General features: G+C 56.2%; 313 protein-coding genes, 3 tRNA genes, 1 other RNA gene, 4 pseudogenes and 1 riboswitch (2 of these 322 cut by a window edge). Of the genes and pseudogenes, 142 read left to right on the top strand and 179 right to left on the bottom strand.

The features are described 5' to 3' along the window. From AC5S26_RS19585 to AC5S26_RS19565, 5 genes are all read right to left on the bottom strand, one after another. A protein-coding gene (locus AC5S26_RS19585; RefSeq protein WP_494186609.1) for an NHL domain-containing protein crosses the window boundary here: on the bottom strand, positions 1-1,727 show its 5' portion. It extends 187 nt beyond the left edge of the window; 1,727 of the gene's 1,914 nt are visible here — the first part of the coding sequence; it begins with the start codon at positions 1,725-1,727; its stop codon lies off the left edge, out of view. Between the two features lie 94 nt (positions 1,728-1,821). Continuing rightward, positions 1,822-2,331 (bottom strand): GNAT family N-acetyltransferase, encoded by a 510-nt coding sequence (locus tag AC5S26_RS19580; RefSeq protein ID WP_494186608.1) that lies wholly within the window; start codon positions 2,329-2,331, stop codon positions 1,822-1,824. A gap of 68 nt (positions 2,332-2,399) precedes the next feature. Further along, the gene (locus AC5S26_RS19575) at positions 2,400-2,969 is read right to left on the bottom strand and encodes a phage tail protein (RefSeq protein ID WP_494186607.1); all 570 of its coding nucleotides are present in this window, start codon (positions 2,967-2,969) and stop codon (positions 2,400-2,402) included. 124 nt (positions 2,970-3,093) lie between these two features. Beyond that, positions 3,094-4,989: a DNRLRE domain-containing protein gene (locus AC5S26_RS19570; protein WP_494186606.1), complete on the bottom strand. Its 1,896-nt coding sequence runs from the start codon at positions 4,987-4,989 to the stop codon at positions 3,094-3,096. 1,015 nt (positions 4,990-6,004) lie between these two features. Beyond that, entirely contained in the window at positions 6,005-7,639 is a 1,635-nt protein-coding gene (locus AC5S26_RS19565; RefSeq protein ID WP_494186605.1) for a glycosyltransferase family 4 protein, read from the bottom strand. A 117-nt stretch (positions 7,640-7,756) separates the two neighbouring features. On the opposite strand from AC5S26_RS19565, the gene AC5S26_RS19560 reads away from it, so the two are divergent. From AC5S26_RS19560 to AC5S26_RS19480, 17 genes are all read left to right on the top strand, one after another. Continuing rightward, positions 7,757-8,590: a sulfotransferase gene (locus tag AC5S26_RS19560; RefSeq protein ID WP_494186604.1), complete on the top strand. Its 834-nt coding sequence runs from the start codon at positions 7,757-7,759 to the stop codon at positions 8,588-8,590. Then, positions 8,587-9,393 (top strand): thioesterase II family protein, encoded by an 807-nt coding sequence (locus tag AC5S26_RS19555; RefSeq protein WP_494186603.1) that lies wholly within the window; start codon positions 8,587-8,589, stop codon positions 9,391-9,393. The genes AC5S26_RS19560 and AC5S26_RS19555 overlap by 4 nt, the downstream gene beginning before the upstream one ends. A gap of 252 nt (positions 9,394-9,645) precedes the next feature. Beyond that, positions 9,646-9,939, top strand: coding sequence for a DUF6072 family protein (locus AC5S26_RS19550; protein WP_494186602.1), 294 nt, complete (start codon positions 9,646-9,648; stop codon positions 9,937-9,939). 89 nt (positions 9,940-10,028) lie between these two features. Continuing rightward, the gene (locus AC5S26_RS19545; protein WP_494186601.1) at positions 10,029-10,487 is read left to right on the top strand and encodes a DUF6072 family protein; all 459 of its coding nucleotides are present in this window, start codon (positions 10,029-10,031) and stop codon (positions 10,485-10,487) included. A gap of 40 nt (positions 10,488-10,527) precedes the next feature. Next, positions 10,528-10,737 (top strand): hypothetical protein, encoded by a 210-nt coding sequence (locus AC5S26_RS19540; RefSeq protein ID WP_494186600.1) that lies wholly within the window; start codon positions 10,528-10,530, stop codon positions 10,735-10,737. Next, positions 10,734-12,791 (top strand): ABC transporter ATP-binding protein, encoded by a 2,058-nt coding sequence (locus AC5S26_RS19535; RefSeq protein WP_494186599.1) that lies wholly within the window; start codon positions 10,734-10,736, stop codon positions 12,789-12,791. Before AC5S26_RS19540 ends, AC5S26_RS19535 begins: the two co-directional genes overlap by 4 nt. Positions 12,792-12,878: 87 nt before the next feature. Continuing rightward, a complete protein-coding gene (gene sbnA / locus AC5S26_RS19530) occupies positions 12,879-14,972 on the top strand; it encodes a 2,3-diaminopropionate biosynthesis protein SbnA (RefSeq protein ID WP_494186598.1) in 2,094 nt (697 codons plus the stop codon). After that, positions 14,969-18,967 carry a hybrid fatty acyl-AMP ligase/type I polyketide synthase gene (locus tag AC5S26_RS19525; protein ID WP_494186597.1) on the top strand — a complete coding sequence of 1,333 codons (3,999 nt, stop codon included), beginning with the start codon at positions 14,969-14,971 and terminating at the stop codon, positions 18,965-18,967. The genes sbnA and AC5S26_RS19525 overlap by 4 nt, the downstream gene beginning before the upstream one ends. Positions 18,968-18,969: 2 nt before the next feature. After that, entirely contained in the window at positions 18,970-22,200 is a 3,231-nt protein-coding gene (locus AC5S26_RS19520) for a type I polyketide synthase (protein WP_494186596.1), read from the top strand. Next, positions 22,197-26,159, top strand: a complete 3,963-nt coding sequence (locus AC5S26_RS19515) for a type I polyketide synthase (protein WP_494186595.1) — start codon at positions 22,197-22,199, stop codon at positions 26,157-26,159. Before AC5S26_RS19520 ends, AC5S26_RS19515 begins: the two co-directional genes overlap by 4 nt. A gap of 304 nt (positions 26,160-26,463) precedes the next feature. Next, on the top strand, positions 26,464-35,574 hold the full coding sequence (locus AC5S26_RS19510) for a type I polyketide synthase (RefSeq protein ID WP_494186594.1): 9,111 nt from the start codon (positions 26,464-26,466) through the stop codon (positions 35,572-35,574). Positions 35,575-35,576: 2 nt separating this feature from the next. Beyond that, positions 35,577-37,190, top strand: coding sequence for an MBL fold metallo-hydrolase (locus tag AC5S26_RS19505; RefSeq protein WP_494186593.1), 1,614 nt, complete (start codon positions 35,577-35,579; stop codon positions 37,188-37,190). Next, the gene (locus AC5S26_RS19500; RefSeq protein ID WP_494186592.1) at positions 37,174-41,040 is read left to right on the top strand and encodes an amino acid adenylation domain-containing protein; all 3,867 of its coding nucleotides are present in this window, start codon (positions 37,174-37,176) and stop codon (positions 41,038-41,040) included. Before AC5S26_RS19505 ends, AC5S26_RS19500 begins: the two co-directional genes overlap by 17 nt. After that, positions 41,037-50,012 carry an amino acid adenylation domain-containing protein gene (locus tag AC5S26_RS19495; protein WP_494186591.1) on the top strand — a complete coding sequence of 2,992 codons (8,976 nt, stop codon included), beginning with the start codon at positions 41,037-41,039 and terminating at the stop codon, positions 50,010-50,012. Before AC5S26_RS19500 ends, AC5S26_RS19495 begins: the two co-directional genes overlap by 4 nt. Positions 50,013-50,014: 2 nt before the next feature. Continuing rightward, on the top strand, positions 50,015-51,634 hold the full coding sequence (locus AC5S26_RS19490; protein ID WP_494186590.1) for an MBL fold metallo-hydrolase: 1,620 nt from the start codon (positions 50,015-50,017) through the stop codon (positions 51,632-51,634). Continuing rightward, a complete protein-coding gene (locus AC5S26_RS19485; protein WP_494186589.1) occupies positions 51,613-60,891 on the top strand; it encodes a non-ribosomal peptide synthetase in 9,279 nt (3,092 codons plus the stop codon). Before AC5S26_RS19490 ends, AC5S26_RS19485 begins: the two co-directional genes overlap by 22 nt. Beyond that, the gene (locus AC5S26_RS19480) at positions 60,875-61,525 is read left to right on the top strand and encodes a glycosyltransferase family 25 protein (protein ID WP_494186588.1); all 651 of its coding nucleotides are present in this window, start codon (positions 60,875-60,877) and stop codon (positions 61,523-61,525) included. The genes AC5S26_RS19485 and AC5S26_RS19480 overlap by 17 nt, the downstream gene beginning before the upstream one ends. 60 nt (positions 61,526-61,585) lie before the next feature. Here AC5S26_RS19480 and AC5S26_RS19475 read toward each other — a convergent pair whose 3' ends face one another. Then, complete coding sequence (locus AC5S26_RS19475) at positions 61,586-63,433, bottom strand: cholesterol oxidase substrate-binding domain-containing protein (protein WP_494186587.1); 1,848 nt, start codon at positions 63,431-63,433, stop codon at positions 61,586-61,588. Positions 63,434-63,663: 230 nt separating this feature from the next. Between AC5S26_RS19475 and AC5S26_RS19470 the strand changes: the two genes are divergently transcribed. Together AC5S26_RS19470 and cysC are read left to right on the top strand one after the other, a co-directional pair. Beyond that, positions 63,664-64,371, top strand: coding sequence for a 4'-phosphopantetheinyl transferase family protein (locus AC5S26_RS19470; protein WP_494186586.1), 708 nt, complete (start codon positions 63,664-63,666; stop codon positions 64,369-64,371). A gap of 165 nt (positions 64,372-64,536) precedes the next feature. Then, positions 64,537-65,439: an adenylyl-sulfate kinase gene (gene cysC / locus AC5S26_RS19465; RefSeq protein ID WP_494186585.1), complete on the top strand. Its 903-nt coding sequence runs from the start codon at positions 64,537-64,539 to the stop codon at positions 65,437-65,439. 156 nt (positions 65,440-65,595) lie between these two features. Here the strand turns inward: cysC and AC5S26_RS19460 are convergent, their stop codons facing one another. After that, positions 65,596-67,143 carry a Gfo/Idh/MocA family protein gene (locus AC5S26_RS19460; protein WP_494186584.1) on the bottom strand — a complete coding sequence of 516 codons (1,548 nt, stop codon included), beginning with the start codon at positions 67,141-67,143 and terminating at the stop codon, positions 65,596-65,598. 304 nt (positions 67,144-67,447) lie between these two features. Here AC5S26_RS19460 and AC5S26_RS19455 point away from each other — a divergent pair, with 304 nt between their 5' ends. Both AC5S26_RS19455 and AC5S26_RS19450 read left to right on the top strand, forming a co-directional pair. Beyond that, complete coding sequence (locus AC5S26_RS19455; protein ID WP_494186583.1) at positions 67,448-67,906, top strand: hypothetical protein; 459 nt, start codon at positions 67,448-67,450, stop codon at positions 67,904-67,906. A 308-nt stretch (positions 67,907-68,214) separates the two neighbouring features. Further along, positions 68,215-69,015, top strand: coding sequence for a class I SAM-dependent methyltransferase (locus AC5S26_RS19450; protein WP_494186582.1), 801 nt, complete (start codon positions 68,215-68,217; stop codon positions 69,013-69,015). A 76-nt stretch (positions 69,016-69,091) separates the two neighbouring features. On the opposite strand, the gene AC5S26_RS19445 is transcribed toward AC5S26_RS19450, so the two are convergent. From AC5S26_RS19445 to AC5S26_RS19395, 11 genes are all read right to left on the bottom strand, one after another. Then, positions 69,092-71,548, bottom strand: coding sequence for a TonB-dependent receptor (locus AC5S26_RS19445; RefSeq protein ID WP_494186581.1), 2,457 nt, complete (start codon positions 71,546-71,548; stop codon positions 69,092-69,094). 36 nt (positions 71,549-71,584) lie between these two features. After that, positions 71,585-71,787, bottom strand: a riboswitch (cobalamin riboswitch). A 92-nt stretch (positions 71,788-71,879) separates the two neighbouring features. Continuing rightward, entirely contained in the window at positions 71,880-72,782 is a 903-nt protein-coding gene (locus AC5S26_RS19440) for a uracil-DNA glycosylase (protein WP_494186580.1), read from the bottom strand. A 36-nt stretch (positions 72,783-72,818) separates the two neighbouring features. Then, positions 72,819-73,025: a DNA-directed RNA polymerase subunit omega gene (gene rpoZ, locus AC5S26_RS19435; RefSeq protein ID WP_494186579.1), complete on the bottom strand. Its 207-nt coding sequence runs from the start codon at positions 73,023-73,025 to the stop codon at positions 72,819-72,821. A gap of 78 nt (positions 73,026-73,103) precedes the next feature. Beyond that, the gene (gmk, locus tag AC5S26_RS19430; RefSeq protein ID WP_494186578.1) at positions 73,104-73,760 is read right to left on the bottom strand and encodes a guanylate kinase; all 657 of its coding nucleotides are present in this window, start codon (positions 73,758-73,760) and stop codon (positions 73,104-73,106) included. Between the two features lie 51 nt (positions 73,761-73,811). Continuing rightward, positions 73,812-74,717: a YicC/YloC family endoribonuclease gene (locus AC5S26_RS19425; RefSeq protein WP_494186577.1), complete on the bottom strand. Its 906-nt coding sequence runs from the start codon at positions 74,715-74,717 to the stop codon at positions 73,812-73,814. Then, entirely contained in the window at positions 74,714-76,591 is a 1,878-nt protein-coding gene (locus AC5S26_RS19420) for an ABC transporter ATP-binding protein (RefSeq protein WP_494186576.1), read from the bottom strand. The genes AC5S26_RS19425 and AC5S26_RS19420 overlap by 4 nt, the downstream gene beginning before the upstream one ends. Positions 76,592-76,668: 77 nt before the next feature. Continuing rightward, positions 76,669-77,574, bottom strand: a complete 906-nt coding sequence (gene rapZ, locus AC5S26_RS19415) for an RNase adapter RapZ (protein WP_494186575.1) — start codon at positions 77,572-77,574, stop codon at positions 76,669-76,671. Positions 77,575-77,629: 55 nt separating this feature from the next. Beyond that, complete coding sequence (gene hpf, locus AC5S26_RS19410; RefSeq protein ID WP_494186574.1) at positions 77,630-78,271, bottom strand: ribosome hibernation-promoting factor, HPF/YfiA family; 642 nt, start codon at positions 78,269-78,271, stop codon at positions 77,630-77,632. Positions 78,272-78,303: 32 nt separating this feature from the next. Further along, positions 78,304-79,995, bottom strand: a complete 1,692-nt coding sequence (rpoN, locus tag AC5S26_RS19405) for an RNA polymerase factor sigma-54 (protein WP_494186573.1) — start codon at positions 79,993-79,995, stop codon at positions 78,304-78,306. A gap of 211 nt (positions 79,996-80,206) precedes the next feature. After that, positions 80,207-80,935 (bottom strand): LPS export ABC transporter ATP-binding protein, encoded by a 729-nt coding sequence (gene lptB / locus AC5S26_RS19400; protein ID WP_494186572.1) that lies wholly within the window; start codon positions 80,933-80,935, stop codon positions 80,207-80,209. Next, a complete protein-coding gene (locus AC5S26_RS19395; protein ID WP_494186571.1) occupies positions 80,932-83,451 on the bottom strand; it encodes an LptA/OstA family protein in 2,520 nt (839 codons plus the stop codon). The genes lptB and AC5S26_RS19395 overlap by 4 nt, the downstream gene beginning before the upstream one ends. 85 nt (positions 83,452-83,536) lie before the next feature. Here AC5S26_RS19395 and AC5S26_RS19390 point away from each other — a divergent pair, with 85 nt between their 5' ends. Continuing rightward, a complete protein-coding gene (locus AC5S26_RS19390; RefSeq protein ID WP_494186570.1) occupies positions 83,537-84,190 on the top strand; it encodes a hypothetical protein in 654 nt (217 codons plus the stop codon). 85 nt (positions 84,191-84,275) lie between these two features. On the opposite strand, the gene glyS is transcribed toward AC5S26_RS19390, so the two are convergent. Together glyS and AC5S26_RS19380 are read right to left on the bottom strand one after the other, a co-directional pair. Then, positions 84,276-86,411 (bottom strand): glycine--tRNA ligase subunit beta, encoded by a 2,136-nt coding sequence (gene glyS, locus AC5S26_RS19385; protein WP_494186569.1) that lies wholly within the window; start codon positions 86,409-86,411, stop codon positions 84,276-84,278. A gap of 14 nt (positions 86,412-86,425) precedes the next feature. Then, entirely contained in the window at positions 86,426-87,391 is a 966-nt protein-coding gene (locus AC5S26_RS19380) for a glycine--tRNA ligase subunit alpha (RefSeq protein ID WP_494186568.1), read from the bottom strand. Positions 87,392-88,476: 1,085 nt separating this feature from the next. Between AC5S26_RS19380 and AC5S26_RS19375 the strand changes: the two genes are divergently transcribed. The 3 genes from AC5S26_RS19375 (at position 88,477) to ssrA (ending at position 89,860) form a co-directional block, all read left to right on the top strand. Further along, positions 88,477-88,914, top strand: a complete 438-nt coding sequence (locus AC5S26_RS19375) for a CYCXC family (seleno)protein (RefSeq protein WP_494186567.1) — start codon at positions 88,477-88,479, stop codon at positions 88,912-88,914. Positions 88,915-88,968: 54 nt separating this feature from the next. Further along, positions 88,969-89,388 carry an EamA family transporter gene (locus AC5S26_RS19370; RefSeq protein WP_494186566.1) on the top strand — a complete coding sequence of 140 codons (420 nt, stop codon included), beginning with the start codon at positions 88,969-88,971 and terminating at the stop codon, positions 89,386-89,388. Positions 89,389-89,506: 118 nt separating this feature from the next. After that, positions 89,507-89,860, top strand: a transfer-messenger RNA (tmRNA) gene (ssrA, locus tag AC5S26_RS19365). Between the two features lie 460 nt (positions 89,861-90,320). Here the strand turns inward: ssrA and AC5S26_RS19360 are convergent. Further along, the gene (locus AC5S26_RS19360) at positions 90,321-90,512 is read right to left on the bottom strand and encodes a hypothetical protein (protein WP_494186565.1); all 192 of its coding nucleotides are present in this window, start codon (positions 90,510-90,512) and stop codon (positions 90,321-90,323) included. A gap of 265 nt (positions 90,513-90,777) precedes the next feature. On the opposite strand from AC5S26_RS19360, the gene AC5S26_RS19355 reads away from it, so the two are divergent. From AC5S26_RS19355 to AC5S26_RS19310, 10 genes are all read left to right on the top strand, one after another. Continuing rightward, entirely contained in the window at positions 90,778-91,350 is a 573-nt protein-coding gene (locus tag AC5S26_RS19355) for a carboxymuconolactone decarboxylase family protein (RefSeq protein ID WP_494186564.1), read from the top strand. A gap of 12 nt (positions 91,351-91,362) precedes the next feature. Continuing rightward, the gene (locus AC5S26_RS19350) at positions 91,363-91,905 is read left to right on the top strand and encodes a carboxymuconolactone decarboxylase family protein (RefSeq protein WP_494186563.1); all 543 of its coding nucleotides are present in this window, start codon (positions 91,363-91,365) and stop codon (positions 91,903-91,905) included. A 386-nt stretch (positions 91,906-92,291) separates the two neighbouring features. Next, complete coding sequence (locus AC5S26_RS19345) at positions 92,292-95,603, top strand: TonB-dependent receptor (RefSeq protein ID WP_494186562.1); 3,312 nt, start codon at positions 92,292-92,294, stop codon at positions 95,601-95,603. Positions 95,604-95,848: 245 nt separating this feature from the next. Continuing rightward, positions 95,849-96,385 carry a carboxymuconolactone decarboxylase family protein gene (locus tag AC5S26_RS19340; RefSeq protein WP_494186561.1) on the top strand — a complete coding sequence of 179 codons (537 nt, stop codon included), beginning with the start codon at positions 95,849-95,851 and terminating at the stop codon, positions 96,383-96,385. Positions 96,386-96,393: 8 nt separating this feature from the next. Beyond that, entirely contained in the window at positions 96,394-97,392 is a 999-nt protein-coding gene (locus AC5S26_RS19335) for a 4Fe-4S dicluster domain-containing protein (protein WP_494186560.1), read from the top strand. Next, the gene (locus tag AC5S26_RS19330; protein ID WP_494186559.1) at positions 97,389-98,660 is read left to right on the top strand and encodes an MFS transporter; all 1,272 of its coding nucleotides are present in this window, start codon (positions 97,389-97,391) and stop codon (positions 98,658-98,660) included. Before AC5S26_RS19335 ends, AC5S26_RS19330 begins: the two co-directional genes overlap by 4 nt. 786 nt (positions 98,661-99,446) lie before the next feature. Beyond that, positions 99,447-103,001 (top strand): hypothetical protein, encoded by a 3,555-nt coding sequence (locus tag AC5S26_RS19325; RefSeq protein WP_494186558.1) that lies wholly within the window; start codon positions 99,447-99,449, stop codon positions 102,999-103,001. 16 nt (positions 103,002-103,017) lie between these two features. Beyond that, positions 103,018-103,992 (top strand): hypothetical protein, encoded by a 975-nt coding sequence (locus tag AC5S26_RS19320; RefSeq protein ID WP_494186557.1) that lies wholly within the window; start codon positions 103,018-103,020, stop codon positions 103,990-103,992. Positions 103,993-104,002: 10 nt separating this feature from the next. Continuing rightward, positions 104,003-105,328, top strand: a complete 1,326-nt coding sequence (locus tag AC5S26_RS19315) for an IPT/TIG domain-containing protein (RefSeq protein ID WP_494186556.1) — start codon at positions 104,003-104,005, stop codon at positions 105,326-105,328. Positions 105,329-105,675: 347 nt separating this feature from the next. Further along, on the top strand, positions 105,676-108,573 hold the full coding sequence (locus tag AC5S26_RS19310; RefSeq protein WP_494186555.1) for a glycoside hydrolase family 38 N-terminal domain-containing protein: 2,898 nt from the start codon (positions 105,676-105,678) through the stop codon (positions 108,571-108,573). A gap of 68 nt (positions 108,574-108,641) precedes the next feature. On the opposite strand, the gene AC5S26_RS19305 is transcribed toward AC5S26_RS19310, so the two are convergent. The 3 genes from AC5S26_RS19305 to AC5S26_RS19295 all read right to left on the bottom strand — a co-directional run bounded on the left by AC5S26_RS19305 (position 108,642) and on the right by AC5S26_RS19295 (position 116,187). Further along, positions 108,642-109,943: a M23 family metallopeptidase gene (locus tag AC5S26_RS19305; RefSeq protein WP_494186554.1), complete on the bottom strand. Its 1,302-nt coding sequence runs from the start codon at positions 109,941-109,943 to the stop codon at positions 108,642-108,644. Positions 109,944-110,440: 497 nt separating this feature from the next. After that, on the bottom strand, positions 110,441-113,995 hold the full coding sequence (locus AC5S26_RS19300) for an outer membrane beta-barrel protein (protein ID WP_494186553.1): 3,555 nt from the start codon (positions 113,993-113,995) through the stop codon (positions 110,441-110,443). 218 nt (positions 113,996-114,213) lie between these two features. Next, positions 114,214-116,187: an ulvan lysase-like protein gene (locus AC5S26_RS19295; protein WP_494186552.1), complete on the bottom strand. Its 1,974-nt coding sequence runs from the start codon at positions 116,185-116,187 to the stop codon at positions 114,214-114,216. A 374-nt stretch (positions 116,188-116,561) separates the two neighbouring features. Between AC5S26_RS19295 and AC5S26_RS19290 the strand changes: the two genes are divergently transcribed. Further along, a complete protein-coding gene (locus tag AC5S26_RS19290) occupies positions 116,562-117,761 on the top strand; it encodes an MFS transporter (protein WP_494186551.1) in 1,200 nt (399 codons plus the stop codon). Positions 117,762-117,768: 7 nt separating this feature from the next. Here AC5S26_RS19290 and AC5S26_RS19285 read toward each other — a convergent pair whose 3' ends face one another. Further along, positions 117,769-118,533 carry a GntR family transcriptional regulator gene (locus AC5S26_RS19285; protein ID WP_494186550.1) on the bottom strand — a complete coding sequence of 255 codons (765 nt, stop codon included), beginning with the start codon at positions 118,531-118,533 and terminating at the stop codon, positions 117,769-117,771. A gap of 222 nt (positions 118,534-118,755) precedes the next feature. Here AC5S26_RS19285 and AC5S26_RS19280 point away from each other — a divergent pair, with 222 nt between their 5' ends. Both AC5S26_RS19280 and AC5S26_RS19275 read left to right on the top strand, forming a co-directional pair. Further along, entirely contained in the window at positions 118,756-119,652 is an 897-nt protein-coding gene (locus AC5S26_RS19280; protein ID WP_494186549.1) for a dihydrodipicolinate synthase family protein, read from the top strand. 1,091 nt (positions 119,653-120,743) lie between these two features. Then, complete coding sequence (locus AC5S26_RS19275) at positions 120,744-121,391, top strand: site-specific integrase (protein WP_494186548.1); 648 nt, start codon at positions 120,744-120,746, stop codon at positions 121,389-121,391. 293 nt (positions 121,392-121,684) lie between these two features. Here the strand turns inward: AC5S26_RS19275 and AC5S26_RS19270 are convergent, their stop codons facing one another. The 3 genes from AC5S26_RS19270 to AC5S26_RS19260 form a co-directional block, all read right to left on the bottom strand. After that, on the bottom strand, positions 121,685-121,903 hold the full coding sequence (locus AC5S26_RS19270; RefSeq protein WP_494186547.1) for a hypothetical protein: 219 nt from the start codon (positions 121,901-121,903) through the stop codon (positions 121,685-121,687). 536 nt (positions 121,904-122,439) lie between these two features. After that, complete coding sequence (locus tag AC5S26_RS19265; RefSeq protein ID WP_494186546.1) at positions 122,440-123,864, bottom strand: APC family permease; 1,425 nt, start codon at positions 123,862-123,864, stop codon at positions 122,440-122,442. Beyond that, on the bottom strand, positions 123,861-125,483 hold the full coding sequence (locus AC5S26_RS19260) for a phytoene desaturase family protein (RefSeq protein WP_494186545.1): 1,623 nt from the start codon (positions 125,481-125,483) through the stop codon (positions 123,861-123,863). Before AC5S26_RS19260 ends, AC5S26_RS19265 begins: the two co-directional genes overlap by 4 nt. A 776-nt stretch (positions 125,484-126,259) precedes the next feature. On the opposite strand from AC5S26_RS19260, the gene AC5S26_RS19255 reads away from it, so the two are divergent. Further along, on the top strand, positions 126,260-129,592 hold the full coding sequence (locus AC5S26_RS19255) for a TonB-dependent receptor (RefSeq protein WP_494186544.1): 3,333 nt from the start codon (positions 126,260-126,262) through the stop codon (positions 129,590-129,592). 409 nt (positions 129,593-130,001) lie between these two features. On the opposite strand, the gene AC5S26_RS19250 is transcribed toward AC5S26_RS19255, so the two are convergent. From AC5S26_RS19250 to AC5S26_RS19235, 4 genes are read right to left on the bottom strand one after another with little or no spacing between them, the layout of a single operon-like run. Continuing rightward, positions 130,002-132,344: a xanthine dehydrogenase family protein molybdopterin-binding subunit gene (locus tag AC5S26_RS19250; protein WP_494186543.1), complete on the bottom strand. Its 2,343-nt coding sequence runs from the start codon at positions 132,342-132,344 to the stop codon at positions 130,002-130,004. Positions 132,345-132,356: 12 nt separating this feature from the next. Continuing rightward, on the bottom strand, positions 132,357-132,875 hold the full coding sequence (locus AC5S26_RS19245; RefSeq protein ID WP_494186542.1) for a (2Fe-2S)-binding protein: 519 nt from the start codon (positions 132,873-132,875) through the stop codon (positions 132,357-132,359). Beyond that, entirely contained in the window at positions 132,860-133,582 is a 723-nt protein-coding gene (locus AC5S26_RS19240) for a hypothetical protein (protein WP_494186541.1), read from the bottom strand. The genes AC5S26_RS19245 and AC5S26_RS19240 overlap by 16 nt, the downstream gene beginning before the upstream one ends. Next, positions 133,579-133,887, bottom strand: coding sequence for a PadR family transcriptional regulator (locus tag AC5S26_RS19235; RefSeq protein ID WP_494186540.1), 309 nt, complete (start codon positions 133,885-133,887; stop codon positions 133,579-133,581). Before AC5S26_RS19235 ends, AC5S26_RS19240 begins: the two co-directional genes overlap by 4 nt. A gap of 553 nt (positions 133,888-134,440) precedes the next feature. Between AC5S26_RS19235 and AC5S26_RS19230 the strand changes: the two genes are divergently transcribed. The 7 genes from AC5S26_RS19230 to AC5S26_RS19200 all read left to right on the top strand — a co-directional run bounded on the left by AC5S26_RS19230 (position 134,441) and on the right by AC5S26_RS19200 (position 140,662). Continuing rightward, entirely contained in the window at positions 134,441-134,761 is a 321-nt protein-coding gene (locus tag AC5S26_RS19230) for an SAM-dependent methyltransferase (protein ID WP_494186539.1), read from the top strand. Beyond that, entirely contained in the window at positions 134,692-135,036 is a 345-nt protein-coding gene (locus AC5S26_RS19225) for a hypothetical protein (protein ID WP_494186538.1), read from the top strand. The genes AC5S26_RS19230 and AC5S26_RS19225 overlap by 70 nt, the downstream gene beginning before the upstream one ends. Positions 135,037-135,112: 76 nt before the next feature. Continuing rightward, positions 135,113-136,522, top strand: a complete 1,410-nt coding sequence (locus AC5S26_RS19220) for an amidohydrolase/deacetylase family metallohydrolase (protein ID WP_494186537.1) — start codon at positions 135,113-135,115, stop codon at positions 136,520-136,522. 135 nt (positions 136,523-136,657) lie between these two features. Continuing rightward, a complete protein-coding gene (locus tag AC5S26_RS19215) occupies positions 136,658-137,089 on the top strand; it encodes a DUF3299 domain-containing protein (RefSeq protein ID WP_494186536.1) in 432 nt (143 codons plus the stop codon). Positions 137,090-137,095: 6 nt separating this feature from the next. Next, positions 137,096-137,824 carry an ATP-binding cassette domain-containing protein gene (locus AC5S26_RS19210; RefSeq protein ID WP_494186535.1) on the top strand — a complete coding sequence of 243 codons (729 nt, stop codon included), beginning with the start codon at positions 137,096-137,098 and terminating at the stop codon, positions 137,822-137,824. Continuing rightward, positions 137,821-139,074: an ABC transporter permease gene (locus AC5S26_RS19205; protein WP_494186534.1), complete on the top strand. Its 1,254-nt coding sequence runs from the start codon at positions 137,821-137,823 to the stop codon at positions 139,072-139,074. The genes AC5S26_RS19210 and AC5S26_RS19205 overlap by 4 nt, the downstream gene beginning before the upstream one ends. Positions 139,075-140,011: 937 nt before the next feature. Beyond that, complete coding sequence (locus tag AC5S26_RS19200) at positions 140,012-140,662, top strand: cation efflux transmembrane domain-containing protein (protein ID WP_494186533.1); 651 nt, start codon at positions 140,012-140,014, stop codon at positions 140,660-140,662. A 180-nt stretch (positions 140,663-140,842) separates the two neighbouring features. On the opposite strand, the gene AC5S26_RS19195 is transcribed toward AC5S26_RS19200, so the two are convergent. The 4 genes from AC5S26_RS19195 to AC5S26_RS19180 form a co-directional block, all read right to left on the bottom strand. Further along, positions 140,843-141,229, bottom strand: a complete 387-nt coding sequence (locus tag AC5S26_RS19195; RefSeq protein ID WP_494186532.1) for a Fur family transcriptional regulator — start codon at positions 141,227-141,229, stop codon at positions 140,843-140,845. A gap of 81 nt (positions 141,230-141,310) precedes the next feature. Further along, positions 141,311-142,354, bottom strand: coding sequence for a WD40 repeat domain-containing protein (locus AC5S26_RS19190; RefSeq protein ID WP_494186531.1), 1,044 nt, complete (start codon positions 142,352-142,354; stop codon positions 141,311-141,313). After that, on the bottom strand, positions 142,342-143,700 hold the full coding sequence (locus AC5S26_RS19185) for a CobW family GTP-binding protein (protein WP_494186530.1): 1,359 nt from the start codon (positions 143,698-143,700) through the stop codon (positions 142,342-142,344). The genes AC5S26_RS19190 and AC5S26_RS19185 overlap by 13 nt, the downstream gene beginning before the upstream one ends. A gap of 18 nt (positions 143,701-143,718) precedes the next feature. Then, positions 143,719-144,033 carry a hypothetical protein gene (locus AC5S26_RS19180; RefSeq protein WP_494186529.1) on the bottom strand — a complete coding sequence of 105 codons (315 nt, stop codon included), beginning with the start codon at positions 144,031-144,033 and terminating at the stop codon, positions 143,719-143,721. 66 nt (positions 144,034-144,099) lie between these two features. Between AC5S26_RS19180 and AC5S26_RS19175 the strand changes: the two genes are divergently transcribed. Then, complete coding sequence (locus AC5S26_RS19175; RefSeq protein ID WP_494186528.1) at positions 144,100-144,501, top strand: hypothetical protein; 402 nt, start codon at positions 144,100-144,102, stop codon at positions 144,499-144,501. Next, the gene (locus AC5S26_RS19170; protein WP_494186527.1) at positions 144,498-145,214 is read left to right on the top strand and encodes a HoxN/HupN/NixA family nickel/cobalt transporter; all 717 of its coding nucleotides are present in this window, start codon (positions 144,498-144,500) and stop codon (positions 145,212-145,214) included. The genes AC5S26_RS19175 and AC5S26_RS19170 overlap by 4 nt, the downstream gene beginning before the upstream one ends. A gap of 412 nt (positions 145,215-145,626) precedes the next feature. Here the strand turns inward: AC5S26_RS19170 and AC5S26_RS19165 are convergent, their stop codons facing one another. From AC5S26_RS19165 to AC5S26_RS19145, 5 genes are all read right to left on the bottom strand, one after another. Then, a complete protein-coding gene (locus tag AC5S26_RS19165; protein ID WP_494186526.1) occupies positions 145,627-146,256 on the bottom strand; it encodes a DUF2306 domain-containing protein in 630 nt (209 codons plus the stop codon). A 161-nt stretch (positions 146,257-146,417) separates the two neighbouring features. Further along, positions 146,418-147,239, bottom strand: coding sequence for a M61 metallopeptidase family protein (locus tag AC5S26_RS19160; RefSeq protein ID WP_494186668.1), 822 nt, complete (start codon positions 147,237-147,239; stop codon positions 146,418-146,420). Continuing rightward, positions 147,181-148,329 carry a M61 family metallopeptidase gene (locus tag AC5S26_RS19155; RefSeq protein ID WP_494186525.1) on the bottom strand — a complete coding sequence of 383 codons (1,149 nt, stop codon included), beginning with the start codon at positions 148,327-148,329 and terminating at the stop codon, positions 147,181-147,183. The genes AC5S26_RS19160 and AC5S26_RS19155 overlap by 59 nt, the downstream gene beginning before the upstream one ends. Positions 148,330-148,591: 262 nt before the next feature. Next, positions 148,592-149,545: an alpha/beta fold hydrolase gene (locus AC5S26_RS19150; protein WP_494186524.1), complete on the bottom strand. Its 954-nt coding sequence runs from the start codon at positions 149,543-149,545 to the stop codon at positions 148,592-148,594. A gap of 154 nt (positions 149,546-149,699) precedes the next feature. Beyond that, a complete protein-coding gene (locus AC5S26_RS19145) occupies positions 149,700-150,245 on the bottom strand; it encodes a carboxymuconolactone decarboxylase family protein (protein WP_494186523.1) in 546 nt (181 codons plus the stop codon). Between the two features lie 93 nt (positions 150,246-150,338). On the opposite strand from AC5S26_RS19145, the gene AC5S26_RS19140 reads away from it, so the two are divergent. Both AC5S26_RS19140 and AC5S26_RS19135 read left to right on the top strand, forming a co-directional pair. Beyond that, positions 150,339-151,400 (top strand): eCIS core domain-containing protein, encoded by a 1,062-nt coding sequence (locus AC5S26_RS19140; RefSeq protein WP_494186522.1) that lies wholly within the window; start codon positions 150,339-150,341, stop codon positions 151,398-151,400. 127 nt (positions 151,401-151,527) lie between these two features. Further along, the gene (locus tag AC5S26_RS19135) at positions 151,528-151,746 is read left to right on the top strand and encodes a tyrosine-type recombinase/integrase (RefSeq protein ID WP_494186521.1); all 219 of its coding nucleotides are present in this window, start codon (positions 151,528-151,530) and stop codon (positions 151,744-151,746) included. 925 nt (positions 151,747-152,671) lie between these two features. Here AC5S26_RS19135 and AC5S26_RS19130 read toward each other — a convergent pair. After that, positions 152,672-152,748 (bottom strand) — tRNA-Arg (locus AC5S26_RS19130). Positions 152,749-152,812: 64 nt separating this feature from the next. Here AC5S26_RS19130 and ispG point away from each other — a divergent pair. Beyond that, positions 152,813-154,045 (top strand): flavodoxin-dependent (E)-4-hydroxy-3-methylbut-2-enyl-diphosphate synthase, encoded by a 1,233-nt coding sequence (ispG, locus tag AC5S26_RS19125; protein ID WP_494186520.1) that lies wholly within the window; start codon positions 152,813-152,815, stop codon positions 154,043-154,045. Between the two features lie 31 nt (positions 154,046-154,076). Here the strand turns inward: ispG and AC5S26_RS19120 are convergent, their stop codons facing one another. After that, positions 154,077-155,261, bottom strand: a complete 1,185-nt coding sequence (locus AC5S26_RS19120) for a glycosyltransferase (protein WP_494186519.1) — start codon at positions 155,259-155,261, stop codon at positions 154,077-154,079. A gap of 68 nt (positions 155,262-155,329) precedes the next feature. Continuing rightward, a complete protein-coding gene (locus AC5S26_RS19115; protein ID WP_494186518.1) occupies positions 155,330-156,583 on the bottom strand; it encodes a spinster family MFS transporter in 1,254 nt (417 codons plus the stop codon). A 513-nt stretch (positions 156,584-157,096) separates the two neighbouring features. On the opposite strand from AC5S26_RS19115, the gene AC5S26_RS19110 reads away from it, so the two are divergent. Beyond that, complete coding sequence (locus AC5S26_RS19110) at positions 157,097-157,951, top strand: c-type cytochrome (protein WP_494186517.1); 855 nt, start codon at positions 157,097-157,099, stop codon at positions 157,949-157,951. Next, positions 157,948-159,606, top strand: coding sequence for an acido-empty-quinoprotein group A (locus AC5S26_RS19105; protein WP_494186516.1), 1,659 nt, complete (start codon positions 157,948-157,950; stop codon positions 159,604-159,606). Before AC5S26_RS19110 ends, AC5S26_RS19105 begins: the two co-directional genes overlap by 4 nt. A gap of 114 nt (positions 159,607-159,720) precedes the next feature. On the opposite strand, the gene AC5S26_RS19100 is transcribed toward AC5S26_RS19105, so the two are convergent. Together AC5S26_RS19100 and AC5S26_RS19095 are read right to left on the bottom strand one after the other, a co-directional pair. Next, a complete protein-coding gene (locus AC5S26_RS19100) occupies positions 159,721-159,939 on the bottom strand; it encodes a hypothetical protein (RefSeq protein ID WP_494186515.1) in 219 nt (72 codons plus the stop codon). Between the two features lie 23 nt (positions 159,940-159,962). Next, entirely contained in the window at positions 159,963-160,721 is a 759-nt protein-coding gene (locus AC5S26_RS19095; protein WP_494186514.1) for an EAL and HDOD domain-containing protein, read from the bottom strand. Positions 160,722-161,094: 373 nt separating this feature from the next. Here AC5S26_RS19095 and AC5S26_RS19090 point away from each other — a divergent pair, with 373 nt between their 5' ends. Further along, positions 161,095-163,038 (top strand): TPR end-of-group domain-containing protein, encoded by a 1,944-nt coding sequence (locus AC5S26_RS19090; protein WP_494186513.1) that lies wholly within the window; start codon positions 161,095-161,097, stop codon positions 163,036-163,038. 120 nt (positions 163,039-163,158) lie between these two features. Here the strand turns inward: AC5S26_RS19090 and AC5S26_RS19085 are convergent, their stop codons facing one another. From AC5S26_RS19085 to AC5S26_RS19040, 10 genes are all read right to left on the bottom strand, one after another. After that, entirely contained in the window at positions 163,159-164,007 is an 849-nt protein-coding gene (locus AC5S26_RS19085) for an MIP/aquaporin family protein (protein WP_494186512.1), read from the bottom strand. 87 nt (positions 164,008-164,094) lie between these two features. Then, on the bottom strand, positions 164,095-165,495 hold the full coding sequence (locus AC5S26_RS19080) for a dihydrolipoyl dehydrogenase family protein (protein WP_494186511.1): 1,401 nt from the start codon (positions 165,493-165,495) through the stop codon (positions 164,095-164,097). Positions 165,496-165,630: 135 nt separating this feature from the next. After that, positions 165,631-166,212, bottom strand: a complete 582-nt coding sequence (locus AC5S26_RS19075) for a DUF417 family protein (protein WP_494186510.1) — start codon at positions 166,210-166,212, stop codon at positions 165,631-165,633. A 291-nt stretch (positions 166,213-166,503) separates the two neighbouring features. Beyond that, positions 166,504-167,136 carry a sigma-70 family RNA polymerase sigma factor gene (locus tag AC5S26_RS19070; protein WP_494186509.1) on the bottom strand — a complete coding sequence of 211 codons (633 nt, stop codon included), beginning with the start codon at positions 167,134-167,136 and terminating at the stop codon, positions 166,504-166,506. After that, positions 167,133-167,822 (bottom strand): TMEM175 family protein, encoded by a 690-nt coding sequence (locus AC5S26_RS19065; protein ID WP_494186508.1) that lies wholly within the window; start codon positions 167,820-167,822, stop codon positions 167,133-167,135. Before AC5S26_RS19065 ends, AC5S26_RS19070 begins: the two co-directional genes overlap by 4 nt. Before the next feature lie 57 nt (positions 167,823-167,879). Beyond that, positions 167,880-168,653, bottom strand: a complete 774-nt coding sequence (locus tag AC5S26_RS19060) for an SDR family oxidoreductase (protein ID WP_494186507.1) — start codon at positions 168,651-168,653, stop codon at positions 167,880-167,882. Positions 168,654-168,674: 21 nt separating this feature from the next. Beyond that, positions 168,675-169,376, bottom strand: a complete 702-nt coding sequence (locus AC5S26_RS19055; RefSeq protein ID WP_494186506.1) for an alpha/beta fold hydrolase — start codon at positions 169,374-169,376, stop codon at positions 168,675-168,677. Between the two features lie 7 nt (positions 169,377-169,383). Then, complete coding sequence (locus tag AC5S26_RS19050; RefSeq protein ID WP_494186505.1) at positions 169,384-170,331, bottom strand: alpha/beta fold hydrolase; 948 nt, start codon at positions 170,329-170,331, stop codon at positions 169,384-169,386. Positions 170,332-170,712: 381 nt separating this feature from the next. Beyond that, positions 170,713-171,975 (bottom strand): ergothioneine biosynthesis protein EgtB, encoded by a 1,263-nt coding sequence (gene egtB, locus AC5S26_RS19045; RefSeq protein ID WP_494186504.1) that lies wholly within the window; start codon positions 171,973-171,975, stop codon positions 170,713-170,715. 255 nt (positions 171,976-172,230) lie between these two features. Next, complete coding sequence (locus AC5S26_RS19040; protein ID WP_494186503.1) at positions 172,231-174,357, bottom strand: sigma-54-dependent Fis family transcriptional regulator; 2,127 nt, start codon at positions 174,355-174,357, stop codon at positions 172,231-172,233. Between the two features lie 298 nt (positions 174,358-174,655). Here AC5S26_RS19040 and AC5S26_RS19035 point away from each other — a divergent pair, with 298 nt between their 5' ends. After that, positions 174,656-175,243, top strand: coding sequence for a CGNR zinc finger domain-containing protein (locus tag AC5S26_RS19035; protein WP_494186502.1), 588 nt, complete (start codon positions 174,656-174,658; stop codon positions 175,241-175,243). A 170-nt stretch (positions 175,244-175,413) separates the two neighbouring features. Here AC5S26_RS19035 and trpC read toward each other — a convergent pair whose 3' ends face one another. The 3 genes from trpC to AC5S26_RS19020 all read right to left on the bottom strand — a co-directional run bounded on the left by trpC (position 175,414) and on the right by AC5S26_RS19020 (position 178,488). Further along, the gene (gene trpC / locus AC5S26_RS19030; protein WP_494186501.1) at positions 175,414-176,307 is read right to left on the bottom strand and encodes an indole-3-glycerol phosphate synthase TrpC; all 894 of its coding nucleotides are present in this window, start codon (positions 176,305-176,307) and stop codon (positions 175,414-175,416) included. Positions 176,308-176,630: 323 nt separating this feature from the next. Further along, positions 176,631-177,275 (bottom strand): HD domain-containing protein, encoded by a 645-nt coding sequence (locus AC5S26_RS19025; protein ID WP_494186500.1) that lies wholly within the window; start codon positions 177,273-177,275, stop codon positions 176,631-176,633. A 316-nt stretch (positions 177,276-177,591) separates the two neighbouring features. Next, entirely contained in the window at positions 177,592-178,488 is an 897-nt protein-coding gene (locus AC5S26_RS19020) for a TIM barrel protein (protein WP_494186499.1), read from the bottom strand. A 126-nt stretch (positions 178,489-178,614) separates the two neighbouring features. On the opposite strand from AC5S26_RS19020, the gene AC5S26_RS19015 reads away from it, so the two are divergent. Together AC5S26_RS19015 and AC5S26_RS19010 are read left to right on the top strand one after the other, a co-directional pair. After that, the gene (locus tag AC5S26_RS19015) at positions 178,615-179,400 is read left to right on the top strand and encodes a c-type cytochrome (protein ID WP_494186498.1); all 786 of its coding nucleotides are present in this window, start codon (positions 178,615-178,617) and stop codon (positions 179,398-179,400) included. Beyond that, positions 179,397-180,977 carry an acido-empty-quinoprotein group A gene (locus tag AC5S26_RS19010; protein WP_494186497.1) on the top strand — a complete coding sequence of 527 codons (1,581 nt, stop codon included), beginning with the start codon at positions 179,397-179,399 and terminating at the stop codon, positions 180,975-180,977. The genes AC5S26_RS19015 and AC5S26_RS19010 overlap by 4 nt, the downstream gene beginning before the upstream one ends. A gap of 370 nt (positions 180,978-181,347) precedes the next feature. Here AC5S26_RS19010 and AC5S26_RS19005 read toward each other — a convergent pair whose 3' ends face one another. From AC5S26_RS19005 to AC5S26_RS18985, 5 genes are all read right to left on the bottom strand, one after another. After that, entirely contained in the window at positions 181,348-182,403 is a 1,056-nt protein-coding gene (locus AC5S26_RS19005) for a c-type cytochrome (RefSeq protein ID WP_494186496.1), read from the bottom strand. A gap of 81 nt (positions 182,404-182,484) precedes the next feature. Beyond that, positions 182,485-182,838, bottom strand: coding sequence for a c-type cytochrome (locus AC5S26_RS19000; protein WP_494186495.1), 354 nt, complete (start codon positions 182,836-182,838; stop codon positions 182,485-182,487). Between the two features lie 189 nt (positions 182,839-183,027). Continuing rightward, entirely contained in the window at positions 183,028-185,388 is a 2,361-nt protein-coding gene (locus AC5S26_RS18995) for a GH92 family glycosyl hydrolase (RefSeq protein ID WP_494186494.1), read from the bottom strand. 42 nt (positions 185,389-185,430) lie between these two features. After that, positions 185,431-186,576 (bottom strand): Gfo/Idh/MocA family protein, encoded by a 1,146-nt coding sequence (locus AC5S26_RS18990; protein ID WP_494186493.1) that lies wholly within the window; start codon positions 186,574-186,576, stop codon positions 185,431-185,433. Positions 186,577-186,608: 32 nt separating this feature from the next. Then, positions 186,609-187,568 (bottom strand): sugar phosphate isomerase/epimerase family protein, encoded by a 960-nt coding sequence (locus tag AC5S26_RS18985; RefSeq protein ID WP_494186492.1) that lies wholly within the window; start codon positions 187,566-187,568, stop codon positions 186,609-186,611. A 393-nt stretch (positions 187,569-187,961) separates the two neighbouring features. On the opposite strand from AC5S26_RS18985, the gene AC5S26_RS18980 reads away from it, so the two are divergent. Continuing rightward, the gene (locus tag AC5S26_RS18980) at positions 187,962-188,927 is read left to right on the top strand and encodes a ThuA domain-containing protein (RefSeq protein WP_494186491.1); all 966 of its coding nucleotides are present in this window, start codon (positions 187,962-187,964) and stop codon (positions 188,925-188,927) included. Positions 188,928-189,451: 524 nt separating this feature from the next. Here AC5S26_RS18980 and AC5S26_RS18975 read toward each other — a convergent pair. Together AC5S26_RS18975 and AC5S26_RS18970 are read right to left on the bottom strand one after the other, a co-directional pair. Next, a complete protein-coding gene (locus AC5S26_RS18975) occupies positions 189,452-191,002 on the bottom strand; it encodes an acido-empty-quinoprotein group A (RefSeq protein WP_494186490.1) in 1,551 nt (516 codons plus the stop codon). A 27-nt stretch (positions 191,003-191,029) separates the two neighbouring features. After that, positions 191,030-191,821 carry a c-type cytochrome gene (locus AC5S26_RS18970; protein ID WP_494186489.1) on the bottom strand — a complete coding sequence of 264 codons (792 nt, stop codon included), beginning with the start codon at positions 191,819-191,821 and terminating at the stop codon, positions 191,030-191,032. Between the two features lie 748 nt (positions 191,822-192,569). Between AC5S26_RS18970 and AC5S26_RS18965 the strand changes: the two genes are divergently transcribed. The 4 genes from AC5S26_RS18965 (at position 192,570) to AC5S26_RS18950 (ending at position 197,610) form a co-directional block, all read left to right on the top strand. After that, entirely contained in the window at positions 192,570-192,962 is a 393-nt protein-coding gene (locus tag AC5S26_RS18965; RefSeq protein ID WP_494186488.1) for a BlaI/MecI/CopY family transcriptional regulator, read from the top strand. Positions 192,963-192,965: 3 nt separating this feature from the next. Beyond that, positions 192,966-194,258: a M56 family metallopeptidase gene (locus AC5S26_RS18960; protein WP_494186487.1), complete on the top strand. Its 1,293-nt coding sequence runs from the start codon at positions 192,966-192,968 to the stop codon at positions 194,256-194,258. 30 nt (positions 194,259-194,288) lie between these two features. Further along, positions 194,289-195,818, top strand: coding sequence for a Do family serine endopeptidase (locus AC5S26_RS18955; protein ID WP_494186486.1), 1,530 nt, complete (start codon positions 194,289-194,291; stop codon positions 195,816-195,818). Between the two features lie 241 nt (positions 195,819-196,059). Next, complete coding sequence (locus AC5S26_RS18950; RefSeq protein ID WP_494186485.1) at positions 196,060-197,610, top strand: hypothetical protein; 1,551 nt, start codon at positions 196,060-196,062, stop codon at positions 197,608-197,610. Positions 197,611-197,622: 12 nt separating this feature from the next. Here AC5S26_RS18950 and AC5S26_RS18945 read toward each other — a convergent pair whose 3' ends face one another. The 13 genes and pseudogenes from AC5S26_RS18945 to AC5S26_RS18885 all read right to left on the bottom strand — a co-directional run bounded on the left by AC5S26_RS18945 (position 197,623) and on the right by AC5S26_RS18885 (position 216,032). Then, positions 197,623-199,062 (bottom strand): efflux transporter outer membrane subunit, encoded by a 1,440-nt coding sequence (locus tag AC5S26_RS18945; protein ID WP_494186484.1) that lies wholly within the window; start codon positions 199,060-199,062, stop codon positions 197,623-197,625. Next, positions 199,059-200,354: an efflux RND transporter periplasmic adaptor subunit gene (locus AC5S26_RS18940; protein ID WP_494186483.1), complete on the bottom strand. Its 1,296-nt coding sequence runs from the start codon at positions 200,352-200,354 to the stop codon at positions 199,059-199,061. Before AC5S26_RS18940 ends, AC5S26_RS18945 begins: the two co-directional genes overlap by 4 nt. Before the next feature lie 61 nt (positions 200,355-200,415). After that, on the bottom strand, positions 200,416-203,607 hold the full coding sequence (locus AC5S26_RS18935) for an efflux RND transporter permease subunit (RefSeq protein ID WP_494186482.1): 3,192 nt from the start codon (positions 203,605-203,607) through the stop codon (positions 200,416-200,418). Positions 203,608-203,806: 199 nt separating this feature from the next. Next, entirely contained in the window at positions 203,807-204,454 is a 648-nt protein-coding gene (locus AC5S26_RS18930; protein WP_494186481.1) for a TetR/AcrR family transcriptional regulator, read from the bottom strand. A 225-nt stretch (positions 204,455-204,679) separates the two neighbouring features. Next, entirely contained in the window at positions 204,680-205,837 is a 1,158-nt protein-coding gene (locus tag AC5S26_RS18925; RefSeq protein ID WP_494186480.1) for an iron-containing alcohol dehydrogenase, read from the bottom strand. Then, the gene (locus AC5S26_RS18920; RefSeq protein WP_494186479.1) at positions 205,837-206,655 is read right to left on the bottom strand and encodes an HpcH/HpaI aldolase family protein; all 819 of its coding nucleotides are present in this window, start codon (positions 206,653-206,655) and stop codon (positions 205,837-205,839) included. The genes AC5S26_RS18925 and AC5S26_RS18920 overlap by 1 nt, the downstream gene beginning before the upstream one ends. 35 nt (positions 206,656-206,690) lie before the next feature. Beyond that, positions 206,691-208,238, bottom strand: a complete 1,548-nt coding sequence (locus AC5S26_RS18915) for a sodium:solute symporter family protein (RefSeq protein WP_494186478.1) — start codon at positions 208,236-208,238, stop codon at positions 206,691-206,693. A 9-nt stretch (positions 208,239-208,247) separates the two neighbouring features. Next, complete coding sequence (pdxA, locus tag AC5S26_RS18910; protein WP_494186477.1) at positions 208,248-209,228, bottom strand: 4-hydroxythreonine-4-phosphate dehydrogenase PdxA; 981 nt, start codon at positions 209,226-209,228, stop codon at positions 208,248-208,250. Beyond that, positions 209,225-210,373, bottom strand: coding sequence for a four-carbon acid sugar kinase family protein (locus AC5S26_RS18905; protein ID WP_494186476.1), 1,149 nt, complete (start codon positions 210,371-210,373; stop codon positions 209,225-209,227). Before AC5S26_RS18905 ends, pdxA begins: the two co-directional genes overlap by 4 nt. Before the next feature lie 347 nt (positions 210,374-210,720). Next, positions 210,721-211,410, bottom strand: coding sequence for an SGNH/GDSL hydrolase family protein (locus AC5S26_RS18900; protein WP_494186475.1), 690 nt, complete (start codon positions 211,408-211,410; stop codon positions 210,721-210,723). A 45-nt stretch (positions 211,411-211,455) separates the two neighbouring features. Continuing rightward, a pseudogene (locus tag AC5S26_RS18895) lies at positions 211,456-214,305 on the bottom strand (outer membrane beta-barrel protein). Positions 214,306-214,508: 203 nt separating this feature from the next. Continuing rightward, on the bottom strand, positions 214,509-214,718 hold the full coding sequence (locus tag AC5S26_RS18890) for a carboxypeptidase-like regulatory domain-containing protein (RefSeq protein WP_494186474.1): 210 nt from the start codon (positions 214,716-214,718) through the stop codon (positions 214,509-214,511). A 246-nt stretch (positions 214,719-214,964) separates the two neighbouring features. Beyond that, on the bottom strand, positions 214,965-216,032 hold the full coding sequence (locus tag AC5S26_RS18885) for a LacI family DNA-binding transcriptional regulator (RefSeq protein WP_494186473.1): 1,068 nt from the start codon (positions 216,030-216,032) through the stop codon (positions 214,965-214,967). Between the two features lie 298 nt (positions 216,033-216,330). Here AC5S26_RS18885 and AC5S26_RS18880 point away from each other — a divergent pair, with 298 nt between their 5' ends. The 5 genes and pseudogenes from AC5S26_RS18880 to AC5S26_RS18860 all read left to right on the top strand — a co-directional run bounded on the left by AC5S26_RS18880 (position 216,331) and on the right by AC5S26_RS18860 (position 222,799). Further along, positions 216,331-216,684 carry an outer membrane beta-barrel protein gene (locus AC5S26_RS18880; RefSeq protein WP_494186667.1) on the top strand — a complete coding sequence of 118 codons (354 nt, stop codon included), beginning with the start codon at positions 216,331-216,333 and terminating at the stop codon, positions 216,682-216,684. Between the two features lie 165 nt (positions 216,685-216,849). After that, a complete protein-coding gene (locus AC5S26_RS18875) occupies positions 216,850-217,299 on the top strand; it encodes a hypothetical protein (protein WP_494186472.1) in 450 nt (149 codons plus the stop codon). Positions 217,300-217,404: 105 nt separating this feature from the next. Beyond that, a complete protein-coding gene (gene murA / locus AC5S26_RS18870) occupies positions 217,405-218,688 on the top strand; it encodes a UDP-N-acetylglucosamine 1-carboxyvinyltransferase (RefSeq protein ID WP_494186471.1) in 1,284 nt (427 codons plus the stop codon). A 235-nt stretch (positions 218,689-218,923) separates the two neighbouring features. Then, positions 218,924-220,261, top strand: a pseudogene (locus tag AC5S26_RS18865) (alpha-L-fucosidase). Positions 220,262-220,555: 294 nt separating this feature from the next. Next, positions 220,556-222,799, top strand: a complete 2,244-nt coding sequence (locus AC5S26_RS18860) for a right-handed parallel beta-helix repeat-containing protein (protein ID WP_494186470.1) — start codon at positions 220,556-220,558, stop codon at positions 222,797-222,799. Between the two features lie 344 nt (positions 222,800-223,143). Here AC5S26_RS18860 and AC5S26_RS18855 read toward each other — a convergent pair whose 3' ends face one another. Both AC5S26_RS18855 and AC5S26_RS18850 read right to left on the bottom strand, forming a co-directional pair. Then, positions 223,144-224,898, bottom strand: a complete 1,755-nt coding sequence (locus AC5S26_RS18855; protein WP_494186469.1) for a PP2C family protein-serine/threonine phosphatase — start codon at positions 224,896-224,898, stop codon at positions 223,144-223,146. Positions 224,899-225,227: 329 nt separating this feature from the next. Further along, on the bottom strand, positions 225,228-225,824 hold the full coding sequence (locus tag AC5S26_RS18850; RefSeq protein WP_494186468.1) for an RNA polymerase sigma factor: 597 nt from the start codon (positions 225,822-225,824) through the stop codon (positions 225,228-225,230). Between the two features lie 634 nt (positions 225,825-226,458). Here AC5S26_RS18850 and AC5S26_RS18845 point away from each other — a divergent pair. Beyond that, positions 226,459-226,752: pseudogene (locus AC5S26_RS18845) on the top strand (winged helix-turn-helix domain-containing protein); the annotation flags it as partial. 294 nt (positions 226,753-227,046) lie between these two features. Further along, positions 227,047-228,459: a tetratricopeptide repeat protein gene (locus AC5S26_RS18840; RefSeq protein ID WP_494186666.1), complete on the top strand. Its 1,413-nt coding sequence runs from the start codon at positions 227,047-227,049 to the stop codon at positions 228,457-228,459. A gap of 26 nt (positions 228,460-228,485) precedes the next feature. Here the strand turns inward: AC5S26_RS18840 and AC5S26_RS18835 are convergent, their stop codons facing one another. Further along, the gene (locus AC5S26_RS18835) at positions 228,486-229,538 is read right to left on the bottom strand and encodes a phytoene/squalene synthase family protein (RefSeq protein WP_494186467.1); all 1,053 of its coding nucleotides are present in this window, start codon (positions 229,536-229,538) and stop codon (positions 228,486-228,488) included. A gap of 506 nt (positions 229,539-230,044) precedes the next feature. Between AC5S26_RS18835 and AC5S26_RS18830 the strand changes: the two genes are divergently transcribed. Both AC5S26_RS18830 and AC5S26_RS18825 read left to right on the top strand, forming a co-directional pair. Continuing rightward, positions 230,045-230,929, top strand: a complete 885-nt coding sequence (locus tag AC5S26_RS18830; RefSeq protein WP_494186466.1) for a haloalkane dehalogenase — start codon at positions 230,045-230,047, stop codon at positions 230,927-230,929. A 54-nt stretch (positions 230,930-230,983) separates the two neighbouring features. After that, entirely contained in the window at positions 230,984-231,103 is a 120-nt protein-coding gene (locus tag AC5S26_RS18825) for a hypothetical protein (RefSeq protein WP_494186465.1), read from the top strand. 124 nt (positions 231,104-231,227) lie between these two features. On the opposite strand, the gene AC5S26_RS18820 is transcribed toward AC5S26_RS18825, so the two are convergent. Together AC5S26_RS18820 and AC5S26_RS18815 are read right to left on the bottom strand one after the other, a co-directional pair. Beyond that, complete coding sequence (locus tag AC5S26_RS18820) at positions 231,228-232,532, bottom strand: SGNH/GDSL hydrolase family protein (RefSeq protein ID WP_494186464.1); 1,305 nt, start codon at positions 232,530-232,532, stop codon at positions 231,228-231,230. Between the two features lie 82 nt (positions 232,533-232,614). Continuing rightward, the gene (locus AC5S26_RS18815; protein ID WP_494186463.1) at positions 232,615-233,418 is read right to left on the bottom strand and encodes a hypothetical protein; all 804 of its coding nucleotides are present in this window, start codon (positions 233,416-233,418) and stop codon (positions 232,615-232,617) included. Positions 233,419-233,558: 140 nt separating this feature from the next. Between AC5S26_RS18815 and AC5S26_RS18810 the strand changes: the two genes are divergently transcribed. Both AC5S26_RS18810 and AC5S26_RS18805 read left to right on the top strand, forming a co-directional pair. After that, positions 233,559-234,128 carry a sigma-70 family RNA polymerase sigma factor gene (locus AC5S26_RS18810; RefSeq protein ID WP_494186462.1) on the top strand — a complete coding sequence of 190 codons (570 nt, stop codon included), beginning with the start codon at positions 233,559-233,561 and terminating at the stop codon, positions 234,126-234,128. Between the two features lie 178 nt (positions 234,129-234,306). Beyond that, entirely contained in the window at positions 234,307-237,240 is a 2,934-nt protein-coding gene (locus AC5S26_RS18805) for a bifunctional serine/threonine-protein kinase/formylglycine-generating enzyme family protein (RefSeq protein ID WP_494186461.1), read from the top strand. 29 nt (positions 237,241-237,269) lie between these two features. Here AC5S26_RS18805 and AC5S26_RS18800 read toward each other — a convergent pair whose 3' ends face one another. Next, a complete protein-coding gene (locus AC5S26_RS18800; RefSeq protein WP_494186460.1) occupies positions 237,270-237,767 on the bottom strand; it encodes a GNAT family N-acetyltransferase in 498 nt (165 codons plus the stop codon). A 116-nt stretch (positions 237,768-237,883) separates the two neighbouring features. Between AC5S26_RS18800 and AC5S26_RS18795 the strand changes: the two genes are divergently transcribed. From AC5S26_RS18795 to AC5S26_RS18785, 3 genes are all read left to right on the top strand, one after another. Further along, positions 237,884-238,957: a LacI family DNA-binding transcriptional regulator gene (locus AC5S26_RS18795; RefSeq protein ID WP_494186459.1), complete on the top strand. Its 1,074-nt coding sequence runs from the start codon at positions 237,884-237,886 to the stop codon at positions 238,955-238,957. Between the two features lie 52 nt (positions 238,958-239,009). Further along, the gene (locus tag AC5S26_RS18790; RefSeq protein ID WP_494186458.1) at positions 239,010-240,203 is read left to right on the top strand and encodes an MFS transporter; all 1,194 of its coding nucleotides are present in this window, start codon (positions 239,010-239,012) and stop codon (positions 240,201-240,203) included. A gap of 442 nt (positions 240,204-240,645) precedes the next feature. Beyond that, a complete protein-coding gene (locus AC5S26_RS18785) occupies positions 240,646-241,758 on the top strand; it encodes a WD40/YVTN/BNR-like repeat-containing protein (protein ID WP_494186457.1) in 1,113 nt (370 codons plus the stop codon). Between the two features lie 31 nt (positions 241,759-241,789). On the opposite strand, the gene fmt is transcribed toward AC5S26_RS18785, so the two are convergent. From fmt to AC5S26_RS18755, 6 genes are all read right to left on the bottom strand, one after another. After that, positions 241,790-242,725 (bottom strand): methionyl-tRNA formyltransferase, encoded by a 936-nt coding sequence (gene fmt / locus AC5S26_RS18780; RefSeq protein WP_494186456.1) that lies wholly within the window; start codon positions 242,723-242,725, stop codon positions 241,790-241,792. A gap of 95 nt (positions 242,726-242,820) precedes the next feature. Beyond that, positions 242,821-243,237: a hypothetical protein gene (locus tag AC5S26_RS18775; RefSeq protein WP_494186455.1), complete on the bottom strand. Its 417-nt coding sequence runs from the start codon at positions 243,235-243,237 to the stop codon at positions 242,821-242,823. 117 nt (positions 243,238-243,354) lie between these two features. Beyond that, positions 243,355-243,879, bottom strand: coding sequence for a peptide deformylase (gene def, locus AC5S26_RS18770; RefSeq protein ID WP_494186454.1), 525 nt, complete (start codon positions 243,877-243,879; stop codon positions 243,355-243,357). A 1-nt stretch (position 243,880) separates the two neighbouring features. Further along, a complete protein-coding gene (gene aroC / locus AC5S26_RS18765; protein WP_494186453.1) occupies positions 243,881-245,056 on the bottom strand; it encodes a chorismate synthase in 1,176 nt (391 codons plus the stop codon). Positions 245,057-245,699: 643 nt separating this feature from the next. Next, positions 245,700-246,383 carry a class I SAM-dependent methyltransferase gene (locus AC5S26_RS18760; RefSeq protein WP_494186452.1) on the bottom strand — a complete coding sequence of 228 codons (684 nt, stop codon included), beginning with the start codon at positions 246,381-246,383 and terminating at the stop codon, positions 245,700-245,702. A gap of 121 nt (positions 246,384-246,504) precedes the next feature. Further along, on the bottom strand, positions 246,505-247,560 hold the full coding sequence (locus AC5S26_RS18755) for an NAD(P)-dependent alcohol dehydrogenase (protein WP_494186451.1): 1,056 nt from the start codon (positions 247,558-247,560) through the stop codon (positions 246,505-246,507). A gap of 360 nt (positions 247,561-247,920) precedes the next feature. Here AC5S26_RS18755 and AC5S26_RS18750 point away from each other — a divergent pair, with 360 nt between their 5' ends. From AC5S26_RS18750 to AC5S26_RS18730, 5 genes and pseudogenes are all read left to right on the top strand, one after another. After that, positions 247,921-250,110, top strand: a complete 2,190-nt coding sequence (locus tag AC5S26_RS18750) for a VWA domain-containing protein (protein ID WP_494186450.1) — start codon at positions 247,921-247,923, stop codon at positions 250,108-250,110. 107 nt (positions 250,111-250,217) lie between these two features. Continuing rightward, the gene (locus tag AC5S26_RS18745) at positions 250,218-251,801 is read left to right on the top strand and encodes a VWA domain-containing protein (RefSeq protein WP_494186449.1); all 1,584 of its coding nucleotides are present in this window, start codon (positions 250,218-250,220) and stop codon (positions 251,799-251,801) included. A gap of 229 nt (positions 251,802-252,030) precedes the next feature. Beyond that, on the top strand, positions 252,031-252,768 hold the full coding sequence (locus tag AC5S26_RS18740) for a prolipoprotein diacylglyceryl transferase (RefSeq protein WP_494186448.1): 738 nt from the start codon (positions 252,031-252,033) through the stop codon (positions 252,766-252,768). A 428-nt stretch (positions 252,769-253,196) separates the two neighbouring features. Further along, positions 253,197-253,364: pseudogene (locus AC5S26_RS18735) on the top strand (hypothetical protein); the annotation flags it as partial. Between the two features lie 83 nt (positions 253,365-253,447). Beyond that, a complete protein-coding gene (locus tag AC5S26_RS18730) occupies positions 253,448-254,731 on the top strand; it encodes a radical SAM protein (RefSeq protein ID WP_494186447.1) in 1,284 nt (427 codons plus the stop codon). A gap of 131 nt (positions 254,732-254,862) precedes the next feature. On the opposite strand, the gene AC5S26_RS18725 is transcribed toward AC5S26_RS18730, so the two are convergent. Together AC5S26_RS18725 and AC5S26_RS18720 are read right to left on the bottom strand one after the other, a co-directional pair. Further along, positions 254,863-255,957, bottom strand: a complete 1,095-nt coding sequence (locus AC5S26_RS18725; RefSeq protein ID WP_494186446.1) for a 3'-5' exoribonuclease YhaM family protein — start codon at positions 255,955-255,957, stop codon at positions 254,863-254,865. An 87-nt stretch (positions 255,958-256,044) separates the two neighbouring features. Beyond that, complete coding sequence (locus tag AC5S26_RS18720; RefSeq protein ID WP_494186445.1) at positions 256,045-258,066, bottom strand: peptidylprolyl isomerase; 2,022 nt, start codon at positions 258,064-258,066, stop codon at positions 256,045-256,047. A gap of 275 nt (positions 258,067-258,341) precedes the next feature. On the opposite strand from AC5S26_RS18720, the gene AC5S26_RS18715 reads away from it, so the two are divergent. Both AC5S26_RS18715 and AC5S26_RS18710 read left to right on the top strand, forming a co-directional pair. After that, positions 258,342-259,961, top strand: coding sequence for a S41 family peptidase (locus AC5S26_RS18715; protein ID WP_494186444.1), 1,620 nt, complete (start codon positions 258,342-258,344; stop codon positions 259,959-259,961). Positions 259,962-260,060: 99 nt separating this feature from the next. Further along, the gene (locus AC5S26_RS18710; protein WP_494186443.1) at positions 260,061-260,855 is read left to right on the top strand and encodes a YbaY family lipoprotein; all 795 of its coding nucleotides are present in this window, start codon (positions 260,061-260,063) and stop codon (positions 260,853-260,855) included. Between the two features lie 74 nt (positions 260,856-260,929). Here AC5S26_RS18710 and AC5S26_RS18705 read toward each other — a convergent pair. Continuing rightward, positions 260,930-261,004, bottom strand: a tRNA-Gly gene (locus AC5S26_RS18705). A 188-nt stretch (positions 261,005-261,192) separates the two neighbouring features. On the opposite strand from AC5S26_RS18705, the gene AC5S26_RS18700 reads away from it, so the two are divergent. Both AC5S26_RS18700 and treS read left to right on the top strand, forming a co-directional pair. Further along, on the top strand, positions 261,193-263,250 hold the full coding sequence (locus AC5S26_RS18700; RefSeq protein ID WP_494186442.1) for an alpha-1,4-glucan--maltose-1-phosphate maltosyltransferase: 2,058 nt from the start codon (positions 261,193-261,195) through the stop codon (positions 263,248-263,250). Next, the gene (treS, locus tag AC5S26_RS18695) at positions 263,247-266,450 is read left to right on the top strand and encodes a maltose alpha-D-glucosyltransferase (RefSeq protein WP_494186441.1); all 3,204 of its coding nucleotides are present in this window, start codon (positions 263,247-263,249) and stop codon (positions 266,448-266,450) included. The genes AC5S26_RS18700 and treS overlap by 4 nt, the downstream gene beginning before the upstream one ends. A gap of 74 nt (positions 266,451-266,524) precedes the next feature. Here the strand turns inward: treS and AC5S26_RS18690 are convergent, their stop codons facing one another. From AC5S26_RS18690 to AC5S26_RS18680, 3 genes are read right to left on the bottom strand one after another with little or no spacing between them, the layout of a single operon-like run. Beyond that, on the bottom strand, positions 266,525-266,929 hold the full coding sequence (locus AC5S26_RS18690; RefSeq protein ID WP_494186440.1) for a VOC family protein: 405 nt from the start codon (positions 266,927-266,929) through the stop codon (positions 266,525-266,527). 42 nt (positions 266,930-266,971) lie between these two features. Beyond that, complete coding sequence (locus AC5S26_RS18685; protein ID WP_494186439.1) at positions 266,972-267,706, bottom strand: copper homeostasis protein CutC; 735 nt, start codon at positions 267,704-267,706, stop codon at positions 266,972-266,974. Next, complete coding sequence (locus tag AC5S26_RS18680; protein ID WP_494186438.1) at positions 267,703-270,024, bottom strand: GH92 family glycosyl hydrolase; 2,322 nt, start codon at positions 270,022-270,024, stop codon at positions 267,703-267,705. The genes AC5S26_RS18685 and AC5S26_RS18680 overlap by 4 nt, the downstream gene beginning before the upstream one ends. Positions 270,025-270,166: 142 nt before the next feature. Between AC5S26_RS18680 and AC5S26_RS18675 the strand changes: the two genes are divergently transcribed. After that, positions 270,167-271,651: a glycoside hydrolase family 125 protein gene (locus AC5S26_RS18675; protein WP_494186437.1), complete on the top strand. Its 1,485-nt coding sequence runs from the start codon at positions 270,167-270,169 to the stop codon at positions 271,649-271,651. A gap of 1 nt (position 271,652) precedes the next feature. On the opposite strand, the gene AC5S26_RS18670 is transcribed toward AC5S26_RS18675, so the two are convergent. Next, on the bottom strand, positions 271,653-272,564 hold the full coding sequence (locus tag AC5S26_RS18670; protein WP_494186436.1) for an N-acetylglucosamine kinase: 912 nt from the start codon (positions 272,562-272,564) through the stop codon (positions 271,653-271,655). Positions 272,565-272,782: 218 nt separating this feature from the next. Between AC5S26_RS18670 and AC5S26_RS18665 the strand changes: the two genes are divergently transcribed. Together AC5S26_RS18665 and garD are read left to right on the top strand one after the other, a co-directional pair. Then, the gene (locus tag AC5S26_RS18665) at positions 272,783-273,673 is read left to right on the top strand and encodes an amidohydrolase family protein (protein WP_494186435.1); all 891 of its coding nucleotides are present in this window, start codon (positions 272,783-272,785) and stop codon (positions 273,671-273,673) included. A 21-nt stretch (positions 273,674-273,694) separates the two neighbouring features. Then, complete coding sequence (garD, locus tag AC5S26_RS18660; protein WP_494186434.1) at positions 273,695-275,242, top strand: galactarate dehydratase; 1,548 nt, start codon at positions 273,695-273,697, stop codon at positions 275,240-275,242. A gap of 6 nt (positions 275,243-275,248) precedes the next feature. Here the strand turns inward: garD and AC5S26_RS18655 are convergent, their stop codons facing one another. The 4 genes from AC5S26_RS18655 to AC5S26_RS18640 form a co-directional block, all read right to left on the bottom strand. Further along, positions 275,249-276,547 (bottom strand): enolase C-terminal domain-like protein, encoded by a 1,299-nt coding sequence (locus AC5S26_RS18655; RefSeq protein ID WP_494186433.1) that lies wholly within the window; start codon positions 276,545-276,547, stop codon positions 275,249-275,251. A gap of 38 nt (positions 276,548-276,585) precedes the next feature. Next, positions 276,586-277,950 (bottom strand): MFS transporter, encoded by a 1,365-nt coding sequence (locus AC5S26_RS18650; protein WP_494186432.1) that lies wholly within the window; start codon positions 277,948-277,950, stop codon positions 276,586-276,588. Further along, positions 277,950-278,864 (bottom strand): 5-dehydro-4-deoxyglucarate dehydratase, encoded by a 915-nt coding sequence (kdgD, locus tag AC5S26_RS18645; RefSeq protein ID WP_494186431.1) that lies wholly within the window; start codon positions 278,862-278,864, stop codon positions 277,950-277,952. The genes AC5S26_RS18650 and kdgD overlap by 1 nt, the downstream gene beginning before the upstream one ends. An 83-nt stretch (positions 278,865-278,947) precedes the next feature. After that, a complete protein-coding gene (locus tag AC5S26_RS18640; protein WP_494186430.1) occupies positions 278,948-279,901 on the bottom strand; it encodes a 2-keto-3-deoxygluconate permease in 954 nt (317 codons plus the stop codon). A gap of 280 nt (positions 279,902-280,181) precedes the next feature. On the opposite strand from AC5S26_RS18640, the gene AC5S26_RS18635 reads away from it, so the two are divergent. Continuing rightward, complete coding sequence (locus AC5S26_RS18635; RefSeq protein ID WP_494186429.1) at positions 280,182-281,423, top strand: NAD(P)/FAD-dependent oxidoreductase; 1,242 nt, start codon at positions 280,182-280,184, stop codon at positions 281,421-281,423. Positions 281,424-281,695: 272 nt separating this feature from the next. On the opposite strand, the gene AC5S26_RS18630 is transcribed toward AC5S26_RS18635, so the two are convergent. The 9 genes from AC5S26_RS18630 to AC5S26_RS18590 all read right to left on the bottom strand — a co-directional run bounded on the left by AC5S26_RS18630 (position 281,696) and on the right by AC5S26_RS18590 (position 292,116). Beyond that, entirely contained in the window at positions 281,696-282,685 is a 990-nt protein-coding gene (locus AC5S26_RS18630) for a glycosyltransferase family 2 protein (protein WP_494186428.1), read from the bottom strand. Between the two features lie 27 nt (positions 282,686-282,712). Next, the gene (locus AC5S26_RS18625; protein WP_494186427.1) at positions 282,713-283,429 is read right to left on the bottom strand and encodes a nucleotidyltransferase family protein; all 717 of its coding nucleotides are present in this window, start codon (positions 283,427-283,429) and stop codon (positions 282,713-282,715) included. Between the two features lie 3 nt (positions 283,430-283,432). After that, positions 283,433-284,389, bottom strand: a complete 957-nt coding sequence (locus tag AC5S26_RS18620; protein ID WP_494186426.1) for a polysaccharide biosynthesis protein — start codon at positions 284,387-284,389, stop codon at positions 283,433-283,435. 618 nt (positions 284,390-285,007) lie between these two features. Then, positions 285,008-285,083, bottom strand: a tRNA-Ala gene (locus tag AC5S26_RS18615). 98 nt (positions 285,084-285,181) lie between these two features. Further along, positions 285,182-285,439 carry a hypothetical protein gene (locus AC5S26_RS18610; protein ID WP_494186425.1) on the bottom strand — a complete coding sequence of 86 codons (258 nt, stop codon included), beginning with the start codon at positions 285,437-285,439 and terminating at the stop codon, positions 285,182-285,184. Then, complete coding sequence (gene fbp / locus AC5S26_RS18605; protein ID WP_494186424.1) at positions 285,436-286,446, bottom strand: class 1 fructose-bisphosphatase; 1,011 nt, start codon at positions 286,444-286,446, stop codon at positions 285,436-285,438. Before fbp ends, AC5S26_RS18610 begins: the two co-directional genes overlap by 4 nt. A gap of 124 nt (positions 286,447-286,570) precedes the next feature. Next, complete coding sequence (locus AC5S26_RS18600) at positions 286,571-288,637, bottom strand: M13 family metallopeptidase (protein WP_494186423.1); 2,067 nt, start codon at positions 288,635-288,637, stop codon at positions 286,571-286,573. Positions 288,638-288,834: 197 nt separating this feature from the next. Further along, a complete protein-coding gene (locus AC5S26_RS18595) occupies positions 288,835-290,142 on the bottom strand; it encodes a M24 family metallopeptidase (RefSeq protein ID WP_494186422.1) in 1,308 nt (435 codons plus the stop codon). 96 nt (positions 290,143-290,238) lie between these two features. Further along, positions 290,239-292,116, bottom strand: a complete 1,878-nt coding sequence (locus AC5S26_RS18590; RefSeq protein WP_494186421.1) for a M14 family metallopeptidase — start codon at positions 292,114-292,116, stop codon at positions 290,239-290,241. Positions 292,117-292,321: 205 nt separating this feature from the next. On the opposite strand from AC5S26_RS18590, the gene AC5S26_RS18585 reads away from it, so the two are divergent. Then, on the top strand, positions 292,322-293,122 hold the full coding sequence (locus tag AC5S26_RS18585; RefSeq protein WP_494186420.1) for a GNAT family N-acetyltransferase: 801 nt from the start codon (positions 292,322-292,324) through the stop codon (positions 293,120-293,122). A 105-nt stretch (positions 293,123-293,227) separates the two neighbouring features. Next, positions 293,228-293,896, top strand: a complete 669-nt coding sequence (locus AC5S26_RS18580) for an O-methyltransferase (protein ID WP_494186419.1) — start codon at positions 293,228-293,230, stop codon at positions 293,894-293,896. 184 nt (positions 293,897-294,080) lie between these two features. Here AC5S26_RS18580 and ispF read toward each other — a convergent pair whose 3' ends face one another. Continuing rightward, complete coding sequence (gene ispF / locus AC5S26_RS18575; protein WP_494186418.1) at positions 294,081-294,698, bottom strand: 2-C-methyl-D-erythritol 2,4-cyclodiphosphate synthase; 618 nt, start codon at positions 294,696-294,698, stop codon at positions 294,081-294,083. Continuing rightward, positions 294,695-295,411 carry a 2-C-methyl-D-erythritol 4-phosphate cytidylyltransferase gene (ispD, locus tag AC5S26_RS18570; protein WP_494186417.1) on the bottom strand — a complete coding sequence of 239 codons (717 nt, stop codon included), beginning with the start codon at positions 295,409-295,411 and terminating at the stop codon, positions 294,695-294,697. Before ispD ends, ispF begins: the two co-directional genes overlap by 4 nt. An 80-nt stretch (positions 295,412-295,491) precedes the next feature. Between ispD and AC5S26_RS18565 the strand changes: the two genes are divergently transcribed. Next, positions 295,492-297,273, top strand: coding sequence for a MutS-related protein (locus AC5S26_RS18565; RefSeq protein WP_494186416.1), 1,782 nt, complete (start codon positions 295,492-295,494; stop codon positions 297,271-297,273). Positions 297,274-297,294: 21 nt separating this feature from the next. On the opposite strand, the gene AC5S26_RS18560 is transcribed toward AC5S26_RS18565, so the two are convergent. After that, the gene (locus tag AC5S26_RS18560) at positions 297,295-297,768 is read right to left on the bottom strand and encodes a GNAT family N-acetyltransferase (protein WP_494186415.1); all 474 of its coding nucleotides are present in this window, start codon (positions 297,766-297,768) and stop codon (positions 297,295-297,297) included. 59 nt (positions 297,769-297,827) lie between these two features. Here AC5S26_RS18560 and tilS point away from each other — a divergent pair, with 59 nt between their 5' ends. From tilS to holA, 5 genes are all read left to right on the top strand, one after another. Beyond that, positions 297,828-298,937 (top strand): tRNA lysidine(34) synthetase TilS, encoded by a 1,110-nt coding sequence (tilS, locus tag AC5S26_RS18555; RefSeq protein ID WP_494186414.1) that lies wholly within the window; start codon positions 297,828-297,830, stop codon positions 298,935-298,937. A 516-nt stretch (positions 298,938-299,453) separates the two neighbouring features. Further along, entirely contained in the window at positions 299,454-301,373 is a 1,920-nt protein-coding gene (ftsH, locus tag AC5S26_RS18550) for an ATP-dependent zinc metalloprotease FtsH (protein ID WP_494186413.1), read from the top strand. A 191-nt stretch (positions 301,374-301,564) separates the two neighbouring features. Beyond that, positions 301,565-301,903 carry a DUF4260 domain-containing protein gene (locus AC5S26_RS18545; protein ID WP_494186665.1) on the top strand — a complete coding sequence of 113 codons (339 nt, stop codon included), beginning with the start codon at positions 301,565-301,567 and terminating at the stop codon, positions 301,901-301,903. Further along, positions 301,900-302,418 (top strand): LPS assembly lipoprotein LptE, encoded by a 519-nt coding sequence (gene lptE / locus AC5S26_RS18540; RefSeq protein ID WP_494186412.1) that lies wholly within the window; start codon positions 301,900-301,902, stop codon positions 302,416-302,418. Before AC5S26_RS18545 ends, lptE begins: the two co-directional genes overlap by 4 nt. Next, the gene (gene holA, locus AC5S26_RS18535) at positions 302,418-303,698 is read left to right on the top strand and encodes a DNA polymerase III subunit delta (RefSeq protein WP_494186411.1); all 1,281 of its coding nucleotides are present in this window, start codon (positions 302,418-302,420) and stop codon (positions 303,696-303,698) included. Before lptE ends, holA begins: the two co-directional genes overlap by 1 nt. 72 nt (positions 303,699-303,770) lie before the next feature. Here the strand turns inward: holA and AC5S26_RS18530 are convergent, their stop codons facing one another. From AC5S26_RS18530 to AC5S26_RS18515, 4 genes are all read right to left on the bottom strand, one after another. Beyond that, positions 303,771-304,901, bottom strand: coding sequence for an NAD(P)H-dependent flavin oxidoreductase (locus tag AC5S26_RS18530; protein ID WP_494186410.1), 1,131 nt, complete (start codon positions 304,899-304,901; stop codon positions 303,771-303,773). Then, positions 304,888-305,385, bottom strand: coding sequence for a RidA family protein (locus AC5S26_RS18525; RefSeq protein ID WP_494186409.1), 498 nt, complete (start codon positions 305,383-305,385; stop codon positions 304,888-304,890). Before AC5S26_RS18525 ends, AC5S26_RS18530 begins: the two co-directional genes overlap by 14 nt. Continuing rightward, the gene (locus tag AC5S26_RS18520) at positions 305,379-306,101 is read right to left on the bottom strand and encodes an SDR family NAD(P)-dependent oxidoreductase (RefSeq protein ID WP_494186408.1); all 723 of its coding nucleotides are present in this window, start codon (positions 306,099-306,101) and stop codon (positions 305,379-305,381) included. Before AC5S26_RS18520 ends, AC5S26_RS18525 begins: the two co-directional genes overlap by 7 nt. Positions 306,102-306,288: 187 nt before the next feature. After that, a complete protein-coding gene (locus tag AC5S26_RS18515) occupies positions 306,289-307,158 on the bottom strand; it encodes a LysR family transcriptional regulator (RefSeq protein WP_494186407.1) in 870 nt (289 codons plus the stop codon). Between the two features lie 131 nt (positions 307,159-307,289). Between AC5S26_RS18515 and AC5S26_RS18510 the strand changes: the two genes are divergently transcribed. From AC5S26_RS18510 to AC5S26_RS18490, 5 genes are all read left to right on the top strand, one after another. Continuing rightward, positions 307,290-308,366, top strand: a complete 1,077-nt coding sequence (locus tag AC5S26_RS18510) for a sialidase family protein (RefSeq protein WP_494186406.1) — start codon at positions 307,290-307,292, stop codon at positions 308,364-308,366. A gap of 242 nt (positions 308,367-308,608) precedes the next feature. Continuing rightward, the gene (locus AC5S26_RS18505) at positions 308,609-310,744 is read left to right on the top strand and encodes a phosphocholine-specific phospholipase C (protein WP_494186405.1); all 2,136 of its coding nucleotides are present in this window, start codon (positions 308,609-308,611) and stop codon (positions 310,742-310,744) included. 239 nt (positions 310,745-310,983) lie between these two features. After that, positions 310,984-311,871, top strand: a complete 888-nt coding sequence (locus AC5S26_RS18500) for a helix-turn-helix domain-containing protein (RefSeq protein ID WP_494186404.1) — start codon at positions 310,984-310,986, stop codon at positions 311,869-311,871. 249 nt (positions 311,872-312,120) lie between these two features. Beyond that, positions 312,121-313,089 (top strand): alpha/beta fold hydrolase, encoded by a 969-nt coding sequence (locus AC5S26_RS18495; RefSeq protein WP_494186403.1) that lies wholly within the window; start codon positions 312,121-312,123, stop codon positions 313,087-313,089. 355 nt (positions 313,090-313,444) lie between these two features. After that, positions 313,445-314,491 carry an AI-2E family transporter gene (locus AC5S26_RS18490; protein WP_494186402.1) on the top strand — a complete coding sequence of 349 codons (1,047 nt, stop codon included), beginning with the start codon at positions 313,445-313,447 and terminating at the stop codon, positions 314,489-314,491. A 6-nt stretch (positions 314,492-314,497) separates the two neighbouring features. Here AC5S26_RS18490 and AC5S26_RS18485 read toward each other — a convergent pair whose 3' ends face one another. Continuing rightward, positions 314,498-316,024: a rhamnogalacturonan acetylesterase gene (locus tag AC5S26_RS18485; RefSeq protein WP_494186401.1), complete on the bottom strand. Its 1,527-nt coding sequence runs from the start codon at positions 316,022-316,024 to the stop codon at positions 314,498-314,500. 170 nt (positions 316,025-316,194) lie between these two features. On the opposite strand from AC5S26_RS18485, the gene AC5S26_RS18480 reads away from it, so the two are divergent. From AC5S26_RS18480 to AC5S26_RS18450, 7 genes are all read left to right on the top strand, one after another. After that, positions 316,195-318,045: a phosphoenolpyruvate carboxykinase (GTP) gene (locus AC5S26_RS18480; RefSeq protein WP_494186400.1), complete on the top strand. Its 1,851-nt coding sequence runs from the start codon at positions 316,195-316,197 to the stop codon at positions 318,043-318,045. Positions 318,046-318,703: 658 nt separating this feature from the next. After that, on the top strand, positions 318,704-319,795 hold the full coding sequence (locus AC5S26_RS18475; RefSeq protein ID WP_494186399.1) for a YeiH family protein: 1,092 nt from the start codon (positions 318,704-318,706) through the stop codon (positions 319,793-319,795). Positions 319,796-319,933: 138 nt separating this feature from the next. Further along, on the top strand, positions 319,934-323,194 hold the full coding sequence (locus AC5S26_RS18470) for a TonB-dependent receptor (protein WP_494186398.1): 3,261 nt from the start codon (positions 319,934-319,936) through the stop codon (positions 323,192-323,194). Between the two features lie 125 nt (positions 323,195-323,319). Next, positions 323,320-325,026 carry an MFS transporter gene (locus AC5S26_RS18465; protein WP_494186397.1) on the top strand — a complete coding sequence of 569 codons (1,707 nt, stop codon included), beginning with the start codon at positions 323,320-323,322 and terminating at the stop codon, positions 325,024-325,026. 5 nt (positions 325,027-325,031) lie between these two features. Further along, positions 325,032-325,958 carry a hypothetical protein gene (locus AC5S26_RS18460; protein WP_494186396.1) on the top strand — a complete coding sequence of 309 codons (927 nt, stop codon included), beginning with the start codon at positions 325,032-325,034 and terminating at the stop codon, positions 325,956-325,958. A 115-nt stretch (positions 325,959-326,073) separates the two neighbouring features. Continuing rightward, positions 326,074-327,585, top strand: coding sequence for a UxaA family hydrolase (locus AC5S26_RS18455; RefSeq protein ID WP_494186395.1), 1,512 nt, complete (start codon positions 326,074-326,076; stop codon positions 327,583-327,585). Positions 327,586-327,710: 125 nt separating this feature from the next. Then, complete coding sequence (locus tag AC5S26_RS18450; RefSeq protein WP_494186394.1) at positions 327,711-330,203, top strand: 2-oxoglutarate dehydrogenase E1 component; 2,493 nt, start codon at positions 327,711-327,713, stop codon at positions 330,201-330,203. Between the two features lie 374 nt (positions 330,204-330,577). Here AC5S26_RS18450 and AC5S26_RS18445 read toward each other — a convergent pair whose 3' ends face one another. From AC5S26_RS18445 to AC5S26_RS18435, 3 genes are all read right to left on the bottom strand, one after another. Beyond that, positions 330,578-330,778 carry a cold-shock protein gene (locus tag AC5S26_RS18445; protein ID WP_026386889.1) on the bottom strand — a complete coding sequence of 67 codons (201 nt, stop codon included), beginning with the start codon at positions 330,776-330,778 and terminating at the stop codon, positions 330,578-330,580. Positions 330,779-331,119: 341 nt separating this feature from the next. Continuing rightward, the gene (cmk, locus tag AC5S26_RS18440) at positions 331,120-331,905 is read right to left on the bottom strand and encodes a (d)CMP kinase (protein ID WP_494186393.1); all 786 of its coding nucleotides are present in this window, start codon (positions 331,903-331,905) and stop codon (positions 331,120-331,122) included. Between the two features lie 65 nt (positions 331,906-331,970). Beyond that, the gene (locus tag AC5S26_RS18435) at positions 331,971-334,202 is read right to left on the bottom strand and encodes a hypothetical protein (protein ID WP_494186392.1); all 2,232 of its coding nucleotides are present in this window, start codon (positions 334,200-334,202) and stop codon (positions 331,971-331,973) included. Positions 334,203-334,617: 415 nt separating this feature from the next. Here AC5S26_RS18435 and AC5S26_RS18430 point away from each other — a divergent pair, with 415 nt between their 5' ends. Next, positions 334,618-335,409 (top strand): hypothetical protein, encoded by a 792-nt coding sequence (locus AC5S26_RS18430; RefSeq protein WP_494186391.1) that lies wholly within the window; start codon positions 334,618-334,620, stop codon positions 335,407-335,409. A gap of 72 nt (positions 335,410-335,481) precedes the next feature. Here the strand turns inward: AC5S26_RS18430 and mutL are convergent, their stop codons facing one another. Further along, complete coding sequence (gene mutL / locus AC5S26_RS18425) at positions 335,482-337,431, bottom strand: DNA mismatch repair endonuclease MutL (protein WP_494186390.1); 1,950 nt, start codon at positions 337,429-337,431, stop codon at positions 335,482-335,484. A 198-nt stretch (positions 337,432-337,629) separates the two neighbouring features. Here mutL and AC5S26_RS18420 point away from each other — a divergent pair, with 198 nt between their 5' ends. Beyond that, complete coding sequence (locus AC5S26_RS18420) at positions 337,630-338,241, top strand: methyltransferase family protein (RefSeq protein WP_494186389.1); 612 nt, start codon at positions 337,630-337,632, stop codon at positions 338,239-338,241. Positions 338,242-338,352: 111 nt separating this feature from the next. Here the strand turns inward: AC5S26_RS18420 and AC5S26_RS18415 are convergent, their stop codons facing one another. After that, positions 338,353-338,886 (bottom strand): PEP-CTERM sorting domain-containing protein, encoded by a 534-nt coding sequence (locus AC5S26_RS18415; protein ID WP_494186388.1) that lies wholly within the window; start codon positions 338,884-338,886, stop codon positions 338,353-338,355. A 317-nt stretch (positions 338,887-339,203) separates the two neighbouring features. On the opposite strand from AC5S26_RS18415, the gene AC5S26_RS18410 reads away from it, so the two are divergent. Both AC5S26_RS18410 and AC5S26_RS18405 read left to right on the top strand, forming a co-directional pair. Next, positions 339,204-340,556, top strand: a complete 1,353-nt coding sequence (locus tag AC5S26_RS18410) for a Gfo/Idh/MocA family protein (protein ID WP_494186387.1) — start codon at positions 339,204-339,206, stop codon at positions 340,554-340,556. After that, positions 340,549-341,589 carry a DUF6807 domain-containing protein gene (locus tag AC5S26_RS18405; RefSeq protein ID WP_494186386.1) on the top strand — a complete coding sequence of 347 codons (1,041 nt, stop codon included), beginning with the start codon at positions 340,549-340,551 and terminating at the stop codon, positions 341,587-341,589. Before AC5S26_RS18410 ends, AC5S26_RS18405 begins: the two co-directional genes overlap by 8 nt. A gap of 71 nt (positions 341,590-341,660) precedes the next feature. Here the strand turns inward: AC5S26_RS18405 and AC5S26_RS18400 are convergent, their stop codons facing one another. The 5 genes from AC5S26_RS18400 to AC5S26_RS18380 all read right to left on the bottom strand — a co-directional run bounded on the left by AC5S26_RS18400 (position 341,661) and on the right by AC5S26_RS18380 (position 347,270). Then, a complete protein-coding gene (locus AC5S26_RS18400) occupies positions 341,661-342,860 on the bottom strand; it encodes a pyridoxal phosphate-dependent aminotransferase (protein WP_494186385.1) in 1,200 nt (399 codons plus the stop codon). Between the two features lie 191 nt (positions 342,861-343,051). Beyond that, positions 343,052-344,620, bottom strand: a complete 1,569-nt coding sequence (gene pyk, locus AC5S26_RS18395; protein ID WP_494186384.1) for a pyruvate kinase — start codon at positions 344,618-344,620, stop codon at positions 343,052-343,054. 112 nt (positions 344,621-344,732) lie between these two features. Then, positions 344,733-345,593, bottom strand: a complete 861-nt coding sequence (locus tag AC5S26_RS18390) for a YihY/virulence factor BrkB family protein (RefSeq protein ID WP_494186383.1) — start codon at positions 345,591-345,593, stop codon at positions 344,733-344,735. A 44-nt stretch (positions 345,594-345,637) separates the two neighbouring features. Further along, entirely contained in the window at positions 345,638-346,123 is a 486-nt protein-coding gene (locus AC5S26_RS18385) for a thioredoxin family protein (protein WP_494186382.1), read from the bottom strand. Between the two features lie 127 nt (positions 346,124-346,250). Next, a complete protein-coding gene (locus AC5S26_RS18380) occupies positions 346,251-347,270 on the bottom strand; it encodes a VWA domain-containing protein (protein WP_494186381.1) in 1,020 nt (339 codons plus the stop codon). A gap of 520 nt (positions 347,271-347,790) precedes the next feature. On the opposite strand from AC5S26_RS18380, the gene AC5S26_RS18375 reads away from it, so the two are divergent. Beyond that, positions 347,791-350,088 carry a sensor domain-containing protein gene (locus AC5S26_RS18375; protein ID WP_494186380.1) on the top strand — a complete coding sequence of 766 codons (2,298 nt, stop codon included), beginning with the start codon at positions 347,791-347,793 and terminating at the stop codon, positions 350,086-350,088. 60 nt (positions 350,089-350,148) lie between these two features. Here the strand turns inward: AC5S26_RS18375 and AC5S26_RS18370 are convergent, their stop codons facing one another. Then, positions 350,149-350,406, bottom strand: coding sequence for a GlsB/YeaQ/YmgE family stress response membrane protein (locus tag AC5S26_RS18370; RefSeq protein WP_494186379.1), 258 nt, complete (start codon positions 350,404-350,406; stop codon positions 350,149-350,151). 90 nt (positions 350,407-350,496) lie between these two features. Then, entirely contained in the window at positions 350,497-350,721 is a 225-nt protein-coding gene (locus AC5S26_RS18365) for a hypothetical protein (protein ID WP_494186669.1), read from the bottom strand. Here AC5S26_RS18365 and AC5S26_RS18360 point away from each other — a divergent pair. After that, the gene (locus AC5S26_RS18360; protein WP_494186378.1) at positions 350,614-350,991 is read left to right on the top strand and encodes a VOC family protein; all 378 of its coding nucleotides are present in this window, start codon (positions 350,614-350,616) and stop codon (positions 350,989-350,991) included. The genes AC5S26_RS18365 and AC5S26_RS18360 overlap by 108 nt on opposite strands. After that, positions 350,876-351,139: a VOC family protein gene (locus tag AC5S26_RS18355; protein WP_494186377.1), complete on the top strand. Its 264-nt coding sequence runs from the start codon at positions 350,876-350,878 to the stop codon at positions 351,137-351,139. The genes AC5S26_RS18360 and AC5S26_RS18355 overlap by 116 nt, the downstream gene beginning before the upstream one ends. On the opposite strand, the gene AC5S26_RS18350 is transcribed toward AC5S26_RS18355, so the two are convergent. Together AC5S26_RS18350 and AC5S26_RS18345 are read right to left on the bottom strand one after the other, a co-directional pair. Next, on the bottom strand, positions 351,117-352,379 hold the full coding sequence (locus tag AC5S26_RS18350; RefSeq protein WP_494186376.1) for a sensor histidine kinase: 1,263 nt from the start codon (positions 352,377-352,379) through the stop codon (positions 351,117-351,119). The genes AC5S26_RS18355 and AC5S26_RS18350 overlap by 23 nt on opposite strands. A 369-nt stretch (positions 352,380-352,748) precedes the next feature. Further along, positions 352,749-353,483 carry an ROK family protein gene (locus tag AC5S26_RS18345; RefSeq protein ID WP_494186375.1) on the bottom strand — a complete coding sequence of 245 codons (735 nt, stop codon included), beginning with the start codon at positions 353,481-353,483 and terminating at the stop codon, positions 352,749-352,751. A gap of 518 nt (positions 353,484-354,001) precedes the next feature. Here AC5S26_RS18345 and AC5S26_RS18340 point away from each other — a divergent pair. Next, on the top strand, positions 354,002-354,451 hold the full coding sequence (locus AC5S26_RS18340; protein ID WP_494186374.1) for a TonB family protein: 450 nt from the start codon (positions 354,002-354,004) through the stop codon (positions 354,449-354,451). Between the two features lie 98 nt (positions 354,452-354,549). Here the strand turns inward: AC5S26_RS18340 and thpR are convergent, their stop codons facing one another. The 9 genes from thpR to rplA form a co-directional block, all read right to left on the bottom strand. After that, a complete protein-coding gene (gene thpR, locus AC5S26_RS18335) occupies positions 354,550-355,080 on the bottom strand; it encodes an RNA 2',3'-cyclic phosphodiesterase (protein WP_494186373.1) in 531 nt (176 codons plus the stop codon). Between the two features lie 294 nt (positions 355,081-355,374). Further along, on the bottom strand, positions 355,375-356,043 hold the full coding sequence (locus AC5S26_RS18330; RefSeq protein ID WP_494186372.1) for a LolA family protein: 669 nt from the start codon (positions 356,041-356,043) through the stop codon (positions 355,375-355,377). 110 nt (positions 356,044-356,153) lie between these two features. Then, on the bottom strand, positions 356,154-358,154 hold the full coding sequence (locus tag AC5S26_RS18325) for a CocE/NonD family hydrolase (protein ID WP_494186371.1): 2,001 nt from the start codon (positions 358,152-358,154) through the stop codon (positions 356,154-356,156). Positions 358,155-358,281: 127 nt separating this feature from the next. After that, positions 358,282-358,668, bottom strand: a complete 387-nt coding sequence (locus AC5S26_RS18320; RefSeq protein WP_494186370.1) for a hypothetical protein — start codon at positions 358,666-358,668, stop codon at positions 358,282-358,284. A gap of 153 nt (positions 358,669-358,821) precedes the next feature. Then, the gene (gene rpoC / locus AC5S26_RS18315; RefSeq protein ID WP_494186369.1) at positions 358,822-363,012 is read right to left on the bottom strand and encodes a DNA-directed RNA polymerase subunit beta'; all 4,191 of its coding nucleotides are present in this window, start codon (positions 363,010-363,012) and stop codon (positions 358,822-358,824) included. Positions 363,013-363,210: 198 nt separating this feature from the next. After that, the gene (gene rpoB / locus AC5S26_RS18310) at positions 363,211-367,683 is read right to left on the bottom strand and encodes a DNA-directed RNA polymerase subunit beta (protein ID WP_494186368.1); all 4,473 of its coding nucleotides are present in this window, start codon (positions 367,681-367,683) and stop codon (positions 363,211-363,213) included. Between the two features lie 662 nt (positions 367,684-368,345). Beyond that, entirely contained in the window at positions 368,346-368,723 is a 378-nt protein-coding gene (gene rplL, locus AC5S26_RS18305) for a 50S ribosomal protein L7/L12 (protein WP_026386906.1), read from the bottom strand. Between the two features lie 137 nt (positions 368,724-368,860). Further along, the gene (gene rplJ, locus AC5S26_RS18300) at positions 368,861-369,559 is read right to left on the bottom strand and encodes a 50S ribosomal protein L10 (protein ID WP_494186367.1); all 699 of its coding nucleotides are present in this window, start codon (positions 369,557-369,559) and stop codon (positions 368,861-368,863) included. A gap of 92 nt (positions 369,560-369,651) precedes the next feature. Beyond that, a complete protein-coding gene (rplA, locus tag AC5S26_RS18295) occupies positions 369,652-370,362 on the bottom strand; it encodes a 50S ribosomal protein L1 (RefSeq protein WP_494186366.1) in 711 nt (236 codons plus the stop codon). A gap of 279 nt (positions 370,363-370,641) precedes the next feature. Between rplA and AC5S26_RS18290 the strand changes: the two genes are divergently transcribed. After that, on the top strand, positions 370,642-371,817 hold the full coding sequence (locus AC5S26_RS18290; protein WP_494186365.1) for an SPL family radical SAM protein: 1,176 nt from the start codon (positions 370,642-370,644) through the stop codon (positions 371,815-371,817). 9 nt (positions 371,818-371,826) lie between these two features. Here AC5S26_RS18290 and AC5S26_RS18285 read toward each other — a convergent pair whose 3' ends face one another. The 5 genes from AC5S26_RS18285 to ftsZ form a co-directional block, all read right to left on the bottom strand. Beyond that, the gene (locus AC5S26_RS18285; RefSeq protein ID WP_494186364.1) at positions 371,827-372,162 is read right to left on the bottom strand and encodes a hypothetical protein; all 336 of its coding nucleotides are present in this window, start codon (positions 372,160-372,162) and stop codon (positions 371,827-371,829) included. 31 nt (positions 372,163-372,193) lie between these two features. Then, complete coding sequence (gene tsaE, locus AC5S26_RS18280) at positions 372,194-372,643, bottom strand: tRNA (adenosine(37)-N6)-threonylcarbamoyltransferase complex ATPase subunit type 1 TsaE (protein ID WP_494186363.1); 450 nt, start codon at positions 372,641-372,643, stop codon at positions 372,194-372,196. Positions 372,644-372,692: 49 nt separating this feature from the next. Next, the gene (locus AC5S26_RS18275; RefSeq protein ID WP_494186362.1) at positions 372,693-374,300 is read right to left on the bottom strand and encodes an NAD(P)H-hydrate dehydratase; all 1,608 of its coding nucleotides are present in this window, start codon (positions 374,298-374,300) and stop codon (positions 372,693-372,695) included. A gap of 130 nt (positions 374,301-374,430) precedes the next feature. After that, entirely contained in the window at positions 374,431-375,669 is a 1,239-nt protein-coding gene (locus AC5S26_RS18270) for a penicillin-binding transpeptidase domain-containing protein (protein WP_494186361.1), read from the bottom strand. A 149-nt stretch (positions 375,670-375,818) separates the two neighbouring features. Next, entirely contained in the window at positions 375,819-377,300 is a 1,482-nt protein-coding gene (gene ftsZ, locus AC5S26_RS18265; RefSeq protein WP_494186360.1) for a cell division protein FtsZ, read from the bottom strand. Between the two features lie 437 nt (positions 377,301-377,737). Between ftsZ and AC5S26_RS18260 the strand changes: the two genes are divergently transcribed. Continuing rightward, positions 377,738-378,235, top strand: a complete 498-nt coding sequence (locus AC5S26_RS18260; RefSeq protein WP_494186359.1) for a methylated-DNA--[protein]-cysteine S-methyltransferase — start codon at positions 377,738-377,740, stop codon at positions 378,233-378,235. A gap of 34 nt (positions 378,236-378,269) precedes the next feature. Here the strand turns inward: AC5S26_RS18260 and AC5S26_RS18255 are convergent, their stop codons facing one another. Beyond that, complete coding sequence (locus AC5S26_RS18255; RefSeq protein WP_494186358.1) at positions 378,270-379,967, bottom strand: alpha-L-fucosidase; 1,698 nt, start codon at positions 379,965-379,967, stop codon at positions 378,270-378,272. A gap of 391 nt (positions 379,968-380,358) precedes the next feature. On the opposite strand from AC5S26_RS18255, the gene AC5S26_RS18250 reads away from it, so the two are divergent. Next, positions 380,359-381,219, top strand: a complete 861-nt coding sequence (locus AC5S26_RS18250; protein ID WP_494186357.1) for a helix-turn-helix domain-containing protein — start codon at positions 380,359-380,361, stop codon at positions 381,217-381,219. 70 nt (positions 381,220-381,289) lie between these two features. On the opposite strand, the gene AC5S26_RS18245 is transcribed toward AC5S26_RS18250, so the two are convergent. The 10 genes from AC5S26_RS18245 to AC5S26_RS18200 form a co-directional block, all read right to left on the bottom strand. Further along, positions 381,290-383,431 carry a 3-keto-alpha-glucoside-1,2-lyase-like domain-containing protein gene (locus AC5S26_RS18245; protein ID WP_494186664.1) on the bottom strand — a complete coding sequence of 714 codons (2,142 nt, stop codon included), beginning with the start codon at positions 383,429-383,431 and terminating at the stop codon, positions 381,290-381,292. Further along, the gene (locus AC5S26_RS18240) at positions 383,412-386,033 is read right to left on the bottom strand and encodes an ATP-dependent Clp protease ATP-binding subunit (RefSeq protein ID WP_494186356.1); all 2,622 of its coding nucleotides are present in this window, start codon (positions 386,031-386,033) and stop codon (positions 383,412-383,414) included. The genes AC5S26_RS18245 and AC5S26_RS18240 overlap by 20 nt, the downstream gene beginning before the upstream one ends. A 23-nt stretch (positions 386,034-386,056) precedes the next feature. Beyond that, positions 386,057-387,808, bottom strand: a complete 1,752-nt coding sequence (locus AC5S26_RS18235) for a hypothetical protein (protein ID WP_494186355.1) — start codon at positions 387,806-387,808, stop codon at positions 386,057-386,059. Further along, complete coding sequence (locus tag AC5S26_RS18230; RefSeq protein ID WP_494186354.1) at positions 387,805-388,731, bottom strand: PASTA domain-containing protein; 927 nt, start codon at positions 388,729-388,731, stop codon at positions 387,805-387,807. Before AC5S26_RS18230 ends, AC5S26_RS18235 begins: the two co-directional genes overlap by 4 nt. Then, complete coding sequence (locus AC5S26_RS18225) at positions 388,722-390,431, bottom strand: hypothetical protein (RefSeq protein ID WP_494186353.1); 1,710 nt, start codon at positions 390,429-390,431, stop codon at positions 388,722-388,724. Before AC5S26_RS18225 ends, AC5S26_RS18230 begins: the two co-directional genes overlap by 10 nt. 542 nt (positions 390,432-390,973) lie before the next feature. Then, positions 390,974-391,531 (bottom strand): hypothetical protein, encoded by a 558-nt coding sequence (locus tag AC5S26_RS18220; protein ID WP_494186352.1) that lies wholly within the window; start codon positions 391,529-391,531, stop codon positions 390,974-390,976. 39 nt (positions 391,532-391,570) lie between these two features. Next, positions 391,571-392,914 (bottom strand): hypothetical protein, encoded by a 1,344-nt coding sequence (locus AC5S26_RS18215; protein ID WP_494186351.1) that lies wholly within the window; start codon positions 392,912-392,914, stop codon positions 391,571-391,573. Then, positions 392,914-393,414, bottom strand: coding sequence for a type VI secretion system contractile sheath small subunit (locus AC5S26_RS18210; RefSeq protein WP_494186350.1), 501 nt, complete (start codon positions 393,412-393,414; stop codon positions 392,914-392,916). The genes AC5S26_RS18215 and AC5S26_RS18210 overlap by 1 nt, the downstream gene beginning before the upstream one ends. A gap of 17 nt (positions 393,415-393,431) precedes the next feature. Beyond that, a complete protein-coding gene (locus AC5S26_RS18205; RefSeq protein ID WP_494186349.1) occupies positions 393,432-394,886 on the bottom strand; it encodes a vWA domain-containing protein in 1,455 nt (484 codons plus the stop codon). Further along, the gene (locus tag AC5S26_RS18200; protein WP_494186348.1) at positions 394,883-395,836 is read right to left on the bottom strand and encodes an FHA domain-containing protein; all 954 of its coding nucleotides are present in this window, start codon (positions 395,834-395,836) and stop codon (positions 394,883-394,885) included. Before AC5S26_RS18200 ends, AC5S26_RS18205 begins: the two co-directional genes overlap by 4 nt. A gap of 270 nt (positions 395,837-396,106) precedes the next feature. Here AC5S26_RS18200 and AC5S26_RS18195 point away from each other — a divergent pair, with 270 nt between their 5' ends. Then, the gene (locus tag AC5S26_RS18195; RefSeq protein WP_494186347.1) at positions 396,107-397,000 is read left to right on the top strand and encodes a ThiF family adenylyltransferase; all 894 of its coding nucleotides are present in this window, start codon (positions 396,107-396,109) and stop codon (positions 396,998-397,000) included. A gap of 20 nt (positions 397,001-397,020) precedes the next feature. Here AC5S26_RS18195 and AC5S26_RS18190 read toward each other — a convergent pair whose 3' ends face one another. Further along, on the bottom strand, positions 397,021-397,164 hold the full coding sequence (locus AC5S26_RS18190) for a hypothetical protein (protein ID WP_494186346.1): 144 nt from the start codon (positions 397,162-397,164) through the stop codon (positions 397,021-397,023). A gap of 601 nt (positions 397,165-397,765) precedes the next feature. On the opposite strand from AC5S26_RS18190, the gene AC5S26_RS18185 reads away from it, so the two are divergent. The 3 genes from AC5S26_RS18185 to AC5S26_RS18175 are packed head-to-tail and all read left to right on the top strand — an operon-like array spanning position 397,766 to position 399,326. After that, positions 397,766-398,026: a hypothetical protein gene (locus AC5S26_RS18185; protein WP_494186345.1), complete on the top strand. Its 261-nt coding sequence runs from the start codon at positions 397,766-397,768 to the stop codon at positions 398,024-398,026. Positions 398,027-398,035: 9 nt separating this feature from the next. Beyond that, positions 398,036-398,608 (top strand): hypothetical protein, encoded by a 573-nt coding sequence (locus AC5S26_RS18180; protein WP_494186344.1) that lies wholly within the window; start codon positions 398,036-398,038, stop codon positions 398,606-398,608. Next, a complete protein-coding gene (locus tag AC5S26_RS18175) occupies positions 398,586-399,326 on the top strand; it encodes a metallophosphoesterase family protein (protein ID WP_494186343.1) in 741 nt (246 codons plus the stop codon). Before AC5S26_RS18180 ends, AC5S26_RS18175 begins: the two co-directional genes overlap by 23 nt. Positions 399,327-399,349: 23 nt before the next feature. Here AC5S26_RS18175 and AC5S26_RS18170 read toward each other — a convergent pair whose 3' ends face one another. The 8 genes from AC5S26_RS18170 to AC5S26_RS18135 form a co-directional block, all read right to left on the bottom strand. Further along, positions 399,350-399,859, bottom strand: coding sequence for a hypothetical protein (locus tag AC5S26_RS18170; protein ID WP_494186342.1), 510 nt, complete (start codon positions 399,857-399,859; stop codon positions 399,350-399,352). Then, entirely contained in the window at positions 399,852-400,643 is a 792-nt protein-coding gene (locus AC5S26_RS18165; RefSeq protein ID WP_494186341.1) for a hypothetical protein, read from the bottom strand. The genes AC5S26_RS18170 and AC5S26_RS18165 overlap by 8 nt, the downstream gene beginning before the upstream one ends. A gap of 5 nt (positions 400,644-400,648) precedes the next feature. Next, positions 400,649-401,527, bottom strand: a complete 879-nt coding sequence (locus tag AC5S26_RS18160) for a hypothetical protein (protein ID WP_494186340.1) — start codon at positions 401,525-401,527, stop codon at positions 400,649-400,651. Positions 401,528-401,655: 128 nt separating this feature from the next. Further along, on the bottom strand, positions 401,656-402,846 hold the full coding sequence (locus tag AC5S26_RS18155; protein ID WP_494186339.1) for a hypothetical protein: 1,191 nt from the start codon (positions 402,844-402,846) through the stop codon (positions 401,656-401,658). A 12-nt stretch (positions 402,847-402,858) separates the two neighbouring features. Beyond that, positions 402,859-404,454, bottom strand: a complete 1,596-nt coding sequence (locus AC5S26_RS18150) for a phage baseplate assembly protein V (protein WP_494186338.1) — start codon at positions 404,452-404,454, stop codon at positions 402,859-402,861. A gap of 24 nt (positions 404,455-404,478) precedes the next feature. Next, positions 404,479-409,269: a protein kinase domain-containing protein gene (locus tag AC5S26_RS18145; RefSeq protein ID WP_494186337.1), complete on the bottom strand. Its 4,791-nt coding sequence runs from the start codon at positions 409,267-409,269 to the stop codon at positions 404,479-404,481. A gap of 569 nt (positions 409,270-409,838) precedes the next feature. After that, positions 409,839-412,382: a glucosidase family protein gene (locus AC5S26_RS18140; RefSeq protein ID WP_494186336.1), complete on the bottom strand. Its 2,544-nt coding sequence runs from the start codon at positions 412,380-412,382 to the stop codon at positions 409,839-409,841. 71 nt (positions 412,383-412,453) lie between these two features. Next, entirely contained in the window at positions 412,454-416,110 is a 3,657-nt protein-coding gene (locus AC5S26_RS18135; protein ID WP_494186335.1) for a carboxypeptidase-like regulatory domain-containing protein, read from the bottom strand. Positions 416,111-416,399: 289 nt separating this feature from the next. Between AC5S26_RS18135 and AC5S26_RS18130 the strand changes: the two genes are divergently transcribed. Then, positions 416,400-417,233, top strand: a complete 834-nt coding sequence (locus AC5S26_RS18130) for a DeoR/GlpR family DNA-binding transcription regulator (protein ID WP_494186334.1) — start codon at positions 416,400-416,402, stop codon at positions 417,231-417,233. A gap of 25 nt (positions 417,234-417,258) precedes the next feature. Here the strand turns inward: AC5S26_RS18130 and AC5S26_RS18125 are convergent, their stop codons facing one another. Genes AC5S26_RS18125 through AC5S26_RS18115 form a run of 3 tightly spaced genes read right to left on the bottom strand, consistent with a single transcriptional unit; the run spans position 417,259 to position 420,396 of the window. Beyond that, positions 417,259-418,044 carry an SDR family NAD(P)-dependent oxidoreductase gene (locus AC5S26_RS18125; RefSeq protein ID WP_494186333.1) on the bottom strand — a complete coding sequence of 262 codons (786 nt, stop codon included), beginning with the start codon at positions 418,042-418,044 and terminating at the stop codon, positions 417,259-417,261. 43 nt (positions 418,045-418,087) lie between these two features. Beyond that, positions 418,088-419,062, bottom strand: coding sequence for a phosphotriesterase family protein (locus AC5S26_RS18120; protein ID WP_494186332.1), 975 nt, complete (start codon positions 419,060-419,062; stop codon positions 418,088-418,090). Beyond that, complete coding sequence (locus AC5S26_RS18115) at positions 419,059-420,396, bottom strand: FAD-dependent oxidoreductase (RefSeq protein ID WP_494186331.1); 1,338 nt, start codon at positions 420,394-420,396, stop codon at positions 419,059-419,061. Before AC5S26_RS18115 ends, AC5S26_RS18120 begins: the two co-directional genes overlap by 4 nt. Positions 420,397-420,539: 143 nt before the next feature. Between AC5S26_RS18115 and AC5S26_RS18110 the strand changes: the two genes are divergently transcribed. Beyond that, a complete protein-coding gene (locus AC5S26_RS18110) occupies positions 420,540-421,310 on the top strand; it encodes a sugar isomerase domain-containing protein (protein ID WP_494186330.1) in 771 nt (256 codons plus the stop codon). 162 nt (positions 421,311-421,472) lie between these two features. Continuing rightward, complete coding sequence (locus AC5S26_RS18105; protein WP_494186329.1) at positions 421,473-422,432, top strand: ROK family protein; 960 nt, start codon at positions 421,473-421,475, stop codon at positions 422,430-422,432. Between the two features lie 34 nt (positions 422,433-422,466). On the opposite strand, the gene AC5S26_RS18100 is transcribed toward AC5S26_RS18105, so the two are convergent. From AC5S26_RS18100 to AC5S26_RS18075, 6 genes are all read right to left on the bottom strand, one after another. Beyond that, a complete protein-coding gene (locus AC5S26_RS18100) occupies positions 422,467-423,795 on the bottom strand; it encodes a sugar porter family MFS transporter (protein WP_494186328.1) in 1,329 nt (442 codons plus the stop codon). After that, complete coding sequence (locus tag AC5S26_RS18095; RefSeq protein WP_494186327.1) at positions 423,792-425,066, bottom strand: fucose isomerase; 1,275 nt, start codon at positions 425,064-425,066, stop codon at positions 423,792-423,794. Before AC5S26_RS18095 ends, AC5S26_RS18100 begins: the two co-directional genes overlap by 4 nt. A 749-nt stretch (positions 425,067-425,815) precedes the next feature. Then, positions 425,816-426,631, bottom strand: coding sequence for a TylF/MycF/NovP-related O-methyltransferase (locus AC5S26_RS18090; RefSeq protein ID WP_494186326.1), 816 nt, complete (start codon positions 426,629-426,631; stop codon positions 425,816-425,818). 227 nt (positions 426,632-426,858) lie between these two features. Then, positions 426,859-428,019 (bottom strand): tetratricopeptide repeat protein, encoded by a 1,161-nt coding sequence (locus tag AC5S26_RS18085; protein ID WP_494186325.1) that lies wholly within the window; start codon positions 428,017-428,019, stop codon positions 426,859-426,861. 213 nt (positions 428,020-428,232) lie between these two features. Beyond that, on the bottom strand, positions 428,233-431,790 hold the full coding sequence (locus AC5S26_RS18080) for a carboxypeptidase-like regulatory domain-containing protein (protein WP_494186324.1): 3,558 nt from the start codon (positions 431,788-431,790) through the stop codon (positions 428,233-428,235). A gap of 441 nt (positions 431,791-432,231) precedes the next feature. Beyond that, the gene (locus AC5S26_RS18075) at positions 432,232-433,965 is read right to left on the bottom strand and encodes a CRTAC1 family protein (protein WP_494186663.1); all 1,734 of its coding nucleotides are present in this window, start codon (positions 433,963-433,965) and stop codon (positions 432,232-432,234) included. Positions 433,966-434,148: 183 nt separating this feature from the next. On the opposite strand from AC5S26_RS18075, the gene AC5S26_RS18070 reads away from it, so the two are divergent. The 7 genes from AC5S26_RS18070 (at position 434,149) to AC5S26_RS18040 (ending at position 441,012) form a co-directional block, all read left to right on the top strand. Next, positions 434,149-435,198 (top strand): sigma 54-interacting transcriptional regulator, encoded by a 1,050-nt coding sequence (locus AC5S26_RS18070; RefSeq protein ID WP_494186323.1) that lies wholly within the window; start codon positions 434,149-434,151, stop codon positions 435,196-435,198. A 215-nt stretch (positions 435,199-435,413) separates the two neighbouring features. After that, the gene (locus tag AC5S26_RS18065; RefSeq protein ID WP_494186322.1) at positions 435,414-436,454 is read left to right on the top strand and encodes a Gfo/Idh/MocA family protein; all 1,041 of its coding nucleotides are present in this window, start codon (positions 435,414-435,416) and stop codon (positions 436,452-436,454) included. Next, the gene (locus AC5S26_RS18060; RefSeq protein WP_494186321.1) at positions 436,454-437,014 is read left to right on the top strand and encodes an acyltransferase; all 561 of its coding nucleotides are present in this window, start codon (positions 436,454-436,456) and stop codon (positions 437,012-437,014) included. The genes AC5S26_RS18065 and AC5S26_RS18060 overlap by 1 nt, the downstream gene beginning before the upstream one ends. Next, complete coding sequence (locus AC5S26_RS18055; RefSeq protein WP_494186320.1) at positions 437,011-438,117, top strand: DegT/DnrJ/EryC1/StrS family aminotransferase; 1,107 nt, start codon at positions 437,011-437,013, stop codon at positions 438,115-438,117. Before AC5S26_RS18060 ends, AC5S26_RS18055 begins: the two co-directional genes overlap by 4 nt. Continuing rightward, positions 438,107-438,796: an acyltransferase gene (locus tag AC5S26_RS18050; RefSeq protein WP_494186319.1), complete on the top strand. Its 690-nt coding sequence runs from the start codon at positions 438,107-438,109 to the stop codon at positions 438,794-438,796. Before AC5S26_RS18055 ends, AC5S26_RS18050 begins: the two co-directional genes overlap by 11 nt. Before the next feature lie 69 nt (positions 438,797-438,865). Next, complete coding sequence (locus AC5S26_RS18045) at positions 438,866-439,855, top strand: NAD-dependent epimerase/dehydratase family protein (RefSeq protein WP_494186318.1); 990 nt, start codon at positions 438,866-438,868, stop codon at positions 439,853-439,855. A 26-nt stretch (positions 439,856-439,881) separates the two neighbouring features. After that, a complete protein-coding gene (locus AC5S26_RS18040; protein WP_494186662.1) occupies positions 439,882-441,012 on the top strand; it encodes a DegT/DnrJ/EryC1/StrS family aminotransferase in 1,131 nt (376 codons plus the stop codon). A gap of 62 nt (positions 441,013-441,074) precedes the next feature. Here the strand turns inward: AC5S26_RS18040 and lhgO are convergent, their stop codons facing one another. Then, complete coding sequence (gene lhgO, locus AC5S26_RS18035; protein WP_494186317.1) at positions 441,075-442,301, bottom strand: L-2-hydroxyglutarate oxidase; 1,227 nt, start codon at positions 442,299-442,301, stop codon at positions 441,075-441,077. Between the two features lie 676 nt (positions 442,302-442,977). On the opposite strand from lhgO, the gene AC5S26_RS18030 reads away from it, so the two are divergent. Continuing rightward, a complete protein-coding gene (locus tag AC5S26_RS18030) occupies positions 442,978-444,393 on the top strand; it encodes a sigma-54 dependent transcriptional regulator (protein WP_494186316.1) in 1,416 nt (471 codons plus the stop codon). An 87-nt stretch (positions 444,394-444,480) separates the two neighbouring features. Here AC5S26_RS18030 and AC5S26_RS18025 read toward each other — a convergent pair whose 3' ends face one another. Both AC5S26_RS18025 and AC5S26_RS18020 read right to left on the bottom strand, forming a co-directional pair. Continuing rightward, entirely contained in the window at positions 444,481-445,632 is a 1,152-nt protein-coding gene (locus AC5S26_RS18025) for a multicopper oxidase domain-containing protein (protein WP_494186315.1), read from the bottom strand. Positions 445,633-445,856: 224 nt separating this feature from the next. Next, positions 445,857-452,537, bottom strand: coding sequence for a DUF4082 domain-containing protein (locus AC5S26_RS18020; RefSeq protein ID WP_494186314.1), 6,681 nt, complete (start codon positions 452,535-452,537; stop codon positions 445,857-445,859). Between the two features lie 1,088 nt (positions 452,538-453,625). Between AC5S26_RS18020 and AC5S26_RS18015 the strand changes: the two genes are divergently transcribed. The 7 genes from AC5S26_RS18015 to AC5S26_RS17985 all read left to right on the top strand — a co-directional run. Beyond that, positions 453,626-454,813: a glycosyltransferase family 4 protein gene (locus AC5S26_RS18015; protein WP_494186313.1), complete on the top strand. Its 1,188-nt coding sequence runs from the start codon at positions 453,626-453,628 to the stop codon at positions 454,811-454,813. A 22-nt stretch (positions 454,814-454,835) separates the two neighbouring features. Then, positions 454,836-455,699 (top strand): glycosyltransferase family 2 protein, encoded by an 864-nt coding sequence (locus tag AC5S26_RS18010; RefSeq protein ID WP_494186312.1) that lies wholly within the window; start codon positions 454,836-454,838, stop codon positions 455,697-455,699. 60 nt (positions 455,700-455,759) lie between these two features. Then, the gene (locus AC5S26_RS18005) at positions 455,760-456,800 is read left to right on the top strand and encodes a GNAT family N-acetyltransferase (protein ID WP_494186311.1); all 1,041 of its coding nucleotides are present in this window, start codon (positions 455,760-455,762) and stop codon (positions 456,798-456,800) included. 21 nt (positions 456,801-456,821) lie between these two features. Next, positions 456,822-458,153: a hypothetical protein gene (locus AC5S26_RS18000; RefSeq protein ID WP_494186310.1), complete on the top strand. Its 1,332-nt coding sequence runs from the start codon at positions 456,822-456,824 to the stop codon at positions 458,151-458,153. A gap of 199 nt (positions 458,154-458,352) precedes the next feature. Next, the gene (locus AC5S26_RS17995) at positions 458,353-459,831 is read left to right on the top strand and encodes a hypothetical protein (RefSeq protein ID WP_494186309.1); all 1,479 of its coding nucleotides are present in this window, start codon (positions 458,353-458,355) and stop codon (positions 459,829-459,831) included. 206 nt (positions 459,832-460,037) lie between these two features. Beyond that, on the top strand, positions 460,038-461,144 hold the full coding sequence (locus AC5S26_RS17990; RefSeq protein ID WP_494186308.1) for a glycosyltransferase family 2 protein: 1,107 nt from the start codon (positions 460,038-460,040) through the stop codon (positions 461,142-461,144). Further along, positions 461,093-461,373: the start of a rhamnosyltransferase WsaF family glycosyltransferase gene (locus tag AC5S26_RS17985; RefSeq protein WP_494186307.1), read on the top strand. 1,021 nt of this gene lie beyond the right edge of the window; the window shows 281 of its 1,302 coding nt (coding positions 1-281); its start codon is at positions 461,093-461,095; the stop codon falls past the right edge of the window. Before AC5S26_RS17990 ends, AC5S26_RS17985 begins: the two co-directional genes overlap by 52 nt.

Below are 461,373 nucleotides of genomic sequence, written 5' to 3'. Positions count from 1 at the left end.
GCAATCGCCGACATCTTCTTCCGCGTACGTCGACTGAAGAAGACGGGCAGCGATAACAAGCTAAGAGCGAAAGGCATCGATGGAGGTTTTGTCGACCTGCCGAGTGACGCAGCCTGCTTCGGTGTCTGAACCGTCAGGGCAGATGAGACAGCTCCGGAAGTGCCTGCAGCAATCGACGATGGAGCGAAGCTTGCCGTAGCCCCACTGGGCAGGCCAGCAACTGTCAGAGTAACTCCGCTGCCGAACGTTCCGGATTGTGGAGTCAAGGTGAGCTGATAGCTTGCCGTTGCGCCTGGCACGACAATTTGGGTCGCTGTTGCTGCAGCGATCGAGAAATTGTTTGGTATCTGCGGTGCAGTTGCCACAACGACAAAGACGCCGCTCGTAATAGCAGGGTTGAGTGCATCGCCAGGATAGGTCGCTGCGAAGCGATGCGTTCCGGCTGCAATCCCAGCGAGGCTAATGGTCGCAACATTATTTTGCAGAGAAGCAGTTCCGAGGGTGCTGGCACCGGTGGTTACATCCAGAAAGGTGACAGAGCCTGTCGCTTTTGAAGCTCCATTTATGAGGGTGGCCGTTAAGTTGCCGTTCCCGATGACGATCGGGGATGTACCGGAGAGAACGAGAGCCGCTGTTCCAGAATTTCCAAGACCGGCTACGGTGTTGATGTTGGCGTTCAAAATCGCGCGGACACGCTGGTTGTTGGTGTCGGCTATCGCGGCTGTTCCAGAGATGATCGCAACCGCGTGTGGCGTATCAAACATTCCCATATTTGCAGGTCCGGTATCGCCCGAGAATCCCTGCGTTCCGTTGCCCGCTGCAGTTGAGATTGTGCCGGCGCCATTGATATTGCGGATTCGATGATTGTCGCTGTCGGCAACGTAGATACTTCCGTCTGCCGCTGCAGCGACTCCGCGGGGCGTCGCCAAACCTGCTGAAGTCGCCGCTCCACCGTCGCCAGCAAAGCTCTTCGTGCCGTTTCCCGCGACTGTAGAGATAAGCCCGGAGCTCAATGTTACTTTGCGTACACGCTGATTGAGGGTGTCTCCAATGTATAGATTCCCCGCTGCATCAACAGCGATGCCGCTTGGCGAATCGAGCCCTGTTTGAGTAGCCGCGACGCCATCGTTCAAATAGAGCTGTTCTCCATCGCCTGCGACGGTGGTAATCGTAGTGCCGGAGATCTTGCGAATGCGGTGATTGTTTGTGTCTGCGATGTAGAGATTGCCTGCGGCATCTACAGCAAGCGCCGTTGGCAGATTCAATAAAGCGGAGGCAGCCGCACCTCCATCACCTGAGAACCCGGCTGCTCCCGTGCCGGCAATCGTAGTGATTGTCCCGGAGGTGACTTTGCGAATGCGGTTGTTGTGGGTATCGGCTATATAAATATTCCCTGCCGCGTCGACTGCAACACCAGCCGGTGAGTCGAGCACCGCACTCTTCGCCGAGCCGTTATCGCCGGAGTATCCCTGCTCTCCTGTGCCTGCAACCGTGCTGAGAATGCCAACCGGGCTTACCTGAAGGATGAGATTGTCGTCAGTATCTGCGATATAGAGATTGCCTGCTGCATCGAAGGCCACACCCGCCGGCCGCATTAGAACGGTTCCCGTCGCCTCTACGAGAGTAGCTCCATCCGCCCGAGGCTGTAAGCGCGCCAGTGTGCTTTTTTGCGCGGCCGTTTGCGCAAAGGCTGCTGCGCAAAACATAAGCAGCGCCATGTAAGACATCGAACGCCTCATCCTAAGCCAGAGCAACTTCTGCGATCTGGGAATTCCTATTTTTGCCATACCAGCTTTCACTTCCCCAATGTCATTACGAAGTTCATAGAGCGCTCCACTCCATCTGCGCATACAGCAAATCCTGACTCACCATCGTGAAGCCCAAGCGGTCATAGAGGCGCCTGGCGGGGTTGGTGTGCAGAACCTGCAACCTGAACTTCAGCCCCTCTTGAGCGCACTGACGCTGCACTCCCTGAAGAACCAGCCGACCAAGTCCCTGGTTCTGATAAGCCGGGAGGACAGCCAGATCGATCCCTAAAATTGCGTCTTCCTGGCGAATCACTAAGTGCCGGCCGACCCGTCTCTCAACCTCTCCTTCTTCGTTTAGGCAGAGGATCAGATCTTCGGCATCGGGATACTGGGCGGCGTAGGTCAGCTTGCGTCCGCGAAATTGCATCTGCAGCAGTTGCTCGCGCGCGGCCATACTCATATTCCAGTTTGTCGTCGCGGTCGGCTGAGTTGCGAGATAGAGCTGCAGTAAGAAGTCCTCATCTTGGGCGACAGCGTGACGAAGCTGGACATTCGTTACTTCAGAATGGACTATTCCTGTCACCTTGTTGTGTTTCCTTCCTGCTCAAGTAGGGAGAACGTGTGCCGGCTGTCGGCCGGCACACGCTTGATTTAGCCACGCGATGGGAAAATACCCTGCAGCGCAATGATGAAGGTTACGGCCAGGTAAGGTTGCTGAACACTGATCGGAATGCCACTTCCTGCCATGCCAGAGACATATGGCGCCATGGTCTGGCCTGCAGTCGCAGATGCAGCGAAGGTGTTTACGGTGATCGTTCCGTGGGTGCTCGGTGGGGTGAACGTTGCAGTGACCGCATCGACAGCAGGATAGTTGTTCACGGGGGTGGTCGCCGTACCGGCAACGTTCGAACAGGGCGGTGCAATTGGGTGTGCGTGCTGCGGCAGATTGGAGGTTAATATGGACACATTATTGGATCCCGCCGACTCGCCAATGGTTACCGTAGGAAGTCCCGGGCCTGTTCCCCAATGCTCAGGTACGCGGCCCTGAAGGTTCGGAAGAGCGAAGGTCGTTATGCCATCTCCTCCGTAGGTCGTTCCTAGAATTGAGAAGAGCGCGGAGTTTTGCGCGATGGAAAGCAGTTGTCCGTTGCAAAGAGCCCATCCACTAGGAGCGAAGTTGCCCGCGAACATAATGATCTGACCGAGATACGGTTGCGCCACTTATTTCTCCTTACTTGTTGCACTGCGTCTTAGGTATGGGCTCATTGCTCTGTTAGCCCGCCGTCTTATCGTGATGATTGTTTCTGGTAGAGGTACATATCGGTTACGTGTTTGGCGTCTCGAACTACTGACAATGCAGCGACACGGAGACGGTGGCGAGAGGCACGAAGGATCCATTCGTAGTGAAGGAGGTGCTCGTCGCCTGTAGTGCAACGGTATCCCCTGCTGCGATGGCTACGGACTGCCCCGTGATCTGAGCTGACGCAAGAGTGTTTGTGCTTGTCGGAGTAATACCCTTGGTGAGGGCGGTAGCAACACCGTTACGGAAGAGCGTGATGTTTATGGGAGAACCAAAATTTCCAAACCCCGACTGGCCGGATGTAAGGAACATCGAGTCGAACGTGCATGCCTGCGGGAAGGTCGTTGCGAACTGATTGTAGGTTAGAAACGTGCCTACATTGGAGGGATCGTAACTGCTGTTGAGTGAGAAAAACTGTGTACTGCTGTTGGCCTGCCCCAAGATCACGCTGGCCATGAAGATATGCGACCCACTGCCAGCCGGACCTGCCGGGCCTGTAGCTCCGGTCGCTCCTGTCGGCCCGGTAGGGCCTGCAGGGCCTGTAGCTCCAGTCGTTCCCGTTGCTCCGGCTTGAGCGATCAACGCCCATTTGACATTGCTGGTCGGTGGGTCGAAGCCAGCGTTACCATCTGCCAGAGAGATATAGCTCGAACCGTTTGTCGAACATGTCGTCGAGCAAAAGACCACCTGTCCTGCTGAATAAGTAGTGGCAGGCGCATAGTTCGAAGCGAAGCTGAATGAGCCCGTCGCACCTGTGGCACCTGTCGGACCGGCTGGGCCTTGTGGTCCCATTGCCCCTGTAACTCCAGTGGCGCCCGTTGGCCCGGCAGGACCGATAGCTCCTTGGGGTCCTACTGGTCCGATCGCGCCTGTCGCACCTGTCGTTCCTGTGGCACCTGTCGGACCGGCTGGGCCTTGTGGTCCAGTCGCTCCGGTAGCACCGGGGACTCCCGTAATGCCTATTGGACCGATAGGTCCTACAGGTCCGATCGGGCCTGTGGCTCCGGTGGCGCCGGTAGCGCCTGGAGTTCCGGCCGCTCCTGCCTCCGCAATGAGGGCCCACTGCGCACTGCTGGCCGGCGGATCGAACCCAGTATTGCCATTGACCAATGAGATATAGCTCGAGCCATTTGTCGAACAAGCTGTTGAACAAAAGACGACCTGACCTTCTGTGTAGGTCGTGGCGGCCGCATAGTTCGATGCAAAGCTGAAGGTGCCTGCGGCTCCGGTCGGACCCGCCGGACCAGTTGCACCATTCGCTCCAGCCGGCCCCTGAATCCCTGGAACTCCCTGCGGCCCTTGTATACCTGGAACACCCGCAGCCCCCTGAATCCCCTGAGGCCCGGTCGTTCCTATAGGGCCAGCGGGACCTACAGGTCCTTGGGAGGTAACCGTTATATCCAACTGCGCAAGATGCGATGTCTCGTCATTCTCTTTACTGTCGAACAGGATATTTGCCCCCGCAGAGGAGAGAGCGATGCCGTAGTTGCTCCCGGGAGTCGTCAGCCATCCCTGTACGAGCGTGGTAACGTCTATCACCGCATATTGATTGACATCAGTAACGGAGAAGCTGGACAACGCAGGCCCCAAGGCTGGAAGCGTAGCATTCGTCACCGCCAATTCGTCCCACGTAGAGGTGACAGGTTGTAAGTTGATACTTCCCGGCGCATTGACGCGATTTACATAGAGCCTCAAGGTAGCGTGGCCGATCTGCGCGGCGGTTGTTCCAGCGGGCAAAGATGATGAGAGGTCGAACCGAATCAAGGCCGTGTTGCCGTTGCCCACATACAGATTCGATAACCTGCCGAAGTTGAGGTTAGGGCGGGCAGAACTTACGCTTGCATCGGCAACGATCGTGGCATCCGTAGCCATAGCAGCCGGCACAGCAATGGCAGAAATAAACAGCGCCGCACCTAAACGCAACGCAACGGCTCTCATCATGATCTTTCCTCTCCTCACAAGGCACAACTCATCGGCAGAGAATTTGTACCCAAACCTCGCGATTCGCGAATCTTGGGTCTTGTTCCCTGTATTTCTTGAACTAGCTGAATGGCACTTACGTGACAAAAAGGCGCACGAAGTGTCATCGCACTATTTCAGCGGACTTGCAACTTTCAACTGATCAATCAGTCGACGATAAAGACATCGACCGATTTTGAGAAGCGGCGGATGGCAAGCAAAAGAGAATTTACATCGTTAGTTGTAGATCGTCATTCCCATTTTGGGAAAGCCGCGAAGCGTGAAGGCTCGGACTCACCACGTAGATCGAGATCTTGGCCAACTCGTTCCCAAATGGTGTCGGATGGTGCGCTGTAGTTCCAGTACCCGTCTTGCTTTTTAAAAACGTCAGCAACACATCTGAGTACACCGTACGGTGCCAAAAAAGTGGTTCAGGGAACTAACTGGTCTGTTCCGCGCACAAGGTGAAAGCTGCTATGGATGAGCACTCAGATTTGGCGGATGCTACCTTAAGTGCCCATTGAAGAACAGGATGATCCAGGTTCCGCGGGGAGGAACCTCGCCAAACGATCCTAGATGGACCCTGCTCTAGACTCCCTGCGTTTGGCTTTGATCTACAAGATCGTGAATCTTCGCATTTATCACTCCGCAGGACAAATAGAACGGCGAACTTAAACACTGAATTGTCAGCGAATTGCTGGCTGCGGTATACGACCAAGATATTGTTATCCCGCCTTGTGTCGCTTGACCGTTCGTCCCATCAATCTCGATGCCTTGGTTTTTTGCGGCAGCCACCAAGCACGCAAATTGGGCTGGAGAGATATTGTTGAATTGTTGAGCCGCGCATTGAGCCAAGAAACACCTCCTAGTGACAACTACTTCTAGTTACTACCACACACGCCTGAGCCGGAAACGTTGACGTGCCAGGCGTATATAACCCCTCCATTGTGTAACCTCAAAGGTCAAACTTAGCGGAGCATTCGCCGGCGTCTTTGCCTCAATCATTATTTCGGCCTTCAGGCAGACGCTCCAATCGCAGGTGGTCATACTTGATCAGCCACAGGAGATGATTGCGAAAGACGTCCACAGGCACGCCGAGTACTGACGACGCAGCCGCTTCCAGCTCCCCCACAGTCGAAGCGTTTGCTGCGTATTTCATTACGAAATTCAGAACATCCGTCGTAAGAAACCCCTCCAGCTCCGGATAGAACGAAATTTCCCGGGACGAACCGCTGATAATCCTTGTCGCGGAGGAAAGCATTTGCGTTGAGTAGTGCTGAAAGGTCTTGCAATATTCGGGCCGGAACCATGATTTTCCTGCGGGCCTGTGCGGCGCCGCCGCGGCCTGGCGATGAAGCGTTTGCCAGAGCTCGAGATGCTGCGCAATCACGCGCCGCCAATCGAAGAGAGCTTGTGAGCGACGGCGTCCGTTCGCGCCCCAGGTGCGACGAAGCTCTTCATCGCCGATGAGCCGGGTCATCGCGGCGGCCATCGCTGGGACATCGACAGCAACCGATTGCGCGATCAGAAAATGGTCGACGAGCCACTCTGAGACGCTGGAGTAATCCGACACCATACGGTCACAGTCCATCCAGTACGAAGGCACGCGAAAGCCCGTCTCTTCATGCACGACCAACTCCTTGTACCCGTCCCAGTCCGAGCAGACCACCGGCAGCCCCGAGGACATGGCCTCCACGATCGACTGGCCAAAGGTCTCCTGCAGGCTGTCGCTGGGAGAGACGAAGAGGTCTGCGGCCGCATAATAGGCCGCCACATCCGTGTCCGGAACATCGGTGCGAAGAATGACTCTGTCCGAAATTCCCATCTCAGCGGCGAACTGCCGCACCCTGTCCGAGTACTTGTGAAAGCTCTCCGAACCGGCTAGCACCAGCGAGGTCTTTTGACTGGAGTCATCGAGGACCTTCTTGAACGCTAGTAGCAGAGGAAAGAGATCCATCTTGTCGTAGTGAGAGAACCTCCCGAAGTAGAGGGCCAGCACCTCGTCCGCGGGCAGTCCCAGACGGCTGCGCAGTTCGGCCTTGTTGCCAGGCCGAAAGACTTCGGTATCGAGTCCTAGGGGGATTACATCCAGCCGCGCCTCGCACGAGAGATCGATCTGCCGCTCTTCGCGGAACGATGCCTGAAGATACGCGATCCACTGCCGCATCACAGTTCGGGCCGACTCCGTAGTGCAGAGGATTGAATCCCATGGGCGAGTCCCAAGCAGCATCGTTCCCAGCACGCGAGGCAGAAACGACTGATAGCTGATTGTGTGCGTAAGTCCGGTGATGGGAAAGCTCACTGCGCTCAACCGATTGCGAAGGTCCGTCCATGGCCCGATGTCGGGAGACCACAAGTTATGAAACGCGTGATAGCTATGGCGAGACGTCTCCCTCTCAAACTGGCTGATAGGAAGTAGCCGGATGCGCGGGTCTGAAAATAACAGACCGCCCTGATCGGGCTGCGGCGCCGAGCCGCTGTAAAAGAAGTGGAGCTCATCGAAATCTCCAAAGCGCAACAAGGCTTCCACAAAGCGCCGGAGAAAGACGGTCATCCCATAGATCCCCTCGGGAGGTACAGAAGAAAAACCAGACAACTCCATTGGGCCAGCAAGCGTTCCGAAATATTTCATGCATCTCCCTGAAACTGCTCAACCGGCTCAGGCTACCATTTGATTCATACTTCCCTGTTATCGTGATAGAGTCTTCGCGAGAAGACCCGATCCGTTCGCTGAGAGGTAAGAGGATCCATGAAGGTATTTTGCGCGGGGTTGTTTCGTACGGGCACCACAACCATGCAAGAGATGTTCGCCAGGTCCTTCTCTTCCGATCATGAGTTCCGGCTACAGGACCAACTCAACGTCTTCGAACGGCGGCTCCTTGGCACCATCTCTGACGCGGAGATCCGTGAATTCATTCATACGCGGAACGCCGCCAAGCCCCTCGACATGGACTCCTGTGGAGCACACTTCAGCATTGTGGACTTTCTTGTCGAAGAGTTTCCCGATGCAAAGTTCCTTCTTACTCTTCGGGATATCTATTCGTGGATGAACTCCTGCGTCGGGAAGCTGCTTGGTGATTTCACGGGCGGCTGGGGCAGTCGTGCCGGCGCGCTGATGAACTGCCTCGATGTACTACCCGACGGCAGTTTTCTGCTGACGGATGAACGAAGCATGAAGGTCCGTCTGGAGCAGATGGCGAAGATCTGGACCGGAGTAAATCAGCGAGTCATCGCCGCTGTACCGAAGGAACGGCTGCTGATCGTCCACACCGAAGAGCTAGTGGAACGAAGCGGGGAGATCGCCGCGTTTTGCGGCATCGATCCCGATCTGCTCGATCCGATCCATGCAAACGCAGGCCTCAATGTGAACTTCCTCCAGTGTTTTGACTCCGAACAGATCGAAGAGCTGGTGCAGATGCATTGTCGCCGGCTGATGGAGGAGCACTATCCGGCGTTAACGCTGGCCCGCTATGCCGCCGCGAGCAAAGAGGTACCCTGCCCGGACTGCCACGAGCTGGCCCGTTATTTCAGCGTGCGGGAAGTGGTTCCAACCGAGTTTGTCCAGACCAGGTTTCCCGTATGAAACCAGCCGCCTGGGTGCGCATTCCAGCACCGAGACCCGCGGCTTCGGCTCGTCTGTTCTGCCTTCCGTTCGCGGGTGGAGGCGCATCTGTCTACAGGCAGTGGTGCAATCACCTGAAGGAATCCATTGAGGTATGCCTCATCCAGCCGCCCGGACGCGAAGACCGGCATACAGAGGCGGCTTACACGCACAGCAATCAAATGGCGGAAGCCATCATTGCGCAGATCCGGCCACTCCTTGACAAGCCCTTCGCCTTTTATGGACATAGCCTGGGCGCATTGCTGGCCTTTGAAGTCGCCCGGAGATTGAGCGCGGCAGAACTGCCTGCTCCTTCCGTGCTCTTCCTGGCCGCCCACCGCGCTCCGCATCTACCTCTGATGCGGCGGATCTTCTATAACCTGCCCGACCACGAACTTGTCGCCGAGATACAGCGCCTGAACGGGACGCCCGCAGCCATTCTGGAAGACCGCGAAATGCTGCGCTATTGGCTGCCCATCATGCGGGCGGACCTGCAGATATGCGATACCTATGAGTTTGTAGCTGCTTCGCCACTGAGCTGTGCAGTGGTAGCTTATGCCGGCGCCGATGACAAGGCGGTCCCGCCTGAACGCATGCAAGGTTGGCAGGACCATACGACGGGCACATTTGCGCTGCATGTGTTTCCCGGCGATCACTTCTTTGTGCGCACGGCACAGGCCGCGCTCCTCGAAGCCCTGGAAAGGCATATGGGAGAGCCATCTGAACAACTGCAGGCCCTTGGGGTTCCGGATGCGCCAGACACTGCCGTCAGGTCGCGGGGCTAGAGCATTTCTCTTGATGTTGTGTTGTTGGATAGATCTTCGAAGCCGTTTTCATAACAGGAAAACGGCGCAGGCATTCCCCTGCTTCGAAATACACCTTCAGGGGAATTGATTTAATGACCGGAAAAACCTCCGGTTCAGCCGAACCAAGATAACGTCTCCACGCCGTGAAATTTTAGTATTTTCCATTTCCATATTTGCCGAATTCTTCTGCTACACTCCTCGTGCAGCGTAAATGCAGAGGAGGAACGTTCAATGGCAGTGAACAACGCTCAAGCCGTGAAAACTGGGGTTCAGTTCGCAGGCGAAGTAATCATCCCCGGTGGAAGCAATCTCGTTAGTGGTGACTACAAAACAGGCGGCATCTACGCGGCGCTCGGATTGGCTGCAAAAGCCATCTTCGGTGTTCCGGGCCTGTTGGTTGTTTCGGCAAGCTCCCTTACGAACGCGGTGACAGGACGGAATCTGATCGACTTCGTGAAGTCCGTGCCGCCGTTAGAACTCGACGAACCCACGAGCAAGCCAGCCTCCAAAAGGGCCGCCAGGTAGCTCTCTTCCGTTTCTTACTCTAGTCATGTACTTCAAGGATGCAACTTCATCCTTGAAGTACGTCAATCTGTTTCCCGGATCGACCCCCCATGCCTCGAGAATTGCCCGAAGACCCGGTATTGGACAAGCCGCTGCAGGCTGGGCTTGCATTTTGCGGAGAATACCTTGTTCCCGGCGGAAGCCATCTGGTCCAGGGAGACCTGAAAGGTGCGGCGATCCACGGAGCCTTGGGCTTCGCAGCCAGCATGCTCTTTGGCTTTCCCGCGCGTCTGCTATTCTCTGCCAACTCTTTGCGAACGGCCCTGGGCCGCAGCCCAGTCGTCGCGCCGAAGACGGAAGCAGTGGGCACTCCTGCGGCTGACGCCGCGCGAGAGGTTCCGAAGCCTGCGGTAGCAGCCGTCACGAAACCGCCTTCCCCTCCCGCGCCGCGGAGCCCTTCCTTGCGAAAGACTGTCGTAAAGACGCGGAGCAAAGCTGCCGCTCCGAAGCCAGCAGCAGCAACCACAAGGAAGAGGACGGGCGTTCGTTCTCGAAAATCGACATCATAGCTGACAGCAGAAATACCACTTGAAAGAAGACCCCTCTGAGATGAAGAAGAGCAGTTATCTACTTGGCATTGCCTCTGGCGTTGTTGTAACCGCTTACTGGAGAACGATCCTCAAAGAAGGCGTAAAGGGTGGCGTCCGTGTAGGCCGGGTGGTGAAGCGAGTTTCGGCGCAGGCAATGGAAGAGATTGAGGACGCCAACGCCGAAGCGTTGAGCGAGTTGGAACAGCAGGATCTCAAGGCAGCTAAGTGACTGGGTCACGCCGAAACCAAAACTCGAAGAAACCGCCATTCAAGCTGAGATCGGCGATTCCGGGCCGGGAACGATGGGATGTAGAAGCGATCGTCGGCAAGGCGAATCGAGCCAGACGGCTGGAAGAGGCGCTCTCCCGTGCACCGCGGGTGCGGCAGGCGCATGCCAACCCACTCTCCGGGCGCGTCCTACTGATCTTCGATCCTCAACTGCCTAAGCTGAATGTCCGGACGCTGCTGACTACGACGCTGCGCGATCTGCCTGAGGTCATCGAGATGGCGCAGCCTCGCGACTCCTCGTCGACGAACTTGCTGCAAATTCTGAAGGCCTCCACCCCGGATCGCAAAAAAGTGGGCGCAGCCGTCTTCTTTTCGCTCGTCAGCTTCGCGATCCATTTCTGCGAAGGCCTTTTTGTCGTCTACACCATTACGAGCCGAACTAAATCGCTCAGGTCCGGAGCCGAGGTGAAGCAAAAGCCTCTCTCCGTTACCACGACGGCAATCTGGAGCGTGCTTCTCAACGCCGCCGATACGTGGGCTCGTCAGGAGCGGATGCGCCGCTGGCAGGAGCTCGGTCTGGAGATACGGCAGGCCCTCCGCGCTCGCGTCATCTCACAGATCACCGAAGAAGACCTCGCCTACTTCGATGCGCACTCGACGGGTGGACTGATCAACCTGATCTCCGAAGACACCGCCAACATCGGTGAGCTCGTTACTCGCGGTTGCGAGATGGCGGTCGACAAGAGTCTAACCGTGTGCGTAGCCGGCGGCATCCTTGTGTATTCGTCTCCCCGACTCGCCGCGCTCAGCTGCGTCCCGCTGCTTCCGCTGTTTGCCCTGCCGAAGTTCTTCGGCAAGAGGATCTCCGATGCCTTTGCGCGCCGGAGCGAATCGAGTTCCCGCTTCAGCGAAGCCCTAGGAAACAGCCTTGCCGGAATCATCGACATCAAGAGCTTCACGGCAGAAGCTGCCGAACAGCGACGACTCAGGCTGATCGAGGCTGACCTTGCGGACGCATCGCAGGCGGCAAGCGACCTTTGGTCTCTACAAAGCGGGATTGGCCGCGGACTCTACTCCGTGGGAATGTCCATCAATGCGGCCTACGGCGGGAAGCTCGTGTCGGACGGAACGCTGACGGAGGCCCAGTATCTCCGGGCCGTCTACATGTTCCCTCGCCTGCTGGATGCCGTCGACGGCATGGCGGAGGTGGGACGGGTGTATCAGAAGGCGCTCAGCTCCGCGAACCGGTTGACCGAGGTGCTGAACCACGCGCCCACCATCCTGAGCGGGCCGGTGAAGCGCACCCGCGGCGACTTTGCCGGAGAGATCATCTTCGATAACGTCACCTTCAGCTATCGCCCTGGGATCAAAGTGCTGGAAAACGTCTCATTTCAACTGCGCCCGGGGCAGACGCTTGGCATCTGCGGCCACACCGGCTCCGGCAAGAGCACGCTGCTTCGACTGCTTATGCGCTTTTATGAGGTCAAAGAGGGCCGCATCCTTCTCGACGGACGGGATATCCGCGAACTCGACCTTCATGACCTACGTTCGGCTGTGGGTCTGGTGAGCCAAGACGTGTACCTCTTTCAGGGAACCATCCGCGACAACGTACTCTATGGCCAGCCCGATGCCTCGGACGATGAGATCAGAGAAGCGCTCTTCGAAGCAGGCGCGGAGGAGCTGGTGGCCACCTTGCCCGGCGGCCTGCAGGCGGATGTCGGCGAGCGCGGGCGGAAGCTCTCCGGAGGAGAGCGTCAACGCATCGCCATCGCCCGAGCGTTGCTGAAGCAAGCACCTGTGATGGCCTTCGACGAGGTCACCTCACAGCTGGACTATGACACCGAGGCTACAGTGCAGCGCTCGGTGCGGAAGGTGACAGCCGATCGAAGTATGCTGACGGTTGCTCACCGGCTTTCTACCATTCGAGACTCCAATTCCATTCTGGTTCTCGAACGGGGTAAGGTCGCAGAACAGGGCACACACGAAGACTTGGTAGCAAGGAACGGCTTATACGCCTCCCTTTGGCGGTTACAGACCGGCGACATGAACGCATAGGATCGCCTGCTGTACCACCCGCTATCTCCAAACATCTGCTGGCATGCACTCTTCCCTCTCCCTTTTCCTTTCCTTGGAGCAAGTGAAATGAGAGATATTGCTTTGGCGCCCGACGGTGGACTTCTGTCCACTATCGGCAATACACCCCTGGTCCCGCTGAGACGCCTCTTTCCCGGCATCGCTTTCGATCTTTATGCCAAGCTGGAGTTGCTGAATCCTGGCGGCAGCAGCAAGGACCGCACCGCTCTCTCGCTGCTGCGCGAAGCATGGGAAGAAGGGCGCGTCACGTCCACGAGTACCATCGTCGAATCGAGCTCCGGAAACCTCGGCATAGGCATCGCCCAGTTCTGCACATACATGGGCCTGCGCTTTATCTGCGTCGTGGACAGCCGGACCACACCGGTCAACCTGAAGATCCTTGAAGCGTATGGCGTCGAGATCGATATGGTGCGCGACTGCGACGCGCCGAGCGGCGATCTCCTGCGTGCACGCATCGCGCGGGTCCAGCAGCTCTGCGAAGAGATTCCTGACAGCTTCTGGCCCAACCAGTATGCCAACACGGCCAACTCGCGAGCGCACCAGACAACCATGCGAGAAATCTATGAGAGCCTCAAGGGCAAGGTGGACTATCTCTTTGTGGCCACGAGCAGCTGCGGCACGCTGCGTGGCTGCGCGGAGTTCCTTCGGGAGGCCGGCGCCTCCACCAGGATTGTCGCCGTCGATGCAGAAGGAAGTGTTATCTTCGGAGGCCGCCCGGGACGTCGCCTCATTCCCGGGCACGGAGCCTCGCGCGTACCCGAGCTCTATCAGCCCGATCTGGAAGATGCTCACCTGCGGGTCTCCGACCTAGACTGCGTTACCGGCTGTTACCAGCTTCTTCACCGCGAAGCGATCTTCGCCGGTGGCTCTTCCGGTGGCATCGTCTCCGCCATCGCCAGGATGAAGGATGAGATCCCGGCAGGCAGCACCTGCGTCATGATTCTCTGCGATCGCGGCGACCGTTATCTCGATACCGTCTACTCGCGCAAGTGGGTGGAAGAGTCCCTGGGCCAGGTCGACGTGGGACGTCCATCGGCAATGGCCTCTCGGGGCCCCAGCAACGGCAGGTTCACTCACGTGCCTGCGCTCGAGCCCGAGACCAGACCCGGAATGCTGATGCTCCGCGGCGAGGAGATTATCCGGCTGCTCGAGCATCGGGAGCGCGAGATCATCAACACCATTCGTGATGCGTACATCACCCGCGAGAGCGGAGGATACAGCCTTCCCAACTGCGAGTACCTGCGCTTTCCCGGCAACACCGTCGACCGCATCATCCCCAAACCCGCATATCTGGGAGGACCATTCCAGGCCGCCGGCATCAAGTGGGTTTCGTCCTTCCCCGGCAACCTGGAGGACCGCCTCGAACGAGCCTCCGCGACTCTGATCCTCAACTCCGTCAAGACCGGCTTCGCCGAGGCGATGATGGAGGGCTCCGTCATCAGCTCCTACCGGACGGCAGCCAGCGCGGCCCTCGCCGCGGACATCCTTCATATGGGGAAGAGGGCGGATACTCTGGGAGTGATCGGCTGCGGCCCGATCAACTTTGAGGTACTGCGCTTTCTCCTCTACACACGCCCCGAGGTGAAGGAGATTCTCCTTTACGACGCCGATCCGTACCGGACCAGGCAGTTTCAAACTCACTGCCGCTCCTTCTGTGACGGTCGTACGGTCACTCAGACCACGCATGGGCAGCACGTTTTGGAGCAGGCGGACATCGTCTCCATCGCAACGAACGCGGTAACGCCTCACATCGAAAACTTTGCCGGCCGCGGAGACGATCTTACCTTGCTGCACATTTCACTGCGCGACCTTACACCGCATGCCATCGCCCTGGCAGACAATATCGTCGACGACATCGACCATGTCTGCTCGAATGGCACATCGCTGGACCTGGCGGCGCGTTCCCTCGGCCATCGCCGCTTCATACGCGCCACGCTCGGGGAGATCCTTCTGGGCAAACAGCCGCCTCGCAGCAGCGTTGGCCCACTGGTCTTTAGTCCCTTCGGCCTCGGCATCCTCGATATCGCCATGGGTTGTCTCGTGCGCGACTTCGCAGTCGCTGCCCACGCGGGCACCGCCATCGGAGACTTTCAGCCCGTGCCGTGGACACAGCGTTCCTATGGAGCCGTGATACAGCGATGAACCCCATGATGGACACACAAGCCGGATGGGCCGCCGTGACAGAGGTACTCCGCATGCACGCGGAGCGTATTCCCGATCGCACGCTTTATCTCTATCTTGAAGACGGTGAACGGGAGTCGGCGCGCCTGACCTATGGTCAGCTCTATGCGAAGGCTCTTCACATCGCGGCGAAGCTCAGGACCATGACCGCCGCTGGAGATCGGGCGCTCCTGCTGTATCCTCCGGGACTTGAGTTCATCTGCGCGTGGATGGGCTGCCTTTATGCCGGCGTCGTTGCCGTGCCTGCATATCCGCCAAGAAAGCATCGCGCTTCGCAGCAGCGTGTGCAATCCATCGTGGAGGACTGCTCACCGGCCATCGCTATGCTGGACTCCACGACCTTCCAGGCCCTCGAGAAGCGGTCAGAAGGATACTTCGCCACGCTGGCACTGGAGTACCTCATCACCGACGAGGAGTCTGAGGTTGCTGCAGACGGTAGACCCTCCACCGTGATCGCTCCCGAAACGCTGGCGATGCTGCAGTACACCTCCGGCTCCACGGGGACGCCGAAGGGAGTCATGATCTCCCACGGCAACATCATGGCCAACATGGCCGCGCTAGTGGCCGCCGGGCGAGAAGATGCGGAGGCCGTTTATGTCGGCTGGCTTCCGCTCTTCCATGACATGGGACTTTTCGGTCATATCGTGCATCCACTCGCGCTGGGGGCGACGTGCGTCCTGATGGCCCCCGCTGCCTTCGTGCAGAAGCCTGTGCGCTGGCTGCGCGCGATCACAACGTTTCGAGGCACAGCCGCCGCTGCGCCTGACTCCGCCTATCTTCTCTGTGCGCGGTCCGTCTCGGAAGCCGACAAGGAGAGCCTGGATCTCAGCAGCTGGAAGCTCGCTTATAACGGAGCCGAACCCATCCGGGCCGAGACCGTCGAGCATTTCGCTGCCGCATTTGCCTCCTGCGGGTTCAAGCCGGAGGCAATGTATCCGGTTTACGGCCTCGCGGAGGCTACGCTCTTCGTCACCGGCAATCCTGCAGGGGAACCTCCGGCGCTAAAGACCCTGAATGCAGCCGAGCTCGATCGCGGGGTCGCTTCCGCACCCGCAACCGATACAAAGACACGCACGCTGGTCTCATGCGGACACACCTGGACAGAACATCAGATTCGTATCGTGGATCCGGTGACATTGCAACCCTGCGTCGCAAACTACTGCGGCGAGATCTGGATCACGGGCCCTTCCATCGGAGGGGGTTACTGGAACCGTGCGGAAGAATCGGAACGGACCTTCGGTGCCCGCATCCCCGGCGATCCCCGGCCCTATTTGCGTACAGGCGACCTCGGCTTTCTCGACGGCACTGATCTAGTCGTCACCGGCCGCAGCAAAGACCTCATCATCGTAGCGGGCCGCAACCTCTATCCCCAGGATATCGAGGCCACCGCGGAGAAGAGTTATCCAGCGCTCGTTACAAACGCCTCCGCGGCCTTTGCGCTCGACTCCGGAGAAGGAGAGTCAGTCGTGATCGTGTGCGAGGTCCGGCGCGACGCGCTCCGCATTCTGGATAGGGAGGCCGCGTTCCAGGCCATCCGACAGGCCGTGGCTGAAGAGCATGAGATCCACCTGAACGCGGTGGTCCTGTTGAAGACCTCGACGGTCCCCCGAACATCCAGCGGGAAGATTCAGCGTGGCGCTTGCAAAGCAGCCTTCCTCGCGGGCCAAGGGCTCGACATCGTAGGTGAGTGGCGTCAGCCCAGTACGCAGGAGGATACCTCTTCCACATCGGCGGGCATATCGGAGTGGCTGGTGGAGTGGATCTCACAGCGCACCGGGCAGCCCTCCTCCGGCATCGACGTCCACGCACCGTTCAGCGCCTTCGGCCTGGGCTCTCTGGATGCCGTCGAGATGTCGGGAAAGCTGCAGCAGAGGCTCGGACGAAACCTCTCGCCCACGCTCGTCTATGACTTCCCCAGCATTCATCTGCTGGCTGGCCATCTTGAGCAGGGGTCCTCACGGCAGACGCACGCGCACCCGTCGATGACCACGACACGCGACACAGCCATCGCCGTGGTCGGAATGGGATGCCGCTTCCCTCATGCGCAGAACCCCGATGACTTCTGGAAGCTTCTGGTCGAAGGGCATGACACCAATGAAGGAAAAAGGCCGGGCGGCCTGCGGGACGTTGACCTGTTCGACGCGGACTTCTTCGGCATCAACGCCCGCGAGGCCGAAGCGATGGACCCGCAGCAACGGATGCTGCTTGAGGTGGCATGGGAGACGCTGGAGAACGCCTGCGTCGTACCCTCTACCCTGGCGGGAACGCGCACGGCTGTCATTGTCGGCATCAGCAACGCCGAGTATGCTCGCCTAGCCACCGGCGAGGAGGCGACTGGTCCCTACATCGCCACGGGAAATGCGTTGAGTGTAGCGGCGAATCGGATCTCCCATGTCCTAGATCTCCGCGGGCCAAGCTGGGCCGTCGATACCGCCTGCTCCTCGTCATTGTTCGCGGTGCACCAGGCACGTGGCATGCTTCTCCGTAACGAGTGCGATGCAGTGCTCGCTGGAGGAGCCAACCTGATCTTCACGCCCCAGCTAAGTGAGGCGTTCACCCGCGCGGGCATGCTCTCGCCCGACCGCCAGTGCCACACCTTCGACGAAACTGCCAACGGATATGCACGCGGTGAGGGCGTGGGCATGGTGCTGCTCAAACGCCTGCAAGATGCCGTGGATGCGGGCGATACCATCCTGGCCACCGTTCACGGCTCTGCCGCGAATCAGGATGGACGCAGTCATGGCCTTACAGCTCCCAACGGTCCCTCACAGCAGGCAGTGATCCGCGAGGCCCTTGCCATGGCGGGAACCGCTCCCGGAGAAATCGGATACGTGGAAGCACACGGAACGGGAACGCCGCTGGGCGACCCCATCGAGATGAACTCCCTGATTGCGGTCCTCAAGGAAGCCCGCACGGCAGAGGCACCCTGCTGGATTGGCTCGGTGAAGACCAACATCGGCCATCTGGAAGCGGCTGCCGGCATCGCGGCCTTCATCAAAACCGTCCTGACGCTGCAACATCGCCGCATCCCGGCCCATCTGCACTACAACAAGCTCAACCCTCACATCACTCTCGACAGCTCGGTCTTCCGCATCCCCACACAGACGATCGAGTGGCCGTATGAAGACGGGCGGCGGCGAGCTGGTATCAGTTCCTTCGGATTCGGCGGCACCAATGTTCATCTCGTTCTTGGCGATGTGCCGCCGCAGGACGACACGGCGCGGTCGTTGAACGAAGGACCTTTCACCATCACCATCTCCGCCAGAACGCCGCAGGCGCTTCGAGCGCTTGCCGGGCAATATGCCGCCTACATCGAGTCCCATCCAGACGCACGCCTGGACGATTTAGCCTTCTCGATCGCTCATGGACGAACACGCTTCGAACAGCAGATGACGGTTACGGTCTCGACCATCGAGGAACTTCGCACTGCATGGTCCGACATGCAACATGGAACCGCAATCAGGAATGAACCTTCAGAACGTCAGGAGACGATTCCTTCCCTCGGCCGCAAGCTGGCGCTTCCGACCTATCCCTTTGAGAGAAAGTCTTACTGGTTCCAGAAGCGAAGCTCCACACATCCTCTGCTCGGCCGGCAAACGGAACAAGTACCTGCCGACAGCACCTGGACGTGGCACTCCGCCTTCGATGGGCCAGAGTCAGCCTTCCTCAAGGGCCACAGGCTTATGGACGCCACGGTGTTGCCGTACTCCGCCTATATCGAGATGGCCCTCAGCGCTGCGTCGCAGGCTGTGGGAGAGGGCGCGTTCACCATCGCCGGTCTCAACCTGCACAGGCCGCTGGTCCTGCGTGAGCGAGAGCCGCGGAGTGTGCGCACCGTCCTCAGCCGGAGGTCCGATACGGACCTGGGGTTTGAGGTCTACAGCCAGACGGGCGCGGCAACCTCGACCTGGCATCTGTGCGCGAGCGCCACCATTCTGAAGCAGGGAGGGCAGTAGCGATGAAGTTCAGCCTCATGTTCTTCGCCAGCAGTGAAGAGGCCCTCTCCGGCAATAAGTACAGGCTGGTCATGGAGAGCGCGCGCTTCGCCGACCTGAACGGCTTCCACAGCGTATGGCTGCCAGAGCGGCACTTTACCGACTTCGGCTCCCTATATCCAAATCCCGCCGTCCTTCACGCGGCGCTTGCGGTTTCGACCCGCCAGGTGCGCTTAATGGCGGGCAGCGTCGTGGTCCCGCTGCACCATCCCATCCGCATCGCCGAGGAGTGGTCGGTCGTCGACAATCTCTCCAACGGACGCGTCGGCATCTCCTTCGCACCAGGATGGAACCCCGGCGACTTTGCGCTGGCTCCAGACAAGTATGGCAACCGCGTGGAGGATATGCTCTCCGGCATATGTACCGTGCAGTGCCTGTGGCGCGGTGAGACCATCGATGCAGTCAACGGGAACGGTGAGCCGGTCCGGATCAAAACCTATCCGACACCTAAACAACCTGAGCTGCCCACGTGGCTGACGGCCGCGGGGAATCCAAAAACCTTTGCGAAGGCAGGAGAGATCGGCGCAAACCTGCTCACGCATCTTCTCGATCAGGACGAGGAACAGCTTGCCGCCAAGATCGCTGTCTACCGCGAGGCGCGCGCCAACAGTGGCCTCGATCCGACGACCGGCATCGTCACCGTCATGCTCCACACCTTCGTCGGGGACGATAAAGACCTGGTGCGCGAACAGGCACGCGCTCCGTTCTGCAACTATATCGCCAGCAACATCGGACTCCTGAATGGCCTTGCACAGAGCCGCGGACACCAGGTCGATGTGCGCTCCATGCCCGCGCAGGAGCTCGATACCTTTGTGCAGTTCCTCTATGAACGATTCGCGGAGTCGCGCGGCCTCATCGGCACTCCCGAAAGCTGTCTCGGCCTGGTGCAGCGGCTCAAGGCCGTCGGAGTCGACGAGATCGCCTGCCTGCTCGATTTCGGGCCTCCCGTCGACCTTCTACTCGAAAACCTCACCCACCTGCAGCGTCTGAAGAGTCTCTACCTCTCCGAGACGAACCAAGAGAAGAACTCCGGCTTCGATCCCTCCGCTGTTCAGGCCCGATGCCACGAAGAGATCTCGGCCTCCGGCTTCCAGCAAACTCTCCACTCCATCGGCCTCCGCATTGAAGGGGAGTTCGACAGCATTGAAAGAATCTGGCGACGTGAGGGCGAAGCTCTGGGACGCGTCCAGGTGCCGGAGACCGTCTCCTCGTCCGGATTCCAGGTCCATCCGGCTTTTCTCGATGCGTGCAGCCGTGTGCTGGCAGCCGCGATGGAGATCGACGCCTCCCAAACGAATGAGCTTTATATCCCCGGCGGCCTTGGACTCCTTCGCATTCACGCGGACGTCTCATCGCTCAAGCACGTCTGGAGCCATGCTGTTCTGCGTCCAGCCAAAGATGGCGTCGAAGGCGATATCCGCGTCTATGATCTCGCGGGCAGGCTTATCCTTGAGATCGACGGCTTTCGCCTGCATCGCATGGAGACTACAGCGAAGACCATGGACTTCGCGCACCTGCTCTATCGCCGCAGTTGGGTCGCCGCCAAAACCCCCAACACAATCTCCATAGACCGTGCGGGCGCATGGCTCATCCTCGCAAATCGCAGCGCTCTTGCCTATGAGCTCCTCTCTTTCCTGCAGAGCATGGGGGATACCTGCAACATCGTCGCGCCTGAAGAGGGCCGGGCTTGTCTCATCGACCGGAGCTTTGCGTGGAAGGGTGTGGTCTGCCTTCTCCCCGACTCGAACATTGCCCTCTCCGCCGTTCAGGCCCTGGCAGATGCAACGGTCCCTCTCTGGCTTGTGACGCAGGGCGCGATGCCGCTGCTCGGAGGCGCCCCCTCCTCCATACAGCAGGCAGTGATTTGGGGCTTGGGACGAGCGCTTGCGGTGGAACAACCGGCCAACCGGGGAGGGCTCATCGACCTCGATCCCGAAGGGTCCAGCGGCGATGATCTCGGCGAAGCCATCCGTTCCTGCGGGGACGAAGACATGATCGCGTTGCGCGGCGGGACACGATATGTCGCACGCATCACGCGTGACGACTCTATACTCGCGGAACCATCGAAGCCTCTGCAGTTCGAAAAAGACGCCACATACCTTGTGACAGGCGGCTCCGGCGGGCTGGGCCAGCAGATCATCAAGTGGCTGCAGGCAAAGGGCGCCGGGAATATCGCCATGCTCAGCCGCAACATGGCAGCGTCTTGTCCCGACGGAGTAACGGTCTTCCGTTGCGATGTTGCTCAGCGTAACGACGTCGCCGCTGCGCTCGATCAGATCAGGCAGTCCATGCCTCCTCTGCGGGGAGTATTTCACCTGGCAGGCGTACTGGACGATGCCCGCTTGACGGACCAGGACATCCATCGCTTCCAGGCCGCGGGCGCTGCCAAGAGCACCGGTGCATGGAACCTGCACGAGCTTCTCGCCGATGCGGCTCTCGACCACTTCGTTCTGTTCTCCTCGATGGCGTCTCTTGTCACCATGCCGGGACAGGGCAACTACGCGGCCGCCAATACCTCTCTCGATGCGTTGGCGCACCTGCGACGCGCGGAAGGTAAGGCCGCGCTCAGCATCAACTGGGGCCCATGGTCCGGTGCCGGCCATGCCTCCACCACCTACGGAAGGCGCGCGCATGAGACGCTTGCCGCTCTCGGCATCGCCCCGCTCGATCCGGAGCTTGCCCTCGCCGCGCTTCAATTCCTGATGGAACGAAACGTCACGCAGACAGGCGTCGCACAGGTTGATTGGCAGCGGCTCTTTGAAAACGATCCCCCAGCCGCGCAGTCTCCACTGCTCTCGAACTTCGTTCAAACCGGACCGCAGGAAACACTGGCCGACACCACCCTCATGCAGGAGCTTCGTAACTGCGCTCCAGGCACTCGTGCGTCTTTTCTGATCGACCTTCTGTCGTCGATCCTCATCGATATCCTGCGCCTTCCCCACGATCTTCCGATCGATCCCACGCAGTCGTTTTTCAATCTGGGTCTCGATTCGATCCTCGCGCTCGAGTTCACCACCCGCATCTCTGCCGCCTTCGGTAGACCGTTCCCGGCAACCATGTTCTTCACCCACTCCACACTCGAGGCCTTGACAGCCCACATCCTCAACACCCTGTCGCTTCAGGATGACGAGCCAGAGGCGATCAGCGAAGACGATCTCGCGGCGATGATCTCTGAGGAGATCGGCCGAATATGAACCAGAAGAGCACAGACGCCTTGGCATCCGCGCTCGCGGAGCTCCGTCAACGTCGCGCGGAGATCGAGGCGCTGCGGGCATCGCGGTATGAGCCCATTGCCATCATCGGCATGGCGTGTCGTTTCCCGGGTGACAGCGATACCCCGCAAAAGTTCTGGCAACTTCTTAAAGAGGGCCGCGATGCAATCGTCGAAGTTCCCCGCGACCGCTGGGACATCGACGAGTACTACGACGCCGATCCATCGGCCCCGGGAAAGATGGCTGTGCGCTCCGGCGGATTCCTCTCGCACGTCCACGACTTCGACGCGGCTTTCTTCAATATCTCGCCCCGCGAAGCCACCTTTCTCGACCCGCAGCAGAGGCTGCTGCTCGAGGTCGCATGGGAGGCGATCGAGAATGCCAACATCGCCAGCGACCGTCTTCGGGACTCTTCCACCGGCGTCTATGTGGGGATTACCTGCTTTGATCACGCCATCGAGATTGCGGCCACCGGCGGACGCTCCAGCAGCTATCTCGGCACCGGAAGCGCTCTCAACATGGCAGCGGGAAGACTATCGTTCGCGCTCGGTCTGAACGGCCCCAGCATGGCTATCGATACGGCCTGCTCGTCATCTCTGGTCTGCCTGCATCTCGCCTGCGAGAGCCTGCGCTCAGGCGAGACCCGTATGGCGCTGGCCGGGGGGGTGAACTTGATGCTTTCTCCCGAGGTGATGGTCAGCTTCTCGCAAGCGCGCATGCTCGCGGCCGATGGGCGATGCAAGACCTTCGACGCAGGCGCCGATGGCTATGTCCGAGGAGAGGGCTGCGGCATGGTACTGCTGAAGCGGCTCTCGGAGGCCGTGACCGATGGCGACCGTATCCTGGGAGTCATTCGAGGTACCGCCGTCGACCATGGAGGAGCTAGCGGTGGCCTTACCATTCCCAGCCGCACCTCGCAGGTGAGGGTCATCCGCCGCGCTCTCCAGCAGGCGGGAGTTTCGCCCTCCGAGGTCAGTTACGTTGAGGCACACGGGACCGGTACCTCCCTGGGAGACCCTATCGAGATGGAGGCTCTGACAGAGGTCTTCGGCAAGCGGGACGGCTGGCTCATGACTGGATCGGTCAAGACCAATATCGGCCACCTCGAATCGGCCTCCGGCATAGCCGGTCTCATCAAGGTCCTGCTTGCGTTCGAGCATGAGCAGGTCCCTGCGCACCTGCACTTCCACAGGCCGAATCCGCATATCCCCTGGAACGATATTCCGGTCCGCGTGGCCGCTGCGTCCTTCGAGTGGCCGCGGGGAGCAGTCAAGCGCATCGCGGGCATCAGCGCCTTCGGCTTTAGCGGCACGAACGCACACAGCATCGTGGAAGAACCGCCTGCGTTCACCCCTGCAACCGGAACAACCCGCAGCATCCTGCCGCTTTCCGCCCGCTCGCCCGCAGCTCTCCAGGCCCTCGCGCATACTTACGAGGCAATCCTGTGCGATATCCCAGGCCACCAGCTCCCTGCACTCTGCAGGGCAGCGGCAGCAGGCCGCAATCACTTCACCTATCGCCAGGCACGTGTTCTTCCCCATGGCCTGGTCTACCGTGCAGCTTCGCGAAGCACCACGCCTCCGAAGACGGCGTTCGTACTCGCCGGCACACCAGGAGTCTGGGCGCGCGAGCTTCATGCCGCCGAACCCGTCTTCCGCCAGGCCTTCGATCGCTTTGCCCAGGCCGAGGCCTTTGCCGCATGGTATGCGTGGGTAGAGCTATGGAAGTCGTGGGGGATCCGCGCATCGGCGTTTCTGGGTGCCGGAGCGGGAGCCTATGTCGCTGCGTGCCAGGCGCAGGCGATCAAGGCGGAGGACGCTCTGCTGCTCTTCAACGCCGCCCCCGATCTGTCCGAACTGCGCACCCTGCTTCAACGTATTCCGGTCTCGCAGGGCTCCGCCGCTCTTATGCCGGGAACAACGCTGGTCGAGCCTGAATACTGGCTCCAACAGAAGACCGCCCCCGCTACCTGCCGGGAGATCAAAGAGGCGGTGCGGACGCTTCCCATCGAAACCCTTCTACCGTCTCCTCGCTCGGGCAAGGCATTGGAGCGCAGCGTCGCGCGGCTCTACGCGCAAGGACAAAACTTCGATTGGGCGGTCTTCTTCGGCGCTGCGCCGCAGCCGCCCATCACACTTCCCAACTATCCCTTCAAGCGCCAGCGCTTTCAGCTGCCCGGACTCGCCCGCAAGACAGATCACAGCCCGAAGGACCTCTATTACCAGGTGCAATGGGAGGCTGCTCCTCTGCATCCAGTCCTCTCTCTCGCACGCGCCAGGGAGGATCACTGGCTGTTGGTCACCGGCGAAGCGGGCAAGGGAGAGACCTTCGCGGTTCTTCTGCAATCCCTCGGCTGTTCCGTTCAGGTTCTAGGCGATCTCGCGTCTTTCCCTGTTCTCGGATCGCGCACGCAGGTTGTCTTCTTTGGCGATGCCTGCGAATCCTTGCTCCTGGTGGCGCAACAGATCCTTCGCTCTCAACAGGCAAGAGGATCGAAGCTTTGGGTCATCACCCGGGATGCCGTCGAAGCAGGGGATGTCCCCGCGCTTACCGGGCTTGCCCAGTCGCCTCTGTGGGGGCTGGCGAAGGGAATCTCCATCGAACATCCGGAGATCTTCGGCGTAGCAATCGATCTCGATCGCGAAGGCGCTCCGGACGAAGACGAAATGCTTCTTACCGAGATCCTGAGTGCCAGCCGGGAAGACCAGGTGGCCTTCCGTGATGGGTCTCGCTTCGTACCTCGCCTTTTGCGGACGCGTGCGCCAGCGGTCTCGCCGCTGCGCGTCGAGGCTAACGGCCTCTACCTGATCACGGGCGGCCTCGGACAACTCGGTTGCCGAACGGCCCGCTGGCTCATCGGTCGCGGCGCTCGTTCTCTTCTGCTCACCGGCAGAAGGCCGCCTGAGGAATCGATCCTGGAAGGCCTTCGTCATCATGGAGCCGATGTCCGTTACGAACAGGCCGACATCGCGGATGCAAGCGCCATTGTTGATCTTTTCAAGAAGATTCGCGAAGGCCATCCACCGCTGAAGGGCATCGTCCATGCCGCCGGCATTCTGGGCTATGAGCCGCTTGCGCAGATTGAGCCCTCGACGCTGGCCGCCGTTCTGCGTCCCAAAGTAGAGGGCGCATGGGAGCTTCATCGACAGAGCCAGGGTCTCGGCCTGGACTTCTTCCTGCTGTATTCGTCCATCGCCTCCGCCTGGGGATCAAGCGAGCAAGCGCACTACAGCGCGGCCAACCGTTATCTCGATGCGCTCGCTCATTACCGGCATGGTCTCGGACTGCCCGCGCTGAGCATCAACTGGGGCCCGTGGGAAGGCGGCGGCATGACCTCGCCAGAGGCGGCCACCTTGCTCTCACGTATCGGCGTCAGGGTCCTTGCTCCGGAGCGCGCCCTGGAGGCACTGAACCATCTGCCGGCGGTCTCGCAACTGGCCATCGCTGATATCGAATGGCATCGGTTCCAGGGCACCTATGAGGCCCGCGGGCCAAGGCCCTTCATCGATCACGTACGACCGGATATTCACCAGCCCAGCGAGCCTGAGCCTTCCGAACGAAAGGCCGGAAAGATCTTCACCGGCGACAGAAGCTCGCTCGTGGAAGCCCTCGAGAGGGAGGCAGCCCACGTGCTGGGGTTCGAGTCTGCACGGCTCGACCGCGACCTCGGGTTCTTCGAGATGGGCATGGACTCGCTCCTTGCGCTGGAGTTCCGAGGTCGCATCGAAAGCTCACTCGGCATCGCCGTACCGGCAACGCTGCTCTTCGACAGCCCTTCGATTCACGCGCTGGCCGACTCGCTTCTGGACGAGAAGACGACACCGACGTGGGAGCCGGAAGATACAAGAGTTGCCGAAGCCGCTCTTCGAACACGGATCGAACTTCTATCGGAGGAGGATGCTGAAGTTTTATTGCTCGAAAAACTTAAGCTTCTTGATTGAAGCAAAAAAATTCCCTTATACTCCAGCTACATTTTCCCTAAAGGTACAGGTGGATCTATAACTGCCTGACCGTGGACTTTCTCTCTCTCCCAAACAATTCATAGGTATCTATCACTCATCGGATCTGCAGTGTCAACGCCACGTAGAGGGGCACCTGGACTCGTCCGGCTCTCTCTATGGCATGGACAACGGAAGCAGGATGACCGCCAGGCAGAATCGGTGACGCATGGACTTGCACAACCTGATCAAAGCCAACGTGCTACATTGGCTTTCCCAGACATAGAAAGCAGAGCAGGAATTCTAGATGGGTATTGATAAGCAATCTTCTCTGCCTACGTCGGCCCAGAACACGGAGATGTCTCTGGTAAAGCGGACGCTCCTCCATCTGGAGCAGCTTCAGGCCAGGCTCGAAGCCGCGGAGCGCGCGAGGTCGGAACCGATTGCCATCGTCGGCATGAGCTGTCGCTTCCCTGGCGGAGCCAACCATCCTGAAAGCTTCTGGAAGAAGCTGCGCGACGGGACCGATGCCATCACGGAAGTACCCCTTGACCGCTGGAAGGTCGACGACTACTACAACCCCGACCCATCCGTCGCTGGCACGATGTACTGCCGTCACGGAGGCTTTCTCCCTGACGTCGACCGCTTTGACCCATCGTTCTTCCATATCAGTCCGCGCGAAGCCGCATCCATGGATCCGCAGCAGCGCCTGTTTCTTGAGACCTGCTACGAAGCGCTGGAATACGCAGCGATCCCTCCATCCTCGTTGAAGGGCACCAGCGCGGGAGTGTTCGTCGGGATTACGACCAATGACTATGCCAGCCTGCAAAGTAAGGTTGGCAATGTTGACGGTTACTTCTTCACCGGCAGCCCTCTCAACACAGCGGCTGGGCGGGTCTCTTATACGCTTGGCCTCCAGGGTCCGAGCATGGCCATCGACACAGCCTGCTCCTCATCAATAGTTTCCCTGCACGCCGCCTGTCAGAGCCTCCGCCTGGGAGAGTCCAGCCTGGCTTTGGCCGGAGGCGTCAACCTGATCCTCTCGCCCGACAATACCGTCGCTGTCTGCCGCACGCGCGCTCTCTCGCCCGGCGGGCGATGCAAGACCTTCGATGCCTCCGCAGATGGCTTTGTGCGGAGCGAGGGTTGCGGCGTGCTTGTCCTCAAGCGGCTGTCGGATGCAACTGCAGACGGCAATCGCGTGCTTGCTGTCATCCGCGCCTCCGCGGTCAATCATGACGGAGCCTCCTCCGGCTTCTCCGCTCCCAACGGAGTGGCGCAGGAGGCGGTTCTGCGAAAAGCCCTTGGGCAAATCGATCCAGCCTCTATCGACTACGTGGAAGCGCATGGCACAGGAACAGCGTTGGGAGATCCCATCGAGGTCAGGGCGCTGGCCGAGGTCTATGGCAAGGGACGTGCGGCCGGCAATCCTCTGAAGATTGGCTCAGTCAAGACCAACATCGGCCACGCCGAGTCAGCCTCGGGCATCGCGGGAGTCATTAAGGTCGTGCTCTCGCTGCTCCATGAAGAGATCCCTCCCCATCTGCACTTCCGTGATCCCAGCCCGTTCATCCCCTGGTCCGAGTTTCCTGTTGCGGTCACGGCGGAGGCCTCGCCATGGGCTCGCGGAGCGAAGGTCCGCCGCGCCGGCGTCAGTGCCTTTGGGGCCAGCGGCACGAATGCTCACATCGTGCTCGAAGAGGCTCCCGCAGTAAACACCGAATCCCACGCCTGTCAGCACCTCTCCCACCCGCTGCTCCTCTCTGCCAAATCGGGGCCTGCACTACAGGGCATGGCCGAAGCCTACCGGCTTTGGCTGGAAGCACATCCGCAGGCCAGCATGGCTTCGGTCTGCTGGTCTAGCAGCGCGGGACACGACCACTTTGCCCATCGGATCGGCTTCAGGATCACCTCACGTGAAGACGCCCTCGACAAACTCCGCGCCAGCACGGCGTTCGATGCCTCTACGTCTCAGCCTCCTCGCATCGCGTTTCTGTTTACCGGACAGGGATCGCAGTACACCGGCATGGGGCGCGAGCTGTATCGCACGCAGCCGGTTTTTCGCGATGCCATCGACCGATGCTGCGGTCTCGCTGATCCCCTTCCCTTGCGTAGGATCCTCTTCGAGGAGAACTCCGGCATCGACCAGACTGGCAACTGCCAGCCCGCGCTGTTCGCTCTGCAATACGCCCTAACCGAGCTTCTGAAGAGCTTCGGCATCGTTCCCGGCGCGGTCATAGGTCACAGCGTAGGAGAGTATGCAGCGGCGTGCGCCGCCGGAGTATTCTCGCTCGAAGACGGCATACGCCTGGTCTGCGAGCGAGGGAGGCTCATGCAGGCACTTCCTCAGGACGGCGCCATGGCAGCTGTGCTGACGGACCTCGCGACCGTGGAGCAGGCCATTCGGCCGCACGCCGCCGAGATCTCCATCGCCGCGATCAACGGGCCTCGCAATATCGTGATCTCTGGAACGCGCGACCGCGTCGCCGCCATCGCCAGGCACTTCGAAGAAAGCAGCGTGCGTTCTGTCGCTCTCAATACGTCGCATGCTTTCCACTCGCCGCTCCTCGAGTCCATGCTGGAACGCTTTGAGGCAGCAGCTCAACGCATCGCGATGCGACCGCCCCAGGTTCCGCTGGTGTCGAACCTTACCGGGACGCTGCAACATGAAGCGCCGTCGACCGGATACTGGCGCGATCACTGCCGCCAGCCCGTGCGCTTCGCAGAGGGGATACAAACACTGGCTGCCGCCAGCTTCGATACATTTCTAGAGATCGGCCCCAGGCCCATCCTGAGCGGTATGGCCAAGGCATGCCTGCCCGCTGATGCCGGGATCCATCTCGTTCCGCTGCTTCAGCCGGGCTCTCCGCAGGAGACGTTTCTCGATGCGCTCCTCCATCTCTATCGTCATGGAGCCGACATCCACTGGCGTGCCTATGAAGAGAAGGCGCCGGAACCCTTGCCGCTGCCCACATACGCCTTTCAGCGCAGTTCCATCTGGCTGCGCGAAACACCTCGCACGGAAGCACCTCGCACGAAGGCATCTCACCCGGAAATACGTTCTACAGAACAGCCCCTCTCTATGGTCAAAGCAGAGCAGAAAAAACGTACAGGTAGTGTCGATTGGCTACGCACGCAGGTAGCCGAACTTATCCAATCGGATCCAGCCAGCATCAACGTAGAGGTTCCCTTCCTCGAGCTGGGCGCTGACTCCATCGTCTTGATCGAGGCGGTCCGCCTGATTGAGAAGCAGTACGGCATCAAGCTGGTCATGCGCCGCTTCTTCGAGGACCTCGCCACCATCGCGGCCCTCGCCGCCTTCATCGACCAGAACAGCGCAGAGACCGAGCCGAGTGTCCCTGCTGCCTCAAGCGCCGCTCTTCCTGCGCCGGAGGGGCCCGGTTCCCTGGAGCGGATGATTGCCGACCAGAACCGCATGCTCTCCGAGGTGATGGCGCAGCAGATGGAGGTGATGCGCGCATCGCTGGGCATCGTGTCCCAGGGAACGCCGGCTGCTGCAACGGCCAAGCCGCCGCGCGTCCAACATGAGACTACAGCCGCGGCGGAGACTCCGAAGCCAATGATGCCTTGGGGCAATCCGGTGGAGCAGCGCGCTCGCGGTCTGACGCCGGTTCAGCAGCATCATCTTGAAGGCCTCATCGACCGCTTCACCACAAAAACCAGGCGCTCCAAGGAATCCGTCCAGGCATCGCGCTCCGTGGTTGCGGACAGCCGCGCTTCGGTCGGGTTTCGCTTCTCCACGAAGGAGATGCTCTATCCCATCGTCGGCGAGCGCACCTCCGGCTCGAGGCTCTGGGACATCGACGGCAACGAATATATCGACTTCACCATGGGATTCGGCGTGCATCTCTTCGGGCACGCACCGGAGTTCCTGCAGACCGCCATCGAGCGCGAGCTGAAGCGAAGCCTGGAACTCGGAGCGAGGTCACCACTGGTGGGCGATGTAGCAGAGCGCTTCGCTCGGATGACCGGTCACGATCGGGTCGCCTTCTCGAACACCGGTACGGAAGCCGTCATGACCGCCATGCGTCTGGCACGCGCCGTCACCGGCCGGGACACGATCGTCATGTTCACGCACTCGTATCACGGCCACTCGGACGGAACCCTGGCGGCGGCTAATCCCGTTGGCGGTACTGACGCTATTGCCCCGGGAGTCCCTGCTGGCTCCGTGGAGAACATCCTCGTACTCGACTACGGCAGCGATGCAGCTCTGGAGACCATCCGCACCCTGGGCCCATCGCTCGCCGCAGTGATCGTCGAGCCGGTACAAAGCCGTAACCCTTCTCTGCAGCCCGCTACATTTCTCAAGGAGCTTCGCTCCATCACGAAGCAGAGCAATACGGCGCTGATTTTCGACGAGATGATCACCGGCTTCCGTGTACATCCCGCAGGTGCGCAGGGGCTCTTCGGAGTTCGCGCCGACATCGCAACCTACGGAAAGATCATCGGCGGCGGTCTCCCGCTCGGCGTCATTGCGGGTACGGCGCACTTCATGGACGGCATCGACGGCGGCCTGTGGAGCTATGGCGATACGTCCTTTCCCGCCGCCGACCGCACTGCCTTCGGAGGAACGTTCTGCCAGTACCCGCTCTCTATGGCCGCGGCCCTTGCTGTGCTCAAGGAGTTGGAGCGCGAAGGCGGCGAGTTGCAGTTGCGCCTGAACGATCGCACCACCGAGCTGGCCGGCACGCTCAACACTCTCTTCATAGAAGAGCAGGCGCCTATTCGCGTTACCAGCTTCGGTTCCCTCTTCCGCTTTGAGTTCACGACCAACTTGGACCTCTTCTTTTATCACCTGCTCGAAAAGGGGATCTACATCTGGGAGTGGCGGACCTGCTTCCTCTCCACTGCTCACACCGAAGAAGACCTTCAGTACTTCGTGAAGGCCGTGCGTGAAAGCGTGATCGAGCTGAAGCGCGGCGGCTACATCAATCCTCCCGCCAGCGAGACCACGATCACCGTGCCTCTAAGCGAAGCACAGCACCAGCTATGGCTCGCCTCGCAGATCGGACCCGAGGGCTCGCTTGCGTACAACATCAATACCACGCTGGAGCTGCGAGGGAAGATCGACACGGACTCGCTGCGTCGGGCCGTCCAGGGCCTTGTCGACCGCCATGAGGCGCTGCGGACCATTTTCTCGGTGGATGGCAAGAGTCAGGTCGTCCAACCACGCCTTTCGCTAGATGTCCCCATCATCGAGAAGGACATCGAAGCCTGGCGCGCGCAGGAGAGCAAGACTCCGTTTGATCTAACTACCGGCCCGCTCTTCCGTGCGGCCCTGCTCCGGGTGGACGACGAGCGTTCCCTTCTATCGCTGACAGCACACCACATCCTCTGCGATGGATTCACCTTCGGCATTTTCCTGGAGGAACTTGCCAACGCCTACAACGGTAACGCTCCGGCAACGCCGGCGCTTCAGTTCCGCGGCTATCTCGAAGTGATCGAAGCACAGCGCGGCTCCGCGGAGATGGAGGCCCATCGTGCTTATTGGATCGCGGAGTGCCGGGTGCCGGTACCCGCGCTGCGTCTTCCCTCCGACCGTCCCTATCCCACCATCAGGAACTTCAACGGGCAACGCGTCTCCACCCGCATCGATGCGTCCTTTGCAGATGCTCTGCGCACCGCATCCCGGCGCGCAGGATGCACGCTGTACATGACCCTGCTCGCCGGATTCCAGATCTTTCTGCATCGCATCACTCGTCAGGACGAGATCATCGTTGGCATCCCCGTGACCGGCCGTTCCGTGCCCGGCAGCGAGCGCGTCGCGGGATACTGCACCCATCTCCTGCCCGTCCGCTCGCATCAGGAGGCCGATGCTACGGTGTCTGCGTTCCTTGCCGCAACGCGGAGACGCGTCCTCGACGCCCTCGAACACCAGGACTTTCCTTTTGCGGAGCTGCTGCGAGAGATCGGTTCCGAGCGCAATCTCCATGCGGCCCAGCTGGTCTCCACGGTCTTCAACCTGGAACCGGTCTCCGGGCTGCCTGCGCTCCGCGGCATCGAAGCAACACTGGTTCCACCGTCGGTCCACTACACGGCCTTCGACCTGAGCCTCAACACCATCGATACCGGAGCCGAGCTGCTTCTCGAATGCGTCTACGATAGCGACCTCTTTGACGAGAGCAGCGTGCATCGTTTCCTCGCTGTCTATCGCCAGGTCCTTTCCGCCATCACCCAGGACTTGGAAGTTTCGGTCTCGCGCGTCGCTTTGCTCCCCCCGGAAGATCGCGCGCTCCTCAAACAGTGGAACGACACGGCGGCCCCAGCCCTGAGCGGTAACGGCGTTCACCATCTCTTTGAGCAACAAGCCGCCAAGACACCCGATGCAACTGCCTTGATTCACCAGCAGCGCCGCATCTCCTATGCCGAGCTCAACCAACGGGCGGAAGAGATTGCCGCGCAGTTGCGCGGCGCAGGGGTCAAGCCCGGAGCTCTGGTGGGCGTTTACCTCCGGCGCGACCCCGACCTCATCGCCGCCCTGCTCGGCGTACTGAAGACCGGAGCAGCGTATGTTCCCATGGACCCCGCGTGGCCACAGGCACGCGTTGCCCTGGTACTGGAAGATGCCGCACTTGCAGCCATCGTTACCAGCCAGGAGCTCACAGACTCCTTGCCGTCCACCTGCACCTCTCTCTTGGTCGAGGAACAACCCAAGGAGCCTATTGCACCGGCCCTCTCCTCCCCAGTCTCTGAAGAAAGCCTCGCATGGGTCCTCTATACATCGGGCTCCACAGGCCGGCCCAAGGGCGTGATGATTCGCCACAGCAGCGCCGCAGCGTTCCTCGCCTGGACACACTCCTACTTCACGGCGACACAGACCGAGTGCGTATTGGCATCGACCTCCATCTGCTTCGACCTCTCCATCTTCGAGATCTTCACTCCGCTCAGCCGGGGAGGAAGACTACTGCTCGCCGAAAATGTTCTGGAGCTCGGCAGCTTGCCGGCAAAAGAAGAGATCACCCTGATCAATACGGTGCCTTCGGCCATGTCCACGCTGCTGCAGGCGTCGGTCCTGCCCGCGAGCGTCACTACCGTCAATCTCGCTGGAGAGCCTCTGCGCCGGCAGTTAGTCCGGTCCATCTATCAGGCAGCTCCTCGGGCCTCGGTTTATAACCTCTACGGCCCCAGTGAGGACACCACTTACTCCACCGGGACACGGATCGACCGCGACGATCCACTCGAACCATCCATCGGTCGTCCCATCGGCAATACTCAGGCATACATCCTCGACAGCCATCTGGAGCTTCTGCCCATCGGAACCATCGGCGAGCTGTTCCTGGGAGGCGCCGGCCTCGCCGCCGGCTATCTGAACCGCCCTGACCTCACTGCGGAGCGGTTCCTCACCGTTCCTTCCGTGACCCAGGGCCGGCTCTATCGCACCGGGGACATGGCACGCTATCGCTCCAACGGCGAGATCGAGTACCTCGGCCGCTCCGACAACCAGGTCAAGCTGCGGGGTTTCCGCATCGAGCCCGGTGAGATTGAAGCGGCGATCACAGCGCACATCGGCGTGGAGGCGGCGATAGTAGCTCTGCAGGGATCCGGCGAACGCGCGCACCTCATCGCATGGGTGCTCTCACGGGAGCCGGACGCGCGGCTCGTTGCGTCGCTGCGACTACGGCTGCGCGAGCAGTTGCCGGAGTACATGGTCCCCTCGGTCTTCGTCACCGCCGCCGAATTTCCTCTGCTGCCCAACGGAAAGATCGACCGCAGCAGCCTCCCCGTTCCGGAAGAAGATGCACCCCCGGCTCCTGCGGAAAACAATGTGGAGCGGAAGCTCGCGGCGATCTGGCAAAGCGCTCTCGACCTCCCTGCCATTCGCGCCGATGCGAACTTCTTCGAAGTGGGAGGAAACTCGCTGACTGCCATGCAGGTCATCGCCCAGACACGCCGGGACCTCGGCTGCCAGATCGAGTTGAAGACGCTCTTCTCGCATCCCACCATCGCCGGCCTCGCACGTCACATCGCAAACTCGACGGTGACGCCGTACGAGCCCATCCAACCGCTGCCCTCACAGGAGCATTACGCACTGTCCCCGGCGCAGCTGCGTTTCTGGGTGCAGGAGGGTCTGTGGACAGACGGCAGCGGGCCGATGCCGGCGTCATTCCAGATGGAAGGCTCTCTCGACGTCACTGCCCTGCAGCGAGCGTTCAGCCTGCTGGCTGCGCGGCATGAAATCCTCCGCACAGTGTTCGTCGAGGTCGACGGCCAGCCGCGGCAGAAGATCCTCACGCCCAAAGAGTTCGCCACCTCCTTCGAGCTGATCGATCTCAGTCACGCTGAAGATTCAGCGACCCAGCTTCATACACTCGAGATGCGCGAGCGCCTGGCCCCGATGGACCTGAGCGCAGGGCCACTCTTCCGCGTAAAGCTCGTGCGGCTGCACGCGACGCGGCACGTATGCGTCTGCGCGATGCACCACATCGTCAGCGACGGCATCACGAACGAGGTTCTACTCGACGACCTGCAGCGGCTCTACAGCGCTGCCGTCCAGCATGAAGAACCTTTGCTGGTTCCGCTCGCCGTGCAATACAAGGACTACGCCGCGTGGCTGAACGAGCTGCTCGACGGCCCCGAGGGCGAGCGCATGAAAGAGTACTGGCTCACCAAACTCTCCGGGTTCGCACCCTTCTCCCTGCCGGGCGACACCCCCAGCGGAACGATCCACAGCGAGCGCTGGAGGACGGCCCACCTCCCGATCGATGCGGCCCTTACCTCGGACCTGCAGGGGACGGCAGAGCGTCACAAGGCCACGCTCTTCATGGTGCTTGTCGCCGCCGTGAAAGCTCTGCTCTACCGCAAGTCGGGGCAAGAGGACATCATCGTCGGCACACCGGTGGCAGGACGCGTCCTGCCCGAGTTGGAGCAACAGGCCGGTCCTTATATGAACGTGCTAGCCCTGAGGGACCGCATCTTTGGCAGCGAGCGCTTCGACGCGCTGTTGATGCGAGTTCGCGAGACCATCGTCGAAGCCTTCTCCAACCAGCTCTATCCTTTGGACCATCTCTTCGAGCCCCTGCAGATTGTCCGCAACTTGGAGCGCAACCCGATCTTCGATATCGGCCTCACCCTTCAGAACCAACGCCGCGGCCCGCGTCAGGCTGGCTCGCTGCACATCTCCGAGACCGAGATTCTTCCGCGAGAGTCCCAGGACTCCGAAGCACAGACCGCTCTCTGGTTCCTGGTAAGCCCCGGCGAGACGGGGCTCGAGATCGACATCCTCTACGACCACTCCCGCATGAGCGAGGCCTATGTACAGACGCTTTCGCAGGAGCTCCAATCCATCTTCTCTGAAGTCTCTGCGCAGCCCGGAGTCCGCCTGCAGGACCTCCGGTTGGGACGCACTACTCGTCAACACGAACCCGTGAAACTCAGCATGGAAATGGGAGCCTTTTAGAAATGCCCTTTGGAAACAATGTCTATCTGAAGCAAAACATTCAGTTCGAGCCGCTCTTCAATCAGTGGTACGCCTGGTTTCTCTCCGTGCCGCCCGTTACGGCGTCGCTGAACATCGCGGAGCGCTACCTTCCGATCATGAAGTCCTACGTGGCGTCGCCCATGATGCATGCTACGGCCTGCAAGAACCCCGCGATGAAGGGCGGTCCCTTCATCGACCTCGATGGCAAGCGGGTGGACGAGATCCGGGACCTGATCACTGTGACCATGGAGCGTTCCGCCAGGCTGATCGAGTTTGCCAAAGGCTTCAAACAGCTTTCCACCCTGGTTGCGAAGGAGGCGCAGGGTTTTGCGATGGACCCCATCTATCCGCAGATTCCCGACATGCTGAAGGGATATGTGGAGCTCTACTATGACCTCAACCACAACCCGTCGTTTCGCGTGTTCGAGACGATGCTCTACGCCAGCCCCTACTACGAGCCTGAGGTCCAGAGCATCGCGCTCTCGGCCATCGACGCGAACACCCGCCGGCCATTCATCCTCAGCACGCCGCGCCTCAAAGATGATGGAACGATCTTCTGCCGGATGCCTTTTGCCTCGCCGGAGATCGACACGCTCTTCCATATGCGCGACGCCGCCGGTAGCTACACGGAGATCGCGGAGAAGTTTGGGATCACTGGCGACATCGAGCCGCTCTTCCGCACCTTCTTTACTGAAGAGGCTCCGGCGCCGAAGGACGACCGCTCCTACGACGGTGACGGATTCCGAATTCGTTATTACGGTCACGCCTGCGTCCTGATCCAGGCCCGCGGCGTGAACATTATGCTTGACCCCGCTGTCAGCTACGGTTACGAGACCGACCTTCCCCGCTATACCTTCGCCGACCTGCCCGAGCGGATCGATTACGCCCTCATCACGCACAGTCATCACGACCACATCATCCTCGAAACCCTCCTGCAGCTTCGCCACAGGATCGGCACCGTCGTCGTCGGCAGAAACTGTGACGGATTTCCGCAGGACCCCTCGCTGCAGCTCGCCCTGCGCAGGATCGGCTTCCCGAGCGTTATGGAGGTCCGCGACAACGAGTCGATCCCTGTCCCCGGCGGATGCATCACGGCCATTCCTTTCATGGGCGAGCACAACGACCTCGCCATCCAAAGCAAGAATGCGTACTTCATTCGCATCGGCAACCACTCGGTGCTGGGCATCGCGGACTCGTGCAATCTCGACCCCACGGTCTACGACCACATCTTCCGACAGACCGGCGAGCCGGATATCCTCTTCCTCGGCATGGAGTGCGAAGGCGCTCCGCCCTCCTGGGTCTTCGGTCCGCTCTTCCCGAAACCTCTGCCCCGCGACATCGACCACTCGCGGCGCGCCCGCGGATGCAATATCCACGAGGCTACGGCACTCGTCGATCGCTTCCACTTCAAGCAGGTCTATATCTACGCCATGGGTCAGGAGCCTTGGCTCAACCATATTCTCGATAACGAGTTCTCTGAAGACTCGCCTAGCCTCATTCAGTCGCGCACCTTCGTGAACTACTGCCGTTCGAAAGGGATCGAGTCCGAGAGCCTGTACGCCCAAAAGGAGATCTTCGTTGCCAGCGCTCACTGAAATCAACGCTCTTGTCACCAGCGGTCCGTATGCCGAGCACCGTGAGTTCTGGGTAAGCGCTTACGCGCGCATTCAGGACGACTTCCGGTTCACGCAGAATGTGCAGTCCTACGCGCTGCCGAACGGCCCCGAACCGGTCTATCGCTTCGAGATCGGTGGCGCTGCCGCGGACTTCCTCCACAGCGCCTCCCAGCAGAGCGAGACAGGACGCTTTGTCATTCTGCTTGCCGCGCTGTTCCGCGTTCTCGAGCGATACAGCGGAGCGAAGGACTGCTTCGTCGATTCGCCGCGCCTGCTGACCAAGCCTCAGCCGGAGTTCGAAGGTGCGATCCCGCTGATCGCAGAATCCTCCGCTGGGCTGACCGTTCGTGAGTACCTCAATCAAGTCCGCACCATGGTGCAGGAAACCTACGCCTACCAGGACTTCCCTGTCAGCGACTTCGCCGCCACGCTCCTCCAGCACCGGCCGGCGACCAACATCCTTCTGCAATGGGAGGGGCTGCATCTGCCTGCGTCCGGCCGCTATGACCTGATGATCACAGCGAATCGCGGATCTACACTTGCCCTCACCCTGGAGGGCAATCCCAACCTGTTCACGCTGCACTTCCTGCAGTACTTCGCAAGGCATCTCACGCATGTGATCGCGGGCTTCGCCGAGCTCGACAGCCCGCTGGACAGGATATCTCTTCTCGATGAAGCCGAGAGGCTGCGTCTCACGACCCGCGCGGCGGCGGTCCCCGTCAACGGCACCTTCCTTGACCACTTCGCGGAACGCGTGAAGGCGGCGCCGGACAGCATCGCCATCGCCACAGACGATGCCCAGGTCACCTACGCGGAGCTTGACGACCAGTCGTCCCGGCTGGCCAACTTCCTCAATACCGACTACTCCATCAACCATGGCGACACAGTCGGCATCCTCTCGGACCGTTCCGAACGCTGGGTGATCGGCCTGCTCGGTGTGCTGAAGGCAGGCGGCGTCTATCTCCCGCTCGACCCCGAGCTCCCGCCGGACCGGCTCCGCTTCATGATCGAGGACGCCAACGTTCGCACGCTGCTCCTGCATTCCGAACACCTGCCGCTCCTCACCGACATGTGGATGATTCCCATGGTCGCGCTGGACTTCCAGCTCGCGGCGCTCGAGCCTGCTCCCGAACAGACCGCCAGCAGCGTCCTTCCGGAAGACGCCGCGTACATCATCTACACCTCCGGCTCGACGGGCATTCCAAAGGGAGTTGTCCTCTCACACCGCGGCCTCTTGAACATGGCGCAGCACCACGTCACCGCCTTCGGCTTCGACGAGACGGACCGCCTGATCCAGTTCTATTCCGCTAGCTTTGACGGGTCCATGATGGAGGTGTGCGTCTCCCTGCTGGCGGGTGCTCGCCTTGTCCTGGCGCGGCCTGACATCGTCAAGGACCCCCAGCAGTTCTCCGCCTACATGGCGAAGCATCAAGTCACCACCGTCAACGCGTTGCCCATGTATCTCAACGCGCTGGATTGGTCTATCCTCGATTCCGTCAAGCGAATCATCAGCGCCGGTGACAGCGCCCGCGTGGACGACGCTGTACACCTCTCCCAGACACGCACGGTCCATAACTCGTACGGCCCCACCGAAGCGACCGTATGCGTCACTGACTATGTAGTCGATCCCAACGCGCACTACGGCAGCCGTCTGCCCGTCGGGAAGCCTATCCAGAACGTGCACATCTATCTACTTGATGAAGACCGTCAGCTGGTGCCGGAAGGCTGCCTCGGAGAGATTTGTATCGCCGGCGTGGCTCTCGCGCAGGGTTATCTCAACCGTGAGGAGCTCACAGCGGCGGGCTTCATCGCCAATCCGTTTGAGCCCGGCGAGCGCATCTATCGCACCGGCGATATGGGAGTATGGCTACCCGATGGCAACCTCGAAATCGCCGGACGCAGGGACTCTCAGGTAAAGGTCCGCGGTTATCGCATCGAGCTCGGCGAGTTGGAAGCAGCGCTCCGAGAGCAGAAGGGCGTCACCGATGCCGTGGTTCTGCTCAAAGACGATGCGACGCGTGGTAAACATCTCATCGCCTGGGTTACCCCCGAGACCGTGGACCCCACCAGCCTGCGCGAGGCACTGAAGAACAAGCTGCCGGGTTACATGGTGCCGGCGTCCATTCACACGCTCGCGAAGCTGCCAACGACCTCCAGCGGAAAGATCGACCGACGCACACTCGCGTCCATGGCAACCGATTCGGATGCAGCTTTCGGCTCCGGCGATCAGGCGACGCCGACGAACGTGATCGAGCAGACGCTGCTCTCCATATGGGAACAACTGCTTGGACGCGACCGTATCGGAATCAACGAGAACTTCTTCGATCTGGGAGGAGATTCCATTCTCATCCTCCAGGTCATCTCCCGGGCTCATCAGTCGGGCATCAAGCTCACGGCGAAGCAGCACTTTGAGCATCCGACCATCTCCGCTCTCGCCAAGGTGGCTGTCGATATATCGGGCACCCGGGCTCCACAGGAGTCGGCCACCGGCCCAGTGCCGCTCACTCCGGCGCAGCACTGGTTCTATGAGAAGCAGGTCAAAGAGCTCCACCACTTCAACCAGTCCATCCTGCTCGAAGTGCCGCGAGATCTCGATCAGCAGACACTCGAACGGGCGTTGAACGAGCTCGTACAACACCACGACTCTCTCCGCCTTGTCTTCGTGGAAGACGACGGCGTCTGGCAGCAAGCCTACTTCGATCAGGCGCCCCTCGTCGCAGTCAGCACCTCTACCCCCTCCACTGAGGACGAGCGGCTCGCCACCGCGACGGAGCTGCAGCTGAACTTCAACCTGCTACAGCCGCCACTCCTGCGAGCACACCTCTTCCAGCCCTCAGCCTCCTGCCCTGCTCATCTTCTGCTCATCGCGCATCACCTGATCGTGGATGGAGTCTCTTGGCGCGTTCTGCTCGAAGACCTGCATACTGCCTGCAGGCAGCTTCAGGAAGGAGCTGGCGTCAGGCTACCGCTCAAGACCTCCTCCATCGGCGAGTGGACCCGGATGCTGAGCGATCTCAGCATGACTGAATTCGAGGGCCTTGGATACTGGACCTCCCGGCAGGACGAAACGGCAACATACTTTGACGGTGTCTCCCCAGGCACCATCGCCTCTGCCCGCACGCACGTCACAGAGTTGGACCCGCAGCAGACGGACGTTCTGCTGCACCACGCGCCGCGCGCGCTCTCCGCCGATATCCACGAGGTGCTTCTCACCGCGCTCCTGATGACCTTCCGACACTGGACCAAAACCAACAGCCTGCTCGTCGACATGGAGGGCCACGGTCGAGAAACCTTCTCCAGCGCCATCGACCTCTCGCGCACAGTCGGCTGGTTTACCGCGCTCTACCCTGTTCTCTTGCAGATGCCGGAGGCGGCCACTCCAGAGGTTGTCCTGGGAATGATCCAAACGCAGCTCCGCGCCGTCCCCCATCATGGCGCCAGTTATGGCATCGCACGCTATCTGCGCCAGGAACCGGCGCTCCAGATGGATGCCGTTGCGCCTGTCCTCTTCAACTACATGGGACAGATCGACCGGCTCCTTCCAAGCGACTCCGGGTGGAAGCCGATACTGCGCTCGAATGGGCCTGAACGCAGTTCGCAGACCGAACGCCTTCACCTTTTTGAGCTGGAAGGCATCGTGCTCGACGGCTGCTTCCGCCTGAGCTGGACATACAACCAGGATGTCTACTCCGCTTACGAAATCGCGGAGCTTGCACAAAGCTATAAGAACCACCTGTTTCAGGTGATGTCGCTCTCCGTCGCTTCTCCCCTGCCCTCGCGCATCCACAGCGATAGCGCCGCCGCGTTCGCCACACGGGCCACATCGTGACAACGACCGCCATCGCCACAGACATGTACGAGCTTTCGCCCATGCAGAGGGCGATGCTCTTCCATGCTCTGCATCATCCCGGGCGCACCACCAGCTTCAATCAGTTCAGCGGCCGTATTACAGGCAGCCTCGATCCGCGCAGCTTCCGCCAGGCATGGCAGAACCTGATGGACCGCCATACCGTCCTGCGTACCTCTTTTCAGTGGGAGCTGCTCGACAGGCCTATGCAGATCGTCCATCCTCCGGAGGTCGAGCTGCCATGGACGGAGTTCGATTGGCGGGTCCTGCCGGAGACGGAGCAGCATGAGCGATTCCAGCAACTTCTCCGGGACGATCTCGCAAAGGGTTTCTCTCTCGAACAGGTCCCTCTCATGCGGTGCGCGCTGGCGCGCATCGACGATGACCGATACCTCTTCCTCTGGAGCCATCACCATCTCCTCACCGATGGCTGGTGCCTCTCGCTTGTGATGGAGGAGGTCTTCGCGCACTACGCGTATCTGACCCAGGGCGTACCGCTCATTCTGAGCGCCGCTCCCCCCTATCGCGACTACATCGACTGGCTGGACCGTCAGGATATCGACGCCGCCCGGCAGTTCTGGACCCGCTACCTGGAAGGGTTCGAGTCGCCGACACGCATGCCTGTCGCGGGCCAAGTGGTATCGGAATTCGGCGCGGCGACGGAGCAGCTTCACTCGCACCTCTCTCAGGAACTCAGTAGCCGGCTGAAGGCGTTCGCCAGGGAGCACCGCCTCACTCCCAACACGATCGTGCAGGGAGCTTGGGCGATCCTGCTCGCGCGCTACGCCTCGGAGGCCGATGTGGTCTTCGGCACGACCGTCGCGGGCCGTCCCTCCGACCTGCCCGGCGTCGAGACCATGCTCGGCCTCTTCATCAATACGGTACCGGTCCGTGTGCGGGTCGATCCTCGCCAGCCCCTGGTGCCCTGGCTCCGCATGATCCAGGCGCGGCAGGCGGCCCGCAGCCAGTTTGAATACGCTCCGCTGCCGGAGATCCAGCGCTGGAGCGAAGTGCCTCCAGCCACTCCGCTGTTTGAGAGCAACGTCATCTTCATGAACTACCCACTCGATCACTCCCTGGTCGAGGGCGCTTATGGCATCGGCATCGACCAGGTTCAGCTCTATGATCGTGCCGATGTTCCCGTCGAGCTTCAGGTCACTGCACAGTCGCAGTGGGAGATCGACCTTGGGTATGATCCCGAGCGCTTCGAGCGCGAGACCATGCAACGCATGCTCCTACACTTCGGAGCCCTGCTGGAACAGTTTGTCGACGAGCCCACCAGGCCCATCGGACGCTTCTCTCTGCTGACCGCAACGGAGCGCGAGCAAGCCCTGCGAAACGCTCGCGGCCGGGACGCTCCTTTCGATGCGTCTCGCACGCTCGTTCACCGCCTCGAAGAGGACGCTGCTGCCCATCCCGAGCGGGCGGCCGTCGAATGCGAAGGCAGGGTCGTCTCCATCGCAGAATTGAACGCGCGCGCCAACCGCCTTGCGCGCCATCTGCTGGCGACGGCGCCTCTCCAACAGGATGATCTCGTCGCCATTCTCGCGCCGCGCTCCGAACGCATGATGGAGGCTATCCTTGCTATCTGGAAGTGCGGGGCAGCGTATGTCCCCATCGACCCCGCGTACCCGGCCGAACGCATCCGCACAATCCTCACCGATTCGCGAACGAAAGTCCTCCTCACCACCACGGAGCTTCTCTCCAGTGACTTCCACTCAATTGCTCCCATCGTCAATCTCGATGACCGTGTCGAAGGCGATAGCAGCGACCTCCTGTTACCAGTCCTTCCAGGGAGCCTGGCGTATGTGATCTACACCTCGGGTTCCACTGGCACGCCGAAGGGTGCGATGGTGGAGCACGCGGGAATGCTTAATCACATGCTCGCCAAGGTGAACGACTTCTCTCTCGATTCCACCTCGGTCGTCGCGCAGAACGCCTCCCACTGCTTCGATATCTCAGTCTGGCAGCTCTTTGCCGCTCCCCTGGCCGGAGGTTGCACGGTCATCGCCGGGAAGGAACTAGTCCACGATGTTCCCCGTTTTCTCTCTTGCATCGAGTCCACCAGAGTCAACATCCTCGAGGTCGTGCCCTCCTACCTCGCATTGCTGCTGGAACAGGTCTCCTCCCAACCTGGCCTTTTGAATCATCTGCGCTATCTGCTCGTCACGGGCGAGATCGTCAGTCCGCTTCTGGTCGAGGCTTGGTTCCGTCTGTTCCCAGATACTCCGCTCGTCAATGCCTACGGCCCGACAGAGGCATCCGACGACATCACACACCACTTCATGACACAGGCTCACGGATACGCGTCCGTCCCGCTCGGCAGGCCGATCCAGAACCTTCGCCTCTACGTCGTCGATGAACAGATGAATCTTTGCCCGGCCGGCGTGAACGGAGAGATCTGCGTCTCGGGCATCGGCGTGGGCCGTGGCTATCTCGGCAACGAAGCTCAGACCAAGTCCGTGTTTCTTGACGATCCCTTCCATGAGCAGCTCGGCGTTCGCATGTATCGCACCGGCGATATCGGCTGCATGCTTCCCGATGGTGTCCTTACGCTCGCCGGGCGCAGGGACCACCAGGTCAAGATCCGCGGCTACCGCATCGAGCTCGGAGAGATTGAGACCGCGCTCCGCAAGCTGCCGCAAATTCGCGAGGCCGTGGTCACAGCACACCAGGGCACAGACGGCCAGGCTCTGCTCTGCGCCTATGTGGTCTTCCGTGATACTCCATGGGCGGACGCAAAGATCTCCGCCGCTCTCGGCCTAAGGCTGCCGGAGTACATGGTTCCCGCCGTCTACATCGTGCTGGAACAGCTGCCGCTCACCCGCAACGGGAAGGTCGATCGCTCCGCCCTGCCCTCCCCCGACGCGACCAGGCTCACGGCAAAACAAACCAGCGTACCGCCGCGCAATCCGATCGAAGCTACCTTATGTGCGGCCTGCGGAGAGGCGCTCGGCATTGACCCGCCGGGAGTCCATGACAACCTCTTCGCACTCGGAGGCGATTCGATCCTCAGTATGCGCATCGTGGCGCTGGCCGCACGAGCTGGACTAAAGATCACGACACGGCAGATCTTCCAGTATCCAACCGTGGCTGAGCTGGCGACAGTGGCGGTTCCCCTGGAACCACAGGCCGTCGAGCAGCAGGTCCCAGCTGGCCCGGCTCCCCTCACGCCGATCCAGGAGAGGTTTTTCGAACAGCGCAAACACGATCAGAACCAGTACAACCAATCCGTGCTTCTGGAGGTGCCCGCCGGTCTCGACACCGCCCTCCTGCAAGCCGCCCTGCAGAGCGCCGCGCAAATACATGACGCCTTCCGGCTTCGCTTCCATAAGACCTCGACTGGATGGGGCCAGGAGATCATCTCTGCCGCTCATCTCCCACTCGCGATTCACGAGATCGCACCCAGCGAGCTCGCTCGATATGTTGATAATGCGCACGCGAGTCTGGACATCACGCACGGCCCCCTCGTACGAGCTGAGTTCTTTCGCTTTGCCGGCGATGCAACCGCGCGCCTGCTGCTCATCGCACACCATCTGGTCATCGATGGCGTCTCCTGGGGCATCTTTCTGGAGACGCTCTACAGCAACTACAAGCAGATGGCGGCCCCTCCACCGACAGCGGCATGGACCTCCTTCGCCAGCGGTCTGGAGAGGCTGGCCAGCTCTGGAGTTCTCGATGCCGATCGAGCGTACTGGAACTCGATTGCGGATATGCCGGTGCCTGAACTGCCGGTCGATCTCCAGCCGCAACTGGGGCCCGATCTAGTCTCCTCTGCCGAGGAGGTCCGTACCAGTCTTGACGAAGACCTCACGACGGCACTGCTTACGGCAGCACCGCAAGCGTATCGCGCGCACGTCAACGATCTGTTGCTCGCCGCCCTCTGTCTCGCACTGCAAAGCTGGACAGGCGTCACGGACATCGCCGTCGATCTCGAAGCGCATGGGCGCAACGAACTCGTGCACGGCCTCGACATCACTCGAACGATAGGATGGTTCACCGCAATCTATCCTGTCGTCTTCCATCTGCAGGAAAGCAACGACTCAGCCAGCATCCTCAAGTCCGTCAAGGAGACGCTACGCAGCGTCCCCAGCGGCGGCATTAGCTATGGCCTGCTGCGCCGCTCGCTCGGCGCCACCGTGCCGACCCCACACATCCTCTTCAACTACCTGGGACAAACCGACCAGCTTTTCCCGGCCTCGTTCGAGTGGAAACTCGCTCCCGAAACTAGCGGAACGGGCCGAAACCACGATCAACTTCGCGAGTACCCTCTTACGCTCAACTGCTATGTCACCGGCAGCCGGCTCCACATGGCGTGGGAGTTCAGCCGTCACCTACATCACGCTGCCACGATCCGCGCCCTCGCTCACAGCTACGAGTCTGCGCTGGCGTCGCTGATAAAGCATTGCTCAAGCGGCCGCACGCTCGGATTCACGCCATCCGACTTCCCCCTCGCATCTCTGACCCAGGGGCCGCTCGATGCACTGACCGCACACGACCCCTCCGATGTGGAAGACATCTACGCCCTCACCCCCACGCAGCAGGGTATGCTCTTCCACAGCCTCTATGAGCCCGATGCTGGAGCGTACATCAACAACTTCAGTTGCCTCATCGAGGGCGAGCTTAGCGTGGAACGGTTTCAACGAGCGTGGACTGACGTGGTGCAGCGCCACCAGGTCCTACGCACCTCGTTCCACTTCGAAGGCGCCGAATCTCCGGTCCAGGTGGTGCATCGCCGTGTCAACATTCCCTGGCACATCGAAGACCATCGCCATCTTCCAGAGACCGAGACTGCCGTCGCCTGGCAACTTCACCTCGAACAGGAACGCTCTTGCCGCTTCGACCTCACGCATGCGCCGCTGCTGCAACTAAGCCTTCACCGCGTGGGTGAAGCTGCGTGGCGATTCAACTGGTGCCAGCATCACATCGTGCTTGACGGCTGGAGCACAGGGCTGGTGATGCGTGACGTCATCGCTGCCTACGACGCTCTCGCCTATTCTGCGCCTCCCCCCTTCCGCGAGCACATCGCGTGGCTGAGGTCGCAGAACCTCTCGGCTGCGGAGGAGTTCTGGACCAACCGCCTCGCGAGCTTCACGCTGCCGACTCCTTTACCACTCAGCCCTGCCGAGATGACAGGCGTGGCCGGCGCCGGCACGTACGAAGAGGCGGAGGCCATGCTCTCTGCTTCCGCTACCACCCAGCTCACCTACTTTGCGCAGGAGCAGGGCGTCACCCTGAACACCATCGCTGTAGCGACGTGGGCCCTTCTGCTCCATCGCTACAGCGGAGAGTCCGACGTCGTCTTCGGCACCATCGTCTCCGGACGCCCCGATGCTCCTGATGCAGACAGCATGGTCGGCCTGTTCATCAATGCGCTGCCGGTCCGCTGTGAGATCACACCGGAGCCACTGCGGCCGTGGATCCAGAAGCTTCAGGCCAACCTCGCGCAGCAGAATGAATTCGCCTACTATCCTCTCGCGGAGATCCAGAAGCGCAGCGGCGTTCCCTCCACCGCACCCCTCTTCGAGAGTCTGCTCATCTTCCAGAACTATCCCATTGAAGACGCCATGGGAGAGTCACTCGCAGGCATTCGCATCCGTGAGGTGCAGGCCTTCGATCCCAACAACTATCCGATCTCGCTCGTGATTACCCCGGGTTCACAGCTCTCCGTGCGCGTCTTGTTCAACAACGCGCGTTTCGACCGCAAAACGGTAGACCGCATTCTTGGGCATTTCGAGACACTTCTCTCCAGCTTTGCCACCTCGGCCGAGGCTCCGATCACCACACTGCCGATCCTCACCGCACGGGAGCGGCAGCAAATCCTCCAGGAGTGGAACGACACATCAGCTCCTGTTCCCTCGGACAAGACCCTCCTGGACCTCATCGAATCCACGGCGCAACAGAACCCCAGGAGAATCGCCGTTCGCTGCGGCGAGGTCTCCCGCAGTTACGGCGACGTGCTTCAGCGCGCGAACCTGATCGCCGGCGACTTGGCCACGCATCACGGCATTCGGCCTGGCGACCGCGTCGCCCTGCTGATGCCTCGTTCCGTGGCGATGATCGAGACCATCCTGGCGATCTGGAAGTGCGGTGCGGCCTATGTGCCTGTCGACCTCGGTTATCCTGAGCATCGCATCCAAACGATCCTCTCTGCCGCGAAGCCTTCCCTGGTTGTGAGAGAGGACAGCAGCCTCTTCGACACTGCCGAACATAACGCGCCCTTTGCTCCGCTCTGCCGCCCGGAAGGCGTGAGCTATGTGATCTTCACCTCCGGGTCAACAGGCCAGCCGAAGGGCGCCATGGTCGAGCAGCGCGGCATGCTCAACCACGTTCTCGCCATGGTGCGCCGCATGCAGCTCGGCCACGACAGCGTCATCGCGCAGACGGCCTCACACTGTTCTGACATCTCCGTCTGGCAGTTCTTCGCCGCTCTGGTCGCAGGAGGCCAAACCGTCATTTATCCCGATTCGGTGGTTCTGGAGCCATCCTCTCTCATCGACGCCCTGCGCCGGGATGGCGTCACCGCCATGCAGTTCGTCCCAACCTACCTAGCCACGTTCCTCGACGAGCTGAGACAGGAAAAGATCACCACCTTTCCCGCACTGCGATATCTCCTCGCCATCGGTGAGGTCCTGCAACCAGCACACGTCCGCTCATGGTTCGCTCTCAATCCGGAAGTGCCGCTGCTCAACACCTACGGGCCGACCGAAGCATCCGACTCGATTGCGCACTGCCTCATGCAGGAAACGCCGACACTGCCCTCCATTCCTCTCGGCAAGCCGATACAGAACCTTCGGCTCTACATTCTCGATGCCCACAAGAATCTCTGTCCTATCGGCGTAAAAGGGGAGATTTGTGTGGCAGGAGTCGGTGTGGGGCGTGGATACCTTTTCGACGAGACACGCACGCGCGCCGTCTTCGAGGATGATCCGTTCTCGCAAGAGCCAGGCGTCCGGATGTATCACACCGGCGACCTCGGGTGCTTCGCCCCGGACGGCAACATCCTCTTCTTTGGCCGTCGCGATTTCCAGGTAAAGATCCGGGGATATCGCGTCGAGCTCGGCGAGATAGAATCCACGATCACGGGCCTCGACGGTATATCGCAGGCCGTCGTCGTAGCGTATAGCGATAGCGATGGCGCGAAGCATCTGTGCGCTTACGCAACAGGAAAGAGCTGGACGCCCGCGACTCTGCGAGCTGCACTGGCCGAGCAGCTTCCCGCGCACATGGTACCGGACTTCGTCATGCTGCTTGACGAGATGCCGGTAACCCCCAACGGCAAGATCCATCGCGCCGCGCTTCCTCCGCCGCAACAGCCGGAGACCGCTGCGGCAGCGACCTCCATCCCACGCTTCCCCGTTGAAGCGGCGCTCGGACGCATCTTCGCCGAAACTCTTCAGCGCGATGCAGTAGGTATGGAAGACAACTTCTTCGACATCGGAGGCCACAGCCTGAAGGCCATGCTCCTGATCGGCCGCGTCCGCCGCGAGCTTGGAGTCGAGGTCTCCATTGCGGATATCTTCTCCTCGCCCACACCTCGCGCGCTCGCCGAAAAGCTGTCTCACGTAGCGCAGACCGATAGCAAGGAGATCCAGGCGCTTCCGCCGCAGCCGTGGCATCCGGTCTCGCGCGCGCAAAAGCGGATCTGGCTCGCCAGCCGCAGCTCCGGCGCCTCGACATACAACATGCCCGCGGCGTTGCAGCTCGAAGGCGAGATCGATACCAGCCGGCTGGCCTCCGCGCTCGAACAGCTCGTCGATCGCCATGAGAGCCTGCGCACCGTCTTTGACCTCGTTCAGGGATCGCTGCAGCAGAAGATCCTTACCCGCGTAGCCAGCGGCTTTCACGTACAGCGCCCCGCCATCGACGGCAGTCTGGACGATCTCATTCAACGAGAAGCGCAGAGGCCCTTCGAGCTTGCCAAGGGGCCGCTCTTCCGCGCCACGATCCTTGAGACGGGACCGTCAACCCATGTCCTTCTCGTCACACTTCACCACATCGTCGCCGACGCGTGGTCCATGACGGTGCTCGCACGCGACCTCCGGGCGCTCTATGCAGGGCTTGCTCTGACACCCCTCCCGATTCAGTACCGTGATTACGCGGCGTGGCACAACGAACAGCTCAACGCGATGCAGCTTCACCGCGAGTTCTGGAAGCGTGAGCTCCAGGACGCCACGCGCCTGCTACTGCCGCTCGATCACGCACGGCCATCGCGCCCCACCCACAGCGGACGCAGCCTCGCACTCGACATCGAAGCGTCAAGAACCGCTACGTTACAAGCGTTCGCTCGCCACCACCACACGTCTCTCTACAACATCGTCCTCTCCTCCATCTGTATCCTGCTGGCATGTGAGAGCGGAAGTGATGATCTCCTGATCGGGACTGTCTCCGCGGGCCGCGACCATCAGCAGCTCGAAGCGCAGATCGGCGTCTTCCTCAACCCGGTCGCACTGCGAGTACAGATACCCACGAACAGCACCATCGAACAGGCGATCCATCGGGTCATCCAGGCTTCGGTTCAGGTACAGCAGCACGCTGCCTATCCCTTCGACCTCCTGCTCGAAGAGTTGAAGGTACGTTCCGCTCCGAACCAGACTCCGCTCTTCGCCGTGCAGGTCGACTACGTCGCGGACCTCGAACCCCACCACGATCTTCCCGTGCGCGTGCTTGCCCAGGAAGACACAACCTCGAAATTCGACCTCTCGTTTCATATCGTGGAAGAGGCGGACGGCCTTCGCGTCTCGCTCCTCTACAACACAGACCTCTTTCGCGAGGAGACCATCCGCACGATGCGTGACCGGCTCGTTGACATTCAGACCGCATGCATCGACACACCGGATATGCCGATTGGCAGCATCCCGCTCACGCCCAAACCACCTGTCCCACAACAAAAAATCCGTGTCGGCCTCCGTCTGAAGCCAGCCGCCGCCGAGTCCCCTTTTCTGGAGCCTTAACGATGGACAAACACCTCTATCTGCGCGGAGACATCGTCGCCGAACCGCTCGTCTCCGGCTGGTATGCCTGGCCTCACTTGATCTCGCCCGCAACCTGCGCGATGAACATCGCAGGCCGCCACCTGAAGATCATGCAGTCCTATATCCAGGCTCCTCACGTGCACGCAGCGGCCGTGAAGAATCCCCGAATGCTCGGAGGACCCTTCGTCGATTACGACACCGACCGCAGCCCCGAGGTCCGGCAGCTCATCGAGCAGACCCGTGACGAGCAGAGACATATGCTGGAGTTTGCAGCAGCCGTACATGAGCTCAGCCTGATGCTTCAGAGTGAAGCGAAGGGAGCATCCCTCGACAACCTGTACGAACGCATCCCCGCCCCTCTGCGCGGTTACGTCGAGCTGTACTATGACCTGCGGAGCAACCCTGGGTTCCGCTTCTTCGAGTCCCTGCTGTATCGAAGCCGCTACTACGATCGCAGCGCGCAAAGCCTGCATCTTCACGCAACCCAGAATGACGACCGTCCCTTCGTGCTCAGTACGCCGCGGCTCGGAGACGCCTCCTCGGTCATCATCCGCATGCCGTTCGATTCGCCGGAGCTCGACAGCCTCTTCCGTACGCGCTATGAGCCTGGCCGGGTTCACGAAATTGCTCGCAATCTCCACATCCCGCCGAGCCAGGAGCAGATCTTCCACAACTTCTTCACCGAGGAAGCTCCGCCGCAGCGCCGCCGCTACGACGGCGAAGGCGCCCGCATCCGTTACTTTGGCCACGCGTGCCTTCTGCTGGAGACAGGAGGCATCAGCATCCTGTCCGATCCCGTGGTCAGCTTCCCCTACCGTGGCGCCAACTCGCGGTACACGTATGAGGACCTTCCTCCTAACATCGACTACGTCGTCATCACCCACAACCATCAGGACCACGTCCTGATCGAGACGCTGCTGCAACTCCGTCATATGATCGGCACCATCATCGTGCCTCGCAACGGCAATGGGCAGTTGCAAGATCCCAGCCTCAAGCTCACATTACAGGCGCTTGGATTCAACAGCGTCCTCGAACTGGAGGAGATGGAATCTCTGCCGCTTCACCACGGTGGCCTGCTCACCGCGCTTCCCTTCCTCGGCGAACACGCCGACCTGGATATCCGCACCAAGCTCTGCCATCACATCTCGGTCGATGGCTGGTCCACCATCTTCGCTGCGGACTCCTGCGCGGTGGACATCGAGATTTACCGGCACGTCCATCGCCAGACTGGCGATATCGACGTCCTGTTCCTCGGCATGGAGTGCGACGGCGCCCCGCTCTCGTGGCTCTATGGCCCGCTGCTGGATAAGCCTCTGCCGCGCGACCAGGACCGATCCCGCACGCTCTCCGGCAGCAACTTCGATCGCGCCAGGAAACTCGTCGATCTCTTCCAGCCCAAAGAAGTCTACGTCTACGCCATGGGCCAGGAACCCTGGCTGAACCACATCATGGCCCTCAAGTACACCGCCGAATCGCTGCCCATTACCGAATCCAACAAGCTGCTGGAGTACTGCGCCGGAAAAGGCATCAGGGCCGAGCGGCTCTTCTGCATGAAAGAAACTCTTCACGGAGCCGAGCATTGCCAGCCAGCCCTCTCCTGATCCCTGACCCCAGCAACCTGACCAATGCTCGCAGCGTTCAGCTCTCCGCTGCGTCACGAGCCTTGCTCGGTCGTATTGCCGAGGACGAACTTGGCGAGTTTGCCGTCGTCGCAGCAGCCCTTGCGCTTCTTCTCTGGAAGCACTTCCGCGCATCAGCGGTTCTCTTTCAAATGCCGGCACTCTCCGGTGCTCCCGCCGGTTTTGTAACTCTCTTCATCGAGATTGATCCCAGCGAAGCGCTGGGGGAGTTCCTTGGGCGCACCGGCACTCTCCTCGAAGAGGCTTACAACAACCCGCTCGGCTCTTTCGGCGAACATAACGGCAAGACCCCATTTCTCGCCACTCTGCAGGATGACCGGATTCATGGCCCCTTCCCCCCCGAGACAGTCGCGACTCTTCACATCTATACCGCGCTTGATCGCGGGGAGATCGAGATCGCTTTCTCCGAGCCCTTTGAAGACTTCGTCGTCGAGAGCATTGCAGGCGGCCTGGCAGGTATCCTGACGCACTTCGAGGGCTTCGACCAGCCGCTCAAGAGCTTCAAGGAATTCTCCGCATACGACCGGGAACATCTCTCCACCTTCAGCAAAGGCCCAGTTCTCACGAAAAGCTCAGACACGGTCATCGAGCTGTTTGAAGCCCAGGCCGCTCGCACCCCCGATCATCCAGCGCTTCTGCTAGGTGATCGGGTGATCACCTACGCCCAGCTTAATGGGAAAGCGAACGCGCTCGCCCGCCGTCTCCGCGAGCAGTATTCCATCGGCGTCGAGTCGATGGTTGGGGTCATGTTCGATCGCTCCGAGTCCATGATCGTAGCCGTCCTCGGCATCCTGAAGGCGGGTGGGGCCTTCGTGCCCATCGACAGCACCTATCCGGCAAGCCGCATCCGCGACATCCTCAACGACACCGCTCTACCGCTCCTGCTAACGCAATCCGATAAGATGGCTCGCTGGTTCGATTTCACAGGCCAGATCCTCTTCCTCGACCAGGAGCTCCCCGGCTGGCAACCGGAGCCTGACCATCACCCTCCGACCATCGCACCGCATCACCTCGCCTACGTCATCTACACCTCCGGCTCCACAGGTCAACCCAAGGGAGTCCTACTCGAGCATCGCAATCTCTCCCACTACATACAATGGGCGTGCGACTACTACTTCACCGACAAGCCGGAAACCGGCAGCTTCGGACTCTACAGCTCTCTCAGCTTCGACTTCACACTCACCAACATCTTTTGTCCGCTGGTGCGCGGAAGGTCCCTCCGCATCTATCCGCAGTCGCAGAACATTCGGTCCATCCTCGAACATGCGTTCGAACCAGGCAGCGACGTCGATACGCTCAAGCTCACGCCTTCGCATGTGAGCCTGCTTGAGTTTATGGATGTTGCTCCGTCCACCATCCGCAAGATCATCGTGGGCGGTGAAGAACTCACGCCGCACCACATCGCCGTCCTTCGCAATATCAACCCGAGCATCGACATCTATAACGAATACGGTCCGACCGAAGCCACGGTCGGCTGTATCGTCTGGCGCGTTGAAGGCGACGCAACGACCGTCCTCATCGGACGTCCCATCACGAATACGCGCGCGGCGATTCTCGATGAGGACGGCAACCTTGTGCCTCTGGGAACGAGAGGGGAGATCTACATTGGGGGAGATGGCCTCGCCCGCGGCTATCACAACCGCCCCGACATTACGGCTGCCAGGTTCATCGAGAGTTCGTCGCCAGATCGGGATCGCCTCTATCGCACCGGAGATATCGGTCGCTGGCTTCCGGATGGCCAGATACAGTGCTTCGGCCGGACAGACTCTCAGGTGAAGATTCGCGGCTACCGCGTCGAGCTCGGTGAGATTGAAAGCGTCCTCGCCGGCCATCCTCAAGTCAGCGCGGCTGCCGTTGTGCTTCGCGGCGATCCACACGGGACCGGTAGGCTCATCGCATTCGTCAAGCTCCTCTCCGATCCTTCCGATCAGACGCTTCGCGAGTGGCTTGCGGAGATTCTGCCCGAGTATATGGTCCCCTCCGAGATCCACGTCCTTGAGGCCCTTCCTCTCAACGCCAACGGAAAGATCGACCGGGCCGCGCTGCACGCGTTCCAGCCTGGAGCTATTGAGAGGCCCCGTGTTGAAGCAACGGCCACTCAGGAGATCCTGCTCGGTATTTGGCGCGAGACCTTTGATACCCCCGCCATCTCGCTCGATGACAAGTTCTTTGAGCTTGGTGGCGACTCTCTGCTTTCCGTGCAGATCGTCTCACGCATCTGGAGCGCATTCAGCTTTGAGATCGCGATCGATGACATCTTCGACCTGCAAACGATTGAAGCCATCTCCAACCTCGTCGACTCCGCACAGAAGACAGCCGCGCCGGTGACGCGTGTCATCCCATCGGCACCGCGCACCGGTCCTCTGCCGCTCTCGTTCTCGCAGCAGAGGCTCTGGTTTCTCTCTCAGCTTGAAGAAACGGCGGCCTACAATCTCTCCAGTGCCATCCGCATCGAAGGCGCGCTCCTGCACGAACGCATTGAGGCCGCCCTCTCGGAGGTCGTGCGGCGGCATGAGATCCTGCGCACCACCTTTCCGGGACTCAACGGCCTTCCATCGCAGCACATAGAGCCGCACGCTCCAATCAGCCTCTCCCTTCTAGAAGCCTCTTCTGAGGATGAAGCTGCCGCGCAGATCCAAGTCCTCGCAGAGCCGCCGTTCGACCTTGCCACCGGTCCACTCTTCCGCGCGGTCCTCTACCGGGTCCGGTTAGACCTTCATATCCTCGGCCTGGCCATGCACCACATCATCTCGGACGCATGGTCATCCGGCATCCTTGTCCGCGAGCTCACGAGCCTGTATCAGGGTGCCCAGCTTCCCGAGCCCTCCATCCAATACGCCGACTATGCGCTCTGGCAGCGCGAACAGCTTCAGTCTCCGACGATACGGCAGCAACTTGAAGAGCAGAAAGCTGCGCTCCAGGGAGCTCCCGATCAGATCGAGCTTCCTGCCGATCATCCCCGGCCGCACATCCAGACGTTCGCCGGTGACGCCGTCACCTTCCGTATCGATTCCGAAGTAATGCAACCGCTGCGATCGCTCGCGCAGGAAAGCGGCGCGACGCCGTTCATGCTGCTGCTGTCGGCGTATGCGCTGCTGCTCTCGCGCTACAGCAGCCAGAAGGACATCGTTATCGGTTCACCCGTAGCGAACCGCACGGCGCCGGAATCCGAACCGCTCATCGGATTCTTCGTCAACACCGTGGCGTTCCGCATCAGCCTTGAAGGAAACCCAGTCTTTCGCGATCTCCTTGCAAAGGTCAAGCAGGTCGCTCTAGAAGGCTACGCCCGCCAGCAGGTTCCCTTCGAGCAGATCGTCGATGCGTTGCAACCTGAGCGAAACCTCAGTCGCACTCCCGTCTTCCAGGTCATGTTCGCCTATGAGACCGAGCCGGCAGCCGCCGCTGCGATCCCCGGCCTCACTGTATCCTCCATCCCGCTCGGCACACAGACCGCAAAGTTCGACCTCACGCTGTACATGCAGGATAGCGGCGGCCATATCGAAGGGACGCTCGAGTTCAACACGGCCCTCTTCGACCGCTCCACCATTGAGCTCATGGCCGGCCACCTCAGCATTCTGCTCGAAGGTATTGCAGCAGACCCGAATACGCCGATCGGCACGTTGCCGCTACTCTCACCAGAAGAGCGCCGCCTGGTCACACATACCTGGAACCAGACGCAGATCGAGTACCCCGACACCCCTGTCCACACTCTCTTCGAGCAGCATGCGAGAGAGAACCCGCACGCCATGGCTGCCACCATCGAAAGCAGCTCTCTCACCTACGGCGGGCTGAATCTCCGAAGCAACAAGGTGGCGCGGCAGCTTCTTGACCTTGGAGTCACCCCGGGGACACTGGTCGGCGTCTCGATGGAGCGCTCCCTCGAGATGATCGTCGCTCTCCTCGCGATCCTGAAGGCAGGCGGGGCCTATGTTCCCATCGACCCCGAGTATCCGAACGAGCGGCTGAGCTTCATGCTCCAGAACTCCCAGGTTGGGTTGTTGCTGACGCAACAACACATCGCGCCTGCACTGCCGCCCTCCGCAGCGCGGCTCATCGTTCTGTCACCGGAGCCTCCGGATTTCGCCTTTGTAGAAAATCCATCGCCCGGTGTGGGCCCGGACCATACCGCCTACATGATCTACACGTCCGGCTCAACCGGACATCCCAAGGGATCCCTCAACTCTCACCGCGCGCTGACCAACCGTCTGCTCTGGATGCAAGATGCCTATCGCCTCACACCCCAGGACGTCGTCCTCCAGAAGACACCCTTCAGCTTCGATGTGTCGGTGTGGGAGTTCTTCTGGCCGCTCCTCACCGGGGCCAGCATCGTCTTTGCGAAGCCCGGCGGCCACCGGGAGAGCGACTACCTCGTCGATCTCATCGGCACCGCGCGGATTACTACCCTTCACTTTGTTCCATCCATGCTGCGCGCCTTTCTGGAAGAACCGGAGGCTGGCCGCTGCACCTCGCTGAAGCGTGTCATCTGCAGCGGAGAGGCGTTGCCTCTCGACCTGCAGCAAAAATTCTTCAGTATTCTCTCCGCGGAGTTGCATAACCTTTATGGCCCTACAGAAGCGGCCATCGACGTTACGTTCTGGCAGTGCCGCCCCGAAGACACCCGGCGCACCGTACCCATTGGCCGGCCGATCGCGAACGCACAGATCTACATCGTCGACAAAGCCCTGCAGCCCGCGCCCATCGGCGTGCCCGGGGAACTGCTCATCGGGGGAACTCCCGTCGGTCAGGGATACTTCGGCGCTCCCGAGCTTACTGCGGCCAAGTTCATCCCCGACCAGCTCGGTAACGACCCGGAGGCGCGGCTTTACCGCACAGGAGATCTCGCTCGATTCACCAGCGACGGCGTCATCGAGTTCCTCGGCCGGCTCGATCACCAGGTCAAGGTCCGCGGCTTCCGCATCGAGCTTGGGGAGATCGAGGAAACCCTTCGCACGCACCCCCAGGTCCGCGACTGTGTCGTCGTCGCGAAGACGGAAGCTTCCAGCGCGCGCCTGATCGCCTACATCGCCACCGATGCGAGGCCCTCCTTTGCAGAGGAGCTGCGGGCCTTCCTCAAAGGCATTCTCCCCGGCTACATGGTGCCGTCGACATTTGTTCTCCTCGAAGTCCTGCCGCTGCTCCCCAACGGCAAGATCAACCGAAAGGCCCTTCCCGAGCCCTCCGCTGCCTCGGATAGTCCGACCCAGGCCCAGCCTCCCTCGACCCCCCGCGAGAAGGTCCTGGCTTCTATCTGGTGCGATGTTCTTCAGCTCCCTACCGTTGACGTCAACGCCAACTTCTTCGAGCTCGGCGGAGACTCCATCCTCAGCCTTCAGGTGGTCGCCCGCGCCAATCAGGCTGGCCTGCACATCACAGCGCGGCAGCTCTTTCAGCATCAGACCATCGCCGAACTCGCAGCGGCCACAGCCGGCCCTGCCGCAGCTCTCTCCGTCGTCGAACCAACTGGCCCCACGCCGCTCACTCCCATACAGTCATGGTTTTTTCAGCAGGAACTCCCCGAGCCCTCTCTCTTCACGCAGGCAGTCCTATTGGAGGTGCCTGCGGATACCGATGGTGAAAGACTGTCCACGGCCCTGCTGCAACTCTGCGAACATCATCCGGCGCTCCGGTTGCGCTTCCACCGTGCCACTGACGGCTGGCAACAGGTAATTCCTGCCGCAACAGAGCGGCCCGGCTTCGAAGCCCACACACTCTCCATGCTCGACGAGATGGAGCTACTCACCCAGGCTGCCGAAGCCGGCATCGATATCGTTAAAGGCCCGCTGCTGGCAGCGCGTCTTTTTGTATTCTCAGACGGCAGGCCCTCCCGCCTCTTCCTCACGATCCACCATCTTGCAGTCGATGGCGTGTCCTGGCGCATTCTTCTCGAAGACCTCTACTGTGCCTATCACCATCAACCGCTTCCGTCTCCCACCACCTCCTTCCGCGAATGGTCTCTCCATCTGCGCGAGCTCGCCGCTTCGCCCGCTCTAGCAGACGAGATCTCCTTCTGGCAGGAGATTCCTTCCTGCGCTCTCTTTCCAGCTCAGGGCGAAAATCTCGTCGCGGATTCGGCGTCCTTCTCCTTCCAGCTCGACGAAGCCACCACGGCAGCGCTGCTGCGACAGGCGCCGCGCACATATAGCGCGCGCATCCAGGAGCTTCTGGTTGCCGCATTAGCACAAGGAATCGCCAGCACCACAGGCCACTCCCACATCACGCTCGATCTTGAAGGTCATGGACGTCATGAGTCCGACTCACAGAAAGATCTTTCCCGCGCCGTAGGCTGGTTCACGACGATCTATCCCGTATCGCTCAACGTTGCGCCTTCTGCCTCGATCAACGATGCGGTGGCCTCGATTCGCGACCAGCTACGCCGTATTCCAGAGGAAGGATTTCACTACCCGATTCTTCGCTACATCGTCGCGCCTGATTCCTTCCGCGACGCCCCACACTCACCGATCCTCTTCAACTATCACGGGCAGCTCGATACCGCGCTGCAGCGGGCCGGTGAATGGAAGCCCGCCTCTGAAGTGGTTGCTCCACTCCGTTCTGCTCAGGCACGGCGCTCGCATCTCTTTGAGATCATCTCGGCCGTCAGTAACAACCGGCTGCAGGTCGAGTGGCTTTACAGCAGCCGCCTCCATCAGCCGTCCGAGATCGAAGCGCTTGCTGGCAGCTTCCAACAACAGCTCATCGCTCTCAGCGAACCACCCATCCAGCTCCAGGGCTCGCGCGCCATCAGCGACAGCTACGATCTCTCACCCTTGCAGCAGGGGATGCTCTTCCACTCCCTCTACCATCGAGATCCCTCCGCATACTGCCAGCAGTTCAGCTTTCCTATCGAAGGCGCATTCAATCCGGAAGCCCTGCGACTTGCGTGGAGACGCGCAATGGAGCGGCATGACATTCTGCGCACCAGCTTCGTGTGGGACGGCCTTCGTAACGCGCTTCAGGTCGTTGCCAGGGAGGCAGAGCTTCCTTGGAAGACATTCGACTGGACCCTCTTCGAGACCGTCGAACAGCAGAAGCGTTTCGAAGACTTCCTGCTTCAGGACCGCGAGCGCGGCCTCGATCTGCAGACCGCTCCTCTGTTCCGCTGCCAGCTGATCCAACGGACTGCAACGGGATGGACCTTCTGCTGGACCTCCCATCACATCCTCATGGATGGATGGAGCACCGCTATTCTCTTCCGCGAGGTCTTCGAAGACTACATCGCCCTCGCAAGCAATAACACTCCTCCGGATCGCCCCGCCCCTACTCCTTATCGCATCTATATCGAATGGCTCTCGCTACAACAGGAGAGCGCCCACGAGAGTTGGTGGCGACAGCATCTGCACGGACTGCAGCAGACGACACCGCTGCCGGGAAGCAGCGCCTCTTCCTCCGCGACCTCCGATCTGCAGGAGCAGACGCTTGTACTGGGCGCAGACTTTACCTCCGCTCTCACCGCGAAGCTCCGCACGCAGCACCTCACGCTGAACACGCTGCTGCGCGGCACATGGGCCCTGCTTCTCAGCGCCTCTTCAGGACTTCAGGACGTCGTCTTCGGCGTCACCGTATCGGGAAGGCCGCCACAGCTCGAAGGCGTGGAAGAGATGGTGGGCCTCTTCATCAATACGCTGCCGGTGCGCATCCGTATCGACGGCGCTGCCTCCTTCCGCGGCCATCTCGATGCCCTCCAGGCAGAGCAGATCGCCATGGACCGGCACGCAGCCGTCTCTCTGGTCGATCTGCAGCGGTGGAGCGGCCTGCCGAAGGGCTCCCCTCTCTTTGAGAGCCTCTTCGTCTTCGAGAACTATCCCATCGCCGCTCCGACAGGTATCGACCAATCCGGGCTCATCCTCGGCGACGTGCGTTCTTTTGACCAGACAAACTATCCGCTGACCATCACCATCGCCCCCGGCCAGCAGCTCAGCATCCGCATCGCCTCGGATCCGCAGCGTCTGCAGCCCGGCGCGGTCGATCGCATCTTTGCTGATATCTCGCAGGTGCTTCAGCGTTACCTCTCTCATCCCGAAAGCTCCTGCGCTGACTTGATCGCGATGAACGAGCCTGCCCCGGTCCAGATCGCCACGCGTCGGACGGCTCCCGCACCCGCCGGCGAGAGGACTGCTCCGCGAGACAAGGTGGAGGCCACGCTGCTCGCGATCTGGGAGGAGGCCCTGGAAAGACCTGGCATTGGTATCACCGACGACTACTTCGACCTCGGCGGCCACTCCATCCTTGCAGTGGGGCTCATGAGCCGAATCGAGCGAGTCTTCCATCGTCGCCTGCCGATTGCACAGCTCTTTCGAAATCCCACCGTGGAACAACTCGCGGCCACCCTGCGCGATTCCTCTGCGGTCTCCAATAACGGCATCGTGGAGATACGCCCCGGTCATTCCGGTATCCCTCTGTTTCTGCTTCCAGGCGCGGGCGGCAACGTCATCTACTTCAGCGCTCTCGCTCAGCGGCTGACCGCCGGCCCGGCCATCTATGGCCTTGAAACTCCAGGCCTGGACGGCGCTTCGGAACCCCTGAATACGGTCGAAGCGATTGCCGCCCATCATCTCGCCAATATCCTCCCCATCCTTGGCGATGGACCCTGCGCCCTCGCCGGCCACTCCTTCGGCTCGTCGGTCGCTCTCGAACTGGCCCGTCAGTTGAACGCGCGGGGGAACACCGTCCAGTGGCTCGCGGTGCTCGATTCCACAGCGCCGGCGGCGGTCAGCGACGCCTATTGGCAATCCTGGACGGAGATCGATTGGCTCCTCGCTATCGCCCACGAGATCGGCGCCTTCCTGAATACGGACCTCAACCTCTCGCAGCAGGACTTCGCAGATCTCAACGAAGAGGAAAGACTCACACTGGTCTTGAACCGCATAGCCCGGCAAGGCAAGTGGTTCGCCGGTGCCGATACAAGACGGCTGCGCGCGTATCTCCGCGTCTACCAGAGCAACTTTCGCGCGATTTACCAGCCGGAAGCACAACCACTTCCGGTGCCGATTACTCTCTTCCGTGCCACGGAGTCCGGCGCGGAGGATTATGCTCCCTCCGCTGAAGTAGCCGCTCTCCGCGCTGATCCCGCATGGGGTTGGTCCGCCTTCTCCCGCACGCCGGTCGAAGTGATCGATCTGCCCGGCAACCACCTCACGATGCTGCTTCCTCCCCATGTCTCTGTTCTGAGTTCACACGTCAACACGATTTTGGAAAGCACAACTCATGCCCGTCACGATTGATACCTTTTTCGAGAGGAAGTTCTGCATCAACCTCGATCGGCGACCGGAACGCTGGCGAACCGTGCAGCAGAAGTTTGCCGAACAACAGATCACCAACGTCGAGCGCATCTCCGCCATCGATGCTCAGACGGCCGTGATTCCAACTCATCTCAGCTATCTCCGCCCTCAGGACTTCGCTTGCACGATGAGTCATCTCGCAGCCGTAAAACAGGCGAGGATCGAGGGCCGCGAAAACGTCCTCATCTTTGAAGATGATGTGATCTTCGACCCCGCCCTCAACGACCTGTTCCCCGAGTACCTGGCGGAACTTCCGGAAGACTGGCACATGCTCTTTCTGGGCAGTTATCACCTCACGGAGCCTGTTGCAATCTCTCCGCGCATCGTCCGTGGCGTGGAAGCGCTGACAGCACACGCCTACAGCGTCCGCTCTACGCTCTTCGACGAGTTCATCGCCCTCAACGAAAACCCGCCCGCCATCGTCGACCGCAACAACACGACCCTGCAGCAGCGCTTCAACTGCTACTGTTTCCAACCCAATCTCGTCGGCCAGGAGGCAGGCTACTCCGACGTGATGGAAGAAGTCATGCCCGAAAAGCCTTTAGCGCACAACTACCCCATCATCGGCAGCTGGTAGTTTCGCGAACAGATGAATGCCCCACCCTCTGCACGAGGGTTGGGGCATTGTGGCTCCGCTTCAGCTGGAAGCAAGCATCTGCTCCGCTATCTCCGTCGTCATGAGACTGGCGAGGAAGGTATTCGAAAAGATGTTCTTCGTGTCGAACGAATTCAGCCCGCTAATCTCATTGGCCCAGCCGGAGAACGTCGACTGGAACTGAAGAATGATCGCCTGGTCCGTCCAAGCACCGCCTGCCACTGTGTAAGCCCAGCCCTTCGACCATTCAGGACGAATGCGGCCGTTCACTCCGGTAAACCATGGGTTGGACATCAGGGCCGTCTCCAGGTCCACGTAGAAATCGTTGGAGTACTCTGTGCCCGGCAGGTCCAGCACGTCTAGCCAGAGCGCACAGTCCCAGCCGTTCGCCGTGGCTTCCGCGTCATAATTCAACGCGGAGATGGCGGGACTCTTTGCCCCAGTTACTCCAATCGCTGCGGGATCGTCCAGGCCGGTAATACGAATCTCGAGCGGAGAGTTTATCGGGAACTGATTGTTCTTCTGATACTTCTCCAGGAGGCTGGTAAATGTATTCGCGAACTCGCTGATCGCCTGCTGTACATTCGCTTTCTTCATGCTGATGGCGTAGCCATTCGCGGTAACCCGCAGCGTGGAGTCTTTGATGTAGATCATCGTATCGGCCGATGGTCCCCATAGGTCCGTGGAATCGCCAAGCAGAAGCCCGACCTGAGTGATCAGTTGCATCAACTGCCCCATAAGCGGCGTTAGCTGCGGTCCGATGCCTGTCTGCAGAGCCTGGATGATGCCTTCGAGAATCTTCCACCCTTCCGCTATCAGCCTCAGCCATGGAATGCTCTTCTCCGAAGTGAGATTGGCGGAGGAGCCCAACGTCAACAACCACTGCCGGAACTCTTCGACCACCGCGGACGAGTCTAGCGGAACACCGAGGATCCACTTGAACAGGGCCGTGATCCAGTCCGGGTAGCTGTCGGAAAACGGATAGTTATAGGCGGAAGTCACCGCTCTGGAGCCTGCCGGCTGCGTTGGAGAGTACGACCATACCTTCAGCCACGGATACTCCGAGAACGGATACCAGATCGCCTCCACTCTGCCGGTCTGGTTGAGGAAGTCCAGCATGCTCTTCTTCGGAACGTCTCCGGGCTTCGAGGGAGCGGCAAACAGCTTTTTCCATGAGATGGACATGTCGCTCTGGCAGCGGAGAAAGAAGTTCGGCACAACCTCGAGAGTCACGTCGGTCAGGAAAGCTCGTCCCAGGTGAGTGAGAAAGATCGTATCGTTGCCATCTGCCTGGCCACGGGTAAATGTTTGCAGCTCATACTGCCCTTGGGCGTTGGACACTACCGCCGTGAACCCGAGAATGCGGTTGCTCATGCTGCCATATCCGGAGGACATGTCTTCCAGCGGTGAGGGGACGGCTGTGCCATGGGCATCGATGGCCAGCACGCCGCCGATCGTGATGTGTCCGGGAGCGGGGATGTGCGGGAAGCTGAAGCCAATGGTGCCCGTCCCGCCGGGGGCGTTCTGCAGGGCCAGCATCAGGTTGTCCATCGTGCATCCGGTCTGAACTTTGACCTGTGCCGGTGCGCTTCCGGAGGCCGCCGTGACGCTCACGACCGAGGTAAGGTTTACCGTCGTATCCACGATGAGGATGGACGCACCCGGCGACGTTCCCTCAACTACCGCGAGCGGAGACCAGTTGTGCTTGATGCCCGCGGGCCGCACCGTGTAGCCATTGGCTGCAGCCCAGTTACACACCGTGACCACGTCGTCCGCGGTCGCCGGCACACATGTCCAAAGGGATTTTACGTTGATGGTCGTGTCCCAATTGACAAAATTTTGCTGTGAGATGGGAATTCCCGAGGGGAACCCAGATGGTGCTGTTGGCATACAACTCTCCTGCCCTAGGTATCTGGCGATCACTATAGCTCCGGCACCGATTCGTGTACAAAAAGAAAATTCGATATTTACCTAAAAGCCATCGATCCATTCCCAACTCTTCGAAGCAGCACTCACCGTCCTGCAAACCAGCCATTGCCCTCCGTCGTCCAGCCATGACAATCTAGCTATCCGTGAACCCTCAGCGCCGAACCGAATGCGTCTCTCCCCGCTCCGCACCCATGGACGTACCTCTCTGGTACCAGGAGACTGCGCACCACCACGACATCGCAGGCGACAACCTCACCCTATCCCCGGAAGAGGCCGCCCGGGCCGGCCGATTTCTGCGCGCGGAAGACCGCCGCGACTACGTCATCGCGCACAGCCTGCTCCGTGAAGCTCTCTCCCAGTACCAACCCGCGTACGCACCGGACGCCTGGCGGTTCGAGACGAACTCTTTCGGCAAGCCCTCCATCAGCAGAAACCACTCGCTAGGCAGCCCGATGGAGTTCAGCCTCTCCCACACCAGAGGGTTCGTCGCCTGTGCGGTCGCTCCAGTCCGTATCGGCATCGATGTCGAATGGCTCGATCGCGAAGTCGAGGTGAAAGATATCGTCGAGCATCACTTCAGCCCCTCGGAGGCAGCTTCGCTCAACAGGCTGCCTGCGGAGGAACGTCGCGATCGCTTCTTTCAGCTATGGACGCTGAAGGAAGCTTTTTTCAAGGCACTTGGATGCGGAATCTCCGATCATCTTGACACCGCCGCCTTCGATCTTGAAAATCCGGTAACGATTAATTTCCAGGCTCCCGACGGAATCCGCGTCTCCGATTGGCAGTTTGCACTCTTTCTCCCCCACCCAAGGATTCGCATGGCCATCGCCCTTGAGTCGGCGCAGCCGGTGCGATTTATCACGGCAAGCGTTCGGGGCGGCATGACGAGCCTCGCCTGAATTGCAATCGCCCGTTGCAGAAGAGATGGTTCGCCATGCGCAGCAAGATTGAACAATGCACTACACCGGACGACGCTTTCAAGACCCCTTCGTCAACCCGCTTTAGAATGGGCTGGCCCAGAGTGTAGGGTGACACGCCAAATTTCTCAGTAGAGCAGGTATGAAATGGCAAACAGTGAGTGTGGAAAAGTTATATGGATGACGGGCCTGAGCGGCTCGGGAAAGACAACCCTGTGTCGCGCGGCAACCGCGTTTCTCCGCCCCCGCGGACAGCAGGTACAAACCCTCGATGGAGATGAGTTGCGCAAAGGCATCTCCGCGGATCTGGGTTTCTCGATTGCCGACCGCATGGAAAACATACGACGCGCGGCCGAGTTGGCAAGAATGCTGAGCGCCAACGAGACCACGGTGTTTGTCGCGATGATATGCCCCACGGATGATATGCGGTCGCTCGTGCGAAGCGTGCTGCCGGATGTCATCGAGGTGTTCGTCGATGCGCCGCTCGCGGTGTGCGAGACGCGCGATCCCAAGGGGCTCTACAGGCGGGCACGAGAGGGTGCGATCAAGGACTTCACGGGGATCTCTTCTCCCTTCGATATTCCTCAGCGACCTCACCTCGTGTGCCGCACAGACATGGAGACGGTGCAGGAGAGTACGTCAAAAATCCTCGCCTTTCTGCTTGGTCCTGGCACGGCAGCCGAGTCCAGCGAACGGCGCAAGACGATCGCGGTAGACTTCGACGGCGTCATCGCCGATTACAATGGCTGGCAGGGCGAAGACGTTCTGGGCGCGCCTCGGCGCGATGTCATCGAAGCCCTTCATAAACTCCGTGCACTGGGCTGGAAGATCATCATCCACACCACACGGGCGAATCATGCCATCGCTTCTTTTCTGGACCGGGCCGCCATTCCCTTCGACGAGATCAACTCCAACCTGGACTATCGGAACTTCGGCCCGAAGCCAGTTGCAACGGTCTATTGGGATGACCGCAGTCTAAGATACAGTGGCGACGCAGAACAGGATCTCTTCCAGATCCTAAACTTCCGGACATGGAGTGGCCGCTCTTGACCATTTCTTCGCATTCACGAATCGATTTTTTGACGGCAAAAAAACTTACGAGTGGGCTGAATCAGCCCACTCGCCGCTCAATGCTACCAATTCGCTACCAAATTTCTAATTCGATGCGACTGGCTAACGCCCATTCGGCTTCACCGAGGATAGACATCAGGAAAGAGCCCAGCCGGAACGGTCTTGCCGCCGTATAAACGGCGCCGCCTGAGGGCAATTTTTCGCAACCATCTTCGGTCCGTCCCATTCGATCTTCTGGCCGACACGCAACGACACACAGCCCAGCAGCATGATCTCCGTGAGACGTGCGGCGATGTCAAAACGCGAGTAGCACATCTCCGGCTTATTTTCCTTGACCGCGGTAAGCCATTCCTGTGCGTGGGCAACAACGCTATTACCGGCATTACGGTTGCGCGGAATTCTCTCTGGATATTGCGCCATGGCAGGGTGCTGGAGGTAGTTGACGAATTTTTCTTCGCCCTTCAGCTTCACAAAGAAATTAGTTCCATAATCGTCCGGGGAAAAGACCGTGCCCCCGTCGCCAATCAACAGGCAACCGCTATCGGGAACCTTGCCCTGCAACGCGACTATGTCGGCGGTTAGTTCGATCGGCGGCTTGTTGGTTAGGTCATGACCGCCACGGGCTGCTGGGTTAGGCTGGCCGCCGTCGTACCACCACAGCGTCATCGCATCGTGCTCGATCTTTTTGTAATGGTGGAAAAGATGCGGATGCTCGAGGGGAATACGACCTTTGCGTTTAGGAAAGGCAAAACGAATCTTGGAGCCGACGGGATACGATTCCTTATTCATCTGGCCGAAAGGCATCGCTTCAATCTCCGTCGGGTAGTCGAGATCTAAAGCGCGAAACGGCATATTGACCGTGTGGCAGGCCATATCGCCCAGCGCACCGGTGCCGAAGTCCTGCCAACCGCGCCAGTTAAACGGCTCGTAAATTCCAGCCTTCGGATTGTCGCCGCTCTTATAGGGCCGCATTTGTGCCGGCCCAAGCCAGATATCCCAATCCAATGTCGAAGGAACCGGGTCTTCTCCGGCCGGACGCTGCATTGCCTGCGGCCAAACCGGGCGGTTCGTCCAGACGTGAACTTCATGCACCTGTCCAATGAGACCGTCCTGAATCGTCTCAACCGCGCGGCGCAGACCGTCCGTGGCGCTCCCCTGATTGCCCATCTGTGTCACGAGTTTTTTCTTGTGGGCCATCTCTCGCAGATAGCGCGCCTCATAGATCGTTTGCGTCAGAGGTTTCTGGCAAAATACGGCTTTGTTCCTCTTCATTGCCGCCGACGCCACAATGGCATGCATATGATCCGGCGTCGAAACTGTCACCGCATCGATCTGATTGCCCATCTGATCCAGCATCTGCCGGTAATCTTTATAAAACTTCGCGCTCGGATATTTTTTTGTCTGAGTCTCGTAAGCTTCGGAACCAGCATCCACATCGCACAACGCGACGATGTTCTCCCCAGCGCAGGCGTTCGTGTCACTCCGCCCTTTCCCGCCGATTCCGATGCAGGCAATGTTCAACTTGCTGTTGAGATTCTGGCCACGCAAGAGTGTAGGCACGCCAAACGCGACCGCACCAGCAGCCAGAGAACTCGTTTTGATAAATTCACGGCGGTCGACACGCGAGAGTTCGGCGGTCTCAGGAGCTTTCAGAGAGGGCAATTTTCCAGTTGGTTTCGGCACTCGCACAGAATACACTCACCGAGGCCCATTTTGGACGCCTGCCTTTCAGGGCCACCTGCTGATACACCTTGGGATAGAAGTACTGGGTGTGCTTCAGGAGTGAGACGTCGGCACTTGCACCTGCTCATCCTAAATGACTGCAGGCGCCCCCTTTTATCCGCTATCCGGCTAATACAACAGGGCCGCTCCTTCGATTGTGTGGGACAAGAAAAGTTTCCGGGGCCGTGGCGCGAATCTTTCTGGTCTTCGCATTAACCAGTAAGACAGATGGAGTCGCAGCCACTGTCGCAAAGGAGAAACGATCATGAACTTCCTTTCACGTAAGTCCATCTTCAGCGCCTCGGCTCTTGCCTTTGCCTTCGCTCTCAGTGCGTTTGCACCAGGCTCCAAGGCTTTAGCTCAGGGTACTTCCGTCCGCCTCGTAGTCAACGTTCCGTTCGATTTCCGCACTGGCTCTGAGATCATGCCCGCCGGAAAGTACGACATTCTGACGATGTCAGACCACGTTCTGCTTCTTCGCGGGACCACACAGAACAAATCGCAGATCCTGATGGCAATAGGATCTACAACGATGAAGCCGACCGAAAGAGGCAGGTTAGTATTTAACCGTTACGGAAACAAGTACTTCCTCCACCAGATTTGGTCGCCTGGTGCAACGAGCGGTTTCGAGCTTCCTAAGAGTCATGCAGAGAAGGAAACCGTCCGGGCCGCAAATACCCCGGTACCTACGAACACAGAACTTGCACTCAACATGCCTCACTGACTCTGACAGCCGGCCGTAGATTCTTCCATCGGCCGGCTGCCAATTTCCCACAAGTACCTGCACATCCGCGATCCGTAGAGATGCGTCGAGCATTCCAACCCCGGCTAAGGTCGCCGCCTACTTTCCGTCCTCATTCTTCAGAAGCCTTCACTTTAAGGCTAACCGAATAACCGAAAATCTCAGCTTCACATCACGAGCCGCTCGCGGTGATCGACGACAATGCGTACATCTCGTATACGATAATCTCGACTTACTCCCGCCTCTTTCCAAACAAGAGCAGACTATCTCCCACAACAGGTGGAGGGAACGTGCAGACTGGAAATCATGCTAAGTCAACCTACTCTCTCGACAACGCCGGCAGAGAAGCGCCCTCGCGCTTTCAAGCCCTGACCGATGCCTTCGACGCAGAGACCATTCGCCATTTTGAAGCACTTGGCGTCGGTCTTGGCTGGCGCTGTCTCGAGGTAGGTGGAGGCGGGGGCTCCATTGCCGCATGGCTCGCGTCCCGCATCGCCCCTTCTGGACATCTGGTCGTCACTGACATCGACCCTCGGTTCCTTGAGTCTTTGAATCTCCCCAACACAGAAGTGCTGCGCCACAACATAGTCACCGATCCTCTGCCGGAAGCGGCTTACGATCTGGTACACGCCCGTCTCGTTCTCACCCACATCCCGCAACGCGAGGCGGTGCTCGCCCGTCTGGCTGCATCGTTGAAGCGCGGCGGCTGGCTGATCGACGAGGAGATCGACATCTCCATTATTCCGGATCCCGCATCCTTCCCGGGCGAGGTCCACTCGAAGACCTTCGACGCCATGCTTCAAGTGATGAAACAGAGCGGCGTCGATCACAGATTCGGCCGGAGACTCTTCCATCTCCTGCGCGGTCTTGGGCTCCTCAACGTTGCAGCCGAGGGCAGAACGTCAGCGTGGGCAGGCGGATCTGCCGGTGTCTCCATCCTGCGGGCCAATTACGAACAGCTCCGGGACGACATCCTTCGTATTGGATTCGTCACGGAGCAGGAGTTCGAACGAGACCTCCTGCAACTCAATGATCCGTCCTTCATGATGGCGTCGCCTGTCCTGTGGTCAGCTTGGGGACAGCGACCATAGCGCCGTGATCGGCATCTGGCAAATATAGGTATATGAAAGATTTAGATGCTAGAGCCGTTTGACAAACAGTAAAGGATCAGTCGCCGCCTAGCCGCACCTTCAGGCCGGTACGGAAGGTGAATGGAAGTGATGGGTAGCCGATGGGGCCGATGTGTTGCTGGGAGAGGAGATTTCCCAGCTCTGCGAAGACAGAGACCCGATGCGTCGCAGAATAGGTCCCATAGGCATCGAGTTTTGCATAGCCAAAGTCCAAATTGCGGTTAGGAAGAAGGAGGCTATTGTCTCCATTGGTGTCAGAGAAGGAAAGGAAGGTGGAGTCGTCCGAACGGCTGGCAAAGGCTCCCTTCAGTGCGGCCGAGAACTTGATCACCGTGTATTGTGCGCTGAAGAAGCCGGTCTGCGGGGGACGGCGGAAGGGGCGCTGGCCTACGAGCGGATAGGAAGAGCCAATCGGCACGCCGGGAAGGTTGGGGTTCTGGGCGGAGGTACCATTGGCTGCGGCATCGGTAGAGAACGACTGCTCGACGAGCGAAGCGAGGTAGGTATAGCCGCCGCGCATGAGGATGTGGCTGGTGGGAGCGAACTGAAGCTCGCCCTCAAAGCCCTGAGCCCTGTAGGCGAGGGTGTTCAGGAGAGCACCGAAGAGTTGGGCCTTGGTGGTGTCGATTCCGAAGACGGTACGCAGCGTACCCGAGTCGACGAAGTCGAGCTGATGGCTGAACTGGTTGTGGAAGTACCCGGCCTTGAGGATGAGCTTCTGATTGAAGATGTTCTGGTCAATACCAATGTCGTAGGTACGCGAACGGAGCGCCTGGATCGGCTTCACGTTGTAAGCAGCAATCAGGTCAGCCGCTCCGGCATCTGACAGTTGTGTGTAGAGTGAGTTGAACTCGTTCGAAAGCGAAGGCTCCTGAACACCGGTGGCTGCGTTGGCGCGGAGTTTGGTTCCATGAAGAAATCCGTTGCCGGGACGTACCGGCACCCAGGCGAGACCGAAGCGGGGCGTGCCTGCTGTGCCATACAGATCATTGCGTTCGATGGCTCCGCCAAGGGAGTAGAAGATCCGATTGAAGAGGTCGCCCTGAAACTGGAGCGTGTACTGGAAGTTGGTCCGCTTCGTCTTGTCGAAGCTGAAAGAGCTGTTGGAGGAGCCGCGCTCGTCCTCATACCGGAAGCCGAAGAGGCCGATGAAGTGTGGCGAGAAGGTGTAGTCCGACTGGAAGTAAAGCTCATCGCGCAACGAAGCGAGATCGTTAGGCGCTGGGTAAGCTCCGGGGTAATTGATGGCGGCGCGCCCGGAAGCAGAGTAGCCGTTGGCTCCGCGAATCGTGACCGCATTGCCGAAGTAGGCCACGTCTCCAAACTGGTCGTAAGTCAGCAACTCACCCACCGGGTAGAACTGGACCAGCTGTTCGCGTTTCCGGGCGATGCCATAGCGAACAAGGTTATGCCAGTTGTGGAAACGGTTCTCGATCGTAGCGCCGGAGTACAGGTCCTGGTCAGCCTGCTTGCCCACCGCTGAGATTCCAAAGAAATCGTGCGCGTTGGGAACACCTGTTGCCGAGACGGCATTGCGGATGGTGAAGCGCAGAGGCGTATTGGCAGTGATGTTGTAGCCGATATTGGCCGCACTGGTCGACGCGTGATACCGATATAACGGCAGAGCGTTCGAGGAGTCGAAGCGCGAGAAGGCTCCATAGTAATCGAGGCGGCTATGCGCTCCGCCTACGGTGACCTCGTTGCGCCAGGTGTGAAAGTTTCCCGCGTCTCCCGTGTAGTTGAGGATAGGACGCAGGGTGGCTCCGCGGGGCGTGGTGAAGTTGACCACGGAGGCGCCGGCGTCCGAACCATAGAGAACGCTGTTGGGTCCGCGATACAGCTCGAAGCCATCGAGAGCGGTGGAGGAGACGGTGCCGAAGTCGAAGCGGCCGCCGATATCCTCCGAGGTAACGCCGTCGATCATCACTTTATTGGCGTCGGAGTTTCCGCCGCGCACGAAGAGCGATCCGACGCCGCCGTACTGCCCCGTCTGCACGGCAGTGACACCTGGAGACTGGCGCAGGTCGTCGACAACGCCCACGCGTGTTTGCAGCGCGGAAAACGGGACGAGGTTGATGGCCGAACTTGCCTGCTGGATGGGCGTGGGGATTCCGGTGGCGGTAACGGTGATCTGCGCGGTGACCGCGGCGATCTCGAGGGTCACGTTGCGGTTGACGACGTCGGTACGTCCACCGTAGAAGCTCTGCCCGATGCCTGGCGTGAAGGTAGCCGCAGAGGTGAGCAGGAGAAAGCGGCCGGAGCCGGTGCTGCGAATCTCGAACGAGCCATCGGCAGCGCTGAGACCGGAGCCGGCCACGTTCTTGCCCTGGATCAACTGAACCCGTGCCCCGGCAACAGCAGCTCCAAGCGGATCGGTAACGGTTCCGCGAACAATGACTGCCTGGGAGGAGAGCGTGACGAAGGAAAGAATCGCCAGAACGGAGAGCAGGCGGAAGACGTGTGAAGCCGCAAACGAACGCGCGGGTGCGTGCATGAAGATTAACTCCTCGTTCCCCCGTCGGAAACGTGGCTGGTGTGCGACAACGGAACCGGTCTCCTGACTGTCGCGTTTCATTCTGCCGGTTGCGGCTATTCCCTTCCCGAGGATTTGTCAGTGGGAGTGAGCCAGACAGTATTCACATTCGCGAAAGTGCGAGCGTGCGCGAATCACAGTTGCGGGGCAGTGGCGGACTCTCACCGCGCTTCCCGAGCATTTCGTTGCGGTACAAGGTGGAGTTAAACGGCCCACACGAGCATAGAGGTGCCGGGCCGAAAGCTACAGCGTATTTCCAGTGTGCGGTATGGATGAGGATGAAGTCAAAAAATCATGCCTTCGCCTGGGCCTTCAATCCTAGCTCTTTCATGACCATCTGAAGATCCTTCCAGGCCTCGCCCTTCTGGCGCGGATCCCGGAGCAGAAAGGCTGGGTGGTAGGTCACGACGAGTTTTGCGCCACGGCAGCCATGCCAACGGCCGCGCAGCCCGCTCAGCGATTGCTTCACCCCAAGCAGGTAAGTCGCCGCAGTTGAGCCCAGCGCAACGATGATCTCGGGCTGCACCACATCAATCTGCCTCAGGAGAAATTGCGAGCAGGTATTTGCCTCCACCGGCTCCGGAACGCGGTTGCCCGGCGGCCTGCACTTCACGATATTCGCGATATAAACCTGCTCACGCTTCAGTCCCATCGCGGAGATCATGTTGTTCAGAAGCTGACCCGCCTTGCCGACAAACGGAAGCCCCTGTGTGTCCTCGTCCGCCCCTGGGCCCTCGCCCACGAACATCAGGCGAGCGTTCGGGTCTCCGTCGGCGAATACGATCTTGCGCCGCCCGGCATAGGCCAGCGGGCACCGCGTACAGTCGCCGATATCTTCGCGGATCGCCTCTAGTGCGCTGGGCTTCTGGGCGGCTGCGAGGCGCACCTCAGGCAGAGGCGCAAGATTGTCGAAACTTACTAACTTGGGAATCTCAGGCTCCGAAAACTCTCTCTTGGGCGGGGCAGGTACAGCGACCGGCTCCCTGGGAACGGTTGCCACAGGCTGCGGACGGGATGGCTGTGCCACCGCCGCGTTAATCTCTCTCGCCGGAGCCGCAACGGTTTCAGCAACCGCCGTCACCGAAGCCAAATCCGCCTCGACGACAGGCTCCCCTCGACGATAAAGATCGTACACACCCAGGTCGCGCAGGTACTCGACATAGGCCCGCAACTGCTGCTCAGCTTCTCCTGCCATAGATCTATGCTATCGCGTGTCGAAGGGAGTCAGGCCCTAGTGCAGCTGCGGATTTGAAGTCGCGGGGCGCTGGGGCAGAACATACTTTACATAGCCCTGCCTGATCTCGTCCTGCGCCACCTGGCAGGCTTTGGTCGATTTGGCAACAATCAGCGGAGGGGCGCCCGACTGCAGCTGCCGTGCCCGGCGTGCAGCGCCCTTCACCAGACTGTACTTATTGTGGAATGGACTTTGATCCGTCATGGGTGGTCCCCCTTGTCGTTTGAATGTATCGCAGCTCCGCAAAATGTACATCAAAAATTCACGGTGGAAATCTGGATCTTACTCTCCAAAAGATTCTAGAACGGCCCTCAGTTTGGGTGAGGCAGCGTCGGTCCGGCAGCTTTTCGCCAACTCCGCGCACTCCGCATCTCCACGCTCCGAGAGAACGATTGCGCGCATCTCCGCCACGGCATTCTCCAGAACATCGTTGACCAGAGCGTATTGATAGTCCCAGACCTGCTTGATCTCTCCCCGGGCTCCGGCCAGCCGCTTCTGAATCACGGCTTCATCGGTTACTTTCTCCGCCGCGCTCCGGTTCTTTAGCCGCTTCTCAAGGATCTGCGGACTCGGTGGAAGGATGAAGATCGAAACCGCCTGAGGCGTCTTCTTCATCACCTGCAGCGCGCCCTGAACATCGATGTCGAGAAGCAGGTCTTTGCCAAGATCCCGGGCATGACGAAGCGCCGAGACTGCCGTTCCATAGTAGTTGCCGAAGACCTCCGCCCATTCCAGAAAGTCCTCCGCAGCGACCATTCGCTCAAACTCTTTGCGCGTGGTGAAGAAGTACTCACGCCCATTCTCCTCGGAGCCGCGCGGAGACCGCGTCGTATACGAGATAGAAAAATCCAGACCCTCCACCAGGGTTCGAAGCTGGCTCACCAGCGTCGACTTCCCCGATCCGGAGGGCGCTGAGATGATAAAAAGAATTCCCGCCATCTGCTCCCTGATTGTCCAGCCTGTTCGGATATCTGCCAGTGTAAACCGCGACTACTCCAGATTCTGCACCTGTTCGCGAGCCTTCTCGATCTCGGCCTTGATCTCGAGCCCAAGCTCGGTAATGCGCAGGCTGTTCTCTCCTGAGGCTGAGCCGGTCTTCGAGAGCATCGTGTTGGCTTCGCGGTTCAGCTCCTGTAGCAGAAAATCCATCCGCTTGCCCAGTTCGCCGCCCTCATCCAGCATGGCCACGAAGCGATCGATATGGGTCCGGAGTCGGACGATCTCTTCTTCGATATCGCTCTTTTCGGCTAGCACCGCCGCCTCCGAAAGCAGCCGCTCTTCAGTGACCGGAACCCCGTCCGTCAGTTCAGCCAGACGCGTTCTCAGGCGCTCGAACTGTGCCTCTCGTACACCGTTCCGCAGAGACGCCATCTCCTCACCAAAGGCCTGAAGGCGCTTCATGGAGGCTCGCAGCTCTGCAGCTAGGGCTGCACCCTCCTCGGCGCGAACCTCGTTCAACCGCTCAATCAACGCAGGCATGGCTGCGATCACTGCCCGATCCAGCTCAGGAATTCCTTCGACGCCGATCGTGCTCTCCGCGGTCATGACGCCGGGAATCCGCAGCAGGCCGTTCAGATCCGGCTGATTCGGCAGGCCGTATAGCTCGGCGGCCTTGGCGATCGATGCCAGATATGCGCCCAGTAGATCCTCGTTCAATTGAATCTGGGCACTCGCCTTGCGATCCACCTGCAGCGTCACTTCAATGTGGCCCCGCTTCAGCATCTCCTTAAGCAGCCTTCGTAGCTGAATCTCTAATGCGTCGCAATAAGAGGGCAGGCGCATATGCAGATCGAGAAAGCGGTGGTTCACGCTTTTGATCGCCAACGAGAAGCCAATCGCGTCGTCTGCACCGCTTCGAGCGCTGGCAAACCCGGTCATCGAATAAATAGAACTCAAGCAAATCCCTCCAACTCTGCTGGCTGCAGCGGGCCTTCATTCTCTACTGCGGGAGAACCTTCGTCCCCAAACTGCATATCGTAAAGCCGGCGATAGGTGCCTGACTGCCGCATCAGCTCCTCATGGGTGCCGGTCTCCGTAACCCTGCCGCGCTCGATCACAACGATCCTGGTGGCTCTACGAACCGTAGAGAGGCGATGCGCGATCACGAAGACGGTCCGGTCCTGCATCAGGTTCGCCAGCGCAGCCTGCACGAACTGCTCGCTCTCTGTATCGAGGGCGCTGGTCGCCTCGTCGAGGATCAGGATGGGGGCATTCTTCAAAATCGCGCGCGCGATGGCCAGGCGCTGCCGTTCGCCCCCGCTCAGCCGAAGTCCCTTCTCGCCGATCCGGGTGTTGTATCCCTCCGGCATCTTCAGGATAAAGTCGTGCGCGAGCGCCATCCGTGCGGCCTCTTCCACCTTGCTGAGCGGAACGTCGGGCTGTCCGTAGGCGATGTTGTTTCGCACCGTATCGTTGAAGAGCACCGTCTCCTGGGTTACCTTGCCGATCTGCTCGCGCAGGGACGCGATCGTGACGTCGCGAAGATCGTAACCATCGATCACAATCCTTCCCTCGTTCACATCGAAGAAGCGCGGAATCAGGTTGACCAGCGACGATTTTCCCGCACCGCTCGGACCCACCAGGGCGATCACCTCTCCTGGCCTTACATCGAGATCAACCCCATGGAGCACCTGCGTTGTCTCGCCGTCATCTCCTATGTAGCCGAAACCGACCTTCTCAAACCGGATCTCCTGGTGGAATCCCTTCAGAACATGGGCGCGGCGCTTCTCCTGAACATCGTCCTGAGCGTCCATGAACTTGAAGATGTCTTCACTCGCCCCCATCGCCTGCTGAAAGCTGTTGTAGAAGAGAGCGAACTTCCGCACAGGATCGTACAGGGTAAATACGGCTACCAGGAACGCGATGAACGAGCCTGCCGTCATCTCGTGGCGAACAATCCTTCCCCGCCCCAGCAGGAGCAGCAGAGCGATTCCCACCGACCCCAGCGCATCCATCAGCGGCGAACTGATCGCCTGCACGCTGACCGACTTCAGGTTCGCGCTGAACAGCCTGCGCGCCGCTCTGCGAAAGCGGTTCATCTCCCAGAGCTCCATCCCGAAGGCCTTTACGATCCGATTGCCCGTGATGGTCTCATGCAGGATGTTCTGAATCTCGGCAAGCTTGTCCTGCCCCTTCCGCGTCGTCTGCCGCACCCTGCGGCCGATACGGCGCGCCGACGAGATGACGACCGGGACGAAGAGCAACAGCACCCAGGCCAGTTTGCCACCCACGACGACCACCACTCCGGCGGTAAACAACAGCGTGAACAGCTGCTGCATGAAGTCGCCCAGCACGCTTGACATCGCAAACTGCACACGTTCGATATCGTTGATCAGTGTCGAGAGAAGCGTTCCAGTCGTATGCTTCTGAAAGAACGCAACCGAGCGCCGCAGAACCGCGTTATACAGGTCATTGCGAAGATCGGTGATCATGCCGAAACCGGCATAGTTCACCAGGTAGGTTCCCAGGTAGTCGCACACCGATTTCAGAATTGCCGAAACGATCAGCGCATAGGCTACAACGGTCCAGGCATTGTGGAAGTGCCCCGGAACCAGAAACTGCAGGTTCAACTCGCGATGGATGTGGGGCAGATGAAACTTCAGCACTTCGCCGGTCGATGCCTCCGGGCTCAGCACATTGTCGAAGATCGGCTTGACCAGAAGAATGCGCAACGCGGCCATCGCGCCAACCGTCGCCATCAGGAGCACAGAACCAACCAGATACAGGGCATAGGGCCGCACGTAGAGAAGCAATCGCCAGATACGCTTCAAGCCGCCACTCTCCCGATCCTTACCATCTCCGGCATCACTCTATTTTAATCGCCTTCCGGGTCATGCGGGGGCCGACATTAGCGCGGCATGTCGCGGTGCAGCGTTTTGACGCGATAGCCGGCAGACGAAAGCCTCTTCTTCATCTCCTCCGCGATGAATACCGAACGATGCTGGCCGCCGGTACATCCAAAAGCCACCGTGAGATAGCTCTTTCCTTCCTTGATGTAGTGAGGAAGGAGAAATTTCATCATCTCCGTCGTCCGGTCCAGAAACTCCGCCGTCTGCGGGAAGTCGCGAACATATTTGGCGACCTTGGGATGCTTGCCCGTCAGCTTGCGAAATTCCGGCACGAAATGGGGGTTAGGAAGAAATCGCACGTCGAAGACGAGGTCCGCCTCCGCCGGGACTCCGTTCTTGAACCCAAAGCTGTTCGAGGAGATCGTTAGGTTACGATCACTCGCCTCCCGCTCAAACTGGGCCCCAATGTGCGCCCGCAGGTCATGCACGGTGAACTTGGTGGTATCCAGAACGATATCGGCGACATTGCGGATTGGGTCCAGCCGCTTGCGCTCCGCGCGAATCGACTGCACGACCGTATCACTGCGGCCCATGGGATGGGGCCGGCGAGTCTCAGAGAATCGCCGGATCAGAATTTCATCGCTGGCCTCGAGGTAAAGCACACGAGTGGGCAAAACCCTGCGAACTTTCTTGAGAATGGCCGGGAACTCGTCCAGCCGCATACCTTCGCGAACGTCCACAACCAGGGCAGCACGCTCGATCTCCCTCGACTGCCGCACCAGGTCCGCGAATCGCGAAACCAGCTCAAGCGGAAGATTGTCGACCGAGTAAAAGCCAAGGTCCTCAAAGCTCTTCAAGGCAGAGAGCTTTCCAGATCCGGATAACCCGGTCAGGATAACCAGCTCCTTGATTGCTCCTTTTTTGGCCGTCTTTTTTGCCGTCTTTTTTACCTGCTTCCGGGGCATGACTGGAATCGTAGCACCTGTCATGCTCCGGGCAAGTCACAGTCTCATCACGGCGCTATGGAACCTCAATCAATTCCATCTTGCCGTCGCGCTTGCGATGCAGCACCAGCGCCTGACCGCCGTGGTCGCGAAAGACGAAGACCTCGCGATCGCGGAAGGCTGCCTCCTTCACGGCCTCTTCGAGCGACATCGGCCTGAGGGCAACGCCGTCGTTCGAGCGAACCAGGTGGGGCTCCACCAATGGCGTCTCCGAAGGAAACGAATGGACCAGCATGGGTACGGCCTTACGGGCAGAACCATTCGCAGAACCATTCTTTGTGGCTGGTATCTTCTCCGTCTGCGTTACGGCAACCGCATCGTCCTCGGGTTCCGCGAGCGCAACCTGGCGAACACCCTCTTTCGCGTGCCGCTTGATCGTCACCTTCTTCTTCTTTTGCCGGATAGCCTGTTTTTCAATGGCGGCCAGAGCATCGCGAAGCGCCATCTCCATATCCGTGGCCTCACAGGCTGCCACCAGCTTCAGGTTTCTTGTCTGGACCGTCACTTCCGCTGTGCGACGATATTTTTCTGTCGCAAGGATCACGTGCACGCTGCCCGCACTTCCAATGATCTTCTCGATCCGGGCCAGTCCCGCTTCGGTCTGCGCTTTAAGTTTTTTGGTAACTGTCGTCTGCCTGCCGGTGTAATCCAGGTTCATCGGGGTACCTCGTTGGAACATCTTACGCCGGTTCACCGCACCCGGCGTTGATGGGTGCTCGGAATCTGCATGTCCTCACGATACTTCGCCACGGTTCGGCGGGTCACCTGAATGCCCTGCCGCTGCAGCTCCGCCGCAAGCTGGTCGTCGGTCAGGGGTTTGCGGGAGTCTTCCTCTTCGATCAGCTTCTTCACCTTGCGCTTGAGCAGAACCAGGGGAAGATCTCCTCCCTCCGGCCCATTGACACCCTCGGAGAAGAAGAAGCGGAGCTCATAGACCCCCTGCGACGTGTGCACATATTTATTGGCAACCGCGCGGCTCACAGTCGAGGGATGTACGCCAATCTCCTCCGCAACCTCTTTGATCATCATCGGCTTCAGCGCATCGACGCCCCGTTCGAGAAACTCCGTCTGCCGGCGAACGATGACCTCACAGGTGCGCACAATCGTATTCTTCCGCTGTTCGATGTTGCGAAGCAGCTGAATCGCCGATTTGTAGCGCTCCTTGACGTACTCCTTAACCTCTTTTTCCGTCTTCTTTTCCAGCAGCATCCTGCGGTAGTTATGATTGAGTCGCAAAGCCGGCATGTCTTCATCGTTGACGAGGACGATATAGCGGTCATCCCGCTTCACGAAGGCCACATCCGGCTCAATCAGCCGCGTCTCCACCTGGTTGTAGCGCTGACCCGGCCGGGGATCGAGCGACCGAATGAAGTCGACCGCCGCCTGAACCTCCTCCGGGGAGCGGCCACAGCTTTTCGTAAGCTCGCGCATGTCTTTCTTCTGCAGAAGGGCAAGGCAATTTTCAACAACGTACGAAGCCGTTGTGAAGACATCCTTGCGTTCCCCCGAAGCCTGGCCTTCACTGGAAACACTGACAAGACTTCCATTCCCTGCGCTTGTCTCGTGCCGCCGCAATGTCATCGCAGCTTCGTTGCGCTGGGCTGCGATCTGAACCAGCAAACACTCTCGCAGGTCGCGCGCACCTACTCCTACAGGATCCAGATTGTTGACGATCGTGCGCGCCTCGCGCACAACCGCAAGAAGAGACTCGTGCTCTTTCGCAGAGGAAGCAGCAAGATCGAGTCCCTGCGATTCCTCGTCTGACGCGGGTTCCGCATTCGACCACAGCGACGATGCCCGGTTTCGCGTCCCCTGCTCGAAGGGGATCGGGTTAGTCAAGGGCGGCAGCTGCAACTGGAGCAGTGAGTCCACCAGCTCCTCATCGCTCGCCGTCAAGTATCCGTTCTCGTTAAGATTTCCAATGACCAGCTCCGCCGCCACCCGAACCTCGGGATTCAGGATCAGAGATCCAAGCTGCCAGATCAGGTGATCGCTCAACGTGCCCGGCTGCGATAGAAAGCTCTCCAGCGAAGGCTTGTCGTATTCCTCGAAGTTCGAGGCCGTCCGATAGCCCGGATCGAGATAGTCCTGGAAGTAGCTTCCAAAGTCGATCTCATCGAAGGGATCCTTCTCTGGGCGCTCGCCTTCGGCTGCAACCTCTTCCGCCGACCTTTCGCGGTCTCCCTCGAGACCGGCTCGTTCCTCAAGCGGGATACCGGTGTCTTCAATCTCTTCAAGCACCGGGTTTTCAATGATCTCGGTGTTGATCATCTCCTTCAGTTCCAGCTTGTTCAACGCCAGCACGCTGACCATCTGGACCAGCCCGGGAGTGAGCACCTGGCGCTGGGAGACCTTCAGATTGAGCTTGGGTTGCAGGAGCACGTCAGCAGATCCTCGTCAGTTTCTTTATGCGATGTGGGAATTGGAGTGTACCGCTTTCCACACTCGCGGTACATCGCTATGCCCGAGGCGAACGCCTACGGGCTGCCAGTCCATACGTTTAACAATTTACTTAGTTTTAGTCTACCCCGCTCTGTCCAATCTGGATGTCTCACAGCGGTGGGGCACTTTTACAACTGAAGTTGTACCGAAGCTAATCCATTGAAAACTTCTCCCCCAGATAGACCTTTCGCACCTCAGGATCCCTACCCAGGTCTCCTGGCGTGCCCGCCCGAAAGATCTTCCCTTCGTTGATAATGTACGCCCTGTCCGTCACGGACAAAGTCTCGCGCACATTGTGGTCCGTAATCAGGACACCGATGCCGGACCTCTTCAGGGCAAAGATGATCTCCTGCAGATCGATCACCGCAATCGGATCAATCCCGGAAAACGGCTCATCCAACAGGATAAATGCCGGGTTGATCGCCAGGCAGCGGGCAATTTCCACACGTCTGCGCTCACCCCCACTTAGCGCATAGCCGCGCGTCTTGCGTACATGGGAGAGGTTCAGTTGCTCGATGAGCTTTTCGGTGCGTGTCCGCCTGCTCTCCCAGCTGGATTGCTGGGTCTCCAGCACGGCCAGAATATTATCTTCCACCGTCAACTTGCGAAAAACCGAAGGCTCCTGCGGCAGATAGCTGATCCCGTACTCGCGGGCGCGCAAATACATCGGAAGCCGCGTGATGTCATTTCCATCGGCAAGGACGCGTCCTCCGTCAGGCCGCACCAGGCCGACAATCATATAGAAGCTCGTCGTTTTGCCCGCGCCGTTCGGACCCAGCAGGCCGACCACTTCGCCCTGTTCGATCTTCAGGCTCACACCTCGTACAACCTGGCGGCCGCCATACGACTTGCCGATCTCCTCCGTCGATAGCGTCCTCATCGTTCTCTCTTCACCCGCGTCTCCGTGCGAACCCTCTGGCCAATCCCGTTCGCATTTCCATTAGAAATCACGACGCTGGCGTCCTGCTGGCGGAACCGAAGCTCGCTGCCGGTGATCGTGCCTCGGGTTGCATCAATCACCCTGGGCGGCTGCGCCTCCGTCCCAGTCAGCACAAACGTGCCGTCGCTGGCCGTATAGACGAGGCGGTCCCCAGTTGCACGGCGGTCCGCCTGCTCGATCTGGATCGCGCCTTGAACGACAACCCGCTCGACGCTGCCCCCCAGGAAGCCCGGAGCGGCGGCCGACGCCGCATCTCTTTTCGTGGGAAGCGACTGCAAATAGGCTGTCGCCTGCTGGCCGAGCATGGTCCCGTCAGCGCTCTCAACCTTGACTCCACCGGTAAATTGAGCGGCGTGCGACTCCTCGGAGTACACCACCTCACGGCTCCCGATGCGCACGACAGCAGCCTTACGCAGCCCATCGCCTTTGGGCGAAGCCGCCGGCTTACCTTCCCCGGTCGTCGATCCGGCACTCACGAGCACCGTACGAATAGCCATCGCAGATCCGTTGCGATCGCCCCGTGCCGTCAATCTTCCCTGCTTTCGCTCGAACTGCAGCATGGGAGCTTCAATCTGGGAGCCACCCTGCCACAGCCGCGCCAGGCTGCCCGCAGAGCCATAAAAGATTGCCGTGTCCGTCGCCTTCCTGAGATCTGCCCGGTCGGCCAGCACGTGAAGGGTCTCGCCTTTTTCGCCCTGCCGGTAGCTGGCTTTCACCGATCCCTCCGCAGCCGCGTCTCCCGTCTTCTGCTCCATCGCAATCCGATCGGCCCACAGGGCTCCATCCCGATTCTGCATCTCGACCGAACCGCTCAGCGTGAGTCGTTGCGCGCCGCCGTCATAGGTCGCCTTCGTTGCTGTCGCCCTGTCGATCTCAGGAGCTCCCGCCTGCCCGGCCTTCACCGGAACCGTGCGAGTTGCAATCACATTGCCCTGCTGAATCGCGCTCTCAATCTCCTCGCGTCCCTCAATGGCCGACGTACTCTTCGAAGAGGCCGAGCGTTGAAACGTCGCGTTGAGCGTGTCGCCCGAACTCGTCTGCACCGCACCGTCTCCGCTCTTCTGTTCGAGTATCGTGTTCCCGTCCCCATGCACCCCATCCAGCCTTGGCCTTCCGCCTTCCTGGACAAAGTGTGCAGTCAGCACATTCCCCTTCATCGAACTGGTTCGAATCCCTTTCCCATCTTTCTCCGGGCCTGTCACCTGAAGACGCGCGTTGCCGTTCGCCTTCGCATCGCGAAGCCACGTCTTTCCCTTCGCATCCGTCGCCAACGCCATCTCAACAGTTGAGGCAGTCAGATCTCTTTCGCTTCCCATCTTCGCGCCATTCGCGGGAGCAATCTGTTCCTTCATGTGAACCGAGCCGGTCAGGACTGTCTTCTCCATCTGTCCCATCCTGTCAAAGACCGCCCTTGCCTCCTCAGCTTCTCCGTGGGCCTCTCGTGATTCGTCCTTGGCGAGATAGCGCACCTCTCCCGTCATCCGAATCGACTCCGGTTTGCTCAGCTCACTCAGGAACATCTCTCCCCGCTGCGAGGTCACCTGGGAACCGTCGCCCGCGGTCATCCTGACTCCACCTTCGCCCATCAGACGCTCGGTCGAGCCATTGGGCCGCAGAAACGCGGTCGCCTGCCGGGCTTCCACCGTCTGCCTTGCACCTTCCGCCTTACCCTCGCCGTTCACCGTGACAAACTCCGCCTGCGACAGCAGAACCTTCCGATTTACACGATTCAACTCAGCACGTGAGGCCGTCAACAGAATTGGACGGCCATGATCGAGCCCGCTTACCTTGACCGCGGAATGAAGAATCAGCACGCCGTTGTCAGCGTTGTAATCGGCTCCAGTCGCATTCCCCGTCAGGCCGTGGTACTCAAACTCGATCTCCTGATCCGTCGCCGCCACGCCAAGCTTCTGGAGATAGACCAGCCCACTGGTCTTCACATGAATCGTCTCTGCATTCTTCAACTCTTCTTCGTGTCCAGGACCACCGTCTTGCTGCTGCACTTTTTCAGTACCGACCGGCGCCGTTGCCCCATCCGCCGTTTTAGGCGGAGCCTGAAGATCGAGGTGAACCTCCCCCATCGCTTTCACAACCCCCGCGGCCTGGTCCAGCTCGAACTCCTTGCCATAGATCCGATCGACCCGATCGACGCCCTTGCCCTCTTCCTGCCCGCGTCCATACACCGAAATAGCCACGTCCCGCATCGTGTACTTGCCGTCTTTGTGCTGAATCGCCTTTGCCGCATGGAGCGTGAAGACGGTTCTTCCCTTCACCGTCTGCGACCAGGTAAAGGAGTTTGTCTCCTGCTGGATATCGGCTCCCAGCTTTCGCGGCAGCTCGGCCAGAAAACGATGTGCCCGATAGTGCGCATACGTCAGGAAGCCCGCGATAACCAAAACCAGAAGGCCCGCACCCGCGAGCAACCCTATCCGCAGCCTCTCTATCGACATCCGCATCGTAAACCGTCTCTTCTATCTTCTCATTCCTCTTGAGACAAGTCCTTCGCGTCTTCCTCCCGTCTCCGGCCTGTACACTATCCCCATGGCAGACCAGCTTTATCTCAGCCTGTGGTTCCCGAACTTTCGCTTCGAAGCGCTTCCAGCCGCGCTCGTCTCCGTCCTCCGTCAGTTCGCTCTCGTTAGCGGAGAAAAGCGCGTCGCTGCCGCGTCGGTTTACCCCATCAGCTTTACCGAATCTCCGGTCTACCAGCGCATCTACGTCAACGACGATCGCGCCCAGTCCACCGAAGATTCCATCATCGAGAACGCCGTCTCAGAGGCCACCGAGCAACTGCATGACGACATGGTCTACGAGTTCGAGATGAAGTGGAACCTCTGGATGCCCGAGGGCACCGAGGCTCCTACCTCCGAAGCCGCCCTCGACACCCTGTGGCGCCAGCAACCATCGACAGTGAAGATACTCGGCTTTGGTCCCCTCTTCGATCAAGCCAGCTACGAGCAGAACGGACACATCCGTGTCGACTTCGGCCTCGACACTCCCTGGGTCCTCGATGAAGAACAGACCGAGGTACTCGACGAAGAAGCCCAGAAACACATTCAGCAGAACATCGAGATGCTGCTCGCCTTCACCCTCTCGGTCGAGAAGAACTCCGGCATCTCCAGCCGGCTTCTCTGGACCGAATCCGGCGAACCGCTGGCGGAAAAACTGATCGCCCGGTTACAACGGCTCAACTGAGCAACAACATCTTGCGTTGTCATTCCGACCGGAGCGCAGCGAAGTGGAGGAATCTGCTTCTCCACCGCAGATCCAAACGCGCTAACTACCCAGCCGTAACAATCTCCGAAAAGTCCGCAATCTCCGAGAAGGTTCCAACGATCCTCTGAAGCATCTGCAGTCTTTTTGTTCGAACGTTTGGATCCGGATCCATCACCATCACCTGATCAAAGAAACTATCCACCTCAGGCCGCAGGGTCGCCATCGACTCTAATGCCGGAAGGTATTCATGACGATCGGCCAGATGTTTTACCTTCTGCCCGATATCTCCCGCCCGTGCGTTCAAAGCGATCTCCGCTGGATGAGCTGCTCCTGCTTCCGTCAGCTCTTTTCCAGGCTCGCCCTTCTCCTTCGCCTGCGCCAGAATATTCTTCATTCGCTTGAACGCCGCGCTCACCGCCTCGAAATCCGCTGAGCCGCGAACTGCGGTTACAGCCTCGGCCCGAGCCACGGCATCGCGCACATCGTCGCTTCCAGCCGCAAGCACCGCCTTCACCACGTCGTAAGCCTGTCCGCGAGCCTCGCGCAGATAGAACTCCAGCCGCTCCACCAGGAACGAGCGCACCTTCGGTTCCACGGCCTCGTTCTCCGTCGCACGTCCGGCAATCTCCGCCAGGGTCAACGGCAGCGGCACCGCGCTCTCGGCGAGGATCTTCACAATTCCGTTCGCCGCTCGCCGCAAAGCAAACGGGTCTTTTGACCCCGTCGGCTCCATCCCCAACCCGAACATTCCGGCGATGGTGTCTGCCTTGTCCGCAATCGACAGCAGCGCACCCTCAACCGTACGTGGAACCGAGTCCTCCATCGACTCCGGCAGGTATTGATCGTAGATCGCGTCTCCTGCAGCCGTCGAGGCACCCTGCGCCTTCGCATAGAGTCCACCCACAATACCCTGCAGCTCCGTGAACTCCTTCACCAGCTCTGTAGTGAGATCGGTCTTGGCAAGCATCGCTGCTTCGTCCAGCGCAGCAACATCGATGCTGGTGCCGCGTGTGGTCAACAACTCGGCAAGAGTCGCCGCCAGAGCCCGTACACGCCCGGTCTTCACGGTATAGCTTCCCAGGTCTTTCTGGAAGGTGACGTTCTCCAGCAGCTTCACCCGCTCCTTCAGGGGAATTCGCTGATCGAACTCCCAGAAGAACCGCGCATCGTTGAACCGCGCCCGCAGCACGCGCTCGTTGCCGTGACGGATCACCGCAAGCCCACTCTCCTTGGCCTCGGTGTTCAACACTGCCAGAAAGTGAGGAGCAAGCGAAGCTTTTCCTTCCTTGTTTCCGCTTCCCTCCCCTGCACTTCCTTCCACCGCGAGATATTTCTGATGATCGCGCATGACGGTCACCAGAACCTCTTCGGGCAGCGCAAGGTACTCGGGCTCGAAATCTCCCAGGATCACCGAGCTGTCCGAAGCCCACTCCGTCAGGTGCGTCAGAGTATCAATCAGTTCATGGTCTTCACGCCATCGCGCGCCTTCCACCGTCCTGGTTACGCGGTCCAATGCCTTTCGGATCTTCTGGCGGCGAGTCTCCACGTCCGCAATCACGTAGGCGATAAGCAGCGCCTCCTCATACTTCGACGGAGCCTCCAGCGCAATCGCCGCCTCTCCGAAGAGCACGCGATGGCCATACGTCACCTTGCCCGCGGTCTTTCCGCCAAACTCCACCGGAACCACCGCGCCGCCCAGCAGCGCAATCATCCAGCGGACCGGTCGAACGAATCGCTCCGGCTTGCCCGCGCGCCAGTACATGTTCTTCGCCCAGTAGATTGCCGCAAGCTCCTTCGGCAGCTCCGCCGCAATGACCTCTGAAGCCGAGCGCCCAGCCTTGACCACGGTCGCGGCAAGATACTCTCCCTTCGGCGTCGTCACCGTCTTCAGTGCTTCCACGGCAACGCCGGCCTTCTTCGCAAACGACACCGCTGCAGGGGTGGCTGCACCATCCTTAAAGGCCACCTTCACCGAAGGCCCCGTCAGCTCTTCCGACGCATCCTCCTGCCGTCCGGCAACGCCGCTCACCAGCACCGCAAGCCTGCGAGGTGTCGAAAAACTTTTGACCTCGGCACCCGCCGTAACCAGACGCTCGCGCTCCAGCAACCCAACCACGCGCCGCTTCAGCTCTGCCTCGGCCCCCGCAATCATCCGCGCAGGTACTTCCTCCAACCCGATCTCAAAAAGAAAATCCGCCATCACACTCTCTCTGGCTAACTCGCCAATTCGCCTACTGGCTCAGCAGCCACCAACTCGCCCTGCCGCGCATATGCCTTCGCCACGCCAACCACCAGCGTGCGGATTCGAGCCATCACGCCTACGCGCTCCGTCACGGAGATCGCTCCGCGCGCATCGAGCAGATTGAAGACATGCGAGCACTTCAACGCCAGCTCATAAGCTCCCAGAACCGGGAAGCGCTTCAGCGTCAACTCATCCATCTTCTCCATACTCTTCGCTTTTTCAAGAAGATCCAGGCATTCTGTCTCGTATAGCTTTAAGTGTTCCCAGAGCTTGGGCACCTCGGCATAGTCAAAGCTGTAAGCAGAGAACTGTTCCTCCTCTGCCAGCCTCATCTCGCCATAGGTCACCTTTCGTCCTGTATCCGGCTCAACCGCCCAGACAATGTCGTAGATCGAATCGACGTCCTGCAGAAATCCGGCGATGCGCTCCAGGCCATACGTAATCTCGCCGCAGATCGGATCGAGGTCCATGCCTCCGCACTGCTGGAAGTAGGTAAACTGCGTAATCTCGAGACCATCCAGCATCACCTGCCAGCCCACACCCCAGGCGCCGCCTACTGGCCATTCCCAGTTGTCCTCTTCGAACTTGATGTCGTGTTCGCGCAGGTCGATCCCGATCGCCTCCAGCGATTCGAGATACAACTCCTGAATTCGTTCCGGAGGCGGCTTCAGAATCACCTGAAGCTGGGTATGCCGAAAAAGACGATTGGGATTCTCTCCATAACGCCCGTCCGCCGGGCGACGAGAGGGTTGTGCATAGGCGATACGAACCGGCTTTGACCCCAGCACCCGCAGAAATGTATCGGGCGACATCGTCCCCGCTCCCACCTCAACGTCATAGGGTTGTTGAAGAACGCATCCCTGGTCTGCCCAGAACCTTTGCAGCCGAAACAAAAGCTCCTGGAATGTAAGCGATTTTTTCACGTCTTTGCCGGTCACCAGCTCTTCTCACTCGCCATTCTGTAATTGAATTCCCTGATTCTAAATCGTTCGCCGATCACCGCTGGAATTTCTCACGCAGGCACGTACATAAATTCTCCAATAACTCAAAGAAACGTCACCTCAAAGAAACGTCATCTCAACCGCCCGTCATCTCAAACCGCCCGTCATTGCACCCTACACCGTCAGTGCACCCTACAATCTCAAAAACCGTCATTGCATCTCCCTGTCATCGCAAAAACCCTCGTCATCTCGACCGGAGACGCGCAGCTTCACCGCGCGGCGGAGCGGAGAGATCCCTGTATTTCGCCTTTGTTCCTGCCGTTGTCTGTTTCTCTGAGGCTCCCCCAAAATTTCCGAAAGGCAAAAGCCCCCAGTCTCTCCCAGTTCCTTGACTCCAGAGGCTCTTCTTGTCCCCCCGAATCGGTGCAACGTAGTAAGCCACAAAACTTCACAATTTTGCGGCGTGTATTTTTCTGTCAAGCCCTTCACACACTAACTGCAAAAAACGAATGAAGTTGCAAACGCGCATGAGTTTTAGCGAACTCGGTAAAATAGAAGATAGATAAGAAAAGTCCCGAGGGATCTCCTTCGGGCTTTCTCTTTTAAGACAAGGCATCCACAGAATTCAGGGGATCATTTTGCGAGGTCCGGACCTAAGTTGCATTTATTCAAGACTTTGCGCAATAAGTACGGGGGGAGGGGTCAGTGATTCAGGATGACGCGATCTCAGTATTCAAAAATATGGAAGTGCTCCAAAAAAATATTTTATGGAAAAGCAGAATCACTCCGCACCCGAAGCAAGGAGACAATTTCGCTTAAAATAAACCACTTACACTCGTTTCCAGAGTGAGGGCAGACAATTTCTATCGAACTTTTCCTATGACAGAACATATTTTCATAAATCTTCCTCCATTTTGTGGTATCTTTCTTTTACGGGATGAGGAATGGCAATCCCGGAAGGATTTCAGCTTCGAGCGAGTCTCCCTCAGCTGACACAAGTTGCGTCACTGGCCTCCCGGCACGAACAATGTTCGTGCCGTCTTTTTTTGCTCCCTCGCCGCCTCCTTATTTAGGATGTGGAAATGAAGCGAATACTTGGACTTCTCGCATTAGGACTCGTCACGATCGCAGCCTCCGCGCAGTGGAGCAATCCTGCGGCAGACATTCCCGCCTATAACGCGAAGCCACCGGCAAAACCGCTTCCGCCCGTTCTCGCGGGAGAACAGCTCACAGGTCCATACTTCACGCATCCTTATCAGGTCACGGCCTATAAGATGGCGGCGAAGATTCCCGCCGTTCTCCACCAGCAGCCCTGTTACTGCCACTGCGACCGGGCGTTAGGCCACAACAGCCTGCACAGCTGCTTTGAAGGAGCCCACGGCGCCGTCTGCTCCACCTGCATGAAGGAAGCGGTCTTCACCTACCAGCAGACGAAAAAAGGAAAGACTCCTGCGCAGATCCGCGCTGCGATCGAGCGCGGCGACTTCGAGAGCGTCGACCTCGAAAACGCTTCCCTTTAGCCCGCTCGATCCTCACAAGACCTGCGGCGGAGCCAGACAGGATATCCTCGCAGGATGAGCTGGTTCTTCTGGGCAGTTCTCTCAGCCATCTTCGCCGCGGCAACCGCGCTTCTGGCCAAGGTTGGTGTCACCGGAATCGATCCAAACCTCGCGACCGCCATCCGAACGACGGTGATCGTAGCCTTCACTTGGGCGATCGCGATCGGCTTCGAAACCCATCGAGGACTCGCGCAGATCTCTTCGCGGAGCTGGCTGTTCCTGATCCTCTCCGGAATCGCAACCGGACTCTCGTGGCTCTGCTACTTCCGAGCGCTCCAGCTGGGCCCCGCCTCAAGCGTCGCACCGGTCGATAAGCTGAGCGTGGTTCTGGTAATCTTCGGAGCTTGGATCTTCCTGGGCGAAAAGCTTACCCCTTTGAAGATTGGTGGAGCTTCCCTCATCGCGATTGGAGCCGTGATCTTAGCCTTCGCATAGACGCGTGACGGTTCTCGAATTGAGATAGGACAGGCTGCTCACTTACGGCTGGCTGCACGCGATATAATGAGTACAGTTCTTTGCACGGCCCAATGCATGGTTGGTGCCAGCTCCAAATGGGGGCGTCACGGCTTCGACGGGATTGCTTGCGGCAGAGAGGCATGCCGGGGTGTGGACACCCGTAATCGCTCACAAAACTATAAGTGCCGAACCTCAATTCGCGCTTGCTGCTTAATTAACTAAGTAGCCGATTGCTTCCGCTTCGCCTACGGGCGGATACCAATCGTCGCACAGTAGGCTGGCCAAACCTGCTCCGCCTGTGCGGGGATGGCGAGATCGATCAGGCTGGTGGCCGCAACATCTTCGCCCGTTCTAAGTGGCGGCTACGAGACAAAGATGATACGGGAAAAGCATGAATGCTCTCTGTTGAAGGTTTTTTCGGACGCGGGTTCGACTCCCGCCGCCTCCACCACTTCATTATCTTATTTTCAATAAGATAATGAAGTTTGATGATTCTGTGTACGATATGGGTACGATCGCTCCATTATGTTGCCCCCTTTACTGACGCCATCTTAAGCGCTGTTCGAAGGCTCATGCCCCGACGAAACTCCTAAACGTAGGCAAATCTTCTTACTCTGACCCATTCTTTGTTTCATTACTCATGTCCATAGCGCTTCCCCTATTTTCCAGACGTGAGGGTCAAACTGTAGAGCAACTATTCGAACGAACTTGCTTAACAGTTAATAACCGGATCTATCGATGTTGCGCTCATAACTGGAGGGCTTGCACCCATCGGCCTATACAACGTATAGCGCGATCCGAAGGTCGTGGTGAGCACAGTCAAGTCAGAGCCGCTGTCTGCGGAAGCACCTACCTCCGTACCGATCGCGTTGGCTGCCAATCCAAGACCACAATAGGTCTGGGTCGAGAGCTCAATCCCACCTCCCCTGCAGCCAGAAGGTGGGCTTAGAAACCAGGTCGCTCCGTTGCGAGGTGTAAGTAATCGCGAGATCTACCTCCCTATGATCGAGAGTTGCGGTCGAGGGAGCAGCCTGCGCCATTAATGCGGTGGACACAAACAGTGGGGCTGCGAGCAGAAGAAGATATCGTGCTAATAACTTCATTCTTCTTCTCCTCTTATCTGAGCTCCGTTTTGCTAAACAGAAGTGAGTTGTCGGCAGTATCTCTGGCTTCCGAGTGCCCCAACGGCAAGACCTCTCCTAGTCCGAAGTGCGCAGCGCGCCCAGGGAAATCCATCGCCGAAGTTCAAGCTTGTGTTGACCAATAGATAGATTGCGTAACACGCAGGCATAACCAACCTTTCGATGGAGGCGCAGATAAACGCAGGACTGGTAAACTCACAGACATTTCTTAGAGGTCTCCAGCCCAATGCCGCATATCGCTTTGCCGGAAAGCCAACCTGGAATTCGCGGCGCGATGGCGTTTCGACCCGAAACTGCCCGTCCGCTGAATGACCTTGTTGAAGTTCTTTTGCACGCTCCAAACAGCCTCTCGCCTGGAAAGCGCGAACTGATCGCTACCTACGTGTCCTATCTGAACGATTGCCACTACTGCCAGTCGATCCACGGCGCCATTGCCGCCGCACATCTGGATGGTGATGAGGAGCTCGTGCACCGCGTCAAGGCCGATTTTCAGTATGCTGCCATATCTGCAAAGCTGAAAGCGCTACTTGTTATCGCGAGCAAAGTGCAGCGCGGGGGCAAGCACGTTACAGCAGAAGATGTGGCGCACGCGCGCAGCCTGGGCGCGACGGATGTCGAGATCCATGACGCGGTGCTGATCGCAGCGGCGTTCTGCATGTACAACCGTTATGTGGACGGGTTGGCAACCATACAGCCGCGCGATGAAGCCATGTATCGAGAGCGCGGTAAGATGGTGGCGCGTGATGGTTACGTGAGTGTAAGCAAAACGTATCTTCCGGCCGAGCCTGTGGGCCGCTGAGAGAGGGGCACGATGGCGCATATCTCACTTCCTGAAGGTCTGCCCGGTATCAGCGGCGCGTTCGCCTTTCGTCCGGAGACAGCTAAACCCATGCGCGAACTGGCACATGTGCTACTGCACGAGCTAAACAGCCTGGCGCCTGGAGAGCGTGAACTAATCGCTACGTACGTTTCGTCGCAAAATGACTGTTACTTTTGCCAGGCTAGTCACGGCGCCGCTGCGGCATGTCATCTAGGCGCAGACGATATCGTGCGTCAGGTAAAAACCGATTTCGAAAGCGCGCCGGTTGCGCCGAAGTTAAAAGCGTTGCTAGCAATCGCGGGCAAGGTGCAGCGCGACGGCAAGCTCGTCACTGCCGAAGACGTAGAGCGGGCCCGACGCGAAGGCGCGTCCGACCTGGAGATTCATGATACGGTGCTCATCGCCGCGGCGTTCTGCATGTACAACCGTTATGTGGATGGCCTTAATTCCTGGCAGCCCCGCGATGATGGCATGTACTCCCAGATGGGCCAGCACTTGGCCGAGCATGGTTATCTGAAATCTTCACAAAGATAGTGCGCATCAACTTTGTTTGAAGCCGAAGGCAATCGTACTTCTGGCTTTCGGACGAGATCGAGCAGTCTTGCGCAATCATGCAAGGCCGATTGAGGTGAGACTCCACCCAAGGGTTGAGAGATATTTCCATCGATCGATGCAAGACAGAGCAGAGACTTCACTGTACCGTTCATCCGTGCACCCGGCCAACTAATTTCTCTCCTCTAAACGTATGTGTCCCATGTACTGATGTCTTCCACCAGGATTCTCTAATTTATGGATCTTTTGACGATGGGGAACGTGTTTGACGCACGGTGTTGCTACGGTCCATTTCAACAGAGGGTCACGCGAACTAGCAGCGTCACTCTGTCTGCAGTCTCAAGTCTTATAGGCGGCTCGAAACCAACATGAAAATCGTTTGCCATGTACTGGCATTTGTATTGCTCACTTGCCTAAGCTTGTCTGCTCAGCAGATCACGGCAAACATTCGCGGGACAGTTACAGACCCGACCGGCGCCGTTGTTGTGGGTGCAGCGGTGACGGCACAGCGGACGGAGACAGGCTTGTCGCGAATGGCAACCACCGATCGCAACGGTAACTACGTTCTTTTAGAACTCCCGGTCGGACACTACCGATTGCAGGTCGTAGCGAGAAGTTTCCAGGAATACGTACAGGATGGCATTACGCTCAACGTGAACGAAACGGCCTCGGTCTCGCCACATCTTGCGGTCGGATCAGAAAAGCAGCAGGTACTGGTGCGCGCCGATGCCGAGATGATTGAGCCAACCGTTACGAGCATGGGTAAGGTAGTCCAACAGCGCGAGTTGGAGAATTTACCGCTGAACGGGCGCAACTTCTCGCAACTTGGCCTCTTGCAGCCCGGAGTTGTGCCCTTGACTCCCGGGATAGCCGAAGCCGGCGGATCGCTGAGAAGCGGACAGGCATATGCAGTCAATGGCCAGCGACCGGAATCGAACAACTTCCTGATCGACGGTGCGAACAATTTCAACGGAGTCGACGGCGGATTTATCCTCAAGCCGCCGGTAGACGCGATTACTGAGTTCCGCATCATCACGCATAGCGCCAATGCCGAATTCGGAGGTGCACTAGGGTCGACAACGAACATCATTACGCGGTCGGGCACAAACCAAGTCCATGGAACGCTATGGGAGTTCCTGCGCAACGACGTATTGGACGCGAACAATTATTTCGCACAGACGAAGGAGCCGCTAAAGCAGAACCAGTTTGGCGCCTCTATCGGCGCGCCCATTAAGAAGGACAAAACCTTCGTCTTCGGCTTCTATGAAGGCTTCCGCAATCGCCAAGGAGAGACAACGCTCACCACCGTCCCTTCGCTCAAACAGCGTACTGGCGATTTTTCCGAACTCTGTCCGGAGGGCTTCACGCAAGGCTTCTGTACAAATCCAGCACACCAGCTTTTTAACGTCTTCGCCAATGCGCCGTACCCGAATAACCAGGTGCCACAGCAGCAAATCAATTCAATCTCCCGGAACCTGCTGAGCTTCTTTCCGCTTCCGAACGCAGGTACCAATCTGTTCTCCACGACCCAAACCTTAAGACTTGATAGCGATCAGTTCGGCATTAAGGTCGATCATTACCTCACTCCGCGCGACACGCTGAGCTTCCGTTACATGTTTTACCAACTCTCCCAGATCGACCCGCTATCAGCCGGCGGTGCGAGCGTGCCGGGTTTCCCAGTGGGCATAGACCAACGCGCGCAGAACTTTGTCGCGCAAGAGACGCACACCTTTTCGCCAAACGTCATCCTAGTGGCGCGGTTCTCATTTCTTCGCAACAAATTTCTCTTCGGTGAGCGCGAAAACAATCAGCCGCCTTCAGACCTCGGATTCAACTACAAGCCGAGTCTCGATGTCGCCACCGGACCACCGTTTATCCAGGTAAACGGCTATACCACGGTTGGTGATCCGATCACCGATCCGCGCAACACTTACGAGAACGTTTACGATTACTCCGGATTTCTGAGTTGGGTACACGGCAAGCATGAGTTCAAATTCGGCGGCGGATATCAGCATCAAAAGATCAATGTACTGCAGGGCATCGCGACGAATGGTTTCTTTGTCTTTGCGCCGTTTCCCGTAACAGACGCCTTCGCCAGCTTCCTCACGGGCCAGGCGGTCGTCTTTTTGCAGGGTATAGGCGACTTCTCGCGGGGAATTCCCGGCAACAATGCGAACTGGTACGTGCAGGACACCTATAAGGTCACGCGGCGATTCACAGTTAATGCTGGGGTGCGTTATGAATTGCCCAAACCATACACCGAAATTCACAACCGGCTAACGTTGTTCGATCCCGGGAAGAAGTCCCAGGTGATGCCGAATGCCCCAGCCGGACTACTGTATCCCGGCGATCCAGGAGTGCCGGCAGGCTTAATTCCTACCGAGACGAAGGCATTTGCACCGCGCATCGGTGTCGCGTGGGACCCTAACGGTAAAGGCAAATTCCTGGTCACATCGTCGTACAGTATCTTCTATGAGCCGTATTACACGGGACAGGGCGGCCCTTTGCAGGCGCCGATCAGTGCGCCTCCATTCCTGGGAACACCGCAGGTGAGCCTGCCGAACTTTGCAGATCCGTTTAACGGCAAGCCTCCGGCTCCGGGGACTTTCTCCACGCCACTGACGAACCTCACTCTATCTCCAACGCTGAAACTTCCTTATACGCAGGATTGGGATCTCAATCTGCAGAGTTCCTTTGGCCCCGATATGTTGTTCGAGATCGGATACGTCGGCACGAAGGGCACGCGGCTGCCGCGCTTTATCGAAGCGAACCCTGCGGTGTTCGTTCCTGGAACTGTAGGCGGGCAGCCGATTTCGAATTCCAGCAATGCCGATCAACGTCGCCTGTATTCCGGCTGCACACTCGCTGATCCGCCGAGCAGTTGCCAGTATTCGTCGACCGGTGAGATCGCGAGCATCGCTAGTTCGTCGTACAACGCGTTGCAAGCATCGCTGCGCAAACGGTTCAGCCACGGTCTATCTTTCCTCGTCTCGTATACGTGGTCGAAGGCCGTTGATGATGTTTCGTCGTTCAACATAACCGGATCGGCAGCGAAGCCAGTCGCAGGCGAAAACGATCTCGCCCAGAATCCGTTCAATCTGGCGGCAGAACGTGGGCTGTCCCTGTTCGATGCGCGTAACCGATTCGTTGGAAGCTACGAATGGGCGCTTCCTTTCTGGAATGACGGGGCGAACTGGTACCGGCGGGCGTTCGGCGGATGGCATTTGAATGGCATTGGCACGCTGATGAGCGGCACACCGTTTACCGTCTTCGACTCGAATGACGTTGCCGCACAAGGCAGCGCGCCGGAGATCACCGGATTCTCCGCGCAGCGACCGAACCTCATCGGCAATCCCAACAACGGGCCGCGTACGGTTGGCGCATGGCTCAACGCCAGCGCTTTCCAGCGGCTCGATCCAGTAGCGAATGCAGGACAGTTTGGCACGGAAAGGCGAAACGTAAATTTCGGGCCGGGATATGCCAACTGGGACTTCGGTGCGCTCAAAAATTTCAAGTTTACGGAATCGAAGCAGTTGCAATTCCGCGCAGAACTGTTTGACATACTGAACCGCACGAACTTCCGGTTGCCCGACAGCGATATCAGTTCGCCTACGTTCAATCACATCCTTGCGGCGCAGGCTCCCCGCCAGGTTCAGTTTGCATTGAAGTTCATGTATTAGGGGGACCCGATGAAGACAAATGGGATGAGAGCAGAAAACGGCTTTGTCGTAGAACAGCTGATCAAATATGAGATCACGTCTCAGACGACTGAGGGTATCGCGCTGGTTCCGACGACTCGCGGACGTTCCAACTCGCCAGGCGGTTGGGGTTCTGGGATATGAGTTCAGAATTTCCATCCGATGTTGCGCTGATAGAGGCACGTGTATGGCGTCGAGCAGCACCATCTTCCACGAATCTGCCTCTGATGGATGAACACACAGCAAATGACGAGGTCCGTGCATTGTTCGCGCAATACCGCGAACGTTTTGCTCGCACAGATCTTCCCGGGATTGTGCTGTGCTTTGCCACTAATTCGGTGCTGCTGAGAGGCATGTTAGAAATGGCTGGAAGCTTCTTGTTCGGCGAAAGCCTCCTGTGCCGCCGGCACAAGGAGATGATTGCCACCTATATCTCGCGACAGAACGCATGCCCCTACTGTGCAGACAGTCACGGCGCCTTGCTTGGAGCGCAGGGAGGATCGCCTGAAATGATTTTTGCTCTGCAACACGGTGATCTCAATGATCGACTGTTCACAAGCGCGGAATTGGCTCTGCTAAAGTTCGCTGGCAAAGTAAACACAAACTCGCCGGCTGTTACCCGCGCGGATGTGGAAGCAACAACGCAAGCCGGCTGGACGGAAGCGCAAGTTTCCGAAGCGGTACACATCGCAGCACTCTTCGCCGCATTCAACCGCATCGCCAACGGCTTTGGACTTCCTTCTCCTTATCCTGACAGTTTGTGAGACCGGTTATGACTGAACCCTCTAATTCGCGGCGGCCAAAGCGCGGTACATGGACTCCACAACCAGAAACACTCTCGCTCCTACGCTCCTCCGGCAACGAAATCAATGGCGTTGGCGAGACCACGCCCCGCCGACCCTCTCCCTTTTTCTGGCACCCGCCGGATCAGCATCCGTGGGGCGAACTGCAGCTCCTGGCGCGCAAGAACTCTCGCAAATGCCCCGGATCGACAGAGGCGTTTCAAGGGGCCTACACCTATCCTGAATTAATTCCTATTGCTGATACGCGCAATGAATCGTCGCCTCAGAAACTAGCTGAAGCGGCCAAGAGCTTCGCGCTTACTCATGAAGCGGACGACATTGGGATCGCGGTCATGGAGCCTCTCTACGTATTCGCGGGCTACACCATCCATCAACCCTGGGTCATCGTCCTTGCTCTCGCTCATGACTACGAGCGCCTCCGCGAAGTTCCTTCCGATGAAACCAATGGTATAGGTGTCTGCGATGTGGGAGATCAATATGCCAGAGGTACACGGTCTTCTTATGCCTTGGCAAACTGGATTCGTTCGCAGGGCTATCACGCTGATCCGTATCCCGGTCCGATGGCTGGTGCGCTGCTACTCATTCCACCGGCAATTGCCGCAGGACTCGGCGAACTCGGCAAGCACGGATCGCTCATCAGCCCACGCTTCGGTGCCGGTGTCCGGCTCGCCGGTGTAACCACCGACATGCCGCTCGTTTCCAGCAAGCCCATACATTTCGGCGCCGATGAGTTCTGCGCAAGCTGCCAGATTTGTACACAATCGTGTCCACCTGACGCAATCGCACCGGACAAACAAATGGTGCGCGGGGTCAAGCGGTGGTACGTCGACTTCGACAAATGCATTCCCTATTTCGTCGAAGCTGCATCATGCGGTATCTGCATTGCAGAATGCCCCTGGACACGGCCTTCTGTGCGTCCAAAACTGCTCAACACGATGGCTCAAAGAATCGGTAAAGAACGAAAATGAATGCTCACCCTGTAAACCAAGAGAGCTCGATTCGATATCCCGGATGGGGTGTACTCGCAGCCGCATTCACCGGCGTGATGGTGAGCTTTGCTCCAATCGTTCCATACACTTTCAGTTTGTTCCTCGATCCGTTGCATGCCGCCTTTGGCTGGAAGCGGGAAGCGATGGGCGGTGCATTCGCACTAGCCGCCATTACCGTCGCACTTGTTTCACCTCTGATCGGCATTTTGCTCGACCGCTTTCCCCCGCGTCGTATTATCCTCCCCGGGATTCTGGTTTTCGCTGTCGGGCTCGCCGCACTCAGCAGACTGACGCCGAATATCGTTCAGTTCTATGCGACATTTTTTGTAATCGGTTTGGTCGCCAATGCTACCGCGCAGTTTGCGTATACGCGCACAATTCTTACCTGGTTCACGGCCCACAGAGGAATCGCCCTCGCATTGTTGCTCACCGGAAGCGGCGTCGGCTCCATCGTGATTCCGCCGCTCACGCAGTGGATGATCCTGCATCACGGATGGCGCAGCGGATTTCTGCTCTTGGGCGGCATAGCGACTCTAGGCTTTCCTCTTACTGCTTTGCTGGTCCGCAACCGACCGGAGGCCGCAATCGTTCGTTCTGAACACCATGCCGACACCGGAATGACGGTTCCAGCAGCATTGCGAACAGCGGCGTTCTGGATACTCGCATTCATCACTATCCTCTCCGCCTTTAGCGAAAATGGCCTGGTGACCAACCTTGCTTCTATCCTTACTCAGCATGGTGTACTTGCTGCCACTGCTGCTCTCGCACTGTCGGTTCGCGGAGCAGCAGGAATCATTGGCCGACTCGGGGTTGGCTTTGCAATCGATCGCGTTTCTCCAGAACGTATTCAATCTCTTGTTCTCGCCCTCGTCGCGGCAGGCATGCTGATTCTCGCTTTCGCGGGTTCGGCCTGGTCGGCGCTTTTGGGTGCGGCGATCCTTGGTATCGGCCTGGGCAGCGAGGCCGATGTCGGCCCTTACCTGCTTGCGCGTTATTTCGGACGCAAGCATTTCTCTGTGCTATACGGTCTTACCTGGACTGCGTATGCCATCGGCGGCGCTACCGGCCCCCTTTGGATTGGTCACCTCTATGATCGCGCTGGCGCTTATCTGCCGCGATTCATTGTCTATCTTGCGGCAGTGGCATTTGGAGCAGTGGTTCTCAGCTTCTTCCTGAAAACCGACGAAAAGACCATCCAGTCTAAGCAGGAAATAACCGTAAACGCGGGAGTGCCGCTCGAAGACTAGCAACTGAAACGATCCACTTAATTCTCGGGTTGCGATGCCGCCTCATGTGGGCCGCTTTCAGCGGACCGACGTTTCAAAATCCGTTCATGCAACCGCTGCAGCGGCTGAGGTCGTCTGGTGCAATGGTCGATAAACTTCTCCCCGGTATCCAGAGAGGATGGAGAACAACTGCCAGCTTCCGCGCAACGCTAGCGATAGTCCAACGTCTCAGATCACGATGATGAGAAGCCTGTTGTCGGTATCTATTTCATTATGCAAAGCTCGATGAGTGACTCGCCCTGATGTCAACAATTGACAATTCCATCCGAAGACGGATTACTTCCGACAAACCGACTTATCATTACTGATCTTGAGTATTCGTTCGAAATTGATCGACGGTCACGTCCTAGTCCTGACCGAGACGAATGCCGCCGAACGTATAGAGGTCATCGAGGGATTCTGGCAAGAAAATGAAGCAACAACCCTCAATCTGAACAGCAGCCACGTGCTTGTGCTCGGTAAGCCTGCAGCCTCATAGGCCAGCTGGGTGACTTACGTAAACAGTTCGTCAATCGTGACTGGTGGAGCGAATTATCGTTGCATTGTTACCTTCGTCATGTTAAGTTTGGCACCTCCATAGTCCTAGTGGTTTCAGCTTGGCGAGCAGAGAGGACAGTTTCGTCCTTGGCCCTACCGAGAGGAGCCCAAAGTGTAGCGCTGTGAAGCTGGCCTCTGTCTCTTGTCGCATCTCTTTTGCTTTCTTCTGCCCGGTCAATCGAGTGATGCAAGATCCTAGGAGGCTTTCTCGTGGCGACATCTAAACGAGCTCCGTCGTCCACCGGTACAGCGGCAACCGCTGCGAAAACAGCGGCCACTGCGGCAAACGTGCCCGACGCAGTGGTAACTGCCCCGGCAATCAATCTGCAGCGCGTCGTTAAGTCGGTCGATCCCCTCGGCCAGGCGGGCGCGGAGCTGGAGAAGACTTTAACTCCGTTGCGCGCGACGGCGGTGACGAAGATCTTCACCGGCTTTGACCAGGTTCATCGCAGCTTGATCAACATTGGGGCCCTTCTGCAGCGCCAGCCGCTGCCGGCGGTGTTGCTGGGGATCGTGCAGCAGCCCGGCGGTAGCCCGGCCATTGGGGTGCAGGTCGAGCTGTTCCCGACCGCCCTGGGCGCTACAGGCGATCCGGTCTGGGCGCTTACTGACAGCACAGGTCACTTTCAGCTCCAATCGCCGCCGGGCCTGCTTATTCCGGCTGCCGGCTTGCCACTCACCGTTCAGGGCGCGACGGTTCGCGTCGACGTGACGGTGGCAGCGAATCTGATCGCCTCGAACGGGGCGCTCGGCGTCATCACGCTGCCGCAGCCGGTTTCCCCCATGCCGCAGAGCATTATCGCGTCGCTGGCCAACATCGCCGGCGGCCTTTCGGGCGGCGGGCAGCCCGCGCCGCCACCGCCAGCCGCAGCCGTTCCCACCGTCACGCTGGGCGAGGACAATGGTTGCCAGCTCACCTACAATGGCCAGGCTGCGATCGACCGTTTTCCTTATGGGGTGTTCTTTCGTCTGGTCGCGCCGCAGTTAAGTATCTTTCAGGCGTTTCACCGCACCCGCTTTGGCGGCATTGAAATTCCTTTGCCAATCTACGCAAACCAGGCCGAAGGCGTACCCGGCACATCATCTTATGCCGACCGGGTTCCGGTGGAGCAACCTCTTGGGGTCGACGGTTTTCGCGACCAGATCATGGGCCTGGGCGCCGGCGGAACCTTCGTCAGTGACGAGACCGTGCCGATGGCCGCAACGCTCGGTCTTGGATATGTCTTGAGGCTGGCGCAGCGCTGGACCTTCCAGGGTCTGGCCTTAGGCGATCTGGTTTACTCGTTGCCGCTTGCTCCGGGCGAACAGCAGCAGATGGCAGTGTTCGAGCGTACAGACACCGCGTCGGTCTTCGAGAGCGAAACCCTTTCGGAGAGTCAGGCGCAGCAGCAACTCGCGCTCGCAGACACCTCGACCAACGCCACCTTCAATTCGGCTTTCAATGAAGCCGCGAGCGGCGGCAGCAGCTTTTCGACACACTCCGAAACTTCGAGCTGGGGCGTGAACTTCCTGGTGGCTGCCGGCGGCGGCGGCAGCTCCGATTCCAACGGCATTTCAACTTCGTGGATGCAGGGCCAGAGGGACGCGGCCGAAAACGCCGCCCAGACGACGCATTCGGCCGCAGAAAACCAGGCCAGCGCCCGGCGCAGCGCCGCTCGAACCGGCATGCGTCTGGCCAGCTCCAGTGAGAGTGAACAGGTCACCACCAAGACGATCACCAACCACAACCACCTGCATGCTCTCACCATGCAGTACTGGGAGGTGCAGCGGCTCTACGACGTACGCGCCGTGGTCGAAGATCTCGAGTTTGTCTGCCTGGTGCCGATGCAGGTCGTCCGCTTCATGCCGCCAGGACAGCCGCTCACCGTCGGCAACCCAGCCGCGCTCACTGCCTCACGCCAGGCGGTCCTCAACCGCTATGCGGCTATCATCAAGCACATCGACGTGCTCGCCACCGCGTTACCGCGCGCCTTCCAGAAGGGACTGACGACCCTGCGCCAGTTCGCTGGCGATCCCTCGGCCCAGGTCGAGCCGTTCGGCGGAGCGGCGCAGGATGTGATCCAGTTCACACTTCTGGGCACCTTCGTCCCCGGCGAGGAGGTGTGGATCAACGCCGTGACCGCGATGGGCACCCGCGTCGGTCCGGCGAAGCTCGCTCCTGCGGGCGGCGCCTTCAACCTGCCCGACAATACGTATCAAAGCGAGGATGACGTTCTGGGGGCTCTGAGATTGCAGCGCCTCGTGCAGAGGAAATTCGGTGGCGCTCTGGCTCTGCCGCCAACGCTGGACAGGACCCAGATCGTAGGTTTTGAGATAACCCGGGCCTTCCGTCAGATCGACTACACGCTTGCTTCACCCGCGCTGCAAAATCTACAGAAGATCAACGACACGTTCGGGGGAACAGCGGCCGACTGGCTGGCGGACTTCTTCGCGGCCCAGGGTCCGGCCTTGAGTGTCCCTCCGGTCACCCTGCATCTCAACCCCTCGCTGCTCGAACGCGAGCTGGGCGGGCCGATGGTCTTCCAGTTCACTGCCAAGATTGAGGAGTTCGACGCCTCGGGAAATCCGGTCCCGACGGGTAACGGTGAAACCTACGCGAACGACAATCTGTTTGGCGTCACCCTACCCCCAACTCCCTATCCGGTGCCGGCTCTGCAGTTGGCTCCGATGCTGCGCTACAACGAGATCCTCACCATCGAAACGATGGCCCAGCACGTGGTCCGTAACACCACCCGTTACTCGAAAGCGGTGTGGGCGTCGCTGAACGATGAGGAACGGGCGATCCTGTTGGATCAGTACACCATCGGCGTGCCGCCAAACGGAATCACCGATGCTTCGCAGATGATCCCGCTCCTCGACTGCGTGCAGAACAAGGTGCTCGGATTCTTCGGCAACTCAATGATCCTGCCGTTCTCGATCCCTCAATCCGTGACGGACGCCATCAACCAGCAGCAGGCCAATGCGAACCAGCCGCCGGTGAACGGGGCGGCGGCTGGTCAGGCGGCGCAGGCGCCGGCGTTCGACCCGGTACAGATCAAGCAGTCGCTCTTGGCTTATCAACAGCAGAGCTTCGTTTCGCCGCAATCGATCATCGCCCTGCCAACACATGGCGTTCTGGGCGAAGCAGTGCTTGGCCACTGCCCGTCGGGCGAGAAGCTCGACCTGACAAGGTTCTGGAACTGGCAGGACAGCCCCTCGGATTCGGCACCGGCGATCTCCCCGGTCACACTGCCGACGACGACGCCTTCGATCGCCAGCACACTCACCGCTCCCAATTCGCTCGGCCAATTGCCCAGCCTCATCAACAATGTGCTGACCGCGCCCAGCCCCGACACCACTCTCCTCAAGGCCATGGGTCAGGCTGCCGCCAGCCAGAAGGACTTCGACACCGCGCTCACAGGGCAGACCCAGCTTGCGGGGTTGCTCACCAACGCCCAGAATGTCTCCAATTCGGCCAGGGCCGACGCGCTCAAGGCGGCGACCGACCTGCAATCTCAGGCCATGGCGACGGTGGGCAACATCGTAGGCGGAATCTATGGCGGCAATCCCACCGCCGGATCGAGCGCCGCCTCCGCGGTCAAGGGCGGCGGCTCGGCCAGCAAGCCCGCAGCCAAGGACAAGGCGGCGGAGGATAAGAAATCCACCACCGATAAATCTAAGGCTAAAACCAACACCGGCGATAAATCCAAAGACAAATCCAACGCCACTGATGACACCACGGATACATCCGACGCCGCAGATGCCGGCGACGTGATGGACGTCTAATTAAGGAGATTGCGCAATGGCCAACACCACTCCCGCCAATCCCAACGCCTCGATTGAGGGCCAGGCACTACAGACGCTTCTCAACGTCTTAACTGCCTCGCAGTCGCCGGATATGCAGCAGGCCCAGGCCTTCCTGCTCCGGCGCCTGGCGTTGGAAGGCGACGTCGTGCCCTCGCGGCTTCCAGCGCCGATGAACATCAGCGAAATGGGCGGCTATATTAACCTGCTGGGGACGCTCGGCATGACCGACGCCCGCAGCCAGATGCTGGCCAGCGCGCTCGGCATCGCCGGCCCCTCGCCTGCACTCGGCACCTTGGGCGAACAGCCGCCGATCGCCTGGCTCACCCTGCCCAACGATCGGCCGATCGGCCCGCAGCAGGGCTCAATCTCCTTGAGTCTCCAGGTTCGCGCTGACTTTGCCCCGGCCTTGCAGGCGGCGATACAGGCGCTTCATGACCAGGGCTGCGCCTTGCCCCTGCTCTCACCCCTCCAGGTGCTGCCGCCGGGCACCGCCGCGGCGCCGACCGATCTGCTGCCCCTCATCGGCCGTACGATATGGCTTGCCCCCGGTCAAGCGCTAGTCAACCCCGACACCGATCCGCTGGCTGTGGCGCAATTGGCCGCCGGGTCTTGGCAACCGGTAAGTCGAGTCGCCAGTGCCGGACCGATACCTGTAGCGCCGCAAGCGTGGAGTGCGCAGACCTGCAGCGCCTCAGCCTGCACAGTCTCACCGCCGCCGGCCTCCGGAAGGGCCTATGTTCCATTGAGCCCGGTGCTGGCCAACGCTGGCTTCGTCCAAACCGCTCCCGGCGTCCCGCCGGCCAACGCCCTCGACTACATCTGGTCCCGGTTCGACAACCGGACCGGCCTCGTCCAGAATGTGACGACCTTTGGCGCCGAGTTGGCGTTGCTATGGCCGCAGGCGGTGATCGCCGCTTCGTCGGTAGTCAACCTGCTCGGCCGGGTCTGGAACGGCACGACCTTCGCCTAGGAGACCGCAAGTGGCCGTCCCTCAGATCATCAGCTTCGAACCACCGGCGAGCGGCACTGCAGGCGGACAGATCGTCAGCATCTTCGGAAACGGTCTCGACAGCGTGACGTCGGTGAGTTTTGGGGTGCAGCCGGCGCTGGTCTTTTCGGCCTACCCGGTGGCCGGCAACCCGGCCTATAACTCGCGAATCGATGCTGTCGCCCCGCCGGGCGAGGGCACTGCCGTCATCAGCGTCAGCGGCCCCGGGGGCTCAACGAACACCGCGCAGGGCAGTTTCGCCTGGGGCGATCCGGCAACTGGCCCGGTGGTGAGCGGTGTTTCTCCTCTTAGCGGCGGAGCCGGAACGGCAGTAACGATCCAAGGCAGCGGTTTCTCTGGTGCAGTGGCAGTGGATTTCGGGACAACGGCAGCGGCGGACTTCGAGGTCCTGGCCGACAGCAAGATCGTGGCATGGGCCCCGGCAGGGGTAATCGTAGGGCTGGTTGACATTACGGTGACCGCCCCCGGCGGCTCTTCGGCCGCCTCCATCGCCGACCAGTTTACCTACCTTCCGCTCAAGGCACCCAAGCCAGCGCCGTTATCCATTAGCCCGAACTACGGCTCCACTGCTGGTGGCACCTTCGTCACCCTGCTAGGCTCGGGCTTCAGCAACGCCACGTCGGTGACCTTCGGCGGTCAGGCGGCGCAGTTCGATGTACTGTCGGACGGGAAGATCCTCGCATCCTCCCCGCCGGCGCCGGGAGGAACAGCGCAGGCTGTGGACGTCATCATCACAACCCCGATCGGAGTCTCCACCGCCGTTCCAGGCGATGGCTTCACCTACACCGTACTGCCCGCAGTGAGCCAACTGACGCCGTCCGAAGCGCCCTATCTGGGCGGAACTTCCGTGGTCATCGCCGGGTCCGGCTTTTCGGGCGCAGATCAGATCCTCTTCGGTGTGACACCCGCCGTCTTTCAGGTCTGGTCCGATGGCGTGGTCACCGCGACTGCGCCTCCGGGAATCGGGACCGTCAACGTCGCAGTCCGGACCACTCGCGGCTTCTCCGCAGCCGGTCCTGGGAGCCAGTTCGTCTACGCGTCGATTCCAGCGGTAGCGCAATTGACGCCACAGAGTGGGCCGGCGGCGGGTGGCACCAGCGTGGTCATCCACGGTCAGGGCTTCACCGGAGCAACGACGGTGGCCTTCGGAGGCATGGTCGCCCCCGCGTTCACGGTCGATTCCGACATCCAAATCACCGCTATCTCGCCCCCCGGTTCGGGAGTGGTCGATGTCACCGTGACCACCAGCGGAGGTATCTCGCCGGTGACGGTGGTGGATCGATTTAGCTACCTCTGATAATCAGCTAATCAGCTTCTAACGCAATTTTGTTGATCATCAGCTCGGCCATCACTCATCAGTCCTAATAAACGCTCTTCCCGCCATTGATCTATCTGGGTTGACGCGAAATCGCCAATGCACTCAATAAGCGATTAGTCCGTTCTTGAAGGGCATCCGCTACGCGAATTTCAGAGTTCTACTTTCTGAAGGCCAAAGCCCTCCACCTCGAGCCAATCTGGCAAAACAGCAACAATTGCAAGTGCAGTTTGCATTGAAGTTAGTATTTTAGGCATAAACCTAAGGAGGAGCGCTGGCTTCGACGCTCCTCCTTCGTATATTCCAGAGTCGACTCTGAGGGCGCAAAGATGAAACGTCGAGATCTCTTGAAAAGCCTCACCATGGCTGCGGGTGGAGCTCTGTTATCGCATGAGTCCGCCGCTCAGGCGGATAAACAAGCAACTGCGAAGAATCCATCCATCATTCCCATCCGCGGCTTGCTGCGAAAAGACGGGAAACTGGTTCAGCCGATCCAAGTCACTATCGAAAAACCTGGCGACACTGTAACGGCGGTGACGAAGCTCGATGGCATCGAGATCGATCGCCGCAACCTTCCCGCAGGCACCACCTCATTCGAGATATACGTAACGCCGGTAACATCCAACCAACGGTCAACGATCATCGCCAATTTGGGCGGAAAAGAAGTCCGAGAAGAAATCGAACTGAAACCGGTACGGCAGATGCAAATCTATGTGCTGCCGCATTCCCATCATGACCTCGGGTATACCGATCTGCAAGCTGATGTCGAAGCGAAGCAGATCCACAACATCACACGCGGCATCGAGCTTGCACGTAAGACGAAAGACTATCCCGAAGGAGCGATGTTCGTCTGGAACCTTGAGGTTCTTTGGGGCGCCGATCTCTACATGAAGCGCGGATCTGAGAGTGATAGACGAGAACTCATCGATGCAGTGCAAAAAGGATGGATCGGGATAAACGGCTCCTACGCAAACGAACTTACGGGGCTCTGTCGCCCTGAGGAACTCTTGCAGTTGTTCCACTACTCTGGACAACTGGGTAAGACATGCGGAGTGAAGGTGAATTCGGCAATGATGAGCGACGTCCCTGGTTTTTCCTGGGGTACAGTGACTGCCATGTCGCAAGCGGGAATCCGCTATTTTTCGGCTGCGCCCAACTACTTCGATCGCATCGGCACATTCATGGTGTCCTGGCAGGACAAGCCCTTCTGGTGGGTCTCGCCATCAGGCAAAGAAAAGATTCTCTTCTGGGTCCCTTGGACAGGGTATGCCCTCTCTCACGTTATGAAGCTCGGTTCTGAGCTCGTCGCGAAATACCAGGACCGCATGGACGAGGTTCAGTATCCATATGATGTCTCTTATATACGTTGGTCGGGCCACGGCGACAACGCGGAGCCGGACCCCGAGTTGAGTGATTGGATTCGTGATTGGAATCAGAAGTACGAATGGCCTCGCTTCTCCATAGCCACTACTAGTACAGCATTCTCCGCCTTTGAGAAGCGTTACGGGAACCAGCTACCGCAGTATCGCGAAGACCTGACGCCTTACTGGGAAGATGGTGCAGGCTCCTCAGCACTTGAGACGCGGATGAGCCGTAATACGGCAGATCGGATCAACCAAGCCGAAGCTCTGCGAGCCATGACGAACAAAGCCGACTACGAGGTTGCAGAGTACGCCGAGGCATGGCGAAATGTGTTGCTCTACTCCGAACATACCTGGGGTGCGTGGAACAGTGTTTCTGATTCAGAGAATCCTTTCGTCAAGAAACAATGGGATGTAAAGCGCGCCTTCGCGGTGGATGCCGAGCGCCTTTCCCAGAAATTGATTGAGAAGTCTGTCGGTCTAACAAGCGAGACCTCACGTGGGGAGCAGATTGAGATATTCAACAGCTCTTCGTGGGTTCGCAGCGAAGTTGTTTATGTCCCTCAGCAACTATCGCAGGCGGGAGATCACGTCAGTGGTCACGATGGCAAGCCGCTGCCGTCGCAGAGGCTTGCATCCGGAGAGTTAGCGGTACTTGTGTCGCAGATGTCTGCTTTCTCCACTTCGCGATATACCTTTTCGAAGCAAGCAGCTCATCATCCTTCTAAGCCAGCGTCTTTTAAGAATAACGTTCTTGATAACGGCATTGTCCACGCCAAGATTGATCCCGCAACCGGTGACATCACCGAACTGCGCCTCCAGTCTGTCGCCCACAATCTGGTCAAGACAGATGGACCGTACGGGGCGAACCAATTCCTCTTCCTTGCGGGCCAGGATGTCGATCATTTTCAATCCAGCGGCGCAGCGAAGATCACAATCGAAGAAAACGGCCCACTTGTGGTGTCCGTTCTTGTCGAATCCTCCGCTCCGACCTGCAAGAGCCTCAGCCGGCGCATTCGGCTGGTAGCCGGAGCCGACTATCTCGAGCTAGCAAACACCGTCGATAAACTTCCCGCCGCGTTGAACCCGCATCCCGGTTCAGGCGGCCCCGGAGACGAGTTCGCGCAACGTGGGTCGAAAGAGAGTATCCAGTTCGCATACCCTCTTGCAGTAACAGATGGCAAAATGCGAGTGGATATCGCACTCGGCAACATGCAGCCAGAGATCGACCAACTTCCCGGATCGTGCAAGAACTGGCTCCCGGTCGGGCGCTGGGTCGACATCTCGAACGATGAAGTCGGTGTCACTTGGGTCACCCAGGACGCTCCGCTTATTGAAGTCGGAGAGATCAGCGCAACGATGCTCGGCTCGCAACGTAACCCAAACGTATGGCGGAAGCGCATCGAGCCGACCCAGACGTTCTTCTCATGGGCGATGAACAATCATTGGGGAACGAACTATCGCGCATATCAGGAAGGCCCGGTTACGTTTCGTTACGCGCTGCGGCCGCATTCGCGCTATGACGCCGCGGCAGCCACTAGACTTGCCATCGGTTTATCCGAGCCACTCCAAGCTCGGGCGGTCAGCCCCTCAGTAAAACCAATCGACTCATGCTTGAGCGTTGAGCCGTCGGACGTACTTGCGTTGACGTTCAAACCGAGCGAAGATCGAGCCGCTTGGATCGTGAGACTTTTTGGCGCTTCTGGAGAGAGAAGGACAGCTAAGCTCAAGTGGTTACATTCAGGTGAAGCGAAATTATGGCTGAGTAATCTTGCGGAAGAGAAGCTGGAACCAATTGGAAGTGAGTTCGAGCTCGCCGGCTGGGATCTTCTTACAATTCGAGTTGAAGAAATGCATTCAAGATAGTCCTCAAGCAGACGTTGATCGGGCCAGTCCCACTCGCCTACCCGAAGTTCTCTGATCTTGCTCTAGAATCATTTACTAAAATTAGGCAAATCCACTCGGCGAACAACATGGTCCTGAATCCAATGTGCATCCCACCACTCTTTGGGATCGATCTGAACGCCGTCGAGCTGCATGGCGAAGTGTATGTGGTCTCCGCCGGCCATTCCGGTCATGCCACTCAATCCCATGATCTGTGACCGTTTGACCATGTCGCCTTCGTGCACATCGATCCGGCTTAGGTGGCCGTAGATCGTCTGCAGGCCGTACCCATGGTCCACGACAATGCAATTGCCATAGATGCCGAGGGGAGCAGCCCAAATAACGCGGCCATCGTTTGAGGCCTCGACTCCGATATGTTGCGTGACAGCGAGATCGTAACCGAGGTGAACCTGCTGGTCGATCTTCTTGCCCTGGTAGATATAGCTGCGCACATCAGCGAAGGTTGCCTCGGCTTGAGAATGGGATTGACGCGTGAAGGGCAGGTGCCAGAGAAATCGATCGGCGGTCTTCAAACGCAGGTCGGCCAAGGTCTTGTTATTGGCTTGGCGCATCTCAGAGTTGATCTTGACGAAGCGTTTGATGGGATCACCAGTTCCATTAGGATCGAGTTCGCCCAGCACCTTCTGCATAAATTGGTCCGAGACCTGAATCTCGTGCTGGGTATAGACCGGTTGCTCTTTTTTCGGGAAGACGACGGTTAGGGGTGTCGTCACGTCATTTCCCGCAGCGTTCGAAGCGTAAGCCAACGGTGTGGTACCGGGAGGCATGTTCCAAGCAAATGCGAACAGAGAGAAGAGACCGGGCTTGCCGCCCGGCATCGCCCATGCACGAAAGGTTTGGTTCCCTACCCTGACGCCGGCGGATGTATAGGATCCAGAGACATTCATCGTGGCCAAATCGGCCATACCGAGATACAGGTAGTGCTGGTCTGAATCCGCGCTGATGGTAGGCGGTTGGGTGACTACGTTGACTTCACGCTCCCAGCGGGTAGTGCTATGAAACAACCCGCCTGATGTGGCCTCAACGATCAACCTTGCCGGACCATCGTGTAACTGGGGTGTTGTCTTGATACCGACATTGAAGTTAAACGTGCTGTCCACGCTTTTGGAGGGGGAAGAAGTCTGCCAGGAGGGATACTGTGTTCCGTTCTGCGTTAATGTGACGGCAACCTTGCTGACGCCATGGGGATCGTGGACATGGACGGTCACTGGTGTGGCCTGTCCTATGGAGGTCAGATTTGGAGCCACATCCAATGTGGGCTTACCACAGCCGGTCAGACCAAGAACCATAGGCAACAACAGAAGATTAGTAGCAAGGATGGGGGTTCGCACAAACCGATTCTAGTCCATCGTATTCCTGCTTCATCTGGGCATTTGTGTGCCTCTATTGGTTCCTTTTGGCCGCTGGATTCATGTTATTGGCTCTCTCAGCGCCCACCGAGCGCTGGGGCGACAGTATTCAGGATTGCCTCCAAAACGTGAGCATTGTAGGCAACGCCTAATTAATTAGGGATGGTCAACAACAGCGTATCGGCCTCTGCAATCGCCTCGTCTTTCTTCAACTGCTCGATGAGGACACCCGGTTCCGCAGCGTCCGAAGATCGCTCGTGTTGACTCGTCCAAGAATCCGACCTTATCCTATTCCTTCCCACTCGCCCGAAATACGCCCGATTCCGGTCATTAATCGACGCGCGAAGATACTGCGGCTGACTGACACGCGCGGAATACGAACATGACCGCCTTCTTTCCAGGCTGAGCGAAAGGCTCGAATCTGAGCTGCTTGCTGGATGCGGAGCTAAAAAGGGTAGAGCTAAAGGAATACGCAAAGACTAGAAGACGATTTTTGCGGCGAATTGCATGAGGCGCTGGTTGCCAACGACGCTGGTGACAGTTCCGAAGGTTGAGGGTGTAGTGATGGTGGAGTTCGGAGTGGACAGCGTGGGGTGGTTCGCGACGTTGAAGGATTCGGCGCGGAGGTTCAGCTGCATCTCGCGGTAAAGCGGGAACGTGCGGAAGACGGAGGTGTCGAGGTTCCACAGACGCTGCGAGCGGAGCATGTTTCTGCTGGAGGTGCCGTAGGTTCCTGCGGCGGGGATTGCGAAGGCGGCGGTGTTAAACCACTTGGCCGCCGAAGCGTTGTTGAGGCAGGGATCACCGACCAGATTCGCTCGCTCATAGGTGCTGCCATTGCCGACGTTGGCGATATCGCCGGACGCGGTGATGCTGTAGGGTTGGCCGGAACGCGCGGTGAAGATCATGTTGACTTGCCAGCCGCGGAGGACGAAGTCTGCGAAGCGGTTTCCGGTGTAGAAGCGACGGCCCTTGCCGAAGGGAAGATCGCCGTTGAGACCGACGGCGAGCATGTGGGGGACGTCATAGGCTGAGACGCTGCGGCTTCCGCGCAGGTCATAACGATTTTGCAGACCGCTGCCTTCAACGCCGAACCAGCCGGACTGGCCGGAGTCGATGGACTTGCTCCAGGTATAGGCGACGGTATAACCGAAGCCGTTGCGGAACTGGCGTAACAGAGAGGCCTGCAGGCTGTTGTAGTTGGAGTTGCCATTGGAGGTATCCCAGCGGTTGGGGACGGTGTAGGGGAAGGGCTGTCCTGCGGTTCCAGCAGCGCGGCGAGCAGCAAAAGAGGCTCCGGGGCCGGGCTGGCCGATGTTGGTGTAGCCACCAATGTCGGTGCGGTGCCCCTGGGAACCGACATAGTTGACCGAGAGGACGGTGGAGTTGTCGAGCTGTTGTTGGATGCCGAGGTTCCACTGCTCGGAGTAGGGGTTTTTGATGTTGGGATCGACGAAGTAGTTGACGTTGGAAGCGTCGAAGGGAGTCGCAGCGGGCATGCTTCCGGAGCTTGAGCCAAAGGGGTTTTGCGCGGAGGTGTAGTTGGTTCCCGGTGCGTTGGTATTGTCGAGAGCGCGCGTGCCGACGTCGGGCCATGAACCCTGGAAGTTCTGCGGGATCTGGATGATTGCGGACCAGTTGTCGAAGTTGATACCGAAGCCTGCGCGAATGGCGAGTTTCGAATTGACGCTGTAGGCGAGTCCAAATCGGGGGCCGACGTTGGTCTTGGTGCCTCTCATGATCTTTCGATTGGGGGAGACGATGACGTTTGGAGGAAGCGCTCCTGTACCGGGAAGGCAGGGAGCGTGTCCGCGATCAGAGCAGAGCGGAGGCAGCACCTGGATGATGTACTTGCCGGTGTTGAAGTCGAAGTCGCCGGTCTCGATGGAGCCTTGCTGACCGATGCTGGACTCCTTGCCGTATTGCGGTGTGACGGAGCGGTCGTAGCGAACGCCGATGTTAATGGTGAGCGTGGGGGTGAACCTGAAAGAGTCCTGGACGAAGGCCGAGGCGATACCGCCTGGCCGCTCGGTGATGAGCACATTACGGAAGTTGAAGTTCGAGGGATAGTTCAGCAGGAAACTGGCGAGGCCATTGCCGGACTGCGCGGACTGGCCTGTGGTGACGGTCGATCCTGGATTTCCAGCGAAGTTTCCGGTGCTGGCTCCGTTGAAGGTGATGGAGCCGTTGCGTTGGTACTGTTCGAAGTTGACCTGGTCCCAGCCTCCGCCCCATGCGATCTGATGACGTCCGAGAGTATGGATGACCTGACCTTTGAACTCATGAATGCTGGAGAGATTTTTAGCTGGGCTGTTGCTTTCACCGGCATTGAAGTAGCCGCTGACGTTGAGCGAGGGGAAGAGGTTAACGCCGCCGACGTAGCTGGAGAAGGAAGGGTCGATTCCAAAGGTTCCAAGCAGATCGGAGTTCCCGAAGTCATACAAGGTAGAGGTGGCCTGGCCGACATGCGTTCTCGCATACTGGACCTGGACGCTGGTTTTGGCACCGAAGACGTGCAGCCAGCTGGCTCCGTAATGCTCGCCGGGAATGGAGTTGAGGGTGAACAGGTGGGGCATAGTATTTATGTTGGTGCCGGTGGTGCCTGCCGGAGATTGTGTGTCGAGCTTGATGCCGCTATAGCGGAAGAAGATGAAGTCTTTGTCGCCGATGTGTTGATCGAGACGAGCGCTGTAGTTGTGGCTGGTCTGTCGTGTGGGATCGGTGACGACGCCGTTGTATTGTGTGGGCGCGAAGCCGGGAATGGTGACAGGAGCGGAGAAGATCTTGTGGATGGCGGCTACCGAGCGAGGATCCATCTTGGAGACAGGAATCTGGTTGCCGACGAAGGCGGGACGGTTGGCTGCACTGTTCGCGATCGTTGGATCGTAGAGCTGGCATTTCGCGATAGTGGTGACGGTCTTGTCGGAGCAGCCCGGGTTCCCGGTCGTGCCTGTGCTGAAGTCACCGACCCCTAGATTCTGTGGGCCTCCCCAGGTGCTCTCGCCGAGCTGCGCGGCGGTGGGTTGCAGGAAGAAGATGCCGTTGCCTTTGCTGTAGCGTGTTCCTTCATAGGAGACGAAGACGAAGGTTTTGTTGTGTCCATCGTAGAGCTTGGGGATGCTGAGCGGGCCGCCGAAAACTCCGCCGAACTGGTTGAGATGATAGGAGGAGAGCGCGGGGAAGTAGGGCTTGGCATCGAAGGCGTTGTTGCGGATATAGTCCCAGGCGCTGCCGTGGTATGCGTTGCCCCCGGACTTGGTGGCAACGTTGACGACGCCGCCGGTAACCTGGCCATACTGCGTGTCGTTATGAGAGTTGATCTTGAACTCCTGGATGGAATCGATGACGGGGGCGACGGCATAGGAGTTGAACCAGGCGTTGTTGTCGTTCATGCCGTCGACGAGGTAGAGAGTGGAGCGGTTGGGCTGGCCGTTGATGGACGGGAAGGAGTAAGAGGATCCCGCCGTGACAGCTGTTGTGCTGCCGCTGCCATTCTGACCGACGTTGACGGGCGTAGCTCCTGGCGTGAGGGTAAGAAGCTGCGTAAAGTTGCGTCCGTTCAAGGGGAGATCCTGAACCTTCTTCTGCTCCATGACGGTGCCGAGCTGCGAAGTGGAGCTTTCGATCTGTATGCCCTCGGCCTCCACGGTTACGGCGACCTTGACATCGCCTGGTCTGAGGTTCGAGTTCATGGTGATGACCTGATCGACGGCGACATCGAAGGCGCTGATCTGTTCGGTCTGGAAGGAAGGAGCCGTGATGGTGAGGGTATAGCGTCCAGGGGTGACGCTGGGGAAGGAGTAGTTGCCTCCCTGATTGGCGGTCGTGGTTCTCTCGACGGAGGTGGCGGTATTCCGCAGCGTGATGGTGGCCCCCGAAATGGCCGCTGCCTGTTGATCGCGCACGCTGCCGTTGACGGCCGCAGATGAGATCTGCGCGTGGGCAGAGGGAAGACCGAGGAGAGCGACAACAATCAGGCTGAATCCCAGGAACTTGGTCCGCAGAGCACACCATGTCTGATGGATGAATTGCATGTGTACCTTTCCCCGCCGGGTTTAAAAATTGGCAACCAGACTAGGTAAGGCGATCAGCACTGTCAACAAATTTATTTCGCTAACGACAAAGATATTTCATATGTAAATGAAAAATGAACGCATTTTTCCAGAACGAAAGCACGGCTTCAAGACATACATAGAGACCTGTCTATGTTGAAAGAGACAGATCGAGCCGGGCACTCCAGATGCATTCCAGATTAGATGTTTACTGACGAAGCCTTGATGTGAACGGTTGCGGCGATTCCCGGCGTAAGTTCGAGTGTGAGAGGAATGGCTTCAAGGCCGGGCACTAGGTTGAAGGTCCGCTCTTTTGGAATGGATTCAAAACCCTGCGAAGCATCCGTGTGGACCGTGAGGATTCCTTTTGCCTTTGTAATCTGGATTGAGCTGGAACTGGACTGAGTGGTGGCTTCGGTGGATCGCGATACGACTGGCAAAATGAGTTGAAGCGACGTCGAACTGGGGAGCTGCCCCGTTGCTTTGGCAACGATGGTAATCGTCTCTTCGGTGATGAAGTACTCGAGGTGGTAGGAGATTCCGCCTGCTGGTACTGGATGATGCCCCGCGGTGAGAAGTTGGCCCGTCGCCGTGAAGTGGATTTCGTCAGCTGACGTGGATGCAGTAAGGATCGCCTTGAGATCGGTGAGGCTGGTGTAAGTTTTGTCTGCCTTCAGCTCGATGCGCGGAGTGAGCGTCATGTGGGGAGCATCGAGAAATGCTTGCTGGTTGGAGATCTCGACCATTTGGTAGTCGGTCATGCTGGCTGCAAGGATGGGGCCGAGTGACTGATGAAAGAGCAGAGAAAGAGCGCCACCCGAGGCGTGTCCCCCGCCTGATTCACCTCCACCTCCCGCCTGAACGTGCTCGACGTACTCCCAATCATTCTCCGTGACGGTGGCGCGCCAGGGACCTTTGGATGCGAGATAAGTCCCGACCTCAGGGTAGTGGCGAAGACCTACAGGTTTATTCCGAGGTATTGAAGGGCGCTCTGTGGTTTGTATCTTGGCACCGCCACGATCAAGCACAGTAGCCAAAGCTTTGGCGTGGGTGAAGGTGTGATGGATGCAGGGGCGGTCTCCGTGATGGAAATAGTCTGGACCGCCATAAAGCAGGCCATCCTGGGTGCAGGCGGACATCAGTTCGAGGTTGCGGAGAGCGACCTCGTGAAAACGTGGGTCATGATCGGACAACAGGACATACGCCGGATGACAGCCATCGCTGGTTCGACTTCCCCACCAACTCCATTTGTAGTTGCGAGTGCCCCAGCTATTGTCCCAGGCCCCGTTGGGCAGCATGAACTCCATGTGGGCACGAAGAGATTTGACAGTTTGTTCGAGGACCTGTTGATCGTTTGTAAGCAGGGAGTATTGGGCAAGCGCAGGGAGCGATTCTTCAACGTTGTAACCGAGATCAACCGGATGGCAGCCTTTTGGAGTGACATCACGCAGGGGATGGCCCTCGCCGAAGAGCAGGCCGTTGGGGGTGAAGTAGTCGAGACTCGTGTGGGCTAGGTCGCGGGCTCGATCGAGGTAACGATGCTCCCCGAGAACCTGACCGCAGAGTGCAAAGGCGAGTGATGCAGTGATGGGATAGTTAATGTTTCCGGTCTCGATGGTGATGAAGCCGTCGAGAAATTTTGCAGCGCGGGCGAGCCGATCAGTCCATTGGGTACGCATCGCTGCGTCAAAGAGACTGCCGTGGTGATGCAGTGATTCGGCGAGTGCGATGGTGTGGAAAACGGTTATACCCTGCCATGGGCTGAGCGTGACGTCATTGATCCAGCTGCCATCAGCACGACTGACCTGCGACTCGGACCAGTCGTACAAGCTGATGGCGGCCCGCAAATATTTGCTATCGCCGCTGGAGTGCGCCATGTGCATGAGTGGATAGATCGCGTCCGCGCACCGGCCATGAATAAGCACGCATGCCGGGCATAGGAGAGCGCCATGAAATGCAGGGTCCTTCATGGCCGTGAGTTGATGCGCCATGAGTCCGTCGCACCAGCTGTGGAGAGTCGTTGCGTAAAGGTCAGTTGGTAGCTTGCCCCCTGGCGGTTCAGCAAGCGCAGCAGAGAATCCGGGCATGAACAGGTGGACTCCCAGCGAGGAAGCTCCGATGGTAGAAATGCGGAGCAAGTCACGGCGAGACAGTTGTGTGGGATCGGTAGCCATAGCCGGCTTCTCCTTACGCGGTGGTACGACGTTGTCCTTGAAGTGGAGTTGATTGTCTCACGGCCTGAAAGCAAATTTCACCGGCTAAAGCTCACGAATCTGCCACGCTGCGATTTGGGGCAGTCAATGTGTGTGGTTGAAGACATTGCAGAAGGCTATACATTACACATTATGTATTTGTGTTATATACGTCGACATATACAAATGCGTTGATCTCTGTAATACGATGACCTGCAGCCGCTGGCCAATATTCTAAGAGATCGACGTTAGTCACAAAACTCTGAGAAGTTTCAGTCGAAGAATTCCAATGGAGTGCCCCACTGATCACCGAACGACGAACCGCATCATCTCGATACGCATGGTGGTTGATTGCCATGCTTTGGTGCGTATGCTTCTGCAACTATGCAGACCGGCAAGCCATCTTTTCCATCTTTCCTCTGCTGCGAACCGAACTGAGGTTAGATGAGCTGCAACTCGGGATTGTCGCTTCGTCCTTCATGTGGATGTATGCACTGGCAGGCCCGTTTGCAGGCTGGATCTCCGATCGCATCTCTCCGCGCACCGTCATTCTGGGAGCGCTGGCATTCTGGTCGACCGTTACCGCGGGCACAGCAATCTGCCACTCGTTTGGCAGTCTGGTGATCTTCCGCACACTTGGTGGACTGGGAGAAGCCTTCTACTTCCCTGCCGCCATGGCTCTTATCGGCATATACCACAGTGCTCAAACGCGCTCCCGTGCCATGGCCCTGCATCAATCGAGTGTCTACGCGGGGACGATTGCCGGCGGATCGATGTCGGCAGTCATCGCAGAACAACATGGCTGGCGTATCTCGTTTCTGATCTTCGGAGCGGTGGGAATTCTCTTGTGCCTGGTCCTTATCTTCTGTCTGCGTACTCCTGCCCCGCAGCAGCAGAATCAGGGCGCCACAGCAAACACGAACTTCCTGCGCAGCGTGCAGGAAGTTCTGTCGTCGATGCGAATTGTCGTTCTGATTGGAGTCTTCATTGGAGCAAATTTTGTTGCAGTAGTTTTTCTGACCTGGCTTCCTACGTTTCTGTTCAACAAGTTTCATTTGACCCTGAGCCACGCCGGATTCAGCAGTACGGCCTATCTCCAAATTGCATCGGTGACGGGAGTGATTCTTGGCGGGGTGCTGGCCGATCGTTATGCGGCACACCGGATCGGGGGGCGCCAGATGATTCAGGCCGTTGGTTTGTTATTCGGAGTTCCTTTTATCTTTCTTACCGGTCAGGCCGTCAGCATGGTGACCTTGATTATTGGAATGATCGGATTTGGATTCTTCAAGGGAATGTATGACGCCAACATCTGGGCGTCCCTCTACGACGTTGTCCCGGTAGAGCTCCGAGGTGTAGCAGCGGGAACGATGAACTCGCTCGGCTGGCTCGGCGGGGGCGTTGCACCGATTGCCATCGCTGTCGCATCCCGGCGCTTCGGCCTGAGCGCCTGCATCAGCGCCACTTCATTGATCTACCTCGGGCTCTCCGTCGCATTGCTGTCGCTGGCGCGCAATATGCGAAAGAGCCACGCAGAGCAGCCCTCTTCCGTGATTTAGATTTGCCTCAGATTCGGAACGAATCCGGTAACTCGAGGTCTGCGAGATGATTTTCTCGCTCCCACAGATCGAACTCCTCCAGTCGCTCGCGCCCGCTGGCCTGAATGTGCTCGGCCAGCAACTTGCGCGCGCCATCGACATCGTGATCGATGACCGCCTGCAGGATGGAGCGGTGATGCTTGTAGATTCGCTCAAGCTCCTCGCGCCTGTGGCCGCTGCGCTGGATGCCGAAGATGCGAATCATCAGCCGTGTATCGTTGACGACTTTGAGAATGCGCGCGTTTGCAGCGATACGAATCAGGAGGGCGTGAAAGCCAAGATCGGAGATCGAAAAACGTTTCATCTGCTCCGCATTCAACTCCTGCTTTCCCGATGCCTTCAGCTCCTTCAAGAGCAGTTGCGTCTCGTCCAGCAGGCTTTCGAGCCGCTTCTGGTCAGCGGCCCGAACACCTGTAAGCGCGGCACGACCCACCGCAAAAACCTCAAGAGCCTCGCGCAGCTCATACAGATCGATAATGCCTTGCCGTGAAAGTTGCGTGACCACGATACCCCCACCGGGGCTTAGCTCCAGAAGACCTTCAGCAAGCAACTGACCAGCTGCCTCGCGTACCGGAGTTCGGCTACTGCCGAGCTCTTTCGAAATTGCGAGCTCGGAGAGCAACGTTCCTGCACGCAGTTCTCCACTAGCAATCTTGTGCTGAATGAGCTGGTACGCCTTCAGGCGGACCGACTGCTTTGCACCTGGATGATGAGTACTGGATCGACGGGGCATCGAAACGAGTGTAGAACAATGCCCCGGGTGTATCCATCGTTCTCATTGCGTATCGCACTCCATGATCACAACAAGACAACGACAAAAGTGTGGGCGCTACTGGGGAAGCGACATTTGTATTTTTGTGTGCGGCAAAAATGTGTGTACTTTATGTCGACATATGCACTACGCGCTCATGTATAGTTTTTTTGGAACAGCTATCCTTCCACCGCTGAGGTATGCATGATTCACTTTGCTGGCGTTTACGCTGCGCTGCTCACCCCCCGACATTCTGACGGAACGCTTGACATTGAGTCGTATCGACAACAATTGACGACGCTGAGCAAGGATGAACTCGTTGGCTATGCCATCAACGGGGCGACAGGTGAGTTCACTATCAGCTCGGAACCCGAGCTGGAGCTCCTGCTGGCCGAGCCCCGTCGCACGACACCCTCCGCAGAGATTCTTTGCGGAATTGGTGCGGGAGACGTCTACGGCACCGTGCGCCGCGGACGCCTTGCCGCAGCGGCCGGAGCAAAGGCGGCTCTGCTTCCCATGCCCTGCTTCTTTCCTTACCGGCAGGACGATATGCGCTCGTTTGTTCTCGAAGTGGCGTCGAAGGTTGAACTGCCTATCTTGCTTTACAACCTCCCACAATTCACCACTGGCCTAGAGGTAGAGACGGTGTTGTCGCTTCTCGAGCATGACAATATTGTCGGCATCAAGGACAGCAGCGGGTCGCTCGATATTATGCGCGCCATCACTGACGCCGGCCTGCCCGCAGCACGGCTGATCGGTAACGACAGCGTTCTCTGCGAGGCGCTTGCAGAAGGGCTATGTGACGGTGTCGTATCCGGGGTAGCGTGTGCTTTGCCAGAGTTGATGACCGCGCTCTTCGCTACGGGGGGCAAAGAACCATCCTTCCTGGAATCAAAGAAGCTGCTCGACGAATTTATTGAGCAGCTTCACATTTTGCCAACGCCGTGGGGCCTCAAAGTGACAAGCGCAGCACGTGGATTCACGCGCGAATCGTACCCCTTTCCGCTTTCACCGAACCGCAACTCTGAGGCCGCGCAACTGCGCACGTGGTTCACAAACTGGTACAACTTGACTCTCTCGAGCAAGACAAGTGCAGCATGAGTCAACAGATATATCTCGTTACCAGCGGCGGAGATCTCCGCTAGCCTGCCAACGAAGTCTGCTGGCCCGCCTAGGCAAGCTGGAGCAGACCCTGACAAAAGGTGTACCTGCCGCAGAGCCCTCTGCGGTAGCTAGCTTCCTGGACCGCTTCTGGATGCTTCGGTATGGGAATGAAGTGAAGCGGCGATGGATGTCGCTGAACCACTCGGATGCGGTCATCTTCAATTCCGCTAAATAGTACGGGCGGCTTTCCGGATACGTTTCCCCTTGGTTGGATATAACTACAACCAGGCTTAGCCTACTTCAGTAAATATCAGAAAATATTGATTTTTGGTGGCCCGGGCAGGAGTTCAACCTGCGACCTTCGCGTTAGGAGTGCGATTCAGAGGTTGCAATGGCATGCGTTTTCATGCAGCCAAATGCATTGAAACACCCCTTATTCATTGAGGTTTACTCGTATTACTTAACTCAACGCCGTTGCACGATATTGCACGAGTTTCCAGATTAAAGTATCCCAAAAGTATCCCAATCGCGATAGCCTTGAGAGGAGAGTAAACAGCCACTTCTTAAAAGAGGTACCCATTGCCTAGACCTCCGGCTCCAGTCAAAGGTGTCTACCAACGCAAGGATAATCCAAGCGGCAACTGGTACGCACGCTTTCGGATCGACGGAAAATTAGTGAAGAAGTCGTTTGGTCGGGACCGGGCCGCAGCAGTTGAGTACATCGAAAAAACTAGAACCTTGAGGCGTGCTGGCGAAGGTCATGTTCCTCGGACGGCAAAAGGAACTCCGAAGACGGCACGTGAACTGGAAGCACGTTCGACTTCTGGAGTACTCGTTTCCGAACTCTGTGACGATCTCCTTCGTCATATACAAAGCAAACCCCACGTTTATAAAGATCAGCGAAATCCACCATACTGGATTGGTCTGATCCGCGAACAGTTCGGTGATCGGATAGCCGCCTCGATCAGGCCGTATGAAATCGCTGACTGGCTGGACAGCCTAGACTGGCTGGCCCCAGCCACAATCAACCGGTATAAGGTCACCTTCTCTCCCTCTTTCGATACGGTAAGCAACGGGACAAGGTAAGCGTGAATCCTGCCCGCGAGGTTAGCCAGCAAAAGGTCAGCAATGGTGTAGTCCGCTTCCTCAAACCCGAAGAGGAAAAAAGGTTACGTGTCGTTCTCCATAATGCCGTCAACGCTTGCGGACCACAGAATGATCGCCGCAAGAAGCGTTTGCTTCATCGCATCTATGAGCTCGATATAGCGCTGGGAACCGGTATGCGCAAGAGAGAACAGTATGGCCTCCGATGGAGCGACATAGATTTTTCGCGGCGCGTCATTACGCTCAGTGATACTAAGAACGGCTCAAGCCGCACAGTACCCATGATCGAGGATGTTTGTAGGGCATTCCGGGCGCTAAAAGAACTTGCTTTGGAGCGAAAAGATCGCGCTATTGATCAGCCGAATACCGCTCCGGAAGATGTGGTGTTTGGAATCGGTGACAACAAGAAATGGTGGGAGGCCGCTCTCAAAGAGGCGAGGATTAAAAATTTTCGTTGGCACGATCTCCGACATACATTCTGTTCGCGCTTAGCTCAAGCCGGAGTAAGCCTCAAAGTGATTCAAGAGGCTGCAGGGCACAAGACGATTGCAATGTCGGCCCGCTACGCTCATATGGATCACACTGCGCTACACAACGCTATGTCAGTGTTGAACCGCAGCTCAAAGGTCTGAAATATGTGCACCAGCATCCTTCGCGACCTCGAACTTCCACCGTGTGAAGGTGGCAGCGAAGTGGCCGGTTGGTGATCCTAAAGGGGTTATGAGCCGGAGCAGTAGGTAAAAACCGGCATTCCGGGGGCGCAATTTGCTACCAAAATGCTACCAATCCCCGACACCAGTGGGCGTGGGCTGACCGTGGCGGATCAGCCCAGTTTCCCCATAGGAGAAAAGATTCAAGCTTGAGGTGTTCCCCCGTTTGAAACAGGAATACACTGGCGATTGATTCGGGTAGACGCTCGATCCCACTAACGTAGAAGCGATCGACTTTGCCATTGAAAAAGATGCCCAGTGCGTCTGGGGGCCAGCACCCAGTTCATATCTTCCAGCACCACTTTGCCATTCTTCAGGACCAGCAGACCTGCCACACGATTCAACGCAAGATAATCAAACAGATCGTGCTGCTTTCCAGCCACTTCAAAATGCACATTCTTCAATGGCGCAGCAGCGATTGGCAGGGGGCGCACAATGCCTCCACGCGCGGCACAGTTCGTACCGGAAACATCACGTCGCTACGTTCGAAGGTTGTTACCTCTAGGTCGGGCCGCATTGCCCCGTCGCACATTTGGCGAGGGTCTGCATGTTCCTGTGCGAACAAAGAGGCCACACCCAGGCCAATCAGAATGGCTGCGGCTATTGCCGACCGAAATCTATATGACCACATGTCCGGCTTCAATCTTCGCAGACTCCGAGATAGCCAGTGCCGACCCAGCCGATTGCGAAGGCTGGCAGTCAAGGTTATGACCAATAGCGCACTGTATACCTTGGCCAAGGCCACTGGGGGGCTGCTCATAACAACTGGTGGTTCGGCAGCAACGCTTTTATCTTTGCGAGCTTTGTGATCCCTGGCACGCAGCCCCCAGAACTTAGTTTTAGCTCCCAGATAGTGACGACGGCACTCCGTTCTGTCTCCAAGGAACAGGAGACAGTTCGTTTCGTCTGGCCACATGGCCTCCAAACTAGTGAAGGACCATCCCATGATTACGGGCTAGTGATCCGATCGCTACACAGAAGATGACGGTTGTCGTTCCCGCTTCCAAAAGGAGCGGAGAAAAATAGCTACTCCACCGCCAATGAGTAGGGACGTGGCGCCGATGACTTTAGCGATCGCAATCCCTTTATTAGGCTCATCGTCAGGTGGAACGATGGCTAGGACAATCGTTAGCAATGTCGTTATTAGACCCACCGAAGCAAGGAGAACGGCGACAGGCTTTCCTCCCGGAAGCTGCGTCGCTCCATGCGGAACGGGCTCGCGTTGCAGTCGTATCATCGCGAGGAATAGGAATACGAACGGTATGAAATAAGTGATGATCGACATGCTGACGAGCAGGTCATACGCGCTTTGCACAGTGCTGCCAGCCTGGCTCAGCAACGCGCAGAACATTCCCGCGAGGCCATAGAAAATAATCGCGATCCACGGTGTGCCCCACCTTGGATGAACGCGTCCAAAGGCCCGGGGCAGGTAGCGATCAATTCCAGCCACAAACGGTAGCCGCGAGGTGGATGAAAGAAAGGAAGCCGCTCCCCCGATGCTGTTTAGAGCGATGAGAAGCGCGATTGCCGCGACGATCCACGGGACACCGAGCCGTGCGCACATCCGTTGAATGGCACTTGGGAAACCGCCCACTCCGCTAATTTCAGCGCTCGGCAACGCGACAAGCAGCGCGATCGTTCCGACGATGTAACTAGAAGCAAGAATTATCCCCGAGGCTATCAGTGCACGGGGAATGGTCCGACGGGCGTTCTTAATCTCCTCGCTCATGAAGGAACCTGTCTCACAGCCACCAAATGCGAAGAAGATTGTCGACCAGAAGATCGCATTTTTTAGATCGGCGTGGGGAGTCATACTGCTTGCGGTGAACTTAGTGGCGGACCCAAATCGGAAAAGGCTGAGACTCGCGAGAACCACAAGAATGATAATCGGAATCCAACTGCCAAATGCGCCAAGGTTGTTTATCCATTTTCCAAACTTCAGCCCGCGGACGTTGAGCATTGTAATAAGCGCGAGACACACCAGTGCGAACAAGAGATAGTAGATGCCGCTATTACTAAACTGCTGACCATGCGGGAAGGCGAACAGCAGGCTACCCGCGCCGAAGTAGAGCACCGCGGGGAAATAGGGGAGATTACTCATCCAATAGGTCCACGCAACAAGAAAGCCGGAAAAATCACCGAATGCGAGCTGAGTCCAGACGTAGATGCCGCCTTCCTGCGGATAGCGCGCCGAGAGTTCGAGCACACTCGCAGCTAGGGGAACAAAGAAGAAAATACACGCGAAAATCCAAACAAGGATCGTGCTGGGACCAGCTGCTGCTGCTGTCGCTATCCAACGCAAGCTCAATCCACCGGCAATGTAGAAGAGAGTCAGATCGAAGAAGCCCAACTCACGCTTGAGCAGATCTTTTTCGCCTGAGTCGGGGTTGCTCATCGGGCGCCATCCAGATCGCGCAAAACTGCCATCGCCGCATTGCGCCCGTTTATCCCAATGACACTGCCGCCGGGGTACGTGCAGGCACCGCACAAATAAACGCCCTTCATCGGAGTTCTCGCTGTGAGACGGTTGCTCCACATGTAGGCCGGGAGGCACTCGCCCTGGAATATATGTCCACCAGTAAGACCGACCTTTTGCTCGATGTCCGGAGGTCCGAGCACCTGTGCATCGACAACAGCCTCTTGCAAATTACTGCAAAAACGGCCGATTGAACCCAATGCCAGGGCCTTTGCTTCGCCGCGATGTCCATCCCAATTGCTCGATGCAAATTTGTACGGCACATATTGTGCGAAGACACTCATCGTGTGCAAACCTGCTGGAGCCACGCTTGCATCATGCGCGCTCTGGAAGTAAAGCTCGCACCAGAGTTGCTCTGGAAGCTGGCCAGCGCGAGCTGCGGCATAACTTGCCTTCCACTCTGCCTTCGTTAGCGGAGCGTTGATTTGACCGTAGTGATGCGGCTCCTGAATTCCGGGCCGGGCTGTGAAGTTTGGCAGCTCGCGTAGCAATACGTTCAACTTCACCGTGCATCCCTCGATGGGCACGGATCGCACTCTCTTAGCCCAGTCTGGATCTACAAATGCATCCAGCATGCCCAGTGTACGGATTGGATCTGCGTTCGAGACGATAATCGGAGCGGTGATGTGTTCACCGCCTTCGAGCAGTACGCCTTCTTCGGGCAGAATGCGCGCCACGTTTATGCCCGAAGCTACAACCGCTCCGGCCTCGCGGGCGGCATCGCAGAAGTAGAAGGATACCATTCCCATGCCGCCCTTCACATAGCCCCACATGCCCGGCATACCACCAAGTCGGCCTGATGAGTGATGGAAGCGAATGGAAGCCGTTCCAGCGTCAAAGGGACTTGCATTCGTGCCGATCACTCCTTGGCCGAGGTAGGCGGACTGCAACCGTTCGTCGATAAGATAGCGTTCGACGAACTCTGCCATCGACCAGTTGAAAAGAAGACTGGACGCTTCGGTGTCGCCTGCCAAAAGCTCCTCGAGCCTCTCTTGCGTGGGCGCATCGCCGATCCATAAGTCTTTTGAGGCGTCGTGTGGGTCGTCGGCAAAAAAACCGCTCGCAGGCCGAAGCGTATCTCGCAATCTGCGGATCACGTCGTTCATCGCCCGCCAGCCTTCGACATCTCTGGACGAGAAGCGCCGAACCTCCTCTTCGCATCGATTGTCATCGTCCCAAAGTTGGATACTGCTCCCGTCCAGGAAGGGCACAAAAAGGCCATTTACCGCCGGCGTCCAATCAAAGCCGCGGCTTGGTAGTGCGAGTTCCTTGATCACAAGCGGATGCAAGAGCCCGGCAAGATATGCGCAGGGCGACATCCGGACGCCAGGAAATGGTTCTTCGACCGTACAGGCCCCGCCGACTCGTTCGCGGCTTTCCAGCACGAGCACCCGTTGACCCGCTCGTGCCAGGTACGTGGCACACGCCAATCCGTTGTGACCTGCCCCAATCACGATCACATCCCAGCGACACGCAGCAATTTCCTTGAGTGGCGCTGGCAGCCCGACCTTGCCCAAGATTGCTGCCGTCGCGGACATAGTGGCAGTATCTACGCCCCAGCTGCCGATAGCAAAGAAGAAAACGATGGAAATGGGAGTGGGTAAAGACTGGATCGTCCGCCATCCGGAAATAATCCAGTCGCATGTTGTTCATTTCCGGTTGCCCGTGATCCCGAAGTTCAAACCGTTTAAGCGCAAGACAGGGTAATCGGAAAGTCCAGGAGCGAAATTGCCGTTCAAACTATCGACCCTGTTTTTTAAAACATTGCTGTCATTGAATGGGTTCTCTTTAATTCGCATCCTGGTTCTCCGGAAAACATTCATTTCAACAAATAATGCAAGTCATTGATTTAAAACGATAAAAATCTACTTATCGTAAAACCGTGGTACAATGCGCGCGAGTATCTATATGTCTCACCTGATGAGCCTCGCTTGCATTGCACTGATTGCCATCGGGCTCATTGCTGTTGTCGCTGATTGTGATCTACAACCCGCAATCGTAGGTTTATCTCGATTGGATTTTCTTGTAGTCGCTGCTACGAACCTTGCAGGCCGTGCCCTTGCAGCACAAATTTTTTCCCCATTGCTGCTGCAAGGATCGTATCGTAACTCTGACTACAATCCACCCAACCTCATTGACCTCAATTGCACCCGCCTCTGCTAACCGCTTAGCGTGGTGTGCGCTAGTGCGCGAACAGACCGTGACGGCCTCTGGACATTGAACGATTGATGGACAGAGTGGAAAGTCACTCGTCCGCTCCCGCTACTTGCTTCTGTCGTTTGCGGTCGCCACTGGTTATTTTACGGAGGCTAAAATGAGACGCACATTTCAATATGCAGTATCAGCACTTGTTGCAACTCTCTTGTCGCTGTCCGCGTATGCGCAGCGTTTAGACGGAACCCTGCGCGGAACGGTAGAAGACCCCTCGGGGGCCGTGATCTCGCAAGCAGAGGTCATCGTTACAAATCAGGACACAGGAGTTCAACAAACTACGCAGACAACTTCGACAGGAGAATATGTCTTTCCCAACTTGCTGGTTGGCGCATACCGGGTAGAAGCTCGCGCCAAGGGCTTTTCGACCTATTCCCAGAAAGATGTTCACGTGTTGCCGAACCAAATCGTAGTGGCGAATCCACGCTTGGTCGTGGGCGCTGAAAATACCATTGTGGAAGTTTCAGTAGATACTGAAGTTGTGCAGACCGCCTCTGCTCAGCTTTCTAACGATTTTTCTGGACGCGCAATCATGGATATACCCAATCCAGGTGTCGGCGGCGGACCTCTGAATTTCGCGTTGATGGCGCCCAACACTACTTCCCAAGGCGCAGGAGTGTTGGGGGAGGGCGGCTCCATTGGCGGAGCCCGTCCTCGACTGAATAGCTTCAACATCGATGGCGTGGACGACAATCGCGTTGACGTCACCGGCCACTCTTCGGATGTTATCCCCGAAGCAGTTGCTGATTTCAATCTCGTGACCAACATGTTCAGTGCTGAATTGGGCCACTCCGCAGGCGGTCAGTTTAACGTTGTGACCAAGTCCGGTACAAACAACTGGCATGGATCGCTCTGGGGATTTACAAACAACCGTGACTTCAACGCCATGGACAATTTGGAGAAGAGTTCCGGTCTGACGGCACCTCGCCGGATTGACCGGAGCCGTTACGGGGCCGATGTTGGCGGGCCTATCCTTAAAGACAAACTTTTCATCTATGGTGCATACCAATTCTCGAATCTCGGTTTGCCCGCCTCTGCAGTGCAGCAACTTGCACCTACAGCCGAAGGTCTAGCACGACTAAAGGGCATGGCGGCCAACGGTGCGGTGCAGACTATCCTGGACCAGTTCCCAACTGCGCCCTCGGCCGATGCGCCCGCGGAAACCGTTAATGGCGTGGCGATTCCTGTCGGAACATTTCAGCCAGTTGCGCCAAGTTACCTCAACCAGCATGACTTCAACATCAACGGTGACCTCAACATAGGTAAGCATCAAGTGCGTGCGCGCTTCCTCTATGGCAGGCAGCGCTCTCCGAACGTTAACCCGCAGACACCACAGTCTCAATTCACAGGGGCTTATGCCCTGGATACTCGGAAAGTCATTCTCACCGATGCGTGGTCCATCAACAACCATACGGTCAATGACCTGCGCATGTCCTATTCACGTTTTGTGCAGGCATATACAGTGCCTACCCAGTTTGCAAACTTTCCTAACGCCAAAGTGGACGTCCTAGGTTTGAATGTAGGTCCAGAGGATAATTCGCCACAAAGCTACGTTCAGAACAACTATCAGGTTTTGAATAACATAACCTTGATCAAAGGCTCACATACGATCAAGTTCGGCCCTGAGTATCGCAGATGGATTGCTCCGACGAAATTTCTGCCTCGCTCACGCGGTGAATGGGACTATGCGGACCTTCAGACACTAATCAATGACCAAGTTCCAAATGGGTTTAATCAGGCCCTACGAGGAGCGGGCTCCGATATCTTCGATGGAAATCAGTATGCCCTCTACGGTTTCGTTCAGGATGATTGGAAGGTAACGCCTCGTCTGACCTTAAATCTAGGCGTACGCTACGAATGGACGAGCAACGCGGCGTCTGCAAATTTGCAGACGCTAAATGCAATCTCCACTTTGCCTGGTGTATTCGACTTCCGGGCGCCAAAAACAGATACGAATAATTTCATGCCGCGCATTGGTTTTGCCTGGGATCCCACAGGTCAGGGAAAAATGGCTGTTCGCGGCGGTTTTGGCGTCTCTTATGATGTCACGCCACAGAATTTCGCGACACTGCAACTCCCACCGCAATTGCAGACCGAGCAGAATCCGAACATCACCTGCACGCTGCCTGGTTCTCCGGCATGGTGCGCGAATTACTTGGCGGGCGGTCCCGGCACGGGTTTTTTGGCCGGAGGGGGACTGCTGCAGGTGAACGTGCCTCCCACGACCCAGGCCGATGCTCGGGCAGCAACTCAGGGCATCATTCTGGATCAGAAACAACCAAAAATCCTGACATGGACGTTGGGAATACAGCAGCAAGTCATGAACAATACTAGTTTGGAATTACGGTATCTGGGCACACGCGCAACCCAGCTTCCCGTTCAGGCTCGCATAAACACTATCAGCGCCTTCAGAGCGGGGCTGCAGCCCCTGCCAACATTCTTAAGTGCAGGCCAGATTCCGGGTGCCATCGTGGGCGGTTCGCGGCTCTCTGATTTTGAGAACTTCGATCCGTTCATACATCCAGAGTTCAGCCTGATGACCGCGTTTCCACAGATTGGTGGCAGCACCTATCACGCTGCCTCAGTCGATCTAAACCGAAGGTTCTCGCGCAGTTTCATGTTCCGCGCCAATTACACGTGGGCACACAACATTGATGACTCTACGAATGAGTTGTTCAGCAGTGTGGTAAATCCACGCCGTCCGTTCGACTGGATGAACTTGCGGCAAGACCGCGGCCGATCGGCCCTGGACATCCGTCACAAGTTTGCGATGTCATGGATTTACGAGCTCCCCAGCCTCAAGAATGGTTATGGTGCGTTGAAAGCAGTGACGAACGGGTGGCAGTATACTGGATCGTTTATTGCTCAGTCCGGGCAACCAGTCGATATCCTCTCTAACGCCGACTCGAATGCTAACGCTGATACCGCTGCAGATCGTGGCATCCTTAATCCAGCCGGAAGTCCCTTAGTTGGGACAGCCGTCAACTATGTCTGCGCGGGATCTGGTGGTGTCACTAGCATTGCCTCGATCGATACTGGTTGCCTTGGAGGTAGTGGCAACGTGGCTGGATATGTCGCCCAGAATCCCAATGCTGGATACGTACAGGCCGAGCTGGGCGCCATGCCTACCCTCGGGCGCAACAGCTTCGGGTCTCCCGGAATGAGTGTCTGGAACATGGCACTACTTAAGACCGTGAAGCTGAACGAGAGGTTTTCTCTTCTGTTCCGGGTAAATACGTTCAACACATTTAACCACCGTAACTTTACTTTGGCGCAGCCCAGTGTCTTTCAGACTGGCTCCGGCGGCCCGATCGGTACGGTAAACAATGCTCTAAGCACTACCTATTCCAATCTCACTTCCGCCTTGTTCTTGAATAATCGGCAGTTCAGCGGCGGTGCACGTGTGATGCAACTGGGTGTGAAAGTGATTTGGTAATCATCCTAAATTCCGGGGCTTGCAAGAGCCCCGGCGTTGGTCTGGTATCCAAAGTCATAACCATTTGGGGCCTTATGTTCTATGATTTGCCTCTTTCGGCACTGGGGCCTGTTCGAAGGTCTACTGGAACAACCAAGCCCGCTTTTAGGGAACTGCTGGATCAGCTTCCCTCCAGCAGTTCTTCCAAGATATTTAAACCGAATTTCGGTTCCCTAATGCATCGACTCTCACTCTATCTGTTTTTGACATGGATTATGAGGCGATTTAGAGGAATTCACAAACAGTCCATTTTGATCCTAGATCCCGATTTAATGAGCACATTGCGATTTAACGTCAACTAAAAAAAGAAACTGTCAACTTCGGGTTTCGTCTATAAGACAATTCAGAAAACGTCAGACGACCCAAATAGTTACGAAGCAGTTTTTGCTACTTGAAGCAAGCGAGTGACGTAGGCGGGTGTCAGAGGGATTCGACGGGGGTGAATTCCTGTGGCGTCGTGGAAAGCAGCGGCGATCGCGGGAGGGCACACCGCGTTAGCAGCTTCTGAGCCTCCGCCGTAGCCTTTGTTGTCACGGGATATCTGCACGATCTTGATTTCGGGCATCTCGGCCATGGTGAGAATTTTGTAGCTGGTCCAAAGAGTGCTGGTGATTTTACCGGTGTCGAAAGTAACCTCTTCCTTGAGCGCTTCGCTGATGCCCATGACGACTCCGCTTAGCATGCAGCGCTCGAGCTGGCGGGGGTTGATGATCTTGCCGGGGTCAGCACCGATCGTGAACTTCGTCACCTGGATGACACCGGTGGACGGCATAACGACGATCTCTGCGATACCGACCCAGCAGGAGTTCTGGCGCACCATGAGACACATGCCACGGCCATGTAGTTGTTTGCCGTCTGTGCTGCTCGCGTTGGGATTTGGCGACGGTCGCGGCTCCCAGCCGGCTCCCTCAGCTGTTGCGTGAACCAGATCAATGAGACGCTGATCGCTGGTGTGAGCAAGGCGGAACGAGATAGGGTCGATGCCAGTGGCCGCTGCGGCTTCGTTAAGGAGTGATTCCAGCGCGAAGTTCTGCTGACGTTGACCCGGCGTGCGCATGATGAGTCCGCGCATGCCGATGCCGGTGGGGGAGTCGATGCCGAGATTGGGCATGCCGTAGACCTCTTCACGACGATGCGCAATGCGGTCGTAAGGCCACTCGGTAGCGATCCAATAACCGGGCTTGGGCTGGCTGGTGGGCATGCCCGCGAGGATGGCGCCTACAATCCGGGCGTCGTTGGATTGCGGCGAGTAGAACGAGCTTTTGACCGCTGTGATGTGGTTATTGGCGTCGATGCCGCATGTGATGTCCTCTACCCAGCCGGGAGAACTGGCAGACCAAGCGAGGTCGTCCTGCAGCGTCCACTGCACGCGTACCGGCTTGCCAGTGATCTGTGAAAGGATCGCTGCATCGCCTTCCGCACCATCGCCCCCGAAGGTGGTGCGGCCGAACTGTCCGGCATGATCGAGCCAGCGCACGACAACCTTATCGACGGATACTGAAAGCGTATTGGCGATCTGCGCTCGCAGCCCCTGGGAGTTGGCAGAGTGTGACCAGACGGTAACAGAGCCGTCAGTACGAACATCGGTCACGGCGACAAAAGGGCCAATGGGTGCGTGCTTTATAAACGGTTGCTCGTAGGCCGCGGAGATCAGCTTGGCGGATGACCTAAGCGCAGCTGCTGTCTCTTCGATGCTGCCTTTACCCTCGGAGGGAGCGGTCCACTTGTAGTTGCGAAGCGTTTCGGTGAGTTTGTCGCTCGTGGGAAGACCTGTCCACTCTGTCCATTTTGTGTCGGCAGCAACAACCTGTGATGCCGTCACGACCTCCCACTCATTCGGTGAAACGACGGCGACGAGATTCTTCTTCACGATAACCTGTGCGTTGGGGAACATCGCCTTGTCGAGGTTGCCCGCGGAGATGAGCGTTGAACCAAGCGTAGTCGGACGCACCATTCGTGCGTGCAGCATGTTGGGCAGTGCAATATCACAGGTCCACTGAGCGCGGCCAGTGACCTTGTCTGGGATGCCGGGCATGGGATTTGAAGTTCCGATGATCTTGTACTTGCTCATCGGGCGCGTAGGAGGATTGCCTAGCACAACGAGTCCGTCGAGGCCGGAGATACCGTTCCACGACTTGGGGTCGACGCTGGCAGGCTGACCGGAGACGGGAATGGTGAGGTCGAGTCGCTTGTTGCGCACAAGATCGGTGTAGCTGATCTTTTGTCCGTTTCCCGAGACGACACCATCTTCAACGGTAAGTGACTCAACGGGCGTGCGGAGTTTCTTTGAAGCAAGCCGCAGAAGCGCCTGGTAAGTATAGGCGGCGACCTTACGCAGGTTGTCCGCTCCCGTCAGGAAGCCGGCGGAGTAGCCGCCGTCGGGTGTGCAATCGGTATCGCCCATGATGAGCTTGATAGTCTCGGGACGAACGCAAAGCTCTTCTGCAATGACCTGCGGGTAGAAGCCGCTCATGCCGGTGCCGATTTCGGTGCGGCCGGTGCGAACGATAATTGTGCCGTCATCGCGTAGCTCAAGCCAGGAAGCAATGGAGATGGAACGCGAGGGTGCGGCCTGCGATGCCTGCGCATGGAGTCGTCGTGTGGCGAGTGAGACGATGAGCACACCTCCCGCCCCTAGAAAGTCGCGCCGGGTCAGTCGAGGGAGAAGCGCTCTGGAAGATGCGGGGATCGAAGACGGAAGCATGATGTTCATAACGATGCCTAGTCAGGCTTTCATTGCAGCGGAAGCTCGTTGCACCGCTCGAATGATGGCGGCGTAGGTTCCGCAGCGGCAGAGGTGCGGCGATGGAGGCTTGTTGGTATATGCATCCTTGATCTGCGCAACACTTGGCGCGGGGTTGGTGGAAAGCAACTCGACGGCCGTGATCATCATGCCGCTCTGACAATAACCGCACTGTGGCACCTGTTCGTCGATCCATGCCTGTTGTACAGGATGGAGTGTGCCGGGATCTGGTGCAATGCCTTTAGTCTGCGCCCAGATCGAAGGCAGGCCTTCGAGGGTGGTGACTTTCTTGCCTGTGGTGGAGGCGATAGGTGTGATGCAGGAGCGAGCCTCTGCTCCATCTACGAGAACAGCACAGGCACCACACTGGGCGACGCCACAGCCATAACGAGGGCCGCTGAGTCTCAGCTCGTTTCGCAAGACGTAGAGCAATGGGGTCTCGGCTGCTGCCGTGACGACACGGTCGTCTCCGTTGACATTGATAGTCAGTTGGTCTGCCATGGGTGATGGTCCTTGAGAGAGTGCGTACCGCGAGCCGCGGTTGCGACGAGATACCATGCTGGCCAGCTTAGTGTCCAGTTGGGGAGCCATGCTCCCTTGGTGGTCCATGCCGGGATGGTGAGCACCGTAATGATTGCTGCCAGAAAGATGGCAGAGCGCAGACGGATTTGAGCGAAGCGCAGGCCGTGAACAAGTCCCCAAGCTGCTGGAATCATGAACAGGAGAAGGCAAAGGCGTGAGAGTGATTCGATGCGAAAGCGCGCAAGACAGAAGGCGCAGGGCACGAACGAGAGCACAATGCTTATGCGCACGGTGCGGCGTGAAATCGATCCCATGACGAAGGCCCCAGTGAAAGACCACGCGACAAGCAACATGACATTCGAGAGCAAGAGGGCAAACCCGGGGCTCAGGGTGACCTGAGCCCCGTTGAGTACACTGTGATTAATCCAGCGCTGACCAGACTGCGCGATCGAGACCGAGAGCCCCATGAGCGTAAGGCTTGATGGGATCGCGAGACCGAAGGCGGCGAGCCATGGTCGCCAGCTCTTCCAGAGGCCGACCTGGTGACGAAGGTAAAGGCCGAGGACATCGGCGATGCCTTGCCAGCGGTTTATGCCATGTTCGGTGAGGTCACCCAACACCGCCTCGCGCTCGCAAGGCGTCAACAAGTGTGAGACAGCTTGAAGCACACCGGACGAAAGGCTCATACAACCCTCTTTCGACTTTGAATAGCCCAAGATGCTTTTCGGCTGACGCGCATGATCGCGTTGTAGAAATCTTTAGCGGCCCGAACACCCTGCGGAGTGAGCCGCACCATTCGTTTGGCGCGGCCGCCACGCTCCGCTGTCGCTTCTCCCATCCAAGTGGCGAGCAGGCCCTTTGACTCGAGGCGATCGATGGTGGTGTAGAGCGCGCCGATGGAACAGCGGCGACCGGTAGTGCTCTCGATCTGCTCGCGAATGGCCGCGCCATAGGCGTCGTCGCCAAGTGTGGCAGCTGCCGTGAGAAGCACATATTCAAACTCTCCGACCATAAGAACTACATTGTGTGTCTAATCTTCGAACGTTGTCAAGGAATTCCGAAATGTTTGCCTCCTACCTTAACGCACCGACAAGCGGCTTGCAGGAAGTTACACTCACGCCGGATGGGCGCAACCGGAGGTGGAGCCTCAGTTGGCGCCAACAGGGTGAGTCACTCATTAAGCCACACGGAATCACAGCTGTTTCTTTATGTGATGGCAATTTAGAGGAGTGCATAAACCGTCGATTCTGAGTCTAGATCGAGTCGATGAGTGCATTGGATTATGCACAAACTGAGGTCGCGACGCATTACTTCTGGATCACCGACTACGCGTACATGTGAGCGATACAATGCGCCAAGATGCTGCAGACACGAGGTTGTGGTCTGAGTTTGTCGCGCCTCGTCGCAGCACAAGCTAAAGTTCGAGAACGGAGACCCATACGATCTCAGACCATCCCACCATTTCAGAGCGATTTCCCCTCTCTTCGCAATACAACCCGGAATGGCTCCTTGCTAGCATCAGCGGGGCCGCGAATCCACTCTGGATGGCCGAGTGGCTCACGTCCGCACTCGATCTGCAACCTGGAATGCGGGTACTCGACCTTGGCTGCGGACGCGCCACCTCCTCGATCTTTCTTCGCCGCGAATTCGGCGTTCAGGTTTGGGCCACCGATCTGTGGTTCAGTGCCGTGGAGAACGGCCAGAGAATCCGCGATGCGGGAGTCGAAGACAGCGTTTTCCCGGTGCATGCTGACGCCCGGTCGCTACCTTCAGCGACGAATTCTTCGACGTCATCGTGTCGCTTGATTCCTTCTCTTACTACGGGACCGACGATCTGTACCTCAACTACCTCGCCCGATTCGTGAAGCCTGGCGGAGGTATCGGCATCGCCGGGGCTGGCCCCATGCAAGAGATCGACAGTTTTATTCCGAAACATCTTCGCGATTGGTGGACGAACGATCTCTGGTGCCTGCACTCTGCATCATGGTGGCGCCGCCACTGGGAGCGCACCAAGATTATAGACATCGAGATTGCGGATACGATGCCGGACGGTTGCCAACTCTGGCTGGACTGGCACAGGCTCGTAGCCCCCGACAATGAAGCAGGGACCAAAGCCCTCGAAGCTGACCGTGGGGGCTGAAGTCGATCGTTCCTAAGCTTTCGACGCAGACTGGATTTCGGCTCTCGGTTCTGCTATCTGTTTTAGAGGATCCCTTATGGCAATCAGAAATACTCGACGCGTCATTCTCTGTACCTCCCTCCTCTTATCTACAGTGGTCCTAGCGCAGGAAGGCCACCGTGCGCGGCCCGTTCCTCCCAATCCACTGCCATATGACCTTTTGCTCAGGGGTGGTCATCTTATCGACGACAAGAACAAGATCGACGCCGTACGCGATTTGGGTATTAAGGACGGTAAGGTAGCGGCGGTAGCGGAGCATCTTGATTCAAAGGATGCTCTCAAAACTATCGATGTGGAGGGCCTTTACGTCACCCCTGGCCTCATCGACATTCATACCCACGTCTACACGGGCACAGGAGAGCGCGGTTCGTACGCGGGCGATCTGTCTGTCTATCCCGATGGCTTCACCCTGCGCAACGGCGTTACGACCATTGTCGATGCGGGAAGCTCAGGCTGGCGAAACTTCGATGACTTCAAGGACAAGGTCATTGACCGTTCCAAGACCCGCGTTCTCGCCGAACTCAATATTGTCGGCTCCGGCATGCGTGGCTCTAAATATGAGGACAACCTCGACGACATGGACGGTAAGCTCACCGGTGAAAAGGCCAGACAATTTCCAGGCGTCATCGTCGGCGTAAAGAGTGCCCACTTCACAGGACCCGAGTGGAAACCCTACGATCAAGCCGTGATCGCAGGCAATCTCGCGAATATCCCGGTGATGATCGACTACGGAGCTCGGCGGATAGAGCGCCCGCTACTCGAACTAGTCTCGACACATCTCCGCCGCGGCGACATCTATACCCACTGCTTCTCCGGGCTCCGTGGTGAGCAGGACCCACAGACTGGTCTTGCCTCCCAAGCCCTCCTTGTCATGAAACAGCGCGGCATCTATTGCGATGTTGGGCACGGTGGCGGCTCCTTCGCATGGACGGTGGCGGCCCCCATCATCAGGAGTGGGTATTTGCCGGACTCGATCTCCACCGATCTTCATGTCGAATCGATGAACAACGGCATGAAGGACCTCCTCAACGTAGCCGACAAAATGGTGTTGCTCGGCGAAACGATTCCAGAGGTCGTTGCCGAGATGACCTCGCATCCCGCCCATGAAATCAGGCAGGAGCAACTAGGCAATCTCTCCGTAGGCTCCGTCGCTGACGTGGCAGTACTCTCGATAGAGACGGGAAACTTCGGCTTCGTCGATATGTACAACACAAAGATGATTGGCACGAAGCGACTCGTTTGTGAGCTGACACTTCGTGGCGGCAAGGTGGTCTATGACTTCAATGGTCTTTCCGCAGACATGTGGGATGCGATGGAGCACTCGGCGGATGAGCGTCAGTCATCCCGCTGGACGACCTTCACAGAACGTCCGTTCGGAGCCAGTCGTGGACAGCGTTTTCCTCAATCTACGCCAGCGGGTCGACCAGTTCCATCGCCTTCAAAATAGCGCGGGCGGGAATCATCTCCGCCTCAGTCAACAAACTTGTCCCCAGAGAAAAGCTACGACGGACGAAGCGCAACGCTTCCAAATGAGCAGCCATAACGTCCATGTACTTAGGTGAGGGTTGCTTAGAGCGAATTGATGAAAGGAATCGCGCCCATTCTCGCTACGATACTTTCGAGTGCCCTGCTTCTGGCTGCCCCGATGCCAGCGCCAATTACTGTGAGCTGGTCCACGCTCAAGACCCTCAATTCCACCCAATCAAGCTCTCCCGCGCGAGCCCTGAATGATCAAATCGTTTCTGTTCCTGGTTTCATGGTTCCCCTTGAAGATGATGCTGACCGGGTCACCGAGTTTATCCTTGTGCCTTTCGCTGGCGCCTGCATCCATGTTCCGCCGCCACCCCCGAATCAGATGATCTACGTTAAGCTGCAGCACAATCAAAAAGCGACGATGTCCTTCACTGAGCCGATCATTGTTACCGGTCGGCTGCACGTCACTACCGTGAACAGCCCATATGGAGACATCTCCTTCATCATGGATGGCGATAGTGTCGGAGCTTACACCCAATAGGAAGATATGACGATCACGCCAGCCATCTCCATGCGGGATGTTCGCTTCGCCTACAAGCCCACGTATCCCATTCTTCGCGTCGATGAACTCATCATCCTGCCCGGTCGCCGTATCTTCCTGCATGGCCCTTCAGGCGGTGGAAAGACGACACTCCTCTCACTCATCTCCGGTGTTCTCGTGCCGCAGAGGGGAAGCATCACAGTCCTCGGACAGGACCTCACCCGGCTGTCCGCCTCAGCTCGAGACACGCTGCGTGGCTCACAGATCGGGTATATCTTTCAGGGTTTCAACCTCATTCCGTACCTCACAGTCGCGGAAAATATCGCCTTGCCGTGCGATTTTCATCCCATCCGCCGCGCCCGCATTGTCGCGCCCACACTGTCGGAAGAGGTGGTCCGCCTCGCACGCCTCCTTGATATTAGCACGCACCTCAAATCCCCCGTTACGCATCTGTCCACAGGCCAACAGCAGAGGGTTGCCATAGCCCGCGCTGTCATTGGTTCACCTGCACTAGTGATCGCCGATGAGCCTACCTCCTCGCTAGATACAGACCGGCGAGATGCGTTTCTTGCGCTTCTCACAGAGGTGATTGGCGAAGCAAAGAAACGCAATGATGTGGAAACGACGCTCGTGTTCGTCTCGCACGACCGCTCGCTCGCTACCCATTTCGACGAAGCGTTATCGCTCGCGGAGATCAGCGGTGGATACGAATCGGCAGAGGCTATAAGCGTATGACCCTACTGCGTCTGGCTTTCAAGTCATTACGCGCCCGCAGTCTCAGCACAACGCTCACCATCTTCTCCATTGGGCTCTCGATCATGCTTTTGGTTGGTGTCGACCGCCTGCGGGGGGCTACGCAAGTTGGATTCTCTGGAACGCTTTCACGTACAGACCTCATCGTCGGCGCGCGTGGCGGCGGCCTGCCGCTGCTACTTTCTAGCATCTTCCATATAGGCAACGCTTCGAACAATATTTCTTGGGGCACCTATCAACATTTCGCGCATCATCCCGCCGTTGCCTGGACCATTCCCATCTCCATGGGAGATTCCTACCACGGATACCGCGTCGTCGCGACTGACGATAACTTCTACGCGCACTATCAATACCATCGGGACAAGTCTCTCAGCTTCGCGCAGGGACACGCTCCCCAGGGAGTCTTTGACGTCGTTCTCGGCGCCGAGGCGGCTCAACGCCTCCATGACCACATGGGAAGACAGATTGTTCTTGCCCATGGCATCGAGGAGAAGTCGATATTCAACCACGAGACGACACCCTTCACCGTGGTCGGTATCCTTGCACCTACGGCTACTCCCGTCGACCGAGCCGTCTACATAACATTGCTCGGAGATGAAGCCATGCACTTCGGCTGGACCGACGGCACGCCGCCCGCCATCGGCGAAGCCAGCGCAAAGCTTGATCTGTCCAAGCTCAAAGTCGACGAGATTACCTGTTTTCTGCTCGGCGCGAAATCTCGGGTAAGCACACTCTACCTCCAGCGCGAGATCAATACCTACAAGCCTGAGCCGCTCACCTCCATCATTCCCGCCTATACGCTGCAGGAGCTCTGGGGCCTCTTCGACTACGCCGACACCGCGCTCTCGCTCGTCTCCGGAGCTGTTCTCATCGTCGGCCTGCTCGCCATGCTGATCGCTCTATACACGGCTCTGAACGAACGTCGCCGGGAGATCGCGATCCTGCGTGCAGTAGGACTGCATGCGCGTCAGATATTCCTGCTCTTCCTTGTGGAATCCACACTTATCGCTACGGCCGGCACAGCTCTCGGCATCGTCTCGGTCTACGCGCTTCTCTTTGCGCTACGCGGTACCATCGAAAGCCGCTTCGGCCTGCCGGTCGCGCTCGTCGGTCTCTCCACGCGGGTTGAACTCTACGCGCTCGCTACCATCGTCGGCGGCGCTCTGCTTGGCACCATCCCCGCATTGCGCGCCTATCGCAACTCTCTCGTAGATGGTTTGAATACGCCGTAGCCCCGCATCGCGCAATAGAATCTCTTGCCTGAGATATTGTCGGGTTCCCCATGTAGTGTTGTGCGATGTTTGCATTTGTGGTGGCGCGTGCCCGACTCGAACCGGCGCATCAGGGTCGAACCAACGATCACATGAAGTACCAGTCTCATTGGAATTGTTCGGAGTAAGATTCTGAGGATGGGCGGGTTCGGCTGAAACTTCAGGTCCGCATCGTCCTCCGGATGCACACAAGTTCGGGCGATATTCGTAGAAAGGAGCGCTGACGTGTGATGCGCGGGTCAGTGAACTCGAATTGTGGGGCGCTACATACTGCATCGGGGTGACCAGGGCTCACTTCAGCGACGGTGAGCACCAGCCGACACCCAAGGAACCGCGGCGATCGATCACTCGCGGAACCATCCTCATTTGACATTAATGTCTTGCTCGCGTTTCCTTCCAGCAGAGGCGACCAAATTCAATCATCTGATTGACGTAAAAAGGATAGTGAGGCCATAATCGTTCCTAATGCAGCAAAAAGGGCATAAATACGGATGGGCACGCGTTGTCTTAGGTGCAATTCTCATACTGTGCGTTTTGTGTGCGACAACTTCCGCCGCCAGTCACGCTCACCTTGCCGGTCAAAAATCTGACAACGGACATTGCAGCCTGTGTATGCTTGGCGCGACTCTCGTCGCTGTCGTCGTGGCTCTCGCAATCTACCTATCATGTTGTCGTGCGATGTATACGGCAGGCCGCGACACAGACCTTCCTGGCTTTGTTCAAGTGCGTGTCTATTCGATCCGCCCACCTCCTGCGGCTTCTTTCCCCCACTAGAACCAGCCCTTCCCGATGGCATATGCTGCTGTGCTTTGCGGCGATTCCGCGAATTGCAGCAAGTAACCGCGTTTTTGAACCAATGCTGGTATTCGCTCTTCAGGTAGAGCGCTAAGGAAGTTTTATGGCAGCCGTTATCTTTTCTGGAATGGACCGGGCAGCAATCGCGCGTCGTGGACGCAATCTCGAGTATTTCACCATCGCCTGGGCGGGCCTCGAAGCTGCATTCGCATTAGTCGCTGCGATCAGGTCGAACAGCTTATCATTGGCTGGATTTGGCATTGACTCACTCATCGAGGTTGTCTCCGGAGCCGCACTGCTCTGGAGGATGTCGCACGAGATGGACCATCATCGTCGCCATCGCGCGGAGCACGTCAGCCTGCGCATCGCGGGTGTCTGCTTGTTGGCGTTGGGGGTTTATGTCCTGATCGAGGCGACTTTCAATCTCTGGCGGCACCGTATTTCGGAGACGAGTTGGATCGGGGCCGGAGTCACAGCTGCGGCATTGATCTTTATGCCCTTGCTATCCCGCGCCAAGCGCAAAGTGGGGCTGGCGCTCAGCAGCACAGCCATGATGACGGACGCCAAACAGACAGATTTCTGCACGTATCAGGCGGCGATCGTTCTGTTCGGTCTTCTTGTTCATGCCACATTCGGCATTGGTTGGGCCGACAATGCGGCGGCTTTGCTGCTCGTTCCCTTGCTGATGCGGGCGGGTACCCTTTCCCTGACGGGCCGGGCCTGCTGCGACCACCATTCCCATGTCATTAACTAAATATCGCTGAATGCAGATTGCATAGAAGTCCGAGAGCGGAAGCCTCCAACGCTTCCGCTCTCCTACCGGCAAATGCGATTCCGGCCACATGCGACGATGCCGTACTACCTTATTTCAAGGTATGTGGAGAAGGCATGACCCAAGAATTGGAGTCGTCTATCCAGTATGACGTGGGGAAAATCACTTGGGGCAGGCGTCGCAGATGCCGTAGACAAAGAAATCGTGATCAAGGTATTTAAAGCCCCTCGGCAGATGCGGCTTACCTGGTACATCGCATCCTTCAAGCTCATGAACAGCGCCGCATCTACGACATTGGAAATGATGATGATGCGCCTTTCCGGCGACCTCGTAACGTGCTGGACAGCCGGGAACTTGAACCGTAGTGAGCCATTTATCGTCGACTAGGCTCGAGATGTTCCGATAGACAGTTCCTAGGCTCAAGGCGTCCGCTCGCCTTTGAGCTAATGCAAGAGCCTCGTCCGGAGAAAGAGGGCGATCCGCTTCGAGAAAAGCTGCGCGTATGGCTTCTTTTTGTCGTGTTTTTCTGGTCTGGATCTCCCTAGTCATCCGAATACACCATAAAACTAATAATAATTCACTCTCGTTAGGGTGCAGGCTTGAGCTATCGTTGCTCTTCTGTTCTAAAAGTTAAGTAGAACGCGGATCGTAGACCACAACGCTACCGTCTTCAGTAGCGACTGCTAGATGGCCTGACGCGGTTGACCACGATAGGGCGGTGACCGGTGATCCAAGCGAGGCTGTCATATCCGGATCGTCCCGCTTGCTTGGCTTCCAAATGGCAACCCTTCCCTCCGCGCACCCTGAGGCTAACAATGGGCCGTCGCTCTGAAAGCGCATGGCGCGCAACGGAAAGAGATGATATTTCAGAGTCTGTGGCCTTCGCCCGGCGGGCCCTTTGCCGGAGCAATCCCACACCGTGATCTGCGGGCTGCCGGCGGTTGCGAGATACTTTGATCGTCGGTCCCAGGCAATCTGAGCGACCTTCAATGGGTAGCCAGACATCTGTAATTCTTTGCCTGTGGCCACGATCCAGAAATGGACGGTTGAGTCCTGATTTCCGTGACAGATGTACCGACCGTCCGGGCTCCAGGCAATGCAGAGCATCGATCCCTTCCACTCGAATGTCCGTTTTGGCGTATTGGATGACGGAGACCAGAAGACGACCTGTCCATAACACGCAGAGACGAACTCCTGCGAGTCGGCCCGCCAATCGATCCCGGCGATGGTATTTGGCTGTTCGTCGAACCTCTGCAGCAATTCTCCGGTACGGGACCAAAGCCGCAGAAGACGGCCGCAGGCGGTTACCAGATGTTCGCCCGATCCCGACCATGCCAGATGCTCCACCCAGGAAGTTCCACATTCGAGCACGTGGCTTGGAGCGTCGTCCTCAGGATTCCAGATCGAAACCTTCCCATCCTGCCCGGCGGTAGCCAGTAAATCCTCATGTGGATGCCATGCAATCACGGTTGCGGCAAAGCGATGGGCATCCCATCGCTTCAAGTGTCGGCCGTTTCCAGCTTCAAACAGAAAGACGGCTCCGCTCGCCGAGGCGGCGGCCATATATCGGCCGGTCGCCGACCAGCCAACGGAGACTGCCGCCTCATCCAGAATCGCCCGCCAACTTTGCGGAAGCAGATTACCCCGCGTGATCTCTTCAGCTACGCCAGGCATTGTGTGAACCCCTCATTCAGAGCAACGCGGTCAAGATTGCGACCGATGAAGATCAGTTGGTTGCGGCGCGGGTTGGGACCCCATGGGCGATCTGGATGACCATCGAAGAGCATGTGAACTCCCTGGAAGACGAAACGCTCCTTCTCGCCCTTCAGGCTGATGATGCCTTTCATCCGAAAGATGTCTGTTCCTTGCGTCTGCAATAAGAGGCTTAACCACTGATTGAAGCGACGTTTATCAAGATCGCCCACAACATCGATGCCGACAGAGGATACCTCTTCATCATGCTCGTGGTCAGGCCTGAAGATCTTCTCGATGCGCGCAGACTGTATCCCGTCCACATTCATCAGTTTTGCCTGAAACTCGTCTGGGCAGTGTTCCGTGAACAGCGCATAGTCGCCATCGGACGAAATCTCGATCGAGTATGTGAGGATGCTCGCTTCCAGAGACAACTCACTCGGCTGCCCTACAAGAATTGGATCTCTAGGGTTCCTCGTCACAGCAGGAGCGGAGAATCCAAGGACAGCCTCCATGAGAAGGGGTTCCAAGCTATCCAAGGGATTGCTCTCCGGAGCAGGCAGTAGAACGACCGTCATCGATGAGTCAGGGCCTGGTTGAAGGTCGAAGGTATAGGTCCCCGCCTTGAGCCAATAGATACCGCCCCATTCGAAGGGGTACTCCGGCTCCATAAAAAGTGGATCGACCTCCATGGCCCGGTCTAGATTGAAACCGCCCACATTGAGCACACTATCCATGTCGATGACTGCATCCTTCGTGCGGTAGATCTTCGCTGCTGCGTTCATCGAATGAATGCGGCGCTCAAGTTTGTCCAGATCATCGGACCGCACAAGATCAGTCTTGTTCAGCAAAATGACATCTGCGAAGGCGATCTGCTCCTTGACCTCATCAGAGTCGTCGATATGCTGCCAAACATGTTTGGCATCAACCAAGGTGACGATGCCATCGAGCTTCAGCCGACTCTGCATCTCGTCGTCGACGAAGAAGGTCTGCGCCACAGGGCCAGGGTCGGCCATACCAGTCGTCTCAACCAGGATGTAGTCGAACTTCTCACGCCGCTTCATCAGATTGCCGAGGATGCGAATCAAGTCTCCACGGACGGTGCAGCAGATGCAGCCGTTATTCATCTCAAAGATCTCTTCTTCCGCGCCAATGACCAGTTCCTGATCAACTCCCACCTCACCGAACTCGTTCTCGATGACTGCAATGCGTTTGCCATGTTGCTCGGTCAGGATGCGGTTCAAGAGGGTCGTCTTACCGGAGCCAAGAAAACCGGTCAATACCGTAACCGGGACGCGTTTGTCTTCACTTACCGCTGCTGTTGCCATGCACGATCTCCTTGTATGTTAGTTGTGCTGCTCTGAAGCCAACAGCATCTCTTCAGACTGATTCGATTGGTTCTCTACATTCCGGCAAGACCGTTCGATCTCGGCATCCGTAAGCTCTTCAATGCTGGAATGCAAGGTGATCTGGAGCTTCGGCTGCTCGGGGCGGAAGATGGCGATCACAGTCTCCACCTCTGGACAGTCATCGTCCTGACAATTCAGTTCGGTCACTATAACCGTCACATCCTGGTCCAGTTCAAGCAACTCCGCGACCATGGCTTTGATCTGCTGTGTCCGGAGTCCCTTCTCAGGATTTCTTTTTGCAAACAGATTCATTAACGCGCTCCTCAATGTATAACGCTAATAAGATATCATTAACGACAACAAGAATGAGGAGAGTATATGTCACGACCAGAGGGAATCGCTCCGAAGCGACTGATGCTGGCCCAGATCAGCATCTGCGATGGATGTTGTTGCGGAAAGACGGAGAAGGGGCATCCAGGGGTTCCGGTGCAATGGCTCAAACAAGAGTGGAAGGTTCGAGGCCTATTGAAACGAGTCCATCTATCGGTCAGCGGGTGCCTTGGCCCCTGTGATGTACCTAACGTGGTTATGATCACAAATTCGGAAGGCACTCAATGGCTGGCGCACCTCAACAGCCGAAGACACTTTGCTATGCTGGCGGATTGGGCAGAACAGTCAAAAGACGCCGATGAACTACTTCCTCTTCCGAAAGAGCTGCTCAGCCTGGCCATGATGCCTTATCGCACTCAAGCACCGCTCGGATTTGAAGGACAGAGATGAAAGGAGCGGTTCTCATTACAGTAATTGCGGCTCTCGGCATGAGGCATGGCGTCGATCCGGATCATCTCTCCATCATCGACGGGCTGGCACGCTTCCATCCCTCAAGGTGGAACGGAGTCTTCTTCGCCGTGGGACACGGCATCATCGTGACTCTCCTGGCGGTCGGCTTCGGGAAGTTGCTTGCCGGTGTCGTCGCTCCCTATACGGTTTGGGTTCTTCTGGCCCTCGGATTCGCTAACCTCTGGCGGCTGTGGAGCCAGAAGCATCATAAACATCCGAAGCCTCCTCGGTTCTTTCAGGCGAGTCCGCTTCTACTTGGCGTCCTCTTCGGTATGGGCTTCGAGACCGCGAGCCAACTGTCGGCACTTTTGCTCGCTGGACAGTTGAACCCTTGGATCCTGGGAGCGGCCTTCTCGCTCGGTATGATCCTGGTCGATGGGACCGATGGATTTCTTGCTGCGCGGACGCAACAACTGGCCATCACCGGGCATAGCCGTGCGATGCGTTCTTCGCGAGCCCTGGGGGCGTTGGTTGTCGTTGTTTCCTTCGGAGTGGCTGGGGGAGAACTCGCCGGCGTTGATCTCAATCGGATGGCGCTGCCACTCGGCGTTGTTCTCTTCGCTTCAGTGATCTTTCTGCGCCTTTGGAGTGGCGGTGTTCGATGGAGCGGGCCTTCGACTGACGGCCCACGAGTTCAGAGTCGCAGAACCTGACTTTCCGTTGGCTTTGCGTCGAGCATCTGACGTCGCTCACGCAAAGTGCGGATCCCATGGCGCGGTACCCAAGTGGTAAGGGAGGGGCCTCTAAGCCCTTATGCGTCGGTTCGAGTCCGGCCCGCGCCACATCAACCTGTATGTTTCACGGTCAGTGCTTATCTATGGCTCTAAAGAGATGGCTGTCTAACGAGGACGACCATAAAGTAACCTCTTCCCTGTTTTCGCTGACCGGTTTGGCAACTGCTCGACCCTTCTTCGCAGTTCAGCCCTGAGTTGTCACTTTTAAGAATTATTTGGCGTAGTTTTTTCAGAGCTATTTGTCGTAATTTCAGGCTCCTACAGTTCAATCGCGGGACGTAGCGTGGCGGATCATACAAGACCTCCTTCCACGAAATTAGTGTTATCTGCGTTACAGTTTTCGGAAGGTGACGAGTTCGCGCCAGTTGAAATAGAGGTCGGGCAGGATGAGGTAGCAGCAGGAGAGGAATAGGAGGGTAAGGGCGAAGGCTTCTTCTGGCATGTTGAAGAATGCAGGGATAGGGTTGAGGATCCGGGAGAAGATGAAGTTGAGGGTGAAGACGTAGGAGCGGATCATCCACTGGCGGTGGACCTGGATCTGTCGGTTGCGGGCGGCGAAGAAGGCGGCGAAAGTGCAGAGCAGCCAGAGGGTGGCGGTGACTCCGTTGGCGAAAAAGAGGCTGGGGAGGGCATCGTGTTGCAGGATGAGTGCAGTGGGAGCAGAGATGGCGATGGAGATGACATAGACACGGCCCATGATGCGGTGCCGTTTTAGGTGTCGCTGTCGGAAGCGGGTAGAGAAGAGGAATGGCCCGAGGATGGTTGCGAGAACTCCGGTGATGATGTGCGGAACGAGTAGCACGACATCCTTGATGAGTTTGGTGCGGTAGGCGCTCGGCTGATTGAAAAGAGGAAGATCGGTGAAGATGAGGACGGAGATGCCGGCGAGTCCGAGAGTAGTCCAAAGCAGGTAAGTGGCTATCTTCCGCGTGGTGCCGGAGCGCGTGCGAGAGGTGGACATGGGTGTGTGGTTCCGGAGATCTGGTTGGGCATCGATATGTTCGAGAAGCCTATCGGCAAGAGGATTCGATCCATGTGAATTCAAGAACACGGCGAAGGACCTCGGCTACACGCATTCGCGCAGAGTGCCAATGGTTACAAAATGATCAGCCAGAATTTGCTTCATTTCAACGCATTCGGAGCGATGATTTGGGTCAGGAGATCATCAGTTCCGCTAACACGCACCAAGTCTGGACTTTTAGAACCACCGTTGTAGCTAACTTCTGCTGTATGTCGGACTGCATCGTGATCGAAAACAAGTTGGAGCTTGCCCCCATGGGATGTTTGCGCGACAGCGTCGTGAAGGCCAGAAGAAGAGAAGGGGCGGTGATTTACCTTGATGATCTTCACTCCCGGAGTGACGCCAGCCTGAAAAGCGGTCATATCGCGACTGACATCCAATACCGTGCCATCGTCGTTAACGAGAATGCCTATAGAGAATCTCTCATCAACTGTTGCCTGGCTTCCCCATAGGGGCCACAAAAGGTCCGTCTTATGGGCCCGTTCTAGATGGCGGACTATGTTTGTCTCCTGAGCCTGATATGAGAGCCGCCAGCCAGCTTGAATGATGCCTCCAGTCGGCGGCGCCGGACTCGTCGACTGAAGTCGTTGCGCAAAGAAGGTTTTCCAATCGTAGGGCTGCACGGCGTTAAGGTCTGCAACGACATCCTCGAGAGAATATGTCTTCGAATGTCCGTTCAAGACCACTGCGAAGAAGAGTTTACAGAAGTCGTCCAGCGTATGCTTGTTGTCTGAGAGCCGCCGTATGGTGGTGTCAGCTTCAAGCCAAATGAGAGCTCCCTCGGCATAGACATCTGTGGAGCGTCGTTCGGTCTGCCAAGCCTCGGGCGCGGTCGTGAGCAGTTGCACTGCGACAGCGGTGTCTTCAATAGATCGCCACTGCCTGCCGGGATGAGTCGCCATCTCCGCTGCATCTAAAGCCAGAGCCTCTCGAAAAGCCCTCGGACTCCAGAATCCACTGCGTGTTGTGAGGACCCATTCCTAGATACTCTGTTAGGCCCTCATAAACCCAGACTAGATCCGCCTTTAGGGGTTGTTGGTAGTTCAGTGTGTCGAAGCCGCTGGGGACCCGAGCTTTACCGTTCCAAGCATGTACAAATTCATGTGGGATGGTCGATGCTGTAGTAAGAAACTTATCGGATGAAGAGAGTGCGTCTTCGACAAATCGGTTATCGCTCGATGAAGAATGCTCCAGCGTGTAATGAGCAAGCGGATCGCTTAATGTCAGCAGAAGATGATATTTGGAGTAAGGAGCACCGCCGAATAGTGATTCCGCTTCCTCGACCAGTCGGGTGAAGTGACTTACTTGTTCAGAACGGATGCCAATGGAACGTTCGCTTTCTCCAGCCAGATCCAGTTCAACAGCTTTGTGACCTCTCAACTGGATCTTTCGGAAGTGCTCAGCGGCAACTACTGGGGAATCGACTAGAGTTCGAAGCGACACAGGTGCAAAATCCATCTGGCCGGCGTTTTCGTACTGTATTGGCAGTGCAGTACCAAATAGCCAACCGCGAGGCAAGAGTAATCGGCTTTGTAACATCAGTCTATCTGCTGACATATCCACCGGGAATAACACGAGCTGCCACCAGTTGACAATGGCGATGTGTTCGCTAGTTGTGACAGTTGCAGAAAATCCATCAGAAATATCTACAGATGCGAAATCGAGATCAACATCTAAATCAGTTGCACCAACGGGAATGTTGAGCGTGAAGTCATACATTTCGACATTGTCTCGATGCCATGGCAGAGAATTGCCTTTGCTGCTGAACTTCAACTGGATGATCTGATTCAGAGCTCCGGCGGGGGCATGCTCGCCAGGAATCCATTTTGGATAGCCAAGTGTCAAGGGCCCAGGTTTGACTGGAATCGTGAGATGGGAATGAATAATACCTTTTCGGTAGTCATTCAAATCTACGGTGATTTTTATAGGCGTTTGTGCATACGCAAACACGCTCGATAGGAAGAGAGACATCCCAATACAAAGTAGATTCCAAACCGTTTTTACTGAGTTCATTGCTATTCCTTGGTGGATCATGGACGATCCGGCCACAAGATATGTTTTCGCCTAAGCCTTTTTAACATTCCAGCCTATCTCGTCTTGGAAGCTTGGATAGCGGCGTCTATTTGGATCAGTTCGACACAGTTCCTCTGTGACAATTCTGATTGGAGCCACGGCACAGGTTCATGGGCGAAGGGATGCTCAGAAGTTGAGTTATCGCCCACGAACCCTGTTCCATTTTGGGAGTCGGGATCTTTCAGATTCATTCCCACTCCAGTCAATGTGTGGAACCCGAAGTATCCGAAAGGAACTGGTTCAGATCGTGAAGAAAAGAAGCTTCCTCTTCGTAGAATGGAAAGTGACCGCTTTTCTCGTAGATCACTATCTTGGCCCCTGGTACTGCTTGCGAGATTTTCCAGCCCGTCACGACAGCGGAGTTGATGTCGTACCGCCCCCACATTACGAGGGTCGGAAACGTGAATCTCTTCAGATCATCGGTTAAATCGCTATTCTTTAGCGCATCCTGAACCGCATCATCGATATTTTGGTTATTAACCTTGGCCAATTCTTCGCTACTGAGTTTCCCGATCAGTTCCTGAAAACGTTCTTGGCTGTAGAAATCTCGTGCGAGGAATCGCCTAAGAAACTCCCCAGAAGATTTGGCCGCTGCATCGTTTCCCTTTGCAATCTCGTCTTCATTGGCGAGTTGATCGGGAAACACCTCTTCAAACAGGTAGCGTGACTTATACCAATTTGGGCCTGCAGAGTCAATGAGAACGAGGTGCTGAATATGCTGAGGATATGCAGCAGCATAGGCCATGCTGAGCAATCCACCCCAGGAGTGGCCGATGAGATCGATTCTGTTGTAGCCAAGCCTGGCGCGAAGAGCTTCGAGGTCGGCTACCTGAGCCTCTAGTCCTTCGGGAGCGGAGGCACGCAACAGCTTTGATTTCCCAATTCCACGCTGGTCGTAAAATATGACGCTACGGTTCTGCGAGAACTTCTTAGTGAACACATCTGTGAAATACATGTACGTGTGGGAGAAGCCTGGGCCCCCATTGACAATGAGGGCCGGAGTCTTCCCAGCATCATGTCCAAACTGTTCGTAGGAAAGATCAGTATCTGCCGTATGCACAATGCCTGTAGATTGTGGAGTTACCTCTGCCTTGGACGTTGACGGGACAACGACGGAACAGAACAAACCGACTAACACGGGAAGAAAAAAAATCATCAACATTCCTTACAGATCGATTGCATTTAGAGCACTTGAGTTTGCTCGAATTAGTTTTTCTCTTGGCGGAATTACCTTCCAAAAGGTACTCAAAATGTTGAAGTAGACCATTCGGGGTCTGTGACAGCTCACAGACCGCGTAAGTTCGCTGCTCTTACTTAACATCTGTGTAGGAGACTTTCGGGAAGTCAATAGCGACGTCTGTCGACGTGTTGAAATAGTTGGTGAACACATTCAGCGCGACGTGCGCGATGATCTCAGCGATATCGCCATCCGAAAAACCAGCGGCACGGACCGCAGTCAAATCAGATTCGGTTATCTGCCCACTAGTGTCCAGCATCCTCTTGGCGAAGCTTAGTGCTGAGGTCTCCTTAGCGTCGACACCCTTACCTTGACGAGCAGCTAGGATCTGCTCCTGGCTGATGCCAATCATCTTGCCGACAGCGGTGTGTGCCGAGAGACAGTACTCGCAGCGGTTCTGTTGGGCAGTGACCAGGGCCAGTTTCTCCCGCAGCTTCGGATCGAGATTACCGCCGGCAAGCGCCCCGCTGAAACCCAGATACGCTTCCAAGACAGAGGGCGAGTTGACCATAACCTTGGTCATATTGGGCACTAACCCCAGTTTGGCCTTTACGTCATCCAACAGCTTTTTGGCTTTTCCAGTGGCGACTGAAGGATCGATAGTTTGTAAACGAGACATCTTGACATTCCTCTTCTTGCGACCGCTTAGCGGTCTCCACATTTGTGAGATACGTATTAGCCGATCTGGTTATAGGAGATAGCTCGGCCTCTGTTGCTCTATTGCCAACCAAAATCGCACCGACTGTGTGTCAGTCGTGCGGATAAGTTATCAGCACTCTTCCCCGGCAACGATTCAAGCGCGACTTCACAAAGCATCGCCGAGTCGGGACGGCCTCTCGACCGAGAGACAAGAACCTTCATGGAGTCCCGCATGGGATCCAATTTCGAGGACGTTCGCATTCACGACAGCGCATCCGCCTCCCATTCCGCCCGATCGCTGAATGCATTGGCCTATACTGTCGGAAACCACATCGTCTTTCGCGACGGCTATCAACCCTCAACTGCCTCAGGACGCAACTTGATCGCCCACGAACTGGTCCACACCGTGCAGCAACGTACCGCCGGAGCGGCCGTGATGAGGCGCTTTGCTCATGCGGATTGCGCCGCCGAGCCGGATGGAAAATGGATCGACCAGATTACGATCGACCAGTCTGCTCCCGAGACAGTGACTGTGCACTGGAAAAATAACGACGGCACGGACGGCGGGACGGAGCAAGACCAGTGCTCCACCGGCAAGGGCCATTGTTGCGTGGAACCCGGGACCTCTAGCGCAACCTGTTCGGAATCCAAATCCCGGCAGGCCGATACAAACTGCACGCCGGTTGCCCGCAAAAATGTCATACGCCATGTTCGGGATCACGGGGGCATCGAATTCTGGACCGAGATTGATAGCGCTCGAGCCATCGCGCTTCATGAGTACGCTCCGGTCGATGGCACTCCCCTCTCACACGGCTGCATCCGCCTCAATCACGACATGGCCGTCAAGATCTTCTGCGGCGCCATCGCACAGAAGACCGTTGTGAATATCATCAACGTCGCGCGTCCGATGTGCGATCATCCGGCGCTTCAAGCCGAATGGGCCAGCGACTTTACCGACGCCGGCACCGATCCACTCCCGAAGGATGGTGAAACCCGAGCCCAGGTCCTCGAGACGCGCCGCGAGCTGCAATCTGCCTTCGGCGAGAAATCCCACACGCCCGCAGAATACGCAGCGATGACTCCGGCAGACATCCCCAGGTGCAAGGTCAAGACTCCCCCGCGGGCCAAACCATAAACAGAGCTCGCTGGTAGGTAAAGGATGCGACTTCAAGCACAAACTGCATAAGCCCGGCGATCCGGTCTTCGTTCGGCAAGGCCCCTACTTCGACACCCGTTCCTGGTTCGTCCCTTGCTTACAGGACGTGGAAATCGAGGGATACGTCTGGCACTGTAACCGCCTCACCTTCTGCTCCTGGCTCGCGAAGGCCGGCGCATCCATAAAAGAGATTCAGGAATTGGCTGGGCACAAGACAATAACGATGTCTGCCCGATACAGCCATCTTTCGCCGGAACACCGACTTTCAGTCATTGACAGAATCGCCTCCACCACTATTTCTGATCCTTCACATTCGACAAACTAGTCACTCCCCTAAGAGAAACACGACAAATTTGACTTGATGGGAACTCAAAGAGGCAGGGCTACTGAAGACTGGTCGATGAGCTGTAAGAAATGATCCCCTTGAGACTGCTGAACCTCTCTGCCTTGTGCTCGCAGATGTTTGATCTCAGCCTCGGTGAGATTGGTAAATATCACGACTTTAATTTTTGTAGTCGTCGGCAAACCGGCTACAAGAAATCGCACGAAGAGTTCGCGATGTTTCGGATCCGGACTTTGCCGGAGTGGCTCGCCCAAAACAACGAAACCAGGATGACCCGGCTTTCGTCTCAGCCGTGACAGCTAAGGCCAAGGAAGGTATAAGCCGCAACCAAACGAGATTGATCGCTTGCAGAACTTAGAGATCGCAAATCGACGCCGTCTAAATACGGAATGTATTGAGCGTCTAAATAAAATCGACCGGGTTCGGTTGCATTAGTGCCATATGCCCTAGCGCCCGAAGATACTCAAGCAATGCGATCGAAAATCGCTCGATTCTAGCCTTGGGACCGGTATCGGCCCCAGCTTCAACTTCCGAACCCCCAACGCTTTCGATCCACGCTTGGGTTCATACCGAAAAGACGTTCGGGTTTTCTTCTCACTGTCTTTGGAAGCCGAGGTCGCCTCTTGCCCGAGTCCTTAACCCGGTTGCATCGCCGGTGCCACGTACCCAAGTGCCATGTACCGCTCCATGCCGCAAGGCGATCCCCAGAGACCAAGCACTTCCTTAAAAGGCATCTCACTAGGCATCAATTAGACCAACACAGTTGGCTCCATTCGTCCTGTTGCACCGTGCTGCGACGAGGTGCAATAGCTGGTCAGTTCTGGCTCAAAAGTATCCCAATTCGACCGCTAGTCAACACGGCGTCAGCCATGAAAGGTTCGCATGTTGCATATAATAATAAGGTTTTTGGTGGCCCGGGCAGGAGTCCAACCTGCGACCTTCGCGTTAGGAGTGCGCTGCTCTATGCAACTGAGCTACCGGGCCGTTCTCGTTAGTGTATCGCGATGCCCCGGGAAGGCCGGATGGTAAACTTGAGAGTGGAGAGTTTATGCCAGACATACAGCGTCGTCGTGCGGTAACAGTCAATATCGGAGGGGTCCACGTCGGATCCGATGCACCAGTCGTGGTGCAATCCATGACAAACACCGACACAGCTGATGTCGAAAGCACAGTGCAACAGATCGCCGCGCTCGCCCGTGCCGGTTCCGAGATGGTGCGCGTTACCGTGAATAACGACGAGGCTGCAAAGGCAATCCCTTACATCATTGAAGGTATCGCGAAAAAAGGCTGGACGACACCCATCATTGGGGACTTCCACTACAACGGCCATCTATTGCTTTCGAAGTACCCGGAGGCCGCACAGGCGCTGGCGAAGTATCGCATCAATCCCGGAAATGTATCCATTGGCCGCAAGGACGACGACAACTTCCGCACCATGGTTGAGGTTGCCGTAAAACATCAGAAACCTGTACGCATCGGCGTTAACTGGGGCTCGCTCGATCAGGCGCTTCTGACGAAGATGATGGATGAGAATTCAAAGTCCGCCAATCCTCAACCTGCCCGCGACGTCATGATGGAAGCCATGGTAGTTTCGGCACTCGACAACGCCGCCGCCGCCGAACGCTATGGGCTGCGGCGCGATCAAATCGTGCTCAGTGCAAAAGTGTCGGGTGTCCGCGATCTGATTGATGTGTATACCGAGCTCGCGAGCCGATGCGACTACGCTCTGCACCTTGGCCTTACCGAGGCCGGGATGGGGATGAAGGGCATCGTAGCTTCGGCAGCCGGGCTTGCGCCTCTTCTACTGAGTGGAATCGGCGACACAATTCGTGTCAGTCTTACTCCAACTCCCGGTGGCGACCGTTCGGAGGAAGTGCGTTGCGGACAGCAAATCCTTCAATCCCTCGGAATACGCAGCTTTATGCCGCAGGTCACCAGTTGCCCAGGCTGCGGACGTACAACCTCGACTTACTTCCAGGAGCTCGCCGAGCGAATCCAGAGCTATCTAGTGGAGCAGATGCCGGAGTGGAAGAAACAGTATGCCGGAGTAGAGGAATTGAAGCTCGCTGTAATGGGGTGCATCGTCAATGGCCCCGGCGAATCCAAGCACGCGAATATCGGCATCTCCCTGCCAGGAACATTCGAAGAACCGAAGGCTCCGGTCTACGTGGACGGCAAGCTCTTCACGACACTCAAGGGTGATCGTATCGTCGAGGAATTCCAGGAGATTCTCGACCAGTATGTCGAGAAACGCTACGGTAAAGTTCTCGTAGAAGCTTAAATTCTGTTTCGTACATCCTGTCACGCCTTTGCTAACGCAGAGGCGTGACATTTTTGCGCAGCTCATTCAAAGGATAGAACGTCCCCCGCCATGTCACTCCACCTGCCCGCAGCGTTGTTAGCGCGGACTGTAACAACGAGTAGAGAAAGAGCGCTGCCCCGGCAGGAAATAACACCGCGTACCAGGGCGAGATCTTCGAATGGCGCGTACTCAACAGGTAGAGCATGACTATCGCAATCAGCGTCAAAACGGCTGGAAGCCGTGTCTGTCTAAAGACAAGGAACACGATTGGTCCCAGGCAAAGAACGGTGAGCCACGCGCAGGCTGCCAGGGCGAGGATGATCCGGAAACGAAAGACCGCGAAAAGATTTTTGGTCATTACATGGACAACGCCCCAGGCTCCAGCGGCCCAGTGCAGCGTCACCATTCCGGGCGCAATCGCGACGCACTGGCGGAGGCCGGCGAGCTTCACTCTTCGAGCCAGCATCAGGTCTTCTAGAATCTCCATTCGCAAGGACTCAAATCCTCCGAGATTCTCATACGCCTCAGTTCTCAGAAGATTGAACGCCCCTATACCGATGGAGTCTCGCGTAGCCTTCGGATCGGAGGCCTTCCATGGGCGCGTCGCCCACAGTCCCATCACTCCGAGATACCCGAGCAACATGCCTTCGCCGATGCTCTTGATGAGCGGTGTGGGGAAGGTGACGAAATGATCGGCGTCTGTTGCCACGGCGTGGGCGAGGGAGCGGCGAATGGCCTGCGGCTCAAAGAATACGTCGGCATCGGTGAAGAGGAGATAGTCAGGGCGGTCGATGGCGATGGCATCGCGGGCGGCGATCGCCATCGCGTGCGGTTTTCCAAGCCAGTTATCGGGCAACGTCTTTACGTGCAAGGCTCGCAATCGATCCGGATGTCGAGCTGCAAGCGCGTCGATGATCGCTCCAGTTGCATCGGTTGAGCGATCATCGACAGCGAGGATCTTTAGGTTCGCATAATCCTGCTCGATCAGAGATTTCAGGCAGGCGGGCAGCGCATCCTCCTCGTCGCGGGCGGGCACGATGATTGTGATCGCCGGGTCTCCGGCAGGAGCGTGATCGAATTTGGACTTGAGCAGGTTCGGGATCCGTGGGAGACCCAGGGCTGCAGTTACTGCCTTCCATAGCCAGGCGAGGGCGAGGAGCCAGGCGAGTCCGATTGTCAGTCGATCTATCAGCATGGTTAGAGAAGCAACCCCTTCGCTACGCCGGTCGGGATCACGCTACTTCTTCAGATGCTACGACGAAATCATGCCGCGACGGGCTCGTCCTCCCGGAGCGGCGGAGCGTAGCGGGCGCCGATGAAGAAGATTACGGCGGCGAGCAGGAGGGTCACGAGAGTGGACCCCAGCCCGAGGTTAAGGGTGGAACGATCGCTGACAGCGCCAATGATGCGGGGCGAGATGGCGTCGCCCAGGGCGTGGATAACAAGGAGTTGACCGGCCATCGCCGTGGCGCGAACCTCGGGACGGACCGCGTTCATGGTGGCAGCATTTACCGGGCCGGTTCCGAGGAAGATGAGGAAGATCGCCAGAGCAAGCGATGGAATGGTGAGGCTATGCGGGCCGAAGAAGCACACCAGAGCGGGAGGAACGGCGAGCGCGGCGCTGATCGCCGGAACGAGGTAGAGAGCCTTCGGAGTCTTCTTCGACCAGCGCTGGGCGATAACGCCTCCGGTGATCGTTCCCAGCAGGCCAGTGACGACGGTGACGGCTCCCATAAGGAAGGCAGCGTTCGATTGCGAGCGGCCATCGACACGTTGGAGGAAGGACGGCATCCACCAGGAGATTCCGCCGAGCGAGAAGGTAACGGCGGCATAGCCGAGGATGGAGGCAAGATAGGCCTTGTTCTTCACGAGCGTAAGAACGGTTCCCTTCTCCAGTTTTGCCTTCTCGTGCTGGCTGGCTCCTCGCGCAGGCTCCTTCATGAAGAAGAGGATGAGCAGTGCGATGATGGCTCCCGGAACAGCCGAGACGATGAAGGCCATGCGCCAGCCGTGATGCTCGCCGACGATACCTCCGACGAGATAGCCAAGCGCTGCCCCCACCGGAATGGCGACGTTGAAGATGGTCAGGACTCGATTGCGCTGTTCGGGCGGATAGAAGTCCGAGAGCAAGGCGGGGGCGAAGATTCCAAAGCTCGCCTCACCGATGCCCAGCGCCGCGTGACGGATGTTGAGCGAGTCATAGCTGTGGACCGAGGCTGTGAAGAAGTTGATGCCGCTCCAGAAGAGGGCGGCGATGACGATCATCGGCTTACGCGGGAACCGATCGCCAAGCCATCCGGTGATGGGCGAGGTGACCATGTAGGCGATCATGAACCAGAAGGTGAGGGTTCCGATGTGCTCGTCGGTGAGGTGGAATTCACCTTTGATCTGTTCCTGCACGCCGGGCAGGATGTAACGGTCGATGTAGTTGACGAAGTTGAGCGCGGTGAGGAGGACAAGCGCTGTAGTGGCTCCGGCGACGACGCCGGCCGAGGTAGGTTTGGTCGCTTCGGCCATCGTTCGCAAGGATAGCAGGGTGATATTTCTTCGCGGTTTGGCCGATCGACCTTACCAGGAGAGCGAGAGTGAATGACGTTGCCGGATGGTCTGCCTGCCCCCTCCCCCTACCGATTTTGCGCAAAGTCTTCCAAATAAATAGCTTAAGTCCGGACCTCCTGGCTGGTAAGAATTAAAATAACAAGCCCGGCTTGTGAGCCGGGCTTGTTTCTTCTTGATTTAAGGTTATCAGCTGTGTCAAGAATCTCTGTGGAAAAGTTCACCCTCGGGTCGAGGTCTTTTTTGGAGACTTCAGGAAATGAGGGCCTTTGTACCGCTCTTAATCTTTTGAAGGCGTTCCGAGCTGGTGACCTCGGAGCTCCGCAGGAGAGGGATTTTCTTTTGGCCCAAGAGTGGTTGAGCCCGACGGACTCGATCCGTTGTGATGGATATACTGGAGCTGCTTCCAGGTGAAGACTGTCGCGCACTGAATCGTCGCGCTGCAGCGATGTCGGGAAAGGGGCTAACTGCGCGTTGAGGTCAAAGGCATTCGTAATTGTGCTGTCGGCAGCAAGCTGTCTATGCCTTTGGGCCACGATCCATGGAGTCCATTTAAGGCCCGTACTGGCGCGCGCGCAGGAGTCGAACCTGGAGCCCCCGACGCGGAAGAGCTCCAATCGCGATTCTCATGTATTTCTCGGCCTGGGGGCGGTTCCCGATGCTGCCGCGGCGAAGCGGGGTGAGCCGCTTTATGCTCAGAACTGCGCGGCGTGCCATGGGGCGGATGCGCGTGGCGCGCAGGCCCCGAACCTGGTGCGCTCGATTGTGGTGCTGCACGATGAGAAGGGCGAGGAGATTGGCCAGGTCATCAAGAACGGACGCCCCCAGGGCATGCCCGCCTTTGCAAATCTGACCGAGGCGCAGCGATATGACATTGCAGAGTATCTACACCAGCAGGTGGAGCTCGCAGCGAACCGCGGCCTTTACAAACACAGCGATACGATGACAAGCGGCGATGCCGCAAAAGGCAAGGCTTTCTTTGCTGCGAACTGCGCGAGCTGCCACTCTGTGACAGGCGACCTTGCGAAGGTTGGCGCGAAGTATCCGCAGCCCTCGGCGATGCTGGCGCGCATTGGCTGGCCGGCGAGTCATGAGCCACGGCAGGCTACGGTGACGATATCGGACGGCAGTAAAATCCGCGGGACGCTGGTTCATTACGACGATTTCGAGACGACGCTGAAGTCAGCAGACGGAAAGATTGCCACGTGGCCAACGGATTCGGTCATGGCGGAGATTCCGGACAAGCTGGCAGGGCATCGCGCGCTGTTGCCTAAGTATTCAGACGATGATCTCCATAACCTTACGCGGTATTTGCTGACCCTGAAATGAAGCCCTCTTCCCTTCTCCAACTCGCTCTGTTTTTCGGTGCATCGGCTGCCATCGTGATGTCGCCGAAGCTTTCTGCACAATCGGCCGCGAAGTATGAGGGCCTGGACTCGAAGGCGCTGACGCTATTCCATCCGCCTGCTGACACCTGGCCGACGTATAACGGGGACTACTCAGGCCGCCGCTTCAGCGAGATCGCGCAGATCAACCAGAAGAATATCGGAGAGCTGAAGACGAAGTGGGAGTACAAGATTACGGGCATTCCTCCGCTGCGCGGAAGCGGGCCTCTGGTCATCAAGTCGACTCCACTGATGGTGAACGGAGTCCTGTACTTCACGATTCCCGATCACGTATTTGCGGTGGATGCGCGGACGGGCAAGGAGAAGTGGCGATTCAACTTTGAGGACCATGGCGGGCACATCCTGGGGCAGCGCGGCGTGGGGATGTATGGAAGGTGGATCTACTTCCTGACTCCGGATGGATGGTTTATCTCGCTGGATTCAGAGACAGGCAAGGAGCGGTGGCGGAAGAAGGTTGCAGATGAGAAGCTGCAATACTTCACCACCATGGCAGCTGTGATCGTGAAGAATCACGTGATTATCGGCGTGGGCGGAGACGCGATGGATGTGCGCGGCTATCTGGAGGCTCGCGATCCGGAGACCGGCGAGATGCAGTGGCGGTGGTCGAGTGAACCTCTGAAGATGGGTGATCCGGGATCGGAGACTTGGCCCAACCAGCAGGCGATGGATCATGGCGGCGGCATGACATGGCTTCCGGGAACGTATGACCCGGAGCTGAACCTGATCTATTGGGGTACGGGAAATACGAACCCTGTGTTTGCGGGGCAGGGGCGCAAGGGAGCGAATCTCTATACGGACTCGATCGTTGCGCTGAATCCCGACACAGGAAAGATGGTTTGGTATTTCCAGGGCTCCCCGCATGACACGCACGACTGGGACAATGTGGAGACTCCGGTGCTGTTCGACATGGAGATCGACGGCAAGCCGAGGAAGCTGCTGGCGCAGGCAGCGCGGTGCGGATACTTCTTCGTGCTGGACCGAGTGACGGGAAAGAACCTGGTGTCGAAGCCATTTACTGGCACGGCGAACTGGTCGAAGGGGATCGATGAGAAGGGACAGCCAATTCCTGATCCGAATAAAGAGCCTAAGGTGGACGGGTCGATGGTGGATGTCCCGATCAACGGCGCGACGAACTGGCCACCGCCAAGCTATAGCCCCCAGACGAAGCTGTTTTATGTAAACGCAAGCGAGGGCTATGGAGTCGCTTACCTGTATGACACCTCACCGGAGCCGCAAGGCTATGGAGGCGGTGGGGCCGGGCACTTCGATCCGGCGTCGTCTCTGATCGCCCTGGATGTAACAAACGGCAGCGTTCGGTGGAAGCATGTCTCGAAAGGCATGGGAGAGGAGGGCGGCGGGATGTCCGGAGGGATTCTGACCACGGCGGGAGATCTACTCTTTACCGGCGACTCGGATCGTCTTGCTGCATTCGATCCTGGGAACGGAAAGATCCTGTGGTCGGAGAAGCTGGGCAAGCATGTGAGCAACGGACCTTCCACGTGGACGTTGGATGGCCAGCAAAACATTATTGTGGGTGCGGGCGACACCTTGTACGGATTGACGCTGGGCGGCAAGTAGAGGCTCCGCCCTTTCGATCACGATGCATCAGTGAAGACATCGGTGAGCATAGTTCAAGGCCCAATACAAGGTCGATTGCTGCGAGACTCGACCAGGTTCACACAGATGCGCGATTTAGTTCCAGGTCTGCCCGGCTTCAACCGCCTCAATTAAAAACGTATGATCCGGCTCCCTTTCCCAGATCAGGCTTACAAACTCCTTCGCCTCTTTAAGCGTATCGAACGTTGTTCGGCTGTACAGCTTCCCCGCCCAAAGTTGCTCACACTTCCAAATGATGTCCCTGATCGACTTACTTCCATGATTTAATTGAGTTTCGCTTTCTTTATGCACCATCTACTCCCTCCATATACTTATCGTTACGAAGACTTAGCCATCTGCGATTTTTGTTTGGGAATTCCCAGGAGCAAGTCATTCGTTTCTTTTCGTAGCTGAAGAGGCTCCATGACCCGCTCCACAGCAAACGACATTCGTCTTACCGACTCGTTTACGCATCCGACAAAACTGTTCCAACGAATCCGCCCCATTTCGGGCACCGTAAGGCGGCGGCGATAGTACTGTGAATCAACAGTAGTTTTGCGTTTCGAGAAGACAGTCGGACGGCCGAAAAAATACCCTTGAAACAGCTCGAAACCCTCCTCAAACGCGATTTTGAGCTCCTCGACCGTCTCAACTTTTTCCGCTACGAGCTTTGCTCCGCTGCCCTCCAGTTGCCGGAGAGTTTGCGTGCGCTCCCTCTCGGGCAGTCGAAAATCGATCTTGATGTAATCCGCCAATTCGACGAGTCGTGCCATTTTCTTTGAGAACTGAAAGTCATCGAGCGCTATGCCGTAACCGATCTGCTTGACCCTTCGGCAAGCGTTCATCACTTCTTCGTCCGGTTCAACCGTTTCAAGCACTTCCAGCACTGTCCAGCTACTCGGAAGCAGCGTCACCAACCCTTCCACTAATGCTTCCCGTGTACAGTTCAAAAAAGACGGGGAGCCTCCCGTAAGTTCCTCGAATCCATGAAGAAGCCAGTTGCCTACCATCGTTCGCGTGGCCGCGTCGGAATCGCCTGTGAAATGGTTGTCACACCCTAAACGGAACAGCAATTCATAGCCGTGGATCTCTCCCATCTTGTCGAAGATCCCCTGACGGGCTAGAAAGCAATGCGTCCTGGGGTCGAGCGGGGGAGCAGACGATCCCAACCGGGTCTCGATCCAGCCGCCTGGAGGGGGAGGCTCCTTGATGTTGTCACGAGCTGCGGCGACTGGATCTCGCATTCAATATGGATACGAGAAATTTCCTCTGCGAGGAATGTTCAAAACAGTTTGAACGCAAAATGGATGCCTAAGGGAGGGACAACAAACAGTTTGCTGGAGGATCAGTCCTCCGTTGCTTGTATTTTCTGTCACATACAGACTTCGAGAAGGACCGTTTGCTGTCGGATCAGCCGAGGGGTCTTAATGATACAGTTCACGGAACAGAGGTCAGGAAGTAATGTCAGCGATGGATCCATCTTCGAAGACAGACGAACTGAGCGCGGAACAGAATCGTTCGGTGCGCCGTCACCTCGAAGAAATCATCGCGAGCAGTGCGTTCGCCGGAAGTAAACGGTCTCAGGACTTTCTCCAACTGATCGTAGAACATGCCTTAGCAGGCCGATTCGATTCCCTTCGAGAACGGATGATTGGCGCCGAGATGTTCGGACGCCCCGTCGCGTATGACACCGCAAACGATGCAGTGGTCCGCGTCAAGGCCTCGGAAGTTCGAAGGAAGCTTGCCCAGTTCTACCGCGAAGCGCCATCCCCCCCGCCTGTCCGCATCGAACTTCCGACCGGATCCTATGTTCCGAAGTTCCACTGGGGTCCCTTCATTCTGCCGAACGCCGAAACTTCTCCCCCAGCCATCGAACACCTTCCCACGACGGAGTCGTTCGACGGCGAACCGGGAGATACACCTCATTCCATTGGAGGACGATTCCGCAGTACGCCATACCTATTCGGGGTCGGGCTGCTGGGGTTGAGCCTGATCGCGGCAATCGGCTACGCGGGTTTCAAAGCGTTCGGTAAAAAGTCGAATGCGACGCCGGGAATCCACTCCATAGCAATCCTGCCTCTTCAAAACCTCTCGGGCGATCCACGACAGGAATTTTTCGCGGACGGCATGACGGAAGAATTGATTGCAGACCTGGGCCAGGTCGGTCCGCTGCGCGTCATCTCCCGGACGTCTGTGATGACATACAAAAACACGAAGAAAACCCTCCCTGAGATCGCCCATGAGTTGGGAGTGGATGCCATCGTTGAAGGGTCTATATGGCGGGAGGGCAGCCGGGTGCGCATTGCTGCCCAGTTGATCGATGCCATGACCGATGAACACATCTGGGCCCATACATACGATCGCAGTCTGACGAGCGTTTTGGCATTGCAGGGCGAAGTGGCGCAGGCCATCGCCGACGAGATCATGATCGAAGTAACGCCGCTGGGCCAGGAACGCCTCGCGCGAGATCGCCCTGCTTACACCGAAGCTCATGAACTCTATCTCAAGGGCGTCCAGCTTCTCAACCAGTCAGATCCCCGAAAGGCCATCGGATACCTCCAAGATTCAATCGACCAGGATCCTAGCTATGCCCCGGCGCATGTGGCCCTGGCCAGCGGTTATGGCTGGCTTGGCGAATCAGGTTTACTCCCTTACTCTGAGGCTTTTCCCAAGCAAAGGACCGAGGCACTTAAGGCAATCGAGCTAGACGAAGCACTTCCGGGAGGTCACGCTGAGCTCGCGAGCGCGCTGATGAATCTCAACTGGGACTGGATTACCCCCGAAAAGGAGTTCAAACGGGCTCTTGAACTCAACCCAAACGCAACGTCGATCCATTCGACCTATGCCTACTACCTTATGCGATTGGGCCGACTCAACGAGGCTCTTACACAGGCAAAACTGAATCTCGAACTCGATCCAGTCTCCAGTCGCTCCTATGTCAATCTTGGACTCATCGATTACTTCGCTCACCAGTATGATCGAGCCCTGGCTAACATTCAAAAAGCAGGCGACGTGAACAAGGACCCTTCTGAATTCATCTTCTCTCGGGCTATCATTTACGCCGAAAAGGGTATGTACGACTCAGCTATTTCAGAATTCCAGAAGCTGGGCCAGCAGCCCCACGCGCTGGGCCATATGGGAAATGCCTATGCCCGTATGGGTAGAGCAGCCGAGGCGGACGAGTCGATTTCACGATTGAAAGAACACGTGCAGGCAGATGGCATCGGAAGATATGAAATAGCGCTTGTCTATGCCGGCTTAGGGAAAAAGGATGAGGCGTTCGACTGGCTGGAAAAGTCTTACGCATCGCGCGACAAAGGTCTCACGTATCTCAAAATAGATCCCTGCATCGAACCTCTGCGTTCCGACCCTCGTTTTCATAGCCTATTGCGACGTGTCGGTCTTCCACTATAGCAACACACCCCAATCACGGGGTCTTTGGATCCCATTGAAATTTACTCCGGCATACCCACTGCAATGGTCTCGAACCCTGGCTCTACGGGGAGTAACACAGCCGTTTACAACAAGTCATCATCAACAACATTTTTTGCCCACTAGTTGCATGAAGTCGCAGCGAAAAGGGCAAGGGGACTTCATATCGTGAAAAACCTTGGCGCAATAAACCCGATGTTTTCCTGGGAGCCGAATATAAATCAGGGCGATCGCCAGCATGCCGAAGCTGGGGCCGAGGAAGTAAATCCAAATTCCCTGCCATACTGAAGCAAATAAAGCTGACGAGAATGAGCGGGCCGGATTCACGCTGAACCCGGATAGCGACGAACAGAAACCATAGTAGAAGAAGGTTATAAGAGCTACGAAGAACGGAGCCGAGTTTATGAAATGCACTCGGTTGGTTGTGAATAGAATGACTCCCATTACCAGGCCGGACAGAAGAATTTCCGCAAGGAATGCGACAGCCCTCCCATCACTTCCTGGGACCGTGATGACATAGCGGACCGGTGGAGCAGACAGGCGTCCTCCCAGAACTTCAAGTGCAAGAAAGACCCCGACCACTGCGCCAGCGAATTGGGACAGGATGTAGAAGAGGGTGTCCCAATGGTGGATGCGGCCAAGAAAAAAATAGGTGAGCGTAAGGGCTGGATTGAGATGTGCGCCGGTCCGACGGCCAAATGGGGAGCGAATAATCAGAAGCGTAACGCTCGCGACGATGGCACCCATCAAAAACGATTTACTGGATTCGGGGATTGCCGAGAGTGGAGATGTCTTGCTGTAAATCAGAGTTCCAGAGAAACAGATGGAGAACATGAGTGCACACAACTCGACACTCTCCATCAGATACTCTCTCCAGTGAATTGTTATGGCGTCGACTGCAGTGGCAGTGGCGGGAAGATTCGTGACCGGAAAGCAAGGCTGCATCGTCATCTGTGAGCTCTGGAGTGTTAACTGAGGCAGCCGCAAACATAGGGCAGGGATTTCCATGATCCCTGTTCCGGGTGGGTCGGCTGCGTTTTATGAAGACGGAGCCGACGAAAACAGCGCAACTAATCCCTCCGGAATCGTAGGATGTGCAAGGACTGCCTCGCGCAGTGAGGTAAAAGGTAACCCTCCGAGCATGGCAATCTGTACGCACGCCATAATCTCTCCTGCACCTACGCCCAAGGCGGCAAACCCGAGGATCGTATCGCTGTCGCGGTCTACGAGACACTTCAAGAAACCGCGTGTTTCCATTAGACTGCGCGCCCGTAGTACGTGCGTCATCGGGATCTTAAAGAGACGGTAAGCAATTCCCTCCTGCTTCGCTTCTTTCTCGGTCATGCCCACGCGAGCGAATTCCGGATCTGTGAAAAGACAGAAAGGAACTTGCCTGCCGGTCGTCACTCGGTTCCCACCGAGCATATTGTCGCGGACCACGCGAAAGTCGTCTTCACTAATGTGCGTGAATTGCGGGCTACCTGCAACCTCACCCACCGCCCATACACCCGAAGCGGTCGTTTCCAGGCGTTCATTCGTTTTGATGTAACCGTCTTCTGCCAGTTCTACTCCAGCAAGTTCGAGCCCAATGTCTTTCGTATTCGGTACGCGTCCTGATGCAACCAAAAGATGCGTGCCGTCCACGAATTTCTCCGCCCCGTTCTGTTCGAGGCTGACACGAACTGACTGTCTTGATACTCCTGAAACGCTCTTTATCTTTGCGTCGAAAACCAGCTCGATACCTTCGTCCTGGAAGAGGCTCTTCAAGCCCTCAGTAACATCGTCATCTTCATGATGGATGACGCTATGATTGCGATCTATGACGGTGACTTTACTGCCGAATCGCCGAATCGCATGTGCAAACTCGAGTCCGACGTACCCAGCTCCTAGAACGATCAGATGATCAGGCACGGTATCGAGTTCCAAGGCCTCGACATGTGTCAGTGGCTGCGCCGATGCCAGCCCGGGGATGTCTTCGATCGACGCATGCGTTCCCGTGCCGATCACTACATTCTTCCCGCTTAGCAACCGTTTCGTGCCATCGAGCAGCGTCGCTTCCAGCACCTTGGGACCTACGAATCTCCCTGATGCCATGATCAACTCCGCTCCGCTTTGTTCATAAAGAGCGAGGTGCGTGTCTACGAGTCCCTGAACCATTCGGCGTTTTCGATCCCTTACCGCGGGCATATTCACATGGAAGCTATCGATGCTGATTCCGAACTCCTCGCTACGCCGAACATTGTGTGCCATTTGAGCTGTATGAATGACGTTCTTACTTGGTAGACACGCGATATTCGGGCAGGATCCGCCCACGTATTTGCGTTCCACTACTGCAACTCGCTGTCCCCGTCCTGCAAAGGTCCATGCCAGCAACTTCGCGCCAGCACCGCTGCCAAGGATGAGAAGATCGTAGATTTCCGCTTGTTCTTGAAGATGCATATGGGCTCCGTTTGTTGGTTACGCGTCAGAGAATTGTGGGTCCCTGCATACTGACTCCAGCGAATCTCCATTTCCGGTTAGCTGTTCAATTGGAGTCGCTGTATCTCGAATGCAGTGCGGGAATCTGCCAGTGCTTCATTTCTTGAGCCACTGGCTCTCGTTCTCTAAGAGGATAGCTTTATTGCCGAAATAGCTTATGAGATAGAGCGATGCCCCGAGCGAAATGACATCCTTGAAAAGGAACAGCCCCAAAAAAGTCATGTACCTCATGCCGTGAACAGAAATAATCGTACCGGGTGTAGTGATAACCATGGTGCTGGTTGTAGCGAACATCACGGTCGCAATGAGGCTACCTAGAATGCCAGCCTTAGGCTTAAGATAGCCAGTGATGATCAATACGGCTGCGATGATTTCGGTGAGCCCGATGAGGTCCGATCCGATATAAGGACCGAACAATTCAAAGTGCCAAAAGATCAGAGGGCTGTTCGACACCAAAGGGACTATACCCTCAGCGCCGGGAGCGGTCATCTTAAAGGATCCTGCCCAGAGAAGCATGACAATCATGCCCGTACTGGTTACCAGAAAAGGAATATTGCGATCCCTTATCGATGCGGCTAATTTAGTTAATCCGCTTCTAGCTTCATTGGAAAAACCTTTAGAAGACACAATGTTTTGCGTTCCACCTTCACTTCCCCGCCCTGACAAGACTTCATTCATAATTCTTCTCCTTAGAAGCGATTGATGCGGTTGCACACGCACAATATCGTCATAGCACTCTTTCTTTCAACACACGAGTCGTCGCCAAAGGGCACTTGGCTGCTTTCATGTCCGCGCAAGGCAATACAGAATTGACTCAGGTCGTGTTGAGTGCAACCGAGATACCAAACTGTCCTCAGATAGGCCGCCGCCACGCTGTCGATATTTAACCCTGCAGAATAGACAGGCATGTCAAAGAAATCTCAATCGGCACCTGACGAAGGTGCGACGGAAGTCCGACAGTGGCGGACGTTAGGTGCAAATTTCGTCGCAAGGTGCGAACGTTCGGGCGTCGATCGCTTTCAATTGTGGCGCGAGTCTCCTTTGCAACATCATTCGAGCCCGGTGCAGGATTACCTTTACTTGCGAAGTATGGATATCCATCGCCTGTGCCACTTCATTTACGCTCAGTTGTTGTACATCGTGCAGAAGGAAGATTTGCTGATAAGTTCTGGGAAGCATCGTAATTGCCTGCTGGATTGACTTCCTGATTTCTTCCCGTTTGATCGAGTCAGGACCAAGTTCTCGCCAATCGCACAGGAGCGCCGGAGATGCAGGCATTTCCTTGGCCTTCGCCTCATCCAGAACACCAGCTTGGACAGCCACCTCCGGCTGCAACCGGTTCCACACCTCCCTTAGCGCAATCGTGATAAGCCATACACAGAACTTCGAGTTGCCTCGAAAAGTCCACAAATCCCGAAAAGCTCTCAGGAACGTTTCCTGTGCTACGTCCTCAGCGTCCTTTTCGTTTTTCATATAGGAGAAAGAAAGAATATAGACACTCCGCTCGTAAGGGCGAATCAACTGACGGTAGAGTTGAATATCTCCGGCCAAAATCGCGGCAATCAGCTTCGACTCCTTCTCGCTTTGGATCCCGCCATTCATTCTTTTGGCACTGTCTTCGACGATTTCTGAAAGTTTTCTTCTCGGTCTTCTGCTGGGTGCCTGTGCGCATTCAACCTGCTTTTCGGCGGAATCGTATCGGCAGTTCCCTTTCGGGGCAGCGGTTCCGGTACCAGATAGAGAAGTACAGCACAACAAACTAATCCGAAGGCCCACTGGGGCAACTTGAACGATATGAGCATCGCAGAGAGAAAAAGCCCAAAGGCTAAGACGGAACGTACCTTTGCGACTCTACGTGTTTGATGGGATAACTTCTCAGACGCCGCCCGAGCCAACGACTCATGCTCGAACAGAAGATAGGCCAATTCCACAAAAACAAATACTGCTGCATATACGAAGACAGGGCCGGCTGCCAGACGTGTGCTCGCAACCCATGCTGTTGCAAACGGGACCAGCGACACTGCAAACAAATGCGCGAAATTGATCCAAATCAATCGCGGTGTGGGTTCTTCTGTGAAGCGCAGCAAGTGATGATGATTTACCCAAACAATCGCGATGAATAAGTAACTCACCGCATAGCTAAGTGCATTGGGCCATAGTGGTAATAAGGCCGCTAAGGTGGGATGCTCCGGGGGCTTCAGTTCGAGGACCATGATGGTGATGATGACTGCAAATACGGCATCTGAAAACGCTGCCAACCGTTCAACAGTCTCTTTTCTCTCAGCCATACGCCCTCCAGGGAGTCCGGCATGTTTTCTCGCGCTCGGCAGCAGAAGAACAGCCCATCAAATACCTTTAATTTCACCGCCATCCATGCGAACAGAAGTTCCCGTCATCCACTTCGCTGCGGGTGACACGATGTATGCCATCAAGTCAGCAATCTCTTCTGGTTTGCCAAAACGTCTAATACCGGCTTCTTCCGGAAACTTTTTCATCGCCTCCTCCAACGTGAGGTTGTGTGCAGGCGCCCACTTTTCGAAAAAGGACATCCTTCGTCCGGTCATAACGGCGCCTGGAACAACGCTATTTACTTGTACTCCATCCTTGATGCCTTGTTCTGCAAATGCTTTTGCGAGTGCGATGATCGCGGCATTGATCGCGGCAACTGCGGCAAAGCCCGGTTTCGGATCAAGAGCGGCGCTCCCGGAGATGAGAACGACAGATCCGTTTGAAGCCTTTAGCGCATCCCAGGCCTTTATCGTCAACCGACGCGCGCCGTGGAGTTTGAGCGCCAGGCCGTCTTCCCACTGCGCATCGGTCATCTCGAACAAATCGATCTGTGGAACCGCTCCGGCAATATTGAGCAGAGCGTCGATTCGGCCAAAATGTTCGAGAGTTCCATTGACGAGGATCTCGGCCGACCGGGGGTCGCGCAGGTCAAGTGCATAGAGGAGGGATTCAGCGCCTGCGGCCTTCACAGCGTCCGAGGTTTTTTGCAGCTCATCCTGGTTTCTGGCCACAAGCACGACCGTCGAAAAATCGCTGGCCAGCCGCACCGCGGTGGCGCGACCGATTCCCTGGCTTGCGCCGGTGACAACAGCAACGGAATTGGTTTTCATAGGGTGCTCACTCGTATTCAGCTATTGCGAAAGGGTTTTGCTTGCGGCGTCGAGGATCACGTTGACTACAACTTCCGGATCCCTGTACATCGGCGTGTGATCCACAGCGTGCGATCGGATCGTAGCGCCCATTCGGTCGGCCATGAACCGCTGAGTTTCAGGGATAATCATGCGATCCTCTTCGGCGATGAGATACCACGATGGCGTCGTCTTCCATGAAGGTCTGGGCGCCTTCTCCTGGATGCATTGAACTGCAATTGGCCGCTGCACAGCGGCCATGATGGCAAGCTGGTCCCGCGAAGCCTTATGAGCGACTGCACGGCCAAAACCATCTTCGGGCATCCAGATGAATCCATGGGCATCCGGCTTGAGTTGTGGAGCTTCCGGATGCGGCGCCGTGCGATAGAACACATCTGCGACTGTCTCGCCTTCATCAGGCGCCAACGCCGCGATGTACACGAGCGACCTGATCCGATCATCATAGGCGGCTGCGATTACGGCGCCGGCGTAGGCGTGCCCGACCAAAGTAACTGGCCCAGTGGTTCTCTCAATAACGCGCTGAAGCGCGGCGACGTCATCTGTGAGCGATGTAAGAGGAATCGGTGCGGTGGTGACATTCAGCCTCTGATGTTGCAACGGCAGAATAATGTTGCTCCAGCACGATCCGTCGGCCCATGCACCGTGGACCAGCACGATCGTACCTGTTTGCTGAAAGAGATTCATCGCGACGTCACCTTCCTGCCTTCGCAGAGACGGCATTCGCCTCGAGAAACTCTTTCATCGCAGCGGCAATCTCCACGGCATGGGTCTCGATCGCAAAGTGACCTGTGTCGAGGAGGCGGACTTGCGCAGCGGGAATATCTTTTCGGAATGCCTCCGCTCCAGCAGGAATGAAAAAGGGGTCGTTCTTACCCCAAATCGCCAGCAAAGGCGGCTTCGACTGCCGGAAATACTCCTGGAACTTCGGATAAAGTTTTACGTTGGATGCATAGTCAAGAAACAGATCGAGTTGGATATCGTTGTTTCCAGGCCGCTCCAGCAAAGCCGCATCCAATGTGTACGATTCAGGCGCAACCGCTTCAGGATTCGTTACACCGTGAGTGTACTGCCAGCGAGTTCCTTCAAAATTCAGCATGTTTTTCCGGATTACTTCTCTGTTCGCCGGTGTCGGTTGAGACCAATAGGTCCTGATCGGTCCCCACGCATCACTTAGGCCTTCTTCGTAGGCGTTGCCGTTCTGGGAGATGATGGCCGTCACTCTATCCGGATGACGCATCGCTAGACGGAAGCCTGTCGGGGCTCCGTAGTCAAACACGTAGATCGCATATCGATTAAGACCGAGGGCCTCTGTGAAGGCTTCGACCGTGCCAGCTAATGCATCGAACGAATACTTATAGGCCCGCTCTCCTGGCACTTCCGTAAATCCAAATCCGGGGAGATCAGGCGCGATCACGCGGTACCGATCGGCAAGGCGAGGAATGAGATCGCGGAACATGAACGATGAGGCTGGAAACCCGTGCAGCAGAAGCAACACAGGCGCTGCCGCGTCGCCGGCCGATCGATAGAAGACCCGGACACCGTCAACTTCCACTCTGTGGACCGACGTCACAGGCACACTAGATGTGTTCTCCGATCCATATGCCGCGCTGGCTGCTTGTTCTGACTGGACTTTACTCATAACAACTCCTTCTCACTCCGGTTGCGTGTGGACAATCTCCCGATAGGCATCCTGCGAAAACATCAAAGGGTACCCGTCAGCGTGAAGCAAAAGAGGTCTTGCCTTACCCGATAACGGGCACGCACACCGGAGGATGATGCAAATGCAATGCCAAACACAGTGCCTCTCGTTCCGTGGCCGCATGCAGGGCAAACTCCTTCTCTGGCTGCAAGATCGATTCGCAAGAAAAGCACAGATCTGCCACTCAATGACAATGTGCGACGGATGTCCAACACTGACGGTAATTGGTCGCGAGCTTCGTCGCGGCACGTAGCGGTTTCGCAAGGGGGATAGAGGTGAAACGCCTCGGGTCTTTTGAACAACATGCAAACCAACATCCCTTCAAATTGCCAGACGAATTCCAGTGAATTGCCAACGCGTTGTTGGGGGGAAGAAGTTACGATATGTTGCACGTATGTGATTTGCAGGCGTGACACAAGAACCGCCGCGCAAGACCATCTGGCTTGACATGAACTTGCCGTTGTATTCACCCAGCGCACCAGGCGAAGGTTTGTATCCCGGATAGCTCATGTAAGGGCTGGCGCTCCATTCCCAGCAATCTCCAAACAGTTGCTCAACGCCCACGTCATTCGCCATCGCGGGGTGTAGTCTGCCGGTGTCAAGTAGATTTCCACGCCGTCGTTCCTTGCTCGCGATGGATTCCCATTCTACTTCTGTGGGCAGGCGACATCCACGCCAGCGTGCGAAGGCTTCAGCCTCGTAGAAACTAACGTGACAGACAGGGGTGTCAATTAACTCCGAGAGTCCGTGCCAACCTTTCAGGGTGAAGACGTGCCAACCGGTCTCGTCACTTAGATCACGTTGCCAATAGAGTGGCGCTTCCCAATCTGCCCGCTCCACAGCCTCCCATCCTTCAGAAAGCCAAAGTTCGGAGCGCATATATCCGTCGTCGGACATGAATTCCAAATACTCCCGGCAGGTGACTTGGCGATTTGCGATCTGAAGGGGTTCTATATAAACCTTGTGGCGCGGGGTTTCGTTATCGAAACAAAAATCCAGAGGATCTTCTGCGTTCCGCGGGTAACCAATTTCAAGTAGTCCGCCCGCAACGTTGTGCCATTCGAGCCTTGTAACTGAACCGTACGGCTCTTTCGGCAGAGCAGCAGATCCGTATGAGGGGCGCAGGGGGTTCGAGAAGAATGCATGTTTAATGTCGGTTAGAGCGAGTTCCTGGTGTTGCTGCTCGTGATTGAGTCCCAGCAGGATGCGCCTTGATACTTCTCCATCTGGATCGAGTGCGAACAGTTTTTCCATCTCCTGATCAACGTGCGCCCGGAAGGCAAGAACCTCATCGAGTGTTGGCCGAGAGAATGATGCGCATAACTTTTTGTGGGGAATCTCTTCCCCGAGAGAGATGTAATAGCTGTTGAAGAGGCGATGAAACTCCTCGCGGAAGGGCCGATAATCAGCAAGAAACGGCCGCAATACAAAAGTCTCAAAGAACCAAGTGGTATGGACCTGATGCCATTTAACCGGACTGGCTTCTGGACAGGACTGGATCATTTGGTCCTCGGCAGACAAGGTTGAGACGAGAGAACGTGTCATCGACCGAACCGCTTTGTATTTCGACTCGAGAGTGGACATGTTTCGGTTCACAGACGATTCGCTCCGAAGTCAGCACTGGCCCTACAGGCAAACAACACGCCAAAGCGCCGATCCTCGAGACGCGATCTAAGCCGTTTAGATGCATTGAAATACTGCTTTACAGCTACGACGCAAGCTGCGCTGCCGTGACGGAATCGTGACTAATGTCCGCCACTGACAGCTTCCCGTCGCAAGAGTAGCGTTGCATGGAGTGCAGGAAGAGAGAATTTACTCCAGGCAGACGGATTCTCTATGTCATTGGGAGGTTACGGGGCGGACGATCCGGAGCTTCTGCATCTTGTAAACCAGCGACGTCCGCTTCATCCCCAATCGTTCCGCAGCACCATTCCGGCCGCCGACAACCCAATTACTCGCATCGAGTGCACGGAGAATATGATCTCGTTCCACTTCGCTCAGGCCGGTCAACGGCGCGTTTGATTCTTTATGCACACTGAATGTTTCCAATTCAGAAGTCGGAGCACGAAGTACCGTATGAGGAGAAAGAATGACTGCCCGTTCGATAAAGTTCTGCAATTCTCGAACATTTCCGGGCCAGCGATACCGTATGAGGGCGTCCATGATCTCCGAAGGAACTTCATCAATTCTCTTATTCATTCGTCGAGCGTAGAGTTCAACGAAATGCCAGACAAGCTTCGGAATATCCTCCGTACGCTGCCGCAGAGCCGGAACATGTATAGGAAATACTTTCAACCGATAATACAAATCCTCGCGAAAGGTTCTCTGCTTTACCATGACAGGCAAATCACAATGCGTGGCGGCGATTAAGCGAACGTCAACTTTGTGTGTATGGTTGCTCCCCAGTCGTTCGAATTCCCGTTCCTGCAGGACCCGTAACAGCTTGGCCTGCAGTTCCAGAGGAATGTCGCCGACCTCGTCAAGAAAGAGGGTTCCTTTATTTGCAAGTTCAAAGCGTCCTATTTTTTGCGCGATCGCTCCGGTGAACGCCCCTCTTTCGTGTCCAAACAGTTCACTTTCTAAAAGTCCGAGCGGGATCGCGGCGCAGTTCAATTTGACAAAGGGACGTTCCCGACGGATGCTCAGAGAATGGATGGCGCGTGCAATCAGCTCCTTGCCGGTCCCTGTCTCTCCTAGAATCAGCACGCTGGAATCGGTCGGTGCCACGATGGATACGAGATCCAAGGCGGTCTTCAACGCGGGGCTATCTCCAACAATTTCCCCAAGATTGGCACGAATCTCCTCTTCGAGATAGAGCCGTTGTCTCGTTTCCTTGTCACGAGCCCTTATTGCCTTTTCATAATCCAACGCGTTCTCGACGGCGATGGCTACCTGACGCGTCACCTGCTCTAAAAAGGCAATCTCATCTTGATCGAATGTTTTCTCCGAACGATTCAAGGCGGTCAACACACCTATGACGCCATTTCTTCCTAAGAGCGGGAGGCCGCACCCCGACACTAAGCCTTCCTCGATGACGCGTTGGTAGATACGTTGACCTACGCTGTTTCCAGATTGTTCAACGTCAGATCGAATATCTTCGAAATTGCTAAAGTATTGAGGTTTACCGGTTCGAAAAGCTTTGTCACAGATCGAGCTGCCGTTCGGAATGATCGTCCCATCGCCTAAAGAACCTCGTGCTTCCGGGTTGTACAACGTCTTTACGCACAAGCCTCCCTTGTCACTCTCGGGAAGAAGCAATGCGCAAAAATCGCATCGTGTCACGCGCAGAAGATTCGTCGACAACGTCTCCACAAGGCGACGCATATCTAACTTTGAGGCCATGCTATTCGTGACTTCCAGGAGCAAGCGCAAACGATCCCGTTCAAGCCGCAGTTTTTCTTCTTTCAGATGGCGCTCAATCGCAATTCCAGCGATATGACTAGCGTTCTCGATCAATTGCAGATCGTTGGCATTGGGATGGCGCACCTCACGATAATGAACGGCGAAGGTTCCGAGAGGCTGACCATCGTTGGTAAATAATGGGCGAGACCACACGGCGCGAATTCCATAAGGCAATAGCAGATGACGGGACTGATCCCAGATTGGGTCACTGAGAATATCGGTCGCGTATACGGGTTCTCTTCGGTAGATGGCTGCACCACAGGACCCACCGTTCGGGCCGATGAGCATGGAGCCCATGCTTGTTTCAAATCCCGGAAGACTTGGCGCAGCGGCACAATAAATTCGCTTCCCGTCTTCTTCAGGAAGCCAGACCGTACATAGAGTGCCATCGCCACGGGATTCAACGAGCTGCGCAATAATCGCAAGCACCTCTGGCAGCGGAGACCCCGCAAGTATCAACTTTAGAATGGCGAGCACCGACTCACTCGAAAACAGCCCTGCGTCATCCTGTGCCCGACCGCTAGTCGATGCCTGTTGTGCGGGAGATAGTACGATCTGCTCCATAAACATTCTTTCTTGGCGTGGCTCCGCGGACGATGCGCGACCTATGCCAACTGCCATTGCCCAAGACGATTACAAAAGAGAATTTTCTGACAATCGATTCGGCCTCCGAGATTGCGACTCGGCATTCTCGCGCGCTTAACCGCTCCGCACGACCTCCTCAGCCGATGGTCAGCGCCGTGTCGGACAATCTAGCCTCAAGTAAGATCATCCATCCAGAGCAGACACTTGTCAAAGAGGTAATTGGAAGTTACAGTTCGGGGGAAGCTCGAACGGGCACATTCTTGAGAGCACAGGCTTTATGATGACCTCACAGGCACTGTTTTTGGCAGGCGATCCTGCCTTGGATTTTCTGAACACTCGGATGCGAGTGAATCAGGAACTCGTCGATCGTCTCCAGAGTGACGACGACGTGCTCGTTTGGCTAAGACAAGCCGAATTTCCCCTACCAGTTCACGACATTTCGATGGAACCGTTATCCCTTTTACACTCCGCACGAGAGCTGCGAGAAAATATTCGCTTCCTCGTGGAAAGACGGAAGGCAGGGCGACGAGCAGACCCTTCCGTCCTTAACGGCTATCTAGCAGGAAGCAGGAGTCACCCGCGACTCATATGGAATAAGCCTCAATCGTTGCGAATCGACATCATGAGACAACAGAACACAGCTGAGTCGATTCTGGCGCCCGTCGCGGAAGCAGCCGCCGAACTGCTTGTGAAAGCCGATTTCCAACTCATAAAGCGCTGCGAAGACGAGTCCTGTGTCTTCTGGTTCTATGACCAGACGAAATCGCATCATCGCCGCTGGTGCAGCGCACAAATATGTGGAAACCGTAACAAAGTCGCCGCTTACAGGAAACGCCGTCTTGAGAACACAGCATCGCGTGGTTAGCGGAATTTTGCTTTTAGGGTGAGCGCCAGCCTGTCAGGGCAATAGCGGCGAAGAGACAATCACCGTGATCAGCTTCAGATTCGTCAACGTTTTGATATCCCTCTGAAGTTGATGCCATCGCCAAAACGGCTCATGAGTGAGTGCCCTAACCTATGAGAAGGGGTCGGAGCCTAAGACGGGGATTCTCCAAAAATCAGCGATCGCGTAGCCTTCTCAACATCCTGCTGTCTCATCAGGCTCTCTCCGACCAGAAACGTATGGACTCCCGCGTTGCGTAGCCTCGTGACATCCGCATAGCTTGATATACCGCTCTCGCACACAACGATGCGATCCGATGGCACATGTGGAGCGAGTTTTTCGGTCGTCTCTAGTGTGACTTCGAACGTGCGAAGATCGCGATTGTTAATACCGATGAGTCGAGTATTCAGTGGAATCGCCCGTTCAAGCTCTCGCATATCGTGGACTTCGACGAGTACGTCCATTTCTAAATCATGCGCGACATTCGTCAATTCCCGAGCCTCCGCGTCGGTGACGCTTGCCATGATGACGAGAATGCAATCGGCACCCCACGCACGAGATTGATACACCTGATAAGGTTCAAAAAGAAAATCTTTGCGCAGCACGGGTAAACCAGACGTCTCCCGGGCCATCTTAAGGTAGTTCGGATGTCCTTGAAATGACGGTTCGTCCGTGAGAACGGAAAGACAGCTTGCCCCTCCCTCGAGATAAGCCTGAGCGAGGGATGAAGGATCGAAGTCTGGACGAATCAAACCTTTCGATGGGCTCGCTTTTTTGATTTCGGCAATCAATGCAGTCCGACCCTTGCTAAGGTGCATCTCAATAGCGGCAACAAATCCGCGAGGGGGCGGTGCATTTTGAGCCATTTCCCTTATCGCTTCTGGAGACACCTGTTGCTTTGCCACGGCAATCTCTTGACGTTTGTAAGCTTCAATACGGGCCAAGACATTAGGCTTTTCTGAGGCGATCGAATCTCCATCGGAGAGGGATGAGGGAGATTTTGAGTTCTGTATATTCATCGATATGGTTCCTTTACTGTCGTACATGAAAGCTCTTTTATGATCGGTAACTGCTAACCCTTCGGTTGTGGCAGCGGTACTGTTTTTAACGACACCTGGCCATTGGTTTTATTCCCACAGGCGACAATATTTTTCCCAATCCTTTGATGCTTGCGACATAAATTGGATTAGCCATTCGAAGAATATTTCCAGGATCTCTCCGATTCGATATGTCAATTAGTAGGTTTGTATCGAATCTTGAGATCTGTACAAGAAAAAGCTCAGAGTCTAGGCTCTTCGCCCCATATCTGGGAGTGTTGCTGGCGTGCAGCCGGCAACACTCTTTATCCCCGCCTTTAAATGCTGGATTGTTATTCGGAATCGGGGAAGGGAGATGCCGCGATTGAGTCGCAGGCATTTGGAGACTTGTAACCAGGAATCAGACGCTCACAGATGCCGGCGTTCACGGTACCGTAGGTCGTGCCTGGCTTGTATGCAAAGCCGGCAAAGTACTCCTGGATGAAGCCTTCCTTGAAACGCTTTCGAGGGTATCGGGCGACAATTTCTTCGCGCAACTCCGAAGGAAACTGATCGAAGCCTTTCCCAATCACATCGAGACCAACCCCCGAATACAGTAAAGCCACTTCGGGACTCATGTACTGAGTGATTCCGGGAGTGGTGTGCAGAGCGATAGCTTCCCATGCAATTTGTACTCGTTCTTCAGGAATGTCATGTGCAGTAAGGAATTGACGGGCGGCGTTTGCGCCATCGACCTCGAAGCGTTGGTCAGGACTCGAAAATTTACGGATGAGACCGAAGTCATGGAATGCAGCCGCGACGTAGAGAAGTTCAAGATCGAAACGAAGTTTTTGTTGACGGCCCTGCTCCGCCGCGAACAAGTAGACTCGGATCGAGTGATTGAAAAGCAGATCCGTGGAATGCTCACGCAGGAGTTCAGTGGCTTCTTTCGCAAGCAACGAATCGGGGATGACGAGAGCAGAGGATAGATTTGACATCGCTATTGCTCCTTTAACATCAACGGTAGTGTCTTTACAGGAAATGCGCCACGACAGAGATACAGCAATTTCGGACATAGCCCGAGAGCTAATAATCGGCAGCAGATGTGCATTTTACGGGGCGAATGTGCTCGCGCCCCTGCGTTACAGTAACGCAGGTTGTAAGGAACTGTATTGCTGCCCTGCTCTGTTCTGCAAAAGATCAAATCAGGCGAAGGCGATCTTGATAGGAGTGAAGGTCACCGCAAGCGCTGGAATGACCCGGCGTGGGCCTTGCGACCCAGCCGGTACAACATCCTGGCATCCCTCAGCCAACTTAACCGGCCTTCATGGCCTTGATCGCCTCGAGTCGTGCGGCCTTCAAAATCGTGACTGGATCGCCTGCCGACGCGAATTCCATACATATATAGCGGTCATAGTGCAGCGCAGCGAGCTTGCGATAGATATTGTCGTAATTCACCTCGCCCGTGCCCGGCTGGTGGCGTCCCGGAACATCGGCAATGTGCACCAGACCAACCTGATCGATGTTCTTTTCGAGCTTTTCGATCAGATTTCCCGCCTGGCGCTGCTCGTGGTAGAAGTCGTAGAGCACCTTGATCCGTGGGCTTCCCACCGTGCGTGTGATCTCGAAGGCCTCGGCAACACTCGTCACGGCCTCCTGCTTGTGTTCCAGAAGATCGATCGGCTCGAGCACGATTTCGATCTCATCCTTCTCGAGAACATCCGCGGCGTACTTCAGCGTGTCAACAATCGCTGCTCTTTGTTGCTCTGGTGTTTGTTCAGGGACGCGTGTGTACGCGGTATAGATGAACTGCTTGCAGCCCAGCTCCTTCGCGCCTGGAATTGCTTTGATCAGATCGTCATGAAGAGCTGTCCGTTTGGAGTGGTCCGCCAGCGCGTTCCGTCCCGGCACTGCGCTGTCGACCTTCAGGCCAAGCGATTGCTTCTTCGCCAGGTTTCGCTTCCACTGCTCCGGCGTCCACTTCTCATATTCGTTGCCCACCTCGACGGCGTTGTAACCAGCCGCCGCCGCCAGATCAAGCTGCTGCTCGAAGGTGAGGCCTTTGGGCAGCGTCCACAGCATAATGGAGAACTTATGGCCATCATTATCGGGTGGCGTTGCAGGCAGGGGCGAGGCGATGGCATTGCCACCCGGCAGGAAAGGGGTAAGCGATGCGGCCATCGATAATTTGTGGAACTCCCGACGATTCATTGGTCTCCTATGCTGGAAAGCAAAGTATAAAGTAAAAGAGTTATGTGGTATACGCCAGGCGGTCTGTGATTCATAATTGCATGGTGATTAATGGGCGCTGTTGGAAGCGCACGGAGTTGGATAGAAGTGAAGAAGCGTTTCCTAGAATTTGCTCATGCCACGTTTCTGCTATGCCTCGTTGCTGTTCCGCTGCGTGCGCAGTTTCCCCATTCCACAGTAGATCCCGCCTCTGCCGAGAGAGGATCAAAAAGTTACGCCAGCAGCTGTGCGCGTTGCCACGGAGACGACGCGCGCGGCACCGCAACCGCACCCGACCTGCTACGCTCGCTGGCTGTGCTGCATGATCGCCGTCAAATGTTATACGGCAAGGAGCTTGGTCCGTTGCTTACGACTGGCCCGAACCATAACTTCAAATTCGATGAAAAGCAGCTCGCTGATCTGTCCCAGTTTCTAACCGCGTCCATTAACGGCATTCTGAGGAGCGGCTACAACGCTCAGCCGACGAATCTGCTAAGCGGCGATGCGAAAGCGGGAGAGGCGTATTTCAATGGAGCAGGTGGATGCAACAAGTGCCACTCGACGACAGGCGACTTCGCCGGCCTCGCGAAGCGCTACTCCCCCGCCGCACTGCAACAGAAGTTTCTTTTTCCCAACTATGGCCTGTTCATTCGCCGTAAAGTGCAGGTCACGGTAAAGCTTCCCTCTGGCAAGTCCTACAGTGGCGATCTTGTCCACATCGATGACTTCACCGTTGCTCTACATGAACAGTCAGGAGAGTATCGCTCTTTCAATCGTACGGCAGGAACAATAGTGACGACAGTCGATCCCTTTGCCGCGCATGTTGCTCTCCTCGATAAATACACGGACGCAGACATCCACAACCTGACGACATATCTGGTAACGCTGAAATGAAACTGCTGATCGCCTCGCTCCTTGCCCTGTCTTTCTCTTCAGCTACGGTCAGCGCCCAGTCGAAGCCTGAGACATCGACGCCTGATCTTGCGAAGCTGACGGACAGCTGGCCCACCTACAACGGTGACTATTCCGGCCGCCGCTATAGTCCACTGGCAAAGATTAATACGACTACGGTGAAGCAGCTGTCGCTCGCATGGACCTTCCGCGTCGAAACCAACACTGGCGGCGGCAAGCGCATCTCCGCAACACCGCTCGAAGTGAACGGGATTCTCTACTTCACCGTGCCCAGCCACATGTGGGCCGTAGATGCCCGCAGCGGACGAAAGATGTGGCAATTCGACTGGCCCAGCAAGGGAGGCGAAACCATCGGCAATCGCGGCGCGGCCGTGTTGGGCGATACCGCATACTTCGAGACCGAAGATTGCAATCTGGTCGCCGTTGACATCAACACCGGCCGCGAGAAGTGGCACGCCTCCATTGGCAACCCGGATCAGTTCTACTTCGGCAGCGTGGCGCCGGTCATCGTGAAAAATCACGTCATGGTAGGCATCAGCGGCGACGATTTCGACAACCCCGGTTACATCGAAGCGCACGACCCCGAGACGGGAGCTCTGCAGTGGCGTTGGTACGCGCATCCTAATCCCGGCGAGCCCGAGGCTAAAACCTGGCCCAACGACGAAGCGATGATGCACGGTGGCGGCATGACCTGGGTCGCCGGCACCTATGATCCCGATCTGAATCTCTACTACTTTGGCACCGGCAACGCACAGCCCGTCATCAACGGCGCTGCGCGACCCGGCGCAAATCTGTACACCTCCACCATATGCGCTCTCAACCCCGACACCGGCAAACTCGTCTGGTACTTTCAGCCGAATCCGCACGACACCCACGATTGGGACGCCGTACAGACTCCGGTGTTGATCGATGGCATCGTAGCTGGCCAGAAGCGCAAGCTATTGGCGCAGGCCAGCCGTAATGGATGGTATTTCCTTGTGGACCGCACGAATGGCAGGGCGCTGCTGAGCACGCCCTTCGCGAAACAGAATTGGACGCTTGGCGTCGACGCGAAAGGATCGCCAATTCCGAATCCAGAGAAGATGGCACAGCTGAATGGAGCGCTTGTCGCGCCGAATCAGGCAGGCGCGGCCAACTGGTATCCTCCCAGTTTCAGCCCGCTCACTGGACTATTCTACGTTCCGGCCTACGATGCCTACAGCGTCTACTACATCTACGACAACAACAAGAAGCCTGAAGGTTGGGCTGGCAACGATCGTGGTGGATGGTCGCGCGCCTCGCTGCGAGCCTTTGATTACAGGACTGGCAAAGTTCGTTGGAATCACGAGTGGCCCAGCGCAGGTGGCCGCTCCGGAATTCTGACCACAGCGGGCAACCTGCTGTTCACCGGCGACACTACATCAAACCTGATCGCCTTCAACGCAACTACGGGCAACATTCTGTGGCACGCGGGACTGAGCAGTATTGTAAGCAATGGGCCTATCACCTACGAGCTTGACGGCCTGCAATATGTCCTCGCAGCAGCCGGTGACACTCTGTACGCGTTTGTGCTCCATTAATAGGAAGCTGCAGGATTTGAAAGACCAATTGAGCACCCTGCAACCCAGCGTATAGACGCTGGAGTTGCCTCAATGAAGTGATCCCTGGATGCGGATACCTTCGCAGTGTTCATTCCTCTTAGCTGTTTAAGTTTTCTGCTTGGATAGGAAGACGTTGCTGACGCCAGCGTGTGCGAGTGCGACCGGTCAACGAATCGCGTTAGACGAATAAGGTTGCTAAAGCCGATCCGGTGCGATGTGCGAACCTGCACATACGCCGGATTCCGCTCTCTGGTGAGGTCTCATCGCGCTTAGCTATCGCTCATGATGCGAGAAGCCTTGAATTCAGGTCTCTACAGCGGGAAGGCGAATCAGGAATTGTTGCGCCACATCACTTCGTGCGTAGAAACGCGATTAGATCGGTTATGTCTTTATCTGATAAACCGGGATGAGGTGGCATTGGCGGCTTGGCATCTGGAATGCCTGTTCTGGCCACGGTGCGGACTCTGGCCTCCCCAACGCGATCCACCACTCCGATCAGCGATGGAAACACCGGCGGCATACCCGCTCGCGTGGGCTGATGGCAAACGGAGCAATTGGCGGCATAAATTGTTTTGCCACTCCCGGCATTTCCAACAGCGCTCTTGGCTGGCCCTGCAGCCTCAACGCCTTTGCTATTCCCTTTTGCTGTGGCGGGCGTCTTCGCAGAGGAAGCGTCTCCTGTTGCCGGAACTTCAGTATGCGCGGAGGACGATTGCGGAACTGTGGCTACGTCGGGGTGCACATGCGCAGCCGAGCTATCACCCCAGGACCCAAGGAAATCTTTAGACAGACCCGCTTGTTCAGCCAGAACGCTTATCGGCAATACCCTCTTGCCGCTAGGCACTTCTTGCTCTGTAGCGCTCTGGCTAAGCTGAAGCGCTCGGATGTACGCCGCGATTGCCCAACGATCCTGAGCAGGAATTTGAGAGGCGTAATCGGGCATTGCGCCATAGCCGTTGGTCATGACAGAGAAAAAATGCCCTAAAGGTGCGCGCCGAAGCCGGTCCGAATGAAAACTCGTCGCCGGAAAATACCCACGCTGCACGATCATCCCTTTTCCATTGCCGACACGAGAATGGCACGGCGTACAGTAGATGTTGTAGCGCTCCTGGCCGCGCCGAAGCACTGCTTCCGTAGCCTTGAAAGGCAGCCCATCGCCCTCGGCTCCGTCAACCATTCCCGTAGCAAAATAATCCGTTGCCCCCAGTTGCGATCGGCCGACCGTGCCTCTTGCCTGGGGCCGGACGGAACGCCCATCCGGAAAAAGACTTGTGGATCTCAGTGGGAACATCTTCGGCTGATCGTGCATATCCTGCCTGCAGCCCGCCAGGAAGACAGACATCAACAGAAGCCCGCTGAAGGATGGGACACGGCGGCTGAATTGCGGGCGAAAGCTGAGTGGCATAGACTCCGTCGACAGGCTGGGAAATGCGTTTAGAACGAACGGCAGGCGCTGTCCGTCCTATTTATCTTGGCTGTTGTTCCATTATTTCAGGGTGCGTAAGTATTGAACCATGCCCTTAATCTCTTCCGGCTTCAGGGCATCCTTGAATGGGGGCATGTTGTTCTTCCCGCCTGAGATCACGCGAGCCAGCTCATCGTCCGATGCGGATTGCACTTCCTTCGAAGTAAGATCCTTTACGTTCAATGACTTTCCCATCTCCGACCCATGGCCATCCGCCCCATGGCACATGGCGCACTTGGAGGTGAAGATGGTTTTCGAAGCAGATTCCGCCGCAGCGTGCTCCTGTCCAGACGCTTCTCGTGTGGAGAATCCACTGCAAAAAGCAGCCGTAATCAGCAACGTGCTGATTCCAACCCCCATATAAGCTTTTCTCATATCCCTAGATACCTCATTCGATTAGCAGCGCAATGACCAGATTCTTTGTACGTAGAAATACGCGCGCGACTGAGACGCACCCGTTCAAAAATGTATACCATATCTCCCCTTCGGCATGCTCAGGGCCACAGTTTTCGTATCTGTAATACGGAGTGGGTGCGCCATTTGACGCTGAACTCCCGCAGAATATCAATCCTTTACAACCGGGCCTGACGGTACACTGCTCATCTCATAGCGAAGCTCCCCACCGTTCATAATCTGCTTATAAGTCACCTTCCAATCACTCACCCGATGACCATTGATCGATATGCGATTGACATATCGTTTTCCACTCTCGGCCCCGGTTGCGACAACATGAAGCACCCGGCCGTTCGGAAGATGAACGCGAATATCGTCGAAGCTCGGCGACCCTGTCCAATACTCCGGAACTCCCGGACATACCTGATACAACCCCAGGGCACTCAGGACGTACCAGGCGCTCATCTGCCCCGCATCATCATTTCCAGCAAGGCCCCCCGGAGCATCCTTGTACTCCGACTTCATCAGAGAACGCACCGTCTCCTGGGTCTTCCACGGAAACCCGGCAGCGTCATACAAATACGCAATATGATGACTCGGTTCGTTGCCATGCTCGTAATACTTCTTCGCAAACAGCTCGTCCAGCCTGGCTGCAAACTTCGCCTTCCCTCCCTCGGCATCGATAAGTCCCGATACATTCTGGGGAACAAAAAACGTGTATTGCCAGGGCAGGCCTTCCGTAATCCACGTGTACTTCCCTGCTGGATCGAAAGGCGTAACCCACGATCCATCCGCATGCCTTCCGCGTACGAACCCGGTTTGCGGATCCAGAACCTTTCTCCAATTCTCTCCGCGTGCCTTGAAAAGAGTCGCATCACTCCCTTTGCCAAGGTCCGCAGCAATCTGTCCGAGCATCGCGTCATCGTAAGCGTATTCCAGGGTTCGCGAGACCTGCTCATTCTTATGGAAGGCGTCTTCTATGTGGTCTTCCAAAGGGATGTATCCATACTTCAGATAGGAATCCAGACCGCGCCTGCCCTTGCCGTCGAGGTACTCTTCTCGATTAGCCGGGAGTTCCATCGCATTCTTGCGCATAAGCGCATAGGCCTTTTCGATATCGAATCCCTTGATTCCCTTCCGATACGCGTCGATCATTGCAACCGAAGCATGATCCCCCACCATCTCCGACGTGTAACTGTTCCAGGCAGGAAAAATAGGAAGAAACCCACCTTCCTCTCCCTTCAGGATCAGCGATCGCATCATCTCCGCATCCCGCGCCGGATCGAGAATCGTCAGCAGCGGAAGCTGTGCGCGAAAGATATCCCACAGCGAGAAGTCGTCATAGACGACTCCTTCCTTCGAGTGCTCCGTCTCTCCCTTGCTCGCAAATCGCGGATAACTGCCATCCACATCGCTATAAGTTCTGGGATGCAGCAGGGCGTGATAGAAAGCGGTGTAAAACACCGTTCGATCTGGAGAGGCACCATTGATTCCAATCAGGCCCAGCTCATGATGCCACCGCGAACGAGCCTGATCGCGAACAGCTGCATAGTCCCATCCTGGAATCTCCGCGCGAAGATTCTTCCGAGCCTCCTCTTCGCTGACAAACGAGCTTCCAATCCGCACCTTTACGACTTCGCCCTTGCCAACCTTTCCAAACTCGACATACGTCCCGAAGCCGCCGCGCGGGTTCCCCGTAGGCACTGTTACAGAGGCCGCAGAGGCACCCCCTGTCGAAGTCATCACCTGCGGAATCTTCACGACGCCGAGAGCTTTACCATCGCCAATCTGCTCTACCCCACCCGCTACGATCTTCCGATTCATCCACGTCCCGGCAGAAGCAATGGGACGATCAAACTGGATGACAAAATAAGAGCTGAATCCAGCCAGCTTTCCACTCCCCGCATACTCCCGTCTCACCGGGACTCTGGCTGTTACCTCTCCTTTCGCGGCATCGACGCGTACCCATCCATCACCGCCACGAGCATTGTTTTCGACAACAATCCAGCTCTGCTTCGCTTCCTTTTCAAAGCGAAAAAGCATCACGCCTGACCGCGTAGTTCCCGTCACCTGCGCGGTGACATCTGGATCCTTCAAATGAACCCGGTATTCATAAGGAGATGCTTTTTCCCGCTCTCTCTCAAAGGTCGAGGCTCGGTCCACAGCGTTCGCCTTTACCTGGTCAACGCCCGGCATCACCGTGATGCTCCCATAATCGGGCACACAGCTTCCGCTCAAAATATGTGTGCCCCGAAATCCCTGAATCTTCGTATCGACAAAATAGTAGGGAGCGACACATTTAATCTCGCCCGCGCGGGTCTGGGGAGTCCAGTGCGTCATCGCGAAAGGAACGCCAACCGCCGGGTAGGTCTGCCCCTCGCTCTCTGTCCCTACAAGCGGATGCACCAGATCCTCAACATTCTGCGCGTACGAAACGCTCGAGAACGTTGCAATCGATAAGAACAACAAGATGACTTTCATCACGATCTTTCTGCGCAGAAACAAGTCTTGTTTGCCGGACTGCAGGAACATCTTTATTCCCGAACGCGACGGACGACAGCGTCGTCATCCTTCTTATTTCGGCTCAACCCACGCGCGGCTCTTCGTGCTCTCCATCTCCGCATCCAGAAGCCTCATCTGGCGCAGACCATCCACAATCTGCGGATATTCAACCGGAGCTGACGAATCAGCGATCGAAGCATAAAACCGCCGGAAGACCTGCTTGAAGGTATCGTCGTATCCTTCGCTATGCCCTCCTGGAAGGTCGGCATACTTTGCGGCGGATGGCAGCAGCAGCGACGGGTCTTTTACGATGATCTGGTTCGGCGTATTGCGATTTCCAATCCACAGCTCATCCGGCCGCTCCTGGTTCCACGTCACCGACGCCTTCGTTCCATAGATCTCTACGCTAAGACCGTTCTTACGGCCTGCAGAGACCTGGCTCGCCGACATCACACCGCGAGCCGACTTTCCTAAACGGAAGATCACAGCGCCGAAATCTTCCGTAGTCACCTTGACCTCATCCACGTCCTCGGCAGTCGGAAGCTTCCCGGTAAAGCTCTCCACGCTGTGTTTCGGACGCTTACGGGTGGGATGAAAGATCTGGAGATCGGCGCAAAGCGATGCCACGCGCTGGCCCGTGATGTGTTCCACCATATCGAACCAGTGCGACCCGATATCCGCCATCACCCGCGACGGCCCGGAAGCCTTCTCTTCCACTCTCCAGTTCCAGTCCGTGTCGTACAGCATCCAGTCCTGCGAGTACGTTCCCTGGGCGACCAGGATCTCTCCCAGTTCGCCTGCCTCGCGCATCCGCCGCATCTGCTGCACCATCGGATAGAAACGCAGGTTGTGGCACACGCAGTTCCGCAATCCCGTTTCAGCCGCCAGCGCCGCCAGCTCTTCCGCCTCCTGTGTCGAGACCGCTACCGGCTTCTCGCACAGAACGTTCTTCCCCGCCTTCAGCGCGGCTTTAACGATCGGATAGTGCGAGGCATTGGGCGTGCACACGTGAACCGCATCGAGCTCCGGGTTCTTCAGCAACGCGTCGTAGCTGTCGAAAGCCTGCGGAACGCCGTAGCCTTCCGCAAGTTTCTCCGCCGGCCCCATCTGTCGTCCGGCAACGGCAATTACATCCACGTGCTCTACCCGGCGCAGAGCTTCCAGATGCACCCGCCCCATAAACCCGGTTCCAATCACTGCAGTCTTCAGCCGCTTCACGCTTCCCCCTCAGGCAACTTCTACGCTGTTATTTAAACCCACCACGCTGCGGAAGGCTGCTCCCGGATAACAATCTCCTTCAGAAACTGGGCCGCCTTGCTAAGACCCTCTTCCGGAGACAGCAGGCTGTCTTCATGCTCGATCGAAAGCACGTCGTCATAGCCGAACATTCGCAGTGTCGAGACGAACTCCTTCCACCACTCAGCGCCATGGCCATAGCCGCAGGTACGGAAGATCCAGCTTCGGTTGCGCTCATCCGTGTAAGGCTTCGTATCCAGAACGCCGGTCTTCACCAGGTTGGCGCTGTAGATCTGCGTGTCTTTCGCATGCACGTGGAAGATCGCATCGCCAAGAACGCGAATCGCTCCGATGGGGTCGATGTTCTGCCAGAACATGTGGCTGGGATCGTAGTTGCACCCAACGTTCGGGCCTGCGATAGAGCGCAGCTTCAACAAGCTCTCCGGGTTGTAGACAACAAAGCCGGGATGCATCTCGATCGCGATCCGAACCCCATGGTCGGCCGCAAACTTCGCGTGCTCAATCCAGAACGGGGCAACAACCTCGTCCCACTGCCACTCCAGAACCTTCAGAAAGTCCGGCGGCCACGGGCAGGTAATCCAGTTCGGCAAAATCGCGTTCGGCGTATCCCCGGGACATCCCGAGAAATCGACTACCGTCTTGATTCCCAGCTTCTCTGCCAGCAGGATCGTGTCGCGGCTCACCTTCAGCATCGCCTCCCGCTGTGCCTTGTCTGGATGCAGAGAGTTTCCATGGCAACTCAAGGCGCTGATCGTCACGCCCTGATCGTTCAGCTTGCTCTTGAAATCCGCCAGTTCGCCCGCATTCTCCAGCATGGAGAGTTTGGCATGCGCCCCTCCCGGATAGTTGCCGGTGCCCAGTTCCACCGTCGTAATGTCATACGACTTCAACTTTTTCAACACATCGTCAAGCGACAGTTGCGATAACAGCGGGGTAAATACGCCAACCTTCATTCGTCGTTTCCTCGAATCACAAGTATATAAAGGTCTTTCTTTACTCGAGAAGAATACCTTGTCTCTCCGGCCCAGGTCGGCGACGAAGCCTCTTTTCGAGAGAAATTTTCCTGCAGACATGGAACAGGAAAATCTACAGGGCTGGAAAAGTTCAAGCACAGAGAAAAGATCGTCATTCTGAGCGGAGCGAAGAATCCCTGTATTTGCCCTCTGCTCTTGTGCCCTCCCACACCCATAAGGCCAGCTCATTCATCTGGATCGGTTCAACTGGTGTAGGTCTCTTCCACCCTCATCCGCAATAATCCGCTCCGAAAAAAACTATTTTATTCGAGAGCCAAAATTTATATACACTTACCCCGCAACAAATCCCGCTCTTTCCTAAGAGGTAAGTCGATGAAGCGAGCTTTCCTGGTCCTGTTCTGCGTCCTTCTGTCAGCCTCGGCAGCCCGTGCAGCCGCTCCAATTCAGGTATTGCTCATCGACGGACAGGCCGCAGGGACCTATCACCAGTGGAAGCTCACCACCCCCGTCCTCCAAAAAGAGCTGGAAGAAACGGGCCTGTTTCGCGTCACCGTGGCCACCGCGCCCGAGTCCCCCTCGGGAGACTTCAGCAGCTTTCACCCAGACTTCAGCAAATATCAGGTCATCGTCTCCAACGTCGATTCACCGGACTGGCCGGCAGAGTTGAAGTCCAGTTTCGAGAAATTTATCAACGATGGTGGCGGCCTCGTCATCGTGCACGCCGCGGACAACTCCTTCCCGGACTGGCCAGCCTTCAACCAGATGGCCGGCATCGGTGGATGGCGCAAGCGGACCGAAAAAGCCGGACCGAAGTGGTACTTTCAGAACGACAAGCTGGTCTCGGATCCATCTCCCGGTAACGCCGGATCGCATGGTCTTCGTCTTCCCTTCCGCGTCGATATCCGCGACTCACAGCACCCCATCACGAAGGGCCTGCCCTCCTCGTGGATGCACTATGCCGACGAGCTCTACTCCAAGATGCGCGGCCCCGGCCAGAACATGACCGTCCTCGCCACGGCCTACTCCGATCCCGCCAACAGAGGCACAGGACACGACGAGCCGATGCTTCTGGTCCTGAAGTACGGCAAGGGACGCATCTTCCACACCCTCATGGGTCACGACGACGCCGCCCTCAGCTGCGTAGGCTTTATGACCACCTTTCAGCGCGGAACCGAATGGGCAGCCACCGGAAAGGTCACCCAAAAGATCCCCGGCACCTTCCCCACGGCGAATACGGTAAGCTTCCGCACCGATCTCGCAGCCATGGACCCCGCCTACAAGAATGGAGTCAACGGCACAGTCCCCGTACCTCCGCCTGCCGCCCCTTCCCCTAAATAAAGAGGAGGGATTTTTGGGGAAAGCTATCCCTCACTGAACCCTCTACCTTCATTCTGAGCGGAGCGCAGCGAAGTCGAAGCCTGCCCTGAGTGAAGTCGAATGGGAATCCCTGCATTTCGCCTGTGCAGCCACAATGGGTCAGGACGGGAACACATCAGGAAATCCTCCCTAATAAACCTTGTCAAGAGCACCGCCAAGGCAAATCAAACAAAACGCAACACATCCACTGTGCCGATCAGTTTCCATCGCTTTGTTAAAATTAAAAGAGGACAACCTGGATCGGAATCGGACCGACACCTGCCCACTCGAATGAATCTCTCTCGGTTGGAGCCTATCCTGCGCTAAGCCCATACACCGTCATTCCAAGCAAAGCGGCTCAGCCGCGAAGCAGAGGAATCCCTGTATTCCGCCTGCTCAGCCACAGGCTCCGAATCAACAGGAGTATGAACGCCCAGTCTAAGGTCCGGGCTTAAGTTACATCGATCCAAGACTTTGCGAAAAAAGTATGGGAGGGGTACCCCTGCTCACTTCGCGGCTGAGCCCTCCGGAAGCGTCCAGGCAAACATGACGCCGCCGCTCCCGATCAGGACATACTGGCTGCCATCCAGCTCATAGGTCGTCGGTGAGGTCGCAATGATCGAGCCGGTTCCCGCATGCCAGAGTGTCTTCCCGTCCGCGGTATTGAGTGCCAGCGCGTTGCCGTGGAAGTCGCCCGTGAAGGTTAGGCCGGAAGCGGTCGTCAGGACGCCTGCGGAGGCACTGTTGCCGATCTCGTGCGCCCAGCGAATCTTGCCCGTCTGGTAATCGATCGCCTTGATGACGCCCTTCCCCCAGACCCCGTAATCGGCGCCGGACCATCCATAGGTTCCATCGGCCGGCTTCGAGAAGTAAATGCTGTAAGCCTCGCGCGCGCTGACAATAAACAGCCCCGTCTTCGGATCGAAGCTCGGAGATCGGTAGTTCGCCGCCCCATTCTCATCCGGCGCGATCAGCCTGCCGTCCGGAGCCGGCTCCTTCTCCGGATTCGGAATCGGCCGGCCATCCTTGTCCAACCCGAGAGACCAGTTGACCGGGCTGTAAGGCACCGTCAAAAGGTTCTTGCCGGTGGTCCGATCGAGCACCACGAAATATCCGTTTCGAGACGCCTGCATCAGCATCTTGCGCGGCTGTCCCTTGAAAGGACCATCCACGAGCATAGGAGTCTCAGCGGCATCCCAGTCATGGGTGTCGTGTGGCGAGACCTGAAAGGCCCAGGCGAGTTTGCCGGTATCAGGATTGAGAGCAACAATGCTGCAGGTGTGTGGGCCATCGCCCGGCCGTGTCGCAGCTGTAAGCACAGGCGTAGGATTGCCCGTCCCCCAGTAGATCAGGTTGAGCTCCGGATCGTAGGTACCGGTCATCCAGGTCATGCCGCCTGTCCGGTCGGGCGGAGTGCTGTCCCACTGCCACTGCTGCTTGCCCGTCTCAGGATCGAGGGATCTCAGATAACCGCGAAGATTATCGAAGTCGCCCGAAACACCGATCATGACGTGATTGCCCACCACAAAGGGAGACATCGTCGTCCAGTAACCCTTGGAGACATCCGCCACTTCGACGTTCCAGCGCACCGATCCCGTCTTCGCATCCAGCGAGACCAAATGCCCATCTGGCGATAGGAAGTAGATCCAGCCCTTGTAAGCTCCTACACCACGCTGGCCGATGTGCAGGCCCTTGTTCGCCGGGTAAGTGTAGTGCCAAAGCTGATGACCCGATCGAGCATCGACCGCCCAGACATTGTCCGGCACGGTGAAGTAGAGCACCCCGTCGATGAGCAACGGCGAAGATTTAAGTCCCGCCTGAGAACCGGTCTGAAAGGCCCAGGCGAGGTTTAGGCTGCCTACATTCTGCGGTGTGATCTGCTTGAGGGTCGAGTGTCGCTGCCCTGTGTAATCGCCATGATAGAGCGGCCAGCTGTCACTGCCTGGTTTCAGCAGAGTTGCCTGATCAGGACCCTGTGCAACGGAGAAACCGGCGGTTCCGGCCACCACGGCCAGGACACAGCTCAGAAATCGTTCAGCATTCTTCCATCGATTCATATCGTCTCTCTAACCCTTCAAGCACCGCTAGCGCAGAGTCTGCAGATAGGCCATCAGATTGTGAATATCGGCATCCGTGTATTTGCTGAAGAGCTCGACATGAGCCTGCTGCGGAGCCTCGATCTTGTACTTGATCCTGCTCACTGGCCAGGACTGGTACGTTCCATCCGCCAGCTTAATGCCGAGCGTGAACTCATCGTGATATTCGACTGTTCCCTGCAGTACCTTGCCTGACGGGAGCGTGACCGTCGCCGTGCTCTTGGCATCGCGCGGATAAAGCATGTGCTCTTCCAGTTGAAGAGCTGGGTATTTCGTGGCGATGTGAGCCAGATCGCCAGTCGCCGAGTGGCATTTTGAGCAGGTTCCTGCTCCCTCAAAATATTGTTTCCCGGCCGCGAGATTGCCGGTTTGCAGATCCGCTACGTCAACGCCTTTTCTGTTGCCTGCCTTGGCAGCCTTCTTCTGCTGCGCGTGGATAAATGCCACAAGATCTGTCATCTCTGGATCCGCAACGTCGAAAGGAGGCATCTTGCCTGGGCGGCCGTTGTGGACTACCACAGAGATCTTGTCTCCGTTGACATCCTCCAGCACCAGCTTCGATCGCGTCAGATCGGGACCTGATTCGCCACCGCCAGCATCGCGGCCATGGCAGAACGCGCATTTTTGCTGGAAAGCTGTATTCCCAGCTTCGATGTGCGCGGTCATCTCAGGGGTCTGTGGAGGTGCAGCCGCCTGGCCTTCAGCCACATAAGGAGAGAGGCATCGCCCGAGCCAAAGTACGCCACCTAACGCGCCCCACAACACTATCGAACCACGCATCTTTGTCGTATCCATCTCCCGCTCGCGGCAGCACGAAAGTTTCTCTAAATTACCGAGAGTGCAACCTCACGTGCTAAAAGTTTTATTCACACTACCTCATTCCATAAGGATTCGTCGATCCATATTGGAGGAAATAGACGTTTTTTATTCGGGGGCACAAAAAAACCGCCTGCCGCCCTTCGGGAGGCGGGCGCTAGGGGAGAAATCCAGTGGGACGGGGCAGACGTTATTCTCAAACAGGCCTGGGCAGAACGGCCGAATCCGGAGGCCTCGATATCGTGGGCGTCACGCCGGCAGGCGGCGTGGACGAATGCGGTTGCACGCTGGTAATGCGGTTATCCGCGATGAGAATGTCGACATCACTTCAGCGCCACTTCCCTTCCAAAATCGTCCAGCGTGAATCAACAGATTCTGTTGTGGCTTGATTTGGGTGTAAGTGAGATCAACCGAAATCGGCGTGACCTTGCCTGTAGCAATATAGGCTGAGTCACATGACTCGGCCTATCCGCCCCGAAGGTCAACGAATCCTTGTCCATTAAGATCTTTCGCGAGGTCGTCATGGATTGCGCGACTTCGACACTCAATCCTTCGCGGCCGTCTCTCCCTATCCCAGCTCGCCAGCCCGGTCACGCTGATGAACACGCGGGAGGTAATCTGAGCCGGTATTGGCCGGCCACCCTTTTTTTTACAAACTGCTGCTAACTAATTTATTAGTTGCCCGTCTCTATGTAGGTAGAGATAGGTAGCCATGCCGCCGAAGAGATCCAACACGCTGACAGAGGCTGAGCTCAGGCTCATGAAACTTCTGTGGGACCGAGGCGAATCTGCCGTCTCCGATCTCGTATCGGGCATCTCGGACACGACACCGCTTGCCTACACATCGGTACTGACAACCATTCGCATCCTCGAAAAAAAGGGTTATGTCCGCCACCGCCAGGAGGGCCGCGCTTTTCTGTACAGCCCCTGCGTCGCAGAGCAGGACGCAGAGAAAAGTGAAGTGCGTCAACTTCTTCAGCGGTTCTTCGGAAACTCGCGCGAACGTCTCCTTTTGTCGCTGCTCGGAGATGAAGAGATCAGCTCCGAGGAACTGAAGCGTCTCAAAGAAGCCATTGCACAAACTCCCGAAGAGGAGGCTCGCTGATCGATGGAACATCTGACTCATACGATGACGCTGTTCTCCGCCTGGGCCGCCAGCTCTCTTATCAAGGCCATTGGCGAAGGAATGATTCTGGCTCTGGCGGTCCATCTCTGTCTGCGCCCTCTGCCGGGAATCAAATCCACTGCGCGTTTCGCAATCTGGCTAGCAGTCTTTTTCGTCGTATTGCCTTTACACATTCTCCCTTCCGTAAAGGGCGACCTTGGCTCACCCATCCCTGGTGTCTCCGCCTTTCACCTCGATTCCCGATGGAGCATCCTTATCGTCTGCTTATGGGGAGTTGTTTCGGTCACGCGCGCAATCCGGCTTATCCGCAGCGCCATCGAGCTGCGACGGATTGCGGCTACAGCAATCCCAATTTCGCCTGCCCCTTCCCTCAACGGGATCCTGTCGAGCGGTCGCCGCTCTGCAAAGCTTTGTTCGTCGGAAGATGTCGATCGTCCGAGCGTTGCTGGCTTCTTTCGCCCTCGAATCCTTCTGCCCACCTCAATGCTCGAGAAGCTCTCCGAGCAGGAGCTCGAGCAGATCCTGCTGCATGAGATGGAACACCTTCACCGGCGTGATGACTGGACCAATCTCATTCAGAAGATCGCCTTGATTTTCTTCCCTCTCAATCCTGTTCTTTCCTGGGTGGAGAGACGCCTCTGTATCGAACGGGAACTCGCCTGCGACGATTGCGTTCTGAATTTGACGACGGCTCGCAAAGCTTACGCAACCTGCCTGACAAACCTTGCCGAACATTCCATGCTCCGTCGAAGCACTTCCCTTGCTCTTGGAGCATGGGAAAAGCAATCTGAACTTGCGCGGCGTGTTCACCGCATCCTGCGGAAACCTGAAGAGAAGATGGGCCGTATCGCTACCAATGTCATAAGCGGAGCCTTAATGGCCAGCCTCGTGGCGGGAGCTTTTATGCTGGCGCACAGCCCTGAACTTGTCAGCTTCTCTCCCCCGACCACCATCACCGCTCCCTCAAGTGCGCCTGTTGCCGCCAGCTTGATTCCCATCGGCCAATCGCGAGGCTTCTCTCCAACGCTGGTAAAAGCGGTTATGCCAGAGCCCCGGCAAGAGGCTAACTCTCATCCGCCGCGAGCCCGCCGCCCAGAACCGGTCAAAACAATTCACCATCGGCCGCAGGTACAACAGCAGCAAAAGTGGGTTGTTCTGACAGGATGGCAAACATCCCCCGCTACCCGCCGTCCTGTATTGGCTATCTCGGAGACTTCGGAATCTTCATATGCAGCCGTTTCTGTTGGAGATGGCTGGCTGATCTTTCAACTCTAACCCTTCATTCCCGCATAGGAGCTCTAAATTATGTCCACATCAACTAATCAATTAGTAGCAGGGGCCAGAAAGTTTGCCGTTCCCGCGGCCCTTGCCGGAAGCTTCGCCCTGGGAGCCGTAATTTTCGTTGGCAATGGAGGCGTACATGCTGCCGCCTTCAGCGCATCCCCCCTCGACGATCACAGCGTCTCCGCTCTCACGTCGCTCGATCAGGCTATGGAGTCGGTTGCCTCGCGCGTCACTCCGGCTGTCGTAAATATCGCAGTCACCAGCAAGGGCCAGCAGCGTAATACTGCGGACTCTGACGATCAGCCGCAGGGTCTTCCCCCGGGCTTCGCGCAGTTCTTCGGCGGCCGCGGGATGCCGCAGCAGCCACAGATTGAGCACGGCATCGGCAGCGGAGTCATCATCTCGCCTGATGGATATATCGTCACCAACGGCCACGTCGTCGATGACGCCACGGACATCAAGGTAACCCTCAACGATCGTCGAGTTCTCTCCGGAAAGGTCATCGGAACTGACAAGCTGACCGACCTCGCCGTAGTAAAGGTCAATGCGAGTGATCTTCCCAGCATCGCTTGGGGCGACTCCAGCAAGTTGCAGCCCGGCCAGACTGTTCTTGCCTTTGGCAGCCCCTTCGGCTACTTCCAGTTCTCGGTAACTCGCGGCATTGTCAGTGCGGTCGATCGGCCTAACCCTTACTCCGACGATGCTCGCAAACCCGGTGGATTCATTCAAACTGACGCGGCCATTAATCCGGGTAATTCTGGTGGAGCACTCGTCAACTCCCATGGTGAGCTCGTCGGCATCAACACCTTCATCATCTCCAACAGCGGCTCGTTCGCTGGTGCGGGCTTCGCCATCCCCTCGCAGATCGTACGCTCCACCGCTGAGCAGTTGATGAAGCATGGCAAGGTGGATCATGGCTATCTGGGTATCAGCCTCAACGATGTCACGCCTGCGAATGCCCACTTCTTCAACCTGCAGGAGGCATCTGGGGCCATCGTCTCCCAGGTCGCGCCAGACTCACCCGCCGGTAAAGGTGGCCTGCACACAGGGGATGTCATCTCTCAAATCAATGGGCAGAAGATTTCGAACGGCAGCGCGCTCCAGGTTGCCGTGAGCCAGATCACCCCGGGAACGAACATCGCGCTCGGAGTCCTTCGCGACGGCAAACCGATGACGATCAATCTCACTGTCGGCCGGTTCCAGAAGAACACCGACGTCGCGGATAACGACAACGATGGAGCCTCGCCGCAGAGCGGAAAGCTGGGCCTTGCGGTCAGCGATCTTACTCCCGATGTGAAACAACAGATCAATGCTCCTGATCAGCTTCATGGAGCAGTTGTTCAGAACGTTCGCCCAGCCAGCCCCGCAGAAGATGCAGGCCTGCAGCCGGGAGACGTCATCCTGGAGGTCGACCGCCATCCGACCTCATCGGCAAGCCAGTTCGTCAATCAGGTCCACCAGAACACCTCTGGCAAAGATCTGCTCCTGCTCGTCTGGTCCAAAGGCAATGCAAGTTACCGAACCATTCACCCGGAAAGCCAGAACGGTTAGTAGCGCACCCAAGCGGAAGCCACCCAGAACGATGGGGCGGCTTCCGCTTATTTTTTTCAGAGCGAGTGCGCGAATGATATTGATTCTTAGCTCGGAAATGATTTCATTGACAAAGAATATCTTCCACAGATAGAAATTTTGGATGCTCGTTCGATGGACTCATGCGCACAGCACTCCTACACGCTTCCAAATGCAATCGGGACTTCTGTATTGTTGCGGCACCTTATCGCGTGTTGCAGGAATGGCTATCGCGGCAACCGTGATATCCAGTTCCCTTGCTGTTCCAGCGCATGCAAAAGACGCGAATGGCGGGCAGAGTCAATGGGTGTATTACAACCCTTCAGGCAAGCTCCAGTACCGGACCCTGAACACCGGCGATCGTATCCTGGATTTTTCCTATGCCGGTTATAGAGGAGGCGGCGTAGCAATTCCAAAGCTTGCTGTGAAGAAGACCGTCGTTCCATCAGGCAAGGATGACAGCACCGCGATTCAGTTGGCGATTGATGAAGTTTCGCGGCTCCCTCTGAAAAATGGTCTGCGGGGGGCCGTCCTACTCCGCGCTGGCCACTTCCATTGCCAGGAAACCTTGCACATCCGCACAAGTGGTGTCTCTCTTATTGGAAGCGGAACCGGCCAGAACGAGACCGTCATCGAGATGACCGGCGATCCGCACGTTGCCATCGAGGTGCGGGGAGAGCGAACGATTCAATCCTCCAACTTGAGAACGACAGTCGCAGATTCTTACGTGCCTTCAGGTTCTATGTCGCTTCGTGTTCGAGATGTTTCAGGCTTTCATTCCGGAGATACGGTCGAACTAAAAAGACCGTCTACACCTGAATGGGTGCACTTTATGGGCATGGACACTCTGATCCGGAATGGAAAGAAGGAGACCTGGGTAGGAGCCGATCTAACCACCGAACGCAGGATTATTGCGATAAAAGGCAAAGAGCTTCGGTTCGATGTACCGTTGGCGGACTCGTATGATGCGAGATATCTCGGGGAGAATGGAACGACCGTCACCAAGATCGTGCATTCAGGACAGGTGGAGCAAGTCGGTATTGAAAGTCTCAGGCTGGTTGCTCCCGCTCGCAAAGTAACCTTGAACGACAAACACTTCAATGGAATCCAGATGAAGAGCGTGAAAGATAGCTGGATTCGTAATGTTCGACTGCTTAATACGACGGCACCAGTAAACCTAGATAGCGATACGCGGCTTGTCACGGTACAAAAAGTCGATATCACGCAGGATATTCCGCTGATAGGAGCAGCAAAAGCAGCAGATTTCTCTGTCGACGGGACACAGATCCTGATCGATCGTTGCAGCGCAACGGAAGACAATGTCTTCTATATCGCCACGGGAGCTCGGCAACAGGGGTTGAACGTAGTTCTTCACTGCGTCTTCCACGGAAACGGACATATACAACCACATCAGCGCGGGTCTACGGGACTGCTGGTGGATAGTTGCCAGGTTCCCGAGGGAGGCATCGATCTGATGAATCGAGGCGAAATGGGCTCGGGCCATGGGTGGACCATGGGCTGGGCCGTCGCCTGGAACAATCTTGCCAGGTCTTATGTCATACAGACGCCACCAGGCTCAGCCAATTGGGGCATTGGCAATCGTGGAGAAGAAAAACTCGCGAAGATGCCTACCTTCGATCCCGGCCCTGAACTTCCACTGCTGCCGCAGGGAATCCTGGATTCTCAGGACACGCCTGTTATGCCTGCAAGTCTCTATCTGGAGCAGCTTCGCGAGAGGCTTGGACCCAAGGCGCTTAGGAACATCGGCTACTGAGTTGCCCCAGCATTAGTTCACAGGAAGTTGGGTCGAACTCCATCCCCCTCCAAGTGCGATCTGAAGCCGAGTACTGGCAAGTATCCGCAGTGCCACAAGAGAGGCAGCAGCTCGTTCGTCGGTTAATTCGATGGTCTGATTCGTCAGAACCTCGAGATACGGAGCGAGTCCCCGCTTGTAACGGAGGGTCGAAAGCTGCGTACTTCGCTTCGCTGCTTCAACGGCCCTGTTCTGCACCGCTGCCTCTTCTTCGAGGACGCGCAGAGCGGAGAGTTGGTCTTCTACATCGCGAAATGCGGATAGCACCTGGTCGCGATAAAGCGCTGTCGCCTGCTCGCGCTGAGCCACCGCAAAATCCAACTGCGCTTTTCGTCTTCCTGCATCGAACAAGACTTCACTGGCAGTCGCTCCAGCATTCCATCCCGCACTTCCTGCGTTGAAGAGCTGCGTGATCTGACTGCTCTCTACACTTCCGTTCGTGCCCAGGACTATCGTGGGATAGTAAGCCGCCTTGGCAACGCCAATCAACGCATTTGAAGCGGCTACTCGTCGTTCCGCTGCCGCGATATCCGGCCTTCGTTGGAGAATCTCGGACGGAATTCCGGTTGGGATGCTTGGCGGATCCCCTCCAAGCGGCCGCTCTGCAATATGAAAACCAGTAGCTGGAGTTCCCACCAATACTGCAATCGCATGCTCCAGTTGGGCACGGCCAACCCCTAGATCAATCAACTGCGCGCGCGTTCCTTCCAGCTGGGCCTTCGCCTGCTCCACGTCGCTGTCCGAGCTCAGGCCACCGCGTTGCCGATCCTGCGTAAGCTTCAACGCCTGCGTATAGGCATCGAGTGTATTGCGCAGCAGTTGCGCCTGAAGATCGACACCACGCAACTGAAAGAAGCTCACCGCCAGCAAACCTTGCAGACTCAATCGTGTGTTCGCGAGTTCAGCTGCAGTGGCCTGTGCCGTAGCGGTAGACGACTCGATCTGGCGTCGAACACTGCCCCAGAAGTCCGGCTCCCAGGAGATATTCAAGGGAATCAGAAAGTCCCAGTAATCCTGAGCCGCGTTTGACGGACGTAACGGCCTGGTGCTGGAGATTCGATTCCGACTCGCCGCAGCACCAATCGAAACCGTAGGATAGAGAGACGATCTGCTCTCGCGTACAAGGTCATGAGCCTGCTCATAGGCATGAAGAGCAGCAGCGATGCTTTGATTTGCAGTCGCGCAACGCTGCTCAAGATCGTTCAGCTCTGCATCGTTATAGACGGTCCACCACGAACCTCGATCCGTGGTATCCGCAGGCTTTGCGGATGTCCACGCACCGTTGTGCCCGTCTTCGCTGTATGCAGGAGGCGCGGGCATCGCAGGGACTTTATAGTTCGGCCCAACCTTGCAGCCAGTTACCGCCAGAGCGCCTAGAACGGCAACCCACTTCGTGATGCGGCCGGCCTTCATCGCTTAGCTTCCTCCTGCGGAGTTGGCTTGTGCTGAACCGGACCTACCACTCGCACCTCTTCTCCCTCCGTAAGGGAGTCTGGCGGATTGAAGATGACGGGTTGGCCCTCCTTCAGGCCGCTGAGAATCTCTACCGTCGATCCGAAGTCTCGCCCCGGGGTTACAAGCAGGATGTGTGCACGATGATTTTCATCAACCGTCGCGACATGGAGTCCATCCGGTGCCAGGATCACGGAGCTCACAGGAACAATCAAAGCCATGGCTGCTCTGGAGACATTCAGATGCACCTGCGTGTAGCTGCCAGGCAGCAACTCGCCTGATCTGTTGTCAACGTCCACCTCAGCCAGCAGCGTGCGCGTCGCAGGATCCACGGAATCCGACGTGCGCACTAACTTGCCTTTGAACTCGCGGCCAGGGTACTGCGGCAGAGTCAACGTTGCCGTCACGCCCTTCCGCGCATCCGGAGCATATATCTGTGGCACATTGACGAAAACGCGAAGGGTATCGATGGCGGAGATATCGAAGATCTCCCGGCTGCTGCGAACCGTCCCAGCGCCGGCAGTCGTCGTACTGCCGTCCGTAGTGATGAGCTGACCGGTATCGATATTGCGCGCCGTGATAACACCATCAAACGGAGCCACAACACGCTCGAAAGAGACTAGTTGCTCCAGCCTTCCCACATTCGCCGCGGCAGAGGCGACTTCTGTGTTCCTCGCCTGCAACAGGCTTACTGCATTGTCCGTATCCTGCTGAGAGACGGCGCTACTGCCGATCAGGTCGTTATATCGATCAGCAGTCGTCTTGGCCAGACCGGCGTTACTTACGGCTGTCGCCAGATCTGCCTTCGCTGCGGCAAGCTGCTGGTCAAGCTCTGGGGTCTCAATCACCGCGAGCAGATCACCCTTGTGAACGCGCGCGCCGATATCGTGATACCAGACCTTCACATACCCGGTGGTCCGCGCATAGATCGGTGCGAGCGTATACGCTTGCATGTTGCCGGGAAGCACGATCTCGGAGGCGCTCTGCTGTAGCTTCGGAGTCTCCAGAGTGACCGGCGGAGCAGACGTGGCGGTCGTGTAGTTCGCCAGCTCTTCACTGCTACGTTTACGCCGAAGAATTCCAACCGCTGCAATCACCGCCGCGATCAGGAGGACAACGACCACGATGGTGACCAGGGAGCCGCGCGAGACCGGCGGAGGCTCATGCTGGACGTCCGGGCGATGAGCACTCTCCTTCTGCGGCTCGACACCTCCCCTGGCCGCTTGCTGCCTCTTTTGCTCTTCGCCGCTCATCGATTCTCTCCCTGTAAGTTCTTATTCCTGGAATTCCTGCAAGCGGTCTTTGGCGCGATGCTCATAGATAGTCCTCGTCCCCGGCCATTCGCTGATCATGGATCAGCAGCGGGTCGTTGCGGTGCATGAAGGCAAAGAAGGTTGGTACAAAAGTGAGCGTGCCGAAGGTCGCCAGCAGCAACCCTCCAATCACCGCGCGCCCCAGCGGAGCATTCTGCTCTCCGCCATCGCCTAAGCCCAAAGCCATCGGGACCATGCCGATGATCATCGCCAGCGCTGTCATAATGACGGGGCGGAATCGGGTGAAGCCGGCTGTCAACGCAGCTTCGGTCGAGTTCATCCCCTCCTCCATCTTCTCCTTGGCGAAGCTGACCACAAGAATTGAGTTTGCGGTTGCCACGCCGACACACATAATCGATCCCGTCAGCGCGGGTACGCTGATATGAGTTCCCGTCAGGAAAAGGAACCACACAATACCGGCGAGCGCACCTGGAAGAGCTGAAATGATGATGAAGGGATCGAGCCAGCTCTGGAAGTTCACCACAATCAGCGCGTAGACCAGCACAATCGAGAACAGCAAGCCAGAGATGAGGCCCACGAATGAGGTATGCATCGTCTCGATCTGACCGCGCACAAAGAACTCACTTCCCCGGGGAAGCTTTCCTTTGTTATCCGCGACGATTTTGTTGATCTTGCCGGCAACGGTCGCAAGATCTGTTCCTTCTACGGCGCCATAGATATCAATCACTGGCCGCGCGTTGTAGTGGCTTACGGTTCCCTGTTCCGCGCCACGATCGATCGAGGCAAGGTTACCGAGAATCTGCGACTGTGCCGTATTGCCGGGCGACGAAATAGGAAAGTTTTGCAGCTCCTGCAGGTTCTTTACGTCGTACTGCGGAGTTTGCACCGCGACGTTATAGCTGACATTGTTCTGTGGATTCAGATAAAAAGTCGGTGACGTCTGGAAGCTTCCGCTCAAGGCAATCAACAGGTTGCCCGCCACATCTCGTTGACTGTAGCCGACCTGCTGCGCTCGTGTGCGATCGACATCGACCTTCCATATCGGAAGGTTGAACGGCTGCTGGATACGAAGATCGGTTGTACCCGGAATCTTACTGACCTGTTCCATCATCTTCGCCGCCAGAGCACGGTTCTGAACCACTTGCTGGCCAACGACTTGAATATCAATTGCGGCAGGCAGACCAAAATTCAGAATCTGACTGACCATATCGGTCGGAAGATAGTAGAACTCTGTTCCCGGAAACGCACGCGTCAGTTTGTCGCGCAGAGCGTGCATGTATTCTCCGGTCGGTTTGTGATTCTCGTTCAGGGATACCTGGATATCCGCGTCCGCCGTTCCGACCGTTGCCGAGTTTGAATAAGAGAGATTAATACCTGAGTAGGGGAGCCCGATGTTATCGATGATCGTTTCAAGCTCGGACGATGGGATCTCTTGCCGAATGACATTCTCAATTTGATCGCAGAGCGCAGCTGTGTCCTCGATTCGAGTTCCAGTATGTGCCCGAACGTGCAACTTGAATTGTCCGCCATCGACCGAGGGGAAGAAGTCCTGCCCCAGCCATGGGTATAGCAGGGCGATCGAGACGACCCAGAATGCAACGATCGAGAAGAGAAATAAAGCCCGATTCTCGAGACAGAAGTTCAGAATGCCGTGATACCCAGTGCGCAGCTTCTCGAAGTAATACTCAAAGATCCTCTGGAATTGCGTGAAGGGATTTCTGCTCTTCCCTGCCTTCTCCGTACCATCCGGATCATGTGGCTTCAATAAATACTTCGCCATGGTGGGAACGATCGTTCGAGAGAGGAAGTACGAAGCGAGCATGGCGAAGACCACGGCTTCGGCCAGGGGAACGAAAAGGTAACGCGCTACGCCGCCCAGGAAGAACATCGGCACGAAGACAATGCAGATCGACAGTGTGGAAACGAACGCTGGGATAGCGATCTGCGCAGCGCCATCCAGAATCGCCTGTTCGACCTCCTTGCCCTCTTCCAGATTGCGATTGATATTTTCGATCTCTACCGTTGCGTCATCGACGAGAATTCCGACTGCAAGCGCCAGGCCACCCAGCGTCATGATGTTGATGGTCTCGCCGAGAGCAGCCAGCATCAGCAGCGAACAGATCACAGACAGAGGAATCGAGACCGCAATGATGATCGTCGAACGCCAGCTCCCAAGGAAGAGGAGGATCATCGCCGCAGTCAGGCAGGCTGCGATCAACGCCTCGCGGACGACTCCGCTGATCGCCCCGCGCACAAAGACTGACTGGTCCGCGACCGAGTTCATGCGAAAAACGGGCGGAAGCTGCGCCGCAATCGATGGCAGCTGCGCCCGAACGTTCTTGATGATGTCGAGTGTCGAGGCATTGCCGGTCTTCAGGATCGTGAGCAGTGATGCACGCTGTCCATCCACCCGCACGATGTTTGTCTGGGGCGGGAACCCATCGCGCACGTTTCCGATATCGCGAATGTAGATGGTCGCCCCATTCGCCGTCTTGATAGGCAGATCGTTCAGCGCCGCGATCGAGGTCGGGGCACTGTTCGTCTCAACCTGATATTCCACCTGTCCCATCTTCACGGTTCCGGCCGGGAGGATGATATTTTGCGCACTGATCGCGTTGACGACATCCGACGCCGACAGTCCGAACGCCTGGAGTTTCTGCGTATTGATATCGACCTGGACCTGCCGCTGCTTTCCGCCATAGGGATAAGGAATCGCAGCGCCCTGGACTGTCGCCAGTTGGGTCCGGATGAAGTTCTGGCCAAAGTCGTTCAATTGCTGTTCATTCAGACCATTGCCGGAGAGACCCAGCTGCAATATGGGCACGCTCGAGGCGCTGTACTGGATCACCAGCGGCGGAGTCGTACCCTGCGGATACTGCCGCAAGGCCGTCTGCGCGATCGCCGTCACCTGCGCCACCGCTTGCGAGATATTTACCGTCGGTTGGAAGAAGATCTTCACGACCGAAACGCCGTTCACCGTCTGCGACTCTGTGTGGTCAATGTCATTGACGGTCGTCGTCAGGTTTCGTTCGAACGGAAGTACAATGCGGGCGCTTAGTTGTTCCGGAGAGAGGCCGGCATAGTTCCACACCACCGATACAACAGGAATATCAATATTGGGAAAGATATCGACAGGAGTCCGCAACACCACCAGGGGACCAACGATAAAGAGAAGAAGAGACAACACCACGAAGGTATAAGGTCTTCTAAGTGCAAGTCGGACAATCCACATTGGAGCTCCATCCAAAAACACTTCCAGAGACCGACGGAAACAGTGTCGGTGGCCAGAAGGACGTAACCTGAAAAAGCGTCTGTATTAATAACAAAGTAATACTAGACACGCAGTCTAGTATTTGACGTTTTTGACGGATCTTTAGACTCAGATCTTTGTTCTTGATGGCCGATTACCGCCGCGGAGCACCTTGCGCCGACTAATCGTCATTCGAGCATCGCAAACCCTTGAATATAGTCTTTACCATAGCAACAGCCTCCTCGTCGCTCATCGAGCCATGGCCGGCCAGCAGCCGAAAGACCATCGGGCCGTAAATCAGATCGAGGACCATCTCCGGATCGATCTCCTTGCGTATCTCCCCTCGATCGACGCCACGACGCCACATGATCCGTGCGGCGTCTCGTCTCGGGTAGAGAAAACGCTCCCGAAACAGGGTAAGAAAATTCGGATCGCTCTGCCCCTCCGCAATAAACTGACCAAAGAGCCGCCCCAGGGGAGAGGTATAAAACGCCATCACCGACTGAAGTTGCTGCATGAAGTCCTGTTCTGCTGAGCCCGTGTTGGGCATCGGCACGCGTTCCGTCATGCGGGCCAGAAAGGCATCAAGTGCTACGAGGTTCTTGTTCGGCCACCATTTATAGATGGTGGCCTTACTGACCCCCGCCTTCTGCGCAATCGCATCTGCGCTTACTTTGCGAAGAGGCTTATGCTCCAAAAGCTCAAGCGCAGCCCTGAGGATCGCCTCTTCCGCTTCGACACTCCGATGACGACCCCGTCCTTTGGGCTCACTCGTGGATAAGGATATCTGTGCCGGCACCTTGAGGCTGTCTTCGTGTATGTCTTCCAATCTTTACTCCGTCTGTAAAGAGCGACTTTATCATCGTGGCTCAGATCATAAGAAAGGCGGAACAGCCGACGGTCCGGCAGTTCGAGGTAGAACAATAGGCAGCAAGACCGAACGTCTCGTTCCGAGATTCTCTCACTTAGAAATGTACACTCATCCGAATCTCGCACTTTCGACAAGTTCTGCAAAGCTGAAAACCCGCCGGTCCAGAGCCAGGAATGCTTTTGTTCAGGCGAGCGATGTAAAGCATTGCCTGTATATCCTCTCAATATCCGCAAGGCTCATCTCGCGCGGATTGTTTCGAAGCAGGCGGGTCATCGTTGCAGCGCTAGCTGCCATTTGCGGAATTGCCGCGATCGGTAAGCCATAGTTGCCGAGGTCTGTCGAAACACCGCACTCGGAGACAAGTCTTTCCAGCCTATCGGCTCCAGCCAAAGCCGCCGCTGCCTGACTTCCGCCTGAGCTCTCTCCAAGGGCTACCGCCACGGCAGCATGACGTTCGGGATCGGCCTCTGCATTGAAGCGAAACACCGCGGGCAGCAAGATAGCGTTCGATACGCCGTGGGCTAAATGAAACTCTCCTCCAAGGGGATACGCCAAGGCATGAACAGCCGCGGTATTCACCGGCCCGAGGCACAAGCCCCCATAAAGACTCGCCCTGGACATGCCTTCTCGAGCTTCCAGATCTTCTCCACTATGAACCGCCCTTGGGAGATAGGTTGCGCAAAGCCGGATACCCTCAAGTGCATAAAGATCGATCAGCGGATGGGCAAATTTGTTCGTGTAGGCTTCAATGCAATGCGTAAGCGTATCTAATCCAGTCGCCGCCGTTACCGCAGGAGGAACGGTACAAGTGAGTGTCGGGTCAACGAACGTGGCGTCAGGAACAAGATAGGGACTGATGACACCCTTCTTCAGTTTTGCGGTCTCGTCCAAAAGAATGGCATTCGGGGAGACTTCGCTCCCTGTACCGGCAGTCGTAGGAATACAGATTAAGTGGGCCGTTCGGCCATGTAAGAGTCCGATGCCGAACGTCTCTTCCACCTTTTGATGACTGTCGGAAAACGCCGCAAGCAGCTTTGCCACGTCAAGCACGCTGCCGCCCCCGATGCCTAAAACGCAGTCCGCCTCTACCGCCCGGGCCTTCGCCAGCGCGATCCCGAACATGTTCAGCGTGGGCTCGCGATCGATGCTGAAGTCGAGAGACACGGTGGATCCTCTCTCCTTAAGTCTTGCGCCTAGTTTTTCGGCGATCAACCGCAGCGATCTCGACGAGACGATGTGCACCCGCCGCTCTGGCAGCGAGGCAACATAATCGACACAGTCCTCAGAGCATCCTGAACCGAAGACAAGCCGTTTCGGCTGCAGAAAGGTGATCGTTCTCATCAAGCCCTTGCGCCATTTCGGCTTGAAGCAAGCCTTTCCGATTCAGCCTGCGCGATGGCTTCCGCCGCGCTCTGAAGAGCAGACTGTGCACCCACCTTAAGACACACCACATCATTGGTGCAGAACAGCAGGTCAATACCGAGCCGAGTCCAATGGATAAAGTCCGACGCACCGCAGGCAGTAACCACCTTCTTGCCATGCTTGCGCGCGACTTTCACGATTGCTTCTGTTGCCTCAAGCACCTTCGGATGACCTGTCTGTCCAGGAAATCCGAGGCTGGCAGCCAGATCAGCCGGACCGATAAAGATATCGACACCGGGAATAGAGGCGATCTCTTCAATCTGCCTTAGGGCCTCCGTCGTCTCGATCTGGGCAAGCAGGCTGAGTTCTTCATTCAGCTTCTGTTGCTCTTCGGGCACGCTCTCCACGATGCCATATTTTAGAGCTCTCGATACGCTGAAAAATCCCCTGGCGCCTAATGGGGCAAACCTGGCATATCGCACAAGCTCCGCAACTTGCTCGGGTGAATCTGCCATGGGGATGTCGATCATATCGGGTCCGCACTCAGCCGCCTTTAAAACACTCTCGCGGCGAGCATCCGGAATACGAATCATCGTTAACATACCTGTCCCAGCGGCCATCCTGCACAGGTCGGCAGCCTGCTCAAAAGAGATCGCCGCATGCTCCATCTCGATCCAGATCACCTTGAAGCCCATGTGGGCCGCGATTTCGAGAAAGATTGGATCGTGAAAATATAAGGCAGCTCCAAGCAGCGGTTTTCCGTCAGCGGCTTGGATGGCGCGGTGCAAGCGATTCATAAAAACTCCTGAAACAAGGTGAAGGATCCGTGAGGTTAACGACCGACTTCGGCAACGGTGAGCGCAAGGGCTTCCTTTCGTCTCCGCCAACCCTGCAAGGTCAGGCTCGGAGCGAGGGGAGTTCCCGGAAGCAGATAGCTGAAGAAGATACCGAAGACGAAGAGGATTACGTGACCGATCGCTCCAATCATGTAGTCATGCCATGTGAAGTTGAATCGACCAAGGTCAACCAGCTTCCCATCTTTGGTCAGGGTGGCCCAAATCGTAAAAACCAAGCTCGCGACGATACCTGTGGTGGCCCCCTGCCGGGTAGCTCGCTGGACCAGAAATGCCAGAAGAAACAATCCTGCCAAGCCACCAGCGACGATGGCCGTAATCGTGTAATAGAGCGAGAGCGCGCTTCCATGGCTATGCGCCAGCCGAAGCGCCACACCCGCCGCCGCCAGTCCACTCGCAGCAACAATGATTCTTCCCACACGCAATCGCTCGCGGTCGGGACTTCGGGGGCGGATCGCGGCATAAAAATCCTCCACCCCAATGACCGAGAGACAATTCATATCCGACGCCAGCATTGCCATAGCTGAGCCTAAGAGGGCGGCAGTGAATAACCCCGCCAATCCAGGAGGAATATGAGTCACCAGGAAATGAGGAAAGATCTGGTCGGCCTTATGAATTGTCGTCGGAAGCTTCTCACCGGTAACGCGGTAGAAACTCCACAACAGACTTCCGATAAGCATGAATGCAGTCCATACGGGGACGCACAGCACGGCACCAAGAGTGATGCCCCTAAGGGCACTGCGGTCAGACTTAGCAATCAGATAACGCTGCACGACCGTCTGATCAGCCGTGTACTTCTGCACGTAGAAAAAAAAGCCATAGATCACCAGAACGATCATCGTGGGTTTGTCGAATCTAAAAGAAGTGCTTCCCAGACTCATCTTTCCGTGAGTCCAGGCATCCGACAGAACCGCGCCCGGCCCCTGTGGGGGAAGAAAAAGTAGAAACCCTATCGAAACCAGGATTCCCGCCCAAAGTACAAAGCCCTGCACAACATCGCTCCACACAACCGCTTCGACACCGCCCAGCAGGGTGTAAGCAATCGTGATCAGCGCCGTCAGCGCGATCACGTGGTCGACCGGCCATCCCGTCATACTGCTCAGGGTCAGAGCCAGCAGATAAAAGACAAATCCCATCTTCGAGAAATGCCCGATGGCAAAGGCGAACGAAGAATACAGTCTCACTCCCTGGCCAAAGCGTTTGCCAAAATACTCGTAGGCGCTCATATGCACCACGTGGCGGAAGAACGGGATGATCACAGCTCCCGCGATAATTAGCACCACAACGAACATGAAGCCTGGAATCAACAACGACCAGTCCCCGGCATAAGCCGAGCCCGGGTAGGCGATAAACGTGACACTGGTGATGATGGTCGCCAGAAGCGACAATCCCATCGCCCATCCTGGAATCGAGCGATTCGCCAGGAAGTAATTATCGGTAGTCGTCTGCCTGCGTGCGAAGCGGATACCGATCCCGATAAGGCCCGCTATATATGCTGCAATGACCGCGATATCGAAAACACGCATCGTCTCCGCCTATGCCTGCACTGCCTGGAGAAGGCGATGACGAGCCATCGTGACTGCCATGCGGATCGCGGCCTTCATGTTCGCTTCACTGGCGAGATTCTTACCCGCAATATCGAAAGCCGTTCCGTGATCGACCGAAGTGCGAATGATAGGAATTCCAAGAGATGTATTGACCGTGGCTTCGAAATCCAACAGCTTCATCGGAATGTGCCCCTGGTCGTGATACATCGCGACGACAAGGTCATGTGACCCTTTGGCAGCCTTGAAGAAAATCGTGTCCGGGGCCACTGGACCTTCGCAATCGATACCGCGAGCCCTGCAGGCCTCTACCGCCGGCTTGATGAACTCCTCGTCCTCCGTGCCAAACAGACCATGTTCCCCGGCGTGCGGATTAAGCCCGCAGACCGCAATACGCGGCTTCGCCTTGCCAAGCAGTTTCATCGCATTATTGCCAAGCTCGATCGTTTGAATAATGCGCGCCGTATCAAGGTTGCACGCGCTTCTCAGGCTCACATGCGTTGACACATGGACCACGCTTAATTTTGTTCCCGCCAGCAGCATCCGCGAGCCCTTCACACCACAAAGCTCAGCGATATACTCCGTGTGCCCCGAGAACTTCATCCCATTCAAAGAGACCGCCTCCTTATTAAGAGGAGCGGTAACCATGGCGTCCACTTCGTTATTAAGGCACATGAGCGTAGCGTCATGAACATAGCGCACCGCTGCCTTGCCATATTCCGCGCGTAACGCACCGTACTCCACCGGCTCGTCACGATTCAGAACCCCGCAATCGTGAAACCGCACTCCAAGCCCATCGAACTGTACGCCTGTGCTCCGCTCAGCTGCATCGATTCCAGCCCGGTCGCCGATCACGAGGAACTCGGCGGACGAAGCTATCTCTCGATCTGCGAGAGCCTTTAATAGGACCTCTCCACCAACTCCGGCAGGATCACCCAGGGTTATGGCAATCTTTGGCAAACGCTCGCTCACGCCAACTCCTTTCTCACAGTCAATCGACTGGAAAGCTCGAAAAGCACATCATCATTACCGAACCCGCCTGATTTAAGAATCACGGGGACTTCATCAAGAAGCCCCCCCACCGCCACTCCTTGTGGCAGCCCCGGAGCAAATTCTTCATGCAGTCGCAGGGAACGCACTCCCAGGGCACGACATACCAAAGCAGCCGTATCGCCCCCGGTCAGCAGACAACAGGCGATCGCATGCGGAGCCAGTAAAGAGAAAGCCTGCCGTATCTGATCTGTGGTCGTAGAGTTTCGAGTGACGTTGAGAACCACAACCTGAGACTCGGAAGCCGGGCCTAAAAAATCTTCAATGGCAGACTCCAACACTGGGACTCTGTTTTTCAGCGCCTCAATCTGTCTCCTGGTTACGGCATGGTCGCTACCTACAATCAGCACAACAGGACCATCTATCAATCGCCGCCTCTGTTGCATATCCAGTTTGGGTAGTTCCGATGCCAGCGCATGAGCCAACCCGCCGGACCCTATCCACAGAATGTCTTCGGCACAAAGGCGTGCTTCCGCTACAGTCGAACGCAGATCTTCCGAAGACTCTGCATCGCAGAGCACAAACTTCTTCCCAGCCTTCAGCACATTCCGTATACGTTCGCTCATTGGCCGTGCAGCGCAACCCGAGTGAAGAAGGGCTACTTCAGACATACCGGCACGCGCCAACCCTTCGCGAAGATCAACAATACGCTCCTCCCCGGCTTCAGTGATCCGCAGGATGCCGCCCTTTACGGTCCTGCCCATCAAGGGGTACGCCGGACTCATCACAGCAAGATCGCACGAAGAAAAATCAACCGCGGCGCGAATCTCCGCGAACGAATTGCCCCTGAATACCGAATCTACCTTCTTGAAGATCTCGCTGGCCTGAGTTGCCCGCATCAGCGAATCCCGCACGCGCTGGACAGCGATCTCTACTGGAACATCTCGGCTCTCCGTACTGACCGCCCATGTTCCATCGATTGAAGACTCCACACTGCCTTCCATTAAAACTTCGACCGCCAGGCCTCGTTGAGCGAATGCGATGGCGGAGTCGCAAGCACCGGTAAGGTCATCGGCGATAACAAAGAATCGGACCTTGCCTCCTTGATGTGCATCGACCGGCTTCATCGCATTCCTTTTCTGAACGGCCAGTAGCTTCCTATTCCAGTCAGTGGAATGGAAGGGCCGGTGTCCTCCGCTCAAGTTGACCCTGAGGCGACAACCGCTTGCGTTCCGGCCGGGACTTCACCCACGCGCAACTATAACGAATGGGACAAGGCATTGAAAAGTAGAAAATGAAAATTGTACGAAAATATGAAAATTCAAGCTCAATAGTAACCGAAATACCCAATGCCCTGATTACGAACGGAAACGCTGCAACTTCAGCCCTGAGCTCGGGCTTTACCGCAGCAACAGTAAAGCCCGCAAAAAGCGGGCTTTCTTATTCTCATTCTCGCAAACTCTAGGCTTGCGTTTCACGAAGAAGGCTTCAGTTTTTCTTTCAAGGAGGCTACAACTTCGCGAGCCTGCAAGCCGCTTCCCTCTTTCGTGAAATGCACATCGTCCCCATGCAGGTCCTGATGCTTGATCATCAGCGCATGCTGATTGTCGATCGGTATATGCTCCCGTGCCATCACTACCGCTGCAAGACGGTTCCGTTCATCGATGCGGGCATTGGTACGCCCAACATCCACGGCATCTTTGCGCACAGGTGTAGTCGTTGCCCACTCCAGCTTCGCCTTAGAAGACCCCCTGCGGAGCGCGGCGACAAAAGCCGGCAGTCCGCCAGCATATTGCGCCTCACTGTAACCCCACCCATGCATCCCGTTATTGAAGTGGATAACGGCGAACGGAACTCCCACCATCTCGAAGTAGTCCCGCAGTTGGCCAACAAGCCGGGGATCACCGGAAGAACAGGAGGTAGCAAACAGGTAGACATTCGCGATGCCGTCAAGCTCTTTCGCGGTCTCAGGATAATAAGCGCGAGTGATGGAATCTCCCATCAATAAAACGTTTGGGAGAGCGTCATTCGGATGCTCGGGTCGATCTGCCCAGGTCCACTCAATCTTTTCCGTGACGACCCGCCCCTGCGGCTGCTTTACCTGCGCCATGAGACACGAACCGGCAATGAGCGTGAAAACCAGCCATCCAGAAGCAATTCTCATGTACTTCATCTTCTCCGCACTGAATTTCATACCCTTGTCCGAAAGCTAGAACTGGATCTTCCCTCCAAACTGAATCTGGCGCATTGGAATCGTAGGAGAGGCAGTACGGATCTTACCAAAGGTCGCCGTATTTACTGTGCTGTCAGGATTGGCAAAGTTGACTACGTTTAATGCATTCGAAGCTTCGGCCCGGAACTGGAATTTCACGCGTTCCGTAATCCCGAATGTCCTTGCAAGATTGAGGTCGACCGTATGCGTCGCAGGTCCGGTAACGAAATTGCGTGGCGCATTCCCATCCACGGGGCGGCCGTTGACCACAGGATTCTGTGCAAAGGCCGCTGTATTGAACCATTGGTTCAAGGAGTGGCCGCCTGAATTCGGATCGCCGGTCACGCTCGCGCGGTCATTGGTATTCCCATCCAGGTTTGCATCCAATGCATTCATTACCGTGAACGGTGCGCCGGTGTGTAATCGTGCGAGAGGTGAGATCTCCCACCCATTCGTGATATTCCGCAACCATCGATTCTGTCCCTGGTAGTAATCCGGCTGCCACACAATACCGATCGTCGCGGTATGACGATAGTCGTTGTCTGTGCGCCCGCGCTCTGCCCTCAGGTTATTTGCATTTTGTGCGGTTGAGCCACCTGGGCCTGAGCTCTCCAGCTGAACGCTCGAAAGCGACTTTGCCCACATATAGTATCCGCTGATAGAAAGATGCTTCTCCATCCGCTTGGTGATCGTGGTCTGCAGCGAATGGAACGACGAGTTCTGCGGACTGCCCAACTGGAGAATTGTTCCAAAGGGTTGATAGGGCCGACGGCATTGCACATTTGCTGTTGTAGCTGTAATCCCCCCTGCAGTACAGCCTGAGGTTCCCGCACTACCGCCATAGTTGGTATTGAGCGAAGGATAGTTATTGTCTGGAGCAAAGGGCTGCTCCTTCGCAAGCGATCCTACATAAGACACCGACAACGACAGAGAATTTGTAAGCTGTTGCTGCACAGACATGTTCATCTGCACTGTATACGGCCAGCGGGTATTTGGGCTCGTTGGCTGGATTGGACCAGCTACCGGGTAGAAGCCTCCGCTATACGGAAAGATGTTTCCGGAGGGCTGGTCGCGATAGGGATTGCTCAAAGTAGGTCCAGTCGTCTTCGAGATGTTCACAAAGCTATACCGAACGGCGAATGGAATCGTGTTTCCGCTCGCCATCCAGCTCTCTTCTGAAACCGATCCTCAGAAGATGCCCGCACCGCCACGCAATGCCGTCTTCCCTGTACCAAACGGGTCGAGCGCAAAGCCAACTCGTGGGGAAAAATGACGGTATGAGACCGGTGTAATGCCACGTGTAATTCCTTTATCTCCGGGGAAGACAAGTCCCGTAGGAGCATTGGGTCGTATGGTCGACTGCTGGCCCGGAACAAAGGCCGACTCACGATCGGCGGTGTCCACCGGCGGCGTCTGAACATCCCAACGTACTCCAAGATTCACCGTCAGCCTTCGATTCATCCTCCAGTCATCCTGTAGAAACAGCGAGCTTGTCAACGTCACTGCAGAGACTGAGGCCGGAGCGTCCTGCTGCGCCGAACTCGGCTTGCCGATAAGAAAATCCGCAAATGGGTTCCCAGTAGCACCGCCATTGAAGGTGAATGATCCAAAGTTATTGAGATTCGCCACCTTCTGCGACTTGTCCAGGACCGCTTCCCCTCCCCACTGAATATTGTGACTTCCCTTCGTCCATGTAACCAGATCGCGTACGGCGTAGTTGTTGGTAAATCCCGGACCACCGTTGGAATCACCAAGATTGAAGTAGCCGGTGATCGAGACATTAGGCAGGGCATGAACACCCTGCGGTGTAAATGCAGAGCCGAAGTCCGCGAGCGAAACCTCTGGCGTATTCACGCGATTGGAAAGGAAACGCGTATACGAAACCCAGATATTGTTTACAACGCTTGGGGAGATCGTCCATGTATGGTTGATCACCGCATTCTGCTGCCGCCAAATCTGCTGCTGCGATGCATAGGGCACGTTGCTCGAACCGCCTCGCACCGAGGTAAGTCCGCTTGAATTGAAGTAGGTTACGGCAAGCTGTTGGCTGGGACTTAAAGTGTGATTGATCTTGATAAGAAAATCATCGGTGTTGTAAGGAGCCGTGTAATAGCCCTGCCAACCGGGAAGTCCGTTGATCGTCGTATTCGTCGCGGGAAGATAACTCTTAAGCAGGTTCCCTGCCACCGGATCCTGGTTTGCGCCACAGATCACATCCTGCACCCCCTGACAGGTATAAGGCGCATTTGTCAGTGGGTTTACTGGCTTCTTTGCCGAGCCGCGAAAATCACCCGAAGCTTCGGCAACCGTCGGCAAAACTGCGTTATTCAGAAACGTGCCACTACTCTGGCGCAGGCCCGCATAAGAACCGAAGAAGAACGTCCGATCCTTGAAGATTGGGCCGCCCAGGGTAGCGCCGAACTGATTGCGGTGAAGCGGCGCCTTCGCCAGCGTGGGAGACGATCCCCAGTCCCGCGCGCTGAAAGCCTGGTTCCGAATAAACTCAAACACAGCGCCATGCACGGTGTTTGTCCCCGACTTCACAAGAGCGTTCACAATGCCCGAAGCAAAACGTCCATATGGTGCCCCATAGTTGCTTGTCTGGACACGAAACTCCTGCAAAGCATCCGGGTTTGGAAGGATATTTCCAGTGTTCCTCAAACCTGTTAAATTAGGCGCGCCATCTAGAAAGTAGTTCACTGAGCCTGCCCCGTTATCGGAGCCGCCATTGATCAGCGTGATCTGGGCGGGCGCTCCGAAGGACTGCACGTTTGAGTTCGTCTGCACTCCAGGAGTCAGATCAAGCAGCTGATACGCGTTGCGGTTCACCAGCGGCAGTTCGATCATCTGCGTGGAATCGATCGTCGTTCCAACCTCTGCGTTCACCGTATTGATCAGCGGCGCAGAACTCAAAACCTCTACTTTCTCTGTAACATCCCCCGCGCTCATCTGGACATCGATCGCGGCGGGCGCGCCGGCATTCAATTGAATGCCCGCCCGGGTATAGGTTTTGAAGCCGCTCGCCTTCGCCGTGACGGTGTAGTTCCCCGTCAGAAGAAAGTCGATCCGGAGTTTCCCGTAATAGCGCTTTTGGATTGATTGCGATCGACATCGGTCGCCGTAACCGTAATCCCGGGGATGACTGCCCCTGTAGGGTCTGTCACTACTCCGACGATGGAGGTTGTTGTGACCTGTGCTATCAGACCCGCGGGGCTGAAGAGAAACAAAACCGCATAAAAAAAACGCACCGCATTTTTCATAAAGAAACTCCAGCAAGGAGATTTTTATCGTAGAAAAATAATTTTTGTCAATGGAACTAACTTTTATTCCTGAAAGATGGCCAAGCCATAGCAACCCAAACATTTTTTGCAGATCGCCGAAGTGGACAACGGGGAGTGAGTTCAGTTCCAGTAGAGATGGGGCCCACGGAAAGCGACAGACAAGGAACCCGTTCGTCGCCGATGCTCCGACCAAAACGAGTCGAACTTTATGTCGCAGCGCGCTTTCTATCGATGCGGGGCACGCAACTTTAGATCCGTCGACTGGCGAACGATCAGCCGACACTCCATAGTGGCCGCACAATCCTGGGAACGGCCTCGAATTCGCTCAAGCAGAAAGCGCGCCGCTTCCTGGCCCTGCTGGGCAATCGGCTGTTCCACCGTGGTAAGAGGAGGAGTTGTGAATGCCGCAAGCGGGATATTGTCAAAACCAGCTATCGCGATATCTCCCGGAATGTTCAATCCCAGCGTGTGCGCTGCATGCATTGCGCCAATGGCAGTGAAGTCGTTGCGTGCGAAGATAGCCGTCGGCGGACGATGCAGTTGCGCGAGCTGCAGCATCCCGCGATAACCATCCTCCTGCGTCGCGTATGCAGGTCCCTCAGCAGGCCCAACCGTATATTCCTTCCGAGGCTCGATTCCAACCTCCTTCAGGGCCGTCAGATAGCCTTCATACCGGCGCAGGAACTTCCCATTCTCCGGAGCGATGCCTACAAATCCGATCCGTTTATGCCCCAGCTTGATAAGGTGTGTCACCGCATCGAACGCTCCTTGATAATGGTTTGCTGTCACTGAATCGATACCGCGAAACCCAACCGGCCTCCCAATCGTGACCAGTGGAATTCTCTGCTGGGCAACGGAGTGAAGAACCTTGTCTCCCATCGCGGTTCCTCGTGTTGCCACAATTAGTCCATCCACGCGATGATCCAGAAAGGATTGCAGGCTGGCATTCTCCTGCTGGATGGAACGATTGCTTGTCGCGATAAATACGGTATAGCCCTCAGGATCAAAGACCTGCTTTATACCGTTTACCAGCTCACTTGAAAATGGATTTGCGATATCAGGTAGAAGAATCCCAATCGCGTCCAGCCTTCGGATCTTCAGCTGACGAGCGGGAATATTGGGTCGGTAGTTCAATTTTTCCACAGCCTGCAGCACGCTCTTGCGAGCAACTTCGCTCACATAGCCGGAATCATTGATGGCGCGGGATGCTGTCATCACCGACACTCCCGCATGGCGTGCAATGTCGGCAAGCGTTGTGGGGCGGGCGACCGAAGCAGAGGCGCGTCTTGGCATAAGGGACTTGAACCTATGTCCTGACAATCATACTCACGAAGGACCATTGTGCTATCGCTACCTTAATTTCGCCTCCTTGAAGAGCTAAATAGATCCCCCACTCAGCCCACGATCTGCCAAACATGCCGAAAACATCTCTACGACGGTCTCTCTGCTTCAAACCCTGCGCCGCAAAACTTCCCTAACTTTCTCCATTTGAGGAAGGCCTTTCCTTCACCATCGAATCTACTTGCATATTTCGTCCGCGATAATGTAGGGTGCTTTGCGCGTGGTAACGATAACACATTTACTTATCTGAATCCCATCTTCTGCTAACGAGAGCCGCCTAATTCTGTGGCTCCGACTTCAAGATCGGCGTAGCGCAGCAGGCGCCGCGGGCCAGGATGGCACCTTTCGTTACAACGCGCTAGACGGGCTCGGCACTCGAAACGTAGACGCCTCGCTCTTCCGCGACTTCCCCATTCACGAACGGGTTAAGGTCCAGTTCCGAAGCGAAGTCAGCAACGTCTTCAACCTCACCAACCTCGGTCAGCCGAATGGAACCCTCTCCGATGCAAATTTTGGGAAGATTTGGGAAGTAGCAGTTACTTTCCAAACCGGCGCATCCAGCTCGGCGCTCGAATCCTCTTCTAGGCAGGTTAAGAAGATCTAAAAGGCCTGCTGGATCAATACTTCCAGCAGGCCTGTCCTTTCCTAAAGAGATCCGGCCAATCACCTTCTCGACTTGAAAAACTTCACCACAACATTCTCCGCTGCCTGTGTTTATTCCATCAGCAGCATCCGGTAGCGTAGCGCTACCTAAGGAGCGAACGAACACATGAAACGCTTTCTTCTTACTTCAGCCCTGGCACTTACACTCACAGCTCCTGTGGCCTTTTCCCAACAGGCGACCCAGTCACCGGCAGACGATGCCACCGCACAGCAACCGGCAGACCAGTCAGGTCGCCGCCATCACCGCAACTTCGATCCGCAGAAGGCTGCACAGCACATCGGAAAACGCCTCGGTCTCTCCGCCGATCAGACTGCGAAACTGGAGCCCATTCTGGCCACCCAGCAGCAGAAGGTCGCCTCGCTACGCTCCGATACCAGCCTCACGCCAGACCAGCGCAGAGAACAGTTCCGAGCCATCCACAAAGACACGCAGACCCAGCTCGCCACCGTTCTCACCCCAGACCAGTTGCAGCAGCTTCAGTCCATGCGGCGCTCTCACGGAAGACGCCAGCAACAGCAGCAGCCCGACTCCACCACTCCTCCCCCCGCCAGCTAATTGTCTCGTTTCTCTATCTGTGAAGCCGCCGATCAACGGCGGCTTCATTTTTTCTGTACCAATCTCAGCACCCATTTCCTCGTGACTCTTTCGTAAACTGGAAAGATGGATAAGTTCGTTGTACGTGGCGGAAACCCCCTTCTCGGAACCATCAAAGTCTCCGGAGCCAAGAACTCCGCCCTTCCCTGCATGGCCGCCGCCATCCTCACCGAAGACGAGATCATCCTCGAAAACATCCCGCAGGTCCGGGACATCGAGACCGAGCGCAAGCTCCTGTCCTCCATGGGTGCCGAAGTCGAGCTAGGCTACGGTCGCGCCCAACACCGCACTCGCATCAAATGCGGCATCCTCTCCGATCCCGTCGCGAAGTACGAGATCGTCAAGACCATGCGAGCCAGCTCGCTCGTCCTCGGCCCACTTATCGCGCGCACCGGAATGGCCCGCGTCGCTATGCCCGGCGGCTGCGCCATCGGAGGGCGCCCCATCGATCTCCACATCAAGGGCCTCGAAGCCATGGGTGCCACCGTCACCTACGATCACGGCTATCTCGAAGCCAAAACCAACCGCCTCAAAGGCGCCCACATCGTCTTCGACAAGATCACCGTCACCGGAACCGAAGACCTCCTCATGGCCGCGGTCCTCGCGGACGGCGAAACCTTCTTCGAGAACTGTGCGCGCGAGCCCGAGGTCACCGACCTCGCCGCTCTCCTCGTAGCCATGGGCGCAAAGATCGATGGCGCCGGAACCTCTACCATCCGTGTTCAGGGCGTCACCAGCCTTCATGGCGCCCGTCATCGCATCAACCCCGACCGCATCGAAGCCGGGACCTTCCTTATCGCGGGAGCGATCACCGGCGGCGACCTCAACGTCGACTCCTGCGAGCCCGCTCACCTCGGCGCCTTGATCGCCAAACTTGAAGAATGCGGTGTGCGTCTCGATGTCGGCAAGGAATCCGTCCGAGTCCGCTCCGGAGACATTCCGCTCAAGGCCGCCGACGTCTCCACCGAGGAATATCCCGGCTTCCCCACAGACATGCAGGCCCAGTACATGGCCCTCGCCACCCAGACCGAAGGCACCTCCTCGATTACCGAGAACATCTTTGAAAATCGCTTCATGCACGTTGGCGAGCTCAACCGCATGGGGGCCAACATCACGGTGCAGGGCCGCAACGCTACCGTCCGTGGCAAGTCCCCGCTTCAGTCTGCCGCCGTCATGTGCTCAGACCTCCGCGCCTCCGCCTCTCTCGTTCTCGCCGCCCTTGTAGCCGACGGAGAGACCATCCTGGACCGCGTCTATCACCTTGATCGTGGCTACGAGCGCTTCGAAGAAAAACTCCGCGGCGTCGGAGCCCAGATCCGCCGCATGGGCGACGTCTTCGGCAAAAAGTAATCTTCTCTACGACTCGCAACGACCTCTCCTGTGGTTCCGATAGGCCGACAGCCGTCGTTCCCCCTGAACCAAGACGATGCTAACCGCGTCGGCTATTGAATCGGTGTTTTCATCCACCTCATACTGATAATTCCCCTAGGGTTAATTTCATAATTAAAAATCAATTTTTACCATTGACAGATCTTGTTGTGACTTTGTACAAAATGCTGCGTTACTTAAATTCAGCGGAATATCCATGGACCTTTCTAAATTCACCCGGCGTAATGCGATCTTTGGTGCAGGTGCGTCTTTTGCAACGTTTGCCGTAACAGGAAGAACTGAGGCTCAAACCGTGGAGCCCTCTTCTCCTGCGTCGTCCACACCAGACCAGGTCCGCCGCATGGCGTGGTGGCACGCAGCCAAATTTGGCATGTTTATCCACTTCGGTGCCTACAGTCAGTACGGGCGACATGAATGGGCTATGGAGACACAAGCTATTCCTCTCGAGGAGTATCAGGAGTTTGCAAAAAAATTTCATCCGAAGCCTGGCTTTGCAAAAACCTGGGCGAGGCTGGCAAAGAACGCCGGCATGAAGTACATGGTGATGACCACAAAACACCATGAAGGCTTTTGCAATTGGGACACAAAGCTGACAGATTATTGCGCTACCAAACAGGGTCCGGGTCGCGACCTGGTTCGCGAGTACGTCGATGCAGCTCGAGAAGAGGGAATACGCGTCGGCTTCTACTACTCTTTGATGGACTGGCATCATCCGGATGGCGCACGCTGTGCGCACGATGAAGAAGCCCGCAAGCGCTTTGTCGCATATACGCACGGCCTAATCCGAGAGTTGCTGACGAACTACTGAAAGATCGACGTTCTCTGGTACGACGTTTCGTGGCCACTAGATGCATCTGGTTGGGAATCAGAGCGAATGAACAGAATGGTTTTTGAACTGCAGCCGGATATTATCGTCAACAATCGCAATAAGCTGCCTGGGGATTTCTCGACGCCGGAACAAAAGATTGTGGCAGAGACAGGCGGACGCGCATGGGAAAGCTGCATGACTCTGAACGATAGCTGGGGCTATCAGCGAGCAGATGACAATTGGAAGTCGTCCAAAACTATCATTCGCAATCTGATCTCGTGCGCTCACGACGGTGGCAATTACTTGTTGAATGTTGGACCTCGTGGTGATGGCTCTATTCCCGAAGAATCGGTGCGGGTGCTGACCGAGGTCGGCCGATGGATGGATACCAATGGAGAGACGATCTATAAGTCAGAGCTCTGCGACCCACGACGTTCCAATTATGGAAGCTTCACGCGCACCGGCAACATCCTTTACATGCATGTGCATTTCTGGCCTGGCGGAGATGTAGCGATCTCTGGACTTACGGTAAAGGCCACATCTGCCCGTCTTCACAAGACGAAACAAGAGCTCAAATTCACTCAGGATCCTTACCGCCTTCACATCACAGGCCTGCCTGCGGCTGCTCCTGATTTCCCCATCACGACCATTGCGATTGAATGCGATGGCGTTCCGAAACAGGACGTACTGATTGTTCGAAACAACAAGCCAAGAGCAGGCGTATAGACCGTAATCCACGCTCCGCTGTTTCTTTTTCTTCCCCAGGCAAATCCCTGTCGGAGATGCTTCTTATGCGAGTTTGCGTACTGCAGTCCGCCTTTTCTAATTTATCGTCAGTGATTTTTTGGGGATTTATCAGTACCTTTCTCTTTGTAGGAACTCTTACGAGCGCTCAGACCGTTGGTCCTCATCGACCAGGTCTGTATGTTCCGCCCCCTGCAACTTATGTTGTCGATCCCACCGAAACTCCGATCGCACTGCAGTTCGATTCCGTGCCTGTTTCCATCATTCAAAAAGCAGTTGGACGCTATACGCGCGAACAACAGTGAAAGCCCTATCCTGTTGACTCTCACGGGAACGTACTGGGTCTTCGATAAGCCTCTTACGCTTCCGTCCAAAACGTCTCTCGTCCTCTATGGCACGATCGCTGCACTTCCAGGCGCAAAAGCGACGAGCCTCCTTTCTGTCTCGGGGCAGAGTAAGGTTGCCATTGCGGGGGGCACTCTGGAGGGGAATTTTGCTCATCTCGCTGGAATTGACGCGGAAGCTTCAACAAAGATCAATATCGATTCCGTGACTGTTCGCAATACTGATCGAGATGGAATTGTACTTTCAGGCAACGGGAACACCGTCTTCGACAGTGGCTCAGCGATCATGCGGTGCGACGTCGCCGGGTCCGCAGGCAATGGAATTACCGTCCGCTCCATAACGCAAGCGCTGGTGCTCGATAACTTCCTTCATGACAACAAAGGAGCCGGTATCGAGATCAGCTCCGCACACAGCTCAGTCGTCAATAATTCGGCTCGCGGGAATGGCATAGGCATTCTTTCGGACGGAGATAACAATCTCATTTCTGATAATGAAGCAAACAAAAATGAGAACGCAGGTATTCAGCTTTCAGGAAGCAGCTCTAACACTTCTTTATTACGGAATGCAGTGATGCAGAATCGCTCCACCGGAGTGGACTTCGACGGTACGAATAATCTGCTTTACAACAATCAACTTTCAAATAGCACGGACCTCACCGATCGTTCAACCACGAACTGGGTGGTAGCACATACAAGGTCTTTACAAGCGCATTCGAGCCAATACTTTTATCCGCCTACAATCGATAACCAACATAACGATCCAATCGTAAATGGCCTTGGGCGCGTCGATGTTACCGTTAACTCCAGCAATGTCACGGCAGTCCAAGCTATCTACAATGTGACCGTCCAACAAAACCCCAACAGTTTTATCGTTCTGCATATGAACGGCGATTTTACCGTCGATACCGCGCCGTTAACTCTTGGGTCGAATACGGCTGTTCTGTTGAAAGGAACCATTCACGTTACACAAAACGTGACCAACGCTATAACCACAACAAATCCCGCCTCCTTTATCTCCATCTCCGGAGGCACTATCGATCTGGCGGGACATCCTATCGAAGCCGTCTTTTTTCCTACCGCGATGATGACTTACATCGACCAGTTAGCGGTTCTCAATGGAGGAATGCGGGACACTCGTACCAGCAAGAGCATGATTCATCTTCAGCGCGGAGGAGGCTACAATATCCTTTATCGCAATATAGTGAATCAAGCTGGAGGACGATGCATCTGGACCCAGTATGCTAATTCTCGTTTCGTTGTGCTGGAGAATCAGCTATCGAACTGCAATATGGACGCAGTCGATTTCGATTCCTCGACCTCAAACAGCTTCGCGATTGACAACAAGGGAATCGACAATCTCCGCTATGGAGTTTTTATTGAGCAGTCCGATTCTTTCAACAAGGTATATGGGAACTTCACAACCACGCGCGACATCCCTAATCCTCCTGGGCACGGCGTAGGCGTCTACAACAATGCCACCTCGAGTGGCGCGCGCAGCATCACTAATGGCAATACTGTTTTCAGCAATGTGAGTGATGTTATCTCGAATGGTCTTCGCGTAGGCTCAATCGCCACCGCGAGCGGAGGTATCGCCGAAACTGCCCATACATTTCTTTTCAATAACGTTGTCAAAAATAGCCGTACGGATGGGACTCTTTTTGATACACAGTTTCCCAACAGCATCGAGAACTATTTGTCCCAGACCGCCTTTTCCAATAATGGAGACGATCTTCGCGCAATTCAATCCAATGGAGCCACGCCCCCGGATTTCTTCAATCCGCTGTCGTCGGTGAATCTCGCATACAATCATCCAACAACAGCTTCACATTCCGCTTCGGGTTTCGAGCCCGCCAATGCTGTCGATGGCCTAGCTTTTACGAGTTGGAAGAGTGAAGGAAGTTCTCAGGCTTCCTTTACAGTTGATCTTGGATACAACATCGCATTTCAACGCGTAACCCTTAAATCGGCAAATCCTTTATCGCTATTTCAGCTTGTCGAGCTTCAGGTATCGGATGACGGAGTGCACTTCAGCGCTCTTCAAAATGTCGCCAATTCTCCAGGTACTGTGCGAACGTTCCGTTTCCGTGCTACTTCATCGCGTTATGTGCGTCTCAACATACGAGACCTTGTCGGATCTGAAATTGATGTAACTGAATTTGGGGTGTATCCACAATGATCATGAAGACCCGACACTGAGGATTATTTAGCCGGCTGCTATCTCAAATCTGGAAGAGACCTGTCTACATGCATCCATCTTGAACTAAGTTACACAGTTTCCCTTCGAATACGCTGGTCCGTTGCCAGGTTGACCATGGGTGTCGCTCGGACCATTCCGGGCAGCGGCCCGTTGATCACAGTCGGCTACCAGCAGCCGGTACTGAGGCTCCAATCGAAGGGATCTGCGCTTTCGCCTTGATCGATATCCCTGCCCCACAACGTAAGTCATTTCAGAATTAGTGAGGGCGAATTCCCCGCTGCTCATTGTCGGTACCGCCTGAAAGCCAGCCCGCGCTTGCGCAATCAGTTCACAGTCAACACAAGAAGAGTAGTATCGTCGAATTGTTCAGCACCCACTGACCATTCAGCAACGCGTTGCGACAAGAACGTGCAGATTGACTCAGCCGATGTTCCCTTCGGCAACAGTTTGCAGCAACTCACGAGTCTTTCTTCGCCGAATTCCCTACCTTGCAAATTTAGCGCCTCAATCAATCCGTCGCTGTAGACAACGATGAAACTCCCGCATGAAAGCGGGATCCCCAGCTCGTGATAAGTCAGTTCGGAAAATAATCCTATGGGCAAATCACCATCTCGAAGTACTGTCACCTCACCGGTGGCCGAAATCAGGATTGGTGGGCAATTCCCAGCATTGACGTACCGCAACAAGCGAGTGCGCGAGTCGTATTCTCCATAAAACATCGTGGCGTATCGATTGTCGCCGAAACGACCGCAGAGATCGCGATTGAGCAACGCAACAAGTGAAGACGGCGAAGGTCTTGCACTCGGCTGTTCATGGACCAGCATCCTTCCATGCGCAACCGCCTGAAGATGCGCCATCATCAGTGCGGCGGACATTCCCTTACCGCTCACATCCGCACAGAGAAGGGCCACGATGTTGTCATCAAACGGGAAAAAGTCATACAAATCGCCGCTCACGATCCGGGCAGGCGCAGTTATCCCGCACACGTCTGCGCCGCGCAAAACAGGTGCAAACCGCGGGTAAAGATATTGCTGCGCTTCATGAGCCAGTGCAATGTCACGTTCAAGAATAATCCGTTGCTTCTCCTGCTCTCGGAGGTCTCTCAGACGGTTCGTCATCGAATTGAACGAAGTGACTAGCAGTCCAAGTTGATCTTGCCCGGCAACCGGAATGCTCACTGACAAATCACCCGAGCCTACTTTTTGTGCCGCATAACTCAAGGTGTCGATCACCGAAACAATACGCCTGCTCAGCCGCAGAGAGAAAAACACGCCGCATGCATATGCCAGGCACAGGCCAAATCCGATGCCGATCAGAGGAACGTACCACGACGCCCTGCGCAATCCCATCCGTGAAAGGTCTTCAATAGTCCGTGAGTAGCCGGGACGAATCTGGCAGATCACCCAACTTTCAATCGATCCTGATTCCCAGTCTCGCGCAACAACGACAACTGGAATCGGGCGCCACGATCCCGGGAGAAAGTTCGCCTCAATTTCACCTACCAACCCCTCGTCATGCCTGTAGCGACGCAGCATCACCGGTTGACTGTCAACAACTTCCAGACCCGAAGCAGCTGCCGATTGGCCCAGATAAGCCCCGCCGAGAGGTACCCTGACCACGACTCTCACCAAACAGCCCTTCCGTTTCACTATTCGGAGGAAACGGATTTCAAGGTTACCGTGATCTTCAACGATACCAGTAAAGGTAGGAGCGTCAAGCCACGGTGGATTCCGGCCAGGTGACACCTCTAAAGGCAGCATGCTTACGACAGTTTGGCTCCCCGGCCACGATGCATTCATGTACTCCGTGAAGAGCGAAAAGAGGGCTACATTGGGTCCATACTCACATCCGTCGATCCTGTTCAGGACGGGATTTATGATGCCCTTGCGGCTCTCAACAATTACTTTAATCCGTTCCTCGATCAAAAAGGCGCTTTCTCGTCGGATCACGACATTCAGCAGCGCAATAGAGAAACACGTGATCATCACAACTGACACTATGCTGAAGAACGAGAAGATGATCATCATCTTCCATCGAAGGGCAGCCCATGCATTGCTCAACTTCAGAAAAGTCTTCACTTCCCTACCGCTCTGTGCCCGACCCGAGCACGCAATACAAAATGTCGCTGTCACAGTACGGCACAAGGTCGCACGGCATCGCGGATATCACTTACAAACACGGCAATCAGATGATTCGAGCCAACGGGCTCGAGTGGTCTGCAATGCATGCGCGTTTTGCTTTGCTTGTTGGGTCGGGAAAAATCAGCAGTGCGGCCCTCGTAAGCCCCTGTATCTCCCGATACTGCGCCTGACTGGCTGTTGTGTCTGGTGATCGTACTGAAAAATGGAATGCGCGCTGTATGGAGTCAGGTGCGAATTTTCGGGAAGAAGGTGTGCTTCTCTGACGCTTATGGAGGGGCAGCCTGCGGTAGCTTAGGAAGGAGTACTCCGAGTCTGGATCGTGCACTCTCAAGGCGCGCGATGATGGTCCCGATCGAACAGCTCAGAATATCTGCAATCTCCAGATAAGACAGTCTCTCATGTTCTCGTAAAAAGATGATTTCACGAAGATCGACCGAAAGCTGCTGGATTGCATGGTGTACCCGCTGACCTTCCACGTCTCGTATATGAGACGGGTCCTTTGAAGGTCCACTCCGTTCGTTCGCGGTGAGTTCATCGATTATGCCGATCTGAGATACAGCATGCCGTCTTTGGGTTTGATCCAGCCAAAGATTTCTTAATGTTGTGAGTAGCACACTCTTTAAACTTTTGCCTCCCCTAAGCTCATCCACTCCCTGTGCAATGCGGAGATATGTCTCGTACACCAGCCACTCTGCCTCCGCATCATTACTTGTGAGGATCACGGCGTAACCGTATAGCGCATCAATCTGTTCGATACCCGCGACATTCTTATGGACCGAATGCACCGATATTGTGCCGGAAGGGATTTCAGCTGGTTTTCTCCGGAATACACTACGCAAACTAAGGTCTCCTTGAAACGGCATTCTTACGCCATATGGGCAAGGTTTGAGGTACGCGTTAGACTAGATAATGTTTTTGATGGTGCCCCGAAGGCGTGAGCCATACGAGCCCATTTGCCAAAGTATGCTGAGCAGAAACAGATAACGAGTTACCGAGAAGAGATGTCGCGGTAGTCGAAAAGGAGCGTTGATCGATTCCAAAGCAAAGCGGAAATATTCTGCTCTGATCAATGGAGCTATTCTTAGCGAAACCGGACTGGTATCGTTCTCGAACCATACCGTTGTAAAACGGTCTACAATTTTGATTCTCTTGTTCACGCGTTGTTCTCTGTGGCCCTTGTAAACGACTGGTGTCGCGAACCAAAGAGAAGGTCCGAATACCGGCTATGGCCTTCTTCCCTAAGGCAGATTCTTGCGTGCGAGAAACCTGTCCCCAGAGACGTTATCGCCAGAAGACATAATGCGATGTTCCAGCCCTTATCGAGGTTGCGAAATCTGTTTCCTGGTTTTGTTGAACTCTAGTTGGTATGAATATTTTGCTCGTTTTGAAAGTTTCCAAACCCGTCTTTATCTGGGCCGAGTTGAACTCTAACGAGCGACACGAGATCACGTCCTTAAGGAAGACTTAAAAGAATTCTTAAGAAAATATTTGGTAGCTATGTCGAATGTAATCAACCAGTTGTATGAATTTGGGCCTTTTCGTTTAGTTCCTGCCGATCGACTCCTCCTTCGCAATGGACAGTCCATATCTCTTCCTCCTAAGGCATTCGACATACTTGTTGTCCTACTACAGCGCAGTGGACATTTGGTAGACAAGCAACAACTAATCGAGTCAGTCTGGCCAGGGGTATTCGTGGAAGAAGGCAATGTCAGCGTCATGATCCACGCCCTGCGCAAGGCCCTCGGCACGAACCGGGGAGACCGCAAATACATCGAAACGGTTTCCAAACGAGGCTACCGTTTCGTTGCCGAAGTTCGGCTGATTGAGGCTGAACCGCTCCCACCGATCAAGCCAGTTCGTTCCACGGAAGGAAAAGCTCTATCCCCTGTATCGAACCCACATTCGGAGGTGCAACTGCATTCGGTAGATGGGGACGACTCGCTGCCACCGGGAAGTCCATCTGCGCCGCGATCTAAGAGAAGAGCCGAAAGAACGAAGCTACGCTGGACGTGGGTCATCTTTCCCGCGGCCTTACTGGCCGCGATTCTGCTGATGGTGAGGCGAGCATCTCCACGAAAGGAATCGATGCCTTCTCCTGAAGTAACAATGCCCGTTCATTCGCTGGCGGTATTACCTTTCACTGCTATCGGCGACAAGAACGACGATGTCTTGGGACTTGGCATATCGGACGCAATCATTACCAAGTTGAGCGGCATAGGGAAGCTCGTGATTCGGCCCACGAGCGCGTTGGAGAGGTATGCGGGTGCTTCGCACGATCCAGTCGCCGCCGGCCGTGAACAACAAGTCGATGCAGTACTCGATGGTCACATTCAACGAGCTGGCAACCGTCTTCGTTTGACCGTCCAGTTGATTCGTGTAAGAGACGGAGCGCGGATATGGGGCGAAGTCTTCAACGAGAGGTACACCGACGTCTTTTCCGTAGAGGACGCTGTCGCTGAACGAGTGGCACGGTCCACCAGGCTGGAGCTGACTGGCGAAGAACAAAGGCATCTCACCCAGCGTCCGACCGAAAACGGCGAAGCCTATCAGGCATATATGAAGGGTCGCTATTTTTGGAATAAGCGAACTCCCGATGGTCTTCGGAAAGGGCTCAGGTATTTTCAAGAGGCGGTCGCGCTCGATCCATCTTACACACAAGCCTATGCCGGTATTGCGGATAGCTACGCGCTACTCGGCCAACTTGGTGTGCTACCGCCAGACATCTCTTTCCCCATGGCTAAGAAGGCTGCTGCCAGAGCTCTGGAGATCGATCCCGAACTGGCGGACGCCCATGCAACTCTGGGGTTTGTGAAGCTATTCTACGACTTCGACGGCATTGCTGCGGAGAACGAATTCAAGCGTGCCTTACAGAACAACCCGGACTATGCTCTTGCGCATATTTGGTACAGCGTAGATTTGGCAGCGATGGGAAGAAAAAATGAAGCCCTCGTAGAAGCTAGGCGAGCCGCAGTGGAGGATCCCTTGTCGCTTACGATCAACACTGATATCGGACTAGCTTTTTATTTCGCAGGTTCGAACGACGATGCTATCGACGCAATCAAAAAAGCGATCGATATAGACCCGGATTTCGCCCGCGCTCATTTTCGCTTGGGGAATGCATACCTGCAGAAAGGGATGAGCCAGCAGGCTCTCACCGAATATCAGAACGCTCTGCAACTGTCGAAAGACTCCGGCTTCGATGGAAATCAATATTATGAATGTGCCATAGGTGAAGCATATGCGGTATCGGGGAACACCAGGGAAGCTCGTAACGTGCTGGATCGATTAATTCAGCGATCCAAAAGTCACTATGTTCCAGCCTATGGAATAGCACGGATCTACGCTCAATTGGGTGAAAGAGACGCCATGTTTGATTGGTTGAAACGAGCGTATGAGGAGCATTCCACCTCAATGGCTTACCTCAATGTAGACCCAGCTTTCAATGCCTTTCACTCCGATCCAAGATTTGTGGCAACGGCCAAATTATTACACCTCTAGATGCACTGCTGATCCAGTGTTCGATCCTATTGACCATTGATGGCGGCTTCGATTTTTGCTATCAATCGATCAGTCCAAAGACGGATTAGACTGTTCGACGTCACAACCGGCACTGACAACGCAACGATGCGATATACATCTTCGCGTCGAATTTTTGAGTTTTTTGCTGGATCGAGCCAGCGATCGTTGCCCACGAGGAGTACCAGAGTCTCTAACCCAATGAGGACCGGCCAAAGACAGGCCAATCGTAGTCGTAGGGAGAACCTGGGAAGAGACAACGTATATTCAATCCCTTGCCGGAAGTGATCAAGAGTCTTTCGGATAAGCTCGAACAAGATTGGTCGCGCGCGCGAAGATGTCTCGGATGCCATAAGATCCTGGGGAGTCAGGTCGAGTTTAGATAGCATCGCAGCCGGGAGATAACACCGGCCAATGCGCAGATCCTTGCCGCAGTCCCGCAGAACATTTGTCATCTGCAGTGCTTTTCCTAACCGAATGCCACGGCCCAATACGACGTCGACAGGGTCTTTGAAGCTCTCTGGCGAGTGCGCGTAGGTCATCTTTGTCCAGAATTCCCCGACACATCCCGCGACCATATACGTGTACAGATCAAGTTCGGCGAATTCCTGGAGCGCGACAATCCGCCCCGACGATTCGTCGGGAAAGGTACGCAGGTCGAACTCCATGCCTTCTGAAAGGGTCGTGACGATGCCGCGTACCGCTTCCTGATCTGACTTATTCAGCTGAGACAGAATAGTGATAGCAGATCCGAGCGACTCCAGCAGGACCTTTTCACTTGAATCCTTCTGCACAATTGCCACTTCCGTCGTCATCCGTGTCAGTGCTTCGCTGTCGGCATGGCCGTTCACCTGACTGCGAAAAGACAGCAGATGTTCCATCCGCGTGTCAGGCGGAAGGAGCGAGGTGTCTGCGATCGTGTCTGCCGCACGTGCCAACAGATACGCGAGGCCAATCGGCTCGCGTATTCCACTAGGCAGCACGCGCAACGTCAGGTAGAACGAGCGGGAGACACCTTTCAGGAGAGGGCCGAGAAGGATGGCCCTGGTGGGGTTAGACATGAATTCTCATCATCAATCGCTCTATCAATTCTATCTGCGCTGACGGAACCAATAAATCACTCTTCAACAGGATGTGGAGCAGCCACACCATCTATCTCTAAAAAAGGGGAGGATTCTCAGCTTACCTGGAGCCGGTCAAGCAATTTATCTCCGGAACTTCAGCGATATGGAATTCATCCGATAGCGCAGCCCGCTTCGGCACGGGTCTATGACAATACGGTGGCTTTCGCAGGTAATGTTCCGATTCTGACCGACGCAATCACCCGTACGAGGATTTCAGAGAAGCAAGTCTGCGACGGGACTCGCGGCCGAAACCCGTCAGTGTCGAAGTGCCATCCTCTTTCCGTCTCGCCCAATGTAGCATCGGTCCTCCCAGCAGCCGACACATCTCTCCATAGCAGAACACTTTAGCCGTCCACTTCTTGCCCGATGGTACTCGCTCCGCCTTTGGCAAGTCAGGTGCCTCTCACGAGAGCATCCGATGAAGGAAAGAAGGAGAAGCAAACATGATCTCGTCAACACTTTCGTACCAAAAACGGCGGCAGCAGGTCCTCGGGCGCGAGATGGCGTACGTGGAAGTGGGACAGGGCGACCCCATCGTGCTGTTGCACGGCAATCCCACCTCGTCGTACCTATGGCGCAACGTGTTGCCGCACCTGGAGCCGTTAGGCCGATGCATCGCCCCCGACCTAATCGGGATGGGCGACTCCGACAAACTGCCTGACAGTGGCCCCGGCTCGTATCGCTTCGTCGAGCACCGTCGCTACCTCGACGCCCTGCTCGAGGCCCTGGGTGTGCGCGAGCGAGTCACCCTCGTCGTCCATGACTGGGGCTCCGCCCTCGGCTTCGATTGGGCAAATCGCCATCGCGAAGCTGTGAAAGGAATCGCGTTCATGGAGGCGATTGTGGCGCCGCAGGGCCGGGACCACTGGGACAAAATGGGAATGGGTCCAGCCTTGGAGGCTTTGCGTTCGGAAGCAGGTGAGACGATGGTCCTGCAGGACAACTATTTCATCGAGGAGATTCTGCCGAACGCCATCCTGCGCAAGCTCTCCGACGAGGAGATGGCGGAGTATCGACGGCCGTTTGTCAGGCCTGGCGAAGACCGACGGCCGACATTGACCTGGCCCCGGCAAATACCCATCGCGGGTGAGCCCGCCGATGTGCATGCTATCGCGACTGAATACGCGGACTGGCTGGGGACGAGCAATGTGCCCAAGCTGTTCCTGAAGGCTGAGCCAGGTGCCATCCTCGCCAACGATAGGCTGGTCAACCTCGTTCGTGGGTGGCCAGCGTTGACCGAGAGGACAGTAGCGGGGATCCATTTCGTTCAGGAAGATTCGCCGGACGAAATCGGAAAAGCCGTCGCCGACTGGATGGGGGTGTCATGAGGCCCGCCTCGATCGCAATCGAGGCCGTCAACCCCAAAAGTGAACGCGATCGTTATGCTCTCCGATGATGCATTGCAGTCCGCCAAGAACGCGGAAGCTGCGGTACAGCAGGGAGACGAGTTGGGGCCTCTGCACGGTGTGCCATTCACAGCGAAGGATTCGATCGACAGTTGATACCTTGAAGTCGGCTTGTGGGAGGTTGGGGAAGAGCGTCGCAAAGCGCCTCTCGGAGGTCGGTGGGATAGAATGCCGTTCTTCTGGCCTTCCATCCCACCGATTTCTAGAAGAAGATGTCGGGTCAGCGAGGATCTCTGTCCCTAAGCATTGTCAGATCGATGGCTTTTGCCATGGCTTTGTAGCCGGCGTCCGTGGGGTGCCCGTGGTCACCGCTATCGTAGATAGGCAAAAGGCGAGACGGGTGGTCAGGATCGCGGAGGACCTTATCGAAATCAATCACCCCATCGTACTCGCCTGCGGTACGGATCCAATTGTTGACCATCTGCCGCTTCTGCTCATTCTCGGGTGAGAATAAAGGGAATGGTGTCCCCGGAACGACGGAACCTTCGAATGGATACAGAGTGGCGCCGTAGATTTTGACGCCTCTCGAGTGCGCACGCTCGATAAGCTGCCTATACCCCTGGATTATCTGATCAGCCGTGACTTCACCGGCAGGATCAATTCCTCCGGACCATCCTTCGCCAATGTCAGCGTTTCCCAAAAGCACGATCACCTGACTTAATCCTGGCTGGCTTAGCACGTCGCGGTCGAACCGGGCTAGGCCGTTCGGACCGAGGGAATCATGAAGCAATCTGTTGCCGGCGAGTCCCGCATTCAAGACACCAAGCTTGTGATGAGACTGCTGAAGCCGTCTTGCAAGTTCGTCCGGCCAGCGGTGGTTTGCGTCCAGGGTGGAATGAGTACCATCGGTTGTCGAGTCGCCGAAGGTACCGATCGCGCCGACTTCGCCGGATGTTTTCACCTCAACACCGGAAAGCCAGAACCAAGCCTGCGCGGTTGATTCCAAGGGCATAACATCTGTTGCGGTGAAGTCTCCTGCCGGAGAGATGTACGAGGTTTGTCGGGCCTCAAAATGCCAAGTCGCCGGTCCAGTCATGCCGCGCACGAAGATAGTGACGGCGACGTCGGAGAGCGCCGGTACATCAAGTTCTATAGGGTCACTAACGACCGGGGATCCAGGCGGAATCGTGATCGTTGTCTCTCCGCCGAAGGTCAGAACTCGGTCCGAACCTGGTACGACAGCCGGTCCCCCAGCCGCCAGAGCAATATGCGCCGCGCCAATGACAAGGCTATCTGCTCCGAAGGTGGAGAGTCGAATGCGTATTTGGTGGCCAGCGATGCTCGTATGCACAATCTGCCGCAGAGTCTGATTGTTGAAGCCATTATTTGAGAGTCCAGGTGCGAGAAGATCTGGTTGGTGGAGTGAGGTTGCCCACGTTCCAACCCAGTGTTCGCCGTAGTTTTCTCCGAAAGCGTGGGAAACAGCCGCCGCACCAGCAGCCGCGACCACAAGGAACAACATAAGCAGGCTGGTAATCCGGCGATTGCGGTGACGGCGAATTGCTGCAAGCATGCGTTGTTGCATTTCGACCTCCTTCAGGTCAGGGCCCGTTGCACTTCAAGCGAAAGATCCGGTCGGCATGGTCCTACTGAAGAACCTGAAGCCTTCATTTGAAGGCCGTCGAAATCACCGCAGCCGCCTCCGACTTTCTCCCCAATAAACGAAGGGTACGCACATACGCCTTGACTGCAGTCACATAGTGAGCATCGGACTTCGGAACTGTCCTGCCCAGTGTGGACACCGCCTGTTCCAACTCCGCCAAAGCGTCCCTCTCTCTTCCTGCGTTGGCCAATGCATCTCCCATAAGGAGATGTCCCCACCCCGTGTAGGGGTGCTCGCTCCCATGAGCCGCGGTCCACAATGCGACAGCCTTTCGAAAGCCTGCGATCGCGGTCTCCTGGGCACCTGAGAGTTGCGCCTCCCATCCATTTAAAGAAGCCATCGTCGCACCGTCGTCGTCATCCATCGAAGCCGCATGTTGCGCCGCGATCCGCGCGATGTCGAGATACTGCGTTCCTGCCACCAGATTCTTCTGCCCGAAACATATCGTTGCGATCGCCATCGCGTTGCGAAGCGTGCTGTCCGCGTCGCCCATTTCCTGAAATCTCTTCAGCGCGGCCATCTTGCTTTCCAGAGCCTTCTTCGTCTCCCCTGAACTGAGATAAAGATCACCAAGTTCACTCGCAACACGCGACACATCAGCGCCCTTGCCATCCTGCGCATATGCTCTCTCAGCAATTCGATAGGCCCTCTCCGCCTCCGCAGTCTTCCCTTGAAGCACAAAACCTCTGGCGGACTGCTCTGAGGTTAATCCGTCAGAAGCTCCTCCCTGAGCTTCTAACGGTTTCGCTACCCATCCAAAAGAAAGGCTCAACCATGTGATCACTATGAAACAAAACTGTTTGGACATATCACACTCCTCCCAGTACCAGCCCTGGCGAAGGAGCCGGGCTGAAGACCTTTCACTCCTTTAGCGAGATTGGGTAGGAGGAACTACAATCGCTCAGAAAATTCTTTATCGAATCGATATAATCCACGCGCGGGTGCGCTATGTCTGCTTCGTCAGATGAAATAACCTGCCTTCTACGGGCATGGAGTGGTGGCGATTCGATTGCTTTGGAGCAACTTGCGCCCCTCATCTACACCGAACTCCGCCGCATCGCACACGGCTACATGCGGCACGAGCGCCAAGATCACTCCTTACAGGCAACGGCGTTGGTGCATGAGGCTTACCTGCGTCTAATCGACGTACACAATGTGCGATGGCAAGATCGCGCTCACTTCTTCGCAGTCTCTGCACAGATGATGCGGCGAATCTTAATCGATCGCGCGCGCGCGTGTGCCGCAGTAAAGCGGGGAGGCGCCGGGATACGCCTTCACCTCGATGACATCCCGGAAGTAGGGGCCTGGCGTCCGTGGGAATTGATGGCTCTAGATGACGCATTGACCAGCATGGCCCAGATGGATCCGCGGAAAGCGAAAGTAATCGAGTTGCGATTTTTTGCGGGACTGAGCGTCGAAGAGACAGCGGAGGTGCTGAAGACTTCACCGCAGACCATCATGCGGGATTGGAAACTCGCTAGGGTATGGCTTGAACGGGAATTGAGCAGATCCGGCTGAAAATCGCTAAAGGGACACTTCTGCCCTTGCTATAATCTCTGCCACTATGCTGCCGGAGCGATGGCAAGACGTCGAGCGACTATACTTTTCGGCGCTCGAGTGCAATCCAGCGATTCGTGCACGATTTCTCACCGAGGCCACAGACGGAGATCGCGACCTTCTAGAGGAAGTGCAGTCTTTGCTGAATCAACCTGGCAGCGACTCACGCCTGGACCGGCCTATCTGGGGGCAGGCTGAAGAAGTCAGACCAACCCATTTAATCGCCGGAACACTGGTGGGATCGTATGAGATCGAAGCTTTTCTGGGCGCTGGCGGCATGGGAAAGGTTTTCCGTGCACGCGATACGCGTTTGAATCGCACAGTCGCGATCAAGTTTTCCAAGCTGCACTTCACTGAGGCGTTCAGGCGCGAGGCCCGTGCTGCAGCCGCACTGAATCATCCGAATGTCGTCCAGATTTACGAATTGGGGTCTGCTGATGGCGACGAATTTATCGTCATGGAGTTCATTCCTGGCCGCAGCCTTGCTGAATTGATTCGCGAGACACGTTTGAGTCTTGAAGAGGCGTTGGCCTGCTCACATCAGATTGTTTCGGCATTGGCAGCCGCCCATGCAGCGGGAATCGTCCATGGCGACATTAAGCCCGGCAACATCATCGTCAACGACGAAACTGCTGTCGTGAAGATTCTCGACTTCGGCCTTGCCGAGCTTGAGCGTCGGAGTTTGTCGAGCGACGGTGGTACGCCAAGTATCCATGAGGGCATGGCCGAATCGGCGCTGGGCACTCCATCTTATATGTCTCCTGAGCAGGCCGAAGGCAGGCCGGTTGACGTACGCTCAGATGTTTTCTCTACAGGCGTGGTGTTGTATGAGATGTTCACCGGAGTTCGAGCCTTCCCAGGCGATTCGACTTACGGCATTCTGAGCCGTGTCATCCATGAATCTCCAACCGAACGCCTTGAGTCGCACCGGGACGTGCCGCTAGCGATCAGAAATGTCATTTCTCGGTGTCTGGAAAAAGATCCGGGGCAGCGCTATTCCTCTGGTGGAGAACTCGCGAACGCTCTCATTAAATGCAGCCGGCCCGCGCAATTGGTTGCACTTTCCCCCCATGTCGTCGCTTTAATTGCTTCAGTTCTGATCGCGACGATCGGGACAGCCGCATGGTTGCACTATCAAAATCGAGGCGCGCGCTGGACGCGTGACGAAGCGCTGCCGAAGATCCAGGCTCTGATTCTGCAGGGCGATTACTTGGGCGCCTTCACTCTTACTCGAACCGCCTTGCGCTACGCTCCGGACGATCCCCAATTGAAACAGCACTGGTTAAATGTTTCCCAAGCTCTGAATATGACTACGGTGCCGCCCGGTGCGAAGGTCTCTATCCGACCGTTTGGGGATGCCAATATGGCATGGCAGCCTATTGGGAAAACCCCTCTCGAGGGCGTCCGCGTTCCCTTGGCAAACGTGCGGATAAGGATTGCGAAGGAGGGCATGGAGCCTCTGGAATTCGGCACGACCACCTTTTTTCTCCAGGATCAGAAAATAGCTTTGTACCGCACGGGTGCGATACCGGCTGGTATGGTGGCCGTGCCGCAGCAGGCGCCGCCGGCCGGGCCCGTGAAGATCATGCCCCTGCCTGATTACTTCCTGGACAAATTTGAAGTAACAAACAGCCAATTCCAGCAGTTCGTCAACGCCGGCGGTTATCGCAGGAGAGACTATTGGCTTTACCCATTCTTAAGAGATGGCCGCGAGATTTCATGGCACCAGGCGCTCGCGGGGTTCCAGGACAGGACCGGACACGAGGGCCCAGCTTTGTGGGAACTCGGAGCTTTTCCGAAAGGCCAGGCGGACTACCCGGTCGCTGGGGTCAGCTGGTTTGAGGCCGCCGCCTATTGCCAGTCTGTGGGTAAGTCATTGCCAACGATGCACCACTGGCAAAAAGCTGCTGGATTTGGCCTCTTCTCTGACATTTTGCTGTTCAGCAACTTCACACATAACGGTCCGATGCGCGTGGGAGCCAATCCTGGGATTACTCCCTTCGGTGCCTATGATATGGCTGGCAACGTCAAAGAGTGGGTTCAGAACGAGGCCGGTGGACGACGCGTCATCCTCGGAGGATCATTTAACGACTCCATGCATGCGTTTCATAATCTTGATGCGCAGGAACCGTTTTCGCGCCTTCCCACCTTCGGCATTCGATGTGCCTCCTTTCCAACACCTGTCCCGCCTGCCGCACTTTTGCCACCCGCTCCTCCTGAGCGCGACTATGCAACCGAGAAGCCAGTTAAGAACGCTTTTTTTGAGTTCATTCGACGAATGTACAGCTACGAAAAGACGCCGCTTCTCGCCAAAACGGAAAGCGTCGACGACTCGAACGAGATCTGGCGAAAAGAAACAATTAGCTATGCCGCTGCGTATGGCGGCGAGCGAATACCCGCTTATCTGTTCTTGCCTAAGAACGTTGATCCTCCTTACCAGACTGTCCTCTGGGTCCCCGGGGGATACGCCCAGTTCCTGCGCAGCAGCGTGACCGGAGCAGGATCCAATGAATTCGACTTTCTAATACGAAGCGGACGCGCTGTACTTTATCCGATATACAAGGGGACATTCGAGCGGCATGTTGGCAACCTGGAGCGCCCTGATGTCTACCGCGAATGCATGATCCAATTCGCAAAGGACGCCTCACGCTCAGTAGACTATCTGGAAACACGTTCTGACATTCAAATTGCACGGCTGGGTTACTACGGATTCAGCTGGGGCGGAACGATGGGCCCGGTTCTCCTCGCCCTCGATCCCCGACTAAAAGCCGGCGTCCTGGTTGGCGGTGGCCTGTACCAGCAAAGGGTAGCTCCAGAGATTGACATCCTTAACTTTGCACCGCACGTCCGCGTACCTGTTCTGATGTTTGGGGGAAGATACGACTTTGTTAAGCCCCCCGCAACGGCCCAGCAGCCAATGTTTCAATTGCTCGGCAGCGGCGACTGGAATAAGCGCTACGTGCAGTTCGAGTCGGGACATGTGCCCCCAGTGGGATTTTGGATGAACGAAACGCTTAACTGGCTGGATCGTTATCTCGGGCCAGTGAAAACAAAGGCAATTGCCAATCATTAGCATCTGAGTCATTCATGCGGACAAGCCCCTCAAACTCCCCTGAAATCAAGCTCCTTCCAATAGAGCGCTGCATCCAGCCCGGTGCCGTAAAAACCTTCCTGCAGCCCCACTCGCCCGTACTGCATGCGTTCGTAAAAACGCACCGCACCATCATTCTTCACGAACACATGCAGCATCATTCCAGCTCCCTTCCAGCTGCGAACCCATGCCTCCCCGCGTGACAGCATCTCTTCCCCAACACCGCGTCCCCGCCACTGCTCATCCACATCGATGGTCACAACATAGCCGACCTCTGCGCCCTCAGCTTCCTCCTGATGCACAATGCAGAATCCCGCGAGCTGGCCGCCTTCTTCGGCAACAACCACCCACGCATTCTTCGCCTCGACAAACCTCCGCATAGCTCTTTCGCTGAACCGGAACGGTGTCGCAAAACACGCCTCGTCCAGCTCCACCATCGCCTCCAGATCGTGTCGGTCGTAGCTTCGGTATCGAATATCCTCATGCCTCATCGTGGAAATCGCTCCCATAGGTCATCCGTCACATTTCCAGCAGCGCGGTCATCTCTTCGCAATCTGGATATTCCATTCACCAATCTCGACAGTGTAAAACTGTTCCATTCTAGAAACCGCACTACCGGAGTTTCATGGCAGCCAGAAAAAAGCAGGTTCCCGACGCGAGCAAACCCGTCACCCTCAAGATCCTCGCCGAGTATCTTGACCTTTCCCCTGCGACCGTCTCCATCGTCCTCAACAACTCCCCTGTGGCTAAATCCATCTCCCCGGTGACCCGCCAGCGCGTCCTCGAGGCGGCAAAGAAGTTTGAGTATCGTCCCAACGTGCACGCGCGCATGCTTCGCACCCGGCTTACCAATACCGTTGGCGTCGTCGTTCCCGAGCTCAGCGAAGGCTACTTCACCGGCCTCATGCTGGGAGTCGAAGAATATCTTCTGCAAGCCGGCTACCTCTACTTCACGGTCAGCCATCTCTGCCGTCCCGATCTTCTCGAGGAATATCCTGACCTCCTCATCAGCCGCGCCGTCGACGGCCTCCTGCTCGTCAATACAGAACTGCCCAAGCGCGTTCCCCTTCCGGCGGTCGGCGTCTCCTCCCACATCAGCACTCCCGGCGTTACAAACGTCGTGCTCGACCACGATCGCGCCACACGCCTCGCTCTTCGCCACCTCTACGAACTTGGTCACCGCCGCATCGCCTTCATGAAAGGCCAGGCTTTCTCTCTTGATTCCGAGTCCCGCTGGCAAGCCATCAACGCTATCGCCCAGGAGATCGGGATCACCATCCACCCCGAGCTCTGCATCTACCTCGAAAAAAATTCATGGTCCCCTGAACTCGGCTATCCGCCTGTCCGGGACCTCCTCGTCCGAACCCACGACTTCACCGCGATCTTTTGCTTTAACGACACCGCCGCGATCGGCGCCATACGGGCCATTGAAGACGCTGGCCTCTCCTGCCCCCGGGATATCTCCGTCATCGGCTTCGACGACATCCTCGTCGCCGAGTACACCAACCCTCGGCTGACCACCGTCCGCCAGCCACTGCACAAGATGGGAAGCACTGCCGCTGAGCTTCTCATCAAGCGCATCCAGACTCCCGACCAGCCGTTCGCCAACACCGTCTGGTTCACACCCGAGCTCATCGTTCGTGAATCCACCGCCAGCGCCCAGGCCGCAAAGCCGCATCGCAAAGGCACTGTAACCTAAAGGTAAGCCTTGGAGCGAAGGCTCGAACCAACCTGTTACCCTCGAATCCCGGATGTCCTCAATCCCCAATCGCTCCTCTGATACACCCTCCGTTCTCGCCCTCTGGCGCAGGTTAGCGCCTCTCTTCGCCTGTACAGCCGCGTGGGGTCTCGTCACAGTCATGCTGGGCCCCCTCCTTCCTGCACTCATCGCGCGCTGGCATATTCAGGACTCGCAAGCCGGAACCCTCTTCACCGCATCCTTCCTTGGCCAGCTTGCTGGAGCATGGTTCGCGACCCGCAATCTCCGCTTAAGTCTGCTTGGCGGTGCTACTCTCAGCGCGGCCGGAACCGCCTCACTCGCCTGGACCGGCTTCCCTGCCGCTCACCTCGCGTTCTTTACCGCTGGCTTTGGAATCTCCGCCGGCCTCACCGCCGGAAATGTCGTTGCTGGAACCGCCACCAGTCACCGCGCACGCAGTCTGGCTCTCTTCAACGTTAGCTGGAGCATTGGAGCCATCGCCTGCCCCGCACTCGCCCACCTCTGCGGAGCTTCGAACAGCCGCCTCTTCTTTCTTGTAACCGCAGGGATCGTCATCATCGGCGGTCTCTTTGCCGCGACCCTGCCCCGCAGCCTCACCAGCAATTCAGAAAGTTCGGACAGGACCACAGACCTGCAACCTCCGAGGCCCCTCCTGCCTCTCCTTCTCTTTGCCGTATCCATGCTCCTCTACATCGGCAATGAGAACTCGCTCGGCGGCTGGCTCCCCAGCTTCGCCGTTCGCAACGACCCCACCACCGCTGCGTCTACAATTGCCTTTCTTTATTGGCTCTCTGAACTGCTCAGCCGCCTCGCCATGGCAACTCTTCTGTACCGCATCTCCGAGGCTATGCTCTACCGCGTCTCGCTTGCGATCCTTCTTTTTACCCAGGCCGGAATCATTCTCCTGCCGCATCCGTCATCCGCAGTCGTTCTCGCCACCACAGTTCTCAACGGAGCCGCAATCGGCCCTCTTTACCCTCTCATCGTCGCCTTCCTGCTCGCGCGAACGCCAAACCATCCCCGTCTCGGTCGGCTCTTTGCCTCCGCCTCTCTCGGGGGAGCCACGCTTCCCTGGCTCACTGGAGTCGTCTCCACTCACTTCGGCGGCCTGCGGGCAGGTCTGCTCGTTCCTACAGTAGGAATTGTCTTGATGCTCTTGCTTTCCCCCGGTGTCGTTCCTCCGCCACCTTCACGCTCGCCCGTCAGGAATGACAATCACTCCTGAAAGCCACGGAGAAGTCCTCTCAGGGGACGCGCAGAAAGCCATGTGCGCTTGGCCTTTCTGCGCGTTCTGAAACAGCTATCGTACCCGGAACCGGAATTGGTCCTTCAGAGTGATGCCGCCAATAACAATGAGAGCAACCAAGGACGGGAGAAACAAAACGTACATAAAGCCTCCTCAGCGAGGAAAAAATTTACAACGAATACATCGCTTCCCTAGCAACCCGTTAGCCATTCATAAGATCTAAGAATTTCCCAGCAAAACCCACATCTCATCTCTAAGGTCCCCAACAACACCTCTTTACGGGAAAAGAAATTACCTACTTGCCGTGCAATTTCCTTCACAGAGAATCTCGCCCCTGTGCCCTTTTGCATCCTGCAAAGAACGATGCCTCCATTTCGAATCAGACGAGGTCTCCAGGAAACGTCCTGCTATCCTTCCCCTCATGCGCCACTGGATTTTCGTTGCGTCCCTCCTCCTGACCACCGCCGCTCAGGGACAGTGGGAGGTTTTGGACTCCCACACCACTGCCAGCCTCCGTGGAATTCACTCCATCGGTAAGGGCATCGCATGGGCCAGCGGAACCGAAGGCACCGTCCTCCGCACCACCGACAACGGCACAACCTGGCAGCGCTGCGCCACGCCACCCGACGCCGAAAAACTAGACTTTCGTGGAATCCAGGCCTTCGACCGGAACACCGCCATCGCCATGTCCTCAGGCAAAGGAGACCTCTCCCGCCTCTACAAAACCACCGACGCCTGCAAATCCTGGAAACTCCTCTTCACCAACTCCGACAAAGATGGCTTTTGGGACGCAATCCAGTTCTCTGCAAAGGATCACAACTTCGGAGTACTTCTTGGCGATCCCGTTAAAAACATCTTTGTCATCATGCTGACATTAGATGGAGGAGATAGATGGGAACGGCAGACACTGAACGCCACAGAAGACATCAATGGCGAGAGTGTCTTTGCCGCCAGCAACTCTTCGCTTCTCATCTCCAATCCCGGTTATCGCAGATTCTGCACTGGAGGTTCGGGAGGTCCTCGCGTAATCCGTCTCGGCGCTGGTCCCTCCGATACAGGGGAACACACTCCGAGGAAGCTCAAGTGGGACGCGGCGCTCTCCGCAGAACGATTGAAAAGCTTGAAACAACGGCCTACAAGTGGTTGCTTCTCGATGGACGAAAATAGGGCTGGAACGACGGTAGCAGTAGGCGGTGACTATACCGAACCGAACGATAAAACTTATACAGCGTGGACCAGCGTAATAGACGATCTTTCTCCGGTGGATGAAACCTCTGAATTTCATCTTGCCCAAACCCCACCCCACGGCTACCGCAGCTCCGTAGCCTACGACCCCGCCACCCAAACCTGGATCACCGTAGGCCCCAACGGAACCGACATCTCCCGCGACGACGGCCGCAACTGGACCGCCCTAAAGCCCACCGTACAAGACCCGCCCGACGCCGACAAGAATTGGAACGCTCTCTCACTTCCCTTCGTCGTTGGTCCGAAAGGCCGTATAGGCAAACTCCGCCCCAACGCCCTCAACCCATGACCCCATCCTTTTGAGCCGAACCACAACACGCTTATTCGCCGAGTCGCTCACCGGAGTTGAGCTGATAGCCACGCAGCAGCTCGGCCGCAGTCATGCGCCTCTTTCCCTCAAGCTGAACCTCATCCAGCTCGAGAGCCGTTCCCTCTCCACAGCCAACAAACAGGCGTCCTTCGTGCAGATGGATGATCCCGGGCGCGATAAGCTCGGCATGTTCCACCGGGTGAAGTCGGTGCGCGATCAGTTTTTTGCTTTGAAGTGTGGTGAAGGCTCCAGGCCAGGGTTGGAAACCACGCCAGCGATCGTGGATCTGCTTCGCAGATCTGGAGAAGTCGATGCGGCCATCGTCGCGCGTAAGGATCGGAGCATGCGAGGCACGATCATGATCCTGATGCGTCGGAAACAAATCGCCGGCTTCCAGGCGGCGCAGGGTCTCCACCATCAACGGCGCCCCAACCTCCGCAAGATTTTCATACACATCCAGCGCCGTCTCCTCTTCGCCGATAGGCACGGCCTGGGCAAGCAACATGGGTCCCGTGTCCAGTCCGGCGTCGAGGCGCATCGTAGTAATGCCTGTAACCGTCTCGCCGTTCGCGACAGCCCACTGAATGGGAGCTGCTCCGCGATACTTCGGAAGCAGTGATCCATGGAGGTTGATATTGCCATATCGCGGCAGGTCGAGCATCCACTGCGGAATGATGCGGCCGTAGGCGACGACGAGGATAGCGTCGGGCGCAATCGCTTCGAGCTGCCCGCGAAGCTCAGCGTTATTCTTGATCTTGTCGGGTTGGACGATAGGAATAGAATGCGTCAGCGCCGTCTGCTTGACGGGCGGAGCCTGCAGCTTCTGGTCCCGGCCGACCGGACGGTCCGGTTGTGTGACGGCCAACGCGACCTCGTGGCCTGCATTCAGCACAGCTTCAAGGGTGGGGACGGCGAATTGCGGAGTTCCACAGAAGACAAGTTTCATCTTCTCTCATGCTAACTGGAGTTTTGTGGTAGAAGCTCGAGCCAGTGACTTTGCAACAAGACCTCAAATGAGCCAGGCGCAGGTTCGCCTTCGTCTCAGCCTCGGTCAGCCGATCGATCCGGTTGCACGAAGCAACGCCTCAAACCCAGAGCACAGGCGCCAAACAGGCCGGTTGCAACCAGTAGACGGGTGGAAGTCTCCGGCACAGCCTTTATGGCTTTCGGAATACCGAATTTGTTCGATACAGGGGGTTCCTGATCCGTTGTGTCGATCGAGCCTTCCAACAACATGAACTCATTGAAGGTGATGGGAAGCGAAATGCTCTGAAACTCAGGCTCGGAAAAATAAGCTTCCCCCGAGAGATAGGAGGCGACATCCACTGCGGCGCCGGGAGGCAGTGGGGTGGTCAGCTGGTCTCCGGAAGGGACGAGGAAAGCCTTAAGGGTGTCGGCGTGAAGGACCAAGGGACGGATCAAGAGCAGAAGACTAACAAAAAGGAGAGTTCTACGCATACGGAGCTCCTGGGGATGGAGTTACCGGCGTTCGATTGCCTACAGTTCAAAGTTAGCCTAACGAGATAAACGCGAAGTGAACGGATCTAATGTAAAAACCTGCATACATGCAGATTTTTACCACTCGCCGTTCTTCTGTAGCTTCTTGATTTTGCGAACCACCAATTCCCGCTTCAGGCGGCTCAGGCGATCGAGAAAGAGAATGCCATCGAGGTGATCGATCTCGTGCTGCAATGCGCGCGCGAGGAGCTCTTCTCCCTCAACCTCGAACCATTCGCCGGCGACATTCTGAGCGCGGACTTTAACTTTTGCGGCACGGGTCACCTTCTCGCGGATCTCCGGCAGCGAAAGACAACCCTCTTCTTCGAACTGCTTCCCTTCGCGCTCTACGATCTCCGGATTGATGAGGACAAGCTTGTCGGCTGGGTCCTTCTTGAAGTTGACATCGATGACGGTGAGGCGCTTGGAGAGACCAATCTGCGGGGCAGCCAGGCCGATGCCGTGAGCCGCGTACATGGACTCGAACATCTCTTCCACCAGGGTGTTGAGGTCTTCGTCGAATTCAGTGACCGGCTCGCCTGGCTTGGAAAGCACGTGGTCGGGGTACTTTACGATCTCATGGATCTTTGTCTTCTTGGCCATGTCAGTAAGCTCTTATCTGTTCAAGATAACCGTTGTAGTTGCGACGGAGTTCGAGGAGAGAGTCACCTCCAAACTTCTCGAGCGCCAGCCGGGCCACGGCGAGCGCGACCATCGCTTCGGAAGCGACTCCCGCAGCTGGAACCACACAGACATCGGAGCGCTCGTAGGCGGCTTTGACCGGCTCCCGCGTCTCGAAGCTGACGCTACCGAGCGGGCGGCGCAGGGTGGAGATCGGCTTGAGGTATCCACGCACAATCACATCCTCACCGTTTGAGATGCCGCCCTCGATGCCTCCGGCATTGTTGTGCTCGCGGGAGAACTTTGTGAAGGCTTCGTCCGGGGCGTCATAGGCGATGGCGTCGTGCACTGTAGACCCGAGCGACTCCGCTGCCGTGACACCACGGCCGATCTCTACGGCTTTGACCGCCTGAAGGCTCATAACAGCCTGGGCCAGCAGACCATCGAGGCGCTCGTCCCAGTTGACGTGAGTTCCGATACCAGGGGGCAGACCGTGAACGACCACCTCGAAGACACCGCCCACGGTATCTCCGGTGCGGAGGACCGCATCGACCTCGGCCTTCATGCGGGCCTCGTCTTCGGGGTCGACGCAGTTGAGCAGGATCTCTTCTTTTTGCGAAAGGGCGACGATCTCGTCCCATTGCGCGGGGCGCGAGAGCTCGGCCTTGCCGACACGGATGACGTGCGACAGGACCTCGACGCCCAGCTCGCGAAGCAGAAGCTTGGCGAGTGCTCCCGAGGCGACTCGCGCCGAGGACTCCCGGGCACTGGCGCGCTCAAGAACGTAACGCGCATCGGGAAAGTTGAACTTCAACGCTCCGGCAAGATCGGCATGGCCGGGGCGCGGAGAGGCGACGGCCTTATGCTTGGCCGAGTCCCCTTCTTCGACGGGAAGAATCTCGGTCCAGTTCTTCCAGTCATTGTTCGCGATGGTCATCGCGATGGGCGAGCCGATGGTCTTGCCATGGCGCACGCCGGAGAGGATATGCGCGGAATCACGCTCGATGCGCATGCGGCCGCCGCGGCCGTAACCGCGTTGCCGACGCCAAAGCTCGCGACCGATGAACTCCTGGTCCACCGGCACACCGGCTGGAAGACCGCTGACCAGGGCGACGAGACTCTCGCCGTGGCTCTCACCTGCTGTGGAAAATCGAAGCATGTTACTGCGTAACCCTTACTTGTTCCGGCATAAGGCTGAAACCGTTATTGTAACAATGACATGCAGAGGGGACGCCTGAACCGATCTGCTGGTGACGGCCCCCCGCCCTGTTTTCATGCAAAATCTTCTATCCATTGGGCTTAGGCCCGGACCGACATCGTAAAGTATTTCAAATAAACGACTTACTTGTAGGTTATTGGATATAAACCACTTGAGTGAGTGGGAAAGCTCTCAACCCTCTCGAAGCTTTTCCTATTCCTAACTTAAATTCTACCAAGTTGACCGTAATCCATCGGCAACCTTCATCTCTTTTATTTTGTGTTGCTTAGGTATAAATACCCCTTGACACGTCCTGACACTGCAGCGTTGGAGACTTGCCCATCATTGGTGTGCACTCTCGAAGTGGTCCTGCACGACCGGTCACCCTGGCCCCTTGACGAAGCGATACTTAGACCACGAGCGCCGCCGCTCTCGCAAGGATCAATGAGTGACGAAAGCTTATCGAATCCGGAAGTCCACTTGGGCCCGCCATCTTGAAAGACAAGCTCGACGCTGGCGGAAACCCGGCTTTTGAACAAAGTCTTCGCCCAACTTCCGGTTTGCCCGTGATCCAATCGCAACTCTTGAGTTCAGGAGTATCGACTCAGTTTCGTGCTACGAACAAGGCTACCTTGTTGTGTCGGCGGATTTGGACATTCTGGAACTGCCTTCTGAGCATCCCTTGCAAGCCGTCGAGGGTGTCTGCCAGGTTATGCATGACCCCCTTCTCGTTATAGAGCTTAAGAACGAATCGGCCTATCGGATTATGGGCCGCCTCATCTCCCAGAATAGTGGCGCCATAGAGAACGCCATCCTTCGAGAGGTAACGTTTGAGATTAGCGATCGCTGTCTCTTTATCCTCCATCGTGCCGGGCAGGCAGTGCAAAAGATAAAACAGTGAGATGGAGTCGTATCCGGTGTCGGCCGGTTCAGCAAAGGGCTGCATTACGTCTCGCATGAAGGTGCGAACCTGAGCTTCTTTCACTTGAGCCGCGGCAGTTCGCAGGCTATTTTCGTTGAGATCCAGCAGGCTGATCTGATGGGATTTCGTCAGACCTGCGTGAGCAAGATAATAGCCCGTTCCCACTCCAACATCGAGGTGTTTCAACCCGAGGTGTTCTTTGTAGAAGGGTAGAAGGACGGTCCTGGTTGGGCACTGCCAGACGAAACGGTTGAACATACCAAGCACGCCGAAGTCATAGAGTTTCAGAATGCTCGGCGAATAAACCGACGCGCCAGGTTCGGTGTTCAGATGCTGTCGTGGGGAGGGTGCTTGCTGCGTCGTCATCCTTCCAGGATATAAGCGGCGGAGTCAACGAATGTTTGCTTGTCGATAAGGTTTGAGAGGCGACGCACTCCAGCTGCCTCGCCTCTCTGAGACCCATGCTGCGTAGCCTGGAACATCGAGATCAATACTTCACTACTGCCCTGCCGACGACCTCGTTGTTTCGCATGAGGTCAAGATATTCGTTGATCTGTTCAAAGCTGATCGTCTTAATGGTGTGTCGGATCTTGCCGGCAGTGGCGAGAGCCATGACCTCGCTAAGGTCCGCATTGTTACCCCAGAAGGAACCGTGAAAAGTCTGCTCGCCAGAAATCCGCGGGAAGAGAGGGATGTCGATACGATCGCCGATGAATCCGACATCGGCGTAATGACCGCTTATGGCGAGCAGCGCGAATCCGGTTTGCATCATCTCCGTTGCGCCAGCGCAATCGATGATCGCATCGAGCTTATTCTGTCCAGTGCCCTTCTCCAGTTCCTTTTTCAGGTCGTCGACAGACTTGTCCCTGGTGCTGATGATCTGGTCCGCGCCATACTCCTTTGCGACGGCAAGTTTTTCAGGATTGCGAGCGAATGCAATCACCTTGGCTCCCGCTCCCAACAGCTTCGCGTATTGAACTGCATAAGAGCCGAGACCGCCGACACCAAAAACGCCGATCACCCGATCTGGCCCGAGCCCACCGGCATCGCGGATCTTTTTGATGCCCCGATATGGGGTCAAGCCCGCATCGGTTAGTGGCGCCAGCTCCTCGAATTTCAGATGTTTTGCGACTTTGATCACATAGCGTGCGGGAACCGGGATATATTCCGCAAACCCTCCGTAAGTCCCAAATCCGGGCCAGCGCACGTTGGGGCAAATGTGCGTGTTGCCTACTTGACAGTGGCGACATACACCGTCGCCCCAGCCAGGCGATACCACGACGTGGTCTCCTTCTTCCAGGCCAGCGGCTGGTGAAACGACACTGCCGATCTTCTCGATTGTTCCAGTAATCTCGTGCCCTGGAATGACCGGCGGCGGGATCTCGCCGTAGTTTTGGAAGAATCCGTCAACCAGCAGGACGTCGGAGCGGCACATACCGCATGCAGCCACCTTGACAAGGACCTCATCAGCCTTGATGTCGGGAACCGCTATATCTTCAAGAACTAGCGGCTTGTGATATTCGAGTATGCGCGCTGCTTTCATTTGTTCCTCCTTTGCGACCCTTTCGTATCGGTTTCACCCAAGCTATTCGATTCTTACTGCCCTCTGCGCTCCTTACGGAAATACGCACGTACCCTCGCTCGCTTCACGTCGGTGCGAAAGGCGGGAATCGTTAATCAAGTAGTTGTTTTCGGATGGGCGGTCAAACGCTCCATACCTCACATCCGATTCTTGATACGACATCCTATTGGCTTTATCATTTTTTGCCGATAGTGCTTCATGAATTGCCTCCAGACTAGAAATTAGAGAGCGTATATTCGTTTCGCGTACTGATCGCGTTCTCGAGAGATAGCGACAATGGCCACGGTCACGAAATTTCATACGATGGCAATCGTCCAACTCGTGGCATGGTATGAGCGATTGTCGATACTGACCCTTTGCCTTGTGATGTCTTTCTTAACACAATTTGCGCTTTCTGGTACGGCAATCGCTCAAGTTAAAACCTCCGTACTTCGCGAAGCGCGCCAGATCTCAAGCGGACCCGAACGAACATCTGAGATGTTTGGCGGATTGATGAGACTCGACGTAACCGTAACGGATAAAGGCGGAAAGACAGTCTCAGGGTTAACGCGCTCAGATTTCACGCTGCTGGACAACGGACAACCGGTCGATATTCTTTCCTTTAGCGGGTTCGATGAACTCACGGTCAAGCCGAGCCCTCCGGTTGAGGCCATTTTGTTACTCGACACATTCGATCTTCCCACCAGTGTGATATCAGATGAGCGCCATGCAATCGAGGCTTTTCTTCGGCTCGATGGCGGACATCTCAAAGTGCCAATATCTATCCTCGAATTCTCTACAACGGGTCTATGGGTCGTTGCTCGATCTTCCACTGACGGTAATGCCATGGCATCGGACGTTGCTCATTCAAGGGAGATCGCGCAGCTTCGATCTTTCCGAAGTGAACTCAGAGGGGACGCCTCCCCCAGCTTTAATCCAGACAATCCTCCATCGCTGGAGGCATTGAAGTCATTAGGGCAAATCGCTGCGGCTGTAAGACAAAAGGCCGGGAGGAAACTCCTGATTTGGGTGGGGCCTGGCTGGGGCTTAGGCAGCGGCAGATACTCGGATAGGCGAGTTTCGAAAGAGGAAGTCTTCTATGGGATTCGCTGGTTTTCAACTTTACTTCGCGAGGCGCGCATCGTTCTCTATAACTTCTCAGTAGGAGAAGTCGATCCTGCGCTGCTTTACCGAGACTACTTACATGGAGCCCAGTCGGCCGAAGATGCAAGTTTCATGAACTTGGACAGAAAGGTGCTTGCGATACAGAGTAGCGGATTGGTATTGAACAGAAGTTACGACATTGCCAGCCAAATCGAAGACTGCATGCGTGAGGCAAATATCTTCTACACACTCTCATTCAACCCCCGCGCTGCAAAGCGTCCCGACGAATATCATGATCTTACGGTGCGAGTCGACAAACCGGGGTTGACCGCTCGTACCACCACCGGATACTACAACCAAGTATTCTTTTCCGATTTGCCCGATCCAAAACTAAACCCTGTCACCGTTGAGCAGTTGGAGCAATTGTTAGGCGCGATCCACGGTCAGTCTGACGCACAAGTAGCTCATGAACTCTCTGGTCTGGAGTTGACTGAACGATTGAGCTCCGCGAAGCTTTCGTCCTGGCTCTCGAGAGTGCACGGTGAAAAGGCGCGCCAGGCGCTGGTCGGCTTAGCCGATGTTTCAGCCTTTCTTGATCCGCCAGCAGCGGAAATTGTCTACGACCCAACCCCGAGCGCATCAGAGCAACAGCACATCGTTACCATGGCGACCGAGTACGTGCGAAACACGATTCCTCAATTGCCGAACTTTTTTGCGAAGCGTACTACAGTTCGCTATGAGGATAGCCCGCAATTCCATGAGGGAAATACCGCAATGAACTATGCGCAGTTGCACAAAGCGGAGAGCTCTGAGGAAACGGTCCTCTACCGTAATGGCGCTGAACTCGTGGATTCGGGAAAAAGAGCGAATTCCAAGGGGCGGGAACTAACTACGTATGGCACTTTTGGTCCCGTCTTGCGGCTAGTGCAGGGATTATTTGCTTTTCCCGGCAATTTGGCCTGGAGTCGCTGGGAACGAGACGAATATGGAAGGCGAGCTGTTTTCAGCTACACAGTGCCTTTGACGAAGTCCACTTATGAGGCATTTGGATGTTGTCTTCCCGGTGGAGACGGGACGCTCGCTTTCAACATCATTGCTGGATATCACGGAGAGATTGCTATTGATCCCACGAGTGGTGCAATTGTTCGCCTGGAAGCGAAGGCAGACCTAAAAGGTTTTGTACCGCTTGCAAGATCGGATATCACGGTCAAATATGGTCCGGTTGAGATTGGAGGGAAGACCTACTTTTGTCCGGTGAAGGGCATCTCCCTCATGCGATCCAGGGCTGTGGTTCTGTTGAAACAGTGGGATGAAGGCTTTAGGACCTACGGTCCGTACGCAACGACGATGAATGACATCACGTTCGACAACTACCACGTGTTCCGCGCGGAGTCTCGCGTGCTTACTGGTTTCAAACCGATCGAGTGAATACTGCATTGCCTATTTATTTCGTTCCCTCGAACGTCCGTACTTCAGTCGACATCGTAGCCTGCCCTGCTACGCGTGGGGAGCACTTTTGGGCAAGGCAGCTTTTTATGCCTGGTCGAGTGTTCGTCGCTCTGGTCTTGGCATTTGTGGCCAACTTATCTCTCGCGCAGTCACCTGCGGCCGGATCCTCCGGCCCCGCAAAGGATGCAACGACCGGTCAGGCTGGTTATACCCTTAGGGCTCATTCCCGCATCGTGCTAACCGATGTCACCGTCACTGACGCCAAAGGCAACCCCGTTGAGGGTCTACCGCAGTCCGCTTTTCATATCTTCGACGACAAGGTGTCGCAGTCGATCAGTTCCTTTGAAGAACATCAGGCACCTGTCCCCGCCAACATTCTTCCCGTCACTCAATCCGGTGCCTATAGCAACGCCTACATCTTCCATTTGCCGTCTGTACTGAATGTAATCGTTCTCGACATCACGAATTTGGATATTCCGGACCAGATGTGGCTCAATCACGAACTGACTCAATTCCTGAACGATGTGCCGAACCGCGAACCGCTGGCCATCTATCTTCGCAGTGAAGACAATTGCTTTCTCCTGCAGAACTTTACGTCCGATCGGACGCTCCTGGTTGACGCCCTTCACAAGGCCATACCGAGGTTTCCCCCTCCGGGCCGTGATGCCTTAAACGATTTCGACACCATGCGCCAGATGGCCGTCTACCTCGGCCAAATCCCCGGCCGCAAGAACGTTATCTGGTTCTCTGGAGGATCCTCTTTATTTCTTCTCCCGGATGCCGACAGCATCGCGTTTGAGAACAACGCAGAGTGGCGCAATCTTTACGATGAGCTTGAGAGGGAGCGAATCGCCGTTTACGCGGTAGATGCGCGCGGATTGACCGTATCAGTCCCACCCGGAATGAACCAACAACACATGGTGATGGCGGATGTGGCACGTGCCACCGGAGGGCAGGCTTTTTACAACACGAATGGAATGATCGAATCCGTAGATCAAGTCCTCAACACTGGCGGCAGGTTCTACACGTTAACTTACTCACCCAAGAACTTCCAATTTGATAACAAGTGGCACAACGTCCGCGTGACCCTCGACGGTGAAAACTATCACCTGAGCTATCGCAGCGGATACTTCGCCGACGGTAGCGTAGGGAGTTCCGAGCAACCGCCGAAGTCCAGGACTCGCCTGATGCAGAATGGGCAGAAAGTGGAAGTCTTTCAGCCGCTAAGCAGCGCTCCCATCCTCTTCGAGGCTAACGTAACAGCAATAGACGATCCTGCGTTGGCAACTTTGCCGCCCCCTTCCGCAGCCCTCCCGTCGCAACCGCTCCCACCCGCAGCGAAGGGGAGGATGCGTTATTTGATCCGCTACTCGCTCCCCGTCGACGCGCTTACCCTTCAAGACATCGACGGCAAGAAGATCGTTACTTTCGGGATCGCGGCCATTGCCTTCAATCGCGATGGCGAGGCAATTGTGCGAGATGGTCAGCGCGCAACCATGACGCTCAATCAGAATTCCTTGAGCAAACACCCTGATGGCAGCATTCGAATCGATAAACTGATCGATCTCCAGAGGGGCGATGATTATCTCTATCTCGCCGTATGGGACGTAACCAGCCACCGGCTGGGCACCTTGCAAATAGCACTGAATGTCCCCAAGGCGTCGCAGTAGCAATAGCGGTCTGCTGATCTTAACTAAACATCCGATTCCGTTCCCGGAAAACGGGGTTATTGGAAACCTCCGCAACCCAGTGGGATTCTGTGATGCCTAACGGGGATAAACCTGATTGGGCTGACAGCTAAACCTCGATATCCCGAAGTTGCCGATAATCCGACTTGCAGGAAGCTAAAGCGTTGAGTCTCGCCAAGCCATGGTCCACGCCACATACAATTGACCGCAAGTGACCTTCACCCCTCACCCCGGGCTCCACTCAGTCTTCGAGAGCCTCGCCTACATGGTAGGCTATGCCGTCTACCGACGGTCGCGTGACCGCAGCGGCGACTTCCTTCCCGACGATCATCGCTGGCTCATTATCGCTGCCGCATCCATCGGCGCCCTCCTCGGCTCTCGCCTTCTCGGTCTCCTCGAAGAAATTCCCGTCTCGCAACTAACTTGGCGAAGCCTCCTCCTCCCCGGCGGCAAGACAATCGTCGGTGGACTTCTTGGCGGCTGGCTCGCCGTCGAAATTGCCAAGCGCCTTAAGCACATTCACTCCCGCACCGGAGACCTCTTCGCCGTCCCCCTCTGCATAGGGATTGCCATCGGGCGCATCGGCTGCTTCTTCGCTGGCCTTGCCGACGATACCTTCGGCACGCCCACTTCGCTTCCGTGGGGAGTTGACTTCGGCGACGGCGTCCCCCGCCATCCCACCCAGTTCTACGAGATCCTCTTTCTTACCTTGCTCGCCTTCGCCCTTCTCCGCTATGATCGCCACCCTCACCCCGAGGGTGCCACTTTCCGTCTCTTCCTCGCCGCCTACCTCACCTGGCGACTCGCCATCGACTTCATAAAACCTCAACCCCTCCACTACGGTCTCAACCTCATTCAATGGGCTTGCCTCGCCGGTCTCCTTGCCCTCGCGCCTAGTATTGTTGAGCTGTTTCGCTTTCAAGAATCCGCGATCAGGAGTTCTCCATGAGCACATCGCCTTCGCCGCACGAAACCCAGCGCCAATCGATCAGCCTCTCCAGACTCGCAACCATCTTAGCCGTCACCTTCGCCATAGCCTTCGGTCTCTGCACTGCAAGTGCAACGGACGTTGTGGGGATCAATCAAAAGATAGGTGCGGGCTTGATATGGATTTCCGTTGCCATCGAAGGCGCTTGTCTTATTGGGCTCCTGGCGATCGGAATCATCGCCAGCTTCCGATCCAACCGAGGTAGATAGAATGATGCGCATGTCCCCATCGGAGCCAAAGCGCGGAGTCTCTTTAGCCAAACTCACCGCCTTCTTTGCAGCCATGTTCATTGTTAGCCTCGGGATCTGCGGATACAGCGTCCACACAGGCGAGGAGTTCGGCGGCACGCCCGGCTTTCTCTCGTTCACTGGGATGATCGTCTCCACCCTATGCCTGCTCGCCATTGGCCTTGCTGCACTCATTCGAGCGTTCAAGTAAGTCATCATCAGAGGACACCCATGCCAGCCCGCGTTCGCCCTTACCTCTACTACGACACAGCCGTCTCTATCTGCACCACCTGTTACCGCCGCATCGACGCCAAGATCGTCTTCGAAGAAAATAACGTCTTCATGCTCAAGCGTTGCCCCAGCCATGGCTTCGAGCGGGTCTTGATTTCGGACGATGTGGACTACTATCGGCGTTGTCGCGAAGTCTTCATCAAGCCTCCCGAGATGCCCGACCGCTACAACACACCCCCATCAACTTCGGTTGCCCCTACGACTGCGGCCTCTGCCCCGACCACGAGCAGCACTCCTGCCTATCGCTCCTGGAAATCTGCGACGCCTGCAATCTTTCCTGCCCCGTCTGCTACGCGCAGTCCGGAACCCACCGTACCGAGTTCAAGCCTCTCGACCAGATCGAGCGCATGCTCGACTGCATCGTTGCGAACGAAGCGCAACCTGACATCGTGCAGGTATCGGGCGGCGAACCCACCCTCCACCCCCAGTTCTTTGAAGTGCTGGACGCAGCCAAGCGCAGACCCATCCGCCACCTCATGGTCAACACCAACGGCATCCGGATCGCGCAGGATGAGGCATTTGCTGAGCGCCTCGCCACCTACATGCCAAGCTTCGAGCTATACCTTCAGTTCGACTCTGTTCGCCGCGAATCCCTCATACAGCTGCGCGGAGCCGACCTGCGCAACATCCGCGAGCGTGCACTCGAGCGACTGAATAAACTCGGCATCTCCACAACGCTGGTGGTCACAGTGGAACGCGGGGTCAACGACGACGAACTCGGCTCCATCGTCGAGTTCGCTCTGCAACACCCTTGTGTCCGCGGCGTCACCTTCCAGCCCGTTCAACAGGCCGGCCGCCTCGTCAATTACACCAGCGACGCCCACCGCCTCACACTGTCCGAAGTCCGCCGTCGCATCCTCAAACAGACCACCCACTTCAAGCCCGAAGACCTCATTCCCGTCCCCTGCCATCCCGATACACTCGCCATGGGATACGCCTTGAAGCTCGCGGGAAAGGTCGTCCCTCTCACCGGCCTGGTCTCGCCCGACGTCCTCATCAATGGCGGTCGCAATACGATCATCTACGAGCAGGATCCCGCCATCCGCGCAAGTATCGAATGCAGCCCTGACTTACGCGATCAAATCTTCAAACTGTTCTCGACCAACCACTCCCCCCAATCGCAAGCCAACACTCTACGCGAACTTCTCTGCTGCCTCCCCCAGGTTCTCGCGCCCAAGAACCTTGGATACGACAATTTATTCCGCATCCTCATCGTCCAGTTCATCGATGCCCAAACCTTCGATCTCCGCTCGATCAAGAAGACCTGCATCCACATTGCCCACCCGGACGGCGAACGCCTCATCCCCTTCGACACATACAACATGTTCTATCGCGATGCACTCGAACAGACCCGCCTTGGCCCACTTCGCGAAGAGGCAATGGCCGTTCGACGAGCAATTGTTTGAATATCGCGATAGCTCACCTCGGCCTCCGCAGCGTTGACAATACGGGGCTAGGTGTTGGTGAAACTGTCATTCCCGGAAAACGGGGTTATCGAAACCTCGCACCAGGGCACAAATTATGCGTCAACGTATTATCAGTCGACCGACGGTTCAGGATCGTCGCGGGGAGGCTGCTCGTACTCCGCAGCGTCCGATGACGACGTCACGGCTTCAGAGGTCGAGACGATGGCTGTCCCCTCCGGGGACGAGACTCCATCCTTCAGGAACGCCCGAGAGTTGAAGAGCGGGCGCTCCATGGAGCGGACCCAGTCGGTCACCTCGCCCGGGCCTTTGCCTTGCGTCTCGGCGTTGGCGAAGGCGTTGCGCAGTGTCTGCATCTTGGCTTCAAGGTCGTCGAGCGTGTTCAGGAGAAGCGCCTCGGGGGTCATGGGGAGCTTGGGAGAGCCAAACTCGTACTTGCCGTGATGCGAGAGGATCATGTGCTCGACCAGGATGCGGAGCTTCTCGGGGAATGGCTCGAGTTCGCGCACCTTTTCGATCAGCATGCCCTGCGCGATGCTGATGTGGCCGATGAGCTGCCCTTCGAGCGTGTAGCCGAAGCTGGACTTCCAATGCAGCTCACGAATTTTGCCGATGTCGTGCAGAATGGCGCCGGTTACCAGCAGGTCGGGGTCGACCTCGGGATAGAAGGGGGCCGTGGCCACGCAGACGCGGACGAGCGTAAGGACGTGTTCAAGCAGCCCTCCGATCCAGGCGTGATGCAACACCTTCGCAGCAGGAGCCATGCGATACGCGGCAGCGATCGACGGATCGTCGAGGAAGGAGAAGACAAGGCGGCGCAGATCAGCGTTGCTGAAGCGGGAGACAAAGCCGCGCAGCTCGTCCCACATCTCGTCGATGTTGAAGGAGGTGATGGGAAGGTAGTCGGTAGGGTCGATCTCGCTCTCGGCGGCGAAGCGGAGACGTTGCAACGCCATCTGAAACTTGTTTTGATAGCGCGTGATCTGGCCCTGCGCCTTGACGTAGCAGCCCTCAGAACAGACCGCGATAGAGTCGGCGAAGTCCTCCCACATGACGGCCGGTATGGAGCCGGTCTTGTCCGTGAGCGTGACGGTGAGAAACTGGCCGCCCTGGCGGCGTTCGCGAACCTGCAACGAGGAAAGAACGAAGTAGGAGGTAATGACGGAGTTGTCGAACTGAGGCGCGTCCGCAATAAAAAAATCTTTCATCAGAACACCAGAATACCTTGCTGGGCAAAGACAGAGACGCGAGGCAAAAGCCTCGCGTCTGGTCACCGGTAAAGGAAATTACGGTGGTTACTGATTTGGCTGCGGCGCAGGCGCTGCCGGTTGGGCCGGTTCGGGAGCCGGGGCCTGCGGAACAGGAACCGGCGCAGGCGTAACTCCCTGAGGAGTGGAGCCAAGAGACGGGTTTACCGTCGGGTCAGGAGGAGGCGGTGGGGGCTGTGCCTCGGTCGGCTTGTTCTGCAACCGTTCCTTGGCGGTTCCCTTTGCGCGCACGGCCTTCTTCTTGGTCGCGGTATCTCCGTTCAAGCCCAGCGGAGCGGCTTGCTCCTTTCGATCTTCCTGCTCCGGCGTGGTAGCAGCAACGGGTGTAAACGCCGCCTTTTGCTTTACCGCAGCCTGTTTCTTCGCGGCCTTATCGGCAGCCTCGGTCTTGGCACGGTAGCTGTAGCGGCTCTTGCCGGTATTTTCAGGCTTCGGGGCCAGAGGGTCTTCATTCGACTGCTGCGCGTTCGCGCTTTCCAGAGGGGCAATCGCCGTTCCGGGAGCAACTGCAGCTCCCGCATCGGCCGCCTGAGTGGACGAGGCTACGCCGGCACCGGCTCCCTCGGAGGCCACCTGCGGACCGGGAGGCAGCGAATTCCGCGGGGCCTGGCCGAATCGAACCTTCTCGCGCTTGATCTTCTTCGGCTTCGAAGGCGTAACGGATTTGCTGGCCGTCGTGGTGGGTGTTGCGGCAGCCGTGGCGGGTACGCCGTTTGGAACCGAGGCGTTCGCCGCCGGCGTGGAAGGGGTACCCGGCTCGGTGGGTGCAGCCGATGCAGCGGATGCCGCAGGAGCAGTGGATGCCACCGGTGCAGCTGGGGATCCGGCCACGACAGGAGTCGAACCCGGAGCAGGAGTCGTTTTGCTTACCTCAGAGAAACGTCCGCCCCGGTCAAAGCGCTCCTTCTCCCTCTTCTTTTTGGGAACCGGAGGAGCGTAGGCACTGAAGACGGGCTTGGTCTGGCGCGGGCTGGCTCCGGAGTCGATGAAGCCGGGCTTGATATCGATGTAGGCATCTTCCCGCAGCTTGGTCAGGTAGGTGCGCAGAGCAGGCTGCATCTGCTGCATGTACATCGCTTCCTGAATCTGAGGCTCGATGTCCTTGAGCGCGGGAACCCCGGCTTCCTGGTGTTCGGTAACCTTGAGGATGACAAAACCCTGGCGGGTACGAATGGGCGCGGTTACCCCGCCAGCGGGAAGCGAGAAAGTCTGATCTTCAATAACCTTCGCGAGGCCTCCACGCTTGAAGAGGCCGAGATCGCCTCCCTGCGAGGCGGTGGGACCGCCGGAGTTGGCTTTAGCCAGATCGTCAAAGGCACCGCCAGCCTTGATTTTTTCCGCGATTCCTTCGGCCTTGGCCTTGGCCTGCTCCACAACGGCATCGGTGGCGTCGGCGGGAGTGGGAACGAGGATCTCGCTGAGGCGCAGCTGCTCGGGTTGAGCAAAATCATTCTTGTGCGCGTCGTAGTAGGCCTGCTCCTGCCCCTGGGTCATCTGCAGATGGCGGCCGACCTCGTCGCGAACGACCTGCTGGGTGAGAATCCCGTTCCGGATATTGGCCTTGAAATCCTCGAAGGAGACCCCCTGCTGCCGGGCAGCCTTTTCCAGGTCCTCCATGGAGTCCATGTGGTTCTGCTTTCGGATCTCGTCGAGACGGCGGATCATTTCGGCATCGGCATTCAAGCCGAGTTCCTTGCCCCGGGAGAGGAGGAGTTGCTGGTCGATCATGTCGCGCAGCAGATTCTTCTGACGGTCGGCGGCCTCCTCCGGATTTACCTGATTCTGCTGATTTTCGCCGGCGAGCTGCTGTTGGCTTCGCTCCATATCGCTGCGGCTGATGATCCTGTCGTTCACCCTGGCAACGACGTCTTCCACCACGGTTCCGTTCGGCGTAATTGCGGTCGGCGTGGGCAGGGTTATCTGCTGCTGCGGCTCATTGGGGACCGACAGAGGGCTCTGATACCGCGGCGTCTGGGCCAGAGCCGCAACCGGCAGTACCAGCAGGCTAAACCCGCATACCGCCCCGAACTGCGAAATTCTAAAGGTCATCGTCACTCGTTTATCTTTACCAGGTCCTGTGGATAGGGCAGCTTACGCCCACGGTCCCGTCTTCGGATTGGACTTACCGGAGGCGGCGGACGATATCCGTCCCCCTCATTCTAACCGTCTCGAACGGAAGAGGCGAATCCCGTTTCCAACGGGAAAAAGCTTACCTGCCGATGCTATACTCCGTCCAATACAGGACGTTGTGTCTACGCAGTTCTGTAGGCCGTCTCGCGCAAGATTCCGCGCAGCTTTTGCTCTTTTTCGAGGTTACCGAACCGATGGCACCCCGCACACGCCGCGCCCTCTTCTCCGCAACTGTCTTTCTGGCCACCTGCGCGGTGGCCGGTACGCTGATCAACCAGAGAGTCGATGCCCAGTCCGCGACCGACGAATCGTCCCTTCGCGACAGCCTGCGCAACTTCACCAGCGTCTATTCCCTGGTCGAACAGAACTATGCCGATAAGATGACCACCGATAAGACGGACAAGGCCATCTACGATGGAGCGATTCCGGGCATGCTGCACGTGCTCGATCCGCACTCCAATTTCTACGATCCCAAGGCCTACGCGCAGATGCGTGAGGACCAGCACGGAAGGTACTACGGCGTGGGCATGACGATTCAGCCGCAGCCGGATGCGAAGGCCAAGGGCGGCACCAAGATCGTGGTGCTCTATCCCTTTGAAGGAACGCCCTCGTTCAAGGCCGGCATTCGTCCGGGCGACACCATTCTCTCGGTCGACGGCAAGAGCACCGAAGGCATGGATACAGCCGCGGTAGCGGCCCTGCTGAAGGGACCGCGAGGTACCCACGTCACCGTCTCGGTAAGCCGCGAGGGAGCGGCAAAGAACATGGACTTCGACCTGGTCCGGGATGAGGTCTCGCGCCCCTCGGTCGATCTGGCCTTCATGATCCGGCCGGGCGTCGGATACATGCACGTGACGAATTTCATGGAGACGACCAGCCGTGAAGTCGGCGACGCTCTCGACAAATTCGGCAACATTAATGGCCTGGTGATCGATCTGCGTGGAAATCCCGGCGGCCTGTTGAATGAAGCGGTCAACATGAGCGACAAGTTCCTGCAGAAGGGACAGATCGTCGTGTCGCAAAAGGGACGCGCCTTTCCGGATCAGGTTTACCGCGCCGCGCATGGATCGGATACGAAATATCCGATCGTAGTGCTGGTGAACCGCAATACGGCTTCAGCAGCCGAGATCGTCTCGGGCGCGCTGCAGGATCATGATCGCGCCTTGATCGTCGGTGAGACGACCTTTGGCAAGGGCCTGGTCCAGACTGTCTTTCAGGTCTCGGAGAATACGGGGCTTGCCTTAACCACCTATCACTACTACACACCATCCGGCCGCCTGATTCAGCGCAATTACAATCACGTTTCCCTGTACGACTACTACTATGTCCGCGATTCTGCCCAGCTCAAGGACAAGAGCAATCGCGAGGTGAAGCTGACGGATTCAGGGCGTACGGTCTATGGCGGCGGCGGTATCACTCCGGATCAGTCGATTGACAATCTCAAGTCGAACCGTTTCCAGGAGTCGCTGCTGCAGCACTATGCCTTCTTCAACTTCAGCAAGCACTATCTGGCCACGCACAACTCGGTCGGCAAAGACTTCACGGTCGACGACGCCGTGATGCAGGAGTTCAAGAGCTTCCTGAAGTCGGAGAGTATCGACTACACCGACCAGGACATTGCAGGCGTGCAGGACTGGCTGAAGGAGAGCATCAAGAGCGATCTATTCACCTCGCAATTCGGCCAGCTGGAAGGCCTGAAGGTTCGTGCGGAATGGGATCCCCAGATCGCCAAGGCCATTACCTTCCTGCCGGAGGCACAAACCCTGCAAGATCACCTGAAGCTGGCGCTGAAGAACAATCCAGCTCACAACTAACTGAGGCAGACCGAACGAGCGCCTGCATTGCCTTTGCGATGCGGGCGCTTTTCTTTGCAAGGGCCGAGGCTATAGTGGTAACGACAAGGAGAGGTCCTCATGACGTCGATCCATGTTGCAGGCGCACTTGTCATGGCAGCTTCCCTTCTGCTTCCAGCAACTGAGATGAAGGGGCAGGGGATGCTTTCCCTCGAGGGGACCGCAACCTACCGGGAGCGCATCCCGCTACCGCCAGATGCAGTCTTCGAGGCCACGCTGGAGGATGTGTCCAGAGCGGACGCTCCCGCATCTGTGCTGGGGCAGGCGCGAATCGAACAACCGGGGAACCCTCCCTTTCATTTCAGCATTCAGTACGATCCAGCGCAGGTCCTTCCAAACCATCTCTACGCGGTTCGCGCCCGGGTTACGGAGGCCGGCCGCCTGTTATTTACCACGGACCAGCGCTATCAGGTTCTCACCCAGGGCCATGGAAGCGAGATCGGAACGATGATGCTTCGTCATGTCTCAGGCGCCGCCACCGGACCCAGAACCGCATCCGTACCTCTTCGCGAGACGTACTGGAGATTGGTTCAGGTGGGGGACAAGCAGATCACACCTGCCGATGAACAGCAGGAGGCCCATCTGATCTTTTCCATGGAGGATGGGAGAATCGCAGGGTCCGGGGGGTGCAATCGACTTGCAGGAACCTACACTGCGAACAACGATGCCCTTCGTTTCGGCGGCGTGGCCAGCACCAGAATGGCCTGTACGCACGGAATGGAGACGGAGTCGAACTTTCTCGCGGCTCTCGAGCACGTGCGAACCTGGAAGATTTCGAACCGGCAACTCGAGCTTTTCGATGACGGTGGAAAGGTACTGCTCCGCTTTACGGCACAGGCCTCGAAGCCGAAGTAAAAAGATCAGTTGGAATGGACTATCGCAGTGAGAGGGATGCGGGCGTCTTGAAATCGATGGGGGCCCTGAGGTTCTGGAGCGGGAGACGGGGATCGAACCCGCAACCAACGGCTTGGGAAGCCGCTACTCTACCATTGAGCTACTCCCGCTTGTTCGCCTTATTATAGAGCTTCTTCCATCAAAATAGTCAGGCTGTGAATCAGGACATGGTCAAAAAACGATCGATTGAGGATTGGATCTTCTCTTTGCCATTTTGCGATTCCAGACAAACGCAACTCAGCGTCATCGCATCTTCCTTGAAGGCAGGTTTGGCATCAGACAAAGAGGGGGAGTCCGCTTGAAGGCTTCGGAGGGAAGAGCTCGCGTCGTTGTAGAAGACGTTCGACCGCAGATCGACTATGGTCGATTTTCTGTAAAAAGAATCATCGGGGATGAGATCCAGGTAACCGCGGCTGTTTACGGCGACGGGCATGATCACATTGCAGCCCGTGTGCTTTACCGTCACGACACAGGGGGTGAATGGCATTCTGTAAAGATGGAAGCTCTGGGGAACGATATGTGGAGCGCTCGCTTTACACTCGACACCCTGGGGGAATGGCAGTTTCGCGTCGAGGGATGGGTGGACCACTTCGATACCTGGGCCAGCGATCTCGCCAAGCGGATCGCCGCACAGCCGGATGGCGCCACTATTGACGCCGGGCAGGAGAACACCGACAAAGACCTGCAGGCCGGCTCCAACGTCGTCCCGGAATTGGCGCGGGATATCCAATTGGCCTTCCGCACAGGAGCAGGGCTCCTGAATCACCTTGCCACGAATGTCATTGGACCGGATGCCAAAAAGCTAACGGATTTTGCTTCATCGCTATGCCGGCTTGCCGATCAGGGAGCCACGCGCTACGACAACCCACTGACAGACTCTCTGAAGGAGTTGACGGAACGCTATCCCGATCTCCGCTTCAGCACAAAGTCCGCGGACTACAGGGTGTGGGTGGATCGTGAGCGAGCCCGGTTTTCGACGTGGTACGAGTTCTTTCCTCGCTCTGCGGGAGAAAACGGCCGGCATGGAAGGCTGTGCGATGCAGCCAGGCAAATCCCGCAGCTCGCGGAGATGGGGTTTGACGTCATTTACTTCCCCCCCATCCACCCCATCGGAAATGCCTTTCGCAAAGGCCGCAACAACAATGTGGTTGCAACTGCGGAAGATGTAGGTAGTCCATGGGCAATTGGCAGCGAGCAGGGCGGTCATACTGCGATCGCGCCGGAGCTTGGAACGCCTGAGGATTTCGATGAGATGGTACGCGTAGCGCAAGACTCCGGAGTGGAGATCGCCCTGGATATCGCGTTCCAGTGCTCTCCCGATCATCCATGGGTCAAAACCCACCCCGAGTGGTTTTCGATCCGTCCGGACGGATCAATTCAATATGCGGAGAACCCGCCGAAGAAGTATCAGGACATCTATCCGCTTAACTTCGAGTCCTCGGATTGGCAGGGATTGTGGGAAGAGCTATGTGACGTGTTTCTCTTCTGGGCGGAGCGCGGCGTGCGCATCTTCCGCGTCGACAACCCGCACACGAAAGCCCTGCCCTTTTGGGAGTGGTGTATCGATACGGTGAAGAAAAGATATCCGGACGCGCTGTTCCTTGCAGAGGCATTCACCCGTCCGCACGTTATGTATGGCCTGGCAAAACGCGGTTTTTCCCAAAGCTATACCTACTTCACCTGGCGCAATACCAAGACAGAGCTGACGAGCTATCTGACAGAGCTGACGACTCTGCCCGTACGCGATTTTTTTCGCCCGAACCTGTGGCCCAATACGCCGGATATCCTTCCCGAGTTGCTGCAAAAAGGAGGGCGAGCCGCTTTCGTACAACGTGCCGTTCTGGCCGCAACCCTCGGCTCGAGCTACGGCATCTATGGCCCGGCATTCGAGCTGATGGATCACGTTCCCGTGCGGGAGGGCAGCGAAGAGTATCTCAACAGCGAGAAATATCAGCTTCGTTTATGGGCGCGGGAACGGGAAGACTCGTTGATGCCGCTGCTTCAAATCCTAAATCGAGCGCGTCAGCAGCATCCGTCGCTTCAGCGGAATGAGACGCTCCGATTTCACGAAATCGGAAATCCCAATTTGCTTTGCTACAGCAAGCGTTGGGGTGACGATGTGATCCTCACTGTCGTCAATCTGGATACTGTGTTCGCACAAAGCGGGTGGACCGATCTCAACATGGACGAGCTGGGGCTTAAACACGACGATAGATATACGGTTCGCGATCTTTTGCGCGATGGGCTCTATGAATGGAGTGGCCCCAGCAATTACGTTTTGCTTGATCCAGCCGTTATGCCGGCTCACGTTTTTCATTTAATCCCTCCGGGACATGCTGATGAGGAAGGCTTGTGATTAGAAAAAAAACAGGCAGTACCACCGATCCACTCTGGTACAAGGACGCGGTGATCTACGAGCTTCATGTGAAGGCCTTCGCTGACTCGAACGAGGACGGCATCGGCGATTTTCCAGGCTTGATGAGCAAACTGGATTATCTGCGGGACCTCGGGGTCACCTGCATCTGGCTGTTACCCTTCTTCCCTTCTCCCCTGCGGGATGATGGCTATGACATCGCCAGCTATAACGACGTCAATCCCCACTACGGAACCCTGGACGACTTCAAATCCTTTCTCAATGCGGCGCACCAGCGCGGCATGCAGGTGATGATCGAGCTCGTCATCAATCACACCAGCGATCAGCATCCCTGGTTTCAGGCGGCACGCCGGGCTCCAGCGGGCTCTCCGGAACGCGACATGTATGTATGGAGCGATTCGGATCGCCTGTTCAGCGGTGTGCGCATCATCTTTACCGACACGGAAAAGAGCAACTGGACATGGGATGACGAAGCAGGAGCGTACTACTGGCATCGCTTCTTCTCGCATCAGCCGGATTTAAACTTCGACCACCCGCGCGTAATGGAAGAGGTGCTGAGCGCAATGCGCTTCTGGCTGGACATGGGCGTAGATGGCCTGCGCCTTGATGCGATTCCCTATCTTGTAGAACGCGACGGAACCAGTTGCGAGAATCTGGACGAGACGCACGCGGTCATCCGCAAAGTCCGCGAGGCCATCGATGCAGAGTACGACAACCGGCTTATTCTTGCCGAAGCCAATATGTGGCCGGCCGATGTACGGCCTTATTTCGGCAATGGCGACGAGTGTCACATGGCCTTCCATTTTCCGTTGATGCCACGAATCTACATGGCGCTCCGGCAGGAAGACCGCTTGCCGATTACAGAGATCATGGCGCAGACGCCCGAGATCCCTGAAAACTGCCAATGGGGTCTTTTTTTGCGCAATCACGATGAGCTCACGCTCGAAATGGTGACGGACGATGAGCGCGATTACATGTATTTTGCCTATTCGGCCGATCCTCGTATGCGCATCAACGTGGGAATCCGGCGCAGGCTGGCTCCTCTTGTCGACAACAATCGACGGCGAATCGAGTTGTTGAACTCCATTCTTTTTTCTTTTCCAGGGACGCCGATTCTGTACTACGGCGACGAGCTCGGCATGGGAGACAACATCTACCTGGGCGACCGCAATGGTGTGCGCACTCCCATGCAGTGGAACAGCGATCGGAATGCGGGCTTTTCCCGCGCGGTTCCGGCAAAGCTCTATTCGCCTGTCATCATGGATCCGATCTGGGGCTATCAGGCGATCAACGTCGAAGCACAGGAGAGCGACACGTCGAGTCTGCTGCACTGGACCCGCAACATGATTGCCTTGCGGAAGCTCTTCCAAGTGTTTGGCCGCGGCACGCTGGAGTTTTTGAAGCCGGAGAATCGCAAGGTACTCGCATACGTGCGCGAGTACGATGGCGAACGCGTGCTATGCGTGGCAAACCTTTCACGGTTTGCGCAACCGGTCGCGCTCGACCTGAGCCGATGGGACAGCATGATTCCAGTAGAGATGCTTGGCTATGTTCCTTTTCCCGTGATCCGAAAAGAGCTCTATACCGTGACCCTTGGGCCTTACGCTTTCCTGTGGCTCGAGCTGCAGGATGCGCCCAAGCATGAGCAGGCGGCTCCTGCTACAGCGGCGCCGGAAGTCATCATTCCCGCCGATGACATCGCCAGCGTCCTAAGCGGGCCTGGTCTTGAGCTGCTTCAAGAATCGGTGTTGCCCAAGTACATGGCAAAGCAGCGCTGGTTTGGATCAAAGGCGCGAACGATCCAGAGCGCGACCGTTGCCGATTGGATACCGCTGCCCGTAAAAGACGCGGCTCTTTTGCTGGTGGATGTCAGTTATACCGAAGGAGAGCCAGACAGGTACACACTCCCGGTCGCATTGCGGTTCGAGGAACTGACCGATTCCGCGGATCGTTATCTCATCGGAAACGTCCGCCGCTCCGGAGATGACGGAACACAGATCGGAGCACTGCTTGACGCGCTCTCCCTGGAAGAGGTGCGCACTGCCCTGCTCGCACTTATTCAAAAGGAAGAACAGATCTCGTCTATAAATGGCACGCTCTCCGGCCAGGCTGGAACAGGGTTGAAGAACGCAGAGAAGGTATCTCCATCGCGGCTCTCCTCGGCGGAGCAGAGCAACTCCTCTATTCTTTTTGGCGATTCCCTTATTTTGAAGCTTTTCCGACGTGTCGAAGAAGGCATAAATCCAGACGTGGAGATCGGGCGAGCTCTTACAGAGGAGGCTCACTTTGCACACACGCCGGCCTTTGCCGGAGAGATCGTTTACACCACGGATGTCCCGGACGAGCCTGCGCAACGAAGCTACGTTCTCGGACTGCTCCAGGAACAGGTGCGAAATCAAGGGGATGGTTGGAGCTGGACGCTGGGAGAACTGCAGACCGCCAAAGACTCTGCAGTTGCGGATCCGGCAGCTACTTACCGCGGTGCAGCCACGCTGCTGGCAAAACGAACCGCAGAGATGCATTCCTCGCTCGCAGCCGCTCAAGGCAAAGATATGATTCCTGAGCCTGCATCGGCTGAAAAACTGTTGGCAGATGCAAGCCGCCTGCGCGGACAGATCACTTCTACGCTCTCTCTTCTGCGCCAGAAATTTGCCGATCTTCCGGATGAATATGTTGCCGATGCGGCAGCACTGCTTGCGCGACGCAGCGCCATGGAAGCTTTAGCGGACCGCATGGCTTCCCTCTCTCCAACCGATGCTGGCCAATGGACCCGGATCCACGGCGATTACCACCTGGGACAGGTGCTGCGCACAGAGGATGACTTTGCCATCCTCGATTTCGAAGGAGAGCCCGTAAAGTCTCTGGAGGAGCGGCGCCGGCGACAGTCCCCATTACGCGACGTAGCCGGGATGCTGCGGTCTTTCAGTTATGTTGCTGCGGCCTTCGGCAACCAGCATCCGGAAGCAAACGAGTGGCTTCGGGATTGGGACCGGACCGTGCGCGCTACCTATCTAAATGCGTACGCGGCTGAACGCGGTCTGGAGGTAGCTGGTTCTCTGAAGGTGATGTTGTCGGGATATCTTCTGGAGAAGGCTCTCTATGAGCTGCAGTATGAATTGAACCATCGCCCTGACTGGGTGGCCATACCTTTGCGAGGAATTCTACAGGTTGTTGCGGAGTAGACGTGTAAGGCATGATGACAGATTCGTACGATGGGCGATCGCGTTTATGCGGTTATAGCCCATCGTGAAGCCGTTTACTTCACCAGCGTTCCACCCCAGTCCGCTGGATCTACATCAGCAGTGGATTGGGAAAACGTCCACCGGTGCCCTGCAAAATCTTCGGCGGTGTATTGCCTCTCCCCATAGGGATAGTCAGCGGGTGGCTGCAACACGCGTGCACTGCATTTGCGGGATTGCGCGAAATGAGAATGGACATCCTCCACTCGCACCATCACCGAACAGAGACCATGCTCATCTCCTGATCCTTCCGTGATGACAATCGCGCCATCCCCCACATCCAATTGTGCGCGATGATTCCCTATCCGCAGTCGCAGAGTAAAGCCGAAGGTCTCACAGAGCCATTTCACAGCGAAATCGACATCCGGATAGGCGAGCACTGGAATCACGGTGGATGCCGGCATCGAGCGGTTCGATAACATCGTTTACCTCGCCTACTCAGAGAATCAATGGATCGGCATCTGTCATGGAAGGCGGAGTTCATGAATAACCGCGCGAACATCTGCGGGATCGACGGTGAACTCGTCTTGTGAAGACACCAGAACATCGCTTCGCTGCTGGTCAGCAACGGTGTTCACAACCCGTCGCATACTTCCATGGAAGTGATGAATCCCGCTCGTGCGGGCGACCGACGCGGCATTAACAATGCGAAGTCCTCCGCCTGCCGCGACATCGATCCTGCCCGAGGCCCGCGCCATCAGCTTCGCAAGCTTCGCGCTTCCGGCGACGACATCACGTTCTCCGCCTGAGGTCAAAACTCTTTTGCAGCCTGCGGCAACGACATCTTCCAGTGCCTGGTCGAGCGAAGGGGTAAGGTCGAATGCGCGATGGAAGGTTACTTCCAGCGGCGACGCCAACTCTACCAATTCCCTGGTGCGGTCGATGTCCACGGTCCTGTCGGCACGCAGAAGCCCAAGCGCAAAGCCTCTGGCTCCGAGTAGGCGTGCGTGCTCAAGATCGTCCCGCATCAGGGCGAATTCTTCAGGAGTGTAATGAAAGTTGCCGCCGCGAGGCCGCAACAGGACGTAGACGGGCAGTCCACTTTGCGCGATGGCGGCGCGAATTAAGCCATGGCTTGGCGTCAGTCCGTCTTCACTGAGCGCCGAGCATAGCTCGATGCGGTTTGCGCCACCCTCCCCTGCAGCGAGACATGCCTGCAGGGTTTCGGCGCAAAGCTCGAAGGTGATGGCACGTGTCACGACAGCTTGAGCGACGGCGGAGCCACGGAGGGGTCAGTTCCGAGCGAAGGATTCGGTTCCGCTCCCATGGTGAAGACGAGCTTTCCTCCCCCAGCGATTTCGGAGTGATGGAACCAGCACCTTTGCTGCTCTTTACCGTTCAGCGAAAACGCCTGAATGTACTGGTGCGCTGGATCTTTTCGTTCGACAACCAGTTCCAGCTTCTTGCCGTGGCCAAGCTCGAGGGTTGCGCTTTCGAACAGCGGCGAGCCAAGGATGTAGTTCCCACTGACCGGATCCACCGGATAGAAGCCCAGGGAACTGAGGATGTACCAGGCCGACATCTGGCCGACATCTTCGTTGCCCTGCATTCCATCGGGTTTAGGCGCATACATTGTTTCGAGCAGGCTGCGAACGCGGGCCTGGGTCTTGTGCGGCGCACCCGCGTAGACGTAAAGATACGCAATGTGGTGCGAGGGCTCGTTGCCGTGGGCATACTGCCCAACCAGCCCGGCGATATCGGGTGGAGCGTCTTCAGGAAGATCGCTCGGCGCGGTAAAGAGCCCGTCGAGCTTGGTTACGAAGGCTTCGCGGCCTCCGCACAGCTCAATCAGGCCTGCAGCGTCATGCTGTACACCGAAGGTCGTCTGCCACGCGTTGGACTCGGTGTAGTCGCGCCACTTCTTCATATGGCCCATATCGATTGGGCGGAAGGGCGATGTCCAGCTGCCATCCTCAAGCTTCGGTCGCATGAAGCCGACAGACTTATCGTAGTAATTACGGTAGTTTGTCGACCGCTTGACCAGCATCGCCGCATCGTCGCTCTTGCCCAGCTTGCGGGCGACATGAGCGATCGACCAATCGTCATAGCAATATTCGAAGGTCTTCGAGACGGATTCGCCTTCTTTATCGGCGGGGATGTAGTTGAGCTTGCGGTAATAGCCGAGGCCGCGATAGTCCTCGACCATGGCGCGCTTCATCATCAGGCCGTAGGCCTTCTCGTAGTCGATGCCGGTAAAGCCCTTGTTGCATGCTTCAGAGATGACCGCTGCCGAGTGATAGCCCGTCATCGTTCCCGTCTCGGTCGACATCAGGGGCCACACAGGCATCCCGGCTGGGCTCTGCTCGGCCATGCGAATCAACGTATTCATGAACAAGGGAACGCGCTCTGGTTCGATAAGTGTGTAGGTCGGATGCGCGGCGCGGAAGGTATCCCACAGAGAGAACGTGGAAAAATTGTGTTCGCCTTTGGCTAGCGTGTGGACCTGATTGTCCATACCGCGATATCGGCCGTCCACGTCGTCGAAGAGGGTCGGGCCCAGCGACAGGTGATAGAGCGCGGTGTAGAAGATTCGCTTGTGGTCCTCGTTCGTGCTCGTGACCTGAATCTTCGAAATCTGGCGCCGCCAGGTCTCTTTTGCAGTTGCGCGAATCTTGTCGAACTCCCAGGCCGGTGCTTCGGCCGCGAGATTTTTTGCGGCTCCTTCGGCATCAACACCCGATATTCCTGTCTTCACCAACAGCCGCTCATTCGCTTTTGTGGTGAAGTAAAGAACGCACTTGAGATTCTTGCCCTTCAGATCTTCTCCGCTGGCGGGAGCCGGAACTTCCTTGTCGTCCGAGTAGAAGACGATGCGATCAGGGCGCTTCGATAGCTTGAGTGTGAAGTATGCATGGCGATCCTTCCCCCATGCGGAGGTCCGCCTTCCGCCGGCCAGCGTATCCGGCGCAACCAGGCGCAGCTCAGCCGAATCGCAGGGTCCGGCTCCCGGGCCGTAGCCATGCTGTAGATCGAGGATGAGGTAAGACTTGTCGCTTGCCGGGAAGGTGTATCGATGCATTCCGGTGCGCTCGGTCGCGGTGAGCTCTGCGCGCACCTTGTAATCCTTCAGCACAACGGAGTAATAACCGGGCTCCATCTGTTCGTCGGCATGATCGAAGCGCGAGCGGTAGCCCTCATCCGGATTCTTTCGGTCTCCGGGCACGATGTGCGCCGTCCCGGTTCCTGCCATCACGAGAAAATCGAGAAGGTCGCCGCAGCCGGTGCCACTCAGGTGAGTGTGGCTGAACCCCATGATTGAGCTATCCGAGACGTGATATCCCGAGCACCAGTCCCATTCATCGTTGAAGGTATCCGGGCTAAGCTGCACCATTCCAAACGGAACTGCCGCGCCTGGAAAACAGTGACCGTGACCACCGGTCCCAATCCGAGGATCCACCCAGCGCAATCCGTCCTCATTCGATTTGCCGTTAGCGGCGTAAACAAACTTGTCCAGGGGAAGTGCGCTCGCAGCGCAAACAGCAGCGCTCCGCTCCAGAAATTTTCTACGACTGATCATGCATTCTCCGAATTCGGCAGAGATTTAAGAATGGCTGCCACAATACAGCAACAGCCCTAAGGGTGATTACCAACCTGGAGACCATTGTTACGTAAGCGATGACGCACCGGCAACTATGACAGAATGACACCAAGCGAAATCCATGAACATTTCCGATCCCCTATCCAGTAGACGAAGCTTTCTCCGTTCCGCCGCATCCGCCGCTCTCGTTCCCGCTTTCGGCCTCAACCAGCAGGCCCCCGGCGTAGAGCCTCAATCCTCTGTTGAGCTTCCGCCGGTCAAAGCTCCCTGGGATATGTCGCAGGGCAGGCCGAAACCCTCGGAACGCAAGTTCCACAGCGATGCCGTTGAAGCCTTCTTGACGGAACGCAGCGCTCATATCGCCGATCCGGTGCTTGCATCCCTCTTCGTCTCCTGCTTTCCCAATACGCTGGACACGACTGTAGAGCCAGGCACCTTTGAAGGCAAACCCGACACCGCGGTATTGACGGGAGATATCGCGGCCATGTGGCTGCGCGACTCCTCCGCGCAGGTGTGGCCCTATCTCCCGCTGGCAAAAAACGACCGGAAGCTCCGCGACCTTCTCGAAGGCGTGATCCGGCGACAGGCACGCTGCATCCTTATCGATCCGTATGCGAATGCCTTCATGGCAGACCTCAATGCTCCCGCCTTACCCTGGAGCCTGAAAGACAAGACCGAACTGCGTCGCGGTGTAGGCGAACGCAAGTGGGAGGTCGACTCTCTCTGCTATCCCATTCGACTGTCTTACGGATACTGGAAACAGACAGGCGACGTTGGCCCCTTCGACCGGCGATGGCACGATGCCATGCGGCTGATCGTCGATACCTTTCGCGTTCAGCAGCGCAAAAATGGGGATGGACCGTATCGTTTTCAGCGCGAATCCACGGCTACGACAGAGACTCTTCCAGCAGCGGGCCTGGGCAATCCGGTGCGCCCAATCGGTCTCATCACCTCGGGATTTCGCCCCTCCGACGACGCATGCATCTTTCCCTTTCTCATCCCATCGAATCTCTTCGCCGTCACCTCGATGCGTCAACTTGCTGAAATGGGACATTCCATCCTTCACGACGACACGCTCGCCAACAGCGCCAGCTCGCTCGCCGACGAGGTCAGTCGCGCGCTACGTGAGCATGCGATCGTCCCAACGCCAGAGGGAACGATCTGGGCCTACGAGATCGATGGCTATGGCAGCAGATTGTTGATGGATGATGCAAACGTTCCCAGCCTGCTGGGCCTTCCCTATCTCGGAAGTTCTCCCGATGCAGCTCTTTATGCCCGCACCCGGGCCTTCTGCTGGAGCGAGCGCAACCCATGGTTCTTCCGGGGCAGCGCCGGCGAAGGCATCGGCGGGCCTCACGTTGGCCGCAACATGATCTGGCCGATGTCCCAGATTATCTATGCCCTTACCAGCACGCGCGAGGATGAGATTCGCCACTCGCTTGCCATGTTGAAGAATTCCGCGGACGGGTTCGGTTTTATGCACGAAAGCTACTTTAAAGACGATGCACGCCGCTTTACCCGGGCCTGGTTCGCGTGGGCAAATACGCTCTTCGGCGAGCTGTTAGGAGAGCTTGCGGCCACACGCCCAGCAATTCTGCGCGCGTGACTTAGCCGTGACGAGCCCGCCACAACGCACCGAGTATTGGATCCACCATCCCTGGAACGACCTTCAGGCTGGGAAGATCGCGTCTCAGGATCTCGACGATTCCTTCGCGTATCGGCGCCACATGCTCCAGGATGCTTCCCGTAAATGCCAGGTCGGGAACCCAGTCAGGGCGGCTATCCATGCGCCGAAGACGGTTGACGATCAGGCGCGCCAGGTGCGCCAGCTCTTCAGCCTCGCGGCGAAGCACGCCCTGCGCTACCGCATCGCCTGAGGCTGCGCACGAAACCACGACAGGCGCAAGCTTGGTAAAGTCCGGTGCGGGAACCTGATTGGCGTACGCCACCAGTTCATCAAAGTTGGCAAGATTCCAGAGCTTCAGGATCGCGGGCAAAAGCGTGGTCTCGCGCTCTTCATCTAGCGCCAAAGCAGCATCACGCAGCGCCTGCTGCCCGATGCGAGAGCCCGACCCCTGATCGGACAGCGCCGGCCCCCAGCCCCCAGCCGTCGTCAGCTCACCACCAGCCGTGCGCCCGGCTACGTTTGACCCCGTTCCAGCCATCACCAGGACGCCCGGTCCGCCGAAGAAGGCTCCATCGAGGGCGATCTCCACATCTCCCACCAGGATCAGCGATCCGCCAACACGCTCTGCAAAGATCTTGCGAATCCAATCCGTGACCAGGGCCACGGTTACCCCAGCCGCGCCCACGCAGCTTCGACTGACAGCCTGAATGGAGACTCCGCTCTTCTCCTCAAGCTCGCGGATTGCCTGGGCGAAGTTTTCCTCCGCGGTCGTTGCGTCGGTGCGCATGCGCTTAATCGTGCCGCCGCGAACGCGTGCAAGTTCCCGCGTCTCATCGGCCAATACATACTCTGTCTTCGTCCCGCCCAAATCTACTGCCACGTAAAGCGCCAACGACTCATCCTCGTGCTGTGGTCTCTGCCCTCACCCACTCGTGAGGGGACGCCTCATCGTAAATGACACAGCAGAAAATCGGAATTTTCCTTTTGCGTGGGGCCAATTCGCTCAAAGCCTCTACGCCCAGTCGCGAGTCATCGGTAAAGCTTCGATGTCGTCCAGAGCGCCTTTTATTTATAAGAAACGGTAAGCTTTAGCTTTTGGGGAAATTTCCGATGGATCGCCGGTCTTTTCTTGCCAGCTCGGTCAAGTACGCGCTCGCCAGCCGTGGGCTGGACCTCGTGCATCCGACCACCCTTATCGACTCTCATGTCCATGTCTGGAAACACAGCGCGGAGTTTCCCTTTGCCGAGGGAGCGAAAGCTCCTGACTTCGATATCACCGCGGAAGATCTCCTGAAGTTGATGCAGGCAAATGGCGTGGCCCGCACCGTGCTGATCCAGGTGATTCACTACCGCTGGGACAATCGCTATCTCCTCGACGTACTCCACCGCCATCCAGGGAAATTTCACGGAGTCTGCAGAGTCAACCCGGAAGATGCTGCCTCGCCCGATCACCTCAGTCTGCTCACCGAAAAAGGATGCCGTGGAGTCAGGCTCAGTCCGGATGCGACGTCGAAGGGAGATTGGTTTCGCGGGCCTCTGATGGCGCCGCTTTGGCGGCGATGCGCACAGCTCAAGGTCCCGATGACATTGTTGCTGCCGACATCGCGACTACCGGATGCGGCTCCGTGGATTGAGAAGAATCCGGAGCTGACCGTGGTCATCGATCACATGGCGGATGTTCCGGCAGACGATCCGAAGCAGCTGCAACTTCTCCTGGCGATGGCTCGTTATCCTCGTGTCTACGTGAAGATCTCGCACATGTGGTCACTCTCCCATAAGCCGTATCCTTACCCGGACCTTACGGAGCAGATTCTGCGACTGCGCGATGCCTTCGGGGCAAACCGCCTGATGTGGGGAACGGATTGGCCGATTCTCGGCGAGAAGCTTGCCTATGATCGCAGAGTCGAGCTCTATCGCGACCATTTAGGATTTCTATCAAGTTCAGAACGGTCAGACGTCCTGTATAAGACAGTCCAGCGAGTATGGCCGTTTGGCCTGTAACGAGAAGAGACAGGGTTCATCATGCAAAGCAACACCCAGCCGCGCTATATCCAGGTCCATCCTTTAGACAACGTCGCTATTGTTGTGAACGAAGGCGGCCTGCCTGCGGGAACGGCTTTTGAATCGGGTTTGATACTGCGGGAAGCCGTGCCTGAGGCGCATAAGGTTGCTCTGACGGTAATACCTGAAGGCGCTCCGGTGACTCGATATGGTGTAACCATCGGCCATGCCGCGAAAGAGATCGCTGCGGGCAGCTGGGTGCACGAAGGCATTCTCACGCTGCCTCAGGCGCCTGAGCTGGATCATCTCCCCTCTCCCCGTGCGCCTCTTCCCTCTCCAGACCCGCTCGATGGCTTTACCTTCGAGGGCTACGTCAATGACGATGGGACCGTCGGCACAAAGAATATTCTTGGCATCAGCACCACGGTCCAGTGCGTCTCGGCGACCGTGGAGTACGCGGTCAAGAAGATCAAGGCAGAATTGCTTCCCAGATATCCTTACGTTGACGATGTGGTCGCGATTACGCACCTCTACGGATGCGGTGTTGCGATCGACGCGCCAGGCGCGGAGATTCCGATCCGAACGCTGCGCAATCTCAGCCTCAATCCCAACCTGGGCGGCGCGCCTATGGTCGTCAGCCTCGGCTGCGAGAAGCTGCAGCCTGCCCGGATGCTGCCCAGCAGCACGCTGCCGGTCCTCTCTGCCCAGCCTTATGTTGTTCGCTTACAGGACGACGAGCACCACAGCTTTGGGGACATGGTTCAGGCCATCATGAAGATGGCAGAAGAACGGCTGGTCCAGCTCAATCACCGTCGCCGCGTCACGCGACCGGCATCGGATCTGGTCGTCGGCCTGCAGTGCGGTGGAAGCGATGCTTTTTCAGGGGTGACAGCAAATCCCGCTGTCGGCTATGCTGCGGACCTGTTGGTACGGGCCGGGGCGACAGTGATGTTTTCTGAAGTCACTGAAGTTCGCGATGCCATCGACCTGCTTACAGCGCGCGCTGCCTCTCCTGAAGTTGCACAAGGCCTCGTCCGCGAGATGGAGTGGTACGACAGATATCTCGAGCGTGGCTCAGTGGATCGCAGTGCAAATCCAACTCCCGGCAATAAGAGCGGAGGCCTCACCAACATTGTGGAGAAGGCGCTCGGCTCCATCGTGAAATCCGGAACCAGCCCGATCAGCGGCGTCTTCGGACCCGGGGAGAGAGTCACGACCAAGGGGCTCGTCTTCGCCGCGACTCCCGCAAGCGACTTCGTCTGCGGAACGCTTCAGCTGGCCGCTTCGATGAACATGCACGTCTTCACTACCGGACGCGGAACGCCTTATGGGTTGGCCATGGCCCCGGTCATCAAGGTCGCTTCAAGAACAGCTCTGGCTGAGCGATGGTCCGATCTGATCGACATCGATGCAGGAACCATCGCAACCGGAAAGGCCACCATTCAAGAGGTTGGAGAGCAGATCTTCCATCTGATTCTGGACGTAGCCAGCGGCCGCAGGGAGACCTGGGCGGATCATTGGGGACTTCACAATGAGTTTGCGCTCTTCAATCCCGCGCCCATTACCTAGACGGGTTCAGCAGAGACAGGGCCGCTTGGGATCGAACTTCCAGTTCGGCTTTAAAAACTGCATGGCAGAGGCATCATCTCGCGCCCCAAGCCCGACCTTTAAATACAGCTGATGCGCCGCTTCTACCTGCTCCATATCGAGTTCGACCCCGAGTCCGGGCCTCTCGGGCACAACTATTTTGCCAGCTTCAATCTTCAGTGGATCCACCGTGAGCCTTTGGCCATCCTGCCAGATCCAGTGCGTATCGATTGCGGTCACTCTTCCCGGAGCCGCGGCTGCGACATGGGTAAACATGGCGAGCGAAACATCGAAGTGGTTATTGGAGTGCGATCCCCAGGTGAGCCCCCACTCCCGACAGAACTGGGCCACCTGCACGGAACCCTGCATCGTCCAGAAATGCGGATCGGCTAGCGGGATATCTACCGCATGCAGCTCGGCGGCATACCTCAGCTGACGCCAGTCAGTAGCGATCATGTTTGTCGCCGTGGGCATCCCGGTCGCTCGGCGGAACTCGGCCATGATCTCCCGTCCGGAGAATCCTCTCTCCGCGCCGCAGGGATCTTCCGCATACGCCAGGACGTCACGCTTGCCGCTGCAAAGCCGTATCGCCTCATCCAGAGACCAGGCCCCATTCGGGTCGAGCGTAATGCGCGCCTCGGGGAAACGCTCAGCCAAGGCCGTGACTGTCTCTATCTCCTGTTCTCCAGGCAGAACTCCACCCTTCAGCTTGAAGTCCCTGAATCCATATCGCATCTCCGCAGCTTCGGCCAGCCTTAGGACGGCGTCCGTCGTCAAGGCCTCCTCATGCCGCAGGCGCATCCATGCATCGCGACCGTCCGTGCCGCTCTCATACGGCAGGTTGGTCTTCTGCCTGTCACCGATGTAGAAGAGATAGCCCAGTACCTCCACGCTGCTGCGCTGTTGCCCTTCTCCCAGAAGTTCGGCAACGGGAACACCGAGGAACTTCCCCAACAAATCCAGCAGCGCCGACTCAATCGCTGTCACTGCATGGACCGTAGTTCTCAGGTCGAAGGTCTGCAGGCCGCGACCTTCTGTATCGCGATCCGCGAAACGGTCTCGCACGGCATTCAGAATTCGTTTGTAAAAAGCGACCTTTTCGCCCTCTACCAGGGAACGGCTTTCTTCCAGCACCTCGCTGATCTTTTCACCGCCGGGAACCTCGCCTACACCGACCGCGCCGGTATCGTCCGTGATGACAACCAGGTTTCGCGTGAAGTAAGGAGCGTGCGCACCGCTTAGGTTCAGCAGCATCGAGTCCCGACCCGCCACCGGGATCACACGCATTGTCTTTATTCGAGGAGACTCTCGCCCAGTCAGCTCCATCATGCTCTTCCGCTCGCAGGTTCCGGCAGCTTCAAGTCGACACGTTTGATCTCACCCACAATCGGCAGGTAGGCGACGATGGCCATCAGAGCCGTAGCCACCACAAAGATCAGGGCATCGTGGAACGAGCCCGTTCGCTTGACGATGTACCCAATGATGATCGGCGTTGTAATTCCAGCAAGATTGCCGATCAGGTTGAACAATCCGCCATTCACGCCGATCAGCGGCTTCGGGGACGTATCCGCGATGACCGTCCAACCCAGGGCACCGAAGCCTTTGCCGAAGAAGGCCAGGGACATCAAGACCATGACCACCCATTGAGCATTGGCATAGTTGCAGCCGATCATCGTAACTGACAGCAGCATGCCCGCTACAATCGGCACCTTGCGCGCGAACGATAGAGAGTGCCCGGCCTGAAGAAGTTTGTCGGATACAACGCCACCCAGGATGCCACCGACGAAGCCACACAGCGCAGGGAGTGCCGCCATAATCCCCACCTTGGTGATGGACATGTGGCGCGCCTGGCTGAGGTAGACGGGAAACCATGTAAGGAAGAACCACGTCAGCGTGGTGATGCAATATTGGCCAAGGTAGATGCCGACGAGCATGCGATTGCTCAAAAGCATTCGAATAGCGGCCCACGTGAGCTTAGGCGCCCTCTGTGTCGAACCTGCCGCGGGATCGATGTTGACCAGGCCACCGCCCTGCTCAATGAAATCGACCTCGCCTTGGTTGATGCGAGGATGCGCCTTTACTCCATAGACGACCTTGTGCCAGACAAAGCTGAGCAGGATTCCCGCCGCACCCACGAACCAGAAACACTGTTTCCAGCCCCAGTAATTGGTAATCCACCCAAGAATCGGCGCGAACAGGACAAGCGAAAAATACTGCGACGCATTGAAGATAGCCGAAGCCCGTCCGCGTTCCGCCGTGGGAAACCAGCTCGCGACGATACGGCCGTTGCCGGGAAACACTGGCGACTGCACAAGTCCTGACACCAAACGCAGACCGAAGATGACGAGGAAGGCTGCGGCGGCCGGCAGATAACCAGCGAATCCTGCGAGAAACGCGCAGATCGACCACAAGACGATACTTGCCCCATACACGCGTTTCGATCCGAAGCGGTCGAGCAGGCCGCCTGCCGGTAGCTGTCCCACGACGTAAGCCCAGCTGAAGCCCGAGAACAGATATCCCAACTTCACGGCATCCATATGCAGGTCTTTGGAAAAACTGATGCCTGCGATCGACAGCATCACCCGGTCGCCGTAGCTGAAGCAACTCGCGACAAACAGCATCAGCACGATGATGTAGCGGATGCGTGTTGACCTTTGCTCTACTGCTATCGACGCGCCCGGGCCCGTCATTATTTGAGAGTCCCGATCAACCGGGTCAGCTCATCCAGCTCCGCCTGGCTCAGGTCCACAAGTGGAGAACGCACTGGCCCTGCCGGCCTGCCGATCGCATTCATCCCGGCCTTCACGATGGACACGGCATATCCCTTCCGCCGATTGCGGATCCCGATATAGGGCAAAACAAATTCGCGCAGCCCGGCGTAGACCTTCTCCCGATCTCGCGCTCGGACAGCAGCGTAGAACTCCTGAGCGAACTTCGGAAGAAAGTTGAAGATCGCAGACGAGTAGGTTGTAACTCCCATCTCCAGGTACGGCAGCGCAAAGGTCTCCGCGGTCGGCAGGCCGCCAATATAGGTCAGGCGATCTCCCATCCGCGCATAGATTCGCGTCATCAGTTCAATGTCGCCGTAGCCGTCCTTGAAGCCGATGAGGTTGGGGCACCGCTCGCAGAGTTTTGCCAGCGTTACCTCGTCCATGATGGCGTTGTCGCGGTTATAGAAGATGACTCCAAGGCTTGTGGAAGCGCACACGGCTTCGGCGTGGGCAGCCAGTCCTGCCGCCTCGGAGTTCACCAGGTACGGCGGAAGCAGCAGGATACCGTCGGCTCCGGCGTTCTCGGCAGCCTTCGCGAACTCCTTCGCCATCGCGGTTCCGTAGCCGCATCCCGCAAGCACAGGAACGCGACCGGCAGTCTCGTCAACCGCAGCACGTATTACAGAAGAAAATTCTCCGAGCGCCAGCGAAAAGAACTCACCCGTGCCGCCGGCCGCGAAGAGTCCTGCAGGCTGGTATTCCAGCAGCCAGGAGATGTGCTGGCGATACGGCCCTTCTTCAAACTCAAAATCTTTTGTGAAATGCGTAACCGGAAAAGAGAGAAGACCCTCACCGATCTTCTTTGCCAACTCAGACGGACTCATCTTTGACATTCTTCATCCTGTACCCGAAAGTCGAATATCCAATATACCGCACAGAGCATTCACCTCTCCTCACCAGACGAATGCAAGCTGTTTCACCTGCCTGGTCCATTTGTGCGGCGATACCACCATGTGGTCAATACCGGAGCCAGCAGGCTGGTAATCACAACGCTGGATGCCACCAGCACCGTAGCCGGTTTTGCCGCCGTGGCATATTGGGGGTTGGCTGCCGCCACCAGCATAGGGACCGCAGCCGCATTGCCGGCGGTTGTTGCGGCTGCAATCCCCGCCGTGCCGTTTCCACCAATCCATCGATCCACGCAGACCATGGCGATCGCCGACACCAGAAGCGTCGCGACCCCGAGGAAAACACCCGCCAGCCCAGCCTTCCAAACGAGACGCAGGTCAAGCGTCGTGCCAAGCGCAAAGGCGAAGAAAGGAATCAGCACAGGAGCGCCGCTGCCCAGAAAATCGCGAAGCTCCAGGTCCAGGTTTCCAAGCACCATTCCCACGCACAAAGGCAAAACCGCCCCAAGCATCGTCTGCCACGGAAAAGAGGATAGACCTGCTACACCGAGGGTCACCATGGTGACAAACGGACCCGATTCAAGCGCCATGACCGAGTAAGCCGCAGCGTCTTCGACAGTGCCATAGCGCCGCATTAATGCCATGTAAAGACCGCCGTTGGTGTCATTGACGGCTGCTACGACGGCGAGCGTCGACAACCCCGCAAACCAGCCAGACTGCACAGGCTGCGTGCCCAGATAGTGCCCCAGAACCACTCCGCACAAGACTCCGAGAGCGACCTTGGTCGCCATCAGCGCGCCACCGCGCCTGACAACCATCGGTAGAGAATGGATGGAGATCGTTGCACCTATGCAGACATAGAAGACAGCCAGGATGGGCAACGCTCCGGTGAAAAGAGCGCCCGTGAACGAGCCGAAGAATCTTCCCATGTTGGGCGCCACTGTCGCCAGGAGCGCACCGCATGCGAGTGGCACCGTCATCAGGCCGCCGGGCACTCGTTCAACCGTCGCTTTGATCCTCATGAGTTCGCGTTACAAATATGCCCCATCTTGAGCTCAATCGTCACCTGGCAAACACAGGAATCGGATCTGACTACCTTCGTTGCAATCAATCCAGGAGACACCGCCCGTGTATTGGCCCAGCTTCTGTATCTATTCCCGCAAGGAAAGCGCGGTCTTCGTCTGTTGGTTCGATAGTGTCCGCATTTCGTCCAGATGGATTGGACAGACAACTTCCCACGACTACTCAGGTGTAATCTCAGGGCTGAACTCGAATCGTTCCTTGCTGCCGAGAGAGGAATCGTTGAAAGAACTTATCGTCAAATTGATGGGCAAAGCCAACTCCGCCGAAGCCTATCAGCTTCGAGATTTTCTACAGCGGAGTGGCTGTCTTTTTGAGTGGGTCGAGATGGGAAGCAATCAGCCGGCACGCGACCCTCTGGGCCGGGAACTGAGCAGTGATCAGCTACCAGTGTGTATCCTTCCGCAAGGGACAGTTCTCCACCGCCCGACGTTCCAGGAGCTTGCGAGAGCATTGGATTGGTTCGCGAGTCCCAAACTTCCGGAATATGACCTTGCAATTTATGGTGCAGGTCCTGCAGGTTTAAGCGCCGCTGTGTACGGAGCGTCAGAAGGACTTCGAACGATTCTCATAGAAAGGCTTGCAATCGGAGGCCAGGCTGCGAGTACCTCTCGCATTGAGAATTACCTGGGTTTCATAGATGGCATAAGCGGATGGGAGCTTGCACGAAGGGCTCGTCTGCAGGCTGAACGCTTCGGCGCAGAAATCATCATTACAGAAGAGTGTGTTGCCGGTGCGGTTCAAGATCGACTCGCGGTCGGAATACTGGCAAGCGGCGAGAGAGTACTCTCCAAGGCAGTTATTTGTGCCACAGGAGTGGAGTATCGAAGACTCGATCTACCGAATGAACGGGTATTCGTAAATAAAGGTTTGTACTATGGCGCAGGGGCTAGTGAAGCTGCGCTCCATACAGGACATATTTTTGTCGTGGGCGGTGGCAACTCAGCGGGACAGGCAGTCCTTCACTTCGCCCAGCATGCAAAGCAGGTGACTCTTCTTGTACGCGGAGCCTCTCTAAAGAACACACTGTCGGAATATCTATTGGAGAGGCTCCAAAAGTCGAGCAACGTACAGATTCTCACCGGTTGCGAACTAGTTGGGCTTGAGGGCGATGGAAAGCTGGAGGAGATTTCCTATCGCACGTCATCTGACAACCAAACTTACAAAGCGGTTACCAACGCTGTATTCCTTTGCATCGGCGGGAGCCCTAGAACCGACTGGGTTCCTCCTGGTGTACTACAACTGGATGCGGGTGGCTATATTCTTACTGGTCCGGACCTGTCGAAAGAGGGTGGCTCGCGGTGGAAGTTAGAGCGTCCACCTTTTTTTTTGGAAACGAATCTCAGCGGCGTCTTTGCAGCCGGAGATGTTCGCCACAACTCTATCAAACGATGCGCCACGGCTGTAGGAGAGGGCGCGATGGCTGTTTCGATGGTTCACCAATATCTCGCTACCAGGTCGTAACGCGAGATGCGGGTTTTGCGAGACGCGCCAGCCTCAACGCTTGGCTAAGACAAAGAAGAAGCAGACCGTACACCCTCAGTTTAAATCGCGATCGAGGGCGATTGATCTCCCGCTGTCGAGCAGAATCATGAGGCGACCGGACGAGATGACACGGGTATTGGTATCTATATCGAGTGTGGCCCACTCCTATTGAGAAGTGATGTGACCGCTAAAACGTCGTCATAACCCTCGTAGCCATAGTGCGGTGAAATCTGTGAATCACCGCACTACGCTCAAGGAGCAACAGAATCCAATGTTGTCTCAGGAGGATGAGTTGCCCTAATTGCAATGCTGATGGGAGCCGCTTCTTCCAGGTCCAAGGTATGACCTTTGCGTATCTGCCGAATATGTGCCCAGGTCGATGACGGCAGAGGATCCCGTTTACGGCGGATCATGGAGGGTGCGGCGATTCCTTCGCTCACCGCACGAAACCACAAATCAACCCACCCATATCGAACCGACAACACGCCATCTTTCAAAATACGCGGCCCGACAAAGGTGATCGCACGTGGCAGCGTGCAATTCTTCCACGCTGTCCAAATCTTGTTCCGTAGGAAGTAATAGTTGCGTTGGCTGCGGCTCTTGTTCTCGTGTCGACTTACCTGCAGTTCCACAGTCCCGATTGTGGGCACATAAAGCATGTCATAGCCGGCACGCAGAATGCGAAGCGAAAGATCTACGCTCTCGAAGCAGGCCCAAAAGTCGTCATCGTAACCGCCGGTGTCGCGGAGGGTTGAGGCTCTTATAAAGAGCGCGCCCTCACTGAAGTAGTCGGTCAAATGGAAGCGGTCTTTTCCGATCTCAAACGGTACCGGATGCCACCAGTGTTCACGAAGTGGGCTGCCGGGGTCCTCGACTCCCGCGATCCGCAATGTCAGAAGTCCCACCTTTGGGAACTGATCGAAGAGCGCCACGGCCTTGTGGATACACTCGGGATCCAGAACAATCATGTCGTTGTCGAGGGAAAGAATGAAATCTCCCTTCGCAGAACGAAAGCCCTCATTTCGGCCAGCAGTAGGAGAATCCACCGTCCGGCAAATCACGCGTACTCTCGAGCCGAACTCCTCCTGGATCATCTCCGGGGTTCCGTCAGTCGAGACGTTGTCAACAACGATCAATTCCAGCTCGGGCCAATTCAATCCGAGGCAACTGCTCAACGATTGACGTAAAAGATCCTTGCGGTTGTGGGTCAGTATGACTACTGAAACTGCCGGCATCTTCATATTGGGCTACCTTCTATATCGGAGAAATTAATCAAGGTACGACGCGGACGACATAATCATTTTTTTAGACGAGATTGCGATTTCGTTAATCGAGGACAGCTGCTCGAACGTGTCCACAGCAAACCAGCGCTTGGGATAGATTGACGAGCAATAGACCTGGCGTTTGGACATCAGCTGCTGCCAAACCGCGTAAAAGTCCTCCTGCTGTGAAGTGATGCGGTTGATCATCGCGGGATTGAGAACTTGAATCCCGGAGCAATACCTGTCGGATGGCGTATTCCGATCGAGCCTCGTCACTACATCCTCCTCTTGAAAGATATAGTCACCGTCCAGTCCCGGGACGGGAGCAACAGGAACGACCATGCACGCAGGGCTGTTATGCCGGGCGTATTCCCACTCCAGCTGTTCAAGATCGAGCTCCACCACGTTGTCGCAAGTCAGTACGAGCAGGGGTTCGTCCAAGTACTTGAGCATCGTGTTGTAGATCCACCAGGAGTTTCCCTTGCCGCTGGTGTTGTAAACGCAATCAACTCCCAGATCGATCACGTGCTCAGCGAGTTTCGGTCCTTTGTACCCAACAGTGATATGAATCACGTCAATGTGCCCACGAATCTGACGGATCCCATCGGCGATGAGTGTCGATCCTAGAAACGGGGCCATTGGTTTAGGGATGACAGCCGTAAGCGGCATCATACGAACGCCACGTCCGGCAGCCATAATGAGTGCATGTCGGATGCGTGCCATACGCTACACCCCCTCGAGTGACGGATTGCTAATTAAGTTCAGAATTTCAGCATCGGTCAGCCGGTCGGTATTTGCCGACGATAGTCCATAGGACACTGGCTTTTCCGCCTTCTCGTTGAAGGAGAGTAGATAGTGCGTGACGCCATCCAACTCCAATTCAGAGGTATAGGGAATCTCGATGTCGCCGATCAGGAATTCATCGTCGCGTTCGCCGGGACGTCCTGCCACCTTCTCCCAACTGCCGCCTTTATGCCCGACCCAGACGCGCAAGATGTCTTCTATTTGCGCCGCCTTCATTTTGCGGGCTAGTACTTTGCCCTGGAACCGGTCGGCGTTCTTCAGCGCTGCCAAAACGAGTTGAACGGATTCGTCAACAGTGAAAAACATCCGTCGCATCTCAGGGCCGGTCGTGCCTATGACGCCAGTCCTCTCGTGCATGCTTCTCCAAAGCGGAAATACCGACCCCGTGGACCATACAACATTGCCGAATCGCACGCAGACAAACCTGGTGTCCGTCATGCGATTACAAGAGCAGAAGATACGCTCCATAAGGGACTTGGACATGCCATAGGTATTGCGGACGGGAGGGGATGCCTTGTCCGTAGAGACGCCAACCACGGTTTCCACACCGCGTTCCATGGCGACCCGCGCGACGTTTTGCGAGCCAAGAACATTTACATCAATGCACTCCATGGGTTGGTGTTCCGCATTGTCCACGAATTTGGTCGCCGCGGCATGGATGATGATGTTAGGACGCGTTGCCACCACGATGTCACGAACTGACTCAATATTCGTTACGTCGAGTGGCACGGCTTCACAGCCCGTACGATCCTGAGCTTGCTTTGCGAGACTATTATTGCGGCCCGCGAGAATAATCCGATAGTCGGATTTCAATGCGAGTCCGAGCTTCTTACCGAGGAATCCAGTCCCGCCTGTGATCAGAATCGTTTTGTCGCTCAAAGAAGCTCTCCCTGAGAAGCCTGCCGAAAAACCACTCGCAACCCCAACCGGTTCCTGTGACGACCAAGACTCCGGCTGGGAATTTGGTTCTACGGCTGTACCTGCAATTAGGCACGTGCGTTACCAAATGGGATTACTAAATTGATGCATTGGACTATCAGCTAGAGTCCACGACGTAAATGCTTGCCGTTCAAACCGTTAGCGGCAAATCTCGGGACGGAGAAGATGGATTCAAAGACTGCTCATGGGAAGTAACGTCGTTTGCGAGGTCGGAGACTTTCTTGCACACATTTGCAATCCAATCGTCCGGCGGAATTTGTTTGCGGGGATAAGTGGATCAGTTGGGTATCGATTTCACAGTTCCATGACCTTCCCACAGACCTTCCCACCACACATCACCGAACTAGCAAAATCGCAGACAAGCCACGCGACGGTAATGTATCGCCGAAGATGCTTCAGCGCTATTCTCACCTTCGACTTCAGGCGAAAACGGAGCGCACTCGATTCGCTGTCATTGAGCGGCTTTTTGCAGATGGGTTGGAGGGTAGAACAGGAGGCTACGAATCAACGACACAAAAATGCCGGACCTCAAAGTCCGGCCTGCAACGTACTGATCTTTGGTGGAGCTGAGCGGGATCGAACCGCTGACCTCCTCGTTGCGAACGAGGCGCTCTCCCAGCTGAGCTACAGCCCCCAAACGACGCGAAACACGCTGCTTTCGCAGTACTTCAATGCGTCAAAACGACTTCTTGAGTGTATCAGGAAGCAAACTTTCCCTCAAACCTTAAGCCGTTAGGCTTTAGGGGCGACACGGCCTGTTACCACGGTCCCAGCCATCAGCGGCTTTTCCACCTGCAGCCACACCTCTCCACCGTCTTCGAGGGCACCGAATACCGGCACACAAAGCCGTGCACCGCTGCGAGCAACCGCCTCAAGCTCGCCTGTATCCCCTGCCCCGAACTCCGTTTTCTCAAGAAGAAGTTGCCAGTGTTGACGCCCTGAAACCTTGCGCTCTTCTCGAATATCCAGGACTACGCTCGAGAAACTCACGACGCCAGAGCCCCCGCTAATGCGCTCTGAAGCGCCTCCATCTCCTTGCGCCCACCAACACAGAAAGGTGTCCGCTGATGGATTCCGGCAGGTTTAATATCCAGAATGCGTCCTACGCCATTGGTTGCGATACCGCCCGCCTGCTCCGCGATAAAGGCCAGCGGATTCGCCTCATACAACAGCCGCAGCTTGCCCTTCGGCTGCTTCTCCGTCGGCGGATAGAGGAAGACTCCCCCCTTTAAAAGCGTGCGATGGAAGTCTGCAACCAGGCTGCCAATATAACGAGAGCTGTATGTCTTCCCCATGCCGCCCTCTCGCAGCATCGTCACATACGATCGGTATTCCTCCGGCCAGCTCCCCGCGTTCGCCTCGTTCACGGAGTAATAGCTTCCCTGCTCCGGCATCTGCATCCGTTCATTACTAAGGACGAACGCGCCGATCTTCGGATCGAGCGTGAAGCCGTGGACTCCATTTCCGGTTGTGTAGACCAGTACCGTCGACGGGCCATACACCACGTAACCTGCCGCCACCTGCCGGAAGCCTGGCTGCAGGATCGACTCCTCCAGCGTTCCCAGCTCCGCCGGCATCCTCCGCAGCACGCTGAAAATGGTACCGACATTCACGTTCACGTCTATATTGCTCGACCCATCCAGCGGATCGAAGACAAGAATATATTTGCCCGTCTCGGCATCGCGGTTGAACGTAACCGGCTCTTCATCCTCTTCACTCACCAGGGCGGCAACGCTGTCTCGTAGGCCCAGGCAGTGCAGCATCGCCTGGTTTGCGTACACGTCCAGCTTCTGCTGCTGTTCGCCCTGAACGTTTTCGACGCCGACTGCGCCCAGCACGTCGCTCAAACCAGCGGAGCGGATCTTCGCCTCGATCATCTTAGTCGCCAGCGTAATGCCGCTCAGCAGCCAGCTAAACGTTCCAGTCGCCTCGCGTCCAGTCGACTTCAACAGCTCCTGCTGTTGCTGAAGAATGTGCTGTTGTACCGTCGTGATCATCGCCATCCTCGTCCTTGCCTCAATAGAAAGGTGCATGCCTGGCGCTTAAAACTGCCAGGCCCAGATTCGAAGGCTATCACCTGTGCAACCTTCAATCCAGTACAGAGGCCTCCCGAGGTGCCCTCTACCAGATACGAACGCGTTTATCCGGAGCGAGATAGAGCTTCTCCGACGGCTTTACGTCGAAAGCTGCATACCATCCATCGATATTGCGAACCGTGGCGGCGCGGTACATGTCCGGCGCATGAGGATCGGTGAGGACCTCCTGGCGCAGCGCACTATCCCGCATCTTGGATTCCCAATTCTGCGCGAAGGCCAGGAAGAACTGCTGATCTCCGGTGAAGTGGTCTACGGTTGGCGCTACGGCCCCCTTCAGCGATGCATGAAAACCATCGAACGCAGCCGCCAGGCCAGCAACATCGGCGATATTCTCTCCCAGCGTCTGACGCCCATTCACCGCTAGATCCGGAAACGGTTTGTAGGTGTCATACTGCGCAGCCAACGTGGCGGTTGCGGCATTGAAGTGCGCGAAATCCTCCGGCGTCCACCAGTTGCGGACGCGGCCCTTCGAATCAAACGCCGCCCCCTCCGAATCGAAGGTGTGCGAGATCTCATGGCCTATGATCGTCCCGATGGCTCCGTAGTTGGCTGCTGCGGGTGCCTTGGGGTCGAAAAATGGCGGTTCAAGAATCGCAGCCGGAAAATTCAGTGCATTGTGAAGCGGAAGGTTCACGGCATTGACCGTCTGCGGCTCCATCGTCCACTCCTTGCGGTCAACAGGCTGGCCAATGCGCGAGATCTCGTAGTGATACTGAAAGAGGTTGGCCCTCCAGACGTTGCCGAAGAGATCGTCGGGCTTCACTTCATACCCCGCGTACGATCTCCACTTATCGGGATAGCCGACCGAGACTTGCAACGTCCCCAGCTTCGTCAGGGCCTCTTTCTTCGTAGCCTCCGCCATCCACGCAATGTTCTCCAGACGCTGGTGGAAAGCGACAAGAAGATTGGCGACCAGAGCCTGCGCCTGAGCCTTCGCCTCGGGGCTGAAGTACTGCTTCGCATAAAGCTCGCCAACCGCATCGCCGAGAATTCCATTCACCAGCATCACGCCGCGAATATCGCGGGGACGCTGCTGTGAAACCCCTGTAAGTACCGTTCCCGTGAAGGCAAAGCGCTCGCTTGCGATAGCGGAAGGGAGCGTCCCGCCATAGGCCTCGAGCAGGTGATACGCCAGCAGATCCTTCCATGCATCCACCGACTCGCTCTGAACCAGCGCGGCCTCGCCCGTAAACGCCGTCGGCTGCCAGACGATGAAGCTTGATTGCTTCTCCAGCCCCGCCGCATGGAAGAACTCAGCCCAATCGAGCCCGGGAGCCTTCGTGGAGAAATCCGCGATCGTCCAGACGTTATTCGCCTTGTGAATATTCTGCGAGTCAGCCAGAGAGATCTGTCTCTCCGCAATGTCATGCTCCAGAGCCACCACGCGTGCAGCGCGAGCTTCTCCGTCGGATAAGCCCGCAAGCTCGAACATCTTCGCGATATGCGTCTTGTATTTGGCCCGGATATCGACCATATGCGGACTATCCAGGAGGTAGTAATCGCGGTTCGGCAGCTGCAGGCCGCCTTGCAGCAGATACGGAGCATAGTACTCGGAGTCGTTGAATCCCGGCGCGACCCACAAGCCGAAGATATTTGCCGTATGGAAGTTCGTGTTGTTCAACGCGTCCACGTCCGCTCGAATCGATAGCCCAAGCGCGTGTGCGAGCTCCTGCGGCGTATGGATCGCGGCAATCGCATCGAGCTGCGGCTTGATCGGAGCAAGGCCGTGCGCCTCGATTTCCTGCTCGTCCATGTATGAGTGGTAAAGATCGGCGATGCGGCGTACATCGGAACCAACCGCGGCCTTCGATTGGGCTGCCTGTTCAATAATCTGGGCCACGCGATGGTTGCTGCGATCTACCAGCTGGTTGAAGGCCCCCAGCGAAGTGCGGTCTGCGGGCAGCTCCGTTCGCTTGATCCAGGCCCCGTTGGCATACAGGTAAAAGTCATCGCCAGGACGAACTGCGCTGTCGATATTCGAGACGGCGATGCCATGGGAAGTTGCCGTGGCGTTGGAAGTTTTCTGTGCTTGTGCAGAAATCAGAGGAAGTGCGAGAACGCATGCGGCGAGAGTCTTGCGAGAAAAGAACATGAAGGCGTGAAACTCCGTTGCGTAGGATGCGGCTGCGCGATCCACAGTCATAGCGCAGAAAAAGAGACTATATCAAGAATTCCGTCAAAAACGAGAGCTTCCATGAAGCAATGGGCATCTCTGTGACGAGGCGCACAAGAAAGCGGGGGGCACGCTAACCTCGATGCGTGTCCCCCCAAACTGTATCCTTCCAGGGCTTAAGCCTTCGCAAAAGGCTCTTCGAGTGAAGGGCTCTGCGGGGTGAACATATCGCCTCCGTTAGGAGTCACCACCCAATCGTCTTCCAGCCGAATCCCGAACTCGCCGACGATGTAGATACCCGGCTCATCGGAGAAAGTCATACCCGCCTCAAGAGGCAGATTGTTTCCCCTTACTAGATACGGCCATTCGTGTCCGTCCATCCCGATCCCGTGGCCCAGCCGATGGGTAAAGTGCTTGTAATCCGGACCGAAGCCGGCGTCCGTAATCACCTTGCGCGCAGCATCGTCCACAGCATGGCAGGGAGCCCCGGCCTTTCCTGCCGCCAGTGCCGCAGCCTGTGCTTTGTGGACCACATCGAAGACTTGCTTCTGCTTGTCCGTCGCCTTACCCAGAACGAACGAGCGCGAGATATCCGACTGGTATCCCTCCACCATGCATCCGTCATCCAGAAGAATGATCTGCCCCTCCCGAATCACCTGCGGTTGCAGCGAGCCATGCGGAAGCGCCGAATACTCGGCCACCTGGCACGAGGCATATCCGGGAAATCCCGTCCTCATATAAGCAGCCGAAATCAAGTCGGAGACCTGCCGGTTGGTCATGCCCGGTTCCAAAGACTTCCAGGCAGTCTCGTACACATTAAGCGTGTTGTCATTGGCCAGGCGCATCAACGCCAGCTCGGCGGCCGACTTCACCGCCCGGCAGCCTGCTGTAACCGGAGTTCCGCTTACAGCCGTGAGAGTGGGACTGGCATGGGCAATTCCGTCCGAAAACGCGAACTGCGTACGCTCCTCAACCCCGATCCTGCCCGTCGTGATTCCCGCATCCTTCAGAGCCTTCGCCAGCAACGTGTAAGGGCTCTCATCTTCGTTCCACGTATAGACCTTCGTCGTCGACGCCTGCGGCAGCGTCGCGGGCTTGGCCTCCATACGCTCGCGCACACGCCCTTCTTCGAAGACCGGGCAGACGACAAAAGGACTTCCTTTCACCGGAAGAACCCAGGCAAAGAAGCGTTCCGACTGTCCCCAGCGCAGTCCCGTGAAATAGGCAAGCGAGGTGCCCGTGCAGATCACCAGCGCATCGATCTTGTCTTTCGCCAGCAGTTCACGAGCGCGCTCAATGCGATGTTCCCGCTCCTCCAGGCTGATCGGCGTTGCCTCAGAGGTGCGATTGGTCAGAGCAGCAATCGCGGGAGGAAGCTGCTTCATGCTGGGAGAAGGACCGGAGGGACGCTGCGCCTGCAGCGACAAAGACGGCGCTGCGGCTGCTGCGGAGGCGGCGAGAAGAAAACTTCGTCTGGATGGCATGAGCGGATTGTAACCAATTCATGCACTCATTCCATCCGTCATTCTTAAGCTGAAGCGAAGAATCCCTGTATTTCGCTCAAACCGTCTTAAAGGCAATTACTTTCCCAGCGGAACACCCTGCAGGCTCCCCAGCCTCCCCACCGGGTACAGCCCCACACGATTGGCTGCATACCATGGCGAGCGTTCGTAGAAGAACTCCAGCCGGGCCTCGGAGCTCGCCGCAAACGCCGGATCGCTTGAAACCTTTCTCTCGAACTCCGCCTTCAGCTTCGGGTCTTTCGCCATCATCTCCCGCGCCAGCTCCTCCAGCACGTAAGCCTCGCCGTACTCCTTCTGCTCGAAGATGGGATCGAAGAATCCCCACTGCATTGCCGAATCCGGAGCAGCCGGCTCCAGCCATGCCATCGCCACGCGCGACAGACGCTGATTCAACCGCACCACCGCCGATCCCGCAGGAAAGCTCATCTTCTCCCGCACCAGCACACAGCTTCCAAACTTGCCCGGGTCGTGCTGCGCCTCCCCATTGAACGTCGGGTGTCTGCCCTCGAACGGCTGCCCCTGCCAACTCATCCCCGCGCAGCGATAGGTCTCTACTGTCCCACTCCACGCCGCCGTCGTGCGCGTCATCTCCACCTGGTGCGCAGCTAGCACATCGATCACCTGCGTCCACTGCGCCGGAATGATGTACGCAGCCGGAGGCGTCGTCTCAACCGCCACCTTGAATCCCGTCCTTGCCGGCAGGGAGACATTCCACGGCTCATGCGTATACCGCACCCACATCGCGCCCGAAACCCCGCTCAGCTCTCGCGTGTATTTGTAACCCCGAAAGAGGAACGGTGTCGTCTGCCCTCCCCATTCCAGTGCCAGCGGGTACTTCACATTGCTCAGCGGATGCGAACCCATCGCCTCAGCCTCTCTGTCCGCCGCCGCATTCAGTGCCAGCAGCTTGTCGGCGTCACGATTCACCAGGTCCATCAGTCCAGCCAGAATCTCGTAGTTTCCTGTCACCCGCGTCCGGTAATCCTTCAGCATGTGCAGCTCCACCAGCATTCCCGGACGCCCTTCAAGGATCGTGTATCCGGTCGAAAACCGTGGCGGATTATCGTTGAACCCCAACCCCTCCGCGGGGTTGTTGTCATTCACCAGATTGATATAGGTAGGCGAAGCCAGATGTCCATGGGCATCGACATACTTTTCGAGCGTCGGCGTAGCCACCTCATCCACCCACTTCGCGGTTCCCGCGGGAAGGTTCGGCCCGTCGTCGATCGTAAACGTTACGTCATACTGATAGTCCGCTCCGTCGGTCACATGATCGTCGACAAAGAAGTCCGGCATCCATCGATGGAACATCGCCATGAATGCGCGCGTCTCCGGCGCGTCGGCTTTAAGATAGTCGCGATTCAGATTCAGGTTCGTCCCGTTACCGCGCCATCCCATCTCCAGCGGGCCTTCCTGGTTGATGCGGTTGTATCGGCTCCGGCGTTCATGCCCGTCTGCGTTGTACATCGGGATAAATACAAACACCGCCCGCTCCAGCAGCGCCGCCTTCGACTTCGCGATCACCATGTCGCGCAGCAGCGCCAGACAGGCATCCTTGCCATCCATCTCTCCTGCATGGATCGAATTCTGCACCAGCACGATGGGTCGTTTCGCCGCGTGAATCGCCGCCGGGTCGAATACTCCATCCCGCGAGACGATCACAATATCCAGCTCGCGTCCCTCGCCGGTCTTCCCAAACGGCTCGATCTTTACTTCACCCTGAGCCGCCGCCTCAACTCGCTTCAGGTATGCCCTCGTTTCGCCGTAGTCGGGAGTCGTCGCATAGCAGCTCTTCTCCGCAGGTGTCGCCCACTCGTCGCGCACTGTGCATGGCGCTGCCGTCGGAGCATCCATCAGGCGTGGCTTCGCCACGGTCTGCCCATGCACCACACCACCGAAGACCATCATGGCCAACAGACTCAACCCGATCCGCATTGCCGCTCCTTACATACGTTGCGTTTAATCCCTATGCACCACGCTAGCATCTCGCCACCAATCACCCTTACATCCTGACTTCGCCTGGAATAAATCACGCATCTTCGGGTTTACTCAACATAACGGCAGATCGCTCGTCGAAAATCGGCCACTGTCGGCTCTGGCATATTTCGAATCAGCGCACAATAAAACGAAGGAATACCAAATGGAAGACCAAAAAAAAGCAGAAGCTCGCGAATCCATGGAACAGTATCTTTCCGTCTGGAAGAAGCTGGTCGCAGAGGTACCTGATCCGGATCTTGGAGACAGGCCAGGCTTGTCCATCCGCTGGGCCGATAGTGCATTTCCCTTTTGGAATGCTATCTTTCTCAACGAACAGCTCGACGATTCTGAAGTTCTTGCATCACGCCTTCACGATGCCGCCCTCTATATGCGGCAGAAGCGCCATGCCGGCCTCATTTACATCTTTGAAAGTTCTCTGAGCCCCTCCACCAAAGGAACGCTGCCGCAGATTCTGAAGCGTATAGGCTTTGAACCCGCGTTGCCGATCACGGGTATGGCAGGCGATCTCTTCCCTTTATCTGCACCATCTCACCCGACTCTACGGATACACCGCGTGACCGACGAAGCCGGGTTGCTCGCATACGCACAAGTGAACTGTGCAGCCTACGGCTTCCCTCTGGAAGCAGCTCAGACAGCCCTCAAAGGCTCTGAGCTTTGGAAGCAGTCCTTTACCTACATGGGATATGAAAACGGGAGACCCGTCACGACGGCTTCAGCCATTGTGAATGACGGGGCTCTTTATCTTGCCTTGGTTGCAACGATCCCCGAAGCGCGCGGAAACGGCTATGCGGAAGCCATCGTTCGCCACGCCCTGCATAACGCCCATCGGGCAACGGGACTGACTCGATCCATTCTGCATGCAACGGATGCCGGATTTCCGGTCTACAAGCGCGTTGGATATCACGCCACAGCCAGAATCATGGCGTACAAACCATCGAACTGACGCTGGATACCCACCGTGCAGGGAGTCATCCATCACCCGACCCATCAGCCCAGGTACATCAGGACTGTACAGGGCATCTCCTAAAATCTATCCTTGGGTTTATCTATGGATCAGAATCTCTGGAACTCCGTCGACCGCTACCTTACAGACACGCTCATCTCTCCAGACCAACGCATCGAGGACGCGCTTGAGGCCAATGCCTGCGCCGGTCTCCCCGCCATCGATGTCGCTCCGAACCAGGGCAAGCTGCTCCATCTTCTTGCCCGCGTCCAGGGAGCACGCCGCATCCTCGAGATCGGAACCCTCGGCGGCTACTCCACCATCTGGCTCGCGCGTGCCCTACCTGCGGACGGACAGCTTATCACCCTCGAGCTCGAGCCGAAACATGCCGCCGTTGCCGGCTCAAACGTTCAGCGTGCCGGCCTCTCCTCGCTGGTCGATATTCGCGTCGGCCCTGCACTCGAATCTCTTGCCGCGCTTCACGCTGAAAAGCCCGCACCCTTCGACTTCATCTTCCTCGATGCCGACAAGCCCAATAATCCCAGCTACCTCGAATGGGCGATCAAGCTCTCCCGTCCCGGTACCCTCATCCTCGGAGACAACGTAGTCCGTGAGGGCGCCATCGTTGACGAAGCCGACACCGATGACCGCGTCAAAGGAACCCGCACTTTTCTCGAAAAACTCGGCGCACATCCCCGCCTCGACGCGACGGCAATCCAGACCGTCGGAGTCAAAGGCTACGATGGCTTCGCCCTCGCTATCGTCAAGCCCTGACATTCGTCGCCCTTAAGCCGTCATCCCGCAGCTTCTCTTGGCGTCATTCCGTTGCTGCTTCTGCCGTCATTCCGAACGAAGCCGAGGAATCCCTGTATTTCGTCCGTAGCGCCACGAAATCCAAAGGTCACCACGAATACCCAGGTCTCGAATTCTGAGACCTGGATTCGCAGAACCTCGCAACCTACGTCAAATCATCCGTATCGAAGGCTGGCCGTTTCCGCCCCAGCGCCGAAATATCCCGCGAATCTCCCACCAGCCCCTTCACCACCTCGTTGATCTCGTCCTCCACATCGGCGGTCGCGACCATCTGTCCCGGGGTATCCGTCAGCTTCACGCTCTCCAGCAACACCGTTGCGTGCGCAACCGCAACATGATCCTGGTTCAGCCCCTCGGGCGTCTTGGCCTTGATTCCGACCTCGCCCGGTTTTACTCCCAGCAGCTCGGCCACGCGCTCCCGTAGTTCTCCCGCAATGGGAACGATCTTCGGCTGTGCCATCACCAGCACCGTGTCGATATTCACGATCTTGTATCCCGCCGTCGCCACCTCTTCCAGCGCGGTCTGAAGGAAGATGTGCGAGGCCGCGCCCTTCCACCGTGGATCGCTCGGCGGAAAAAACGTCCCGATATCCCCCGCCGACACCGCTCCCAGCAGCGCATCGGTGATCGCATGCAGCAGCACGTCGCCGTCCGAGTGTCCGGCCAGCCCTTCGGGATGCTCTATCGCCAGCCCCCCAATCACAAGAGGAACGCCTGGCTTGAACGAATGCGAGTCGAACCCGTACCCGATTCTCATGCTCATCGCGCACCTGCCTGCTGGAGATAAAACTCCGCCAGCTCGATATCTCCGGGTTGCGTGATCTTGAAGTTCTTTGCCGACCCCAACACCACCGCCACCTCCACGCCAGCTCGTTCCAGCAGGCTCGCCTCATCAGTACCGGCGAATCCATCGGTCTCCGCCTCGGCAAAGGCACGCCGCAGCAATTCCACGCGCGCCCCCTGGGGTGTCTGTGCCAGCACGATTCTCTCGCGCGGAATCGTAGCCGTCACAATTGCGCCCTCGGCCGTACGCTCCACCTGCTTGATGGTATCCACGGCAGGCAGCCCAACAATCGCCGCGCCATGCCGCTCCACTGCGTCGATCGTTCGCTCAATGGTCGCCGCGTCTATCAGCGGCCGCACCGCGTCGTGCACCAGGACAAGGTCGTCATCACTACTTTCAAGCGCGGCCAGCGCATTGCCCACGGACTCCTGCCGCGAATCGCCACCCTCTACGACATGGACTCGAGGCCCCAGCTTATGTTCCCGAATCTGCTCCTCAACCCGTTCAAGCTCCGTCGGCCGCACCGCGACACACACGGCATCCACACGGGAGACCTCAAGGAACGCCTTCACCGAGCGCACCAGGACCGGAACGCCGCCAACAGTCAAAAATTGCTTCGGAGCGGTCGCATGAGAACCGGCAGCCATTCGCGTACCGATCCCCGCCGCCGGAAGAATGACAAAAACTCGCATAACCTGCGAAGTATACAAGATTACGGTTCAATTTCTTCGTGTATGCCGTGTCTTGGCCGTCATCTGGTAATAATGGCTCTGTGCCGGACCCCACGCTGCCATCAGAGAAATATCATCAACGGCAAGGCGCTCGCGAGCTCCGGGTCGCCCACTTCGAAAGAATTCACCTCCGCCTCGGCAACCTTCGCCTCCTCCTGGTGGTTCTGCAGATTGCCATGATCTGGCTCTATCTCCGACCCCATCGTTTTTCGGCCGGTTGGCTCTTCGTTCCCACCCTGCTCTTCATTGCAACCGCAATCTTCCACGCGAAGATCCTGCAAAGGCAGTCTCTCGCCAAACGCGCCGTAGATTTCTACCGCCGGGGTCTCGCTCGCATCGAAGACCGCTGGCCGGGCATGGGTCAGCGCGGAGACCGCTTCGACGTCTCCAGCCATCTCTATGCCGCCGACCTCGATCTCTTCGGGCATGGAAGCCTCTTCGAGCTGCTCTCCGCCGCCCGCACTCGCATGGGCGAAGACACTCTCGCCAACTGGCTGCTCAATCCCTCTCCGGTCTCAGCCATCGGGGAACGCCAAGCCTCCATCGCCGACCTCCGCAACCGCCTCGACTTCCGCGAAGACATGGCTGTCTGCAGCGAAGACCTCCAGGCCGCAGTCCATCCCGAAGAGCTCTCTCGCTGGGCTCAATCTCCCCTGCAGCTCCAAAGCAGATTCGTCCGCTGGCTCGCTCTCCTGCTCTCCCTCCTGATGCTCGCGGCCGCAGCCTATTGGATCACCACAGAAGATAAGCTTCCCTTCTTCGCGGTTCTCTTCGTCGAAGGCATCGTAGTCCTCCTTCACCGCGCACGGGTCAACACCATCCTCCATCAGGCCGAGCACGCCCTGGCCGACCTGCGCCTGCTCTCCTGTCTCCTCGCCCGCATCGAGAAGGAGCCGTTGGAAGCTCCACCGCTCCAGGCATTGAGAGACCGGCTCTCCACCCATCAGGTCACGGCATCGGAAGCCATCGCCCGTCTCGACACCATCGGGCAATACATCCAGTCGCTCGAAAATCCGCTCATGCGGCTGATCGACATTCCCTTTCTCTACTCCGTCCAGCTGGCCTTCATCGCCGATGCCTGGCGCCATCGCTTCGGTGCTGCAGTCGTCTCCTGGCTCTCTACTCTCGGAGAGATGGAAGCCCTGCTCTCACTGGCAACCTACAGCTACGAACACCCCGCCGATCCCTTTCCACGCTTCGCCTCCGGAGAGCCATCCTTCCAGGCCACAGCACTCGGACACCCTCTCATTCCCGCTTCGCGCTGCGTCCGCAACGACATCGCCCTCGGAGGTCAGCAACGAGTCGTCCTCATCAGCGGCTCCAACATGTCCGGCAAGAGCACCCTCATGCGCTCTGTAGGCATCAACACCGTCCTCGCCATGGCGGGAGCGCCTGTTCGCGCCGCATCGCTCCAGCTAACACCTCTGCGTGTCGGCGCCAGCATCCTCGTCAACGACTCCCTGCAAGAAGGCAGTTCACGCTTCTACGCAGAGATCACGCGCCTCCGCGACATCCGCGACCTCTCCGTCCAGGACCCGCCGCTCCTCTTCCTGCTCGATGAACTGCTCCAGGGAACCAACTCCCGCGACCGCCTCATCGGAGCCGAAGGCATCCTCAACGCACTGCTCGCCACCAGCGCCATCGGCATCATCAGCACCCACGACCTCGCTCTCACTGAGCTCAAAAGCGGCTTGCTCCACAACATGCACTTTCAGGATGAGATCGAAGACGGCAAGATGAAGTTTGACTTCAAGCTGCGCGATGGCGCGGTCACCCGCAGCAACGGAGTCGAACTGATGCGCCTCATCGGCCTCGATGTCTAGGCGCACCACAGAACTGGACGATCAACTCATCGCATCCGCATCGAGATAACGCATCATCTCGTTCGTTCCCTCAAACCCATTTCGCTCATAGATCGGCCTGCCTGCCGTCGACGCGTGCAGCGCCACGACTTTAATTCCACGACGCCGGGCATCCAAAACTGCTGTCTTCAGCAATCGGTGGGCAAGCCCGCGCCCGCGAGCCTCAGGCATCACGTAAAAATTCGTCAGGTAAGCCCGTTGCGGCTCCGGATCACGCCAGTGCGGCGGAAAATCCATTAGCCACGTCCCCCCGCCAGCGACAACACGCTCGCCCTCGACGACCAGCCACCCAAGATAGCGCCCATCCTTCAATCTCTCCCTCACCCAGGGAACGAAGTTCCGCACCATCGTCTGCATGCTCTCTTCATCGCCATGTCCCATCTCCGCAAACATCTTCCAGCGATGCTCCGCAATTACCTCCGCGTCTGCCTCAGTCGCAACTCTCGTCTCGAACATCTGCTAAGTATAGAAACCCGCCGCGACCACTCTCTTTCAAACTCCGTAAGATAGAGACGATGCCGCAAGCACCATCTCTCCCCTTCAGCCGCGAACACATCCACCCCGGCGACCGCCTCTGCGTCGCCGTCTCCGGCGGAGCCGACTCAGTCGCTCTCCTCTTCGCCATCCACGAAGCCAACACTACCCCCCGCGACTCGCTCGGCATCGGCCTCTCTGCCGTTCATGTCCATCACGGCATCCGCGAGGCCGCCGAATCCGACGCCGACCTCGCCTTCGTCCAGGACCTCTGCATCCAGCTCGACGTCCCCCTGCACATCCACCGCGCCGACGTCCCTGCCCGTGCCGCCGAGAATCGAGAAACACTAGAGGAGGCTGCCCGCGAGGTACGCTACGCCTTCTTCCGCACCCTCATCGCCTCCGGCCACGCCGACTCCATCCTCACCGCCCACACCCTCGACGACCAGGCCGAGACCGTCCTCATGAAGCTTCTTCGTGGAGCCTGGACCGAAGGCATCTCAGCCATCCACCCCACGGTTCTCGTCGAATCACCCTCCCTTACACCTCATCAAGCCGTCCGCACGGGCCGTATCCTTCGCCCTCTGCTGGCCACCCGTCGCACCGAGATCGAAGCCTTCCTCCAATCCCGCAACCAGCCCTGGCGCACCGACTCCACCAACGCCGACATCGCCTACACCCGCAACCGCATCCGGCACGAACTGATGCCCCAACTCCGCACCTTCAACCCGTCCATCGACCAGACCCTCGCCAATCTCGCCGAGCTCGCCCGTGAGGAGGAATCCCGCTGGCAGGCCGAGCTCTCCCGCATCCTCCCCCAAATCCTCCTCCCCGGAAGACCCGTTCGCGGAGGGGGCCGCGCCGTCTCCACCGCTCCTGGAGCTTCCTCCATCGCCATCGAGCTCGACCGTCTCCGGTCCCTCGACCCCGCCCTCCGCCGCCGTGTCCTTCGAGCCGCCGCCCGTCAGCTCGGCTTCCGACTCAGCTTCGACGACACCACCCGCCTGCTCGCCCTGGCCGGATTCGTCACCCTCCCCACCGTCGCACCCCGTCCGGGCGCATCCCTCCATCTGGCCAAAGGACTCCGGGCCCAGCGCTCCGCCCGCGAGCTCCGCCTCTCCACCGAATCCGATACAGAACAAAGCTCTTAGAACCTATCCAAGAACCCAGCCCTCGCCATCCCGAGCACCTCTCAACCGCAAAAACCTCGCAACCCCCAACCGGAGGCGCACAGCTCCCGACCCTGAAAAACACGTCATCTCTACCGGAGACGCGCGGCTGCATCGCGAGGCGGAGTGGAGAGATCCCTGTATTAGCCTTTATTCCCGCCGCTGCCGGTTTCAGAATCGATCAGGGTACCGGAAATTTTTTCGACAGGTTCCTGGATCAACGCATCGCTGAAATCCATTCAAAAACCGGCGAATCTCAATCTGTTACGTTTCTGTGTCTGAATCCTTCCTCAGAGAGTAGAATCTTAACCATCTGACGGGGTAGGACCGTTACTGCGGTGCCGGGCATTCTTTACTGGCCGCCCACAGAACCTTCCTTTATCGCTATCGTCTAATCGATGTAGGCTCTGCTTTAAGGCTATGGCCGTACGCAGAGCTGGGTCTGACAAGCCGTTCACGTAACACGGTGACGCAGACAAGGAAAATGAGGAACACGCTTTGAACTCGACCGTCAAACAAATTCTGATCTGGGTTTTCATGATCACCTGCCTCGTCTTTCTCTGGCAGTTTGTGGTCAAGGGCACAGGGTCCGGGCAGGAAAAGAACATCTCGCTTACCCAGCTCCTCAACGACGCCGACCAGGGCAAAGTCGCCGAGGTTATGGTCAACGGATCCGAAGTAACCGGAAAGTGGAAGGACGACAAGACTCAGTTCCACACCACGATCCCGGCCAACTATCCGGACATGTACAAGACCCTGCGCGACCACGGCGTCAACATCACCATCAAGGACCAGAACTCGAACGCGTGGCTTGGCTTCCTCATCCAGCTCGCGCCCTTCGCTCTGCTCCTCGGCCTCTGGTTCTTCCTCCTGCGCCAGATGCAGTCCGGCGGCAACAAAGCGATGAGCTTCGGCAAGTCGCGCGCCCGTCTGCTCTCCATGCAGCAGAAGAAGATCACCTTCAAGGATGTTGCAGGTGTTGACGAAGCCAAGGAAGAGCTCAAGGAGATCATCGAGTTCCTCCGCGAGGCTCAGAAGTTCCAGCGCCTCGGCGGCCGCATCCCCAAGGGTGTGCTGCTCGTCGGACCTCCAGGAACCGGCAAGACCCTCCTGGCCCGCGCAGTCGCTGGCGAAGCCAACGTTCCCTTCTTCTCCATCTCCGGTTCTGACTTCGTCGAGATGTTCGTCGGCGTCGGCGCATCCCGCGTCCGCGACCTCTTCGAGCAGGGCAAGAAGAACGCCCCCTGCATCATCTTCATCGACGAGATCGACGCCGTTGGCCGTCACCGTGGCGCAGGCCTCGGCGGCGGACACGACGAGCGCGAGCAGACCCTTAACCAGCTCCTGGTCGAGATGGACGGCTTCGAGTCCAACGATGGAGTCATCCTCGTCGCCGCCACCAACCGGCCCGACGTGCTTGATCCCGCGCTTCTCCGCCCCGGCCGTTTCGATCGCCGCGTTATCGTCGATCGTCCGGACATCCGTGGCCGTGAAGAGGTCCTCAAGGTCCACTCCAAGAAGGTCCCCATGGCCGAAGATGTTGACCTCAACATCCTCGCTCGTGGAACCCCCGGCTTCTCCGGTGCCGACCTGGCCAACATGGTCAACGAGGCCGCCCTCACCGCCGCCCGCTACAACCGCAAGTCGGTTCACATGTACGACTTTGAAGTAGCCAAGGACAAGGTCATGATGGGTGCCGAGCGCAAGTCGATGCTCCTCACCGACGAAGAGAAGAAGGTCACCGCCTATCACGAGGCCGGTCACACTCTTGTCTCCGCGCTGCGCGAGCACTCTGACCCGCTTCATAAGGTCACCATCATCCCCCGCGGTATGGCTCTCGGTGTCACCGTCTACCTCCCCGAGGAAGACCAGCACACCGTCACCAAGGAATACCTCGAGACACGCCTCGCCACCCTTATGGGCGGTCGTTGCGCCGAAGAGATCTTCCTCGGCAAGATGACCACCGGTGCCGGCAACGACATCGAGCGCATCACCGAGCTCGCCCGCAAGATGGTCTGCGAGTTCGGTATGAGCGGACTCGGTCCCATGACCTACGGCAAGAAGGAAGAGCAGATCTTCCTCGGTCGCGAGATCGCGCAGCATCGCGATTTCTCCGAGGAGACGGCTAAGCAGATCGACGTCGAGGTACGCAGCTTCGTCGATACCGCCTACAAGTCTGCCTACAACCTGCTCAACACCAACCAGGACATCATGCACCGCATGGCTGCGGCCCTGCTCGAGCGAGAGACCCTGGATGCAGTCGAGATCAAACTCATCATCGAAGGCAAGGATCTTCCCCCCATCAAATCCGCTCTCGCCGGCGTAGATTCCGGCTCAGGCGGAGAGGGCCAGAAGGTTCTCAAGCCCGAATCCGGCCGCAAGCCTGGCTTCAATGAAGGCCAGCCTTCTCCCGCATAACTTCTAACCCAGCATCGAAAGAAGAGGCAGCCCCCGTGGCTGCCTCTTCTTTTTAGAAAGTGTCATCCTGAGCGAAGCGCGCAGCGCGGAGTCGAAGGATCTGCGGTCCCTCCATCACTTCCCCGAACTCTCCCGTATAAAAGCATCATGCTCACCCGGCCGCCCCTCCTCCTCAAGCTCGAAGACGCCTCATCTTCACCGCTGTCCTGATCGCCTACTCTCACCTGCACCTCTCCTGGCTGCTCTTCGCAGTCCTCTTCATCGCCCCGGATCTCTTCATGCTCGGCTATCTCGCCGGCCCGCGCACAGGTGCAGCCGTCTACAACATCGCCCATACCTACACCACGCCGCTTATCGTCCTCGCCGCAGCGCTCGACTTCCATCGCACTCCCCTCACGGCAATCTCCCTCATCTGGGTCGCCCACATCGCCCTCGACCGCGTCCTGGGCTACGGACTCAAATATCCCACTCACTTCAAAGACACACATCTTCAACACCCTCTGAATGCGACAATAGAACCAACCGCATGAAGCTCCGCGCCGCCACACTCTTCCTCTTCTCTGCTCTCCTCACCGGCTGCGGCTACCACACCGCCGGCTCGGCTACACACATCCCGACCAGCGTTCGCACCATGGCCGTCCCGATATTCACCACCCGCACCCAGGCCTACCACACGGAGATGGCCTTCACCCAGGCCGTCGTCCGCGAGCTCAACACCCGCACCCGCTACCGTATCCTCAACTCCGATTCGGAGGGCGCCGACGCCACGCTTCACGGCACCATCCTCACCCAGACCATTACCCCGCTCACCTACGACGCCAACTCCAGCCAGTCCTCGAGCTATCTCGTCGCCGTCACGGCCCGCGTCATCCTCACCGCGCACGACGGCAGCGTCCTCTATCGCAACGACGCCATCACCTTTCGCGAGCAGTACCAGTCCACCCAGGATGTCAACACCTTTATCCAGGAAGGTTCCCCCGCCATCTCCCGCATGTCGAGGGACTTCGCGCAGACCGTCGTCAGCGATATGCTGGAGTCATTCTGATGGCGACCGCTCTCCGCAGCTTTGCCTCCACTGACCGGTTCATCGCCGAGATTGCTCAGCCGTCCTCCATCCGTCCCGGCTACCTCCTCATCGGAGACGAGATCTTCCTCTACGACCGCTGCCGCCGCGCCGTCCTCTCCACCCTCGTTCCCGAAGGCGCGCGCGACTTCGCTCTCCACGACCTCGACCTCGCCGAGACCAGCATCTTCGAAGCTCTCGACCGCGCCCAGACCCCATCGCTCATGGCGCCCTTCCAGGTCCTCTTCATCCGCAACCTCAAAACCCTTTACGGTCGCGGCTCCAAAAAAGAAGAGTTCGCCGCCATCGACGCCTACTTCCGCTCCCCCAATCCCCAGGCGCTCCTCCTCTTCGTCGCCGACCACATCCGCATCCCCACCGACCTCCGCCGCATGGACTACCAAGACAAGGAGCGCTTCGAGCGCATCCGCGAGACCCTCGGCGACTGGTGCGGCACCGTTGAGCTTGCTCGCGTCGACGAGAACGACGCCATTCGCTGGATCGTCGATACCGCGGAGACCCGCGGCGTCCGTTTCGATCCCGACGCCGCCCGCGAACTCGCCGACTCACTCGGCGCCGACATGATGCTCATCGCCAGCGAGTTCGAAAAGCTTCTCCTCTTCGTCACCGCCCCGCAGTCCATAGCGCCACAAGCCCTACAGGAAGCCTCTCAAAATGAGAGTGTCATCCTGGGCATATCGGCGTCAGCCGCACAGTCGAAGGACCTGCGGTCGCCTTCCACGAGTCCCACGGCAGCTCCCATCGCCAAGAACCGCGTCACCCTCGGCGACGTCGAAACCATGGTCCTCGCCGCCAAGCAGCGCTCCCTCTACGAGCTCACCGACGCCATCAGCGCCAAGGACCGCCCCCGCGCCCTCGCCCTCCTGCATGGTCTGCTCAATGCCTCTGACGGAGGCGAAGACGCCGCCATCGGCCACCTCTACATGCTCGCCCGCACCTTCCGCCAGATGATGATCATCCTCGAGAAGAACGTCCGCGACTCCCGCGCCATCTGGCAGGCGCTGTGGCAGGGCTTCCGTATGCCCCCATTCGCCGCCGAAGATCTCATCCGTCAGGCCCGCCGCTACAAATCCCGCCGCGAGCTCACCCGAGCCCTTCGCCTCGTAGCCCGCGCCGATCTCGAGCTGCGCAGCTCACCCGCCAACAAGCTCCTCGTGCTCGAGCGCCTCATCCTCGATCTCGCCTCCGAGCCCAAACCCTCTTCCTTCGACCCCACCCATCAGTTCGCGATGGACCTTTAGCTCGTAACAAAAGGGCGGACAATCGCTGACGACTTATCGATGCCAATCTGTCGTGACTCCAAGGCTGGTCGCTCATCTTTTGGGTTGCAGCTCAGCCCAATCCTGTATAGACCCATCAATCTCAGCCAGGCTGGCGATGAGCTCCTTCAAAAGAAGTTGTGCATTGGTGAAGCGAATCAAGCCAGTGCTCTGACCCGCCCACAAAGGCAGAAGCTCCTCCTGACCTGCAGACTGGGCGGGAACAGAAAGATGACGCACCAGCTGCCTTTGCAGCGGATAAGGCAAAATGTCTTCGGGCGATGCGTTCCATTCGTCCATCATCGCGTTCCGGAAGCCACGGGCTAGACGTCCAGTAAATCCGCGACTCAGCCCTGTGCTTCGCCCATCACTGTTCAACAACAGTTTGCGATGAAGTTCACTAGCACCCGACTCCTCGCACGCCAAAAACGCCGTACCCATCTGGACGCCTCCTGCACCCAACGCAAACGCAGCAAGAATGCCGCGCGCATCGGAGATGCCCCCGGCAGCGATCACTGGAAGTGAGATCGCGTCGACAACCTGTGGAGTCAGTGAAAACGTACCAGTCAACGATTCTTCAGAAGAGCACAGAAAAGATCCCCGGTGCCCACCCGCTTCGAAACCAGACGCAACAACGATGTCAACTCCAGCGCTCTCGAGTGCTTTTGCCTCGTCCACCGTGGTCGCCGTGCCAACGATCACGATCTGCTGGCGACGGCACTCGTCCAGCAACTCACGCGGAGGAATGCCATAGATAAAGCTGAAGACTGGAACCCTGGCATCCAGCAAGACTCGCATCTGGTCTTCAAACCGAATGGCTTCGTACGGTTGATACGTTGGCAAATCCTTGCCCAGCGCCTTCAGGTGCGGAGCAATGTGCCTAAGGCTCCGCTCGAAGGCGAGAGGATCGGACGTGAATGCGCCCGAGTCCTCCATCGACACCCAGAGGTTGATCGCAAAGGGTCTATCGGTCAAGGAGCGAATCTCCGCGATTACTTCGGAGATCGCTTCTGGACGCAATCCATGGGCACCGAAAGAACCCAGGCCACCAAAGTTCGACACCGTGGCAGTCAGCCGCTGCGAGGAGAAACCTCCAAGTGGCCCTTGAAGGATCGGGTAGCGAATTTTCAGTGCGGACGCAACGCGCGTCTCGTTCCAGGAGCGTTTCGTTTCATGGGCGCACATCTGTTGTCTCCTCCACTTCCAACAGCAGTTCCACCATCAACGGTACGCGAAGCGGAATGCTTGAGACGCCCATAATCTTTCGAACCGACAGACCTCTGCTTCCGAAGATCTGGAGCAGAAGCTCCGAAGCTCCATCGGCAATCTTCGGCTGCTGCGCGATGAAGTCTTCCGTGGTGGCCAGGTAAACCTCTGTCTTCAGGACACGAGTGACGCGATCAAGCGAACCCAGATGTTGACGAGCTGCTGCAAGTGCGTTCAAGGTTGCGAGTCTTGCGGCCTTCACACCGTCTTCAAAGTTCACGTCTCTGCCGAGCATGCCAACGTATGCAGGCTTGCCTTTAACGATTGGGATCGTTCCAGTAATGAAAAGTAGATTGCCACTCTGCACCGTCTCGGTATATGCCCCCAGCGGCGCTGGCGCGGGGGGCATACTGATTCCGAGTGCTGCGATGCGTTCCTCTGCGGACTGCGATGGGTTTACCATTTTCCGACGTGAGCGCCCCCATCGACATGGAGCACCTCGCCTGTGACGTTCCGCGCCTCGGCCAGGTAAAGAACCGCTTCTGCAATGTCCTCCGCTGATGAGATCGTACCCATCGGAGAAAGTGTCTTAAGGAAGTCCTTCGGATTGTCCTTGTGCAGGGGCGTGTCGACGGTGCCGGGTGCTACTGCATTGAACCGAATATGGTTCTTCGCATACTCGCTCGCCAGGTTCAGGATCGCTGCGGTGAGCCCACCCTTGGTGATCATTGAAACCGACGCGGTGAGGGATGTGTTCGGGTTATCGACCAGGGAAGTCGTGATGCTTGTCACGCTTCCACCCTTGCCCTGAAAAAGCATCTGCTTGACGGCCAGCTGGGTTACGTAGAGGAAACCCTCCAGATTCGTGGAGACGAGCGATCGGAAGTCTTCGGGAGTGAAGTCGATGAAAGGCTTTGTGATGAAAATACCTGCATTCGCGACCACGTGGTCGATCGAGCCAAACCGTGAGATCGCTATCCGTGTCACTTCTTCTGCGGTTGCCACGTTGCCGATGTCACCATCGACCAACGCCAGATTTGCGGAAGACGCAAACGATGCTTGACTTGCCTTGCGGGCTGTTGCGACGACCGCATAGCCGCGATCGAGGAAAGATTTAACCACGGCGGCTCCGATTCCCTGAGAACCTCCGGTTACTATAACGGTGCCTTTGCTTGCCATAAGTGTTCCTGCTGTCCTTTTCGGTTAACGACACCGCCAAGAGCAATTGGAAGGGAGCGTTCTCCTTTCGTATGCCTCTTTGCAGCGTTCGTGCTGGACAGTAGATGTTGCCAGGGAGTATGGCCGCGTCACGACATTTTTAGAGAGCTGCTATCGAAAACATCGATAACACGGCTCTAAGCGGCTATCAAAGATTGGAGAAGCTGCGGCTCTTCGCGAGGAATGCATTCAGAGCGCTCGACAGTTCACGATCATGCCTGCGAATAAAGAGTGTTTTAATAGGGCCTCCGAGCTCTGGAAGTTCGTGCGCAGTCACAGATGGATTTCTCCATTCGGTTGCGAACAGGTCCTCGGGCAGCAGCGTGACGCCAACACCCGATTGGACACAGCTGCGAATCGCTTCGAAAGAAGCGACGGACAACATCTGGTGAGAGATGCCGCGTGCCTTCAGGATGTCACTCAACCGATCACGATAGGAGCAGCCGTAGTCCAAAACAATTGCTTTCACATCTCCGGCTTTTGCTAGCTCATCCATGCTTCGTATCGATGAATGGGTGGCCAGCACCAATTCTTCCTGGAAGATCGGCTCCTGAATCAAGTCAGGATGATCGATCGGATCTGCGACGAAAGCGCCATCGAGGCTCTGCTCTGCGACCTGTGCGATCAGCTCTGTGGTGTTACCTGTCGCGACCGTCAGCGCGACAGCGGGATATTCACTAGCGTACTCGGCCACGATTTGCGGCAACCGCATCGACACCGTAGGCTCCGTGGAGCCAATCTTCAGGCTGCCTTTCGGAATGCCATCTTCTTTGACGGCAGTGATCGCCTCGCTCAAAAGCGTATTGATGCGCCCTGAGTATGAGAGCAGACGCGTTCCCGCTTCGCTTAGCCGCACACCTCGACTATGTCGAACAAAGAGCCGGACACCGAGTTCTTCTTCAAGCAGTCGAATCCGTGCCGTCACACTGGATTGCACCAAGTGCAAATCGACAGCCGCGCGATTCATGCTGCCGTGCTTCGCAACTGCCGCCAGGATTCTCAGATCGTCGACGTCCATGGAATCACCTGAATAAGAGTATAGGTAACAACGGACGACAGCTCCTGTGACCCTGGGAGTGTGGAGTACGTAAACAGAGCGCCCCCAAAATTTCGGCCTACAATAGCAACGAACCCTTTCCTCGATCACCCATGAAAATGAATCTCTTCGTTACTGCTCTCAGCCTTGTCCTCTTCGGCACTGTTCCCTCCATCGCGCAGTCTCCTGCCGCTGCCATTACCAAGGAGTTCGTCTACACTTCCGCGCCCTTCCCTTCCGCTCATGCCTCCACCCTCGTCCAGTTGAAGAACGGTGACATCCTCGCCGCATGGTTTGGCGGCGCAAAAGAAGGTGCCACCGACGTCGCCATCTGGGGCTCCCGCCGAACCACCTCTGGCTGGTCCGCTCCCTTCCTTCTCGTGCGCGAACCCAACGTCCCCTGCTGGAATCCCGTCCTCTTTGAAACCCACGACGGCAAGCTGTGGCTCTACTACAAGTACGGCCGCAACCCACGTGAATGGACCGGAGCCCGCCTCGCTAGCACCGATCAGGGCCAGACCTGGTCTACTCCCGAACACCTTCCCGCCGGCCTTCTCGGCCCCATCAAAGACAAGCCCCTCGTCCTCGCCAACGGAACCATCGTCAGCGGAACCTCCGTCGAAAGCTACTCCTCCTGGGCCGTCTGGGTCGACCGCAGCACCGACAACGGAAAGACCTGGCACAAGTCCGGCCCCATCACCGTGCCCACCCGTCTCATGCCCTCTCCCGCACCGACTGAGCCACCACTCAAACCCGGCTCCGAGCACGTCACCGGAATCATCCAGCCTGCGATCGTCTCTCTCGGGAAAAAGCATCTCCGCCTCTACGCCCGCTCCACCCGCGACATCGGCCGCATCTGCGCCGCCGACTCCTTCGACGACGGCATCACCTGGACCGACGCCCACCCCCTCGATCTTCCGAACCCCAACTCCGGAATCGATGCCGTCAATCTGCGCGACGGCCGCGTCGTCCTCATCTACAACAACACCACCTCCGGCCGCAGCCCACTCAACCTCGCTGTAAGCAAGGACGGCGAACACTTCACCATGTTCAACACCCTCGAAAGTGAGCCTGGTGAGTACTCCTACCCCGCCATCATCCAGGGCCGCGATGCAAAGGTCTACGCCACCTACACCTGGAACCGAAAGCGCATCTCCTTCGTAGAAGTCCCGCTCTCAAGCATTCCCTAACCCGCACGCTATCCGAAATTGTCGCCGGGGGGAGCGTCCCTTTGCGCCCCCCCTGAAGTCAAAAGTGCGGAAAGAAGATATTCGACGCTACAGAAATTCACATCGACGTAAACCCTGAGAGCGTTCAGCTTCCCTGCTGCGTTCGAAACATCGGTCGCACTTTTCAAAGTGCATTCATGCGGTCGCAACACCCTCTCCCTATCCTCGCGCTGAACTTTAATTCACTTGCGAGGCTCCCCCGAATGGCACTTGATCGTCGCACGTTCCTGCAACTTCTCAGTACCTCTGCGCTCTCGGCATCCTTCCCTTCCAGCATCGCTCGTGCACTTGAGATTCCTGCGCACCATCGCACCGGCACCATCAACGATGTCGAGCACATCGTCTTCATGATGCAGGAGAACCGCTCCTTCGATCACTACTTCGGTACGCTGCGCGGCGTTCGCGGCTTCGGAGATCCGCATCCCGTCACCCTGTCCACCGGCAATCCTGTCTGGTATCAACCCAGCGGCTCCGGATACGTCTTGCCATTCCACCCCGGCGCGCCCAACCTTGGCCTTCAGTTCCTCCAGGACCTCGCGCACGATTGGGACACGACACACGCGGCATGGAACAACGGCCATAACGATCAGTGGGTTCCGCAAAAAGGAACCACCACCATGGCGCATCTCAATCGCTCCGACATTCCGTATCACTACGCTCTGGCCGACGCCTTCACCGTCTGCGATGCCTACTTCTGCTCGCTGCTCGGCCCCACCGATCCCAACCGCTATTACATGTGGACAGGCTGGGTCGGCAACGACGGCAAGAACGGTGGCCCGGTGATCGAAAACGCCGAAGCCGGTTACGACTGGTCCACTTACCCTGAGCGTCTGGAGAAGGCAGGCGTCTCCTGGAAGATCTATCAGGATGCAGGCGAAGGCCTCGACGCCAGCGGCTCCTGGGGATGGACCGGAGACAACGCCTACATCGGCAACTACGGCGACAACTCCCTGCTCTACTTTCACCAGTATCAAAACGCGCCGCAGGGATCCCCGCTTGCCGAAAAGGCTCGCACCGGAACCAACGCTCTCGGCGGCCAGTCCCTCTTCGAGATCTTCCAGAACGATGTGAAGTCCGGAAATCTTCCCCAGGTCTCCTGGGTAGTCGCGCCTGAAGCGTATACGGAGCATCCGAACTGGCCCGCAAACTACGGCGCCTGGTACGTCTCGCAGATTCTCGATGCCCTGACCGCGAACCCCGAGGTCTGGAGCAAAACCGTCTTCATCCTCATGTACGACGAGAACGACGGCTTCTTCGATCACGTCGTTCCTCCCACGCCTCCTCAAACAAGTGCGCAGGGTAAATCGACCGTCTCCATTGCCAACGAGATCTTCCCCGGCAACGCGAAGAATCCCGCAGGGCCGTACGGCCTTGGCATGCGCGTGCCGATGGTCATCATCTCGCCCTGGAGCAAAGGCGGTTATGTCAGCTCTGAGGTCTTCGACCACACCTCGCTCATCCGTTTCGTCGAGAAGCGCTTCGGCAACCAGTTCCACGGACTCAACGAGCCGAACATCACAAAGTGGCGCAGATCGGTCTCCGGAGACCTCACTTCGGCCTTCAACTTCAAATCGCCCAACTCGGCTTCGATTCCCCTACCCAGCACCGCTGCTTATCAGCCACCCGACAACAAGCGTCATGACGACTACGTTCCTGCCCCTCCCGCCGAGCAGTCGCTGCCGGTTCAGGAGCCAGGTACCCGTCCCGCGCGCGCCGTTCCATACGAGCTCAACCTGCTTGCTTTCGCCGATCTGGCGCGCGAGACGGTGCAGCTCACCTTCTTTAACTCCGGGAACGCAACCGCCGTCTTCCACGTGCGTTCCAACATACAGACCAACTCCCCCCAGGGCCCCTGGACCTATACGGTCGAAGCAGGTCACTCCGTTCAGGACACCTGGAACCTGAAAGACTCCAATGAGTCGATCTACAATCTGTCCGTCTATGGACCCAATGGCTTCGTCCGGTCTCTGAAGGGAAGCATCTCGGGACATCAGAAGGCAGACCTCGATGTGATCTCCATCTATAACCCGCGCTCCAACCGCATCAACCTCCAGATCGCCAACCGCGGCGTCGCCGGAGACATCACGATCACCGATGCCTACACCGGCGAAACTACGCGCCATGAACTTCGGCTCGGACATGTTATCTCGCAGAGCTACGATCGCCATTCCACTCACGGCTGGTACGACATCATCATTCAATCCGTCGCGGATTCCAGCTTTGAGCGCCGTCTCGCCGGCCACATCGAGACTGGGGAAGACAGCATGACGGACCCCGCAATCGCCGCTCTTCACAACTATTCCGACCTCGAAACACCGAAGTCGCTCGTCGAAGCTTAATCAACCTGAAAACCGAGAGCGGCAGTCATCCATGGGACTGCCGCTTTCGTGTTCATAATCAAACCTGTCATCTTCAAGCGCGAGAACCTATTCAAAACTTGTCATCTCCACGAAGCGGGAACCTATTCAAAATCTGTCATCTCGACCGAAGCGCGGAGCGCGCAGCGGAGAGATCCGCTTCTCCCCATTCCCCATAAATTCGCCTTCCCCACCCTCCCACAACCTGAGAAACTATCTCTGTGCCGGCCCCAAGCCCATCCCGGAGCAATCCCCTGCCACTCGAGGCTCCGCAGATCTTAGCCCAGGCAGCTACGTCCCACGGCGTCGTCCTCCAATACCGTCTGGACGCCATAGGCACCCTCGATCTTCCCGCCATTGAAAAGACCATCCTCTGCATTCACGTCGGGCCCGCGGCACGTCTCTCTTGTAGCCGCGACGGCAAACGGTACAACGGCACCGCGGTTCACGGCGACATCGACATCGTCCCCGCCTTTACTCCCAGCCGCTGGGTCGCCCACGACCATAACGATCGCAACCTCCTCCTCAGTCTTCCTCAGACTCTTCTCGCGAGTGTGGCGCAACAGGCCGGCCACGACTCTTCACGCATCGAGATTCGCAATCGCTTTCAGGTCCGCGACTCCGAACTTGAGTTCATCGCCAACGCCATCCATCGCGAGATCGAAGCCGGTCAACCCTCCGGTCGCCTCTACACCGAAGGCATGGTCGTTGCCATGGCCTCGCGACTCATCGCACAGCACAGCTCGGTCTCTCAGCCACCGCACCCTCTCGCCGGAACCCTCTCCGGCCACAGGCTCAAGCAGGTGCTTGCGTTCATTGAAGACCAGCTCGCCGAAGACCTCTCGCTCGACCAAATCGCCTCCAGCGCTAACCTGAGTCCCTCGCACCTGAAATCCCTCTTCCGTCAGGCTATGGGGCTACCGGTTCACCAGTACGTCATCCAGCGTCGCCTCGAGCGCGCCAAAGGCCTCATCACCCAGGACAACCTCACCATGGCCGAGATCGCCGCCGCCACAGGCTTCGCTCACCAAAGCCATCTCGCCCGTCACATCCGCCGCGCCACCGGCCTTCCACCCAACGTGATCCGACGCAGATTCGCAGCCGACTAAGAACCTGTCCAACAACTCATAACGCAACACACCGTCATCTCGACCGGAGCGCGAAGCGCACAGCGGAGAGACCCCTGTATTTAGTCTTTGCCCTTGCTGTTGTCCGCTTCTCTACAAATCTAAGAGTGCCGACGAGGCTACATCGCCCTCCGAACGAAGCGCACGGAAAGAACAAACCTCCCCTCCGTTCGTGCTCTCCGCCGTCCAAACGTGCGCGTAAATCTTCGCGAACATGTCGATACTCGCTCCATGACACGCCGCGACTTCCTCAAAAACTCCGCAACGGCCCTTCCAGCAGTCGTTGCCGCCCCCCACATCATGGCGAAGCAGTCTGTATCCTTCGATGCCGCCTGGTACAACCGTTCACGCCGTTTTGCCGATCTCTCCATGGCGCGCGTCGCCTACGTCGAGGCCGGACATGGCCCAGCAGCCCTCTTCGTTCACGGCTATCCGCTCAACAGCTATCAGTGGCGCGGAGCTCTCGAACGCCTTCACACCCATCGCCGCTGCATCGCACCGGATCTCATGAGCTTCGGCCTCACGGAGCCTCATGAGGGCCAGACCATCTCTCCGCATGCCCAGGCCACCCTGCTCGCCGAGCTCCTCGACCGTCTCCACATCGATACCGTCGATCTTGTCGCGAACGACAGCGGTGGCTACACCGCCCAGGTCTTCCTCTCTCAATATCCTCATCGGGTCCGATCGCTTCTCCTCACCAACTGTGACGTCGATAAATTCAGTCCTCCCGCGGACTTTCTTCCTCTCGTCGATCTCGCTCGCCAAGGCGTCCTCGTCGATCGCTTCCTCGCCCCGCAGCTGAAAAACAAGAATCTGGCTCGTTCCGATAAAGGTCTGGGAGGCCCCGCCTTTACCTATCCCGACCGCCTCACCGACGAGACTCTCGAGATCTATCTCCGCCCCCTCACCCAGTCGCAGTCGCGCAAGTCTCAACTCGATCAATTCACCCTCGCTCTGGCCGTCAACGATCTGGTTCCCATCCGTGAAAATCTTCATCAGTGGAAGGGACCCGTTCGCATGGTCTGGGCTCTCGAAGACCAGTTCTTCAAAATCGAATCGGCGGAATGGCTCGACCGCACCTTCCCAGGCTCCAAAGGCATCCGGCGAATCGAAGGAGCAAAGCTTTTCTTCCCCGAAGAGATGCCCGACCTTATTGCTGAAGAGGCCACCAAACTGTGGCGCTCCGGCTCCGGGGCTTGACACCGCCTGCTATCCTTAAGTCATGGAGTAAACAAGAGCCCGGCCTCGCGCCGGGCTCTTCGTCGTCTCAACAAAGAAACATGAAGTCCGGAGCTAAGTTACATCGATTGAAGACTTTGACACAGATAATACGGGGGGGGTAGTCCCCCCGGGGAATCGCAACCAGTTCCCTTCTGCAGGCCCCCGGCACGGACCGGCGGCAGCAGGAAGCATCACAACTATGCTGTCGAAAAAGAATATTTTTGGCGTCTCTTCTTGAAGGGCAGGCATGAATGCCATATCTGGTTCGACCAATTCAGGAACTTAATGCGCCGCCTCATGTAGCCTTACGGCACATTCTGTTCGACGAGGTCTCATGCAAGTAAGCAACGAAGCGTCGCCCTGGAAGCAGATCGCATTCTTCCTGGTGACCCTTGCCGTCCTGGTTCTCTGCGGTCTGGTTCTCCAGCCATTCCTCATCGCGATCGTAGGAGCCATTGTGATTGCCGTTGTCACCGAGAAGCCTTATCTCTGGCTTGCATCCCGGCTCCGCCATCGCAACTGGTGCGCGACGGTCGCACTCCTGCTGGTAACTCTCAGCATTATCGTGCCCATCTTTTTTCTCGCCCAGGACGTGGGCGGGCAAGGCACCAGTCTCATCACAAGTCTTCGCAGTGAGACCACGCAACAGCACATCTCGGACTATTTCGTTCAGCATCCCGTATTCGCCCAGCGTATTCAGGCAATCACCGACAGCATCGATATTCAGAACACGTCACGAACGGTAGCCGCCTTCCTCGGAAGAAAGTTTGCCTCACTCATCGGAACCTCCATCGGAGCGATAACACAGATCGTCGCCATGCTCTTCATCCTCTTCTTTCTCTATCGCGACCGCGAGACTGCAGCGCGTTTCGCGCGCTCGCTCCTCCCGCTTGAGGATGGGGAAGCGACACTGCTTCTCGATCGAATGCGCGGCACAATCTATGCCACAGCCCTGGGCCGCTTTGCGATTGCAGCCCTGCAAGGAGTCCTCGCGGGCCTGGCCTACTGGATTCTTGGCGTGCCCAATGCTCTTCTCTGGGCAATCCTTACCGGTGTCATGGCGATGATTCCCGCCTTCGGAGCTGTACTGGTCTGGGCCCCTATAGCGCTTTACCTCGGCTTCTCCGGCCATTGGATCAAAGCAGCCCTTCTGGCCATCTGGGGAGGAGGCATCGTCAGCCTGATCGATAACTTCCTCTATCCCGTCCTGGTGGGACCGCAACTCCGACAACACTCCGTCGCAGTTCTTCTCTCCATCCTCGGCGGAATCTCCCTCTTCGGAATCACGGGAATCGTTCTCGGTCCACTTACCTTCACGACAGCCTCAACCCTGCTCGATATCTGGCGGAGCCGTCACGGCGGAATTAACGTAATTTCCTAGAGGGAATTACCTTCCACCCGTCTTTGCAAGCGGTGCAGGAGACGATCCAGCCAGTATTGGCTCACCAACGATATCGGGACCAAGTTCCACCTGCATCTTCACCAGGGTGTCTGCAACCATGCGGCCGAACACCGTCTGCCCCTTCGCATTCAGATGAGTGCGATCCACGCGGCTCTTTCCATTCTCCGCGCGCTCGTCGGCATGGCCCGTAGCATCGAACTGATCCGCTTCTTCCTGCGTCATCTTTTCCAGCATCTTTGTAGACATCGCATTCAGGTCGACGAGTGCAACGTCTTCTTCCGCAGCCACTCGCTTCGCCGCAGCAGCATAGTCGTTCAGATCTTCCACAAGCTTTCCATCCTTGTAGTTCCGCCGCGACAAGGAGGTCACAACTACTGGAACCGCACCAATGGCACGCGTATCACGAATATAGCGGCGGATATACGCGGCATAGGTTGTCTCGGGATCGGTCTCCCGCGCTGGGCCTTTGCCCTTCATATCGTTGTGACCGAACTGAATGAGGTAGTAATCGCCTTTTTCTGCGAGAGCTTTCACCCATGCGCCCTCGTCGATGAAGCTCTTCGAGCTGCGCCCATTCAAAGCGTCGTTGATGCATGTAACGTTCGGAGTCACAATCTCGCAGAAGCCTTTTCCCCAGCCGCCACCTGCATTCACTGTGGAATCCCCTACGAGAACAATCTTCACCGGTCCGCCTTCAATCACCTTCATCGCTTTGACGCCCTCAGGCGGGAGAGACGCCGCCTTCGGCTTTACATACCGAGCAAGCGCAGGCGCTCCCTTTCCAAGGTCCATCGCCACGATTCGCCCGAAGACGTAGGACCCAGCCCAGTTCAGATGCGTCTTGTCCGGGGCGATCTTGCCGTCTGTATCCTTCTTCGTGATTCCGAGCTTCGTTCCCTCAGCCTCACCAATCCTGTCCAGGTAAGCGATGCTGTCCGCCTGCAGATCGATGAGAGGAACCTTCATCTCCGTGGCTACGCGTTTCATCGTGTCCGCATGCGCGAGTAGATCGGAGTGAATCTTTCCATCAGCCCCAAAATATCGTCGGGTGAGAGGCGTGACCAGGATGGGCTTGATTCCGGCCGCACGAGCCTCCTCTACAAACCGGCGCAGATTTGCTTCGTATTGCGCCATCGGAACCTGACGCTCCAGGTGTTCCTTCGTCTCCATATCGTTGTGCCCGAACTGGATCAGCATGTAGTCAGGCTTGGTAGCCATCGCCTTATCCCAAAGCCCCTGCTCACGGTAGGTCTTCGTGCTGGCTCCGCCCCTGGACATGTTGAGGCAATCCACCATTGCGGTCAGATTTGCGCAGAATCCCCGTCCATATCCGGCGTTGTTGGTCTGGGTGGAGTCGCCGATCAGATCGACCCGAACGACGGTTCCCGCAGGCCTGGCAGCTGCCGTCCCCATATCGAAGGCCCGCGGCGGGTCTCCCTGAGCCTTCGCATCAGTGAAACAGAGGCCATTCAGCGCAATGATGCACATCCACCCTGACAGTCCGAAACGCATGAAATCCGCCTTTCTAAGTGACGAAAGCTTATCCCAAAAGAGATAGAATTGGCCTGACCAATTTCACGTCCCTCATCGGGCGCGAGAAAAGGCTCTATTGTCCCTTTCGCTGGCAATGCAGTTGACAGCGCTTTCAAGCAGGCGAATTCTTAACTGGAGACCGACTGGCCATGAAGAACGAAAAGACCCTGACTGCTGTCCTTCCTTCCGCGCCTCCCACGACGAATAAACACCTGATTCGCTGGGTGGAAAAGATGGCCGACCTGACCCAGCCCGAGGCGATTCACTGGGTGGACGGCTCCCAGGCAGAATATGACCTGCTGTGCCGACAGCTTGTAGACGCCGGGACATTTACGCGGCTGAATCAGGATCTTTGGCCGGGATGTTTTTATGCGCGCTCGGCCCCTAACGATGTGGCCCGGGTGGAGGACCGCACCTTTATCTGCTCGCTGTCGAAGGACAGCGCCGGCCCAACCAACAACTGGGAAGATCCCTTCGTGATGCGCCGCAAGTTGAAGCAGCTCTTTCGCGGCTGCATGCGCGGGCGCACCATGTATGTCCTTCCCTTCTCGATGGGACCGATCGGGTCTCCGATGTCACAGATTGGAGTCCAGCTGACCGATTCGGCCTATGCGGTCGTAAACATGCGCATCATGGCCCGGGTTGGGGCACCGGTCTTTGCCGAGATCGATAAAGACATCAAGCGTGTCGTTCCCTGCATGCATTCGGTTGGAGCTCCGCTCGAGCCGGGCCAGCAGGACGTCTCCTGGCCGTGCAACGACGAGAAGTACATCGTCCATTTCCCGGAAACTCGAGAGATCTGGAGTTACGGCTCTGGCTATGGCGGCAACGCCCTGCTGGGCAAAAAGTGTTTCGCGCTTCGCATTGCCTCGAACATCGCCCGAGACGAGGGGTGGATGGCTGAGCACATGCTGATCCTTGGCGTCGAGTCGCCCACGCACGAGAAGACTTATGTCGCGGCAGCGTTTCCCTCAGCTTGCGGCAAGACGAACTTTGCCATGATGATCCCCCCGGCAGGATTCGAGGGTTGGAAGATCTGGACCGTCGGCGACGATATCGCGTGGATCAAGCCAGACGCTACAGGGCGTCTTCGCGCGATCAACCCGGAGTCCGGCTTCTTCGGCGTGGCCCCGGGAACTTCAGCGAAGACCAATCCCAACGCGATGGCAACGCTGGCAAAGAACACCATCTTCACCAACGTGGCGCTCACCCCCGAGGGCGGTGTCTGGTGGGAGGGAATGACGGACGCTCCTCCTAAGGAATGCCTGGACTGGCGTGGCAATGTGTGGACTCCGGAGATCGGAAAAAAGACAGGACAGCCCGCCGCGCATCCCAATGGACGCTTTACCGCTCCAGCCAGCCAGTGCCCCACCATTGATCCGGACTGGGAGGCTCCTGAGGGCGTGCCGATCTCAGCCATCATCTTCGGCGGACGCCGTTCCACCACCATGCCGCTTGTCTTTCAGGCCTTCAACTGGTCGGGCGGGGTCTACGCAGGAGCCACCATGGGCTCGGAGACCACGGCTGCCGCCGGCGGCGCGCTGGGCAAGGTCCGCCGCGACCCCATGGCGATGTTGCCCTTCTGCGGCTATCACATGGGCGACTACTTCCGGCACTGGATCAAGATGCAGCGCACCCTCTCCTCGACGCCACGCATCTTCCATGTCAACTGGTTCCGCAAGGATGAGAACGGAAGGTTCCTCTGGCCGGGATACTCCGAGAACATGCGCGTTCTGAAATGGATCGTAGACCGCGTGCGCGGACGTGCTCAGGGCAAGGAAACCCCGATCGGATGGACGCCTCACTACGAAGACATTCGGTGGGAGGGATTGCAGATGTCTGAAGAGAAGCGTCGCGAAGTCTTCGATCAGCTTCAAAACGTCGATCGAGCGGCGTGGCGACGTGAGGTTATGGACCACGAAGAGCTGTTCCTTGCCCTTCACGATCACCTTCCTCCGGAGATGATCTACGAGCGGGAGCTGTTGATCTGCCGCTTGTGACCGCAGTTCATGAGATGCTGAAAAATTGAGTTTCCCTTGAAAGCTAAGACTTTGCTCCAAAAGGAGATAAGGGCTTCCTAAAGAGGCTCTTTCCCCTTATTCAACCCTTGACGAAGCCAAAAATTATCGGTATGTTAACCGATGTGGCAGGACTCCCTTCGGGTTGAGTCAGTCATAACGAAGTCCACCCACTTCGTTGCATTAAACGGAACACCCACGCAACAGCCCCCACCGCGCTGCGTGGGTTTCCTTCTTAAATGCCTCCCCGCAAGTCGATCGCCCCCTTGACTCCGTCCCACGAACCCATTAATCTCTTCCTAATGGGATCGATGCACATCGCGGCCTGTAGCTGTTGTCCTTGTTGTAAGGGCACCTGTTGCTGCTGCGCTGGACTCTCCCTCACCTAAGCCCATCTCATAACCCTGGCTTAGAGGATCTCTGGAACCCACGTAGCAGCGCCCTTCGCGCACGTGGGTTTTTCTTTTGCCCGCAACAACTTCCACAAAGCTCATCCGCTGAATCGAGGCATCCATGGCAACTCCTCACATCTCCAACAGCCGCGTCAATATCGATCTGGTCGCCGTTGCAATCGCCCTTACACTGGCGACGCTCATTCGCTTCAACGTCCTGCCTCCGGTAGGATTCTAAAAAGTCCCCTGTGTCTACTCGCACGATTCCGATAGCTGCACCCGCACCTTCCTTGACCACACAATTTCTTCGTGTGCTGCCTGGAGTTGCATTACTGTTCGGTATCGGGCTTCTGGGTAAGCTGCTGGAGCACACGTTTACCCATCTTCGTACGGCTTATCCCGCCATTCCCTTTCCTCATCTTGAATATGTTTTGTGGGCCATTCTGCTGGGCCTTGCGATCGGAAATACGGTTGGCGTGGCACCGTTTCTGCATGCCGGCGTCGCAACCTACGAGCTATGGCTGAAGCTGGGTATCGTGCTGGTGGGAGCGCGGTTTCTTCTCCAGGACATTCTTCATATCGGCGGCCTCTCGCTGGCTCTGGTCGCGGTTGAACTCATCCTGTCGCTTTCGATGATGCACCTGCTCGGACGCCTCTTCCGCCTTCCACCCAAGCTCACCTCCCTGCTCGCCATCGGGTCGAGCATCTGCGGTGTCACCGCCATCATGGCCGCCCGCGGAGCCATCGAACCCGACGAAGAAGATACCTCCACCGCAATTGCAGCCATCCTGACGCTCGGCGCAATCGCCCTCTTTACTTTTCCTGCTATCGGCCACGCGCTTCATATGAGTCAGCAGGGATACGGGATGTGGGCCGGGCTTGCGGTCGACAATACCGCTGAGTCGCTCGTCACCGGTGCGCTCTATGGTGAAGAAGCTGGCCGCTGGACTGTCCTTGCCAAGACGGCGCGTTCCGGTTTTATCGGCTTCGTCGTGCTCGCATACGCTGTGTACTGGTCCTCGCGTGGGCTCGCGCCCGATGTGGAGCATAAAGGCGTTTTTCTCTGGCGCAAATTTCCGAAGTTCATTCTGGGCTTCATCGCGTTATCGATCCTGGCGACGTCAGGCTTCTTCACTCACACGCAGCTCACCAGCCTTGCGAATCTCTCCCGCTGGGCCTTTCTTCCCGCCTTTGCCGGCGTAGGCCTCAGGACTAATCTGCGAGATCTGACAAGCCAGGGATGGCGCCCTCTGATCGTCGGGATTCTCGGCGAGATCGCAATTGCGCTCATTACGTTGGGGCTCGTTTACTGGAGCTACAACCACGGGATCGCAAGATGACTTCCTTCCCGCAGTCCGCTTGTTGCCGTTGTTGTCGCCTTTAGAGCGAGAACCGGTTTTGCCTGCATTCGATCACACCCCTAAGCTACTCGCGCCTTCTTAGTGCGAGAGCTTTTTCCCTATCTCCCGGAGACCACCATGTACGACCGTGTACGCAGATTCGCCTCTGTTCAGTTGATTTTCATCGCTTCTTTTCTCATTCTCTCTACTTTCGCTACTCCTTATGGTCATGCGCAGGTTGTCGGCGGGACGCTCTCGGGCACTGTCACCGATCCAACCGGAGCAGCGCTCTCAGAGGCTTCTGTTCTCATTCACAATGACGAGACCGGCAACGAACGCAAACTGACAACCGGCCCGGATGGTCGCTTCGCTGCGCCCTCCGTACCGATCGGAACCTACACCATTACGGTCAAGCATGCGGGTTTCACAGAACAACATCGCACAGGCATTCCCCTTACCGTCGGTCAGAGCAAACAGGTCGATCTTCAACTCACCGTCGACTCCGTGCAGCAGCAGGTCACCGTCGAGGACACGCCCGCCGTGGTGAACCTCTCTACCCAACAGATCTCAGGCCTGGTGGATGAGCGTCAGATCAAGCAGCTTCCCCTCAATGGAAGGAGCTACGACCAGCTCATCACGCTCAACCCGGCCGTCGTCAACTACACCGGCCAGCGCTCGGGAAGCATTGGAACGTCCAACTCTTCGGTCGGAAACATGTTCGCCATCTCGGGGCGGAGACCGCAGGACAATCTCTTCTTACTCAACGGCATCGAGTACACCGGAGCCTCGTTGATCAACGTGACGCCGGGCGGCACCAGCGGACAGCTTCTGGGCGTGGATGCCGTGCGTGAGTTCAACGTCGTCACCGACACCTACTCCGCAAGCTATGGCAAGCGCCAGGGCGCTCAGATCTCGATTGTGACGGGATCCGGCACAAATAACCTTCATGGCTCCGTTTATGAGTTTCTGCGGAACTCCAAACTCGACGCGCGAAACTACTTCGACCAGGCGAAGATTCCCGAGTTCCAGCGCAATAACTTCGGCGGCTCGCTCGGCGGTCCGATTCGCCGCGACAAGCTCTTCCTCTTCGCGAATTACGAAGGCTATCGTCAGAATCTGGGCCTGTCCGATGTGACCTTCGTTCCCGACGCGCAGGCTCGGCAAGGCTATCTGCCTGACCCCGCCAATCCCTCCGGGCCGCGAAAGAACTATGGCGTCGCGCCAGGTGTCGCGCCACTCTTCAATCTCTGGCCCGAGCAAAACGGCCCCGCCCTGCTGGATGCGAACGGCAGGCAGACCGGCATCGCTCTCGCTTACTCGAATCCGATGCAGCATGTTCGCGAGGACTTTGGAACGACACGCTTTGACTACAACATCGGTCCAAAGGATCTGTTCTTCGGCGTCTATACCGTAGACGACTCCACCGCGGATACTCCCACGCAAAACCCGCTTGCAGCCATCAACGAAGACCTTCGCGAACAGGTTGCGAGCCTGCAGGAGCAGCACGTCTTTTCGCCACGTCTGCTCAACACGGCGCGCTTCGGCTTCTCTCGGGCATCGTTCTTCTTCCTCGGCACCTCTTCCCCGCTCGGAGGCGCTGACGTACCCGGATGGGTCGCAGGACAGCCTGTCGGCGCTATCGTAATTGCCGGTTCGACAGCATCCAACGGTTCTTCGCAGATCACCGGGGCAGGGGCGAATGTCGGATCCAACAATGCGACCACGCGCAATCTCTTCACCTTTGACGACCACATCTTCTGGACGCATGGGCGTCACCAGATCGAAGCCGGCGGCTGGGTGCAGCGGCTGCAGTCCAACGACAACCTGGCACAGAACCAGTTTGGGCAGGCTTCGTTTGCCTCTCTCACTACTTTCCTGCAGGGAACCGTGAAGACTTTTACAGTCGTTCCCGCTCCAACGAAGCTCGGCTGGCGGTCTTGGATGGGCGCAGGATACATCGAAGACACAATCAAGCTCACGCCCCGCGTCGAGCTCCGCGCCGGCTTGCGCATCGAGTCCACCAACGGCTTCAACGAGTCGCAAGGCCGGGCCGCAAACTACAGTTTCAGCAATGGGGTGATCAATACCAATCCCTTTGTCGGTTCGTCGCCTCTCACCGACAATCGCGCGAAGTTTCTTCCCGCCCCTCGGCTTGGCCTGGCATGGGATGTACATGGCGATGGCAAAACCAGTATTCGCGCAGGTTTTGGCATGCACTATTCCCTGCTCGACAACCTGAATTACCGGCTCGATCAGGCTGCCCCGTTCAACACCACGCTGTCGCTGGCTAACGTCGCCGTCTCCAGCCTGCACATCACCTCATCGACGCAGCCATCCCCCGGCACGCTGGTCTCTCCCTCCAGCGTCCAGACAGATCTCGCGACTCCCACGGTGATGTCCTGGAGCTTGCAGATCGAGCAGCAACTCGCTCCGAATACCTCGCTCACACTTGGCTACATTGGATCGCACGGCTATAACCAGATTCTGTCTGCCGATCTCAATGAACCCGCGGCGACGATCGTGAATGGAACCATCTACTACCCGACAACCACCAAGGTAAATCCAGCGGTCGCCAACACCACATCGTGGATCTCACGCGGAGCCAGCAACTACAACGGTCTTGTCGTCGACGTCCGCCGCAGTCTGTCACACGGTCTTCAGATCCGTGGCAACTATACCTTCTCCAAGAACCTGGACAACGGTTCTGCATGGAATACCAGCGTCAGCGCCAATACACCGGCCTTCGTCTCGTATCCAGCCAACCCCGACATCGATTATGGCGCGGCAGCGACGGATATTCGCCACCTTGCAACAATCAACGGCACCTACGATTTACCTTTTGGCCAGGGGCACTTTCTGGGCTCGAATCTTAGAGGCATCTCGAACCGGGCCGTCTCCGGCTGGACCGTCAGCTCCATCGTCGCGCTGCAGTCCGGCTTTCCGTTCTCGCCGCAGCTTGGCTACAACCCAACCGGATCGGGCGACACTCGCAACCCTGTTCGCCCGGATATCAATCCCAACTTCCACGGCAATCTCTACCCAGGAACTCCGCAGCAATACTTCAACCCATCCGCGTTCCTTGCACCCGCTTATGGCACGGTGGGCAACCTTGGGCGCGATACGCTCACCGGACCTGGACTTGCGAACTTCGATCTCTCCTTGCTCAAGACGACCCAGATCAGCGAAAGAGTTCGTGCCCAATTTCGCGCCGAGTTCTTCAACGTCCTGAACCACACTAATTTCGCGACCCCGAACCCTGTGGTCTTCACTTCCGGTCCAACACAAGGCACTCCAGCAAGTCAAACCGCGGCGATTGTAGCCAGTCCTACAGCGGGCGTGATCACGGCAACGGCGACAACTTCGCGTCAGATTCAGTTCGGACTCAAGCTTCTTTTCTGACCCGCCGATAACGAATTCAATCCTTTGTTCCCCAATCCTGGGATGGATGTGCCCACAGGCACGCCATCCCTTTTTCTTTCGCCCTCCATGAACTCGTTCCGATGGGTACACTGGAAACTGAGCGAATGCCCTTAGAGACTCCAAACTCCGGTCCGCTCGTCGCCGTCGCCAACCCCACGCCCAGCGGCTTTGCCCCGCTTCGCATCCGTCTGTTCCGCGACCGCTGGATCGCCTCCACCATCTCGTCCATTGGCACGTGGATGCAGGACACCGCCGGGACCTGGCTGATGACCTCGCTCACGGCCTCGCCGCTGCTGATCGCCCTGATGCAGACAGCGGCCTCATTGCCAGTCCTCCTGCTTGGCCTGCTTGCCGGTGCGACAGCTGATATCTTCGATCGGCGCAAGCTGCTTATCGTCTGGCAGGCCTGGATGCTGGGATCGGTTGCGGTCCTCGCAGTGCTCACGTTCTTCGGCTACATCTCTCCCTGGGCTCTGCTGGCATTCACGTTTCTGCTCAACGTCGGTTCGGCTATGAACAACCCGGCCTGGCAGGCCATCGTTCCCGAGCTGGTGCCACGCGAGCTTATCCCCGATACCGTCTCGTTGAACGCCGCCAGCAACAACCTTGCCCGCGCGGTCGGCCCGGCTTTGGGCGGCCTTATGGTAGCGGGTTTTGCCAGCGTTCACGCCGGAGCAGGCTGGGTCTTTTTTCTCAACGCGGTCTCCTTTGCCGGTGTGATCTGGGTCCTCTTCAACTGGAAGCGCACACCGTTGTTCAAATCCGCGCTGCCCTCCGAACGCATCGCGGGTTCCATCATGACGGGTCTGCGTTACGTGCGTTACGCTCCGGAGCTCCAAGCCTCGCTGATCCGCGCCTTCACCTTTGCCTTCTTCGTCTCGGCGATCTGGTCTCTGCTTGCAGTAGTAGCCAAGCGCGATCTCAGCGAAGGAGCACTCGGGTATGGCATCCTCAACGGTTCCCTCGGTCTGGGGGCTGTCATTGCGGCGACACAGCTTCCACGCATCCGGCGTCGAGTCTCCGCTGACACAATCATCGCCGTTTCCACCTTCTACGATGTAGCGACGCTGTTCGTCCTCGCGTATGTTCGTTCTCCTGCCGTCATCATCCCTGCCCTCATCGGTTCAGGATTTGCCTGGACCAGCACCATGTCCACTCTGAATACTTCGGTGCAACTCTCCGTTCCTGCCTGGGTGCAGGCCCGCGCACTCGGCACGTACCTGATGACCTTTCAGGGAGGCATGGCCCTCGGCTCCATTCTGTGGGGCTTTGTCGCCGAGCATACTTCTACCCCCATCGCGCTGGCTGTATCCGCCTGCGGAATGGCCATCAGCTATCCCGCCATCCGGCGCTTCCATATTCTGCAGGGTCCCCTTCCCGATCACACTCCGTTCCGATCCTCGCGATCTGCCTCTCAACCTTCCTCGTTCCAGTTGGCTGATACCGCCGCACAGGCCGACGATCTTATTCACGTTGGCCCTGTCCGCATTTCGATCGAGTACCGAGTTCCACCAGAACGCTACGCCGAGTTCACTCACGCGATCCATCAGCTGCGCGGCGTCCGGCTTCGCGATGGAGCCATGCGCTGGGGAATCTATCGCGACGTCATCGACCCTGAGCGCCTCAACGAGACCTTCGTCATGGAGTCCTGGCTCGACTACCTCCGTTCGCGGGAGCGCATTACGGCAGCAGACGAAGCGATTCGAGCCCGTGTCCGTGCTCTTCACCAAGGCGAGGAGCCTCCGAAGATCTCCTATCAGATCTACGCCCGCGAGATCACACCTCACGAACCGCCTGACGAAGCCTCCTGACCAAGATGAAACTGATTCCATCGATCCTCTCTCTGGCTCTACTCATCGCCGGATCCGCTGTCCCGGCACAGATCCCTTCTCCAGTGGAGACCGGTCGTCCGCTTCCTGATATCTACACGCTCATGCACGAGGTCGAGGAGCACCAGAGGACCGCAGAGGCGGTCGAAAAAGATTATCTCTATCACGAGGTAGCCCGCGAACAAAGCAGCGATGGGAAAAAGACCGAGACGAACGAGTTCGACGTCTTCTGGCTTCGTGGCGTTAGGATTCATAAACTCACGCGCAAGAATGGCAAAGATCTCACCGCAGACGAGCAGCGGAAGGAGAACGAGCGCATCGACAAAGACGTCGTCAAGGCGCAGGAGCGCAAGAGCAAGGCGGATGCGAAAGGACAGGCGACCAACTCGCAGGGCAATGAAGAGGTGACAGTATCACGCTTCCTCGAGCTCGGAACATTCACCAATCCACGGCGCACTCAGTTGCGAGGCCGCAACACGATCGCGGTCGACTACGCAGGTGATCCCAAGGCAAAGACAAGAAGCCGGTTGGAGAGTGTGATTCGGGATCTTTCCGGAACAATCTGGATCGACGAAGAGGACAGGACCATCACCCAGGTTGAAGGACGCTTTGCAAATTCATTCAAGATCGGTGGCGGCATGTTGATGTCCATCAAAAAGGGAACCCATTTTTCGATGGAGCAGATGAAGATCAATAACGAAGTCTGGCTGCCCTCGCACCTGGAAGGAAACGGGGCTGCGCGGGTCATGTTGCTGCTGCACTTTGACGGAAGCGTCTTCGTCACAAATTCCGACTACCGAAAATTCAAAGCGACCTCGACCATCCTGCCGGGCCTTGCGACGGTGAAAGAGGATTCCTCGTCCGAAACCGGCGAACCGGAGAAAGACCAGAAAACAGCTTCGCCGCCAAAATAAGTTTGAAACAACAGGATCGAGTCATGAACCTCACGTTAGGTGCAAAATGGGTCACAGGAGTACATTTGGTCATACCACTGGCCGATCCTTCTTAAGGGAAGGAACCTACATATCGATGGCTCAACTTCTCAAGCTCGGCACCCATGATGACGTTGTAGTAGCTCTCCAGCCTGTAAAGGCAGGTGAATTTCTCGAACAGCTGAACATTGCGGCCCTCTCCGAGATTCCGGCCGGTCATAAGATTGCTGCCTGTTCCATACCCGCTGGCAAGCCAGTCCGCAAGTTCAACCAGATCATCGGTTTTGCAGCGCAACCGATCTCTGTCGGGGAACATGTCCACACGCAGAACCTCATCATGGGCGACTTTGAAAGAGATTATGCGGTTGGTACCGAGGCGTTTCGCACTGCCATGGCCGCTCAGAGCGAGGAGGTTTCTTTTCTTGGCTTTCAACGCCCGGATGGTAGAACTGGAACCCGCAACTATGTCGGTATCCTGACGACCGTAAATTGTTCAGCTACAGTCGCCCGCCGTATCGCCGCACACTTCACTCCAGAGGTTCTGAGCAGTTATCCCCATGTCGATGGAGTCGTAGCGATCACCCATGGCACGGGGTGCGGGATGGCGAGCGATGGTGAACCTGCCGATTTGCTGCGCCGGGTCTTCACTGGCTACGCAACCCACCCGAACTTCTCCTCTGTCCTTTTGCTTGGTTTAGGTTGTGAGACTAACCAGGTCGAACGACTGGTGAGGCTCACTGGCGGTTCCGATTCGATCCGCACCTCGACCATTCAGGAAGAGGGAGGAACCGCGCCAAGCATCAAGAACGGGATTGCAGTCGTGTACGAGATGCTCGAACAGGCGAATCGAGCAGCACGAGTACCTGTATCCGCTTCAAATCTCGTGATTGGACTGCAGTGTGGGGGATCGGACGCCTATTCAGGAATTAGTGCGAACCCCGCCCTCGGCGTCGCGGTCGATCATCTGGTGCGTCATGGCGGGACTGCGATTCTGTCGGAAACGCCCGAAATCTATGGAGCGGAACACCTGTTAACGCGCCGCGCCTCCCGGCCTGAAGTCGCCGACAGGCTGCTCGATCGTATCCATTGGTGGGAGGACTACACCGCTCGTTACCAGGCTTCGATGGATAACAATCCCCAGCCAGGCAACAAGACGGGTGGTCTCACGACCATCCTCGAAAAGTCTCTGGGCGCCGTCTCCAAGGGAGGCTCTACAAATCTGAACGCGGTTTATCTCTATGCAGAGCAGGTGCATGAGCGCGGCCTGGTATTTATGGATTCCCCCGGCTTTGATCCGGTTTCGGCTACAGGGCAGGTAGCCAGCGGAGCCAACCTCATCTGCTTCACGACGGGACGCGGTTCGGTATTCGGCTGCAAACCCACCCCTTCCATCAAGATCGCTTCGAATACCGCACTGTTTCAGCGCATGCCCGACGACATGGATATCAACTGCGGTTCCATCCTTGATGGCGAGCAGAGTGTGGAGCAGGCAGGGGCCTCGATCTTCAAGGAGATTCTGGAGATCGCCTCAGGGAAGCCGACTCGCAGCGAGATTCACGGCTTCGGCGACGAGGAGTTCCAGCCATGGCTTCTGGGTGCAACTCTATAGTCCTGCGCTACGGAAGTTGCAGGAATCGTTGTGCAGCCATGTCGCGAAAGGTCTAGCATAGAAGGAGAGCATTTCGGTGTTACGGCACCGCCAAAATTTGATTCTCAAGGAAAATCGAGGAAGCAATGGGCACCAAGGCAGAGGCACTGACTCAAGCACCCACGGTTATGGATCAACAAGAACGCGAAACAGTGTTTGATATCTTTCGCCGCTGGGGATACCTGCAGGCCTCGCTCGATCCTCTCGGACAGTATCTTCCTCCCGAGCCCTTTCCCACACCAGCGCCTGAGGGTGAGTTCGCAGCCGAAGCACGGCGCTATTACTGCGGCACCATCGCTGCCGAGTTCATGCACATCCCCAGCCCGGAGCATCGTCAATGGCTCCAGGAGAAGATGGAGCAGAAGCCTCCGAAACCAAACCAGGCGCACATCCTCACTCAGCTGATTCATGCTGACCTGTTTGAGCAGGTGATCCAGTCGCGTTACCTCGGAACCAAGCGATTTTCCCTCGAAGGTCTCACGTCGCTGATTCCGTTTCTCGATCGCATCTTCGAGGTCGGCTCTGGTCTCGGTGTTACCAAAGCCATGTTAGCGATGGCTCATCGCGGACGCCTGAACGTGATGACGAATACGATCGGCCGTTCCCCTTCGGAGATCTTTACCAAGTTCGAAGACGTCGATCCGCGCAGCACGATGGGCGGCGGCGACGTGAAATATCACATCGGCGCAACCGGCGATTACACTGCGCCGGACGGCAAGATCATCAGCCTTCACCTTGCATCGAATCCCAGCCACCTCGAGGCTGTAAATCCTGTCGTGATGGGTCGCACGCGAGCGAAGCAGGAGCGCATCGGCAAAGGAGGCAAGAAGCAGGTACTTCCGATCATCATCCACGGCGATGCGGCCTTCGCGGGACAGGGCATCGTTGCCGAGGCCCTGAACATGGCTACGCTGCGCGGCTACCACATCGGCGGAACAATTCACGTAATCTCGAATAATCTGCTGGGCTTCACTGCCATCCCCGAGGAGTCGAATTCCAGCCGGTTTTCTACCGATCTCGCCAAGCGCCTTCCGATACCGATCTTCCACGTGAATGCAGAAGACCCGGACGCTGTGGTTCGAGTCGCGAGCATTGCCATGGAGTTTCGACAGCACTTCCGCTCCGACGTTGTGGTCGACCTTATCGGCTATCGCCGCCACGGCCATAGCGAGGTGGACGATCCAACGGTTACACAGCCTCGTCGATATGCAGTCATCAAAGACCATAGGCCGCTTTATCAGATTTACGCAGAGCAGATCGGCGTAAATCCGGCCAAAGAGGCGGAACAGATTCAGCAGCAGCTGCTCGATGAACAAAAAGCGGCCACAAAAGCGGATCGCATTCCGAAGCTCTCCGAGCTTCCCGATTATTGGGACAAGTACAAGGGCTGCGAGTTCGATCCGGCGGACGAGGTCAAGACCGGTCTCTCCGCAGAGCGGATCGGAGAGCTTGTGCAGCACCTTACCTCTGTTCCGAAGGACTTCCACCTTCACCCGAAGGTAAAGAAGCTCTTCGAGCAGCGGCAGGAGATGGGCTCCGGGGCGAAACCCTTCGACTATGGCATGGCCGAGCTGGTCGCGTTTGCTTCGCTGCTGGAGGATGGAACCCTTGTCCGCCTGACCGGCCAGGACTCGCAGCGCGGAACCTTTAATCAACGCCATGCCGTGATTGTCGATATCGAGACTGAAGTCCGCTACTCACCGCTCGCTCATCTGAGCGAGAAGCAGGGGCGGTTCGAGGTCTACAATTCCCTGCTCTCCGAAGCCGCGGTGCTCGGCTTCGAGTATGGCTTCGCGCGGGATTACCCGGAAGCATTGATCATGTGGGAGGCGCAGTTCGGCGACTTCGCCAACGGCGCCCAGATCATCATCGACCAGTTCATCGCTGCCGGTGAGGCAAAGTGGGGTCTACTCTCCGGCGTAGTCATGCTGCTTCCTCATGGCTATGAGGGTCAGGGGCCGGAACACTCAAGCGCACGCATCGAGCGTTATCTGCAGCTTGCGGCCAACGATAATCTTCAGATCTGCCAGCCCTCGAACGCAGCTCAATACTTCCATCTGCTGCGCCGGCAGGTGATGCGTCCGTGGCGCAAGCCTCTGATTGTGTTCACTCCGAAGAGCATGTTGCGGCATCCGGATGCATCGTCTCCGATTGCGGAGCTCGGTTACGACCGCTTCCTCAACGTCCTTCCGGACAACGACGTGAAGGATCCGCGCCGCCTGCTGGTCTGCAGCGGCAAGATCGGGCACAATCTCCGCATGGAACGCGCGAAGCGCAAGGATTCCAGCGTCGGCATCATCTTTCTGGAGCAGATGTACCCCTGGCCGGAGGAAGAGATGCAGGCTGCACTCGACCAGCATCCGGGAGCCGAGGAGATTGTCTGGGTTCAGGAAGAGCCGGCGAATATGGGAGCCTTCTCCTATGTCATGCCGTTGCTGCGGCGTCTCGCTCGCGATCGTGCTGTATTGAGCGTGAAGCGAAGCGCAAGCGCCACCCCTGCAACGGGTTCAGCAAAGGCGCACGATATTGAGGAGAAGACCCTGGTCGATATGGCACTGGGAGCTGCAGGAGACCACTAGGCCCCCGTACCAAACACGTGCAAAATATTCATTCTATTTGTTTTAGCTTTGGACTTCGCGGGAGCCCAGAGAGTATCTGCTCTCCCGGATTAAAATAAAAAGCCCTGAGCATTCGGGGCTTTTTTTGCGTGGGTTTCTATATCGAGTATACCAACTCAGCAGGTGGGAATCGGCAGGTGTAAGTTATTGTAAGGAGATAACTTGCTCAATCAAGCTCTTGACAGGTTTCTCCTGAGCAGGAGACAGTGCGCAGGTTCAAAGAAGACCCGCGATCATCCCGAACAGAATCGAACCCTTTAATGCGCAAAGGGACAGCCCGTAGCTATCCCCTTTTGCAAAACCGGTCGTCGCTGGCCCAATGCCGGTTCTAGAGTTTACAGAGGCTGAACGTCCGAAGCCTGCCAACCCTTAGGGCCTTTCACTACGTTGAACTGAACCGCCTGGCCTTCCTGAAGGCTTTTAAAGCCGCTGGTGTTGATCGCCGAGTAATGAACGAACACATCCTCGCCGTTCTGGCGGCTAATGAAGCCAAACCCCTTCGCGTCATTGAACCACTTTACTGTTCCCTGTTCCATGTTGTTTCTTTCCTTCGTTTCCAACTGAATTGCCGTAGATACAAATGGGGTTTCGCGCAGACGAGCATTGCAGAAAACCAATCTGTTTCAAACGATGCGAGAAGGTTAGCATATTCGGCAATTTTTTTTAAGAAATCTTTTGAGTAAACCCTTTTTCTGCGTGCCGGAAGACTTGAGGAACGGTCTCTATGTGGTTGAAATAAGGTTTTTTATTGGTTGGTTATTCATTTGCTTAGAGACATCCCGGTGACAGTCACGCAGTCCGAGGGCCGTTTGGTGAAACGCAAGCCCGAAGTGACCATTTTGTCGAAATAGGCTCTTTTACCGAGCGATTTTCAACCTCAGGGACGAGCAGAAAGGTGAGAACGAACGATCTGTTCTGCCTGATCCAGAACCTGATCGAGGGTCAGCGAGGTGGAATCGAGGACAACGGCATCGGAGGCAGGCCGGAGAGGAGATTCGGCCCGGTTGCGATCGCGTTCATCCCGTTCCTTCATCTCGGTCACAATCTTCTGCTGGGCTGCGACCTGTGCGGGCGTAGGGTCGGCCTTATCTGTGCGGGTGGGAACGTCCTCCAGGTTTCGAGGAACTATGACCTGCCGATAGCGTCGGTCGCCGCGAACCTCCGGCGAGGCGTCCAGAAAGATCTTGACCTCGGCATCGGGAAAAACAGCGGTCCCGATATCCCTCCCTTCCATGACCACTCCTCCTTTGGCGCCGAGGGCACGCTGCTGTTCCACCATCCAGGCCCGCAGGTGGGGGTGAACGGAGATGCGGGAGGCGGCAGCGGTCACGTCCGTATCCCGGATACGGCGGGAGACATCGATCTCATCGAGCAGGACGCGATTGCCCTCAAGCTGAGGCTCGAGGCGGATACGAGTATGGGTGGCGAGGTCGAGCAGCGGCTGTTCTTCGTCGAAAGAAAGATCGTTTTCGATGGCTTTGAGGGCAAGCGCACGATACATAGCACCCGTCTCAAGGTTGAGAAATCCGAAGCGGCGTGCAAGATGCGCGGCGAGAGTACTCTTTCCCGCTCCCGCAGGCCCATCGATGGCGATGATCGGACGCTCGCGCCCGGAGGCGGAAGACTGGGACGAACTGGGAACGACGTCGGTGCGATTATTCATGCGCGGCTTATCTTAACGCTGGAACTGACGGATGAAGAGAGGAAGTTTTGAGGGTGTCCCGGGAGCTACTGCCCCCGGTCATCCTTAAATTTGCGGGCTGGTGCTCCGCGTTTGCCGAAGGGCTTTTTATTGCCTTTGAATTTGTCGAAGGGACCTGCCCCTGCGGAGGACGGTCCATCGGCCTTCTTCGCAAACTTTCCGCCCGGCTTGCTAAAGGACTTTTTCTTCGCAAACTTCGCCCCTTCGCCGGAGCTGAAACGCTTCGGCTTTTCGAAGGATGAATCGCCGGAAGCTGCAAAAGGCTTTTTCCCGCCAAAACTCTTTTTGGGACCGAAAGACTTGCCTCCGCTGAAGGATTTTTTCGCGCCGAAGGATTTGCCGCCACCAAAGGACTTTCCGGGGGTGAACGGCTTCCTGGGTCCGAAGTCACCGCGAGGACGAGTCTCCGTGGGTGCCGAGTCGCCGTGGGCCTCGCTGCCCGATGCCGCAGGACGCGGTTTGCGGAAGCTGTCGCGCGGCGCATCGAATTTACGGAACGGCGGCCCCGAAGGTCTGCCTCGATCGCTGCGGCCCTTGAACCCCTCGGAGCTGCGTTCGCGATCGAATCTGGGCTTATCGGAGAAGTCGCGGCGCGGACGAGCGGGGCGATCCTGATCGTCGCGACGGAAGGAGGGTTTGCCTGCGAAGTCGCCGCGAGCCTTATCTGCGAAGGTGCGCCGTGGACCAAAAGACGGACGCTTGTCGTCACGGTCGAACCTTGGCTTGTCGGAGAAGTCACGACGCGGACGGGCGGGGCGATCCTGATCGTCACGACGGAAGGAGGGCTTGCCTGCGAAGTCGCCACGGGCCTTGTCCGCGAATGTACGGCGAGGGCCAGAAGAGGGGCGCTTGTCGTCACGGTCGAACCTGGGCTTGTCGGAGAAGTCACGACGCGGACGGGCGGGGCGATCCTGATCGTCGCGACGGAAGGCGGGCTTGCCTGCGAAACCGCCGCGAGCCTTATCCGCGAACGGGCGCCGTGGACCGGAGGATGGACGCCTATCCTCTCGCTCGCCTGCTGCTTCTCCTCCCGGAGCTTCAAATGAGCGTTCCCGACGGGGGGCACGATCACGCTTCTCTTCATCCCAGGGGCGTGTAAAGTCGCGGCGCGGAGGACGGCTATCGCTGCGTTGATCGCCTTCGCGACGCTGGAAGGGGCGGCGTTCGCGATCTGAGCTGCCGCCAGGTCGCGGAGGACGGCTATTTGTTCCGCCTCGAGTTACAGATCTTTCCCTACCTTCGGCGAATCGACGCGGCGCCGAAGCCGGACGCGAAGATGGAACGAATTTCGCAATACGCGGGGCCGATTGAGCTTCGACTCCCTCCCCTTCCGTAGTCACGACGATGGCATCGACATCATCCGGCGCGGGCTGAGCAAGGGGCGCAAATACAGGCAGTTCGCCGGTAAGGTAGAGAGTATTTTTGCCATCGAGGACGAGGGTTTCGAGCTGGCGTGCGCCGATGAGCGCGCGAACGACCTCACGAATGCGAGAGCGGGAGGTAAGAGGCGAGAGGAAGGTCTCAACCTCATCTTCGCCAGGAAGAATGGACTGACCGAGATAAAGGGAGATGAGTGCGGAGAGGGCCGTGGGCAGGCCGGCGTTTGCGCCGGATTTGATCTGCTTCGTATACCGGGTGGTCGCGAGCTCCCAGAGTGTGACCGTGCCGTCGGCCTGGGGAACGGGGAGGACGCGGAGATGCTCCCACAGCTCGGTGAGGGCGCGAAGAGCTGCAGTCTCGGTGACCTCGTTGCCGAGTTCCATGGCGAGCTCTGAGGCGCTGAGACTGCCCTTGGAGGAGATGATGTTGTAGCTCGCCAGCGCGAGTGGGGAGACCCTGGAGGCTCCGCTGGTCACGGGAGGCTGCTTCCATGCCTTGTCGCCGCGAAGGGTGAAGATGTAGGGCAACACCGCGGGCGAGACGAGAAAATCGGGGACTTCGGAGCCGGTACCGGTGGGTGAGCCAAAGAGATGGAGTGGGATAACGGCGCCTTCGGCGACGAGGCGAGCGAGAAGGATGCGAGGCTGCTCCAATTGCGCGAGCGTGGGAGCCAGAGTGGGCTCACCGAGAACCGCTTCGGCAAAGCTGGGTGCAGGTACGGGCAGCTGCTGGGGGCGCGGAGTATAGAGCAGAAGACCGGAGGTGTTAATCCAGTCGCGCAGCAAATCGAGGGTGAGGAGGGGCTGCGCATCGTGGTGCCAGTGCGCTAGGCGCGTTGCGGCAAGCTGGCCGGCAGATGGAGCTATGGAGGTGTTCAACGTAATGCCTTCCTGCCGGGCGCGGTGCTTGGCGCAGCGGCAAATCCATAAGCCTGGGCCGATGGATGACGTTCCCTGGTTTCAAAGTGGGAGCGGCGTGCGACAAAATGGGCGCAAAAACCTCCGCTGCACGTCATTTACAGGATACCGCATGCGAGGCAAAGATGGGGGCGGCAGATGAAAGATGATTCGATGGCTGCCACATTCACAATCCTTGTCGAATCAAACTTTCCGCGAAACGAGACAAAAGATCCCTTCTCCAAAAGGACCCTTGAAAATCGCAAAATATCAGGGGTTTTCTGATGTTTCGCGCAGAGGTTCCCCTAAGACGGCAGAGGCAACGTGAGTTCGGCCGGAGTCGTCTGACGTTGGGTGCAGGTTTAGCAAAATGCCTGTCCCGGAAAGGAGAAAGCCTATGACCAAGACGGCCTCGATTGTCTCACTGGCAGTTATGTCGGTGGCACTGCAGACGCAAACTACGACCTCTCCTCAGATCCCCGATCCTGCCATGACGCCCGGGACCACGCAAACGGACTCACAGCCGCGCGCGGCCACGGGTACTGCGGCTCCGCAGACCAGTCAGAAGGCTGGGCAGTTGCAGGCTGCGAGCGTTTCCGCAGAGCTGACAAAGAGCGTCGACACGAAAAAGGCCAGGGTTGGGGATGAGATCAACGCAAAGATTACCAACGATGCGAAATTACCTGACGGAACGGAATTACCGAAGGGGACGAAACTGGTTGGCAACGTTGTGGATGTAAAAGCGAAGTCGAAAGACGAGAACGATTCCCACCTGGTTTTAGCGTTGAACCGTGTGGTGCTGAAAGATGGGCATGAGATGCCGATCAAGGCTGCGGTCACGTCCATGACGGCGCCAGCTTCCAACGCCAGCTTCGACATGCCCTCCGGAGGAGGCGCTGTGGGTGGAGGCGCACACTCGGGTGGCGCATTGTCTGCTCCGAGCACACCAGCTCCAAGCATGTCCGACGGAACGAGCGGTTCGGCTCAGGCGACTACGGGAGAGATGCTGAAGAGCGCCCAGGATCGCGTGGCCGTTGGAAATAAACCCAAGGTGATGTTGAGCGCGCCAGCCACTCCAGAGAGCGCTGGGATCCTGGATGCGCAGGGAGAGAATATCTCTCTCGACAGCGGCACGAAGTTCACAGTCAATGTTGCCTGGGACAGAGACAGTAGAGCAACTCCCCTGTAAACATGGGCTTTGATGGGAGGCGCCATTTTGAAATAGGCCGCCTGCCATGCAGATGAGTCGTGCATTTCAGAATCAGATGCGATGGAAGGCTTTTTGAATGTCTTTCAGGGAGTAGCGTAGAGCGATAGGACGGCCGTGCGGACAGCTGGTGGGATGGTCGGTCTTTGCCAGCTCGGCCAGGAGCCAGTTGATCTTCATCGGATCGAGCGGTGTATTGATCTTGATGGCTGCGTGACATGCAATGGATGCGGCGATGCGGGTACGGCGCGCCTCGGAGTTTTCGGCCTGCTGCTCACGATCGGGTACGGAGAGAACTTCTTCAAGCATGCGCTCGAGCTCGCGGCCTTCGAGCCCCACTGGCGCGGCTTTGATGGCGATGGTCTGCGGGCCGAAGGGCTCGGCTTCGAAGCCGTTTTGCTCGAGCTCCTGTGCGAGACGGGCGAAGGACACCATCTGCGCCGGAAGAAGATCGATTAACAAAGGCATCAGGAGACGCTGGCGTTGGACTCGCTCGATCTCGCGGTCGCGAAGGATTTTTTCGAAGAGGACGCGCTCGTGCGCGACGTGCTGATCGACGATCCAGAGGCCTTCATCATTGACGGCGAGGATAAAGGAGTCGTGGAGCTGCCCGAGAGGCTTGAGAGTGGCGAGCGCGTTGAGGGTGTGGGCTTCGCCGTCAGGTTCAAGACCTCCCTCGGAAGCGGAGTCGTCGTAGCCAACTGGAATAGGCGCTTCGTTGAAGGCCAGGCGGCCGGGAGAAGTGGCAACGGCGGCGGGCTGAAGCGTAAAGGCTGCAATATCGGCCGCGGTTGGTGCGGCATCGGAGCCGAAGCCTTCCGGGTCGCGGATGGGATCAAAGACCGGCTGCTCGGGTCCGTTGGGCAGGGGGCTGACATCGACGAGGAGCGAAGCGCTGGCCAGGGGGCTGTTGTTGAGCGCCTGCAGGAAATCCGCCGCAGGGCGAGCGTGCATGAGCGCGGTGCGCACCGTGTCGCGAACGAAGTCATGAACGAAGGCGGATTGACGGAAACGGACCTCGGTCTTCGCGGGATGGACGTTGACGTCGACCTCCTGGGGCGGCATCTCGAGAAAGAGAAGGACGACGGGATATGAGGTCGGCGGAATGATGTTGCGGTAGGCCTCGGTAAGCGCGTGCAAGATGAGGCGATCGCGGATGAGGCGTCCATTGACGAAGACGTAGATGGAATTTCGATTGAGCTTCTGCAGCTCAGGCTTGGAGACGAATCCGGAGAGGCGAAGGAAGCCGGGGGCGGGGGGTTCGTAGTCGGCCTCGCGCTTCCAGGGCGGAGGCTCAGGAAGGCCGGCGCGGGTAAAGTCCATCTCCGCAGCCGCAGGAATCATATGCGAGCTGGTCTCTTTGCCGAAGATCTGGAAGAGGCGGTCAGAGCTGGTTGCGGCCGTTGGCGCGGTAAGGAGCGCCTGGGTGGACGAGTGCAGCTCGAAATGACGCGTGGGATTGGCCAGCGCGTAGTGGGTGACGAGCGCGGCGATGTGCGAGAGCTCGGTCTGCTCGGAACGCAGAAATTTACGACGGGCAGGCGTGTTGTAGAAGAGGTCGCGGATGGTGATGGTGGTTCCGACGGGCAGGCCGGCTGGTTCGACGCGAAGGATGTTTCCGCCAGCGATCTCGACGATGGTTCCGGAGTCCTCCTCGGCGGCACGGGTCTCGAGGGTAAGGCGCGAGACGGAGGCGATGGACGGCAGCGCTTCGCCGCGAAAGCCCAAGGTGGCGATGGAGAGCAGGTCGTCGGAGGTACGGAGCTTGGAGGTGGCGTGACGCTCGAAGGCGAGAAGAGCATCGTCGGCCACCATGCCATAACCGTTGTCAACGATGCGGATGAGCTTGCGGCCGCCAGCTTCAACCTCGACGCGAATGCGGGTGGCTCCTGCATCGAGCGAATTTTCGAGCAGCTCCTTGACGACGGAGGCGGGGCGCTCGACGACTTCGCCAGCAGCAATCTGGTTGGCCACCAGGTCAGAGAGGATGCGAATGCGGCCCATGTCCTTGATTGTATGGCGACGAGGCAGTGCGGAAAACGGGGCACAAACTATGCGGCATCTTACTGGGATGAGAGGTGAAGGCAATGATTCGCAAGCTGAAGACTGGAGAGTTCCGGATTTACTCACGGCACGTAGAGCCGAAGACGAACAAACGGAAGAATCTTGGCACGTTCGCAACCCGCGAAAAGGCCGAGGAGCATGAGAAAGCTATTCAATATTTCAAACGGCATTAGCAAAGTGCCAGATGCGAAGGTGCATAATGGCGCTGTGCTGGGCTTGCTGATTGTTGGTGGAGGATCCGCTCTTTGGCTGGCGCCGTTTCTGATTACAGATCGCGGCTCGGGCAGTGTTGTGGTCGTGGACCGACGCGCCCGCTGGGGACTGCTGCTGGAGAGTCTGGGCATTGCGATGATGTTGCTGGGACGATTCTGGACAGTCGATATGCCTTCCTGGCGCAGCAGCGTGGCAATCGTCTTTTTTCTTCTGGCCGCCCTGCTCTCGTGGACGGCAACACACGCACTCGGACGACAGCTTCGTTTCGACGCCGCCATCGGGACAGAGCACAGATTAGTCCACAGCGGCCCCTACCGCATTGTTCGCCACCCAATCTACTGTTCGATGCTGTGCCTGCTTTGGGGAATCGGGTTCGTAGCCGCTTCGCCATGGCTGTTTGTCAGCGCAACTGTGGTGTTCCTGGCCGGAACCGAAATTCGCGTCCGAATTGAAGATCGATTACTGGCGAGACGATTCGGAGAGCGATTTGAGCAGTTTCGGCGTTCGACATCAGCCTACGTCCCGATGATCCGTTAGCTCTGAAAATTCTGAAGCGGAAAAACGGCCAGACCGGGGAAAGATGCGCCCCCCGGCCTAGATACAAGGCCGGGGGGTTGAGCTCGAAGACCAACAGGTGAGCTCGAAAACTTAGCTGAGGCGATTGGCACGAAGGCGGCGAAGAAGCTCTCCGCCTCCGCCGAGAAGTCCCGTAGTGAGCAGAACCAGGGAGCCGGGCTCAGGAACGGACGAAGGAGCTGCCGGAGAGGCGCTGAAGGTTCCATAGGACGCGGACTGGCCGTCGTTGTAGTAGAAGACATAATTCGCTGTGGAATGGAAGGTAAACCGGTTGGGTGTCGTCCCAATGGTCTCGGCGAAGGTGATGTCATTCAACTGGCCGTCGAGGAAACGGACGAGGGTATTGCCGGTTGCTCCAGCGAGAGTAAAGGTCTGGCCTCCGATGTTGAAGACAACATCGTCCAGCTTTCCGTTAGACACGCTGTAATCCGAGATTCCGGAGGCGGAGGGAGCGCCTTCGAAGGTTATAGAACCGGTTCCTCCGTACGGAGAAGAGGCGTTCGGGGTGAGAGTCAGGTTGTAGGTAATTGTTTCGGCGAGCAGTGTAGCGGGACCAGAGAGAACCAAGGCAAAGGCAGTGAAAGCTAACGTTCTAAAGTGACGCATGTAGGAACTTACCTCGTGATGGTGGAGCTTTGTACTTTGCCTTACTGCACATCTGGGACCAAAGAGTGAAACAGCGATTAAATGAGGTTTTTTGAGGAACTTGATCCTTCTTTGCACTCAGAGAGGAAAATCTTTGCCCATCTTCCAGCGGAAAAGGAAAATTCAGGGCAAGTGTCGCGGAGCAGGCCTGGCTTCAAGGTTTAGAGATAAAAGTGGCCAGACCTCTTGGAATTTCTGTACACTTCGCTGACCAGCAAACAACAGGACCCCTCAACACCCAAACGTTGCGGGCAGTGATAGACCGAGGAGCGATCGAAATGACATTGCAGAATACGAACCGGCGTGAGTTCGTGAAGATGGGAGCGGCAGTGGCGGGAACCGTAGCGTCCTGGAATGCGACGAGTTACGCCAAGATCGTAGGCGCAAACGACCGTGTACGGGTGGGCGTCGTGGGATGTGGCGACCGAATGAAGCAGGCCCTGATTCCCGCATTTCACATGCATCAGAAAGAGATGAACTTCGAGTTCGTAGCGGTGTCCGATATCTGGAATCGTCGACGCGAAGAGGGCGCGGCTTATATCGAAAAGGTGAGCAGCAACAAGGTTGAGCCCGTTCGGAACAACGATGAACTGTATGCGCGCAAGGACGTCGATGCGGTGCTGATCGCAACGGCGGACTTCCAGCATGCTCAGCATGGCGTGGAGGCAGTCAAAGCCGGACGCGACGCCTATGTCGAAAAACCGATGGCCCATACGATGCCGGATGCCCGCGCTATTCGGGACGCAGTTCACGGCAGCAAACAGGTCGTACAGATCGGAACGCAGCGGCGGAGCACGCCGAGCTACCAGAAGGCCTACGAGTACATCAAGTCGGGCAAGTTCGGCGACATCGTAATGGTTGAGATGACGTGGAATGTCAATCAGCCGGGGCGGTGGCGCAGGCCAGATGTCGTGCCGCTGCTGAAGGAAGAAGACACGGATTGGAAACGCTACCTGATGCACAATCCCTACGAGCCGTTCGATGCACGGAAGTATCTCGAGTTCCGGCTGTTCTGGCCCTACTCCTCGGGAATTCCGGACCAGTGGCTGGTCCACCAGATCGACACCGTGCACTGGTTCAGCGGCTATCCACATCCGCGCAGCGTGGTCGCGAACGGCGGCAACTATCTGTGGCATGACGGTCGCAAGAACTGGGACACGATGACAGCGGTCTTCGACTACGGCCCGGAGGACGATCTGACCAAGGGATTCCAGGTGCAGTATTCCTCGCGCTTCACGAACTCCGCGGGAGGCGTGAAGGAGCTTTACTACTCGAACGGCGGAATGCTGGATATGGACAAGCAGACGGTTACTCCGACGGGAGGCCTGTCGGCAAAGTCAGCGGCGGAGATGAAGATGAAGGCCAATCAGCTGGAGCCATTCTCGCTGAGCAAGGCCGTGGAAGAGACTTCCACTTCGGCCAACACGGGAGCGGACAATCAGACCTCGGCCAACATGCGCAACTGGATGGACTGCGTGCGCTCGCGCAAGACGCCAAACGCGAGCGTCGATGCCGGTTACAGCCACTCCGTAGCGCTCTGCATGAACATCGCCGCCATTCAGACGGGACAAAAGGTCACCTTCAACGATAAGACGCAGCAGGTGATGGTCGGAGGCAAGGTCTATGCGTAAGCTGCTCGCGCTTTGCTGCCTGGCTGGATTGTCCATGGGAGCGAACGCGTTTGCGAAGGATGGGGGTAAGGGCGTCAAGGTGGTTGCAGACGAGGCGAACAGCCGCGTCGATATCACCATCGACGGCAAGCCCTTTACCGCATATGTATGGCCTACGTCACTGAAGAAGCCTGTGCTGTTTCCGCTAGTCGCCGCCGATGGTGTGACGGTGACGCGTGGGTATCCGCTCGCTCCCCGAGACACGGAGCGGGTGGACCATCCGCACCATGCCGGTTTGTGGTTTAACTACGGCAATGCGAATGGATTCGACTTCTGGAACAACTCGGACGCCATCAAGCCTGAGAATCGCGGAAAGATGGGGACGATCCATCATGACAAGGTTGTCTCGGTCAAAAGCGGAGCAAAGGGTGAGCTAGTAGCCGATTCGGTGTGGGAGACCGGCGCCGGGCAGAAGATCTTCAACCAGAGGACGAAGTATGTCTTCTCGGCGAAGGGGGATGCCCGGACGATCGACATGACCGTTATCCTGACCGCTCTCGACAAGGTCGTCTTTCATGACGATAAGGAAGGCGTGCTCGGAATCCGTGTAGCGCACTTTCTTGAGTCACCAACCGAGAAGGGCGGCACCTTTGCCGATGCGAGCGGACGAGAGACGAAGGTGGAAGGCAATACGGCAGGAGCCACCGGAGTCTATCGAACAAGCGAAGGCGTAGAGGGCGATGCCGTATGGTCGACGCGCGGACGCTGGTGCGAACTGACCGGCCACACCAAGGACGGACACACCGAGACGATTGCGATCTTCGACCATAAGGGAAATCCAGGGTATCCGACCTACTGGCATGCACGCGGCTATGGCTTGTTCGCGGCAAACCCACTGGGAAGGAAGATCTTCGATGCCAAACAGCCACAGTTCGACTACACGGTAGAGAAGGGCGCATCAGCGACCTTTCACTATCGGATTACGATCTCGTCGCACGCGGTTACGGTGGATGAGATGAATCAAGCAGCGGGTGCTTTCGAAAGCGGAACGTAGTTCGATCCTTCAACATTAAAATGTGAAAGCCGCCCTTTTTACGGGCGGCTTTTTTACATTGCCCTCTGCCGCTAGACGTAAACACCGTCACGATGGATACGTCCAAGTGGCGATTCGTTGAAGGCTGCAGCAGGAGTGTCCATCGCTTTCTTGAACGACGTCTGGAAGGCCTGCATCTCCGCTGGCAGACCGACGGTGACGCGGACGTAGGTGGGCCACGCAGCCCAGCTTCGGCCGATATGAACGCCATCCTTGGCCATCAGAGTACGGATCTGCGGGCCGGGGCGCTTGACGTCGATCATGAAGCAATTACTCTCCGATGGAATGAAGGAGTAGTTGTTGTCCTTCAGCCAGGCAAAGGTCTTGTTACGGGTATCGGCGATCAGCTTCTTACGCGTAGGCACAAGATCGGAGTCCATCAGGCTAGCCTGAGCTGCGATCATGCCCGTGATCGGCATGGGAGATTGACCATAATGCTCCAGCTTCTTGAGCAGGTCGGGACGGGCAACAGCAAAGCCGCAACGGATGCCGGCCATGCCGTAGATCTTCGAGAAGGTGCGCAGGATGATGACATCCTTCCCTGCCTTCACGTGGTCGATGGCAGACGTGGCATCGGAGAGATGGATGTAGGCTTCGTCTACCAGAACGACAGCGCCCGCCGGTTTGTTTGCCACAGCATAGTCGATCTGTTCCTTGCTGGTGGTGGTGCCGGTGGGATTGTTCGGGTTGCAGATGTAGATCAAACCGGCGCTGGAATCGGCCTTCACCATGGCGGCGGTGTCGTGTGAATGATCTGCGGCGAGCGGGATGGCATGAATCTTCGCGCCGGCAATCTCGGCGGCACGCTGTCCGGCCTCGTAGGTGGGATTGCCACAGACGAAGCTGCGGGTGGGCGAGGTGAAGGCGAGCGAGCTGTAGTGAAGCGGCGGGCTGGAGCCGTCGTAAACCATCACGTGATCGACGGGGACGCCCATCTGCTCGGCAAATATCTTCATCAGGCCAACGTAGAGCGGCGGAGCATAGCGGCCGCCGTTGGGAATGATATCGGCTATGGCCTTACGGGCAGAATCGGAGGGTCCGAGAGGATTCTCATTGGCGTCGAGGTAGATGCCATTCATCGAGAACTCGGGAACAGCGGCTCCCATGGCGGCGCGGGCGAAGTGGGCCTCAGTGAGGATGGGCGCAGCAATGGCAGCGGCGGAGGCAGAGCGAAGGAAGGAACGTCGTGAGAAGGAACTACAACCCGAAAGCTCATTTAAATGCGAAGACATGACTAGCTCCTGACGTGAAAGCAGTGCGAAATCGATTCGTTTGTATGACTGGGAGATGAGGACGAGGAACGGACGGGGTTGCACTCGCTGTGGACAGAGTGTAACGCCCGGGGCAATCTTTCACAAGAGAATGGTGACGAAATACAGGCCACCCGTTCGGGTGGCCTGCGTGACACTCAACAACCAGAGAGTCAGCGTTTCTTCTTCTTCTCCGACTTCCCTGTCGCTTTCTTCTCTTTTTTCACAGAGGGCGCAGGCACGGCTGAAGCCTCGACGTCGCGATCGCCGATCATGTGCAGCCGCATGAAGTTGGTGGCACCGGAGCGAGTGCGGGTCCCGGCGACGATACCCACGATCTGTCGTTCCTGGACACTGCCATGGCTCTCGAGGATCTCCTCCGCCATGTTGACGAGGGTGTCGGTATCGTGAAACCGGCCGCAGAGGATGGGATAGGTTCCCCAAAGGAGCATGGAGCGGTTGATGACCTGTTCGAAGGGAGAGAGAGCGTAGATGGGGGGATCGGGACGGTACTTGGAGAGGAGACGGGCCGTGGCTCCGGTCTCGGTGAAGATGGCGATGGCGGCAACATCGAGATCATCGGCAGCGTGGGCCATACACTCGCAGATGGTTTCAGCCACAGAAAGACGCAAGCCGCGTGGGTGACGGGAATCGGCAGGAGGATCGAGGTGGATCTGCGCCTCGGTCTCCGTAACGATCTTCGCCATCATCGCAACGGCTTCGAGGGGATATTTGCCGGCGGCGCTCTCGGCAGAGAGCATTACGGCATCGGTACCGTCGTAGATAGCGTTGGCAACGTCTGAGGCCTCTGCACGTGTAGGACGGGGATTTTCGATCATGGATTCGAGCATCTGGGTGGCGGTAATCACCGGTTTTCGATACTCGGCCGCGCGACGAATGATGTGCTTCTGGATGGCGGGAACTTTTTCCGGAGGAACCTCCACACCGAGATCGCCGCGAGCGACCATGATGGCGTCTGTCGCTTCGAGAATGGAATCGAGATGCTCGATGGCCTGGGGCTTCTCAAGCTTGGCAACGATCCAGGCATCGGAGTTGAGCGCCGCCAAGCGGGCTTTGACATGGCGAATATCGTCGGCGGTGCGTACGAAAGAGACAGCGACGGTATCGACGCCTGCGCCGATGGCAAAGACCAGATCCTCTTCGTCCTTTTCGGTGAGCGAGGGGACCTTTACCGGGATACCAGGAAGGTTGATGCCCTTGTTTTCGCCGAGCATGCCTCCATTGATGATCTTGCAGACGACGTCGCCGCCCTTGATCTTCTCCACGTGCAGCTCGATGAGGCCATCGGAGAGCAGGATGCGGGATCCCGGCTCAAGATTTTCGGCGAGCGTGGTAAAGGTAGTTCCTACCATCGAGGCCGTACCAGCGATCTCTCGAGGCGTGATGATGAGTTGTTTGCCGGCGATAAGCTGAACCGGCTTATGGTCCTTCAGCTTTCCGGTGCGGATCTTGGGTCCCTGCAGATCGGCGAGGATGCAGATGGGCTTCCCTTCCTCCTTCGAGACCTGTCGGACCATACGGATGAGCTCAGCCTTCTGCTCATGAGAACCGTGAGAGAAGTTGAGACGAGCAACATCAAGGCCGGCCCGGACGAGTTGGCGGAAGACTTCGATGGAACTGGAAGCGGGGCCGAGAGTGGCGACGATCTTGGCGCGACGGCCACGGCCTGTTCCGGTAAAAGAAGAGGCCTCAGTAAGCATGGGATTCGCGGAGGTAGTCATAGAAGCTGCTGGATCCTTTATAACCGTCGCGGTTGATTCCCCGATGGCATGACCAATAAAGTTTGTACGTTCGTCATTCTAACCGTGAGCGGGCTTGCATGGGTAAAACGGCTCAGGATGAAGGAGAAGAAGCGTCGTCGAGATGAAAGGCAAAGTTGAACTCCGCACCGAAGAGGACACTTAATGAGACGATGTAAAGCCAAAAAAGAAGCGCGATCCCCGCTCCGAGTGATCCATAAACCTGGGAGTAGTTGGCAAAACGCGTGACATACCAGCCGAAGATCAGCGTAGTGAGAAACCACATCGTCGTCGCGGCAATGGCTCCCGGGAGAACCTGACGCCATGGCTGCCGGATGGGCGTCCCCATGTGATAGATCAGCGCAATAAGACCAACCGAGCCTGTGAGAGCGACCACCCATCGCACGATCAACGCGACAATAAAGACCTCCGTTCGGATGCCCGGCACGACATGATTTGAAAGCCAATGCGTGATGACACTGCCGAAGACGATCAGGGAACTCGCAATACCCAAGGGAACCAGGGAGAGGGGCACCAGGGCATAGGCACGCGCGTGACGGCCCCAGAATGTCCAGCAGTTCTGGGGAAGGTCATGAGCCCTGCGAAATCCCTCCATATAGGTCGAGATGAGGCCCGAGGCACCGGTAAGGGAGACGAGAAAAGAGAGGAGCAGAACATGAGTGGATTTACTTTTCTGATGCGGGGCATCGAAATAGCCTTGAAGGATTGGCAGGACTTCGGCGGGAAGGACTCGGTCAAAGAGTGCTCCCAGCTGGCTGCGCACCGGACCGGTATCGGGCAGCAGCGCAATGATGGCAGCCGTGACCAGAAGCGTGGGAAATAAAGCCACTATCGCAGAGTAGGCCGACGACTGGGCAAGGTTCGGAACATCATGTTCCATCGCCCGCAGCACGGCACGATGAGCGATGATGGGGATTCGCAGCAGTCGTCTCACGGATACAGTCTATTCTGTGGGGATTCTATGCGTTCAAGATTAAGTCAGGCCTTCCAGCGATTAAGAAATTTGGTCACGTCACTGAATGTCGTGTGCTCGAACTCTTTTTCCTTTTCTGAATAGAGGAGCTTGCCGTTGGCATCGAGCACGGCAAGCGCGGGAACGCCTTTCGTGATAGGCACCTTGTACTGCCTGGCGATGTCGACATTACGATCCATATGCCCGATGTCGATACGGACGAGGATGAAATGTTTTTCCAGCAGTGCTGCATTGGCACCCTGGTGCATGTAGAGATCGAGGACGAAGCAATCCCCACACCAGTCACCCCCGAAATCGAGAATGACTCGCTTCTTTTGCAGCTTCGCCTGCTTGAGAGCAGCGGCTATGTCGGCCCTGGCATTTGCCGTCGGAGAATAAAGCTGCTTCTTCACAAACGGGGTCGTCATCTGCGCCCCTGCATGGGAGAGCGGCGCAATCGCAAAGGCCAACGCTGCAATCCCGGTGAGCACGAACGTTTTTCCTAGAAGCATGACGGTTGTTGCCCTCCGGGGCGCGCCTCGCAAGGCATCCTCCACTTATCATGCACGAGCCGTTCGTTCGACCGCAAGAAAGAGGCTGAGACGGTAGAGTTCTGCCGCATTAGGTTAGGGTTTACGGCTACTTGCCTGCATAGTAGCCATCGCGGGTTTGCACGATAACGCCGTTACGATGGGCCGTCAGATCAACCTGATGGTATCCATCGGCTGCGGTTGCCTTGTCGGGCGTATATCCCAGTCGATACTGCGCGCGCAGTTCCTCAGCGATCTGATCGTAGATCTGGGAGATGGTTTGCTTTTTCGAAACCTCAAAGAGCCTTCCTCCGGTCTCTTCCGAGAGCTGGCGAAGAATCTTCTTCCCATCCACGTGACTGGAGGAACCACCGTTTCCACTGCCTCCTGGAGAGCCTCCACCGGGGTATCCACCCCCGCGGCTTCCGGGATAACCACCGCCTGGGAAGCGTCCGCCGCCACCGCCATGATGTCCCCAGTCTTGTTGCTGCGTCTCTTCTCCCTTGAAATAAATGGAATACACGATCGTGTCTGTCCGTTGAATACTCTCGAGCGCCTTGTTCAGGGTCTCTTTGCTGCCTTTGTCAACACCGTCCGAGAGAATGATGAGTGCTTTGCGACCCTGGTGCTTCCGCATCAACTCATCGGAGGCAAGAAAGGCTGCGTCATAAAGTGTGGTGCCGCCCGCGTAGGTACGCCGGCCGCCATGGCGACTGCTACGGTCGTCACCGCTGTCGTCGGGGTCGGATGACGCGGATGAGTTTGGAGAAGGGGTGTCGATCTCCTTCAGAGCCGCCTGGAGCTTAGCGCGCGAGTTTGTGATATCTCCTAGGAGTTCGACCTGACGGGCAAACTGGATCACGAAGGCCTGATCTTTCTCGTTCGTCAACATGTGATCGAGAAACGTAGCACTGGCCGTGCGCTCGTCGTCGATGACGGAACGCTGACTCAGGCTGGTATCGACCAGAAGGCCAAGTACCAGAGGAAGATTGGAATCGATGTCAAAATAACGAATGCTTTGAGGGTGGCCGTCGACCTGAAGGCTGAAATCGTTCTTCGTAAGATCGTGAACCAACGCTCCCTTCTTGTCGCGAACTACAACCGGAAGGTTGACCAGGAGGGCATTCACCGAAATTCCTGGGGCTGTTGTGGCGGGATGGGCCTCCGCCGTGCTCGATGAGCTCTGTTGAGCTCGACTGGGCCGGCATAGAACACTGGACATGAGAGCAAGGCACAAGAAAAACAGGATTGGGAGGCTCCGGCGACGAATCATGTCCTTTTAGACCAAGTTTTCAGTATTGTGTTTCGGTGTCCTCTGGAGAAGAAAGCGAGGACGGTTCGGTAATCACAGGTATGTAGACTTTCGTAACTTAAACCTCGGAATTTCTTTCGAGATCGGAGTTTGTAGAAATTCGATCTACAACAAAAGAAGCTATTTGTGGTATTCCTTTCGAGAAAACAGATTTTGCTCGAACCGCCTTTGAAAACTAAAGAGGTAGATGCTACTTTGCATCATTGAAAGAAAAAAGGTAAAAGCGGTTTACGCTGCTAATGAAGGCCGGTAAACCGAATGCGCTATCTCCCGGAGTATTTTCTTGAGGGCTTGGGTGCTTGATTCTCCGTCCCGACCATGGGCGTGGAAGACCAGTTTGTCTGCGGCCCCCGTGTGTGCAGCGATAGGCGGCTTCTCGCGCACTCACCACGATGCCGTTCTAGGTGGAGTCGCTGCTGCAATTGTTGCAGTGGTGGGAATTGCCCTCGCGGTACTATCTTTGTGGCGCAAACGCATGCATAGCATCCTTCACAAGCGATTTGAAGAGGCACAGACGAAGTTCGGCGCAGCAGCCGAAGCAAGCCTCGATGCCTTTTTTCTCCTGGATGCGATGCGCGATGCAAGCGGCCAGATCATCGACTTTCGCATTCACTACTTGAACAAAAATGCGGAGCTGTTGATTGGGAGAACGCGCGCAGAGATCGTGGGACAGAGCCTCAGCGAAATTATTTCTTCGGTGAAGAGTTCGGGTCGTTTCGATCGATACTGCGAGGTCGTTGAGACCGGCCTTCCGATGGATCATGAGTACCCTGTGCCACAAGGCAACCCGTTGCAGGCCACCTGGCTCCGCTACCAGGCCGTGAAGCTTGGGGATGGTCTGGCGGTCACCTGCAGCGACATCAGCACGATCAAAGCCACTCAGGCTCGCTATGAGCATCTCCTCGAATTCAACGAGTCTGTCTTCCAAAATGCTCCGTTCAGCATTGTCGCGACCGATGTGCAGGGCACGATTACCGCAATGAACCTCGCGGCAGAGAGATTGACTGGTTATAGTTGCGAGGAACTGGTGGGCAAAGCTCCACTCACGGTTTTACACGACGAGCGAGAACTTGCTTCGGCTGCTCGAGACGCGGCTGCTACCGATGATTCGGTGGAGCGGGCGGGCTTCGAGGTCATCTCAGCAGGAGTTTTGGAAGGCGAGATCCAGGAGAAGGAGTGGACGCTCATACGGCGAGATGGCAGCCGCACTCCAATCAATCTTGCGATGCGTGCCGTGACCTCGGATTCTGGCGAGGTGAGCGGATTTGTCGGAATTGCCTTCGATATCACCGAACGGCGGCAGATGCTGCAATATGTGACGCATCTGGCCACGCACGATCAATTGACCGGACTGGTAGGGCGCGCCTTGCTGCGCGACAAGACCGTGGAAGCGGTGGAACGGGCACGACGTTACGGAACCAAGGTTGCAGTCTTCGTCGTCGATCTCGACCAGTTCAAACGCATCAATGATTCGTTAGGCCACACGTCAGGAGATCAGATTCTGATTGAGACGGCATCTCGGCTGCGGCGTTCGGTTCGCAGTACGGATGTGGTCGCGCGAGTGGGAGGTGACGAATTCGTCGTTGTGATGCCGGACATCACCAGTGTTACCGATGTTGAGAACTGTGCCCTGAACCTACTCACCCGGATGTCGCCTGAAATCCAGATTGAGGGGCAACTGGTGAACGTGACGGTGAGCGTAGGTGTCTGCATCTATCCGGACTTCGCACCGGACGCCAAGCATCTTCTGAAACGGGCCGACTCGGCCATGTACGTGGCCAAAGAGAGCGGCCGGAACCAGTATCAGATCTTTAGTGAAGACATGCTGAAGGAGACAGCGGACCGGCTCTCTATGGAACACGGACTTCGCCATGCCCTGGCGAATGGAGAGCTATGCCTGCACTATCAGCCACAGGTATCCCTGACAACCGGCTTGATTACCGGGGTCGAAGCTCTACTGCGGTGGAATCATCCAAAGCTTGGCAATGTTCCTCCCACACAGTTCATTGGGTTGGCAGAGGAGACGGGACTCATTGTTTCTATAGGCGAATGGGTCTTTATGACCGCCTGTCGCGAGGGCAAGGCCCTACAGGATGAGATGGGATCCGATCTCACTATTTCGGTGAACTTGTCGCCGAGGCAATTTCAGCAACGCAACCTGGTACAGGTGATCGAACACGCACTTGCGGTAAGCGGGCTTTCGGCAAGAAATCTCGAGATTGAGATTACCGAGAATATTCTGATGGTGAACTCGTCTGGAAACCTCGAAAAGCTCCAGAGAATCCGGGAACTGGGAGTACGCATCTCCATTGATGACTTTGGCACGGGGTTCTGCAGCTTCTCCTACCTTTTGCAGTATCAGGTCGATCGGCTGAAGATCGATCGGAGCTTTATCAAGCAGGCTGGGACCGACCCGAATGCAGCCGCGGTCGTGAGGACGATCATCGCGATGTCCCATGGACTGGCGATCCGCGTGGTGGCGGAGGGCGTCGAGAGCGAAGAGCAGCTACGATTCCTGATGCGTCGCCGATGCGATGAGGCGCAGGGAAACTATCTCGGATTCCCCGTAGCCGCAAAAGACTTCGGAGCCTCCGTTCAGGGATACAGTGGCATTGGTGTGCTGCAGAGTATCTAAATCTGGTTGGTGGCCACAATCAAGTGGATACAAGGTGGCCGCAGCAATGCATCTTTTGGGCTAGACCACCTGACGGCGCTTGAAGAAGTGATAGATCGCAAGCAGAATGATCGCCCCGATCAGGGACATGATAAATCCGGCTGACTGTCCCTCCTGGTAATGACCAATGAATCGGCCGAGAAAGGTTCCCAGGAAAGAACCTGCAATCCCGATGATCATGGTCACCAGGATTCCGCCGGGATCTTTTCCAGGCATGATCAACTTGGCAAGCGCACCAACGACAAGACCGATAATCGCGGTCCAAAGCAAGCTAAACATAGACGCTCCTCCATGCTCGATTTTTACGGGCTGGGCCCTGACAAATCCCGTGGTGCGGACAGCATACTCCACCCATGGCATGTATTGAGCCTATAAAAATGAACCGGATGCGAAAGTTTTCTCTACTGGATTTTCTTTTTCACCCGTTTCCATGGGGAGAACAAGCATCCATAGGATGCTTTTCAAGCGGTCGTTCATCCAATCGCTATGAGTGAAACCATTGGTCGCTCCGGAGCACCGATTGATCCTGGCGTACGATTGGGCCATGTTCATCTCAAGGTGGCGGATCTCGATAGAGCCCTCGATTTTTACCATGGGATCCTCGGCTTCGAGATCACGCAACGACTTGGTAACTCCGCCGCGTTTCTTTCTGCGGGCGGTTATCACCATCACATCGGGGCTGAATACATGGGAGAGCCGCGGTGGCACGGCGCCGCCCCATGGAACAACAGGTTTGTATCATCTCGCAGTGCTCTATCCAACCGAGGCCGCCCTAGGGGATGCATTCCATCGTCTACTCCAGGCCGAGATTCCTCTCGATGGCGCAGCGGATCATGGCGTCAGCGAGGCGCTGTATCTCCGTGATCCTGACGGCAATGGGGTTGAACTCTACTGGGACCGTCCGCAGGAGCAGTGGCCGCGAGATAAGAGTGGGACACTCGCGATGTACACCGCGCCGCTGGACCTCAAGAAGCTACTCGCTGCCGCTTCTAATAGGCTCGCAGGCGATTGATGGGAATACGGACCTGGAAACAGGTCGCATGCGGCTTTGAATCCAGGGCGACCGATCCGGAGTGCTTGCTGACAATACGCTGCACCGTATCGAGTCCAAGGCCCATAGCCGTTCCGATTGGCTTGGTGGTAAAGAAAGGCTCAAAGATGCGGGACTGAATCGCCTCTTCTATCCCAGGACCGTCATCTCTAACTTCAACAAGCGCCGTTTGTCCGGTCACCCGAATGGAGATGGTGAGTGTGCCGCGATCGTGCATGGCGTCGAGCGCATTTTCAATAAGAGCCGACCAGACCTGGTTGAGCTCGCTGCCATAGGCACTTATTTGAGGGAGATCCTGCTCGAATTCGAGGTGAATCTTTACGTGAGCGGTTCTCGAGCGAAACATAGCCAACGTATTTTCGATGGATACAGGGAGGTCAATATCCTGAATCGGCGCCTGATCCATATAGGAGTACCCGCGAATGGCGCTGATAAGCTCAAAGATACGTTCGCTCGAATCGACAACCGTGTCTGCCATACGCTCGACGCGAAGCGATCCGGCAAAGGTTGCGATTGCCGGCGATAATGTCTCAGGGCTGAGCGCAGCCGCAAGGGCGTCCAGCATAGGAATCGGTATCCTGGTCTCGGCAAGGGCAGGCGCGATGCTCCATGGAGTAGTAACACGGCGCTCTTCAAGCCAGCGCAAAATCTTCTCTTCGTAATCACTCGCCTCCATCGGACTTTTAGGAATGAGTGAAAAGCCGGCGGAGCCGTGGATGTAATCCCGGGCGCTCTTGACCCAGGAATTGTATTGCTCAAGCTCCTCATCCGAGCGAAACAGTCGTCCCAGACGGTACTTTGCTTCGTCCGTTTCGCGAAGCTCTACGGAGAGACTCACGGCGGACCGCTGCGCCGCGGAGGCGGGATTATTGAGTTCATGGGATAGATTCGCAGCAAGCTTACCCAGCGCCAGAAGTTTCTCTGCCTGCTCGTCCATCCTCGTGAAGTCCCGTGTGCGATCAAGAAGAAGTGCTACACAACGCTGCGTCATCGATGGGATTGCGCGCAGCATCTCTTCAAAAAGGTCTTCGTGGATGTCCAGTACCCAAACTGGTCCTACCGACCGGCCGTCGGCACCCCAGGTCTTCATGCGCGAAAATGGCAGTTTACCGGTCAGTCTCGAGGTTCTGCCTACAAAACGAGCAACGGGTCCGGACTTACGCCGCTGTGCGATCACCTCTCCACGCAGAATGATATTCATGTGGTGCGAGGGCTCGTTCTCACGAAAGATGAGCGAGCCATCGGGACCAACGCGCTCAGTCGAGTGGGTAGCGAGCCAGGTGTACTCTTCGGTGGTCAGTCCGTCGAGTCCGGAGATCGTGCGCAGAGCGGCGACGATCTGCTCTGTCGATGCCGGCTCCGGAGGTGGCGAGGCCAGCTGATTGACGGGCGAAGAGACACCTGAAAGGTCGAGACTGGATGGAGCGGCGATCTTGACCTCCCTTTTGTCGGTTCGTTGATCTTCAATTAAAACAGAGAACGGCTCTCGATAGGATAAGGCAACCAGATCAAGCGAAACTCAGCCCGGCGTGCGATTCCATCATTATCCAAAGCGAATGTGACAGACTGCTTACTCCTTTGTGGAACGCCGTGCCTGATTCACCACAGTGGCCGAAACCTTCAATTCTTCGCGGTCCTTCCATAGGCGAAGGCCGCCTTCGATCGCATTGCTGTTCGCGCCCAGAATGATGTGAGGAGGAAGCTGTTTCATCAGCTTGGCATTTCCTCCCCCAAGCAGGACATACTCGCAAACGAGAGCATTCTTCAGGCGTTCTATCACGTCCAGGACCGATTTGCGCCAGCGCTTCTTCCCTCGAAGCTCTAATCCATCTCTGCCTACGTAATCCTCATAGGTTCGCCCCTTCCGATACGGCAGATGAGCAAGTTCCAGAGGCACGACCGTGCCGTCGATTACCATCGCGGAACCGAGTCCGGTTCCGATTCCCAGAAAGAGCATTCGGCCCCCGCGATAGCCTCCCAAGGCCTGCATCGCGGCGTCATTGATGAAGCGGAGAGGTTTCTTGAACGTTTCCTGATAGGGAAAATCGATCCATCCTGCAGCAAGGTTGTGGGGCTCTGCAAGTGGGCGATCGTGCGATACCGGCCCCGGATAGCCAATCGAGATGTGATCGTATTTCCAGCCTTTGGTGCCGAGAATCACCTGTTCGGCCATCTGCTGCGCGTTCATGGTGGGACCGGAAGGGATCTTCAGGGGAACACGTTGATCTGTCGACGCGACCTTTACGTGAGTCCCGCCGATGTCGATGACAAGAACATTTTTCATGTGGGAAAGAATACAGCCCATTTCTAAATTCTCAACGGAAGCTCTTCAATTGGCGGTTCACGAAGCTGATTGACTTCGGTACCCTCCCCACTGTTTTCCGCGCAAAGTCTTGATTCCGCGCAACTTACGCGAGGATCAAACTCGCAAAATATTCCAACAAAAAGACTTACCGCCAGAATGCAGAAAATCAACAGTTTATGCCTTAGATCCGGGCAACCACCTTTTGGGCCCATCTCCAGTATAGCCAGGCGGACAAAACTAATCGGCAGTCCTAAACATGCTTTATTTCAGTAAGTTACGTTCGAAGCCGGCTTGACAGAGCTCTTTTTCTCACCTACCGCCCAAATTCAGGGTGAGATCCGTACGATATCCGCTCAAACAGCACGCCTTCTTTTCTAAAAATCGGCCCGACTGGCTGGATCTCGTAACTAAGACTAAGAAAATAAACGGATTAAACATTTTTATAAATAATCTTTGACAGTCGTATCAAGTTTCTACAATAATGGTGACGGGTACTTATCATCTCAAGGAGAAATAGCATGCGTCAAGCGCTTCTGGCCACCCTCTTTCTGTCTCCCGTTCTGCTTCATGCTCAGGCAAATTCGCCTGCACAAACCCAGATCGCTCTCGCGGCTCGGCCAGCAGCTCCGGCTGAGGCAGGCGCGGCCGGCGATCGCGGCACTGTTGCAAAGCCCGCACGCATCTCCACCGGTGTAGTTGCCCCTAAGCTTGTTCATTCCGTCGCGGTCGACTCCGAAACGACCAGCCCCTGGACGAATGTCATCGCCAATAGGAGCGTAACGGTCGGTATGATCGTGGACGCGACCGGAAAGCCCACCAATCTGACGATCGTCAAATCGGCTGGCCCGGCTGTAGACCACAGCGTGCTGGCTGCTGTCAGCCAGTACCGCTTCGAGCCAGGAACGGTCAGCAACCAGGCTGTCTCCTTCCCCCTGAACCTCGAGATCAACCTCGTCAACGGACGATAACAACGGGCTCCCGATTTCCTCTGAAGGGTGCGGACTTCGATGAAGTCCGCACTTTTTGTTTCCCACTTCCTTTTCCAGGAAGACTCTCCATCTTCTGCTTAACCGGCGCCTGCTCGCTTGCTTGCGAGAACCTCGTAGCTTGAGCCTTTGGCGCTGAGATGGCTGCGATAGAGATTCACTTCCTCTACACGAAAGCTGTGCCGCGCCGGATCGATACGCGCCATCTGGGTTTTGGCGAGCCGCAGAGGAGAGCGGAGGCGTGCGAGCGTGATGTGCGGGCGATAGGGACGAGGCTCCGGAGGAAAGCTGCAGCGAGTCATTCGCTCTACGACCTGCTCCTGAAGACGCAGTAGTGCCGACGCGGGATCGACCTCCGCGAAGAGGATGCCGGAACGAGGGAAACTTCCGAGGCCGGTGATCCTGATATCAAGCATCGTCATGTTCAGCCCGGTCAACTCTTGTTCGATAGATGGAAGCCTGTCTTCTGAGACTTCGCCGAGGAAGACCAGGGTGAGATGCGCCTTCTCAGGTGCAGTCCAGCGAGGCTCGGGAAGATGCATCGTTTGCGCCGTGCGTATCAGGGATCGGGTGAGTTCGACCGGGATCGGCAGGCCGATAAAGAGGCGCATGTGTTTTGGATGCTCTCTATTGAGGGTCTAGCCGTGCACAGTGACGATTGGGATACCTAATGCTTGTGTCAGATCGTTCTAAATTTGTAAACCGCTGGTCCCATTCGGCTTCGCTCAGGGAAAGCAGATAGAACTTCGATCTTATAAACCTGCCCAATACTTCTTGGATAAGCTCTCGATTCGAAATAAAAAAACAGACAACAGCAACGACAAAGACGAAATACATGGATCTCTCCACTCTGACGCGCGATGAAGCCGCGCGCCTCCGGTCGAGATGACGGGAATGCCAGTTCTCTAAATGGGCGGTTTAGCTTCTACAGCGCCGGGCGGAATCGAAAACTTGAAGGTTTCTGGTGGGAATGTGGGATTGCTTTCATAACTGGTCAAGGTGGTAGTCACAACGGATCGCACACCCTGCTTGTCGCTCTCCGTAATATCGCGCAAAATGAATCCCGAAGCAGGATCGATGCACATTGTCCGAACGACGCGAGTCGCCGGACCCTTCCACTCTGCACGGAGCACATCACAGGCGTGACTTCCATCTGCGAGCACAACGTGATCATGTCCTGTGATCGATGCCAAAACGGGGTCTTTTCCTAGCGAGTAGGACGAGCTTAATGGGAAATCGCAATCCTGGTTTACTTTCGCTGAATTTCGGTAGTAGTTGTGGCCGTCACCCATATAAAAGCTTTCGGTCCCATCGCAAACCAATACGGTCTGATCGTCCCCACTATTCTCGCGCCTCATTTTAAGTGGAGCTTGTACGGCGATCTTGATGCGAACCTGCGATTGGAGATCCATCCCATTACCCGATATCCGAGAGGTTTCGACAATCTCAGCTCGCCAACTCTTTGCGTTGCGTACCAGAGCCTCCGCACTCTGGAGTAGTACCCGTGGGTCCTGGGTATCCTGAGCAGCACCGCCTGCGACAACCAGAAGCATGAGGCAAACCAGAGCGTACATTACTCAAACCTTCCATGGTCCTGCGCACCGTTTTAATACAGGCTGCTTTGGCTGGACAACGGCGATCTATCGATGACCGCCGCTGTTTCAACCGTCGAGTGGGCAAAGAATCACTTCACCACGGGCAATTCAATCAAGCTTGCCTTGCCCGGAGCGTGATAGATCCTTTGCTCTGTCGTCTTATAGTCTGCGGGCTTTGCGTTGAATATATTGGCCACGAAGGTTTGTGGGTTGCGATCGTAGAGTGGGAACAAGGTGGATTGCACCTGCACCATGATTCTGTGCCCGGGCAGGAAGACATGGTTTACCTGCGGGAGATCGAATCTGACTTGTTCTGGCTCGTTCGGTTTGAAGGCTTCTGGTTTTTCGAAGCTTTTGCGGTATCTGGCACGGAAGATGTCCGTTGCGATGGGTAGCTCGTACCCACCCCACTCTCCAGGTACATTTTCTGGAAAGACGTCGATCACCTTTACGACAAAGTCCGAGTCGGTTCCCGAGGTAGAAGCCACCAGATTCACGATGGGAGTTCCACTGACTCGCATAGGCTCAGTCAGCGCATCTGTCGTAAAGGTGAGAACATCCTGGCGCCCATCGACGAAACGCTGGTCGGTCACGAGCCAGGTTCTCCAGTTGGGATTGTTCTGTGTAACGGGGCGAGGACTGTAGGGTACAGGCTTGGCTGGGTCAGAGATGTAGGCCGTATATTTCTCGCCCGACGACGGAGCCGTGAAACCTAGTTTGCCATCCGCGAGCAGATATAAAGGCTTCGACTTAGACTCGCAGCCGGATTCGCAGCTGAGCGGCCACTTGGGCAGGCGATCCCAATGATCTTCACCGGTGTTGTAGATGAGGACGGGCGGAGTATTGGCTTTGGGTCCGTCCTCCAGATGTTCGCGGAAGAAGGGCATGAGGATGTTTTCGCGGAAGTCGGCAGTAGTGTCCTGTTGCCAGATGAGTGGGCCGAGGTTCGTGCCTTCTCGATTGACCTGGGAGTGGAACCAGGGGCCCATGACGAGGTAGTTCATCGTGTTCGACGGGTCCATGGGCTCAGTGGCACGATAGCTATGGATGGCGCCCCACATGTCTTCCTGATCCCAAAGCCCCTGTAGCCACATGGTTGGAACAGTCAATGGCTTCCCTGCCATCAGCTTATCGAGCGCCTGCGACTGCCAGAAGCTATCGTAGGCAGGATGTGCTTCTACTGTCTTCCAGTACGGCAGTTGCTCCTCACCAAGCTTACGGGCCATGTCTCCGGCTGAGCCGGTTTCGAGGTATGCCGTGTAATCGTCGTGCGCGGGATGAACAATATGTTTTCCAAGTCCGCGAACCGTGGTTTGGGAGATGTAGTAGTCCAGACTGACCTGACGAAAGGCGCCATAGTGAAACCAGTCGTCGCCCATCCAGCCATCGGTCATCGGGCTTTCGGGGACAGCTGCCTTGAGAGCCGGGTGCGGATGCAGGAGCGCCATCTGGACGGTGTATCCCTCGTACGAGGAGCCGATCATGCCAACCTTACCGTTGGACTCAGGGATATTCTTTGCCAGCCAGTCAATCGTGTCATATCCGTCGGTGGTGTCGTCGGCGCCAGTTGGATTCCATGGCCCTACGGGAGGCGGGGTCATGAGATAGACTCCCTCGCTGCCGTATTTTCCGCGAACGTCCTGATAGACGCGAATCCAGCCGGCATGAACGAAGACTTCGTCTGGCAGCCCCAGCAAGTTGATCATCTTCGGCTGATCGACCGGCTTCTCCGCGTTGGCTTCGCGAGAGGCACGGGAACCTGTTGGCGCAGCGACTGCTCCCAGGGCCGTTGGCGTGCGATTGGCAGCGGCCCTGGCTGCGGCGTTGTAAGGAGTCCGGGTAAGGATGATCGGGACATTTTTGGCGCCTTTGGGAATGACAATGACGGTGTAGAGCTTGACGCCATCCCGCATGGGAATCATCTCGACGCGCTTGATATAGTCCGTTTCGGGCGCAGATTTTTCATAGGGTGTCACTGCCGGCGGCGTGAAGGATGCGGGGATGTCATTGCCGACGACTTTGTCCTGTTGAGCGAGGGCAATCGCGGATAGGGTAAAGGCACAAGCAGCGGCGGAAACAATAAGTCTCATTCGTAAGAGTCCTCCAGTTGCAATTTCTGACTTAACTCTATGGATTGAGACAAAGGCTAACAGGAGCCCGGTAAGAAACAAAGGGCGGACTCGGTTGAGTCCGCCCTGCTACTTTCCTTCCATCCGTCTACTTGGTATCCGCCTTCTCTGTCTTCTCTGCCTTCTTCGCGGTAAACGTTCCCGCTACATTCAACGGCTGAACATCGATATCGCCGCCCAGTTCTCCTTTGTCATTCCAGGTTCCAGTAAACGTGAGCGTCAGAGGATCTCCCTGATACTGACCGCCGTGAACGAAGGTCACTTTCTTTTCAGCGACGGTCACTGTAGTGTCGTACGACTTCCCTTCATCGTTCTTGCAAACGCCAGAGATCTTTTCCTTGTCCTGAGTGAAGCTGCAGGATTCGTTGATAGGGTACCCCTGGACGTCGCCGGCGATCGTCCAGGCTCCAGGAACCACAGGCTGAGCCAGCAGCGTTGCCGCCGAAGCTAACAGTAGGCACAAAATTCTTCCCATCGTCTTACCTTCTCCTCTGCAAAATATTTCGGAAAACGTAACGAAGTATACTCCGGCAACATCGATTTCATGCTGTTGCGTGACAGAAAATAGAAAACGGCAGAGCCGAAGCTCTGCCGTTTGTTTTTATTGCACAAGCGTGCGAGTTGGTACCTACTCGGCAGCCATCTCTTCCTGCTCGCCTTCCATGCGCATTGCCTCGAGCTCACGCTCTTCGGCATCGTGCGCCTCCTGAACCTCGGCTTGGACCTGGGCTGCCACTTCTTCGAGCTCCGGTGAGAGCTGAACGTTGCGGTAGTACTCCATGCCCGTGCCGGCTGGGATGAGGCGGCCGACGATGACGTTTTCCTTGAGACCGCGCAACGTGTCGACGGCACCGTTGATCGAGGCCTCTGTGAGGACGCGGGTTGTCTCCTGGAAGCTGGCGGCCGAGATGAAGCTGTCGGTCGAGAGCGACGCCTTGGTGATGCCGAGCAGAAGCGAGCGGCCAATTGCGGGACGTCCACCCGTCATCAGTACACGCTGGTTCTCGGCGTTGAAGCGGAAGCGATCGGTCTGCTGATCGATGAGGAAGGTGGTGTCGCCAACCTCTTCGATCTTGACCCAGCGCAGCATCTGCCGGACGATGACTTCGATGTGCTTGTCGGAGATGGCCACACCCTGCAGACGGTAGACTTCCTGGATTTCGTTCACCAGGTACTGCTGCAGTGCGCGCTCGCCGAGCACCTCAAGGATGTCGTGCGGATTACGCGGACCGTCGATGAGCGCGTCACCGGCACGGAGGCGTTCGCCTTCCTGCACGTTGACATACACACCGCGCGGAACCGAGTACTCCTCTTCCTGTCCGTTGTCGGCTGTGACGTAGACCTTGCGCTGTCCCTTGGTGACATCGCCGAAGCGAACCACGCCGTCGATCTTCGAGATGATTGCGGGGTCACGCGGCTTGCGTGCCTCGAACAACTCGACGACCCTCGGCAGACCGCCGGTGATGTCCTTGGTGCGGGTGGTCTCACGCGGGATCTTCGCCAGGATGTCTCCCGGGTAGAGCTCGTCGCCATCGGCCACCATAAGGTGAGCGCGGCTCGGCATCAGGTAGCGCTTGTTGCCCTGCGCACTCTTGATGATGATCGTCGGCTGACGCTTCTCATCCGCCGAGTCGGCGACGACCAGCCGGGAAAGGCCGGTGACCTCGTCGATCTCGTCGTGGAGGGTTACGCCTTCCTGCAGGTCCTTGAACTGGACCGTGCCGGCGATCTCGGTGAGGAGCGAGAAGGTGTAGGGGTCCCACTCGCCGAGCTTGTCGCCGAGGTTGACGTGAGCGCCGTCCTCGATCTTCAGCTTCGCGCCGTAGACGATCGCATAGCGCTCCTTCTCACGGCCCTTCTCGTCGATGATCGCGATGGAGCCGTTACGATTCATCGCCACCAGGTCGCCCGACTTTGCACGTACGGTGACCAGGTTGATGAAGCGAACCATACCGGCGTTCTTAGCCTCGATGTGCGAGGCGTCGGAGACGCGCGATGCCGTTCCGCCGATGTGGAAGGTACGCATGGTGAGCTGGGTTCCGGGCTCTCCAATCGACTGTGCCGCGATGACGCCAACAGCTTCGCCCATCTCGACCATCTTGCCCGAGCCCAGGTTACGGCCATAGCACAGGATGCAGGCGCCGCGCTTGGACTCGCAGGTCAGTACGGAGCGAATCTTCACGCGCTCGATACCGGCTGCCTGGATGGCGCTGGCCAGATCCTCATCGATCTCCTGATTGATATCGACGATGGTCTTGCCCTCGTAGTCCTTCAGCTTCTCGAGCGAGACGCGGCCGATGATGCGGTCACGCAGGGGCTCAATGGTCTCGCCGGCTTCGATGATCGGCGTGACATAGATGCCTTCCACGGTTCCGCAATCGTTCTGCGAGATGATGACGTCCTGCGCCACGTCGACCAGACGGCGGGTCAGGTAACCCGAGTCCGCAGTCTTCAGAGCAGTATCCGCAAGACCCTTACGAGCGCCGTGCGTCGAGATGAAGTACTGCAGCACGGTGAGACCCTCACGGAAGTTCGCCGTGATGGGGGTCTCGATGATTTCGCCCGAGGGCTTGGCCATCAAACCACGCATACCGGAGAGCTGACGAATCTGCTGCTTCGAACCACGAGCACCGGAGTCGGCCATGATGTAGATCGGGTTCATGGCTCCTTCCTTGTCCGCCTTCTTCATGTTGTTGAACATCTCGTCGGCCACCTTCTCGGTGACGCTTGACCACATCTGGATGACCTTGTTGTTGCGCTCACCATTGGTGATTGCACCGTCAAGGTACTGCTGCTGCACATTAATGACCTGCTTTTCAGCATCGGAGACAACGGTGTACTTCGACTCCGGGATAACCATGTCATCGAGACCGACGGAGAGACCCGACCGCGTAGCGTAACGGAAGCCGAGATCCTTGATGCGGTCCAGCGTCTTCACCGTGACTTCGAGCCCAAGGTTCAGATAGCAGTAGTTAATCAACTGCCCCATGCCCTTCTTCTTGAGCAGACCATTGACGTAAGGCATCTGCTCCGGCAAAGCGTCGTTGAGGATCGCTCGGCCGACCGTGGTATTGATGTACTGCTTGTTGAACTCCACCGGCTCCGTATGCGTCAGGTCCTGATCGTCGTAGGCCGTGGTCATGTCGAGCACGGGGCCCGTGTAGCGCAGACGAATTGGCGTGAGGGTTTCGACCTGCTTGGCTTCGAGCGCCATCAGCACCTCTTCGATATTCGCGAAGACGCGGCCTTCACCCTTTGCGTTGACCTTTGCCTTGGTGAGGTAGTAGATGCCGAGAACGAGGTCCTGTGTCGGAACCGTGATCGGCTGGCCGCTCGCGGGCGAGAGGATATTGTGCGAGGCGAGCATCAGCACGCTGGCTTCGATCTGAGCCTCAGGCGAGAGAGGAATATGGACAGCCATCTGGTCGCCGTCGAAGTCCGCGTTGAAGGCGGTGCAGACCAGCGGATGGATCTTGATGGCCTTGCCTTCCACCAGCACGGGTTCGAAGGCCTGGATGCCGAGACGGTGCAGCGTCGGGGCGCGGTTCAGAAGGACCGGGTGATCCTTGATGACCTCTTCGAGAATGTCCCAGACGATCGGTTCCTGCAGTTCTACCATCTCCTTGGCCTGCTTGATGGTCGTGCAATGACCGGTCTGCTCCAGACGGTGATAGATGAAGGGCTTGAAGAGCTCGAGCGCCATCTTCTTGGGAAGACCGCACTGGTGCAGCTTCAGCTCCGGACCGACCACGATGACCGAGCGGCCGGAGTAGTCGACGCGCTTGCCGAGCAGGTTCTGACGGAAGCGACCCTGCTTGCCCTTGAGGGTATCGGAGAGCGACTTCAGCGGACGGTTGTTCGCACCGCGCAGGACGCGGCCACGGCGGCCGTTATCGAACAGAGCGTCGACGGCCTCCTGGAGCATGCGCTTTTCGTTGCGCACGATGACCTCAGGCGCATGGAGATCCATGAGCTTCTTGAGGCGGTTGTTGCGGTTGATGACGCGACGATAGAGGTCGTTCAGGTCCGAGGTGGCGAAGCGGCCGCCGTCCAGCGGAACCAGGGGACGAAGTTCGGGCGGAATGACGGGGATCACGTCGAGGATCATCCACTCTGGCTTGTTGTCGGACTTACGGAAGGCCTCGACGATCTTCAGGCGCTTGGAGTACTTGAGCTTCTTCTGAAGCGACGACTCCTGCTTCATGCGCTCGCGCAGCTCGATCGCCAGCTCGTTGATCTCGACGCGCTTGAGCAGCTCCTTGATGGCTTCGGCTCCCATCATGGCCTTGAAGCCGGAGGGACGGTACTGCTGGTCGAGCTCGCGGAAGCGGTTCTCGTCCTTGATGACCTCGCGCTCTTTGACCGGAGCGTCGCCTGGATCAACGACGACGTACGACTCGAAGTAAAGCACGGCTTCGAGCTCGCGGAGGGAGATATCGAGAAGGTGGCCGATGCGCGAAGGCAGTCCCTTGAAGAACCACACGTGCGAGCAGGGCGAAGCAAGCTCGATATGGCCGAGGCGTTCACGACGCACCTTGGACAGCGTGACTTCAACGCCGCACTTATCGCAGATCACGCCGCGATGCTTCATGCGCTTGTACTTGCCGCAGAGGCACTCCCAGTCCGTAATAGGACCAAAAATACGTGCGCAGAACAGGCCGTCGCGCTCAGGCTTGAAGGTGCGGTAGTTGATGGTCTCGGGCTTGGTGACCTCACCGTGAGACCAGCTGCGGATCTTCTCCGGGCTGGCAAGCTGGATCTTGATCGCGTCGAAGTCAGCGATCGGTCCGGTTAGTTCGAAGGGGCTGGAGCGGAACATATTTTGCGTCTCCCTTATTTCCTGCGATTGCAGGTGTGCAGCATCCGCTGCGGTTGCTAAATCTTTTCTTGCGATAACTGTCGGCGTATCGCGTTGCCGTGGTTCTAAAACTGAAGCTCAAATTCGATTGTCTTTGCTACTGCAAAAAGGTGAGTAGCACCTGAGGAGGCCCGGAAAAGCCTCCTCAGGCTTAGTTCATTAGTCGGCTGCTGCGATCGCCGGCAGCGGCTGTTTCTTCTGATCGGCCTGTTTGACCAGCTCAACGTCGAGGCAGAGAGACTGCAGCTCGCGAATGAGCACATTGAACGACTCCGGCACGCCGGGCTCGATCGCTGCCTCGCCCTTGACGATGGCTTCGTAGATCTTGGTACGGCCATAGACATCATCGGACTTCGCGGTAAGCAGTTCCTGCAGGATGTAGGCCGCACCGTAGGCTTCGAGGGCCCAGACTTCCATCTCACCGAAGCGCTGTCCACCGAACTGCGCCTTACCACCCAGCGGCTGCTGCGTGATCAGCGAGTACGGCCCGATCGAGCGAGCGTGGATCTTGTCGTCGACCAGATGCGAGAGCTTCAACATGTAGATATAACCGACCGTGGCGGGCTGTTCGAACTCCTCACCCGTCATGCCGTCATGCAGAAGGCTCTTGCCGGAGCTCGGAAGACCCGCCGCTGCAAGCAACGCCTTGATCTCGGTCTCACGCGCACCATCGAAGACTGCCGTGCCGAACCAGATGCCCCGCTTCATGCCTGCAGCGACGCGCATCGTCTGCTCGTCGTCGAGAGTCAGAAGCTGGTTGAGAGCAGCAGTGCCAGCAAAGCGCGCCTTGAAGAGTTCGCGAACCTCGTTCGCTTCCTCCATGTTCGCAGCCAGTTCGGCCACCTGCTTACCAAGCTCATGAGCAGCCCACCCCAGGTGGGTCTCGAGAATCTGACCTACGTTCATACGCGAAGGCACACCAAGCGGATTCAGGACGATCTCGACCGGCGTTCCGTCGGGGAGGTACGGCATGTCCTCTTCCGGCAGAATGCGGGCGATAACACCCTTGTTACCGTGGCGTCCGGCCATCTTGTCGCCGACCGAGAGCTTGCGCTTCATCGCGATGTAGACCTTCACCATCTTGATGACGCCTGGTGCAAGCTCGTCGCCCTTGGACATCTTGCCGATCTTCTCGTTGGTGATCTTGCGCAGAACGTCGATCTGACGCGAAGTCATCTCTTCGATCTCGTCGATCTGCTCGTTGACGCGCGGATCCTTGTCGGCGTAGCGAATACGCTTCAGGTTACGCGTCGAGATCAGCTCGATGGTGTCGCGGTTCAGAATCTCGCCCTTCGAGAGCAGCTTCTTGTTGGTGCGCTCGTCGTGTAGATCGGCCTGAACTTCCTTCCCGCCGAGAATCGCCTCAAGTCGCTTCAGGCGCTCGTCGGTCAGAATGCGGATTTCGTCAGCCAGATTGCGCTCCAGCTTCTCGATCTGCTCCTGCTCGATCTGCTTGGCGCGCTCGTCCTTTTCCTGTCCCTTGCGAGAGAAGATGCGGACGTCGACGACCGTTCCTTCGATACCTGGAGGGCAGGTCAGCGAAGCGTCACGAACGTCGCCGGCCTTCTCGCCGAAGATGGCACGCAGAAGCTTCTCTTCCGGCGTCAGCTGGGTTTCGCCCTTCGGCGTTACCTTGCCCACGAGGATGTCGTTGTGCGAGATCTTCGCGCCGATACGGATGATGCCCGACTCGTCCAGATCACGCAGAGCGTGCTCGGAGACGTTCGGAATATCGCGCGTGATCTCTTCCGGCCCAAGCTTCGTGTCGCGGGCCTCGATCTCGAACTCCTCGATATGGATCGAGGTGTAGTAGTCCTCGCGGACCAGCTTCTCCGAGATAAGGATTGCGTCCTCGAAGTTGTAACCACGCCACGGCATGAACGCGACCAGAACGTTACGGCCAAGGCCGAGTTCGCCCTGCTCCGTGCAAGGACCGTCTGCAATCACCGCGCCCTTCAACACGCGATCGCCCTTGCGGACCACCGGCTTCTGGTTGATGCAGGTGTTCTGGTTCGAGCGCTTGAACTTGGTCAGCTGATAAATATCGCTGCCAACCTCACGCGAAAGCTGCGTTGGATGATGCTCACCCTCGACACGGATAATGATGCGCTCCGAGTCGACCGAGTCCACGATGCCGTTGCGCTTGGCGAGGATCACAGCACCCGAGTCGCGAGCAGTGACACCCTCCATACCGGTTCCAACGAAGGGAGCCTCAGAGACCAGTAGAGGAACGGACTGGCGCTGCATGTTTGCACCCATCAGCGCGCGATTCGCGTCGTCGTGCTCGAGGAACGGCACCAAGGAGGCTGCAACCGAGACCAGCTGCTTCGGCGAGACGTCGACATAGTCAACCTCGGCCTTGCTTACCAGAACGAAGTTGCCCTGGCGACGGGCATCGACGATGTCCTGAACGATGTTCAGGGCCTCATCGAGTTCGACGTTCGCCTGCGCGATCGTGTGGCGATCTTCTTCCCACGCCGAAAGATAGAAGCTGAATGGAGTGAGATCCATCGTGCGCTTCTTATCCTTCTTCAACTGATCGTTGAGCTTCTTCGCCTCATTTACCTCGAGGTAGTCACCCTGGCGCAGACCGCTCTCCCCGGCATTGGTCACCGAGACGTAGTCCATCACCTTGCCCTCTTTCACGCGGCGATACGGCGACTCGATGAAGCCGTACTCGTTGATCCGCGCAAAGCAGCTGAGCGAGGAGATCAGGCCGATGTTCGGGCCTTCCGGCGTCTCGATCGGGCAGATGCGTCCGTAGTGCGTCGGATGCACGTCGCGGACTTCGAAGCCCGCACGCTCACGCGAGAGGCCGCCCGGCCCAAGGGCCGACAGGCGGCGCTTGTGCGTGATCTCTGACAGAGGATTGGTCTGGTCCATGAACTGCGAGAGTTGCGAGCTTCCGAAGAACTCGCGAATCGCGGCCATGACAGGCTTGGCGTTGATCAGGTCGTGCGGCATCGCCGTCGACATCTCCTGATACACGCTCATCTTTTCCTTGATGGCGCGCTCCATGCGAACCAGACCGATGCGAAACTGGTTCTCCATCAGCTCGCCCACCGCGCGTACGCGGCGATTGCCAAGGTGATCGATGTCATCCACCATGCCAATATTCTTGCGCAGCTTGAGCAGGTACTTGATCGTCCCGTAGAAGTCATCGGGGGTCAGGGTCCGCTTGTCGAGCCCAGTCGCCTCAGCATTCTCATACAGTTTGATGTTGAACTTCAGACGTCCTACACGAGAGAAGTCGTACTTGCGCGCATCGAAGAACATGCCCTCGAAGAGAGCCGTCGCCGTGTCGAGAGTCGGAGGGTCACCCGGACGCAGCTTGCGGTAGATCTCGATCAGGGCCTCTTCGGGCTTGCGAACCGAGTCGCGGCGCAGTGTGTTGGTGATAATGTTGCCCACATCGTCGCGGTCGGGGAAGAAGACCTCAAAGCTGGTCACGCCGGACTGCTGAATCTTGTGCAGCTTATCGGCGGTCAGTTCCTGATTGGCTTCGTACAACAACTCACCGGTTGTCAGATCGACCACGTCGGCCGCAGTCATCGCGCCATCAAATTCGCTGGTCTCTACTTCAATCTCTTCGACCTTCGCCGCACGCAGAGCCTTCAGGGAGTGCGCCGAGATCTTGCGCGTTGCCGGAGCAATCTCTTCGCCCTTCACTGTGACCGGCGCAGCAGGACGCGTGCCCTGCAGATTGGTCGCGGTCCCATCGTGGGCGACCTTCCAGTTCAGCTTTCCTTCCTTCAGATTGATCGTGTCGACCGTGTAGAAGGTCTTCAAGATCTCCTCGTCCGTGCGCAGGCCGAGCGCGCGCAGGAAGATCGTTCCCAGGAACTTGCGCTTGCGGTCGATACGGACATACAGTGTGTTCTTCTGGTCGTACTCGAACTCTACCCAGCTGCCGCGATACGGGATGATCTTGCCGAGGAAGTAAGTGCGGTTGTTCGCCGTCTCAAAGAAGACGCCGGGCGAACGATGCAGCTGCGAGACGATGACGCGCTCAGTGCCATTGACGATAAAGGTGCCATTGGCGCTCATCAACGGAATATCGCCGAAGAAGACTTCCTGCTCCTTCATGTCGCGCAGGGTCTTGACGCCGGTTTCCGGATCCTTATCGTAGATCTTCAGGCGAATCGTGACCTTGAGGGGAGCCGAGTAGGTCATGCCCCGCTCTTCGCACTCCGCCTGGTCGTACTTCAGCTGAAGACCGACAGGGTCTCCGCACTTGGTGCAGAAGTCAGGGGTGTTCTTGTTGTAGGTTCCGCAAAAATTGCAAAGTACATCGCCAGGGTGAAAGGGATCGGTGATCACCATGTGGCCGCAGTTCACGCAGGCCGTGCGCAGATGGTTGAGCCCCTTGAGGTAACCGCACTTGCACTCCCAGTTTCCGATCGAATAGTCGACAAACTCGAGTTCTGACACGTTGCGAAAATCAGTGATCGGAAAGACCGAGGTAAAGACCGACTGCAGACCGTTGTCTTCACGCTCCTGGGGGAGCTTATCCATCTGCAGAAAGCGCTCATAGCTCCGGCGCTGCACTTCGATAAGGTTGGGAATTTCAATTGCGGTTGGAATCTTGGAAAAATCAAGACGGCTGCGGATCGCGCGCATTTCGCTGGACATGCTCTCTCCCTGAATACTTACCTTCGAGGACCCTTAGACGGTGCGTGCAAAATCACCTTCGTAAGGGGAAGAGTCCCGGTCCTGACTCTTCTTGTTAGTTCGGTATTGCGCTTCTGATTTCATCGGGTTCTGCCGTCCTCGATTCCAGCCAACCCGTACGCAAATATCTCGTCGCCGGTCATCCCGCGACGTCTTACCTCAAAACTTCAAAATCTTTTCATCGCGTCCAACTCGCTTACTAAGGAACGAATCTGCTATAAGGAACGCGTACTTTCGGTCTAAAGCTCTGCCCCGCAGAGCCGAAATACATAAAAACACGGCAAAGCGCTCGAGGGGACAGCTTGTCCCGCGAGCGCAAAGGTCGACTTGTGCACTATTCCGATCGTAATGAGATGAATGTCTGCCGCCGTTTTGAGGCTCGCCTTGCCCCAAATTCGCTGCTGTCTGCCTGAAACCAGTGGCACCATGCGCATCCGCCGCTAGAAACGCATGATGGCCGGCCCCTTAACCCCTCTCCCTGAGAGGATGGACCGGAGTACAACCAACCGTGTATCTGGATTTCACCGCCGATAACTGCCCGCCAGCTCAGCACAACAGGGCGGAACGAATCTTTCTATTGATAAGAATAACTCGTTCCGCCCAGAAGTGCAACTGCCGGGTAACTACTTGATTTCTACGGTAGCAACACCCTCGAACTTCTTCGCGATTGCAGCCGCGTCGTCCTTCGAGATGTTCTCCTTCAAAGGCTTGGGAGCGCCGTCTACCAGATCCTTGGCTTCCTTCAAGCCAAGAGCGGTGACTTCGCGTACAGCCTTGATGGTGTTGATCTTGTTCGCACCGGCATCCTTCAGGATAACGGTGAACTCAGTCTTTTCTTCTGCCGGGGCTGCCGCTGCCGCGCCGCCACCCGCAGCCGGAGCAGCTACTGCTGCCGCTGCTGCCGAAACGCCAAGACGCTCCTCGAGCTTCTTTACCAGAGCCGAAGCCTCAAGCAGGCTCAAGCTAACGATCGAATCTTCCAACTGCTGAATGTCCGCCATTTTTCTTCTCCAATACCTTCTGAACTTGTACTGCCGATTACTTCTCCGAAGCCCTACTCCGCTCCGGTTGCCTAGCCCCTTCCGGGTTTCCGTTGCGCCCAGACCAGCGCACCCGAACAAGACCAGACGAAACTTGATTACCCCTCAACAGGCTCCGAGCCTGCCGCTTCACCCGCCTGAGACGCTGTCGCATTCTCAGGCTGAGCCGCGCCCGAAGGCTGCTCGCTGGCTGCCGACTCTTCGACATGCGCTGCGGCAACTTCGGTAACCGCCGGGGCTGCCTCTTCGGCCTTCGCTGCAGGAGCCGATCCGGAGAACTTCTCCTTCTCGACGCCCTGGTTGATCACAACGGCCAGATCGCGTCCGGTCGCATTGATCACTGTCGCCAAACGCTGCGCAGGAGCATTGATCAGGAACAGAAGCTTCGAGAACAGCTCTTCCTTGCCCGGCATGTTGGCCAGCTCGGTGATCTCCTGAACATTGATCACCTTGCCATCGACGATACCCAGCTTGAAGGTGAACTCCGAATTGTCCTTCACCCACGTAGAGAGGGCCTTTGCCAAAGCCACGGGATCGCCCGAGGTGTAGGCCACAGAGTTGACGCCCTTCAGCCCCTTCAATGCATCTTCGATCTTCGTGCCTTCAGCCGAGCGCGCAGCAAGCTTATTCTTCACCACGTGATAGCTTCCACCAGCGCTCCGAACCGTCTTGCGCAGACTGAAGTCCTTCTCCGCCGTCAGCCCGGTAAATGTACCGATAATGGCCGAGGTCGAGGTCTCCAGCTCGCTCGCGAGCTTCTTTACCTTATCCGACTTCTGTGATCTGGACAGTGCCATAAAAATCCTAGCCTTCACTGCTAGCCCTGATTAGCTAGCTGAAATTGTGCGTCGCCTAGTGCGACAAAATCCCTATACGCCGAACCGGCTGTTTACGCCTTGCCGGCAGCCTCGGCCGCTGCGTAATCCAGCTGAATCCCAGGGCCCATCGTCGAGCTGATCGTCACGCCCTTGATGTACTTACCCTTGGCTGCGGAAGGCTTTGCCTTCACAACACTGGTGATCACGGTCATCGCATTGTCGATCAGCTTTTGCTGATCAAACGAGAGCTTACCCACGGGAACGTGAACCAGAGCGGTCTTATCGGTCCGAAACTCGACCTTACCAGCCTTGATCTCCTTCACCGCATCCGCAACATTGGTGGTAACCGTGCCGGTCTTGGGGTTCGGCATAAGACCCTTGGGTCCAAGAACCTTACCCAGGCGTCCAACCGACTTCATCATGTCAGGAGTCGCGATCAGCGCATCGAACGCGGTCCAGTTCTCTTTCTGGATCTTCTCGACCAGCTCTTCGCCGCCGAAGAACTCAGCTCCCGCCGCCTCAGCGTCGCGAACCTTATCGCCCGAAGCAATGACAGCCACAATTTTGGTCTTGCCCAAGCCGTGCGGCAAAACAACCGTGCCGCGAACCATCTGGTCGGCGTGCCGCGGATCGACACCGAGACGCATCGTCAGATCGACGGTTTCATCAAACTTTGCGTACTTTGCTTTCTGAAGCAGCGGAACTGCGTCCGCCAGAACGTAAGGACGGGGCTCAACGAGCGCGCGCGCCTTCGTCAAATTCTTGGAGATCTTCCTGGCCATCTTTCCTCATCTCCCACCCCTCTCGAATCTGTTCCTTCGGGGCGTGGTTATCGACTGGTCTCAACGGCTAGTTGAGACACTCTTATAAGTATGCAGTAAGTTTGCGCCTTATGCAAACTTTTTTATCTTTTTTGCCAGTTTAATCCTCGATTCTGGCCATTTACGGGCCCTGTCCTCGCACCATCGCGATTCGGCAAAAGAGGATTTCCACCTGTTCAAAACTCGTAGCTTGACGACCGATATGGATGGGCCTATTCTCATCTCAAGAAAGGCGAACAAATGGCGAAAACAACAAAAACAAACGCCTCGCTCTTCCCTATCATCGACCAGCCGTCCGGATCGCCTCCGGTAGGCATTGCCCGCATGGCCGTTGAGTCGACCCACACGGACGACGGTCATCTCATTGAGTTCCGCACTCTCAAAGTCCGCAGCGTCCTGAATCGCTCTATCTCCAAGCGTATGAGCTGGATCGCCTGGGCCATCAATCCCTATCGGGGATGCGAGTTCGCCTGTCGTTACTGTTACGCCCGCTATACCCATGAGTTCATGGCTCCCGCCCCGGGCCAGCCTCAAACGGCTGGACAGCCGGACTTCCACGATCCGCTCACCTTCGAGCGACTCATCTTCCTCAAGCAGAACGCCGCCTGGCTGCTTGAGCAGGAACTTCGCCGCCACCATCCCTCCGACCAGATTGCCATCGGTACCGCCACCGATCCCTGGCAGCCGATCGAGCGCCGCGCCCGCATCACCCGCAGTCTGCTGGAAGTCTTCTCACGGCACTCGGGCTATAACATCGGAATCGTCACCAAGTCTCGCCTGATTCTTCGCGATATCGACCTGCTTCAGGAGATTCACCGGCGCAATCGCCTTGTCGTCCATATCACGATCACCACGCCGGACGCCGGTCTCGCCCGCCTGCTCGAGCCACGTGCTCCCCGCCCCGATCTTCGCCTCGAAACCGTTCGCCAGCTCCGCCATGCCGGCATCACAACGGGAATCCTCTGTTCGCCCCTTCTGCCGGGTATCACAGATACCGAGGAAGCGATCGACCGCATGGCTTCACTCGCCTCGCAGGCAAATGCCAGTTTTTTCGCCGCCAACCCGCTCTTTCTAAAGCCGTGCTCCCGTCCTACCTACCTGAGTTTCGTTCGGGAGCACTTCCCTCATCTCGTTGCCGACTACCACCGCCGCTTCGACCATGCCGACTTCGCTTCGAAGCCCTACGCCCAACACCTCACCAGTCTCGTAGCCAAGGCACGGGAGCGCCATGGCCTCAATCGTCGTCGGCTCGACGAGCCGGAGGACATCGGCAGCACCCTTAAGACCCCGCTTTTAGCGCCACACGGATCTACCTCAACCGATCCGCGCCCTCGTAATCCCGAACCTCAGGCTGCCGCCCCGCGAAAGCCAGCCACGCCGGCCAGAATGCATACGCAGCAATGCCTCTTCGCCTGAGGCTCCAGCTCAATTCAAATCCATAGGAGTAAACGATGCGAACATGGTGGACGATTCAGCCAATCCGGTCAGGGGCACGATCTCGCAGGCGGCGGCGTATCGCTCCCAGAGCTTCAGGACGGCAGGATTGGAATGCGCCCGCTCCACGCCGCCCTGAGTCCACTCGAAGACCTCCACAACCGTGCCGTCCGCTGCTTTTGCTACAACGGCGGCTCGATCCGTGGCCAATCCTTCCCGGCGTAGTAGAGGAACATGCTCACGAGTAATCTTCTCGAGCTCCGCTTCCTTCCCCACCTTCGGCCTATAGGCCACAACAACAATCGTCTTATCCGAACCACTTTGCATAAACGCCTCCAATTCAACCGTCGTCCATACTTCAGGCCCAGCGAACCATCATTCCACGCTCATCGCCTTCACCATGCTCCATCGCAATCTCCGCATCCATGCGTGAAACGACGTTCTCGAAGCGCTCTCCCCATTCCACAAGCACCAGGGCATCGGGTTCGGCGATCATTTCTTCAAGGCCAAGAGTCGCCAGCTCACGTTCCGTCTCCAGACGATAAAGATCGAGGTGGTAGACCTTCACCTTCGACCCAGCGTACTCATGTACCAAGGTGAACGTAGGGCTGGTTACATCCTCCTCGGTCGCGGCTCCCAGTGCGGCGGCGATTCCCTTCACCAACGTCGTTTTTCCCGCGCCAACCTCGCCACGCAGGACTACGAGTTTTGGTGCAGGCAAGAGGATTTCGGCGATCCTCTCTCCCAGTGCTAATGTTCCCGCAACGCTTCGGGTGCGAAATCTCTTCTCTCGAGAAAAGTTCTTCAACGGCTCTCCTTGTATTTTAACGCGGTCAAAACAAGACAACGGTTACTGTTCACCGCAGCCCGCATATCCAGGTAAATCCATCTTCATCTCGTATTCGGCAGCGAAAGGCATCTGAAAAATGCGCTACCGTGTCGGTGGCGAGCACGGTATGCTCATCCATTACGCGCGCTGCAAAATCTGCCGCCAAGCCGTGCAGGTAAACTGCCGTCTCGACTGCGCGAGCTACATCGTTCGAGTACTGCGACAGCATCGCCGCTACAATTCCCGTCAGGATATCGCCGCTGCCTCCCTTGGCCATGGCTGGATTTCCAGTCGTATTCACGGCGACGCGACCATCCGGATGCGCTATCAGCGTCCGCCACCCTTTCAGTACCAGCGTGAGCTTGTGCTCCGTCGCAAACTTTCTCGCCAATCCGATGCGATCGGCCTCGACCTCTTTTACAGTCAGCCCCAACAACCGTGCCATCTCGCCCGGATGCGGAGTCAACACCAACACCCGCCCCGTGCCATCCAACAGGTCAGCTCTTCCGTCGAAGGCATTCAATCCATCCGCATCGACCACCATCGACACCGTCACCTTTGCGACCAGCTTCCGAGCCACGGCCTTCGCATCGCCACGCTGCGATAATCCTGGTCCGAGCGCCACGACCGTCATCCGATTCAAGAGTTCTTCCAGCTTTGTCCCTTCCACATTCTCCTGTGCAATTGAGCCTTCCGCATCCTCCGCGAGGGGTTTGACCATCAGCTCCGGCGTTACACACGCCACTACATCGGCCACATTCTTTGGAACTCCCGCAGTCACCAGACCAGCCCCCGTCCGCAGAGCGGCGAGTGACGACATTGCTGGAGCTCCAGCCGTTCCATAACTTCCGCCGACCACCAGGACATGCCCGAACTTCCCTTTATTGGAGTTGGGGTCGCGCGGCTTCTCCGCCAGCGCTTTGGAGCTTCCAGTCCAGCTCAATCCATCGCCCTGGGGAATGGCATCTTCAGGTGAGCCGATCTCTGCGACCACCACCGGACCGGAAGTCATATATCCGAAGACGTGCGCCAGCTTTGGGGCGGTAAACGTCACCACGACATCCGCACGAAACGCTCCTGGCGCGGTCTGCTCCACGGAGTCAGCATTCCATCCACTCGGCATGTCTACCGCGATTACTGGAAAGGAGAGTCCCTCGACCAGACCTCGGGCCGTCTCTGCAAGTCCACGCAGAGGAGGATGAAATCCGGTTCCTACCACCGCGTCCAACAGCAGGTCGGCGGGGCTTCCGACAGGCTCTTCGGTCACTCCAGTTTCCCAAAGGACACGCTGCAAAGTTTCCTCGTCCTGCACCTCGTGCACAACAACCTTACCCGTATCGAGCAGGCGTGCCAGCGCCGACGCCGCTTCTCCTTTGACGTCGCCCGATTTGCCCAGTAAAACCACACTCACGGACAGGCCGGAGATCGCCAGGAACCGTGCTGCAACCATGCCGTCGCCGCCATTGTTGCCCTTACCGCACAATACGACGATCCGCTCTGCTTTCGGATACTGTCGCCGTGCGAATTTCGCGACTGCTTCCCCCGCGGCTTCCATCAATACGCCGAGAGGTGTACCAAACTCCTCCACGGTCCGTCGATCCGTTTCGCCCATCTCTGCCGCAGTAAGAACTCTCATTCCATCCTTCTATCCCACTGGGCGGGGTCGAGGCAAAACCGGGTCAAATGACGACTCTCCCAAAACCGCAGAAATCAAAAACAAAAGCCTCGCTCACGCGAGGCTTTCAACTTGATCCGGCAGACGATGCTTAATCGGTGCCTCCCACAGCTCCCGAGGCTTCCTGTGACTTGGGATGAAAGTAGCTCTTATCCCAGAGCGCCTGGTAAAACTGCCCGGTCAACTCTGCGGCCTTCGGTCCGAAGGTCGGTCTTCCACCTTCCAGGAAGAAGACTGTCACGATACGCCCGTTTGGAGTGTCCGCATAGGAACCGAACCAGCCAAATCGGGTTCCATTATTGGAGCAGGTTCCGGTCTTGCCCATTACCGGGAACTGGCTAAAGTTGGTCCGCAACGACCGTGCCGTGCCATACATCACCGCACCCTGCATACCGTCGATGATCTCCGGGATCAGCGGGGCGATATTCAATTGTCGCTTCACTCGCGGTTCGAAGGTCGCAATGTCGATCGCGCTCTCCGGATGCTGCAGATAATAAAGGGTTCCACCATTCGCAATCGCCGAAACCAATGCCCCCAATTGCAGCGGAGTCATCGAAACGCTCTCGCCGAACGAACACATTCTGCCTACGCCCCCCAAAGACGCAGGGAGCACTTCATCCGGATACGTTCCAAGTTGCTCACCCTGAATGTGATAGCCGGCCAGTTCGCCCAGGCCAAACTCGTTGGCATAGTGCTTCACTCGCTCAAACCCGAGAGATCGGCCCAAGGTTTCGAAATACGCGTTATTCGAGTGCGCCAGAGCTTCAGTCAGCGTCAAGTGATACTTTCCGCCCAGATTTACTGGCGTATCCTTCTTTACGATCCCTTCTTCGAGAGCCGCCAACGCAACTGTCAACTTGATCGTCGAGCAGGGTTCAGCTCCACGGGAGAGTGCCAACTTCTGGTTAACCATTGCCAGAATGCGCCCGCTCGAAGGGTCGATCGCCAGCGCCGTGCCGTTCATGTTTCCCAAGGCCTCAATCGCCGCCGCCCGGACGATCGGATCTTCCCCATCTGTGACGTCACCCAGCGTCAGATTGTCGGCAAAGGAGCTGGCGGAGAAGTGCTCATAGTGCCGTGTGCGTCGAACCGCCAACTTTGCCCGGGCTCCGCGCCTACGTGTCGATGAAGTTGCTTTCGCCGAAACTGTCTTTTTCTTGCTGCTGCTTACCTTTGAGGTCTTCGCCGTCTTTCCCTTCGCCGAGACATGCACTGTCCCCGAAGAGTGGTGCTTTACGCTCCCCGACGACGTTACCCCCCAAACTTCAATCCCCGAACCCAAAACCAGGCCCAGAAGGATACCGCCAACGACGTTGACCCATTTAGACACCCGGGTGCTCCTTCTAACATCAAAACGTATGGTGCAATTGAGTTGCCATTCGTCAATGACAAACCCTTAGAACATCCTAAAGAATGTTCCGTCTAACAAAAGTGCTACTTCCATGGTACTTGGCTTGCGCGGATTGCGTCGCGAAAAGCTCAGTTCCCACGTCTTAAAAAGGCCGGTATATCCAAATCATCCGGTTCCACGGAGTCGGCCTGTACCGACGCTGTGTCTCCAAAGGGAGCCCGCACGCTGGTATCGGAGGCCGGGACATTTAATGGGACGTTCTCAGATACCGGGAAGTAAGCGCTGTCACGAACCCCAGCCTCCACTCGAACGGGGTCGTCGGAGTGATGCGATACTGTGACCCTCGATTGGGAGCTCCGGAAGAAATCATCATCAAATACTGATGCGGGTACCGGAACCAACTCCTGACGCGTCGGCGTCGGGGATGGTGCCTCAGGTAAAACGATCTTAGGCTCGGCCGTCGGCCCACGGCGTTCTTCGGCCACCGGACCGGGTTGTGCGAGCTCTTCACTCAAAAATCTAGGCGCCGCGGCCCGCGGTACCGAAATGCGAGGCTCGATTGGAACGTCATATCGGAGCGTGGGTAACGTCGCCTCGGCCAGCATTCGCTCGCGCCGGGCCGGCATCTCCTGCTGCCGGAAACCCGTGGCGATTACGGTGATCTTTACATCTTCCCCCATCGCCTCATCCTGCACAGCGCCGAAGATAATGTTCGCGTCCTCATGCGCTGCGTTCTGGATAATCGTCGAAGCCTCGTTGACCTCGCTCAGCTTGAGATTGTTAGAGCCCGTAATATTGATCAGGATTCCCCGTGCCCCATCGATCGCGCCAGATTCAAGCAGGGGCGAAGCCATCGCCGCCATCGCCGCCTCGACCGCCCGATTCTGTCCGGAGCGCATCGCCGTTCCCATGACGGCGTACCCCATGCCCGCCATCGTCGTCTTCACGTCTGCGAAGTCACGGTTGATGACCCCCGGAATCGTGATGATGTCTGATATTCCCTGCACACCCTGTCGCAGGACATCGTCTGCAATACGAAAGCTCTCGAAGAACCCGGCGTCTTTTGCTACGGCCAGCAGCTTCTCGTTTGGGATCACGATTACCGTATCCACCGATTCGAGCAACTCCTGCATGCCGCGCTCGGCCTGCATCATGCGCCGCTTACCTTCGAATCCAAAGGGACGTGTAACCACGGCAACTGTCAGCGCCCCCATCTCGCTGGCCAGCGAGGCGATCACGGGCGCCGCGCCCGTGCCAGTACCCCCACCCAGACCGGCGGTGACGAAGACCATGTCAGCACCTTCCAGCGCCTCGATAATCTTGTCCGAGTCCTCGAGTGCTGCCCGCCTGCCAACGTCCGGATTTGCCCCCGCACCAAGGCCGCTCGTCAGCTTCACACCAAGCTGCAGCTTTACTGGAGCATTTGAGACCGTTAAAGCCTGGACATCCGTGTTCGCCGCGATGAACTCAACACCCTCAACCTTGGCAGCAATCATGCGGTTTACGGCGTTATTTCCGCCGCCACCGACGCCGATGACTTTAATCTTTGCCCCGCGCGGGACCTCATCGTGATAGTGGATACGGATATCATCTTCAGGCAGATTCGGCATCGGTGCAGGGCTCCTTCACTCACCCAATTCTCACATCAACCCCGCTTGCAAAACACCCACGTTTTCCACTCCCCGTACCATCGCTGGTTCAGCCACGATTCGAAAGTGATCGCCAATCTATTCGCATAGCCATCTACCTCCCCGTTCCATAGCCAATGCGGACGGATTTTGCTGTGAATGCGGGTTGCGATTCGGAGTAAAACAACGGCATCCTTGCTCCCCGATGAACGCGTCCGAAAACCGCGAGTTTTAAATTTACCGCGATGAGACAGTCAGTATATGACCTGTCCCCTTCCAGCGATTGCCTATAGGGCGCTCAAGAGCCACGGACCTTCTACCGGTTTGATCTTAGCTGCCCGGAGAGGAAGATGGCCTTGGAAAGTCAACTACAACTACTTTTCGCCTGCTGAACACGTCGCGAAGATGAAAGGACGAACATGAATCTATTTCACAAATTCGTTACCTCGCCAGTTGGCAAACTGAAGCTCGTGGCAAGCGACAAAGGCCTGGTCGCTATTTTGTGGGAGAACGACAACCCTCGCCGAGTGCCATTGACATCTTCCATGGAAGACGACCAGCAGAAGATACTTGTCGAGGTTGAGCGCCAACTGAATCAATACTTCACAGGCGAACGTCGGTCATTCTCTCTGCCGCTCGATATGAGAGGAACCCCTTTTCAAAAGGATGTCTGGGAGGCGTTGCTATCGATTCCCTTTGGGGAAACGCGCAGCTATGGACAATTAGCAAAACAGATTGGAAGATCCAGCGCAAGCCGTGCCGTCGGCGCAGCCAACGGCCGCAATCCTATTTCGATCATTGTTCCGTGCCATCGAGTGATCGGGTCTTCAGGCAAGCTCACCGGTTTTGCTGGCGGACTGGAGACGAAGGCTAACCTCCTTGATCTGGAGAAAAAAGGTACTCCTCTCTTTGGATGACTCAAAGGCGGCCCTCGTTATGGAAAGCCCAAGATCAGTTTATGGAGGCAACAGGACAATGAGTTCGTATGGCAAAAACCCAGGCTATGTCAGCAGGAAGTTCAGTGGGAGCTACTGTCGGCAGGGCCAAGCGAACACCATCTGGGCGCTGGTGAAAGAGGATTTCGTTATGAGCACCCAGGAGTTTGATCGAACAGATTGAAGAGGAAAGGTAAGGATTTCCTCGATAAAGCGTGCGCAGCATAAGACTCCCATCTGATGGCCAGCCCAAGACTGTGGCATAGAGAACTTCGCCGGTCCTGGAAGTGGTGTAGCGAATATCGTGTGGAGTGTAAACCTGGATGTCTTTGTTCTTTTGAGTCGAGTCCTTCGGAGCCTTTGTGGGACCTTCGCCGAAGACGGCAAAGGGGCGTGAGCCGTAGATGGCCTCACCATTGATTCGGAGCCAATCGCCTATCTGGAGCAGGACACTACGCGCTTCGTCGGGAATGGTGCCGTCAGATTTAGGCCCCACGTTGAGCAGAAGGTTGCCGTTTTTGGAGACAGTGTCGACTAGTTGTGCGATGAGAGACTTAGCGGTGCGGTATTGGTCATGCTCTGCATAACCCCATGAATGAATGGATATCGACGTGTCTGTCTGCCATGGCAGAAGACGAAGCGTATCGAGCTTGCCGCGCTCGATGTCGAGAGTGGCAACATTCGCCGGCATGGACTCCTCTTTGTACGTGAGAACAGGTTGCTGGTGCTGCTGTGCAGAGCGGTTGTAATAGTAGGCTGCGAACTGCTGAAGTGCGGGTTTCATGGCAGGCTGGCCGATCCACCAATCGAAGTACATGAAATCTGGATGATACTTGTCGACGATCTCAGTTGAGAGGGCGAGCCAATTGTCGATAAAGGCCTGGTTGGGCGCCAGCCACGCTTCCAGATGGCTGGGGTCCGGCTCTTTGATATCGACGGTCACCCCATCGGGCCCAGGAAGATTCATGGGAGCGGCAGGGCCGTAGAGCAGAGCTGTCTCAGGAGTTTCCTCGCGGACGTCAGAGGGAAAGGAGCGTCCACGACCATACCACCACCAATGCTCGGCGGTATGGGATGAGACGCCAAAGCGAAGACCGTGAGCGCGAGTGGCTTTAGCAAGCTCACCGACGACATCGCGATGCGGTCCCATGCGGGCTGCGTTCCATGGAGTGATGTCGGAGTCATACATGGCGAAGCCATCGCAATGCTCTCCAACGGGAACGACATAGCGGGCGCCAGCCTTTACGAAGAGATCGATCCAGATATTGGGATCGAAGTGTTCCGCTTTGAACATGGGAATAAAGTCTTTGTACCCGAACTTTGTCTGCACACCGTAGGTGGCGATGTGGTGATCGTAAGCCGGATTGCCCGGCACATACATGTTGCGTGAGTACCACTCGTTTCCGAATGCCGGAACGGAGTAGACGCCCCAGTGAAGAAAAATTCCGAACTTCGCATCCCGGAACCAATCAGGCGTGCTGTATGCAGCTAGGGAATTCCAATTCGCGTGAAATGCGACATGCGCATTAGAAGAGGCTGTATTGGCGCGGACTTTCGCAATCTGGCGGGCCGTATTGTCAAGCGGATCGAACGGACGGGCCTGCGCAAAGCATGTGGCAGTAGAGGCAAAAAGAAGAGCACCTAAGAAAAGATATTTCACCGCGACACGATACCAGAGGTCGAGGTGGTGTTGTAGGTGGAAGTTGAACGGCAACCCGCTAGCCCTTCATGTAAAGAATGGAACAAACTTTGCTCCGAGGTAAGGGATTAGTCCACTTTCGTCACTAACTGTGGCATGAATGCAGCATTTTTAACCGATGCATACAACTCATATATTTTGACTTAACTCCAACATAGTCATCTATGCGAAGACGAAGATACCAAAGAACATAAAATCTAATTAGAATTTCACCGTCTGTTGATTGAAGTAAATCGGCTGCATCGTAAAACACAATATAAAGATACGAAAACATTGTTTTAGTCTGCTCCTTGGGTATGCGTTAGCCTTTTTCATCTGTTGAGCATTGCGTAAAGAGGTAGCCGCATTGTTTGTAAAGGGCCCGCCAAAAAGCCTCCCTATTCAATCCGACGCGTTAAGCAGAATTATGGCCGTGCGAGACGGTGAAACAAAGCCTCTCTACGACTCTGACTTGCAAGGATTACACTCCCCTTCTCCATCACTGTTGATAGAGAAGCATGAGGTACGTCCTACGGATTGGCAGGCGGTCACTATTCCCGATCAGGTGCTTAGCCTATATCTACGGCGTTGTTCGGTGGAATATAAGAGCTGTTCTGGAGATTGTCACAGCCTGATCCGAACAAAGGGCAGCGTAGTGATCGAGAAGCGAGCTTGTGAACAACAGTTCCGCTGGAGTTCACATGCATCCACGCTCACGGTTCGATTGTCTGATGCGGCACTCGAACAAGCAGCGGACGTTGCTCCACTCGCAAATAACAGTGTACCGACTGAGCGTGCAAACCAGGATATGCACCTCTCATCCTTACTATTCGCGCTTGAGCGTGAGCGAGTGCATGGATATCCTGCGGGGCGATTGTTTCTGGATGGAATCGAACAGGCGCTTGCGGCAATTTTGGTTCGGTATGACGGCATTGCACAACGTGCCCCCCAAGTGTACAAAGGCGGTCTGGCTCCTTACCGTATGAAGCGTGTAACGGAGTTTATCCATGCGCATCTAGAGGATGAAATCACATTGGAAGAATTGGCGCGAGATGTAGGATTGAGCGCTTCGCACTTCTGCAGTCTCTTCCGTAAAACATCGGGGACAACCCCTCATCAATTCGTCCTTCATTGCCGAATTCAACATGCAAAAACCCTGCTAGGAAAGTCGAGCAACTCCATTCTCGACGTTGCACTCGCTTCTGGCTTTCGAACCCATCAGCATTTCTCCAGAATCTTTCGCCGTCAGGTGGGAATATCGCCAAGGGCATACCGCTTGCAACTTTAGCGACCACTTATTCGAGAGGCAGGACCTGGTTCCCTTCCACTGAGTTGTTACAAACTCGATCGGCGCGTCATCACTTGGATCGCCTTTGCCGTTCAAGGCGCAACTGAAATGCGGCTGCGCGCGCCAGAGTGAACTGATCTCCATCGCGCAGTTTGACAGCTATGCCGGGCTGGAGCCGTCGGCTATGAAGAAAAGTTCCATTCGAGCTATCGAGATCAATAAGGTAGCAGTTGTTATCACGTTTATGTATTTCGCAGTGAAAACGCGACACTTGTCGATCCGGATCGCGTACAAGTACCTCGTTTTTCTTACCGCCATCCATGGCAACTCCACCGATGTGAGTAACCTCCTGGTTTAGAAGATGGCGTTTGCCTTTATCGACGCCGTCAAGTGCAACCAGATATGCGGTCGCTGTCCTTCCTCGTCGCCTCAAGAAAAACATCGCCAGCGCGATGAAGGCCAAAAGACTTCCCCCACCGAGTCCCACGCGCATCAAACGGCGGTTCCTGAGCCTGGAGAGTATCAATGCCTGCAAACGATCTACTTCAGGACCGTTGGCTCCAAGACGTCGCGCATCATTCAAACGATCCCGTGCTTCGTTTGGATTACCCCGCAACAGCGCATCCTCGGTCTGAACCATAAGTGCAGAGCGGCGAGCGCTGTTAGCTTCCTGCTTTGCGGTATTGGCCTCCTGCTCCTGTCTGCCATGCTCGCGTTGCGTGTTAGCGGCGTCGATCTGCGCCTGCGCTTTGTCCAGACGCTGCTGGGCAGGCATGTCACCTGGCTCGAGGACTAGGATCTGCTTGTTAATGCGTATAGCTTCTTCTGGAGAGGAAGCATTGAGAGCATCTACAGTGAGCTTACGGACCTGCTCCTGTTGCGCCTTCTCCTCTGGAGACGGACCGGGCATTATCATTGGCATCGCTACCGTCGCGGCACCGGCAGGCGCCGCTGTTGCAGGAGCAGCAGGTATGGCAGGAGCTGGTGGCGGCGGTGCTTCCGGCCCTTTCGCTAGAGCTGCTACTTGAACATCTCGCAGATCTAGCTTGGCCTTCTCGTTCTCAATACGAAATCCCAGCGGCCCGGAAGCTGAATGGTAGAGGCCCTCCGGACGAGAATCGTAATAGTCGGTCACGAGTATGCCGTTAATCCATACCGATAAGCGGTGGGCACGTGCAATTACCGTGCACGCAAAGAACTGCCCGGGATGCACTGAAACAGCTCGAGCCTTTTCAACCTGGATCAGGCCACCCGTGCTGAAAGACCTTCCATCCCGATCCGTAGCGCTATCCGTGTTGATTACGTAGCCAGAGCTAAACTGATTCGGAGTTCCGCGGAAAAACATTTCTGTTCCGGAGTGTCCGTCCTTTTCGGAGCCCGAGGATTTTGCGACGAATTGCAATACGAAATCGTCATAGGCGTTGGTCGATTCGAGCTGACCTACGCCTCCTTCTCCATGAACGACGCCATCACCCGACCACCGTACACTTTGTGGAGGTTTGGGCTTGCCTGATAGACCAGGAATCGGTAGCTTCAACTTCGATTTGTTCTGTGGAGCGGGCGCAGCCACAGCTCGCCAACCATCCAGGTTTGAGCCGTTATAAAGTCGGTCGAGTCCAAGCGGCTTCAGCAGAACGGAACGAACCTCGACCCTTGAGCCCTCAGGCGCCGCAAATTCAAGATAGCCCACTCGGTTTTTAGGATTCTTCCCATCAACTGTAACTTTCCCATTGAAGTTCACCAGCAGGTGCTCACCCTCTGCTCTCACCTCATACGTGTTCCAGCTTCCAATAGCGGAACCGGCAGCACCCGTTTCGCCTATTCCCGCAATGGTGCCGTTGCTAAGTGACAAGGTATACCCTGGCTGCGCTGGCTTACTTTGCGGGTCGGCACGCAGCAGCAAGCTTGCGGGTCCACCGGTTGTGCGGGCCTCAAACTTGAGATCGAAGTCGGAGAATGAGGCTGTTGTACGCAACCAGGTTTGCTGCTTAGAGTCTGAAGCAAGCGTATTTCCGTTTACCTGCCAGTCTCCCCCTCTAGAGGTCCATCCGAAGCGTGACGTACCATCAAAAAGACGAATCCAACCTTGCGCTTCTTCCCCGCTAAGGGATGGGAGAACGGGTGCCGATGCGCCTACGCTCGTAGTCGCAAAGAAGAGCAGTGCGACAGACACAGCTACGAGCGCGCACCAGTTATGCAGTGGTCGTGGCATGTTGAGGGACGTCAAAACTAATTCCTGTCTCTTCCGAATAAAGGATGTGCAACTGCTGCCCTCGCTCGATATCGCCTGCAATCAACGCAGTAGCAAGTGGCGAGAGAATTACCTGCTGCATTGTTCTGCCTACCGGCCTTGCGCCATACTCCGGATCATAGGACAGCACCGCCAGGTGTTTAAGCGCAGCTTCCTGGACATGCATTTCGATCTCACGCTCTTCTGCCAATTTCCTGCGTAAACGCTCGAATGAGTGTCCTACGATGCGTTCAAGCTCGAGGGATGTTAGGGCATCAAAGGGCACAATTTGAGAGATGCGGTTATACAACTCGGGCCGCAGTGTTGCTCGTACTACTTCCAGAATGATCGCGCGACGTTCTTCCACGTCTTCGCTCTCTCCCATCGCTTCGCGAGCGCCCAGGTTTGATGTGAACAGGACGATGGAATTGGAAAAGTCACAAAAACGTCCTTTTGCATCCGTGAGTCTACCTTCGTCGAGCACGCTCAGCAACAGATCCAAGACCTCAGGATGCGCCTTCTCGATCTCATCGAAGAGCACGATGGAGTAAGGACTGCGGCGTACTCGCTCTGTGAGATAACCACCTTCGTCAGAGCCAATCAGTCCAGGGCGTGCGCCAATCAAGCCGCTGACAGATCCCTTCTCCTTGTATTCCCCCATGTCCACACGAATCAGCGCCGTCTCATCATCAAAGAGCGCATCGGCCAAGGCCTTGGCCAGCTCCGTTTTTCCAGTACCCGTAGGCCCAACGAAAAGAAAAGAATTCGGCTTGCGATGCGTTTCGAGATCCGCGCGCATTCGCCTGACGGCTTCCGCAACCGCTAGCACAGCCTCGGGCTGACCGAAGACTCTCTCTGAGAGTCGCTCTTCGAGCCTCACCAATCTCTCGCGTTCATTCTCAAGCATTCGATGGATCGGAATACCAACACGGTCCGCAATGACTTCCGCCACGTGCTCTGACCGTACTTCGTCTGGCACAGGGTTACTTTGACTCGCTCCTTCTTCAAGCTGCCTCTCCAGGTCACCGCGTTGTGCTTCAAGATACTGCAGGGAGCCGTAGCGAATCTCGGCGGCATGTGTGACATCGCCAGCCGACTGTGCCTCGGTCAGCATAGCCGTCTGTTGCTCTATTGCCTGTATAGTGCGCTGTAGCTGTTCGGAGACATCCTTCTGCGCCAGCCACTCTACTGTCAACTGATCGATACGATCGGTGACTTCAGTGATTTCATCAGAAAGCGCGGAGAATTGTTTCTCTTCTTGAGACATGCTTTCAAACTGCAACCGCTTGTCTGCCAGCGAGCGCTCGAGCCGGTCGATCTCTCTCGGCTTCGACTCCTTCTGCATGCGGATGCGCGCGGAGGCTTCATCAAGGATATCGATTGCTTTGTCAGGCAGAAAACGAGAAGGCAGGTAACGTCGCGATAACTTGATGGAAGCACGTAAAGCTTCGTCAGAAAGCCGGATACCGTGGTAAGCCTCATATCGAGGCCGAATTCCGCGAAGAATAACCAGCATCGCTTCGTCCGTCGGTTCTTTGACGACAACGATATCAAAGCGACGTGCGAGCGCGCCGTCCTTTTCGATTTTTTCACGGTACTCGTCGAAAGTCGTAGCGCCAACGCAGCGCAACTCACCGCGTGCGAGAGCAGGTTTTAAAATGTTCGCGGCATCCATGCCACCTTCATTACCACCTGCTCCCACGAGCGTATGCAACTCGTCGAGAAAAAGTATGATTTCGCGCTTGCGCGCACAGCACTCCTCAACGATGCCCTTTAGCCGCTCCTCAAACTCCCCACGATACTTCGCGCCGGCCACTATTGCAGTGAGATCAAGGGCAAGCACCTTGCAGTTCTTCAAGGATTCCGGGACATCCCCAACGGCAATGCGCAACGCCAACCCTTCGGCGATGGAGGTCTTGCCTGTTCCAGGATCCCCGATACAGACAGGGTTGCTTTTGGTCTTGCGCAGCAATATCTGCATTACACGGTGAATCTCTTCGTCACGTCCAACCACGGGCATGAGTTCGCCGCTGCGAGCGAGCGCCGTAAGATCTCGAGCAAATCGTGTGAGTAACTTGCCAGGAGCATTTGTCCGGGCTGCGTGCGCAGCCAATCCATTCGTATCGCCCAGGACTTCATGGGTAGAGTCGCTCTGGCGTTGAGCCGCAACGAGGGTCTCGTGCGTGATTCCCGCTGCGTGCAGATCCTTCGCAAGGTTCTCGTCGTGTTTCGCAACCGCCTGCACAAAGTCCACCGGCTCGGCAATCTCGGCGCCACGCGCCTCCATCTCTTGAAAGGACCGCTCAATCAGCTCACGCAACCCACGTGAAGCCACCGGTCTGCGACCTTGCTCCATTGTGCCCTGAGGAAATTTGTTCAGCCGCGCGGTAAGTGTCGCAAGCACAAGCGCAGACGAGACGCCGGCACGCACAAGATGCGCCGCAGTCACCGTTTCCCCGTCGAATAGCACATAAAGCAGATGTTCTGACGCAATGCTGGCATGCTTGCGCTCTTCCGCGAAGAGACGAGAGCGATCCAGAGCACTTTCAAAATCTGTAGATAACTTATCCAATGGAATGGACATGCAGTTTCTTCTCCGCGCGATTTCTATTCAAGGCGTCGTCTACGTGGCGGAGCGTGGTTCTCTATCGCTCCAGGCTCTACGGCAAGGCTCTCCTCGCGAGAACCCAATGCGTTCCGCGACCCGCCTGGCCGCGCTTGCAACGGAGGGCGGAAAGGGCCCGGTGAGGCATTCCCGCGGCCGACAACCGCTGGCTCCACATCTCGCATTTTAGGCAGTTCGTTCGGATGGGGCGAGGATGGCTCCCTCGGCTGATTCGAAAAGCTTCCGCTCTCTACATCGTGAGCATAGAAGCGGTGGCGTACAAACAGAAGCGCTGTCCGTACATTAAAGTGTGCGGGTACAGCCACGCGCAAGTCAGTCACTGTCGCAATATCAGGGGCATCAAAGTCGAACTCGACATTCTTCTGAGCAGCCAAACGCACCTGTGCGACACCGTGGATTGGAGCACGTCGCGATCCACTTCCTTCATTAATTCGGATCTCCACAGGCACCCGAGTTTCCACGGCATATTCGTGCTCGACCTCAGCAGTAACAATGATTCTGTACTTCTCACGTCCCTCGAGCCGAATACCAGCAAAATAAAATGCCATCTCGTCGCCAAAACCCTGCAACCGTGCGGGCTTCGCTGCCAGCTTGTAAAGAGCACTTCCACCGCGATCGAAGACGAAGGTCATCGCGTCGAGCGTGGGACTCACGCGGAAGTCTATGTACTTGCCCTCGAGGGCGCGTTCGAGTGTCTGCAAGCTACGTAGAGAATTCTGTACAGATCGCACCTCTACGCCCAGATCGTCCTCAACCCGCCAGCGCCGAGAACTCCTCAGCAACTGTTTCTGCTGTTCTACTAATGGCACGAACTCTGTTTCACCGGCATTCTTCAAGGCATCGAAATACTGCTGCACTGGTGGACTGAGGTCGAGCCCCACAGCTGCACCTTGCAGAAATACGCGAAGATTGCCGAAAAACTGGGCGGGCGACTGTACGGGATTGAGACAGCCATAGAGGCAAGCTTCAATGGCTGGGATCATTCGTTTGACGAACTCGAGTGAATCTTTGTCAATGCCGACATCGATTCCCCGTTCGCGAGTCAACTCGATATATTCCTGCATGGCGCGATGCAGTTCAATAAAACGGCTAGACAGAGAGGTAAGCTGTTCGACGATGCGGCGCCAGGCAGCGCTGAGTTCGCTGAAGCCAGCCAAATTGGTACAGGGTGGGATAAAACTTGCATCTTTTTCGTAAGCAAGGCTGCTTTCGGAACGCCTCAAACGACTCACCACGATCGCATGCTGTACGTCCTCCCCATGAGGCTGAAGCGACATTCGGTATCCGCGAACACGCTCAGTTTGCATCTGGGGATTATGCTCGTCGAGAGCACCATCCAGCACAATATAAGCGTGAGGCGGCGCAATAATGTAAACGCGCAATTCTCGAATACCTTCCAGATCTATTTTGCTGAACTCCTGGTAGAGCGGATAATCCGGAGCAATCTCAACGGGAGTACCGGCCGCGGTCAGACCCCGGCACTGCGTTACTGTAATACGCAGCGCATGCTCATCTTCTGAGAGCGTCACAATAGGATCATGTCGTACCGCACCGAATTCGCTCTCCGGCAGACGCGGCCCACCGCCAATCAACCCGAAGCTATCGTGCGTATAGCGCAGCATCCAAAGCATCTCTGCTTCGTAGAATCGCTCCTGCCGCAGAAAGTGCTCCGGGGTTACGAGCATCCCGAATTCCCAGTTAACTGCATTGTGTCGAACGTCCTTCGGGTTCATGCGCATGCTCCTCTGCCCAAGTAGAAGTTGAGACCAATAAGGCTATTGTTTGCGGCTATGCCCAGATGAGGAGTTTGGCGAGCATCTTCGAGCATCCAGGTAATCGAATGTCCATGGTAGGCACTCAGGCACAAGTTCGTCGTTATCTGAATGAGTCGGTGGCCCAATTCAGATTGAAAGCGGGCGTGGGCCTCAAGAGATACGGGGCCCAGTTGGATTTCGATGGAATCTGTATCAAGCTGACGATCGCCTACCAAAAAGTCTCGCCCAAGACGGCTTGCTCTGGAGCCAAGCAGCGATTGCTCTCTCGGTTCGAGTAAACGATATGAAGCGCGGTAGCGAATCTTATAGATAGGCAGGCCAAGAAGAACGATAAAGATCAGCTGGATTCCAACTTCCCTACCCGCCATACGCGCTAACGTGGGAGCCAGCAATGCAAGAGGATAGAGTAATTCCTCAGGCCATACTGATGAATCTACGCCAAAGAGGGCAAGCCAGCGGCGGCACGCTGCGAATTTGTCTGGACCAATGTTAAACAAAGGAGCCCCGGCTCGCAGCCATTGCCCCGCTTTTTGTATCGGATCGTCGAAAATCTCGCATAGTTCCCGTGTACCCATCTCAGCTTCACCACCGGATTCACGCATGGGCAGTGGCAATGCCCCAAAGAAGCCGAAGCCGGCGATCCATAGGGTAATCGGTACAGTGGGAGTGAGGCGCGTGCCGGCCGATGGATCCTGACGCACGATCTGCAAACTAGGGCGACCGGCACCGGCCATACGTAGAGTAAGCCGAGACTCCGCGATACCAAGAGCATCAAGCACATTTACTGCAGAATCCACCGTGTGTGCGAAGCCGGCGGTGCCTTGCGCGAAGTTCGGCATCATTGGATATTGTTCAATCGATACTGCAGGATTCACGCCCATGCCAGCTCCACATTTACATCTACATCGAGCGGCACGCGTTCTGTAAGAAAGCTGTGCAGATCCGCAATAAGGACGCGAGCTTCTTCTTCTGGTGCTACAAATCTGTCGCGCCCTGCAGTAACGGTGATGCGGTGCAGCCTGCGCAATCCACGTGAGCTCCGAGCAAGTATCGGCTGTACATCGATACTATGAATGCGGTGATCGAAAGAGCGAATCGAAACTTCAAGATCGGCGCGTGTAAGCAATCTGTGTCGCGACAAGAGCGTTTCGGAGAAGCGTCGCTGCGCCGAATGCAACCCTTCTCCATCGGAGCCACCCGCAGCCGCGGTAATGTTCTCAACCATAAGACCGTGCACTGGTGACTTTGTAAAACTTCGCAGACGAGCAACGCCCATTTGATTGCCGCTCGCCCCGGCAGTCATCCAAAGGCGTATGTTGGCATAGGCTTCATCAACTCCATTTGGCATTTTGCCCGGAAGCAATGTCAGGTACCCCTGGTGCAGCCTATAGCGACCAACACCAGCTCGAGAGGATGGCTCGAATTCAGGAAGATATGTATCCCCGCTCTCACCAGTGATTGAGAGCGGCGCTACAAGGAAAGAATGTCCACCTGTCTCTCTGCTAATAGGAATCGTCGTACCATTCTCTTTAAAATGCACGGTCTGGTTTAGGCACTCAACGTTGGAAGCACTCTGAGCATGGAGATAGACGGCCGAAATGGCAGTATGCAAGGGCTCTACGCGCGAGTCGAGCTGGATGCGGAGCCATGCTCTCGGTTTCATAAAAAGTCCCGGACGCTCAAAGATCGCACGAAGCGAAGTCTCGAGTCCATGTGGGGCTTCGCACAAAAAGTAACGCTCCGCGGAAATCGATGGAAGCACGAAACACTTGCCATGCCAGAATCCCTGAGGCAGTGAGGGTAACTCCGACTTTTCCGAGATCGTCGTTGCTTCTTCCGTCGTCCTTAGTGAATGCAATTGATACTGGCCAGCATTCAGGTCACGGGGTCGAAAAATACCTGAAGCTTCAAATCGGCCAGAGTTCGAAGCCAGTGCCCAGTTTTCGCTCTCCAACTGAGCATTCAACAATGCAGCCTCGGGACTGGTTTGCAAAAAAAATCCGTGGCGTGAGAGGTATGTGGGGCCTATATTCTCAAGCGCAAGGTAAATCGCTGGATGCAGTCCCAGCTCCGCAGACACGGGACCATAAGACGGACCGGCGCGCAGACTCTCAGCAGGCAGCTCAATGCCGCTTAACAAGCGCAACTCTCCGTTGGAACTTTTCGGGGCGACGGAGCCTTTTTCTGAGCACTGATAGACGAATACCGCCGCAATGCGGGCAGAGGAAACAGAGATGCCATAGTCCGCGGCGAAACTCATACGTCCCCCACTCTCCGGCTCACCGCTAAGTACGGTGCCGGCTGCCACGTTTACCGGCTCCGCTTGACAGCCGTAACGCACTACTAATTGCGCTGGACGCGCAAAGCGTCGTTCAAAGCCTAACCGCTCTAAAAGCTCATCAAGGAGGGCTGTCCTCAACCGGTCCGTATCGGACGAGAGAGCGTAAATCTGCGAGGCTAGCGTGCGAAATAGTACGGCCAGCACCGGATCAATAAGCGTGGACTCGATGCCGTACTCCCGTAGATACCGGCGGAAGTCCTCGCGAAGCTTCAGATCAATCTCTGCAGCGCTCGCGTTCATAGAGCATATCCTGTTGCGCGATCACTACCGACCTCGCGCAACATTAGAGTGACATTACGTCCTTCCGACATGTATCCCATTGGCCGAACGCTATTGGACGCTTGCATAACTCGTTCAAGTGGCTCCAACGTCAGTGAGTCAACTCGATAACGTGTCAAGCCTAGGTCAGTTAGTACCGTATTTATTTCTCCAGTGATCGTTTCAGCCATGCGTGTACGAGATTCCTGAGACAGATTCTCATTGGCAATCTCGGGGAAAAAATCTTGGAAACCGAATAGAGAATGTCCGGGCCAGGAGCCTCGCGGCGTACGCGCCATGATTCCAAGCATCATCAAATATGCGTCCCGCTCAACGGTCTTCTGCAGCAAACCCTGCTGCAAACGTAGCGGAAATGTAATTGATGGGTTCGAAAGACTCTCTGCGAGATATGTCGGGGCCAACTCCATAACTCCTGAACTAGTGAATGTAGAAGCCTTTGAGTATCAGGAGAGTCGCGTCCGCGGTGTGAAAGCACCGCGGACGACGCAACCACTCAATTGCAACTAGTTACCCATCGAGATATCCTTGAAGTTTTGTTGATTCATCGCCGGCTCCAACTCTAGCGTGAGCAGATGATTCACAGTCGAATGACTGCTCGAATCTACGTTTCCGTCAGGAGAAGTAGTTGGCATAGGATTGCCTGTCTCAAAGCGGCTGATCCAACCTTTGAATTTGTAACTGCACAATGCATCTTTCTTGGCATCGTCCTTCCAATACTCGATCTTCATATCGACAATCTTGTCACGGGTCACTACATTCGCAAGAGTGAAGAGACGTTGCAAGATACTGTGCGGTACGTTTGTATCATCATGAAAATCGACATAAATTTTGATTGCTGTAGAAAGTGTGCCCATTTCAGGCATGCCTGCGCGATCCTTCAAAGTGGCAAAACGCACTGTGCTGGCTAGTGCGTCGAACTTATTTCCATCTACGGTAACGGTGCTTCGCAATGGACTTGACATGTGAGTTGTCCTCTCGTCTTCTTTCAGCGGTGGTGTTTTCGATTGAACTTTAGGCCGCTTGTGCAGCAGTCGCTGAAGGATGCCAAATATGCGGTCCATCCACATGCTTAGGCTCCTCCACGCTTTAGCTGACACACACTATCGGCCTGCCGGCTCCTGCTTTGCTCCCTCAGAAGCAAACTCGGGGGTATCGATCTTGAGGCGAAAACTCTCACCTGGCCCTGTCGGCATTATTTCGAGCTTAAGGTCGCAAATTCCCTGCATGCGCTTATTCGCATCGCGATCGATTTCCAATTTGAAGTCAAGAAGAGTGCCAGCCTCTACCTGTTCCTGCAACATGCGTACAATCGGTTTCTCAATCGCTTCATCCATAAATTCGCGTGTGAGCACCTGCCCTGCAACCTGCAACAGATAATGCCGGCAGCAACGCTCGATGTAACGGATGATGCGATACGAAGTAAAGAATTTGTAGACGCCGTAGGGGTCGTCCGCGAGCGTTCTGCAGCCGAAGAAGCAGAGCTTATTGTCGGCATCTCGAATTATCGGGATAAGCTGACGCTCCATGCTAATGTGTTCCATCTCGCTAATGAGAGGTTCTATCCTGGCCTTCTCAGGCCCCGTGACTTGACCGAATCGTGACCCCACTGGCCCCTGCGCCAATCCTGCACTGTCGTCTGTGCGAGCTACGGCGCCTGCAAAGGCAAGGGAGGGAGGACCGTAGAGATCATCACCATTATCAATGGTCTTTTCAAACCAATGCTTCGGGCGTAATTGCAGATAGCCCATGACTACGACATCGGCGGCCGCTCGATCTTCAGGCCTCTTGAGGAACTCGTATTTGCCGCCAGGTCGAAAATTACGTTCCACATTCTGAAACGATTTCTCATCGTCAATATCGGTAATGAGCAAAATTCCCCATTGATTCGCGATATTCTCCAGTTGCTCTCGAACCTGTTGGTTAATCCATCCTGGAATTACCAGGTTGCAGATATCATCCCGAAAGTTGAAGTTATCGTTGCGCTTCTTGCAGAAATTTTCTACAGCCGCGATCGTCATGCTGTACACATCTTTGATCTCGCGTGGATCGGTATCCCATATATATAGTTCAACGGGTTTTCTTTGTTTGCCGTCGTAAATCTTGGTGTTTTCAAAGAAGGTCTGCAGTTCGCGATAGCTGCGCTCAATGGGTCGCAGTCGCGCAAAAACTTGTTCCAGCAATTCGTCGCGAATCTCTTCTGCATGGTCGATCTGCGATTGTAATTTTGCCAGCGTCTCCTCAAACGCATCCTGATCACTTAGTAATGAGGTGATGTCGGTGAGCTGAGAGAGAAATTCGCGTGCACTCTGCGGTGTAAAGATTGAGGTAATCGACCGGTTTTCATCAATTAATCCCGGATGCAAATCGGCAAAAATCTCCAACAAAACGTCACGTGCAGGTGCATCCCCCAGAATTTCGCTGGTAGACTTCGTGAGCATTTCCATTAATTCTTCCCTTCTACAACTTTGTCGAGTTCATCCCGTAATTGTCCCAAAGCGGCAATGATCTGCTTGCGCTGCTCTGGATTGTTCCATGCACGACGCACTGCAGGCAGCTTCCAACGATCCTTGAGCCTATACATCAAGTCGATATTGTTCTTAAGATCAGCGAGGTCGTTACGCAGGTAGGCTACTGAACCGTCCTCGGCCCGAACCTCTTGACGGGTCATGATATTGGAAGGTTCAAAATCTTTAATGCTCCTGAAGCGCAAGTCCGCCTGAAACTCGGTCTCCTCCGCACCAGCTCTTCCTTTGAACTTCATCTGGGGATTAAATTTCTCGAAGGCATGCTGGAGCGATTCCACCACTTCCGGCTCTTCGTCCTCGGTGTGAACCTCCCGTCCTACTTGCTCTAGAGTCATGGGCATTGTCACGGCACAAGTACTCGTTGGGACCTTACGGACAGCGGGTCGGACACCCTGGCGCTTAACTTCGATAATCGGCATAGAACTCCCTCCGCAAACTAACTCAACCTTGTTTTGTTTGGATCAAATGTTGTGACCGGCTGAACGATCGTGTGCTCTCCTGGACCACGTACTGGCATTCGAGCACCACGGCCTGGAGACTCAAATCCAGGAGGAGCCTGACGGAATGCTGGCTGGTTGTCTCGGCGTGACAATGATTCCGCACCTGGCCAGTACTCAGGTCGCACCGGCCGCGCCGCACGATTGTCATAACGCTCCGGCCATAGTAGCCTAGGTAGCCCGAACCATAAAACCGCCAACAACACGGCAAAAGCGGCGAAGATAAAGAACGGGCGCAGAAAGAGCAACAACGAACCATGATCAAATCGTGCGTTTACAAGGAACGCGCGCTGTTCAGCGTCCGTCGCTTCGTCTTCGAAAGAGGGAGTCGCGACAGGCGGCGCGACCCACAGCGCCTGCCTGTTCTCTACCAAGATGGAATCATCAGGCAACATGAGCTTCACCCGAAAGTGGATGACTCTGCCAGCAAGCAGTGTGCGGGATCCAAGGTTCTCCGGTGCCTGCAGCGTGACAGTCAGGCCTCCATCCTGCGGAAGTTGCCTCACCTGGAAAGCCCTGTGCAAGGCATCCACATCGAACGTAATCAGGGGCGGACGGGTTCCCAGGCGTGTCATCGCTATTTCATCAATTGAATGCCTGTCGCCGATTCCAATAGGCAATACATCGACACCGGATTGTCGTACTGCCGCAGCTACAGTAGTAAGCCCATTTTCTTCACTAAGTAAGCCTGGATCATCCCCGACCTGCGGATGCACGTCATTTGTTCCATCTGTCAGCAAAAGCAAACGGGGTTGGTCAGTATTAGAACGATGTTGCTGACGGAGTCTCTCAGTTGCAGCGCGCACTGCTGAATACAGCGCCGTATTGTTGCGAACCTCTGGTCGAGGCAGCGCGTCCAATTCCGCTTGAGCCTCGGCTCGCGTGCTTACAAAATGCGCGGCCGCAATGGTGGCTTCAACATTCCGGCTAGAAAACGGAATGATCGCCACAAGGTCCTGGCCATCGGGAAAATTTTTGAGATATTCAGCGGCTGCACTTTTCGCCACATCGAAGCGGGACTGTCCTGCGAGGTCCTTAGCAAGCATGCTGCCGCTTACATCAAAAAGCAGTATCGCGGTCTGGGGACGCCTTGCCTGATCAGATTTGCCCGTTGCAGCTATCGCATAAAACGGCCTGACTGCCTGTCCGTCTATCTGTACCTCGACATGCGAGGCCAACTGTTCGACGGGCGGAAGCTGTACGTTAACCGGTCTTCCGGTTTCATCGACAAAGCCAAGTTTCATTCGAAAGCAGGGTTCCGTACCTTGCGTCCCGCATTCGATGAGCACCGGCTTAGCAAGAAAGTCGAGAGAGACGGATTGTCCATACGTGAACGCCTGTGACCATCCCGCAACGGAAAGCACAATCGCGGCGATGCGAACAAGGGTCTTCATCGGTGCGCACCTCCGGCTTTTCGTTTGGCTACGAACATGAGGGTTGTGCGACCTAGAACAATGAGTGTCTGATCCTGCAACTCGTACGGGGAAGTGATAGAGCGATTCTGCGCCTTAAGCACAAAGCGCCGTAAACCTGCTTCGGACATAACATCGGGATGACGGGTTACATAAAAGCGCCCGTCTTTACCATAGATGCGAGCGTGTCGCTGGGCGACTGTTCCATCCGGAAGATAGATATCCACTTCGCGACCATAGGTCGTTTTAGACAGATCTGCGCTTTGACTGCCGAGGACATAGCTATCTCCTTCTTGAATAGCCCATTCTTTTTCTCCAAGTTTGCTTGACGCTCGAGGATCGCCACTGTTCACGAATCGCAACATAGCGTCGCGAAGGAGGATCGGCGCGAAAGCAATTCCGAAACTGATACCGGCTCCAGTAAGCACGAATGCAAGGGCCTGGGAGCTCCCGGGAAGCCACTCGCTGAGAGTGCCAAAGACCAGTCCTCCCAGAAAGCCTCCACACATTCCGCCCACCATACCGTGAGCCAGACGGGCACGGTTCACGGAAATCCAGCGGGCGCCGAGCCCCCCTCCGATTAGGGCTCCGCTCACCATCCACCCCAACACAGTGCCAAGGGACAGAGCGCCAGGAAGCGCGGCGCGCAAGGGCAGGTGCAATGCTCCCGATAACATGCCCGCGCCGAGACCGATAAGAACCCCCATCGCTACCCAACGTGCCTGTATTCTGTTGCCCGTCCACTTCTCATCGAAGGCTACGGTAAAGCCGCCGATAAAGCCGCCCAGCAATGCGGAGGCAATCATTGCCGAAGGCCACGCCGGAGAGCCTGCTGGTATCAGCAGAATGATAAGCGCCTGCGAAGCCCATGCAAACAGACCAGCCATGCCTCCTGCGAGCGACATGAAATAAAGCGTTTGATAAATATTCATGCGGAAGCAGGAGTTCCGTGCAAAACACGGCAACAGATATCCTGCAATTATTCCTTGTCAGACAATATGTGCTTCACGCTTCTTCTGGATTGTCCTCATTTGCAGTCTGTACGAAGTGTCCATTCCTACGTTTTTTGGTCCAATCCATCTGGAATATTTTGATCGGCGTGCATAGAGGTGTAATTTCAAAGGAAGCGACATACTTAACTGGTTCACAATATCTTCACGGCTTGTATTAGGGTTAGTAAAAGTATCTGCCGGGGCGGTTTCATGTTCCACAAAGTTATCGTTGCAGGCATAGGCGCACTAGGATCCGAGGTGGTGAAAAATCTCGGACTTCTGGGCTGTGATTCAGTGTTTATGGCAGATGCCGACATCATTGAAGAAAAAAATCTCGCGAAGCCGGGACTGTTGCGTGAAAATGCCACCATTGGCCAAAGCAAAATCTCATGTATCATCGACCCCTTGCGCTCCTGGTTTCCGCAGACCCAATGGAACGGTACGCCAGTAGAAATCGCCGACGTTGAGCCGAAACAATTCTGGGAAGCGGAAATGCTCTTTAGCTGTGTCGATTCAGATCTGGCACGCGCAGAAATTGCCGTTCTCGCTACGCGATATAAAATACCGATCTGCGATGGTGGTCTGGGAGGCCTAAGCAACCGCGTCGGCCGGGTATCGTGGTTTCCTAGTACTGGCTCAGCAGCCTGTTTCGCCTGTCTACTCACCAGCAGGCGAAGGGCCGAACTGTTCAGCATATGGGAATCTCAGGTGCATTCCTGTTGGGCCCACGAGCAAGATAAGAAAATTGCCTGGACAAGCACACCGACCATGTCCTCAATCGTTGCGGATCTTCAGGTGAAGCTCGCAATCTTTCCTAAGGAATACCGAGAAGAAGCTTTCTCCATCCATCTTGATCTCGATCGAGCTGCAGCTTCACAAACCATCCAGCATCGGCGTAGTGCTGAGTGCCCTTTACATACTCAAGTGCCTGGCGTTCCTTTCCCCGTATGCACACGTGCCGAGTGTCGTACCTGCGGCCGCCAGTTTTCACCCGATCAACGTGTTGGCTGGGTTCGGCGGTGGGGTAGGTGTTCGTTGTGTGGAAGCCACGACCTCATCATTCGCGATAGTATGCGTAACGAATTAGTGGATAGTATCTCGTGACACATCTGCGCGATAATCTTTTACTTGTTGCCCTCGGGATCCTCTCCGCGATAGCGCAGCTTTTTGCCATGCGATGGGGGCTCGCTGGAGACCTTGTCGGCGGTTTGCTTTGCGGAGGAATAATCCTTACGGGCGCACGCATATTTGCGCTTGAAATAGAACACATCTATCTTCCGTCTCTCGTCGCGGCCGCTGGCAGTTTGTTGGGCTTCGTGTTTGGAATAGCGGGATCCGTTGCTGTCTATCCACCAATAGCGTGGGCCTCTCCGCTGCTTGCAGCACTTTTACCTGGAGTGCCTGCACTCTACATCACCATGCGCGGGGCAAAGTGCCAGCTCTGCCACACACCGTTGCGCAGACTTCTCTCTTTCTCTTGTCCGCGCTGTCATCTCGTCACGTGCGAGAACTGCTGGCAGTTTGAACGGGATAGATGCCGCCTCTGCGAGGCGAATCAAATCGCACTCTTTCCTCTTGATATTTCGTGGTGGCAGGAACACCTCGGCTCGCAAGTGCAGGGGGGCCGATGCACTCTCTGTCTTCGCACAGTAGACGGGCGCGTCGCACATTGGGCCTGTGCCGCCTGTGGACATGGACAATGCCGCTTATGCTGGGACGACAACAATGGTCAATGCAGTCGATGTGAGTGGACTATTCCAGATCTCCCAGCTGGGGTAAGCGCATACATCGCAATTGGCGCACGCGCGAAAACGAACATATGAAAGCGAAGTTCGCAACTTACGCATTTCCCAAAGAAAGAGAATTACGATGCCAAAATACCAGATGCTCTTCGACACCGTTCGCGCCGAACAAAAATTCAATGTCGATATCGACGAGCAGGAAACACTAGACAACACCCTTGATGAGATTCTTTTTGAATTGAGAGAGCGCGGTGATTACCTCAAGGGCGAGGGCCAACCGCAGGTAATATGGAATGGTTTCTCGCTGGATTTCTCTATTCCGCTCTCAGAACAAGGCGTGCGGGCAAACGACATCCTCCGCGTGTCAACAATCGTCCTGAATGGTTAGGGAGGACAGGTGAATTTACGCGATCGCCGTATGGAAACAGAGTGGGAGCTCCTACAAACGCTGGCGGAAGCCAACCCAGCGACGTTTTCTGCCGTTACTCGATCGCCGGATGAATTTCACATCGTCATGCGCGACTCACCTGCATGGGTGAAAAGCAAGATGCAGCCATTGATCGAAACAGAGCATGCGCTCCGCTATGTTTACCATCGCTATTACCCAACTTTGCCGCTGGAAGGCTATTTTCTCCGCCCAATCCTGCACGTCAACGTCGACCCGGTGACAGGATTTACCTGCCTTTGGCAGGATTACCGGCGCACACAAACGATCGTGGACGCGGTCCTCATCACTCGCGCCATCATGTCCTGCAAAGTCGCAAACTGGGACCCTGCGCATCGCATGCAGCAAGATGCTGTTGTCCAACTGCCCGAGTCTTGCATACTGTTCATGCCGTCCTTGACCATACCTGCAAACTGTCGCACGATGATGCCTTATCGCAGTTCCGGCCGCAAGCGAATATCTTCATCTACAGTTGAAGATCAAATGCCACGAGAGGGTGCCTTTGCGTTTTCTGATACTGAGTGATATCCATGCCAACTGGGAGGCGCTAAGCGCAGTTCTGTACGATGCCGCTGGCCGATCCTACCAGGCTGTTCTCTGTCTCGGTGACATAGTGGGTTATGGACCAAACCCTAACGAAGTAACCGCTTGGGTTCGCACTCATGCAGATGTAACTATTCGCGGAAACCACGACAAAGCCTGCTCTGGAGCGGTGGCTTTCGACTCCTTCAATTCCGTCGCGCAGTGCTCTTCTCGCTGGACAAAAGAAGAGTTACTTGATGACCATGCCCAGTGGCTGCTCAACCTCGACCGAGGACCTGTGCTAGTGGAAAATTTTGAACTCGTGCATGGAGCACCCGATGACGAGGATAGATACATGTTTCACGAATACGAAGCAGAAAAAGGGCTAAGACACGCAGGGCAGTATCTGACTTTTTTCGGGCATACGCATGTGCAAGGAGGCTTCGTTGGAGAGCCTTATCACAGAAACTTCGAAATATCTCGCCTGAATGCACTTCCAAGCCAGATGACGATTGTCCCGGATCGAAGTTATCTTCTAAATCCCGGAGCAGTGGGACAGCCACGCGATGGCGATGCGCGCGCAGCATATTGTATTTATGACTCGACCATGAGAGTGGTTGAATTCTGCCGTGTCGAATATGACATTCGCACGGCTCAGGATAAAATACTCGCTGCCGGGCTTCCTGAAGAGTTAGCGTTCCGCCTCGCTTCGGGAGACTGATGCATCAAGTCTGACTGACGACGCTACCTTCGATGCGCGTCCAAGAATGCATTCATGGCATCGGCAACCTCGCTGTACCCAGTGCGGTCCGTGCATCCTGTTAGATTTTCGGCTGGTTTATCCGTAAGGCTGACGTAAAGAAAACGGCAGACGTCCCCCACTCCAACCTTAACGAGATTGACCTGTGTAAGCGGGTACTCTTTCGAGCTTATTGGGACTGACAAGATGGTCTTGCGCACGCTCAATGTGCCTGTATCAGCGGAAAGAGTAATACGCGAAGTTACAGACGCTATCAATCCCAGGGCTAGAAATGGAACACCTACCAGCGAAAGAAGCCACAGTGCGGGATGGACTGTACGCCCATTGTTTCGCAAAAAGAGCAGGGCACCTAGAGCAATCAATGTGAAAAGCAACCCTGTTGCAATGCCGGCGAAGACGAACGACTTGGCGGACGGGTCGAGAACAGTCAATTCGCGCGCTGTTTGCGACACTACATATATATCACTTGGATAAGAAGACATCTGTTCAGTCACCTATTTTCCACTTGGGTTTATTCCCACGTTCCGTCTGTTTACAGCCGAGTAACGCAAATATGTCTCCCAGCGGTTCGATGGATAGGATCAGTATCCCTCCATCTTCCTGGCTTTCACGAATATAGAGTGTAATACCGCGCATCGAGTCTGTCGTGAGAGCCTCTATCGGTTCCGCCAGCACAGCTTTCTCAATGAGAGGAACATACCATGGAAAAATACGAAAAACACGGTCATGGATGAAGTCCAGAAAAACTTCCTTCATATCATGGAGAAGTTTTTCGCTTTCAAGGTGGCTTATGATCTGCAGTCCAGAGCCAGTTCCGGCCATAGTGGTCATGGCCCCCAGGCGTGTATTAGCGTCTGCCGTCACACGGAACACAGAATTCAACAGTGGCCCAGTTCCCTCACCTGATTCTATGTTTTCCATGTCTTCCATCTTCAACATACGAGGCGCTGGACGATGTGGCCAAACCCCCACCCCTGTTTCAGGTACCCAGTTGCGCGCGTGTTCAGCAAACAAGAATGTTGTTGCCTGTTCGCGTATCTGGCCTATCTGAATGAAACTTTCATGGTTGCAGCCAAGTCGCGAAGTGAAATAAGAGACGAGTTCGAGCAGAAAAGCTCGTGCCGGATCATAAGAATCAGGTCGCAGCCCCTGTGGTGCTGGAATAAAATAGCAATTCAGGTTGCCGTTTTTCCCCTCGAAATGCAGATCGCTCACGGGAAGATACGTTCGGAGATCTTCTGACTTCTTTTCCTGCGCTGGTACTTGTCTGACTGTCAAGTAAATCAGCCCTCCCAATAGCGATATCCCTTTGACCGCATCTCTTCAACAATCGATGCGATCAAAGAAGTCAGGTTATCCTTGCAGGCCATAATGATCCCATCGTCTTCAGGGCTCTCGTTGATATAGACATCGAAGACCTCAAACCAACGGCGAAGCTGCTGATCCGTCTGCGCAAAAAAATCTTGGGAGGCAAGCTTGGGAAGAATAAACTGTATCCCTTCGAACTCTAGATCGCGGGGCATCCCCGCTCCAAAGATTTCCTTGCTCAGATCGCGAAATGGGGACATGAGAGCATTATTCTTCTCGTGCATCTTATCGACTTCAAAAAGCGAGAATACCTGTTTCATGGCTGGATGATTTCTCAAAAATCCAGGTATCTGATTTGGCTTCTTGGGGTCGAAGTCCTCAAGCAAAGGTTTCAATCCGGGATCACTGCGAAGGAATTTAGGAATAATCATGGGCATATTTGCCGCGGCAGGCACTGCAGGCGATGCAAATCCAGACTCCGGCTTTATAAAGAAGACTGTAAGGCCGCCATATCCCAGATAGCGCTCCCGCAATGCCTCGGCATTCCGGCTTAGGAACCACCATGTCTGTGCTGGAGCGTAATCATAGGGACGAAATTGCTTCTTCTTGCTGGCCAGCAATTCCACTTCGCGATCCGAGGCCGGTATGGGCTGTTTGCCCCTTGGCAACCAGCACCGCCCCAGCATGGGAGACTCTTTCATAATCGCATTCAGGAAGGTCTTGCGCAGCTGTTCATCTTCGTCGATCACCTGCATCTGCATGAAGTATTCCCCCTGCAAGCCGCCGGTCTCTAGCAAATGGGCAGACAGTCGGGCGAGAAACTCCAGTAGCCACTCATGCTGGCTTCTCGGCATCGATTTGAGTTTCGCTGGAATCCAAAAAAGGGAACAACTATGCATTGACTCTGCCCAACGCCAGGGCAGCAATGCTTTGGAATCGGTCCTAAGCATCTCTTCACTCGTCTGCATGCCAACCTTTGCATCTACATAAACTGATTGATAGCCCAGGTAACTCCAGCTTGAATCTTGGCGCCCAGGGCCTGAAATTTGCCGCCAAGAAAGTCCAACACTGCACCGCCTGCGTGCGCCGTGGCGCCATAGGCTCTATTCGCACTCGCGAATGCGGATGTCTTGATGGCTCCAACCTTAGTCTTGAATCCAGCCACATTGTTGTCAAAAGGCACTATCTTTTGCGTAACAACGCCAAAGTCCCCTTTATGAACGAAAATTGCATTCGTAGTGGAATTAATGCCGAAGTTCAAAATATTAGTATCTACCTTCAAAATTGCACCCGAAATGGCAGGCCCAGTGGTGAAATCCAACTTAAGGGCCTTCTGCCAGGTACCTTTAGCAACTGCAGTGGAGAACCACTGGTTCTTCTCCTGAACCAGGTTGGTGGGATGGGCCTCTATGTGGCTCTGGATCTGTTGCGTCACCGCCACATCAATTTCTGTACGAATCGTCGGGCCAATGGTCGTATGCGTATTCTGACCCGCAATATACTGTTTGTGATTGTTCCCGAACGATCGGCTATGATTGCCAAGATATTGCACGATCGACTCGCTCGTCACTTGCACATTTGAATTCCCGGTGACGACCTTCACATAATTAGCACTGAGCACCTTGGAATAGTCTCCGATCACTGCGTTTGAGGAGGTGCCCTTTACATGCTTCAGATAATTGGAATGAACCGTTTTGCTATAAATTCCCGTGATGACATTAGTCGATGTTCCTACAATAGTTTTCGTGTAGTCCTGTGTCACACTCTTTGAGTAAAACCCGGTGATGGTATTTGTCGAGTTTCCCGTCACATTTTTCATGTAATTACAAATTACGTTCTTCGTGTAATCCCCTGTCACCGTGATCATCGAGTTCACCAGCACGCTTCTGGTGTAGTTCTGCATGACAGTCATCGTTCGGTTCATGTCCACCAGATAGATTTCATTCATCCCTATTGTTACGTTCTGGTTCATGTCAACCTTCATAATGCGGTTCTGGTCAACATGCAATTGCTGGTCGCCATGGACCACCGAAACATCTGTACCCGGATATAACAACGCTGCCGGAGAGCTGATTGTGGCCAACATCAAGCTCGCAACCGAGGTGACCTGCTTATCGGTCAAGGGATCAGTAACCCGTCGTGCTGTCTTCACGCTTCCATCGAACACTGCCATGTCTCTCTCCTGTTACTCGCCAACTTCCCTCGACCAATACTTGGCGTGGAAGTGAATGCGGCCATTCGGTGCGTTGAAAATCAGGTCTCCGTCTTCCACGTTCATCACAATTGCCGGTCGTCCCGTCTCTTGACTCTTTTCATGCAACACCAACTTGGCGTGTGTGGGCGTCGCAATTCCTATCGATTCCTCACCCTGTTTGTCGATGAGCGAGATACGATGGCCGCTCTTCGTAACAATTCGCTTCACGTCGTTGTTGTGCGTCTCTCCACCCCAGAAGTCCTCGTTGGGAATAGCATCCGACATATTCCACGCTGAACCAAGGATCGCGGGCCTTTCGGGGTCGCCTTCCTCAAATGCAACAAGCACCTCATCACCAACTTCGGGCCGAAAGAACAGACCGCGATCTGCGCCAGCGTAGGGAGTGAGATGACGTATCCAGGTGGTCTGTCCCTGCTCCTGCCAGTAGTACTGCACCTGTACCTGTCCTTGCCTTTGCGGGTCGTCGATGTTGACGACTCGCGCCGAGTAGACGCCGGCAATGCATGGGCGCACAGGATGCAATTGTGAACGATGCTTGGTCCACGGAGTGCAGTGGAACTGATTTGTATATCCCTCCACACCCCAGCGATGCACCACGCGCACGATATTGTATTTGCCTGCACCATCCACGATGCCACTCGCCTGGACATTCTGCCCAGGAGAAAGTGCCTCGCAACGGCTGACTCCTTCGCACACCAAGCGGCTGCCAATTGACCACTCCGCCTCCTGCTGCAGTGACGTTTGATAGTCGCCGACAGATTTCGTCCGGTTACGCCACGGTTTATAGCCGGCCTTGAGAACCGACTTCGACTGCTGTTTCACAGCACTGGTGAAGGTATCCACCGCGCCACTCAGCGTCGGGTCCTGCGACACCTGCTGAAAAGCCTGGCTCTTTGAAGTAGAGAAGTCATAGTGGCAACCATCCATGGAGGGCACCCCGAGCGATCCACCCACGGAGAATTCTACGAGGCCGTTGTCCTGATCACTGCGCCAGTTCAGGTCCGGCCCAGCCTCGGAAAACCCTTCATCAACGCGGACACCTTCATCGGTGGCCACAAGATAGAGTCCGAAATCGTCGCAAAGTCGCCATAGAAAATGCCAGTCAGTTTCACCCCATTGCACCAGATCCAAAGCGGCCTTCGAACCACCGCCCGCTTTCGCTGTGACAGTGATACCGCCATCGCCCGCCATTTGCTGTGCAACATCAGCTATGGAAGAGGGGCCATAGTACCGATGGCGAGGCGCGAGGTCGAGCTTGTAACTCATACTCATCCCCTTGATGATCACCACAAAACTGCCTGACGTCTGATAGGTCAGCTTCACATCGAAAACAAACCCAGTGAAAAGCTTGGTTCCCGATACCGTCGATTGGAGCGCGAGGGATCGTCCGATCCATCGATCGATCGGAGGCCGGCTACCCGCAACCTGTTGAAGTTCAATCTCACACGAGGAATGCCGGTTAAGTTCCTTGACGACCTCTACTCTGCTTACCGTGCCCTGACGGCCGCTCAAATTCGATTCGAGTTCTGCCCCGTCGACTAAGATCTGCAGCGCGATTGTTGACACAAACCCTCCCTCTTCTACTGAGTTTTATCGGGTGTAGCTGAAGCTGGTGAGTGCTACTGGTCCTTTGAAGCCGAACTTGCCTGCATCCACATTCTCAGGAAGCCCGGTCCAATCGCTGAGCTGTTTCCATCCGTGACCATCGCCCAATAATGTCGTAACACGACCGGGAGATATCTGGACCATGATTTGAAACTTCGATAGTGGCGGGATAACGATCTTGCTCCCATGGGCCACTCTCTTCCCAGAACTGACCGTGAACATTTCTAGTCCCGTCCTGTCGAGCGTAAAGAGCAGATAGTTATTCGCATCGTGATAATTAGCAACCCACTCCATCCTGGGCTTCCCGAATAGGAATACTCGGCTCAGTGTCCCTGCAAAGACATACCTGCCGCGGCTTGGCTGAGCGACATAGACGCCTACATCTGCGCCGTGATGCGTCAGCATGTGACTCTGAGCGTCGATGCTCCACGTAGCAGACTCCCAACCGGTGATCGAAGGAGCCGCAGTCGTGACAGTAATGACCGAGAGCTTAAGATTGACGATGGTCGGACTATTCGCCGAGATATCCGCAGCCTCGCCCCGCTCCACATAGCCGTTGGCGCGCGCAATAAAATGATATCTCCCTTCAGGCAGATCAAAGTGCGTGCCGATCACAGGCACCTGTTCTCCCTTCGGGTTAAAAACCGTTACCGTGCTGTCGGCTGGATCTAACTGCAACGTAACGGAACCAGGACTTTTCTCAAGTTTGAGATCGACGACACGCGCCTTCTCTTCACCATCAGCTAAGTTAACATCTTGCAGGGAGGTTTTTCCGTCGCGGCGAGCCTCTATATGATGCACACCGGCAGTAAGTGAGTAAAGCTGCAGAGAGCCGTCCGTACCTGTGGTGCCTACAGTATTGCCATCCACTAAGATATTTGCGCCCGGCAGTGTTCGCACACGCAGGGAGAGCAGCACAGGAGCCTTCTTGATCTGCAACGTTACAGTCGCAGACTGTCCTCTTTTAATTACCACCGGCTGTGTATTGAGAGGCTCAGAAGATGGGCTTAATGCTTGTAGCGTGTAGTTGCCTGCAGGTATATCCGATAAATCCAGCCTGCCTGCTGCGCTTGTGCCTTGGCGCACAGTATCTGTGCCGTGCAATAGCTTGAGATTCACGCCGTCAACATCCGTCAAGACCGTCAAGGAACCGAGGCGTGGCGCGTTTGCAAAAGCAACGAGAAGCAGTCGTCCGGCGTCGCTTTCCACATTGCTTGTTAAAACATGCGACCCTTTTCCGGCAACGACTGTGTGCAGGCCGATCGGAAAGGTGGTTTCTAGTCCGCTAACGTTTGCGATTCCTTTCTCTGCACCGTCGACCGTTATAGGCATTGCGGAGCTGGTGTATACGTGTGCCTGCTGGGAGGCCACGCTCACCAAAAGCGCTCCTGTCCCACCGGTGCGCATCGGGCTAATAAGAATAGCCGGTTTGCCATCCTCGACATCTATATGGAAGGTCGCGTCGGATCCGCCTTTTCCAACCCAATGCAGCGTATGAGCACCCGTAGCGAGTTCGCCTGAAAATGTCCCCGTTGAGAGTGGAGCAGATGGAGCTCCATCCAAGCTCAATGTGCCATCACCAACTACTCGCAATTTTTGTCTCACGGGCAATAACGTAAAATTAGCCTCGTCTTGATGTCCCGACGAGATGTCGATCAATTCCGATTTAGTCTCGAACCCATCCATCTGTGCTACAAGATGTGTCTTTCCGGATGGAATCCTGGCGGCCAATGTTGGTGACGCAATACCTATATCCTGTCCGTCTCGCAGAATATGAGCACCCGAGGGACTCGAGCGAATGACAATGTCGACCAGCGCAGGTGTTGTTGCAGAAGCTACCTGGATCGACTGTGTATGAGAGGCCTTCCACCGCCATATCAATAGGCCTGCGGTAATAAGAAGAACCGCTGCTATGCCTGCGATAACCATATACAGCCGTTCCTTATCTCTCCATATATTGGTCTTCGGGACACTGGTCTTTGGTGGGTTCTTGCTCTCTCTGCTCGAGACTGTTTCCGGTTTGGCATTTCCGAAGTTCGATGGGGAGGCCGATTGCGCTACCGTTGCCACAATCGTATGGAGGCGGGCACGCAACATACGTGATTCGTTTTGAAACTCCTCATCATCGCCATAACGTTCAGCAATGCGCTCAACGGAGGCGACGTGTTCGTTGAGCGAGGGAACGCTTGCAAGACTGTCGGCTTCCAGTCTTCTCCGACGTACAACTTCAAGATCACGCGTACGCAGCTCGTTACGGCTCGCGCCCATCTCGCGCGCCATTTGCTGCAGGCGGGCATTGCGTGGATATTCAGTGCAGGCACGCTCCAGTAAGCTGATTGCCCCGCTCAGATCGTTGCTGGTGCGCAGCTGCCGCGCCTGCGAGAGAACCTCGTCCACCTGCTGATACTCGGCCTGATCATCGAGAAATCGGAGTAAGCCAGCCGCTGCGTGATTGCCCGGATCCAGGTTCAATATCTCCTTCAAATAAGGCCGCGCCTTCGGCGGATCGCTCTGGCTGGCGCGGGCGGCGCGCAAGAGACCTTCAACCAGCTCTGATTTGGCTCGCTTTACTTTCGAATCTGTCTCGTAGGCACTTCGGAGTTTCTCCAGGCCATACGCAATCTCGCCTTCATCAAGACTGAGGCGGCCTTCTCGAATCAATTTCTCTGCCTTTTCCGCCGATTCCTGATGTTGGCGAACATAGGTCTTTATCTCTGCGAATTCCCCATCGTTAGGAAATTCCTCCACCGCCGGGGAAAGTAACCGCAATCCTTCTTCGAAGTCCCCCGCCTCCAGCGCCTGATTGATTTGTGTAATCCAATGGTTCTTTCGGGCTATGCGTTCGCCAAGTTGCCGCCGTAACCGCACGTTCTCAATCTCGAAACTAAGCCCTGGAAACATCGGATAAATAGTCTGCAACGTTTCCCACTGCACTAACGCCTCGCCATAAAGTTCACGCGATTCGAGTTCTCGCGCACGGCTTACGATACCGCTTACAAGGTCACGCTTTTCCTTGCTGCTTTGTAGCAGGCGATTGAACTCAGGCACCTCCGGACTTTCACGTACCACCTCTTCCAGCATCAGCACGCGTTGATCAAGATCTGGCTCATTCTCTACTGCCTCCTCCACCTCAATGAGCCGTATGGAGATGGCTCGGCGCCAGCGTTGCTCCGTATCAAACTTCAACGCTTTGAAAAGCGTGTGTTGCGGAAATTCCTCCAGAAATTTATCGCAGAGTTGAGTGGTCGCGGCATAATCGCCGCGCTCCAGCAGTTGTTTGGCCTCCGCATAGTTCGCAGCAATCGCTTCATGTTCAGAATGCAACCTGTTGTAAAGAGTTTGATAGGCGGCAATCTGTCCCGGTTCTCCCATATCGGGTGCCTGCCGCTCAAGCTCCAGCACCTGCTTCATTTTGCTGAGCGCCGATGTGATTTCGCTTCGTTTCTCAGCATCGAGCGCTGCTGCATAGGCCTCGCGCTTGTGTTCGCGAATTCGTTGCACTTCTGATTCACGACGCTCTACCTGCGATAGAAACTGCAGAGCCCGCTCCTCGCCGGGCCTGGCTTCAAGGATGCGTTGAGCCGCTTGGCGCGCATGGGCAAACGAGAATTTATCGAGATGCTGTTGCCCGACTCGCAGCCAATCCGCGATGTCTGCCTCAGCGCGTCGCGCCTCAATATCATGTTGCAATACGAGCGCCTCTTCTTGACGCGGTTCGAGTTGCAACGCTTCGTTAACCCTCTGCAGAGCAAGTCGATACTCGCCATCCTGGACGCGCGCGCGAGCACTATCCAACAAGTGGTCTATTGTTCGTTTCTTAGTGGCAGTCTTGACGTTCGCAGCAAGCGATTCCAGTTCTTGAGTTAAATATCCCTCCGACTCAAGCTCATTGACGAGTTCCTGCGCAAATTCAAGATTCCCTTGTCCATAAGCCTCTGCAGCCTTCTCTAGACGTGGCGCAAACTTGTTTGGATCGAAGACCGCAAGGGAATCGTCATAGTGCGCCCTGCGCAAATAGTCGCTAAACTCTTTGACACTTGCGAAACGGTGTCTGGGATCTTTGGCCATCGCTTTGCACAGGACCTGTCCCAAGGACACACTAACCTTTGGGTTAATTGATGACGCTGGAGGTGCATTGAGGTGTCGAATGGCTTCAACTACGGCATCCTCAGTCGCAGCAAGAAAAGGTTGACGACGAGTAAGAACCTCGTAGCAGACCACCGCAAGCGAAAAGACATCCGAAGCGCGCGTGAGCGGCTTCATTGAAAGTTGCTCGGGAGACATGTAGAGCAACGTGCCTTTACGGCCCATGGTTCGACTCACATCCAGCCTATGAGCAACTCCAAAATCGATGATCTTTACCGAATCGTCTTCAAGAATAAAGAGGTTGCTGGGCTTAATATCTCGGTGCAGAAGTCCGAAGTCATGAGCAGCCTGCAAGCCGCGGCTCGCCTGCGACAAGATGTCGATACAACGCTCGGTCACAAGTGGTTGCGGGGACGTGCGAATGATCGTGGCAAGAGTTGTGCCCCGAAGCAATGGCATCACAAGATAGGGTCGGTGAACGCCATCTTCATCGAAACTCCCTACGTCTCGAATTTCTACAATGTTCGGATGGGCCAGGGCAGACTGTTTTTGACATTCATCGTAGAAAAGTTTGAGCGCTGTGGCGTCGTTCACATCCAATAACATCTTAAGAGCGACGTCTGTGCTTAGCACAGTATCAAAGGCACGCCAAACAACACCCATGCCGCCTTCGCCGAGCTTTTCCTTCAACTCGTACCGACTTCTTGTCTTTTTCGCCATGGCTTAAAACGCAAGAACACGACCAATGACGGGGCGCCATCCCATTCGCGAGGATGCGACAATCCTCCCTGAGTGTCTCTCTTTGCGAGAACATCTCATGGCAATAGACTGTCGTGCAGGTACAAGCCCGCATTACCGCGTCTTGTTAGGCAAGCATAGCTTTCGATGTCGAAGTGGCCTTGCCTAGAATATCGCTTTGTTATCTAAAACTATGGCGCTCTACACTACGAGAATGGCGCGTGTAACATTACAGATTCGGATTTCGGTATCTGTTCATGCATAGCAAACAGGAAGACCTCGAAATTCCTCATTATCGGACGGCTGCCCATTGCTGTATGCCGCTTTTTTTCAATTGGCGACAGATTCGGAGCCATCTGAGCATTTTCCTCAAGTCACGATATTTCCCAGCCTCAACGTCTCGAGGCAAATTCATTCGACTGAGAATAGAATGGCCACAGCAAATCGTTAACGACGCGAGAAAAGATAGCGCCTGGCATGACCACTCGCTAACTATTCACCATGCAGCTCATCTTATGTTTTCAGATGACGCTTTCGGCTAAAATCTCAATTTGCTCGCTCTCGTCCGGTGAGGTCTTTGTTTCAATTGTTGCCTGTCTAGCGTCTAATTTCGGCCGAATACGAACACCATTCCTCCGGAACACGAGCTGCCCCGGCTCCCGTACATGAAGTAAATGCTGCAGACCTTGAAGGTCGAGCGTCAGGCGACCAATACCTGACGACCGAGATCGCATCGATAAGGTCACACTGGTCTGTCGAAGCTTAATTCGAATACTGCCGTCCGCCCGAAAGAATGTTGTTGCAAAACCATTATTCGAGGAGATGTTCAACTTCTCGCCAGCCAGTCGCACCGTCCACATCCGGCCGTCATGTGGGAGACTTAAGGTCAGGCTCGACACTGCAGTTGGCCGATTGTTGGAGAATCCAATCGATCCATCTTCGCCCAGTTCTAATCCAAAGATTCCCCTAAGGACCGTCTCCACACCTGCAACACCAGCAATGATGTTCGCACGGCCAGCCGTAACACGGCCGCCAAATGGAACTGCAGCGGGAACTCTGAAGGCATAGCTGTCATTTGCTATTCCTTGAGGATAGACGGCCATATGATCTGGCCACCAAAGAATCTTTTCGAGGGCCAACCATCCTTCCGAGATGAATCCAGCCGTAAAAAGATCGGCGCTTAACTGAGGACCATCTCCCGCATAGCTCATTGCACCGGCCCAGTCATGATCGTTGTAATCGAAGAGACGGTCCTTGGCGGACATTGAACGTATTCCCCATGGAGCCACGAACTCATCCGTATTTAAATGAGCTATCAGTTTTTTCGCCCTGTCCTCGGGGACCAGACCGGGTATTCGAAGCAGATCGAAGACTTGAATGGAATAGATCGGCACGACAGAGCCGTCGCGTTGTCTGGTCCCGTACCACCCTTCTTTTTCTAGCCATAGAACGCTGTTCAGCGCCTCGACAACCATCTTGGCCATGGTACGGAAGTGATAGATCTTCTCACGATATCGCTGAGGGTCCACCTGCTCCATAAAGTCAGCGACGGTCTGATAGTTGTAAACACGTTCGCCATTCGGGCTTGGAACTTCGTTGCAATATCCCGGCCCGTTTCCTGTTTTTTTTAATTCGAGCAGGTTATGGTCATCTCCATAATCCAAAAGGTGATTGCCGTCCAAATCTCTGTCTTTTTCTCCCCATTCGGCGAGCGCAATCATCCAATCCAATACCATCCTTCCACGAACTTCCTCTTGGAGCAGACTACGATCTCCTGTGACGGATATATATTGACTCACTGAATTGATATAAGAATAGGAGTTATACGCGTAATAAGTGCCAATCCCCTTGCCTTGAATGGGTTCAATTGAAAAGTGCTCCGTCAGAGGAGCAGCTGGTAACGCAGTAAGAAGGTTTCTGAATGAATGCGGATCCAGGAATGAAAATGCCAAGGCACCATACTGAATATCCCATGCATAGGCGTTCATTGCACCCGAATCAAGGCCCGAAGTCGGATACCAGGGATCGAGCAGAAATGTCTTTCCAACCTTCCATCGATCATAAAGCAGTTGTACAGCAGCTTGATGGTAGAACTTGACGAGTTGAGGCGACGATGAGGAAACGGACGGGAGATTTTCAAACCACCGTTCGAGAGGAGACAGGGCACTATTGTGCGCTTGCTGAAGCGCCTTGGCCGGGTTGGTGGCCAACTCATTCGCTTCGCGAACGGCTGTTTGTCCATTCTTTGCGGATAGTACGATAATCGGTATGCTTTTTTTCTCGCCAGGAGCTACGGAGAGATGAACGGACAAAACACTCACCAGTTTCGATGCATCCCCGCTGATGGTCCCTTTTGAGTCAAAGGATGTTTTCGCATTTGTTGGAGAGTCGAAAGTCTGCACAGAGGCGCTTCTCATCGCGATGGCAACTACACCGCTGTTGTTGCTATGAACAACGACGTTCTTTGTTTGTGCCACTACGGGGGTGGCAATAGTTCTTTTGAAAGCCGCATTCCAGTTCCACTCTAGAGGGGCTACAATACTCGGCTGCTGAGTGCTCGCAATGACGAAATGGCCAGTTTTTTTCGATTGATTTTTGATGGTCACTTTGAAGATATAGCCTTGATGCCCAGAGAGTGCGATAACCTCCGTTCGAAGGGAAATAGGCCATCCTTGCGTTTCGCTGATCCACGAGCCAAGCTTCCAGACATTTTTATCTTTTGCTGTCTTGCGAAACCCTCCAGAAGGCTCGCCGCCAAAGATAGCAACTCCTGTCTTTAAATCTCTTATCGTTATCTTTTGTTGCATGACGATAGCGAACGGAGGAGCGGTGAAGCGGTCGACTCCCAACTGATCGGGAATAACAGAAGTTGAACCACTGAAGACGGGTATGTTACTGCTGTCAATCTCCGGAATTATCTGATCCCCATCTAAACGGAAATCGGATAGCTTAGGGCGATATTTCCCTGCATTCCTGCCCTCGCTTTCCCCCCCGCGAGAAAATCGAGTTGATGCAAACATAAAATAAACAAATATCAATACAAGGACAATTACTCGATTGATCACAGCGGCGCACTCCAGAGTGTTCCCATTGATATTCCTTTGATTGCGCACTCCCGGCATCACCCCGCCTTGAGCTAAAACGCCAGCTTGAGGGCTAACTGGACTCGCCGTGGTCCTCCTCGAAGCGACGTAATCGTAGCGAAAGTAGATGTGTTTAGAAAATTGTTTGCTGCAGGCTGTCCTAGCTGAGCATTGTTCGTTACATTGAACGATTCGGCACGAAATTGGAGTCGAAACTCTCTGGGCAAGATAAAGTCTTTGAAAAATGAAGCGTCCATATCAAAGTATCCTGGTCCGATTGCTTGGTTCGGTTTAGCTCCAAGCGGCGAGTAGTCGCTCTGGCCGATTGCCGTGGCTACAGGTGGATTTTCGAATGCACTTGCGTTGAGCCAGTGGCTCTGTGTGCGGGCGCCAGCATAGATATCAGCCCCTGGCTTAACTAAGGCAAAGCAGCCGAAGTTGGCCGTTGTTGCTACAGGGCATTGGACGCTGAAAGGCTGTCCGCTTTGATAAGTAAGGATAAGGTTCGTCGACCAACCTCCTACCAAGGCGTTGACAAATCTGTTGGCACTTCCGAGGAAAGCTCGACCCGAGCCAACGGGCAACTGATAGGTCCCTGAAATATGCGTGATATGTGCTGTTTGGGTATCACATAGTGTATAGTCCGCGTTGATCCCGAAACCAGGGAGCCATGGAGCTCGATAGGTCCCTGGCACTGAGTTGATGGTCGCTTGATTCGACAGGCATCGGCTGAATGTGTAGTTTGCCAAAATGTTGAGCCCGCGAGCCGCCTGACGTGTATATGTCATCTGGAGGGAGTTATAGCTGCTAACGGCATTCGTCGTTTCATAATTTGAGTTGTAACTGAAATTTGGGAAGGGGATGTAATTATAAATATTTGTCCCCGGAGGAAGTATCTTTGAAGTAGAGTTATGGCCCATAGCGCCGGCGTTGAGATGTCGCCCCACGCTCCCAACATATCCAATTTGAATTGAATCTTTGGACGTGAACTGATTTTGAAGTGTGAGATTGTAGACCTGAAGATATGGCGTTTGATAATCCAACTGACGCCCTATAAGGTTGAGCCCAGCCCCGTTGATAACGTTAGGATCATTATAATTTGTGGCGGCAAAGGCATTTTGCACCGTCGCGGCCTGCCCGTTTGAAGCAAGAAATGGCGTATATGAATTACTACTATTGTAGGTAAGCGTGTACTCAAAGGGATAGTTTGCTCCGAGCGTGCCGCTATAGCCTGTATTGGCTAAAGCACCATAAGCAATGCCGTAACCTCCCCGGATCACTGTTTTAGGTTGTAATTGATAGGCGAAGCCGACACGAGGGGAGAAGTTGGTAATTTGCGTATGACCCAAGGCCGACTTCGGTACACACTTCAATTGAATATTGCTTGATGCGAGCAGAGCATCGAAAGATGCCGATCTTGCAACGTTACACCCTTCGTTCGGTATATACAGAGTGCCCGTTGCCCCATTGCCATTATCCGCTATGAAATTAGCCTGACGACCTGACGCTTCTGAATAGGGCGGGAAGTAGTCCCAACGCAGTCCGAGATTAAGTGTCAGAGTTGGTGTCGCCTTCCAGTCGTCTTGGACGTAAGCTCCAATGTAAGTCCGGGTATAACTCGTTTGTGCAAAATTTGAGCCGCTATAGTTAGTTAATCCACCAATATTATTAATTCCTCCCGGTACTATAGATGCGGTCGGCGTCAGAAGTAGATCGGCAATGCCAAGAAGTTTGCTATTGTTATTGACCACATCGCTATATTGACCGGTATATGAGAAGTTTCCACGCCCATAGGGTGGTTGGGTGATAGTTCCGGTTATGTGATCATATTGAACACCCATCTTAAAAGTATGGCTGCCATGTGATTTTGTAAGATTTTCCACTACCTCATAGCTGCCAATATCAGACAACGTTGGGTTATAACCGCGAACTCCAAGAGAGGTAAGGCCGCTTAGGCCGATGGGGGGGAGTCCTCCATTATTCGCGATTTGCGGAATTCCCTGGATTCCGAACATCTCAGGAATTCCGGAGTTGTCGCCAAAAGATGAGAGCGAATTCTGATTAATATGATTACGGCCGAAATGAATATCATTCACTAAAGAAGAACTAAATATGTGCGTGTAACCCACCGCTACTGCGGAGGCCGGATACCTTGGAGAGAGCGCTCCGTTCTGCCCGACAGCAATTCCCGGAAGCGCTCCTGGGATTTCATATGCTGTGCGATTCCAGTCTATGGAAACAAATACGAGATCTCTGGAACTGAAGCTGTGGTCAATCCGAAGATCGTACTGGTTTCCGTTCTGCGTCTGTTTGGGGTTATAGAAAAAATTGTTTGCAACTCCCAATCCCGTCGGTGCCGGATATAGATTCAACAACTTGATTGAATTCGCATCAAGTCGATTGGCTGGAAGGAGGTTGAGAGAACTGGAATAGTTGCCTAATATAAAATTCGTGATTCCCGCGATACTGCCTCCGCCATAAAATGGGTCCCGGACATATATTGGCCCTGCAGTTTTGTTAGGCAGCAAAGATACCGGGTCTACCGCTCCAGCAGCGACCATGCGTGTTGTTGCGGGATCTAATATTGTGCCAAGCCCCATCGTACGTCCCAGCGCGTCCGTCTTCGTGCCCGTTGTGTAGGCGAGAATTTCCTGAAAGTTTGTATAGCCACTATTTCGCATGAGCGCTGTCGGTACGGAAGCAGTGGAGGACGCAGGAATAATGATCCGTGTTCCTTGATATGAAAAGAAAAAGAAGGTCTTATCGGTCTGTTTGTAGAGCTTCGGAATATAGACCGGGCCGCCTATCGTTCCGCCGAATTGATTCTGTCGGTATTCGGGCCTCGGCCGATGATTAAGATTCGAGATATAGTCATTCGCATCGAAGGCCTCGTTTCGAAGGTATTCCCAAAGATTTCCATGGAGATTACCGGTTCCGGATTTAGTGACGGCATTTACGATTCCTCCGGTGGAATGGCCGAACTCGGCGTTATAGTCACCGTTCTGGATTTTGAACTCTTGAATTGCATCAGGCGGAGGAGTGATCGTGGCGTTCGTGCCAATCGAGGCACCACCAAAGAGCTCAACGTTATTATTGATTCCGTTCAGGCGAATATCATTCTGCCAAAGGCTGACTCCCCCTACGGAGAAGAAGGCGCTCCCATTTGTCCCGGCATTACTTGTCGGCTGTCCCACTGGCGCAGTCGATACGCCTGCTGAGAGTTGGGCCAGCGATACCCAGTTGCGCCCATTTAAGGGGAGGTTATTGACACTTTCTGTGCCGATGGTCTGGCCAATTGCAGCATTTTCAGCTTGCAACTGTGGTGTAGCGGTAGTCACGACGATCTGTTGACTAACCACTCCGGCAGTCAGGTTGATGTCAATGGTCAAAGTTTGCTGTACGTGAACACCTAAATTCTTCGTGATCCATGTCGAATAGCCATTGGAAGTCGCCTGTAGAGTGTACGATCCCGGCTTCAGGGCTCCAAGATTGTAGACGCCTGATGATGTCGACTCGGTCGATTGAGCCACTCTAGTCGCTTCATTAACTAGAGTGATCTTCGCACCAGCAACGATTGCTCCTGAACTATCCGTAATTGTTCCGGTTATGCCTCCTGCATCAATCTGCGCTTTGAGCGAAGACGGGAGACCGATCTCGACCAACAAAAGAAGAACGAATAGTACGGTGTTCCTACCAAGCCTTACATTCATCACTCAAAGCCTCCGAAAGGTCCGATCCCGAATTACTGCCCTAACGCGAAAGTCCGTTCCAGCACTCGAACCGATCTATGGAGCGCGGCACAAGCGCGCGAATATCCAGAAGAGAACGTCCAGATCGGATTCCGCTTAATTTTCGAGACCGACGAAGTGTAATGAAAGTAACGATTATGAGTCAACAAAAATGATCATTTAAACCTTAAACAATCAATTTTATTGATTTATAAGGAATGTACCTTATTGATACAACGACAAGCTTTGAATTCAAACCACGGCGTCGCTATTGAGTTATGAGCGGAGAATTGCTGGTACATTCGCATACATGGAGTTGAAAGGTAATGCGGCACGGAGACAACGTCTCCAGAAGATCGTCACTCTCTTAACAAATTCCGATCGCATTGACGTTGAGAGACTGTGTGAAATTTTCGAGGTTTCTCCCCCGACCATTCGTAGGGATTTGCGCATGCTTGAATCGCGCGGTTTGCTACACCGCGACCATGGTGGGGCTACTTCGTTGGAACCTCTTTTTTATGAGGCGTTTTCGACCGATTCTTCCTTCCAGGAACAGATAAAGAAAGAGAGTTCCGAGAAGCGCCGGATTGGCATAGCGGCGGCAGAATTGATTCAAGAAGGCGAGACAATCGCGATAAGCGCTGGTACTACAACAACTCAGGTAGCCCGCAGCGTTCCACTGAATCGTCAAGCCACACTGCTTACAAACGCCGTTAACATGGCGATGGAGTTGGGCCGGCGTAGCAATCTCACAGTGGCCCTGACGGGAGGAGTGATGAGGGGTGCCTGGTTCTCTCTCGTAGGTTCAGGTGCAATCGAGTCCGCGCAGCAAGTAATCTGCGACAGGCTTTTCCTAGGAGTGAACGGGATCAGCATCGAAAATGGCCTAACTGATTTTCATCAGGAAGAGGCTGCGGTGAACCGCGTGTTATGGGAACGTTCCCGACAGCGAATTGTTGTAGCCGATCACACAAAGTTTTCTGTAGTGGCTTCTTATGTTGTCGCAAATCTTAGCCAACTCGACATGATCATTACCGGCGTTGAGGCGTCGGAAGAGCTTGTGCGACCTTTCGTGGAACGGGGCATAGAGGTGCGGCGAGTCTAAGAAGACCAACTCAGCGGGGCCGATTTCAGGTACTGACAGTCCATCCACCATCCACGGCCAGCACCTGACCGGTAATGTATCTCGCGTCATCACTCAAAAGAAATATTGCGGCCCTTGCCACTTCATCGGCACTAAGTAAGGTTCCAGGAAGCGGCTGCTTGTGTTTCAAGAACTCGAGGATGGTTGGGTCACACTGAGCGCGAATGCTCATGGGTGTAGCGACCAAGCCGGGCGCAATGGTATTGATGTTGATTCTTTGTGGTGCATAATACGCAGCAGCGGCCTGGGTCATTGCAATCACTGCTCCCTTACTCGCAGCATAAGCATGAGTTGCGAAAAAATCTCCTTGCGGTGAATATGCCAGCACACTCGACATGTTAAGGATGGTACCTCGTAGATTTGCCGGCATGACAGGATCGCGGCCCAGGAAATATTGGAGAGCACTGCGCGAGACAAGGAATGCCGAGGTTGCATTGTTTGACAGCGTAATGTCCCACCCGCTGAGGCTGCACTCGTGTAGCGCTCCATCGCCGAAGCGGCGCCCACTCATACCGACGGCGTGAAATACTGCATCGAGTTTTCCATATACATTGAGACATTCCTGGAAGGCCGACGCGACTTCTTGCTCATTTGTTAAATCAGCACAACAAGCGTGAATTGGTCCGGAGGCAGAGGATAACAAGGACGCAATCGCATCGGGATTCCGATCAACTGCAAATACGCATGCGCCCTCAGCCAGGGCGAGATGTACTGTCCTGGCCGCCATTCCGGATGCTCCCGATACAAAGAGCGTTTTGTCTTTCAGTTTCATATCAGTCGTCGCGTTATTTTCCCTGGCTCACGAGCATTTCGGTTTACGCAGTCTTCGGTGCATTTGGAGCAGAGATCCCATAGGCTCGAGCCGGATTCTCTACAAATACTGTATTCAGGTGTTGATCGATCCAGCCTCGGTCACGCAGCTCTTGGCAAAATTGGCCGAGCAAAAAGGAGAGCCCAGGAGAGCCCCCGAAACTGGTCCAATATCGCGATCGCGCAGCATCCATTCCCAACATCAATTGATTGAGATAACCATGACCGGCAAGATCTACTAACAGATCCCGGGTGGGATTGTCTTCCGTTTTCCAGCGAAAGCTGGAGTCATATTCGAGAAATACTCCGGAAGAAAGAACCTCTCGGTGATAGACGATGTCGGGCTTGCGATCAAGATGAGATATGACGACATGAGAGGGATGCACTCCCATTCTGGATAACAGTTCAATCTGCATCAAGGCGGCTGTTCCCTGCTCTGTGTGTGTCAGTATAGGAGCACCTGTCCTACAGTGCGCCATTGCGGCGGCCTCGAAAATTCTCTGCTCACGTGTTCCGATAGCATCTAACCCGCTTGCAACCTTGATGAGGCCAGCCTTATGCCCACTCCGGTTAAGAACCGGACCATTTGTGTCGTTTGCATCAATGCCAAGCTCGATCTCGTCGATAAAAATATTCGAGAGTTGCTCAACCTTGGCTCGTTCAGTCCAGTGACCATGCGGATAGTATTGCGCCATGTGAGCGCCGGTAGGGCAAAGAATGTGAACTCCCGACCGGCGAGAAATAGTCGCGAGTTTAGCCACGTTACGGCCGCCACCACAAGGCATCGAATCTACCATGGCGCGTCCACCCGCCGAACGAAACGAGTGAAGCTCCGCCACAATCCGATCGACATCCTCAAGCAGGAAATCAGGGTATTGCTGTGTTACAAAACTCCGATCGATAACGATGTGTTCGTGGGCATAACAGATGCCAAGATCATCCCTCGGAATATCACCAAGCACTGTGCGGATCACGCTCATGCGACTCGTCCTGACCTTAGTTGCAAAATTGCATCCGAGAAAAGGAGCCGGTCACGCAGGACTCCGAACGCCAGCGAACGGCTATCAGTATTTCGAAGTACACACAACGACGCGGCGCTCCCCGCAGCATGGCCCATCGCCATGCACTGAGCCATGCTGCGCACACTTGCGTGTGCGTCGTGTGTGGCAGAAAAGCATCGGCCTGCGACGAAGACGTTCTCCAGCTTCTGGGGAAGCAACGTTCGATATGGAATCCCAACACACTCCCCATCAGGCAGATACTCCCATCTGGTGGCACCGCCGGAACCATGTTCTTCAATAGGTGCACCGCATAGTCCGATCTGATCATCGAACTGGCGAGCACATAGAACATCTTCCCTGCTAAGCACATAATCGCCGATGATTCTTCTCGTCTCGCGGATTCCAATCTGTGTCCCGAAACCAGCTAGTTCGGCGCGATCGTATCCTGGGACTCGGTCGCGAAGAAAGCGGATGTATTCAAGAGCTTGTTTGCGTCCCTCGGTTTCGGCATCACTGAGAAAAGTGGGATCCGTAGCATTGATCACACCTGAAGCCCGCTTCTCAAATGACTTGACTCTGGTCATGTTCGTTGCCAGCATACGATCTACCGTCGTAATGTGATCGCTGCCTTCCCGACGCGGAAGCTCATAACCGTGATTTACAGCGTCTTTCATCAGCGCATGAAAACGCGTTTTATCAATCGTGCGACGCGCTTCTATATCAACATTGCACATACGGAATGTCGTGGTGAGTGATTGCGCATCATGATCGTCGCCGGCCAACTCGAAGGGACACTCAGACCAATAGCAAAGGTCCGCATCACCGGTTGCATCGACGAAGACCTTGCCTTCAATCTCTGCCAAACCCTGTTTCGTCGCTACGGTCAAGCTTGTTATGCGATTCGATGTAAGCTCTACATCCTGTACCCAACAATTCATCAGGATTTTAGCGCCTGATTCCAGGACCAGCTGTTCCCATGCGCACTTCAGATAATCAGGATGGTAAGTAACTCCCAACCCAGCACCGTAGGTGTTTGGCCGTTCGATAATTTTGTCCAATTGCTTTAGCCGGCGAATCACATCGTCTGCGACGCCTCCAACGACTTTGCATGCCTGGCTTCCTGGAGTGTAAAACCCATAAAAGGTATCCAACACAGCAGTACTCGTGCCTCCAAGAAATCCATATCGCTCCAGAAGGAGAACGTTAGCGCCTTCGCGTGCCGCTGCTATCGCGGCGACGGAGCCGGCGGAACCAGAGCCAACGATAACGACATCCGCTCGAGCAATAAGACGGGTACTTTTATGAATTCGCATGCACGGCAATATATTTCAATATAATTGATCATTAGTCAATGATATGATCAATTACATTGATTTATTGTGAGAATCTATAAATATCGCTATAGAGAAAAATGGAATTTTGCAACGTCGTAGCTTGAAGAAAAAGGGAGCAGAGAATGAGCGCAGCAACCGATTACTTTGATATCGCAATGGAACATCTTCAGCGATTTCATGCCACGCAGGGCTCAAACGTTGATGCGGCCGCGAAAATTTGCGCAGATTCGATTGCAAACAATGGGCTCGTTTTTGTTTTTGGTTCCGGGCACTCCCGTTTTATGTGTGACGAGATGACCCCACGGCAGGGCGGACTCATTGGTTTTTTCGCTCTTGTGGAACTCGCCCTGTCAAACCATACAGCTATTGTGGGATCTAACGGCTTGCGGGTACCGCTCTCTCTTGAGAAATATCAGGGTCTAGCTGAAGAGATTCTGAAGAGTTTTAAGTTCGGTCCAAATGACTCCTTCATTCTGGTTTCCACAAGCGGTATCCGACCCCTCATCGTAGAAATGGCTATGGGGGCTCGAACGAGAGGGCTGAAAGTGATTGCCCTGGTTTCCCGTCAGCATTCGGAACAGTCCTCAGCAAATCATCCCTCAGGTAAAAAGCTTATTGATTTAGCAGATGTAGTTATCGACAACCAGTGCCCTCCAGGTGACTGTGCCCAAAAGATAGAAGGACTCGACTGGCCAACCGGACCCGTGTCGACGCTTACTGGAGCGATGGCAATCAATATGGTGCGATCGGCTACAGCAGAGAAACTTCTCGCGCGTGGCATAAAGCCCATTGTCCTTCCAAGTCATCACTTTCCACATTTACAAAAGCCTGAAGATGCTCTTGAAGATTTTTATGAGGCATATCGAAAGAGCATCGCTCATCTATACCAATAGAAACTTCTGGGAAATCCAGGAAATATAGCATTATGGACGCAAGCAGCGCCGCTGATGTTGAAAAGGGTATTGGCCACTCATCAGCCGTTTGCGTCTCCGAAACTTTCGAGAAAATACCGCAACGAAAAGAGTTTACGATGTGATGGCAGCTAAAGAAGAGACATGTCAAAACGTCAATATATCTTAGGCATCGAATTGGGTGGCGGGCATGCTACTTGTGGCATCGCGTATCAAACAGGGATTGTCGCGAGCAAAACGATCCCTGTTGAGCGGGGAGCATCATTACGATCACTTCTTCCAACGTTGAAGGAGATACTGTACCGGCTTTTGTCTGAGACCGGCATAGGTTTGTCACAATGCTGCGGAGTCGGAATGGCTTTTTGCGGACTCGTCGACACCAGACGAAACAGGGTTTGGTGTCTCGGTGAAAAATTTAACGATGTGATGGATTTAGACTTGGCGTCATGGGGTCGAGAGACCTTTGGACTTCCTTTTCAGCTTGAAAATGATGCCCGGCTAGCCTTGCTTGGAGAATGGGTAGGCGGAGCCGCTAAGGATGCCAATGATGTTGTGATGGTTCTCCTCGGAACAGGATTTGGAACCGCCGCAATCATGGAAGGCAAGCCAATACGGGGTCGTTATTCGTTGGCTGCCGCACGGGGTGGCCATTTCAGCGTGAGTTTGACAGCCACGAAGTGTTTCTGCGGGAACCTTGGCTGTGTCGAGACTGAGGCCTCTACCTGGCATTTAAGTGAAATCAGTAAGAGGCCGGAATTTATGTTGTTATCTGGGGAGACGGGACGTGTCTATTCCGACTTTCGCAGCTTGGGAGAGGCTTGTGAAAGAGGCGATCCAGGCGCGATTGCCTTATTGGAACACTGTATCCAAGTATGGGGTGCCGCAACCGTCACGCTGGTCCATGCCTATGATGCCGACACTGTTATCGTTGGTGGTGGTGCAATTAAGTCCTCTCCCATAATCTTGCCGTCTCTTACCCAATACATTCAGAGACATGCCTGGACTCCGTGGGGAGTAGTGGATGTGCGGCCGGCACTATTGGGAGAAAATGCTGGTTTGCTCGGCATCACTACATTGTTCAGCACACGAGATTCAGCTTGCTAGAAGATTCAGGAGTAAGCCTGTTATGGAGATCAACCTAATCGTGCGCAATAGCATGTTGCATCTTCTCAAGGGAGACTCGCGCAGTCTCCGGATAGTAGAACCAGATGAGCGACAGATCCAGTACCATCATGGCCGCGAAAAAGAAGAAAGGAACCGATCCTGATGCCTTTGCAAGCAGTGGGAAAATAAGCGAGATGATTGCATTGGTAATCCAATGTGCTGAACTGCCCAAGCTTTGTCCTTTTGCGCGAAGACGTGTCGGAAAAACTTCGCTGATATAAACCCAAACCACAGCCCCATGGGAGATCGCGAAGAACGCGATGTACAACATCAAGAACCAGACGAGCAGGCCGAGATGCTGGTGTGTATAGAACATATATCCGATCGCGGAAAGACATCCTACAAGGCCAACCGTACCTGAAAGCAGCAACTTTTTTCGTCCCAGGCGATCGATAACTGACATTGCAATGAGTGTTGCCACAAGATTAGTCATGCCTACTGCGATCGCCTGCAGATTTCCGGATACCTTCGTTGCTCCCGCCAGCGCAAATATGTCGTTTAGGTAATAGAGCACTGCATTGATGCCAGTAAGCTGACAGAACATCCCCACTGTGATCGCCAGAAACACTGGCAGCCGGTACTTGCGCGCAGTCAGTGATTCGGATTTGCCCTGTCCATCTTCGCGCAACGATTGAAGAATCTCTTCCATCTCACCCTTGGGATCGTCCACCTCTGTAAGTCGAAGAACCTCCAATGCCTCGTCGTTTCTGGACTGAGTCAGAAGCCAGCGTGGGCTCCGTGGGATGAAGAAAAGTGCGATCAGAAATAGAAATGCAGGGAGAGCAGAGATTCCAAGTTGCCATCTCCACTCTATCGGACCAAGTTGCAAGCTTCCCAAGAGATAGTTCGAGATGTAAGCGAGCAGAATGCCGAAAACAACATTTACCTGAAAAAATCCCACCAGCCGGCCCCTCCAATGTGCAGGAGCGATCTCTGCAATGTACATAGGACCAAGTACAGAAGACCCGCCAATGCCCAGTCCTCCTATAAACCGAAATAAAATGAGCGACGACAGATTCCAGGCAAAGGCGCACCCCACCGCAGAGATGATGTATAGGGCTGCCATCGCTCGCAGGCTATCGCGTCGGCCATATCTTTGCCCCGGGATGCCTGCAAAGATAGCGCCAATAACTGTGCCCCATAAAGCACTCGCTACTGTGAAGCCGAGAGCCGCTTCAGATAGATGGAATTGTTGAGTCAAAGCGGCCGTCGTTCCGGAGATGACTGCAGTGTCAAAGCCGAAAAGGAGACCGCCTAGAGCTCCCACAACGGTGCTCTTGATTACATGGGACGATAGTTTCATGAATGTTCCTGGCCAACATTACCGCACAGGTGAACCTGAATGCCAAGCTCATTCGCCATGGCAGCCTTTACAGCAAGCGCGTGTTTCGCCTGATCAAGGTCGCTAGCGTAAGCGACATTGACATGATTTGCACGATGGCGTGCCATAAAAGCATCTCTTGAAACGCCATGGAAGACGGCATTCACCAAAGGCCATTGAGGAGTTGTGTTTTTCCATCGGCGCTCTACCTCTGCCGTCGGCAATTCCAAGACAGATCCAAGGCCAATATCGATATGCAGTGATCCTCGCTCAACGAAGACACGGCTCCATACAATATTCCCTTTTCGCCCAACGCCTTTCAGCGAGCCTCCACCCAACGGGAAATACATCGCTGGCTGCCTGTCACTAGACGAGCCAGCATATCCACCCACAAAATGGTTTGCCGGTGCCGCACCCGATATCTGTAAAACCCACACGAAATCGGAGATTTCATCGCTGCTGTAGCTCTCGCCCCAACGCACATCGTGCAGCGTCGTTGATGGATCCATACCGAGTGCTGACCAGCATCGGTTGGTCAAGATGGCATCCACACCGGCACATTCATCTACTTCGTTGAAATGTGGCAGCGGCCCCCCTGCGTATAGCTCTGACTTCGTATGTTCGTCATAGACCGGTGGGCGTAATGCATTATTCAGCAGTCCCTCTACCAAATCGGAGGCTGGAACCATGTCCTTCAGGCCTTGTTGGTACTGAATCCCAATTGCATCGCACGAAAAGTCAGCGGCGATTCTCACGGATGCGATATACATCTTGCACTGCTCGTGGATCTGCTGATCAGTAAGCTCTGTCGTCGGGTCGTTGCCCGTAATGAACTTCATGCCCTTCGCATCCAACCAGACACGCACCGCCTGCGCTTCTTCATCCGATACGGTACGCATTCGCGCCACGAGGGAAGATTGACTCAATCGCTCTTTGAAAAATCCAGCTGGGTTCAACATCTCGTCGTCGATAATGGCGTTGTACATGCCCATGCATCCTTCATCGAAGACGCCCAGAATAATCTTGCGTTCCCGCAGTTCCTTCGCAAGTCGGCCGCCTAGATCCGTTGCCTGCCGAGGAAGCTTCTGAGGTTCTAAATCGCGCACATGCGACACGTCATGAACGACAACCTTCCGTTCGATCCATTGCCTGAGCCCGTTCAGGAAAAATTGATCATCGAAGTTTTCACTCCACAGAGTAGAGAAAGGGACGCCAGCTTTTACCAACGATCCATTCAGATTCAGCAGGCCCACCAAGCCTGGCCACTGCCCGGACCAATTCGCCACGGTAAGGATAGGGCCACGATGGCTGCGCATACCCGGAAGCACGTGATGTGTGTACTGCCATGCAGCTGTAGCAAAGACAAGATTAGCCTCAGGATCAATTCCCGAGAAAATATCCATGCCCATACGCTGGCTGGAATTAAACCCATGCCCTTTCGCCTTGTCTATCGAAAACGCTCTCCTAAGAACTACTCCCTCGTTGGCAAAACACTCTGCCAGCTTCTCCTCCAGGACCGCTTGTGCAGGCCAGCATGCACGGTTTGCGGACTCTCGAAGATCTCCGCTCGTGATAAGAATTGCTTCCCTCATTCCCAACCCTTTCCTTATAGCGTGAGCCTGATGCTTGCTCTTTTTGCTGCGACGGGTGAATCCCGCTAAAGGATCAAGCTATCATCGTGTTGTGCTTTGGGGGAAGATAACTCTCTCGCAATACCCTTGATGCTGAGCCGAAGAATGGCAAGGTAGAACTGTCCGTTGCGCGGACAATCACTGCAACCGCTTATAACATGCCATCTTCTTAGAGATCTCTTGAGCAATAAAAACACCGCACAAAGACTTGGAACCGCTAAGGAACGGGCAGTGCCGTGTCGGTGTAATTTTAACGACCTCGCGAGCGCGACGACCGTTTGCACGTAATCGTCGCAATACAATGAGGCTTGATTTCACCGTTGAAGAGAGAAGATTTCGCTGTGTGATTTTGCGATGGGAGCCAAATCGGGCTAATGTGACTTTCTAAGCATTGCCGTTCCTGACTTATCCGCCCATAGGGAAATATATTCGCCGGTGGCTTTACGAAACTCGTCAATGGCCTGAGTGGCACCATTCCAAGTACCAGATGAATAATCGTGAAGAATCATCATTCCACCTTTGTTGGTTCGAGGATAGAAAAACTCCAAGGCTGCCTTCATCGGTGTATAGAGATCACAATCTATATGGACGAGAGCGAACCTGGCCGACTGAACTTCAGGAATGATTGATTCGGGGAAATATCCCGGGACGTATACGGTGGTGGAACTGTGGCCTACAGTTGCTTTCACGTAGTCCATAGAAGTATCCCCAAAATAGCCGGGCTCAGCGCTGCGCTCCCCAACCGTATCCCGTTCGTCAAAACCAGAGAAAGTATCGAAAAGGTACAACTTTCTTTGTGATTCTGCCGCATACGAAGCCAAAACCGCCGCCGAATTTCCCTTCCAGACACCCAATTCAACGAAATCACCGTCGATTTCTTCGCTTTGAAGTTGGCGCAAATTAAGTAAAAGCGCCATGAATCTGGTCGCATCGCCATTGTTGTTGATCTTATTGCCACGTATCCAACGGCGATACAGATCGTCCCTGCCATGAAATGACTTGATCGAATCTGGATAGTACGCGGTGAAGTGTGGAACAACGCCAGTAGGCGTCCATGGAGTAAGCCCGAAGCGCATTTTCGAGAGGCAAGACCTTTGAAGATTAAGGATGTGCCACTTTACAGACGCCGCCAATTCAGGCGGGGATTTCCTCATCAATTTAGCGAGCTTGTTTTGTTCCTCTGGCATGCCTTTTCCTCATGTTGAAATTAGGTTCCGCGTCACACGCAGACTTCAAATCCACCCACTCGCGCTTAGGCAGTAATTATAGAGGAATCAATTTAAATTTTGCTTCAAATCAACGCGCATTAGCGATTGGATTCTTCGGGGGGCACACAAAACAGAGTTTATGTGGTGTTCAAAATAAATAAAGAGCGCTTTTCCATACACGTGCCTTGTTCCATGAGAATTGAATTCTAGGGATGTTTTGCTGGGGTGTTCTCATAAAGGACTGCTCCCTCGCGCTTGCCAGCTTTCAGGTCTTTGTATCGCTGCAATTCGCGATTGGCATCAGATGTTCGTCCTGCGCGACGATAAGCCACCTGAAGTTGGTAATGTACAAAATCACTTGCAGAATCCAGACGAGCCGCAATCTCGAGGTGTTCGATTGCTTCCTTGATGTTTCCGCCTTCAAGAAGCACTTTGCCGAGTTGATACTGTGCTTGGGGGTAATTCGGATTCAATGTCAATATGGATCGCAACAGCTCGATGGCTTCTTCTTTCTGCGAACCCTCGAGTAGGGCATAGGCCAGGTCATACTTCGCATCCATATCATTTGGATTGATCACCAACTCGGCACGCAGTTCCGGAATGGCCTGTTCCGGTCTATCCAAGCGAATCAACGTGGCGCCAAGTTCATAATGCACGTCCGACATCGAAGGATTCTGTTGCATCAATTCGCGAAGACATGGAATCGCCAGTTCATAGCTTTCCGATGCTGTATACAACTTGCAGATGAGAAGGCGGATATCCTGTGGCAGGCTTCGCGTCCTCAAAATGTCTGCAATTGCATTAGCTTGTTGCGGGTGATTCGTTCGAACCAGAGAGTACGCCCACGCATATGTCGTTCGGGCATCCTGCATCGTCAGATCGCTAACGATCGCAAAGTTTGCGACCGCTTCTGCAAATCGCTCCAAAGAAAATTGTGACATCGCAAGCATCAGACGGGATCGCTCGTCTTCCGGACTTCTCGAAACAATAGGTCCGAGAACTCGGATGCTTTCGGCGTAATTCTCCAACTCAAAAGCAGCGGCCCCAAGATTTCGCATTAGCCCTGGTGTAGATGCGTCCCATCGCTCCGCTTCCTGAAAGTGATGGAGCGCATCACCATACTGTCCCCGCTTTGCGTCTGATGTTCCCCAGTCGTTGAATCCGTTGGCTAATATCTGACGAAGCTGATGTTCACGCTTGCTGAGGCTACGCATTTGCGATGGGGAGGACCCGGAATGCTTGAGCGAAGCATCTACTTTATAAAACTGGCTGGAGGCAAGTCTGATCAGAGACTGCGATGAAGCGGCGATAGCATCTGGATTTCCCGAGGCCGTAGCCTGTTGCTGCTGCTCCAGCAGTTTTTGCAATTGCCCGAGCTCTCGATCGTCGACGACCGCGGAGCTCGATTGCCCGCTGACATTGAGGGCGATTCCAAGAACACACAGAGCCGCCAACAGTGCGAATCGCATTGCAGGAAACATGCGCTTATAAAGACATGTGAACAAGGTCGCCTAGTTTACAGGAATAGTTTAGCTACAGAGCCGGCAGATTCCCATCGCCTGGAATCTGCCGGCTAGTTTCTAAAAGTTCACGTGCAGACCGTATTGAATCTGACGCGCATTTCCAATCAGGCCGCTTGACGTTCCAAAACCCGATTGCAGATCCTGCCCGCTGACAATATTGTTCGTCGCGCTGCAGGGAGCGTAGAGAGCATGACCTGATGTTGCATCATGTCCGATCACGCCACCACAGTTGATTGCCGAAATGGGCGAGTTCTGCGAGAGCGACGACGGGTTGAAGTTCGGGTGATTGAGGAGGTTGAAGAAATCCAGACTGAACTTGATTGTGGCTCTCTCATGGAAGATGCCCCAGTTCTTGTCCAGCGACAGATCGGTATTGTTGAAGTTCGGCCCTCCGCAATACCCTCGTGGGGCTACGTTGTTGGGAATCGTGCCCAGAGCGTATCCAATCAGCGTAAATGCCTCTGGGTTGATGATCGTGTTGTCATGTCGACCGGTGACACAGCTCTGCCCTGTCATCAGCGGTCGCTGCGGAGGCGTAAAGCCGGTTTGAACGAGAGCGCCGCTCTGGTTCAGCTGACTGGTGTAAGTCGTGCCGGTTGCGGGATTGATACCGAGATTGTTCTCATGCGCTCCCTGGAAGATAGCGAAATTATTACCGTTCTGGGCTGAAAGGATTGTGGCCAGCTCCCAGCCTCCAATAATGGTACGTTCCATCGTGTTGGCTCCACGCAGTTTCGGCAGATACCATATGGCATTGACGACGAACATATTGGGCCGGTTTACGTCCGAGGTGCCGTAGTCGAGACGCGGCATCGTGTAATAAGTGCGTGCCTGATTAGCGATGCCTCCGCTCGAGTCGTCGGTAACGACATCGGTCAGGGCATGCGACCATGTATACGCCGCTCCGAGTTGTAGAACATCGCCAATACGACTATGAAGTGAGATCTGCAGGCCGTTGTAATTGGAACTGCCTCCGTGTGCCCAGTAGGTGAGGGTTCCGTTGTTCCCGCCTGCCGGATAAGGGCGAAGTTGATTGACATCTCCGCTGTTCGCAAACGTCGCCGCCATCCAGTTGTTAGGGGCAATGGAATTGACGTCATAGGAACTGGTCAGATGAATTCCACGGTTTCCTACATAGGCCATCTGGAACGTCGTATTTCGGCCGATCTGCTGCTCGACAGCCAGGTTCCACTGCCACGAGTTCGGCAAAGTGGCACTCGGATCTGCGCCACCGGCCGGGCTTGCCGTTCCGGACAGACTCGAAGGCGTTGCTCCCCCCAGCGTACGTGGATAATTGTTGGTTGTCAGAGCGAACGGAGCATTGGAAACCAGTGTGTACCGCGAGATCCGTTCACGCTGGTAGAACTGGCCAAGCCCTGCCCGGAAGACCGTCTGACCAGTGCCAAAGGCATCCCACGCCACGCCAACGCGCGGAGCAAAGTGGTTGTATCCATTCTTTACCAGCGACCGATTCGGTCCCGGTGTGCCGCTGCTGAAGTTTGTTCCGAACTGCTTATTCGCATCTCCGCAGGGATCCGTTCCGGGCGCCACCCACAACCCATTACAGGCGTCGCTGGCAGGTTTGGACGGATCATAGAGCTGCGGCTGAAAGCTGGTGATCTGGTCCTTCGGTTGAAAGGGAGCCAACAGCAATGAGTAACGGACCCCGTAGTTCAGCGTCACACGCGCCGATACCTTCCAGGTATCTCCCGCATAGAACTCATAATCACGCCAGCGGAGCTGAGCACGAATATTCGTCGATGTTTCGTTGATGTTGAAGACATTGTTCGTCAACTCAAGGTTCGCCAGTCCGTCGTTAGTATCGATACCGCCTGCATTGGTGGCAACGCTGCCAATTGTCGGACGCTCGCCCGTGCTGCTATTGACGTCTTCGTTTTTGCCATTGAAGCCGAAGAATGCACCGAATTTGAACGTATGCTGCCCTTTTACCCAAGAGAGATCGTCCCGGAAGCTGTAGATGTCCAGCTGATTCTGCCAGGGAGCCTGCAGCGACGTTTTGCCTCCATAAGAGCCGAAATCTACCGTTGGCACGCCAAGCTGGCTATGCTTCAGCGATTCCGAATAGAGGGTGGGGACGGCTGCTGTGACCTGCGGCAGAAGATCCGGATTTGTCCCACCCGCGGTGATCACGATGCGATTGTTGGAATAATTAAAGGCTGCGTCATTGACTAACGTGCTTCGGATGGTCGAAGTCCAGTGCGCCGTTATCGACTTCGAAGGTTGTGCCCAGTTGCTGTTTAAGGCCGGATAGACGGTATCGCCCCAATAACCGGCATTGAAGGCGGGGTTGGTCCAGGTGTCCTGTGTATATCGACCCATGATGTGGTTGGAATGATTCAGGTCGTAGTCAACGCGGGCATTTTCCTGTCTCCACTGCAGCGCTGTTGGAAGAGACATCGACCAGTTCTGGCCGTTGGAGTTCAGTGCTCCATTCGGAGTGTTCGGCAACGGAAGCAGCTGCATGACCGTCGCAGCCGAAGGATCCACAGCAGCCAACTTGTACGGTCCAGCCAGCTTCGATGCTGGAACAGCGCTAAAATTCGGCAGACCTGAAGTGTTGCAACCGAGCGTCGAAAAATCTCCAGCACGTTCGGCTGCGGTCGGCACGCAGGCGCTCACCTGACGGCCTTTAATCTCGTGATTCCATTCCTGGTTCCAGAAGAAAAATAGCTTATCTCGAATGATTGGACCGCCGATCGAGTAGCCCCAATCGTTGCGGCGCTGCTTGTCCTTGCCATCGAGAGGCAGACCTTTGCCCCCGTTGGGCGCAGAGAAGTAGGTATAAGTGTTCAACGCATCGTTGCGACCGTTATAAAACGCGCTTCCATGGAAAGCGTTGGTTCCGCTGCGAGTGATGATGCTGATGACTGAACCTGAGGCTTGTCCATATTCAGGCCCATAGCTGTTCAACAGCATCTTGAACTCGGCGATCGCCTCATTGGACGGATAGATCAAGATGGTGCGATTGGATCCGACGTCGTTGTTGTTCACGCCATCCACCAGGAACAGGTTATTCGTCGTTGGATTGCCATTCACGGACATATCCACGCCGCCGTTCAGTCCCTTGCCGGTGTTTTGAAAGCCATTTGCGGCTGAAACGCCGGGTTGCAGCTGCGTTAGCTGTACGAAGTTGCGACCGTTCAGGGGGAGTTCCTTTACCTGGGTCCCATCAACCGTTTCGCCTAAGGTGGCGCTATCTGTCTGAACCTGAAGAGCGTTTGCCTGGACCGTGATGGCCTCGGTGACGCTTCCGACCTGAAGTGGAGCGTCGACAGTGGTCGTCGTCGCAACGTGAACTACTGCGTTCGTCGCATTGAACTCTTTGAAGTTCGCAGCCGTAACTTTCACATTGTAGGTGGAATCGGGAAGTTCAGTAATCGTGTAGTTGCCCTGAGTATCGGCCGTTGCCTTGTAGGTTTTAGAAGTCGCGACGTTCGTCACGACGATAGATGCTCCGGGGACAGCAGCCCCTGAGCTATCCGTGACAGAACCGCTGATCGTGCCAGTAAGTTTTTGCGCGTTTATCGTAAGCGGCCCCAGTAACAAAATCGTCACCAGAGCCACAAGAAGCGACCAGTTCGCTGATCTCTTCATGGTATTGCCTCCTAAAGGTTCATTCGGCTGCACCGTCTCGGGCTGGTTCAGCTCAATTTTTTTTGTGTTCCTCATGGGCTCTACTTGAATTTTGAGATCCCTCTGAGGGTAGACATTTTGGTGACAATCTTCAGTACTAAATTGTTTTAGGCAACGTTTTGAATCAGGAAAATAATGCGCCAAAACGTTTAATTGCTCGATGTCTTGATTGTCAAGCCGAATCTTCAGGACTCGATAAGCAAACGTATTCCCCAGTAATACGAGTGGAATACCAAACCTGAATGGATTTAGTGAATAATGGCCAGTTTTTTGGATGGTCCGGCACTGTAGGTGCCGTATCGGTTCCTAACCCCTCTGAAGTGGAGGAAGGCAGGGGCTCTAATTACTTTTGCTAAGGGCACTTGTTATAGGCCGCTGCTCAATTTCAGCGTCCGGAAACGGTTAGCGCTGGAAATGCGAATGGATGGCATCAGCACTGACTGAGCCACTCCCTTCCTTCAGATAATAAAAGCGATCCGCAGCAAACGCGCCCAGGCGTTCGATTTTTCCCGATGGCCAGCGAACCTCAATAGAATCAATCTTGGAAGCACTCGCGATGCCGAAATGGACACGAAGATCGCTCTGGGAGAGATAGCTTCCTCCGCTGCGAACTTCGTCGGTCTGAGTAACGCCACCGGACGTGATCGTCACCCGCGCTCCTAAACCAAGGCGGTTGCTTTTGGTCCCGGCGAGTTCGAAACTGATCCAATGCATTCCCGGGACTCCCTCGTTATGAAGGATCATGGGAGTTCCATCAATATCTCCGACTACGGCGTCGACATTGCCGTCATTATCAAGATCGGCGACGGCGAGCCCTCTACTGACGCGTGGCTCTATGAGAGCGGTACCCGCCTGCTGACCGGCATCACAGAATGTGCCATCCCGCTTGTTCAGGAAGAGATTCTTGGGCTGACGATAGCGCGCTCCTGACGGGAGTGAATCGACCTGCGGATAAACTTGTCCGTTCACTGCCAGTAAGTCCAGCCAACCGTCATTATCGAGATCGACAAAGGCATCTCCCCATTTGACCCATGGGAGAGCAGCAACCGCGACTCCGGCATCGTAAGAGATATCACGGAAGTCATACTTCCCAAGGTTTTGGTAGAAAGCATTGTCTTCGTCAGAGAAGTTGGTCACATAGATGGAAAACCGCCCCGAGTGGTCATAATCTCCCACGGCCACCCCCATGGAACCCTGCTCAGACCCATCTGCACTCACGGCCGTCCCAGATTCCAAACCAATCTCCGTGAACTTTCCTCTGCTGTCATTCCGGTAAAGGAAATTGGGAGTCGAATCGTTGGCCACGTATATATCCGGCCTACCGGTATTATTGAAATCCGCCCACACTACACCGAGGCCATAGTAGCCATTGGGATCACTGACGCCCGCAGCTTTCGATACATCGGTAAAGGTCCCGTCGCCATTGTTATGAAAGAGCGAGTCCCCGGCGCCCTTTAACCCGCGGGGCCCGCATTGAACATCGATGCCGCGATACCGACAGGTCGAAGCCTTCCCAAAACCGGGTAGGTCGGTCAGGTGGAAGTCGACGTAATTGGTCACCATAAGGTCGACGAAACCGTCTGCGTCATAGTCGCCGAAGGCGGCACCGGTCGACCATCGTCCGTCGGTTACACCGGCCTGCTTCGCCACGTCAGTAAAGGTGCCATTCCCATTATTCCGATAGAGTACGTTGCCTCCCAGGCAGGTTACGTAGATATCGGGATAGCCGTCATTGTTGTAATCGCCTACGGCGCCTCCCATGGCAAAACAGGGAAAACCTACGCCGGCCTTATCGGTTACATCCGTGAAGGTGCCATCGTGATTATTATGGAAAAGCTCGCTTCGAGCCTTCTCTCCCCTGAGGGCCATTTCCACGGTAGGCGCATTGGTGAAATAGAGATCCTGCCAACCGTCGCCGTCGTAGTCAATAACGATTACGCCTCCGCTCATCGACTCGACAATGTATTTTTTATCGGGCGCAGAGAGATGACGAAACCGGATGCCCGTCTTTGCGGTGATATCCACCAGCTGGGGAACCGGCCGGTCGTGGCATATCTGTGATTTTGCACCCGGTGGAGGAGGTACGGCGGGACTATGGGCTTGTGTCAACAGAGCGCCTGTCATGGAGGCCTGCATAAGCCAGATTGCCACGCCGCGTGACAGCCCCTTTGTCAAAAACAACCTCTCACTACGTCTCTCTTGAATTATCGCTGCGCAGCTTGAGCCGACGTCTTTGCAGTTCTCGACTGTTTCGCGAAGGGTGTTTTTAAAGCATCGTCATTATCAATAGCACATTTACGGAAATGTCGGGTGGTGCCATTGAATCAACATTCCTTTATTTCTCTGAAGTTGACTCAATATGGAGGCCGCTTCAACTTTGGAAAGATACGTGCTGGTCCAGACCCAAATGCCCAAAATTTCATGGCTTTCGACCGGGTGGACTTTATCATAGGTAACTCAATTATAGGTAACTCAGCGGAGATCTATCGGATTTGCGACCAGCTACAGAGGGCCTCTCTGGCCAATCTTCCTGTGCTTATCACAGGTGAGAGTGGGACAGGCAAAGAATTAGCCGCCCAACTCTTGCACAACATGAGCTCACGACATGCGAACAAGTTTCTAAAACTGAGCTGCCCGGCAATGTCGAACCAATTCTTCGAATTGGAATTATTCAGCAAGGCGGAACAAGTCGATGGCGGCACATTGTTCTTGGACGAAATTGGAGAGCTAGACCTTACACTTCAAAGCAAACTTTTGCATAAGTTGCAGGATTTTCGTCTTATTGGCCTTCGTGAAGAGAGACCTATCGACGTCCTTTTGGTCTGTGCTACAAATCGCGACCTTGAAGCCGAGATTGAAAATGGAACCTTTCGGGCTGACCTTTTCCATCGCATTAACGTGTTGAGAATACAAATGCCAGCCCTACGTGAATGCGTCACGGATGTGCCGATTTTGATGAACCATTTCGTCAAACTGTACGGCCAAAAGTTTGGAAAAAATCCTGTTCCTCCGAGCCCCTCCCTAATGAAGGCGCTTGCCTCCTATCATTGGCCTGGCAACATACGTGAGCTTGAAAATATCGCTAAACGATATGTTGTTCTAGGCGGCGAAGAGTACGTCCTCTCGGTGATGAAGCCCTCTTCAGTGCAAGTGGCTTGTTCTGAAGCGATTGATCTTACAATTCCGTTGCGGGTTCAAACCAAGCGAGCGATCCAGCACCTCGAAAGCAAGATTATTTTGAGCGTGCTGGAAGCGCATAATTGGAATCGCCGAAAAGCCGCACAATCACTCGATATCAGTTACCGCACGCTCTTGTACAAGATAAAAGAAGGCGGCTTGCCACGCTTGGGCAGGACCTTCACGCCATAATCCCTTCCGACCAAAAAGATCAATCTACGCCCTCCCTTCTCATGATGACCTGCAAGTTTGGAAGTCTACATGCTTCTAGAGATTGCGTTGCAGCAGTCAACCGTTCCAAATCATGCAAGTGATGTCATGAATCTCGCTTCACTGCAGAAATTATGCAAATGATTTGCACGAGCATGCAATTGGCGGTTAAAAGTTACGCAATCGGGAGAGTTCGCGTGGTGAATTTCGGAGTAGTTGGCTATGGATACTGGGGACCAAACTTAGTCCGCAATCTGTTTGAAGTTCCTGAGACGCAGGTTGTGGCAGTGAGCGACATGAATCAAGAACGGCTGAAACTGGTTAAGAGCCGTTATCCGTCAGTTGAAACGACGACGGACTTCCAACAACTGCTCAACAATCCAAAGATCGATGCGATTGCGATCGCAACGCCGGTCTTTACGCACTATGAGCTTGCTTTGCAGGCTTTGCAAAGTGGTAAACACGTCATGGTCGAGAAGCCTATGACCTCCACATCGGAGCAGGCTATGCACCTGATCGATGAAGCCGCCAGGCGCAATCTGGTGCTTATGGTGGACCACACGTTCGTATACACAGGCGCCGTACGCAAGATCAAAGAGATTGCTGATTCCGGAAAACTGGGAGACATCCTTTATTACGATTCGACCAGAATCAATCTCGGTCTTTTCCAACGAGATGTTGATGTGATCTGGGACCTCGCCGTTCACGATCTGGCAATCATGGACTATATTCTTCCATCGACTCCGTGCGCGGTTGCCGCCACAGGCATCAATCACGTCTTCGGCGGCACGGAGAACCTGGCTTACATCACCATGTTCTTCGAAGAAAATGTGATCGCTCATGTCAACGTAAACTGGCTCTCCCCTGTCAAAGTGCGACGCACACTGGTAGGCGGGAGCAAGCAGATGGTCGTATATGACGACATGGAGCCCAGCGAGAAAGTCAAGATCTATGACAAAGGAATCACGGTAAACTCGACGCCCGATTCTCTTTATAAGGCATTGGTCGGGTACCGTTCAGGTGACATGTTCGCTCCTCAACTGGATGTGTCCGAAGCGCTCAAAGTCGAGATTCAGCACTTCGCAGACTGCATAAAGACAGGGGCGGAACCTATCACTGGTGGACAAGCCGGTCTTCGAGTTGTTCGCATCCTGGAGAGTGCATCTCTTTCGATGAAACAGCGCGGCAAACTCGTCACCCTCGCTGACGAACTCACACTCAGTCGCGGAGCGGCCTAATGACAAGTCAACTTATGACAGATCCGCTTTCGGTGGATCTAGACACCGGAATCGCCGAAATTCCCCACCATGTAGTCTCGGCGGAATTCAGTCGCATCGCTCCCGATGTCAAGCTGGGCGCAGGTGTACGCATCTTTGCCTTCGTCAATCTTTACGGGTGCTCCATCGGAGACAACAGTAAGATTGGAACCTTTGTCGAGATCCAAAAAAACTCGGAGATCGGAAAGAATGTCAAAGTCTCGAGCCATACCTTCATCTGCGAAGGAGTCAAGGTAGAGGATGACGTTTTTATAGGACATAATGTCTCCTTTATTAACGACAAGCATCCTCGATCCACAAACTCGAATGGCAGCCTGCAAAGTGAAGCCGATTGGCAGGTCGTACCGACGCTCGTAAAGCGAGGCGCATCCATAGGAACAAGTTGCACAATTCTCTGCGGAGTCACGATCGGCGAATCCGCCATCGTAGGCGCAGGAAGTGTTGTGACTCGTGATGTACCACCGAACACCATCGTGGCAGGCAATCCTGCCCGTTTTTTGAAGAGAGTGGAGGAAGCATGAAGGTTCCCTTTGTTGATCTTAAATCCCTGCATGATGAAATCAGTGATGAGCTCCGGGAGGTATTCGACCGCGTTCTCAATAGCTCGGCCTTTGTATTGGGTCCGGAAGTTCAACGGTTCGAGCAGGAGTTCGCTGCATATGTAGGAACAAGCCACTGTGTCGCAGTAAACACCGGGACCGCGGCACTACATCTTGCATTGGCTGCACTCAATATTGGTAACGGAGATGAGGTAATTACCGTTCCGCACACATTCATTGCAACTGCTGAAGCTATCTCGGCGGTCGGAGCGCTACCGGTGTTCGTCGACATCGACCCCGTAAGCTTCACGATGGACCCGAATTTGCTTGAAGCGGCAATCACCAGCAGAACCCGTGCGATCATTCCTGTCGATCTGTACGGACAAATAGCGGACATGGATGCTATCCAGGAAATTGCTGACCGCCACGGTATACCTGTCATTGAAGATGCATGTCAGGCCCACGGTGCGGAGTACAAGGGACGGAAAGCAGGATCGTTCGGAGTAGCCGGGTGCTTTAGCTTCTACCCAGGAAAAAATCTTGGTGCCTGTGGCGAAGGCGGAGCCGTGACCACCAACGATCCGGAACTCGCGCAACGGATTCGGCTGTGGCGTGATCACGGATCCTCCAAGCGATACGAGCACGTCTTTCCGGGACTAAATATGAGGATGGAGGGAATTCAAGGAGGAATTCTTTCTGTAAAGCTGAAGTATCTCGATCGCTGGAACAACCAGCGCAGGTTGGCCGCAGCTGAATATGACGCGGCACTGAGAGAGACAGAAGTTGAAATCCCGACCGAAATGCCCTACAACCGGCACGTCTATCACCTCTACGTTATTCAATCGAATAAGCGCGATTCGCTTCGCGAGCAATTGTCGGAAGCCGGTATCGAATCCGGATTGCACTATCCGACACCTTTACATCTTCAGAAGGCGTATCGTTTTCTCTCTTACAAAGAGGGAGATTTTCCAGTGACCGAAAGAGTAAAAGATCGTATTCTGTCGCTTCCTATGTATCCCGGAATCAATTCTGAGGCAATTGCACACGTCGCCTCAGAATTGAAGGAGAGTTGTTATGTCGGTTGACCAAGAATCTATGATTGCCTCTGAAGCGAGGACAGTGCCCGCCGTCTTCGGAAGCAAAAAAGTCGTGGAAGATCCCTCCTGGGAGTGGGAGTTCGCCTCTCACCTGAAGCAAACTTACTCCTCATCTGAGTTGCTGGCCCTTTTTTCCAGATATAGAAATGAAGAGGGTCCTTTCGAGTCACAGATGCGACGAGTACTCGTTCGGGCAATGTGCAGGACTGCGGGGCATTCCCTCCAGACAGGACCAGGAGTCGTCCTAAAACATGCTGAAACCATAGAACTTGGCGATGCCGTCTTCCTCGGATCGCAGACGATGATTCAAGGTCGCTACGACGGTACATGCCGTATAGGTAGCCATGTCTGGATCGGTCCCCATGCCTACTTCGATGCGCGAAATTTGGTTATCGAAGATTATGTTGGATGGGGGCCGGGAGCAAAGGTGCTTGGCTCTTCACATACAGGCAATCCAACTGATGTTCCCATCATTGCCACCGAGCTTACGATTAAACCAGTAATCATCGGCTACGGAGCAGATATCGGCACCAATGCAACAATCCTTCCTGGTGTTCGCGTAGGAGCCAACGCCATCGTAGGTGCAGGTGCAGTTGTAACCGCGGATGTGCCGGAATATGCTGTCGTGGCCGGTGTACCCGCAAAAGTTATCCGTTATCGCCAGTAATGACAACAGACTATTTAGTAATTCAAAGAATGATGAAGCCAATAAGTCAGGGGAGCAGAAGGAAATAAAATGAATCCTGTTGAAGGTGCAAAGATACTCATAACTGGTGGGGCGGGATTCGTGGGCAGTGCCACCGTGGATCAACTCTTGAACGGGGGCGCCGCCGAAGTACGCGTCCTTGATAATTTCATTCGCGGCAACACTCGCAATCTGGAGGCAGCTCAGAAGACTGGGCGGCTTATGCTCGTTGAGGGTGATATCCGCGATGCAGATTTGGTGGACAGCCTGACCGAGGGCACAGACTATGTATTCCATCAGGCGGCGCTAAGAATTACGCGTTGTGCGGAAGCTCCGCGGGAGGCTATTCAAGTTCTGATCGATGGCACCTCGAATGTTCTGGAAAGCGCGGTCCGCCATAAGGTCAAAAAGGTTGTTGCGGCTTCCTCCGCTTCAGTCTACGGTGATCCGTCTTATCTGCCGATGGATGAGGCCCACCCTTTCAACAATCGTACGCTTTACGGTGCGGGTAAGATCGCCAATGAACAGATGCTTCGCTCCTATTACGAAATGTTCAAGCTGCCTTATGTAGCATTTCGTTACTTCAATATCTACGGACCCAGGATGGATCTCGACGGTGTTTATACCGAGGTTTTGGTTCGGTGGATGGATGCGATCGAAGCCGGTCAGTCTCCTAAGATCTTCGGCGACGGATCTCAATCGATGGACTTCGTCTATGTCGATGATGTCGCAAGAGCAAATGTGGCTGGCCTCGTATCCGACACAACCGATGAAGTCTTCAACGTGGGAACAGGCGTTCAAACAAACTTGAATGAGCTTTGCCATCTGCTGCTGAAGGTTACTGGGTCGAGCCTTAAACCTGAATATCACGAGGCTCGTAAGGTCAATAACGTCCAGACAAGACGGGCAGCTGTGGACAAAGCAGAAAGAATGCTCGGTTTCAAAGCAAACGTCGATCTCGAGGCCGGCTTGAAGTTGCTTATTGAGTGGCGCGACCAAGTTAAGTCCGAACTGACCGCAACAACGGGGAATGCAAAGTGACTACTATCTCAGCACAATCCATAGCAATGATCCCAGTAGCCCGACCTTTTATCGGTGCGGAGGAAGAGCACGCAGTCGTCGAGGTTCTACGCTCGGGTTGGGTGACCCAAGGCCCCCGCGTCGCTGAGTTCGAAAAGAAATTCTCAGCGTACATCGGATGCGATCACTCAGTCGCCGTATCCTCCTGCACGACAGCCCTTCACCTTGCCTTCGTGGCAATCGGAATTGGCCCCGGTGACGAAGTTATCTGCCCAAGCCTCTCCTTTATCGCAACGGCGAATTCAATTGCCTATGTAGGCGCTACGCCGGTGTTCTGCGATATCGATCTCGCAACGTATAATCTCGATCCGTCAGCAATTGAGGGACTGATTACACCGCGCACCAAGGCGATTCTGGTAGTTCACCAGATCGGTCTGCCGGCCGAAATGACTGCGATCTTGGCAGTTGCTGCAAAGTATGGCCTGGCGGTCATCGAAGACGCTGCCTGCGCTATCGGATCAGAATATGAAGGCAACTTTATTGGTAAGCCGCTAGGCACCATGGCATGCTTCAGCTTCCATCCTCGCAAGATTCTAACGACGGGAGAAGGCGGCATGATCACTACCAATGACGCCATCCTGGCTGAGAAACTCCGGAAGCTTCGGCAACATGCAATGAGTTTGTCTGATGTTGCCCGTCATAACGCTAAACAAGTGACGGCTGAAACCTATGATGAGGTGGGCTATAACTTCCGCATGACGGACATGCAGGCCGCCATGGGAATTGTCCAGCTTGATCGTCTACAGGGCTTTCTGCAAAGGCGCCGCTATCTGGCCTCACGCTATGATGAAGCGCTCCATCCCCTTCGCTGGCTTGAAACACCGTTCGTTCCCTCGAACTGCCGTCACAACTATCAGTCGTACATGATCCGTCTGGTCGAGGCTTCAGCTGCAAAACGCGATTCGATCATGCAGACCTTGCTCGAAAAGAACATCTCCAGCAGGAGAGCGATCATGGCAATCCACCGCGAGCTGCCATATCGCTCAGAGCAATGGGAAGCTACGCTGCCAAAAACAAATCTCGTAACAGAGACCGCCCTCATTCTCCCGCTGTTCCATCAAATGACCGAAGCCGATCAGGACTACATCATCGAGGTTCTTTACTCTATCGCGGTATAAGCATTCAAAAATCGATCTGCATTTTGTGCGAACCGGGCCGTAAGGGGCCCGGTTCGCAGTTGTTACATCTCCAAATTTGTTCTCTGGATCACCGTGTTTACGATGTATTTTCCAATTGCCAGGGATGCAGTAGCCGCAGGTGAGGGCACATTGCACACATGAACCATTCCGTCTGTGTAGGCAAAGTAAAAGTCGTCGACGAGTTTTCCATGGACATCCAAAGCCTGCGCACGAACCCCTGATCCACCCGGTATCAGATCTTCCGCATCAATATCAGGCATTAATCGCTGCAACGCGCGAACAAAGGCGGCTTTGCTCCACGAACGATAGTACTCTCCCAAAGATGTCTGCCAGTACTTCGCCGCCATGATCCAGAACCCAGGAAACGTGGCGAATCCCATCACATCGCTGGCGTCGAAGGACTTCTTTAGATAGCCCTCCCGTTTCAATGCAAGTACTGCGTTCGGTCCTGCCTCAATACCGCCTCCTATACGCCGGGTAAAATGCACACCGAGAAAGGGAAACCGCGGGTCGGGAACCGGATAGATCAGACCCCGAAGATGCTGACGCTTCGACGGGGCCATGTCATAGTATTCTCCGCGAAATGGAATGATTTTTAGATCCAGCCTCGCGTTCGCTAGACGACTGATCTTGTCGCTTTGCAGGCCCGCGCAGTTAATTACAAGCTTCGCGGAGATCTCCCCGCGCGTTGTTTCAATTATCGTTCGCGCATCGGAGCGTCTTAGACCAACCACCTCATTTGATAACAGCACCTGTCCGCCGCAGCTGGCGATTATCTCTTTGTACTTCTCGGCAACTTTTGAGTAGTCGACAATTCCCGTACTGGGTACGTGAATGCCTCGAATGCCGGCCGCATGCGGTTCCAGTTCTCGAATCTCTTCAGACGAGATCATTTTCAGTCCTGCAAGCCCGTTTCCACTCCCGCGGCGGTACAGCTCCTCCAATCGTGGAATTTCCTCTTCCGCTGTTGCGACGATGACCTTGCCACAAATCTCATACGGAACGCCGTATTCCTGACAGAAACGGATCATCGCATCCGCCCCTTCAACACAGAGTCGCGCTTTTAGGCTGCCAGGTTTGTAGTAGATACCAGAGTGGATTACACCGCTGTTGTGGCTTGTTTGATGAGCCGCGACAGTCTGTTCCTTATCAAGGATCGCGAGCGAAATACCCGGAAAACGAGTACAGAACTCAAGACCTGTCGCCAGTCCTACAATTCCTGCTCCAATAATCGCGATATCGAAAGAGGATGAATTGGTAGTGGCCACTGATTTTATCGGCACGCTACACCTGAAATTACGCTTATTTCACAACTTCGAGAATGCATGGTTCGGAAAATATTCCTTTCGAAAGTTCGGCCGAAATCTTAAACCAACCAGGTGAGGTCTTGAATCCGCAAGAACTATGTCTCAAATAAATGCGTTGCACTTAAATGGCCGTTTACTCAGACAAGACTGTTGGGTACTAAATGGTTACCAAAATGTGTGCTAGTAACTTTCACAATTTTAACAATTCCACCCTTTAGTCCCGCTTTTCGGTCTCACCAAAATAAGATCTATCTATTGATATATATTCACTTAGACATTTGCGCGGAACTCTGCAGAGAATATGCATAGTTCAGGTACAAATTTCATTTGACACTTTTGTGGGATCGCGTTAAATTCACACCACTCCAGAAGTTCATAACAGTTCGACTAAGGCATTAGCTGAGACCAAGATAGTAACTAAATAGACGGTTACCTCTTCTGAAGCGATGAAAAGTTGTTCGGGTACGGATTTTCCTTTTGTAACTTGTAGCTATTTACTAGTCAGTTCAATTTTCTGCTTGGTTCTCCGGACTCATTTCCAGCTCCTCGTCCCGAGAATAAATTTGGGTTAGCTGCATCGGCCGATCAATGGGCACTCTTCTATGCCATTATTCCGAAAGTATGAGGTTGCGTTAAAATGATGGACTCTGTGCAAGTTCTTGCAATCAGCGACGATCTTGATGTCTGCAATTTGGTTCACAATTCACTTTCCTCCTATGGTCGCCAAGCGATCTGTGTCCCTTCCTCGCGCGATGCTATTCAATTGCTCCGCAGAGGTGTGCGAGCAGAGTTCGTTCTACTGGATGCCGGGAAAAACTATCCAGGGGACCGTCTTTTCGATCCTGCTCTCCTGCAAATGATAAGGAGCGACCAACTTTGCATTCTCTCAGAAAGGGGAGATGACCATTGGAAAGGCATTGCCGCAGAGTGGAAGATTCAAACTATATTTACAAAACCGCTCATGCTGCATGACTTCGAAAAGCTTTCGCGCGGGCAAAACGCGATAGTACCATCACTTCCAGTCGCCGGCTCTTCGGGATCCGCCCAGAGCTTCCATCTCGAAGAATTGGATAACAATCGCTTCTTCCTAGCCGCATCGCCGGCCATGATGCAACTCTATCGCGACGTTCGGGTACTTGCGCCAGTAGATATCCCTGTCCTGATTCTTGGTGAAAGTGGTGTCGGCAAGGAAATCGTTGCGATGTTGCTGCACAAGTACCATACGCGCTCAGAAAACAGGTTTCTCAACGTCAATTGCGCTGCCCTTCCTACCGAACTTCTCGAAAGTGAACTATTTGGCTACGAAGCAGGCGCTTTTACAGGCGCAATAAAATCCAAACCTGGAAAGTTTGAACTCGCCAATAAAGGCACTCTCTTGCTAGACGAAGTAGGCGAGATGAGCCCGCAAATGCAGGCTAAGTTGCTCCATGTCTTGCAGGATGGCTCTTTTAGCCGTCTGGGAGGGCGCTCCTCGACTCAGGTGGATGTCCGGGTACTTGCGGCCACCAATATCGATATGCAGTCTGCTATTGCCGAAAAACGATTTCGCGAAGACCTCTACTATAGGTTGAATACCTTGACCCTGGTCATTCCTCCACTTCGTGAGCGTCGTGAAGAAATTCCTTTACTCATGGAAGAGCTGAATCGGCGAGGCGGCGCTGGTGTTGGCCAGCCTATTGCGTTTGCCGGGCGCATTTTTGACGCCGCAATGGAGTACCATTGGCCCGGAAACCTGCGTGAGCTGCGCAATTTCGTGATCCGAACTCTTATTCTTCGTGATCAGGAGTCTGCATATGCGTACCTCCGAAGCAAAGCTCAGCCACAGAGCAGTGTTTCAGCCCCCACGACGTCTGGAGAGGTTGTAGATAAAAAGATCCCCAACCCTGCCGGCATGAAAGATGCAATCAGCGAGATAAAGAATCAGACGGAGATCAGGATGCTCCAGGATGCATTGTCTGCTTCCGGTTGGAATAGAAGAAGGGCCGCGATGAACCTGAATATCAGTTACCGAAGCCTTCTCTATAAAATTCAGCAGCACGGATTGAGTGCCTAAGCGACGAAGTCAGGGTGCCATGTGGAAAGTTCTGCATGGCACACTCGTCTCCAAACTACGGAAAAAGAATATCTCGAAATTCTAATTTCACGGCAGTACTTGATATCTCGCAACCATGCCGCCAGCATAATGATCATTCACATGACAATGAAAGAGCCAGATCCCTTCGCTATCGGGAATCATGTCTGCAGTCGCCATTGCCATCGGGCCGAGAAATAGCGTATCCATCCTCATGTTGTTCCATGTGACGGTATTTCCGTGCCAATGTGCCATATGCACATCGTCTTCATTGCTATTCGAAAGCAGATACCATCGCACCCGCTCTCCTTTTCGCATTGTCAACATCGGCAAATTACCTTCGATGTAGCCATTGAGGGAATAGAGCAGGTTTTGATCGCGCAGAAGTGGGTCTGTCGTTTTCATGCGAGCAATTCTTGCTTGCTTTCCTAAGTTACCTTCAAAAAACCAGCTATCGGTTTCATCGAAGACCGCAAAATCTGTGATGAATTCGCGGTCGACATCCTTGGGTGAGCCGTCTGGCTTGGCGCTTCCCTTCCGAGTCACAATAATTGGGCCGATGAGCCCTGTGTTGATGTCTGTCGATTCGACGAAATGTGAGTGATACATCCACAGGACAGAGCTTCCATCCATGGGACCAGGACCGCTGCGCTCTGGTACGGTCCATAGGTAGGTATAGGTGTCGCCGCGATGAACGGCGTCATCAGCCTTTACGGTGCCGCTTGTTCCGTCGTTATATGTGGCTCCTTCCGAATCCTTTGTGTACTGAACTCCATGAGGATGCATCGTTACAGTCAGGTGTGTATTGTTCCGGAAGACAACCCGTATTGAATCGCCCACCTCAGCGCGAATCAGTGGCCCGAGGATCCCTAGATGCGACCACTGCTGAGGACGAACCTTAAGCGTTTTGAATGTCGCATCCGTATACTCACGATAAATCGCCTTATGGTAAACCCTGTGATTGATCCCTGAGGCTGATTCGTTTTCTCCCGCCTCGGGGTGAGGAATTCCGGCCAGATTTCTTCCTTGTGGAGTGTAGTCCCAGTCAACTTCATCCGCGGCGATGAAGTACGTGCGGGTGACTCCTTCATGCTCAGGTTGTTTGGCAGTTGCCTGGCCGTTCTGCTGCGTTCCACTCGCCGTCTTTAGGCGGGAGCGTTGGTTTTGAGTAACTACCTTCGAGCTCTGCGGCCAACCTGCAGTGGCAAATAGAGCAAGCACAGCTGCGAAACCAGCCTTGCGTAGTCCGGAAGTCGGCCCTTTCGATCGATGCCGAGACCGGGCGCCTGCAACTACAATAAAAAATGAGCGATTCTTTGACGGGATCACACCATAACTATAGAGTGGGCCACGGGTAAGGCAAAGGGAATTCATGGATCCCCCACCCTTCACGAGCGGGGGCCAAGGTCCCATCGCGATTCCGGTTAGGAGAACCAGCTCCCATCCTAGAACGAAGTAAAGTTCACACCAGTCACATTCGACGTACTGACAGTAGCGGAACGGCTGGACGGAATGAAGATGTGTCCCGATCTGCTCGGAGTAACCGTATAGGAACCGCTGACCAGGCCCGAGAAGGTATAGGCACCGGATGAACTTGCCGTAACGGTAGCGGTCCCGGCTCCAGTCAGTTTTACTGTTGCTCCCGCTCCACCACCACCGCTAATCGTGCCGCTGATGCTGTATGTCTTGCTGGACGAAAAATTCGCGGTTGCATTAGCCCCATTCACCGTCACGGATCGGGTAGCTGGAGTGAACAGGTATCCGGTATTGGTCGGTGTGACCACATAGGAACCGTTGGTGACCCCGGTAAAGGAATAGACTCCGGAAGCATTTGCTGTGACCGTGGCCGTTGTAGCTCCAGTCAGCTTTACAGTTGCGTTGGCGCCACCAGCTCCGCTGATAGTGCCGCTAATCGTAAAGGTCTGAGCGGAACTGAAATTCGCAGTGGCATTGGCTCCGTTCACCGTTACGGATTGACTGACGGGAGTAAATACATAGCCAGTTTTGGTCGGTGTGACCACATAAGAGCCGTTGGCAACCCCGGTAAAGGTATAGACCCCGGAAGCATTTGCTGTCACCGTAGCCGTTGTAGCTCCAGTCAGCTTTACGGTTGCGCTGGCGCCACCAGCTCCGCTGATGGTGCCGCTAATGGTAAAGGTCTGAGCAGCAGAACTGAAATTCGCGGTGGCATTGGCCCCATTCACCGTCACGGATTGACTGGCGGGAGTGAATACATATCCGGTTTTGGTCGGTGTAACCACATAGGAACCGTTGGCGACCCCGGTAAAGGAATAGACTCCGGAAGCATTTGCTGTGACCGTGGCGGTTGTAGCTCCAGTCAGCTTTACAGTTGCGCTGGCGCCGCCTGCTCCGCTGATAGTGCCGCTAATCGTAAAGCTCTGACCAGTGGAACTGAAATTTGCAGTGGCATTGGCCCCGTTCACTGTTACCGGTTGGCTGGCCGGGGAAAACGTATATCCAGTTTTGGTTGGCGTGACAGTGTACGAACCGTTCGAAAGTCCCGTAAAGGTGTAAACACCGGAAGAATTTGCCGTAACCGTCGCTGCAGCAGCCCCACTGAGCGCCACTGAAGCGTTTGCCCCTCCGGGACCACTAATAGTGCCGCTTACTGTAAAGGCCTGCTGGCTTGCGAAGGCTAATCCCAGGGCATGCGCGTTATTGATCGTAACCGTCTGGCTTGCGGGGCTATAGCTATAACCATTGGAGGTGCTTGGCGTGATGACATAAGTCCCATTCGCCAAGCCGGAGAAGTTGAAGTTACCCGAAGCATCAGCGGTGAGTGTAGCCGTTTTAGCACCGCTGAGATTGAGAGTGGCGCTAGCTCCGCCAGCCCCAGTGATACTTCCAGCCGCACTGTAGGTCGTTGTTGGAAGATAAATTACGTCGACCCAATAATTAGCTGCGTTGAAGGTGGATGTCGGAAAAGCGCTGGTCGACGAGTAGATGTAAATGCCATTGGAACCAGACACACCATTCTGCAATGCATGCAAAGGCGGAGCGTCGAAACCTGCGGTAGCAAAAAATTGGGAATCTCCCGAATAATGCCCAACCGGAGCAAAATACGACCCTACATATGAGGTATTTGCAGTCACTGGAACGGGGCTGCTGAACATCACCTGTTGCCAACCCGATGCAGTCTCGTTGCTGAAATCAACCGTCCCCAGCAAGCTTCCAGAAGCTGACCAGAGGTTCCCTTTGTGGGTTCCGGTATTAGCCGGTGCCTTATAGAACCGGATTCCTGCGATATATCCGTCCGCGTCCGCTCGGAAGACAACTCCTGCTTCGGTCGAGTGGGTATCCACTGCATCGATCGTCGAAGGCGTAACTGAAGGTTGCCAGAGAGTGTCGCAAGGGCAGTTTGTCGGCACGACAAAGTTGGCATTGGCAATATTTGCTCCGAAAACTGTAGCCGTCACGCTTGCCGGGTTGAAAATCATGCCCACACGTGAAGGCGTTACAGCGTATGAACCGTTGACGAGCCCAGGAAAACTGAAATTTCCAGAGCTATCCGCAGTCGTCGTTGCATTGACTGCCCCTGCGAGAGTGACCGTGGCTCCAGCGCCGCCCGTAATTACACCGCTGATCGAATACGTCATACTAGATCCGGTGAAGTTTATCGAGGAGACATTTGCCCCATTGACCGTGACATTCTGGCTTGACGGGCTGATTGCATACCCTACGGCTCCTGGGGTGACTGTGTAAGACCCGTTGGCCAGACCGGTAAAGCTATAGTTCCCTGAAACGTCGGTGGTCGTTGTCGCAGTGGCGGCTCCAGAAAGTACCACAGAATCGCCTGATACACCGGTGATTGTCCCGGAAATCGAATAAGTAACTTGTGAAGACGTAAAGTTGACACCAAAAATGTGTCCTCCGTTGACCGTAACATTCTGGCTGGCAGGACTAAAAGTGGCGCCACTTGCCCCATGGGGCGTGACAGTATAAGTTCCGTTAGAAAGACCGCTGAAGCGATAGTTGCCCGTTGAATCGGCAACTGCGTTCGACGTACCGTTTGGACCACTCAGCGTAACAGCCGTCCCTGCTGCTCCCGGACCCGATATCGTTCCGCTTATCGAGAAGACCGTCGCTCGGGCATAGACGACATCGACCCAATAGCCGGTGGCGTTATAGCCGCCCGTAGGAAATGTGCTCGTCGGAGAATAGGAAAATACACCGTTAGGCGCACTCGACGTATTGGCCAGGGCATGCAGTGGAGGACTATCTACACCCGCAGCGTCAAAAAGCACGTTGGTGGTGGAATAGTGTCCCTGTGGCCCGAAATACGAGGCGATATACGGAGTGTTTGCGGAGACGGGCACCGGATTCGCAAACATGATCTGCTGCCATCCTGTCCCGCTTTCTGCTGTGAATGGGCTGGTTGCAAGCAGACTTCCTGAAGCAGCCGACCAGAGATTTCCAATATGGTTGCCCGCATTCGCGGCAGCCTTGTAGAAGCGAACGCCCAGGATATAGCCGTCGTAGTCGGCCTGGAATCTCACTCCCGTTTCAATAGCGGCTCCATCTCCTGAATCGATCGTGGCAGGCAAAGCAGATGGCTGCCAGATAGAGCCACACGGACAAAGACTCGATCCGACAAAGTTCAATCCTGCTATATCGGAGCTGCTGACAAGAATATTTTGAACTGCGGGTATAAACGCAGCGCTTGTATTGCTCGGCATGACTGAATACGAACCCGCAGTGACATTATTGAATACGTACTTTCCTGTCGAATCTGCTGTTGCCGTCCTGCTTCCAGAATTGTTGGTCAGTGTAACGGTTGCTCCTGCCCCACCGGGACCGCTCACGGTTCCACTCACAGCATGCGATTGGTCAGCTACGAAAAGAACATCGACCCAATAATTGGTTGCGGCATAGTTGTTTGTCGGGAATCCTCCGCTGGAAGAATAGAGAAAGACCCCATTGGATGAACTGGCCGTATTAGCCAAAGCCTGCAGGGGCGGGCTATTCGTTCCGTTCGTTGCAAAGTAATTTGTATCCGCGGAGTAATGTCCGTTCGGCGCGAAGTACGAGGCAATATAGGTAACGTTGGGCGTAATGGAGATTGGCGTTGAAAAGATGATCTGTTGCCATCCAGACGCGGTCTCTCCTGTGAACGTAGCGCTCGTGAGCTGAGTCCCCGTACTGGACCAGAGATGGCCCACATGAGTGCCGGTGTTTGCGCTCGCCTTGTAGAAGCGCAGGCCATAGATTACGCCCGGTTCAGTACTGCTGAATTTAACACCGACTTCAACGGGAGTTCCGTCATTGCTATCCACTAGCGCGGGGGTAGCCGAAGCTGGCCAGATAGAGACGCAGTTGCACGTCTGTGCTTGAAAATTTACGCCTGTCGCGCCAGCTCCCGATAGAACGACGGAGCGCACACCAGGAGTGAATATGATTCCCGCTGCTGACGGTTGAATACTATAGTTGCCACCGAGAAGGCCCGTAAATGAATAGTTCCCGGAGGAATCCGATGTGGTTGTGGCAGTCGCAGTTCCGCCTAAATTGACCGTGGCGCCAGCACCACCCGTTCCCGTGATCGTACCGGAGATTGTCTGCGGATTGGCGACCGTAGCAGTGAAGTTTGCTCCCGTCACTGAAGTATTGTTGATCGTTACCGGCAAGCTCCCCGGGTTGAAGGTCACCCCCGGATTGCTTGGAGTGATCGTATACGACCCATTCAGCAGCCCGTTAAAACTATAGTTGCCTGACGTGTCGGCCGTAGTGGAGGCTGTCGCCGCCCCGGTCAAGGCCAATGTCGCTCCCGCACCACTGGCTCCGCTAATTGTTCCGAAGATATTGTAGGTGTTCGAGGAAGTAAAGACGACGTCCACCCAGTAATTGCCCGAATGGAAACTCAAGGTCGGGAATCCACCGCTCGAGCCATATGTATAAAGAGCATTCGCCCCATCTACACCGTCCGCTAGAGCATGAAGAGGAGGATTGTTAACTCCCGATTGCGCAAAATAATCTGAATCTACAGAATAGTGGCCAGCCGGTGCAAAATAAGAGACCACATAGGTGGTATTGGCCGTCACGGCTATTGGACTTGCGAAATTAACCTGCTGCCACCCCGAACTGCTTTCTCCGGCAAAGGTCGCGGTCCCGAGTAACGTGCCTGAGCTGGACCAGACATGCCCAACATGGGTGCCGGTATTCGCGGGTGCCTTATAAAAGCGAACTCCCAGGATCGACCCGTTCGAATCTGCCCGGAACTTCAACCCTACCTCGACTGCATTGCCGTCGCCACTGTCAATGTTTTGGGGCGTAACGGGAGTACTCCAGATACGGCAAGGACATGATTGTGGCAGGACGTTGAGAGTAATGCCGTGGGCCGTCTCCAGGTTAGCGCTGTCGTCCACTGCTCGGCTCATTAAAGTGGCAGGACCTGTTACCGATGGTGTCCAGGTATAACTCCAGCTTGCGCGCCCCGTCGCAGGATGCCATGTAGCTCCGCCATCTCCAGAAACCTCAACTGCGCCAACTGCACCACCACCAGCATCGCTCGCGGTTCCCGTAACGGCAACCGCAGATCCGGTATTGACGCTCGCGTTCGCTGCGGGGAATGTGATTGTGGACGCTGGCGGCGCCGAGTCCGTTGATGCGGTCGCAGGCACGATGCCTGTCTGCAGGGTCGCCGGCTGTACTCCCATATCGGCAAGCAAATTTACGGTTGCTTGCTGTGCGTTTTTATCGGTTTGCAGATCGAACGGAAACGGGCTGTCGTGATTAGTGTTCAATGCCCAGGACCATTGGATGGTTCCTGCATTGAACACTAGCGCTCCACTGGGAGCGCGGTAGAGCGTCATATTATGGGTGGCAGTTCCCGCGCCGTATGTCGCACCTGCATCCAACAGAAGATCGGACGTTAGTGTATGTGTGCTTGTGGAGAGATGGACCACTCCAGCAGGACGGAACCCATTATCTACATCTTCATCCCACTCGTAGCCAAGCGTCCCTAGCGGCAAAGAATATGTTTGATTGGCTGCGAGGCTGGCAACAGCTGAATTTCGCCAGAATCTCATCTTTCCGTCAGCAGCGGGAACCTGGATCTGTAGGCTACCGTCATTATCAGCGCCGGTGCCATTGACCATGAACATGCTGCCCATCAAATTATTTTCTGGTAAACCACCGTCGGACGGCGGACTCAGACTCGAATCCCTCCATGTACCGGTCCATGTTGGGGTTGGATCGATCTTCTGGAACGCCAGGGTTTCTTTGTAGCAGACGAGGGTCCGATTCGCCGTGTTAGACCCATCGATACTATTTTCTAAACGGGTCTTCCAGAACATCTGGTTGCCGCCAAAGAATGCGAGGTGTACACCCGCGTCGCGCGCCGCTTGCACGGCAGCCCGATGGGGTCCCGACCAATACTCATCATGCCCGGCATCCATATAGACTTTATGGTTTTTAATCAGCGATCCAGATCGGGCGGCATCAATGCCCGTGAAATAAGTGACATCGTAGCCGTTCTGTTCAAGCCACTGAATCATGGCGAACTCTGCGCCAAAAACAAAGGTGACATTTTCCTGTTGAAAATTTCTGGTGTAAAAAGGCCGGTTGTAGCTCACCTTGAGGGATCGATCCGCAAGATCCCAGATCGGGGTGTCCTGGCTGTAGACGCTCCCTAAACCATAGTAGTTATACGCTTGCCATGTCTCATCGGCGGTCTGGAACATAATGGGTGAAGTACTAGAATCGTTTCGCACAATAAAAACGATATGACTATCTTCCCCCGTTGCCGACCCATCTCGTCGGACGAGGTGAGCAAAATAGACTCCCGATGTGGCAGTCGCGGGAACTGGCCAGGATGCAGATACCGCCCACGTCCCGCAATCCATCAAGCCGACGGTCGTATCTGTCTTACAGGGAGGCTGGACCTGAGGCAAGGTTGCAGATGGGGTGATGCTGGTAACCTTATGCGCCCCCATTCCGCCGTAGTAGCCCATACGGTAGACGTCGATTGTGTACGACGTTGACGGTGTGTTGATCTTAAAAAAGACGGTGCTACCACGGTTTACGCTGATATCGGTGGCAAACCCCTGAATGGAGTGATCTCCCTCGAACCCCCCCTTCACATCCCATTCAGTATCTGGGCTTCCCTGCAAGCAATTCTCCGCCACAATCGCATTCGCCGGATTGCTACATTGAGCGCTCATCCGCCCCGAAAACGCGAAGAGCATCAGCAGAATCATTCCGAACGAAAATTTGACAGACGCAAACGATCGAAATCGCAGAGGGACGGAGAGTCGATTTGTAAACTTGGCTTTGATGGCGGCACCTCTATTGTGACTTGAAGAGCTAGAAGCATCTATAAGTCCAAAGTTTGGGGGTCCTTAGCCTCCACCTTTCACGCACATGCCCTAAGGGCGCATCGTTTGTTCAAAGGGGATACTTTTGCAGAAGAGATCACCTGCAAGACCTACTAAAATTGCAGCCGGAACACCGGAGAATAAATGGTCACGAGCTCAGGTGTTACCATTGATTTTCTTCAAGATGCCGCGTATATGCCGATAACATAATGCCGCGCTGCAGGACTAACCACAGGGCAGCGAGGTTGAGGCAACCCATCATGGGAGCATGATTCACACAATATTTTTTTAGAACATGCCCGGGCAAAATCACGGGCCCCTTTGAAGTTAGCCGCCAATACCCAAGGTTACTTTTGTAAACAAAATTTGTAAAAAAGTATGCAAGATACTTGCTCTCGACAATCCGAGACTTTCGAGTGCCTGCTTCGCTTTAAAGTCGATCGATGGGTGTCCTGAACTGTACGAAGTACTGGACGAACCGAGAACGGCAATTGTCGAAAACTTGCAGAGTATTGCACATAGTGGCAATCGTCTAACCAGGGTCCTCAAACCCTTCCAACAGCCTCCCCTAGATTCCAGCCTCTAATCAGATAATCCCCATGAATCTACGCCATGGAACGAGAATTGCTTGTTGGTAGAGGTATCCGGCATCGTCACTGCTTCGCCGCTCTTGTGATGATGTCGATGACGATTTTGGACAGATCTTTCACAATAGCCGCCTGTGAGGGCGTGACGGCAAAGCCGGACTTAATACTCCATCCTCAACACTCTGGGGATGGACCGAGGAAAAAATGTCATCCATCCCGTCAAGTAAGCTGCTCAACAATCATCACGCCATCAGTGCCCATGTTCCATCGCTTCAGCGACGGCAGCTACGAATCTGCATGCTCGCTTACGCCTTCTACGAAACGGACACGCGAATCCTCCAATATGCCACGTCCCTTGCGGAGCGGGGAGATATTGTCGACGTGATTGCCCTCAGGAGAGATCCTGGACTGACGGATTTCGAACAGCTCGACGGTGTAAATGTTTATAGAATTCAGGATCGCATTTTGAACGAGAAGGGCATACTTAGTTATGTCAACCGCATTACGCGCTTCGCCTTGCGATCAGCGCTATTTCTTTTTCGAAAACATAATGAACATCCTTACGATGTAGTTCACGTTCACAATGTTCCTGACTTCCTTGCTTTCTCAGCAATCTACCCCAAACTCAGAGGGAAATGCGTTGTTTTAGACATTCACGATCTCCTCCCTGAGTTTTATGCAAGCAAATTCAACATCAGTCACAACTCCCTGCTCTTTAAGGCGCTCGTATTCGCCGAACGCTGCTCGGCCGCATTTGCGAACCACGTCATCATCGCCAATCATCTCTGGCGTCACCGTCTCGTTTCTCGGTCCTCTACTGCTGAAAAGTGCAGCGTAGTACGCAATCGGCCAGATCTCAGTATCTTTACCAAACACGAGATCGATAAACGCGATCGAGATCAAAAGTTCATTCTTACGTATCCGGGCTCACTCAACTGGCATCAAGGTCTTGATGTTGCGATCCGTGCATTTGCAATCGTCTCTGACCGGATACCAGAAGCAGAGTTTCATATCTATGGTGAAGGCTCAGCCAAAGCATCACTCATTGCCTTGGCGAAGGAGCTCGCGATGGAAAATAGAATTTTCTTTCATAACTTTCTGCCCAGTCGAGACATCGCCAAAGTCATGGCAAATACCGACCTCGCTATAGAGCCTAAGCGGTCTAATTCAGCCTTTGGCAATGAGGCACTCAGTACGAAGATTCTCGAGTTCATGTCCCTGGGCGTTCCTGTAATCGCATCCAAAACTACGATTCATGCCTACTACTACGATGAGTCAATTATTCAGTACTACGATAACGACGACGAATTCCAGCTGGCCGAGCAGATCCTACGCCTAAAGAACAATCCCGAGCTGCGTCAATCCTTGGCGGAGAACGCGAAGCGTTACCTAGAAGAAAACACCTGGGACGCGCGCAAGCATGAATACCTCCAACTGATCGACTCGCTTATCGATCCAAATCTTCAGATCGCTTTGGTCCTATAACAATATGCAACGCTACGTACTAATGACCGCTGCGCACAATGAGGGCAAGCTCATTGGCAACACAATAGAGGCTGTTCTGGCGCAAACTGTTCTCCCGGCTCTCTGGGTTATCGTTAGCGATCGCTCGACAGATGACACGGACAATATTGTCAAAGCGCATGCAGAAAAACACAACTTCATTCACCTTATCCACCTTGACAACAATGTTGGCCGGGGAACGGTCGCTAAGGTCAATGCATTGATGGCTGCGTCCGATGAGATATCGCGCTGTGATCATGACTATGTTGGAAACCTGGACGCCGATGTCTCCTTTGAGAAGAGATACTTTGAGCAACTGCTTAATTTTTTTCGGCTCGACCCTTCGCTTGGAATTGCCGGCGGATACATCTATGAAAAGCAGGGAGGAGATTTTCGCCCCCGGATCTCCAATAGCATTACCTCCGTTGCTCATGCTGCGCAGCTGGTCCGGAGACAATGCTATTCCGAAATCGGAGGATATATCGCCTTGGAGTACGGGGGCGAGGATTGGTACGCGGAGATACGGGCGCGTCGAAAGGGATGGCTTGTCAGGGCATTCCCGAAATTGAAAGTAATGCACCACAGAGTTACCGGCGGCGCCGATTCAGTATTGCGGCACCGTTTTCGTGAAGGGAAAATGGACTTTTCTGTTGGAAGTCATCCCGCATTCGAACTCCTAAAGTGCGCCAGGCGACTTCCCGAACGTCCCGTTTGTATCGGAACGATTGCAAGATTGACGGGCTACTTTGCTTCCTACTTCGGCTCCGACATACCGCTCGTGCCGCCTGAAACCGTGGATTTTCTCCAAAAAGAGCAGTTGAATAAAGTTAAGAAGTTTGTCTATCGACACCAGATCGAGTCTTTATAGTTCTTTCAATCTTCATCACTTCTTGTAGGCGTCATTGTTTCACGATAAAGGAGCATAATTGTGGCGGTGTATGAGTTAGATCCATTGACCGATCCAAGATGGTCAGAGTTCGTCATGCAACACGAAGACTCGACAATATTCCACACAAAGGATTGGCTTGCTAGCTTACACCATACCTATGGCTATCAACCCATTGCGTTTACCACGTCAAATGGAGCTGGCCTCGACAATGCACTTGTATTTTGCAAAATAAAAAGTTCATTGACCGGGAAACGGCTGGTCTCCCTTCCCTTTTCCGACCACTGTCAGCCCTTAGCGGATCATGATGCAACGAACGTGATTGTTCAACACCTTCAATCGCGTTCGCATTCGCGGGAGATGAAATATATCGAGCTAAGACCCTTGGAAACCGACAAGCTCTCTTGCATCACCAGCATGACTGGTACGGAGCATTTCTGCTTTCAATCGATCGACCTTCGAAAGGAGCTCCCTATCCTTTACCGGGCGATGCATGAGAGTTGCATCCGTCGCAAGATCAAGCGAGCAGAGAAAGAAAAATTGGTTTACGAACAAGGATCCTCAGAACGTCTGATTCGAGATTTTCGCTATCTTTTCTTGCTCACTCGTCGCCGGCACAGGCTGCCTCCTCCTCCCGCATCTTGGTTCAACAACCTGGCGCATTTTATCGGCGACCGACTGACCATTCACATGGTCTCGAAGGACGATAAGCCTGTAGCCAGCATTCTGACCTTGGTCCATAAGAACACGATCGTCTACAAATATGGCTGCTCCGATTCTTCCTTCAGCAATCTAGGTGGCACCCCTTATCTTTTCTGGAAGGTCATCCAGCAATCGAAAGAGATGGGCTTAGTTGAATTCGATTTAGGTCGTTCCGATTACGAAGACGACGGACTCATCGCCTTCAAAGGACATCTAGGAGCAACCGCAAAAGACATCACCTATTTCCGGGGCTCGCCTCTTAAGAATGAAAGCTCGTTCTCAAAAACTGGTGCCGCATCGTGGATGCGCTATGCCATCTCACGATTGCCGGATCCGCTTTTGACTGGCGTTGGAAACATACTTTACCGACACATGGGATAGTCCCTGCGAGCCTTCCACACTATGAATCAAGCATTCGTCGATTATTTTCGTTGCCCTGAATCGTTTGTCAATCTTGCCCCCCTCGAGAACCAGCCCCCCACAATGAAGGAGGGTTACTTCAAATTTGGATCGGATGCGATCTGCTACGGCAAATCGCCATTGGCCGCCGAAAGTTTGGCGACTCCGCTCTCAGATGCCCTCGCATCCGCCCAAATAGATGGAACGGTTTGTAGGCTTCCGTTTAACCCAACAGAGGTAGCTGATAACCTTCGACTTGAACGATACCAAGAGAAAGGCGATAGCTCTTTTGCGAAGAAAGTCATTCGCGGAGTGTATTACGCTTTGCGCCCCACATTTCCGGTTGCATTCCGACGCCACCTGCAACGCATCTGGCTAAGAGATTGGTCGAAGAAACCTTTTCCCCGCTGGCCTGTGGATCGAAGTGTCGACCACATGTTCGAAAGGCTCATGTATTTAGCAACACAGTCTCACCCGGACGCCGAAATTCCGTTTATCTGGTTCTGGCCCGAGGCACGAACAAGCTGCGCAATCATGACGCACGATGTTGAGACGGCTACCGGCCTCGCTTTTACTTCGCAATTGATGAATATCAACGATTCCTTTTCGATCAAAAGCTCGTTTCAGCTCATTCCCGACGCTCGATATTCAGTGACTCCAAAGATACTGGCGTCAATCAAGGAAAGAGAATTTGAGGTCAACGTTCATGACCTCAAACATGATGGCCATCTTTACGATAGTCATGACAAATTTAAGCAAGCTGCACTCAAGATCAATTCCTTCATTGACCAGTTTGAGAGCAGAGGTTTTCGCTCTGGAGCCCTCTATCGAAATCAAGAATGGTATAGCGAATTTCGATTCTCCTACGACATGTCAGTGCCGAATGTAGCGCATCTAGATCCACAGCACGGAGGTTGTTGTACTGTGATGCCCTATTTCGTCGGTGACATCCTCGAAATCCCCGTGACAATGACGCAGGACCACACTCTTTTTAATGTTTTGGAGACCTACTCTCTGGATTTGTGGCGGGAACAGATGGCGGCGATCATGAAGCAGCATGGCCTGATCTCCTTTATTGTTCATCCTGACTATATTCAGACAACCAAATCCCGGGATGCGTATCTTCAACTACTCGGTCACTTATCTGAGGTACGTGAAAAGGAAGGTGTATGGATTGCACTCCCGGGAGAAGTTGATACCTGGTGGAGACAGCGATCCAAGATGCGCCTTGTACGCAAAGGTGTGCAGTGGCATATAGAGGGCGAAGGCGCCGATCGCGCGAGGATCGCATACGCAACGATTAAGAATAATGCTCTAAACTACCGCCTAACATAGGGTTGCTAGGAATAGGCTATTGCGGAGTCATTAATAAATCGATGTTTTGTAGTTGGGTGTTCTTACTTTTCTTCTTTGTATCTTCCATTTGAATCTTCCAATTGTTTACAGTTGCCACATTTTTATCTGAGATAATTCAATGCAGACGATCTCTAACTCCCCTCCCCCTGCAAAGAGATCGCCCTCCGGAGATCAAGTTATGCAAAAACGAGCCATCGTGGCCTTGATAGTTTTCTGGGTCGCAACCGTAATACCTGGTTTAGGTGCTTGCCATGCAGTCGGTCCAACCTCGACCGGGGATGGATCGGGGTCGAACTGGTCCAATCGTATGAAAAGCCTGCCAGCAACTCTAATCCGCGGCGATGTTTATTATCTTGCCGACGGCGATTATGGGAAGTACACATTCAAAACTGCAAATTCTGGCACGACACGCATCACGATCAAGAAAGCCCAGGCCTACGACTACGGAAGATCTGCGGATGGTTGTTCGAACGATATATCTGCGGGCTGGAACCAAGGCACGATGGGTGCTGGTCAAGCTAACTGGGGAGAATTTTACGGTGGGGGAACTTCTCCGCAACCGGGCTATCTCACCCTTGATGGAAATGGAAAATCAACAATTTCGGGTTGTGGGATATCGCCTACCACACTGACTTCCTCTTCCGATTGCGGGCTGAAAATCACAGCAAGCATCGGGCAGGATAGTGACTTTGATATCGGACAAAATAATAATGACGGGCAACATCGCTCATCATCATGGACTATCAAATACGTAGAAGTCCAGGGTGGTGGTGACGCCAATAATGGCGCACAGTCCGAAGAAGAGATCCGCTGCCGTGGAGCATGCGATAACTTTTTAGTGGATCATGTCTATTTTCACGACTCCGGTTGCGATTTTTTCAAAGTTCCGTGGACGACTTCTTTCATTGTTCAGAATAGCTACATTAAACAAAATAAGTCTTCGGCAACATGTCACGGCCAGCTTTGGTATAGCGAAGTAAATGTTTCAAATGTTGACTTTCATAACAATGTGATTCAAGACATCCAAGGCACTGGACTCTGGGTCTGCCTGACGGGATGCCAGTCAAGTAATTTTACGATTTACAATAATGTGATCTGGCGCGCATCGGGCAGTACACGCCCTGGCCCTTCCAATGGCATTTTTTCTTGCATCAACCCAGGAAATAGATGTACGAACTGGGCGTTCATAGGAAACGACGTTATCAACTACACGGCCGATTACGCTGGAGCGTTGGGAACGCATTGCGATGGAAACCCTAATACAATTACTTGGCAAAACAATTTATTCTATGGAATTACCCCGGCCGACAGAATAGATTTCCAACTTTGCGGGGGAACGCTGACAGAAGGTAACAATACCTATCTGAACTCTGGAAAACCCAAATCTGGCACCAACTCAACAGATATTGTCATTCCAACTGGAGCTCCCAATCCCTTTACCAACTGGCCAAATGCCGTCTTCACTTTAGCCAGCCAGGATGCTAACTGGACCGGTGGCCAGGCGCTGACTGCTCCGTACAATGTGGACTTCGTCGGAAGCCCTCGCCCTGGATCCGACGGTGCTTGGAATCGGGGAGCTTTCCAGTTTTCAGGAAGTACGTCGTCGGCACCAGCTCCCCCAACCAATTTAAAAGGAGTCGTCGTCTCCGTGAACTGATTCAAAGAATACCTTGTTCCTCACAAATGGATTTAGTCGAATAACTGAGCACTGGCGCTTGAAATTAGAGGCCAGTGCTCAGTCTCGTTATGCTTGAAAGCAATGAATTTGAAAGGACAAAATCGAAGAGATGGCATCAAAGTTGCTGAAAGAATGGATAGTGTAACGTGCTGCTTGTCCAGAACAGCTGAGGAACGGAGAGAATTTTGGCGAGGTCATCGAACGTCGAGGAATTTGTGGTTGAGATAGATAGGGCTGCCAGAAGTTTGCCGGTTCAACCCACGGTTGACGTGGTCATTCCCTGTTATAACTATGCACACTTTTTGACCTCGTGTGTGCAAAGTGTGCTGGCTCAACCGGGAGTCAGAGTTCGCGTTCTGGTGATCGACGATGCATCCCCAGACGATACTGCCGTCGTAGGACAACTACTCGCAAGTCGCCACAAAGCCGTAGAATTCCGGCGACATTACGTCAACAAGGGACATATTGCGACCTACAACGAAGGACTGCTCGACTGGTCAACTGCCGATTATGTTGTCCTACTTTCAGCTGACGACATGTTGGCACCCGGCGCCCTGGAGCGAGCGATTCGTATTATGGAAGCGGATAAGTCTGTAGGAATGGTCTACGGCCGTACGCTTCATTTTCAGCATCAACACGAACTCCCAAAATCGGCGGAGACGGCTAACGGATTCGATCAATTCCACGGAAATACCTGGATAGAGAAACGTTTACACGCGGGCTATAACGTCATTACATCGCCAGAGGTGGTCGTAAGAGGCAGCATCCAAAGAGCAGTCGGTGGATATCGGCCAGAACTGCCGCATAGCGGCGATCTGGAGATGTGGTTGCGAATTGCTGCAATATCCAACGTCGCATACGTGCATAATGTACAGGCTTATTATCGGGTACATTCCTCAAGCATGCAGCGCACAAAATACCAAAGCAGCTTTGTGGATTTAGTCCATCGCAAGGCGGCCTTCGATCTGTTTATCGAGCATCATCCGTCACTTGCTAACGGTACCAACTTGCACCGAACGGTAAATCGCGCTTTGGCACGCGAGGCATTGTGGGACGCCTGCCGAGCCTATGACCACAACCGCACAGAGGCCGCTCGTACCGCAGAACTTGTTCAATTTGCTGTAAACTCTTGCCCTGATGCTCAATTGCTTCCTGAGTACTCTGCTCTCAAAAGGCGCCAACGCCTCGGAGCCTCCTTGTGCAATCGCACCCAGATCTTTATCGTTCCTGCCTCAATTCGGTGGCTAAGCCGAAGACTAAAGAAAAAACGCATGTTGCAAAATGGGCTATGAGTCTCCAACAAATTTCTAATCAATTTGGCCGGCGATACCGGCAACTCCGAAAGCTTCTGTCTGAGAAAGAGGCACGCAGAACCCTCGATCTTATAAGGGCGACTGCCGCAGAGCATCTTAGGCCAAAGAGTGTTCCGCTACCTGTTGGGCGCGATCAAGTCCTGGCTGCAGATTTATCTCACCCAGCTCAATTTCTGATCCCTGATGTCTTGCCGGGAGAGCCTATACA

The organism is Edaphobacter sp. FHG110511_03 (assembly GCF_059115365.1).
The sequence above is the reverse complement of the archived record's forward strand: the minus strand, read 5'-3'. Positions and strand labels throughout refer to the sequence as shown.

Coding starts and splice junctions, on each gene's coding strand:
- aroC (WP_494186453.1), bottom strand. CDS start 245,056: ATGCTTCGATTTTCCACAGCAGGTGAGAGCCACGGCGAGAGTCTCGTC.
- AC5S26_RS19330 (WP_494186559.1), top strand. CDS start 97,389: ATGAATGCTCACCCTGTAAACCAAGAGAGCTCGATTCGATATCCCGGA.
- AC5S26_RS18495 (WP_494186403.1), top strand. CDS start 312,121: ATGACACGCCGCGACTTCCTCAAAAACTCCGCAACGGCCCTTCCAGCA.
- AC5S26_RS18900 (WP_494186475.1), bottom strand. CDS start 211,410: ATGAGAATTGCTTCTGGATGGCTGGTTTTCACGCTCATTGCCGGTTCG.
- AC5S26_RS19250 (WP_494186543.1), bottom strand. CDS start 132,344: ATGAACATCATGCTTCCGTCTTCGATCCCCGCATCTTCCAGAGCGCTT.
- ispF (WP_494186418.1), bottom strand. CDS start 294,698: ATGAGCATGAGAATCGGGTACGGGTTCGACTCGCATTCGTTCAAGCCA.
- cysC (WP_494186585.1), top strand. CDS start 64,537: ATGGCAAACAGTGAGTGTGGAAAAGTTATATGGATGACGGGCCTGAGC.
- fbp (WP_494186424.1), bottom strand. CDS start 286,446: ATGATCACGACGGTACAACAGCACATTCTTCAGCAACAGCAGGAGCTG.
- AC5S26_RS18470 (WP_494186398.1), top strand. CDS start 319,934: ATGTACGACCGTGTACGCAGATTCGCCTCTGTTCAGTTGATTTTCATC.
- ispG (WP_494186520.1), top strand. CDS start 152,813: ATGCCAGACATACAGCGTCGTCGTGCGGTAACAGTCAATATCGGAGGG.
- AC5S26_RS19165 (WP_494186526.1), bottom strand. CDS start 146,256: ATGTCCACCTCTCGCACGCGCTCCGGCACCACGCGGAAGATAGCCACT.
- AC5S26_RS18230 (WP_494186354.1), bottom strand. CDS start 388,731: ATGGGCGTGAATCCTGCAGTATCGATTGAACAATATCCAATGATGCCG.
- AC5S26_RS18830 (WP_494186466.1), top strand. CDS start 230,045: ATGATCTCGTCAACACTTTCGTACCAAAAACGGCGGCAGCAGGTCCTC.
- AC5S26_RS19240 (WP_494186541.1), bottom strand. CDS start 133,582: ATGAGCCTTTCGTCCGGTGTGCTTCAAGCTGTCTCACACTTGTTGACG.
- AC5S26_RS18320 (WP_494186370.1), bottom strand. CDS start 358,668: ATGGGAAGAATTTTGTGCCTACTGTTAGCTTCGGCGGCAACGCTGCTG.
- AC5S26_RS18745 (WP_494186449.1), top strand. CDS start 250,218: ATGCCTGGTCGAGTGTTCGTCGCTCTGGTCTTGGCATTTGTGGCCAAC.
- AC5S26_RS18755 (WP_494186451.1), bottom strand. CDS start 247,560: ATGAAAGCAGCGCGCATACTCGAATATCACAAGCCGCTAGTTCTTGAA.
- AC5S26_RS18625 (WP_494186427.1), bottom strand. CDS start 283,429: ATGGCACGCATCCGACATGCACTCATTATGGCTGCCGGACGTGGCGTT.
- AC5S26_RS19555 (WP_494186603.1), top strand. CDS start 8,587: ATGAAACCAGCCGCCTGGGTGCGCATTCCAGCACCGAGACCCGCGGCT.
- pyk (WP_494186384.1), bottom strand. CDS start 344,620: ATGACTACCTCCGCGAATCCCATGCTTACTGAGGCCTCTTCTTTTACC.
- AC5S26_RS19550 (WP_494186602.1), top strand. CDS start 9,646: ATGGCAGTGAACAACGCTCAAGCCGTGAAAACTGGGGTTCAGTTCGCA.
- AC5S26_RS19470 (WP_494186586.1), top strand. CDS start 63,664: ATGGACGTACCTCTCTGGTACCAGGAGACTGCGCACCACCACGACATC.
- AC5S26_RS18115 (WP_494186331.1), bottom strand. CDS start 420,396: ATGCGAATTCATAAAAGTACCCGTCTTATTGCTCGAGCGGATGTCGTT.
- lptB (WP_494186572.1), bottom strand. CDS start 80,935: ATGAGGACGCTATCGACGGAGGAGATCGGCAAGTCGTATGGCGGCCGC.
- tilS (WP_494186414.1), top strand. CDS start 297,828: ATGCCGCAAGCACCATCTCTCCCCTTCAGCCGCGAACACATCCACCCC.
- AC5S26_RS18980 (WP_494186491.1), top strand. CDS start 187,962: ATGAAGCGAGCTTTCCTGGTCCTGTTCTGCGTCCTTCTGTCAGCCTCG.
- AC5S26_RS18155 (WP_494186339.1), bottom strand. CDS start 402,846: ATGGCAGTGTTCGATGGAAGCGTGAAGACAGCACGACGGGTTACTGAT.
- rapZ (WP_494186575.1), bottom strand. CDS start 77,574: ATGCCCCGGAAGCAGGTAAAAAAGACGGCAAAAAAGACGGCCAAAAAA.
- AC5S26_RS18650 (WP_494186432.1), bottom strand. CDS start 277,950: ATGACGGGCCCGGGCGCGTCGATAGCAGTAGAGCAAAGGTCAACACGC.
- AC5S26_RS18135 (WP_494186335.1), bottom strand. CDS start 416,110: ATGAATGTAAGGCTTGGTAGGAACACCGTACTATTCGTTCTTCTTTTG.
- AC5S26_RS19355 (WP_494186564.1), top strand. CDS start 90,778: ATGCCGCATATCGCTTTGCCGGAAAGCCAACCTGGAATTCGCGGCGCG.
- AC5S26_RS18210 (WP_494186350.1), bottom strand. CDS start 393,414: ATGCCGATTATCGAAGTTAAGCGCCAGGGTGTCCGACCCGCTGTCCGT.
- AC5S26_RS18810 (WP_494186462.1), top strand. CDS start 233,559: ATGTCTGCTTCGTCAGATGAAATAACCTGCCTTCTACGGGCATGGAGT.
- AC5S26_RS18385 (WP_494186382.1), bottom strand. CDS start 346,123: ATGCTTCTAGGAAAAACGTTCGTGCTCACCGGGATTGCAGCGTTGGCC.
- AC5S26_RS19155 (WP_494186525.1), bottom strand. CDS start 148,329: ATGAACTCAGTAAAAACGGTTTGGAATCTACTTTGTATTGGGATGTCT.
- AC5S26_RS18370 (WP_494186379.1), bottom strand. CDS start 350,406: ATGTTTAGCTTGCTTTGGACCGCGATTATCGGTCTTGTCGTTGGTGCG.
- AC5S26_RS18415 (WP_494186388.1), bottom strand. CDS start 338,886: ATGCGTCACTTTAGAACGTTAGCTTTCACTGCCTTTGCCTTGGTTCTC.
- AC5S26_RS18790 (WP_494186458.1), top strand. CDS start 239,010: ATGTCCTCAATCCCCAATCGCTCCTCTGATACACCCTCCGTTCTCGCC.
- AC5S26_RS18245 (WP_494186664.1), bottom strand. CDS start 383,431: ATGCCACGACCACTGCATAACTGGTGCGCGCTCGTAGCTGTGTCTGTC.
- AC5S26_RS19055 (WP_494186506.1), bottom strand. CDS start 169,376: ATGAATCTCTTTCAGCAAACAGGTACGATCGTGCTGGTCCACGGTGCA.
- AC5S26_RS18725 (WP_494186446.1), bottom strand. CDS start 255,957: ATGAAAGATTTTTTTATTGCGGACGCGCCTCAGTTCGACAACTCCGTC.
- AC5S26_RS19000 (WP_494186495.1), bottom strand. CDS start 182,838: ATGAGAAAAGCTTATATGGGGGTTGGAATCAGCACGTTGCTGATTACG.
- AC5S26_RS19290 (WP_494186551.1), top strand. CDS start 116,562: ATGCTTTGGTGCGTATGCTTCTGCAACTATGCAGACCGGCAAGCCATC.
- ftsZ (WP_494186360.1), bottom strand. CDS start 377,300: ATGCCGAATCTGCCTGAAGATGATATCCGTATCCACTATCACGATGAG.
- AC5S26_RS19440 (WP_494186580.1), bottom strand. CDS start 72,782: ATGGCAGGAGAAGCTGAGCAGCAGTTGCGGGCCTATGTCGAGTACCTG.
- AC5S26_RS18160 (WP_494186340.1), bottom strand. CDS start 401,527: ATGCCGAGAAGCCAGCATGAGTGGCTACTGGAGTTTCTCGCCCGACTG.
- egtB (WP_494186504.1), bottom strand. CDS start 171,975: ATGTCCACTCTCGAGTCGAAATACAAAGCGGTTCGGTCGATGACACGT.
- AC5S26_RS19090 (WP_494186513.1), top strand. CDS start 161,095: ATGGATCCATCTTCGAAGACAGACGAACTGAGCGCGGAACAGAATCGT.
- AC5S26_RS19265 (WP_494186546.1), bottom strand. CDS start 123,864: ATGAGCAACCCCGACTCAGGCGAAAAAGATCTGCTCAAGCGTGAGTTG.
- AC5S26_RS19545 (WP_494186601.1), top strand. CDS start 10,029: ATGCCTCGAGAATTGCCCGAAGACCCGGTATTGGACAAGCCGCTGCAG.
- AC5S26_RS19390 (WP_494186570.1), top strand. CDS start 83,537: ATGGCAGACCAGCTTTATCTCAGCCTGTGGTTCCCGAACTTTCGCTTC.
- AC5S26_RS19490 (WP_494186590.1), top strand. CDS start 50,015: ATGGACAAACACCTCTATCTGCGCGGAGACATCGTCGCCGAACCGCTC.
- AC5S26_RS18195 (WP_494186347.1), top strand. CDS start 396,107: ATGTTCCACAAAGTTATCGTTGCAGGCATAGGCGCACTAGGATCCGAG.
- AC5S26_RS19475 (WP_494186587.1), bottom strand. CDS start 63,433: ATGCCAACAGCACCATCTGGGTTCCCCTCGGGAATTCCCATCTCACAG.
- AC5S26_RS18040 (WP_494186662.1), top strand. CDS start 439,882: ATGATCCCAGTAGCCCGACCTTTTATCGGTGCGGAGGAAGAGCACGCA.
- AC5S26_RS18675 (WP_494186437.1), top strand. CDS start 270,167: ATGAACATTTCCGATCCCCTATCCAGTAGACGAAGCTTTCTCCGTTCC.
- AC5S26_RS18915 (WP_494186478.1), bottom strand. CDS start 208,238: ATGCGTGTTTTCGATATCGCGGTCATTGCAGCATATATAGCGGGCCTT.
- AC5S26_RS18450 (WP_494186394.1), top strand. CDS start 327,711: ATGGGCACCAAGGCAGAGGCACTGACTCAAGCACCCACGGTTATGGAT.
- ispD (WP_494186417.1), bottom strand. CDS start 295,411: ATGCGAGTTTTTGTCATTCTTCCGGCGGCGGGGATCGGTACGCGAATG.
- AC5S26_RS19010 (WP_494186497.1), top strand. CDS start 179,397: ATGAAACTGCTGATCGCCTCGCTCCTTGCCCTGTCTTTCTCTTCAGCT.
- AC5S26_RS18935 (WP_494186482.1), bottom strand. CDS start 203,607: ATGTGGATTGTCCGACTTGCACTTAGAAGACCTTATACCTTCGTGGTG.
- AC5S26_RS19200 (WP_494186533.1), top strand. CDS start 140,012: ATGGCAGCCGTTATCTTTTCTGGAATGGACCGGGCAGCAATCGCGCGT.
- AC5S26_RS19260 (WP_494186545.1), bottom strand. CDS start 125,483: ATGTCCGCGACGGCAGCAATCTTGGGCAAGGTCGGGCTGCCAGCGCCA.
- mutL (WP_494186390.1), bottom strand. CDS start 337,431: ATGGGCCGCATTCGCATCCTCTCTGACCTGGTGGCCAACCAGATTGCT.
- AC5S26_RS19190 (WP_494186531.1), bottom strand. CDS start 142,354: ATGCCTGGCGTAGCTGAAGAGATCACGCGGGGTAATCTGCTTCCGCAA.
- AC5S26_RS18410 (WP_494186387.1), top strand. CDS start 339,204: ATGACATTGCAGAATACGAACCGGCGTGAGTTCGTGAAGATGGGAGCG.
- AC5S26_RS19180 (WP_494186529.1), bottom strand. CDS start 144,033: ATGAATCTGTTTGCAAAAAGAAATCCTGAGAAGGGACTCCGGACACAG.
- AC5S26_RS18525 (WP_494186409.1), bottom strand. CDS start 305,385: ATGGTAAACCCATCGCAGTCCGCAGAGGAACGCATCGCAGCACTCGGA.
- AC5S26_RS19510 (WP_494186594.1), top strand. CDS start 26,464: ATGGGTATTGATAAGCAATCTTCTCTGCCTACGTCGGCCCAGAACACG.
- AC5S26_RS19445 (WP_494186581.1), bottom strand. CDS start 71,548: ATGCACGCACCCGCGCGTTCGTTTGCGGCTTCACACGTCTTCCGCCTG.
- AC5S26_RS18795 (WP_494186459.1), top strand. CDS start 237,884: ATGGCAGCCAGAAAAAAGCAGGTTCCCGACGCGAGCAAACCCGTCACC.
- AC5S26_RS18240 (WP_494186356.1), bottom strand. CDS start 386,033: ATGTCCATTCCATTGGATAAGTTATCTACAGATTTTGAAAGTGCTCTG.
- fmt (WP_494186456.1), bottom strand. CDS start 242,725: ATGAAACTTGTCTTCTGTGGAACTCCGCAATTCGCCGTCCCCACCCTT.
- AC5S26_RS18640 (WP_494186430.1), bottom strand. CDS start 279,901: ATGAGGATCAAAGCGACGGTTGAACGAGTGCCCGGCGGCCTGATGACG.
- AC5S26_RS18045 (WP_494186318.1), top strand. CDS start 438,866: ATGAATCCTGTTGAAGGTGCAAAGATACTCATAACTGGTGGGGCGGGA.
- AC5S26_RS18890 (WP_494186474.1), bottom strand. CDS start 214,718: ATGAAAAATGCGGTGCGTTTTTTTTATGCGGTTTTGTTTCTCTTCAGC.
- AC5S26_RS18430 (WP_494186391.1), top strand. CDS start 334,618: ATGACCAAGACGGCCTCGATTGTCTCACTGGCAGTTATGTCGGTGGCA.
- AC5S26_RS18100 (WP_494186328.1), bottom strand. CDS start 423,795: ATGAAACTATCGTCCCATGTAATCAAGAGCACCGTTGTGGGAGCTCTA.
- AC5S26_RS18580 (WP_494186419.1), top strand. CDS start 293,228: ATGGATCAGAATCTCTGGAACTCCGTCGACCGCTACCTTACAGACACG.
- AC5S26_RS18405 (WP_494186386.1), top strand. CDS start 340,549: ATGCGTAAGCTGCTCGCGCTTTGCTGCCTGGCTGGATTGTCCATGGGA.
- AC5S26_RS19020 (WP_494186499.1), bottom strand. CDS start 178,488: ATGAATCGTCGGGAGTTCCACAAATTATCGATGGCCGCATCGCTTACC.
- AC5S26_RS19065 (WP_494186508.1), bottom strand. CDS start 167,822: ATGGCTGAGAGAAAAGAGACTGTTGAACGGTTGGCAGCGTTTTCAGAT.
- AC5S26_RS18945 (WP_494186484.1), bottom strand. CDS start 199,062: ATGAAGGCCGGCCGCATCACGAAGTGGGTTGCCGTTCTAGGCGCTCTG.
- AC5S26_RS18030 (WP_494186316.1), top strand. CDS start 442,978: ATGATGGACTCTGTGCAAGTTCTTGCAATCAGCGACGATCTTGATGTC.
- AC5S26_RS18260 (WP_494186359.1), top strand. CDS start 377,738: ATGAATCTATTTCACAAATTCGTTACCTCGCCAGTTGGCAAACTGAAG.
- AC5S26_RS18250 (WP_494186357.1), top strand. CDS start 380,359: ATGGCCGTGCGAGACGGTGAAACAAAGCCTCTCTACGACTCTGACTTG.
- AC5S26_RS18510 (WP_494186406.1), top strand. CDS start 307,290: ATGAAAATGAATCTCTTCGTTACTGCTCTCAGCCTTGTCCTCTTCGGC.
- AC5S26_RS19295 (WP_494186552.1), bottom strand. CDS start 116,187: ATGGCTACCGATCCCACACAACTGTCTCGCCGTGACTTGCTCCGCATT.
- gmk (WP_494186578.1), bottom strand. CDS start 73,760: ATGGCGGGAATTCTTTTTATCATCTCAGCGCCCTCCGGATCGGGGAAG.
- AC5S26_RS18050 (WP_494186319.1), top strand. CDS start 438,107: ATGTCGGTTGACCAAGAATCTATGATTGCCTCTGAAGCGAGGACAGTG.
- AC5S26_RS19560 (WP_494186604.1), top strand. CDS start 7,757: ATGAAGGTATTTTGCGCGGGGTTGTTTCGTACGGGCACCACAACCATG.
- AC5S26_RS18360 (WP_494186378.1), top strand. CDS start 350,614: ATGAGTGAAACCATTGGTCGCTCCGGAGCACCGATTGATCCTGGCGTA.
- AC5S26_RS18965 (WP_494186488.1), top strand. CDS start 192,570: ATGCCGCCGAAGAGATCCAACACGCTGACAGAGGCTGAGCTCAGGCTC.
- AC5S26_RS18760 (WP_494186452.1), bottom strand. CDS start 246,383: ATGACGACGCAGCAAGCACCCTCCCCACGACAGCATCTGAACACCGAA.
- AC5S26_RS18720 (WP_494186445.1), bottom strand. CDS start 258,066: ATGACCTTTAGAATTTCGCAGTTCGGGGCGGTATGCGGGTTTAGCCTG.
- AC5S26_RS19175 (WP_494186528.1), top strand. CDS start 144,100: ATGTCACGACCAGAGGGAATCGCTCCGAAGCGACTGATGCTGGCCCAG.
- AC5S26_RS19395 (WP_494186571.1), bottom strand. CDS start 83,451: ATGCGGATGTCGATAGAGAGGCTGCGGATAGGGTTGCTCGCGGGTGCG.
- AC5S26_RS18000 (WP_494186310.1), top strand. CDS start 456,822: ATGAATCAAGCATTCGTCGATTATTTTCGTTGCCCTGAATCGTTTGTC.
- rplA (WP_494186366.1), bottom strand. CDS start 370,362: ATGGCCAGGAAGATCTCCAAGAATTTGACGAAGGCGCGCGCGCTCGTT.
- AC5S26_RS18060 (WP_494186321.1), top strand. CDS start 436,454: ATGACAAGTCAACTTATGACAGATCCGCTTTCGGTGGATCTAGACACC.
- AC5S26_RS18710 (WP_494186443.1), top strand. CDS start 260,061: ATGACGTCGATCCATGTTGCAGGCGCACTTGTCATGGCAGCTTCCCTT.
- AC5S26_RS18090 (WP_494186326.1), bottom strand. CDS start 426,631: ATGCCAGAGGAACAAAACAAGCTCGCTAAATTGATGAGGAAATCCCCG.
- hpf (WP_494186574.1), bottom strand. CDS start 78,271: ATGAACCTGGATTACACCGGCAGGCAGACGACAGTTACCAAAAAACTT.
- AC5S26_RS18815 (WP_494186463.1), bottom strand. CDS start 233,418: ATGTCCAAACAGTTTTGTTTCATAGTGATCACATGGTTGAGCCTTTCT.
- AC5S26_RS18330 (WP_494186372.1), bottom strand. CDS start 356,043: ATGTACGCTCTGGTTTGCCTCATGCTTCTGGTTGTCGCAGGCGGTGCT.
- AC5S26_RS18460 (WP_494186396.1), top strand. CDS start 325,032: ATGAAACTGATTCCATCGATCCTCTCTCTGGCTCTACTCATCGCCGGA.
- AC5S26_RS18015 (WP_494186313.1), top strand. CDS start 453,626: ATGCTCGCTTACGCCTTCTACGAAACGGACACGCGAATCCTCCAATAT.
- AC5S26_RS19170 (WP_494186527.1), top strand. CDS start 144,498: ATGAAAGGAGCGGTTCTCATTACAGTAATTGCGGCTCTCGGCATGAGG.
- AC5S26_RS18925 (WP_494186480.1), bottom strand. CDS start 205,837: ATGAGAACGATCACCTTTCTGCAGCCGAAACGGCTTGTCTTCGGTTCA.
- def (WP_494186454.1), bottom strand. CDS start 243,879: ATGGCCAAGAAGACAAAGATCCATGAGATCGTAAAGTACCCCGACCAC.
- AC5S26_RS19075 (WP_494186510.1), bottom strand. CDS start 166,212: ATGAATGAAGTCTTGTCAGGGCGGGGAAGTGAAGGTGGAACGCAAAAC.
- AC5S26_RS19040 (WP_494186503.1), bottom strand. CDS start 174,357: ATGGAGCAGATCGTACTATCTCCCGCACAACAGGCATCGACTAGCGGT.
- AC5S26_RS19070 (WP_494186509.1), bottom strand. CDS start 167,136: ATGAATGGCGGGATCCAAAGCGAGAAGGAGTCGAAGCTGATTGCCGCG.
- AC5S26_RS18105 (WP_494186329.1), top strand. CDS start 421,473: ATGTCAAAACGTCAATATATCTTAGGCATCGAATTGGGTGGCGGGCAT.
- AC5S26_RS18970 (WP_494186489.1), bottom strand. CDS start 191,821: ATGCGTGGTTCGATAGTGTTGTGGGGCGCGTTAGGTGGCGTACTTTGG.
- AC5S26_RS18200 (WP_494186348.1), bottom strand. CDS start 395,836: ATGAATATTTATCAAACGCTTTATTTCATGTCGCTCGCAGGAGGCATG.
- AC5S26_RS18350 (WP_494186376.1), bottom strand. CDS start 352,379: ATGAATATCATTCTGCGTGGAGAGGTGATCGCACAGCGGCGTAAGTCC.
- AC5S26_RS19185 (WP_494186530.1), bottom strand. CDS start 143,700: ATGGCAACAGCAGCGGTAAGTGAAGACAAACGCGTCCCGGTTACGGTA.
- AC5S26_RS19310 (WP_494186555.1), top strand. CDS start 105,676: ATGAAACGTCGAGATCTCTTGAAAAGCCTCACCATGGCTGCGGGTGGA.
- AC5S26_RS18400 (WP_494186385.1), bottom strand. CDS start 342,860: ATGTCTTCGCATTTAAATGAGCTTTCGGGTTGTAGTTCCTTCTCACGA.
- AC5S26_RS19340 (WP_494186561.1), top strand. CDS start 95,849: ATGGATGAACACACAGCAAATGACGAGGTCCGTGCATTGTTCGCGCAA.
- AC5S26_RS19515 (WP_494186595.1), top strand. CDS start 22,197: ATGAACCAGAAGAGCACAGACGCCTTGGCATCCGCGCTCGCGGAGCTC.
- AC5S26_RS18690 (WP_494186440.1), bottom strand. CDS start 266,929: ATGTTATCGAACCGCTCGATGCCGGCATCCACCGTGATTCCAGTGCTC.
- AC5S26_RS19335 (WP_494186560.1), top strand. CDS start 96,394: ATGACTGAACCCTCTAATTCGCGGCGGCCAAAGCGCGGTACATGGACT.
- AC5S26_RS19035 (WP_494186502.1), top strand. CDS start 174,656: ATGATGACCTCACAGGCACTGTTTTTGGCAGGCGATCCTGCCTTGGAT.
- AC5S26_RS19300 (WP_494186553.1), bottom strand. CDS start 113,995: ATGCAATTCATCCATCAGACATGGTGTGCTCTGCGGACCAAGTTCCTG.
- AC5S26_RS18220 (WP_494186352.1), bottom strand. CDS start 391,531: ATGGACCGCATATTTGGCATCCTTCAGCGACTGCTGCACAAGCGGCCT.
- AC5S26_RS18365 (WP_494186669.1), bottom strand. CDS start 350,721: ATGGTAAAAATCGAGGGCTCTATCGAGATCCGCCACCTTGAGATGAAC.
- AC5S26_RS19145 (WP_494186523.1), bottom strand. CDS start 150,245: ATGTCTCGTTTACAAACTATCGATCCTTCAGTCGCCACTGGAAAAGCC.
- AC5S26_RS18445 (WP_026386889.1), bottom strand. CDS start 330,778: ATGGAACAGGGAACAGTAAAGTGGTTCAATGACGCGAAGGGGTTTGGC.
- trpC (WP_494186501.1), bottom strand. CDS start 176,307: ATGTACGACAGTAAAGGAACCATATCGATGAATATACAGAACTCAAAA.
- AC5S26_RS18325 (WP_494186371.1), bottom strand. CDS start 358,154: ATGAGACTTATTGTTTCCGCCGCTGCTTGTGCCTTTACCCTATCCGCG.
- AC5S26_RS19455 (WP_494186583.1), top strand. CDS start 67,448: ATGAACTTCCTTTCACGTAAGTCCATCTTCAGCGCCTCGGCTCTTGCC.
- rpoB (WP_494186368.1), bottom strand. CDS start 367,683: ATGTCCAGCGAAATGCGCGCGATCCGCAGCCGTCTTGATTTTTCCAAG.
- rpoZ (WP_494186579.1), bottom strand. CDS start 73,025: ATGACGGATCAAAGTCCATTCCACAATAAGTACAGTCTGGTGAAGGGC.
- AC5S26_RS18875 (WP_494186472.1), top strand. CDS start 216,850: ATGAAACGCTTTCTTCTTACTTCAGCCCTGGCACTTACACTCACAGCT.
- AC5S26_RS17995 (WP_494186309.1), top strand. CDS start 458,353: ATGCAAAAACGAGCCATCGTGGCCTTGATAGTTTTCTGGGTCGCAACC.
- AC5S26_RS19100 (WP_494186515.1), bottom strand. CDS start 159,939: ATGGTGCATAAAGAAAGCGAAACTCAATTAAATCATGGAAGTAAGTCG.
- AC5S26_RS19095 (WP_494186514.1), bottom strand. CDS start 160,721: ATGGGAGAGATCCACGGCTATGAATTGCTGTTCCGTTTAGGGTGTGAC.
- holA (WP_494186411.1), top strand. CDS start 302,418: ATGGCGACCGCTCTCCGCAGCTTTGCCTCCACTGACCGGTTCATCGCC.
- AC5S26_RS19350 (WP_494186563.1), top strand. CDS start 91,363: ATGGCGCATATCTCACTTCCTGAAGGTCTGCCCGGTATCAGCGGCGCG.
- AC5S26_RS18215 (WP_494186351.1), bottom strand. CDS start 392,914: ATGGAAATGCTCACGAAGTCTACCAGCGAAATTCTGGGGGATGCACCT.
- AC5S26_RS18120 (WP_494186332.1), bottom strand. CDS start 419,062: ATGAGCGTGATCCGCACAGTGCTTGGTGATATTCCGAGGGATGATCTT.
- AC5S26_RS19060 (WP_494186507.1), bottom strand. CDS start 168,653: ATGAAAACCAATTCCGTTGCTGTTGTCACCGGCGCAAGCCAGGGAATC.
- AC5S26_RS18080 (WP_494186324.1), bottom strand. CDS start 431,790: ATGAAGAGATCAGCGAACTGGTCGCTTCTTGTGGCTCTGGTGACGATT.
- AC5S26_RS19360 (WP_494186565.1), bottom strand. CDS start 90,512: ATGAAGTTATTAGCACGATATCTTCTTCTGCTCGCAGCCCCACTGTTT.
- AC5S26_RS18885 (WP_494186473.1), bottom strand. CDS start 216,032: ATGCCAAGACGCGCCTCTGCTTCGGTCGCCCGCCCCACAACGCTTGCC.
- AC5S26_RS18505 (WP_494186405.1), top strand. CDS start 308,609: ATGGCACTTGATCGTCGCACGTTCCTGCAACTTCTCAGTACCTCTGCG.
- AC5S26_RS19370 (WP_494186566.1), top strand. CDS start 88,969: ATGAGCTGGTTCTTCTGGGCAGTTCTCTCAGCCATCTTCGCCGCGGCA.
- AC5S26_RS18520 (WP_494186408.1), bottom strand. CDS start 306,101: ATGGCAAGCAAAGGCACCGTTATAGTAACCGGAGGTTCTCAGGGAATC.
- AC5S26_RS18235 (WP_494186355.1), bottom strand. CDS start 387,808: ATGAACCCGAAGGACGTTCGACACAATGCAGTTAACTGGGAATTCGGG.
- AC5S26_RS18975 (WP_494186490.1), bottom strand. CDS start 191,002: ATGAATCGATGGAAGAATGCTGAACGATTTCTGAGCTGTGTCCTGGCC.
- AC5S26_RS18960 (WP_494186487.1), top strand. CDS start 192,966: ATGGAACATCTGACTCATACGATGACGCTGTTCTCCGCCTGGGCCGCC.
- AC5S26_RS19280 (WP_494186549.1), top strand. CDS start 118,756: ATGATTCACTTTGCTGGCGTTTACGCTGCGCTGCTCACCCCCCGACAT.
- AC5S26_RS19525 (WP_494186597.1), top strand. CDS start 14,969: ATGAACCCCATGATGGACACACAAGCCGGATGGGCCGCCGTGACAGAG.
- AC5S26_RS18345 (WP_494186375.1), bottom strand. CDS start 353,483: ATGGGCTGTATTCTTTCCCACATGAAAAATGTTCTTGTCATCGACATC.
- AC5S26_RS18595 (WP_494186422.1), bottom strand. CDS start 290,142: ATGCCATCCAGACGAAGTTTTCTTCTCGCCGCCTCCGCAGCAGCCGCA.
- AC5S26_RS19565 (WP_494186605.1), bottom strand. CDS start 7,639: ATGAAATATTTCGGAACGCTTGCTGGCCCAATGGAGTTGTCTGGTTTT.
- AC5S26_RS18110 (WP_494186330.1), top strand. CDS start 420,540: ATGAGCGCAGCAACCGATTACTTTGATATCGCAATGGAACATCTTCAG.
- AC5S26_RS18920 (WP_494186479.1), bottom strand. CDS start 206,655: ATGAATCGCTTGCACCGCGCCATCCAAGCCGCTGACGGAAAACCGCTG.
- AC5S26_RS18585 (WP_494186420.1), top strand. CDS start 292,322: ATGGAAGACCAAAAAAAAGCAGAAGCTCGCGAATCCATGGAACAGTAT.
- AC5S26_RS18715 (WP_494186444.1), top strand. CDS start 258,342: ATGGCACCCCGCACACGCCGCGCCCTCTTCTCCGCAACTGTCTTTCTG.
- AC5S26_RS18995 (WP_494186494.1), bottom strand. CDS start 185,388: ATGTTCCTGCAGTCCGGCAAACAAGACTTGTTTCTGCGCAGAAAGATC.
- rplL (WP_026386906.1), bottom strand. CDS start 368,723: ATGGCGGACATTCAGCAGTTGGAAGATTCGATCGTTAGCTTGAGCCTG.
- AC5S26_RS18560 (WP_494186415.1), bottom strand. CDS start 297,768: ATGTTCGAGACGAGAGTTGCGACTGAGGCAGACGCGGAGGTAATTGCG.
- rpoC (WP_494186369.1), bottom strand. CDS start 363,012: ATGTTCCGCTCCAGCCCCTTCGAACTAACCGGACCGATCGCTGACTTC.
- AC5S26_RS18465 (WP_494186397.1), top strand. CDS start 323,320: ATGCCCTTAGAGACTCCAAACTCCGGTCCGCTCGTCGCCGTCGCCAAC.
- AC5S26_RS19480 (WP_494186588.1), top strand. CDS start 60,875: ATGCCCGTCACGATTGATACCTTTTTCGAGAGGAAGTTCTGCATCAAC.
- AC5S26_RS18665 (WP_494186435.1), top strand. CDS start 272,783: ATGGATCGCCGGTCTTTTCTTGCCAGCTCGGTCAAGTACGCGCTCGCC.
- glyS (WP_494186569.1), bottom strand. CDS start 86,411: ATGGCGGATTTTCTTTTTGAGATCGGGTTGGAGGAAGTACCTGCGCGG.
- AC5S26_RS18205 (WP_494186349.1), bottom strand. CDS start 394,886: ATGAAGACCCTTGTTCGCATCGCCGCGATTGTGCTTTCCGTTGCGGGA.
- AC5S26_RS19345 (WP_494186562.1), top strand. CDS start 92,292: ATGAAAATCGTTTGCCATGTACTGGCATTTGTATTGCTCACTTGCCTA.
- AC5S26_RS18490 (WP_494186402.1), top strand. CDS start 313,445: ATGCAAGTAAGCAACGAAGCGTCGCCCTGGAAGCAGATCGCATTCTTC.
- AC5S26_RS18775 (WP_494186455.1), bottom strand. CDS start 243,237: ATGCGTAGAACTCTCCTTTTTGTTAGTCTTCTGCTCTTGATCCGTCCC.
- AC5S26_RS19505 (WP_494186593.1), top strand. CDS start 35,577: ATGCCCTTTGGAAACAATGTCTATCTGAAGCAAAACATTCAGTTCGAG.
- AC5S26_RS18275 (WP_494186362.1), bottom strand. CDS start 374,300: ATGAGAGTTCTTACTGCGGCAGAGATGGGCGAAACGGATCGACGGACC.
- AC5S26_RS19210 (WP_494186535.1), top strand. CDS start 137,096: ATGACGATCACGCCAGCCATCTCCATGCGGGATGTTCGCTTCGCCTAC.
- AC5S26_RS18530 (WP_494186410.1), bottom strand. CDS start 304,901: ATGTGCGCCCATGAAACGAAACGCTCCTGGAACGAGACGCGCGTTGCG.
- AC5S26_RS18485 (WP_494186401.1), bottom strand. CDS start 316,024: ATGCGTTTCGGACTGTCAGGGTGGATGTGCATCATTGCGCTGAATGGC.
- AC5S26_RS18590 (WP_494186421.1), bottom strand. CDS start 292,116: ATGCGGATCGGGTTGAGTCTGTTGGCCATGATGGTCTTCGGTGGTGTG.
- AC5S26_RS18420 (WP_494186389.1), top strand. CDS start 337,630: ATGAGAAAGCTATTCAATATTTCAAACGGCATTAGCAAAGTGCCAGAT.
- AC5S26_RS19105 (WP_494186516.1), top strand. CDS start 157,948: ATGAAGCCCTCTTCCCTTCTCCAACTCGCTCTGTTTTTCGGTGCATCG.
- AC5S26_RS19080 (WP_494186511.1), bottom strand. CDS start 165,495: ATGCATCTTCAAGAACAAGCGGAAATCTACGATCTTCTCATCCTTGGC.
- AC5S26_RS19195 (WP_494186532.1), bottom strand. CDS start 141,229: ATGACTAGGGAGATCCAGACCAGAAAAACACGACAAAAAGAAGCCATA.
- AC5S26_RS18515 (WP_494186407.1), bottom strand. CDS start 307,158: ATGGACGTCGACGATCTGAGAATCCTGGCGGCAGTTGCGAAGCACGGC.
- AC5S26_RS18955 (WP_494186486.1), top strand. CDS start 194,289: ATGTCCACATCAACTAATCAATTAGTAGCAGGGGCCAGAAAGTTTGCC.
- AC5S26_RS18075 (WP_494186663.1), bottom strand. CDS start 433,965: ATGCAGGCCTCCATGACAGGCGCTCTGTTGACACAAGCCCATAGTCCC.
- AC5S26_RS19085 (WP_494186512.1), bottom strand. CDS start 164,007: ATGACGATGCAGCCTTGCTTTCCGGTCACGAATCTTCCCGCCACTGCC.
- AC5S26_RS19150 (WP_494186524.1), bottom strand. CDS start 149,545: ATGATTTTTTTTCTTCCCGTGTTAGTCGGTTTGTTCTGTTCCGTCGTT.
- AC5S26_RS19220 (WP_494186537.1), top strand. CDS start 135,113: ATGGCAATCAGAAATACTCGACGCGTCATTCTCTGTACCTCCCTCCTC.
- AC5S26_RS19285 (WP_494186550.1), bottom strand. CDS start 118,533: ATGCCCCGTCGATCCAGTACTCATCATCCAGGTGCAAAGCAGTCGGTC.
- AC5S26_RS18480 (WP_494186400.1), top strand. CDS start 316,195: ATGAAGAACGAAAAGACCCTGACTGCTGTCCTTCCTTCCGCGCCTCCC.
- murA (WP_494186471.1), top strand. CDS start 217,405: ATGGATAAGTTCGTTGTACGTGGCGGAAACCCCCTTCTCGGAACCATC.
- AC5S26_RS19115 (WP_494186518.1), bottom strand. CDS start 156,583: ATGGCCGAAGCGACCAAACCTACCTCGGCCGGCGTCGTCGCCGGAGCC.
- AC5S26_RS18850 (WP_494186468.1), bottom strand. CDS start 225,824: ATGCCGTTTCAAGGAGACCTTAGTTTGCGTAGTGTATTCCGGAGAAAA.
- AC5S26_RS18340 (WP_494186374.1), top strand. CDS start 354,002: ATGCGTCAAGCGCTTCTGGCCACCCTCTTTCTGTCTCCCGTTCTGCTT.
- thpR (WP_494186373.1), bottom strand. CDS start 355,080: ATGCGCCTCTTTATCGGCCTGCCGATCCCGGTCGAACTCACCCGATCC.
- AC5S26_RS18785 (WP_494186457.1), top strand. CDS start 240,646: ATGCGCCACTGGATTTTCGTTGCGTCCCTCCTCCTGACCACCGCCGCT.
- cmk (WP_494186393.1), bottom strand. CDS start 331,905: ATGAATAATCGCACCGACGTCGTTCCCAGTTCGTCCCAGTCTTCCGCC.
- AC5S26_RS18835 (WP_494186467.1), bottom strand. CDS start 229,538: ATGTCTAACCCCACCAGGGCCATCCTTCTCGGCCCTCTCCTGAAAGGT.
- AC5S26_RS19120 (WP_494186519.1), bottom strand. CDS start 155,261: ATGCTGATAGATCGACTGACAATCGGACTCGCCTGGCTCCTCGCCCTC.
- AC5S26_RS19245 (WP_494186542.1), bottom strand. CDS start 132,875: ATGGCAGACCAACTGACTATCAATGTCAACGGAGACGACCGTGTCGTC.
- AC5S26_RS19050 (WP_494186505.1), bottom strand. CDS start 170,331: ATGAGTAAAGTCCAGTCAGAACAAGCAGCCAGCGCGGCATATGGATCG.
- AC5S26_RS18010 (WP_494186312.1), top strand. CDS start 454,836: ATGACCGCTGCGCACAATGAGGGCAAGCTCATTGGCAACACAATAGAG.
- AC5S26_RS19320 (WP_494186557.1), top strand. CDS start 103,018: ATGGCCAACACCACTCCCGCCAATCCCAACGCCTCGATTGAGGGCCAG.
- AC5S26_RS18630 (WP_494186428.1), bottom strand. CDS start 282,685: ATGAAGATGCCGGCAGTTTCAGTAGTCATACTGACCCACAACCGCAAG.
- kdgD (WP_494186431.1), bottom strand. CDS start 278,864: ATGTCAAAGATGAGTCCGTCTGAGTTGGCAAAGAAGATCGGTGAGGGT.
- AC5S26_RS18950 (WP_494186485.1), top strand. CDS start 196,060: ATGGCTATCGCGGCAACCGTGATATCCAGTTCCCTTGCTGTTCCAGCG.
- AC5S26_RS18800 (WP_494186460.1), bottom strand. CDS start 237,767: ATGGGAGCGATTTCCACGATGAGGCATGAGGATATTCGATACCGAAGC.
- lptE (WP_494186412.1), top strand. CDS start 301,900: ATGAAGCTCCGCGCCGCCACACTCTTCCTCTTCTCTGCTCTCCTCACC.
- garD (WP_494186434.1), top strand. CDS start 273,695: ATGCAAAGCAACACCCAGCCGCGCTATATCCAGGTCCATCCTTTAGAC.
- AC5S26_RS18905 (WP_494186476.1), bottom strand. CDS start 210,373: ATGAAGCCGGTCGATGCACATCAAGGAGGCAAGGTCCGATTCTTTGTT.
- AC5S26_RS18680 (WP_494186438.1), bottom strand. CDS start 270,024: ATGATCAGTCGTAGAAAATTTCTGGAGCGGAGCGCTGCTGTTTGCGCT.
- sbnA (WP_494186598.1), top strand. CDS start 12,879: ATGAGAGATATTGCTTTGGCGCCCGACGGTGGACTTCTGTCCACTATC.
- AC5S26_RS19025 (WP_494186500.1), bottom strand. CDS start 177,275: ATGTCAAATCTATCCTCTGCTCTCGTCATCCCCGATTCGTTGCTTGCG.
- AC5S26_RS18825 (WP_494186465.1), top strand. CDS start 230,984: ATGCTCTCCGATGATGCATTGCAGTCCGCCAAGAACGCGGAAGCTGCG.
- AC5S26_RS18600 (WP_494186423.1), bottom strand. CDS start 288,637: ATGTTCTTTTCTCGCAAGACTCTCGCCGCATGCGTTCTCGCACTTCCT.
- AC5S26_RS18985 (WP_494186492.1), bottom strand. CDS start 187,568: ATGAAGGTTGGCGTATTTACCCCGCTGTTATCGCAACTGTCGCTTGAC.
- AC5S26_RS18185 (WP_494186345.1), top strand. CDS start 397,766: ATGCCAAAATACCAGATGCTCTTCGACACCGTTCGCGCCGAACAAAAA.
- AC5S26_RS18455 (WP_494186395.1), top strand. CDS start 326,074: ATGGCTCAACTTCTCAAGCTCGGCACCCATGATGACGTTGTAGTAGCT.
- AC5S26_RS18290 (WP_494186365.1), top strand. CDS start 370,642: ATGGCGAAAACAACAAAAACAAACGCCTCGCTCTTCCCTATCATCGAC.
- AC5S26_RS18285 (WP_494186364.1), bottom strand. CDS start 372,162: ATGCAAAGTGGTTCGGATAAGACGATTGTTGTTGTGGCCTATAGGCCG.
- AC5S26_RS18125 (WP_494186333.1), bottom strand. CDS start 418,044: ATGAAACTGAAAGACAAAACGCTCTTTGTATCGGGAGCATCCGGAATG.
- AC5S26_RS18225 (WP_494186353.1), bottom strand. CDS start 390,431: ATGAACGCGAGCGCTGCAGAGATTGATCTGAAGCTTCGCGAGGACTTC.
- AC5S26_RS19520 (WP_494186596.1), top strand. CDS start 18,970: ATGAAGTTCAGCCTCATGTTCTTCGCCAGCAGTGAAGAGGCCCTCTCC.
- rplJ (WP_494186367.1), bottom strand. CDS start 369,559: ATGGCACTGTCCAGATCACAGAAGTCGGATAAGGTAAAGAAGCTCGCG.
- AC5S26_RS19230 (WP_494186539.1), top strand. CDS start 134,441: ATGGCCGAGTGGCTCACGTCCGCACTCGATCTGCAACCTGGAATGCGG.
- AC5S26_RS19205 (WP_494186534.1), top strand. CDS start 137,821: ATGACCCTACTGCGTCTGGCTTTCAAGTCATTACGCGCCCGCAGTCTC.
- AC5S26_RS19255 (WP_494186544.1), top strand. CDS start 126,260: ATGAGACGCACATTTCAATATGCAGTATCAGCACTTGTTGCAACTCTC.
- AC5S26_RS19215 (WP_494186536.1), top strand. CDS start 136,658: ATGAAAGGAATCGCGCCCATTCTCGCTACGATACTTTCGAGTGCCCTG.
- AC5S26_RS18940 (WP_494186483.1), bottom strand. CDS start 200,354: ATGAGCGGCGAAGAGCAAAAGAGGCAGCAAGCGGCCAGGGGAGGTGTC.
- AC5S26_RS19375 (WP_494186567.1), top strand. CDS start 88,477: ATGAAGCGAATACTTGGACTTCTCGCATTAGGACTCGTCACGATCGCA.
- AC5S26_RS19540 (WP_494186600.1), top strand. CDS start 10,528: ATGAAGAAGAGCAGTTATCTACTTGGCATTGCCTCTGGCGTTGTTGTA.
- AC5S26_RS18655 (WP_494186433.1), bottom strand. CDS start 276,547: ATGCGTGTGATCCCGGTGGCGGGTCGGGACTCGATGCTGCTGAACCTA.
- AC5S26_RS18055 (WP_494186320.1), top strand. CDS start 437,011: ATGAAGGTTCCCTTTGTTGATCTTAAATCCCTGCATGATGAAATCAGT.
- AC5S26_RS19005 (WP_494186496.1), bottom strand. CDS start 182,403: ATGCCACTCAGCTTTCGCCCGCAATTCAGCCGCCGTGTCCCATCCTTC.
- AC5S26_RS18840 (WP_494186666.1), top strand. CDS start 227,047: ATGCCTTCTCCTGAAGTAACAATGCCCGTTCATTCGCTGGCGGTATTA.
- AC5S26_RS18820 (WP_494186464.1), bottom strand. CDS start 232,532: ATGCAACAACGCATGCTTGCAGCAATTCGCCGTCACCGCAATCGCCGG.
- AC5S26_RS19570 (WP_494186606.1), bottom strand. CDS start 4,989: ATGATGAGAGCCGTTGCGTTGCGTTTAGGTGCGGCGCTGTTTATTTCT.